Origin of the sequence: Chitinophaga sp. YR573 (assembly GCF_900110995.1) — a bacterium.
In the GTDB taxonomy this organism is placed as follows: domain Bacteria; phylum Bacteroidota; class Bacteroidia; order Chitinophagales; family Chitinophagaceae; genus Chitinophaga.
Genome location: NZ_FOJF01000002.1, coordinates 1,038,084 through 1,499,456 on the forward strand (window position 1 = coordinate 1,038,084; position 461,373 = coordinate 1,499,456).

Annotated in this window: 336 protein-coding genes, 1 tRNA gene and 2 riboswitches; of the genes, 196 read left to right on the forward strand and 141 right to left on the reverse strand. The window is 42.2% G+C overall.

Features of this window, described 5'->3' with window-relative positions:
* Positions 1–753 precede the first annotated feature (753 nt).
* From BMW86_RS24045 to BMW86_RS24085, 9 genes are all read left to right on the forward strand, one after another.
* Positions 754–2,646 (forward strand): DNA topoisomerase IV subunit B, encoded by a 1,893-nt coding sequence (locus BMW86_RS24045; protein ID WP_089784745.1) that lies wholly within the window; start codon positions 754–756, stop codon positions 2,644–2,646.
* Position 2,647: 1 nt separating this feature from the next.
* Entirely contained in the window at positions 2,648–3,469 is an 822-nt protein-coding gene (locus BMW86_RS24050; RefSeq protein ID WP_089784747.1) for a DUF1835 domain-containing protein, read from the forward strand.
* A gap of 1 nt (position 3,470) precedes the next feature.
* Positions 3,471–3,872, forward strand: a complete 402-nt coding sequence (locus BMW86_RS24055) for a cupin domain-containing protein (RefSeq protein WP_089784749.1) — start codon at positions 3,471–3,473, stop codon at positions 3,870–3,872.
* Positions 3,873–3,875: 3 nt separating this feature from the next.
* The gene (locus BMW86_RS24060; RefSeq protein ID WP_089784752.1) at positions 3,876–6,410 is read left to right on the forward strand and encodes a DNA gyrase/topoisomerase IV subunit A; all 2,535 of its coding nucleotides are present in this window, start codon (positions 3,876–3,878) and stop codon (positions 6,408–6,410) included.
* Positions 6,411–6,549: 139 nt separating this feature from the next.
* Positions 6,550–10,611: a hybrid sensor histidine kinase/response regulator transcription factor gene (locus tag BMW86_RS24065; protein WP_089784754.1), complete on the forward strand. Its 4,062-nt coding sequence runs from the start codon at positions 6,550–6,552 to the stop codon at positions 10,609–10,611.
* Positions 10,612–10,730: 119 nt separating this feature from the next.
* Positions 10,731–13,715, forward strand: coding sequence for a SusC/RagA family TonB-linked outer membrane protein (locus BMW86_RS24070; protein WP_089784756.1), 2,985 nt, complete (start codon positions 10,731–10,733; stop codon positions 13,713–13,715).
* A gap of 15 nt (positions 13,716–13,730) precedes the next feature.
* A complete protein-coding gene (locus tag BMW86_RS24075) occupies positions 13,731–15,242 on the forward strand; it encodes a RagB/SusD family nutrient uptake outer membrane protein (protein WP_089784758.1) in 1,512 nt (503 codons plus the stop codon).
* 4 nt (positions 15,243–15,246) lie between these two features.
* Positions 15,247–16,239 carry a glycoside hydrolase family 43 protein gene (locus BMW86_RS24080; RefSeq protein WP_089784760.1) on the forward strand — a complete coding sequence of 331 codons (993 nt, stop codon included), beginning with the start codon at positions 15,247–15,249 and terminating at the stop codon, positions 16,237–16,239.
* A gap of 176 nt (positions 16,240–16,415) precedes the next feature.
* The gene (locus tag BMW86_RS24085) at positions 16,416–18,884 is read left to right on the forward strand and encodes an ABC transporter permease (protein WP_089784763.1); all 2,469 of its coding nucleotides are present in this window, start codon (positions 16,416–16,418) and stop codon (positions 18,882–18,884) included.
* 276 nt (positions 18,885–19,160) lie between these two features.
* Here BMW86_RS24085 and BMW86_RS24090 read toward each other — a convergent pair whose 3' ends face one another.
* The 9 genes from BMW86_RS24090 to BMW86_RS24130 all read right to left on the reverse strand — a co-directional run bounded on the left by BMW86_RS24090 (position 19,161) and on the right by BMW86_RS24130 (position 26,935).
* Entirely contained in the window at positions 19,161–20,120 is a 960-nt protein-coding gene (locus BMW86_RS24090; protein ID WP_089784766.1) for a hypothetical protein, read from the reverse strand.
* 28 nt (positions 20,121–20,148) lie between these two features.
* Positions 20,149–20,688, reverse strand: a complete 540-nt coding sequence (locus BMW86_RS24095; RefSeq protein ID WP_089784768.1) for a D-glycero-alpha-D-manno-heptose-1,7-bisphosphate 7-phosphatase — start codon at positions 20,686–20,688, stop codon at positions 20,149–20,151.
* 9 nt (positions 20,689–20,697) lie between these two features.
* Positions 20,698–21,384: a nucleotidyltransferase family protein gene (locus BMW86_RS24100; RefSeq protein WP_177189373.1), complete on the reverse strand. Its 687-nt coding sequence runs from the start codon at positions 21,382–21,384 to the stop codon at positions 20,698–20,700.
* Entirely contained in the window at positions 21,381–21,956 is a 576-nt protein-coding gene (locus BMW86_RS24105) for a D-sedoheptulose-7-phosphate isomerase (RefSeq protein ID WP_089784770.1), read from the reverse strand. The genes BMW86_RS24100 and BMW86_RS24105 overlap by 4 nt, the downstream gene beginning before the upstream one ends.
* The gene (locus tag BMW86_RS24110) at positions 21,956–22,975 is read right to left on the reverse strand and encodes a GHMP family kinase ATP-binding protein (RefSeq protein WP_089784772.1); all 1,020 of its coding nucleotides are present in this window, start codon (positions 22,973–22,975) and stop codon (positions 21,956–21,958) included. Before BMW86_RS24110 ends, BMW86_RS24105 begins: the two co-directional genes overlap by 1 nt.
* Positions 22,976–23,061: 86 nt before the next feature.
* Complete coding sequence (locus BMW86_RS24115; protein WP_089784774.1) at positions 23,062–24,180, reverse strand: glycosyltransferase; 1,119 nt, start codon at positions 24,178–24,180, stop codon at positions 23,062–23,064.
* A gap of 1 nt (position 24,181) precedes the next feature.
* The gene (locus BMW86_RS24120; RefSeq protein WP_089784776.1) at positions 24,182–25,129 is read right to left on the reverse strand and encodes a glycosyltransferase family 2 protein; all 948 of its coding nucleotides are present in this window, start codon (positions 25,127–25,129) and stop codon (positions 24,182–24,184) included.
* Positions 25,130–25,143: 14 nt separating this feature from the next.
* On the reverse strand, positions 25,144–25,659 hold the full coding sequence (locus BMW86_RS24125; RefSeq protein WP_089784778.1) for a DUF4199 domain-containing protein: 516 nt from the start codon (positions 25,657–25,659) through the stop codon (positions 25,144–25,146).
* Between the two features lie 16 nt (positions 25,660–25,675).
* Positions 25,676–26,935, reverse strand: a complete 1,260-nt coding sequence (locus BMW86_RS24130; RefSeq protein ID WP_089784781.1) for a dihydroorotase — start codon at positions 26,933–26,935, stop codon at positions 25,676–25,678.
* A 166-nt stretch (positions 26,936–27,101) separates the two neighbouring features.
* On the opposite strand from BMW86_RS24130, the gene BMW86_RS24135 reads away from it, so the two are divergent.
* Positions 27,102–27,175 (forward strand) — tRNA-Pro (locus BMW86_RS24135).
* A gap of 439 nt (positions 27,176–27,614) precedes the next feature.
* Here BMW86_RS24135 and BMW86_RS24140 read toward each other — a convergent pair.
* From BMW86_RS24140 to BMW86_RS24170, 7 genes are all read right to left on the reverse strand, one after another.
* The gene (locus BMW86_RS24140) at positions 27,615–28,118 is read right to left on the reverse strand and encodes a VOC family protein (RefSeq protein ID WP_143056681.1); all 504 of its coding nucleotides are present in this window, start codon (positions 28,116–28,118) and stop codon (positions 27,615–27,617) included.
* Positions 28,119–28,341: 223 nt separating this feature from the next.
* A complete protein-coding gene (locus BMW86_RS24145; protein ID WP_089784785.1) occupies positions 28,342–28,761 on the reverse strand; it encodes a nuclear transport factor 2 family protein in 420 nt (139 codons plus the stop codon).
* A gap of 90 nt (positions 28,762–28,851) precedes the next feature.
* On the reverse strand, positions 28,852–29,709 hold the full coding sequence (locus tag BMW86_RS24150; RefSeq protein ID WP_089784789.1) for an SDR family NAD(P)-dependent oxidoreductase: 858 nt from the start codon (positions 29,707–29,709) through the stop codon (positions 28,852–28,854).
* 185 nt (positions 29,710–29,894) lie between these two features.
* On the reverse strand, positions 29,895–30,389 hold the full coding sequence (locus BMW86_RS24155; protein ID WP_255372993.1) for a Crp/Fnr family transcriptional regulator: 495 nt from the start codon (positions 30,387–30,389) through the stop codon (positions 29,895–29,897).
* 471 nt (positions 30,390–30,860) lie between these two features.
* The gene (locus BMW86_RS24160; protein ID WP_089784791.1) at positions 30,861–31,259 is read right to left on the reverse strand and encodes a YybH family protein; all 399 of its coding nucleotides are present in this window, start codon (positions 31,257–31,259) and stop codon (positions 30,861–30,863) included.
* A 109-nt stretch (positions 31,260–31,368) separates the two neighbouring features.
* The gene (locus BMW86_RS24165) at positions 31,369–31,941 is read right to left on the reverse strand and encodes a Crp/Fnr family transcriptional regulator (protein WP_089784793.1); all 573 of its coding nucleotides are present in this window, start codon (positions 31,939–31,941) and stop codon (positions 31,369–31,371) included.
* 173 nt (positions 31,942–32,114) lie between these two features.
* A complete protein-coding gene (locus BMW86_RS24170; RefSeq protein WP_089784796.1) occupies positions 32,115–33,119 on the reverse strand; it encodes a lipase family protein in 1,005 nt (334 codons plus the stop codon).
* 597 nt (positions 33,120–33,716) lie between these two features.
* On the opposite strand from BMW86_RS24170, the gene BMW86_RS24180 reads away from it, so the two are divergent.
* Together BMW86_RS24180 and BMW86_RS24185 are read left to right on the forward strand one after the other, a co-directional pair.
* Positions 33,717–34,256 (forward strand): hypothetical protein, encoded by a 540-nt coding sequence (locus tag BMW86_RS24180; RefSeq protein WP_143056682.1) that lies wholly within the window; start codon positions 33,717–33,719, stop codon positions 34,254–34,256.
* Between the two features lie 54 nt (positions 34,257–34,310).
* Positions 34,311–36,953: an outer membrane beta-barrel protein gene (locus tag BMW86_RS24185; protein ID WP_089784802.1), complete on the forward strand. Its 2,643-nt coding sequence runs from the start codon at positions 34,311–34,313 to the stop codon at positions 36,951–36,953.
* A gap of 64 nt (positions 36,954–37,017) precedes the next feature.
* On the opposite strand, the gene BMW86_RS24190 is transcribed toward BMW86_RS24185, so the two are convergent.
* On the reverse strand, positions 37,018–37,992 hold the full coding sequence (locus BMW86_RS24190; RefSeq protein WP_089784805.1) for a helix-turn-helix transcriptional regulator: 975 nt from the start codon (positions 37,990–37,992) through the stop codon (positions 37,018–37,020).
* 80 nt (positions 37,993–38,072) lie between these two features.
* On the opposite strand from BMW86_RS24190, the gene BMW86_RS24195 reads away from it, so the two are divergent.
* On the forward strand, positions 38,073–39,236 hold the full coding sequence (locus BMW86_RS24195; protein ID WP_089784807.1) for an FAD-dependent oxidoreductase: 1,164 nt from the start codon (positions 38,073–38,075) through the stop codon (positions 39,234–39,236).
* Positions 39,237–39,346: 110 nt separating this feature from the next.
* On the opposite strand, the gene BMW86_RS24200 is transcribed toward BMW86_RS24195, so the two are convergent.
* On the reverse strand, positions 39,347–40,858 hold the full coding sequence (locus BMW86_RS24200; RefSeq protein WP_089785789.1) for a glycosyltransferase family 39 protein: 1,512 nt from the start codon (positions 40,856–40,858) through the stop codon (positions 39,347–39,349).
* A 305-nt stretch (positions 40,859–41,163) separates the two neighbouring features.
* On the reverse strand, positions 41,164–42,345 hold the full coding sequence (locus tag BMW86_RS24205; RefSeq protein WP_177189374.1) for a PQQ-dependent sugar dehydrogenase: 1,182 nt from the start codon (positions 42,343–42,345) through the stop codon (positions 41,164–41,166).
* A gap of 268 nt (positions 42,346–42,613) precedes the next feature.
* Here BMW86_RS24205 and BMW86_RS24210 point away from each other — a divergent pair, with 268 nt between their 5' ends.
* From BMW86_RS24210 to BMW86_RS24230, 4 genes are all read left to right on the forward strand, one after another.
* Complete coding sequence (locus BMW86_RS24210) at positions 42,614–43,447, forward strand: MBL fold metallo-hydrolase (RefSeq protein WP_089784812.1); 834 nt, start codon at positions 42,614–42,616, stop codon at positions 43,445–43,447.
* Positions 43,448–43,496: 49 nt separating this feature from the next.
* Positions 43,497–44,132, forward strand: coding sequence for a class I SAM-dependent methyltransferase (locus BMW86_RS24215; RefSeq protein WP_089784815.1), 636 nt, complete (start codon positions 43,497–43,499; stop codon positions 44,130–44,132).
* An 883-nt stretch (positions 44,133–45,015) separates the two neighbouring features.
* Positions 45,016–45,411: a MauE/DoxX family redox-associated membrane protein gene (locus BMW86_RS33390; RefSeq protein WP_089784819.1), complete on the forward strand. Its 396-nt coding sequence runs from the start codon at positions 45,016–45,018 to the stop codon at positions 45,409–45,411.
* Positions 45,412–45,445: 34 nt separating this feature from the next.
* Positions 45,446–45,685: a hypothetical protein gene (locus tag BMW86_RS24230; RefSeq protein ID WP_089784822.1), complete on the forward strand. Its 240-nt coding sequence runs from the start codon at positions 45,446–45,448 to the stop codon at positions 45,683–45,685.
* A gap of 41 nt (positions 45,686–45,726) precedes the next feature.
* Here the strand turns inward: BMW86_RS24230 and BMW86_RS24235 are convergent, their stop codons facing one another.
* From BMW86_RS24235 to BMW86_RS24255, 4 genes are all read right to left on the reverse strand, one after another.
* On the reverse strand, positions 45,727–47,151 hold the full coding sequence (locus BMW86_RS24235) for a RagB/SusD family nutrient uptake outer membrane protein (RefSeq protein WP_089784824.1): 1,425 nt from the start codon (positions 47,149–47,151) through the stop codon (positions 45,727–45,729).
* 10 nt (positions 47,152–47,161) lie between these two features.
* Positions 47,162–50,398 carry a SusC/RagA family TonB-linked outer membrane protein gene (locus tag BMW86_RS24240; protein WP_089784827.1) on the reverse strand — a complete coding sequence of 1,079 codons (3,237 nt, stop codon included), beginning with the start codon at positions 50,396–50,398 and terminating at the stop codon, positions 47,162–47,164.
* Between the two features lie 207 nt (positions 50,399–50,605).
* Positions 50,606–51,730 carry a FecR family protein gene (locus BMW86_RS24245; RefSeq protein WP_177189375.1) on the reverse strand — a complete coding sequence of 375 codons (1,125 nt, stop codon included), beginning with the start codon at positions 51,728–51,730 and terminating at the stop codon, positions 50,606–50,608.
* Positions 51,731–52,264: 534 nt separating this feature from the next.
* Positions 52,265–52,849, reverse strand: a complete 585-nt coding sequence (locus BMW86_RS24255; protein ID WP_089784833.1) for an RNA polymerase sigma factor — start codon at positions 52,847–52,849, stop codon at positions 52,265–52,267.
* 342 nt (positions 52,850–53,191) lie between these two features.
* Here BMW86_RS24255 and BMW86_RS24260 point away from each other — a divergent pair, with 342 nt between their 5' ends.
* The 3 genes from BMW86_RS24260 (at position 53,192) to BMW86_RS24270 (ending at position 56,483) form a co-directional block, all read left to right on the forward strand.
* Positions 53,192–54,211 carry a sensor histidine kinase gene (locus tag BMW86_RS24260; RefSeq protein WP_089784834.1) on the forward strand — a complete coding sequence of 340 codons (1,020 nt, stop codon included), beginning with the start codon at positions 53,192–53,194 and terminating at the stop codon, positions 54,209–54,211.
* Positions 54,212–54,214: 3 nt separating this feature from the next.
* The gene (locus BMW86_RS24265) at positions 54,215–54,910 is read left to right on the forward strand and encodes a LytR/AlgR family response regulator transcription factor (protein ID WP_089784835.1); all 696 of its coding nucleotides are present in this window, start codon (positions 54,215–54,217) and stop codon (positions 54,908–54,910) included.
* Positions 54,911–54,983: 73 nt separating this feature from the next.
* Entirely contained in the window at positions 54,984–56,483 is a 1,500-nt protein-coding gene (locus BMW86_RS24270; protein WP_143056683.1) for a hypothetical protein, read from the forward strand.
* A 14-nt stretch (positions 56,484–56,497) separates the two neighbouring features.
* On the opposite strand, the gene BMW86_RS24275 is transcribed toward BMW86_RS24270, so the two are convergent.
* Both BMW86_RS24275 and BMW86_RS24280 read right to left on the reverse strand, forming a co-directional pair.
* Entirely contained in the window at positions 56,498–58,039 is a 1,542-nt protein-coding gene (locus BMW86_RS24275) for a carboxylesterase/lipase family protein (protein ID WP_089785791.1), read from the reverse strand.
* 85 nt (positions 58,040–58,124) lie between these two features.
* Positions 58,125–58,574 (reverse strand): SRPBCC family protein, encoded by a 450-nt coding sequence (locus BMW86_RS24280; protein WP_089784837.1) that lies wholly within the window; start codon positions 58,572–58,574, stop codon positions 58,125–58,127.
* Positions 58,575–58,747: 173 nt separating this feature from the next.
* Here BMW86_RS24280 and BMW86_RS24285 point away from each other — a divergent pair, with 173 nt between their 5' ends.
* From BMW86_RS24285 to BMW86_RS24300, 4 genes are all read left to right on the forward strand, one after another.
* Entirely contained in the window at positions 58,748–59,590 is an 843-nt protein-coding gene (locus BMW86_RS24285; RefSeq protein WP_089784838.1) for a hypothetical protein, read from the forward strand.
* A 47-nt stretch (positions 59,591–59,637) separates the two neighbouring features.
* On the forward strand, positions 59,638–60,546 hold the full coding sequence (locus BMW86_RS24290; protein ID WP_089784839.1) for an SMP-30/gluconolactonase/LRE family protein: 909 nt from the start codon (positions 59,638–59,640) through the stop codon (positions 60,544–60,546).
* Positions 60,547–60,590: 44 nt separating this feature from the next.
* On the forward strand, positions 60,591–61,424 hold the full coding sequence (locus tag BMW86_RS24295) for a tetratricopeptide repeat protein (protein WP_089784840.1): 834 nt from the start codon (positions 60,591–60,593) through the stop codon (positions 61,422–61,424).
* Positions 61,425–61,866: 442 nt separating this feature from the next.
* On the forward strand, positions 61,867–63,501 hold the full coding sequence (locus tag BMW86_RS24300) for an AAA family ATPase (RefSeq protein ID WP_089784843.1): 1,635 nt from the start codon (positions 61,867–61,869) through the stop codon (positions 63,499–63,501).
* A gap of 76 nt (positions 63,502–63,577) precedes the next feature.
* Here the strand turns inward: BMW86_RS24300 and BMW86_RS24305 are convergent, their stop codons facing one another.
* A complete protein-coding gene (locus BMW86_RS24305; protein ID WP_089784846.1) occupies positions 63,578–64,414 on the reverse strand; it encodes an ankyrin repeat domain-containing protein in 837 nt (278 codons plus the stop codon).
* Positions 64,415–64,610: 196 nt separating this feature from the next.
* Between BMW86_RS24305 and BMW86_RS24310 the strand changes: the two genes are divergently transcribed.
* Complete coding sequence (locus BMW86_RS24310; RefSeq protein ID WP_089784848.1) at positions 64,611–65,006, forward strand: nuclear transport factor 2 family protein; 396 nt, start codon at positions 64,611–64,613, stop codon at positions 65,004–65,006.
* An 87-nt stretch (positions 65,007–65,093) separates the two neighbouring features.
* Here BMW86_RS24310 and BMW86_RS24315 read toward each other — a convergent pair whose 3' ends face one another.
* Entirely contained in the window at positions 65,094–65,672 is a 579-nt protein-coding gene (locus BMW86_RS24315; RefSeq protein ID WP_089784850.1) for a cupin domain-containing protein, read from the reverse strand.
* A 231-nt stretch (positions 65,673–65,903) separates the two neighbouring features.
* Complete coding sequence (locus BMW86_RS24320) at positions 65,904–66,197, reverse strand: hypothetical protein (protein ID WP_089784852.1); 294 nt, start codon at positions 66,195–66,197, stop codon at positions 65,904–65,906.
* A 363-nt stretch (positions 66,198–66,560) separates the two neighbouring features.
* Here BMW86_RS24320 and BMW86_RS24325 point away from each other — a divergent pair, with 363 nt between their 5' ends.
* The gene (locus BMW86_RS24325) at positions 66,561–67,598 is read left to right on the forward strand and encodes a DUF6266 family protein (RefSeq protein ID WP_143056684.1); all 1,038 of its coding nucleotides are present in this window, start codon (positions 66,561–66,563) and stop codon (positions 67,596–67,598) included.
* A 122-nt stretch (positions 67,599–67,720) separates the two neighbouring features.
* On the opposite strand, the gene BMW86_RS24330 is transcribed toward BMW86_RS24325, so the two are convergent.
* From BMW86_RS24330 to BMW86_RS24340, 3 genes are all read right to left on the reverse strand, one after another.
* Positions 67,721–69,256 (reverse strand): sulfatase-like hydrolase/transferase, encoded by a 1,536-nt coding sequence (locus tag BMW86_RS24330; protein ID WP_089784856.1) that lies wholly within the window; start codon positions 69,254–69,256, stop codon positions 67,721–67,723.
* A gap of 86 nt (positions 69,257–69,342) precedes the next feature.
* Positions 69,343–71,661 carry an alpha-L-rhamnosidase-related protein gene (locus BMW86_RS24335; RefSeq protein ID WP_089784858.1) on the reverse strand — a complete coding sequence of 773 codons (2,319 nt, stop codon included), beginning with the start codon at positions 71,659–71,661 and terminating at the stop codon, positions 69,343–69,345.
* Between the two features lie 25 nt (positions 71,662–71,686).
* On the reverse strand, positions 71,687–74,212 hold the full coding sequence (locus BMW86_RS24340; protein WP_089784860.1) for a glycosyl hydrolase 2 galactose-binding domain-containing protein: 2,526 nt from the start codon (positions 74,210–74,212) through the stop codon (positions 71,687–71,689).
* A 199-nt stretch (positions 74,213–74,411) separates the two neighbouring features.
* Here BMW86_RS24340 and BMW86_RS24345 point away from each other — a divergent pair, with 199 nt between their 5' ends.
* From BMW86_RS24345 to BMW86_RS24425, 17 genes are all read left to right on the forward strand, one after another.
* Entirely contained in the window at positions 74,412–76,835 is a 2,424-nt protein-coding gene (locus tag BMW86_RS24345) for a glycoside hydrolase family 38 N-terminal domain-containing protein (protein ID WP_089784862.1), read from the forward strand.
* Complete coding sequence (locus tag BMW86_RS24350) at positions 76,832–79,096, forward strand: GH92 family glycosyl hydrolase (protein ID WP_089784865.1); 2,265 nt, start codon at positions 76,832–76,834, stop codon at positions 79,094–79,096. Before BMW86_RS24345 ends, BMW86_RS24350 begins: the two co-directional genes overlap by 4 nt.
* Before the next feature lie 10 nt (positions 79,097–79,106).
* Entirely contained in the window at positions 79,107–80,483 is a 1,377-nt protein-coding gene (locus BMW86_RS24355) for an SGNH/GDSL hydrolase family protein (protein WP_089784868.1), read from the forward strand.
* A gap of 8 nt (positions 80,484–80,491) precedes the next feature.
* Positions 80,492–81,307, forward strand: a complete 816-nt coding sequence (locus BMW86_RS24360; protein WP_089784870.1) for an alpha/beta hydrolase — start codon at positions 80,492–80,494, stop codon at positions 81,305–81,307.
* A 167-nt stretch (positions 81,308–81,474) separates the two neighbouring features.
* A complete protein-coding gene (locus BMW86_RS24365; protein WP_089784872.1) occupies positions 81,475–83,214 on the forward strand; it encodes a RagB/SusD family nutrient uptake outer membrane protein in 1,740 nt (579 codons plus the stop codon).
* A gap of 19 nt (positions 83,215–83,233) precedes the next feature.
* Entirely contained in the window at positions 83,234–83,653 is a 420-nt protein-coding gene (locus BMW86_RS24370) for a DUF5004 domain-containing protein (protein WP_089784875.1), read from the forward strand.
* Positions 83,654–83,667: 14 nt separating this feature from the next.
* Entirely contained in the window at positions 83,668–84,684 is a 1,017-nt protein-coding gene (locus tag BMW86_RS24375) for a DUF4961 domain-containing protein (RefSeq protein WP_089784877.1), read from the forward strand.
* Between the two features lie 17 nt (positions 84,685–84,701).
* Positions 84,702–87,785 (forward strand): SusC/RagA family TonB-linked outer membrane protein, encoded by a 3,084-nt coding sequence (locus BMW86_RS24380; RefSeq protein ID WP_177189376.1) that lies wholly within the window; start codon positions 84,702–84,704, stop codon positions 87,783–87,785.
* 13 nt (positions 87,786–87,798) lie between these two features.
* Complete coding sequence (locus BMW86_RS24385) at positions 87,799–89,553, forward strand: RagB/SusD family nutrient uptake outer membrane protein (protein WP_089784882.1); 1,755 nt, start codon at positions 87,799–87,801, stop codon at positions 89,551–89,553.
* 25 nt (positions 89,554–89,578) lie between these two features.
* Positions 89,579–92,719, forward strand: coding sequence for a SusC/RagA family TonB-linked outer membrane protein (locus BMW86_RS24390; RefSeq protein WP_089784885.1), 3,141 nt, complete (start codon positions 89,579–89,581; stop codon positions 92,717–92,719).
* A gap of 107 nt (positions 92,720–92,826) precedes the next feature.
* Positions 92,827–93,984: a prolipoprotein diacylglyceryl transferase gene (locus BMW86_RS24395; protein ID WP_089784887.1), complete on the forward strand. Its 1,158-nt coding sequence runs from the start codon at positions 92,827–92,829 to the stop codon at positions 93,982–93,984.
* Positions 93,981–95,114 (forward strand): DUF4185 domain-containing protein, encoded by a 1,134-nt coding sequence (locus BMW86_RS24400; RefSeq protein ID WP_089784889.1) that lies wholly within the window; start codon positions 93,981–93,983, stop codon positions 95,112–95,114. The genes BMW86_RS24395 and BMW86_RS24400 overlap by 4 nt, the downstream gene beginning before the upstream one ends.
* Positions 95,115–96,200, forward strand: a complete 1,086-nt coding sequence (locus BMW86_RS24405; protein ID WP_089784892.1) for a glycoside hydrolase family 130 protein — start codon at positions 95,115–95,117, stop codon at positions 96,198–96,200. It begins immediately after the preceding gene.
* 13 nt (positions 96,201–96,213) lie between these two features.
* Complete coding sequence (gene fucP, locus BMW86_RS24410) at positions 96,214–97,428, forward strand: L-fucose:H+ symporter permease (RefSeq protein ID WP_218149209.1); 1,215 nt, start codon at positions 96,214–96,216, stop codon at positions 97,426–97,428.
* 255 nt (positions 97,429–97,683) lie between these two features.
* Positions 97,684–98,700, forward strand: a complete 1,017-nt coding sequence (locus BMW86_RS24415; protein WP_089784897.1) for a LacI family DNA-binding transcriptional regulator — start codon at positions 97,684–97,686, stop codon at positions 98,698–98,700.
* Positions 98,701–98,711: 11 nt separating this feature from the next.
* Positions 98,712–99,569: a helix-turn-helix domain-containing protein gene (locus BMW86_RS24420; protein WP_089785792.1), complete on the forward strand. Its 858-nt coding sequence runs from the start codon at positions 98,712–98,714 to the stop codon at positions 99,567–99,569.
* A gap of 83 nt (positions 99,570–99,652) precedes the next feature.
* Positions 99,653–100,150 carry a DinB family protein gene (locus tag BMW86_RS24425; RefSeq protein ID WP_089784899.1) on the forward strand — a complete coding sequence of 166 codons (498 nt, stop codon included), beginning with the start codon at positions 99,653–99,655 and terminating at the stop codon, positions 100,148–100,150.
* A 90-nt stretch (positions 100,151–100,240) separates the two neighbouring features.
* Here the strand turns inward: BMW86_RS24425 and BMW86_RS24430 are convergent, their stop codons facing one another.
* Complete coding sequence (locus tag BMW86_RS24430; protein ID WP_089784902.1) at positions 100,241–101,179, reverse strand: AraC family transcriptional regulator; 939 nt, start codon at positions 101,177–101,179, stop codon at positions 100,241–100,243.
* A gap of 71 nt (positions 101,180–101,250) precedes the next feature.
* Between BMW86_RS24430 and BMW86_RS24435 the strand changes: the two genes are divergently transcribed.
* Positions 101,251–102,288 (forward strand): zinc-dependent alcohol dehydrogenase family protein, encoded by a 1,038-nt coding sequence (locus BMW86_RS24435; protein ID WP_089784904.1) that lies wholly within the window; start codon positions 101,251–101,253, stop codon positions 102,286–102,288.
* Positions 102,289–102,339: 51 nt separating this feature from the next.
* Here BMW86_RS24435 and BMW86_RS24440 read toward each other — a convergent pair whose 3' ends face one another.
* The 4 genes from BMW86_RS24440 to BMW86_RS24455 are packed head-to-tail and all read right to left on the reverse strand — an operon-like array spanning position 102,340 to position 104,596.
* The gene (locus tag BMW86_RS24440) at positions 102,340–102,837 is read right to left on the reverse strand and encodes a hypothetical protein (protein ID WP_089784907.1); all 498 of its coding nucleotides are present in this window, start codon (positions 102,835–102,837) and stop codon (positions 102,340–102,342) included.
* Between the two features lie 35 nt (positions 102,838–102,872).
* Complete coding sequence (locus BMW86_RS24445) at positions 102,873–103,742, reverse strand: alpha/beta fold hydrolase (protein WP_089784909.1); 870 nt, start codon at positions 103,740–103,742, stop codon at positions 102,873–102,875.
* A gap of 7 nt (positions 103,743–103,749) precedes the next feature.
* Complete coding sequence (locus tag BMW86_RS24450) at positions 103,750–104,229, reverse strand: SRPBCC family protein (RefSeq protein ID WP_089784910.1); 480 nt, start codon at positions 104,227–104,229, stop codon at positions 103,750–103,752.
* A gap of 4 nt (positions 104,230–104,233) precedes the next feature.
* Positions 104,234–104,596, reverse strand: coding sequence for an ArsR/SmtB family transcription factor (locus BMW86_RS24455; protein ID WP_177189377.1), 363 nt, complete (start codon positions 104,594–104,596; stop codon positions 104,234–104,236).
* A gap of 382 nt (positions 104,597–104,978) precedes the next feature.
* On the opposite strand from BMW86_RS24455, the gene BMW86_RS24460 reads away from it, so the two are divergent.
* A complete protein-coding gene (locus BMW86_RS24460; protein ID WP_255372995.1) occupies positions 104,979–107,573 on the forward strand; it encodes a TonB-dependent receptor in 2,595 nt (864 codons plus the stop codon).
* An 87-nt stretch (positions 107,574–107,660) separates the two neighbouring features.
* On the opposite strand, the gene BMW86_RS24465 is transcribed toward BMW86_RS24460, so the two are convergent.
* A complete protein-coding gene (locus tag BMW86_RS24465; RefSeq protein ID WP_089784912.1) occupies positions 107,661–109,091 on the reverse strand; it encodes a glycerophosphodiester phosphodiesterase family protein in 1,431 nt (476 codons plus the stop codon).
* A gap of 327 nt (positions 109,092–109,418) precedes the next feature.
* Here BMW86_RS24465 and BMW86_RS24470 point away from each other — a divergent pair, with 327 nt between their 5' ends.
* Both BMW86_RS24470 and BMW86_RS24475 read left to right on the forward strand, forming a co-directional pair.
* Positions 109,419–110,945 carry a hypothetical protein gene (locus tag BMW86_RS24470; RefSeq protein ID WP_089784914.1) on the forward strand — a complete coding sequence of 509 codons (1,527 nt, stop codon included), beginning with the start codon at positions 109,419–109,421 and terminating at the stop codon, positions 110,943–110,945.
* 1 nt (position 110,946) lies between these two features.
* A complete protein-coding gene (locus tag BMW86_RS24475) occupies positions 110,947–111,144 on the forward strand; it encodes a hypothetical protein (protein WP_089784916.1) in 198 nt (65 codons plus the stop codon).
* Positions 111,145–111,280: 136 nt separating this feature from the next.
* Here the strand turns inward: BMW86_RS24475 and BMW86_RS24480 are convergent, their stop codons facing one another.
* Positions 111,281–112,102: an SMP-30/gluconolactonase/LRE family protein gene (locus tag BMW86_RS24480; RefSeq protein WP_089784918.1), complete on the reverse strand. Its 822-nt coding sequence runs from the start codon at positions 112,100–112,102 to the stop codon at positions 111,281–111,283.
* 271 nt (positions 112,103–112,373) lie between these two features.
* Between BMW86_RS24480 and BMW86_RS33395 the strand changes: the two genes are divergently transcribed.
* Positions 112,374–112,517, forward strand: coding sequence for a zinc-binding dehydrogenase (locus BMW86_RS33395; RefSeq protein ID WP_410492572.1), 144 nt, complete (start codon positions 112,374–112,376; stop codon positions 112,515–112,517).
* A gap of 7 nt (positions 112,518–112,524) precedes the next feature.
* Here BMW86_RS33395 and BMW86_RS24490 read toward each other — a convergent pair whose 3' ends face one another.
* Positions 112,525–113,586, reverse strand: coding sequence for an SDR family oxidoreductase (locus BMW86_RS24490; RefSeq protein WP_089784922.1), 1,062 nt, complete (start codon positions 113,584–113,586; stop codon positions 112,525–112,527).
* Positions 113,587–113,670: 84 nt separating this feature from the next.
* Here BMW86_RS24490 and BMW86_RS24495 point away from each other — a divergent pair, with 84 nt between their 5' ends.
* Positions 113,671–114,471 (forward strand): AraC family transcriptional regulator, encoded by an 801-nt coding sequence (locus BMW86_RS24495; protein WP_089784925.1) that lies wholly within the window; start codon positions 113,671–113,673, stop codon positions 114,469–114,471.
* Here the strand turns inward: BMW86_RS24495 and BMW86_RS24500 are convergent.
* Entirely contained in the window at positions 114,431–114,796 is a 366-nt protein-coding gene (locus BMW86_RS24500; protein WP_089784927.1) for a winged helix-turn-helix transcriptional regulator, read from the reverse strand. The two genes, BMW86_RS24495 and BMW86_RS24500, sit on opposite strands and share 41 nt — an antisense overlap.
* Before the next feature lie 116 nt (positions 114,797–114,912).
* On the opposite strand from BMW86_RS24500, the gene BMW86_RS24505 reads away from it, so the two are divergent.
* A complete protein-coding gene (locus tag BMW86_RS24505) occupies positions 114,913–115,311 on the forward strand; it encodes a DoxX family protein (protein ID WP_089784931.1) in 399 nt (132 codons plus the stop codon).
* A gap of 47 nt (positions 115,312–115,358) precedes the next feature.
* Here BMW86_RS24505 and BMW86_RS24510 read toward each other — a convergent pair whose 3' ends face one another.
* Positions 115,359–117,443, reverse strand: coding sequence for a GxGYxYP domain-containing protein (locus BMW86_RS24510; protein WP_089784934.1), 2,085 nt, complete (start codon positions 117,441–117,443; stop codon positions 115,359–115,361).
* Between the two features lie 155 nt (positions 117,444–117,598).
* Positions 117,599–117,697: riboswitch (TPP riboswitch) on the reverse strand.
* Between the two features lie 175 nt (positions 117,698–117,872).
* On the opposite strand from BMW86_RS24510, the gene BMW86_RS24515 reads away from it, so the two are divergent.
* The gene (locus BMW86_RS24515) at positions 117,873–118,499 is read left to right on the forward strand and encodes a DUF4142 domain-containing protein (protein ID WP_089784936.1); all 627 of its coding nucleotides are present in this window, start codon (positions 117,873–117,875) and stop codon (positions 118,497–118,499) included.
* Positions 118,500–118,513: 14 nt separating this feature from the next.
* Here BMW86_RS24515 and BMW86_RS24520 read toward each other — a convergent pair whose 3' ends face one another.
* The 6 genes from BMW86_RS24520 to BMW86_RS24545 form a co-directional block, all read right to left on the reverse strand.
* Positions 118,514–120,391, reverse strand: coding sequence for a sialate O-acetylesterase (locus tag BMW86_RS24520; protein ID WP_089784939.1), 1,878 nt, complete (start codon positions 120,389–120,391; stop codon positions 118,514–118,516).
* Positions 120,392–120,401: 10 nt separating this feature from the next.
* Positions 120,402–121,421, reverse strand: coding sequence for a glycoside hydrolase family 43 protein (locus BMW86_RS24525; RefSeq protein WP_089784942.1), 1,020 nt, complete (start codon positions 121,419–121,421; stop codon positions 120,402–120,404).
* Positions 121,422–121,438: 17 nt separating this feature from the next.
* On the reverse strand, positions 121,439–122,905 hold the full coding sequence (locus BMW86_RS24530) for an MFS transporter (protein WP_089784944.1): 1,467 nt from the start codon (positions 122,903–122,905) through the stop codon (positions 121,439–121,441).
* 14 nt (positions 122,906–122,919) lie between these two features.
* The gene (locus tag BMW86_RS24535; protein WP_089784947.1) at positions 122,920–126,426 is read right to left on the reverse strand and encodes a glycosyl hydrolase 115 family protein; all 3,507 of its coding nucleotides are present in this window, start codon (positions 126,424–126,426) and stop codon (positions 122,920–122,922) included.
* 13 nt (positions 126,427–126,439) lie between these two features.
* On the reverse strand, positions 126,440–127,189 hold the full coding sequence (locus tag BMW86_RS24540) for an SDR family NAD(P)-dependent oxidoreductase (RefSeq protein ID WP_089784949.1): 750 nt from the start codon (positions 127,187–127,189) through the stop codon (positions 126,440–126,442).
* 119 nt (positions 127,190–127,308) lie between these two features.
* Positions 127,309–128,352, reverse strand: a complete 1,044-nt coding sequence (locus tag BMW86_RS24545; RefSeq protein WP_089784952.1) for a LacI family DNA-binding transcriptional regulator — start codon at positions 128,350–128,352, stop codon at positions 127,309–127,311.
* Positions 128,353–128,614: 262 nt separating this feature from the next.
* Here BMW86_RS24545 and BMW86_RS24550 point away from each other — a divergent pair, with 262 nt between their 5' ends.
* From BMW86_RS24550 to galB, 3 genes are all read left to right on the forward strand, one after another.
* Complete coding sequence (locus BMW86_RS24550; RefSeq protein WP_218149210.1) at positions 128,615–131,671, forward strand: SusC/RagA family TonB-linked outer membrane protein; 3,057 nt, start codon at positions 128,615–128,617, stop codon at positions 131,669–131,671.
* A 24-nt stretch (positions 131,672–131,695) separates the two neighbouring features.
* Positions 131,696–133,384 carry a RagB/SusD family nutrient uptake outer membrane protein gene (locus tag BMW86_RS24555; protein ID WP_089784954.1) on the forward strand — a complete coding sequence of 563 codons (1,689 nt, stop codon included), beginning with the start codon at positions 131,696–131,698 and terminating at the stop codon, positions 133,382–133,384.
* 213 nt (positions 133,385–133,597) lie between these two features.
* Positions 133,598–136,348 (forward strand): beta-galactosidase GalB, encoded by a 2,751-nt coding sequence (gene galB, locus BMW86_RS24560; RefSeq protein ID WP_089784956.1) that lies wholly within the window; start codon positions 133,598–133,600, stop codon positions 136,346–136,348.
* Positions 136,349–136,354: 6 nt separating this feature from the next.
* Here the strand turns inward: galB and BMW86_RS24565 are convergent, their stop codons facing one another.
* Positions 136,355–137,272, reverse strand: a complete 918-nt coding sequence (locus BMW86_RS24565; protein WP_089784958.1) for a helix-turn-helix transcriptional regulator — start codon at positions 137,270–137,272, stop codon at positions 136,355–136,357.
* Between the two features lie 93 nt (positions 137,273–137,365).
* On the opposite strand from BMW86_RS24565, the gene BMW86_RS24570 reads away from it, so the two are divergent.
* Together BMW86_RS24570 and BMW86_RS24575 are read left to right on the forward strand one after the other, a co-directional pair.
* On the forward strand, positions 137,366–138,235 hold the full coding sequence (locus BMW86_RS24570; RefSeq protein ID WP_089784960.1) for an SDR family oxidoreductase: 870 nt from the start codon (positions 137,366–137,368) through the stop codon (positions 138,233–138,235).
* 533 nt (positions 138,236–138,768) lie between these two features.
* Positions 138,769–139,953 carry a THUMP domain-containing class I SAM-dependent RNA methyltransferase gene (locus tag BMW86_RS24575; RefSeq protein ID WP_089785800.1) on the forward strand — a complete coding sequence of 395 codons (1,185 nt, stop codon included), beginning with the start codon at positions 138,769–138,771 and terminating at the stop codon, positions 139,951–139,953.
* 2 nt (positions 139,954–139,955) lie between these two features.
* Here the strand turns inward: BMW86_RS24575 and BMW86_RS24580 are convergent, their stop codons facing one another.
* Genes BMW86_RS24580 through BMW86_RS24590 form a run of 3 tightly spaced genes read right to left on the reverse strand, consistent with a single transcriptional unit; the run spans position 139,956 to position 141,799 of the window.
* On the reverse strand, positions 139,956–140,636 hold the full coding sequence (locus tag BMW86_RS24580) for a DUF2461 domain-containing protein (protein ID WP_089784963.1): 681 nt from the start codon (positions 140,634–140,636) through the stop codon (positions 139,956–139,958).
* A 4-nt stretch (positions 140,637–140,640) separates the two neighbouring features.
* Positions 140,641–141,210: a HEAT repeat domain-containing protein gene (locus BMW86_RS24585; RefSeq protein WP_089784966.1), complete on the reverse strand. Its 570-nt coding sequence runs from the start codon at positions 141,208–141,210 to the stop codon at positions 140,641–140,643.
* Between the two features lie 10 nt (positions 141,211–141,220).
* Positions 141,221–141,799 (reverse strand): LOG family protein, encoded by a 579-nt coding sequence (locus BMW86_RS24590; RefSeq protein WP_089784968.1) that lies wholly within the window; start codon positions 141,797–141,799, stop codon positions 141,221–141,223.
* 111 nt (positions 141,800–141,910) lie between these two features.
* Here BMW86_RS24590 and BMW86_RS24595 point away from each other — a divergent pair, with 111 nt between their 5' ends.
* The 3 genes from BMW86_RS24595 (at position 141,911) to BMW86_RS24605 (ending at position 144,422) form a co-directional block, all read left to right on the forward strand.
* Positions 141,911–142,384 (forward strand): hypothetical protein, encoded by a 474-nt coding sequence (locus tag BMW86_RS24595; RefSeq protein ID WP_089784970.1) that lies wholly within the window; start codon positions 141,911–141,913, stop codon positions 142,382–142,384.
* A gap of 436 nt (positions 142,385–142,820) precedes the next feature.
* Entirely contained in the window at positions 142,821–143,897 is a 1,077-nt protein-coding gene (locus BMW86_RS24600) for an alginate lyase family protein (protein WP_255372996.1), read from the forward strand.
* Positions 143,898–144,044: 147 nt separating this feature from the next.
* The gene (locus BMW86_RS24605) at positions 144,045–144,422 is read left to right on the forward strand and encodes a DoxX family protein (protein WP_089784975.1); all 378 of its coding nucleotides are present in this window, start codon (positions 144,045–144,047) and stop codon (positions 144,420–144,422) included.
* 16 nt (positions 144,423–144,438) lie between these two features.
* Here the strand turns inward: BMW86_RS24605 and BMW86_RS24610 are convergent, their stop codons facing one another.
* Both BMW86_RS24610 and BMW86_RS24615 read right to left on the reverse strand, forming a co-directional pair.
* The gene (locus BMW86_RS24610; protein WP_089784978.1) at positions 144,439–144,798 is read right to left on the reverse strand and encodes a VOC family protein; all 360 of its coding nucleotides are present in this window, start codon (positions 144,796–144,798) and stop codon (positions 144,439–144,441) included.
* Positions 144,795–145,385, reverse strand: a complete 591-nt coding sequence (locus tag BMW86_RS24615; protein WP_089784980.1) for a TetR/AcrR family transcriptional regulator — start codon at positions 145,383–145,385, stop codon at positions 144,795–144,797. Before BMW86_RS24615 ends, BMW86_RS24610 begins: the two co-directional genes overlap by 4 nt.
* Before the next feature lie 99 nt (positions 145,386–145,484).
* Here BMW86_RS24615 and BMW86_RS24620 point away from each other — a divergent pair, with 99 nt between their 5' ends.
* From BMW86_RS24620 to BMW86_RS32600, 3 genes are all read left to right on the forward strand, one after another.
* A complete protein-coding gene (locus BMW86_RS24620; protein WP_089784983.1) occupies positions 145,485–146,342 on the forward strand; it encodes a DMT family transporter in 858 nt (285 codons plus the stop codon).
* Between the two features lie 36 nt (positions 146,343–146,378).
* On the forward strand, positions 146,379–148,193 hold the full coding sequence (locus tag BMW86_RS24625) for a M2 family metallopeptidase (protein ID WP_089784985.1): 1,815 nt from the start codon (positions 146,379–146,381) through the stop codon (positions 148,191–148,193).
* 746 nt (positions 148,194–148,939) lie between these two features.
* On the forward strand, positions 148,940–149,212 hold the full coding sequence (locus BMW86_RS32600; protein WP_143056685.1) for a hypothetical protein: 273 nt from the start codon (positions 148,940–148,942) through the stop codon (positions 149,210–149,212).
* Positions 149,213–149,273: 61 nt separating this feature from the next.
* Here the strand turns inward: BMW86_RS32600 and BMW86_RS24630 are convergent, their stop codons facing one another.
* Positions 149,274–151,865 carry a S9 family peptidase gene (locus BMW86_RS24630; RefSeq protein WP_089784987.1) on the reverse strand — a complete coding sequence of 864 codons (2,592 nt, stop codon included), beginning with the start codon at positions 151,863–151,865 and terminating at the stop codon, positions 149,274–149,276.
* A gap of 150 nt (positions 151,866–152,015) precedes the next feature.
* Complete coding sequence (locus BMW86_RS24635; protein WP_089784989.1) at positions 152,016–152,600, reverse strand: eCIS core domain-containing protein; 585 nt, start codon at positions 152,598–152,600, stop codon at positions 152,016–152,018.
* Between the two features lie 83 nt (positions 152,601–152,683).
* Between BMW86_RS24635 and cobW the strand changes: the two genes are divergently transcribed.
* Both cobW and cobN read left to right on the forward strand, forming a co-directional pair.
* Complete coding sequence (gene cobW, locus BMW86_RS24640; protein WP_089784992.1) at positions 152,684–153,736, forward strand: cobalamin biosynthesis protein CobW; 1,053 nt, start codon at positions 152,684–152,686, stop codon at positions 153,734–153,736.
* Complete coding sequence (gene cobN, locus BMW86_RS24645; RefSeq protein WP_089784994.1) at positions 153,737–157,411, forward strand: cobaltochelatase subunit CobN; 3,675 nt, start codon at positions 153,737–153,739, stop codon at positions 157,409–157,411. It begins immediately after the preceding gene.
* On the opposite strand, the gene BMW86_RS24650 is transcribed toward cobN, so the two are convergent.
* The 4 genes from BMW86_RS24650 to BMW86_RS24665 are packed head-to-tail and all read right to left on the reverse strand — an operon-like array spanning position 157,408 to position 162,046.
* Positions 157,408–158,175, reverse strand: a complete 768-nt coding sequence (locus tag BMW86_RS24650; RefSeq protein WP_089784995.1) for a hypothetical protein — start codon at positions 158,173–158,175, stop codon at positions 157,408–157,410. The two genes, cobN and BMW86_RS24650, sit on opposite strands and share 4 nt — an antisense overlap.
* A 7-nt stretch (positions 158,176–158,182) precedes the next feature.
* Positions 158,183–158,914, reverse strand: coding sequence for an MIP/aquaporin family protein (locus BMW86_RS24655; protein ID WP_089784997.1), 732 nt, complete (start codon positions 158,912–158,914; stop codon positions 158,183–158,185).
* A gap of 50 nt (positions 158,915–158,964) precedes the next feature.
* Positions 158,965–160,467: a glycerol kinase GlpK gene (gene glpK, locus BMW86_RS24660; RefSeq protein WP_089785000.1), complete on the reverse strand. Its 1,503-nt coding sequence runs from the start codon at positions 160,465–160,467 to the stop codon at positions 158,965–158,967.
* Positions 160,468–160,486: 19 nt separating this feature from the next.
* The gene (locus tag BMW86_RS24665; protein ID WP_089785003.1) at positions 160,487–162,046 is read right to left on the reverse strand and encodes a glycerol-3-phosphate dehydrogenase/oxidase; all 1,560 of its coding nucleotides are present in this window, start codon (positions 162,044–162,046) and stop codon (positions 160,487–160,489) included.
* Between the two features lie 184 nt (positions 162,047–162,230).
* Between BMW86_RS24665 and BMW86_RS24670 the strand changes: the two genes are divergently transcribed.
* Positions 162,231–163,001, forward strand: coding sequence for a DeoR/GlpR family DNA-binding transcription regulator (locus BMW86_RS24670; RefSeq protein ID WP_089785006.1), 771 nt, complete (start codon positions 162,231–162,233; stop codon positions 162,999–163,001).
* Here BMW86_RS24670 and BMW86_RS24675 read toward each other — a convergent pair.
* The 23 genes from BMW86_RS24675 to BMW86_RS24785 form a co-directional block, all read right to left on the reverse strand.
* A complete protein-coding gene (locus BMW86_RS24675; RefSeq protein WP_089785009.1) occupies positions 162,991–163,569 on the reverse strand; it encodes a cob(I)yrinic acid a,c-diamide adenosyltransferase in 579 nt (192 codons plus the stop codon). The two genes, BMW86_RS24670 and BMW86_RS24675, sit on opposite strands and share 11 nt — an antisense overlap.
* Positions 163,566–164,063 carry a histidine phosphatase family protein gene (locus BMW86_RS24680; RefSeq protein WP_089785011.1) on the reverse strand — a complete coding sequence of 166 codons (498 nt, stop codon included), beginning with the start codon at positions 164,061–164,063 and terminating at the stop codon, positions 163,566–163,568. Before BMW86_RS24680 ends, BMW86_RS24675 begins: the two co-directional genes overlap by 4 nt.
* Positions 164,045–164,818 carry an adenosylcobinamide-GDP ribazoletransferase gene (gene cobS / locus BMW86_RS24685; RefSeq protein WP_255372997.1) on the reverse strand — a complete coding sequence of 258 codons (774 nt, stop codon included), beginning with the start codon at positions 164,816–164,818 and terminating at the stop codon, positions 164,045–164,047. The genes BMW86_RS24680 and cobS overlap by 19 nt, the downstream gene beginning before the upstream one ends.
* Positions 164,815–165,855 (reverse strand): nicotinate-nucleotide--dimethylbenzimidazole phosphoribosyltransferase, encoded by a 1,041-nt coding sequence (gene cobT / locus BMW86_RS24690; protein WP_089785014.1) that lies wholly within the window; start codon positions 165,853–165,855, stop codon positions 164,815–164,817. The genes cobS and cobT overlap by 4 nt, the downstream gene beginning before the upstream one ends.
* 5 nt (positions 165,856–165,860) lie before the next feature.
* The gene (locus tag BMW86_RS24695) at positions 165,861–166,364 is read right to left on the reverse strand and encodes a bifunctional adenosylcobinamide kinase/adenosylcobinamide-phosphate guanylyltransferase (protein ID WP_089785016.1); all 504 of its coding nucleotides are present in this window, start codon (positions 166,362–166,364) and stop codon (positions 165,861–165,863) included.
* Positions 166,361–166,969, reverse strand: coding sequence for a vWA domain-containing protein (locus BMW86_RS24700; protein ID WP_089785018.1), 609 nt, complete (start codon positions 166,967–166,969; stop codon positions 166,361–166,363). Before BMW86_RS24700 ends, BMW86_RS24695 begins: the two co-directional genes overlap by 4 nt.
* Positions 166,970–167,031: 62 nt before the next feature.
* Positions 167,032–167,970 (reverse strand): ATP-binding protein, encoded by a 939-nt coding sequence (locus BMW86_RS24705; RefSeq protein ID WP_089785021.1) that lies wholly within the window; start codon positions 167,968–167,970, stop codon positions 167,032–167,034.
* Positions 167,967–168,662 carry a hypothetical protein gene (locus BMW86_RS24710; RefSeq protein WP_089785023.1) on the reverse strand — a complete coding sequence of 232 codons (696 nt, stop codon included), beginning with the start codon at positions 168,660–168,662 and terminating at the stop codon, positions 167,967–167,969. The genes BMW86_RS24705 and BMW86_RS24710 overlap by 4 nt, the downstream gene beginning before the upstream one ends.
* Positions 168,659–169,732, reverse strand: coding sequence for a cobalt-precorrin-5B (C(1))-methyltransferase (locus tag BMW86_RS24715; protein WP_089785025.1), 1,074 nt, complete (start codon positions 169,730–169,732; stop codon positions 168,659–168,661). The genes BMW86_RS24710 and BMW86_RS24715 overlap by 4 nt, the downstream gene beginning before the upstream one ends.
* Positions 169,729–170,463 carry a precorrin-6A/cobalt-precorrin-6A reductase gene (locus BMW86_RS24720; RefSeq protein ID WP_089785027.1) on the reverse strand — a complete coding sequence of 245 codons (735 nt, stop codon included), beginning with the start codon at positions 170,461–170,463 and terminating at the stop codon, positions 169,729–169,731. Before BMW86_RS24720 ends, BMW86_RS24715 begins: the two co-directional genes overlap by 4 nt.
* Entirely contained in the window at positions 170,460–172,271 is a 1,812-nt protein-coding gene (cobM, locus tag BMW86_RS24725) for a precorrin-4 C(11)-methyltransferase (RefSeq protein WP_089785029.1), read from the reverse strand. Before cobM ends, BMW86_RS24720 begins: the two co-directional genes overlap by 4 nt.
* A complete protein-coding gene (cbiE, locus tag BMW86_RS24730; protein WP_218149211.1) occupies positions 172,268–173,443 on the reverse strand; it encodes a precorrin-6y C5,15-methyltransferase (decarboxylating) subunit CbiE in 1,176 nt (391 codons plus the stop codon). Before cbiE ends, cobM begins: the two co-directional genes overlap by 4 nt.
* A gap of 268 nt (positions 173,444–173,711) precedes the next feature.
* Positions 173,712–174,350, reverse strand: coding sequence for a 5,6-dimethylbenzimidazole synthase (bluB, locus tag BMW86_RS24735; RefSeq protein ID WP_089785033.1), 639 nt, complete (start codon positions 174,348–174,350; stop codon positions 173,712–173,714).
* Positions 174,347–175,702 (reverse strand): precorrin-3B C(17)-methyltransferase, encoded by a 1,356-nt coding sequence (gene cobJ, locus BMW86_RS24740; protein ID WP_089785035.1) that lies wholly within the window; start codon positions 175,700–175,702, stop codon positions 174,347–174,349. The genes bluB and cobJ overlap by 4 nt, the downstream gene beginning before the upstream one ends.
* The gene (gene cobI, locus BMW86_RS24745; protein WP_089785037.1) at positions 175,699–176,364 is read right to left on the reverse strand and encodes a precorrin-2 C(20)-methyltransferase; all 666 of its coding nucleotides are present in this window, start codon (positions 176,362–176,364) and stop codon (positions 175,699–175,701) included. Before cobI ends, cobJ begins: the two co-directional genes overlap by 4 nt.
* Positions 176,361–177,269 carry a sirohydrochlorin chelatase gene (locus tag BMW86_RS24750; RefSeq protein WP_089785039.1) on the reverse strand — a complete coding sequence of 303 codons (909 nt, stop codon included), beginning with the start codon at positions 177,267–177,269 and terminating at the stop codon, positions 176,361–176,363. The genes cobI and BMW86_RS24750 overlap by 4 nt, the downstream gene beginning before the upstream one ends.
* Positions 177,266–178,063: an SDR family oxidoreductase gene (locus BMW86_RS24755; RefSeq protein ID WP_089785040.1), complete on the reverse strand. Its 798-nt coding sequence runs from the start codon at positions 178,061–178,063 to the stop codon at positions 177,266–177,268. Before BMW86_RS24755 ends, BMW86_RS24750 begins: the two co-directional genes overlap by 4 nt.
* Positions 178,050–178,862, reverse strand: a complete 813-nt coding sequence (locus BMW86_RS24760; protein ID WP_089785043.1) for a HoxN/HupN/NixA family nickel/cobalt transporter — start codon at positions 178,860–178,862, stop codon at positions 178,050–178,052. The genes BMW86_RS24755 and BMW86_RS24760 overlap by 14 nt, the downstream gene beginning before the upstream one ends.
* Positions 178,863–178,873: 11 nt before the next feature.
* Positions 178,874–181,132: a TonB-dependent receptor gene (locus BMW86_RS24765; RefSeq protein ID WP_089785045.1), complete on the reverse strand. Its 2,259-nt coding sequence runs from the start codon at positions 181,130–181,132 to the stop codon at positions 178,874–178,876.
* 16 nt (positions 181,133–181,148) lie between these two features.
* The gene (locus BMW86_RS24770; protein WP_089785047.1) at positions 181,149–181,472 is read right to left on the reverse strand and encodes a (2Fe-2S) ferredoxin domain-containing protein; all 324 of its coding nucleotides are present in this window, start codon (positions 181,470–181,472) and stop codon (positions 181,149–181,151) included.
* 128 nt (positions 181,473–181,600) lie between these two features.
* A riboswitch (cobalamin riboswitch) is annotated at positions 181,601–181,797 on the reverse strand.
* Positions 181,798–181,799: 2 nt separating this feature from the next.
* Positions 181,800–182,708: an adenosylcobinamide-phosphate synthase CbiB gene (gene cbiB / locus BMW86_RS24775; RefSeq protein ID WP_089785049.1), complete on the reverse strand. Its 909-nt coding sequence runs from the start codon at positions 182,706–182,708 to the stop codon at positions 181,800–181,802.
* Positions 182,693–183,709 carry a pyridoxal phosphate-dependent aminotransferase gene (locus BMW86_RS24780; RefSeq protein WP_089785051.1) on the reverse strand — a complete coding sequence of 339 codons (1,017 nt, stop codon included), beginning with the start codon at positions 183,707–183,709 and terminating at the stop codon, positions 182,693–182,695. The genes cbiB and BMW86_RS24780 overlap by 16 nt, the downstream gene beginning before the upstream one ends.
* 4 nt (positions 183,710–183,713) lie before the next feature.
* Positions 183,714–185,162 (reverse strand): cobyric acid synthase, encoded by a 1,449-nt coding sequence (locus BMW86_RS24785; protein ID WP_177189379.1) that lies wholly within the window; start codon positions 185,160–185,162, stop codon positions 183,714–183,716.
* A 271-nt stretch (positions 185,163–185,433) separates the two neighbouring features.
* Here BMW86_RS24785 and BMW86_RS24790 point away from each other — a divergent pair, with 271 nt between their 5' ends.
* The gene (locus tag BMW86_RS24790) at positions 185,434–186,744 is read left to right on the forward strand and encodes a cobyrinate a,c-diamide synthase (RefSeq protein WP_089785055.1); all 1,311 of its coding nucleotides are present in this window, start codon (positions 185,434–185,436) and stop codon (positions 186,742–186,744) included.
* On the opposite strand, the gene BMW86_RS24795 is transcribed toward BMW86_RS24790, so the two are convergent.
* Both BMW86_RS24795 and BMW86_RS24800 read right to left on the reverse strand, forming a co-directional pair.
* A complete protein-coding gene (locus BMW86_RS24795) occupies positions 186,687–187,322 on the reverse strand; it encodes a hypothetical protein (protein WP_089785057.1) in 636 nt (211 codons plus the stop codon). The two genes, BMW86_RS24790 and BMW86_RS24795, sit on opposite strands and share 58 nt — an antisense overlap.
* A 12-nt stretch (positions 187,323–187,334) precedes the next feature.
* On the reverse strand, positions 187,335–189,578 hold the full coding sequence (locus BMW86_RS24800) for a GAF domain-containing protein (protein ID WP_089785059.1): 2,244 nt from the start codon (positions 189,576–189,578) through the stop codon (positions 187,335–187,337).
* A 370-nt stretch (positions 189,579–189,948) separates the two neighbouring features.
* On the opposite strand from BMW86_RS24800, the gene BMW86_RS24805 reads away from it, so the two are divergent.
* The 6 genes from BMW86_RS24805 (at position 189,949) to BMW86_RS24830 (ending at position 194,621) form a co-directional block, all read left to right on the forward strand.
* On the forward strand, positions 189,949–190,740 hold the full coding sequence (locus BMW86_RS24805; RefSeq protein ID WP_177189380.1) for an SDR family NAD(P)-dependent oxidoreductase: 792 nt from the start codon (positions 189,949–189,951) through the stop codon (positions 190,738–190,740).
* A gap of 17 nt (positions 190,741–190,757) precedes the next feature.
* The gene (locus BMW86_RS24810) at positions 190,758–191,678 is read left to right on the forward strand and encodes a helix-turn-helix domain-containing protein (RefSeq protein ID WP_089785064.1); all 921 of its coding nucleotides are present in this window, start codon (positions 190,758–190,760) and stop codon (positions 191,676–191,678) included.
* A gap of 164 nt (positions 191,679–191,842) precedes the next feature.
* Positions 191,843–192,724: an SDR family oxidoreductase gene (locus BMW86_RS24815; protein WP_089785066.1), complete on the forward strand. Its 882-nt coding sequence runs from the start codon at positions 191,843–191,845 to the stop codon at positions 192,722–192,724.
* On the forward strand, positions 192,721–193,671 hold the full coding sequence (locus tag BMW86_RS24820) for a Rossmann-fold NAD(P)-binding domain-containing protein (RefSeq protein ID WP_089785068.1): 951 nt from the start codon (positions 192,721–192,723) through the stop codon (positions 193,669–193,671). The genes BMW86_RS24815 and BMW86_RS24820 overlap by 4 nt, the downstream gene beginning before the upstream one ends.
* Positions 193,672–193,677: 6 nt before the next feature.
* A complete protein-coding gene (locus tag BMW86_RS24825) occupies positions 193,678–194,145 on the forward strand; it encodes a DoxX family protein (protein WP_218149212.1) in 468 nt (155 codons plus the stop codon).
* Between the two features lie 89 nt (positions 194,146–194,234).
* Positions 194,235–194,621 (forward strand): DUF2147 domain-containing protein, encoded by a 387-nt coding sequence (locus BMW86_RS24830; RefSeq protein WP_255373015.1) that lies wholly within the window; start codon positions 194,235–194,237, stop codon positions 194,619–194,621.
* 482 nt (positions 194,622–195,103) lie between these two features.
* Here BMW86_RS24830 and BMW86_RS24835 read toward each other — a convergent pair whose 3' ends face one another.
* Entirely contained in the window at positions 195,104–197,320 is a 2,217-nt protein-coding gene (locus BMW86_RS24835; protein WP_089785074.1) for a toxin-antitoxin system YwqK family antitoxin, read from the reverse strand.
* Between the two features lie 644 nt (positions 197,321–197,964).
* On the opposite strand from BMW86_RS24835, the gene BMW86_RS24840 reads away from it, so the two are divergent.
* From BMW86_RS24840 to BMW86_RS24860, 5 genes are all read left to right on the forward strand, one after another.
* A complete protein-coding gene (locus tag BMW86_RS24840; RefSeq protein ID WP_089785075.1) occupies positions 197,965–198,543 on the forward strand; it encodes a Crp/Fnr family transcriptional regulator in 579 nt (192 codons plus the stop codon).
* A gap of 170 nt (positions 198,544–198,713) precedes the next feature.
* On the forward strand, positions 198,714–199,658 hold the full coding sequence (locus BMW86_RS24845; protein WP_089785078.1) for an NAD(P)-dependent alcohol dehydrogenase: 945 nt from the start codon (positions 198,714–198,716) through the stop codon (positions 199,656–199,658).
* Between the two features lie 386 nt (positions 199,659–200,044).
* Positions 200,045–200,812 (forward strand): SDR family oxidoreductase, encoded by a 768-nt coding sequence (locus BMW86_RS24850; protein WP_089785082.1) that lies wholly within the window; start codon positions 200,045–200,047, stop codon positions 200,810–200,812.
* Positions 200,813–200,963: 151 nt separating this feature from the next.
* The gene (locus tag BMW86_RS24855; RefSeq protein WP_089785084.1) at positions 200,964–201,542 is read left to right on the forward strand and encodes a Crp/Fnr family transcriptional regulator; all 579 of its coding nucleotides are present in this window, start codon (positions 200,964–200,966) and stop codon (positions 201,540–201,542) included.
* Positions 201,543–201,654: 112 nt separating this feature from the next.
* On the forward strand, positions 201,655–202,182 hold the full coding sequence (locus BMW86_RS24860; RefSeq protein WP_143056686.1) for a nuclear transport factor 2 family protein: 528 nt from the start codon (positions 201,655–201,657) through the stop codon (positions 202,180–202,182).
* Between the two features lie 267 nt (positions 202,183–202,449).
* On the opposite strand, the gene BMW86_RS24865 is transcribed toward BMW86_RS24860, so the two are convergent.
* From BMW86_RS24865 to BMW86_RS24905, 9 genes are all read right to left on the reverse strand, one after another.
* On the reverse strand, positions 202,450–203,187 hold the full coding sequence (locus tag BMW86_RS24865; RefSeq protein WP_089785088.1) for an SDR family oxidoreductase: 738 nt from the start codon (positions 203,185–203,187) through the stop codon (positions 202,450–202,452).
* Between the two features lie 65 nt (positions 203,188–203,252).
* Positions 203,253–204,125, reverse strand: a complete 873-nt coding sequence (locus tag BMW86_RS24870) for a helix-turn-helix domain-containing protein (RefSeq protein ID WP_089785090.1) — start codon at positions 204,123–204,125, stop codon at positions 203,253–203,255.
* Positions 204,126–204,271: 146 nt separating this feature from the next.
* A complete protein-coding gene (locus BMW86_RS24875; protein ID WP_255372998.1) occupies positions 204,272–204,667 on the reverse strand; it encodes a DUF1801 domain-containing protein in 396 nt (131 codons plus the stop codon).
* A gap of 201 nt (positions 204,668–204,868) precedes the next feature.
* Complete coding sequence (locus BMW86_RS24880; RefSeq protein ID WP_255372999.1) at positions 204,869–205,063, reverse strand: M24 family metallopeptidase; 195 nt, start codon at positions 205,061–205,063, stop codon at positions 204,869–204,871.
* A gap of 127 nt (positions 205,064–205,190) precedes the next feature.
* Positions 205,191–205,766: a class I SAM-dependent methyltransferase gene (locus BMW86_RS24885; protein WP_218149213.1), complete on the reverse strand. Its 576-nt coding sequence runs from the start codon at positions 205,764–205,766 to the stop codon at positions 205,191–205,193.
* A 30-nt stretch (positions 205,767–205,796) separates the two neighbouring features.
* Complete coding sequence (locus BMW86_RS24890) at positions 205,797–206,162, reverse strand: DUF2200 domain-containing protein (RefSeq protein ID WP_089785092.1); 366 nt, start codon at positions 206,160–206,162, stop codon at positions 205,797–205,799.
* 6 nt (positions 206,163–206,168) lie between these two features.
* Positions 206,169–206,618 carry a cupin domain-containing protein gene (locus BMW86_RS24895; protein WP_089785812.1) on the reverse strand — a complete coding sequence of 150 codons (450 nt, stop codon included), beginning with the start codon at positions 206,616–206,618 and terminating at the stop codon, positions 206,169–206,171.
* Positions 206,619–207,082: 464 nt separating this feature from the next.
* Positions 207,083–208,105 (reverse strand): alpha/beta hydrolase, encoded by a 1,023-nt coding sequence (locus tag BMW86_RS24900; RefSeq protein WP_089785094.1) that lies wholly within the window; start codon positions 208,103–208,105, stop codon positions 207,083–207,085.
* 92 nt (positions 208,106–208,197) lie between these two features.
* On the reverse strand, positions 208,198–209,037 hold the full coding sequence (locus tag BMW86_RS24905; RefSeq protein WP_089785096.1) for an AraC family transcriptional regulator: 840 nt from the start codon (positions 209,035–209,037) through the stop codon (positions 208,198–208,200).
* Positions 209,038–209,308: 271 nt separating this feature from the next.
* On the opposite strand from BMW86_RS24905, the gene BMW86_RS24910 reads away from it, so the two are divergent.
* Positions 209,309–212,683, forward strand: a complete 3,375-nt coding sequence (locus BMW86_RS24910) for an ice-binding family protein (RefSeq protein ID WP_089785097.1) — start codon at positions 209,309–209,311, stop codon at positions 212,681–212,683.
* Positions 212,684–212,691: 8 nt separating this feature from the next.
* Here BMW86_RS24910 and BMW86_RS24915 read toward each other — a convergent pair whose 3' ends face one another.
* The 4 genes from BMW86_RS24915 to BMW86_RS24930 form a co-directional block, all read right to left on the reverse strand.
* Positions 212,692–213,111 carry an ester cyclase gene (locus tag BMW86_RS24915; RefSeq protein ID WP_089785100.1) on the reverse strand — a complete coding sequence of 140 codons (420 nt, stop codon included), beginning with the start codon at positions 213,109–213,111 and terminating at the stop codon, positions 212,692–212,694.
* A 130-nt stretch (positions 213,112–213,241) separates the two neighbouring features.
* Positions 213,242–213,883, reverse strand: coding sequence for a DUF4291 domain-containing protein (locus BMW86_RS24920; protein WP_177189381.1), 642 nt, complete (start codon positions 213,881–213,883; stop codon positions 213,242–213,244).
* On the reverse strand, positions 213,884–214,450 hold the full coding sequence (locus BMW86_RS24925) for an NADAR family protein (RefSeq protein WP_255373000.1): 567 nt from the start codon (positions 214,448–214,450) through the stop codon (positions 213,884–213,886). It lies immediately after the preceding gene.
* The gene (locus BMW86_RS24930; RefSeq protein ID WP_089785102.1) at positions 214,447–214,923 is read right to left on the reverse strand and encodes a macro domain-containing protein; all 477 of its coding nucleotides are present in this window, start codon (positions 214,921–214,923) and stop codon (positions 214,447–214,449) included. The genes BMW86_RS24925 and BMW86_RS24930 overlap by 4 nt, the downstream gene beginning before the upstream one ends.
* A 560-nt stretch (positions 214,924–215,483) precedes the next feature.
* On the opposite strand from BMW86_RS24930, the gene BMW86_RS24935 reads away from it, so the two are divergent.
* The 5 genes from BMW86_RS24935 to BMW86_RS24955 all read left to right on the forward strand — a co-directional run bounded on the left by BMW86_RS24935 (position 215,484) and on the right by BMW86_RS24955 (position 223,537).
* Complete coding sequence (locus BMW86_RS24935; RefSeq protein ID WP_089785104.1) at positions 215,484–216,131, forward strand: hypothetical protein; 648 nt, start codon at positions 215,484–215,486, stop codon at positions 216,129–216,131.
* A gap of 821 nt (positions 216,132–216,952) precedes the next feature.
* On the forward strand, positions 216,953–217,489 hold the full coding sequence (locus BMW86_RS24940) for an RNA polymerase sigma factor (RefSeq protein ID WP_089785106.1): 537 nt from the start codon (positions 216,953–216,955) through the stop codon (positions 217,487–217,489).
* A gap of 62 nt (positions 217,490–217,551) precedes the next feature.
* Complete coding sequence (locus tag BMW86_RS24945; RefSeq protein ID WP_089785108.1) at positions 217,552–218,478, forward strand: FecR family protein; 927 nt, start codon at positions 217,552–217,554, stop codon at positions 218,476–218,478.
* Positions 218,479–218,504: 26 nt separating this feature from the next.
* On the forward strand, positions 218,505–221,762 hold the full coding sequence (locus BMW86_RS24950; RefSeq protein WP_089785110.1) for a SusC/RagA family TonB-linked outer membrane protein: 3,258 nt from the start codon (positions 218,505–218,507) through the stop codon (positions 221,760–221,762).
* Between the two features lie 20 nt (positions 221,763–221,782).
* A complete protein-coding gene (locus BMW86_RS24955) occupies positions 221,783–223,537 on the forward strand; it encodes a RagB/SusD family nutrient uptake outer membrane protein (RefSeq protein ID WP_089785112.1) in 1,755 nt (584 codons plus the stop codon).
* Between the two features lie 21 nt (positions 223,538–223,558).
* Here the strand turns inward: BMW86_RS24955 and BMW86_RS24960 are convergent, their stop codons facing one another.
* Together BMW86_RS24960 and BMW86_RS24965 are read right to left on the reverse strand one after the other, a co-directional pair.
* Entirely contained in the window at positions 223,559–224,509 is a 951-nt protein-coding gene (locus BMW86_RS24960; protein WP_089785114.1) for a helix-turn-helix domain-containing protein, read from the reverse strand.
* A gap of 9 nt (positions 224,510–224,518) precedes the next feature.
* A complete protein-coding gene (locus tag BMW86_RS24965; RefSeq protein ID WP_089785116.1) occupies positions 224,519–225,898 on the reverse strand; it encodes an MATE family efflux transporter in 1,380 nt (459 codons plus the stop codon).
* Positions 225,899–226,054: 156 nt separating this feature from the next.
* On the opposite strand from BMW86_RS24965, the gene BMW86_RS32895 reads away from it, so the two are divergent.
* Complete coding sequence (locus BMW86_RS32895) at positions 226,055–227,722, forward strand: hypothetical protein (protein ID WP_089785118.1); 1,668 nt, start codon at positions 226,055–226,057, stop codon at positions 227,720–227,722.
* Positions 227,723–227,730: 8 nt separating this feature from the next.
* On the opposite strand, the gene BMW86_RS24975 is transcribed toward BMW86_RS32895, so the two are convergent.
* From BMW86_RS24975 to BMW86_RS24990, 4 genes are all read right to left on the reverse strand, one after another.
* On the reverse strand, positions 227,731–228,627 hold the full coding sequence (locus BMW86_RS24975; RefSeq protein WP_089785120.1) for a helix-turn-helix domain-containing protein: 897 nt from the start codon (positions 228,625–228,627) through the stop codon (positions 227,731–227,733).
* Positions 228,628–228,762: 135 nt separating this feature from the next.
* Positions 228,763–229,527, reverse strand: coding sequence for an SDR family NAD(P)-dependent oxidoreductase (locus BMW86_RS24980; RefSeq protein ID WP_089785122.1), 765 nt, complete (start codon positions 229,525–229,527; stop codon positions 228,763–228,765).
* 95 nt (positions 229,528–229,622) lie between these two features.
* The gene (locus BMW86_RS24985; protein ID WP_089785124.1) at positions 229,623–230,132 is read right to left on the reverse strand and encodes a methylated-DNA--[protein]-cysteine S-methyltransferase; all 510 of its coding nucleotides are present in this window, start codon (positions 230,130–230,132) and stop codon (positions 229,623–229,625) included.
* Between the two features lie 23 nt (positions 230,133–230,155).
* Positions 230,156–231,499 carry an SMI1/KNR4 family protein gene (locus tag BMW86_RS24990; RefSeq protein ID WP_089785126.1) on the reverse strand — a complete coding sequence of 448 codons (1,344 nt, stop codon included), beginning with the start codon at positions 231,497–231,499 and terminating at the stop codon, positions 230,156–230,158.
* 91 nt (positions 231,500–231,590) lie between these two features.
* Between BMW86_RS24990 and BMW86_RS24995 the strand changes: the two genes are divergently transcribed.
* The 3 genes from BMW86_RS24995 to BMW86_RS25005 all read left to right on the forward strand — a co-directional run bounded on the left by BMW86_RS24995 (position 231,591) and on the right by BMW86_RS25005 (position 234,269).
* Entirely contained in the window at positions 231,591–232,460 is an 870-nt protein-coding gene (locus tag BMW86_RS24995) for a helix-turn-helix domain-containing protein (protein ID WP_089785128.1), read from the forward strand.
* A gap of 226 nt (positions 232,461–232,686) precedes the next feature.
* A complete protein-coding gene (locus BMW86_RS25000; protein ID WP_089785130.1) occupies positions 232,687–233,727 on the forward strand; it encodes a baeRF3 domain-containing protein in 1,041 nt (346 codons plus the stop codon).
* A 77-nt stretch (positions 233,728–233,804) separates the two neighbouring features.
* A complete protein-coding gene (locus tag BMW86_RS25005; RefSeq protein ID WP_089785132.1) occupies positions 233,805–234,269 on the forward strand; it encodes a pyridoxamine 5'-phosphate oxidase family protein in 465 nt (154 codons plus the stop codon).
* Positions 234,270–234,316: 47 nt separating this feature from the next.
* Here the strand turns inward: BMW86_RS25005 and BMW86_RS25010 are convergent, their stop codons facing one another.
* Positions 234,317–234,523, reverse strand: a complete 207-nt coding sequence (locus BMW86_RS25010) for a YgaP family membrane protein (RefSeq protein WP_089785818.1) — start codon at positions 234,521–234,523, stop codon at positions 234,317–234,319.
* Positions 234,524–234,679: 156 nt separating this feature from the next.
* Between BMW86_RS25010 and BMW86_RS25015 the strand changes: the two genes are divergently transcribed.
* The 3 genes from BMW86_RS25015 (at position 234,680) to BMW86_RS25025 (ending at position 237,315) form a co-directional block, all read left to right on the forward strand.
* Complete coding sequence (locus BMW86_RS25015; protein WP_089785134.1) at positions 234,680–235,162, forward strand: hypothetical protein; 483 nt, start codon at positions 234,680–234,682, stop codon at positions 235,160–235,162.
* Positions 235,163–235,191: 29 nt separating this feature from the next.
* The gene (locus BMW86_RS25020) at positions 235,192–236,028 is read left to right on the forward strand and encodes a universal stress protein (RefSeq protein WP_089785136.1); all 837 of its coding nucleotides are present in this window, start codon (positions 235,192–235,194) and stop codon (positions 236,026–236,028) included.
* A gap of 228 nt (positions 236,029–236,256) precedes the next feature.
* Positions 236,257–237,315, forward strand: a complete 1,059-nt coding sequence (locus BMW86_RS25025) for a response regulator (RefSeq protein WP_089785138.1) — start codon at positions 236,257–236,259, stop codon at positions 237,313–237,315.
* On the opposite strand, the gene BMW86_RS25030 is transcribed toward BMW86_RS25025, so the two are convergent.
* The 3 genes from BMW86_RS25030 to BMW86_RS25040 all read right to left on the reverse strand — a co-directional run bounded on the left by BMW86_RS25030 (position 237,312) and on the right by BMW86_RS25040 (position 241,692).
* Positions 237,312–239,759, reverse strand: a complete 2,448-nt coding sequence (locus tag BMW86_RS25030; protein ID WP_089785140.1) for a cation-translocating P-type ATPase — start codon at positions 239,757–239,759, stop codon at positions 237,312–237,314. The genes BMW86_RS25025 and BMW86_RS25030 overlap by 4 nt on opposite strands.
* Before the next feature lie 8 nt (positions 239,760–239,767).
* On the reverse strand, positions 239,768–240,604 hold the full coding sequence (locus BMW86_RS25035) for a universal stress protein (RefSeq protein WP_089785144.1): 837 nt from the start codon (positions 240,602–240,604) through the stop codon (positions 239,768–239,770).
* Between the two features lie 134 nt (positions 240,605–240,738).
* Complete coding sequence (locus tag BMW86_RS25040; RefSeq protein ID WP_089785146.1) at positions 240,739–241,692, reverse strand: 1-phosphofructokinase family hexose kinase; 954 nt, start codon at positions 241,690–241,692, stop codon at positions 240,739–240,741.
* A 199-nt stretch (positions 241,693–241,891) separates the two neighbouring features.
* Here BMW86_RS25040 and BMW86_RS25045 point away from each other — a divergent pair, with 199 nt between their 5' ends.
* Positions 241,892–243,127 (forward strand): PAS domain-containing sensor histidine kinase, encoded by a 1,236-nt coding sequence (locus BMW86_RS25045; RefSeq protein WP_089785148.1) that lies wholly within the window; start codon positions 241,892–241,894, stop codon positions 243,125–243,127.
* Between the two features lie 32 nt (positions 243,128–243,159).
* Here the strand turns inward: BMW86_RS25045 and BMW86_RS25050 are convergent, their stop codons facing one another.
* Positions 243,160–243,984 carry a universal stress protein gene (locus tag BMW86_RS25050; protein ID WP_089785151.1) on the reverse strand — a complete coding sequence of 275 codons (825 nt, stop codon included), beginning with the start codon at positions 243,982–243,984 and terminating at the stop codon, positions 243,160–243,162.
* Positions 243,985–244,175: 191 nt separating this feature from the next.
* Between BMW86_RS25050 and BMW86_RS25055 the strand changes: the two genes are divergently transcribed.
* On the forward strand, positions 244,176–245,606 hold the full coding sequence (locus BMW86_RS25055) for a L,D-transpeptidase family protein (protein WP_089785153.1): 1,431 nt from the start codon (positions 244,176–244,178) through the stop codon (positions 245,604–245,606).
* 30 nt (positions 245,607–245,636) lie between these two features.
* Here BMW86_RS25055 and BMW86_RS25060 read toward each other — a convergent pair whose 3' ends face one another.
* Positions 245,637–245,903 carry a DUF6496 domain-containing protein gene (locus BMW86_RS25060; protein ID WP_089785155.1) on the reverse strand — a complete coding sequence of 89 codons (267 nt, stop codon included), beginning with the start codon at positions 245,901–245,903 and terminating at the stop codon, positions 245,637–245,639.
* Positions 245,904–245,955: 52 nt separating this feature from the next.
* On the reverse strand, positions 245,956–248,331 hold the full coding sequence (locus tag BMW86_RS25065; RefSeq protein WP_089785157.1) for a glycosyl hydrolase family 95 catalytic domain-containing protein: 2,376 nt from the start codon (positions 248,329–248,331) through the stop codon (positions 245,956–245,958).
* Positions 248,332–248,388: 57 nt separating this feature from the next.
* Between BMW86_RS25065 and BMW86_RS25070 the strand changes: the two genes are divergently transcribed.
* From BMW86_RS25070 to BMW86_RS25155, 18 genes are all read left to right on the forward strand, one after another.
* Complete coding sequence (locus BMW86_RS25070) at positions 248,389–249,141, forward strand: helix-turn-helix transcriptional regulator (RefSeq protein ID WP_089785161.1); 753 nt, start codon at positions 248,389–248,391, stop codon at positions 249,139–249,141.
* Positions 249,142–249,438: 297 nt separating this feature from the next.
* Positions 249,439–250,017 (forward strand): RNA polymerase sigma factor, encoded by a 579-nt coding sequence (locus BMW86_RS25075; protein ID WP_089785164.1) that lies wholly within the window; start codon positions 249,439–249,441, stop codon positions 250,015–250,017.
* A gap of 54 nt (positions 250,018–250,071) precedes the next feature.
* Positions 250,072–250,971 carry a FecR family protein gene (locus BMW86_RS25080; RefSeq protein ID WP_089785167.1) on the forward strand — a complete coding sequence of 300 codons (900 nt, stop codon included), beginning with the start codon at positions 250,072–250,074 and terminating at the stop codon, positions 250,969–250,971.
* A gap of 46 nt (positions 250,972–251,017) precedes the next feature.
* Positions 251,018–254,380, forward strand: a complete 3,363-nt coding sequence (locus tag BMW86_RS25085) for a SusC/RagA family TonB-linked outer membrane protein (RefSeq protein ID WP_255373001.1) — start codon at positions 251,018–251,020, stop codon at positions 254,378–254,380.
* An 18-nt stretch (positions 254,381–254,398) separates the two neighbouring features.
* Entirely contained in the window at positions 254,399–256,195 is a 1,797-nt protein-coding gene (locus tag BMW86_RS25090) for a RagB/SusD family nutrient uptake outer membrane protein (protein WP_089785172.1), read from the forward strand.
* Between the two features lie 20 nt (positions 256,196–256,215).
* On the forward strand, positions 256,216–257,319 hold the full coding sequence (locus tag BMW86_RS25095; protein ID WP_089785819.1) for a glycoside hydrolase family 76 protein: 1,104 nt from the start codon (positions 256,216–256,218) through the stop codon (positions 257,317–257,319).
* A gap of 235 nt (positions 257,320–257,554) precedes the next feature.
* The gene (locus tag BMW86_RS25100) at positions 257,555–258,094 is read left to right on the forward strand and encodes a gluconate 2-dehydrogenase subunit 3 family protein (protein ID WP_089785174.1); all 540 of its coding nucleotides are present in this window, start codon (positions 257,555–257,557) and stop codon (positions 258,092–258,094) included.
* 6 nt (positions 258,095–258,100) lie between these two features.
* Positions 258,101–259,810 carry a GMC oxidoreductase gene (locus tag BMW86_RS25105; protein WP_177189382.1) on the forward strand — a complete coding sequence of 570 codons (1,710 nt, stop codon included), beginning with the start codon at positions 258,101–258,103 and terminating at the stop codon, positions 259,808–259,810.
* A gap of 270 nt (positions 259,811–260,080) precedes the next feature.
* Positions 260,081–262,393, forward strand: a complete 2,313-nt coding sequence (locus tag BMW86_RS25110) for a TonB-dependent receptor (protein WP_218149214.1) — start codon at positions 260,081–260,083, stop codon at positions 262,391–262,393.
* Positions 262,394–262,417: 24 nt separating this feature from the next.
* Complete coding sequence (locus BMW86_RS25115; protein ID WP_089785181.1) at positions 262,418–263,137, forward strand: hypothetical protein; 720 nt, start codon at positions 262,418–262,420, stop codon at positions 263,135–263,137.
* A 5-nt stretch (positions 263,138–263,142) separates the two neighbouring features.
* Positions 263,143–264,333, forward strand: coding sequence for a PepSY-associated TM helix domain-containing protein (locus tag BMW86_RS25120; RefSeq protein ID WP_177189383.1), 1,191 nt, complete (start codon positions 263,143–263,145; stop codon positions 264,331–264,333).
* A 53-nt stretch (positions 264,334–264,386) separates the two neighbouring features.
* Complete coding sequence (locus BMW86_RS25125; protein ID WP_089785186.1) at positions 264,387–265,061, forward strand: response regulator transcription factor; 675 nt, start codon at positions 264,387–264,389, stop codon at positions 265,059–265,061.
* Between the two features lie 493 nt (positions 265,062–265,554).
* Positions 265,555–266,853, forward strand: coding sequence for a lysine N(6)-hydroxylase/L-ornithine N(5)-oxygenase family protein (locus BMW86_RS25130; RefSeq protein WP_089785189.1), 1,299 nt, complete (start codon positions 265,555–265,557; stop codon positions 266,851–266,853).
* Between the two features lies 1 nt (position 266,854).
* A complete protein-coding gene (locus tag BMW86_RS25135; RefSeq protein WP_218149215.1) occupies positions 266,855–268,036 on the forward strand; it encodes an MFS transporter in 1,182 nt (393 codons plus the stop codon).
* Between the two features lie 11 nt (positions 268,037–268,047).
* The gene (locus BMW86_RS25140; protein WP_089785191.1) at positions 268,048–269,841 is read left to right on the forward strand and encodes an IucA/IucC family protein; all 1,794 of its coding nucleotides are present in this window, start codon (positions 268,048–268,050) and stop codon (positions 269,839–269,841) included.
* Positions 269,838–270,773 (forward strand): sterol desaturase family protein, encoded by a 936-nt coding sequence (locus BMW86_RS25145; RefSeq protein WP_218149216.1) that lies wholly within the window; start codon positions 269,838–269,840, stop codon positions 270,771–270,773. Before BMW86_RS25140 ends, BMW86_RS25145 begins: the two co-directional genes overlap by 4 nt.
* A 3-nt stretch (positions 270,774–270,776) precedes the next feature.
* The gene (locus BMW86_RS25150; RefSeq protein ID WP_089785193.1) at positions 270,777–271,886 is read left to right on the forward strand and encodes a Fe(II)-2OG oxygenase family protein; all 1,110 of its coding nucleotides are present in this window, start codon (positions 270,777–270,779) and stop codon (positions 271,884–271,886) included.
* Between the two features lie 3 nt (positions 271,887–271,889).
* Positions 271,890–273,392: a pyridoxal phosphate-dependent decarboxylase family protein gene (locus tag BMW86_RS25155; protein ID WP_089785195.1), complete on the forward strand. Its 1,503-nt coding sequence runs from the start codon at positions 271,890–271,892 to the stop codon at positions 273,390–273,392.
* A gap of 424 nt (positions 273,393–273,816) precedes the next feature.
* Here the strand turns inward: BMW86_RS25155 and BMW86_RS25160 are convergent, their stop codons facing one another.
* From BMW86_RS25160 to BMW86_RS25170, 3 genes are all read right to left on the reverse strand, one after another.
* Positions 273,817–275,472 (reverse strand): lectin, encoded by a 1,656-nt coding sequence (locus BMW86_RS25160; RefSeq protein WP_089785197.1) that lies wholly within the window; start codon positions 275,470–275,472, stop codon positions 273,817–273,819.
* A gap of 167 nt (positions 275,473–275,639) precedes the next feature.
* Positions 275,640–276,554 (reverse strand): AraC family transcriptional regulator, encoded by a 915-nt coding sequence (locus BMW86_RS25165; RefSeq protein ID WP_089785199.1) that lies wholly within the window; start codon positions 276,552–276,554, stop codon positions 275,640–275,642.
* A gap of 171 nt (positions 276,555–276,725) precedes the next feature.
* The gene (locus BMW86_RS25170) at positions 276,726–277,907 is read right to left on the reverse strand and encodes an SDR family oxidoreductase (RefSeq protein ID WP_089785200.1); all 1,182 of its coding nucleotides are present in this window, start codon (positions 277,905–277,907) and stop codon (positions 276,726–276,728) included.
* Positions 277,908–278,209: 302 nt separating this feature from the next.
* Here BMW86_RS25170 and BMW86_RS25175 point away from each other — a divergent pair, with 302 nt between their 5' ends.
* Positions 278,210–279,742: an aldehyde dehydrogenase family protein gene (locus BMW86_RS25175; RefSeq protein WP_089785203.1), complete on the forward strand. Its 1,533-nt coding sequence runs from the start codon at positions 278,210–278,212 to the stop codon at positions 279,740–279,742.
* A gap of 10 nt (positions 279,743–279,752) precedes the next feature.
* Positions 279,753–280,115 (forward strand): DUF779 domain-containing protein, encoded by a 363-nt coding sequence (locus BMW86_RS25180; RefSeq protein WP_089785205.1) that lies wholly within the window; start codon positions 279,753–279,755, stop codon positions 280,113–280,115.
* A 181-nt stretch (positions 280,116–280,296) separates the two neighbouring features.
* Here BMW86_RS25180 and BMW86_RS25185 read toward each other — a convergent pair whose 3' ends face one another.
* Positions 280,297–281,100 carry an SOS response-associated peptidase gene (locus BMW86_RS25185; RefSeq protein ID WP_089785208.1) on the reverse strand — a complete coding sequence of 268 codons (804 nt, stop codon included), beginning with the start codon at positions 281,098–281,100 and terminating at the stop codon, positions 280,297–280,299.
* Positions 281,101–281,106: 6 nt separating this feature from the next.
* Entirely contained in the window at positions 281,107–281,613 is a 507-nt protein-coding gene (locus BMW86_RS25190; RefSeq protein ID WP_089785210.1) for a hypothetical protein, read from the reverse strand.
* A gap of 142 nt (positions 281,614–281,755) precedes the next feature.
* Between BMW86_RS25190 and BMW86_RS25195 the strand changes: the two genes are divergently transcribed.
* From BMW86_RS25195 to BMW86_RS25260, 14 genes are all read left to right on the forward strand, one after another.
* Positions 281,756–286,141, forward strand: a complete 4,386-nt coding sequence (locus BMW86_RS25195; protein WP_089785212.1) for a hypothetical protein — start codon at positions 281,756–281,758, stop codon at positions 286,139–286,141.
* Between the two features lie 4 nt (positions 286,142–286,145).
* Complete coding sequence (locus BMW86_RS25200) at positions 286,146–288,212, forward strand: fibronectin type III domain-containing protein (protein ID WP_089785214.1); 2,067 nt, start codon at positions 286,146–286,148, stop codon at positions 288,210–288,212.
* Positions 288,213–288,232: 20 nt separating this feature from the next.
* Entirely contained in the window at positions 288,233–293,839 is a 5,607-nt protein-coding gene (locus tag BMW86_RS25205) for a T9SS type A sorting domain-containing protein (protein WP_089785216.1), read from the forward strand.
* A 10-nt stretch (positions 293,840–293,849) separates the two neighbouring features.
* A complete protein-coding gene (locus tag BMW86_RS25210; protein ID WP_143056687.1) occupies positions 293,850–295,583 on the forward strand; it encodes a hypothetical protein in 1,734 nt (577 codons plus the stop codon).
* A gap of 5 nt (positions 295,584–295,588) precedes the next feature.
* The gene (locus tag BMW86_RS25215; RefSeq protein ID WP_177189384.1) at positions 295,589–300,934 is read left to right on the forward strand and encodes a T9SS type A sorting domain-containing protein; all 5,346 of its coding nucleotides are present in this window, start codon (positions 295,589–295,591) and stop codon (positions 300,932–300,934) included.
* Positions 300,935–301,013: 79 nt separating this feature from the next.
* A complete protein-coding gene (locus tag BMW86_RS25220; protein ID WP_089785223.1) occupies positions 301,014–307,625 on the forward strand; it encodes a fibronectin type III domain-containing protein in 6,612 nt (2,203 codons plus the stop codon).
* Between the two features lie 3 nt (positions 307,626–307,628).
* Entirely contained in the window at positions 307,629–308,687 is a 1,059-nt protein-coding gene (locus BMW86_RS25225) for a PQQ-binding-like beta-propeller repeat protein (RefSeq protein ID WP_089785225.1), read from the forward strand.
* Between the two features lie 75 nt (positions 308,688–308,762).
* Positions 308,763–309,638 (forward strand): glycosyl hydrolase, encoded by an 876-nt coding sequence (locus BMW86_RS25230; RefSeq protein ID WP_089785227.1) that lies wholly within the window; start codon positions 308,763–308,765, stop codon positions 309,636–309,638.
* Positions 309,639–309,875: 237 nt separating this feature from the next.
* Positions 309,876–310,466, forward strand: a complete 591-nt coding sequence (locus BMW86_RS25235; protein ID WP_089785229.1) for an RNA polymerase sigma factor — start codon at positions 309,876–309,878, stop codon at positions 310,464–310,466.
* Between the two features lie 51 nt (positions 310,467–310,517).
* On the forward strand, positions 310,518–311,657 hold the full coding sequence (locus BMW86_RS25240; RefSeq protein WP_089785231.1) for a FecR family protein: 1,140 nt from the start codon (positions 310,518–310,520) through the stop codon (positions 311,655–311,657).
* Positions 311,658–311,869: 212 nt separating this feature from the next.
* Positions 311,870–315,418 (forward strand): SusC/RagA family TonB-linked outer membrane protein, encoded by a 3,549-nt coding sequence (locus BMW86_RS25245; protein WP_177189385.1) that lies wholly within the window; start codon positions 311,870–311,872, stop codon positions 315,416–315,418.
* 11 nt (positions 315,419–315,429) lie between these two features.
* Complete coding sequence (locus BMW86_RS25250) at positions 315,430–316,791, forward strand: RagB/SusD family nutrient uptake outer membrane protein (protein ID WP_089785234.1); 1,362 nt, start codon at positions 315,430–315,432, stop codon at positions 316,789–316,791.
* Between the two features lie 33 nt (positions 316,792–316,824).
* A complete protein-coding gene (locus BMW86_RS25255; protein WP_089785236.1) occupies positions 316,825–319,356 on the forward strand; it encodes a zinc-dependent metalloprotease in 2,532 nt (843 codons plus the stop codon).
* A 185-nt stretch (positions 319,357–319,541) separates the two neighbouring features.
* Positions 319,542–320,210 (forward strand): flavin reductase family protein, encoded by a 669-nt coding sequence (locus BMW86_RS25260; RefSeq protein ID WP_089785239.1) that lies wholly within the window; start codon positions 319,542–319,544, stop codon positions 320,208–320,210.
* Here the strand turns inward: BMW86_RS25260 and BMW86_RS25265 are convergent.
* A complete protein-coding gene (locus tag BMW86_RS25265; RefSeq protein WP_143056688.1) occupies positions 320,207–320,971 on the reverse strand; it encodes a sterol desaturase family protein in 765 nt (254 codons plus the stop codon). The genes BMW86_RS25260 and BMW86_RS25265 overlap by 4 nt on opposite strands.
* Positions 320,972–321,143: 172 nt before the next feature.
* On the opposite strand from BMW86_RS25265, the gene BMW86_RS25270 reads away from it, so the two are divergent.
* The 8 genes from BMW86_RS25270 to BMW86_RS25305 all read left to right on the forward strand — a co-directional run bounded on the left by BMW86_RS25270 (position 321,144) and on the right by BMW86_RS25305 (position 330,565).
* Entirely contained in the window at positions 321,144–321,785 is a 642-nt protein-coding gene (locus tag BMW86_RS25270; protein WP_089785243.1) for an START domain-containing protein, read from the forward strand.
* Between the two features lie 326 nt (positions 321,786–322,111).
* Entirely contained in the window at positions 322,112–322,393 is a 282-nt protein-coding gene (locus BMW86_RS25275) for a type II toxin-antitoxin system RelE/ParE family toxin (protein WP_089785245.1), read from the forward strand.
* A 10-nt stretch (positions 322,394–322,403) separates the two neighbouring features.
* The gene (locus BMW86_RS25280) at positions 322,404–322,703 is read left to right on the forward strand and encodes a HigA family addiction module antitoxin (RefSeq protein WP_089785248.1); all 300 of its coding nucleotides are present in this window, start codon (positions 322,404–322,406) and stop codon (positions 322,701–322,703) included.
* Positions 322,704–322,748: 45 nt separating this feature from the next.
* A complete protein-coding gene (locus tag BMW86_RS25285) occupies positions 322,749–323,354 on the forward strand; it encodes an RNA polymerase sigma factor (protein WP_089785251.1) in 606 nt (201 codons plus the stop codon).
* A gap of 72 nt (positions 323,355–323,426) precedes the next feature.
* Positions 323,427–324,539, forward strand: coding sequence for a FecR family protein (locus tag BMW86_RS25290; RefSeq protein ID WP_089785253.1), 1,113 nt, complete (start codon positions 323,427–323,429; stop codon positions 324,537–324,539).
* Between the two features lie 102 nt (positions 324,540–324,641).
* Positions 324,642–328,040: a TonB-dependent receptor gene (locus BMW86_RS25295; protein ID WP_255373002.1), complete on the forward strand. Its 3,399-nt coding sequence runs from the start codon at positions 324,642–324,644 to the stop codon at positions 328,038–328,040.
* Positions 328,041–328,053: 13 nt separating this feature from the next.
* On the forward strand, positions 328,054–329,856 hold the full coding sequence (locus tag BMW86_RS25300) for a RagB/SusD family nutrient uptake outer membrane protein (protein ID WP_255373003.1): 1,803 nt from the start codon (positions 328,054–328,056) through the stop codon (positions 329,854–329,856).
* Positions 329,857–329,866: 10 nt separating this feature from the next.
* Positions 329,867–330,565, forward strand: coding sequence for a DUF3823 domain-containing protein (locus tag BMW86_RS25305; RefSeq protein ID WP_089785257.1), 699 nt, complete (start codon positions 329,867–329,869; stop codon positions 330,563–330,565).
* Between the two features lie 54 nt (positions 330,566–330,619).
* On the opposite strand, the gene BMW86_RS25310 is transcribed toward BMW86_RS25305, so the two are convergent.
* The 5 genes from BMW86_RS25310 to BMW86_RS25330 form a co-directional block, all read right to left on the reverse strand.
* Positions 330,620–331,501 carry a leucine-rich repeat domain-containing protein gene (locus BMW86_RS25310; RefSeq protein ID WP_089785259.1) on the reverse strand — a complete coding sequence of 294 codons (882 nt, stop codon included), beginning with the start codon at positions 331,499–331,501 and terminating at the stop codon, positions 330,620–330,622.
* Positions 331,502–331,547: 46 nt separating this feature from the next.
* Entirely contained in the window at positions 331,548–338,318 is a 6,771-nt protein-coding gene (locus BMW86_RS25315; protein WP_089785261.1) for an alkaline phosphatase PhoX, read from the reverse strand.
* A gap of 22 nt (positions 338,319–338,340) precedes the next feature.
* Complete coding sequence (locus tag BMW86_RS25320) at positions 338,341–340,182, reverse strand: cytochrome-c peroxidase (protein ID WP_089785263.1); 1,842 nt, start codon at positions 340,180–340,182, stop codon at positions 338,341–338,343.
* Positions 340,179–341,954, reverse strand: a complete 1,776-nt coding sequence (locus tag BMW86_RS25325; protein ID WP_143056689.1) for a cytochrome-c peroxidase — start codon at positions 341,952–341,954, stop codon at positions 340,179–340,181. Before BMW86_RS25325 ends, BMW86_RS25320 begins: the two co-directional genes overlap by 4 nt.
* A 131-nt stretch (positions 341,955–342,085) precedes the next feature.
* Positions 342,086–343,552, reverse strand: a complete 1,467-nt coding sequence (locus BMW86_RS25330; protein ID WP_089785268.1) for a MocR-like pyridoxine biosynthesis transcription factor PdxR — start codon at positions 343,550–343,552, stop codon at positions 342,086–342,088.
* A gap of 81 nt (positions 343,553–343,633) precedes the next feature.
* Between BMW86_RS25330 and BMW86_RS25335 the strand changes: the two genes are divergently transcribed.
* Entirely contained in the window at positions 343,634–344,254 is a 621-nt protein-coding gene (locus BMW86_RS25335) for a pyridoxamine 5'-phosphate oxidase family protein (protein ID WP_089785270.1), read from the forward strand.
* Positions 344,255–344,284: 30 nt separating this feature from the next.
* On the opposite strand, the gene BMW86_RS25340 is transcribed toward BMW86_RS25335, so the two are convergent.
* Positions 344,285–345,016, reverse strand: a complete 732-nt coding sequence (locus BMW86_RS25340; RefSeq protein ID WP_089785272.1) for a GntR family transcriptional regulator — start codon at positions 345,014–345,016, stop codon at positions 344,285–344,287.
* Positions 345,017–345,237: 221 nt separating this feature from the next.
* On the opposite strand from BMW86_RS25340, the gene BMW86_RS25345 reads away from it, so the two are divergent.
* From BMW86_RS25345 to BMW86_RS25380, 8 genes are all read left to right on the forward strand, one after another.
* Positions 345,238–346,536, forward strand: a complete 1,299-nt coding sequence (locus BMW86_RS25345; RefSeq protein ID WP_177189386.1) for a glucosidase family protein — start codon at positions 345,238–345,240, stop codon at positions 346,534–346,536.
* Between the two features lie 41 nt (positions 346,537–346,577).
* Entirely contained in the window at positions 346,578–349,646 is a 3,069-nt protein-coding gene (locus tag BMW86_RS25350; protein ID WP_089785274.1) for a SusC/RagA family TonB-linked outer membrane protein, read from the forward strand.
* Positions 349,647–349,666: 20 nt separating this feature from the next.
* Positions 349,667–351,169: a RagB/SusD family nutrient uptake outer membrane protein gene (locus BMW86_RS25355; RefSeq protein ID WP_089785277.1), complete on the forward strand. Its 1,503-nt coding sequence runs from the start codon at positions 349,667–349,669 to the stop codon at positions 351,167–351,169.
* A gap of 102 nt (positions 351,170–351,271) precedes the next feature.
* Positions 351,272–354,151 carry a glycoside hydrolase family 38 N-terminal domain-containing protein gene (locus BMW86_RS25360; protein WP_255373004.1) on the forward strand — a complete coding sequence of 960 codons (2,880 nt, stop codon included), beginning with the start codon at positions 351,272–351,274 and terminating at the stop codon, positions 354,149–354,151.
* Entirely contained in the window at positions 354,141–355,937 is a 1,797-nt protein-coding gene (locus tag BMW86_RS25365) for a class I mannose-6-phosphate isomerase (RefSeq protein WP_089785281.1), read from the forward strand. The genes BMW86_RS25360 and BMW86_RS25365 overlap by 11 nt, the downstream gene beginning before the upstream one ends.
* Positions 355,921–357,177 (forward strand): MFS transporter, encoded by a 1,257-nt coding sequence (locus tag BMW86_RS25370; protein WP_089785283.1) that lies wholly within the window; start codon positions 355,921–355,923, stop codon positions 357,175–357,177. Before BMW86_RS25365 ends, BMW86_RS25370 begins: the two co-directional genes overlap by 17 nt.
* The gene (locus tag BMW86_RS25375) at positions 357,156–358,022 is read left to right on the forward strand and encodes an ROK family protein (RefSeq protein ID WP_177189387.1); all 867 of its coding nucleotides are present in this window, start codon (positions 357,156–357,158) and stop codon (positions 358,020–358,022) included. The genes BMW86_RS25370 and BMW86_RS25375 overlap by 22 nt, the downstream gene beginning before the upstream one ends.
* A 48-nt stretch (positions 358,023–358,070) precedes the next feature.
* Positions 358,071–359,672, forward strand: coding sequence for a hypothetical protein (locus BMW86_RS25380; RefSeq protein WP_089785285.1), 1,602 nt, complete (start codon positions 358,071–358,073; stop codon positions 359,670–359,672).
* Between the two features lie 3 nt (positions 359,673–359,675).
* Here BMW86_RS25380 and BMW86_RS25385 read toward each other — a convergent pair whose 3' ends face one another.
* The gene (locus BMW86_RS25385) at positions 359,676–360,218 is read right to left on the reverse strand and encodes a DUF1415 domain-containing protein (RefSeq protein ID WP_089785287.1); all 543 of its coding nucleotides are present in this window, start codon (positions 360,216–360,218) and stop codon (positions 359,676–359,678) included.
* 79 nt (positions 360,219–360,297) lie between these two features.
* Between BMW86_RS25385 and BMW86_RS25390 the strand changes: the two genes are divergently transcribed.
* From BMW86_RS25390 to BMW86_RS25410, 5 genes are all read left to right on the forward strand, one after another.
* Positions 360,298–360,516, forward strand: coding sequence for a hypothetical protein (locus BMW86_RS25390; RefSeq protein WP_143056690.1), 219 nt, complete (start codon positions 360,298–360,300; stop codon positions 360,514–360,516).
* Between the two features lie 58 nt (positions 360,517–360,574).
* Positions 360,575–361,210 (forward strand): PAQR family membrane homeostasis protein TrhA, encoded by a 636-nt coding sequence (gene trhA / locus BMW86_RS25395; RefSeq protein ID WP_089785291.1) that lies wholly within the window; start codon positions 360,575–360,577, stop codon positions 361,208–361,210.
* A gap of 5 nt (positions 361,211–361,215) precedes the next feature.
* On the forward strand, positions 361,216–361,707 hold the full coding sequence (locus tag BMW86_RS25400; RefSeq protein ID WP_177189388.1) for a DUF3592 domain-containing protein: 492 nt from the start codon (positions 361,216–361,218) through the stop codon (positions 361,705–361,707).
* Positions 361,708–362,047: 340 nt separating this feature from the next.
* Entirely contained in the window at positions 362,048–362,245 is a 198-nt protein-coding gene (locus tag BMW86_RS25405) for a hypothetical protein (protein WP_089785293.1), read from the forward strand.
* Between the two features lie 21 nt (positions 362,246–362,266).
* A complete protein-coding gene (locus BMW86_RS25410) occupies positions 362,267–363,907 on the forward strand; it encodes a HEAT repeat domain-containing protein (RefSeq protein ID WP_089785296.1) in 1,641 nt (546 codons plus the stop codon).
* A gap of 197 nt (positions 363,908–364,104) precedes the next feature.
* Here BMW86_RS25410 and BMW86_RS25415 read toward each other — a convergent pair whose 3' ends face one another.
* The 11 genes from BMW86_RS25415 to BMW86_RS25465 all read right to left on the reverse strand — a co-directional run bounded on the left by BMW86_RS25415 (position 364,105) and on the right by BMW86_RS25465 (position 375,964).
* Entirely contained in the window at positions 364,105–364,776 is a 672-nt protein-coding gene (locus tag BMW86_RS25415; RefSeq protein ID WP_089785299.1) for an NAD-dependent epimerase/dehydratase family protein, read from the reverse strand.
* Between the two features lie 15 nt (positions 364,777–364,791).
* The gene (locus BMW86_RS25420) at positions 364,792–366,483 is read right to left on the reverse strand and encodes a HAMP domain-containing sensor histidine kinase (RefSeq protein WP_089785302.1); all 1,692 of its coding nucleotides are present in this window, start codon (positions 366,481–366,483) and stop codon (positions 364,792–364,794) included.
* A 1-nt stretch (position 366,484) separates the two neighbouring features.
* A complete protein-coding gene (locus tag BMW86_RS25425) occupies positions 366,485–367,609 on the reverse strand; it encodes a histidine kinase (protein ID WP_089785304.1) in 1,125 nt (374 codons plus the stop codon).
* A complete protein-coding gene (locus BMW86_RS25430) occupies positions 367,606–368,190 on the reverse strand; it encodes an N-acetyltransferase (RefSeq protein WP_089785306.1) in 585 nt (194 codons plus the stop codon). Before BMW86_RS25430 ends, BMW86_RS25425 begins: the two co-directional genes overlap by 4 nt.
* 59 nt (positions 368,191–368,249) lie before the next feature.
* On the reverse strand, positions 368,250–369,587 hold the full coding sequence (locus tag BMW86_RS25435) for an outer membrane beta-barrel protein (RefSeq protein ID WP_089785308.1): 1,338 nt from the start codon (positions 369,585–369,587) through the stop codon (positions 368,250–368,252).
* A gap of 2 nt (positions 369,588–369,589) precedes the next feature.
* Positions 369,590–370,156: a K(+)-transporting ATPase subunit C gene (locus BMW86_RS25440; RefSeq protein ID WP_089785310.1), complete on the reverse strand. Its 567-nt coding sequence runs from the start codon at positions 370,154–370,156 to the stop codon at positions 369,590–369,592.
* An 8-nt stretch (positions 370,157–370,164) separates the two neighbouring features.
* Positions 370,165–372,213 (reverse strand): potassium-transporting ATPase subunit KdpB, encoded by a 2,049-nt coding sequence (gene kdpB / locus BMW86_RS25445; protein ID WP_089785312.1) that lies wholly within the window; start codon positions 372,211–372,213, stop codon positions 370,165–370,167.
* 16 nt (positions 372,214–372,229) lie between these two features.
* Positions 372,230–373,906, reverse strand: coding sequence for a potassium-transporting ATPase subunit KdpA (kdpA, locus tag BMW86_RS25450; RefSeq protein WP_089785315.1), 1,677 nt, complete (start codon positions 373,904–373,906; stop codon positions 372,230–372,232).
* Between the two features lie 10 nt (positions 373,907–373,916).
* Positions 373,917–373,997 carry a K(+)-transporting ATPase subunit F gene (gene kdpF / locus BMW86_RS33400; protein WP_089785317.1) on the reverse strand — a complete coding sequence of 27 codons (81 nt, stop codon included), beginning with the start codon at positions 373,995–373,997 and terminating at the stop codon, positions 373,917–373,919.
* Positions 373,998–374,098: 101 nt separating this feature from the next.
* Positions 374,099–374,458: a DUF7674 family protein gene (locus tag BMW86_RS25460; RefSeq protein WP_143056691.1), complete on the reverse strand. Its 360-nt coding sequence runs from the start codon at positions 374,456–374,458 to the stop codon at positions 374,099–374,101.
* A 165-nt stretch (positions 374,459–374,623) separates the two neighbouring features.
* The gene (locus BMW86_RS25465) at positions 374,624–375,964 is read right to left on the reverse strand and encodes a sigma-54-dependent transcriptional regulator (RefSeq protein WP_089785322.1); all 1,341 of its coding nucleotides are present in this window, start codon (positions 375,962–375,964) and stop codon (positions 374,624–374,626) included.
* A 164-nt stretch (positions 375,965–376,128) separates the two neighbouring features.
* On the opposite strand from BMW86_RS25465, the gene BMW86_RS25470 reads away from it, so the two are divergent.
* The 11 genes from BMW86_RS25470 (at position 376,129) to BMW86_RS25520 (ending at position 393,092) form a co-directional block, all read left to right on the forward strand.
* Positions 376,129–378,888 (forward strand): TonB-dependent receptor, encoded by a 2,760-nt coding sequence (locus BMW86_RS25470; RefSeq protein WP_089785325.1) that lies wholly within the window; start codon positions 376,129–376,131, stop codon positions 378,886–378,888.
* Entirely contained in the window at positions 378,888–380,048 is a 1,161-nt protein-coding gene (locus tag BMW86_RS25475) for an LLM class flavin-dependent oxidoreductase (RefSeq protein ID WP_089785327.1), read from the forward strand. Before BMW86_RS25470 ends, BMW86_RS25475 begins: the two co-directional genes overlap by 1 nt.
* Positions 380,048–381,811 carry an SLC5 family protein gene (locus BMW86_RS25480; RefSeq protein ID WP_089785329.1) on the forward strand — a complete coding sequence of 588 codons (1,764 nt, stop codon included), beginning with the start codon at positions 380,048–380,050 and terminating at the stop codon, positions 381,809–381,811. The genes BMW86_RS25475 and BMW86_RS25480 overlap by 1 nt, the downstream gene beginning before the upstream one ends.
* Before the next feature lie 44 nt (positions 381,812–381,855).
* Positions 381,856–382,410, forward strand: a complete 555-nt coding sequence (locus tag BMW86_RS25485; protein ID WP_089785331.1) for an RNA polymerase sigma-70 factor — start codon at positions 381,856–381,858, stop codon at positions 382,408–382,410.
* Positions 382,411–382,461: 51 nt separating this feature from the next.
* On the forward strand, positions 382,462–383,592 hold the full coding sequence (locus BMW86_RS25490; protein ID WP_089785333.1) for a FecR family protein: 1,131 nt from the start codon (positions 382,462–382,464) through the stop codon (positions 383,590–383,592).
* A gap of 233 nt (positions 383,593–383,825) precedes the next feature.
* A complete protein-coding gene (locus BMW86_RS25495) occupies positions 383,826–387,332 on the forward strand; it encodes a TonB-dependent receptor (protein ID WP_255373005.1) in 3,507 nt (1,168 codons plus the stop codon).
* Positions 387,333–387,350: 18 nt separating this feature from the next.
* Entirely contained in the window at positions 387,351–388,757 is a 1,407-nt protein-coding gene (locus tag BMW86_RS25500; protein WP_089785335.1) for a RagB/SusD family nutrient uptake outer membrane protein, read from the forward strand.
* Between the two features lie 33 nt (positions 388,758–388,790).
* The gene (locus BMW86_RS25505) at positions 388,791–389,999 is read left to right on the forward strand and encodes a TlpA disulfide reductase family protein (RefSeq protein ID WP_218149217.1); all 1,209 of its coding nucleotides are present in this window, start codon (positions 388,791–388,793) and stop codon (positions 389,997–389,999) included.
* 233 nt (positions 390,000–390,232) lie between these two features.
* On the forward strand, positions 390,233–391,366 hold the full coding sequence (locus BMW86_RS25510) for an acyltransferase family protein (RefSeq protein WP_089785337.1): 1,134 nt from the start codon (positions 390,233–390,235) through the stop codon (positions 391,364–391,366).
* Complete coding sequence (locus BMW86_RS25515; RefSeq protein WP_089785339.1) at positions 391,363–392,388, forward strand: sensor histidine kinase; 1,026 nt, start codon at positions 391,363–391,365, stop codon at positions 392,386–392,388. Before BMW86_RS25510 ends, BMW86_RS25515 begins: the two co-directional genes overlap by 4 nt.
* The gene (locus tag BMW86_RS25520) at positions 392,385–393,092 is read left to right on the forward strand and encodes a LytR/AlgR family response regulator transcription factor (RefSeq protein ID WP_089785342.1); all 708 of its coding nucleotides are present in this window, start codon (positions 392,385–392,387) and stop codon (positions 393,090–393,092) included. Before BMW86_RS25515 ends, BMW86_RS25520 begins: the two co-directional genes overlap by 4 nt.
* Before the next feature lies 1 nt (position 393,093).
* Here BMW86_RS25520 and BMW86_RS25525 read toward each other — a convergent pair whose 3' ends face one another.
* Positions 393,094–394,593: a S8 family peptidase gene (locus BMW86_RS25525; protein WP_089785344.1), complete on the reverse strand. Its 1,500-nt coding sequence runs from the start codon at positions 394,591–394,593 to the stop codon at positions 393,094–393,096.
* Positions 394,594–394,746: 153 nt separating this feature from the next.
* On the opposite strand from BMW86_RS25525, the gene BMW86_RS25530 reads away from it, so the two are divergent.
* From BMW86_RS25530 to rnhA, 18 genes are all read left to right on the forward strand, one after another.
* Complete coding sequence (locus BMW86_RS25530; protein WP_255373006.1) at positions 394,747–395,949, forward strand: GTP-binding protein; 1,203 nt, start codon at positions 394,747–394,749, stop codon at positions 395,947–395,949.
* A gap of 92 nt (positions 395,950–396,041) precedes the next feature.
* Positions 396,042–396,653, forward strand: a complete 612-nt coding sequence (locus BMW86_RS25535) for an RNA polymerase sigma factor (RefSeq protein ID WP_089785347.1) — start codon at positions 396,042–396,044, stop codon at positions 396,651–396,653.
* A gap of 15 nt (positions 396,654–396,668) precedes the next feature.
* Entirely contained in the window at positions 396,669–397,607 is a 939-nt protein-coding gene (locus BMW86_RS25540; RefSeq protein ID WP_089785349.1) for a FecR family protein, read from the forward strand.
* Positions 397,598–401,161: a SusC/RagA family TonB-linked outer membrane protein gene (locus tag BMW86_RS25545; protein WP_089785351.1), complete on the forward strand. Its 3,564-nt coding sequence runs from the start codon at positions 397,598–397,600 to the stop codon at positions 401,159–401,161. The genes BMW86_RS25540 and BMW86_RS25545 overlap by 10 nt, the downstream gene beginning before the upstream one ends.
* Before the next feature lie 22 nt (positions 401,162–401,183).
* On the forward strand, positions 401,184–402,713 hold the full coding sequence (locus BMW86_RS25550; RefSeq protein ID WP_089785353.1) for a RagB/SusD family nutrient uptake outer membrane protein: 1,530 nt from the start codon (positions 401,184–401,186) through the stop codon (positions 402,711–402,713).
* A 134-nt stretch (positions 402,714–402,847) separates the two neighbouring features.
* Entirely contained in the window at positions 402,848–403,450 is a 603-nt protein-coding gene (locus tag BMW86_RS25555; RefSeq protein WP_089785355.1) for an LURP-one-related family protein, read from the forward strand.
* Positions 403,451–403,886: 436 nt separating this feature from the next.
* Positions 403,887–404,327: a carbohydrate-binding protein gene (locus BMW86_RS25560; RefSeq protein ID WP_177189389.1), complete on the forward strand. Its 441-nt coding sequence runs from the start codon at positions 403,887–403,889 to the stop codon at positions 404,325–404,327.
* Positions 404,328–404,371: 44 nt separating this feature from the next.
* Complete coding sequence (locus BMW86_RS25565; protein ID WP_089785359.1) at positions 404,372–404,857, forward strand: GNAT family N-acetyltransferase; 486 nt, start codon at positions 404,372–404,374, stop codon at positions 404,855–404,857.
* A 341-nt stretch (positions 404,858–405,198) separates the two neighbouring features.
* Complete coding sequence (locus BMW86_RS25570) at positions 405,199–408,426, forward strand: SusC/RagA family TonB-linked outer membrane protein (RefSeq protein WP_089785361.1); 3,228 nt, start codon at positions 405,199–405,201, stop codon at positions 408,424–408,426.
* Positions 408,427–408,437: 11 nt separating this feature from the next.
* Positions 408,438–410,285 (forward strand): RagB/SusD family nutrient uptake outer membrane protein, encoded by a 1,848-nt coding sequence (locus tag BMW86_RS25575; protein WP_089785363.1) that lies wholly within the window; start codon positions 408,438–408,440, stop codon positions 410,283–410,285.
* A gap of 230 nt (positions 410,286–410,515) precedes the next feature.
* Complete coding sequence (locus tag BMW86_RS25580) at positions 410,516–411,814, forward strand: PQQ-dependent sugar dehydrogenase (RefSeq protein ID WP_177189390.1); 1,299 nt, start codon at positions 410,516–410,518, stop codon at positions 411,812–411,814.
* Position 411,815: 1 nt separating this feature from the next.
* Complete coding sequence (locus BMW86_RS25585; RefSeq protein WP_089785367.1) at positions 411,816–412,238, forward strand: c-type cytochrome; 423 nt, start codon at positions 411,816–411,818, stop codon at positions 412,236–412,238.
* A gap of 189 nt (positions 412,239–412,427) precedes the next feature.
* A complete protein-coding gene (locus BMW86_RS25590; RefSeq protein ID WP_089785369.1) occupies positions 412,428–413,357 on the forward strand; it encodes a bifunctional helix-turn-helix transcriptional regulator/GNAT family N-acetyltransferase in 930 nt (309 codons plus the stop codon).
* Between the two features lie 379 nt (positions 413,358–413,736).
* Entirely contained in the window at positions 413,737–415,434 is a 1,698-nt protein-coding gene (locus BMW86_RS25595) for a thaumatin family protein (protein WP_089785371.1), read from the forward strand.
* Between the two features lie 159 nt (positions 415,435–415,593).
* Positions 415,594–416,706, forward strand: coding sequence for a CapA family protein (locus BMW86_RS25600; protein WP_143056692.1), 1,113 nt, complete (start codon positions 415,594–415,596; stop codon positions 416,704–416,706).
* A 12-nt stretch (positions 416,707–416,718) separates the two neighbouring features.
* A complete protein-coding gene (locus BMW86_RS25605) occupies positions 416,719–417,345 on the forward strand; it encodes a C40 family peptidase (RefSeq protein WP_089785375.1) in 627 nt (208 codons plus the stop codon).
* A 67-nt stretch (positions 417,346–417,412) separates the two neighbouring features.
* Positions 417,413–419,050: an acyl-CoA carboxylase subunit beta gene (locus tag BMW86_RS25610; protein WP_089785377.1), complete on the forward strand. Its 1,638-nt coding sequence runs from the start codon at positions 417,413–417,415 to the stop codon at positions 419,048–419,050.
* Positions 419,051–419,068: 18 nt separating this feature from the next.
* A complete protein-coding gene (rnhA, locus tag BMW86_RS25615; RefSeq protein ID WP_089785381.1) occupies positions 419,069–419,527 on the forward strand; it encodes a ribonuclease HI in 459 nt (152 codons plus the stop codon).
* Positions 419,528–419,570: 43 nt separating this feature from the next.
* Here the strand turns inward: rnhA and BMW86_RS25620 are convergent, their stop codons facing one another.
* The 3 genes from BMW86_RS25620 to BMW86_RS25630 all read right to left on the reverse strand — a co-directional run bounded on the left by BMW86_RS25620 (position 419,571) and on the right by BMW86_RS25630 (position 421,101).
* Entirely contained in the window at positions 419,571–420,026 is a 456-nt protein-coding gene (locus tag BMW86_RS25620; protein WP_089785384.1) for an ankyrin repeat domain-containing protein, read from the reverse strand.
* A 308-nt stretch (positions 420,027–420,334) separates the two neighbouring features.
* Positions 420,335–420,766: an SRPBCC family protein gene (locus BMW86_RS25625; RefSeq protein WP_089785387.1), complete on the reverse strand. Its 432-nt coding sequence runs from the start codon at positions 420,764–420,766 to the stop codon at positions 420,335–420,337.
* Positions 420,763–421,101, reverse strand: coding sequence for an ArsR/SmtB family transcription factor (locus tag BMW86_RS25630; protein ID WP_089785389.1), 339 nt, complete (start codon positions 421,099–421,101; stop codon positions 420,763–420,765). Before BMW86_RS25630 ends, BMW86_RS25625 begins: the two co-directional genes overlap by 4 nt.
* Positions 421,102–421,428: 327 nt before the next feature.
* On the opposite strand from BMW86_RS25630, the gene BMW86_RS25635 reads away from it, so the two are divergent.
* The 18 genes from BMW86_RS25635 (at position 421,429) to BMW86_RS25720 (ending at position 457,738) form a co-directional block, all read left to right on the forward strand.
* Complete coding sequence (locus BMW86_RS25635) at positions 421,429–423,684, forward strand: hypothetical protein (RefSeq protein WP_089785392.1); 2,256 nt, start codon at positions 421,429–421,431, stop codon at positions 423,682–423,684.
* Positions 423,685–424,776, forward strand: a complete 1,092-nt coding sequence (locus BMW86_RS25640; protein WP_089785394.1) for a hypothetical protein — start codon at positions 423,685–423,687, stop codon at positions 424,774–424,776.
* 26 nt (positions 424,777–424,802) lie between these two features.
* Positions 424,803–433,283, forward strand: coding sequence for a DUF5977 domain-containing protein (locus tag BMW86_RS25645; RefSeq protein ID WP_089785396.1), 8,481 nt, complete (start codon positions 424,803–424,805; stop codon positions 433,281–433,283).
* A gap of 63 nt (positions 433,284–433,346) precedes the next feature.
* Positions 433,347–435,575 (forward strand): hypothetical protein, encoded by a 2,229-nt coding sequence (locus BMW86_RS25650; RefSeq protein WP_089785399.1) that lies wholly within the window; start codon positions 433,347–433,349, stop codon positions 435,573–435,575.
* 10 nt (positions 435,576–435,585) lie between these two features.
* A complete protein-coding gene (locus BMW86_RS25655) occupies positions 435,586–436,341 on the forward strand; it encodes a LolA3 family protein (protein ID WP_143056693.1) in 756 nt (251 codons plus the stop codon).
* 10 nt (positions 436,342–436,351) lie between these two features.
* On the forward strand, positions 436,352–444,775 hold the full coding sequence (locus BMW86_RS25660) for an RHS repeat domain-containing protein (RefSeq protein WP_089785401.1): 8,424 nt from the start codon (positions 436,352–436,354) through the stop codon (positions 444,773–444,775).
* A 43-nt stretch (positions 444,776–444,818) separates the two neighbouring features.
* Positions 444,819–445,565: a hypothetical protein gene (locus BMW86_RS25665; protein ID WP_089785402.1), complete on the forward strand. Its 747-nt coding sequence runs from the start codon at positions 444,819–444,821 to the stop codon at positions 445,563–445,565.
* A 422-nt stretch (positions 445,566–445,987) separates the two neighbouring features.
* Complete coding sequence (locus tag BMW86_RS25670; RefSeq protein WP_089785403.1) at positions 445,988–446,386, forward strand: hypothetical protein; 399 nt, start codon at positions 445,988–445,990, stop codon at positions 446,384–446,386.
* 518 nt (positions 446,387–446,904) lie between these two features.
* Positions 446,905–447,246: a hypothetical protein gene (locus BMW86_RS25675; protein WP_089785405.1), complete on the forward strand. Its 342-nt coding sequence runs from the start codon at positions 446,905–446,907 to the stop codon at positions 447,244–447,246.
* 185 nt (positions 447,247–447,431) lie between these two features.
* On the forward strand, positions 447,432–447,662 hold the full coding sequence (locus tag BMW86_RS25680) for a hypothetical protein (protein ID WP_143056695.1): 231 nt from the start codon (positions 447,432–447,434) through the stop codon (positions 447,660–447,662).
* A gap of 14 nt (positions 447,663–447,676) precedes the next feature.
* Positions 447,677–447,979 (forward strand): hypothetical protein, encoded by a 303-nt coding sequence (locus tag BMW86_RS25685; protein ID WP_089785410.1) that lies wholly within the window; start codon positions 447,677–447,679, stop codon positions 447,977–447,979.
* A gap of 259 nt (positions 447,980–448,238) precedes the next feature.
* Complete coding sequence (locus BMW86_RS25690) at positions 448,239–448,844, forward strand: hypothetical protein (RefSeq protein ID WP_089785412.1); 606 nt, start codon at positions 448,239–448,241, stop codon at positions 448,842–448,844.
* 31 nt (positions 448,845–448,875) lie between these two features.
* Positions 448,876–449,727 (forward strand): hypothetical protein, encoded by an 852-nt coding sequence (locus tag BMW86_RS25695; RefSeq protein WP_089785414.1) that lies wholly within the window; start codon positions 448,876–448,878, stop codon positions 449,725–449,727.
* Positions 449,728–449,931: 204 nt separating this feature from the next.
* Positions 449,932–450,249, forward strand: a complete 318-nt coding sequence (locus BMW86_RS25700; protein ID WP_089785417.1) for a hypothetical protein — start codon at positions 449,932–449,934, stop codon at positions 450,247–450,249.
* Between the two features lie 199 nt (positions 450,250–450,448).
* Complete coding sequence (locus tag BMW86_RS25705; protein WP_089785419.1) at positions 450,449–452,845, forward strand: TonB-dependent receptor; 2,397 nt, start codon at positions 450,449–450,451, stop codon at positions 452,843–452,845.
* A gap of 10 nt (positions 452,846–452,855) precedes the next feature.
* Complete coding sequence (locus tag BMW86_RS25710; RefSeq protein ID WP_177189391.1) at positions 452,856–453,389, forward strand: MotA/TolQ/ExbB proton channel family protein; 534 nt, start codon at positions 452,856–452,858, stop codon at positions 453,387–453,389.
* A gap of 8 nt (positions 453,390–453,397) precedes the next feature.
* Positions 453,398–453,736, forward strand: a complete 339-nt coding sequence (locus BMW86_RS25715; protein ID WP_089785423.1) for a DUF2149 domain-containing protein — start codon at positions 453,398–453,400, stop codon at positions 453,734–453,736.
* 6 nt (positions 453,737–453,742) lie between these two features.
* Positions 453,743–457,738, forward strand: a complete 3,996-nt coding sequence (locus BMW86_RS25720; RefSeq protein ID WP_089785426.1) for a cobaltochelatase subunit CobN — start codon at positions 453,743–453,745, stop codon at positions 457,736–457,738.
* Positions 457,739–457,769: 31 nt separating this feature from the next.
* Here BMW86_RS25720 and BMW86_RS25725 read toward each other — a convergent pair whose 3' ends face one another.
* Complete coding sequence (locus BMW86_RS25725; RefSeq protein WP_089785428.1) at positions 457,770–458,078, reverse strand: hypothetical protein; 309 nt, start codon at positions 458,076–458,078, stop codon at positions 457,770–457,772.
* A 250-nt stretch (positions 458,079–458,328) separates the two neighbouring features.
* Between BMW86_RS25725 and BMW86_RS25730 the strand changes: the two genes are divergently transcribed.
* Positions 458,329–458,883 (forward strand): hypothetical protein, encoded by a 555-nt coding sequence (locus tag BMW86_RS25730; protein WP_089785430.1) that lies wholly within the window; start codon positions 458,329–458,331, stop codon positions 458,881–458,883.
* Between the two features lie 140 nt (positions 458,884–459,023).
* Here BMW86_RS25730 and BMW86_RS25735 read toward each other — a convergent pair whose 3' ends face one another.
* The gene (locus tag BMW86_RS25735; protein ID WP_089785432.1) at positions 459,024–461,108 is read right to left on the reverse strand and encodes a LamG domain-containing protein; all 2,085 of its coding nucleotides are present in this window, start codon (positions 461,106–461,108) and stop codon (positions 459,024–459,026) included.
* Between the last annotated feature and the right edge of the window lie 265 nt (positions 461,109–461,373).

The following is a 461,373-nucleotide window of genomic DNA, read 5'->3' on the forward strand; positions in this document are numbered from 1 at the left end:
CTTTTATATTTGAAAAAAAACGACTCCGTAGATCATCTACGGAGTCGTTTTTTTTGCATAAAAAAGAGAGCAAGGACACTTTCTGCCTTTGCTCCCCGATCAAAAGGTTGTTGTACTGTGATTAGCTTCTCACTTTAGCTGTGCGTAAATTCTGATAAGATTTATGCAACAGGTGAGCAACTAATACCATTGAGGCAATCAGCAGACAAGCCAGCTTGAATAATAGACTGGTTTTCATAGGGATAGAATATCTTAGTTAAGGAATGTTGTTTAGCGCATCATCTGCCAGGAGTCAAACTTCTGTAGCAATCTGATGAACGTACTACTAAGCCTGTTTAATGAGCGTTGCTCTTTTTTAACCAGGAAAGTAATGGCAAGTACTATTAAAAGTACGCATGATAGTAGGATAAAACTTGTTGTTTTCATAGTTTAGGACATAGGTGTTAGCGACAAGACGATTGATTGTAAATATAAAAGATTTAGTTATATAATGTTAATAATGTGAATAACTTTTGTGAATAAATTTTTCTGTTATTTAAACAATATTTTATTCATGGTTTTCAAGTATGTTTTATTGATTGGTAATGAATTGTTTTTCATTAAATTAAGCATAGTGTATAAATTCTACTTGGGATGATACAATGAAACCTGTATTTTTGCCAGCAACCGGATTTTGCTAAAAGATTTAGTAATATTGCTACCCGGAAGGGATGCCCCGACTTTTAAACAGTAAATTGGAATTTCTATATAATTATGGCTAGTACAGATAAGAAAGAACTTTTTGCCGCTGCCTATAACGAAGACTCAATCCGGTCGCTGGACTGGCGGGAACATATCAGACTTCGCCCCGGTATGTACATTGGTAAATTGGGAGATGGTTCCAGTATGGACGATGGTATCTACATCCTTTTAAAAGAGGTGGTAGATAACTGTATTGATGAACATACCATGGGATATGGGAAACAGGTGGAAATAAAGGTAACAGAACATAATGTTACCATCCGTGACTTTGGTCGTGGTATTCCCCTTGGTAAGGTCGTGGATGTAGTGAGTAAGATCAATACAGGTGCGAAGTACGACAGTAAAGCGTTCCAGAAGTCAGTGGGATTGAACGGTGTGGGTACCAAGGCGGTAAACGCACTGGCCAGCTATTTTAAAGTAGAGTCTTTCCGTGATGGCCGTACCAAAGTAGCCGAATTCGAACGCGGTGTACTGGTAAAAGAACATAAAGAAGCCCCTACCAAAGAACCGAATGGTACGCTGGTCACCTTTGTACCGGATGATACCGTTTTCAGGAACTACCGTTATATTCCCGAATTTCTGGAAAACCAGATCTGGAACTATTGTTTCCTGAATGCCGGTTTAACTGTCAATTTCAACGATAAGAAATATATCTCCAAAAATGGTCTGCTGGACTTATTACAGCGTAAGACCAACGAAGATGAGCTGCGTTACCCTATTATCCACCTGAGAGGGGAAGATATAGAAGTAGCTATCACACATGAGAACTCTTACGGGGAAGAATATTATTCCTTTGTGAACGGTCAGCATACTACCCAGGGTGGTACTCACCTGGCCGCCTTCCGTGAGGCATTCGTGAAAACTATACGCGAGTTTTATAAGAAAGACTACGATGCAACGGATATCCGTGCTTCCATCTGTGCTGCCGTTTCCATCAGGGTACAGGAGCCGGTGTTTGAATCGCAGACCAAGACTAAACTCGGTTCATTGGTAGTATCTGAGGATGGTCCTTCTGTAAAGGCATTCGTGCTGGACTTTATGTCCAAACACCTGAATGACTTCCTGCATAAGAATCCGACCACTTCAGAATCGCTGAAGAAACGTATTGAGCAGAGTGAACGTGAGCGTAAAGACCTGGCAGGTATCAAGAAGCTGGCGAATGAAAGAGCCAAAAAGGCGAACCTGCATAACCGTAAGCTGCGCGACTGCCGTATTCACCTGAACGAAGAGATTAGCGGGAAAGAGAAGGCGGATATGGAAACCAAGCGTTTGAATACCACCATCTTTATCACGGAAGGGGATTCTGCCAGTGGTTCCATCACTAAATCACGAAATGTGGAAACACAGGCGGTATTTAGTTTGCGTGGTAAACCACTGAACAGCTTTGGTCTTACCAAAAAGATCGTGTACGAGAATGAAGAGTTTAACCTGTTGCAGCATGCGCTGAATATAGAAGAAGGACTGGAAGGCTTACGCTATAACAGAATTGTAGTAGCTACTGATGCCGACGTGGATGGTATGCACATCCGTTTACTGCTGCTGACTTTCTTCCTGCAGTTCTTCCCGGACCTGGTGAAGAATGGTCACCTGTACATCCTGGAAACACCATTGTTCAGGGTACGTAACAAACAGGAAACGATTTATTGCTACAGTGATGAGGAAAGACAACGTGCTATTAAGAAACTGGGTTCCAAACCGGAGATCACACGTTTCAAAGGTTTGGGAGAGATCTCTCCCGACGAATTTGGCACCTTCATCAGTGACGATATGAAAGTAGAGCCGGTGATCCTTTCCAAGGATACACATATCCAGAAATTACTGGAGTATTACATGGGTAAGAATACACAAACCCGCCAGGAATTCATTATCGGTAACCTGCGTTATGAAAAAGATATAATAGATTAATATGGGAGTAGTGCATATTGTATTTGGCGAGTCGTCTGTATCTGCACTCAGCGGCGCTTTTGAACTGGATGAGTTACTGAAGGGAGATGTACTTTTTTTTGAGGACGACCTGTCGGTTGGCCCCTTATTTATACTGGATACCAAAGACGGACAAGCTGCCCGCAAACAATGGTGGATGCAGTTAACAGGTGCTGTGGCGCCTGTACTGGCAGAAGGAGTGGAAGCCCCGCAGGAAGAAGATGACTTTGAAAAATTCCGTCAGCTGAAGGCATTATTAAAAGCCGAACCTGAGCAGGAAGTATGGGTATGGGCAGGGCAGAACGCCCGCGATGTTTGCGGTTACTACTGGCTGATCAGTCAACTTTATGACTTCGCTGGCCGCATTCATATCATCTACTTGAACAACCTGCCTTTCCTGAATGAGAAAGGCGGCGTATTTTATCCTACACACCTGCATCAGATCCTGCCTAAGGAATTCCTGAAAGCAAAGAAACTGGCACGTGCGGTATCATTGGCGGAGTTTGAACTGGATGGTGATGAATGGAGCCGTATGATGAACGAGAACGCCGGTATCCGTTTACTGGAAGGTGGTAAGAAGATCAAAGGAGAACCTACTGCTTTTTACGATAAGGAATTACTGACGCAGACAACTGCCGAATTCCAGAAGGCTTCCAAAGTAATCGGGCTGGTAACAGGTAAGCTCAAGTATCCGGTGATGGATCAGTACCTGGGCTGGCGGTTGAAAGACCTGATCAAACAGGGGAAGATAGAGAGTAAAGGTGAATTGAAGACTATCCGTGACTTTGAAGTGAAACTAATCTAACATGATTACAATAACACCTTTAGACCTTTGTGGGAAAGATGACAGGGGAAGTAGCTATGAGTGGTCGTCTGACGGTCGTTCCGGCAATTTTATAGTTGGTTACCGGCATGCAGGCAGCAGTAGCGGTCAGCATTATCATGAAGGTAAAAGCGATAATAAGAACCCGGAGATACTCTTCCTGTTTAGTGGAAAGGTGGCTATTCACTGGTGTGCACTGGATGGCAACAAGATAGAAACCGTGTATGCAACAGCGCCTGCAAGGATAGAGGTACCGGCAAATGTGTGGCATCAGCTGATAGCAGAAACGGATTGCTGCTTTATAGAATTAAACTCCCTGGCGGATGTACAGAAAGATTCTGTACGCATATGGAGAGATGACTTTGAAAAGATGATCAATAAATAAATTATGAGCGACATCGATAATACACAACCAACAGACGATTCCTTACAGAATATTATTCACATAGGGGGAATGTATGAAAGCTGGTTTCTGGATTACGCTTCATACGTGATACTGGAGCGTGCGGTACCCGGCGTAGAAGACGGTTTAAAGCCCGTACAGCGCCGTATCCTGCATGCGATGAAGGAAATGGACGACGGGCGCTATAATAAGGTGGCCAACATCGTTGGATCTACCATGCAGTATCACCCGCATGGGGATGCCTCTATCGGCGATGCGATCGTGAACCTGGGGCAGAAAGATCTGCTGATAGATACCCAGGGTAACTGGGGAGATGTACGTACCGGAGATGGTGCGGCAGCAGGCCGTTATATTGAGGCCCGCCTTTCCAAGTTTGCACTGGATGTAGGTTTCAATCCCAAAACTACCACCTGGCAGTTAAGTTATGATGGCCGTAAGAACGAGCCGCTGGCTTTACCTATGAAGTTCCCCCTGCTGCTGGCACAGGGAGCGGAAGGTATTGCAGTGGGGCTGTCTACCAAAATATTACCACACAACTTTGTAGAGCTGATCGAGGCCTCTATCAAATACCTGCGTGGAAAGAAATTCGAACTGTTCCCCGATTTTATCACCGGGGGTATGATAGACATTGCCAACTACAACGATGGTAAACGTGGTGGTAAAGTACGTGTAAGAGCGCATATCGAAGAGAAGGACAAAAAGACGCTGCTGGTAAAGGATGTGCCTTATGGCGTTACTACCACAGCTCTGATGGAGTCTATCGTAAAAGCCAACGACAGCGGTAAGATCAAGATCAAGAAAGTGGTAGATAATACCGCCAAAGATGTAGAGATCGAAGTGCAGCTGGCGCCGGGTATCTCTCCGGATATCACCATTGATGCCCTGTATGCCTTCACAGACTGCGAGATCTCCGTATCTCCCAATGCCTGTGTGATCGTGGATGATAAACCGCGCTTTATCACAGTATCTGATCTCCTTCGTTACTCTGCTGATTTTACCCGTGAACTGCTGAAGAGAGAACTGCAGATCCGGTTGGCAGAACTGGAAGATAAATGGCACTATACATCCCTGGAAAAGATCTTCTTTGAAAAGCAGATCTACAAGGAACTGGAGCAGAAACATAAAGACTGGGAAGCTGTACTGGTAGCTATCGATAAAGGATTCAATCCTTATAAGAAGCAACTGAAAAGAGAGATCCTGCGTGAGGATATTGTGAAGCTCACAGAAAAGCCTGTACGTCGTATCTATCGCCTTGATATCAATGAACTGAATGAACAGATCAAAGGTATTGAAGCAGATATCAAACAGGTGAAACACGATCTCGTGAACCTGGTAGATTACGCAGTAACTTACTATGAAGGACTGCTGAAGAAATACGGTAAAGGCCGCGAACGTATCACTGAAATCAAAACCTTCGATACCATCCAGGTACAGCAGGTGGCTATGGCTAACACCAAGATTTATGTGAACCGTGCAGATGGCTTCATCGGTACTTCCCTTAAGAAAGATGAGTTTGTAGCGGATTGTTCCGACCTGGATAATATCATCATTTTCCGCAGGGATGGTAAGATGCTGATCACGAAAGTATCAGATAAAACCTTTGTGGGTAAAGATATTATCCATATAGATATCTTCCGTAAAGGTGATGAACGCACTACCTACAACATGATTTATGTAGATGGTAAGAGCGGTATCAGCTACGCCAAACGTTTTAATGTAACCGGTATTACCCGCGATAAGGAATATGATCTCACCATGAAAGGAGAGAAGAATTCCAAGGTGCATTACTTCACTGCTAACTCCAATGGTGAAGCGGAAGTAGTGACTATCCGGTTAAGCCCTAACAGTCCTGCACGTAACAAGGAGTTCGACCTGTACTTTGAAACGATCGCTATCAAAGGCCGTAATTCAATGGGTAACCAGGTGACCAAATACCAGATCAAGAATGTGAAATTCAAAGAGAAAGGGGTATCTACTTTATCTGGTCTTAAGCTTTGGTACGATGAGAAAATGGGCCGTTTGAATACAGAAGAAAGAGGTATTTATATCGGTGCTTTTGACGGAGAAGATAAAATCTTTGTGGCATTCAAGAATGGTCATTATGAACTCACCAACTTTGAACTCACCAACCGTTACGAAGCAGATGATGTGATCTACATAGAGAAATTCAATCCTGAAAAGGTTGTATCAGCCATCTATTTTGATGCAGATAAGAAACAGTTCAACGCCAAACGTTTCTATATAGAAACGCAAACGCTGAATAACAAATTCCTCTTTATTAAAGAAGGCAAGGGCAACTATCTTGAGTTCATCACAACACATGCAGAACCGGTGGTATTGTTAAGCAGTGGTAAAAAACGTAGTCCTGATGTGGAAGAAGTTGACCTCTCAGAGTTCGTGGAAGTGACCGGCTGGAAGACAGTAGGAACAAGGATTGCAGGAGATGAGCTGATTAGTGCAGAACTCGCTTCTGATGAAGAAGAGCCCGATGAAGGGAATATACAGGGAGAGTTATTCTAATTGATATAAGAAAGGCGTCCGGTAATCCCGGACGCCTTTTTACTTGTTTTGAAAGTTCTTAAATAATTGAAACAAATTTTGTACTTTATCCCAGTCGTTGTGAAAAAAAATATCGGGACAGTATAAAATAGGGTGAATAATGATAAAGTATCTGAGGCCGGCTATCTGCTGGATATGGTGTGCTTTCTCTGCACTAACTAATTCTTTTGCCGCAATTCCACCATCGCTTACCTACCTGGGCATTGAGCAGGGGCTTTCAAACAATGCTGTTACCAGTATCTACCAGGACCATAATGGATTTATGTGGTTTGGTACCTACGATGGACTAAACCGGTACGACGGATATACCTTCACTATCTACAGAAACGAATTCAATGATATAAATTCAGTAGCCAACAACAGGATAGCATGTATCACTGAAGACCGGCACAACCGCCTGTGGATCGGCACCCGTGGAGGTGTCAGCATTTACAGCGATGCTACCGGCCGTTTCTCCGGCCTCAACTATCTCCCTTATAAAGGCATAAAGGAAAAGAAGATCCTGGCCTGGGTGAACGCTATCAAACCAGGACTGAAAGAAACCATCTTCATCGGTACCAATGGAGAAGGGTTGCTTATTTATAATGGGAGTGGAGCTGCCATACAGGCGCCGCTCAGGAACGGGAAAGTTGTTACCACAGAGTATGAAGTAATGTCGGTGGCAATGGATGCAACACAGCGTACCTGGCTGTTTGTGCGTAATGTGGGGCTTTGCCTTTACGATAATAGCAGTGGCATGGTGAGAGTGATCAACGATAGTATCAGGAACGGTATCGTCCTTCAGGCGGATAATAACGGACAACTATGGCTGGGCAATGATGAGGGGGTGTATAAATATCAGATCGCTTCCAATGTATTTACAGGAGTGCTGACAACACATTCCAAAAGGGTAGTGGACCTTATCATCGATAAACACAACACATTGTGGATAGCTTCTGACGGGGAAGGCGTTTTTACGATGCCCCTTGCTACCGGCAACATCACACACCTGGCATCACCGCAAAACAAGGAACTGCTTACCAGTACAGCAGTGTTCTCTATATTTGAAGATCATGAAGGCCGTAAATGGATTGGCACCCTGCGGGGCGGTATCAACATTCTTGATCCCAAAAGGACCGGGTTTGCCAGTATCACACATGACCCGCTTAACCCTAATAGCCTGATCAATGATTTTACCCTGTCGCTTTGTGAAGATGCTGATCATAATATATGGATAGGTACCGATGGTGGCGGGCTCAGTATCTGGAACCGGAAACTGAACCAGTTCACCAACTTTAAACACCTGGCAGGCAACAACCCTTCGTTGTGCAGTGATTTTGTGACTAGTATTATCAGTGATTTCCAGCACAATATATGGATCTCCACCTGGGGAACGGGTATCTATCGTTATAACAAAGCGGCCCGCTCTTTTGAACACTTCCCCTGTTTTGATCCACAGAGCAGGAGGGAGGACAAAAACACCTGGACCCTGTATGAAGATGCAGAAAAAGATCTCTGGGCAAGTGTTTGCACCAACGGACCGCTATACCGGTTCAACCGGAAGGCTAACCGTTTTGAGGTGTTTGATAGCAGTCTTACCAACATTCTTTCGATGGTGGAAGACCGCGAAGGCAATTGCTGGGCAGGGACCTATACATCCCTGATAAAGGTTGACAGGGTCAGCAGGCAGCATCAGGTATTTAATATTGGTTATCCTGTCCGGGTCTTTCATGAGGACAGGGCCGGCAATTGCTGGATAGGCACTGAAGGCGGTGGCCTGTTGCTGTTTAACCGGCAAAACGGTACCTATACACGATTCACCATGGCCAATGGCCTTTCCAATAACTCCATCCTGAAAATACTGGAAGATAAAAGCGGTAATTTATGGATCAGCACATTTTACGGGATCTCAAAATTCAACCCGAAGCAAAAGACCTTCAAGAACTTTTCACAGTCAGACGGGCTACTGTCCAATCAGTTCAACTATAATGCTGCCCTGGCGCTGCCATCCGGTGAGTTTATTTTTGGCGGCATAAAAGGGCTGAACATTTTCTATCCCGATAGTTTACAGTATTCTTCAAACATGCCCAAAGTACTGCTGACGGGCCTTAAGATTGACAATGTTCCGGTAGAGCAGGCTAAGGAGTATGTTATGCAAAGTACACAGGACCATGTTATGGCGCTGAGGATCCCTTATAATAAGGCAGTGATCGCTTTTGATTTCGTAGCGTTGGAATACTCGGCCCCGGACAAGATAGATTACGCGTATTATATGGAAGGGTGGGACAAAGGATGGAACTATGTAGGAAAATCAAGGACAGCTAATTACACCCGGCTGCACGAAGGCACTTATACTTTCCGGTTAAAGTCAACCAATGCAGAAGGCGTCTGGAATAACGGGGAATATACCCTGCAAATAACCGTGCTTCCGCCCTGGTACAGGGCGTGGTGGGCCTACCTGTTGTATATCACTGTTATTGTGGGCCTGGCATATACATACCACCGGTATAAAGCGCAAAAAACAAAGCTGGCTTTTGACATACGGCTGGCCCGGCTGGAAACGGAGAAAGAAAAAGAACTGAATGAAAAGAAACTGACCTTTTTCACCAATATATCACACGAGTTTAGAACACCGCTTACGCTGATCATCAACCCTGTTAAGGAAATGCTTAACAACAGCGAGAAAAACGGCCTGGAAGTAGTATACAGGAACGCCCGTCGCCTGTTAAGCCTTGTTGACCAGCTGCTGCTGTTCCGCAAAGCAGACAGCGAGACCGACAAGCTGAAAATAACCCGGCTCGATCTCCATAACCTTTGCAAAGAGGTATACCTGTGCTTCAGCCAGCAGGCCAGGACAAAACACATTAACTATACGTTCAATTCTCCGGAGCAGCAACTGGAGGTATATGCTGACAGGGAAAAGATAGAGATCGTACTGTTTAACCTGCTTTCCAACGCATTAAAATTTACGCCGGAAAACGGGACAGTCAGCTTTGATATAAGCGAAGACGAAACTGACATCACTATCACTATCAAGGATACCGGCTGTGGCATTAGCGAAGATGCCAGCCAGCGCCTGTTTGAAAAATTCTACCAGGTAAAGGAAGATCGTATGCCTGGTAAAGCCGGTTTCGGTATCGGCCTATATCTGTCCAAACATTTTATTGAGCGCCATAAAGGGCATATATCCTTTACAAGTGCAACGGGGAATGGAACCTCATTTATGGTACGGCTGAAGAAAGGCACCCTCCATTTTTCCGGACAGTATATTTTCGAGGAGATGGAGAAAGACCCTGCCCTGCTGGAAGAGCTGATGGGCAATATTCCCACTGAAATGCCTCCGGCCCGCCCTGCGGCAGAGCCTATAGTCGATATTATCTCCGGCAAGCGGTCTATACTGGTAGTAGATGATAATGCGGAGATCAGGGATTACCTGCAACTGCTTTTTAGCGAAAAATTCCTTTTCCATGAAGCAGATAATGGGGAGGAAGGGCTGAGGATGGCCCGGGAATACTCTCCGGATATTATTATCAGTGATGTGTTCATGAAAGGAATGAGCGGGGTGGAGTTATGTAATATTATTAAACAGGACGCTTCCCTTAGCCATATACCGGTTATCCTGCTCACAGCCAGTCCTTCACAGGAAATCAAACTGAAGGGTATTGAGTGCGGAGCGGATGACTATATTGTAAAACCGTTTGAAAAAGAACTGCTGATAGCCCGTATTGACAATATCCTCCAGAACAGGAATGTATTGCAACGCTATTTCTTTGATAAGATTACCCTTAAAAAGAATGATGCCCGGATCTCTACAGAATATAAGAATTTCCTGGAACGTTGCATCAGCATTGTAGAGAACAACCTGGATAAAGACAATTTTACGATTAAAGTACTGGCGGCTGAAATAGGTATGAGCCATTCCAACCTTTATAAAAAGGTAAAATTGGTTTCCGGGCATTCCGTAAACGCTTTTATCCGGTTTATCCGTTTGCGCCGGGCAGCAGTATTGCTGCTAAGTACCGGCTGTAATGTGAATGAAGCAGCCTTCGGGGTAGGCATCAGCGACATGAGATACTTTCGGGAGCAGTTCGCCGGACTCTTTGGAATGAACCCTTCCGAATACATAAAAAAATACCGCAACTCCTTTAACAACGATTTTAACGTAGTGAACTGGAAAGAATAACCCTTTTTACCAGTTTATCCCCCTTTTTCGATCATTTACTCCCTGTGGTTTCCGGGGGAGTGGGCATATACTTGCACTCAACAATGAATATTTTCCACGGTACAAAAATTTAATTCGTCATGAAAAGCTATCTCACGTTATGGAAAAAGCTGCTCCTATGCTTTGTTTTCAGTAGTTATGCATTGGCCCTTTATGGACAGCAGCCAGTAAGCGGCAGGGTAAGCGCCGGGGACACGGCTTTACCAGGTGTTATTGTGTATATAAAAGGCACCTCCGTAAATACGCAAACAGACAATAACGGGCGTTTTTCCATTAATGCTCCTAAAGGAGCCTCCCTTACCTTCAACCTGATGGGGTATCTCAGCAAAGAGGTGCCAGTCAATAACCGCAGCACTGTTAACGTAGAACTGGAACCAACAACCCAGGGGTTGGGAGAAGTAGTGGTGGTCGGTTATGGTACACAAAAGCGAAAAGACCTTACAGGTGCGATCTCTTCTTTGAATGCGAATGCCTATAAAGATCAGCCTGTATTAAATGCCTCTTCTGCCCTGCAAGGGAGAGTGGCAGGTGTTTCCGTAGCCAACAGCTCCGGCGCGCCTGGTGGAGCGGTAAAGATCCGCATCAGGGGGGCCAATTCCATCAACGCCAGTAATGATCCTCTGTATGTAATTGACGGGGTAGCGCTAAGCAGCATCGGTATACAGGATATCAATGTAAATGATATTGCATCCATGGAAGTGCTGAAAGATGCCTCTGCCACCGCTATTTATGGATCGCGTGGCGCCAACGGTGTTATTATGATCACCACCAAAAGTGGTAAGGCCGGCACTACACATATTGAGTATAACGGTTTCCTGAGCAGCAACAAGCCAATGAAAAAATACAAACTGCTGGATGCTGTGGGATATGCACAACAGGCCAATCATATTGCAGGAACTGCTGTTTTTGCTGATCCGTCAAGCTATGCCGGCAAAGGGACCGACTGGCAGGACCTTATATTCCAGAACGGTACTACACAGAATCATCAGCTTTCCGTTTCGGGTGGAACGGAAAAATCGCGATACTATATCTCGGGCTATTACGTGAACCAATCGGGTCTGCTGGTGAACACCAACCAGGAAAAATATGCGCTGAGGGCCAACCTGGACAGCAAGTTGAGCAACAAAGTAAGTATAGGCCTGGGCATCTTTGCCACACATACCAACTCACACAATAACGGTGATATCGGCGGCAAGGGCAACCCGGTAACTGCGGCGCTGGCATGGGCGCCTACCGAGCCGGTATACGATTCGGGGTCTCAGTACAACCGGTTCGCCATTTCTCCGATCTGGTCCAATCCTTACATGACCATTAAGGAGAGGAAGAGTGATAACTCTGCCAATTCTGTAGTAGTTAACGGACGGATCAAATATGATATTACTGACTGGTTATCGTTCAATGTGAACGTTGGCCTGGACATGAATTCCTCCAGGAATTCCTATCTGAATAACGATTGGATAAGCCCCGGCAATCCAGCTTCCGGCCAGAGCTATCTGGAAAACTATACCCTGCAGAACAGTAACTCGCTCACCTTTCACAAGAAGTACAATGAAAAGCATGATCTCACTGTAATGGGTATTGTGGAAGAAACGTCCAGCAAGTACAATACTTTCTCAGCAGCCGGTTCCGGACTTACTTCCACTTCTAACGGGTATTATAACCTGGGGCTGAATACCTCCCAGGGCATTTCCTCTGCCTATACCAACTGGGCGTTGCTCTCTTATGTAGGCCGCGCTTCCTATACCTTTAACGATAAATACCTTATCACTGCTACCTACAGGGCAGACGGATCTTCCAAGTTCCAGACCACCGCCAATAAGTGGGGTTACTTTCCTTCCATTGGTGTTGGGTGGCGCTTATCCGAAGAACAGTTCATCAAAGACCTGGGTATTTTTTCCAACCTGAAGTTGCGGGGCAGCTGGGGCATTACTGGTAACCAGTCCATTAATCCATATAGCAGCCTTGGGCTACTCAATGGCATACAATACTCTTACGGCACTACTACACTATACCAGGGTTACCTGCTGGGTAGTCCCAGCAATCCCGACCTTAAATGGGAAACCACCAAACAAACGGATATAGGGCTGGATGTAGGACTGCTGGGCGGACGACTGAACATTACCGCTGATTACTATAACAAACGCACGAAAGATCTGTTGCTGCAGGTGCCTATTGCCAGCTACGACGGTGGTGGCAGCATGTATAAGAATGTGGGTGTGGTAAGTAATAAGGGCTTTGAAATCTTTGTAGACATTGCTGCTATTCAGCAACATGATTTCTCCTGGACGGCCACTATCAATGCCTCCGCTTACAGGAACAGAGTGGTAAGTTTGGGTAAGGATTCCATCCTGTACCGGCCCGTTATCGGCGGAGGGCTTATTAATACCAATATACAGGTAGTGAAGACCGGGCAGCCGCTGGGAGCATTCTATCTCATTCCCTGGCAGGGTGTTTACTCCAGTGATGACAATGCCATGGGGTTCAAGGCCGGCGATAACCACTATACAGACGTTAGCGGCAATGGCTCTATTGGTTATGAAGACCGTGTTATTGCGGGCAGCGCCATTCCCAAATTCCAGTGGGGCTTTAATAATAACTTCCGTTACAAACATCTTGAGCTGAATGTGTTTGTACAGGCATCACATGGTAACAAAATATTTAACGCTACTTATGCCGGAATAGCGGCGCCCACCAGTGATGTGAAATATCCTACGCTGGCGGAGTCTGCGAACTACTATACATCAAAGAGCACGGGCGCAGTGTGGGCTGATCCTGCCAGTAAAACCGGCCGCAGTTATGTGGAATCCACCCAGTATCTGCAGGATGGCAGTTATGTGCGGCTAAAGAACGTAAGTCTCTCTTACACCCTGCAAAAAAAGGCTACCCGTTTTGCGGATATCCGTTTTACGCTGAGTGCACAGAACATTTATACTATTACAAAGTATAAAGGATACGATCCTGAGGCCACCTCTACTTCCGCTACCAGCGATGCTGATGCCGGCATTGACCTGGGAGCTTATCCTTCTCCCCGCACGATCACATTCGGGGTGAATATTTCTTTATAATTAAATGCTTACAAGATGAAACTGTATATAACCGCTTTCCTGTTGCTTATACTGACAGCCTCCTGCAGCAAGGATTTTCTGAAGGAAGATCCCAAAAGCAACCTTACACCGGATAATTTTTATAAAACAGCCGACGATCTGAATATGGCCGCTATTGGCCTGTATACACAGGTAAACGGCGCGTTTAACCAGTCTGCGGGTTTCTCTACGTTGTGGGGAGGTGATGATATGACGGTGGCCCGGGCCGGGAATAAGATCTCCTATTCAGATTTTGACACTTATCAGGCTACTTCTTCCAACGACCGTATGACCAACTGGTGGAGCTATTTTTATGCTGCCATCAAATCGAGCAATTCGCTGCTCAACAATTATCAGAACGCAACGGCGGCATCAGAAGATGACCGGAACCATGCGGCAGGGCAGGCCTACTTTTTCCGTGCATTAAGTTATTTCTTCCTGACCCGTACCTGGGGAGAAGTACCATTGATTACAGATAACAAAGTAGATTATACCAGGACCAAAGCTGAACCGGCAGAAATTTACGCACTGATAGTGGCAGATCTGCAACAGGCGGAGACAATGTTGCCGGATGCATGGGATGGTACCAAACGACAGAACGGTGTGGATATACCACCTACCCGTGGCTCTGCAAAAGCATTGCTGGCCAATGTGTACCTCACTATGGCAGGCTGGCCGCTGAAGCAAACAGACAAATATGCACTGGCTGCCGCCAAGGCCAAAGAGGTGATAGATAACAAGGCTACCTGGGGTTATGATCTGACCACCAACTTTGCTGATCTGTGGAAGAAAACAGGGAAGTTCAACCATGAAACAGTATTTGGCTGCTATTATAATGTAAATGTATCGGGATGGGCCTGGGAGAACTACAATATGCTCACGCCCAATGCCTATGCACCAGACGATGAAGGTGGCTGGGGTGATGGTTACGGGGAGATCAATTTTTACAAGAAGTTCCCTCCGGGACCCAGGAAAGAAGCAACTTATCAATCTGTTTACTATCTGAATAATGATACCAGCAAAGCTGTGGACTGGACCAAAACGCAGCACAAACATCCTTACTTCTTCAAGTTCCGTGATGATGACGCTTTTAACCCGGTGAATCATGTTAACAATAACTGGATAGGCAGCCACACTGTATTCGTGATTCGCTATGCAGAAGTATTGCTCACCTATGCAGAAGCGCAGACAATGTCTGCCTCTCCGGATGCAACCGCTTACGCCGCTATTAACCAGGTAAGGAACCGGTCCGGGATTGCCAATCTTGTTACGGGGTTGTCGCAGACAGCGTTCCGCGACTCCGTGATTGCAGAGCGGGGATGGGAATTTGCAGGCGTTGAACCAGCCGCCCGCTGGTATGATCTGATACGTACTGAAACAGTGAGCAAGGCGAATTCAGACAGGGATACATCCGAAGAAGTGTTGAAGAACATTCCCAATGATGCTACGCATACTTTTTACTGGGCCCCTATACCAATAGGCGATCAGCAGTTGAACCCAAACCTTTGATCATATGAAAAAAATAGAGGCGATATGCCTGCTACTACTGATATCTATAGGATGTTATGCACAAATTATTCCGGGAGCCATCTGGCCTGATACTAAAGGAAACCCGGTAAATGCTCATGGCGGTGGTATATTGTACTACAACGGCACTTATTACTGGTATGGGGAAATAAAGCAGGGCGTTACCTGGCGGGTACCCGGTTCTACCTGGGAGAACTACCGGGTGAATGCAGGAGGTATATCCTGCTATTCTTCCAAAGACCTGCTGCACTGGAAACCGGAAGGCGTGGCCTTACAGCCTGTAACAACAGACAGTACATCAGACTTGCATGTCAGCAAAGTGATAGAAAGGCCCAAGGTGATCTATAACAAAAAAACAGGCAAGTTTGTGATGTGGATGCATATAGATTCGCAGGATTACTCCTATGCCAGATCTGGCGTAGCTGTAAGTGACAGTCCCGAAGGCCCTTTTAAATACATCCGCAGTGTGAGACCCAATGGCAATATGGCCAGGGACATGACCATTTTCCAGGACGATGACGGCGATGCCTATCATTTCTATTCATCAGAAGAGAACCAGACGATGCACATCTGTAAGCTGGCGGATGACTATCTTTCGCATACCGGTGATGATCGCCGTATACTGGTGCAGCATGCAAGGGAAGCGCCGGCCGTATGCAAATACAATAACCGCTTTTACCTGTTCACCTCCGGCTGTACCGGATGGTCGCCCAATGCGGCTTCCTATGCCACGGCAGACAGTATTATGGGCACCTGGACACTACATGATAATCCTTGTCATGGTACAGACGCTGATAGTACCTATCATGCACAGAGTACATATGTGTTGCCGGTGCAGGGTAAAAAGGATACGTTCATTTTTATGGCAGACAGGTGGAACAAAACCAATCTGGAAACATCACGTTATATATGGTTGCCACTGACATTTGATGCTGAGGGCACTCCCGGCATTCAGTGGGAAGATCAGTTGATGCCTTAAAGTTATTGGTGTTGAGAGAGGGCAGTAAGGGATTATATCTCTTACTGCCCTTTCCATTTGCTAAAACCGGACATTGCATGTTTCAAAACCGGACATTCTAAGGATAGTATACATTTGATTATCAACTATTTGAAATCTGGCATTAACTTGGGGGCTCTGCTATAAATTCGCTTCACATGCTAAGAAGTTATTTTAAGGTCATCTACAGGAACCTGTTAAAAAACAAGGTTTTCTCAGCCGTAAATATCTTCGGACTAGCCATTGGAATGGCAGCCTGTTTTTTCATTTTTCAGTATGTGCATTTTGAATCCAGCTATGATAAGTTTCATAAGCAGGCAGACAATATCTACCGGGTAAATATTTCTTTTTCCGGTAGTTTCGCAAAGTTGCATGGAATGACTACGAATCATCCTGCAGTGGGGCCTGCTATGAAAGCAGAATTTCCGGAAGTCACCAATTTTGCAAGGGTAGTCAATTCTTCTCTTTTAATACCTGCATCCAGTATGTCCTATACGGATGCAAAATCAAATACAGTCTCATTTAATGAAGGAAAGATCTTTCTTGCAGATCCTTCTTTCCTCACCATGTTTTCCTTTCCCTTTATAGCAGGAACACCCTCTAAAGCATTATCCGAAGCCTCTTCCATTGTAATATCCAAAACAATAGCAGAGAAATACTTTGGAAAAGAAAACCCTATAGGGAAGACTTTAAATCTCAACCGGCAGTTGCCACTGACAGTAACCGGCGTTTTTGAGAACGTACCAGAGAACTCGCATATCAAATTTGATATGCTTATTTCCATTAAGACATTGGGCGACAACTGGCAATATGATAACTGGGGATGGCCAGAGTTTTACACTTATGTATCACTGGTCCCGGGAACAGATCCCAAAAAGGTAGAAGCAAAATTTCCGGCCTTTATAGACAAATATCTGGCTGCAAAAATGAAGGAGCTGAACTTTGGTACTTACTTTCATATGCAGCGTTTAGCAGATATTCATCTTAAATCCGATGATCTTAAAGGTCCGGAACCTAATGGCAGTGAGAAAGAGATTTATTTCCTGTCTATTATTGGCGTATTTATTCTCTTCATTGCCTGGATCAACTATATCAATTTATCTACTGCTAAGAATATTGAACGTGCAAAAGAAGTAGGCCTGAGAAAGGCCGTAGGTGCAGTTAGCGGACAAGTGATCTGGCAATTTATTATGGAATCTGTTATTATCAACCTGCTGGCATTATTTGTAGCGGTGTTGATTATTATACTTTGTTTCCCTTATTTCGGCATGTTCATCGGTAAAGATTTAAGACATGGATCTTTATCTTCCGGTCTATGGCATGCATCAGGGTTCTGGCCGTCCATGGCAGCCATTTTCCTGTCAGGGGCCTTTATAGTAGGCGCTTATCCCGCTTTTGTATTATCTGCATACAAACCAGCTATTGTATTAAAAGGAAAGTTCTTTCAATCTGCCAGGGGGATCTTATTGAGGAAAGCACTCGTGTCTTTTCAGTTTGTGTTATCGTTGTTATTGATTGCCGGCACACTTACAGTATACTGGCAGTTATCATTCATGCGCAATCAGGCACTGGGCTATAATAAGGAACAGATAGTAGTCGTAAAGTCGCCTGCTTTTTTTGATTCTACTTATACGTATAAGATGAAATCCTTTAAAACACAGCTTCTCAGTAATCCGGCTGTAACTAATGTCAGCACTGCTTCTGATATACCTGGTAAAGCCATGATAGGAAGGAATACGGTAAGAAAAGGGAGTGATGATAAGACGCATAATTACATCTCATATATTACACAGGTGGATGAGTCTTTCGTAAAGACTTTTCAGATGGAAATGGCAGCGGGTAGAGATTTAACGCTTCAGGATACGACTGATATTTTCAGAGGAAATGTTACCAGGGTACTTATCAATGAAAAGATCGTTAAAGCGCTTGGCTATGAGAGTAATGAAGCCGCTATTCATCAGAATGTGGTGTTTGGTGCCGGGCCTGGAGAGGTAAAGGGAGAAATCGTAGGTGTGCTTAAGAATTATCACCAGCGTTCTTTAAAAGAAGACTATGATCCTATTCTTTATTACTATCCGGTAAATAATGGCTGGAGTTATTTTGCCATCAATATGAAAACAGATCATCTGCAAAGTAATCTGTCTTCAATAGGGCGTTTGTATAAAGATGTTTTCTCCGGTAATCCGTTTGAATATTTTTTCCTTGATGACTATTTCGATCAGCAATATCAGGCAGATCAGCGCTTTGGAAAGGTGTTTGGTTTATTTACTGTACTGGCTATTTTAATCGCCTGTTTAGGACTGTTAGGATTATCCAGTTTTGTGATTAAACTGAGGACAAAGGAAATTGGTATCAGAAAGGTATTAGGCGCCTCTCTATTCAGCCTGCTGGCATTATTCTCCAGGGATTTTGTAAGAATGGTTTTACTGGCAGCAGTGATCGTTATACCGGTTATCTATTTTGTAGGCAATCGATGGCTGGATAACTATGCATTTCATATTCATCTGAGTTGGGAGATTTTTGTCGTACCCCCTTTACTGTTATTGACGATTTCTCTGGTCACTATCAGTGTGCAAAGTATTAAAGCCGCATTGGCGAATCCTATAAAGAGTTTGAAAACAGAATAACTGAAAAGATGTTGTATTAAAAGCATTAGTAGACACAAAAGGCTCCGTTAGGAGCCCCGTGTTTGTAGGAAATACGTTAAACAACAAATACAGACTCCGTTAGGAGTCCCCTAAAAAAGACCGAATATTAGGGGACTCCTAACGGAGTCTTTTATGTAGAAGATAGATTGTTGCTACAAACACGGGGCTCCTAACGGAGCCTATTATGTTTTGCCACAAAACATAAGGAGGTTGTATCAAAGTAACTAATACAACCTCTTTTTATTATCAATATAACTAATTTTTCTTCTTTGCTTTTTCCAGCTGTTCAGCATTGATATCCTCTGCTGTCTGTGGTTTCATCATATTCTTCCGTCGCTGGTCCAGTGGTTGTTGTACCGGGAATTTCCCTAACGGTAATGCATCATGGAAAACCTTATCTATATGCATCCATTTACCTGCTTTCCATTTAAATCCTTCATAATCAAGATCAGGAACAAAGGTAGAAGGTTTATTTTTCTGATTGCTTTCTGATATCAGGTGATCATATACGATCATGTCCATTTCTGCATTATAACTAAGACCGATAGTAGCGTCTTTTTTATATTCAAGAATAAACCTGTTTCGTGTAGGTTTAGGCGTAGAATCTTCCATAAAGCTAAAGAAGGGACCACCGAAGATGGGTTGTCCGTCTTTAAACATCAGTACATCTATCAGTTTCTTCTGACTGCGGATATTGTTGGCGTCCCAGCCAAAGAGGGTATAAAATTCAGCATTGAAATAATGACGCTGAATGATCTTATAGTATAAACATCCGTACCAGCTTTTGTTATTGGCGATGGTATCCGGATTCATATAATCGGAGTTGTCGAATAAAGGGAACAGCTTCAGTTTACCATCATCTGTTTTCATCTGTATCGCACCATAATGATGGTAGAAAGTAGTTTCCAGCTCCAGGCCCCAGCTAAAGATGCGGAAAGAGCTATCCTGCGGATATTGAATGGAAACGGTTGTCAGTGAATCGAAACGGAAATTGAAAGAATAAGGTGTTTTCAGGGCCTGTACCAGCTTGGGAATAAAGCGATCGTTGGCTTCCTGTCTTGCCTGCTCGTCTTTGCCCCTGAGTATCATGTCTGACAGGTAGTGCAGGGAATCCTGCTGTACAGCCATGGAAGCAGCATCAGCTGCGCTGATACGCTGTGCCTGTACACTACCGTAAATGAAAGCTGGTAAAAGAAGTAATATGGCTCTGAACATAATCTTATTTACGTTATATAGAACAAATTTATTGTATGATCCGGGAAAAATCCAATAAACTATTGTAACGGCTGTCTATTAAAGGATGGGGGATAGGATGATGTGGTTGTGTAGAAGGAATGAATACGGTGTACATGCCCATGTTTTTAGCGAAGTTCATGTCGCTGAGGGTGTTACCTACCATAACAGCCTTTGAAAAATCGATATCGGGGAAATCTGCCTTTGCCTGCATGGCCATGCCGTTGTTAGGCTTACGGCAGGGGCTGTTGCTGTCTATATCCGGGCAGAAGTAGATTTTATCTATACGGCCACCGTGGTGATGGATTTGTTCCAGCATGTTGGTGTGAATGGCGTTTAAGCCCTCTACGGTCAGTAATCCCCGGCCTATGCAGCGTTGATTGGTAACCATTACGATATGCCCGAATTTAGCTGCTAAGGCAGGCAGGGCTTCCAATACCCCATCTGCAAACTGGAACATCTCCCAGTTGAGTACATATCCGCCTTTGATTTCGTTATTGATTACCCCGTCTCTATCCAGGAATAATGTCCAGGAAGTATCTATCTGCATAGTATTTAATTAACTGCCCAGTTCTGTCTGCACCCGTGCATAATCATCCGGAACCCCTATATCAATAAAATAAGTATCACTTATAAATCCGTACAGCGCCTTGCTCTTTTCCAGTACTTCTTTTTCAAAGGAGAACTGCTGTGGAAATCCCAGGCTTTGGAGGTATTGTTTGGATGTCAGATAGATACCGCCGTTGATCAGTCCTTCTTCACGGAATTGTTTTTCCAGGAAGGCGGTGATGCGGTCGTTCTCATCCAGTTCCACACTGCCATAGCGTTCGAACTGGTACATGGGTTTTAAAGCCAGTGACAGTGCGCTTTGCTTTTGCTGATGGAAGTTGTAAAATTCATTGAGCGGTACGCCAAAGAATGTATCTCCGTTGGTGATAAAGAATTCATTGCCTTTCACTTTAGACATGGCCAGCAGGATACCACCACCAGTGCCTAAAGGTTCTTCTTCTATCACGAATGAAATCTCTATATCCAGGTTGGCTTCTTGGCACCAGTCTATCACCTGTTCCGACTTATATCCAAGGGAAAGTATGACGTGTGTTATTCCCTGTTCCTGCAGGTATTTCAGCAGGTAATACAGGAAAGGGTGCTTGCCCACAGGCGCCATGCATTTAGGCTTATCAGCCACTACGCTGCGCAGGCGGGTACCCAGTCCACCCGCTAGTACAATACATTCCGTAATCATGGGAAGAGGTTATTTTCCACTATTTCGCAAATGATATGTCCTACGGTGATATGAGATTCCTGTATTCTTGGTGTATCAGAAGAAGGCATATTCAGCAGGTAATCGCTGTTCTCTCTCATTTTTCCGCCGCTGAAGCCTGTCATACTCACGATGATCATTCCTTTCTCTTTGGCCACTTTATATGCTTCCAGGATATTAGTTGAGTTGCCGGAAGTAGAGATACCTACCAGTACATCTCCTTTCTGGCCTATACCACGTAGTATACGTGCATATACCTGGTCGTAACCATAGTCATTACCTACTGCCGTCATGTATGAGGTATTGCAGTGCAAAGCCTCTGCATACAGCGGAGTTCTGTCTTTATAAAAACGGCCGGAGAATTCAGCTGCCAGGTGTTGTGCATCGGCTGCGCTGCCGCCATTACCGCAGAACAGGATCTTATGGTTTTGTTGCAGGCTGCCGGTGATTACATTGGCAACCTGTTGTATGGTTTGTACAAGCGCTTCATCATTACAGATGGCCTCTTTTACAGCGATACTTTCGCGGATGATGCGTATAATATTGTTAGTCATCAGATAGTCCAGGTATTTAATCCGTGGTTAGTAAAATGATAGCGTTTCACATGACCGCCGAAAGCAGACAGTGCGTCTACAACTGCATAACGTGTGTTTGCCGGGCAATAGAAGATCATGAAACCACCGCCGCCTGCGCCGGAGATTTTACCACCGGTTGCGCCTGCACGTTTTGCAGCATTATAAATATCATCTAAAGAAGAATTTGAGATGCCTGCCGCCATATTCTTTTTATGCTGGAAACCGAAGTCGAGGATATCTCCGATGCGGTCTATCGTACCTTTTAAAAGAGCTTCCTTCATCATCACTGCCTGTTCTTTCAGGTGGTGCATGGCTTCTATGGAAGCTGACTTTTTATCGTGAACGTTCTTTTGTTGTTCGGAAATGATACTGCTGGATAAACGGCTGGTAGAGGTATAATACAGTACCAGGTTATTTTCCAGTTCATAGAGATATTTATCTTTGATTCTCAATGGATTCACGATCACTTTATCACCATCATAGAACTCCATGAAGTTCACCCCGCCGAAGGTAGCAGCATATTGGTCCTGTTTACCACCAGCCTGTTTGAGGTCTTCTCTTTCTATCACGTAGGCCAGGTGAGCCATATCATATTCCCCCAAAGGTAGTTTTAACCATTCGGCAAAAGCGCCTAAGACGGTGACTACCAGGGTAGAGGAAGTCCCCAGTCCTGATCCCGCAGGTGCATCCACAAAAGTAGTGAGTTTGAAGCCTGAAGGGATGCCGTAATCTTTGGCTACCCGGTTGATCACACCTTTCAGGATGTCCAGTTTACCATCTAAAGGAAGAGGGAAAGTGGCATCGCAGGTAAGTTGCTCTTTCCTGTCGGCAGATTCAAAAATGACTTTGTTATCCTGCAGCGGTTCAATGGCTGCACGTGCATATAAGGAGATGGTTGCATTCAGGATAGCGCCTCCATACATATCAGAGTATGGGCTAACATCTGTTCCTCCTCCTGCCAGCCCCAGGCGTAAAGGTGCTTTGCTACGATAGATCACGATATATCTGGTTTTATAAGAACGGCAAGATAAAACAATCCCCGATTAGCAGGAACGAATTGTCTTAAAAAAAAGTTAAATGTAGTTTATTGTTTCTCAGCGAGTTTATAGATTTCGTTTGCCAGGCGTGACCAGGAGTACTGCTTTTTTTCGATACGGATGGCATCAATCATATCTGCTTCCCTGTTGCCGGCATAGAATTTCTCAATGGCAGTAGCGATATCGGCAGGATCGGGGCTGCATTGGAAGCCTACAACATTATCCGGTACCATTTCTATCAGTCCGCCTACACGGGTCACCACCATTGGCTTTTCGAAGTGATAAGCTATCTGAGAGATACCGCTTTGTGTAGCGCTTTTGTAAGGTTGTACTACCAGGTCTGCCGCGCAGAAGAAGTTCTTCACTTCATCGTTGGGGATGAAATCGGTGTGCAGGATGATACGGTCGCCCAGTTGCAGTTTCTCCAGGAGTTGCTGGTAAGGAGTGGCATCTTCATAAAACTCTCCTGCTACTATCAGGCTGACATCTTTCATACGTTCATCGGCCATGGCCTGTATCAGCAGGTCCAAACCTTTGTACTGGCGGATAAAGCCAAAGAAGAGGATGTATTTCTTATCCTGTTGCAGTTGTAGTTTTTCTCTGGCAGCAGCTTTGGATATGGGCGTACCATAGTTATCATAGATAGGATGGGGGATGAGTGATACCGGTTTCTTTGGTTCAAACAGTTTTAAATCATCCAGCACGGACTGGCTCATGGCAATGAAAGCATCTACCGGTTTAAGGAAATATCTGGTAAATGGCACATCCCCCGGGCGTTTTTCGTGCGGGATCACATTATCTAAGATAGAGACTACTTTTGTGTGTTTGTTTTTGCCCAGGCGCAGTAAAGTACCCAGCACAGGCCCCATTAAAGGGATCCAGTATTTGGCGATGATGATATCCGGCGCCATCTGACGGATTTTGCGGCCGGTGATCCACCAGTTGATCGGATTGACAGAGTTGATCAACCTGCGGATGCGCAGATTGGCAGGAGCCGGTTCTGTGGCGTACTGGCTTTTACCCGGAAACAGGAAGCCGGGATACTGTACAGTGAATGTCCAGATCTCCACTTCTGCGCTGAGCTGTAATTCTTCTGCAAGTCTTTCGTTATAAGCAGCCAGACCGCCCCGGAAGGGCCAGGCTGGGCCAAGGATCAGGATCTTCATATTATTTGGTACGGTCTAATACAGTTTCCACCAGGTAGTCGTTCCTTTCCGGGGAGTTTCTTGTCACCAGTTCTCCAATGAAACCTGTCAGGAATAACTGGGAACCTATGATCATGGCCAGCATGGCGAAGTAAAACAGCGGGCGTTCTGTCATTTTATATACAGAGTTCCAGATGCGTTCTATTGCCAGGTCTGCGGTGATGACAAATCCGATGAGGAAGCAAACGGTGCCTAATGCGCCAAACAGGTGCATAGGGCGTTTCCCGAACTTACCGATGAACATGATGGAAGCGAGGTCCAAGAACCCGTTGATAAAGCGTTCCAGACCAAATTTAGAGGTGCCGTATTTACGGGCGCGGTGTTCCACCACTTTCTCGCCGATGTTGCGGAAGCCGCTCCATTTGGCGATAACGGGGATGTAACGGTGCATTTCTCCGTATACTTCAATGCTTTTAGCTACTTTTTTGCGGTATGATTTAAGACCGCAGTTCATATCATGCAACTTTACGCCACTCATTCTGGTGGTGGTCCAGTTGTATAATTTAGAAGGGAGGTTCTTTGCGAGGGCGTTATCGTAGCGTTTCTTTTTCCAGCCGCTCACAATATCATATCCATCTTCCTTGATCATGCGGTAGAGTTCCGGTATTTCATCCGGACTATCCTGCAGATCAGCGTCCATGGTGATCATCACCTGTCCCTGGGCTGCTTTGAAGCCTTCATTCAGTGCCGCTGATTTACCATAGTTGCGCTGGAACTTGATACCCTTGATATTAGGATTTGCTTCAGCGAGTTGCTGAATTACACTCCAGGAAGTATCGGTACTGCCATCATCGATCATCCACACTTCGTAGGAGAAGTTATTCTCTTTCATTACACGGTCTATCCATGCAGCGAGTTCGGGCAGTGATTCTTCTTCGTTTTTTAAGGGAACGATAACTGAAATATCCATGTTGCTAAGATAGTTTATACGGTACGTTTTTTCCGGATGCATACGGATACGATGGCGGCGAGTACAAAATAGCGTATCACCAGCGAAAAGTAAGTGAGTATGATCCCTGTTGCAGGCATGTGATAATCCTGTTTTCTGATATCATCCAGTTGCTTTTCAATATCGTCTTCCGGCATTTTAGCCCAGTGGAGGGTTCTGTCGGCGGTCGCTATTGCATGTTGTTTAGCCTGGTCCGGAATGGTAGGATCCACAAAGTTGTAAAAAACGTATGTGCAGATAACGGCCATCAGTCCACCTATCACGAAGGTGAGAAAAACGGGTTTGAGTGCTTGTTTGAAATCGATAAAGCCTCCCAGTGCACGTTTTTGTTGTAATCCGGCGAATACGCTGAAAATAACAAATACTACCAGGAGTATCATCCCCAGTACGAAGCTGAAAAACAACTCATGACTAACCTGCCAGACGATTATATTTACCAGTATGGCTACAGCGCCAGCTATTAAACCCCACTTAATACCAGGATTACTCATAATTCAGATGACATTTTTAAAGTTGGGTAAGGGTGCCGTTAATAATTCCTTTCACGGTTCCCTTTAATTGAGCGCCAATATACGCTGAATTTTTGGACCTGCTTGCCAGGTGAGCCGGTGTAAGTACCCATTCTTCTTCCGGATTGAAGATGGTAAGGTTGGCGCTTGCATTTATTGCCAGCGTGTGGGCTGGCAGGTTAAATATCTCTCTCGGCTTAACTGTAAGCATGTTAATCAATTGATCCAGTGGTACTTCGGGTAAATATTTGCGGAGTACCCCGAAGCAGCTTTCCAGTCCTATCATGCCATTTTTAGCGTATTCGAACTCTACTTGTTTAGCGTCCCAGTCCTGCGGCAGGTGGTGAGTCGCGAAGCAGTCTATCACTCCTTCCTTTACGGCATCCTGTAATGCTTTCACATCATCAGCGCTGCGCAGGGGGGGATTAACCTTCAGATTGGCATCGTAGGTTTCCAGTCCGGCATCGGTGAGGGAGAGGTGGTAGGGTGTTACGGAGCAGGTTACTTTAACACCATCTGCTTTCGCCCTTTTAATCAGCTCCACGGCTTTGCGGGTGCTGATCCCGGTGAAGTGGATGCGGGAGTCTGTGTATTTTGCTAGCTCTATATCTCTTTGAATAATAAGTTCTTCTGCGATGGCTGGTTTGCCTGGCATCCCCAGCTGAGTGCTATAAATGCCTTCGTGCATGAGGCCATGGGCGGAGATGGAAAGATCATCCGGTAGCTGGATGATAGTGCCGTTGATAGCTTTCACATACTGAAGTGCTTTAAGCATCATTCCAGGTGATTGTAAAGGCTTTAGCCCATCGGAGAAGGCTACGGCGCCTGCCTGGCTCATTTCGTACATTTCTGCCAGTGAGGTGCCTTCCACGTTTTTGGTAATGGCACCTATGGGGAGAACCTGTACTGCGCTGTGGCGTGTTTTGCTGATCACATATTCGATCTGTGGCTTGGTGTGCAGGGCCGGTTGGGTGTTTGGCACTACCATTACTGTAGTGAATCCACCTTTGGCTGCGGCGGCAACGCCGGTTTGCAGATCTTCTTTGTGTTCCTGTCCGGGATCGCAGAAGTGAGAGAAGATGTCTGTCCAACCCAGCGATACGTGCAGGTTGTTACCGGTTATCACTTGTGCCTGGGGGGCAGCAATATTGCTGCTTATCTGGCTGATAATGCCGTTTTCGATCAGAATATCCTGCTGCTTTCCGTGGAACGGAGAGGAGGGAGCGGTGATTTGTACGTTTTTGAGTAGTATTTGCATGCTGAACTAACTGTGTCTATACCGTTCTTTTAAATGCCGGCAACAAAAGTAATAGAAATTAAGATTAGGGCGTGCAGGTTGGGGATAATTGTAGGCTATAAAATTTTAAAAAATCAATATTATAATTACATTTGCATCCCGTCGTCAAAAACGGTTACCGGTTTTTCGGGACGTAGCGCAGCCCGGTAGCGCGCTTGCATGGGGTGCAAGAGGTCGCTGGTTCGAATCCAGTCGTCCCGACTAAAAAAAGGAACCCTTCAGATCGTTGGATTTGAAGGGTTTTTCTATTTTAATAAATTAAGATCTATCAAGGAGGGATGTTCCATTGATTTCATTGTGAGTGATTTAGGCAAGGTTCGAATCAATTTTGATGAATTAGATGATGTACATTCGGCAAGCGACATCATCAACTCTCCCTGCATATACCATACGAAAACAAATTAAGCCACCCTGCTGATTTCAGAGTTCAATAAAGTTTTTATGAAAAGGAAGAGGCGGTAAAAAAACTACCTTTTAAGGGTATTCGCTTCTTTTACCGCATCTTGTATAGAATCTTTATCACAATAATAACCTTCCTGATTTACTCATTGCTACACTGTACCCAAAGACACCCTAATTATGCAGGAATTGGTGTTGAATATGATGAAGCAATTTGTAATAGCCACACCCATTCCAGAAGCTATAGGTGTTTGTCATGGTCTGCCAAGGGGCCATGAAATAATCTGGGGATAGTCGTATCTGCCTGGAAAATATTTATTTTGTTACCATCAATATCTGTTATCATTGTCGAAAGCATGCTGTCGCCAGCCAGGTATTGGTTTTTCCATACGAACTGTACGCCTTTGTCTTCTAACGTTTTCGTTGCCAAAGCTAAATCCTCTACCTGAAATACAATAGCTTTCGTACCAATCAGGTGGTCCGGCATTGGTGAAAGAAGGTCATCAATCCTGTGCTGTACAGGAAACTGCAGGAGCTCTAAAAACATGCCGGCTCCATCAATTATAGCAACTTTTGCCGTTTCACTGCCAACCGACCACTCGGTCTTAGAAACAAGTTTAAAGTTCAGGATCTTGCAATACCAGTCAATAGATGCTTCAAGGTCAGTCACAGTGAAAGCGACGTTGTAAAGGGAAAGGCTGGCCAGCCCGTTAGCTACACCTGGAAGATTGTTTGTTGTTTTCATTTTTAATAATGTTATTGGTTTATAAATTTGAGTCAATTGCCTAAAAAAGATTCCCGCATGGGATGATTTGTTATCAGCATCTGCTATCAATACATCCCTGCATTAAGTGCTTCAACAGCCTTAACAGGATCAGCTAGAAATGCCGGCTGCGATAGCTTCTGCAACCACATCAGCAGCCTGGCCATTTGTCAAGCCCAATGCCCTTGTTCCCGGTGTGTTTTGTCTACTTTTTGGGCAGATCGGCAACGCCATTTGGAAATGAGCTTTTAGAAACCTGCGCTAAGTCAAGCGCTTCCCGAAGCAGTGCTATTTTCCCATCCTTCGCTACAAGTCTTCCCATATAATGTTGGTGATAAGGTCTGCCGGTAGAAGCGACGGTACATTCCACTTCGTATTCGCCAAAAACCTGCTCCGGTGTATCAATATGTATCCGGATATTTTGAAATTGAAATCCGGGGAATGTCTTCGGGAGGTTTTGCAGAAATTTGTACAGCGTTTCCTTGCCGCTCCATCGCCAGGGTAAGCCCAGGCTGTTGAGATAAGGTAACTCTATAGTGGCATCGTCTGCAAACAGGGTTATAGCTTCATCAGCGTTATTAATGTTTTGGAGGTAAGCCATCAATAGTTCTTTTGCGGTTGTCATTGTATTATTTTTTAGATTTTTAAAAGATTTTTTGTACGGGTACAGCGTAAAGGATGTATATAAATTTGAAAATTGTTAGCATTAGTCTGCTTAGCCATTATATGCAGCCAGCCATTTTGCCTTAATATCAGCACGGGCATTTATAAATTCCTTGTCAGTTCCCTGTGCAATGGCATCCAGCGGAAAACGTAGCGGGCGACTGCCTTTTTTCATACTTACCAGTTTCAGGATACCATCCGCAATGGTTTGCGGATTCATATTGAACTGCGCCATTTTGCCAAATAATGAATTTCCTAATGCTGTGAATTTTTGCGTAGCCGCTTCACCATATTCCGCGGTGATATTTTCTTTGTCTGCGTTCAGTCCGGCTTTGGAGCCATTGTTCATTTCTGTTGGATACACGCCGGGCTGTATACTTACGTTTTCGATACCATAATCGGCCAGTTCATCCTGCATGCCTTCTGTAATACTTTCCACCACAAATTTGGAAGCCATGTAAGGGATCATAAAGGGCAATGTGTGCCCGCTGGCGCCAGTAGTAATATTGATGATCAAGCCATTTTTAACCGATCGCATGGAGGGCAGCACAGCGTTGTAAGTGCGCAATACGCCATAAAAATTCACTTCAAATATTTTTCGGATCTGTTCCAGTGTATAGCCTTCCAGTAAACCATAGCCAGCAACTGCGGCGTTGTTGATAAGGACGTCGATGCAGCCATATTTCGCCAGCACTTTGTCGAATGCAGCTTTTACTGATTCGTCGCTGGTTACATCTATTTCCACTACTTCTACGTTGGGCAGGGCCGATAGCTCCTGTGCGGCGGCGGCATTCTTTCCATATACATTACGCATCCCGGCAATTACGGTATGACCGGCATTAGCTAATGTAATGGTAGTAAGCTTACCAAAACCGGTACTGGTGCCTGTGATAAAAATTGTCTTTGACATGATTGTAATTTTTTGTTATTGCGATAACACAAAGTTGTTACAACCATAAAGCCTGGGGAATGAGGTAAGGCAAGAAATAAATTGATCTACATCAATCGGGAAAATACAGAATTGACATATGTATACAGCAAAAAGGAGCTTTTGCAGGGCTTCTTTAAAGACGATGGATAATGAATAGGAAACAATTATTTTTTTGTTATGCCATTTCTGATGCGGCTAAGCGTTTCAGGTTTAATGCCCAGGTAAGAAGCTATCATAGCCTGCGGAATACGCATAGCAAAGTCAGCATACTTTTGGAGGAAATCCAGGTATTTTTCTTCAGCGGACTTACTAATGCCGGATAAAATACGGTTTTGGTTAACATTGAAACTCTTCGAAATAATCGCATGGACCATATCCCTGAAAGCCGGAATTTTAGAACAGATCATTTCAAAGTTCGGGCCGGTAAATAATACCACTTCACAGTCTTCGATCGCATCTATGTTCAACCGCGACGGCGTCTGGTTTAGCAGGCTTTCCCGGTCGCCGATCCACCAGTTTTCTACACCGAAATAAATAATATGTTCGATGCCTTTATCATCTACCGCATACATACGCATGCAACCTTTGGTAATGAAGGCATCATATTTCCACACATCACCCTCTTGCAGTAAGTATTGTTTTTTTCGTAATTTTTTCAAAATTGAAACGGAGCGTATCAATTCTTTTTCGTCATTGGTCAATGCGATCTTTCGATCAAGGTACTGCTGAAAAGTATCGTACACGTTTTTTTTATAAAAGTAAGTAAAGATTAAAGAACTAGGTATATGCCTCACTTCTCTATCATTTTTCAATATTTACGTAAGTGATTGATTAACTGTTAATTGCGAATATTCTGCTATAAATAATAAAGGCTAACAAACTGCCCTAACTCCTTTAAATCCCGTATAAACAGGTTAGACATTTGTCCAGTTGGCCCGACCGAACAGAAAGAGGATAGTCAATTGACTATCCTCTTTCTTGTTTTATATCTCATATCAAAGAATTTTAGGATCAGGTTGAATTATATATATCCTTTGGGCGCGACAAAGGTAATACCCTGCCAACGTAGTTATTGCCGATAAAGCCCATATGCTTATCATACCAATTCTTTTTATTTGATGTAGATGAATTTATTTAATTGCAGAAGTATTGTTAAATATATAATGGGATATTTTCCATTCACCGAGATGCTTGCGGAGTACGAACAGTTCTTTATTTTTTAAAGAAATATCTTCACCACTGGACTTAACATGTGTATCAACGTTTGAATTTGTTCTTACAAAAGCGTATTCGCCGCTTACAATAATTTCATCGATAATGTACCGAACCTGTATTTGAAAAGTTTTCAGCAGGAATTCAAAAGAAGCTGTTAGTTGTTCTGTTCCCTGGACTAAAGGGCCGTTGTTAGGCATAAGGACGCCATCAGGCGTATATATTGCAACTGTTTTGGCAATATTGGTTGCGTTAAAGGCATCGCTGTAGGAAAGGATCAGTTTTTCAATGGCGATTTGTTCTTCAGTTGTTTGCATTTTTTTATTGTACTACTTGTTTCTAAGTACAGTGCAAAGCAACCGGTTATTGAAAAGATCAGCCAATAAACAAGGTTAAGAAATAGGCTTAACCTAAGTTAAGGGTAAATTACTTGACCCTGCGGATCTTGCTTAGAAATTCCGGTGTGATGCCGATGTAAGATGCTATTTGCGTATTAGGTAACCTGTTGGCTAATTGGGGGTATTGTTCACGGAAAGTATGATACCTTTCATCGGCTGTGGAACTGATGTTTTGCAGCACCCTGTTTTGAATTTCTATAAACTTTTCTTCTACGATAACTCTAAATATCCTGTCGAATTTTGGGTGGTTGTGATAAAGGTAGATGAGGTTTGGCTTCTCAATCTGCAACACCACGGATGGTTCAATCGCTTCAATATATAGCCGGCTTTCTTTTCCCGAATGGAAACTACCAATATCAGCTATCCATTCGTTTTCAGCAGCAAACTGAATGTTATGTTCTGTTCCATTGTCGTCAACCCCATACATTTTAAAACATCCCGAAAGAACAAATGTATAATGTTTGCAAACGTCATTCTGTTGCAGGATAAACTGTCTGCGTTTCACCTTCTTTTCAACTACGCGTTGCTTCAACTCATTCTTTTCAATTTCCCTAAGCGGGATGTATTGTGCAAAATGTTCAATGAGTTGGTCTATCGGCATATTATTAGTTTGTAAATAGGTTACAAAGTAATCATTTTACAAAATGATTTTATGCATCAAACTGGTATTTTGATAAAGTTTGACATTGTTAGATCAGCGGGTATCAAATAAGAGAAAAAAAGGCTGGTCTTTTAGACCAGCCCCCAAAGTATTTTTTATTGATAGTGATCTGTTTAAACGGCCGGCACTGGCGGCTGCGAAATAAATGATGATATCGATGGCAGCGTTATACCGAGATACTGCGCATAGTTGCTGATCTGATGCTGGGCGCCCGCCTGGCCTAACCAGCCCTTGAGGGTATTGGCTTCATGATTAGTATCCAGAAGGGTGGGGAAGAATGTATAATTATTTGCTGGTTGCTGATAATCATCAAGGGTGAATAAGGCTGCCAGCAGGAGAAAAGCTTCTTGCAGACTGACAGTTTGTCCCTTATAGGTAGTGGTAATTTCAGCCGCTGCCGGTTGAGGTGTGTACAGACTACCAGTAAAAACGATCCTGTCAGGAACCGCAAAATTGGGAATAATATCATTCTCATTGTGGTAATGCCATGCTGCAGGCAGCTTGTTATCCAGATCCCTGGCAAAAGCGGGGTTACCGGCAGCGGGTGCCGCAAAGGTGTAAAGGGAAATATTGTCGGAAGAGATGCCCTTCGGAAGGGTCTGTACGTAATACGACGCATATACATTGGCTATATTACCACCCAGGCTATGCCCTGCAATGATCAGCCGTTGGCCGTTACCGACCGTATTCTTTAACAAATACTCCCCGATAGGGATGCCGGAACCCTGCGAGTCCGTCATGCTCATAATAGCCTTGAATGCTTTATCAGCCCCTTTGCTGATACGTGCATCAGAGGTACTGGCATAAGGCCAGCTTACCCGTCCCAATACATTGAAGTCTTCCTCGATCCAGTCAACAAGAAAATCCAGGTCATTAAAAGCAACCGAGCCCCGGAAGATCAGCGCATAATTTTGTCCGGTAGAGTCCACCGCAATAAAGGCGTAATTGGGGTCAGCCGGGTTTCCGCTCCAGACTATTTTCCAGCCCGACAGGGAGCTTCCAATTGCCTGGACAGGATTGTTTGCCAACGAGACATTGCAAAGCAATACAGCAGTTTTTGCATCTGTAACCTGATCACGGTTACTGGTGTTAGGGGTGTTGGGGGTGATTGGTCCCATAGTTATGGTTTTTGAAGGTGAAAAATGATGGGATTAAATTGGTAATTGAGAGATTTGATGGTTATTTGGGGAACCTAATTTAATAAGTTTATTCGAATTTCTGATAAAATACAGGCCACATTAACAATTGCCGGAATTCCTGAGCAGAATTCCTGATCAGATCACCAAAGTACTTTACTGAAAAATGTAGCTCTCCTGCATAATAAATCACACCTGGCATTAACTGTGTGTCCGTACTTTTGGGAAATATGAAAGATCTGACTTTCCTGCGTATAGATATAACCATTATTGCGGATTATATTTTATCACAGTCAGACCTGCAGTCACTAAGCTAATCTGCTTAGGATCTTAGAATGGAAGTTTTATCCAAATTAGCTGAACTGTAAACACAAAAACAGTATTCATGGTCATGAAATGTCATTTCGTGGAAAACTGTGTAAAATTCATCTATTGATTTACTCACCTGAATGATCAGTGCAGTAATTTTCACTGCGTAAACTGAAAACCCAATTAGGAAACCCTTAATCCTAACTATGCTGATGAGCTAATATATTTTTCTCTGAATTATTTTTTGTTAACTATAAAAACCCCCTTTTTATGAAAAAGATCTATGGAGTCTTTATTGCCTTGCTATGCTCTTTTGTTTCGTTGAACTCCCATGCCCAGTCAACAATGGGTATTTATTTATCCGGTGGAGCGGACATTTATGACTATGGTTTGGTTGTGCAGGATTTTGTACTCAATGTAAAGACCACTCAGAAAGGTGTGATCACTAATTATTCCTGGCCATTGTATGGTGTGAACATCGACCACACATCGCCTACGTTGACAATTGGAACGATTACATCAACTGAAACCCCCACAAGCATCTCAAATGCATTTACGGTGGAAGTGCAGACTGGTGGTAGTTCCTATGTCACTATTAAAAATACCAGCACAAAAACTTATTATGTACAACTGGACCTGCAATTCAACTATGACTATCCTGCGCATAGTGCCAGCGTTGTAATCGCTCCCGGAGCTGTCGGTACTATTCCGGTTACGACTGCTATGAACTACAGGAAGACCTTTTATTCTACTTCCAATCCTCCTACGTACATGTATTTTACCTTGTACTTCAGCACCAGTAATTTCTAATTTCTTACATCCAAAAGGCTGCCCCGTAATGCAGCCTTTTTCCCTTTTGCTTTTATGAAGTCCATTGCCCTATTGTTGCTCAGTGTTTGTTTTTATATTGCGTCTTCTGCCAGACAAATGGCAGCCATTTCCGGTACATTACAGGATAGTACCGGCAATCAGCAAATGAAAGGCGCCTCCGTTGTATTGTTGAATGCCTCCGATTCTGCATTTATAAGATTCACACCTGTACAGGCAGATGCGGCTTTCAGACTGGCCCATGTTCCCTACGGCAGTTACCTGCTGCAATTAAGTTTTGTAGGATTTGAAACCCGTTATCTGCATATCCATCCTGACCGTCCGGAAGTCAATCTGGATACTATTTACCTGTCTCCGCAGGTATATCATCTGGGAGATGTAGTGGTGAGACAGCCACCCGTTGTCTTCAGGAATGATACCGTTGAGTTCAATGCAGGCAGTTTCCCTACCAGGGCCTATGCCGTGCTGGAAGAGTTGCTAAAAAAACTACCCGGTGTACAGGTAAGTCCGGAAGGCACGATCAAAGTGAACGGTGTGACGGTAGAACGCCTGCTGGTAGATGGCGTCCCCTTCTTTGGCGGTAACCCGCAGACTGCCACCAAAAACCTGCCAGCCGATATTGTAGACAAAGTTCAGGTATATGATGCCAGTGCGGATCAGAAAGCATTCAATGGTTTTGATAATGGACCTAAACAAAAAACTGTCAACGTAGTCATTAAAAAGAATAAACGAAAAGGGGTCTTTGGCAATGCAATGGCTGGTGTGGGAACATCCGGTACATATAATACGGGCCTCAACCTGAACCGCTTTAATGGCAACCAGCAACTTTCACTGGTGGCACAGGCCAATGATATTAATACACAGGCACAGAACAATGGACCTTCTCCACAGGTCAGTACCGGTATCAATCATCTGGCTTCCGTCGATTTTAATTACAGGGATAAATGGGGTGATAAAACACTGGCCTATGGTAATTATTCATATGGACACCAACATACTATCTATGATCAGGATAGTCATACGCAAAATATTTTTACAGGCGATTCTGTAACGATCAATTCACAGACAGCTCATAATGTACGAACAAGTGAACGACACCGCATCAGTTTTAATATTGATACCCGCCCGGATAGTCTTAATACGCTTACAATCCGGCCCAATGCCAGTTATAGTAAGTCTTCCTCCAGCGATCTTCGTCATTCAGTATTGACTGATCAATCAGGAGATAGCATTTACAGCTCAGCGAGTGAACGGTTCGTGTATACGGAACAGCAATCGGCAGGCGGTAGTATGGCATATATGCACCGGTTCCGTAAGCCGGCGAGGACCTTCTCAGTAGATGTTGCCATTAATTCCAATGAGACCAGGAATAAAACCTATAGTAATACACAGACCACCTACCTGTCAGCAACACCAGCTGTATCCAATATAGATCAGCAAAATATTACGAAAGTGAACACCTCCAACATTGTGCCTGTGATATCTTATACAGAACCATTAGCAGCCAATCAGGCAATGGAACTGAATTATAAATACCGCTATAACAATAGTGAGGCAAATAATCAGGTGTATCGTTTTGATCAGGCCTCCCATGTATATGATCAACGGGATAGTCTGCAGAGTAATCATTTTAAGAACCTGTATCAGACCCACCAGTTCATGCTAAGTTATCGCCTGATCAGTCAGCAATGGAAAATAGTAGCAGGAGTAGGGGCAGAGCAGGATCTGCTGAAGGGTACTAATATCACCAAAGACAGTGTGCTGCGTACACATTATTTCAGTCTTACACCCGTAGTGAATGCTACGCTGGGATTAACTTCTACACAACAACTGGTATTTAGTTACAGTGGTCAGCCAATGGCTTTATCCATTGATCAGTTACAACCGGTACAGTCTACCATCGATTCCCTGTTTATCCAAAAGGGCAATCCTCACCTGGTACAACCCTATATGCATAATGCCAGTGTGACGTATAATCTGATGCTTCCATCACAACGTATGTTCTCCGTGATCCTGAGTGGGGGAAGCCTGAGGAATGCGGTACAAAATGCTATCACGCAGCTGGCTTCGGGTACGCAGGTAAGTACACCCGTCAATATGAATGGTACTTATAATGCCAGTGCGAGTATCAATTATAGTTTTCCACTGCAAAAAATAAATGCCTCCATGAATACGGTCACTTCATTTAATTATCAGCATACGCCTGTCATTTTAAATGAGAAAACCAGTATAACACATAGTGCCGGCGTAGGAGAGAGCATCTCCTTTCAGGGGCATATTACAGAACAATTCGATTATTACATCAGTACCATCACTAATCTGTTCAAAGTACATTATGAAGATATCACGACCCGTTACGTGATGGAACAGCTGATCGTCAATGCCCGTTACTATTACAGGGATTGGTTATTCAATATGTCCTTTTATTACATGTACAATGATAATCTGGCGGCAGGCTATAGAAAAGGAATCCCTCTGATATCTCCTGCAGTGAGCCGACAATTATTTAAGAACCGTGCGGGTGAAATAAAACTGTCAGTAAATGACCTCTTACAGCAAAATATGAGTGTAACCAGGATGACGACTGCTAACACGATCGTAGATACAAGGACCAGTGTGCGGCAACGTTATATCATGCTGAGTTTTACATATAATTTCAGGCGCTTTAATGGGAAATGATTAAAGAGCCTTATAGCAAGTGATGTTACCTACCTGGACACTTCAAGAATTCCATGGCAGGTTATCATTGAATGATAGCCGCCGCCGAATACTTCTTCGGTTTCATGCCTATATACTGTTCAAAAACTCTTGAAAAATGACTCAGGTTGGTAAATCCCAGTTGGTAGCCCACCTCAGAAACTGTCAATCGCTTTTCTTTCAGTAATCTTGCAGCTTCCTGCATCCGGTTCGACTGGTAATATTCAAAAACACCTTTTCCAAACGTCTGCTTAAACAGTTTTCGCATTTTAGGTTCGCTCATGCCGGCTTCTCTGGCTAGAGAAGCGATATCGGGAGGTTTGTCCAGGTGCGACTGCAAACGGAGTTTAATAGCGTAAATAGCTTTGATATCGTCCATATGCATACTGCTTGTTGGCAGAGCTTCCCGTTGCATCAGCAAGGCAAAAATGTAGCAAAGCAATTCTTCGCATTTCAGCTTGCAGTAATGACTTTCCAAACTTTCCGGTACCGGCAGATTCAGGATTTCGCTGGCTGTTTTGATCATTTCGGGTGAAAGACTGGTTTCATAAGCGAAGTTGTCTTTGGCTTCCAGAATACTTATAACCACCGGGTGTTGTATATTCCCAAAGTGTTGAAGCAGATACTGGCGCGGAACAGCAATCGTCACACTTCTGAAAAATGTGTTTGAAGGCATGGTAAGCACTGAAGAAACGGCATGTGCGCAAATAAATACGCTGGCTTGTTCAGGCAATAGCTGTTTTTCCTGTTGTACAGAATAGGGGAAAATATCGCTCAGCAAAAAAATAATGTCATCCTGTCCTTCAGCAAGTTCATTTGTCCGCTCCAGCAAAATTTCTTCATTCAGATAATAGTTACGCAGCATCATTCGTAGCCCATTTTCCCAGGAAAAGCCGGTGAGATATCCCCCTCCCTTACTTTCCGGAATATGGAAAAAGCGCCCTTGAATGGTGAGTCCAAAGGCCCGGGCAAATTCCAACATAATCCCCGAGCCATGTTTATCAGTAACCGATATTTTCATTTGCGACTATTTTAATAGCATATATGGCTATTTTATCTATAAATGTATAAATAGTTTTGCAGTAACAAAAAAATATAAATATGTTACTAAAAGATAAACAGGTGGCCGTTATCGGCGGTGGCCCCGCGGGATTAACCCTCGCAAGGCTTTTACAGCAACAGGGCGTGAACGTAAAGGTATATGAACGGGATGCTGATCAAAACGTGCGTCAACAAGGGTCCACACTGGACATGCATTACGATACTGGTTTGAAAGCCCTGAATGCCGCGGGATTGATGGATGAATTTAAGAAGCATTATCGTCCGGGAGCTGATAAAGGAATAATCGTTAACAGCAAAATGGACATCTTATATGATGAGCACAAAGAAAAACCCGGAGAAGACTTTGGCAATGAACTTTTCCGCCCTGAAATAGACCGTGGTTCTTTGCGTGATATGCTCATAGCCTCTCTGAAAAAGGAGAACATTGTCTGGAATGCGAGGTTCTCCGAATTGAAACCTTCGGGAACAGGTTGGGAGATACTGTTTGAAAACGGAACCAGCTCTTATGCCGATCTGGTCATTGCAGCGGACGGAGCTAACTCCAAACTAAGGAGATACATCACAGATATTCCTCCGGTATATTCAGGTGTAACCTCTATTGAAGGAAATATTTACAACGCAGAGATCAATGCGCCTAAGCTTTGGCAACTTGCAAAAGGAGGAAGCCTGTTTGCGCTGGAAAATGGCAGGACAATTTCCTTTATTACCAAAGGTGATGGCACGCTTACTTTTTTAATCGGGTTAAAAAAACAGGAAAACTGGCTCTCAGATTCAGGTATGGATTTAACAGACAGGATTTCTGTTGCAGCATGGTTTAAGCAGGAATTTGCTGACTGGAATAAGGAATGGGAGGAGTTGTTTGCCACTGATGCGTTAACGCTCGTGCCACGTCCATGGTATCATTTTCCTTCCAATCAGTATTGGAAAGCACTGCCCAATCTTACGATGATTGGAGATGCTGCTCACCGGATACCGGCATATGCAGGGGAAGGTGCCAATCAGGCACTGGCCGATGCACTGGAATTGTATGAGGCTTTATGTTACGGACAATTTAATACCATTGAGCTGGCCATCACTTCTTTTGAACAAAAAATGTTAAAGCGTTTAGTACCTATAACCGAAGAGAGTCTGCGAAATACAGAAGCCTTACACACTGAAAACAACTTACAGTTTTTGATGAATCTTTTCGGAGTTGCTTTGTAATAGTTTATTCCAGATTGTTATAACCAGATCTCGCAGAATCCGGTTTCCCATCAACAAATTAAAGAGCCTTCAGATCTTTGGATCTGAAGGCTCTTTTGGTTCGAAATATATTAGTGTTCGTTTTTTACTGCTGTAATCTCATTTATTATTCTTTTTCTAATATCAATTTTAGCACCTGTAAAAACAAATATAGTTGTTCCATACTCTCTTGCATATTGATTAGTGATCGAATCTGCAACTAAAGAAGTGTGGAAATAAGGGCTGCTTACTTTCAATTCATCGTCCCTGTCCTTATAATTTTTTACTCTTATAAGATTGGTATATTGTCTGTCAAGATTAAACCAGTTGATATAATCTGCACTAAAAGATGAGGCTTTAATTCCTTTCTTAGTGTAATAATTTATTGCACCTGCTTGTCCATAGTTATCGCAAAGGACAAGTGTTTGGTCTGGCTCAGAAAGACCTGAGTAAATACTGTCAACTTTGTGGGCTAATTCCTTCCAACCTAACATATCTGCGTAATCTTGTGGCAAAGGATGGTCTTTCCCGTCTTCCCAGCGAAGAAGTCCCAATTGCTTATACTTATGTTCGTGCATCAGAATATATTCCGGGCTTTTATTCGGGAAGGATACCTGGTACATTGGAATAAAGAAAAGGACGGGAATTAAAACAGCCAGTGGCCGTAAATATCTTCTCAAGATATTTGAAAGAAAAACGGAACCAAATGCAATATAAACAGGATAAAGCCCGATGGCGTAATAATCTTTCGCCTTGAAATAAATATAAATGGATAGTGTGAAAATGATCGTCCAAAAAAAAGATCTGTATTTTTGAAACGGTTTATAAAATAATAAAGCATATAATCCGGCAACAATAACAAACAAAGAACCGGTGAAAAAAAGCAGTTGTGACCTTAAAAACCCCCATCTGTCTACATTGACCAATTGCTTGTTGGACAATTCTTTCATATGATGAATGATAGGGAAATTATTATTGTATTGCCATAAGAGATTAGGGAGAATAAATAGTAGCCCCAATAGAATCGCTAAATAGAATTGCTTTTGTGTTAATAGTTTACGTTGTTGGGTTATCAGAATGGCCGGAAAAAATCCTAAAATTAAAAACACAATGTTGTATTTATTCAAAAATCCCAACGCAAACACCATTGCTCCGGCGAAAAGCCATTTTTGTTTTTCGGAATTTATATACTTTATGATACAAAAATATAAAGTTGTCCAGCATAGTACGTCTAGCGAATTGGGTTGATACAGGGTGTTTAACCGCAGCAAAACTGAAAATAAAACACAGGTAGCTCCCAGGATTAGTGCAAATAAGTTTCCATTTAGTTCTTCAATCGTCTTCCAAACTACCCAGATCGTTAACGCGCCAAAAAGTGCCGGGAAAAACTTAATCAGAAATATGGTATTTCCTGATATCGAAATTAAATAGGAAATCCAGGAAGTTACAGGAGGAACAGATAAATATCCCCAGGCCAAATGGTGTGCCTGGTCAAGGTGTAAATATTCATCCCTTTGTAATTCATATTCCGGGCTTATCAGAATGCTCTGCAGGGCAAATTTAAGAATGATAAATCCTATTAAGATTATTGACCTTCTTGTCATTAACGCCGGTTTTTCTTTCTGGGTTAGTGTCATAGATTTATACAGTTCATAAATTTACGTACCTTTTTTCAGGAATAAAGGACCTTCTTATATAAAGCTAATATGATAAATCTACCATTGATAGTACACTAATGGATATAAACAGACTTAGAATTGAACTCGAATCAGTAGTAAATAAATATGCTAAAGATAGAAAAGTAATATAAATTGGTTCGCTCACGCCGATCGAAAAGAAAAGAGGGCGCCTCAATTACTTTTGAAGATACCCTCTTTTCTTTGCAGTCCTGATGTATTAAATGCAGCATTTAGATTGATGTAACACGGTATACACTGTTCCCGGTATTGGATACAACATACACTTCTCCGCTTTCAGTTTCTCCAAAATCTACAATTCCTGTCGGAGAAAGTGTTTGAGTAGTAACATCCCATCCGGAGCCATTAGGAACAATTTTATAAAAAATACCTGAATAGAAATCAGCGCTCAGGTAACAGCCCTGCAAAGCGGGGTATGTAGTACCTCTGTAAACTACCCCTCCTGTAATACTTGCAGCAGGATTCTGTGTGGCATAAGTATGCACAGGGAAGATATAATTTGTTCCCGTACATCCGGAAGAGTTATATGTGGCATTACCTTCATAACAGCGCCATCCGTAATTAGTTCCTGAAGTAGCTGCTGCTGCGCGGAAATTAATTTCCTCCCACGAATCCTGCCCAACATCACCTATCCACATATCCTGGGTGGCTTTATCAAAGCTCCAGCGATAGGGGTTACGCAGCCCATAAGCATATACTTCATTTGAAAAAGGATTGCCTGCAGGAATAGTATAATATGGAGCAGTGGTAGAAGTATTAACGGCCATACGTAATATTTTACCCAGCAACACAGAAGTATTCTGCGCATTGTTGGGAACATCACCACTACCACCACCATCACCGGTAGATAAATACAGATATCCATCACTACCGAAGTGAAGCTCTCCTCCATTATGGTTTGCATTGGTGGGATGTGGGATGGTTAGTACGATCACTTTTGATGCAGCATCCAACGTATTCGGACTACCACTATTTACATGATACCTGGCAAGCTCAAGGTTGCCTGCTGTATTGGTATAATAAACATAAACAAACCCATTCGTTGAATAGTTAGGGTGAAAGGCCATACTGAGCAGACCTCTTTCACCACTGGTACTCACATTTGATACGGTGCCAAATACAGAAAGAAAATTAAAGGTAGAATCATATACTCTTATAGTGCCTGCTTTTTGCACAATAAAAACACGTTTACTGCCATCACCCGCATGCACAAACTGCATAGGAGCACTTAAGCCGGAAGAAATGACCGATGTCAGCGATATCTGAGGTGCCGCAGCGGGGACTGGTTCCTTTTTAATAACGTCATCTTTTTCTGTTTTACAGCTTGGCATTAAAACTGCCATTAGAGCTACAGACAACAACTGTCGGGGAAATACACTTAATAGATTTTTCATACTTTGAGGGTTAAGATTAAAATTAAAAAAGGGTCTCATCAGGACTGATTCATGGATAGTTAGCATCTTGCTGTACTATCATAAATATACCCAATTATCATCATCACCGGTACCTTACAGATAAATTTTATGTGAATAAGAAATTCCGGATTGGACAACTTGGTTTTACGAAGGCTGCTATATTTCGTAGATGTCAATAAAATAGCAAGAATCAGATTGCGCGACTGTTTAGTCTGGTCTACTTTGCAGTTCAACAATCCCTTTTCCTATGAAACGCAGAGACCTTATCCGCACCATCGCCTCAGCAGCATCTTTAAACCTGCTTGCGCCCCTGGCAAGAGGTGCGGCAGCAGGGTGGGTAAAGCCTTCTCCGGGTGGCATGCGTATACAGCGTTTAGCATGGGCCGGTATAAAGATCGAGTGCGATACGACTACTCTCTTTATTGATGCTACTTCTTCTGATGAATACAAGGACATGAAGCTGGAGGTCTCGACCGAAAACCGGCATGCCCTTATCACGCACCATCATTCCGATCACTACGATCCCGCTGCGTTGAAAACTGTTTTTGACAAGAAAAGTCGGTTATACTGTTCCGTGGATACCATTCCCTGGATCGATACGCGGGATATCAGGGTTCAACCGGTTCCGTTATATCATCCCATCGATGTCTCCCGCTGGACAGGTGACCTGGTGGCGATACCCGTACCGGCGGTGGATGGCTTCGGACATCCCCAGGTATCATGGGTAGTACAGGCCGGCGGCAAAAAGATCATTCATTGTGGTGATACGCTCTGGCATGGTTACTGGCGGGACATCGGTATTGCATACGGTCCTTTTGATATTGCCTTCATGCCCATCAATGGTGCGAGGCTTAACCAGGGACAGGTGAACGACACGGGTATCCCGGCCGTGCTGGGGCCCGAACAGGCGGTAGTAGCTTCAAAGCTGCTGCGGGCACGTATGGTTTGCCCTATTCACTATGGCAGACCGGAAAGCGACTATTTTGAGACCCCTGATCCCGAAGGCAATTTTCTGCGTTTTGCCAGGGAAAGAGGCGCTGTCCCTCTTTTATTAAAACAAGGGGAATGGACTAACGTCTAAACAAGCAAGTTAGTAAATACGTAACTTGCCGGCATAATAAAAAGGGCTTATGATAAATGAAACCGAAAAACCTGAATTCTGGGAAAAAAGCTTTATCGAAAAACAGGAGATGTGGGGCTTTGAACCATCAAAATCGGCAGTATTGACGAAGGATTTTTTTCTTCAAAACTCAGTCAAAAATATGCTCATTCCCGGAATTGGTTACGGACGGAACGCGCAAATTTTCAGAGACAACGGAATAGTTGTAACAGGGATTGAGATATCACAAACGGCTATTGAAATGGCAAGAAAACATTACGGAACAGAGATGATTATCTATCATGGTTCTGTTACTGATATGCCATATGATACATGCCAATACGATGGAATATTCTGCTATGCTTTAATTCATTTACTGGACAGTAACGAAAGAACGAAACTCATCCACGACTGCTATAATCAACTAGCTGAAAATGGCTATATGATTTTTACTGCTATTTCAAAAGAAGCCCATACCTATGGCAAAGGCAGATTTGTTAGCAAGGATCGTTATGAAATATTCGATGGTGTTAACATGTTCTTTTATGATAGGGAATCGATCAGTGAAGAGTTTGGCAAAGCTGGATTATTTGATATCACAGAAGTGACCGAGAATTTTCCATTCTTTTTAATTAAATGTAGAAAGGCAATGACAAAAGCTATTTAGGTAGTGGCAGAGACGGCGGCAATGGGGGGATGGGGGAACGATCAATGTAACATTTAATTCTACCGCAAAATGTCCCTGCATTCTTTATTTCAACCAGGGTGGTATGGGAGGAAGCGGTGGAGAGGGAGGACGGGCTATCGGCGTCGTTTCGATAACAGGTAGCCAAGGTAACGACGGAGCACATGGCAGATTTGGACCGCCTGTTTTTATTAAAGATACCACGGGGAAAATAATGTGGATCGCTGATAATCCGTGGTGATTGGGACTACAAATTCATAAATAAAAAATTGAATGACAGGTATTTCGTTGCGGAAGCCTTAATATTTCACTCTGTACACAGTTATTGACTGCTTATTACTTTCCACTGGAATCTTAAAAAGTTCATTTGAGCGTTTATAACATATGAACATAAATTAATAATCCTTATCAGTTAATACCAGTCATGATATAAGAAATCAGTATATCTAATTTCATCCCACCTTGTCCGCAATGCCCATTTTGTTCCAGATTTCGTTATCTTAGTATAAGCATGTTTGTTCGAATTTCTTGATATCAGCATTTATTTCAGGGGACAATTAACCAAAATCAAAAGATCAGTAAAGGGGGCATTAGATTTTCAAGCAAGATTCTTATTAAATCTTCCGCATTTATGAAAACAATCACAAGTACCTAGAAGGTACTGCAAATAGTACTATTAAAAAGATCAAATGACGTATTTAATTCCGGAGGTGCCGGGGTAAATATTGCGTTGTTGTCAATCTGCACCCAGTTGCATCGACAACCATTCCTCTCAAAAAAAGCATTTCTCTCAAAATATAACCTCATAACCATGAAAAGCAGAATAGTTCTGGCTTCGATCAAGTATGCATTCTTTTTTTTATTCATGTATGCCAGCTTCAGTAAGCTCATGGCTTACGACTACTATCTGTATGACCTTAAAAGATCTCCACTTTTAAGCAATTATGCCACAATCATAGCCATCCTCGTACCCAGTACAGAGTTGTTAGTAGCAGGATTATTACTTTCCGACAAAACCAGTAAAGGAGGCTTATTGGGTTCGCTGGCCCTTATGATACTGTTCACGCTCTATGTAAGCTATGTACTTTTTTTTACCTCCTCCAGACCATGCACCTGCGGGGGAATTATCCGGAATTTGACCTGGCCGCAACATCTTCTTTTCAATCTGTTCTTTTTGATCCTGTCCATTCTTGGAATTTACTTGCAAACCAGGTTCCAACATTCAACATACATCTTTACAGGGGAAGCCGAAAACCTATAGAGTAGGCACAATCCTTCATCTTCAATCAATCATTATGAACAAAGCAAAATTACTGGTTGCAGTACTTCTTACTCTCGGAGCTGCAGGTGCAGCTCACGCAACCAAAGCAAAGGCCTTTATGGGGTATGTATACAGTGGCGGCGTGTACACTTCCGTCTACGTACCTTACGATTGTCCGGAAACAGGTTATGGATGCATTTATACCTCCTGGAATGGTAACACTTACCAGGTGTATATGCAATCCGGAATCCAATTTTATCCAGTAAAACCGTGACTGTTTATCAGGAACCAGCCGTCACTGGTTCCTGATCATCTTCAATTGTATCCCTCATTTTGAACCAGATTAGGATTTTTAATCAGTTCGCTCTCCGGAATAGGCCAGTACTTCATAGTAGGAATCCATGTCCGCTCTTTTAACAGATTCGCAGCCGTCATTACAGCGTCTAAAAGTCCGGTCCTTTTAAGATCAAACCATCTAAGCCCCTGTTCAGCAAATAACTCAATCTGCCGCTCTTTCATAATAGTAGTCAGTAGCATTTTCAGGCTATAGCTGTCAGCCTTGATGGGCGGCAAACCAGCTCTCACCCTAATCATGTTAACGTCTGCTACTGCACCTGACAGATTACCCGTATATGCCCTTGCCTCAGCCCGAATCAGGTACTGCTCAGCCAGTCTGAAAACTATAGAGCATTCTTCCTGTTTATCACCATTAATAATCTTGTACTTATAAGGAAAATAATAGTTTCTTGCAGGAACTACATATTGATCTGAAAAAGTGCCCACCCATTCTTTCCTGCGTTCATCTCCTTCCTCAAACTGTAGCAACAAGCTATTACTGATACTAATCCTGCTGTTACTAAACGGGGAATTACTTAGAATGAACTTATTACCTTCTGAAGTATTGATATTAGATGAATTAGGTGTACCTGCCTCAAGCTGCCATATCGTCTCACGGCTCGCTCTTAAAAAAACCTTTTTAATGGGTTCCATTGAATAGTCCCTATTATTGTTAATAAGCATAGTCGCCATTGAATCCGCTTCGCTATAGCGGCGCATGTATAAATAAACCCTGGACAGCATTGCGGTTGCAGTTGCCTTATTGGGTCTTAAACGTTCGTTTGTATAGGTCACACCATCTCCTCCAACATAATGCTCATCAAGAAGAGACTGTGCGGTATCTAAATCTGAAACGATCTGATTATACACTTCTGTAATTGGAGAACGACCTAAATACTTATTTTTGTCTACATCTGGTGTCAAGGGCAGAGGAATATTACCATAAAAATTAACCAGATAGAAGAACCAGTAGGCTCTAATGAAAAACATCTCACCAATCAATTGCTTTTTTAATGCATCACTCAAATTATGTGAGTTGGGACAGGCCTCTATTGTTATGTTAGCAGCGAGTATAAAATTATAGGCAGCTATCCAGAACTTCTCATTGTACAAATTTGATTTAGAATCGATATTGTTTCGGTAGATTTGATTTTCATCAGGATTGGAGGGATTAATCAATTCGTCTCCGTAAAGGCCGGTAAAAGATGCTAAACAATACGGAGATGCATACAAGTGATCATGCATACTTGCTGCTAACCCTCTGAATGTTCCATTTGCTAAATCTTTATCCCGATAAACTTCGTCGGATTTTATCCGGTCACTTTCTATTTTCTCGTTAAAAAACTGATCACACAGATTACAGGAAAATAATAATAAAGTAAGTAGTATAGATATATATTTCATAAATGGAATTTTAAAGTGAAGCCTTTATCATAAAATTGACAAACCTCATAGCTGGTAGCGAAGGTCTAACAGCTATTTGCGCTGTTGCCGGATCAAGACCACTGAACCGGGTTATCATAAACAGGTTTTGCGCTTGCAAGTGAAGGCTTATATTTTGAAGAATTGTACGTTTGTACAGTTTAGCAGGAATACACAAGGAAATAGACAGATTTTTCAGCAAAAAAAATGAACCGTCCTTTAGCATCGCATCGCTGTGTTTGAAATCTATGATATTCTGATCCATATCCTCATTCAATGCGGAATAACGGGGATAAGATGCATGATCACCTGGTTTACTCCATCTGCCCAGCAAATAAGTTGTTTGGCTTGCACCATTGGTTAGGAACTTACCAGGAGTTCCCAGACTTACGAAATCATAGCTTCTCTGTTTAACATACTGCAGAAAAATGTCGATGCTAATCCCCTTATAGGTAAAACTATTACTAAAACCACTAAACCATTTCTGTCCTGTAAACTCAAAATGCTCATCCATCTTATTTAATTTTCCATTTCCATCCAGATCATCAAAAACAGCACGACCAGTTTCTTTATCCACATATTTAAAATGATACAGTGGGCGAACAGTCAGCGGATGCCCTACGGCAAATTCACCTGCATATTTAGACGAAGAAATACCCGGGTAGTATTTTAGTTCATTTGAAGGGATAGTAATATTAAACGAGCTTCGCCAATTTATTGGACCCAGGGATATATCTGCAGTATACATTGCCAATTCAAAACCTTTGTTTTCTGTAACGATTGGAAGATTTTGGGTCATCCATTCGGAGCCTGTAACTGCTGATATTGGAGATTTTACCAATTGATTTTTACTCCAGTTGCGATAATAAGACATTTCTAAAAAAAGAAAATCCCTGATCCCCAGCTCAAGAGCAATTTCCGATTTATTAATAATCTCCCACCAATACAATGAGCTTCTACCCTGAGTTGGAAGTAAACCGGAACTACCAAAGGTACCAGGTACAATTGTATACGTACTTACAAACCGATTATCTGCTATCTGGTCATTCCCCGTCGTGCCAATACTAGCCCGAAGCTTACCGAAAGTAATAAAAGGCAAATGGTTTTTAAAAAAACGTTCTTTGTAAAAAAGCCATGCAATACCAAAAGCGCCAAACAATGCATATCTTTTTTTGGGATCAAATTTACTGCTCCCTTCATATCTACCCGTGAAGTTTGCGACATACTTTTCCGCATAATTATATCCCAACCGCATAAAAACAGATCCATAACTGTATTTACTGGTATTGGGAATTAACTTCAACAATTCCTTATTAAAACTGGTCATAAATTCTTCATTGGGAGACCAGGCTGTATTCAGTAAATATCGTTGCTGATCACTTCTCTGAACCGAGACACCAGTCAGGATGTTGAGCGAGTGTTTATCTATTAGTGTATCAAAATTCAACTGTGGTTCCAATATCCATGAATTGAGCTTATTTGAGCCCAGTGAATAAGTTGCTATATTACTTTCATTAGGCACCTGGTATAAGCTAAAAGGGCTTATTGCCTCATCTCTGAAATGGGTAGCGTAGTACCCTGCATTTAACTTAAATTTTATACCGCGATATAAAGGACCGGAAATAGATAGATTAGCCAGGACATTATTCGAAAACGAGTAGGACCTGTTAAGTGCTGTGGCCAAAGGATTCAGGAATGTACCATTTTCATTGTTCAGGTGACCTGAACCATCGAAAATATTTGGTGCGTGAGGTGCCATAAAAATTTTCTGTGTAAAATCAGTCTGTGGTAAATCCGTGTAACTATTCGCATAATTCAAGTTTAAGCTTACTTTAAAAGTACCTGTGTCATATTGAAGAACTCCTTTCACAAAAGTTGTCCTATTCACATTATAACCAGGATATACTGTTCCTTCACTATGTCGGGCAAGATCAAGCAAAAATGATATTGGCCCTTTTTTACTACTTACAGTCAGGATTTCTTTGTCAGTATTTGCGATTCCACCAATTAACATATCTTGCCAATCGATGCTACCGGATGAATGCCAGCTCCCATTAAGGTCATAATCAGTTTGCCCCGCAGATGTATGATCATTCCGGAAGGCTTCTTGTCTCATTGTCAGATATTGCTCAGCGTTCATCAGTTTCAGCCTTCTTATTACTTTACCGTAGCCGTGTGAAACGGTAAGACATACTGTAGTTTTGCCGGGAAGTGCCTTTCTTGTCGTAATAAAAACTACTCCATTTGCGGCCCTTGAACCATAAATAGCTGTAGCATCGGCATCTTTTAACACAGTTATGTTTACAATATCTTCTGATCTGAGATAAGAAAATGGAGTTAAGCTCCCTGCAGCATTTATTACCTGGGAAAAAGAAGCACTATAGTACGGTACGCCATCGACAATATATAATGGATCGTTTTCATTCTGAAGGCTGTTTAACCCTCTGATGGTTATTTTTGCCATTGCTCCTGTAAGACCGGAATTTTCAGAAATATATACTCCGGTTACTCGTCCGGATATTGCCGTCAATGGACTACCCACAGGCTGTTTTTGAATATCTGCTCCCGCTATGATCACAACGCTGCCTGTATTTAATTCTTTGCGGGTAAAGTAATATCCCTTTGCAACATGTTCATTCATCAGCGTGGTAGAACGTATTAAAGAACAGTTCAACTCTTTACCAACAAAATATTTTACTTCCTTATCTTCAAAACCTAAACTTCTAATGATTACAATGCCGTTTTCCGGGATGTCTGTTAAAACAAAATGACCATTTCCATCAGTACTTACAGCCTTTTTGCTGCTCTTTACCGTAACCCTGGCCCCGGGGACTCTATTATTGTTCAGTTCAAAAACAGTACCTCTCAGCGTATCTTTAACTGCCGGTTTCCCAATATTTTTATCCGTTTTATCAGGAAAGCTGGAACCGGGTTTAACTTTAAAATGAATATAAATGGTACTATCCGTAATTGAATAATCATAATCTGTTTTCTCAAAGATCCTATCAAGTCCTTCTTTCAGAGGTACATTTTGAATGCTAATATTACCAGGCTTAATTGATTTTGGTTGCTTGATCTCTTCGTAAACAGACGTATAACCTGTCTGCTTCCTTATGCTTACCATTACATCCCATAAAGATCGATTTTTGGTATTCTCGCTTATTTCCTGGGCATTTATTTGTTTAGCATATCCTAAAATAAGACACATCAACAATAGAAAGGACTTCATGCTGTTGTATAATTTTTTGTTAATATTTTAATAAAACTCTGCTGGCTGCGCATAAAAATCGCATTAATACTCTACCATTAGCATCGTTAAGATTCAGTAGGGATTTAATAAAATAAATCCCTCAAAAGCAAATCCATGTTTCAGGCCTAAGTCTGATACTTGGTTACTTGCAAATGAGGGAGAAGATGATGGAAATATTTATTCGGTCTAAATTGCTTTCACAACACGTCCATCAAGAGAAAGTTTAATTCCTGATGCACGTTCAACCTTTTCTAGCACCTTGAGTAATAAATCACTCCTGCGGCATTCCGCATTGATCACTTTATCGTCTTTAATGCTACTCGTATCAATCCTTACATCGTACCATCTGCTAATCTGTTTCAGCGCTTCACTAAGCGGTGTTTCATTGAAAATAAAAAAACCATTTTTCCATGCAATAACTTCATCGACATTTATGTCTTTCAGAAGTGAATGCTGTTCACTAAGTACCATCTGCTGGCCAGGTATCAAATTTTTAGAAACCTGAGATGAGTTATTACGAACTACGATCTTGCCATCTACCAGGGTAGTTAGTACAGCTTCTCCGGTGTAAGAGCTAATATTAAAAGTAGTTCCCAACACCTTTACCGTCTGGTTATTACTATTAACTTCAAATGGGCTGTTCTGATCTTTCGATATTACAAAATAACCTTCCCCAGTTAACGTCACAGTTCTACCGTTCTTCCTGAATGCTGTAGGAAAACGTAAGGTTGTAGCGGCATTCAATTCAACTATACTTCCATCCGGCAAGGTTATCTTATATTGACCGGCGTTAGGGACCTGCAGTACATTCGTCGCTGTATCACTGTTATTAACTGCACTCTGGACGTATTGACACACAATCTGTTTGTCATCCACCTTGTTAATACTTACACCATTTAATAAGGCTAACTGTCCATTTGGAGCAGTCTGCAAATCTATATGCGTTCCATTGGTTAATATCAGCGTACCTTTATTACTACCTGGTGGGATGTCCTTAATGACGTTAACGGTAGCATTATGATAGTCGTTATTTAATAAATACTTGTTGGTTAGAATCACCATACCCGCGATTACAGCAGCAGCAGCTATAGAAATATTTTTAACGATCCGTATTCTCCCGATTCTTCTTTCCTCGTTAATAAGCCTTTGCCAACACTTTGTTTTAAAATGTTCGGTCGTTTCAAAATCTGGTTTTTGCGTATTCTTCAACGCAATCTCATTGTACCATGTTTTCACAACTGCAGATTCGTATTCACTGCATTGACCATCCAGGTACCTTTTAAGTAAGTTGTTTCCATCATGTGGGGTCATAATGATCATTTTGTTTAAGTTTTAGCTATTATCATTGTCTTTTCTTCTAAATAATGATGTTATCGTATGGTAAATCAACCACAAAATGTATTTGATTACCTCCAGGATTTCTGTACTGTTCATGCTGCCAGGACGGGCAAGTATAATTAAACCCAGTATCACGAGAATACCTGGCAACAGCAACATAACAAGTAAAAACTGATACCAGTTGAGATTACTGCTAGCCATTGACATCAACATATACGCTATGCTATAGGTAATAGTGATCCAAAAAAATCCGGTTATCCAGAGCCGTTTCATAAATAATTTGTTATTAGTATGTTTTTTTAAGCATGGCATAGCCATCTCCCGCCATGAGGAGGAGTATATCATCAGATATAATTTAGCTATAGGCTAATTACTGCCCGGGTGTGGCCAATTAATAGGCCAGATGAATCTGTTTTTCAGCATGACAATATTTTTTGTATGATTGGTTCTACATACTAAAACAAACAAGGGGGTATAAATCGGCAAGTCATAATGAATTTTTTTTTATCACTTAGATAACAAGAGGATCATTAGCATTAGACATAAGAAAAAACGCATCCTGATCCAGGCCCGCAACTTCAGTGACCCGTTATATAGGTGTTTTTTCACACCTTCTTCACTAATCCCGACTCTCTCAGCGATCTCTTTGGCATCCAGATATTCTTTAAAACTCATTTTGAAGATTCTGCCCATCTTCTCAGGCATTTCTTTAATCGCCTCGTCAACTATATTATTGTAGAGAATATCCAATTCCTGATTATCTATTGAGATATTGGACCGTTGCATTACATCTTGCAGGTGGCTCTGAAATCGCTTTTTTCTGTGAAATTGAGTAATAATATTATTCTGTACGCAAGTGTATAAAAATGCCTTAAGTTGACGTTCAGAAAGGAAGCGCATTTTCCTGGCTAACATGGAGAAGAAAGCGTCATGAACAACATCTTTGGCATAAGTATCACTTCCCAGCATATTTTTTGCATGTGAGAATAGAGGTGCAAAGTACTTGTCATATATATAGCTCCTCGCATTTTTGTCTCGTTGGCTTAATCTGAGCATCAGTTCTGCATCAGCCATGGTTTCATAACGATTCATGTGGAGATTGTTTTGGGTTTGAAAATCGCAGCAAAACTAAAGATATTTTAATTTAAAAATTCGTACATGCAAATGCGTTAACCAGAGATTAACATAGATGGATAACAATAATATTAGGCTTTTTATAGCATTATTTTTATAAATATTTGTTAAACGGATGTTACATTTTTCAGGTAAGTGCAAGCGAGGGAGCATGAAGGCAGTACTAAAGCCTATCCCTGTTATGTTGGCCTTTATCCGGACAGCTCTGCTTTTATCTCCGGAATATGCCACTACGTCGAACCTTTTTAACTCTTTGTCTATAATAAAGTTTTCCTCTCAAAGACTGACTATTTTGCAGTCATGAAAACAAGGATATCTGTCATTCTTACTCACCTTCTTTTCCTTGCGGGATTTGTCAGTTTCCCGGTTTTCACAATGCCGTCTTTAGGAGCGCGTATTCATTTAAATGCAGAAGAATTCTCCCGGTCACTGGTTCTAAATAATATATTGGCTGCTGCAGGATATTATCTGAATTACTATTATTTCATTCCTTCATTTAATCTTAAAAGAAAATATGTACACTATACGATTTCATTATTGCTGACAGCCTGTATCTATCTTCTTATCCCTTCTGCGTGTAATATTGTTTTAAACTGGTTAGCGCTACATTTTCACTTTGTTGATTCATTGGTCATGCCCATCGGTCCATTACTGATGCTCACACTGGCCTTTATGCTTTCTTATATCTTACATAAGCATAATGAATGGAAGCAATCGCAACGGGATAAGATGGAAATAGAAATGCAGAAAAATGCTGCGGAGATGATTTTACTTAAGAATCAGATCAATCCTCACTTTTTCTTCAATACTTTAAATGGCATCTATGCTTTGGCGATCCGGCAATCTGATAATACTGCATCTGCTATATTACAGCTGTCACAAATGATGCGATATGTGTTGTATGACAGTGAGGACGAAAAGGTATTGCTGGAAAAGGAAATTGCTTACATGTGTGGATATGTAAAGATGCAGCAGATGCGACTGGGGAGTAATAACAGCGTAACCTTTGAAATAAATGGTACTGCTACGGGATTGACTATTGTCCCATTATTAATGATACCATTTATAGAGAATAATTTCAAATATGGAATATCGGGCAACCAGGAAACACGGATGAGCATTATTATTGACCTCACCGAAGAGGTACTTAGATTCAGATCGAAAAATACGATTGTCCTTCGTAATCAGGATGATGATCATAAAGGGATAGGTATCAGTAACGTCAGGCGCCGGCTGGACTTAGCATATCACGACCGGCACGATTTGTTTATCAGCGAACTGTCGGATGAATTTGTTGTTCAACTGGAAATAAAACTCTAAACGATGTTACATTGTATTGCTATTGATGATGAACCGCTTTCTCTCGACATACTGAAAGCTTACAGTGAACCCCTGAATCATATAACACTGGCCTGTACCTTTACCAGTACTGCGCTGGCCAGACAATATCTCGACAACAACACAGTAGACCTTATATTCCTGGATATTGAAATGGCAGATATTGACGGTTTGTCTTTTTACAGATCGCTTAATACAAAGCCTATGGTCATCTTTACCACAGCCTATAGTAATTACGCTGTTCAGGGCTTTGAGGTGGCAGCGCTGGACTATCTGTTAAAGCCGATCAGCACGGAGCGCTTTTTGCAGGCGACTCAGAAAGCCAGCCATTTTATGGCTTTCCATCAGCATAATACATCTTTCCTTAGTGTCAGATCAGAATATCAGACTAAGAAGATCGCGTTGTCTGAAATATTGTATATAGAAGGACTAAATAATCATGTAAAGATCTATACAGATAATTGTCCCAGACCTATCCTTTCAATGATGTCCATGAAAGAGATCTTATCAAAATTGTCAGGCCGGAGATTCACCAGGATACACCGGTCATATATTGTCGACTTATCAAAGGTAACATCCTATAATAGCCGCTATATCTTCATAGGAAATAAGCAATTCCCTATTGGTGAGACTTATCGCGATGTAACAAAACAACTATCTGCCGGTTCTCCATTATTTTAGGCGGATTCTCCCATTTGTTTTTTAAGCAAAGATCTCACACTATAGATTTGTAAGGGATTACTAAAGATATACTATGAAATTTTTGTTACGAATGCTGATGCTTATGTCATTGTGTTGCGAAGGATATGCTCAGCGTCCGTTACCACCGCCTTTACAGGTTAACGGTATGCAAAAGATCTTAATCGAAGAAAACAATAAAACCGGTACTAAAGATACTGTCAAACAAGGGAGTTTTATAAAATTATGGTTCTGGTCGGATGGAAAAAGGGTGATGGAACAACCATTGATAAGAAGTGATTTTAACCGTCATACTTATTATATCGAATCTAATCTGGTAGCAATAACGGATAGTGCATTGATCTTTGTAAAACGCCCTCCTTTTATCCCTTTGCCGATTCCTTTACCTCTGGGGTCATTAGACTTCGATACTGTTAAGATTGTAGATATAACATCGTTCAGGGCGTTGAACAGAAGTGTAGACGGTGCCGTTAAAGGCGCCGTTATGATGCCAACTATGTCGTTCATGCCGGAATATTTTACCACTTTCCCTGGTATGCTCTTTATGATGCCATCCATGCAGATTGGGACTACCTTTTTGGGAGATGCTGTATTCCGGTTTCACAGAATGAAACGAAAGAATCCACGCTTCCGGCTGACGGTGGGAGAGATGCCCGCTGATTCAATGTATTATATTAAGAGACGAAAACTACTGAATGAAAAAGATTATGAATGGGAGATCGAACGCTTGGAACGTTACGATAAGATGTACAGCAGAATAAAACATGATCTTTCTGATCAGATACTGGATGAATTTGTAGGGAATCGTATTATTAGCGTGTCCCTTGGATCTATGTTTGTTGCCGGGTATGCTAAAGGGGCCGAAGATCTTAATACAAGAGTGAATATCTCGGAACGGAAATTTATATTCGGGTTGTCTTCAGAGCATTTCATTTCACAAAAGCATCGTGTAGGGATAGAGATACAAATGAATAGAACTGAAAAGTTTACTTCTTTAACATCAGGATCATCATCTATGCATATTACCGGTAGTACGGGCATGATCCTTTCAAACTTTGCCTATATAAAGTTTGGTCTGGGCGGCCTTTACAATGAGCGTTATAAGAGCAAACTAAGGGCGCAGATCGCTGTATTGGATGAAGACGTAATCAGAGAAGCTGATGACGCGAACGTTGGTTTTATTCAGTCAAAAAGGGCCTTTCTAAGAACAAAACTAACTGCAGAACCTAAACCATATTTCATGTTCGGGGCAGGTGCGGTGAATACGACACTGATCCGGTTCAAGGGGAGTATGAGTAGCGGTATGAATACCACCGATTATTCACAGCAAAAGTTTGCCCTTGAGGCCGGGCCGGGAATCTTTTCCAGACTGGGGCGCCGACTTACTTATGATATGTCGGTAAAGTACCTGTGGAGCCCTGATTATACGCCTTCAATAGGAGGTTTGACAAGCTATAGTGGTGTAAGGTTGCAGTTTAATGTCGGGTATATGGTAGGCGCCAGCTTTGTAAGAATGAGAAGACAGTTGAGATCAATCTCAACGAACAGGGAATAGTATGGAGGAGTTCGTTATTTTTTTGTACCAGTTAAAGCTACCCGTGGATCTTTCTCAAAAAAACCAAAAGACGGCATGGCCGGGAGAGGTTTTACTTTTATCTGGTCTCCCAATTCAAGCACCTTTGTCCCCTGAGCAATGAACCGGGGCCAATCAGGCAGATTCTTACCATTAGGATCACCTGTCGCCGCGAAATTGACCCAGTAGGAACTCATGTCTTTGCTCAGCGTCTCGTCCCAGGCCTCAAATGGCCGGTCCCATTTGTGCAGGTTATGAAATGCATAGGCTCCCTGCGAACCGTGGAAAGCGCCATAATAGGGTTGACCGGGAGCGCCACGCCTGAAGTAATAGAAGTATACCTTAGATTGTCCTTTTTGAGACTGAAGCTTGGCCCAGATATAACTTTCCCAGGCAAATGTCAGATCACGGGATATATGTTGCTGTGACTGTGCGGCCTCTTCATCGTTTCCTGCCGGGTAAATCCGTAGGAAGGTATCAGCGCTGCTGCCGAATTTTCTTTTTGCTTCTGCAATAAAGGTAGCTGCCGGCAAGGGAGCTTCTTCCATGAAGCCGTCCCCCTCATTATAGCCTATCAACAGATCCACATCGTTTTGTTTTCCCTGCAGGAAGATATTGATCTGCCTATCAGGTAAGACGTAACCATCGATCAGAGGAGGCCGCCTTGGGTTATTCTCCAATAATTTGTCTGCTGGGATGGCTCGCATTTCTGCTGTGGTATGTGCAGATAGTTTGTTCATCGTAGTGAGTCCTTCCTGTTCTGCATCTTTCAGCTGAGGAGTAACTTCTGGCTTAAACGATGAGCCACTTTCTGAAATCACTCTTCTGAACAACCCTTTCGCCAACGGAGAGACTACCATAACCTGAATAGAGCAGGAACCTGCAGAGCCACCTTGAGCCGTGATATTGTCCGGGTCGCCTCCAAAGGAGGTTATATTCTCTTTCACCCATTTAAGCGCGGCTATCTGGTCAAGGATGCCATAATTGCCAGATACGTGGTGGGGTGATTCCGCAGACAACTCCGGATGCGCCAGGAATCCGAAAATACCCAGCCGGTAATTAATGGATACTACAACTACACCTTTTTTAGCCAGCTCTTCGCCGTTTAATAGTGCTATAGAACCGGAACCGGCAGTAAAACCACCACCATGTATGACAACAATCACCGGCCTTTTTTTACCATTCAGCTGAGCGGGTGCCCAAATATTTAAATACAGGCAATCTTCGCTGATCTGTCCTTCTTTTGGTATCAGTATCTCCGGACCATAAGCATTCGACGGTATAGGAGGCATTTGCATGGCATTGGGGCCAAACACTGTGCATTTACGCACACCTTCCCAGGGTGTCACAGGTTGTGGCTCCTTCCAGCGTAGGTTACCTACCGGTGGTGCTGCGTATGGTATCCCCTTAAATACATGTATATCTCCTCCGGAGCCTTGTACCAGACCGGCCGTTGTACGTACTATCAGGCTGTCAACGGCACTATATGCAGCTACATTGACAATAAGAAAGAAACAGGTAAATAGCGCTTTTTTCATTTCCTCTGGGATGGTTATTTCAAAGATAAAAATATACTTCATTCCTTCTCTTTGAAATTACATCAAGGAAATTTGATTTAAAGAATTACATATCAGGAATATTTGGTTCAACTAACTTAATCAGTTTTTCCAGGGATTCCTGCCAACCTAAATAACACATTTCTGCAGGTATAACAGCCGGAATATCTTCCTGCAAAATCTTTATTTCTGTACCAACCGAAACTTTTTGTAACCAGACAGAGGTTGTTATTTCACCGGGAAGGTTGGGATCATCAAATTTATCAGTGTATTTTAAAAACTCATTGGGTTTAATCTCGAGATATTCCCCACCAAATGAATGACTACCACCGGTCGAAAAATTATGAAATGACATTTTATAAGTTCCATTCACTTGTACATTTAATGAATGGACAGTACAAAGATAGCCATATGGAGGCAGCCAGGATGCGAGTGCATTTGCATCAGTAAACGCCTTGTAAACCTTTTCAGGTGATGCTTTTATAACCCTGTGTAATGAAACATTGTTTTTAGACATAACATTTTATTTTAAGTGGTTTTAAGTGTTGTCCATCGTTTTACAAAACTATTATTTCGAGAGAGAACTTTTGTAGTGCGAAAGCGACATTTAAGAGGGGTGTTTGAGACAATCTGTATGATGTATTATTACAAAAGGATATTGACTATCTTTGAAAGCAATTATCCCAACCTATGCGTTATATAAAAACTGCTGTTTTATTTTGCTACCTCTTTCCACTGGTTGGCAAAGCACAGACTGTAAAAGAATATACAATGGAAACACTTTTCCAGCTGGATGAAGCTGATATTCCATTATACAAGCCTGATGTTAAATATAAGCAGGTAGTTGCTTCTGCTCATTATTATAAAAGTGATGGCCATCTGGCCCTGGAAGACTCGCTGATCACAAAACTTGATACTTGCGGCCGTTTTGTGTACATCCAATCGGTTATGCCTTTGGGAAGTCAAACCAGGGTGTCTTCTTCTACATTTTCATATGCCAATAACACAGTGAGTGTGGAGAATGGAAGAAATATTAACTCTGGCCCAAAGGAAATTTACGAACTGGATGCAAAAGGCAGAATACTGACGAAGAGCTCATTACAGGCTGTTGGTACCAGGATATTAGATCGCCATGTTAGTTATACCCATAATGGAAGAATTTCTTATTTGCACAGTACCAGAGATGGAGGTATTGTCGAAAAGAAAGTTTACCAGCTGACAAAGAAAGGAAAGGTGGAGAAATGTGAGGAATATGGTCGTGATACTACTGTGGTAAATAAAGCAATTGATTATACCTATAATGAAAAAGATCAGTTGATCTTTATGGTAACGAAATTCAAAGGCATGATGGGGGGAGGTATTCCCTATACGTTTACCTATAATGAAAAGGGATTAATTGCATCACTCAAAAAAGGAGACATGGCAGGATTTACCTATACCTACGTTTATGATGCAACAGGAGAGTGGACGAGAATGGAGTGTCAGTTGAATGGTGAGAAGTATTTTTATGTGAACAGATCTTATATCAGGTAGTATGCCATAATCTGGCCTGCAGTTATTACCTTTCTATAAATAATCATATGAACATAACCCGCACTTTAATATTACTTTGTTTAATTCTTGCAGTGACAGGAGCCAGGGTAGCTGGTCAGCAGTCACCTGCAATCAGGGTAGTTGCGCCAGGCGCTGAACTAAAAAAGCTGCCTGAGAAATTTGCTTTTTCAGAAGGTCCGGCTGTTAATAAAAAGGGAGATATTTACTTTACTGATCAGCCTAATGATAAGATATGGCGTTACGATAGAAACGGTAAGCTATCCTTATTTATGGATAAGACCGGCCGTTCAAACGGCTTATATTTTGATCAGCAAGGTAACCTCATTTCATGTGCTGATGAAAAAAATGAGCTATGGTCTATTAGCCCGGACAAAAAGGTGACAGTGTTGCTTAGTCATTTTGAAGGCAAACGCCTGAACGGGCCTAACGATCTATGGATTGACCCCAAAGGAGGTATCTACTTCACTGATCCTTATTACCAGCGTGAATACTGGGACCGTAAACAGCCTGATATTTCCGGTCAGAAAGTATATTACCTGCCCAAGGGAAAAAGTGAGGCCATCATAGTTGAAGATAGTATTGTAAAACCTAATGGCATTGTAGGGACACCGGATGGCAAATATCTGTATGTAGCCGATATACAGGCAAATAAGACCTATCGTTATGAGATTAATGGTGATGGTAGCCTGAAAGGTCGCAGGGAGTTCGTTCCCCAGGGATCTGATGGGATGACGCTGGATAATGAAGGTAATCTGTATATTACCGGAAAGGGTGTGACTGTGTACAACAGCAATGGTGAAAAGCTGGGAAATATACCGGTTCCGTCAAACTGGACCGGCAATGTCTGTTTTGGCGGGAAGGATCGGCAAACATTGTTCATTACCGCATCTGAAGCTGTATACACATTGCAGATGCAGGTAAGAGGTGTGGAGTAAGCGTTTGCGAGTACTTCTTATCTATGACATTATTAACTACAAATATGAAATTCTATATTCTGTGTCTATTGTTGTTCTCTAATAGTTTATTTGCTCAATCACTTCTTGAATTCAATAAGAGTTACATTGAGTGTGAAGATAGATGGATTGCATATCCCGGTAAGGATAGCTCTTATACTTTTGGCTTTGTATATATAGACCCGCAAGCAGGACCAACGATGCATTATGGAGGTGATTTTAAAATTACGACAGATGGGAAATTTCAGCTTGGTCCCGGGATTAAAATTGATGGAACGCTTAAAGTACGATTAATACCTGGTGGCAGGCAGGTTGCAATAATACCGGAAAGTAAACTATCAGAATTAAAATTGCCTGTTATACCAGATTGGCTGAATAATTATAAATCTGATACGACGTCTGCGAAGCATTTATATACCTGGGGATATATTTATAATGAATGGGATAAGCCGGAATTAGCGCTTTCTTTCTTAGAGAGGGCAATGCAGATAGAGCCTGGGTATAAAGATCTTGTATCAGAACTGGCATATTCTTATAATGCCACCAAACAATACGAGAAAGCTTTTACGCTACTCGATAATGTTAAAGAGAAAACTTGCTATGTTTACAAGGAGTTCACTTATGCGTTAATAAAACTTGAGCGTCTGCAGGAGGCAACTACCAGTTGCTCAAAAGCTATGTCTGATTGTAATGATAAAAAAATGAAAGCCGAAATCGCCTATAATATAGCCTTTGAATATTTCAAAAGAAAGGATAAGTCTAATTATCAGATATGGGCAAATGAAACAAAAAAATGGGCTGAACCCAATGACTTTTTCTTCACAAATATTGAAAAACTGGATAAAAAAATATTGGATTGAAGCTATTCTTTTTTATAATTTGTTTGTCTATGACATATTTTGAGGCTCCGTCTTTTGCAGGGATATTGAAATAGATTTCATATAATTCTCTGTGTAAGATGGAACAGAACGCCTAAATTTTATTTATAATAATTTTGATATTACTATATTTGCGACTCTTACTCTTGGGTAAGGGATTAACGGAAATTGTAGGAACAGTATTAAATCCTTTCTGGATTTAGTATTTAGGATGAGAAGATCTTTTTACATAAGTCATTAATAATAAACGATTTATCAGAGCTTATATGACATTCCTGTTATCATTATGGTATTAAGGGATGCAAGAGGTCGCTGGTTCGAATCCAGTCGTCCCGACTTAAAAAAGGCCAACTGATTACAGTTGGCCTTTTTGGTTTTAATCTGCTCACATCATTTCCTTATAGAAATATATTATTTTTTAAATATGCAAATTACCAAACTTGAGCTCAGAAACTTTAAGCGGTTTACAGATTTGACGATTGATAACATACCATCAACTTCAAAACTAGTATTGCTAATTGGTTCTAATGGTTCAGGGAAATCATCTGTCTTTGATGGTTTGGATTTTGTCAGGCAGCGAATAACCGTTGACAAAGAGTTTATTCTTATTGACGACACTGATTTTGGGCCTTATTATAGTAAAAACAAACTTACACCTGAAGTTAATGTAACTTTTTCTAATGGAAGTCGAATAGGACTACCTACTGGTGCATCTGAAAATATATCAGGGACTGTTACTCAAAAAATGATAGGGCGGTCAAGTATACGTATTGTTCCAAGAATTACAGACACTGGAGATAGTAAGCATATTAAGTCTAATACGGATGCCCCAAAATCATTCATTGATGTAGATGATCGATTTGTTAATGATATTTCAATGTATATCCAGCAGATTGATAATGCACTTAGAGAACCTGTGTTTAGTGGTAAATCTGCGGATACACTGAAAATATTTCAGGACTTTATTCAGCCGTTGAATATTTCATTAATAAATATTTTAGGAGGAGATGCATCAACGACAATTCAGATTGCAGAATTTGAAAACCCTAGTCCACAGAGTAGTGGTACATTGATATTCCGGAAAGGAAATTCTAAAATAAAATATGATCTTTTAAGTCATGGTGAAAAGCAGGTTGTTATTCTTCTTTTAAACTTTATAGTAAGAAAAGAGTACTATAAAGATGCCATTATTTACATTGATGAGATGGACTGTCATCTTAATACATCTCTTCAATCGAGACTGCTTGCTGAGATTGTGAATGTTTGGATTCCTGATAATGCTCAGTTATGGACGGCTTCTCACGCTTTAGGTTTTATTGATTTTGCAAGGAATGCAGACAATGCTTCTATTGTTGATTTGGATTTACTGAATTTTGATATCCCTCAGGTTATACTACCAGAACCCAAGGAAAGCATGGAAGTATATGAAATTGCGTTACCTAAAGAAACAATGAAAAATATCCTGAAAGGATATAAACTAGTAATAGCCGAAAATCAGAATGACAAACATTATAACCTGGCATTAAATGAGGCAGGATATTTTTTTCTGCCTGCAAATGATAGTAGAGAAGTATTTTTAACGATAAAAGGAGATACAAGTAAACTTGGTTTAAGAGATAGAGATTACTTAAAGGATACTGAAATAACTGCTATTCAGGCTAAATTTCCAAATTTGAGGATACTCAAGTATTATGCATTTGAAAATTATATTTATCATCCGGATAATTTGGCAGAATTAGGGTGGAGTGGATATAATAAAGAGATGTATGTAGAGGAAATCATTGAACAAAAAAAAAGGAACCTTCTTCAAATTGCAGCTAAGATTGCCGTTGCCCGTCAAAGTTATATTGAGTTTAAAGAAGGTATAAAAAACGATACAGACATCTCGATGATTTTATCATCTTTAGAAAGCAATGATTTCGATTCCTTCTATCCTTTTTTTAGTATGAAAAGTTATTATAACAAAACTTATTTGCGACAGTTTAGTTATAGCATAAGTGATTTGGTAAAAACTAAGTGGTTTAAATCGAATCTGACCAATTTATTAAATAAGGAGTAATTATTGAGTTTGGAATTGTACTGGTTTGAATCTAGCCCCGATAAAAAGCTCTCATTACACTACGAAAAATTGAATCTTAATATTTCAAAAGATATTCCGGATCACCTTCATGTTCATTTCTTACATCCTCCGGAATAGGGTACTTCCAATAATCCAATCCCTGAATTTGCAGAAAACGGACTACTTCCATTTTAATTTTATATTCCTCAGAATCTAATGAGAATTGAAGCATCCGAAGAAAATCCAGAATGTTCAATTCTCCTATATTTATTGGAGAACCATAACTATTAAGTATTTGTCGTGTATTTTCATCCAGAGCAATAGTTTTTGCTGAAAATTTCAGGTTATTAAAATCAGCGCCATGATCGATCAGATATTTAGCCATTTCTATATCATAGTTAACAAAAGCTTCTGCTAATGGAGTCACCATCGAGCCATTAGTCAAATTAACATCTGCTCCATTTTCTGCAAGTATTTTTACATTATCCCACAGATGATAAGAAACTGCGGCCAGCAATGGTGTTTGATTTTGATAACCTAGCTCGCTCTCTGATAAAGGATTGGGATTAGCTCCATATTTTAAAAGTAGTTCTAGAAATCTTGAAGTCGACCCTTCTTTAGCAGCATCAATAATAGGTAAAGGAAAAGGGTTGGTATAAAGGGTGGGAGTATCTTGCCAATTAGGGGCCGCGCCTAATTCTAACAGTTTCTCAAAGGAATTTATCTTTCCACTAAAAATACACCAATTAAGCAAACTTACTCCATGAAAAGGATCAGCATAGTCCAGATTCATATTCTCTTCTTTTACAAGCCTTTCCATAGTTTCCAAATCTTCCTTCCCGGCAGCCTTCATCAGTTTCCTGTAATTTCCGGTATAAATATTTGGTGTTCTTATTAGATGACCTTTTGGCATAATTGTAATCTATCTATGAATGATTTTACAAAGCTATATTACATGTATGCAGTCTTTTTGCGCAGTAAAGCAAAGGCAAAAAATGGATAGTACAATTTTAGGATGTCAGTTACCCTAATGTCAATATCCGTACTTTTGTTCTTCACAAACTTGCTTGCCACTTAATCAACCCGATCAATAATTAAATTATAAATAAATGAAGACAACAAATAATGAAGAACAAATACGTGAAGCCCTAAATGCGCATTGGCATGCGTCGGCAGCCGGTGATGCAAATGCGGAACATGATATTTACGATGACGACGCCATCTGTGATTATCCACAGTCTGGCGAACGAATCCTCGGACGTAGCAATTTGCAGGCCTTGCGGAGTCATCATCCGGGTAAGCCGTCAGGCTTCAATATAAAGCGAATTCTCGGCAAAGGCGATCTCTGGATAACAGAATACACAATCACCTACCAGGAGCAACGAGCATACACTGTGAGCATTATGGAGTTTCGCAATGGTAAGGTCATCCATGAGACGCAGTATTTCGCAGATGCTTTCGAGGCGCCGGCCTGGCGAAGTCAATGGGTTCAGCAGATGGTGTGACACAGCATTTGTTACAGGCGCGATTTGTTAATTAGGTGTTTACAGTACATAATTTTCATCACTCTTTATTGCGTTCATGCTGGAATGTTACCATTTCGAATAAGTAAGTGGCGGTCCTACTAATTTTAGTCCATACTCGTGAAAGAATTTGTCCTTTTCTTCGTCTGTCTTAATATTCTTGCTTGCACCCTCGCTGATTTTTTTAAACATTGCTTCCATTTTACCAGCGGGCTGATAAAACATCAATATTTTGGCTTCTCCTTTGCCAACTTTTGCGAAAGCGTGAGGCACCATCCTGGGGCCAAAAACAGTGTCGCCCGCTTTGGCGGTAAAGGTTTCTTCACCTACTTTAAATAAAAACTCTCCTTTGAGTATATACCAAAATTCATCCTGTTCGTAATGCAAATGAAAGGAAGGGCCACCTTCTTTTACCCTTGTTGACTCAAATACATATACATCCCCATCAGTGTCAGTGGTAGACACCTTTGTGTAAAAGGTGTCTCCTGTAAATAAAGATATAGGCTTACCGAAGCGGTCTTCTCCAGAGACAACTTTAATGGCTTTATTTCCTCTATCTTTCTTATCATTTTTTGCCATAGCAGCAAAGGGAGTAGTCAGGGACCCAGCGGCTGCTAAAATAATTTTCAGAAATGAATTGCGTTTCATAAAGATTATTGTTTAATAAGGAAAATGTCTGCTTGTGAAATGACGAACAACGTCCGGCATTGAAAATATTTACTTATTATATGAATAAATATATCGAAGAATGTAGTGAATCCCTCCGGAAATATTGCATTAGCTATAGGTTATATGTCTAAGCTGATGAATTTCTGTTAAGTCATACAAAAAGTGGTTAGGAATTTGTCCTGTTGTCCCAACAAAAAATGAAAAGAGTCTTCAAGTCGTTGGATTTTTTTTCGCAACATGTAATGTCGTTTGCTGGTTGGTATGTACAACATTGGAGTATACGAAGTTCTGATTCAAGTTGTCTTTCCAAAGTAAAGATCCGTCTTTGGAATCAAGCGCGAGCAATTGTACCAGTCCGCCTATAAATATTGCATCCCGGTAATGTACACTTACATAGTAAGTTTTTTTTGTGCTGTTCCTGGCGGTGACAGTAAATGTTTTTACTGTTCTGAAATCTTTAGTAACACTACTAAGAGGCTCAATTCTAACGCCTTTAAATGCCAATATAAATAGAAGTGAATCTTCTTTTGCTGGTAATTGGTTTTAGAGCGTGTTAGAGAAGTGTTCGGGAAGTGTTCGGGAAGTGTTGTAGAATTGACCGGTGGTAGATAGTTGGTTGATCATTGGTAAGAGGGGGGCTGGTAGTCTCCAGCCGATCAAACCCCGACCAACCAACGATCAACTAACTATCAAAGGGCGATCTACCTATAGAGACTTCCCGAACGCTCTTCGAACAGTCACTCCTCAAACTGAAAATTCTGTTAAATTCCGGATCTGTGTAGATAAATTACACGCATTGGTTTAATTTCGCATAACGAACTGAAGGAAGGAAAGGGCCCTTTCCAGTTGTTGAAAAACACCTCCACTTTGTCGCAATTAGCTACAGTTAACCCTGATTTAACCCACGTAGCACAATTATTAGTAAAATTTAAAAACAACAACATCAGAACACAATTAAAAAGACCGTTCGGTGGCTTTTCAGGCAAAGATCAGCGCTATAAGTTTGGCCTGGTTACCCGTCTGTTAGGATACATTAGTGACCTGATAGAGATAAGCCTCCAGGAGCATAAAGTATCAGCATCTGCTATGGCTTATAATCTCAAATATGCAGTGACAGGTGTATCACCTGATTTTAGTATCAATTTGCCTCAGTTATCTTTTAACCGTGGGAAGTTTGGTCCTGAAAGTATTGCTGCTGAAGGGTTAGCAGGCGCTAAAGTTAAATTTACATGGACAAATTTTAAAATACATTTAATGGCACGTTTAAAGAATGGCATTTTTTGGGGCATACAGGGAGTTGTAGGCAACCTGGAAGGGTACATACTCAATGGCAAATATATTGTCCGTAGCCGTCGCCGTAAGAGTACAAAGCCACCCTCAGAAAAGCAGCTGGCATGCCGGAAAAGGCTGGCGGTAGTAAATAAATTTTTGAGTGGATTTATTCCATATGTGCAGGTTGGTTTTGCTTATACCGGTGCAGAAAAAGGCTATACCGGATATCATGCGGCGACCGGTTACCAGATTAAACAAGCACTTACCGGACAGTATCCAGACTATATCATAGATTATACAAAAGTAAGGCTCACGGAGGGGCCAATGAGTAATGAGAATATTAATGCTGCTGTTGTCCGGCAGAATAACTACTTAGTATTTAGCTGGACGGCAGATCTGAGTTATAAACATAGCAGTGATCGTGTGATGCTACTAGCATATGCGCCCGCATTAAATGAAGCAGTTTACACGTTATGCGGAGCGAAAAGAATGGATGGTCGTGACGTATTATTATTGCCTGATAGTAGCTGGAAGGAAAAAGTGATAGAAATCTACCTCTCATTTGTGACCGAAGACCGCAAGCAATGTACTAATAGTTTATATCTTGGTCAGATGTTCACCGGTGTTTACTAACTGTTTTTTGTTAAATTACTATAGAGCTATGTACGATTGGCAGAAGGAGTTTATACCGTAATTATAAAATGTAAAAGAGCTTTCAACCCCAAAGATTTGAAAGCTCTTTTAATTAGAAATGATTAAGCCGTAATATTATCCAGCTGTGGTTCCTGAACATTTTCAGTTTCCTTGGATGTCAGCACCCTCAGCTTAGCTATTTCCAGTTGATGCAATTGTTTTTGCAGCTCTGTCCGGACTTCTCTATACGCAGGATCATATGCCAGGTTGGTATATTCAGAAGGATCATTTACCAGATCATACAGCTCATACTGGTTGTAATAAGCGCCCGCCGCATCAAAATAATAAGTAAACTTCCATTTCTCCGTACGGATACACCGGATACGATTGGCTGCATTTACTACAGACCACTGATTGTTGGAACCTGCCTTTGTATCATCATAAGTAAATAATATACTATCCTGTACAGGAGTGCCATCCTGCATGATTGGCAACAGGCTGGTACCTGCAAGTCCTGCAGGAGGGTTTGATACATTGGCAATCTCCATAAACGTAGGCATGATATCTACCAGCGTAGCCAGGGCCATTGATTGCTGAATAGGGTGACCTGAAAATAAAACAGGGTTGGATATGACGAGTGGAACCCTCAATGCTTCTTCATAAGCCACAAAGGTTTTCTGCCGCAGTCCCCCATGTGCAAGTCCCATTTCTCCATGGTCTGAGGTAAAGGTGACGATAGCAGATTCAGCCAGACCGCTAGCATACAATTCTTTGATCAGGTTACCGATCTCTTTGTCAACCAGGGTTAACAGAGATCCATAAAAATTTATGTAATCTAACTTTTGTTCAATGGTAGGCAAAGCTCCTAATGAAGTATCCATCCCTAATAAGATTTGTTCCTGTGCCATTGGTTTTTTATTGGCCAGTAAATGCTCATTCACGGTGTCGGGCAATCCGATTTCCCTTCCCGACCAGCTATCAGAATGATATCCTGAGGTTCCTGCTGTTTTAGGATAAGCCAATACATCATGGGGATTCACCAGCGATACGATGAGGCAATAGGGTTTGTGGTTGCCTGCTGCCCTTTCCGCTTTTACCCCCTGCAGGTATTTGATCGCTTCTGCCACATACCTGGCGTCATGGTTGGCAAATCCTCCACCAAAATTTAAGGGATTCACATCTTCTCCTGCATCCGGCGCTACCCAACCCATGGCACCAAACAAAGAAATATCCGCAGGTGTCAGGTTATCGTAATTGGTCACGGCACCGTTGCCTGCAACACCTTTACTCATGTGCCATTTACCACGGTACTGCACATCATATCCTTCATTCCAGAGCACATTCATTATGTTTGGCAACGATGTACTGAGAGTTGGTTCCGAAGGTGATAAGGGACCACCTATAGTCAGTGTTTGGGAAACCTTATGTTTAGCCGGATAAATTCCTGTAAATAAAGTTGTCCGGCTGGGTGAGCACATACAGGTATTACAGAAAGCCCTGTCGAAACTGAAACCGTTCTTTTTGAGAAAGGTAAGCGTGGGGAGATTTTCCTCCTCCCATCCCGGTGGGAAATGTTGAGTAGCCCGTTGCTCGTCAGTAATGATGAGGATGATGTCTGGCTGTTTGCCAAGTTGTGCTAATTTCTTTTTGAGGTCCATGGTTTAATGTGTTTTTTGAGGAATATCAGTTACTCCACTTATTAACTGAATATTTCTCTTTTTGTTCAAAAACACACCATATAAATTTAAATCACAAATGAGTTAGCACCAGCTTTAAGCAGATATGTTTTAGCTTTCCATACAAATATTCCGGACGTTTTTAAAGGCAGACTGATATTGATTTTCCACTTGCTGCCCTCTAAAATATATTTAACAGCGACTTTCCCATCAGGATGGGGAATCTCTCCATCTACTTTTGTTAAAGTACCTAAATGTGGTTCAATCTTTATTTTACTGAAACCCGGTGCATAGCTGTCGATACCTAAAACAGTACGATAGAACTCGATATTAGGACTAGCACCCCAGGCATGGCAATCAGAGCGGGTAGTGTTGATATCTGAATATTCAGCCCAGGTAGTAAGCCCCATAGCTATATTTTCACGCCAGATACCCAGCCAGCTCATATAATCATTTCCACGGCCAGCTTTTATCAGTGCCTGATTCAGGTAGTATTTAAAATAAACAGTGCATTGAGTTAAAGTTTTATCATTCAAGAGTCCGTTAACTACAGCAGGCATATCCGTTTCGCTTACCATGCCTGTAAGTATGGCCAGTGAATTAGCATGCTGTGAGTAGCCATTTTTTTCTTTAGTATCGGCATACAATTTTTTAACCGGGTCCCAGTACTTATGCTGTATAGTAGTCTTTAACTGTGCGGTTTTCTGATTATATATACGGGCATAATCAGAAAGGCCAATTTGAGCTTCCATTTCCGCAGCCCACTGGTATGCCCAGAGTAATTGCAGGTCATAAATAGCCGCGCTACCGTCCGCGCCTTTGACATCGCCAGCCAGATTGCCAGCCCAGTCTACAAACGCCCAGTAAGGGGTATTTTTCACTGAACCATCAGGTTGCTGATATTTGCTGAAAAAATCCAGTATGGCTCTTTCCCCAACCAGTTTATTTTTAATAAAGTCATTATCGCCCCGGTACATCCAGTAATCATGCAGCATGCAGATGTACCATAGCGAAAACGTGGATATGATCTGTGTGCCTTTGGTAGGGTAACAGCTTTTGGTAATGCCTTCGGCTAAACGTGAATGATCGATTTGTGTGAGGGCATTACGTGCCAGCCTGTCATCGCTGGTATTATAGTAAGATATCAGGGCTTGTATACGTGTATCGCCAATGTATTGCAGTTGCTCATAGTAAGGGCAGTCTGTATAAGATTCCCAGGCATTGAGCCGCGCTGTACGCCAGCCAATATCCAGTATCTGTTTTATTTCGTTGTTATCTGTGTTAAATGTTGCTGTTTGTTTAAAAGGATAACCTGTGAAAGTGCCATAAATATCGTCCAGGACAAGCGGGTCATTTTTGGTTTGTACCAGTAACCTGATGTAACGATAGGTGCGGAAGTTGAGAGTTGTAAATGTCTGTCCTTTGTTACCGTCTGCTATCAGGCTGTCTATTCGCCCTACAAACTGTTTGCCGGTTATATCATTACGGTTACCTTTACTGTCTTTATTGAAAAGTGCTTCGGCATAACCTAATGAAATGCCGGCGTCCCTGCCACCGCTGAAATTAAGCGTTACATAGGCGTTTGTTTCAAAAGTCTGGTCCAGCAATAAAGCGATGCTTGTATTGGCGGGTATAGTTACCGACGTCTTTTTTTCGGGGAAGGCTTGCGGAACGGTAATACCAACAGCACTGCGTAATGCAGGAATACGCTGGTAAGTCATTTCCATTGGTGGCAGTGTTGAAGGCACCAGTGCCCAGTCGATCCCCCATGCCGTACCTTTCAGTTTTCCGTCCATCACTTTTGCTGCAAGAGGCCATGTACTATCATCATAAGATAAGGCTGTCCAATCACCTTTAACCGCCTGATTCATATCTACCATTTCACCTTTGCTGGCAGCAAAAAACCAACCCGGAACAGGCATATGTCCTGCATCGCGAAAGCATTTCCAGGTATTATCAGTATTCAGTATTTCTTCTGTTTGTGAATTGCCCTGCAGAATAAAACCTGTACGATTGCTGATCTGTGCTTCGGGACGGTATTGCGCTTCATTCCAAACGAGCGCAGCTATGATGTTTTTTCCTGCAGAGAGATATGGTGCAAGATCAACTGTTTCGTAATTCCAGAAATAGGTGTCACCACGCGCCGGGCCAAGCGAAACTAAAACACCATTCACATATAGTTTATAACGGTTATCTGCGGATACATGAACTATATAAGAAGCTGGCTTAGTATCCAGGTTAATACTTTTGCGGAAGTAATAAACACCGTATTCAGTGCCAGGATCGTTGGGAGCAGCTATCCAGCTGGAATTCCATATCTTGTCCGGAGATTGGGCATAATTGTTTGTTGCCAGTAAAACTAATATTACAATGAGAACGTGTTTCATTACAAGGAATTAATTGGATGTATAATTATTCATTATATGCTTTCGCATCAAGTTTGTATCCGTTTTTTAACTGAGCGGAGGATACCTCTATCTGCACTTGCTTTTTCTCTCCCTGCATCAGCGTAAAGTAAGAATCATTGATCAATACTGGTAGTATTTGTTTCCCGTTATTATCCAGTAGCTGTACCCGTATGCCTACAGCGGCTGATTGCTTTGATTGATTAGAAACGGTATAAGTTACCCCCTCGCTGGTTTTCAATGGGGCACTGATAGAAATCCTTACTGCCGGTAGTGCATTCAACGAAGTATAGTTCCCAACCCAGTAAGTATTTTCTGATAACAACTGACCATTATCTGCATATAAATTCAAACGAAGAAAGTAAAGACCCGCTGTATCAGTAAGCATAATAAAAGCATCTTTCACAGAACTCGCGTTTACCACTAAGTTTGTTTTCTTCGCATATTGTCTCACAGCTCTACCATCCGCATTATAAACCGTTGCAGATGCAGTCAGATTATGAAATGAACAGTTTTTATTATTAATCACCTTCACCATTTTAGACGCAGGGTTCCATTGGATATGCATGGGTTCACAGGCAGATTTAGCCCCGAAATAAGCACCTGTGAGATCATAGTAATAATCATAAGTCTGCCAGATCATAGAAGGATACGCAGACTGGCTCATCCAGATCAGTATTCCGGAGGCGTCATTCCACATATGATCGTTCCATGCTTCAAACATGGCTTTCATCGTTTCGAGGTTCAGCAGCTGTGCTTTCTTACAAAAATCTTCCAATGATACTGCTTGTCCATAACTTTTATTAATATCATTGATATACTTTACGGGATCGGCTCCTCCTCCCATTGCACCGTCTGTGCTGAAGAAATGCCTTGCCCACATATTGTCTTTGCTGTTTACAGAATCCGGAGTAGGAGCTACCCAGTAATTTTGCGGCATGAATTTTTTGAAGCTCTCAGGATTGACAAATGTGGCCATACCCAGTTCACTGCGCATCCCCCAGCTATTTGTAGAGAAAAGGTAGCCATTATGCGGATCAGTAAAATAACTCTTAGGATCTATATTCGCCCATATACCGCTACCTGAGAGATTTTTGCTGCCACCATGAATAGAGAAATTCGGGTTGGCTACACCGGCATTGGAACGGGGGAGGTATAGTCTGTAATCACCGTCATAGGTATGGATGGCATTAGTGATAACGTTGCTGAGGTCACCATCCGGATTACCACCAGGTACGCCTTCATTAGCACCACACCATATAACAATGGAAGGATGGTTCCTGAACTTTTTGAGCTTTTCAATCACGTTATCCTCAAACATATGCAGGCTATCTATACCGCCCATGTTATTCAGCCAGAAATCATCCCATACCATGATACCGTATTGATCACAGTATTCATAAAACGCATTGTCTGTAATTTCCCCTGTCCAGTTGCGGATCATATTAAAGTTCATGGCCTGATGCAGGCGAATACGGGTCTCGTAATCCTTTCCTCTTACTTTCAGCATATAATCAGACATCCCCCAGTTCCCACCTTTTAACAAAACAGGTACCTGGTTGATGTATACCCGCATAGGGCCATTCAGAGAAGTAGTATCAGCAGATATTTTCCTGATACCAAAGGACTGGCTAATCGTCGCTGTTTCAAACGATAATTTACAATCGTACAAAAATTGCTGACCATAACCATTAGGCCACCAGAGATGCGGATGTTGCATATACTGTGGCTGCAGATTAATTTCCTGACTACTTCCTGCTGCCAGTGTCACTTCGCTGCTGCTAATGATAATATTCCCTGGAGAAATCACTGCTTTTAATTTCCCGGTAACAGCAACAGGAGAGGAGTTCATCACCTGTGCAGATACCCTGATCGTTGCAGCATTAGTATCCGGCATATCCGCACGTATCCAGGGATCAGTGATACTCACAGGACCAGTAACCGTCAAGGCCACGGTATCAGTAATCCCGCTGTTTAGTCCGGGTACTGCCGGCATCCAGTCCCAGCTGCCGCTACAAATGTAGGTAGGGCTTTCCCAATTGGCAAGACCATGATCAAACTTAGGAGGAGAAACCAATACCGCTATGGCATTGGCACCTTTGGTGTTCAGCAGATTAGTGATATCATAGATTCCCCGTTGTATATGCCCATGCAGGTAACCAATCTGTTTTCCATTGAACCAGATGTCAGCGTATTTATTGATCCCATTAAATTTCAGCCATACCCGCTGATTATTCTTAACCGTCATAGCCGGAAATTCAGTCCGGTACCAGAAAGGCTGGTTATATTTTTCTTTATCAACATGATAGATGTTATCCCCGTAATCCGGATCTTTTTCTTTACCTGCTCTTACATAAGCATAAAATACAGTACCGGGTACTATTGCCGGGATCCAGTTTTTATCCGCAAATCCCGCAGTAGCAATGGCTGAAGGCTGGCTTTGTATAACAGGACTTATTCTCCAATGAAGCTGCTGACTATATAATGAACTACCGGTAACATGGAATAATAGCAACAACGCAATTGACTTCATAAGGTGGTAAATGTTTTCACAATAATAGAATATTTTGCTAAACCGGTTTAGTAATAACAAAAATAAAATTTCACTCCCCCTTTAAACAATTAATAATTAACAATAATATACATTATTAAAATAATAATTTGTTAATAGCCTTGTACAGTAAATTCTTTTATGTTTTATTTGCTAAATCAGTTTAGCATATTCCACGTATATGAAAAGTATCCTTTCTCTGCTATCGGCCTGTGTTTGGTGGATTTGTTTTTCTTCGCAGGCAATAGCGCAGAAGGTCTGGTATATCGATGGCTATCACGGCGGTGTATGGGGACATTACCCCGATTGGAACACCCGTTTCATGGCAAACCAGTTACAAAAACACCCTCAGTGGAATATAAATATTGAAATTGAACCGGAGACATGGGACAGTGCCATGGTGATAGACCCGGCAGCTTACCAGGATTTCAGGAAGTTATTTGCCGAAGGCAGGATAGAATATGTCAATCCTTCCTATGCCCAGAGCTACAATTTTAACATCTCTGGAGAAAGTATTATCCGGCAGTTCCAGTATGGTATGCATAAATTAAAACAACATTTTCCTGATATCGTTTTTTCTACCTATTCCTCTGAAGAACCCTGTTTTACCAGTTCTCTGCCGCAAATACTGAAATCACTGGGTTTCAGATATGCATCTCTGAAAAATCCGAATACCTGTTTTGGCGGATATACAAGAGCTCACGGCGGAGAGCTGGTGAACTGGACAGGGCCGGATGGTACTGCTATCCTTACTTCACCCCGTTATGCAATAGAAGCATTGTCTGATAAATCCACCTGGCAGACAATCGCATGGAATAATAGTCCGGAATACCTTTCAGCTGCGCAACAGTATGGCATTGCTCATCCCGTAGGAATGACACTGCAGGATGCCGGATGGAAAGGTGGTCCTTTTCTGGGAGATAATACGACTTATACAACCTGGCGGAACTATTTTGAAAATATAGCCCTTCATGATAGTGCAACAACGTGGAAGGTATCACAGGAAGATGTGCTTGTAAGCCTTGTCTGGGGCTCACAGATTACACAACAACTTGCGCAGCGTGTACGGCTTGCCGAAAATAAAATTATACAGTCAGAGAAGATAGCTGCTATGAAAGTATGGAATGGTCATATGGAATGGCCCCGGCAGCTTTTTGATACTGCATGGCGCACCCTGCTGCTGGCGCAACATCATGATTGCTGGATAGTGCCTTATAACGGTAATCCAGGGGATACCTGGGCAGATAAGGCCGCTAACTGGACAATGGCTACACGTAATATATGCGACAGCATTAATAAGACCAGCTTGAACAATCCTGATTATATAACGGTTTATAATACACTGGGAACAGATAGAAAAGAAGTTGTTTTTGCAAACCTGCCTGCCGGATGGAATGATGCACAGGTTACTGATAGTAAAGGGCACAAAGTGATTTCTCAATTGGTAAAGGATGGTATCTTATTCATGGCAGCAGTTCCTGCTATGGGAAATTCTGTATACCATCTGCAGCAAAAACAAGCAGCTATTACCGTAAGAAGAACGGGCACAGGTTATTTACTGGAAACAGATCTTTACAAGATAATGATAGACACCTTACATGGTGGCATAATTAAAAGTCTTATCGCAAAACATCTGCACAACAAAGAATTTGCAGCAGCCGGTTTTAATGAATTAAGAGGGAATTTTGATGGTTTCAGGTCATCAATGGAATCGCCTGTAAACGTGACTATTCAGGAGGCCGGCCCACTAAGGATAAAACTGTTGCTCAAAGGATTGATAGCAGGTGAATCTTTTAAACAGACGATTACATTAACAACAGGAGATCCGAAGATTGATTATAACCTGGAAATAGACTGGAAAGAGAATACAAGTATCGGGCAGCCATTTGCAAAAGAAAAATATAAATGGGAATTACCAGCCAAACCTTTCTATAACGATAGCTGTAAACTGCTGGCTGTGTTTCCTTCAACATTCAAACAGCAGCATGTCTCTAAGGATGCGCCGTTTGATGTGACGGAAAGTAAACTGGAAAATACATTTTATAATAGCTGGGATAGTATTAAGAATAACGTTTTGCTGAACTGGGTAGATGTTACCGATGGTAAATATGGAATGGCATTGTTCAGCGATCATACAACCAGTTATACGCATGGCGCAAATTTCCCGCTGGGACTGGATATTCAGTATTCAGGTATGGGGCTGTGGGGACGTAATTATACCATTGACGGGCCTAGCACTGTTCATTATGCAATCATACCTCATTCCGGTAACTGGGAGCAGGGCAATATCAGTATGGAGAACAATAAATGGAATGAACCACTGCTTGTATTCAGCGGAAACCTGCCTGAAGAATCAATGTTTCAGGTAAACGGAGCACAGGTAACCGCTGTTGTATGGGAAGAGGATGGCGTGTTGATCAGGCTCTTTAATCCTTCTGCGGGGAACAGTCATGCCAGTCTTTCTTTTACGCAGGAAATTAACAGCGCTGCTTTGGTGGAACTGAGTGGCAAACAACGTGCAGCTGTTGACGTGATTAAAAAACAGGTACTGCTGGAATTACCTCCTTTCGCTATCCGTACCCTTAAAATAAAAAAACTATTATGATCAGGCTAATTATAGCATGTATACTTATTTGTACTATAAGCAGGGCACAGTCGCCCGCCGACCTGGTAAACCCCTTTATCGGGGCCAGTACAAGTGCGGGTGCTGCGGGTATCTATCATGGGCTGGGTAAAACATTCCCTGGTGCTACCACTCCCTATGGTATGGTGCAGGTAAGTCCGAATACCATTACCGGAGGAGACAACGGCTCGGGTTATAGTTATGAACATACAAGCATTGAAGGATTCGCTTTTACACAGATGAGTGGCATTGGCTGGTATGGAGATCTCGGTAATTTCCTCGTAATGCCATCTATGGGGCCTTTAAAGACCAAAGCGGGTCATGGTGATGGGTACCGTTCAACCTACCTTAAATCAAGCGAAAAAGCGGCTGCGGGGTATTACTCTGTATTGTTGTCTGATTATAAGATCAAGGCAGAGATGACAGCTGCTCCGCATAGTGGTATGCTCAGGTTTACTTTCCCTGCCAGTCAGCAGTCGAGGATACAGATCGATCTTGCCCGTCGTGTAGGCGGAACTTCCACCCGTCAGTATGTAAAGGTGCTGAACGACAGTACTATTGCAGGATGGATGCGCTGTACCCCTGATGGTGGTGGCTGGGGTAATGGCGATGGACATGCAGATTATACCGTGTATTTCTATGCTATATTCAGCAAACCCCTGCGTAACTATGGCGTCTGGAGCGCAGATATCCCGGATAGCTGGACACGCAAACTGGAAGATGTGGAGAGTGATCGTTATCAGCAGCAGATAGGTAAGGCAGAGATCCTGAAAGGGATAAAAGAAAAGGAAGGGAAACACCTGGGATTTTTTACTGAATTTGATACTAAGGAAGGGGAGCAGGTACAGATGAAAGCAGGTATCTCCTTTGTAAGTATGGATGGGGCGGCTCATAACCTGCAACAGGAGATCCGCGACTGGAATTTTGATGCTGTCCGCAGTAAAGCACGTGATCAATGGAACAAAGAACTTGCCCGCATTAAAGTATCCGGTGGTACAACAGAAGAAAAGAAAGTATTCTATACGGCTTTGTATCACACAATGATAGATCCCCGTATCATACAGGATACAGATGGGAAATATATGGGGGGAGATGGGAAGGTACAGAGTAGCACCACTTTCAATAAGCGCACTATCTTCAGCGGATGGGACGTGTTCCGTAGTCAGATGCCATTGCAGACACTCATTAATCCATCATTGATCAATGATCTGATCAATTCCCTTATTACACTGGCTAAAGAGAAAAACAAGGATTACCTGGAGCGCTGGGAACTGCTGAATGCCTATTCCGGTTGTATGCTGGGAAACCCTGCAGTATCTGTAATCACGGATGCATATGCAAAGGGGATCCGTAATTATAATGTCCCGGAAGCATACAGGCTTTCTGTAAATTCTGTAGAACGGTTTGGCAATGGTAGTCTGGGATATACACCTGGTGATCTCAGCCTTTCCTATACGCTGGAATATGCATATACTGATTGGTGTGTATCCCGTATGGCCAAATGGCTGCATCATCCGGAAGATGAAAAAAAGTACGCCCAGAGAGGAGAGAATTATAAAAATGTATTTGATACAGAGAAAGGCTGGTTCAGGCCAAAAGATAAAGAAGGTAAATGGTTGCCCTGGCCGGATTCCGGCAGGATGCAACCCTGGTATGGCACTATGGAAAGTAATCCTTACCAGCAGGGATGGTTTGTGCCGCAGGATGTAGATGGTATGGTAACACTGATGGGAGGAAAACAAAAAGTAATCACTGATCTGGAACACTTCTTTGAACAGGCACCGGAGAATATGATGTGGAATGATTTTTACAATCATGCCAATGAACCGGTACATCATGTGCCCTTCCTGTTTAACAGGCTTGGCAAACCCTGGCTTACACAGAAATGGACAAGGGCAATCTGCCGCAGGGCGTATCATGATAAGGTAGAAGGACTGGTTGGCAACGAAGACGTAGGACAAATGTCTGCATGGTATGTACTGGCAGCTATTGGTTTACATCCTGTATGCCCGGGAGATACCCGTCAGGAAATCACCAGTCCTGTGTTTGATAAAATAGAAATGGGAAAGTTTACCATCAAAACGATCAACAATTCACCAGAGAATATTTATATACAAAGTGCCCGGCTCAATGGCAAGCCATACAGCCAGTGTCACATCGATTTCAGGGATGTTGCTAAAGGAGGTGTACTGGAACTGGTAATGGGCCCAATGCCGAATCAGCAATGGGGTATCAATAATTAATCTAAATTAAATGAAGAAACTACTGCTTCTGTTTATCGCTGCATCCGCCTTACAGGCGAAAGCGCAGCAGCCTTTTCAGAAAGGCGACCGTATCGTTTTCGTAGGAAACAGTATCACCGATGGTGGGCATTATCATTCCTATATCTGGTTGTATTATATGACCCGTTTCCCGCAAAGACGTATCACCTGTTTAAATGCAGGAATAGGAGGGGACGTGATTGGCCAGATCAATGACCGTTTTGAAGATGATGTGCTTTCAAAAAAGCCTACAGTGCTGACCCTTACCTGGGGCATGAATGATACCGGCTATTTTGAATGGTATCGTTCAGATGCAAAGGACTCTATGCAGAAAAAAATACAGCGTTCCTATAACAATTATGCTATAGTAGAGGATAAGCTGAAAAAACGCCCCGATATTAAGAAGATTTTCATCGGCGGATCTCCTTACGATGAGACTGCAAAATTCAATGATAAAAACATCTATCCTGGGAAAACCCAAGCCCTGAATGAAGTGGTGGCTTTTCAGGAACAGGCGGCTAAAAAGAACAGCTGGCCTTTCGTTGATTTTTACCATCCTATGATGTTGATCAATCAACGTGAACAACAGCAGGATTCAACTTTTAGCCTCACACCTGGTGACCGTATCCATCCGGATAACGACGGACATATGGTGATGGCATACCTGTTCCTGAAAGCCCAGGGGCTTGCTGGTCAGCCAGTGGCCATGATACATATAGACGCCGCTACAAAGCAGATAAAGCAGGCGGCAAACTGTAAGATCAGTGCTGTAACAGGTACGGCTGATGGTGTCAGCTTCGGTTACCTTGCGCAGGCACTGCCTTATCCGCTGGATACTATTAGCCGTGGCTGGGGCAATCGCCGTAAACAGTCGGATGCAATGAAAGTGGTGCCTTTCATGAAAGAATTTAACCAGGAAGTATTGCAGGTGAGCGGACTGAAAGCTGGTCAGTATGATCTGCTGATGGATGGTGAAAAGGTAGGTTCCTATGATGCCGGACAGCTGGCAACAGGGATCAATCTGGCGGAGAATACCCGTACACCTGAATACCAGCAGGCTATCCAGATCCGGGAATTGAATGAGGAACGCTGGGATATTGAAAGAAGGCTGAGAATGTATGCCTGGATGGAATTCAGCATCCTGAGAGGAAAAGGGTTGCTTTTCAAAGATAATAATGCCGTAATGGATTCTGTAAATGCCTATGCTGCCAAAGACATTTTTGTAAATGGTAACAGGGATAATTTTACCCGTGCACGTTACAAAGGGATCCGTGATGCATGGCAACTGGAAATGAACGTGCTGACGGATAAAATTTATGAGATCAATCAGCCACTGCTACATAAAATTACCATTGCCTCAGCCAGATAACCGGATATATGAAACAAACATTTTTATTATTGATTTTCGTACTGGCAAGAGGGTTGGGGATGGCTGCGAAAGTGGATACTGTCAGCACTTCCAGCCTGGATATGCACAAAGATATTAAAGCAGTGGTGATCACGCCGGGCGACTATAATTCCAGCCATAAGTTTCCCGTGCTTTATCTGTTGCATGGGTTTAGCGGGAATTACAGCGACTGGATCAAAAAAGATCCGGAACTGCCCCGGCTAAGCGATGAATATCATATGATCATTGTATGCCCGGATGGGGATTTTGCCAGCTGGTATTTCGATAGCCCCGTAAAGGCAGGTTCAAAGTATGAAACGTATATCTCCTCAGAGCTTGTCAGCTGGGTCGACAAACATTATTCCACTATCACCAGCCGTACCGGCCGGGCTATCACTGGTCTGAGTATGGGCGGGCATGGTGCGTTGTATCTCGCTTTCCGGCATCCCGGTATCTTTGGCGCCGCAGGTAGTATGAGTGGAGGGGTAGACCTGCGTCCATTCCCCGAAAGCTGGGGCCTTGATCAGGTACTGGGAAAATACAGTGAAAACCCTGTTCGCTGGGAAGAAAACAGTGTGATCAACATGCTGTATCTCCTTACTCCCAACTTACTCGATCTGATTATCGATTGCGGAACAGATGACTTCTTCAATATGTATAACAATAAGTTGCATGAAGAATTGCTGGAACGTAAAATCCCACATGATTATACCGTAAGGCCAGGTGGACATACCTGGGAATACTGGTCGAATTCCATCAGATATCACACATTGTTCTTTCATCAGTTTTTTGAGAAAAATAAATAGCGATTTTAATTTGCTAAACCGGTTTAACAGTTGTATTTTTAGTGTCATCACACGTTATTGGGGAAAACACGTCATGTATTGATTAGCCAAACCGGTTTAATAAGTAGACCACGGATATAAAACAGCACTATACCACTATTCACTGATACAAGTAAACCACGTTATTTATGTTAAAACGCTGCTTTCCTGTTTTTGTACTTATGGCATCAGCTTTAGTCTGGTCCTCATGCAGAAAAGAAGGCTTCCTGGCTGCAACAACAACTACCAACCTGGATGAAAAGACGGTATTTTCCGACAGTTCCAGGACGGTTGGTTTCCTTGCCAATATATACTCCAATGTAGGACTTAGTACAAGCCTTAGCCGCTTTTCGTATAATTATATTGTCTGCGGAGGGCTGGAAGCTGCCTGCGATGAGGCAGAACCATCACATGCTTTTTCCACACCGGCCACACAGTTTGCTACCGGTACGGTGAATGCGGGCATTATTGGGGAAGAACCTTATAAGACCTGCTACACCAACATCCGCGCGGTGAATGTGCTTATTAAAAATCTTCCCAACGCACCGTTAAGACAAGCCTATAAAAACCAGATGGTTGCTGAAGCACACTTTCTGCGAGCCTGGTATTATGCTATTCTCACAGAACACTACGGCGGTGTTCCGCTGGTAGGTGATACCCTGCTGACATATGATGTTCCCATTGTGGCAAAGAGAAGCACTTATTCGGACTGCGTAGATTATATCCTGTCTGAATGTGATGCGGCCGCGTTAATGCTGCCAACAACACAAACGGGTCTCAATTATGGAAGAGCCTCTAAAGGCGCCTGCCTGGCATTAAAAGCTCGTGTGTTGTTGTATGCTGCCAGCCCTTTGTTTAACGGTACTACCCTGCCTTCCGACGCAGGGGGAGCAGGAGTGGACCCTGCACTGGTAGGTTATCCTACTTATGATATCAACCGCTGGAAACAGGCCGAAAATGCCGCACAGGCAGTGATCGCATTAGGGGTTTATTCGTTGAATGCCAGTTTCCAGGGATTGTTTCCTCTCCGGGTAAATACAGAATATATTTTTGAACTGATGCGGCCCGGTGGGAACAGCGATCTTGAAAATATGTGCCTGCCACCTTCAAGAGGAAGTAACGGCACCGGTTCATTCCCTTATCAGGGACTGGTAGATGCCTTCCCAATGAAGAATGGTAAACTTATCACAGATCCCGCTTCCGGTTATGATCCCAATAACCCTTATAAAGACCGTGACCCCAGACTGGATTACAGTATCATCCATGATCAGACGGTGTTACTGGTACGCACCGGTAACGGACAAACAAATGGCTCTGCACCTGTAAACATTTTTGCAGGTAATTACAATGGCATACTCACCGGACAGGATGCTGTACATCAGGGTACCATCACAGGTTATTATAATAACAAAATGCTGGACCCTGCAGCTATTGCTGCTACACTCAGTTTTGGCAGTAACAGGGTAATGCCATTGATACGTTATGCTGAAGTATTACTGAACTATGCAGAAGCTGCCAATGAATTTGAAGGGCCTACAGGCAATGTATATGCAGCAGTGGAAGCGGTACGCCAGCGTGCAGGATTAGATCCTTATCAGCTGCCTATAGGGCTCACAAAGGATGATATGCGCACCTGGATACAAAACGAACGCCGCATAGAGCTGGCTTATGAAGGACACCGGTTCTGGGATGTGAGAAGATGGAAGATCGCCCTGCAAACGGAAAGTATCCAGTCTCAGGGTATGGAAGTAAACCGCAATGGCGCTGCCGTTAACTATAAACTGTTCAATGTCACCAAACATAATTTCCGTCCGGCAATGTACCTGTGGCCTTTCCCGCTTTCAGAAACTGGTAAGTCGCCGGAACTGATACAAAATCCCGGTTATTAATCTTTAATCATTTCACGCTATGAATCGTTACATACTCATAATAGCCGTCTGGCTGTTCTCATCCTGCAGAGTTGAAGAGATCGCGCCCGTAGCAGAAGCGCCAAAGAATGTCACCGGTAGCTGGAAAGTCATTAAAGCTACCAGGAATGGTACAGATATTACAAGTGCTTTCGACTTTACACAGTTCAGATTAAAATTTGATTCTGCAGATAATTATACACTGGTAAACAGGCTGCCCTTTCTGGTGAATAAAAACGGGAAATATAAACTGGATGATCCTGCCTATCCATTTAAACTAACGATGATGCCTGATGGAGGATCTGCTGTATCAACATCTTTTAATTATCCAACGATTGCCGGTATCAGGCAACTGAGTCTCACCTTCATTCCCGGTTGTGAATTGAATTCCTATATCTATACACTGGAAAGGGAAAATTAAATCTGATTAATAATATGCTACCACGTTTAAATATCAAAGGACGAAAAATCTGGATGCTGTCCGCATTGCTGATAGTAGCAATAGTATTCAGCTTCTGCCATATAAAGATTACAAAAGTCACCATCCCCGCAACAGCCCAGGTGGGAGATGTTGTACCCATCCAACTGGACCTTGATGTTTCCTGTAATTCAGATGGGTCGGACAAACTGATCGTAGGGGTACTGATGCCTAAAGGCTGGAAAGGCACGCAAAACATGACGGCTACCTACACCAGTAGCAAGGGAAATGGCAGTTTCGCTATGACACCACTGACCACCCTTGCTCCGCATGGAGATGGGAAGAATTGGCCGGATTATATGAGAGCCACCTTTGGTATTGCGGGCAACCTGATAGATGATATGGAATGGGTGGTGATGCAGTCAGATGTGCCCTTCACCTATGCTAATAACGACAAGATCACCGGTTCTATCAACCTTAATCTGAAAGTAGGTGCGGACGATAACCCCACCATCGTAAAACTGGCCTATGTAGTGGCCAATACCACCAATGGGTTTACTTCCGATAATTTCGTTGATGGAGGTTATGGCGCTACTGCAGAATATTATAATGAATACATAGGGGACTGTTTTTCGGTGACCGGCGGTGGCGGCGACCTGGTCGACTTCTGTAACCCGCAGCTGACAACCGTTTCTCCACCTAAATCCCTGGATAATGATCTGGTTACCCTGACTTTTGATTCTAATGTAATACAAACTGACTTGTCGGGAAATGATGAGCTGTATTTGTGCGCTACAGGTACAACCAATGATGGTCAGACCATCGCCATCTGTGAACAGACTACCAGAACACAGATGAAGCCTTTAGGTGGAGGCAGGTTTGCGATTACCATCTGGCCACGGTCGTTTTTTGGCGTAAGCGATAGCCAGACCGTTACCAACATGACCTACTTCATCACGGATAAAACCGGTACGAAACAGGTCGGGTATGGGAATACCGCTGCTCCCTTTACTTATAAGTTTAAATGTGGATGACAACCAAAATTATTTCTATGCGCTATTGGTACTACAATATATGCCTGATCTGTCTGTGGGCGCTTCCGCAAACCACATTCGCCTTTCAGTCTCCAAAGGATACGACTGTCTCAAATGGTACTGTTATCAATGAATTTAATGAACCGCTGGCCGGCGTAATGGTCAGTGCTGAACATAATACTGTATTGACAGATAAGAAGGGGCATTTTGAAATAGATGTTCCGGCAGGTACCATGCTGGTATTTGCCCGGAAAGATTATTATACAAAAGAGGTAAAAGCAGGTCTGGGTATAACCGTACAGCTGACAGAGCGGTTTTTAAAATCACCGCAGCAGGTGGATATGTTGTACGAAAAGATAGATCGTTCCAAAGTACTGGGATCAGTGTCTGCTATTTATACCCCCCAGTTAACTACTACGCCTGCATCCCTGTATGTATACGCTTTCCCCGGGCAACTGGCTGGTGTGTATACCAAACAAAACAGTGGGTTCACTTCCTTCAATCTGAGTGATATATCTTCACCATCTGTCATCGGGCAAACATTGGTGAATGGAAATTCTAATAACAACCGTTCTACAGATAACTCAGAAATCAGCCTGAGCGTTCGTGGACAATCTCCTGTTACGGTGATAGATGGGGTACAAAGGGAAATATCTTCCATTGACCCGGAATCCATCGAATCTATTTCTGTACTGAAAGATGGTTTATCTACATTATTACTGGGCAATAACAGTTCTCATCCGGTGATACTTGTTACAACCAAAAGGGGAGACCTGGGCCGTCCGCATATCACCTTTACCGCGCAGACAGGCATACAACAGCCCCTGGGGTTGCCTAAACCACTGCCGGCCTATCAGTACGCTTACCTGCTGAATGAAACACTGATCAGTGATGGCAAGCCTGCATTATATTCCGCAGATGATTTTAATGCCTATAAACAACATACAGATCCTTACGGTCATCCGGATGTGAACTGGTTTAAAACACTGCTGCGGGATAATTCTCCTATCTCAAATTATAAACTGAATGTAAACGGTGGTAGCAGTGTAGCCCGTTATTCTGTTTCCCTCAGCTATTTCGATCAGGAAGGTATTTTTAAAACCAGTCCTGCTGTTAATTACAGTACCAATAATAGTTTAAAGCGATATATCATTAACTCCGATGTAGCAGTACAGGTAAATAAGAACCTGAATGTAGACCTGCAGCTGTTTGGCCGTATCCAGAATGCAAGAGAACCTGGTAACGACTATACGAGCCTTCTGTCTGCCATATATTCTACACCAAACAATGCTTATCCTGTCTATAACCCGAATGGTTCTTTCGGGGGTAATAACATCGGAGGCAATACCGGCCCATATAGTAATAACCTGCTGTCAAGGGCGCAGTTCTCAGGATATACACAGAACAATACCAATGATATTCTTGCGAATGTGGATCTGAATTATAACCTCAACAGCGTATTGCCTGGGCTTAGTGCAAAACTGAAAGGGAATTTATCCTACCAGTCCATTACAGGACTGGACAGGAGTTTACAAAATCCTTCCTATGCTTATATCGACAGCTCTTATGTTATTTATGGATCCACATCTGCCCAGAACAATATTTTCCGTACTGTATTCACATCCCGTCAGTCCTACGCACAGTTTAGCCTGAATTATGACAGAACTTTCAACAAAAGCAATGTGAATGCACAGGCACTGTATGACAGGAAATCAATCGTAGCCAATTATGACCTGGCTTCCAATACTACGAATGTAGGTTTACGGGCAGGATATGATTATGATCAGAAATATTTTATCAATGCAACCCTTATCGGAAGTGGTAATAACCGCTATCCGCCCGGTAATCAGTGGGGCCTGTTTTATGGTGCTGGTCTGGGCTGGGAAATGGGACGTGAAGATTTTATCCGGGATAATCTTTCCTGGATCAGCGGATGGAAATGGAGAGCTACCTATGCAAAGACAGGCAATGCCAATATTGATCTGAATGCAGCCCTGTACTATGCTTACTCACAAACCTATTCTTCCAGTAATATCGGCAAGAATTATCAGGTAGGTACAGGTTATACCACCGTGTATTACCAGTATGAAGGTACACTGGCAAATCCTTATATCACATGGGAGAAAGGCAGCAAGTTTGATATAGGTACAGACATTTCGTTTATGCATGATCGTCTGCAACTAACGGCAGACTATTACCATGATGTTTATTCCGATATTCTGGGTTACCGCGGTAATTCCATCGCCCTGCTGGGTACTGCCTGGCCACTGGAGAATATTGGTAAAAACCTTTATCAGGGTGCAGAACTGTCCCTCACCTATAACAATCACGTTGGTAACTTCAATTACTTCGTAACCGCAAATGGTAACCTGGCTTATTCAAAGATCCTTTTCAGTGATGAACTGGCTACTCCTTATGCATGGAACAGAAGAACAGGTTTGCCAGTAACAGGCACCTTCTATGGGTATACAGCGCTGGGACTTTACCAGAATGCTGAAGATGCAACCAGCAGTGCGCATATCGCAGGGTATACGCCACAGCCGGGGGATATTAAATACAAAGACCTCAATGGCGATGGTGTGATCGACAACTTTGACCAGTCAACCATCGGTGGAAATAAGCCACTGGCTTTCTTCGGGCTCACAATGGGGGCCAATTACAAAGGTTTCAATGTTAGTTTTGTTTTACAGGGTGTGGGCAACAGGCAGATCAGCGTAGAGAATAATGTGATCGATCATTTTGGACTGGATTTCTCCACTACTAACGGACAGGCATATACAAGTGCTACAGGCCGATGGACACCGGAAACAGCAGACAAGGCTACACTTCCCAGACTGGCAGTATCAGCAGCTAATAATAACTCGCTGTTCTCCACTTTTTATCTGAAGAGTGGTAACTATGTCAGACTCCGCAATGCTGAAATCGGGTATTCACTTCCATACAGCTTGTTGAAAAGAATGCGTATCTCCGGTCTGAAAATATTTGTGGATGGAGAGAACCTGTTTACGATCGCAGGATTTAAAGGAATGGACACAGAAGTTATGCCGTACAGCTATCCTATACAGAGAGTTGTAAGCGCAGGGGTAAGTATTAAGTTATAAAAGAGATTGAGCCATGAAAAATTATATCCATAAAATACTGTTGATAGCTGTCCTACTGGGCGGATGTAAAAAGTATGAGCAGTTTCCCGTAGATAAGGTAACTGGTAATTATGTTTTCGATCCGCTGGATTCTGCGGGTGTGAATGCACAATCTTTCCTGTATGGCATTTATGCGATTGTCAAAAATGGCCATAACCGTGTTGGCGGCGATTACCTGGATGCAGCGTCGGATGATGCTGTTTCTTCCCGCACAGGTAGTAATATCCCGGTAACCCTGATCACTACGAATGCTGTGACTTCCTTCAACTTTCCGGGAGCGGAGAATTTTTGGGAAGGTACCAATCTTACCCAGGCACCCACTTCTTCCGGTGTTCCGGATGCTTTCTGGGCAGGGGTCCGTAATGCCAATATCTTTATCAATGGCATCGGCGTGGTACCTGTAAAAGGTGGGTTAAGCAATGGCACAACTACTGCACAGTTGTGGAGGAGTGAAGCCAGGTTCCTGCGGGCATATTTTTACTTTGAACTGGTAAGACGTTATGGGGGCGTGCCCTTACTGGGCGATAAGGTATACAGCATTGCAGATAACCTGGATTTGCCCCGCAGCAACTTTGCTGACTGCATCAGCTATATCGTGAGTGAATGTGATGCTATTAAAGACAGCCTGCTTACAGCACCGGTAGCAGATGCAGATAATTACCGTGTTACCAGAGGAGCTGCTATGGCGCTGAAAGCAAAGACATTATTGCTGGCTGCCAGTCCGCTCTTTAATGGTGATAATATTGATAATGCCAACCCGCTGACCGGCTACACAGATTATGATGTAAATCGCTGGGCGCTGGCCGCACAGGCAGCTAAGGATGTGATGGACCTGAATACTTATTCCCTGAATCCTGTATTTACAGATATCTTCCTCAACCAGAATAACAGTGAGCGGATCTTTATCCGTCCCGGCAGCAACAGCACCAATATCGAAACAAATAATGGGCCTGTAGGTTTTCAGGCAGGTGGCTCTGGTAATACCAGTCCTACACAGGAACTGGTGGATGCTTTTCCTATGCAGAATGGTTTGCCTGTTACAGACCCTGCATCAGGCTACCTGGCATCTGATCCATACAGTGTACTGTCCGGCATTAAGCGGGACCCGCGTTTTACTGCCACTGTCTTTTATAATGGCGCCAACTGGTTAGGCAGCACTGTACAAACCTATGAGGGTGGCCAAAGCAAACCTAATACCTCTTTGCAGCAAACGGTGAGTGGCTTCTACATGCGCAAGTTCATGGGTGATTTCGAAAATGCAACTACTTATAGCAATCACTCTTCCGACTGGATCGTGATGCGGTATGCTGAAATACTGCTGGAATATGCAGAAGCCCGCAATGAGGTGGAAGCAGCGCCACAGGCGGATGTGTATGAACAGCTGTATGCTGTCAGGGCACGCGCTGGCATAGAGGCCGGAGCAGGAGGGAACTATGGCCTTACACCCAATATGACACAGGCACAGATGAGGGCAGCGATACAGAATGAATGGAGAATAGAGTTCGCATTCGAAGAGCACCGGTATTTTGATATACGCAGATGGAAGATAGCAGAAACGCTCATGAACCAGCCGCGTACAGGTGTGTCCGTAGTAAAGAACGGCAACTTCTATACCTATAATCCAATTACTATACTAAATATGGTGTTTAAGGAAAATCAATATCTGTATCCCATCCCTTACAATGAGGTGGCCAAGAACCCGAATATGAAACAAAACCCGGGATGGTAATCTTCTCAATTATTAAAAATTGTATATGCGGAAAATAATACTGCTGTTTTGTGTTATTATAAATATACTTCCCGGCATGTTGCTGGCACAGTCCCGGGTGATCACCGGTTCCGTGCGGGATATTCAGAGCCCGTTACCGGGAGTGTCTGTTATAGAGAAAGGTGTGCCGGGAAATGGAGCGATTACTGACCCGGCAGGTAAATTTAAACTGACATTAAAAGGTTCTTCGAATGTGCTCATATTCCGCTTTTTGGGGTATGTGACCCGTGAGCTGAATGTGACTAACAGGCATGAGGATATCGATGTAGCAATGTCATCAGATAACCAGGCCCTGGATGAAGTAGTGATAGTGGGTTATGGCAAAACGACCCGTATCACCAATACAGGATCCGTGAGTACCATCAACGCCGCAGAGATCAGGAACGTACCAACAGCGAACGTACAAAATGCCCTGTCGGGCAGATTGCCTGGTTTCTTCTCCCAACAGGGATCCGGTCAACCGGGTAAAGATGCATCCGATTTCTATATCCGTGGTGTCAGTTCGCTGAACCCTGCAGGTAATAAACCGCTGATTATCGTGGATGATGTGGAATATACCTATGATCAGCTACAGCAGATCAATGTAAATGAAATCGCATCCATCTCTGTACTGAAAGATGCTTCTACTACAGCCATATATGGTATTAAAGGCGCGAATGGCGTACTGGTAGTGACTACCCGCCGTGGTAAGCTGGGTAAGCCTCAGATCAATGTACGTGTGGAAAGTGGTGCACAAACGCCTACGAAAATCCCTAAATTCCTGAACGCTTATCAATCAGCTTCACTGATCAACCAGGCGGAGACCAACGATGGCCTGACCCCTGAATTTACACAGCAGGACCTTGACCTGTTTAAGAATGGGCAGGACCCGTATGGTCATCCGGATGTAAACTGGTACGATGCTATCTTTAAACGATACAGCTTCCAGGAGAATACCAACCTGGATATTTCCGGTGGTAATGAAACTTTGAAGTACTTTATCTCCGGTGGAGCGTTGAACCAGAACGGGCTAGTACGTTCTTTCCCTGATCCCCGCGGTAGTGTCAATACCAATTACAATTTCAAAAGATATAATTTCAGGTCTAACCTTGATCTCAGGGCTAATAAGACATTAACAATGCGCCTGGATGTTACAACCCGTTTCTCTACTACCAATTCGCCTAATCTGAATGCAGCCAGTGCATTGTCAGAGGTGTTTGACTTCAGTCGCTTAACACCTTTTACTGCGCCACTCATTAATCCTAATGGAACTTACTCTTATGCCTGGTCGCATTTCAACAGCGGACATCTTCCTACATTGAACGCAAGACTGGCTACCGGCGGATATCAGAATGCGAAGAGAACGGATTACAACATAGTGTTCAATACTACCCAACAGCTGGACGTGATTACGAAGGGGCTTTCTCTGACCGCACGTGTGGCCTATTCCAGCCAGGAACAGTATACAAGGGGAACAGGTAACTATGGTCCTATTCCGTCTTATCATTACGATCCTGCGGATAAGTCTTACCAGTTGAATCCATCGGGTACCTATGTGTTTTCGAATATCTACTACACGGGTAACACCAATATCTATACGAACAATGTCAATCTGCAACTCTTTTCCAACTATGACCGTACTTTCAACTCTAAGCACCATGTGAGCGGCCTTGTACTGGTGAATCAGCAGTCTCAGACATTTGATGCATACGATAATCTGGATCCGGCATCTGTAGGAGTACCGGCTAAATTTCAGGGGGTATCATTTTCCGGTAATTATGAGTATGACGGGAAATATCTGTTAGACCTGAAAGCAGCATATAACGGAACAGACAGGTTTGCTTCTAACCATCGTTTCGGCTTGTTTCCGGCAATCGGATTGGGGTATAACCTGTCTGGTGAAAAGTTCTTCAAAGAAGCTTTCCCGGTGTTCGGGTTATTTAAGATTCGTGGTTCCTATGGAATTGTAGGGTCGGATGTGGCGCCTAACAACAGGTACATTTATGCACAGAACTATATACAGAACGGTGCTACTTATTCGTTTGGAGAATCGCCTACCAATTACAGTATGTTTTACGAGGGTAGTCTTGCCAATAGCAATGTGGTATGGGAGAAACAGCGGGAAACAAATATCGCCATCGATCTGAATATGCTGAAGGATAACCGGCTTTCTGCCACTATCGAATTGTTCCGTAATATCCGTTATGATCAGCTGATCGTACCGAACAATGTGCCGGATATTATTGGTATCGGTCTGCCGGCAGTGAATGTGGGGCGTACCCGTAACCAGGGTTTTGACGGACAGATCGGTTATCATGGCAGTACCGGTAATGTGCAGTGGGGCGCTAACTTTGTGTTCTCTTATGCAAAGAACAAAATATTATATCAAAGCGAAGCTTCTCCGGCATATCCCTGGCTGGCCCGTACCGGTCAACCTCTTAACCAGCCATTCGGTTACCATTCTTTAGGTTATTATACACAGGAAGATATTAATAGTGTAGAAGCCTATCAGGCGGCTAATGGTGGCAGTAATGCAGGTAATAAGACCATCGCTGTACCTGATAACGGATTGCCACTGCACCCGGGTGATCTCAAATACCAGGACCTTAACGGAGATGGTTTTGTGAATGTTTTCGACCAGCGTGCTATCGGGCATCCTAACCTGCCTAATACCAACCTCGGTCTGAACTTACAGGCATCCTACAAGGGTTTCAGCGCGAGTATACTGTTACAGGGTTCTTTTAATTACAGCTTTATCATCACAGGTACAGGTATAGAACCATTCATCGGGCAGTTCCAGCCTATTCACCTGGAAGCATGGACGCCGGAGAATGCTAACAGTGCAATGTATCCCAGGCTGACGACCAATAAGTCTTCAGTAAACAGTCCGACTTATTATCCTTCTGACTACTGGCTGGTAAATGCGCATTATATTCGTCTGAAAACAGTAGATATCGGGTACCAGTTCCCAACCAGAATGTTACCTTTCAAACTGAACAGTGCGCGCGTTTATCTGAGTGCCTACAATCTGTTCACCTGGGATAATTACCGGAAATATCAGCAGGACCCGGAAATCAGTACCAACACAGCGGGAGATGCTTATATCAACCAGCGTGTGCTGAATGTGGGCTTGCAGGTAAGCCTTTAAGTTTTTGGGTGCAGGGCGAAGCCCTGCAAAATTCCTTTCAATTTTTTTGTGATGGTGCGAAGCACCATCACAAAAAAATTGCTCTTTGATCAACATAAATATTAAACATGTTCCCGACTATCGGAGATCTCTTCAGTTATTTGTTCCACGTCTCTGTAAAGGTCAATCTACAGACATTTGGTACCTTAATGGCCCTGGCTTTCGCCGGGGCCTACGTGGTATTTGTAGCTGAGTTCAAAAGGAAAGAAGCTGATGGGACTATTCGCGGAATAATGGTGAAGGAAACGATAGGTCAGTCTGCTTCTCCACTGGAATTGTTGTTAAACACTTTACTCGGTTTCCTCTTAGGGTATAAAGTGGTAGATGTATTGCTGGCTCTTGTTCACGGTGTAGATCCCGCACCTGGTTTTTTATCCCTGCGTGGGAATCTTGCAGTTGGATGCCTATTGGCACTTGCCTGGGGTATATGGGCGTATACAGCCAGGCGGCGCTCAATACCAAAAGAAACAGAGCGTTACCTGCATCCATACCAGCTAATGCCTTTCATTGTTTTTATGGTGGCCTGCTGGGGATTTTTAGGTGCTAAGCTGTTCGATGCTGTGGAACACATCCAGGAGCTGAGTTATGTACCCCTGCAGGTACTACTGGCTCGCAGTGGATTTACTTATTACGGCGGACTTATATTCGGCGCACTCACTTATTTATACATCGGCTACAAACATAAAATAAGGCTGATCCACATGGCAGATATTGGTTCTCCGGGTATGATGCTGGCATATGGCATTGGTCGTATTGGCTGTCAGCTATCAGGGGATGGGGACTGGGGCATTGTCAACCGGTATACAAAACCCGGATGGATACCGCAATGGGCATGGGCCTCTACCTATCCGCATAATGCAATAGACGCAGGAATATATATCCCCGGCTGTACAATGGAACATTGTCATCAACTACCAATAGGAGTTTATCCTACACCGTTATATGAATCAGTTATATGTATCTTACTATTTTCCTTTCTATGGATGATCAGAAAAAGATTAAAAACACCAGGGATGATGTTCTATTTATTCCTTATCTTAAATGGTGTTGAACGTTTTTTTATTGAACAACTACGCATCACCCCCAAATATTTCTTGCAGCTGAGCCAGGCGCAGATGATTGCCTTGTTATTTATAGCCGGTGGACTGGCAGGATTTGTTTGGTTAACTACGATACCTTATTTTTCAGGTGCAGAGCGAAGCCCTGCCAAAATTTCAAGGTTATGAAAAGAATAATTCTTACTATCACCGGAATATTCCTTTTTTGTCATATACATGCACAGGAGTTGCACTATAAAGTGGAAGAAGCGCCTGAATGGTCTGCACTTTTCATAAGGAACAATGGCTGGTTTGGAGGAGATGGCATTTATACCATTCCATTCAATGGTGTGGAGAATAAGCCCGCAGACAGCCTGCTTTTCATATTCAGCGATACCATGATCGGTACTATCATAAACGATTCCTTACAGCCGGGTTTCCGTATGCTACATAATACTGTTGCCATCATGAAAGGGAAAAATATTGATTTTACATGGGCACAAAATGAGCAGCACGAAGCCATCTCTGTTTTCGAACCGCATACCCCACTTACTGAAAAGACGGATTACTACTGGCTGGGTGATGGATTTGTGAATCAGGAGCAACATAATACCCTTTATATATTTGGTTATCGTGTAAGAAATATATCTGAAGAAGCTTTTGGCTTCAGGGAAGTAGGGAATACGCTGATCAAAATTCCGGCAGGCACACCACCTCCTTTTACCGGATATGAACAAATGGATACACCTTTCTTTTTTACAGATAAAGGAGGACAGATTGGTTCTTTTGGCGCCGGTATTTTTGTAAATACTGCTAAAGCCGGTGCTCCTGCACCGGATGGTTATGTCTACGTGTACGGTGTACATGGGATGGATAAACAGATGGTAGTGGCAAGGGTAAAACCTGCTGTCTTTGACCATTTCGATCAGTGGCGTTTCTGGGATGGTAAGGACTGGAATAAAGACATGAACAAAGTGGCGGATGTTACCAATAAAGTCTCCAATGAACTGAGCCTGTCTCCGCTGCCCGACGGCCGTTATGCACTGATCTTCCAGGAAGGAGGGATGGGCACGACTATCGGTATGCGGATAGGCTCCAGCCCCATAGGCCCTTTCGGGCCTGTTATCCGTCTCTGGGATTGCAGTAGTGACGCGGAAGAGAAAACCTATGTGATGTATAACGCCAAGGCACATCCCGGACTTTCAGCACCGGGAGAGCTGCTGATCAGCTATAATGTGAACTCATTAGAATTCAACAAGGATTTACAAAAGCATCCTCATTTGTACCGGCCCCGGTTCATAAAACTGAAATTCAATTAAATGAAGTATTTATTATTCATCATAAGCCTCTTTTCCGGTAGTCTGTATGCACAACTGCCCGATTGGACATTAGGCCCTTTTACCAGGCCTGCAGGTGTTAACCCGATTATCCGACCTGATACCAGCACACAGTTCAAAGACCCTATGACTAAAACCATGGTAGCATGGGAGTCTAACGATACTTTTAACCCGGCAGCTGTGTTAAAGGATGGAAAAATCTGTGTACTTTACCGGGCAGAAGACCGTTCCGGGAAAGGTATTGGAATGCGTACCTCCCGGATAGGGCTTGCTACCAGCGATGATGGCATACATATTCAACATCGTTCCCCGGTACCGGTGTTGTATCCTGATACAGATGCACAGCAGGAGTTTGAATGGAAGGGAGGCTGTGAAGATCCCCGTGTGGCCATGACAATTGACGGCACTTACGTGGTGTTATACACGGAATGGAATAATAAGGTGCCCAGACTGGGAGCTGCATTATCCTCTGATCTTATCCATTGGAAAAAACATGGGCCTATCTTTAAGGGTAAGTTCAGAGAGATAGCTAGCAAATCAGCATCTGTTGTTACCGAAGTAAACAAGGGGAAACTTGTAATCGCTAAGGTAAAAGGTAAATATTGGATGTACTGGGGCGAAGACCATGTATACGCTGCAACTTCCGATAACCTCACAGACTGGATACCATTGACTACTCCCGATGGAAAGCTGAAGGAATTAATGTCGCCACGGAAAGGATACTTCGACAGCCGGCTGACGGAATGCGGTCCTCCGGCTGTGAAGACAGATAAAGGGATTGTATTATTGTATAATGGTAAAAATGACGAGTCCGGGGGAGATAAGCGTTATCCTCCCGCTGCTTATTGCGCCGGACAGGTATTATTTGATAATAATGATCCTGAGAAGGTGTTGGCTCGTCTTGACCAGCCTTTTCTCGTACCACAGGATGCCTTTGAAAAGAGCGGACAATATCCTGCCGGTACTGTGTTTGTAGAAGGACTGGTGCTGTTCAGGAATAAATGGTTTCTCTATTATGGCTGCGCAGATTCAAGAGTAGCGGTAGTGGTTGCCAATAAAAAGGAATGAATAAATTGAGATCATGATGAGCGCCAAACCAAATTTCACGGAAAGAAAATACCTTGCTGTTTTTTTATTTGTGACCTCCCTGTTCTTTTGCTGGGGAGTGGCGCTAACGCTGGGAGATGTATTGAACAGGCATTTCCAGAATGTGTTACATATCTCGAAATCACGGTCAGGACTGGTGCAATTGTCCCTGTTTGGAGCCTATGCAGTGATGGGTATACCAGCAGGGATGTTTATAAAAAGGTTTGGTTACAAAAAAGGAATATTGCTTGGGCTTTTACTATATGCACTTGGTGCATTCCTGTTCATCCCCGCAGCGGAAGCAGTTTCATTTAATCTTTTCCGCTTTGCATTATTTGTACTAGCCTGTGGACTGGCTACGCTGGAAACAGTGGCGCATCCCCTGATCGCTGCCTTAGGGGATCAGCGTACCAGCGATCAGCGGATCAATTTTTCCCAGTCGTTTAATGGGCTGGGAGGGGTGATAGGACCTGCCATCGGCAGTTATTTTATCCTGAAAGCAGGACAGGAGCATTCAGAAGATCTGATAGCCGTACGTGATCTGTATATAGCCATCGGGCTTGTCATCACGCTGCTGGCAGTTGCCTTCCTGTTTATTAAATTGCCTGTTATGAGTCAGTCGCATGACCAGTCAGCAATTGTTGAAGTAAAGCCGCTTGCGCAACAGAAACATTTCATATTTGCGGTAGTTGCACAGTTTTTCAATGTAGCGGCGCAGGGGGGAACATGGGCTTATTTTATTAATTACGGGCATGATGTGATGGAGCTGAGTGATGAAAAATCAGGATATTTCTTTTCATTAAGTATGATGATGTTAATGATAGGCCGTTTTGCAGGCACAGCGCTGATGCGCTTCATTGCTCCTTATAAACTGCTGGCGATTTTTGCCGGTATGAACATTCTGATGTGCATCATCGTAGCCCTGCATGTTGGCTGGATATCGTTTATTGCACTGATAATGATAAATTTCTTTTTCAGTATTATGTTCCCCACTATTTTTAGTCTGGGGCTTAAAAACCTGGGAAAGCATACGCAGCAGGCTTCTTCATTTATCGTAATGGGAGTGGTAGGTGGAGGGATCTTTCCTCCCCTGATGGGGCTTATCGCTAACCATAGCGTAGCAGCAGCTTACTACCTGCCTGTTATTTGTTACTTGGTGATAATGCTGTTTGGTTATAATTATCCACGGCTGGTTAAAACGGTACACTAAAATTTAATTTATTTTGCAATGTCGTTTAATTAGTGTCCGTATTTTTTATAACAAAACATAATAGGCTCCGTTAGGAGCCCCGTGTTTGTAGCAAACGTATTAAACAACAAAACACAGACTCCGTAGGAGTCTCCGGATAGAAGGGGACTCCTACGGAGTCAATTAAAGAGAATATTATTGTTTACTACAAACACGGGGCTCCTAACGGAGCCAGACTAAACGATTTTAATTTATTTTGATCTTAAATAAGCATTTGTGAAGAAATTAAGAATCAAAGATATCGCTAATGACCTGAATATCTCAAAGACAGCTGTATCGTTTATCCTGAACGGACTGGCTCAGGAAAAAAGGATCAGTGAGGAACTGGTAGAGCGTGTGGAGAGGTATATCCGGGAAGTGGGCTTCCGGCCAAGTCCTATTGCCCGTGGCTTAAGGACTGGCAAGTCGAATATTATTGGTTTGATGGTGGAAAGTATTTCTGACCCCTTTTTTGCTACTATTGCCCGTCTGATTGAGAACATGGCGTACAAGAAAGGGTACAGGATCATTTATTGCAGTACGGATAATGATACGGAGAAAACAAAAGAGCTGATCAATGTATTACGGGAGAGGAACGTTGATGGATATATTATTTCTCCCCCTCCGGGAGTGGAGAAGGAGATCAATGAATTGATCAAGGCAGGTCTGCCGGTGGTGATGTTCGACCGTTATCTCCCAAAAGTAAAAACGGACTATGTGGTCATTGATAATGAGTTTAGCGCAGAAAATGCTACCCGGTACCTGATTCAACAGGGGTACAGGAATATTGGCTTTATCACCTTTTCTTCTTCTCTTACACAAATGAAAGGGCGGATGAAAGGATATCGTAATGCACTTAAAGAGGAAGGGCTGAAGCCTTATGTGATGGAAATTGATTTCACTCCGGAAGAGAAAGTGATGGTGCAGGGGGTGCGCGAATTCCTTGCTGCCAACTCGGGACTGGATGCGGTGCTGTTTGGGGCTATACAGGCCGGTTCCTGTGGATTAAAGGCCATTACCCAGCTAAAGTTGAAAGTGCCCCAGGATCTGGCTGTAATTTCATTTGATGACCATGATATTTTCGAACTTTTCTCTACCCCGGTGACAGCGATTGCCCAGCCGATTGATAAGATAGCACATAAAGTGATTAGTCTTTTGCTGGATAGGCTGGATGGGGAGAATGCAGCAGCGCCGAAGGAGATTGTGCTGAAGACGAAGTTGAAGGTAAGGAGATCTTCGGTGACGGCTAAATGAAATTCTTATCTATGAAGAAGTCTATACTATCTGCCAATGCTCATTCCGGCGATTCACAAAATGTGATTTCAATCATACAGTATAACTCGGATGTAGAGAGTATTAACGCCAGGATTAAATTGCAGCAAAATTTATTCAGCTTTTTGCTGGAAGGCCAGAAAAGTGTTCAATATGCAGGAACACAGGCAAAGATAAACCCGAATCAGTTTTTGCTGCTTTCATCCGGCAATTGCCTTATGAGCGAGAAGATTGCAGCAACTAACGGTCGTTACAGGAGTATCCTGTTTTTTTTCGACAATAAGCTACTAACAGATTTCTTCATCCGTCATCCCCGGGAGCTTCAGCCTTCAACTCAAAAAAACAATGAAGAAGCTTTTCTTGTGTTTGATAAAGATGCATTTCTGATTCACTTCATAGAGTCGCTCAGTTTTATGCTAGCCTTCGATCAACCTTCATCCGCTGAAATGCGAAAGGTAAAACTGGAGGAATTGCTACTGTATTTAAGTGAGCACTATCCTGAGAAAATCCAGCGGCTTCGCAATTTCAGTTATGAAGCTGACGACGATTTGCTGATCCGTCAAGCCATCACAGCTAACATTTATAATGCAGTGACCGTTGAGGAGTTGGCCTTTCTATGTCATATGAGCCTGTCCACTTTTAAACGACGTTTTGCCAGGATGTATGGCACCTCGCCCAATAAATGGTTACTAGAAAAGAGAATGCAGAAAGCGGCCCAATTGCTTAAACAAGGAGAATGTAAAGCAAGTGAGATCTATTTCGAACTTGGTTATGAGAATCTATCCAGCTTTATCCAGTCATTTAAGCAGGTTCATGGAATAACCCCCAAACAATATCAGTTATCAAATTGAACGTTTAGCTACAGTTTTTGAACGTTGCCCCATCGTCTGTTGCCCTTCTTCGAATCTACCTTTGGTGCACAATCCAAACAAAAATGAAGAAATATTTTATAGAGTTAGCTGATTACAATATCTGGGCAGATAATATTGCTATCGGATGGTTGAATCAAATCAATGATGAGCAATGGGACCAGGTTATCATCAGTAGCTTCAGCAGTATTAAACAAACCGCTATTCATATTGCCAGTGCTGAAAAAATCTGGGTTGATTTCTGGGAAAATGTATCTGCCCCGGTTTATTTATCTGCCGGATTTAAAGGCACGAAAAATGATTTAATAGAAATTTGGAAAAAGGCATCAGTCGGTTTGAAAAAATTCATTGAAGAATATCCTGAAGAAAATTATCAGCAACAAGTCAAGTTTAAAAAACCGAACGGTGAAGAAGGTAGAATGGAGTTTTCGCAAACATTTCCTCACATGATTAACCACTCTACTTATCATCGTGGGCAATTAGTAACCCTGTTGCGCCAGGCTGGTTTCACAAAACTTTCTTCAACTGATTTGTTTACTTACTATCGTGTGATTCAAAAATAAATATCGCTATTATCCTAAAAGACAGGGCATCCCCTACAGTTGCTAATCGTCAGGAAGACGTCCTGTCTTTTCACAGAGCCAATTATTTGGTCAACTCACTCCTCGCTGTTCCCGGAATCTCTTTGGGGAACATCCATACCATTTCTTGAAAGAATGGATAAACGCTGCGGAATCAGCATACCCCAATAAATAGGCAAGGTCGGTGATAGCGTATCGGTTATGCCGGATAAGCAGATTGCAGATGCGGCGTTTCAGTTCTTCAGCTATCTGTCTGAAGTTTGTCCCTTCTTCTTCCAGTCTCCTCTGCAAGGTGCGGGAGGTCTGATTAAAGGCATATGCCACTGTTTCCAAACCTGGCAATTGAGGTTTTGCCATGCCTAACATCGCTTTCTTTATCCTGCTGCTGAAATTCTCCGGTGTTTTCAGCTCTTCTATTAATCCCAGGTATTCCGGGATTAGAATATCCAATCCCCAATGACTATTATCTTTCAGTGCAGCTTTTAAAAGAGTCAGTTGAAATTTTACCATAAAGCTTTCACCTTTCCTCCAATCAGAAGGATATCCGGTTTTAAAGTAAGGAGAGTAGATAGTCATCTCAGTATCTTCTCCTGAGACGATCTTAATTTCGCGGGCAACTACCATCAATATCGTTTCAAGTATGATCCGGTTGCTCTGGTCCTTGTCATTGTCTATCGACAACCGGATAGTGGCGGAATCCCCGTCCATTGAATTGACTACCTGTATCAGTGGAAGGGTTTCCTGCAGATAAGCCTGGCAAAAGTAAAGTGCTTCCTGTATGGTAACGGCTTTTAGTGAGATGCGATAGATGGCACCAAGGGTATTCAGATTACGAAGATTACCTACCCTTATCCCAAGTAATTCGTCCTTTTCATACGCAGTGATCTTTTCTATGATAGCATAAAAATCCTCTTCATCGATAGTAATGCGCAGTTCTGTAGTTTCATAAGGCATGCCTCTTAGCCGGGCATAGTCAGTAAAGTTATCCAGGTGTAGCGCTAGTATTTTCATATTGTCGTAAAAAGACAATTCCCGTCTTTGTAACAAAGATACTTTTGTCAGGAATCAAAAAACACTATTTAATGAGATCTTATCACCTGGAAGCTTTTAAAACGATAGAAGGTATTCAGATTAAAGAACATTCCATACCCCAACCAGGTCCCTTTGATGTGTTGGTTGCGATAAAGGCTGTTTCATTGGGTCGTAGGGACCTGTATATTCTTAATCAGACTTATCCCCTGGCTGCGCGACCCGGGGTTATTCCCATAAGCGACGGTGCCGGAGAGGTAATAGCGGTGGGCGATGCAGTCAGCCGGTTTAAGCCAGGCGACAAGGTCTGTGGCAATTATTTTGCTCACTGGAGAGATGGCAGCATAGGGCCGGATATCATGGATCAGCTGGGGTGTTCTCTGGATGGGATGCTAACAGAATATGCCCTGTTAAAGGAAGATTCCCTGGTGCACATTCCTGCCCACCTTAGCTGGGAAGAAGCGGCTACACTGCCTTGCGCTGCATTGACAGCATGGTCGGCCCTGACAGGTTTTCGACAGGTATCAGCGGGGGATACAGTGCTAACCATCGGTAGCGGTGGTGTATCCGTGTTTGCGATTCAGTTTGCCCATATGATGGGATGCAGGGTCATTTCGCTTACTTCAAAAGAGAACAAAGCAGAGCGTTTGAGGGCGTTGGGAGCCGATCATGTCATAAACTACCGGTTGAATAATGAATGGTCCAAAGAAGTACTTGCATTAACGGAAGGTCGTGGTGCAGATCTGGTACTGGAGACAGGCGGAACAGATACCCTGGAGCAATCTGTACAGGCAACCGGATTCGGAAAACAAATCATCCTGCTTACATCCGTTGGCACTGTGAACCCAGGCAATCCCGTAGCACTGAATAAGATATTAAGCATTTTGTTTGTTAAGAACATAACGATGCAGCCCAGTTTTGTAGGCAGCCGTCTTGCATTTGAGGCAATGAACTGGGCAATTACTCTTCATAAGATAAAACCACTCATTGATACTGTTTTTCCTTTTGAGGAAGCCAGAGACGCTTATTATTATCTCGCAAAAGGAGAGCAATTAGGTAAAGTAGTGATTAGTGTATCTGCTAAAAGTTGATATGAAATGGCATAACTAAGTCAGATAATACTTAGTTATGCTATTTCCTGTTTAAAGAAGTTCGTCTTTGTTTTTTAAAAATGAACGGATGTCAATATTTAATTTAGCTAACCGGTGCTTCTCTTTTAAAAATTCTTCTTCATTAAGTAATAAGAGACCGACGTAAATACCAACAGGTGCATGACTACGTTCTGTTAAATAATAACCATTCGATAATTTAAAATAGGCAGAATGATCATACTCAGGTTCATTACCATCATAACAGAAGAGAATGTCAACTATTGTTTCTCCGTTTAACAATTTCGCAGCATCGTAGCTGATCTTACTTCCATTATCGAAATTTCCCTTAAAATAGTTAAGATTTTCCGGGGTATACCGGAGGTATTCATCATCATCAAAATTGGGGATGCCGATTATTTTATTATTAACCAGTTTGATGAAAGTAGTACATGATTGTACACTGTATTCCTCGTCAGTCTCCGGGGAGTAACGATAACGTACTTCGGCTATTTCCTGTCCAATTAAATCAGATAGTTTAAGGATTTCCATTTTAATTTATTTTTATTAAAAACGCTCCTTCAATGTCATTTCTTGGTTCTTGATTTATCAAGGAAACTTTCAATCATTGGAATAACAAAGTCTGCTTCCTTAGAATCAAATTTTAGTGTTGTTATTTCCTCAATATACTCACCATGTACGCCAGGGATTATAGCTAATTCTGAGTTGGCAATCTGTCTGCGCATTTCGATAGCATGCTCTGGTTTTATAATATCCTGGTCGCCTATGATGATCAGTGTCGGTGCTTTAATAGATTTGATCTGTTCATCTGGTATGTCTCTGAAATTTACCATTCTTTTTGCATCTTTATCATGCATTATTTGCAGGCGATTAGGGTTTGGTGCAACTTGTATATAAGCTTCTTTTAGCTGTTCGGGCATATTGGCTAACTGTGCCTGTTTCATAAAATCCCAAAACTGTGAAGGAACTCCGTTGCGTTTACAAAGTGCAGAACCCAAAATGATTTTATCGACTATTTCGGGATGACGAATGGTGATCTGTATGGTAGTTGTCCCCCCGTTACTGAAACCAAAAAAATCTGCTTTGTCAATATTCAAATTCTTTAAAAGTGTTGCAACGTCGTCTGCGTCCTGCTCAAAGGATACATCTTTTTCTCTGTCACTGGTCCTTCCGTGAGCCTGCAACTCAACAGCTATAATTCTTCTGTGCTTAGCAAGCATCGGGATAACCCTTCCAAATGTTGTTTGAATGGTAGAGCCTCCGCCGTGAATCAAAACAAGTGGCTTGCCTTGTCCATAAATCTCATAATACATTTTAATTCCATTGACCTCCGAATAGCCATTTTGGGAAATCAAGGTATCTTTTACGGTTGCTTTAATTTGGTGATTGAATGATGATAATATCAGAAGTGCTACAACAGCATATACGATTTTCATTTTATTATTAGTTTAGATTGAGTATAGTTTGCATATTGTTCAACATTTGTAGCCAACTTGGGTATGCGCCTGTTTTTTTAGCTAGTTCCTGAGAAACTGTTTGTCGTAATTGCAATTTGGTTTTCCCGTTTTCTTCTGTGAAAGTTACGGTAACAAGTGTTGCTCCTGGCCAATCAGGGTCCATTCCAATTTCTGCCGGGTTTATTGGATTTCCATTTTCATCTGCGTTGATTAGGGTAAACACAATTTTTGTATTGGGCGAAACCTCTTTGTATTCTCCTATGCACCAACAGTCTCCGTATTGAGGATTAGAAATACATGAGTGGAATTGTCCGCCTGTTTCAATTTTAATTTTTTTAAAATGAATGGTGCAGCCATCAGGTGCGTACCATTTCATTAATTTTACGGGGTCTGTCCACGCACTAAAAACTTTTTCAGGACTTGCGTTAAAGATTTCTTCTATGAAAACTTCATTATTATTTCCCATGTTGTTACTTTTTTGATTTATTGATATTCTTAGCTTTTTTCTTATTAGATTCCAATTCTTCCTGCTCGATAAATTTTTTGAGTGCATTCAATCTTCCTGTCCACAATTTGTGATATTGTCCAACCCATTCATGCACTTCGTTCAATTTTTCAAGTTTTGCTTCACATAAACGTTCTCTGCCAAGTTGTTTTATGTTTAATAAGCCACATTCAGAAAGGATTTTAAGGTGTAAAGAAATAGCCTGACGACTGACATCAAATTGTTCTGCAATCGTGTTTACATTGACAGGTTGTTGAGCAATCATATCTATTATTGCCCGTCTTGTAGGATCGGCTATTGCCTGAAAAACATCTCTGCGTGCTTCCATATTATGCAACCATTTGCTTGCAAATATATGCGCAAGTATTTGATTGCGCAATTTTTTCTTGAGGGTTTTTCAGAAACTGGTTTAGTTAGGTCTCTTTATTATATAGTATATTATTTTATGTGTATTTATTTCGGTAAGTCAGATCAAATTTGATTAACTGTGCATGTATTTGTTGTTTTTTATGATCTGAATCATATAAATCAACGTAAAAGGGTAAGGTTTATCGAATAATTTTTTTTTTATAACAGAGCTTTATTATGTTTGTATCGTTATTCACAAAAAGGAACAACGGTACAAGCATACCATCTTTTACTCATGCACAGGGGTCAGAATCTGTGCTCACAAATCTGTATTGCATAATCCAGCATATACTATATATACAATGCGTTATCAACCACTGCTTATTCTATGTTTTGCAGCTACTATCACCTATGGACAGGAAGCTCATAACTCCAAAATGACTACCCGTAAGCCTATGGATACCGATACTACTCATCAGGATTCTATCATGATAAAGATCTTATCGGAAGTAACCGTTTCTGCTTCCCGCACAAGAGAAAGCCTGCTCCGGTCGCCGGTCAGTATCCAGAAACTGGGAACAAAATATTTTAATGCTTCTCCGTCACCTTCTTTTTTCGATGCATTGGAAAACGTACAGGGCGTGCAGATGATAACCCCCAGCATGGGTTTTAAAGTACTCAATGCAAGGGGATTTGCCAATACCACCAATGTACGTTTTGCACAACTGGTAGATGGTATGGATGTACAATCGCCACATATCGGCGGCCCTATTGCCAATGCACTGGGCCCTTCGGACCTGGATATTGACAATGTGGAAATATTGCCTGGTGTATCTTCCGCGCTTTATGGCATGAATACTATCAATGGACTGGCCAATATTGCGACCAAAGATCCTTTTACGTCTCCCGGCCTGAGCGTGCAGCAGAAAACGGCACTCACACATGTCGGAGATCCCAACAGCGGCTCCAGGCTTTTTTCGGAAACCAGTCTTCGCTGGGCAAAGCAGCTCTCGCCACACTTCGCATTCAAACTGAACGGCACCTTCAGCAAAGGCTACGACTGGATAGCCAATGATCATACAGACCTCAATCCCGCTGCTAACATCAGTACCGGTCTTACCGGCGCTGATAACCCTGCAAAGGACCCGGTAAGCAGTTACGGCAACGAATCGTCCGACCGCAAAACCATTGCCCTGCAAGGCAAAAATTATGTAGTGGCACGCAGTGGCTACGACGAAAAGCAGGTGGTCAATTACGACCTACGCAATATAAAAGCGGATGCCGGCATTTATTACCGGTTTTCTGCCCGCTCGTTTATCAGTTATACTTACCACATGGCTGTGCTGGATAATGTATACCAGCGTGCCAACCGCTTCCGTCTGCAGGATTATTTCGTGCAGCAGCATGGCATACAGTTCCAATCAGACGCTATCCAGCTGAAGGCCTATCTCAACAAAGAAAATACCGGTAATTCGTACAATCTGCGTTCAATGGCCGAAAATATCGATCGTACCTATAAGCCTGACAATATCTGGTATGCAGATTATACCAGTGGTTTTAATAACGCAGTATCGTCCGGCTCCACCATTGCCCAGGCGCATCATCTGGCCCGTACAGCGGCGGATAATGGTCGTTACGAGCCCAGTACTAATGCCTTCAATAATACACTTACGCGGCTGCAGCAAATCAACAACTGGGACAGTGGCGCTGCTCTTAAAGTAAACGCCAGCTTTATTCACGCAGAGGGACAGATCAATCTTACAAAACAATGGCTGCCGCATTTCGGTCATCAGACTGGTCTGGAAATCCTGGCCGGAGCCGACCATAGAACTTATATCATTGTGCCCGATGGGAATTACTTTATCAATCCCGTGCCGGGTAAAACCAACGATAATATTTATTACAGTAAAACCGGTGGGTTTGTATCAGTAGTGAAATCGCTGCTGACTAACAAACTCCGGCTGGGTGCTACCTTGCGCGGAGATAAAAACGATTATTTCCCGTTGACCTGGAACCCACGCTTTACAGCCGTGTATTCACCTGTGCATGCGCACAATTTCCGGCTTTCCTTCCAAAGCGGTTATCGCTATCCCAGTATTTTTGAAGCCTATTCCAATGTAAACAGCGGTGGCACCAAGAGGGTAGGTGGGCTGCCGGTAATGTCGTCCGGCATCTTTGAGAACGCGTGGCTGCAAAGTTCTATTACCGCTTTCCAGCAGGCGGTACTGAATGACATCAATAAAAACGGCTTATCCCAATCCGATGCCATAAAGCACAACCAATCCCTGCTACAAAAAAATCCCTATACCTATATCAAACCAGAGCATGTCAATTCCATTGAAGGTGGTTATAAAGGCGTATTCGTTCAGGGAAAACTGTATATAGATGCAGACTTCTATTTCAATAATTACCGGTCTTTCATCGCACAGGCCAATATGAACGTCCCTAAAACACAAAATCCTGATTCCATTCCCATTGCCCTGTACAATAAAACGCAGCAAAGTCCCTATCGTATGTGGACCAATTCACAAACAAAGGTTTACAATTACGGCGCTAGTCTGGGCCTTACCTATACCGCTCATGGTTATACGGCTCATGGCAATACCACTTTTTCAAAGCTACGTAAATCATCAAATGAAGATGGTCTGGAAGATGGTTTTAACACACCGCAATGGATCGTCAATCTTTCTTTATCCAAAGAGAAGATTTATCGGTCACTTGGTGCAGGTATCAACTGGAAATGGCAGGACGGTTACTACTGGCAGTCATTTCTGGCTACGGGTAACGTAAGCGCCTATTCTACGCTGGATGCACAGATAAACTATGCCTTCGACAAAATTGGTTGCAAAGTAAAACTGGGAGGAAGCAATATGCTGAATAAATATTATCATTCTTTCCTGGGTGGGCCGGCTGTAGGAGGGATGTATTACCTGACGCTTACGTATTCGGTTAAATAATCCAAACAGATATGTACTCTCGATAGATTTGCTACAAGCACAAGACTCCGTAAGGAGCCTTGTGCTGAATAATACTTTTGATTAATCTCATTTAACAATCGAAATCTTAAAGGATCGTCTCATTGACTGATCAGCCGAAGTAATTGTCATTATATAAATCCCTGGTGTTGTTATAGCCGGCTTAACAGGTATTCTCACATCCTGACTACCCTTCATCACCATTTGCTGTTGAATTAAAACAGGTTTTCCATTCAGATCAAATATCTCAAATTGAAATTTACCTGTAGCATTGGAAACAAATTTCACATTTACAAAATCGCTGGCAGGGTTGGGATAAATGCTGATACCAGAATTGGATTCAGTTGTGCCAATATTGCTTAATACCATCTTATCCTGAGAATTATCCAGAGAATCTTCCTGAGGAGAATCAGCAGCTACCCGTCCTCCATTGGAATAGTAATAGCTGGTGTTTCTGAACCCGATGTTTCGCTGGCTCAGGTAATCATTTATCAGGTTGATGGGTTCATCTGTTGTTATCCAACGGATGCCGATATCTGTCAGAAACTGCCAGCTACCTCTTCTATCGTCTGTATCGCGTTGGCCACTTTTAGCCGTGTAATACAACTCGCTTAGTGTATAACAACACTCACCATTGGCTTTATAGAAACGATTCCCTCCAGCATCCGGAATAGCATTGAAGCAACAGGTAGCATGATCATCTACCCAGGCCTGTGTCATTACATCTCCCTGAATCCCGTTACGTTGTTTAATATCCACTTCGGCAGATACAAAATATTTAGTACGTCTGAAATGTTTGTAGTGATCGATACAATTGATTTTATCAACCATATTGGTTGTGTAAACGGGTACATACAATAAATCCCTGGTAGAATGAACAGGGTCAAGAGTATGCTCCAGGTTATCTGTAGTAGGGAATACGGGCGCATTCATTTTAAAGATCACCCAGCGGCGTGCAGGTGTACCCCAGGCATTGGCCCAACCACCACCTTCATTTATTATCTCCCAGCAAATCCTTGCTGTGAGAGCGTCCTTTATATCCAGTACTACCACAATGGCTATTTTATGGTCGCGGATATAACTCAGTGCCTGCCGGAAGGTAGGTAAATGCTCGTTGGTGAGATTACCGTTTTTGTCTTTCAATCGCAGGCTTTGCAGCGCACCGTTTGGCCATTTATTAACTAATTCGTTCCTGCCCATGCCGAGTTCTGTAGTGCGTCCCAGGTTCCAGTCGTGCATTAACACAGGTTGCTGGTCGGAGCTGAGTTTAATATCCAGCTCTACCATTTCAATCTGGTTATCAGCAGCACGCTGAATAGCTTTCAATGAATTTTCGGGAACGCCATTTTCACGCCAGTAACCACGGTGAGCGCAAACGCTGATCAGATCATTTTTGCGGGACTTAAGCACATTAACGACATAATCGGTATTGATTAATTTTTGTGCTTGCAGAGAAACTCCAATACAGAGAAACAGGAATAAATAACAGATCTTTTTCATGCGGGTTCATTTAATTTTTAATGATAAGTAGTGCAATTCGACACTATGAATACTACGGACACACGAAAAGAGGGATGCCTGCAATATTACCAAATCGTTAACTTGATTAAATAAAACCCTAATTCATTGAAAGAGAGTAGCAATGACTAGGACATAACGATGGAGATTTCTGTAATGCTATGAAAAACGGTTGTTTCCAATGTCCTAAAATAAATTTGTACTGAAATAAACAATTTTATCAGTATTGCGAAATTTTATTAAATTACAGCCCACAAATAAGTAACCATTGTTTTTCTACTGTTAACAACCAAATTAAGTCTCACTTTTATGAGCATTACAACCATTATCTGTACCTTATCAGAAGTCCGCGATCAGTTAATCGAACTTATGAAGGATGAATTTTCAGTTTCCCATGAGGTGGCAGAAAAAGTATATGACCGAAGGGTACACCCCCATTTTCAAAGGTTTCAACCCAATGTCCGATTTGTAATTGAATATCCCTATATAGACAGGGTTTACAGGGATAGTTATTATTCTTATTTTTCTTCCAAATTAAGTAATTATAAAAAGGATTGCATCAGGTTATCTCTTTTTAATGGAGACGTAATGATGGATCAGTTCAGGGATCAGGCTCAAATCTCAGACCTTAGAAACAGGTATCTGGGTTTTATGATATTAAGGCCCACCCTGCCCAATGTTATTGGTAGAAGTGTGATCTCACCTTTAGCATTGGTACAACATGATTTTTTATGTGTAATGGGCAGATTCCAGTCAACAGTATGTTCAGTTAAATTTGAAGTAACAGGCTTCCCTCATTCTTCGCAGGATACAGAAACGATTACATGCGCGGAGACTTCCATTTGGGCGATTATGGAATATTTCGCATCCAAATATCCGGAATACAAATTAGCTCCTCCATCTACAATTATCAATACTTTAGAAAACCGTTCCAGTTTTCGGCAAATACCGTCCGAGGGACTTAATGTAGATCAGATGGGTTATGCGCTGCGGGAATTTGGTTTTGGGACCAAGATCTATTCTAAAGCAGAAATTGGTGAGGGGTTCAAGAATTTGCTATCCACTTATGTCGAAAGTGGGCTACCCTTGATAGCGATTATTTCGAATGCTCATAATGGAGGTGGGGTAGGACATGTAGTATTGATTATAGGACACAGGAGCACCTCAAATGTTAAAATTGATCAATTACAGATCAAGAGGGAACAGGATACTAAACTAGCCAGGATTTTACAACAAAGAAAGATTCAGATAATTGATAATGATGATATCGAAAGAGATTTTGTCTCAGTAGATGATAATTATCCGGTTTATCAACTCGTTTCATTGGATCAACCAGTGCAGTATTATCAAAATTTAGATTGGGCTAACTGTGAGATAATTCATTTTTTGGTTCCGTTATATCCTAAAATTTATTTGGATGCATTGTTAGCCAAAAAATATATTAAACAACTCTTGTTGGAAACTCAATTTAATATTCCAGAGGGTACGGAACTTTTTATTAGGATCTTTTTAACTTCCAGTCGATCCTATAAAGATTATTTATCTCAGGATCAGAGTTTTCAGCGTAATTTCAGAGCCTTTATTCTGGGCATTCCAATGTCAAAATTTATTTGGGTTGGAGAAATTTCTTCCAGAGAACTGATAAAACAAAAAAAAGCAAAAGGTTTAATAATAATTAATGCTACAGAACTTAAACTAATTAATTATGATGCTTTAGTAGTTAGCGGTTATGATGATCGCTTTTACTATCCGGATGATGTCAGCAGAGAATTAGCGGAAAATTTAATAGCTTTAGGAGAGTTTAATATATATACCAATAACTTAAAAGGGTTCTGATATGGCAATTAAAATCAATGAACGAGACGAAGTTATAGCCAGATTATCTGCAGAAGGCAAGAGGAGAATAATGAATTCTCCCGAAGACCATGCTATGAGAGAAAGAATTAATGACTATGTAGAAGAGGCTAGAAGAGAATGCATACGAATAGCACGTGCATCAGAAATGGCAGCAGCTAAATTTATAATAACGTCATAATCTATTTTACATTTTATATTGAAGAAGGGGCTGTATCATACTTTTGATATAGCCCCTTCTTATTCGGGTTCCCGATGGAGACCGATAGTTGTTTAAGTGATTCCCAGGGCCTTTGTTTATTTTTTACATCCTCTCATTATTTTAATCGATACGCCACTATTTTTTTAGCATTGAAAGTAGGTACGAATACTATCCGCTTAATAGGATCAAATCCGATATCGGCTGTGTTCATCTTTTCAGCATGACTGTCCAGCAAGGTTTCTACCTGGCCACCAGCAGTAACATAAAAAATATAACCTGCCCAGGCAGTAACTATATAATCTCCGTTACCCACTGGCTCTATACCGTCAATACCTTGTGATACTTCTGCAATTTGACTGATTTGTTTCTGCGCATTTACTTTTTTAAGCAGTTTACCTTCAGCATAGAGAAGATCCTGCCCAATGGCTTTTAAACCATTAGCGCCTTTTACATTGTTGAGGTAAAGAGAGGGGACATCGTTTTCAATACGCCATATCTGCGCTCGCCTGGAATCTGAAACAAATATGATACCCTTATCTGTAACAGTGATGTCATTAAGAGCCATTGCACTATCCACCGCAATTTTTTTTGTTACTTTTCCTGTTGTGATCTCTATTACCGCCACATTCGTAATATCGGCAACATACAATTTGTTCCCATATCTGCCAAGCCCTTTGGGAGCATTCAGGCCAGTCACCCAATTGCTAATATAGTTTGTTCCATCTACGTTCAGTTTGCCTACACCTCCTTTGCCGTCGGCATCCCAGCCGCCACCATCAATCAATGAAATATACAGGATACCTTTCTTAAAATCGGGTAAGACGGACTCCGGAACGGCCACAATAGTATCCGTTTGCCATATCTTTTCTAACTGATGATGTTGGGCAATAGCGAACAAGGGAAAACAGTTGAGCAAAATGGATATCAGCTTTTTCATAATATGCAGTTTTAATGATTAAAGAAGGGATTATTCAGGATAAGTTTATTAATTCGATACCTATATGCAAGTCTGGTTGAGCAACGGGAATTTGACTGGTTTGGCTTTGCATATTTAGAGGGTTTTCTCTAATGTAAAATAAAAAAATCATATTTTATAGAACAATGCCCGTCAACCGACTACTTTCAATGTCCGGGCTTCCGGATGGCCATTTCACCGTAAACAATGTATCTGGCTGGGTCGTGAGGTACCTTCCGACTGTACGCCTATACTGGAACATCTTATTGGCCTGGTGGACCAGGGGCGCCTTCATACATCTATCGACATTGAACTGCCCTGGACCAGCGTGGCTGAAGCGGCCGAACGACTTATACAACAACAAGTCGACGGTAAGATCATACTGAATGTGGTATAAACTCTTTCTATGGAATAACCTTTTTCTGCCTCAGCTCATCAAATAAATTATAAAACATTACTTCCGTATCAATAAATTCATAAAAGCCCATGCGCCTGGCTTTAGTACCATCGGCAAAAAAATCATAATCCCAGGAGAATACAAAGTCTCCGAAGGCCCAGGAAGATAGCTCCTGATAGCTGTGCTTTTCCAATCCGTGTTTTTCCTGTATGGCCTGCCACAGGGATGTTTTGTCAGCCATGATCGTTTGTAATGGCATCTCTATCGGAGGCGCGGTTTCCATGCCGAAATAACCGGCAATCGCGGGCCACATTTCATTCCAGCGGAACAAGTCACCGTTATTGATATTAAATGCCTGGTTGGCGCATTGTGGGCTGGTAGCTGCCCATACGGTTGCTTTAGCCAGCAAACCGGCATCGGTCATCTCCATGAGCTTATCATATGCACCCGGCTTGCCCGGAAAGCGAAGCGGAAGGCCCAGCTCTTTTGAAATGGATGCATAAACAGCAATCACCAGCGCAAGGTTCATCGGGTTACCCAGGGCTGTACCGCCAACCACCGATGGCCTGATGGCCGACCATGTCCAGTTTTTCCCATGCTGGCGTTCTTCAAGAAATTGCTGCTGGTCTACATTAAACTCTGGTGGCATGTGCCCTGCATCGCTTTCCTTAGCCGGGGTCTTAAACGGGCCATAATGCGCGCCGTAAACTTTATAGCCCTGCATCAGGCTAATATGTTGTAAACCTGTAGCTATAGGCTCTACAGCATTAACGATGTTGGTCAGCATGGCCAGGTTGGGAGGCACAAGCTCCGCCCAGGTCGGACGATCCTGGTAAGCCGCATAAAAAATATGCGTAATGTGCGATAATGGAGCCAGCTTTTTCTTACAATCATCTGCGTCAAGCAGGTCTGCTGTTATGTAACGGATTTTGCCGGTATCTGTTCCCCCGCGCCTGGACAACCCGATGATCTCCCAGTTTTCAAGCGTCTCAAGATAGTCGATCAGATTGCTGCCAATCACGCCGTTGGCACCCACAACAAGGGCTGTATTCTTTTGTAATGTTTTCATTGAATTGCTTTTCGATATACAAAGTGAGGATATATCGATGAGGGCTATTTGTATATATTTAATATAATTTTGTACATTTCTTATATGAAACGTTACCGGCAGTTTGAACCAGTAGTCATTTCGGATTTCGAGGTTACCCAATGGCAGCATCCTGTGCATAATCACAATCATTACGAGCTGATCTACATCAAACATGGATCAGGCAGTCATCATATCAACGAGGTCCCTGTGGCTTATTCGACTGGCGATGTATTCCTGCTTGGGCCGGAAGAAGCGCATTATTTCGCTATTGCCGAACCTACCCGCTTTATTTTTTTAAAATTTACGGATATGTATATTCACCAATCGGGGAGCGGCGTACAGGATCTGGAGTATTTAATAAAAAGCAGGGAAACTCATTTATCCGGTTTCAGGTTAAATGATCACGACCGGCATACGGTTGAATTGATTTTTGATGTGATCGTTTATTTAAAGCATGATATGCTGATGAACGGGCAACTCATCTGGATGCAGATCTTAATGTTATCCCATATTCTGCAAAGGAATATGCCAGAGCTTAAATCTGTTGCACATGGTAGTAAAGACATGCAGGCCATTTTTTGCTATATACATAAGCATATATATACTCCTGATAAACTAAAGGCCGATGTCATAGCCACGAATTTTAATATTACCGGTAACTATATCGGGCTATACTTTAAAAGAAACGCAGGAATTACTTTACGGGATTATATTCGCAATTACCGGAATAACTTAATCAGGCAGCGGATAGACAGCGGACAATATAGTCTGAAACAAATAGCCGCTGATTTTGAATTGACAGATGAAAGCCATGTGAGCAAGCTTATGCAGAAAGCGGCTGTTCTTCCGGATTCGTTCCTATAATCTTTTTGCGATGGACCAGCCCCCAAAGATGGAGCTCGTCTATGACTTTCTCCAGCGACATTCCATGTGCAGTAATTGTATATTCCACCGTTGGAGGAAAAGTATCATGGACAGCCCTTTTCACCAATTGATTCCCCTCTAAGCTTTTTAATTCTTTGGATAGTGTTTTATCCGTTATCCTGCCAACCTCTTTTGATATTTGCTTAAATCGTTTGGGGCCCGATGATAATGAAAATAAAATCAGGATCTTCCATCTTCCTTCCAGTGCTTCTAATGCATCCCTTATAGTGAGCATATTTGTAGGGCATTTTTCTCCTGTCAGCATTCTTTTATCGTTTTTATTCCCATTACTATACAATTGGATAGCGCTATCCGATAAGGAAGTGCTTTCTTTCAGATAGCTAATGTAAATATTTTTGTCCCTTAATTAATAAATATAAAATGACAGCATCAAAAACAATGAACTTTAGCCTTTGGATTGCGCAGATATTAATGGCAGCTCTTTTAGTCTGGGCCGGATCGGTGAAACTACTACTACCCATTGAAAAATTGTCTGCTATGTTTCCCTGGACTGGTCAGGTTCCCATTAGCCTGGTTAAATTCACAGGAACAGTAGATTTATTAGGAGCTATAGGATTGATATTGCCCTCCCTGCTTCGTATCCAGCCTAAACTTACACCATTGTCTGCCATAGGGTTTATCTTACTGATGATATGCGCCAGTGTTTTCCATATTTCAAGGGGAGAAGCTTCCGTAATCGGGTTAAATATCGTTTTTATATTTATTGCTGCTTTTGTTGCATGGGGGAGGCTTAAAAAGGCACCTATAGCAGCGAAATGATAAAAAAAGCCCGCAGATATAATATCTGCGGGCTTTTTCTGCCGTATTTACTGGCAGGAGGGAGGTGTCTGATAATCAGGAGTTATCGTTCCCATCATGGCTTGTGATAACTTCATTAAATTGCTCATCGCAGCATCCGTTGAAAGCCCATTTGCTTCGCGGATAAGCTGGAAAATATGATCCGGACGCACCACCACATAATCTGTGTTAAGTGAGTTGGCTACATTCTTAAAACTTGTAGGCGTCACATTTTGCCAGGGCTGTGCCTGTATGATAATGAACCGTGGGGCTGTGCCATTCCATCCGGAAGCAGCAGAGGCAATATGATCCTTCATAGCCTGTTCATTTGTGCAGTAATTGCAGGAAAGCGCCATTCCCGGAAGTTTGTTATTGTAGATAGTGAGTCCGCCGCCGGTATTCTGGGCTGTTACACCCAATAATGATGGTGCATAACTGGCAAAGGTTTGTCCAACATTCTGATTAATCCCGCCAGTAATAGTATTCCATACGGTAATAACCCGGAAACCAGCACGCTGATTATACTCATCGGTTTTAGCAACAAACTGGTTCAGCAAATTTTGATTAGGCCAGCTGTTGGGATATGTGTAACCATAACCGGAAGGACCAGAAATCAGATTATCGTTAGCGGTGGAAGTCTGCCAGTAATAGTTTAGCGCTCCGGGCATCGCGTCCAGCATGGCAGGTGAAAGCGTCCATCCCATTGGTACAGCGCCACGGTCAGGATTATTCCAGAGCTTGCGCATCAGATGTTCCACATACTGTAAGTTGTCTCCATCACTTAAGATGAAAGCCACATAAATCTTGTTTTGTAATGCCGGTTTCGGAGGCGTTGGTTTAATATTTACTGTCCTGGGCATGCCACTATGCATTGTCAGGTTTGTGCCCCAGTCACTCGCTATAGTTGCAATGCCATAGGTGGAGGCCCTTCCTACACCTGCTCCTTCTTCAGGCCACCATCCCATGAAGTTGGAACCAGCTGGCATAGAGGATAAAAAGCTGTTTAGTAACTCACTTTCACCAGATACACTTGGGTCCAGCCAGATAACTGCGGCACCTAATGCTGTTGCATATTCACGCAAGGCTGCTTTATGTGCTTCCGGGTTTAATCCTATTAATACACGGTGGTCAACGTTTGGCCAGTAAGAGTTATATATCGTCTGGTATACCTGCAACTTACTGTTGAACTGGCCGCGTAAATCGAGTAATACCGGTAAATTATAGGGGGCTGATGTTAACCGTGATAACAAGGATGGTGAGGCAATAAGCGCTTTCCTGTCTTTTGCAAGCATTGTGGCCAGGTTAACTGTGTGGATCTGTGCGGGGTCGTAAACGATCAAACCGGATAGCTCGCTGCGATATTTAGTAATGAGGTCCCACTTATCTGCAGGCTCAGACCAGTTTAATCCCAGCGACTGCAGCCAGGTATATTGTCCTTCTGCAAACGCATCACCTTCATAGGAAAAGATGCGCGGTTGAGTTCTGTTAACGATGCCTTTTAACGAAGCAAACAGGTACATTTCAGGAGAGGTGTTATTTTGCTGTACACCTACCCAATCCACCTTTATATAAGCTGCTCCACGCCAATATACACGTAATTCAAGCGATTGGTTATCTGCCGGCATGGTAAAGGGCAAAGTAAAACTTGTGTAGTTCGAGGCTATAGTAAATTGTTGCCGTGTAATCGTCTGGGAGGCCAGAATTTGGCCGGTTGTAGCATTTCTGACATCTATATCCACCACCGGGTCGTTATTGGCTGTATTGTTATCTATTTTCATTCTAAACTCAGCTACATTTGGTCCTGCCGGGATGTTTGTATCATAAGGGCCATAAATCATATGGTCATTGGGGGCATCGATGCCAGTTTGGCAAAGCCAGCCATCAGTCTCTAAGCGTCCTGTCTTATGACCAAGAGAGGGGCCTTCGCCTTCCCAATGTATGGGTGTGGACGTTTCACGAAGGATAATCAGGTCCTGCGTTTGCGCTGGTGAAGGAAATGAAGGAAGAAGCTGACCGGATGGCCATGTTATCTGAGCCATTGAGGGCATGACGAATAAAAGAAGCAGGGGCAGGCACACCACTGCAGTCTTAACAGATGGGTTAATGGGTTTCATAGGTTAATACTTAATGTAATGAATAATAACGTGACCTTATAAATATAAGGATTTAAAGTCGCTTACTCGATTTAGCACAATGGTTATTGAGTACTTATACACAGAAAAAACTAATATACTTGCTAAATAAAAAAGGCTCCGTTTGTATCCGGAGCCCTTTCTCGTTTCTTTTTTTCCTACGCTGGTATTATCCAGATCAGGTTAATTGGGTATATTCTCAGATCTGTTTTTCAAGACCACCCCTTTAAGAAACTTCTACTAATAAAACAATAAAAATTGTGCCATTTCTTTACCAGCTTTTCTTAGCGATTTTCTACGAGCAATATTGTTCCAGGTGGGGAAAAATAAAATCATTTTGAGGAAATTAGTCTCTCTTTTTTGTTATTCAAATGGGCATAAGTTTTGTGCCTTTTCTGAGAAAAGGGCACTATGAAAAATTTACTTAATTTTTATCGGGGCCTGGCATTTATCTTCCTCTTTATTAGCTGTAATAATAGTTCTTCTGATAGTGTGAAAAATGCAAAAGATTCTAATGCTGCAAAGATTAAAGGCACAGAGCGCTCCGGCAATTCACTTGCTGCAAGCCCATCCAAAGCAGATGCTGATTTTCTGGTGAATGCTGCCAGCGGGGGAATGATGGAGGTTCAATTGGGCCAGCTGGCACAAAGTAATTCCACTAATCAACGGGTAAAAGCATTTGGGGCCATGATGATTAAAGATCATGGTGAAGGAAGTATAACATTGAAAGATCTGGCTTCTTCGAAGAATGTGACTCTTCCGGCTACCGTATCCAACCATCAACAAAAAGTAATAGACAATTTGCGAAAGAAAAAGGGTGTGAACTTCGATAAGACTTATATCCACGCAATGGTCAGCGATCATAAAGACGACATTGATGAATTCGAAAAAGAAGGAAGAAAGGGAACTGATCTGCAGATAATGACTTTCGCTAATGACAACCTGACAATGTTACGCAGGCATCATGATTCTGCTATTGCTTTACAGAAGCTGCTGGGCATAAATGATATAAAGAACACGGTACCGCTAATTAAATAAGGGAACAATACTATTTATTCATCAGTTCTAAAAGGAGATGCAGGTAATCTTTCCTTATTAAATAAATTAGGGTTTACGGGATTATCTGCCCAGGCATAACGAACGTATAAAGGTTCAGCGATCTCATCACTCCATACGATTATTTTATCACCTTCTATTTGGGCATTGGCCCAAACAAATTTTTTATCAGCACCTGCAATCGCGAATGCTGATGGGATATCTCCATCTATAGTTATTAATCCTCCACCGGTATTGGTAAAGCTGATAATGATTTTATTTCCTTCAATGACAGATGATTGATAAAGAGGACCAGTGTACGTAATGTTTTCTTTATAAGCCACTTTCATAGCTGTAAGTGCAAGGCGTTCTCCAACGTCTTTTTTATCATCGGGGTGAATATCATTCCATTCACCAAGATCAATAGTTACAGCCATAGCAGTATTAGGAACAGATAGTGATTTGAGTTGTGATTCTCTCAATATTGCCAGATTGCTTTCTGATGGCAGATAGTTGTACTCCATGAACCCGGGCAATTGTACATACAAAAAGGGGAGAGAGCCCTGATTCCATTTAATCCGCCAGTCATTGATCAGGGCAGGTAATAACTTTTGATACTGCTTTGGCTGAGCTGTATTGCTTTCTCCCTGGTACCAGCAAAATCCCTTTATTGCATAATTGATTTCCGGGGCTACCATAGCATTGTACAAAGTAGTTGGTTGATTTTGAGAAATTAGTACAGGTGCTCCCGTAAAAGGCCGGTAAACAGCGCCTACTTTGTACTGCCAGTCACCTTTTAAATCAACCGTATCAGCACCTGAAAAAATGCAATAAGGTTTATCCGGTACAAAGCCACCTTTACCGCTGTTATTGGTCACACGAACAACAAATACGTTCTTGCCTGCTTTCAATACATCCGCAGGTACCTGATACCTGCGTTGGGGATATTGATAACCAGTACTGCCCACCTTTTTGCCGTTAATGTAAAGCTCATCCGCATCCACAATTCTTCCCAGGAACACTTTGGCAGGTTTACCGGCCATGGAAGCAGGGATCTGCATTTCCCGACGATACCATACCACACCGTTCAAATCCTTAATTCCCTGGTCTTCCCAGTAACCGGGAATATGAATATTGCGCCATCCTTTCAGCATAAGTGCCGGATCATACCATTTAGGTGTGTTCACCATTCCTGCATCTGCCGGAAGGGCGGGTAATAAAGGCTTCCGGTTAAAAGTGTCTTTTGTTGCAATCAGTGCCGGGAAATCTTTCAGGCCATCCTCACTTATCCATGCTTCTATAGGTGTGCCACCTACACTGGCATTGATGATACCTACAGGTACTTTATATTTTTCATAGATTTTCTTTGCGAAAAAATACGCTACTGCTGAAAATGGCCTCACTTCTTCGCCAACAGCAGATTTCCAGTATCCACTGGGTAAGTCGGTCTGAGGCCCTGAAAAGCTTGTCAGTGTGGGTATCCAGAACTGTCTGATCTGCGGGTAATTCGCTTCAGCAATATCACGTTCATACGTGACATCATGAATATTCATCTGGTGGACCATGTTCGACTGACCACTGCAAAACCATACATCACCAAACAATATCTCATGAAGGGTAATTTTATTGCCCGCTATAATATCCATACTATAGGGGCCTCCGGCTTTAGTGGGAGGTAAATGCACCATCCAGTTACCGTCTGCATCAGCTTTTGTTTTATACACTTTGCCATTGAAGCGGACTTGCACCCGTTCATTGACAGATGCCCATCCCCACAATTTTATTTTTTCATCCCTCTGGAGTATCATACTATCCCTTATAAGTCTGGGTAGTTTCACCTGCGCCAATCCGTTGAATAAGGAGAATAAAAATGGAATGATGATTAATCTTTTCATAGAAGGATCATTAAAAGATATAAGGATCTATCGTTTTTATATACCCGTTTTCATCGTGTATTAGTTCAGTGACTTTGATACTCCTTAAGTGCGTCACTCCCCTGGATAAACTTGAGTCGTGGTAAAACAAATACCACTTGTCATTGAACTGGCAAATAGAATGATGGGATGTCCAGCCTACAACAGGATTCAGGATACGTCCACCATATTGAAATGGTCCATAGGGAGTGTCACCAATCGCATAACAAAGAAAATGTGTGTCACCGGTGGAATAGGAGAAATAGTATTTACCATTATACTTATGCATCCAGCTGGCTTCGAAAAATCGCCTGTCATTATCACCTGCTAGCAAAGCATCACCTTTTTCGTCGGTAATAATCAGCTCTTTCACCGCTTCTGCAAACTCAAGCATATCATCTGTGAGTTTGGCCATACGGGGGCCTAACGCCTGCTCATGGGGAAGAGGCTCGCGGTAGCCTTCATTGTATACATTATTGCGGTATGACTGTAATTGTCCTCCCCATAACCCTCCAAAGTACATATAAGTCGTTCCATCATCATCTGTAAATACAGCTGGGTCTATAGAATAACTGTTATGTATAGCCGCTGGCTCTGCAATAAAAGGCCCTGCCGGAGAGTTACCAACAGCTACTCCAATCTGGAAAATATCATCTGCTCTTTTCGCAGGGAAATACAGGTAATACTTTCCATTTTTGAAAGCAGCATCTGGTGCCCACATCTGACGTGTTGCCCAGGGAACATTTTTTATGTCCAGGGCAACGCCATGATCGATAGCTTTATCATCCGGGCTATCCATAGAAATAACATGATAATCCTCCATCGCAAAATGGCTACCCAGGTCGTCGAATGGTATATCGTTATCAATGTCGTGTGAAGGATAAATATATATTTTCCCTTCGAATACATGGGCTGATGGATCGGCAGTATAAATATGTGTTACCAGTGGCTGAGAGATAGCCCTTTTATTCAGATAATCAAAGTCTATGTGTTCAATTGGATCTTCAGGCATAATAAATTCAATTTTAATTAAGCGCGTCTTGCTTTCAGGTCATTCTCAACGGTAATCTCCATTTTTTTATCAATCGCATAACCAAATAATAATCCGGCACCTGCAATGAATATAAGACCTGGAATGACGCTTATCAATAGTTTGATACCATTCACTGCAGTGCTTGTTTGTTGTGCAGCATTGGCATCGTAGTTAAACACACTTAACAATGCTGTTGATACAGCACCACCAAGACTTAACCCCACTTTCAGACCAAATATCATGGCAGAGAAAATGATAGCAGTAGCCCGGCGATTATTTTTCCATTCACTATAATCGGCCACATCTGCGATCATTGCCCACAACAGCGGAATAGTGATACCATAAATAAAACCATGCAATGATTGTAAAACAAACACAGCAGATACAGCGGTATTCGATAAAAAATTGATCAGTATCAGACACAACGCAGAGATGCTGATGAAAATGCCAAAAACATTTCGTTTACCGAATTTATCGGCCAGTGGTTTGGAGAAAAATATACCAAGGATCATGGCAACCGTGCTGGCTGCACTGGTAATACTTGCTGTGGCATAGGGAGCTCCATCGGGTTTGCGGAATTCTTCGAATGCAACATCTCCAAATATATTACTAAGACTGTCAATCATTTTATTAAAGCCGATACGGTGTAAAAAATCTATCTGACTTGCCTCTGTAAGATAATACTTGAAGTAATAAATATTCATTCCGCCTTTTAATGAAAGCGTAATGAAAACCAATATTGTAAGCGCCAGCATAATCAACCAGGGCTTGTTTTTAAAGAGGTCAGAAAGATCCTGTTTTAAAGGTGTTTTCTGCTCTTTGGGTGGCTTTATTCTCTCCCTGGTAGTTAAGAACGTGATAAAAAAACAAAGCACACCTGTAATGGCAAATACGAACATAACCTTTTCAAAACCTGCGGCTTTATCTCCATGACCAATAGAAATGGCCAATGGTAATAATAACACCTGGATGATAAATTGTGCGACCATCACAGATACAAAACGATAAGAGGAAAGACTGTTTCTTTCTTTCATATCACCTGTCATCACACCGCTTAATGCCGAATAGGGAAGATTATTTGCTGAATAAATAATGACCAGTAAAAAATAGGTGATAAAAGCATACGCCACTTTACCGCTCTCATTAAAATCAGGAGTGGAAAAAGTCAACAGCGCAATAACACCAAAAGGAATGGCTGTCCACAATACCCAGGGACGGAATTTTCCCCATTTTGTTTGGGTCCGGTCGGCAATAGCCCCCATGATGAGATTAAAGAAGGCACCGAAAAAACCGCCTGTCAGCATAACCAGACTGGCTTTTGCAGGTGGTATCTTATAAATATCGGTATAGAAGAATGCAAGGAATGCCATCATTGTTTGAAAGATAAGATTGGCAGCAAGGTCGCCCAGACTGTAACCTACTTTTTCAAGTACGGACAATTTTTGTGAAGGGTTGTTTTCCATTTTTATACGTGGATTTATTTTTTAGTTGCTATCACTTTGTAGAAGGCTGGTTTGGGGTTAAAGTCTCTGTCGAATAACAATGGGTAATTTGTTCTGCCTTTCACGGGCCAGTCATTCAGCCAGCTTTGGCCATCATTCACTCCCCAGAAGGTTACTCTTGCTATTACATCTTTATGTTTTAAGAAAAGCCGGAACAATGCTTCGTAATCGCTGGCCAGTTGTTGCTGTACACTATCAGGAAGACCGTTTGCATAAGGATTCATTGAGGGGCTGCCTTTCATAGTCTGACTCACATCTGCCCCCTGAAAGTTGCGGGGTAATACTTCTATATCCAGCTCGGTGATCATTACCTTCAGTCCCAGGGCTGCATATTGCAGAATACTCTCTTCAATTTCTTTCAGCGGAATTTTACCAGCATGCCAGTGGCCTTGTATACCTACACCATCAATGCGTACGCCAGCTGCCTGTATCTTTTTGATTAATGCAATGCAACCTGCACGTTTAGCCGGTTGTTCATTGTTATAATCATTGTAGTAAAGCTCTGTATTGGGTGATGCAGCCTGTGCCAGCCTGAATGCCTCTGTAACATAATCATCTCCAAGTTTATCAAGGAAAATGGATTTGCGCATGGTACCATCTTCATTTAGTGCTTCATTCACTACATCCCATGAAAAAACCTTCCCTTTGTAACGGCTTGCTATAGTGTTGATATGATTAGAAAAAAACAGCTTAAATGAATCCACACTTTGGATCTTATGGACAAATGCAGGTAACTGGCTGTGCCAGATCAAAGTATGTCCATTGATCTTAAGATCATTTTTCTTGCTGTATTCGATTAGCTTATCAGCCAGCTCAAAATTATACCTGTCCCATTCTGGGTGGATGATTTCGGCTTTCATGATATTTTCCGGAGTGGCCATATTGAATTGCTGACGCACCAGCAATGAGGCTTTAGGATCTTTACCTTCTATCTGTGCGGCACTCAATGCTGTGCCGATGGCAAAATCATTACTGAATACCTTTTTCAGTGATGGCACTGCATTTACAATGGTTTCCGCAGGCCCCAGGAAACTCGGCTCCGTATCTCCAAAGTCTAGCACCAGTTTCTGTAAAATAACACCCGGACTTACCATCCGGTATTTTACAACATGTTTTCCCGGCTTATCAATTCTATGTTTGCTTGATTTGATAATGATATTTTCAGCCACCCATTTATACCAGGTACTGGTAACTTTATAGTCTTTATTGATACTGATGATCTGTGGCGTTTCATCATCCACTGAAATAGCATATTGTAAACCCTCATCTGTATTCTGGAAATTCAGGGTGGGAGAGTGGTAAGTATTGAGGGAAAAGTCGCCTTTGCTATAAGTATAAATCTCATATTCCAGTACAGGTTTCGGCCCTTCAGATGCAGCTATAACCGGGAAAGTGCTGATGGCGGAGCCTGTCCTGCCAAGATCAGGCAGTATCTGCCATTTTATTTTATCCGTGTTAATTGCCCTGGTATAATGATCAGCCTCAATTGAAATCCCGCTTTTTTCTACCTGTTGAAATACATTTCCCACTGTACCTGCCGGAATTTTAGCCCTCATTAAATCAGTTGTTCCTGATTCTTTTTTTGATATGGCTGAATCGGCATTTACATAAAATGCATCAGGCATTTTTTGCCATTCCGGCTGTTGCCAGTAGGTATAGCCGATATGGGTCTGGCTCATCATGTGATTCCATTTGCCATTATTCAGCTGATGATATTGATCAGTAATGGCAGAATCATTGGCATAAAGTTGTTTGACATTGTTTGCATACACATTTGCCTCTTTCCATTTGTTGGTATAGGCGTTTTTATTCAATGCCACATTGTAATATAATTCATTCAGGTTGGCACATGCTTTTACAGGATGTAATACAAGCTGGAAGTAGGCATCCTGATATTCCGCAGGCAATGCATCTCCAATCGCTTCAGCTTTTTTGCGAAGATTATTATAATCATTGACTACAGTTTGCCATTCGCTAAGGCTATACGTGCCGGCATCCAGCAATTCAGGTTTTCTCCTGGCATTGTACTTCGCATATTTGCTCAATATTTCAGCAATATCTTTTGCATACTGTTTACCGAACTGTTCACCTGCCCAATTCTCACTGTAGCTTTGCAAATCATTGGCTTCGATCCTATCCGGGTTCCAGGCATAATCCAGGAAAAAGGAAATAGGAAACTCCATGGGTTTAATATCTCCTACATTTACGATCCATATTTGCTTTACATTATATTCCCAGGCTAAATGCATTTGCTCCCAGATACGGGGTAATGGATTTGTATTAAGCCATTTATAATTTCTTGGGTCACCAACATAGTCAAAATGATAGTAAATACCATAGCCGCCTTTTCTTGGTTTTTCATTCACTTTCGGCAATTTTCTGATATTCCCCCAGTTATCATCACAAAGTAATAACGTTACATCATCCGGAACTCTCATGCCTTTGTCGTAATAATCCTGTACTTCTTTGTATAAGGCCCAAAGCTGAGGTGTTTCATTGGCAGGTTTACCGGTTACATCAGCAATGATTGTCCTTTGATCACTCACTATCTTTTCCAGTAATGCAGTAGCCGTTTCTCTGGACATAGGTTCGTCTCCATCACCCCGCATTCCCACTGTTACTATCTTTTCATTAGTGGCTCTTTGCATGCCACTCCGCCAGAATGCTTTCAGTTTCACTTCATTGCTGTCATAGTTCCATTTCCCACTTCCGTATCTTCTCCACTCATCATGTGCTTTCATCAGAGGCTCATGATGTGAAGTTCCAATCACTATCCCATATTTATCAGCCATTTTTATATTCAGTGAATCATCATCATAGAAAGCATTTCCCCACATTGCCGGCCACAGGTAATTTCCTTTCAATCTTAAGATAAGTTCAAACACTTTTTCATAAAACTGATGATTAAAGCCACCAAATTTCTCTTTACTCCAACCAGATAATGCAGGCGCTTCATCGTTAATGAAAATTCCACGGTATTTTACTTTAGGGGCATCGCTGATGGATACATTTTTCTTGACGAATATATTTTCTTTCTTTTTTACAGGTACATCTGCCCACCAGTACCAGGGCGATACGCCCAATTGCCTGGATATTTCAAATACACCATAAGCTGTTCCTCTTCTGTCGCTTCCAGTTATAATCAGACTGTTGCCAGTGCTTTTTATAACATACCCTTCCCATTTGTTTTTTAAAAAATCAACAGATTTGACAAGCGCTGATCTTTGTACAGAGCCAATTATAATAGCCGTTTTTTGTGGTATTGTTGTCGTAATGGGTAGCTTAATCCCGGTAACCATTTCAATATCTTTCTGCAGACAGATGGCTGACTGCCGCACCAGTTCATAGTCGTTAGGATCTACACAGATCACTGCATCAGCAAGAGAAAATGTCTCATTGGATGCTTTATCAGTAATGATTGATTGCGCATGACAGCAAATAGCCAGCAAGCTTACTGTTAAGAAAGATATGAATCGTTTCATGGGTTAATGAGTTTTAAAAACCAATACTGTTTCCACCATCCACGGGTAACACGATGCCTGTAATAAATTTTGCGGCATCACTGGAAAGGAAATATGCGGCCTCGCCTATATCAGCGGGTTGCCCCATAATTCCCATAGGTGTTCGTCCGAATACCTTTGCTTTTCTTTCGGGATCATCATCTAATGCTTTCGCTGTCATTTCGGAATAGATAAATCCTGGTGCAATCGCATTTACCCGTATCCCTTTGGAAGAGAGTTCAACTGCCATGGCTCTGGTCATACCGTCAATGGCCGTTTTACTGGCAGAATAGGCAATCACTTTAGGTATTCCATACTGGGCCGCCATGGAGCTGATATTAATAATGCAACCCGACTTATGCTGCAACATATTCTTCGTTACCTCACGACTCATAGAAAAAACAGAGGTAAGATTCGTAAGGATTATTCTCTGGAACTCCTCATCGGTTACTTCCGTAAATTCTTTCTTCATATTGGCACCTGCATTGTTCACCAATATATCAATCTGACCATAACGCTCAACTACATCCTGAACAAAAACAGGAATAGATGCAAGATCAGTTACATCACATGATATGGCATGACATAAGTCGCCCAGTTTTTGTTGTGCACTGTCCAGTCTCTCTTTGTTTCTTCCTGCAATAATGACCTGAATTCCTTTTTGTACAAATTTTTCGGCGATGGCATAACCAAGGCCAGATCCGCCACCTGTAACAATTGCTAATTTTCTTTTCGTTGCTATCATCTTTATCTAGTCGGTTTAGTAAGTAACGGCAGGAGGTTCCGCCACTGTGAAAGTGTAAAAATCATAACGTGTTATTTTACCTCATACCTGCAATCGGTTGCTAAAGATCGTAAAAAAAATCAATTTTTATAATTTGTTTTCAGGGAGGAGGCCCTGATAACTAAATCAGCACGTAGTGTAATGGAATTGGTAGTATATAGATTGCTGACTCCCTTAAGGTGGTTAATGATATTGGTAGCCGCCGTATTGCCTATAATATCTCCCGGATAGTCAATTGTAGTGAGGTTTGGTTCGATAACCCTGCTGATAGGGTCATTATTAAAACCTGCAAATGCCACATCTTCAGGAATACGGAGGCCTTCAGCTTTAAGGGTGAGCATACAGTATACTGCTGCGGTATCATTAGCCGAAAATACGGCATCCGGACGCTCTTCAGGGGGTAAACCCAGTATATACCTGGCAGCATCTATCCCGGCCTGTTCTGAAAGCGTACTGGTTAAATGAAATTGTTCGATAAAGGGCAGATTATAGTCCTTAAGCGCCAGCTGGTAGCCACTAAGCCGCTCCTGATAAACATTCCTTAATACATTACCTCCCAGGTGCATAATCCTTCTGCAACCCTGCTCTATAAGATGTTTGGTAACAGTATAGGCCGCGCTGAAATTATTAATAACGATAGAGGTGCTTTCATTATGGGCATGAACACGGTCGAAAAAGACAACAGGTATCTTTCGCTGGAAAAACGGATCTAAATGGGTGATTTCCTTAGTATTATAGGAAAGGGAGATCAAAAGTCCGTCTACTCTCTTATTGAACATCGTCGCTGCATTGAGCTTTTCCTTCTCTACATCCTCAAGCGATTGCGCAATAATAAGATTGTAACCATGCCTGTTGGCTACATCTTCCATACCAGCCAGTACAGATGACATAAAATGGCTGTTAAGACGTGGTACCAGCACCCCAAGCGTATGGGTTTGCTTGCTTCTCAGGCTGCTGGCAAATGTATTTGATTGATAACCAAGTGATTTTGCCGCGTCAACAATTTTCTTCCTGGTGCTTTTGCTGATCATGGGATTGTCATTCAACCCCCTGCTAACAGTGGCTGCCGACAGATTCAGGTGCTTGGCTATGTCATATATGGTTACTTCCCGGTCTTCAGGCATATTATTCAGGCTTATTTATCAAAGGAAACGAACTTTTTTTAGATATAAAAATGCAATCGGTTGCGTTTTTCTGATTTTTTCCTATATTCGTCTTCATAACACGATCTCCACGACTGCCAGCAATTTAATAAAACGACGTTATGAAAGAACTTAATTGTGATCCTCGATTTCCTTTATTCCAGGATGCCGTCATTTCTGAGGTAATGTCTCTATAGCCAGTTTCTACGCTCTGATAATAATTATTTTAAAAGCCACATTAGTTATGAAAACAACTGAAAAATTAAAAAGCAAAATGAATATAGTCCGGCTGCTGACGTTTATTCTTTTTGCGGCCTGTCTACTGACCAGGCCAACCCCATTATCCGCTCAGGATAAAACGATCCACGGGAAGGTTACTACAGATACCGGCGAGCCACTTATCGGCGCCTCTGTAGTGGTAAAAGGCACTAATAAAGGGAAAACAACAAACAATAGCGGGGAATTCTCTATCGTCGCGGCCAAAGGTGATATACTTATCATCTCAAGCATTGGTTATGCCAATATGGACATTATAATAGGAGATAAAACAGAGATAAATGTTAAACTAACTTCTTCCACAACAGATATGGGAGAAATAGTAGTGATAGGATATGGTACACAAAAGAAGAAAGACCTTACCGGTTCCGTGGCAAGTGTAAACCTGGAATCTTTACGTCAGGCTCCGAATACGAATATTGGTCAGTTCCTGCAGGGTACAGTACCCGGACTAAATGTCGGTATCTCCACTTCTGCCGGCGCAACACCACCGATTTCTATCAGGGGGCGTGTAACATTGAATGGTAATCAGAATGTACTGATTATTCTCGATGGTGTTCAGTATATCGGTTCACTCTCTTCCATCAATCCGAATGATATCGCAAGCATCGATGTACTGAAGGATGCCAGTTCTACCGCTGTTTATGGTGCGCAGGCTGCTAATGGTGTTATTATTATTACTTCCAGGAAAGGTCATCTCAATGAGAAGCCAAAGATCATGTTTTCCAGTGCGTATACCACTCAACATCCTACCATCGGAAACTTAAAACCGTATGACAGGGATGGCTACCTGGCTTATCTGAAAGAAGCCTTTTACGACAAGGCTTATCTCGCTCCGAATTATACAGAACCTAATCCGGCCTTTAAAATTGAGTCCGTGGCAGATAATAGTATCCTGGATGGCCAGGGAAACCTGCTTCCCAATAACTATAACTGGTTTAAAGAAGGTACGAACACCGGCGCTATCGTTGAGAATAACCTGAGTATTTCCGGTGGCGGAGATAAAGTCACCTATTTATTATCCGGTGGTTTTGTTGATCAGAAAGGGTTTATTATAAACGATAAATTTAAAAGGAAATCAATACGCGCTAATATAGAAACAAGACCTCTCAGCTGGTGGAAAGTAGGTCTTATCTCGTCCGGGGCATTTGTAAACCAGGATGGGGCAGAACCATCTTTTGGCAGCATTCAGCGTATGACCCCCCTGATTGTTCCGTATGATAATACCGGTAAACTGATACCGTTCCCAATGAATACGCTGGAACCAAATCCATTTAGTACCTACTACGTAGACGACTACGATAGAAACAACTATTATTTTGCAAATATTTACACAGATATAGATGTACCTTTTTTAAAAGGACTTAATTACCGCATGAATTTTGGTAATAACTACCAGCAATCAAAACATTTTTATTCCAGTATTTATGATGCTGGTCAAACGGGAAGGGCCTACAAGTATAATCACAATTATTACGATTACACCTTTGACAATATCCTTACTTATTCTAAAAAATTTGGTAAGCACGATATCACCGCCACGCTGGTATATGGTGCAATAGAAAGAAAAGCAGACAGCACTTTTTCTGAGGCTACAGGCTTTCCACGGCTTACTTTGAGCTATAATAACCTCGGACAGGGGGCCAATCAGTTTGCACGTTCCAATGCGTGGAAAGAATCGCTGGCCTATCAGATGGTCCGCGTGAATTATAAATTCAATGACAGGTATTTGTTAACCGCCACACTTCGCCGTGATGGGTTTTCAGGTTTTGCCAAAAACTATAAATATGCCACATTCCCTGTTCTGGCACTTGGCTGGATAGTATCAGAAGAGGAGTTCATGAAAAGGTTCACCGCGATTAACTCCCTGAAACTACGCGCGGGTTATGGTGTAAACGGAAACCAGACATCCCGCTACACTTCTATCGCCAGGGTTACAAGTAATGCAGCATATGTATATGGAGATGGCGGTACTACCGCTTTCGGCCAGCAGGTAACTTCCCTGGGTAACGATAACCTGAAATGGGAGCGTACTAAAGGACTGAATATAGGAACTGATTTTACACTCTTCAATAACAGACTGAGTGGTAGCCTTGACTATTACAGGAACAATACATACGATTTGCTCTACAGTGTGGCAATCCCTGCTGCTACAGGTTTTAACAGTATTACAACTAACCTTGGCCAGATCCGTAATACCGGTTTTGAAGCTGCGATAACTTATAATGTGGTGGATACAAGAAAATTCAAATGGTCAGCAACATTCAATTTCTCCACCAACAAGAACACGATCATTTCGCTGACGGGTGTGGATGCCAATAAAGATGGAAAAGAAGATGATCTGGTATCAAGTGGCCTGTTTATAGGCAAATCCATCAGCACTATCTATGATTATAAATTAGATGGCATTTACCAGCTCAACGACACAAGAATCCCAGGTTTCCCGGTAGGTTCTCTCAGAATAGTAGACCAGAATAAGGATAACGATATTACGCAGCAGGCCGACAGGGTTTTTCTGGGCCGACAGGAGCCTGCATACCGTATGAGTTTATTCCAGAATTTCTCCTACAAAGCTTTTGCTGTCAGCATATTCCTGAACTCAGTACAGGGCGGCAGTGATGGTTTCCTCGGAAATAATAACCCATCATTTTTCCGTGAAGACAATAGCATAAGGGTAAATAATTTGCAGGGAATAGACTTCTGGTCCCCAAGAAATCCAACCGGTAAATATCCCCGGAATATTTCAGGATCTCATGCTAAAATAGAACCTAACATGTACCAGGACAGGAGTTTTGTACGGTTACAGGATGTATCTATTTCCTATAACCTGGCTGCCAGCCTGCTGAAGAGATTTAAAGCGCAATCTATCAACCTGTATGTGAGCGGAAAAAACCTGTATACCTGGACCAACTGGGAAGGATGGGACCCTGAAGCCAATGCCAGTGATGGTACTCCTTTAGGATTGGTAATAGGTGGAAGACCTGTTTTAAGAGGATTCACTGTAGGGTTAAACATCACTTATTAAAAAGAACGTTTTAAATTTTTTGATATGAAAACATTGTACAGAGTAGTACTCGTTTTAATACTTTGTTCGTTTGGAACTTCCTGCAAAAATAATTTTCTGGATGAACAGGCGCAATCGTTCCTTAGCACTTCAAATGCATTCAAAACAACCAGCGATTTTAATGCATCAATTAATGATTTATATGGATTGGTGAGGGCTGAGTTCTTTACATCAAGCGACTGGCAACCTATGCAATATCTTTACAGAACAGATATGGCAGTGGAAGTTTCTGTAGGGAGTAATCCCAATCTGTTGGCTGAGTTTGGCCCCAATGGCACGCTCACCAATAATCACTGGTCGCAGTTATATAAAATTGTAGCAGAAGCAAATACGGTTATCAGTCGTATCCCCGCTTCTCAACTTTCAGATGCAGACAAAGTGATGTTTGAAGCAAAAGCACGTTTTTTCAGAGGCTTTGTTTATCGTACACTTGCTTATCTGTATGGAGGAGTGCCGCTTGTACTGAATGAGATAGTAGGTGAAAAAACAGACTTTGTAAGAGCCACTAAAGAAGAAGTTTTAACGCAGGTAATAGAGGACCTGAAATTCGCAGCTGCTAATCTGCCCGGAATTACTGCCGTTAATGATGGAGAAGTATCAAACCTTGCTGCCCAGCATCTGTTGGCGGAAGTATATATTGCAGATGGACAATTTCAAAACGCCGTGACTGCTGCAACGGTGGTGATTGACGATGGGGCAACTGATCTGATGAAGAGCAGATTTGGTTCACGTTCAACGGTTACTCCGGGTGATGTATACTGGGATTTGTTCCAGGCAAAAAATCAAAACAGAAAATCAGCGGGCAACACAGAAGCCATCTGGGTCATTCAGCTTGAAACAGATGTACAGGGTGGATCTGCGGTATCAACAGCTATGGCAGGAAATTACCTGTTGGAAAGGGTACATGCACCGCTTTACCGCGATATGAAGGTGAATGGTGTGGGTTTATTTCTGTGGCCTATCGGGGATTATACAGGGGGCAGAGGGGTTGGATTTCTGGAGCCTTCGCAGTATTTTTCGGATACAGTATGGCAAAGTGATTTCAACAATGATATCAGGAATGCGAATCATAATTTTGTAAGAGAGGTGGTTTCTACAAATCCTGCTAGTCCGTTTTACGGACAGGTAATTTCTACCAAAAATCCTCCTGCAGGTGCTAATATAACGTTTCCATCAAGGGTCTTTTATCCTTATCAGTCAAAAGCAACAACACCGTTCAATCATCCTACTTCTCTCTATGTTAATCCGGGATCTTCTGACCCAATTAGAAAATATGAATTGAAGGCCACAGCAGGTGGTACATATGCAGACCAGTATATGTTCAGGCTTGCCGAAACCTATTTGCTAAGGGCAGAAGCATACCTGGGACTGGGAAGTACCGGATTGGCCGCCCAGGACATAAATGTGGTCCGTTCAAGGGCGAATGCATCTCCTGTTTTGGCTGGAGATGTTACAATCGATTATATCCTTGATGAAAGATTAAGAGAATTTGGGGTGGAAGAGAAAAGAATGCTGACGTTGATGCGTTTAGGCAAGTTATATGACAGAGTAGTGAAATGCAATCCTTTTTATGGGGTTAATATGCAGCCGAAATTTAATCTTTGGGCAATTCCCCAGAGTGAAATTGAAAGGAACAGAAGTGCTGTATTGGAGCAAAACCCTGGTTATAACTAATTATATAACAAAACATAATAGGCTCCGTTAGGAGCCCCGTGTTTGTAGCAAACGTATTAAACAACAAAAAACAGACTCCGTAGGAGTCCCCTAATATCCGGATAGAAAGGGATTCCTATAGAATATTAATGTTTACTACAAGCATGGGGCTCTTAGCGAAGCTTAACTAAATTTAATTGTAAATTCATTTTCAAGTTGATAAATCTGAGATACATGCCTGTTAAATTACCACTGGAGTGGTTTAAGTTCCGCGGATATTTATATATTCTTTTACTCAGCTCAGTAATTGTGGGCGGTTGTAAAAGCTCAGGATCAATTGTGAATTCGAATAATAAAATATCAACCAGAGAACGTATTAGTATCAATGAAGGTTGGAAATTTTATCGATATAATACAACCCCTGATAAGTTGATCTATGATGTCAGACCAGAGGTTACTGATCGTAACGATAATGTGGTTGCCGATACAAGGCCAACTGAATCAGTAACACTGAATGCTTCAGATAAGGTATTAAAAAACTGGATTTTACCTTCCGGTAATGACTTCATTACTGATACAACTAAACAGCATCAGCGTCCTCAGGGGAATCCGGGGGCCGACTTCCCCTTTGTACAAAGCAACTTCGATGATAAAGGATGGGAATCTGTAAACCTGCCGCATGACTGGGCAATCAAAGGACCTTTTTATAAAGAAGAGAATGCTGTTGTGGGTGGAGGAATGGGGAGACTTCCCATTCATGGTGTGGCCTGGTATAGAAAGAACCTGAATATCGCTGTTACAGATAAAGGAAAGTTTATTTACCTGGACATAGATGGCGCCATGTCATATGCTATGGTATGGCTGAATGGTAATTTAGTGGGAGGATGGCCATATGGCTATAATTCCTTTCGACTCGACCTGACCCCCTATGTAAAACCTGGTGGAGATAATCAACTGGCTATAAGACTGGATAATCCGCCTAATTCATCGCGCTGGTATCCCGGTGCTGGTATTTACCGTAATGTATGGCTAACGAAAGTAAACCCCGTGCATCTGGCTCAGTGGGGCACTTTTATTACGACCAGAAATGTATCGGCTTCATCCGCAACCATTGATGTTGTTGCCCGGATCGAAAATAAATCAGGCTCCGATCAGAACATAGAAATTGTTACAGAGATCTACACAGATAAAACGAACGAAAAGGTAGCCACAGTCCCTGTATCAGTTGCGACTGTCAAAGCGGGTGCAATATACAAGGTAGAAAATGCGGTTACACTGCAACATCCATTATTGTGGGGGCCTCCGCCAACTCAAAAGCCAAATCTTTACATAGCAGTTACAAGGATCCGCTCAAACGGAAAATCGGTGGATGAATATCAAACCAGCTTTGGCATCCGTTCATTGAAATTTGATGCTGTAAAAGGGCTATTGGTGAATGGTGAACAGGTACGGGTTCAGGGTGTTAACCAACATCATGATTTGGGTGCATTAGGGGCCGCATTTAATGTCAGGGCGGCAGAAAGACAGCTGGAAATATTGCGGAAAATGGGATGTAATGCCATCCGGCTGGCGCATAATCCACCGGCTCCGGAATTACTGGATTTAACAGATCGCATGGGCTTCCTGGTAATTGATGAAATATTTGACGGTTGGGAAAGAAAAAAGACGCCTTTGGATTTCCATCTGATTTTTCCCGACTGGTACGAGCCTGATACAAGAGCTTTCATAAGAAGAGACAGAAATCATCCATCTATCATTGTCTGGAGTTTTGGGAATGAGGTAGGGGAGCAGTATACTGCTGAACAGGGTGCCGCAATTGCAAAAAAGCTGTATAATGTTGTGAGAGAGGAAGACAGTACAAGGCCCGCTACTGCATCCATGAACTATGCCAAGCCGGATATGCCTTTCCCTCAGGTAATGGATATATTAAGTCTGAACTACCAGGGTGAAGGAATAAGGGATGCTCCTGCATATCAGCATCTGAAGGGCATAAGAACCTCACCTCTTTATCCTGCCTTTCAAAAGAATTTTCCAGACAAGTTAATCGTCAGTAGTGAAACAGCATCTGCATTAAGCACCCGGGGTACCTATCTGTTTCCTGTATCCGATGGCATAAGCGCTCCTGTTAGTGAAGGGGTGGGGGGTAATGCCAGCCAACAACAGGTAAGTGCTTATGAGCTTTATACGGCTGCATTTGGGGCTTCCCCCGACAAAGTTTTTGCTTCCCAGGATAAGTACCCCTATGTAGCGGGCGAATTTGTCTGGTCAGGTTTTGATTACCTCGGAGAACCTACTCCTTATTATTCCGCACGCAGTTCTTATTCAGGTATTATAGATTTAGCCGGATTCAAAAAAGATCGCTTTTATTTATATCAGTCAAGGTGGCTGCCTGAATATAAAATGGCGCATATTCTGCCACACTGGACATGGCCGGAGCGTGTGGGACAGATTACACCTGTACATGTCTTTACGTCTGCAGATGAAGCAGAATTGTTCTTAAATGATGTCTCTTTAGGTAGAAAAAAGAAGGGCTTATATGAATACCGTTTCCGCTGGGACAGCGTTGTTTATAAACCAGGTATACTTAGGGTGGTAACATACAAAAACGGAACCGCATGGGCTAATGACACTGTAAGAACAGCCGGAGAGGCAAAGCAATTACAGCTTATCCCTGACCGCACTAATATAATATCAGATGGCAAAGACCTCTCATTTATTACAGTGCGTGTACTTGATAATGAAGGGATACTCATTCCACGGTCTAATGACCGTATCTCTTTTGAAATATCAGGACCAGGAGAAATTATTGCCACCGATAATGGCGATCCCGCTGATCTGGAATCTTTTTATTCGAAAGAAAGAAAAGCATTCAGTGGGCTTGCAATCGTAATTGTTCGCACTAAAAAAGGAGAAAAGGGAGAAATAAAAATAACGGCTCAATCATCGGGTTTAACACCTGCACAAATTTTCTTAAAAGCGCAATAGTAAATTTTATTCTTTCAGGCTTCCCGGTAAAATGCCAAACTTTTTCTTGAAGGCAAGGGCAAAATGATGAGCATGTTTGTAGCCGATCCGGTCAGCTACTTCGTTAACATACAGTTTTTCATCCTGCAATAATCTTTTAGCTTCCTGCATGCGAACATCGCTCAGATAACCGAATACAGTGGTCTGGAACAGTTCTTTAAACCCGTTTTTCAATTTCATCTGGTTAATGCCGGTCATTCTGGCGAGCCCTGTAATGGAGCAGGGTTGGTCATAATATGAGTCGATATGATCTTTAACTGCGTGCAGGCGTTCAATGTCTGCTGGTTTTAGTTTGGATTGTTGAATTGCTGTTTGCTGATCCAGTTGTTTCACCTGTAGTAAAAAGAGCTCGATAGCTTTTGCTTCCAGATAAATGCCTTTCAGATAACCACTGTAAGGCGATTTTTTCATATCGTTTATAATGCCGTACATAGCAGGTTCCATTTGGGCTGTAAAGTCAAAGGTTGGCGTTTGCACAAAGGAGCTATTACGGAAACGGGTTAAAAACTTACTTTCTTCCGTAAACAGGTGATCGAAAAAATCATCAGATATACTCAGCTCAAAAAATGAACGCGTTTTATCCAGCGTGGGCAATACATAAAGATCATAAGGTTTGAGAGATTCACGAAAGACTACAAATTGCTTTTCATTGAGCTGCTGACCGCTTTTGGTCACTGTGTTATTTGCATCCTGTAAACGGAAGTGCGATACAATAGCAGATCGTGGAGGTTGATAAGTTAACACCTTCTCCCGTGGATTAACATAGCTGGCCCATTTCAGATCTATCTGGTTAAAAGATAGCCTGTCCATCTCCATCTGATAGCCGGTTTCATCTTTAACAGAATGTTTTTGTTCGCAAAGCGGACGTTGAATCAGGTTGTTCATATACTTCCTTTTACGTTGATTAGATTTCCTTTTGCGTTGCCCGTTGTTTTTCAGGGGTATCTAACTTTGTGATATCAAAATTAAATTATTAATATGAAAAACAAGCAGTATATCACCGTCTTTGGTGCCACAGGAAAAATTGGGAGTGAATTAATCCAGCTATTATCACAGGCGGAAATACCGGTTATTGCCGTAACACGCAATAAAGATAAAGCTGTACACCTGCCCTTTGTTGAATGGATGGAGGCTGATATGAATGACAGGGATAGCCTGAATCCTACTATGGTTAATTGCAAAGGCGTTTTCCTGATATCGGGCGCCAGCGAGAATATGGTGCAGGAACAATGTAATGTGATTGATGTTGCAGCAGAAGAAGGTGTAAGTCATATCGTTAAAGTATCCTCGGCTATGGCCAATTCTCAGTCTCCTTTGTTCATTGGCAAAGCACATGGTCAGATAGAAGAATACCTGGTAGCGTCAGGAGTTACAGGAACGGTGTTGCGTCCTACCGGTTTTATGCAAAACTGGTTATTGGGTTTAGCCAGTACTGTAAAATCGCAGCGCAAAATATATGAGGCCACCGGCGATGGAAAAAGGGCCTATATAGACCTTCGCGATATTGCTGAATCAGCCTTTAAAATATTGACGGAACCAGATAAGCATGCCTGTCATGCGTATTTATTGACCGGTAGCGAAGTTGTCAATTATAATCAGTTAGCGGCAATGATAACCGAAGTAATTGGTGAACAGGTAAGTTACGTTCCAATTTCAGCGGAAACAGCCAAAGAACAATTAGAGCAAAGAGGTATGCCTGCCTGGGCTATTGAAACATTTTTATCCTATGCCGAAGATCAGCGTAATCATAAAGCTGCCCATGTGAGCAAAGACGTGCCTGATATACTACAGAAACCCGCACGAACAGTAGACGCATTTATACATGAATATGCGGAAAAATTTAAGTAGGTTATTCTGTGAACAGGGCAGGAATCGAACTATACAACCATTGCCAGTGTGCTCGTCAGGTTAGCTGCCTGTGCGGTTAGAAATGCAGGAAAATCGCCGCTCCACTGGATAATTGAATCTGCATTAACTATATAGTACGATACCTTTTGGAACCCGTTCAATCTTTAATGGTAACTGGAAAACACTAACTGTAGTCATCAGTGTACCCCATCCAGTTATAAAATTCCTGTTAGGGGTGAGGGCGCTCCCTTAGAAGAAAAAACAGGCATTACTACTTAACAAAGTATTATACAGTTGGTTCATTTTTGAGATAAGAAAATGGGTTAAAATATCTGGCAGATAAAAAAATGGGCAAATGAACAAATCAATTTTAGATTTGTTCATTTGCCCATTGATGGATGCTGAAATATATTATATCGGGCTGGTATCAACAATAAAATAGCCCAATTGACAGCAGAAATGGTGCAAAACAACGAATCCCCGACCCATATGGGTTCATGTGTATTGAAGAAAAGCCTTTATATTTGCGCCTCATGAGTATATATACCACCACAGGGACCGTTACCATTACCTGTCACAAGCGTATGATGCCTTACCTGGAGCAGGAAGTAAAGGATCTTGGATTTAATGTTGAAGAAACGTTTATAACCGGTATAAAGCTGAAGGCTACGGTAAACGAGTGTATTAAGCTGAACCTGAACCTGCGTTGTGCCAGCCAGGTATTATATAGCCTTAAAGCATTTGAGGCCATTAATGCGGACGAAGTATATAACAATCTGTGTACCTACCCCTGGGAAGATATATTGCCTGAGACCGGCTATTTCTCCATTACTAGCAATGTAAGCAATGAAAGCATCAATAACAGCATGTTCGCCAACCTGCGCGTAAAAGATGCGGTAATAGACAGGATGAGAGATAAAACAGGCACACGTCCTTCTACCGGTGCAGCCTTAACAGGTGCAGTGGTTCACCTGTTCTGGAAAAATGAACATGCAGAAGTTTTTATAGATACATCAGGAGATTCACTCGCACGCCACGGATACCGCAAAATACCCGGTATGGCACCTATGCTGGAATCATTGGCCGCTGCTACTATCTATGCCTCCCGCTGGGATAGAAAAAGCCCATTCGTGAACCCGATGTGTGGTTCAGGAACGGTAGCTATTGAAGCAGCTATGATTGCTACCAACCGCAGTCCCGGCCTCTTCAGGACTAACTACGCTTTCATGCACCTGAAAGGATACGATGAAAAGGTATATATAGAGGAAGATGCAAAGCTGGAACAGCAGATAAAAGAAGTACCAGGTCTGCGTATCATCGCTACAGATTACAGTGAAAGAGCCATTGATAATGCACGCAAGAATGCTGTAGCCGCCGGTGTGGCAGGTCTCATCAAATTTGCTGTATGTGATTTTGCAGATACAGAGATACCCGCCAGTGTTCCAGGCGTATTCTACGTGAACCCGGAGTATGGAGAACGTTTAGGAGAAGTTACTGAACTGGAAGAAACTTATGGCCGCATCGGGGACTTCATGAAGCAAAAATGCGGTGGTTACTTCGGATATGTATTCACAGGAAACCTTGAGCTTGCAAAGAAGATAGGTCTAAAGGCCAAACGCCGCATAGAATTTTATACCAGCACTATAGATTGCCGTCTGCTGGAATATGAATTGTACAGTGGTACACGCGCCGTACCCAAAGAACCCAAAGAAGAATAGCCTTACTCTAAGGCTATTCCATTAATATCAGTCGTTAATATGTCACTCATATAATCGAAGAACGGACGCATGTTTTTAAAAGTCTGTGATGCCTGCTTTACAAATGAAGGGTCTAATACCTCTTTATCTGTAAACTTCTTCATGATTAAAAACTGTTTGTATCGCAGCAAGTCAATTGCTTCATTATTAATGTCAAAACCTTTAGGCGCTGTCTTTACCTGCTCACCCAGCAATTCTCCGAAAGTACTAACGAACGGTTTGCTCTTTAAAATCTTCCTTAAAGGAGTGGCATCAAAAGCAATTTCATCCCTTATACGTTTAAGATCCTGCGGACTGGGGCCCCAGAATCCACCACCGATAAAGCTATTACCCGGCTCTATATGGAAGTAATAACCACCACGGCGTAGTTTGGTCGCCCTTGTAAAACCACCGGCCCAGTTTATTTTATAAGGAGTTTTATTATTAGAAAAACGGGTATCCCTGTAAATACGTTGCAGACTCTTTTTACCTGATGGAGTTTCAATCAGGTCATGCATATTAAGCTCCTGTAACAACGCTTCTGCAAATTCTTCTATGTTACTCTGTGCCTGGATAAACTGGTCTTTATGATCATTGAACCAATCGCGATTATTATTATTTTTCAGTAACTCCAGGTATTTTAAACTTTCTTTCGAAATCTGCATCTTATCAATATTCTTTAAGTACGTCTATGCAATTTTTCAGGTGTTTCAGCCATACTTCATCGATAGTTTTATCTTCACTTGATTGCGCTAATAGAAGTTCTAATGAAGGCAGGAAATCAGGATCTCCCAATTCGGCTATTGCTTCAAATAATAACGATCCAAATTCACCGGTAGAAAGCTCCCTTGCAATAATACCTTTTATCCGGGCATCTTTTCGTTTCGCTAATCCGCTGATTGCTTCAAATCTTGTCTCTTCATCTTCATCGTCAATCCTGTCCCATAAAACATTTGTTACATTGGGGATATCAAAATTTCCGAGTCCGAAGGTTGCCCAGCTTCTTACAGAAGAATCCTCATCTGTCGTCAGTGCTATCAGTATGTTCACTGCTGCTTCATCCTCTACGCCAGCTAATGACTGCGCAACAGCTTCTCTGATATCTTCATTTTCATGATCTTTTAATGAAGCAATGATGGTTATTTCTTCGGAACTTAAATTTTCGTTGTTGTTTGAAATGTCTTGCAGGAAGGATAATAAAACATCCGGTTCTTTACTGTCTGGTAATCTGAAGCTCATGTAAGTTGTTTTAAATTCTATCTTTTATCCATTTATCCTGGTACTCAATCTTATGGGATTCCATTTGTTCTATAAGGGACTTCACATCATCACTTATCAGTAAGGATTCTTTATGTTCTTTTCTTAAAAACCTGCTAGTCACCATATGTTCTAAGAATGTATTGAGAGAATCATAAAAGCCATTTGTATTTAATAATGCACAGGGTTTTGAAAGATATCCCAGCTGTGTCCAGGTAAATACTTCCATGATTTCTTCCAGGGTTCCGATACCTCCCGGTAAGGCGATAAACCCATCAGACAACTCTGCCATTTTAGCTTTTCGCTCATGCATTGTCTTCACCACAATCAATTCCGTCAGACCATTATGCCCTACTTCTATATTTACCAGTCTTTCCGGTATAATACCAATTACTTTCCCTCCCCGGCTCAATACGGAATCTGCAATATGTCCCATCAGGCCTACATTTCCGCCACCATACACCAGCTCTATACCTTTAGCTACCATCAATTCAGCTAATTTCTCGCATTCAAGGAGATAAGAAGGATGATTCCCCGGATTGGAACCACAAAATACGGTTAGTCTTTTCATGGGTGTAAAAGTAGGGACAAAGCAGAATAAGGCCAAAGGTTTTCATATATTTAGCAAAATCGCATTTACCAATAATTTCATTTAATTTTCCGGCACAATTGAATATATAAAATGAGGAAACCGCTTATTATCGCGACAGCCTGTCTGTCGTTATTCACTTTCGCTGCCTGTAAAACTATGCACAAAACGATTGCAGGAGAATTGATTACCAATATGTCTGTACTGGAACCCGTAAAAACCGGTAAACCGGTCATGTTAACATTTACTGTACGTAACACCTCTTCAAAAGAATTGAAATTCTGTAAATGGGATACTCCTTTTGAAGGCTTCAGAAATTCCATCTTTGCCATCACGGATAGTAAAGGAGAAGAAGCCAGATACAAAGGAGTGATGGTTAAAAGGAGGATGCCTCCACCGGCAGAATCCTATATGGCTGTACCTGCAGGAGACAGTGTAACCACCACCATAGACCTGTTAACGGCTTATGATGTAACTACTCCCGGTAAGTACAAAATTATTTATCAGGCCAGCGGCATCAGCGGACTGGAAAAGGTGAACGAGACTTCTTTAACTGTAACACAATAATCAAAGAGGTATACTGCAATACCTTAAAGAGGTTCTGAACAGCTTCAGAAGAACAATAAAAGAGCAATATCCTACGCTTATCCTTCGCTTTTTAGCGAAGGATAAGCGTAGGATATTGCTCTTTTGAAGCTTACCAGTTGCTCTTCTATTCCTTTTTACATAATATTCCCAGACCATTCCTGATAAGTATTATGCTACAAAAATAGCGTTACAACATTCATTGTAAACAGGAAATAAAATTCAGCTACATCAGAAAATATTTACTAAATTGATAATATTTAATCATTAGCCACGTTAAATAATATTACCTATATACCTATAATACCTTAACGAAAAACACAAATCCCTCAACATGAACATTAAAGTTTCCTCACGGCTACTTTACGCCAGCCTATTTTTATTAACAAGCTTTCAGATCGGCTGTTCCAAGCCTGAGATGAAAACAACACTCCCTCTGGCCGACAAGTCCGTAGCAGCTGCAAGTGCCGCAGCAATTACCACCTTCGTACATCCCGGTGTATTAAACACACAGGCAAGCCTGGAACAGGTAGCCGCCGAAACTAACGGTGGTGACGTAACCCGTCTGGCTTCTTATCAGAAAGTGCTTGATTATATCAACAGCCATGATTATCCAACTTCATTTTATGCAACCGTAGTAGTAGGATCAAACGGTGCATCATCTCCTTCTAAATCACAGATCAGGAAGGATGCAGAGTTAGTGTATGCCCTGGCATTACGTTGGACTAAAACCGGTAACGCTACCTATGCCCAGCAGGCTATTGGTATCTTAAACGGATGGTCTTATACGTTCCAGAACTATGCACTTTTAAACTCATCAACCAACGCTTATCAGCCGTCACTGGAAGCTTCATGGACCACTCCAAGTTTCGTAGCTGCTGCTGAAATCATCCGTTACTACAAAGTAAACGGAGTAGGTGCTGGCTGGTCTGATGCTGATATTGCACAGTTCTCCAACTACCTGAATAACGTGAAGAACAACTATATCAATATCATTCCCGACTATAGCAATAACTGGGATGTTTCTGCTGGTTATGCAAAAATGGCCATCGGAATTTTCTTAAACAGTGCCACTGTTTATCAGAATGGTTACAACTTACTGCTGGCAAATCTGAATGACGTGATTGCAGCAGATGGTACCTGTCCGGAACTGTGCGACAGAGAAGACTGCGTTCACTATCAGTATTCATTAACCGCTGTTGCATATGCAGCAGAACTGGCAAAAATACAGGGCGACAGCACTCTGTGGACAATCAACGGAAACAGGATCAGCAAAGGATATGATTTTATGAGAGCCGCTTACGCACGAACCACCGGATGTAACTACTGTACTACCTCAAGCACAGTATTCCCGGGTACAGAAGTAGCTTATAATCATTTAAAGACCAGCAACCTGAAATATTTAAGAGAATTACAGGATCCTCTTGGTGTAACTTCTGACAATACGTTTTTAGGCTTTACTTCCTATACGCATTTCAACGTTCCCAGCCTTTAATTAAACAATATATAGGTAATATAGATACCCTTACAGCAAAAGGCTGTAAGGGTTTTTTGTCGCAATCAACCTCCTCTTTTGTCGTATTTACACAGCATCTTCCATCAGAATACCCCTTAATTTCGTACATAGTAAAATCTGATAAACATGGAAAATAACAAAAAGAACAAAATCGTTTACTGGATCACCACAGGATTACTGGCAGCATTTATTTTACCCGGTATTTTCTTTCTGAATAGCCAGATGGCATTAGAGGGAACAAAACATCTTGGCTTGCCAATGTGGTTTCACTGGGAACTGGGTATCGGTAAATTTATAGGAGGGATTATCCTGATATTGCCATTCTTCCCGAAACGACTCAAAGAGTGGACATACGTGGCCTTCGGTATCGATTTCATCTCTGCCGCGATCGGGAATACAGCTGTAGATGGATTTACCCCTATGATCCTGTCTCCGATTATCATGTTCGTGGTACTGTTGATCTCTTATCTAACTTATCACAAATTGCATCCAGGGAAATATTAAAAAATAGCGGCATTGCCTATGCCGCTATTTCTATTAAAACATTCTGGAGATAAAAATAAAAACCAAAGGTTTTTCTGATTCTTTGTGGCTCTTGTTCCACGGTGATTCCACCTTTCTGCAATTCCTCATACAGAGAGATGACCTCAGCTTCTTCTCCCAGGTAAAAGCCTACATGAAATGCATCAGGGTAGGAGGTGTTGCCTTCTTTGTTAAGGCTTTCATTCATCAGTACCAGCACAAATCCATCTGTACCGTTTAATACAGACAAGGTATCATTAGGCTTGCTGTCGGCAGGCGTGAATTTCATATACTGTTCAAAGAAGGAACGTGCAGCAGGCACATCCTGTACGCTTAAATTAACATGGTTTAGTTTCATGGTTGTAACGATTTTAATACCATTTCAAGGCATTGTAAAACTTTGTTTTTAGTGATTCCTTTGGGTTTATCCGGATGCCGCCCTTTCTGCAGATGGAATTTAATCAGCTGATAAAGTGGCGCGAAAGCAATTGACCAGTAAATTTCAATATCCAGTTTCTTTACCTCTCCATTTTTTACCGCGTTACTATAGAATAACTTCATCTTGGTACGGTAAGTATTATCCTCCAGTTCCGCTGCTACTGTGATTAACGGAGAATTAATAAACTGTTCCAGAAAAAATGAATGATAAGGATTAGCCGTAAAATAATTGAAACGGTTCAGCCATAAAGTCTTCATTCCCTCATGGAAAGACATATCCGCAGAGAAGTTCTCCAGCGCAGCCATATTAGAGGTGTTGAAAACAAATAAATACAACTGATTCAGCAAATCTTCCCTGTCCTTATAATAGATATAAATAGTGGCGGGAGATATATCCGCAGCTTTCGCCAGCTTCTGCATACTCATCCCCTTGAAGCCTTCTTCAACAATCATTTGTAAGGCGGTATCTCTTACCATTTCTTTCTTTGCTTCGTTCAGTACTCTCATAATAATTGCAAATATAAATGAATATTCGTTCTTTTATAAAATTATTTATTAGATGTGGCAACATTAATAAATTCATAGAAAAATCCTACCTTAATTCCTATGACAGCTTCCGCGTTAATCTTAGTTATAGTTGCGGCCCTATTACATGCCATATGGAATCTCATCACCAAACAGGTGAATGGTGGATTACCTTTTTTCTGGCTGATATCTCTTTTCTCCGCAGTATTATATCTCCCCGTAGTTATTTTTCAACTCCGCAAAGAGCATCTCACTTATGCTTCCGGCATGCTGGGAATTGCTCTTGTCAGCGCTGTTTTACACCTGCTTTATTTCGTTGCGCTACAAATAGGCTACCGCAAGGCAGATCTTTCTGTTGTATACCCGGTAGCCAGAGGGGCCGGACCATTATTCTCCGTGGCCGGCGCTATTATGCTTTTCGGGGAAAGACCCGGCATCGTAGCTTTTGCAGGTATCTTCCTGATTATTGCCGGTGTAGTTATCATGACCGGCTTTAAAATAGGGAAGGATACTGCGGTGATGAAAGGACTTAATTACGGTTTGCTCACAGGGGCTTTCATTGCTGCTTATACGTTATGGGACAGGGCAGCAGTAGTAGAAAATCATGTATCCGCTATTTTTATCACCTTTGCCTCTATCATTCTTCCCCTGGTATTATTGATACCTGTTGTGATTAAAAAACACGCAGAAGTAAAGCTGGAAGTAAGAACACATTGGAAACAGGTACTGGCCATTTCCGTTTTTCAGCCCCTGTCTTATCTGCTGATATTAATCGCCATGAAAACAACACCTATCACTTACGTGGCCCCCGTAAGGGAGCTGAGTATCGTTTTCGGGGTATTCTTTGGGGTGAATCTCCTGAAGGAGAAGGATAGCCTGAAAAGGTTTATTGCGGCCGGTATTATCCTTGTCGGAATAGTATTATTGGCACTGGGATAAAATAATATTAAATTTAGAAGCTCTAAACATTCCCATATGAATCGCATTCCCATCGTTATTCTTTTACTGGCTACGTCATGTATGAACAATCCTACTACTAAGAATAAGGAACTGACAAAGCAGCAGGCTCAGGCCTACCTGGACAGTTACAACCAAAAGTACCAGGAATTAGTCATCGCGCAAAACGAGGCCCAATGGAAGTTGAATACACGTATAGTAAAAGGAGATACCATCACCGGCAAATTAGCAGATGCGGCAGATAAAGAGATAGCGCAATTTACCGGTAGCAAGGCGAATATCGATTCAGCTAAGAAATACCTGGCTATAAAAGACCCGCTGACGCCCTTACAGATAAAGCAGTTCGAAGTCATTCTCTTTAACGCGGGGAACAATCCTGCTGTTGCAGAGGGTATCGTAGACCGGCGTATTGAGGCCAATAATAAACAGACTTCCCTTTTATTCGGATTTAAATATAGTATTGATGGCAAACCTGTCACTACCGGTGATATCGATGCTATCCTGGAATCTTCTACAGATATTAAAAAGCGCCTTAAAACATGGGAAGCCAGTAAAGAAGTAGGTAAAGTATTAAAGGATGGATTAGACTCCCTGCAATACCTGCGTAATGCTTCTGTGACACCATTGGGATATAAAGACTTCTTCGATTATAATGCCCGAGAATATGGAATGGGAGAGGATGAAGTTATTCAGTTAACGCATCAGTTCATTACAGAAGTATGGCCGCTGTACCGCGAATTACATACCTGGGCACGCTATGAACTGGCTACAAAATATAAACAACCCGTGCCTGATTACATCCCTGCTGAATGGTTGCCTAATCGCTGGGGACAGGACTGGTCCACACTCGTTGATGTAAAAGGACTCAGCATCGATTCTGTGTTAAAAAGTCATGGTGCTGAATGGATGGCGCATGAGAGTGAGAACTTCTATAAAAGTATTGGCTTTGGTTCACTACCCGCTACCTTCTGGACTAAAAGCAGTCTGTACCCTGTTCCTGTTGATTCTCCTTTCACTAAGAACAACCATGCTTCTGCATGGCATATGGACCTTAATCATGATGTACGCTCATTAGAAAGTGTTACACCCACTACAGAATACTGGAGTACCGTGTTACATGAATTCGGGCATATCTATTATTTCCTGTCATATTCCAATCCTGATATTCCTGTGATTTTACGTGCTGGTGCGAACAGAGGTTATCATGAAGCATTTGGTACAATGATGGGATTGGCTTCTCTGCAAAAGCCTTTCCTGGAGAATCTGGGGATGATCAAAAAGAATATACCTACCAATGATACTTTAAAGCTCTTAAAAGAGGCCTTAAGTTACATTGTAAACATTCCATGGGGGAGTGGTGTAATGACGGAGTTCGAATATAATCTGTATGCAAAGAAATTACCTAAAGATCAGTATAACAAACGTTGGTGGGAGCTTGTAAAAGAATACCAGGGGATCGTTCCTTCTTCTCCCCGTGGAGAGGAATATTGCGATGCTGCCACTAAAACACATATCAATGATGACCCTGCTCAATACTATGACTATTCTATAGCTAATGTGCTGGTCTTCCAGTTCCATACTTACATTGCGGATAGTATCTTACATCAGAACCCGCATGCTACAAACTACTGGGGTAATAAAGCAGTAGGAGATTTTCTGTACAAGGTAATGAGCCCGGGAGCAAGTGTTGACTGGCGTGAGTTACAACAAAAATCCATTCATAGTGATATGAGTGCAAAAGCGATGGTAGATTACTTTAACCCTTTGATGAGTTACCTCATAAGGATTAACCAGGGTAGGAAATATACATTGCCGGAGAAACGTACATTCTAAAATAAATATTTTAGTTAAGACAGAGCGGCTGTATCAATCTTTGATACAGCCGCTCTGTTATTATGTAGCGGTGCAAAAGTAATAGTGTGATGACAGCTATAAAAATCAGGATATTTATACTTAATTTAGTAACGAAGTATTCCCCCTAATTTGGACATTTTCCCGCTTTGGAAGATAAATAAAGTACCAGCTTGCCTAAAGGATTGTTAATACCGGTTAAACACTGTTCAATGACAAATTACCTTTGTCTTTCTTCGAAATAAAGTCTCACTGCTCTTTACTCAGGACGGGCATACTCTCACGTTTATATATACCATTTGATCTTATTTAAATTATATGCGGATACTTATCCGTGCGTAAAGGACGTGCCGAAAACCTTCATAAAAGAGTAGGCATTTTACTTCATTAAAATTTAGCTTTTTGAATTCAAAAAGTGTTTACATTATGAACAAGGTAAAAATCCTATTATCTGTAATTATTATTTTGAGTACAGTCGGGGGTATTTTTGCTTTTAAAACAACGAAAAGGGATACGGTTATCTGTACTATATCCATGTTAAATGGAACTTGTCCGTCCATGCGTTCTTGTGATACAGCTGTAGCAGTTAAATTTAGACTCGGTTTACCTAATGCTTGTTATACTACCATTATCAGTACAGCTTGCAAGGATACATATTGTCCAACGCCAGTAGCAATTGTACTGGAGTGAAAGGAATCATCTATTTTTTCTAACTAAAAATTTATTTTATGAACAAGGTAAAAATCTTATTATCTGTAATTATTATTCTGGGTGTAATCGGTGGTGTTTTTGCTTTTAAAGCAACGAAAAGAACTACTCGTTTTTGTACTATTGCTATGGTAAATGGAACTTGCACGCCTGTACGTTTTTGTATTACATCTGTACTTGCAAAAACTACTATAGGTACACCTAATGTCTGTTATACTACCGTCACTAACGTAGATTGTAATCAGACATTATGTCCAACACCAGTTAAGACTATGCCGCAATCGCCAGAATAAAAATTAAATAAGCTTCTTAACAACTAAAAGGCTGTTTTCTTCGGGAGAAACAGCCTTTTTATTACGGTTGTTTCCCACTTGTATCCAACTCATACCTCATTTCAACGCCTTTCAATCTTGCCGGTATACCCTGTGTCATCCACACAGGTGGCAAAGCCCCTTTTAAATAATGATCGAAAAACTGGGTTATCCGGATAGTATAATCCTCACAATCACTATTCCATAATCCATGATTACCTTTATCATACTGCAGCATCCACACTTTCTTATTTAACCTGCGTAGCGCTATAAATAATTCCACAGCCTGTTCCCATGGAACGGCGCTATCCGCTTTACTATGAAAGATAATAAGAGGTGTAGTCACTTTATCTGCATGCATAACAGGAGATTCTTCCAGCCATAAATCCTTATGTTTCCAAAGAATCCCTTTTGCCTGGTCTGTGCTGCTTAGACGGCTCCTGCCTGCCGACAACTGCAATGCAGAACTTATCATATCACTTGGGCCTGCTCCTTCAATTGCAGCCGCAAAGAGGGCAGTATGCGTAATAATATAATTAGTCAGGAAACCACCACTACTATGGCCATTAATGCCCATTCTAAAAGCATCGATGTAAGGTAATTTACTTAGATGAATAGCACCCCCCGCTACAGTATTCAACGCGCTCTTACCTGTTCTTTCTGCTGTGAAATAAATGTCCGGTGTAAACACCAGATACCCATGACTAACAAACCATGCTACATCTATATTATGCCTTGTAAAATTTGGTGTAGGATACTGATATAAGCGATGAGACATTTGCTCATAGTAATTAAACAAAACAGGATATTTTTTATGAGGATCAAAGTTCTCTGGTTTATATAACACACCCTGACTAACAGTTCCATCTAATTGTTTAAAACTAACCAGTTCAGCAGTTAACCAGTTATAAGATGTCTGAGGATGAAGATCCGTTAAAGCCGTATAATTTTTAAAATCTGATGTAGTAAAATAATTAGGAGCTTCAGCAGTACTTTGCCTTTTAACCACCCATACATCCGCATGCTCCGCTTTCAGCGGCTTCATACCCTTATCAAAGTCATGATCATTGATTGCATACATATTACGGCCCCAGAGATCATATACATAAGGCCCCATTATAAGCAATACGGGGTCTTTCCCTGTAGTGCGATAAAAACCATTCTGTTTATTAACCGTATTATAAGCAGCTAACAATAAAGAACGACTATCCGCCAATAAAATATACTCACCATCAGCAGCCAGTTTTAATTTGATATGATGAGCTTTGCCATAACCATTTGTAATATTTATAGGCGCCTTCCTGCCGGTAATATCCAGCTGCCAGATATCATAGTTGTCATATACGAGTACGCCTGTATCTGCCGGTAACCAGGCTGCTATCTCCAACGGATAAGGTACTTCCTCTACAGGACGTTTGTATTCATCGTGTATTAATAAACTCCCAGATGGTATAGATGCTGATATATTCCTCAAACGGCCACTCCTCAGATCATAACTGAAGTAATTTTTCTTATCGAAATACAACAGATAATTGCCATCAGGAGAGGTCCTGAATAACACTCCTTCATTAGTAGCCAACAATTTCCTGGAGCCGTCCTTTAAAGATACCAGCCAGTTACTATCCGCCTGACTCAGCCAGAACCTGTCACCAGCAGTATTTTTACCGTATAACATATAATCGCTTACCGGTGGCATCTTAGATATTTCATCATCAAATTGCAGCCGGATTACACGATTATTATCAGTACTGATAACAGCATCATAAGTTAAAGGACGTGGTTCATATAATTGAAGAGATTGTAAAATAGCATCATGATAACTCCATACGTCCAGCTTTACAGCATCAGGTTTAGGCGCTGGTATTGCAGGGGGATTTAATTGAAAAAATATATAGCGATTATTATCGCTAAATGATGGTTGACCTTCTATTATTAACCCGGACTGCCTACCGGCAGCTTTCAGCACCGCTTTATCCATCCCGGTTTTATAATACCATAACTCACCGGATATTATAAAAGCGATCTGTGTACCGGAATCATCCACAGTATAGTTATTAACCAAAGTATCATTGCAGATGTGTTTCAATTCTCCTGAAGATAAATTCACTAGATCTAATCCGGCAGCTGTTTTCAATAGTAACGCTTTCCCATTTCTGGTAAGCAGATAATCTTTTACTGATGGATATCGTAGCTGCTTTCCCGTAAGCAGGTTGTACGCTATTAATTCACCCCGCTTATACCAGGTGATCCATTCTCCTTTAGCCAGATAAGGGTATTGATAAGCCGTTACCCCTTTCTCTATCCTGGGGTGCTCAGCACCTACTGGTAAGAAGCAAAGACTATCTTTTGATATAAATACATATTGTTTACTGTCTTTAGAGAAGATGCCGGCCAAGGCTCCCGGAAATTCCTTTTTCCATGTTCCGGCAATATCCTGTACAACAACGGTATTACTATAAAGAGGCTGATTTTGGATAACATAAGCTACATAAAGCCCATCATTACTGATAGCAACCGCATTATCATCTCCCAGGCTTACCCAGTGATGAATAGCAAAACTGTCTATAACGGGTTTCTGTGCTTTTAAGTGGGGCTGAAAAGTTATTGTGAGTACAAACAATAAAATACCTTTCATGATAAAGGGTTAAAAGAGGGTAGGGGTATACGAAGACCAGGCTAACAGTCATTACAGATAAGCATAGTAAAACACCAGGCTGAGAGCCTTATAAATAAGAAAAGGGGTATATATTTCTACAAATACCAGGCTGAATCAGCCCTGAAAAACTCAACCATTCATTGCCTTGGCGCCCATCACATCCGCCTCTGTCTCCAATGCCGGATCATCATTCACCGGAACCCCTTCCTTCATCTGCATAGTCGCCTGCACCCGTCCCTGTTTCTGCTGCGCAACATGCCACGCCTCATGAGGCAAATGTTTCTCCTGCCCGGAGCCGATATGTATATCCGAACCCTGTGCATATGCCAGCGCCTGCAACTGTGAAGGCTTATCAGAGTTATAATGCACTTTTACATCATCCATAGATACTCCGGAAAGGCTTTCCACCCCGCTCTTCAGGTTATCAGGCAGGTTGGTATTATTCGCTTTCAGCTGTGCCGGTTCTTCCTCTTCCAGCCCTTCTGCTAACTGTACGGTAGCAGCAGACATTAACTGCGCTGTCTCTTCTTCCGGTTTCTCCATTAACTGCGCAGCGCCCACAGGCTCTTCCTCTTCAGCAACTAATTGTGCTGCGGTCTGTTCTACCTGTCTTTGAGACACGGCAGGGTAAGATATACCTGCAGAAGAGGTATTATGAGCATTTGAACGGTCAGACGATTGTCGGGATTTGGAGTAATCAAGGTCTTTTGCCATAGGGAATAAATTCTAAGACTCAATTTACAAAAAAACTGAGAATTAAGAATATAATGTATTTTAGCACCTCATAAAAAAGGACCATGGCAAATAAAATACCCGTAACGATAATAACCGGTTTCTTAGGCTCAGGAAAAACCACCTTAATCCGCAATCTCATCCAAAACGCTGATGGCCGCCGCCTGGCAGTCATTGTAAATGAATTTGGAGAAATGGGGATCGATGGAGAAATCCTGAAATCATGCTGCACCAATGAAGACGATGTACTGGAACTGAGCAATGGCTGCCTTTGCTGCACCGTACAGGAAGAATTCCTGCCCGTAATGCTCAAACTGATGGAACGCAAAGATACCATCGACCATATCATCATCGAAACATCCGGACTGGCACTGCCTAAACCATTATTACACGCTTTTAACTGGCCCGAACTGAAACCTCAGATCACCGTAGATGCTGTGGTTACCGTTGTAGATGCCGTAGGACAGGCAACCGGTGAAATATGCGACAGGGAACGCGTACAGGCCCAACGCCTGGCAGACGACTCCCTCGATCATGAAACACCTATCGAAGAGTTATTCGAAGACCAGCTGTCATGTGCAGACCTGGTAGTGATGACCAAAAAAGACCTCATCGGCGATGCCGAATTCGATGCCGTTAAAACTATCATCGCTAATAAAGTTCGTCCAAACGTAAAGATGGTCTCCGCTTCAAACGGTGTACTGGCCACCGATATCCTGCTGGGTATCAATGCACAGGCGGAAAACGACCTGGACAACCGTCATTCTCATCATGAAGAAGACCATGCCAACGGCCTGGAACACGAACACGATGATCATATAGATTCAGTAGTAGTGGATATCCACGCGCCACATACCCCTGAAAGCCTGGTAGAAGTGCTGAAAGAACTGATCGAAGAACATGAGATCTACCGCGTTAAAGGATTCATCAACATAGAAAACAAACCTATGAGGATGGTATTACAGGGCGTATCCAGCCGTTTCGAACACTACTTCGACCGTAAATGGAAAGAAGGCGAAAACCGCAAAACCAGTCTGGTTATCATCGGTGATGAACTGCACGAGAAAAACCTGGATGTTATCATCAATGAAAGGCTAACCGTTAGCACCGCAAACTAAATGCACTTAATTCCTACTATTCCGGGAGGCTGGAACCCCAACGATGAAGGGGTTTTCCATATTCAGCAAACTCCCGGTGATATCGTTTTTCTTTCATCTGCTGACACAGAAATACACTCACTGAATAATGCATACCGGGAGATTTATCAACCCGGTATGCCTGCTTTAAGGATCGCCAATCTTGTTTATCTTAAACAGGAACTAACGATCGATAAGTATGTAGAGGAAGTGATAGGAAAGGCGAAGCTGGTCGTTTGCCGCCTGTTGGGTGGCAGGAATTACTACCCATATCTGTTCGAAACTATCAGCATTATCTGCGAACAAAAACATATCCCCGTATTATTCCTGCCGGGATATGATGCGCCGGATGTAGAACTGCTGAACAGCTCTACCGTAGAAGCTAATATCGCTGATACCGTCTGGAAATACCTGTGTGCCGGCGGGAAGCAGAACCTTATCAACTGCCTGAAATATATCTTCCATGCTATTTTCAATCAGCCATACTCATTTGCACCAGTACAACGTATTGCGGACCTCTTCCTCTTCGATATAAAAAAAGGAATTATTACACAGGAGGAACAGGCAGATAATAACTTACCAAACGTAGCTATTCTCGTCTACCAGACTCATTATCTGGCAGATAACCTGGAACCGGTACATTACCTTGCAGATAACCTGAAAGGTATTAACCCTGTTATTGCTTTTGTCAATAATCTGCGGGACCAGAACACCTGTAACGACTTGTACGACCTGCTCACGAACAAGGGTACACGCACTATTGATGTGATCATCAATACCACCAGTTTCTCTATAAAATCATTGAATGAAGAAGATGATAATTTCATCTTTCAGAAGATAAACGCACCTGTTATACAGGCTATCTTTGCTTCCTGTACAAAGGAAATATGGCAGGATAATCTCTTTGGCCTTACGCCTACAGACGTAGCTATGAACATCGCCCTGCCGGAAATTGACGGTCGTATCATTACTACTGCGGTCTCTTTCAAATCTTCCTTAGGCAAAGATGCGCTTACGGATTCTGATATCCTGAAATACAGTACACATCCGGAAGGCTGCGATGAAGTCCTTGAATTCACCCGCCGCTGGATAACATTAAAACATAAAACAAACGCCGAAAAGAACATTGCGCTCATCATGCCCAACTATCCCAACAAGGATAGCCGTTTAGCCAATGGGGTAGGGCTCGATACCCCTGCCAGCATCGTTGAAATCTTACACGCATTGCAGCAACAGGCTTATGAAGTAGGTGAATTTATCCCAAAGGATAGTGCAGAACTGATACAACTGATAACAAACTACGTAACAAATGATATGGATACCTACAGACCTTACCAGGTAAGTATTTCCATACAGGATTTCGAAAAATATTATCAGAAACTTTCCCCTGTATTACAACAAAAAGTAACACAGCAATGGGGCAATATAGAAGATTCTCCCAACTATAATAACAACGAATTTATCATCCCGGGATTTTTACTGGGTAACATCTTCGTCAGTATTCAGCCTTCCCGCGGATACAACCTGGATGCAAAGGCAATCTATCACTCACCGGATCTGCCGCCTACATACGCTTACTTAGCCTACTACTTCTGGGTAAACAACGTATTTAACGCAGATGCCGTAGTACATGTAGGGAAACATGGTAACTTAGAATGGCTGCCCGGTAAAAGCGTTGCGTTAAGCAAAGACACCTGTTTCCCGGCTGCTTTACTAAACCCTGTTCCTCACTTCTACCCATTCATCGTCAATGATCCGGGAGAAGGGACACAGGCTAAAAGAAGGAACCATGCTGTCATCATAGACCATTTAATTCCCCCCATGACAAGGGCGGAAACGTATGGGGCTTTAACAAAGCTGGAACATTTAATAGATGAATATTATGAGGCTTATAATATAGATCCTAAAAGGACTTCCAGTATCAAAGCCCAGATAAAACAACTGGTCAGCGAAGCCAATCTCGAAACAGATTTACAATCATCTGTAAACGATATTGATGAACTGCTCGTTAAACTGGATGGTTATCTCTGTGAATTAAAAGAAGCACAGATAAGGGACGGACTGCATATCTTAGGTAAAGTACCGGAAGGAGAACAGCTGACAGATTTACTGATAGCCTTGCATCGCGTACCGGTATCAGGCCAGTTAGGCATCACTCAGTCTCTGGCTAAAGAACATGGATTATCCTTTGATCCATTAAACTGTAAATACGAAGAACCATTCAAAGAATCATTTGCTGATTGCAGAACAAACGGGGATGCCGTAGAAAAACTGGAATTACTGGCAAAGGAAATGGTAAATAAATATATCACCAGTGATAAACCTCATCCTTTTACCAACACCCTAAACAAAATCCGCCGCACCACCGATGAAATAAGCAACTTATTAACCGGTTTAAAGGGCTACTACGTGCCTTCCGGCAGCTCCGGTGCACCCACCCGTGGAAGGTTAGATGTACTGCCTACAGGGCGTAATTTCTACTCTGTAGACGTTCGTACTATTCCTACACAAACGGCCTACAACCTCGGTCTTAAAAGCGCTAATTTAATCATCGACAGATACCTGCAGGAACACGGCGACTACCCGGAATCCATCGGCCTCTCCGTATGGGGCACATCCACCATGCGTACCGGCGGAGACGATATCGCCCAGGCATTTGCCCTAATGGGCGTAAAACCCATCTGGCAGGCTGCCAACAGGCGCGTATCCGACTTTGAGATCATTCCCCTCATCTTACTAAGGCGCCCGCGTATAGACGTCATGTTAAGGATCTCCGGCTTCTTCAGAGACGCCTTCCCGGATGTTATTTCCTTATTCAACACGGTCGTGGAAAGGATCGCACAACTCGATGAACCATTAGATCAGAACCCTGTGAGAAAACGTTTCTTACAGGAAAAGAAAGAATGGCTGGAGAAAGGACTGGATGAAAACAAAGCACATAAAAGATCCTTATTCCGCGTATTCGGATCCAAACCTGGTGCCTACGGTGCAGGATTACAGGCCATGATAGACGAGAAAAACTGGCAGACAAAAGAAGACCTGGCAAAAGTATACATCAACTGGAGCGGCTACGCTTATGGAACAGACCGCATAGGAGAATCCGCTCACGAAGTATTTGAAAAGCGTTTATCTGATATCCAGATAGTGATGCATAACCAGGACAACAGGGAACACGATATCCTGGACTCAGACGATTATTACCAGTTCCAGGGTGGTATGGCCAACGCCGTACAAACCGTAAAAGGAGAACAGCCTGAAATCTATTTCGGAGACCATGCCCGCCCGGAAAATCCAAAAGTAAAAACACTGAAAGAAGAGCTGCTGAAAGTATACCGCTCAAGAGTAGTAAATCCAAAATGGATAGAAGGGGTAAAGAGGCACGGATATAAAGGCGCTTTTGAGATGGCAGCTACCATGGACTACCTGTTTGCTTATGATGCCACTACCAACCTCGTAGATGATTTTATGTATGAAGGCATCACACAGGAATATCTGTTCAATGAAGAGAACAGGAAATTTATAGAAGAAGTAAACCCCTGGGCTTTGAAAGATATGTCGGAGAGAATGCTTGAAGCAGTCCAGCGGGGCATGTGGAAAGATCCAAAACCCGCCACGCTGGAACGCTTACAAACCATCTTCATAGAAAGCGAACATTAGAATATATTCGCAACCAGCTGCAATGCACCATACTTCTTCTCCGGATTAAACATCGCCGTAGCAGATAATGGTATATGATACTTGAACAAGACTAAATCTCTGTTCATAGTAAACCCTGTATTCACAACATTAGGATGCTCTCCGTAAAAATTCTGCTGCTGCCCAAAGGCAAATCCTCCACCAACAAACACATGTACATTATAAGTATCCCCACTATACAACGTCTGGTCCAGCTCCACATAATGTGAATACGATGCCTGAGCATCCCCGTTCTTATTGATATAATAATCCCTTCCCAGGAATATCGTATTCCAGCTCACCGTCAGTGGTAACTTCATCGGGATCTTATAATTCAGACGAACATCAACAAAATGGGAAGTCGTTGTCTTGCTGTAATCAAAGATATTAGCATTCGGAAAATCACTGAAGTTATTGACATCCCACACAGACACATTGAAATTCTTGTTGGTATATTGAACGTAATAATCAAACTCCTTGTAATCCCCGGTAAAACTTGCTCCACCCCAGAAGCCCGCTTCGAAGTGGCCATCCTTGGTAGTATAATGCATATTCACATCTGTAATAGGAGAATTGGAGACTTTAAAACCACGCCATATATACAGATTTCTTACCTGAAGATTCATACTGAATGGCTGGTATTTCTTTGTTGGAATAGTGTCGTTTACGGCTCCTTGTGCGCTTGCGTTCAGGCAATAGATTGCCAGGCATGCAGCCAGGAGGCTTGCATTTACGAATGTTTTCATGACTTTATTATTTTAGAAGAAACAGATATACAACGGCTGCCAGACTGGCTCCTACCACCGGAGCCACCACCGGTATCCAGGCATAACCCCAGTCGCTGCCGGCCTTTTGTTTAATAGGCAGTATTGCATGTATAATCCTCGGACCAAGATCCCTGGCGGGGTTGATGGCATAACCCGTGGTTCCGCCCAATGCAAGACCAATCACCCATACTACGATGGACACCGGTAATGCACCAATAGAACCCAGTCCTACAGGCTGATGATTGCCTGTTATTTCGGCTCCGGTAATGTAAAAGATACTGATGATGAGTACAAAAGTACCAATCACTTCACTGATGAAATTATTCGTCAGGTTCCTGATAGCAGGAGCGGTACAAAATGCAGCCATTTTAGCGCCACCATCTTCGGTACGGTCAAAATGATCTTTATAAAATACCCATACAAAGAAGGCTCCTGTCATAGCGCCTATAAACTCTCCGGCAATGTATGTGGGTACATCTGCCCAGGGGAACTTTCCGGCGATGGCCAGTGACAGCGTTACTGCCGGGTTTAGATGCGCCCCACTGTACGGGCCGGCAATAAGAACGCCTACGAATACGGCAAAAGCCCATGCAGTGGTAATAACGATCCAGCCGCCATTATTTCCTTTTGTGTCTTTCAAAACTACATTAGCTACTACGCCATTGCCGAGCAATATCATTACGGCGGTGCCAATTATTTCTGCGATGAAGGGTGTCATGATAAATGATTTGAAATTGTAATTAAGTTGGCAGAAAAGAAACGTGAAATTTATTCTTCAGACCATCCTCTTGTTCTTTCTACTGCCTTTTTCCAGAAACGAAGTAATTTCTCCGTTTCCTTTTTGTCCATCGCTGGTTCAAACTTTCTTTCAACTGCCCACTGCTTTTTCAACTCATCTATCCCGGACCAGTAACCTACTGCCAGTCCTGCGAGATAAGCGGCTCCCAATGCGGTTGTTTCCAGTATCTTCGGACGAATCACTGAACTGCCGAAAATATCCGCCTGGAACTGCATCAATGCATTATTAGCAACAGCGCCACCATCTACTCTCAGTTCTGAAGATTGTTTACCGGAATCAGATTCCATACTGGTCAACAGATCATACACCTGGAATGCAATACCTTCCAGCGCTGCACGGGCAATATGTGCAGACGTTGTACCACGGGTAATACCTAAGATAGCACCACGGGCATATTGGTCCCAGTAAGGAGCGCCAAGGCCTGTTAATGCCGGCACAAAGTATACCCCGCCATTATCTTCAACAGAAGCGGACAGTGTTTCACTCTCTGCGGCAGTTTTGATAATACCTAATCCGTCACGCAGCCATTGTATCGCTGCACCGCCTACAAATACACTGCCTTCCAGCGCATACGTCACTTCTCCATTGATCTTCCATGCAACAGTGGTCAGCAGATTATTCTTGGAAGCAACCGCTTTATTACCGGTATTCATCAGCATAAAACATCCTGTACCATAAGTGTTTTTGGCCATCCCTTCTTCCACGCACATCTGTCCGAACAGTGCTGCCTGCTGATCACCGGCAATACCTGCAATAGGAATTTTTGTAGCGAAGAGGGTAGTGGCAGTATTGCCATATACCTCACTGCTTTGTCTTACTTCAGGCAGCATGCTTTCCGGAATGGTCAGCAGCTCCAGCAGTTCTTTATCCCACTGCATGGTATGTATGTTGAAGAGTAGGGTACGGCAGGCGTTAGTCACATCGGTAATGTGCATGTCATTACGGGTAAACTTCCATATCAGCCAGCTGTCGATCGTACCAAAACATAACTCACCTCTTTCTGCTTTTTCTCTTGCACCTTTTACGTTATCTAAGATCCATTTTACTTTAGTGCCGGAGAAGTAAGCATCTATAACAAGACCGGTTTTCTGTTTGATCATATCAGAATGACCTTTCTCTTTCAGCTCATCACAGTATTTAGCAGTACGTCTGTCCTGCCACACGATAGCATTGTAAACAGGAATACCCGTGGCCCTGTCCCACACGACAGTCGTTTCACGCTGATTGGTAATACCTATTGCTGCGATGTTCGTCCCGTTAAGGTCTGCTTTAGCCACTACTTCCGCAGCTACGGACGACTGGCTATACCAGATCTCATTGGCATCATGCTCTACCCATCCCGGCTGCGGGAAAATCTGTTCAAACGGTTTCTGTGCAACGGCTACGATTTCGCCTGCATGGTTAAAAATGATAGCACGTGAAGAGGTAGTACCCTGATCCAGGGCAAGAATGAACTTTTCTGTTGTGTTCATATGGAATTCTTTTATGTGATTAGTTTAACGTATATCCTTGGGCTAGTTGGGTGAATTCAGTGATTTCATTTTGTATCCAGGATGCATCCCGTCCTAATTCCTCCGCCATGATCTTCGCAACGGCAGGAGCCGCAGCAACAGCTGCACGGGCATCGAGGAATAAAAGACGGAAGCGGCGTCCCAGCACATCTTCCACCTTTCTGGCATATTCGTTCTTAACGGCCCATATTACCAGTGCTTTGGTATATGGATATTGTGGATGAAGCTTTTCTCCGAGGGAAGGATTCGCTTCAATCAGTTTTTTAATCCCGGCAAGATCAGACCCGTAGAAGTATAAAGGATCTGTATGAGGGATATCGGAATAACCGTGGATGTGTAATTGCTCCGTAGCACAAGGCTTATTGGGCAATACACCCATCTCAATTGCTTTTTGCACCGTATCCTGCGCCATGCGCCTGAAAGTGGTCCATTTACCACCTGTAATGGTAATTAACCCGGAAGCAGCAACAATGATTTTATGACTACGTGAGATTTCTTTCGTTTTAGCCCCTTCTCCCTGTGGTGCTGCCAATGGCCTTAACCCGGCAAACATCGCCAGTACATCGGAACGTGTAGGCTTTTTAGTAAGATAATTACCCGCTGTAGTGAGGATAAATTCTATCTCTTCTTCCAGCGCATGTGGTTCCAGCTCAGGATGATCACGCAGCGTATCTGTAGTACCCACAATGATCTTATCATGCCAGGGCACTGCAAACAATACCCTTCCATCAGAAGTTTCAGGGATCATCAGGGCATATTCACCGGGCAGGAAAGAGGGGTCGAGAACAAGATGCACACCCTGGCTCGGCCTTACCATATGAGGCGCATCGGGCCTGTCCATATGTAACACATTATCAACATACACCCCGGTCGCATTGATCACTACTTTGCCGGTTGCTTTATAAGAAACCCCGGTTTCGACATCTTTCGCGATAATCCCGACAACTTTCGAATTGTTATCTTTTACTAAGGTTTCTACCTTTACATAGTTCAGTACGGTAGCGCCGTTTTCCAATGCCGTCTGGGCAATGTTCATGGCCAGTCGGGAATCGTCAAACTGGCCATCATGGTATGTTACACCACCTTTTAAGCCTTCCTGTTTAATGGTAGGCAGGTCGGAAATAGTTTGTTTTTTACTGATATATTTAGAAGGACCTAAACTGAGCTTACCTGATAAAAGATCATAAAATTTAAGTCCGATTGTATATTTCAATACATTAAACCAGGTATAATTGGGTATAACGAAAGTTTCGTTTACGGTCAGGTGAGGAGCATTCTTCAGTAATAACCCTCTTTCATGTAAGGCTTCTTTTACCAGTCCCAGATCCCCCTGTGCCAGGTAGCGGACCCCGCCGTGTACCAGTTTGGTGGCCTTGCTGGAAGTTCCTTTGGCAAAGTCTGCCTGTTCAACTAAAAGGGTTTTATAATTGCGGGTGGCTGCGTCCATGGCTATTCCCAGTCCGGTAGCCCCCCCTCCGATAATGATCACGTCCCATTCGGTGGTGGTTGATAGATTCTCTAATAACTGCGATCTGTCCATAAATAATAAGTAATTTAAACCAATCGAAAGTTTCTTTTAGTTTCCTTTTGTTATGTAAATATGTTTCGTTTTGTTATTATTACCAAATTTTTCTTTGTTTTGCTTATCTTTTAAGAAAGCATTAACGTTGTAGTATTGTTCAAAAGTCATTTTGCCCAAAAACACGTTATATATAAAGAAAAGTATGAAGTTCGAATCCATGTCACAGCGTCACGCTTACATATTGGAAAGGTTAGAATCGGAAGGGAATGTTCGGGTAGCTGATCTGTTTGATGCTCTTGACGTGTCTGCAGTCACTATCAGGAAGGATTTAAAGATCCTGGAGGACAAAAAACTGTTGTTTCGCACACATGGAAATATCAGCAGGGCTAATCCCTACAGCAAAGATAGAAGTGTCCTGGAAAAGGAAAATATTTTAGCTGAGCAAAAATTTCGTATAGGTAAGAGAGCTGCGGAGATGATTGAGCAGGATGATGCCATTATTATAGGCTCCGGAACTACCGTATTACAGCTGGCAAAGGCCATTCCGGCAGATTTGAAGCTCACCGTACTCACCTCTGCCATGAACATCTCCATGTCGTTACTGGACAAAGTAAATATTGAAATTGTACAATTGGGAGGGGTCGTACGTAAAACGTCTACGTCCGTTACCGGTAATTATGCAGAAGGCATCCTGGACAATTTTACCTGTAGCAAGCTTTTTTTAGGGGTAGATGGGATAGACCTGGAGCAGGGCTGTACCACTTCAAATATGATGGAAGCCCTGCTGAATAAAGCCATGATCCGTACCGCACAAAAAACGATCATCCTCACTGATTCCTCTAAATTTGGTCGCCGGGGATTCGGGAAAATCTGCCCTTTAAACGATATAGACCAGATCATCACAGACAATGGCGTCAGTCAGACCATGATCCATGAACTGGAAAACCTGGGTATAGAAGTGATTATTGTGTAATATTCTTCTTCTTATATAAAAACAACTGCCATTTCTCTTCTGCTACACCGGCTTTGTCCATTTCTGCACGGCCTAATATAAAAAACAGGTCAGACAAACGGTTGATATAAGCGGCGATATAATCATCTACTGTATCTGCTTTCATCAGCGTTACCAGCAGTCGTTCTCCTCGGCGCATCTGTGTACGTACCACATGACACAGGGCAGATATTTCATTACCACCAGGTAATAAGAAGTAATCTGATTTACTGGTCATTGCTGCTTCCAATTCATCTATCCACTGTTCGCAGAACTCTGCACCATCTACTGGTTTCGGATTAGGATTTTCCTTTTTACAATCAGAGGGACGGGCCAGATGAGACATCATATCCATCATATCTTTCTGGATCTTCATCAGCTTAGGCTGCCATTCATGCTCATTACCTAACTTAGCTCGTAACAGGCCAATAGTAGAGTTCACTTCATCCAGCGTACCATAACAGTTTACCCGTACATCGTCTTTGTCTACACGACTTCCGCCAAATAATGCCGTAGTACCTTTATCTCCTTTTTTAGTATATATTTTCATAGCTTAAAAGTATAAATTCCACCAAAATCTACCTTTTCCATCATGATCTGATGTAAAGGAATATTATTGAATAAATGCATGGCACAGCGGATAATCCCCGCATGTGTTACAATAATTATTTTTTTATAAGAGGATGATGTTACCTCATCAATAAACGCTCTTAATCTTTCTAACAACTCCATTAATGATTCTCCGTTGGGAGGAGATAAATTGATATAATCGTCTCCCCATACCTGTAATGCTGCTTCATCAATCTCATCCCATTTCTTTCCTTCCCAGTCTCCGAAATGTAGTTCCATTAAACGGGGATCAGTAATGGGAGAGGGGGACAATTGCTTTGCTAATGCGGTACACCTTACTAACGGACTACTATACACTACATCAGCACTTATAATATGCTGATAAGATTCATCAGGAACAGGTACGTCCAGTTGCCCGTAACAGATACCCGCTGCTATAGAAGGCTTAATATGTCTTATAAAAGAAATCTCCATAACCCCAGCATTGATAAATAAAACACCACTTCATTCAATTGCTGTGTAGCGCCTAAACAATCTCCTGTATATCCACCAATCCATTTCTTAAAATACCAGGCCAGATAAAGCGTTAATAACCCACAGGGGATTAAACTTAAGAACAGATACACGTTAAAGTGATATACCAATACCGCAATAACGAGTGGTAATAACCCTGTTATTATAGCTATAAACAACCCCCACCAGCTAATCTGCGTAGCTAATGGTTTTATTTTAGACTGATCATCTTCACGTGAATAATGCATAAACCGTAAAAAGAACACCGGCATAATCCTGCTTACTGAATGCCCGGCCACATACAATATAAGTGTATCCGTTAATTTAGTAACAAGCGTAACCTTTAATCCAATTACTACAATCAATGCAATCACCCCATAAGCACCTACTCTTGAATCCTTCATAATTTCCAGTATCCGCTCTTTGGCCCAGCCACCGCCAAAACCATCTGCCACATCAGCTAACCCATCTTCATGAAAAGCTCCGGTGACCAACAGTGTAGCGCCTAAAGAAAGAAACGCCGCAATCCAGGTATCTTTAAAAAGAAAATCAGCGCCATAAAAAATCAGCGCACCTATCAATCCCACTATAATCCCTACCAAAGGAAAATAGCGACTGGATATATTCAGATCCGCCACCCCTAAATTCTTAGGCACAGGTATTCTTGTAAAGAACATCAAAGCCGTCAGGAATACGCGTATTTCTTTTTTAATCATGCTTTATTAGATACACCAGCAGATTCAAAACTGGCCATTTCATTTAAAAAAGTCACTGCCGCTTTTATCACAGGATAAGCCACCGCCGCACCAGTGCCTTCACCCAATCTCATCCCCAGCTGCAGCACCGGTTCTGCTTTCAGCTTTTGCAGCATTAACGCATGCCCCTGTTCATCCGACTGATGACAGAAAATACAATAATCCAGTACGTGTTTATCAATCCCCGCAGCCACCAGCAATGCAGCCGTAGTAATAAACCCGTCCACTAAAATAATCATCTTCAGTTCCGCCGCTTTTAACATCGCACCGCATATCATCGCTATCTCAAAACCACCAAAGGTCTTCAATATATTAAAAGGCGTCTTCTCAATATTAGCATGATGCGCCATCGCCGCTGCCAGCACAGCATGTTTCTTCTTCATCCCTTCATCATTTAACCCGGTACCTCTGCCAATACACTGTTCCAGAGGCAGCTCGCACAACAGGCTCATAATAATTGCTGCAGAGGAAGTATTACCTATACCCATCTCTCCAAAGCCCATCACATTACATCCTTCCGCATAAATACCATTCACAATAACTGCACCTTTATCAATAGCTGTACTACATTCAGTGGCTGTCATCGCCTCTGCTGTCAGATAACTTTTAGTACCATGGCCCACCTTTGCATGAATCAGATCACGATGTGCTTCAAAATCAAAATTCACGCCTGCATCCACTACATGTATAGCAATTCCATTCTGACGCGAGAATACATTAATGGCTGCGCCACCCTGTAAAAAGTTAAACACCATCTGATAGGTGACCTCCTGCGGGTAAGGACTCACACCTTCTTTCACGATGCCATGATCCCCTGCAAATACAATAATGGCAGGATGATGCAACGCAGGCGTTAAAGTCCCCTGTATAGAACCAATCTGTAAAGCAATCTTCTCTAACAGTCCCAGCGCGCCAAGTGGCTTGGTCTTATAGTTAATCTTATGTGTTAATGCGGCTGCTGTATTACTATTAACAGGCTGAATGTTGAAAGTCTGCATGAAGTCTATTTAATTTTAACCGGAATACCAGATACCATAAAAGTAGCGCTATCTGCTTTTTGTGCAATATATTGATTCATCCATCCCTGCAGGTCCGTGAATTTACGGCCCATATCTGTAGATGCATGAATACCCATACCTATTTCATTAGAAATAATGATCAGTTGCATGTCCTGTTTGATAAATGCATCAAACTCCTGCTTTGCTTCATGAAGAGAAACAGCGAGATCATAATTAGTATCTGTAAAGAAGTTGGTCAGCCATAAGGTTACACAATCCAGCACAACCGTCTTATTGGAAAGAGAAAGTTTACTCAACTCCTTTTCTTCTTCTATATTTTCCCAGGATGTATCCCTTTCACTTTTATGCCTTTCTATCCGGGCTTTATGCCCTTCATCCCAGATCCTTGAAGTGGCCAGGTATACAGGTTTATCAGATAGCGATTTCGCCAGCTGTAATGCGTAATTGGTTTTACCGGATCTTTGTCCGCCTGATATGTAATGGATCATCTGTTTATATGATTATACTTTGCACCAATCGCAGTAGCTAACTTTTGAGATAATCCTAGCTGAATAAATCCGCTGTCATTATCAACCACTATTGCCTCTTTCACCTGTTTTAAATAAGTTTTATAGTAAGATACAGTTTCTTCAAATGTACCTGTATTGATCTTTCCATCTGTAAAAACATACAAATGAGTATCAGATTTTATTAATTCATGAACAATAGCAAACCCCGCTTTCATATTCGTCTTACCACCAGATCTAAGCGACGCTATCGTCTGTATCACCAGCTCCGTATCCAAAGTAAAAGGTGATAATAATTGCGCTCCCCCATTGCTCAATGCTATAGCCGCATACATGATCCTTTTGCCCTTATAATGAACAATAGTATCCGCTATCAACCCTTTTATATATGCAATCTGCTGGTCTTTCACCATAGACCCGCTGCTATCAATTAAGAAGATAATATGCATCGCTGCTTTGGAAATATTACTCCTTAATTTCAACGTTACTTTATCCGTTGATAAATAATGTTGAACGGTGGCTAACACATCTACAGCTGCCGCTTTAGTTAAAGGCTGTTTAACCCCTCTGTAGCCGACTATCTTCAATCCCTTTTTAGTATCAGAAGCAGGCTTCTTATATTTCAGATGCTGCTGCGTACTTTTAGCCTTTAATAGATACTGCTGAAGCTTTTCGTCTCGCCCTCCTTTTCTTCCTTCGGGGATTGATTCTCCCTGTTCTGCTGAGGACTTTTATTTTGTGAGAAATTTTTAGAACGATGAGATAATACAAATGCCATTACTCTATGTACATCTTCACTATCCACTTCTTTTTTATCGTGATAAGCCGCATGTGCCCTTGCCGCTTTCATTAACAGTATATCCGCCCGTAGCCCTTCTACCTGGTATTGTATACAGGCATCCGTAATCTCCTCATGAATAACATCCGGCAACACAACATGTAATAAATTACTCTTAGCCCTGATTATACGTTTGGATAATAAAGTCTCCGACTCATTATATAACACACAAAACGCCACAGGATCAGCATCAAACAGCAATCGCCTGTTTACGATCTCCATACGTATGGCCCTGTCCATAGGTGTTTTAATAGTTACACTTAAACCAAAGCGATCTAACAGCTGTGGCCTTAATTCACCTTCTTCCGGGTTCATAGTACCTACTAAACAGAACTTACTTTCCAGCCATTGAGAGATATGGTCCCTTTCCAGGTAATACCCGCCACTGGAAGCCGCATCCAACAATACATCCATCAGGTAATCGTTCAGCAGGTTTACCTCATCAATGTATAACACCCCATGATTAGCCGTTGCCAGCAATCCCTTCCTGATCTCCGTCTTCTTCTCATTGATCAGTGTTTCGAGCTGCACTGTACCTAACACCCGATCTTCCGTTGCCCCAATAGGCAGGTTCACAAAAGGAAAGCCGGGCATGAGGTTACTCAGCCCGCGTACGGTAGTGGTTTTACCCGTGCCTTTATCGCCGAGTGCCAGCACTCCGCCTAAACTGGCATCTATCATACAAAGTATCAGCGCCAGTTTGAAATCTTCCTGCCCGCTGACAGCCGTAAATGGAAACGCTTTCATCATATGAAAATATTATAAATCCAGAGACATCCTACTCCAATTGAAAATAAACCCACAATAGCATTCATCGATTTAAACGCTACCTGGTTCCGTTCTATAAACCTCGACACAGAAAACGCCAGTACGCAGCTGTAAGTGGTCATCGCCAGTACAATGCCTGCACTCTGCAACACGATAATCAGGATAGCCGTGCTGGTGTTCTCAGAGGCTAATACAAGGGCGATCGCACAGGCGCCGCCTGTTCCTGCCAGTCCATGTAACATCCCTACCCAAAACGACCTGCTAAGTGGGTTCATCGCGATTTCCTGTCCCTGTCTGCCATGTATATGCAGGGCATTATTGATATGCTCATGCTCCGCAAACACTTTATGTGCGGCCATCATCTTCTTCAGCTTATGATTGCGCCGGATAGCTGATATCCCCAGCCATATCATCACCGGTCCCACCGCCATTTCTGCATAAGCAGAGATATTCAGCGGCAAAGCTGACTTTAACAGCAACGCAAAGATGCTGAACAATATCAGGGATAGGGAATGACCTAATGCCCACTGAGACGAACGCCATATCAGTTTTGATGTCCTGATCTTATTATTGGCCCTGTCAGACGCCAGTACAGATACCGCCGCCATATGGTCCGGTTCAAAAGAATGTTGTATTCCCAATAATATAGAATCAGTAAACAAGTATCCTATCATATAATTGTATCATTGGCGTCAATCAATAATATCTGTAATGTCACATCCGGAATGATAGCATGACATACATCATAACAACTATCCGCCAGCTTTTTAAAGAAAGGCTCTTCTGCGGTAAAAGGAAATATTTCCGTTAAACGCCTGGCCATGTTTAAATCCAGTATAGGTGAACATTGTTCATCACTATACCCGCATTCTTTTGCCAGATTATAGATAAACTGCTTATCCCAGCTCGATTTCCCGCTATGTGTATCCAGTTCTCCCTGGGCCAGCTTGGCTGCTTTACCCAGCATAATACCCATAGTTACTTTCTGTAAAGAAGAAGCCTTTATTTTATCCAGCGTTTCTCCAATCCAGTTACCATATTGTATAAAAGCAAATTCCGGTAAATGGGAAAAACGTTTTCTCAATATATTCTCCGATCTGCCACCTGAGTTAATCACTATCTCTCTGCATCCATTCGCTATCGCTACATCAATCCCCTGTGTAATACTGGCAATGTAAGCAGAAGCACTAAATGGCTTTACAATACCGGTAGTCCCTAATATAGAAATCCCGCCTACAATCCCTATACGGCTGTTCAATGTCTTTTTAGCGATCTCTTCTCCGTTTACTACAAACACTTCTACATTCACCCCCTTATCTATCTTATACTGATGCGTAAGAAAATGTATGGCATCTGTCATCATCTTCCTCGGTACCGGGTTAATAGCAGGTTCTCCTACTCCAATCGCCAGTCCGGGTAGTGTAACAAGACCAACCCCTTTCCCTCTTATGAATCTAACGTCGCTGGATGTGTTAAAAGATACAACACAGCCTATCGTTGCACCATGCGTTACATCAGGATCATCTCCTGCATCTTTGATAGTGGTGCAGGTGGCATTGTCTGTAGTGAATGAACTCTTTACATGAAAGATTACTTTCTCTCCTAAAGGCAAAGTAATCTCTATCTCATTAATATCCTTTTGTTGGATGAGCGCCAGTAACGCCGCTTTTGCACAGGCAGTAGCACAGGCTCCTGTCGTGTATCCCGTTCTTAACGGGCCGGCGGGTATTGGCTGTAAACTCATTCCAGTATTTTATTTAATTGAGATAAAAGCTCTTCTTCATCATATACCGGGAAAAACGTTTTTGGTAATTCCGGTCTTGTAATGATGATGATAGGAATACCTGCATGTATAGCCGCTGCTATCTTAATAAAAAGAAACCCTGAATCCCCGCTTTCCTTTGTAATGATCCCGCCTATATTATACTGATGAATGATAGACAGTTCATGTTGCAGGTCATCTGTTGGCATTTCCAGTATCAGGTTCTCTACAGGAAAACCTGCTTCTTCTGCAATAGCGACTGACCTTGGTAAGATCCTGAAAATAGTTTTATGATCATACCAATAGGGTTTCAGCTTCTCTATAGTTTGAACACCAGTTAACGCTAATAAATTGCTAACCGGATACGTATCTAAATATTCTATAGCAGCAGGGTAGGAGGGCAAATAATGAATAAGAGGATGCGCTAACCTTTCCGGATAACTACGTTCAAAACGTAATACCGGCAAACTTACAGCTTCATAAATCGTCTGATGTAATCCTTCTGCAAAAGGATGACTGGCATTAATAATCACCTGCACATTTTTCTCCTCACAAAAGTCCGCCAGACTTTCTTTTGTAAAAGCGCCAAAGCGATAATTCCCCGGTTGAAAATCAGTTTCAGTTTTGGTTGAATAACAAAACTGATATCCCGCTTCCTCCAGGATACCCGCCACTTTTTTCCCTTCTGTTGTTCCTCCAAATACTAAAATCATATCTTTATCTCTTTACCCGTTCTGAAAGTATGTTTCCATTCAGGGCTATATAAATGTGACCTGTTTTTCCTGGCACCAATAGCGGCGCCTACAATCACCAATGTGGTCAGCGTTAATTTATTATCCCTGATAATCTTTGCCAGGTCCTTCAATTGCCCTGTATACACCTCTTCATCTTTCCAGGTTACTCTATATAAAACCGCTACAGGCGTTTCCGGCTCATAATGCTCTAATAACTGTTCCTGTACTGATTTAGCAATCGTTGCACTTAAAAAGATACACATCGTTGCCTTATGCTTCGCCATCTCATTCAGCTTCTCATTCTCCGGTAAAGGAGTCTTACCGGCACCACGGGTAAGAATAATACTCTGCACTACTTCAGGGATCGTAAACTCAGATTTTAAATACGCTGCTGCTGCCTGGAAGGAGGATATCCCCGGTACTATGTAATAATCCATCCCTTTCTCATCGAAAATAGTCATCTGCTCCTGTATAGCACCATATATAGAAGGATCTCCTGATTGCAACCGCACAATCATATGGCCTTTGGCATAATGGTCATCCATTAATGATATCTGCTCTTCCAGAGTCATACTGGCAGAGTTCCTGATAATAGCGCCTGGCTTTGCATAATGTGTTAACTCCAGAGGCACAAGACTACCAGCATATAAAATAAGATCAGCCTCTTCCAGTAATTGTTTCCCTTTTACACTGATTAATTCAGCATCTCCGGGACCGGCACCTACAATAGCCACTACTGCTTTTCGTAATGCCTGTTTATCTACAGCAATGGCAATCGTATGTTTCTTGCCGGATGATAATGATATCTTCTGCTTTTCCAGCAACAACTCTTTACTGCCTGATAACAACATAGCAGACGCTTCAGAAACACTGTGTACGCCTAGTTTAGACATCACCACTTCTGATGGGTTTAAAACAGTTTGTGAGTTTAACTCATCTGCTGTATAAGTAACAAAAGGAATATCTAAATATTTAGACAGATCAATAAACGCTGCTTCATCATATTTTACATCTATAGAACCTAATGCCTTTACAGATTGTACAGCTAACTGCTGTTCTGCTAACCGGGATGTAAAAGATTCCAGTAATAAATCAGATTCAATATCACGGGAGCATCCCATACCTATATTCAATACCGGAGCATAGTAATATAAAGAGGGGATAGGCGCTTCGTAAATTTTATAAGTCACTGCTATAAATAAGGAATACCTGGAAAAATCTATCTCCTGATAATCATAATAACAATCAACAAAAGAAGGTTTTGATTTTTCCAGATAAAGAGTTCCTTTATCTTTAATATCCAGTAATAAAGCAGTTGGTTTGTTATTGACAAACAAAGAGATCTGCTGATTTAAATCACTACTTGCTTTCCAGTTAAACTGAGCTGCCAAAGTATCTAAAGCCCACAGTTGCTGTATATCACTGGATGTGGTTATCACTGGCAACGCACCTGTCGCATTGGCTAATTTATTAGCCAGTTCATTGGCTCCGCCAACATGCCCGGATACAACAGACTGCACAAAGGTGCCATGATCATCCATATTCACCACAGCAGGGTCCTGTTTCTTATCAGTGAGATAAGGGGCAATACTGCGAACACAAATACCTAAAGCCCCTATAAACACAAGGGTATCAAACTTAGCAAAATCCTTTTCTAAAAAAGAGGAAATGCTTTCTATATTATTCAACCTTGTGCTTACCAATACAGATTTGGAAAACTCTTTCTGGATACGAAGACCCAGTTCAACTCCTTTATCTGTACTTGCTATAATGGCAGTATTATTCATAATTTCTCTGCTGTTAAAATAGTAATTGGATTATGCTCGTCTACTGTCAACGTAACAGATTCCAGTAACCGATAATTCAACTGTTGTATACCTGTGATAAATTGTTCTTTACTTTCTTCTTTTACGGCATTGATCACCAGCCGTCCTTTAGACATCAAATGAGAATCAACCAATAAAATTAACTCTATCAGCCTGTTCCCATGCCCACCTATAAATATCGCATCTGTCTGCCCTTTAAGCTCTAAGGAGAAAATATCTCCCATTACTTTACTAATACCCGGCGTAGAATGTTTCCTTGTATTGATGTCAAATAACTCACTACATTCCGGTCTTTTCTCAAACGCCGTTACCTGTAATGCCGGAAACTGTTTCTTAGCTTCTATAGAAACAGATCCCGTACAAAAACCTATATCCCAGAATGAAGTCCTGTTATGCAAATCCAGTTGTGAAAGACTTAACAGCCGGACAGGCATTTTAGTGATCATATTGGGCCTGTTCTCCAATCCCGCAAAAGCAGTATCAGGAATACCGAATGCTTTAGGCTTCGAAACAGTCCTTACTAATAACACACAGTTTAATGTATTAAAAGAAGAACTCACCTCATCCAGGGATAAATAACTAATCTTTTCATCAACCCCTTCCAGCGCTTCTCCCACAATCATAGAATAGTTATCAAACCCATATTCCAACATCCTCTCCGCTATCGCGACAGGAGTTTTCACCCCATCCGTCAATACACCTATCAAAGAATACCCGGAAATCAAAGCAGTATCCAGCTCATCCCATCCCCGCCCATGTACAGAAGTATTACAAATATGCTGGTAAGCAATATTACACCGCTGACAAAGCACCTGTAAACTATTAAAATGAGGATACACCTTCAACACAGCACTAGTATCTAACCTCATAATAGTATTAGCAATCCCATAAAACAAAGGATCTCCTGAAGCAAATACAACAACAGTCTGATCAAACTCACTATACCGTTCAATCAACCGCCCCATATCCCCAATAATATCAATCCAAACATGCCCTTCAGGTAAATAGCATTTCACTAACTCATAATGCCGCTTACCCCCCGAAAACACAATATGTAAAGGCAATATACTGCGTACCTCATCCGTAAAGGAAAAAGCAGGATTGTTTGATATGCCTATTACTATATACTCCACAATGTCGTTTAGTTAAGCTCTGTCAGGAGCTCCGTGTTTGTAAAAAAATGCTCTTCTCTTTATTTATTGACCCAGTTTGATTACATAATCTTTGCGGCAGGTGTTGTTGATCAATAAATACACCTTATCTGACGTGAATATTAGGTGAAGTTAAATTGAAAAACAAATCCTGAACCCATATTCCAAAGCTAAATCAGTGAACTAAACAGTCAGATGCAGTGTATTTATGATCAACAACATCTGGCAATCTGCATTGTCATAATTCATCTTAATAACCATCAAAAAACAACACCGCGTTCTTCTGTTTCCTCTTCTCCCATTCCAATATCTCCAGCTCCGGCTTATCCGAAAACTGATCTACATATCCGACACATAAATAAGCCACGAGTTTATTAGAAACCGGTGCCTTAAGAATACATTTCACTTTTTCAGGATCCAAAATACTCACCCATCCAATCCCAATATTCAAGGCCCTGGCCATTAACCACATATTCTGCACCGCACAGATCACGCTATACAACCCCACCTCTTCCATACTAGTCTGCCCAAGTACAGGGCCAACAGCAGGCTTATAAAACACGGCTATATTAACAGGAGCCTCAATAATCCCTTCCAGTTTCAACCTGATATACTCCTGCTGTTTAGCATCTTTAAAAACACCTGCGGCCTTTTCATTCTCCTCACAAAAAGTTTCCTTTATCTGAGCTTTAACTAAGTCATCTTTAATAATCACAAACTCCCAGGGCTGTGAAAACCCAACCGAAGGGGCATTCAACGCAACAGAAATCAATTTAGAAATAATATCGTCCGATACCGGGATAGATAAAAAACGATTCCCTCTAACATCCCTTCTATTCAAAATCAACTCTTCCAATAATCCTGCTTCTGCTTCTGTAAATCTTCTCATGATCCTAATGTATTTACCGTAAACGCTGCATTCACAATACTCGCGGCCACATTACTCCCGCCTTTACGCCCTTTGATAATCACATAAGGCACCTGTTTCATCGCCTGCAATTTCAACTTAGACTCCACCACATTCACAAAACCCACCGGCGCACCAATAATCCCCGCAGGATTAAAACCCGGGAACTGATCACACAGCTCAAACAACGCAGTAGGCGCATTGCCCACCACAAACAACGCCTCAGGATGTTTAGCAATAGCAATACGCATCCCCGCCTGACTCCGCGTTAACCCTTCTTTCTCCGCCAGAGGAATAGTCTCAGGATCATTCAAATAACAATAGACATTCACATTATACCTGCTAATAAACTCCTTCGTGATCCCGGATTGCACCATCGTCACATCCGTCACCACCGTACCGCCATTCACTAAATACTCATGCCAGCGGGAAATAGCATCCTTATTAGAAATATACAAATCCTCATATTCAAAATCTGCCGTAGTATGAATACACCTGATAATCGCCCACTGATCCGCCACACTAACATCATCCCTGTGTAACTGTTCCGTTATCTGCCTGAAACTCTCATTCTGTATTTCCTCTCCGGTCTGAGGCTTACGTGCAAGATACCCACGCGGTGTAACCAGGAAATTCTTAAACTGATAAGTCTGGGAATTTCCCACCATCACCAGAGAAAACATATCCACCAAAGATGTATCAAACTCCTGTAAAGTAGTAATCGTAATATGCTCTTCCGGACGCGTCACCTGCCTGATAATCGCCACCGGCGTCTCAGGATCACGGTGCTCTAAAAAGATCTCTTTAAATCGCTCCAGCTGCCAGTACCTCTTTTTACTCCGCGGATTATACAAAGAAGTAACAAAATCCCCGGTAGCCGCTGCAAAGATCCTCTTCTCTATAGTTGTCCACGGCGTCATTAAATCTGATAAAGAAATGCAACAGAAATCATGGCCCAGCGGTGCACCTAACTTCCCTGCAGAAGCAATGAAAGCACTAATACCTGGGACCGTCTGCAAATCCAGCTCTTTATCAGGGCGTTTGCTGGCATACTCATACACCAGAGACGCCATCGCATAAATACCCGCATCACCGGAGCTGATCACCACCACATGTTTCCCCGGCTCACAACTGTTTACCGCCAGCTCTGCACGCGCTTCTTCCTCTGTAAGGTCTTTCCCTACAGCCACAGCGCCAGGCTTTAACAGATGCTGTATAAACTGGAAATAATAACTATATCCTATCACAATATCCGCATCCGCTAATACCTGCTGCGCAAAAGGGAGAATATAATCCTGTCCACCCGGACCAATACCTACTACACTTAACTTCATACTTTCTTTAATATAAGTAATGAAAAATAGGGGATCTCTCTATCCTTCAGATCATTGATATCAGTCGTAATAAATTGCTGTGGCGTACCTAAACGTTCACAATAAACAATATTCAAATCCTTGATAAAAGGCATGATCTCATCAAGAACACTACGCACTTTAATCAACACCACTGTATCAAACTCTTCTAAATAACGGGATATATTCTTAGCACGCGGAAGAATAGCGATCTTCTCATTCAGCACCGCCAGCGGTAACTGATGTGCGGCCGCCCCCAGCAAAAAAGAAGGCACCCCGGCAATAATCTCTACATCCAATTTATGCTGCTGTATATGCTTTAACAAATAAGCAAACGTACTATAGAAAGATATATCTCCCTCACTCACAAATGCAATATCCAACCCATTATTATAATCTGCCAGCATCTCCTGAAAAGTCTCAGAATAAGTCTTCTCCGCCTGCTCCCTGTCATCAGACATATTCAGGAACATCCCCCTGAACTTACTTTCATCCAGATTATAATGTTGTAAAATGCCTAAAGAATAACTACTACCAGGCAAAGACCCCGGATAATAAATCCTGTCCACTTTCTGCAACACCTGCAATCCCTTCACTGTTATCAGCAAAGGATCTCCCGGCCCCAGCGAAACACCATATATCATATCCCTAAGATCTTTTTAAACTTAGATAAAAACTTCCCCTCAATCTTTTCATCCTCTTCAAACAAAATCCCTTTCACCGCCAGATGATGCCCCACCTGTTCTTTCCCCATCTCTTCCTCAAAACCAATAATCTGCGTTCTGTATTTACATAACTGGCAATTCATATTAGGATTCCCGGTTTCCACTTCCGCTATACGTTCATCCAAAGACTGTAACAACAATTCATCACACTCAAAAGATCCCGTATACACAAATTCTTTATCAGAAGTAGCACTAAACTCCGAAACCTGCGCATATATTCTCTTCAACAAAACACCCGTAAATAAGAAGATAGGAAGCACAACTACCCGTTTATAAGGTAATAATTCCACCACTGGTAAAAAGTCCTTTAAAAGCGGCTGCGTAACGCCAATAAAAGCCGTTGTGGCAAAGCCAAAACCCATTCCTTCCCACAACATCCGTGTTAACTTGGCAATATCCGAATTCGCATCCGGGTCAGAAGTCCCACGGCCTACCACTAATAAACAGGTATCCTTATCATAAGTACTAACAGCAGTGATCAGTTTCTTGCACAACTGCAAAATAGAAGGAGTGATACCGATATGTTTCCCCAGCGTAATACGAAGGTCAGCATACTGGCTCTGCAGCGTATTCATCTCAAAAGGAATATCATTCTTCGCATGCCCACCTGCAAACAAAATAGCCGGAATCGCAATAATATCGCGTACACCGGCCACATACATCCGCTCCACCGCCGCGGCATATACCGGGTGAGAGAACTCCAGGAAACCATAATCAACTACACGATCAGGATACCGGAGTTTCAACAACTTCACCAGTTCCTTAAAGCCTTCAACGCCTTCAGGGTCGCGGCTGCCATGTCCACAAATTAAGATGCCCTTCATAGTGTTTCAAGTGGATCCGGATATTTAAAAGCATAACCTAAGCGCTGCTTCAGCTTATCCGAATTAATGATTTTAAATTTATTCCCGCCAGCCATAAAAGTCGGTAATACCAACCCCGCCTTTGATGCTGCCAATGTATAAAAATCCTTCCTCAAGGGATGCACGTCCGAACACGCATTAAACACTTCCCCCCAGACACCCTGACGAATAATCTCCGTGATAATAGCAATACAATCATCCTGATGGATCAGATTAACCGGCGTATCTCCATTCTCCACATTGGTCTTCCCCGCTAAAAAACGCCCTGGCTGACGATCATACCCTATCAACCCCGCAAAACGCAGCACGGTACAATTACAAAAAGAACGAAATAACTCCTCTACTGCTACTAACGCTTTCCCGCTGCCTTTCGCCGGCTCAAACTGGTCATCTTCAGTCACCTCCCGGTTCAGCTCCGGGTATACCGACGTGGAACTTACAAACAACACATATTTCGCCTTTATCAAAGGAAGCAGCAAAGACATCTGCGCCGTATGATACGCCACAATATCCTCTCTGCGCACAGGGGGGATGTTAATGACCAATATCTCAGATGCCAAAAAACCGGGGAGTCCATCCCCGGTAATCTGCGTATCAGTAATTTGTATCTGATAAGGGATAATCCCCTTTTCCCGTAATAGTTCAATCTTCTGCTGACTGGTAACTGAGCCATGTACCTCAAATCCCTCGCGTAACAGATGCGAAGCCAGTGGTAAGCCCAGCCAGCCACAACCTAATATACTAACCGTTTTCATTAGCAGTCTGGGCGTATTTGTGTCTTAAATATAAATCAGCGTATAAAGATATGATTATAGTGATAAAAGTAAGCCCAACAATATTATTTTGAAGGTCTGATAACTCCAGGGATGGCATGATTGTGCTCAGTACCTTATACAAAGGAATGGCAAAACACATGATCGTGATCAGTACATTCAGCTTAAACCGGTGACTCTGGATCTTTTTCTGATCAAAAGTCTTCAGCAGTTTACTCAGCAGTAAAGAATCACAGGTTCCCGTCATAATCAGTCCCAGTGAAAATACCAACCCGCCAATAATAGCATAGATCCATTGGTTAGACACCGAAATAGCATACCCGAAAGCCGCTATCTGGGAGGAAGTATCGAAGATAAACCCAAAGATCACCCCGGTAATGATCACCGTAAAAGGATTGATAGAAGTACTGAACGACTTTGGCAACAACCATTTCCTCACCCCACTCAGCTGCCCCTGACTGTTCCGCATTAAAGCGATCAGGTTAGACACCCCTATAAAAAACAACATCACCGTAGACATCCACTCTACCACAATATCCAGCATCGCCGGCATGGCAAAGTTGTTTTTCAGTATACAAAGTGTCAGCGCTATCGCCGTTACCATAATCCCATGACCGAAAGTAAACAAAGTACCTACCCAACGGGTCCACACACTTTTAGTCAGGTGCAAACGATACGTATACCCATCAATAATAGTAATATGATCAGGGTCCAGTCCGTGCCTCAACCCTAATACCGCCAGTATAATGAATCCCGTAAAATTATGATGTAGCGCTTCCATAATAATATATTTTAAAAAAAGACACTCAGTGTTGCTTTCAGATAAAATGGTGTACCCGGTGTATTGTGAAAATCAAAAACAGGAGCAGGCTCTCCTTTCAAACGAGACTCATCATAAAATTGTGCTTCTGCCCACTGCGCATTAAACAGGTTCTCAGCAGATACCCCCAGCTCATACCTGGCCCTGGTATATTTCAGCACTGCATCTGTGATAAAATAACTCCTGGACTTTACCGAACCATCCTCTGTAGCAGGACGCTCTCCCATATAACGGTAACGCAAACTCGCACTTACACCCTGGCTTAATTTAGCTGTAAGCCCACCGGTAGAATTCCATGTAGGCTGCAATGGTAACAGGTTCTCACCCTTAGGAGCATTCACCAAAGTCCCATGCGCATAATTCAGGTTCACATCTGCCCATAAAAAAGAACTCAGCTGATAACGCACAGACGCATCAAAACCGATCTTCTTCACCTTGCCAATATCTTCAAAACTACCATCATCCGCTACAAACACATATTCCGAACCTTCCTGTAACCACCAGGCGGTTAAACTCACCAGTACACGGCGTCCTATTTTAAAGTTAGTCCCCAGATCAGTGCCATAAGCACTTGGCACAGGATTAGCATTCGCTTCCTTACTCACCACCGCCTGCACAAAATTGGAATGGAATCCTGAGCCCACCTTCGCAAACAAGGTTACATTCGTAGAGATATCATAATACAGGTCAAGCTTTGGATTAAAGCGGTTTACCCATTTATAACCGGAATTTTCCGGGTGCAACTTATCCTGGTAATTAAAATTAAATACATCATTCCGCAGGCCCAGCGTTACATTCCATTTAGGATGAAAATGCCAGTTCTCATTGATATAAAAACTAAAATCACTGATCTGCGCATTGCCAACATCATCCACACTCAATAACTGACGGGCCTTTACATGATCCCTTCCTCTGTGCAACAGATCTGTTCTGGTAGTGATACCCGCCTCAGAACTTAAATTACCATCTGTTCTGTTATACGCACCTTTATATCCAAACAAATCCCTGTTCTCCCATTGCCTGATCTCATCACCATTAATGGTATCATTCATGAAAAAAGTAAAGTTGGAGAAGAGGTTGAAGATATTCTTTGTATAATACAATTGATTCTTAAAAGTACTGTTATCGCTAAACGTAGTAATAGTTTTCAGGTTGATATTAGTTCTGGAAGTATTTCCACCTTCTGAAGGATCAACCGATCCCAGTCTGTCCAGCTTACCGGCTTCCACTGCACGTAAAGGCAGTTGTCCGGACGCATCCCAGGTACTGTTAAAAGTTGAAGCCGTAAACATCAGGTCTGTACTCTTACTGATATGCGCATTATATTTGGCAAAAATATTCAGCCGTTTATAATGCAGCTTATTAATGAAATAACCATCATTATGCATATAGTCTGCCGCTATATAAGCATTATCATTCCACTTCTTTACAAGATGATTTTTATCCAGTAAATTCAGCATCAGCAGCGCACGCTGACTGTTAAACATGCCATATTCCACTTTCGCTACATTATTATCCAGTTTATAAAGAGAACTGAATAACGCAGCGCCGCTCACAGAAAAATCTCCTAATCTGGCATCATAAGGCCCTTTAAAGAAACTGGCTTTACCTACTATTTCAGGGATCATAAAATGCATATCTGCATATCCCTGTCCATGTGCATGCGTAGGCATATTCACAGGAATATCATCAAAGAAAATGGCGAAGTCTGTACCATGATCATTATCCGTTCCCCGTACAAATATCTGTTCTGCTTTTCCTCCGCCGGCATGCTGTGCAATGAACAACCCTGGCACTGTACGTAATAAATCCTGTGCAGATTTTACCGGTTGTAACTGCATCGCAAGCAGGTCCATCTTATTCTCTCCCTGACGGGTAGTAGAAGCAGATACCGTGATTTCAGAAAGATTGAGTAAATCCGCTTTCAGAGAGACATTCAATCGTGCTGTCTCCTTATCTTTTACCGTTATTTTTTTAGTTGTTTTGATATAACCTGTATAAGAAAATATAAGGGTATATTCTCCCGACTGTAAATGTGTAAATGTATATTGTCCGTTTTCATCGCTCATCATACGTTTATTCACTTCGGGAATAAATATGCTGATACCTGGAATGCTATGCTGATCGATATGATCGTTTACAGTACCTGTAATGGTTGATGTTTGTGCTTTGGCCTCTATACCGCATATGAATGCTGTAAATAAGAGTACCTTATTTAGATTTTTATTCACGTTGTAGGGGAGGGGTTTAGCTATTAATTATTTCCGGAAAGATTACATTCTCTTCTATCAGTACATGTCCAATCAGATGTTTCACTACAATCTCGCGGGTTATCTCGGGATTAACACCGCCATACCATACTCCCTCGGGATGAATAAACATAATCGGGCCTTTATCACATTGCCCCATACATTTGGTGCGCACTGTGTGTACCGCATCATTCAGTTCATACTCCGTAAGATGTTTTCTTAATTCTGCTGTGTTGTCGTCTGGTCCTGATTTGTTTGTGCAGGTGCCGCCGTTGCAGATAAATACAATTTTCTGCACTTTGGTCAGATCTTTAATCGCCATACCTTTTTACAAATTGTTTTAATACAGTTAATTACCCGTTAACGATTAAACAAAACTTTGGGAAATAAGGTGGCAGGACAAACATTATGCATCATGTTTGTATCACCCTTGCTTTCTTCCCGAAGCGTTGGATAAACTTGGTTTGTGGCAGGTCTTCTGACTTGTTCCGCTTTTAACGCCTTCCCATTCAGTAAAGAACAGTGGCAGAGAGAAATGTTAAAAGCAATGATAGAACTTACAGCAGCGGGAACTGTCCTGGATTCTCACCAGGTTCCCTTTTAATTTTATCTCAATAGAGATAAAAACCAAAAACGCACGTAAAAGTAGTTAAATTTTGATAAACAGCCTGAGAAGAATAATAACGATGACCATCAGGAAGGTAACTGCATGATTGATATACATCACCTTTATGAGTTCCTTTTCAAAGATAAACCGGGGATGATCCCCTATATAAGGCTTCTCTACCACCACACCATCATAGGTATTAGGCCCGCCAAAGCGGCAATGGAGAATGCCTGCCAGGGCTGCTTCGGGGTAACCGGAATTCGGACTGGCATGCTGATGCCCATACTTAAATATATACAATAGCCCCCGTTTACTACCTGTTACCAGCACCATCAGCAGGGCCGTTAAACGGGCGGGAATATAATTAGCCACATCATCTAATCGGGCCGCAAAACGCCCAAACAGGCGATACCTTTCTTTTTTATACCCTATCATGGAATCCAGGGTATTGATCATTTTATAGGTCATCATAGCGGGTACACCGCCAATAGCATAATAAAACAGGGGCGCAATCACCCCATCACTCAGGTTCTCGGATAACGTCTCAAATACGGCTGTTCTTATCTGGTTCCCGTCTAATCGACTGGTATCCCTGCCTACTATCCAGGATAAGCGTTTACGGCCAGCTTCCAGGCCATTAGTATCCAATTCCCTGAACACTTCCCTGCCTTCCTGTAAAAGGCTGCTATTGGCTAATCCGTAAAAGACAAAGAGACCTCCTATCCAGGGTACATACAACAGCAAAACAAAAAACACAGCATATACCCCCCCACAAAGGAATACACTAAACAACATCCCCTTCACAAACCTATATTCCCCTTTATTCAACCACCGTTCTCCCTTATCTATCATTGTACCGAATAAACGGATAGGATGGGGGAGCCAGCGGGGATCTCCCAGCAGCAGGTCTAACACATACCCTATAATTAAAGCGATCAGCTTTTGGTCCATGCTGCTATTCCTTTTACAAGTAATGCATTCTTCTCCGGAGATTGTGTTGCTACCCTGAAATGCTTAGCTGTTAACGTTCTGAAGTTAGATGCATCGCGTATCAATACACCATACTCATTCAATAAAAATGATTTCAGTTCAGCAGCTGTACCCTTATCTGTCTTACACAAAAAGAAATTAGTCTGTGAATCGAAGACCGTTACATACTGTTTGAGTTCATTCATCAGGGAAGCAGTATCTGCCAGTAATTTATCCACCGGTAAAGTTAATTCCCTGGCATGTTCAATAATATACAGTCCTGCTTCAATAGCTAAAGCATTCACGGACCAGGGCATTTTATAATCCTGTATATGCTGAATAATTCCCGCATTACCTAACAGGTAACCCAGTCGCAAACCCGGTATGGAGTAGGTTTTAGTAAGAGATTTTACGATGATTAAATTCTTACAGTCAGATAACATCTGCACCATAGAGCGGCCACTTTTAGTAAAGTCGGCATATGCTTCATCCAGTACAAAAATAGTATTAGTATGTTTATTGATCCACTCCCATAACTTAGGAGGAGATACGATATTACCAGTAGGATTATTAGGATTACCTAAAAAAACAAGCGTGGTATCAACAGCAATAAAATTCGGATAGTACTCCCATTCTTTAAACTGCACATCCATATCATTTGCTACACAGGCATCTTCATACTCTGCAAAGGCAGGAGTAATAATCGTAGCAGAAGAATTCCGGTAAGCATGTGCAATTAAATAAAAGGCTTCTGTTGCGCCATTGGTTACCAGCACCTGTTCTGGTATCACGTTATGCCACGCTGCCAGCGCCTTTTGCAGGCGTTGTGCATTCACTTCCGGGTAGTTATTCAGCTTATACAGGCTGTCAGACAAATGTTTTCTTAATCCATCTGCCAGTCCTTCGTAAAACACATTAGAACTAAAGTCGGCCCTGATCTCTTTACCGAATAAATACCCGTCATCTCCATGCCCGTTTAACATACTCCTATTTTAATTGACTGTAAATATAAGTAAGATCAAGATGCTCCCGAAGATGGGCTGCCAGCTTATCATACTGTTCATTCTTAAAAGTATTGTAGTCAAAAGGGATAGCAGCAGCTTCCGTTTTTAACAGGTCATTGATCACCACTTCATTATCTAAAATACCATGAATATACGTTCCCCAGCAGTTATCATCTAACCAGAAGCCATCTCCGCTACCCGTTGATAACTGGTTCAATGGATGCGTACTCGTAGTAATGCCCATATGGATCTCATATCCTTCACAAACACCTTTATCCTTATAAGTAAACGTACACTGAGCCGTTACTTTATCTGCCGTCAATACTGTCTGTACAGGTAATAATCCTAACCCTGGCATCATTTCTATATTACCTTCTACATGAAAAGGATCTTCCACGCTTTGTCCCATCATCTGGTATCCGCCACAGATACCTATTACAGTCTTCCCATTCTTATGTGCATGTACAATCGCTTTCGCTACACCATTGTTCTTGATATCTACCAGATCCGCAATTGTATTCTTACTACCCGGAATAATGATAATATCTGCCTGTTCTATTTCCGCCGGATTATTGCTGTAAAACAGGTGTACACGTTCATCCTTTTCCAGTACATTAAAATCTGTAAAGTTGGATAACCTGTTTAATAACACAACAGCTACATTCAATTTGCCTGTAGACGCAGTGGTATGTTTTTGCTCTAATCCTACAGAGTCTTCTTCCTCAATATGTATATCTTTTCTGAAAGGAACAACGCCCACAACGGGTATCCCGCAAAGCTCTTCAATAGTCTTTTTTCCACTTTCAAACAAACGGGCATCTCCCCGGAATTTATTAATGATAATACCTTTGATCAGTTTTTTTTCTTCTGGTGTTAACAGGGCTATCGTGCCGTATACACTGGCAAATACGCCACCTCTGTCAATATCCGCTACTAAAAACACAGTGGCATCCGCATGTAATGCCATCCGCATATTAGTGATATCCCTGTGTTTCAGATTTAATTCAGATATACTACCAGCCCCTTCCAGCACAATAGGATTATACAAAGCAGATAACCTGTCATATGCCGCTTTCGCCTCTTTAAACAGCTCCTCTTTGTTATTCCCCATGAAATAATCATAAGCCGACTGGTTCCCGATCGGTTTACCCAGCAATACCACCTGCGAGCTTTTCTCTGAAGTAGGCTTCAGCAGCACCGGATTCATATCCGTAGTACAGGCAATACCACAGGCTTCTGCCTGCACCGCCTGTGCCCGGCCTATTTCCAGTCCATCCGGAGTAGCATAACTGTTCAGCGACATATTCTGTGCCTTAAAAGGAGCGGGGTGATAACCATCCTGTTTGAATATGCGGCAAAACCCGGTATTGATAATACTTTTGCCAACATCCGAAGCCGTGCCAACAAACATAATGGGCTTTAATCTTTGCATCTGGTCAAAAAAATTAATCTTGCAAATGTACTATCTTTGTCCGAATGAAATCCAATGTCATTTTATTAAGCATAGTGTTTGTAGCAAAACATAATAGGCTCCGTTAGGAGCCCCGTGTTTGTAGCAAACACATTAAACAACAAAACACAGACTCCGTAGGAGTCCCCTAAACCCCGAATATTAGGGGACTCCTACGGAGTCAATTAAAGAGAATATCGATGTTTACTACAAACACGCAGCTCCTAACGGAGCTTAACTAAACGGCATTAGAATGAAATCTCGGTTTTTAATTGCGGCTCCATCCAGTAACTCCGGTAAAACAACCCTTACACTGGGTTTATTAAGGTTATTACATAACCGGGGATTACAGGTGCAACCCTTCAAATGCGGCCCTGATTACATTGATACAAAACACCACACAGCCGCCGCAGTAGCTCAAAGTATCAACCTGGATACATTCATGATGAGCCACGATCACGTACAATCTTTATTTCATAAATACAATGCAGATATCTCTATAGTTGAAGGCGTAATGGGTCTCTTCGACGGGGCAGACAGAATGAAAGGCAGCAGTGCTGAAATAGCCATCTTATTAGACCTGCCTGTTATCCTGGTCATCAACGCCAAAGCGATGGCCTACTCTGTAGCGCCTTTATTATATGGCTTCAAACATTTCAACCCTGCGGTGAACATCGCTGGCGTTATCTTCAATTGTGTGAATACCGCCAGTCATTATCAGTTTTTAAAAGAAGCTTGTGAAGATATAGGAGTAGAGCCATTAGGATATGTACCTGTCAATGAAAATATCAAAATTCCTTCCCGTCATTTAGGATTAAATATTTCTGAGGAATATAATTACGATAACATCGCAGATCATATCAGTAAAACAATAAATGTAGATAGATTACTGGAGATCACTGGAACTACCACTATCACACCACCAACAACAACAAACAGACCTCAACCAGGTCCCCTAAAAATAGCTATCGCCAAAGACGAAGCCTTCAACTTCACCTACTACGAAAACATAGAAATATTAAAACAACTCGGTGAAGTCACCTTCTTCAGCCCCATACACGATACCACACTGCCCGAAGCAGACTTACTTTACCTGGCTGGTGGTTACCCCGAACTATATTTAGAAGTTTTATCGGGTAATACGCAAATGCGGGAAAAGATCTTAAACTATTGTAATGATGGTGGTCGGGTAATAGCAGAATGTGGAGGAATGATGTATCTGGGGGAATCTATTACGGATAGAGAAGGGATCAGTTATCCAATGGCGGGATTCCTGGATATTACAACCTCAATGGAGCAGGCTAAATTAACCCTGGGTTATAGAACGGTTACTATCAACAATAATATATTAAAAGGGCATGAATTTCATTATTCCACTTATAAAGAACACCATGATCTTGTAAAAACAGGAACCGTACAAAACGCAAAAGGGATCAACGTAAACACCCCCATCTACCAGCAAAAAAACGTAACAGCCAGTTACATACATTTCTACTGGGGAGAGCATCAGTCAAATAATGCATTAGACGCATTCCTGTCTACTCTGAACGCATCATCTAAATAATACACCACGGTTTCAGGAGCTTTACTACCCGGTAACACCTCTCTCAAAGGCAACACCGTCTTGGGATATTCATCAATAAACTCCAGCTTATCATCCGCGGGCAGATCAAAGGAATTCATCAGCCGCTTAAACCTTTCCAGTTCTATCCCCCAATACCGGATATATTTACTCTCACTTACATTTAACTCTACCAGCAAATCCTTTTGATGAAACAACAGGCCAAACTCCAACAGGCAATCCTGTGTTAATTCGGTTTCATATCTCGACAACTCCCTTAATACAAACTCTTTCTTTAAAGACATTGTAGTGACGCTCTCATCCTCAAACAACCCGTACACACAGCTAACATTAGCAGGAAGTGTCTCCGCTAATTCAAGGAACAACTCCCACAAACTACTGTTATCAATATTGATTGTCGCCTGAAAGCGGTAAGGCAATCGCGGGTTATCATTCATGACCAGCTTATAACCTTCTCTGATATTAGCTCTCCTTCTTTTCATCAGGATCTCATCCAAATCCGGACGGTAATCCAATTCCTGGTCTGTAGGTATCCTTACTGTAAGCGGCAGTTCTAACATATACTAAAGATACTATGAATGATGCAGAATCTTTGTCCGCAATATTTTCAATCCTGAAACACCTTGCAGGTCCTCCACATCAAACTGCTCTACGACCCCATCCAGCAGCCTTTCGCCCTGCAACACTTTAATATACCTGCCATACTCCTGAGCTTCCACATCATTAGAATATACTATCGTCAGTTTCCCCGGTTGGGTAATGCGCTCAGTACTGCCCTTAATATGTGCTTTATCTATCCTCTTCTTCACAATCTCAAACCGTGCATTATAACTCCCATCCACATCAAACCGTTTCTCATCCATTCTGAACCGTATATCAATATGCGACTGATATACCAGCACCAGCGTTGTCACTTCTAACGGATAAGGCAATACGGGACGTAAATGATAATGCGCCTGTTCCATCTCACAAATCACCCTTAACTGCCACATGCGCAACGCATACAGCTTCTTCATATTAAAATCCGCCGAAGGTGCAATAGCTGCTCCCACATATAAATTGTGTTCTACACCATCCGTCTTAAATCTTTCAAAGTAATGCTGAAAAGTCTCCTGAGCCTCAATCTGCCGTTCATCAATAATCGTAGCCAGTTCTTCATTGATCATCGAAATAGTCGTCTCATACTTTGTGCGGTAAACATGAAAATCAGTATTGAAGTATTCATAGATCACCTGTACCATAGACTCATTCGTTACCTGTCTGATCCTGGGATGCACCTTTCTGTTCAGGAAATTATTGATATACTGTTCCGTGCTTGCCTGCAGAGGCAAAGCCAGTTCTGCCAGGTATTTATTCAGCTGTAACTCCATATCATAAGACGCTTCCACCAGTTGTTGCGCATTCACCTGTACGAATATGGCCAGCAATGCTTTTAACTGTTTCTTCAGGTCCTTTTGTATACTGGTATTCCGTGCCTCGGAGGAACCTTTGATGTCCACCTGTCCATACAGGGGATATACACCCGGAAACACAATTTCCTGTAGTTTATAATCCAGGCCTAACTGCTTATTATAAATAAACCTTTCTGCTTCTTCCTTAAACTTCCAGTACACACTGGCATGAATGGTCGTATATTTATCCTGTATCAGCGCCTGTACATGATTCTGTAATTCAGCGCTTAATCGTTCAATAGTATCCGTTAGGAACGGTATTAATACTTCCAGTTTATTCGCATTAATACTATTCAGCTCTTTCGGCCTGAAAGACACCACTTCCAGCACTCCAAACAGTACATCATTCTTCTCTATGGGCGCCAGTATAAAACTCCTGATACCCTGTGATAACATATTCGCTGACAACCCACTTGCAGACAACGCCGTATCTGCCACGGCGAAGTAACTCCTTTCCTGTATCACACTGCAATACGACTGATTGCACATCAGTTCTGAAGCCTCGCCTCCACCACCTTTCAGAATAAAACTACTCAGCTGCTGTCCGAAAGGATCAGGTCCAAATGCCCCGTCTTTAAAAGCGGTAAACCCTATCTGTACATCGGGGATCTGGTATATAGAACGAAAGATAGACTCAACACTTTCCCTGAAACCATCCGCATTAATCCCCAGTAATTTCTCTTTCAAAATAGACACTGCATTTTCAGTTGTAGCATCAAACAGTGTCATAATCGCGAAGCCGCGTAGCAACCAGCTATCCAGAGGGAACTTCTCTTTCCACAAAGCCGTATCATCAAAGTTATTGATCAGCTGGTCAATATCTGCTTCGGTTAAAGGAATGAATTTCTCCGTAGGAATGATATCCAGGAAATCTGCATTATACAATATCCTATAGTGCTTGGTAATCCCTGAAGCAGTAGGGATATCATAAAACAGGGGATTACTGAAATTCAGGTGAGTCCCATAATATTCATTCAGGATAATACAGCAGCTCATCACATAATGCTGATGGTCAGTCATCCCCCTGATATTAATCTCAAAATCATCCCCCGCTGCCTCTAATATCTTCTTAAACCGTTCCGAGTGATTAAATATAATAGTAGTAAGAGGTACACTCACTGCCTTGATTTCATTCGCGCTAAGGAGAGGAGGGAAGTAATCCCTCAGCAGCTGACTAATCAGCGCTGCCTGCTCATTCAATAACGCAACATCCTCTATCCCTGTCCTCAACTCAGGGAACCTGGCTACCTCTTCCAGCAGAGCCTGGGCATGTACATCTCCTTTTTCAGCTAACTGCTCAAAAGCACGGATCGGTTCCTCAAAACTGAGCTGTAACTGAAAAGGCGTATCCCAGAGTAGATGCATAGTATTTATTTACTTGCCCCAAATTTATCAAATTTAAATTCAATAGGAGGAAGTTATAAATTGTATATATTATGGGTATAACTCAACTTGTTATTTCGAAAGGTACGATCAGGAAAAGGCTTTGATAAAAATCAGAGCTTTTTTAATGCCCCATTACATGTACATACTCAGAAATGAATAATCAACAAGTATTATTGTGGTCAAACAGATAATCATTGAACATAGATTATTTCGCCAAAACCGAAAAGAAGTATTTAGTATTTACAATAACCGACAATTTTCCGCCTTTTGGATACAACGAGACGCCTTTTGGATAACTCAAACTTGAATCTAACTCCGACTTTTGTATTGTAATTAAAATACAGAAATCTTGAAAACAACACTCATAACAGGAGCATCAGGCGGTATCGGAGAAGTTTTTGCACGTACGCTGGCAGCAGAAAAACATAATCTTTTCCTGGTGGCTCGCTCAGAAAATAAGCTGAAACAACTTTGCGATGAACTTTCCCGGAAGCATAATATAAAAGCAAATTATATTACTGCTGATCTGACAAAGTATGGATCGGACGAATTGATTTACAATCAGTCGGTAAAACTCGGCTTGGAGATTAACATGTTAATCAACAATGCGGGCATTGGCTCACTTGGCGACTTTGCCGACCTAAGCTTAATAAGTGAACTCGACCTTATGACGTTGAACATGCAAGCCTTAGTAGCCTTAACCCACCGGTTCATTCCTCTAATGAGACAGCGTAAGAGCGGGGCAATTATCAATGTTGGTTCTGGTGCTGGTTTTCAGCCAGTTCCTTACATGGCAACTTATGCCGCGTCAAAGGCATTTGTCGGCTCTTTTAGTGAGGCGATTGCTGAGGAAAACAGGCCGTTTAACATTAAGGTCGTGCTTATGGCTCCTGGTATAACAGATACGAACTTCTTTTCGGCAGCAAGCATTCGATCGCACCAGATGAAATTTTTCGGAAGTGGCGGGAAATTAGATACACCGGAAGAAGTTGTTCAAACGGCACTGGAAGGATTAAAGAAAGGTCAGACGATAGTTGTCGCTAAAAGAAACAGAACTCTGTCCAGGATAATTAACTTTATTCCAAATTCAGTGTTAACTAAACAGATAGCGAAAGGTTACCGCGCAACACTTAAGAATTAACGCATTAAATTAAAAACATGGAAGAGTCGAAACAACCTTTGATCAGGATTAATTCTATCACTGAGATGTGTAAGGGCTTCGGCTTTTCCAAGCCCACCCATCCACTGATAAGCGTTATTCGCTTTGAAGATCTACCGCAGCGTTTTGTCGAAACTGATAATCGCTACTCAATGGGATTTTACACAATAATGCTAAAGGAAGACTGCAAAACGAAAATAAAATACGGTCAAACAAATTATGATTTTGATGAAGGCGTTATGTTATTCATGGCGCCTGGTCAGGTGGTGTCGGCAGGCGAAGGTGGTGAAATACCTGAGCAAGGTTGGATGTTGATCTTTCACCCGGATTTGATTCTTGGATATCCGCTTGGTGAAAAGATCTCAGAATACGGTTTCTTTTACTATGAGTTCAATGAAGCGCTCATTCTTTCTGAAATAGAAAAGGAAACAATTGAGAGCATCCTGGAAAAAATATATCATGAGTCTCGATTGCCAATTGATGCTTCAAGTCAGGACATACTTATTTCGCAGGTAGAACTTCTGCTGAATTATTGTAACAGATATTATAAGCGTCAATTCATAGTAAGGAAGCCGGACAGTAGCAAGGTGGTGACAAGATTGGAAACTGTTTTAAAGCAATACTTCAATAGCTCAGCGCTTGCAGAGAAAGGAATGCCAACAGTCAGCTCACTGGCAGAGCAATTCCACATGTCACCTAAATATTTCAGCGACATGTTGAAAATGTTAACAGGCGAAACTGCGCAACAGCATATTCATAATAAAGTGATCGAAAAAGCGAAGCTTCTGCTGACGACCACTGAACTTTCCGTAAGCGAAATCTCCTTTCAGCTTGGTTTTGAATACGCACAATCTTTCAACAAGCTATTTAAGAATAAAACAAATTGCTCCCCATTAGAGTACAGACGCTCCTTTAACTAGTTAATGGAAAATAATGGAGCGGGTATTGGAAGTGAATCCTCGGTGGTAAGTTTCAACATCATTTTATTGGCCATGCTGCATTTGTTGCCTGGGGGAAAGAAACAGAAAGCCCTTATTCAACCTAAAATATTCTAAACCATTAAAATTATAACAAATTAATCAACATGATACTCATTACAGGAGCCAACGGGCATTTTGGAAAAGCAACCATTGAATCGCTTTTGAAAAAAGGTATTGATAAAAATAAACTTGTAGGGATGGTAAGGAGCACCGAAAAAGGTAAAGATTTAGTGGAACAGGGTGTAGCTATCAGGATTGGCGACTATAATAACTACGCATCTTTACAGGAAGCATTTAAAGGGGCGCACAAATTACTGCTCGTGTCAGGTACTGAATTAGAGCACCGCAGTAAACAACAGGTAGATGCAGTAAAAGCAGCAAAAGAAGCCGGCGTAATACACATTCTTTATACAAGTGCTAAACGCAGGCCTGACATTAGTAACTCACCCATACAATTGGTACTTAACTCTCATATTGATACCGAAAATGCAATTAAAGAAAGCGGCATGGCTTATACCCTGTTAAGGAGTAATCTGTATATGGATTTGCTGCCCTGGTTTTTAGGCGAAAAGGTTCTGGAGAACGGAATATTCTTTCCTGCAGGTGATGGGAAGGTTGGCTTTACCCTTCGAACTGATATGGCAGAGGCTGCTGCAAATATTTTAATGGGAAATGGACATGAAAACAAAACGTACAACATCTCAAATCCGCAATCTATTTCATTTGGAGAAATTGCAAAGTTGTTAAGCGAAATATCGGGTAAAACAATAAACTATCATAGTTCAGACTCAAAAACATACATTGATACGTTAACCGGTGCAGGTGTACCACAAGCTTATGCATTGATGCTTGCCGGCTTTGCCGAAGCCGCCAAACAAGGTGAATTCGTATCAGGCGAAACAGACTTGATGAAACTGTTAGGCAGGGAACCTGTTGCGGTGAAGCAATTCCTTGCAAATGTATATTCAAAATTCACACAATCATGAACAGTAATAATCTTCTCAAATCACATGTAGTTATTGGTGCAAGTGCTGTTGGTATTGCCACGGCGGAATTGTTAGCAGAACGCGGAGAGCAGGTAATTCTTGTAACAAGAAGTGGCTCCGGGCCAGATCATCCCTATATTAAGCGGGTTGCCGCAGACGCCACCAATGCAGATGAATTAACTCAAATTGCCCAGGGAAGCTCTGCGATATATAACTGCGCAAGTCCACCCTACAATAGCTGGCCGAAAGATTGGCCACCCCTGGGTGCGGCATTGCTGATCGTAGCAGAGCGAACCTGCGCGGTTCTGGCTACTTATAGCAATCTGTATGGTTATGGTCCTGTAAAAGGTTTGATGTCGGAAAATACACCTCTTATTGCTACACATCCGAAGCTTCGTGTTCGAGCCGATATATGGAGCGATACGTTGGCTCTTCACAAAGCCGGACGAATACGAGCGACAGAAATACGTTCCAGTGACCACTTTCAGCCAAATTCAATGTTTTCGTTGGCGCTATGTAAACCCTTAATGGAAGGCAAGTCCGTTATGTCGCCAATACCTCTTGATGTTCCGCGTAGTTGGACTTCGGTGAACGATGCAGCTAAATTGTTGGTAACCGTGGCCGAGGATTCCCGTGCCTGGGGCAGGCCCTGGCATGTTCCCACCAATGCGCCAATATCCGCACGAGAACTTATCCTTCGCTTTGCTGAAGTGAACGGATTAAAGCGTCCTAAATTATCAGTGATTCCTTATCCAATATTATGGGCTGCCGGTGTGTTTGTCGCCATGCTTCGTGAGTTGCGAACAACACGCTATCAGTTCGATTCTCCGTTCCTCATTGATTCCAGTGCAGCAACTGCAACATTTGGTCTTAAACCAGAACCAATTGATGAGGCACTTCGTGATACCGCGCATCTTCTAAAAAACCGAATTTTAAATAAACCTTAATACTTAATGTCTGATATTAAAAAAGAAAAAGTAACCCACCAATTAAATAGTATGTCAACCTCAACTGTATCAAATCAAAGATCCTCCAAAGGTCTTAACGTTGCTTTATGGATAGTACAAGTCATTCTTGCTGCCGCTTTTGGAATAGCGGGTTTAATGAAATCTACTTCACCGATACCAGACCTTGCAGCGCAACTGGTTTGGCCTGGTGACATCCCAGTGGCACTCGTAAGAATTATTGGGGTTTCCGAGCTCCTGGCTGCGATCGGGTTATTACTTCCATCGATACTACGCATTCGACCTTCGCTTACAGTTTGGGCTGCCCTGGGTTTAGTAGTGGTAATGGCACTCGCTCTTATTTTTCACATTTCACGAGGAGAAATGCAAGCACTACCAATCAATTTGGTCTTTGGATTATTGGCAGGCTTTGTAGCGTGGGGAAGATCCCAAAAAGTCATCATTCTTCCTAAGTAGTTATGCCTTAAAAAATAAAATTTCAAATTATGAAAAAAATTGTTTTATTATTGAATTTCCTGTTCATTATTGCAAACGTGTTTGCATAAATTACTCCTGAAGCCAACAAGGTATTTGGTGTATGGCTTAATGAAGATAAGGATGCCAAAATGGAAATTTTCAAATCAGGCAATAAGTATTTTGGCAGACTACTTTGGGGCAGCGGGATATACGAAAAAGACGGTAAGACTCCCCTGAAGGATACTAAAAATCCAGATCCTAAATTGCGAACAAGAACACGGTTAAACATGGTGTTTATGTCAGACCTTTCTTATGATGACGGAGAATATACCGGCGGAAAATTATACGATGCACGGAGTGGGCGAACTTATAGCGCAAAATTGAAATTAAAAAGTGTCAATACCCTTGAAATGCGTGGATATTTTGGACTTTCTTTGCTTGGACAAACCGTAAAATGGACAAGAGTAACAGAATAGGAGATTTACCTTTTTTAAACAGCTTCTCAGAATGACGAAATGAATACAAGTCTGTACTAATCGCAGATTATTCACATCACTTATCTTGTGTTTGTCATCTCTTTACCATTCCGTTAACGTTTAATCTTCCTTTTTGGGTTATTGGCACTCAGCATAGATATGCAGCTAAAGTTTATCGATTCCAGTATGCAATGCAATGGCTTGAAGCGTTTATGAATCACTCAATGCTTAACGTCGGGCAACATTTCTGACTTCCATTTTATGATTTAAGATATGCGTAATCCGTTGAATATCCAATAAATCATTTATTAGTAGGTTAGAAATCTGTCCAGTCGTCCCGACAAAAAAAAGCTTTGAAATTCTTGATCAATAAGATTTTCAGGGCTTTTTTAATTTGCAACACTTCTACTCTCCGCTTACAGGATGAAGGTTAAAAAGTCAAGATAGAAAGGTTCTGACAAAAATCAGGACCTTTTTTTATGTTATTTCGCTAGATTTTTAAGTTTTGATGCATCGTGTGGGATATTATACTGGTCAAATATCTCCTTTCTGTTTACAAAACCGGGATCTTTCTCTACCTCGTCTGCAGCTACCAGCAATGCTTTCTTTCTCATTGGAGTGATATCTTTGAGGGCTGTTTTCTTTTTAAATAAGACTGCAAATATCAATTCAAAATAGGTGAGTCTTTTTAGTATATCAACATCAGGCAGTGTGTTTATCAGCGGTTCAATATGCTGTTCAAGCATATCCGGATTGGCTCTGAATAACATCTTTAAAGTGTATAACTGAATATCACTATCATTTGTATATGGTTGCATTTTGCCAAATTCGTCCTGGAGGCTGGAATGATCGGCTAATACGCTGAGCAATTCTTTCAGCCATTCATCCTGTGCTTTTTTACCAGCTGCTGCTACCAGGTATGCTGCCATGACATAACGGAGGAATACATTTGCCTCCGTATCGAAAGAAGGAGACAGGGTAGCGATGAGTTTAGTGCTTTGCTTTTTAAGCATATAGGAATAACACAGGGAGAATAGGGCGTATCCTCGTTTAACGAGGGGATAGGTGGTATTTTGCCATTCCTGTATGAAGAATTGTTCATTGTTGCCGGCGTGTACCAGGATGTATTTTGCCTTATCGTTATCAACGGCCAATTGTTTCAGGGTGGGTAAGGCAGATTTTAGTCCCTTTGTCAGTTCTGTGTATAGATCCTCCTCCGAATTAATATAATAGAGATTGAATACATCGTACAAGAAATCAAGCAGACGCAATTGAACCACTGGCAGGTGCTTATAAAACGGCAGCATGCGGCCGAGTATGCCAGCTACTATGTAAGTGGCTTCATAAACACTTTCCTGGTGCTCAATCTGAGTCCAGATCTTAGCTGCACTATCTTTAGCTATTGCTTCATCTTCGGCCAGCATACCATAAATAGCAAGGGGAAGTTCTGATGCATCGTCATATGGGGTGTCAATGGTTTCCCAATCTACTTTCTCCAATTCAACTCTTAATGGTGCTATTTCAACCTGTGAGTTCAGCTGTTGTTTGTTAAGATATTTCTGATATCGTATTTCAAAGTTTTCTTTTACAGCATCCCAGTCTGTCTTTGTGGTTTTGTCGTTGTAATCTTTTATGTCTGGCATGAACACATCTGCCCGTTTCAGCCAGAGGTCAACGTCATTATTTGATACGGCAATCTGTTTTGCTATCTTACCGCCAGTCTCATACAGATTCCATACACCTGTACCTTTGCCCTGCGAGGTAAAGTCAATGAATACAGTACCATCTGCCAGGTAGTATTTTGCATCCATTACAGCGTTTTCTATTTCGCCGGTGTTGATACCTTCACACACCAGCTGACTATTATAGTACCTGCATATGTGCGTATCAGATACTTTTTCTTCGCGTGCGGAGTAGCGTAGTTTTCCATCTCTATTGAAGTAACTGTACGACTGGTCTTTTTTGTCTTTCCGGTGGAAGATCTGACGTTCCATCACTACAGGATCAAGGTCTTTATAATAGTAAGTACCCGTGTAGTTGAAGTGCTCGTCATATACCTGCGAATTATCTAACAGGCCATTTTTATAATGATATTTTTCCAGGTCTGTGCCCTTTTTATTATGTATTCTTCTGAGCACGAGTTTGCCATCTTTGTCCCACTCGGTATATTCACCAACATAATTGCGGACACGACAATCTAAGATACCCATTGCCCAGTTGGCAGGTGAATGATTATCTTTTACAAAATGAGCACGTGCAGGCACATTGGCAGGACGTACTGCTGGTGCCAGTTCGCCAGTTCTGCTGACCAGGTTTCCCTTTCTGTCGAAATATAATTCACTATCATAAATGAGTTCATCGATGAAATTATATTCAACGATCCAGACTTTTGGTGATAGACCTGTAGGGAATCGCTCAATGGTAGAGTTATCACTTTTGATATGACGTAGGATTCCAAGAAATTTAGAGCCGCCGTACCAGTCGCCTTCTTCCGCCAGTGTGCCATCGGGGTGAAAGCGTTGGTAGTGGAAGGGCAGGGTTGTGTCACTATAATCCACTGTTACCCTTAAATAGCCGGTTTCGTGCCATGTTTTCCAAAGGCCAATTTTGTGTCCCACTTCATTTGTATTGCCAAGCTGCCATTCTTTATTCGTTGCTACATACACGGCTTCTTCGGGAACTTGTTGAGGTCTTTCCATTTTAGGTCTGGGATTTGAAATTATATTGTTTTGTAATTATCAGGTTCATAGTGCTGGCAAATATAAAAGATGTCTTATACACTTGTGTAAAACACACTACTACAAATGATATACATGTATTAAGATCAATGTATTCAATCCCTTACAGACCATCTACAGCCTGAGGTGTTTCCTTGCCCGTTGTATACCCTCATCGAGGAACCTCAGTGCCTCTGGTCCGAGGTTTAGTCCTGTCTGCCCGACTAGACTGGGGAAGGTGGTTAAAATGCCACCTTCCCCATTTTCTTTTCCACCTGAAACCCGATGGATACTAATGGCAGTTACACTCTGCCAAAGAAGGCAAATTTAGGGGTGAAAATAGCTTCATGCATGATGTTGATGTGGTGATAGAAGTACAGGAAAAAGGAAAGACTGTCCAGATGGGCAGGTTCAACCAGGGAGGGCTAAGTCAGTTTTCTTATAAAAATCAGCTAAAATTACTAATTTGGTACTTTTCAATGTGTTCAAATTTAAACTTCTGAATTAGAATTGCTTATAACTACCCATTAGATAAAAATGGCTTTAAAAATATGAATGTTATAGCTGATATTCCAATTAAGTAAGGGAAAGCTCCAAAATATAAATTTTTATAAACCTTGATTAAAATGGACACTGATATACTTTATACTCATATCTGCTCTTATGTCCAAATATCCAGAGATGAGTTTGAACTCTTTTTTAAGCTGTTTAAACCGGTTTATTTAAAAAAGGGCGAGTTCCATTACATAGCTGGTAAAGTTCCTAAGTATTGGTCGTTTACCTTAAAAGGCTGCTTGCGCGAATATTGGATCGATACCGGGGGCAATGAGAAAATTTTCCAATTTTATGAGGAAAATACATGGGTTGGCCAGGTCGAAAGTATGATTAAGCAAAAGCCGACGGACATGAATCTGCAGGCACTTGAGGATTGCGAGTTATTGTGTATAACAGGCGATGATATGTGTAACGCTGCAAAGACACCCTGGATTCAGCACTTCACAATTCAAAAGAGTTTTTCTGATAATGCCGCTATAATAGAAAATTCCAACCGAATTAAATCGGCATCACCTGAAGAGCTGTATTTGGAAATTCTTAAGGAAAGACCATCCTTATTGCTGCGTGTTCCACAGCATTACATTGCAAACTTTCTTGGCATCCGGAAAGAAACACTAAGCAGGGTTAGAAAAAGAATTGCCCACCTATGATTTGTTGATCCAAGTCAACGATATTCAATTCCCGTTCCGGTAATTTTACAGCGAAAAGCGATCACCTCAATGTTATCGACGTTCCTGCACTTTATAAGTGCGGCCTTATAGATCATTGAGTGACTCACCATCTTTTCGATTAGTAAATTTTTAAGAAAAACATTAAATCTGTGAAAAAAATAGTCTATGATCAATACGGCAGTGTCGACGTTTTACATTCCGTAGAGGTAAATAAGCCAATTCCCGATAAGCAACAAATTTTGATTAAAGTAAAGGCAGTTTCTATTAATCCCATTGACTGGAAGATATTAATGGGTGAGGTCAAACTGATATCAGGCAAGAAATTCCCCAAATCTGTTGGCTGCGACTTCTCCGGAACAATAGAAAGCATAGGCCCGGACATCCAAAAATTTAAAGTGGGGGATGACGTGTTTGGCGTAATAAATCCTTTTAAAGAAGGTGCCCTTGGAGAATACATCCTGGTGAATGAAAAAGAAATTGCTAAAAAGCCTGCGGATCTGTCATTTGAGCAGGCTGCTGCAATACCAACGGTCGGTCAATCAGCTTTACAGATGCTCACTAAAAACATTAATAATATCAAAGGGAAGGAAATTTTGATAAATGGTGCATCCGCAGGAGTAGGTATGTTTGCTATACAGATTGCTAAAAGCCTGGGAGCGATTGTAACGGCTGTTTCAAGCGCAAAAGGACACCCCTTGTTAAAGAAATGGGGTAGTGATTATGTGATTGATTACAACAAAGAAGATGTGACGAAATTAAAGAAGCAATTTGATGTTATCATTGAACTCTCTGCAAAATTATCTTTCAGGCAAGCTAAAAAATTGATGAAGCCTGAATCAATTTATTTTACCGTAACCCCTTCGCTATGGAATTTTGTGCATTCATTTTCAAATAATATTGTATCTGGAAAGAAATATAAAGTTCTTCTAATGAAATCAGATACAGAAAGTTTAAATCGATTGGCAAAAGATACATTAAAAGGTTTTGATATCCACATTAGTAAGACCTATCCCATGTCAGATTATAAGGAAGCTTATAAAACTATAATCAAAGAGGGTGCTTTAGGTAAAGTCGTTTTTAGTATCCCATCTTAAAATGTTCGTTTAGCTGTTAAAAATTATTAAATATTTTTTGACATACTCAGGCCTTATGAAACAAAGTCATAAGGCCTTTTTATTGGGTCAAACATGAGCTAACTTAAAGCCAGGCTTATAAGCAACCTCGCTTACCGATTTGCTGATATCGGCATAAACAAAACGGAGAAAGGTGTTGCGGTTCCTTTTCCTGTTTTGTAATCTGTTAGTCAATGTCCCGCCGTTTGCAATATTCCCATATCTTGCAAAAATCTTCATTGAAAGAGGCGATATCTTAATTTGAGGTACTCTGTTTATTGACATTTGTCACAATCCTTTTTTGACAAATGTCTTTTTTGCCCAACAGTCAAAACCTCAACTTTGCATCATACTAAATACCTGAAAAATTGAAATTAGAAAACAAAGTAGCCGTAGTTACCGGAGGTAATAGCGGTATAGGGTTTGGCATTGCAGAAGCATTGAAAATTGAAGGTGCCGTTGGCGTGATTACCGGCAGAAATCAGGCAACGCTGGATAGTTCAGCCAAAGCACTGGGTGAGGGATTTATCGGGGTTAAAGGAGATGTGACCAACTTGAGTGACCTGGAAAATATATTCAGGGTAACAGGGCTTAAATTCGGTAAGATCGATATCCTCGTTGTAAATGCAGGTGGGATCGTTGACGGCGTACCGATGGCTGGCATTGATGATGTGACGGAGGAAAGCTATGATCTGTATATGGATCTGAATCTTAAAAGCACCTATTTCACTGTTAAGAAAGCTTTGCCATATCTCAACGATGGAGCATCCATCATCCTGATCGGTTCAAGCGCCGCACATCGTGCGGCACCCGGCATGACCATTTATAGTGCTGCGAAAGCAGCAGTTATTTCCCTTGCCAAAGGTCTATCGCTTGACCTTTTGTCAAGAAAGATTAGAGTGAATACGCTATCCCCGGGTTCTATTGACACGCCTGTATTTGGAAAGATTGTGCCTGAAGAACAAGTCGATGCTGTCAAAAAAATTTGGATAGATATTACGCCGGTAGGACGGCAGGGAGTGCCTGCTGACATAGGAAGAGCGGCTGCATTTCTCGCATCTGACGATTCTGCTTTTATCGTTGGTACAGAGATACTGTCTGACGGCGGCCTGACCAATTTAAGTTTAATGAAGTAGTACTCCAGCGGGCGGCAGTGATCTGCCGCCTTTTTTATAGCTGGTATCTGGTTAAAGCCAAAACTATTTGTAGGTCATTTTATTACCATGTTAAACCGGCGAAATGGACAGTTTGAAGACTTTTGAATAGATTTGCTAAAAGCTGTCTAACATGTTTGAATTTTTCGCCCAATACCTGGTTGAAAAGGGGGAGCTCACTCAAATCGAACTGGAATTGATCAGGCAAGCCGCAGTGTCAAAAAAAGTTCGAAAGAATCACTATCTGCTTGAAGAAGGGAAAGTTAGTAATTTTATTGGCTTTGTTGCAAATGGATGTTTCCGTTTATTCCGCAAAGGAGAAGATGGGCAGGAATATACCATGAAATTTGCTATAGAAAATTGGTGGATATCTGATTTTACCAGTTTCATGTCCGGCGAGCCCAGTAACTGTTATATCGAAGCGCTTGAAAACAGTGAGTTAATCTGGTTTTCCAGGGAAATATGGGATCATCTTCTTGCTACTATTCCCAACTTCAAACGTATGATCGATAGCCTGACCGCCAAAAACTTTGAAGCAAATCAGAACAGGATTTTCAGCAATATTAGCGAACCGGCAGAAGTTAGGTATGATAATTTTGTGAACAAATATCCAACGCTTTATAATCGAATTCCCTTGTATATGATTGCCTCATTTTTGGGCATCACAAGGGAGACGCTCAGTCGTATTAGAAAACAGGCGGCAAAAAAATAACGCTGAAAGCTCACAATCCCTTTATTGATAATTGTCACATTCCATTTTTACCAAATGTCATTTATCATTGGAAATGTACGGTCTAATTTTGACTTAAACATAAACGTTCAAAATGAAAAAATTAATTTTGATGTCAGGATTAGCCACAATGGTTATGGCTTCTTTCAATGAGAATGCAAAAGGGATCAACAACTTGAGTAATGCTATTGCCAACACAGGTGTATCAGTGGTTGTTCAGGACTCAACAGCGCTAAAGGTCGTCAATGCATTCTTTGACAAATTCAAATCTGGTGCATCCCCTGAAGAACTGGCAAAATCTTTTGACGAGAAGGCAGAAATGTTCATTCCCGGCGATATGAAGAACGTACCTTGGATTGGTAAAAGGATAGGACGTGCAGCGATCACCGACCATTTCAAACTGCTAAGAGAAAACATCAAGCCGGAAAAGCTGGAGTTCACAGATATATTAAGCAAAGGTAATAGAGTAGTAATCCTGGGGTATCTTGAATCCCGCATGAAGAAAAATAACAAAGTAATGAAGTCGGAGTTCAGTATTGATATCGTTGTCGAAAACGGCCTGCTCACTCGCTATCATTTGCTGGAAGACTCTTTTGAGGTTTCTGGAAAAGCCAAACTTTGATGATTGATACTAAATTGGCTGTATCTTTTCATGTCTAAGGATTGGCAATTGCTCAACTGATAATATTATCAGTTGAGCAATTGAATAAGCGCATAAATGAATCGGTTAAACATTGTCCATCCGCCCCGACATAAAAAGGAACCATTCAAATGATTGGATTTGAAGGGTTTTTTAATTAGAATAATCTTAATCCATCCGGGGTAAAAAAGCCAATTTGTAAATACCCTGTTAGCGGCTCGTTGTTTCAGTTCTTATGATTAATCTTCGTTACCAGGGTATTTCTCCTGTTTCAGGATTATTTTCCTCACTAAAAAATTTTCCTGTCGGGCCATCATTGTCAATCAGAGCATATTTTACTATCCGTTTTCCGGCATCTTTAACAGTTCCGGGCCCACGATGTCCATTGAAATCTGTTTTTGTATATCCCGGGCAAACGGCATTTATTTTGAAGTTGGTATTTTTTAATTCGTATGCCAAAACAACAGTGTACATATTCAAGGCTGATTTTGAAGAAAGATATATAGCGCCTTTGTAGTCGTAGTATTTATATGTTGGGTCGCTGTGCAGGGTAATTGAACCTTGACTTGAACTTACATTTACAATACGAGGTTCTGACGACTTTTTCAATAAATCAACAAATGCCTGTGTAACCCGCACCACGCCGTAAACATTTACATCATAGGTTGCTTTAAACTGGTCAATAGTTGAGTCAAGTGCCGTTTGTGGGTAACCACCAAAAATACCCGCATTATTAATAAGTATGTCTAACACTTTTGTTTTTTTACCTATTTCTTTACGGGCTTTAATTACTGATTCGTCATTTGTAATGTCAAGCTGAATAGCTTCTACATTGTTTAATCCCTTCGCTTTTAATTTATCAATGGCCTCAATGCCATTTTCTAAATTACGACTCCCGAGGTAAACATAAATTCCTTTTTGAGCAAGTTGCTGTGCAACTTCAAAGCCAATGCTTTTGTTAGCTCCTGTTACTAATGCAAATTTCATTTCTTGTGTGAATTTTATGAGGCAAAAGTAGAGGGCTAAAAAATAGCGGAGATGGACAATTCATTTTATTTCCCCGACAAATCTTGCTTGGGCAAAAATTCACTTACACTTTTTCCTGTGCTTTTTTTAAAGAGCCTTGAAAAATAATCAGGGTCATTAAAGCCCAATTCATAGGCCAATTCTTTGACAGAAGTATTGGAATAACGCAATTTTCTCTGAGCTTCCGTTATCAAACGGTTAATAAAATAATCTTTTGGCGATGTTCCGGAATATTCTTTTACAATCCGGTATAAACTGTTTGTAGATAAAGCTAATTTTTCTGCAATTGCGTTGATAGAAGGTTGTTCTGTAAGGGATGTTTCCACGACTAATTTGAACTCGATAAACTTTGAAAGGTTAGTGTTTAAAATATTGACGGGTTCTGTGTTTTTGAAATAAGCGCTGTTTAATTCTGATAGCAATAAGTTCAGATAAGCTAATATTATTTCAGTGTCGGTCTCATATTTATCTAAGTGAAGTATCTGATTTAAAATTCCAAAAACCTTTATTACTCTTTCTTTTGCAGCACTGTCAAGAACTATGGTTTGTGCGTTTAAAGGGTTGATCAAAAAAGGAAATTGTTGTGGCAACAATGCCAATGTATTTTCATCAAACAGCAGCTTGAAATATTTAAGATCGTCTGTTTTAGCGGGTGGCGTAAGAATTTGATTTGGCATTGCAAAAAGCAAGTGCCCGTCAGTAAGCGTAATGTCTTGTAAGTCTAAATTGTATGTAATTGAACCGCTTTCAATTAATACAATAAAATAAGAAGATATTCTGCGAGGTTGCAGCAATTTTTCTTGAATATCAACTGAAAGATAAGGATTGTCATTTGAGCGAATCTTTATTCCCAGCTCATCATTCTGTAAGCCCTCATATTTCCCTTTTTGTTCTTGCATATTATTTGCTTAAAAGTTTGTAGGGTGTCGCCATACGACAATATACAGATTTATCCGTCAAGAGCGTCACGCCACCTCTTTTGCGACATCAGGAGGCTACTTAATTATTGTTCATGATAACTTGAGCCTTTGGGTCATTTATTTTCCTACTTTAACTTCTGCAGTACGCCCTTCCTCTTCACAATATTTTTGTAATCCCATTGGATCTCCTTCCCCTTTTCCAGCCAACGTTGAAGATCGTTGATATCTATATCGGCCACATCGGCGTAGCGTATTTCGGCCGCTTTGAACTTACCCTCTTTCTGCAATCCCGGTTCGTCAAAGGACTGCCCGCTCCAGAACATCAGGTTCATCCCATTCTTTCGCGGACTATAACCTACAATGGGATTGCCATCCAGGAACCAAACGGGATGACGGTGCCATACTTTTTTCTCTGCTTCGGGCAGATGCCTGCAAATTTCCTGGTACAAAAAGGTCGCTATTTTATGCTCAACAGGAGAAAGCGAGTCATGATAAGCTTTGATTTCCGGTGTGATTTCCATAATAAATGATTTGACAGGGTAAAAATACATTACCCTCGCCTTTGTTGTGAGGGGTAATCATGACATTGAAGAGTGGTATTTGCGACAAATCAATTGGGATGCTGCATCAGATACATCAATATTAATTAAATCACCATCTTTTAAAATGCGTCTGTCAGACGGAATACCATGGCAAAATTCATTGTCAACGCTGATGCATGTTCATCCCCAAAATCCGTATGTTAAATAAGGAGCAGACTTTGCATCAAAACCGGCTGATATTTTAGCAGCATATTCGTCAAGTTCTTTTGTACTCATGCCTGCTTGGGAATAGTTAGTCATTTCTTTTAGTGTATATGCAACCGCCTCACTCGCTTTTTGCATACCAATTAATTCAGATTCTCCTGTTATTAACATATGCTAATTTCCTTCGTAAGTAATGAAAAAAGACAGCATTAAACAGGATTATAATGTACCACAAAAGTACAGAAATATTTCAACGTAAACCCGCTACCAGTTTGATAATCCACCCCAGGAAGATTAGTTAATCTAAACTAATTGCATTAAAATAATGATTTTCGCCTTCATCATCTGACTCGTCGATGATAGATAACCCTGAGGCCAACATTAGCGCTCTGTATTGCTCAGCTCCAAGTGATCTTGAGGTCTGTTCTGTTATTATATCCTTCCATTCCACTTTATAAAGAGGAGCGGAGAACAATAACCTTCCACCAGGATTTAATGCTGCCGCCATTTTGGAGATTAACATCCGCTGGGTTTCTTCCGAAAGCAGAAAGATCAGTCCAACGGCGATAATACCATCGAAAGAACGATTAAAGAAAGGAGACCTCTCCACCGATTCACAGGCAACAGGTACATTAGGGAAATTTTCACGGAAGGCTTTAATCATTGTAGGGGATGCATCCAGTGCATATGCGGCTAATCCTTCATCAAGTAATATTTTCGTGACAGGAATACCGGTGCCACATCCGATATCCAATACTACAGCACCTTTATTAAGGGTTCGGGCCCAGGCAGAAACAGTTGACGATCCTATCCGCCCTCTCTCTTTAATATATATTTCAGCAATGCTTTCGTAGCCATTTGATTCGTCAATCATAATGCATTGTTTACGCTAAAATAGAACACCCTACGAACCACGTAAGATCTTTTCCATCTTTTTGCCCTTCGCCAACTCATCCACCAACTTATCCAAATACCTGACTTGTTGTGTCAAAGGATCTTCAATTTCTTCCACACGATACCCACAGATTACGCCTGTAATAAGGTGTACATTGGGGTTTATCGAAGCTTGTTGGAAGAATGTTTCAAAAGTGACTTTTCCTTCTATTAATTCCTGCAGGTCCTTGTTATCAAAACCTGTTAACCACTGTATGACCTGATGTAATTCTTCTTTTGTTCTGCCTTTCTTCTCTACTTTGGCAAGATACATTGGATAGACCGAGGAAAAAGTCATTTTTGCGATACGCTGATTTTGTGTGTTGGAATTATTCATACCATTTTATTTAGCTTTAGGCGTCTTTTCTGTTTTCCATTTGATAACATGGTACACTGCTTTGGTAGTACCCACATTTCTAAGACCATGCAATTGATTAGATGCCTGGAAAATAACAGAGCCTGGGCCAACACGTTTAGTAATACCATTTACAGTCGATTCAACAATCCCCTCTTTTATAATGATCAGTTCTTCCTCGGGATGCTGATGCGGTGGATGTGGCGCCTCTCCGGGATTTAATGTAGTTACATGCAGCTCCAGTTCGTCTAGTGTCGGCGTAGGAGCCTGAAGGATCTGGCGTTTTTCTCCTGTTTTAGTAGCCTCTGCTTTGATGTCGTTCCAGTCATATATAGTAGACGATAAGGGGGGCTGCGGGTCTTTATGTGCAATAATGGCTATTGGGATACACATTATCAGTGCAGTGATGCAAATAAAAGTTATTTCTCGTTTTGTCATTGTATTGGGTTTAAGCAAAAGTTGTAAAAGAATTAGTTCTGGCTCGACTAACTTAATCAGTTTTTCCAAAGATTCCTGTAGTTAGGGGTATGGCAGGTAAAGTAGTTAGTAAGAATATTAGTCGTGCCAAAATGTTTTATTTATGTAACAGAAAATTTATGTTGGTTACACACAATATAACGAAATATCTTCTAAAAAATAAGACATAGATAAGTGGTAGTGCCTCAGTTTGATTACATAATCTTCGCGCCAGATGTTGTTGATCGATAAATACACCTTATCTGACGTGAATATTAGGTGAAGTTAAATTGAAAAACAAATACTGAACCCATATTCTAAAGCTAAATCAGAGAACTAAACAGTCAGATGCAGTGTATTTATGATCAATAACTTCTGGCAATCTACACTGTCATAATATTCAAACTGAGGCACTACCACTTATCTATGCCTTATTAAAGAATCCATTACCGAAGCGCCTCTTTAATTCCGGAAGCAGCTTGCAATAGCGCTGCATGCGTACCCGGAACCTTGCTCAGTGGATTAAGCAATCCCCAGTCATGGATCATCCCATTGTAACGGGTAGAGATGACGCTAACTCCTGCTTCATTTAATTTACGGGCGTATGCTTCACCTTCATCCCTCAGTACATCGTTTTCTGCCACTTCTACTATTGCCGGAGGCAATCCTTTCAACTGATCAATAGTTGCCTGTAGGGGAGAAGCATAAATCTCTTTACGGGCATTCAGATCTGTTGTATAATTATCCCAGAACCAGATCATCATGTTTTTTGTCAGGAAATGGTTTGTTGCATATTGATTATAGGAACCGGTTTCGAAATTGGCATCAGTTACCGGCCATAACAATACCTGTAGTTTAATAGCGGGGCCCTTTTTGTCTTTAGCCATTAAAGCCACAACAGCAGCCATGTTTCCGCCTACACTATTACCGGCTACAGCTAAACGTTTGCCATCGACGCCAATCTCTTTACCATGTTCTGCTACCCATTCAGTGGCAGCATATGCCTGGTTAATAGCAACGGGATAATGTGCTTCAGGGGAAGGCGTGTAATTAACAAAAACAGCAGCGGCGCCGGAGGCTACCACCAGGTCACGTACCAGACGCTGATGGGTAGGAAAATCGCCTAATACCCAACCACCACCGTGGAAGAACATGAAAACGGGTAGTATCCCCTTTGCATTGGCAGGTTTGATAATATCAAGCAGCAATGGTTGCCCATTGAAAGTGATGGTTTTCTCCGTCACTGTAATACCCGAGAGGTCCACCTTCACGGACGACTGGGCTCCTGTAAGCACTGCTCTGGCATCTTTGGGAGATAATTGTTCCAGGGGTTTGCCATTACCTGAGTTCAGCACGTTTAAAAATGCTTTCGTACCGCTTTCGATGTGAGAATCCTGTGCAGATAGTGTACCCCCGGAAAGTAAAGTAAGAATGATAACGCCTGCTCTTAAAATTGATAACCTTTTCATTTTTTGTAGTGTTTAATTGAACACTACAAAAGTACCCCATGATAAAGGCCCGTTCAAGGCACGATTGTAGACACCTATAGCACTTTTTTCCCTCAGGTGGCTAAATATGCCAAACGAAAGCTATTCGGAGAAGTACCTGACTGCTTGGTAAAGAAGCGAACAAAATAGGAAGCATCATCATATCCCAGTTTGTAACCGATCTCTTTTACACTCAGGTTAGTATGTACCAGCAGCCTTTTAGCTTCCAGAATGATCCGGTTTTTGATAACATCATTTGGAGTGGTATTACTATAACGGGTAATGCGTTTATTCAGCGCCTTGGGTGTGATATGCAAAAGATCCGCATATTCAGCTACTGTATGAAGGCGGGTATAATTCCACTCCACCAACTGACTGAAAGTTCTTGAAAATTCTACCTCATCATGGGCTTTTTCATTTGTTACATCATGCTTTTGCCGCCAGATACGTGTAGACTTAATAATAACCTGTTTGAGAAGGATGCGCAGCATCTCTTCCATGGTGGTATCATTCAGTTCAATCTCAGTTTTCATTTCCTGCAAAGTATTTTGCATAGCAGCAGATACTTGTGCTTTCATTGATATAACGGGTATTTCATAAACATTATGAAAAAGTATACCATCACAGGCCACTTCCTTATCATGAATTTCCACGCAATAAAAATCGCGGTTATAATAGAGCATGGTACCGGAGCATGCATCATCAAATGAATAATGTTGTCCTGGATTAATAAAGAACAAAGCATCTTCCCGCAAATGATATTTCTTAAAATCAATAACAACATGCCCCTTTGCTTTTACAAAAACAATTTTAATAAAGTCGGTCAAATCCTGCAGCGCCATTTGTTCATTAAGATCCTCATGGAAATCAAAATATCCAAACTTTTTGAATGCAAATTGCCTAAAATGATTCATTCAATTGATTTATGGCAAATTATAACTTTAAATATTAAATGCATAATGCTTAGCTAAAATCGGTATGTTTGTATTCTTAAGACAATTCCAATAGACACCATGGAATCTACAACATGTCCTGAATAAATCTGATTAACACGTTTCCCGTATTTTTTAATTACACCCACTCTGCATAACCGTCTCAGCAGCTCTTCTGTATAGCATTTGGCAACAAGCCGGATAGGTAAGATAAGCCCCAAAATAGCATGTAAGACCTGCTATTAATTTCACAATGAAAAATAAAGTACTCAACGTACTAACAGTCCTCACGTTATTATTTTCCCCCAGGGTAATTTTTGCACAGGCGCCTACTTTGGGAACAGCAGCCGATTTTGTACTCTTCTCTACCACCGGAGCCATCAGCAACACTGGAGTTTCTCATATTACAGGTAATGTAGGAACGAACACTGGCGCTATTACGGACTTTGGTAATGTAGACGGTGTAATGCATAACGCTGACGGAGCAACCGCCCTTTGTGTAATAGATTTGCTGAATGCATATAATCAGCTGAATGCGGCAACACCTACTGCTGCTCATGCGCCTGTTTTGGGCAATGGAGAAACGTTGAATGCAGGTGTTTATCTCATGGCAGCGGCTGGATCATTAAATCTGGACCTTAATTTAGATGCACAGGGAAATCCCAATGCGGTATTTATTTTTCAGGTGCAGGGAGCATTTTCCACAGGTGCATCTTCTCAGGTCAATTTGATGAATGGTGCACAGGCATGTAATGTATTCTGGAAAGTAGAAGGTTTGGCAAGTATGGCAACCGGAACAATGATGAAGGGAACTGTCATTGCCAACAATGCTGCAATAGCTTTGGGCGCAAACGTTACGTTGGAAGGAAGGGCGCTTTCTACTACCGGAGCGGTTTCTGTTAATGGCGTATTGGCATATACTCCTCTCGGTTGCGGGACGCCTGTACTTACTGGTCCTGCAGCTCCTGTGCTTGCTTCCACAGCCTGTTATGCATTGTTTTCTGCTAACGGAGCGGTTACAAACACAGGCTCCACATTTGTTACAGGCGATATTGGTACAAATGCCGGAACTACCAGCGGTTATAATGCATTGAATGTAACCGGTACCATACATCCCGTTCCTGATGCTTCTACAGCTACATGCGCAGCAGATCTGCAAAATGTTTATCACTATCTCGATACCCTCCCTTATAATATTGAGTTGTTGTATCCCGCTCAGTTTGGAAACAAGCTCGTTCTTACACCACATACTTACCTGATGAATGGCCCTACAGTATTTACAGATTCTCTTTATCTGAATGCACAGGGCAATCCGAATGCTGTATTTGTGATCAGGATAAACGGACCGCTTACTACAAGCACCTATGCAACAGTCAGGTTGATCAATGGAGCAGAAGCAAAAAATGTGTTCTGGAAAATTGAAGGTACTATAGACATAAGCAACTTCTCGACTTTAAAAGGAACGATTATCTGCAACAATGGAGGAATTGCCTTAAATACAGGAACTACCCTGGAAGGAAGAGCGCTTACCACCAATGGAATAGTGAATACTTCCGCAATAACTATTACGGGTACATCGGCTGCCACCATCAGTTATGCAGGCAGCCCTTTTTGCTCCACAGGCACTGCAACAGTAACGAGGACAGGCACAGCAGGCGGGACTTATAGCTCAACAGCAGGTCTGTCTATCGATGCAGCTACAGGCAGCATCAATTTAGGAACAAGCACAGCTGGTACCTATATCGTTTTATATACTATAGGATGTTCCTTATCTTCCCCCACTACTTCTGTTACCATTGCACACAAAGGCACGTGGACAGGTTCTGTAAATATTAACTGGAATGTTGCCGGCAACTGGGAGTGTAGCTCAATCCCTGACTCAGCTACGAATGTAATTATACTAGGCAGCCTTGCCAATTACCCTGTCATCAGTAACGCCATCAACGCTGTTAATAATCTTACTATCAGAAGCGGCGCCTCATTAACTGTTAGCGGAGCTACCTTAAAAATAGGGGATACTATTCTCAATAACGGGACCTTTACAGTTACCAATGGTACTATTGAAATGAACGGATCTTCTGCACAAATAATCCCATCCTCAGTATTTGCAGGAAACACGATCAAAAATCTAACCCTTAACAATAATGCAGGTGTCACCTTAAATGGGATACTTAACCTCACAGGAATATTATTGGCATCCCTCGGGGATTTTAATACCGGTGGATATCTGACTTTAATTTCCACCGCTGCACAAACAGCATTGATAGATGGTAGCGGAGCAGGCGAAGTGTTAGCCAATGTTATCATACAACGCTACCTGGCTAACGGTTTCGGTTATAAATATTTCAGCTCTCCATTTCAGGCCGCGACTGTAAACGAGTTTGCTGATGATGTGGACCTTGATACATTTCCTGCAATTTACCGCTACAATGAAAACCTGCCTTCTTCCGGTTGGGTGCGCTATACAAACACCAATGACCTGCTTATACCACTGGAGGGATATGCAGTCAATACGGGTGCATTGTCTGCCTCCAAAACAGTGGATCTTGCCGGGGTGGTTAATAACCATTTGATCTCTTCATCCACGCTGTATAATCATAATCAGCTTTATACCCGTGGCTTTAACCTCATAGGCAATCCGTATCCTTCACCGGTTGACTGGAACATGTCTGCCGGTTGGAGCCGTACTAATATTGATGCCGGGGTATATTATTTTAATGCCGGCACTTCCAATCAGTATGAAGGAACATACAGCTCTTACATCAATGGTGTTTCGAGCGATGGTATCGCAGGGCCTGTCATTGCTGCCATGCAGGGTTTTTTGGTGCATGTATCCAATGGAACTTTCCCGGTGTCGGCTACACTCACAATCAATAATAGCGCACGGATAAATAACCTGGTCCCGAATTTTTACAAAGAGGCTTCGCCTTTAACTTCTCCCTTACTGCGGTTAAGCGTTGGATTTAAAGATGAAAGCACTACTACAGATGCTGCTGTTGTTTATTTTGATGATACTGCCACACGGGTTTTTGAACAGGAAAGAGATGCACTTAAACTCATGAATACAGACTTGACGATACCTAACCTGTACATGCTTTCTTCAGATGCGCAAAAGCTTTCTGTTTACGCATGTCCTGCTTTAGAGGACAGTACCGATATTATTCCTCTCGGACTGAAAACAAATCAGACTGGCTGGATCACATTTAATGCAACCGATATAGATCGTTTTCCTTACGGACGGCATCTTTATTTGTACGATGCAAAGACAGGCATAAGACAGGATCTGAAGAACAATCCGCAATATCGTATATACCTTGATGCAGGTATATACGAGAATAGGTTTTCCCTGGTATTCCGCCTGAAAGACGAGCAGTCCCCACCCGCCACTAATGGTGGACTATTTAATGCATATAGCCTGGGAGGTCAGCTCTATGCGAATATCAGCGGAGTGTCCAACGAAAAATGTAATATAATTATAGTCAACATGCTGGGACAAATAGTAATGCGGAAGCTACTTAACGGCAACGGCTATTATGAGTTGGGATCAACACTCGGCGGAGGAGCATACATTGTAAGTTTCCATATGCCATCATATGTGTTTTCCCAAAAGGTATTTATAAGTAATTAATCATGATATTACCTCCCGGGTATTGCACCTATTTGTTGCATTAAGCCAAGAAGGTCAGGCTGACCAAATTCTTCAATTATCTGACTACCCGAGAAGCGGTAAAAATTAATAGCACTTACTTCAATTGGATTTCCTGTAGGCGGTACACCAAAAAAAATGCCCAGATGTGTTCCGCGCATCGTATAACGAGCCGCCACCTGATCATTTTCGGCTACTATACCATCCAATGTCCATTGGACATCAGGAAAACCAGTACGCATCATATGTATAATCTCTAAGTAACCAGCGGGCCCACGCATAGGGTCAGGCCGTCCGGGCACATAAAATATAGCTTCCGTAGCAATCAGTTCTTTAGCCAATGCTTCACTGGCGGTATTAATGAACTCTAAAAAACGGTTCATGGTCTGTTTATTAGCCTCTGCTGACATTTTAATATAGTTTGTGAATTGCAAAGGTTCGCTATTCTCATTAAAATGACTATAAGATATCTTAAGAAATACTCTTAAGGTAGTTTAAGGGTCAGCCTGCGATAAGATGGGTCTATACCGTTATTTCGATTCATCCTTCAATACCAGTTCGTTCTTTTAAAACCGGATTATCAATATTGCATACTCTTTCAACAGGTACTGATAATTGATCTGAATGGCCCTTATCCAGGAGAAGCTTTTGCTCCTTCACAAAATCAGTAATATCTTCAATCAGGTTAAGCTGATGTTTTCCGAATTGCTCCAGCATCTTTCCCTTCAGTCCGAGTTGTATGGCCCTGCGGGTAAGCTTGTTCCCTGCGGGATCATGATCCGGGTCCCATTGTAAACGTACTTCTTTCGTTGCAAGTTCATTTTTCCAAACTTCCTGATTGAGATAATATTTCGGATTATAAGAGGATAAAACAGCATTTGCCAGGATCTCTTCAAATACACTTTTATTAATCCATAATGCCAGAACTCTCTCCTGATTATGCTTTTCACCCCATCCACAGCGATACATCATCCAGAGAAAGTTTGGTTTAATCCAGGACATCCGGTTATAGCTGTAAGCACTTCCGCCCAGTATCTGGTTCGCTACTGCAAAAGATGCGATACTTGGGTTATATGCCTGGTAAACAACTATCTGTTCATCTTGCTGATGCGCAATAATATGCTGGCCTGCCTCCGGAAGATAACTGCGGGAGGCCTTATAATTCTCTATTTCTATTTTCATTTATTTCAGTTGATTCCGTACTTCCATTAAAGCATATCCTAATAAATTCTCACCTCTCCAGGATTCCGGATTATGAACTTCAGGATTATCTTCAGCCATACCAATTCCCCACACAGCATCTACAGGACTAGCTTCTACCAAAACCTTTTCTCCTGTGTTTAACAGAAATATTTTTAGTGCAGGATGCTGGGTAAACTTATGGAAATTACCTTCCACCACAATCTGGAACTTATGCTGTTCCCAAAGATCAGCATCAAAGTTTTTCACTTTTCTTCCCAGTTTTTTCGCTTCTGCCGGGGTAGGTGCTCCCAGTATTTTGCTGATTATTTCATCATCACCAAACAACCTTGCTTTGGAGGCCATCATCCAATGTTCCGCTGTCGGGTAGGTATGCCCTTCAACATGAAAAGGAGAGGGCCACCACTGACTAAAACACGTCTTCGTAATACTCCCGTCTTTAGAAGGCCGATGCCCCCAGAAGAACAGGAATTGTGTATTTTCTCCTTCCTGAGATCTCTTAATAAGCCAATCGTTATTATACTGCATCCTCTTTAAATTTGTTCTCATTCAAAATCATATACTGTTACTTCAATATCATTATCAGAAATTCCTCTAATGATCAGCGGCTCTATAATCTCCCATTTTCCACCTGCCAGTCCACAGCCAATTCTCGGCATATGCACCGTAGCATTTAACTTCCTGGCAAAATCCCCCACTTTATTAAGCCCCACTTCTATAGCTTCATAACGAACCGGTGGATTTCCCTTTTTATCATTAACTATTTTATGCTGTCCGATAATATTAGCTACCCAGATGTTATTTTCTACCTCTACAAATTGTACTTCACCAAGCTTAAAATTATCCTGCGACTTATACCATTCTCTAAATTCGTTTTCCGGTTTTTCCCAACGCTCGGACAATGCTAATACAAAGCCTTTTCCCCAGCGACCAATATCATTACAAATATGAGCGATGATCACACATCCCTCAACATCCGGTTTAGTCGCATCTCCTTTTATATACTTTATTTCCTTTCCCATTTTATTAATAAATCTATACTTTGCGTTGAATTAACACAAAGGAAATATAAATTCTCGAATTACAAGAATTTATTTGAAAAAGATACAAGTGGTTGCTGATGAGTTTCTGGTATTTAACGATTATGCTCTTTGATAATCAATATTTTAATCAGTATAGTCCGACTTATCTATCCTCTACTACCTCAGTTTAATTACATAATCTTCGCGCCAGATGTTGTTGATCGATAAATACACCTTATCTGACGTGAATATTAGGTGAAGTTAAATTTGAGAACAAATCCTGAACCCATATTCCAAAGCTAAATCAGAGAACTAAACAGTCAGATGCAGTGTATTTATGATCAACAACATCTGCGTCATAATATTCAAACTGAGATACTACCGAAAATCAGCCTAAATGATACAAAAAGACATTAAATTTAAACACCCAAACACCCCCACATGAACTCATACATCTTTTATCTGATCATATACCCCTTACTACTGCTGCTAAGCATATACATAGGAATCCTCTTTGCCAAAAGGCATTAAAGAAGAAATATGAATGGAAACCACTGGGTATGGAAAATGGGTTAGTAGGATTTTATGCACTGTTGGTCTCCTTCTCCCTGGCACAAGCTGCCAGCCATCACAGGGAAAGAGTAGCATATATCCATGAAACAGGCGATAAAATGGCCTTATTGATCCGTAAGAGTGAATTATTCGACCCGGTGCTGAAAGAGCGGCTAAAGCCTTATTTTACCCAGTTATTCGTGATGTTATTAGGGAAGATACAGGTATCACGGGAGGCAGTGCATGAATCCATTGATAAAATTGAGGTGCTGGATAACAACCTGGATACTTATTTGATTGAATACGCAAAAGCATCCCCGGAAAAAGAAAAGGAAGTAAATGAATTAATGGGATTAATTGAGCAGATGGAGGATGTTTACTACAGACTGATGTACTCTTATCATGAAAATACACCGCATCTTATCTTGTTCATCCTCGTAATTTTCTCATTACTGATAGGCGTGCTGATGGGATTTATTAACAAGATCCATCATAACCAGATGCATATCTCCGCGGTCATCTTTATCATAATAAGTTTTCTTATCATAAATACGATTCACGACCTGGACACGCCTTCTCTTGGTTTTATTAAACCCAGTTTTGAGGATATCGGGGATGTGAAAGAGTCCTTTGACCTGTACTTTAATAAGCGGTAAAGCATGGCTAAGCCTACCCTCATTCATGTCTGAAGCATGGCTGCGTCTACTCTCAGCCGTATTAACCGCGCACTTTGACATGTACGCCTGTTGTAATCTTTCTTCAATAACAGAAGCAGAAAGACCTTCTTTCAGCCATAAAATGGCCTTCCCGGTCATCTCCCGGTACAATGGATACTCCTTTACCACAAACTGCCGGTAAACAGCCGAAGCAAGACGAGACGCCACCCGCATCCGTACAGAACTCTCCCTGAACCCCGCAAAAGCCTTATCTTTCTTAATCCGTTTACCGGTAATAGAACTCTGCATACGCACATAATACTGCTCGCCCTCTAACCGATAAACAGTGAGGCCGTCTCGTGTCCCTGTAAAGGGTGGTGGTTCAGATGATACCCATTTTGCCATACCCCTAATTTACTGATTTTTTTCGGATGAGATCCAGTGTAAAGCCGCTTTAACCGCGCACTTTTATAACCCCAAAAAGCATATCAGCCACCGATCCTGCGTTCATCCTTCATTAAACAACGTAGGATGAACGTAGGATGAGCGAATCTCATTACTATTAAAATCTTACATAATCTTCGCACCAGAAGTTATTGATCAATAAATACACCTTATCTGACGTGAATATCAGGTGAAGTTAAATTGAAAAACAAATCCCGAACCCCTATTCCAAAGCTAAATCAGAGAACTAAACAGTCAGATGCAGTGTATTTATGATCAATAACTTCTGCAAGAAGCGAAATCTTAATAAGAAGGTAATATACACCCCACACATCATATTTTAACTTTGCAGGGTGCCACAAAGTAAAGGGTCTGCAATGAACAACATTCTATTAATAAAGAAAGGGGATGAGAATGCCTTTGTAGAGATGTATCACCGCTTAAATGCCCGGGTCTTCAACTTTTTCCTTAAAAAGACCCGGCAGCCGGAAGTAGCAAAAGACCTGACCCAGCAATGTTTTATCCGTATCTATCACTACCGCGAAAGCCTTTCAGAGCAGCATCCGCTGGAAAAACAGGTCTATATCATTGCCAAATCTATTTTCATCAATCATCTCCGCCAGGAAAACAGACGTAAAGTAAGAGAAACAAATTATTCGGGAGAACAGGCTGACTATGAATCAGACAACCGTTTCGAAATCAATGACTACCTCAATAAAATAACTCTCACATTATCCCCCGTACGTAAAAAGATTATTCTCCTCAAAGTACACAAAGGGCTGTCTAACAAAGAAATCGCTGAAGAATTATCTATCTCCGTAAAAACAGTGGAAAACCATATCACCAAAGCTCATCACCACATGCGGGTGGTTTCCGCAGAATTAATGATCATTATGGTCATCCTTCTCTGTTAAAGATGTTAAGGAATTGTTACCAGTAGGGGATACTAATGTAGCACGGTGTACATATATACAACATGAAACCAGACGAGATTTTAATAAATAAGTTTTACAGCGGAACATGCACACCGGAAGAAGCAAAGCTGGTCATGGACTGGTTCATGGAAAATGAACAAACCGAAGATTGGGAAGATGAAACACCTAACAAATATGAAACAGAAATGTTAGCTGTGATCCGTGCCAACACCTTCGGAACAAAGATCATCAAACTATGGCCAAAGGTAGCAGTAGCCGCCAGCGTATTACTAATAGCCAGCCCGTTCTTTATGAAAATGAAAAAGGAACAACCGGCAAAACAGATAGCAACAACGAAAGTCATATCTAACTGGACTTCCATCACCGCCGCTAATAAAATGAATATCCGCTTAAAAGACGGATCTGCCATCGTACTGGAAAAGGGAGCCACCATGCGTTACGATTCCATCGCCTGCAGAACAATTTATCTGGATGGAAAGGCATTATTCACCGTAGCTGCCAACGAACAAAAGCCTTTCACCGTAAAAACAAAAGGTTACTCAACAATTGCCCTGGGTACATCCTTTATGGTATCCGCAGAAAAAGGCTTTCGTGTGAAACTCTTCTCCGGTAAGGTATTGATAAGAACAAACAGCCAGAAAGATATCTATTTACAACCAGGAGAAGAACTGGCCTATAACAAAATTATACGGGTATCACACAAACCGGAGATCATACCTGTTAAACGCAAAAGTATCAGCATAGAGAATAATAATATGGTGTTCGATAATGCACCATTGAAAGATGTACTGGAACTGTTCAAAGAAAAATATCATATCACTATACAGTATGATGAACAGAATATCTCCGGTGTGTATTTCACCGGACAGGTTTTGCCAACTGATAAAATAGAACTGATCCTGAAAACGATCGCCAGGATCAATAATCTGACACTCACTTCCAAAGACGGTACTTATATAATTCTGTAAGCAAAATTCAATAAAAATTAATCAAAATGGGACAAGCAAGAACGCTGTTCAAGGGTATTTTATGCCTGTTGTTTATCATGTTCATGAGAGAGAGTACGATAGCACAGAACGTTGTATCAGACGTTCATGGTACAGTACTTACTGCAAAAGGAGAATCACTGCCAAGCGTAGCTGTACAGGCAGTAGAAAAGGGGAGCGGACAAAAATTCAATACGCTCACAGACCCTAACGGAGACTTTATATTTCATAATTTACAGGTAGGCAAACAATATGATTTTCATTTTTCTATCATGGGATATGAAAAGAATGATTACCTCGGATATACCGTGGATAACAAGGGTAAGAACTTACTCATGGTACGCCTTACGGAAAAAAGCATCGGACTGAATGATGTGGTAGTAGTAGGCTACGGTACCCAGAAAAAAGTAAACCTCACTGGAGCTGTTAACCAGGTAGATGCAAAACAATTTGCAGACAAACCTGTAGCTAACGTGGCCCAGGCTTTGCAGGGCGCTGTTCCCAACCTGAACATCACCTTTGGTGATGGTCACCCTGGTAGCACCGGTAATTTCAACATCCGTGGATATGCATCTGTCTCTAACAGCAACGGTTCTCCGCTGATTTTAATAGATGGTGTTCCGGGTAATATAGACATGCTCAATCCCCAGGATATCGAAACCCTCACCGTATTAAAAGATGCTGCTTCCGCAGCTATCTATGGTGCCAGAGGTGCTTTCGGTGTCATCCTCGTTACTACCAAACAGGCGAAGAACGGTAAACTGAGCATCAACTACGGTACCAGCTACAGCTCACAACGCATGACCAGCCGCACCGACTTCATCACAGACGGTTACACCCAGGTGAACCTGGCCGATATCGCTTTCTCCCGCAACGTGGGAAACTCCTATACCGGCTACAACGCTGATGATATGGCGGAATTAAAAAAACGCCAGACTGATAAATCCCTGCCTTCCGTAGTCATCCAGAACCGTAATGGTCAGAATCAGTACGTATACTATGGTAGCACCGACTGGTGGCACTTTCTGTTCAAAAAAAGTCAACCTGGTCTGGAACACCATTTCAGCATGACCGGCGGTAACGACAAAGTAGATTTCTTAATGTCCGGCCGTTACTATCAGCAGAAAGGCATGTTCCAGGAATACCTGCGTCAGGACGTATACAACGCCTATAATTTCAGGGCCAAAATAAACGTACACGTTACTTCCTGGTTAACTGCCTACACAAACACACAATTCGGTGCCAATGATTATACATGGCCTGGCTACAACCAGAACATGACAGGTATCTATAACCACGCCATGGCTTCTTATGTACCTAAAAACCCTGACGGTACCTTTACCTTCAGAACAAACCTGAACAACTACGGTGCTTACGAATATGCCGATTTACAAAACCGTAAATCGCATGGTGGTAATAAGAATTACAACCTAACAGAGACAGTTGGTTTCAACGCCAACATCGCTAAAGGTTTATCCCTCACGGGTAACTACGCTTTCCAGTTGGATCCCTACAGCGATTATCAGCGTACCGCTTTTATTCCCTGGTCTATCAATCCCGGTATTATCAATAAAACCGGTAATGATAAGCTGACTGAAAACACACACCTCGATCAGCATCATTCTGTAAACCTCTATGCTACCTATGAGAAAAGCTTAGGTAAACATAACCTGAAAGCAGTGGCCGGTTACAACATGGAATTACAGAAATACAAACTCAATACCATCGGTCGCCAGAACCTTTTATCTGATGATCTAAACGAAATAGACCTTGCTACAGGCGCACAAACAACCGGTGGTAGTTCTTCAGAATGGGCATTACTCGGTTATTTCGCCCGTGTGAACTACGACTACGAAGGGAAATACCTCCTGGAACTGAACGGCCGTTACGACGGTAGCTCTCGCTTCCCGGCTAATCAGCGCTTCGGTTTCTTCCCTTCCATATCCGGCGGATGGCGCATCAGTGAAGAAGCATTTTTCAGTCCTGTTAAAAACACAGTAAACGAATTAAAACTGAGAGCTTCTTACGGTTCCCTGGGTAACCAGGACGTAGGCAACAGCAACCTCTATCCATATGTACCGGTAATGAAAAGCTCACTCAGTAAATGGGTAGCCAGCGGTAACCAGGTGCAGACCTTATCCGCTCCTGATCCTATCACACCGCATTTCACCTGGGAAAAGTCGGCCTCTACCAATATGGGTATTGATGCTGCTTTCCTGAAGAACCGTTTACAGATCAGCTACGACCAATACCGTCGCAAAACCACCAACATGCTGATCCCCGGTAAAACATTACCTTCTGTATTCGGCGCCAAATCTCCTTTACAGAATGCAGGAGACCTGCTGACCAAAGGTTTTGAACTCTCCGTAAAATGGCAGGATAAAGGCGAACTGGCGGGTAAACCATTCTCCTACAGCATAGGTGCCGTATTATCTGATTATACCGCTAAGATCACCAAATTCGATAACCCCGAAAACCTGCTGAGTAATCACTATGTAGGTGAACAATTAGGTGAGATCTGGGGATACAGTATAGATGGATTCTTCAAATCAGCAGCAGAAGCACAGACCTGGGCTATCAACCAGGATTATATCGACAGAGACCAGCGCGTAACCTCTCCCGGTGAATGGAACAAACTCCATGCAGGTGACCTGAAGTTCATAGACCTGAATGGAGATAAAGTGATCAACGATGGTAAAAATACCCTGGCTGATCATGGAGATAAACGTCGTATAGGTAACTCATTACCCCGTTATTCTTTTGGCTTCAATGCCGGTTTCAACTGGAGTAACTTCGATGTAAGTGTATTCTTCCAGGGCATCGGAAAACAGAACTGGTACCCGAACACAGAGTCTTCCAAATTCTGGGGGCCATACGCCAGACCATATACCTCTTTCTTACCTAAAGATTTCGAAAGCAAGATCTGGAGCGAAAGCAATCCTAATGCTTACTTCCCGCTGCTGAGAGGCTATGCTGCATACTCCGGTGGCGAACTGGCAGACAACAATGATAAATACCTGCAGAACCTGGCCTACGTCCGTTTAAAGAATTTAACAATAGGGTATAACCTGCCGGTATCGTTAACAAAGAGATTTAAGATGCAGAAACTGCGTGTATACTTTACCGGTCAGAACCTGCTCACCTTCACAAAAATGAAAACAAAATACATCGATCCTGAACAGGTGAGTCCAAGTGCAAATGATGCAGGTGGAAGGGATTATCCTTTCTTCAAGCAATACTCTGGTGGGTTTGATATTACTTTCTAATTTTAAAAGCTCTTAATAAGATGAAAAGGATTCTTTTTCTCATCAATATAATTTTATTATCAGGTTGCTCGAAATTTCTCGACAGGCAGCCGCTTTCACAGATCTCTCCGGATAATGGATTTAATTCAGAGAGTGAGTTACAATTGTATGTACACTCTTTTTATGATAACATGTTACCGAACCCGGATGGTGAGGAAAAAGCTTTCACCAGCCTGTATGGGGAAACATCCAACAATATTGTATTAACAGGTCTTTCCCCCCAGTTAACAGGCAACCGTAGCGTACCTGTATCCGGTGGGGGATGGGACTGGACCAGCCTGCGTAACGTCAATTACTTCATACAGAACTACAACCGTGGCGGACTGGATACCAGCATCACCTACAAATACGTAGCAATAGCAAAGTTCTTCCGTGCTTACTTCTATGCAAACATGGTGGCACATTTCGGAGATGTCCCTTTCTACAACAAAGCCATCGAAACAAACGATACTGCCAGTCTGAATAAACCCAGAGACTCCCGTACCCTGGTAATGGATTCCGTGCTGAATGACCTCGATTTTGCCATCGCGCACCTCGGAACAGGCAAAGACGTGGCTGAAGTGACAAAGTGGACGGCATTGGCCTTAAAATCGCGTGTATGCCTGTTCGAAGGCACCTTCAGGAAGTATCATACTGAATTCTCTTTACCTGATGCGAACAGCTTCCTGCAAAAATCCGCAGATGCTGCACAGGCCATCATGAATGCCGGCGTATACACCATCTACAAAAGTTCTCCTGAAATCGCTTATGGCAACCTGTTCTCTTCTTTAACAGTCATCCCTGAAGAAGTAATATTAGCCAGACAATACAGCGCTGCTTTACAGATCTACCATAATGTAAACTACTACACCACAGCGCCTTCTTTCGGTAAGCCTGGTCTGGAAAAAAGCCTGGTGAACAGTTACCTGATGAAAGACGGTTCCCGCTTCACGGATCTCCCTGGTTACGCTACCATGCAATTTTATCAGGAAACACAAAACCGTGATCCCCGTTTATCCCAGACTATCCGTACACCCGGTTACAAACGTATAGACGGTAATGTTACCTTACCACCTTCTTACGGAGGAACCGTTACCGGCTACCAGCTGACTAAATTCGTAACATCCGCAGCCAATGATGCATTGGCACACTCTTACAATCCATTACCTATTATCCGTTATGCGGAAGTGCTGCTGAACTATGCAGAAGCAAAGGCCGAACTGGGAACAATCACCCAATCAGACCTCGACCTTTCCATCAAACTGCTGCGCGACAGAGTCGCTATGCCAGCCATGAACATGGCCGCTGCGAACGCAACACCTGATCCTTACCTGGCTAACCAATACACCCACGTATCCGGCACCAACCAGGGTATCATCTTGGAAATCCGCCGTGAACGCCGCATAGAGCTGGTGATGGAAGGGTTCATCTGGAATGACATCATGCGCTGGAAAGAAGGTCACCTGTTAGCTGTTCAATACAAAGGCGCTTATTTTCCCGGAGAAGGTAACTACGACCTGGATGGAGATGGTGCTACAGACCTGGTGATTTACTCCGGTACACAACCTGCTACACCTAATGTACAGTTCTTAAAACTCGGAACGGATGTGGTATTGGAAAATGGCGCCAGTGGTGGCAACATCATTATAAACGGTACTATTCCTAAAACATTCAACGAAGAAAGAGATTACTTATTCCCTTTACCCACAACTGATTTGTTGTTAAACCCAAGATTGACGCAAAACTATAAATGGTAAGGTTGTCAATGAATGATCCCGCTACTGTTTAGTAGCGGGATTTGCCTGTTTCCGGTACAACACCGGTGTAAGGTCTGTATGTTTCTTAAAGTAATTACTAAAATGTGTAGATTCTGTAAATCCTAACTGGTAAGAAATCTCTTTAATAGGAACAGAAGTATTTTGCAGGAGAGACTTCGCCTCTGCGATCGTTTTGTCTATAATCCAGGTACCAATAGGTTTTCCCGTTTTACTCTTAATTACGTTACTGAGATAATTGGCCTGTAAACTCTGTGCATCTGCATAATCCTGTACCCTGAAAGGCTTATCTGCTTTTCCGCTCATCAAATCTCTGTAATGTTGTTCCAGTGTTCGTTTAAAATTCTTCACGATTTGTGAGCTGCGGTTACCTTCATAAATAGGATTATAATCTTCCCAGAAATATTCTTTTATCTTCAGTAAGATAACAACGAACAGGTTGCCTATCATCCTGTTCTTATAAGGAGAATTAGAAAAATATTCTTTTAATATCTGTTGATAGAGTTGTTCAAATTCCGAGAATATTTCAGGTTTTAATGTCTTGGGATGTACTGTTTCTGCCAGTAAGAAAGAAAATTCCTGGAAGATATCAGGATGTACATTCTCTTTAAGGAAAGATTCACTGAGCGTAACTAAATACACCTCTTCCAGCGTATGCCATTCGAAAGATTTATAATGCCCCGGATTGGTAAAATAGATAGTACCCGGTTCCGTAGGAAAGGTATGTGCATCTGTTGTATATTTCCCGCTACCATTTTTCACAAATACAAAGGAATAAAAATTGGCTCTGTAAGTGAGGGAAATGTAGGGGAGTTCATCATGAATATCTTTCAGGTTATGAATGGTGAACTGGGTATTAGCGTCAATTTTATCTGTAGGTAAACCGAAATGCACGTACTGGTCCATCAGGCTGTTAAAGGCCAGTATTTTCTCTTCTTTCTTTACTTTGCTCATATAGAAATATTAAACCTTTATCGTTTTCCACTTCCCTTTCTTAAAGAAGTACCAGGCGAGCAGCGCGATACAGGTTTCTGCAACCGGGATGGCGATAAAAGCGCCTGTAGCTTTCAAATTTAATCCTTTTGACAGAAAATAGGCTAATGGTATCTGGAATGCCCAGAAGCAGATCAGGTTAATGACGGTAGGGGTTCTGGTATCACCTGCACCATTCAACGCCTGTGTCATCACCATGCTTAGTCCGTAAAAGATATAAGCAGATCCGATGATCTGCAGCGACAGGGTACCAAACCCTATTACGTCTTCATCATGTGTAAAGAAGCTGATAATAGGAGTGGCAAAGAATAAGAACAAAACCATTACAAAGCCGGTAAAGATGGCGCTATATTTTGCGGTAAGCATCACACTTTGTTCTGCGCGTTCTATTTGTTTAGCGCCGAGGTTTTGTCCTACCAGCGTAGCGGCGGCATTACTGAGGCCCCAGGCTGGCAGCATAAAGAACACGAAATTCCTCACGGCTATCTGGTAACCGGCAGAAGCGGAGGTACCACCTGTCTCTGCTACCAGTCTTGCCAGGATGATCCAGCTGCCGCTGGCAATCAGAAACTGCAGGGTGGCGGGCCATCCTATTTTGATAATCGATGGAATGATCTCAGGATCTACCTTAAAATGTTCTCTTTTAAATTTCAGTATTCTATTCCCGTTAAACAGGTGAAAACATTGATAAATCACGCCGCAGCTTCTCCCTATCACCGTAGCGATAGCAGCTCCTTTTAACCCATAGAAATGAATGAATATCGGGCACAATATAATATTGGTAATACTTGCTACCCACAGACTTTTCATTGCCATGGCAGCATCTCCTGCACCACGGAAAATCCCGTTGATCAGAAACAGTAGTATAATACTGATGCTCCCACAGAACAGGATCCTGGTGAAAATGGCCCCTTCTTTTACCACTTCCGCACTGGCGCCCATAAACGCCAGTATATCCGCGGCAAACACGGCGCCTGTCACACTTAAAAGCACGGTAATGCCCAAAGACACCAGCAGCGACTGAGCACCTGCATGTGCGGCATCTTCCGGATTCTTTTCGCCTATCCTTCTGGCCACAATGGCCGTCGAAGCAGTACTCAATCCTATCGCAATAGAATAAACCAGCGTAATCACGGATTCTGTCAATCCTACGGTAGCAATGGCATTCTGTCCCAGTTTACTTACAAAGAACATATCCACCAGTGCAAACACACTCTCTAAACTCAGCTCCAGTATCATTGGTATCGCCAGGAGGAACACTGCCCTGGGAATACTTCCCTGCGTATAGTCCTGTTGTTCCCCATTCAGCGATAATTTGACAATGCTATATATCTTTTTAATTATGCTCATATTACAAACTTACACATTTTAAAAAATCTCCCAACGGTGCATATTAGCCAAACTAGGGGGGCGATTACGACATACTATTGCAGATCTTCGAAAAATAGATAAATATTCCCATAAGTATACTTATATTGATACTCCAATCATTGTCATTGAATACCTATGGATCAATCCCGTGAAAATACCCGGTCAACACCTGCCTCAAGAGCCGCCGCAGCAAATACTTCTGCCGGAGGTATATCTCATCCCGCAGTAACGCCGTTTCAATTCAATAAAGAAGAGGAAATGCCTGTACAGGGGCAGTTTGCTTCATCGCAACCGCCAATACAGCTTTACACGAAAAAGGTATTAGAGGATCAAAGTAAGGCGGTGAAGGCCGCTACAGGTTCCGGACCAGCGATTTTAGCGGCAAATAAAACAGCCCAGGAAGCATTAGCCGGGGATTCTGATAAGGCGAATAAAAAGTTAACGCCTTATTTCACCAGCATGGGAGTGGAGTCTGAATTTGCACAACAGGATATACCTGCTAAAGGTAAAGGGAAACCAGTTGTGAACGCACTTACTAAAGCGCATGTGATAGTAGCCAAACAAGCAGGATATGCACTATATCCCCATTTAGATTTTCTTCTGGAAACAGATGCCGGAGCCGCTTTGGAATTTGTAACACCAGCCTTGCTGGCTCCGATAAGAAAAGTAGATGCTAAAGAAGAAGTTGATGATGAAGATGAAAACGCAGGAATATTAGAAGAGAACGCCCAGATAGAAGAAGATAATCAGAAAGCAGAAGATAATGTTATACCAGACCCCGGCTGGGAAAAAAGCGTCAGGAAAGGGATAGAATTCTCACTTCGGGATATTTCCTCTGCCAGTGAAAAAACACTTAAAACTATTATAGAAGAGATTAACGCAGCATTTTCTTTAACATTACCGATACCGGGATCGCCGCTTGATGCAATAAAATATGGTAACATTGATAAATCCGGCCCGGGTAGTCATACGAATGTGCAGTTGAATTACATCACCACGCTACAGCAGTTTATGGATATTAACCGGGGAACTGCAGAGGTTAAAACAGGGGATTCGGGTACAGAAGAAATATATCAGTTAGCGATGGGTTATGCTCCTGCTGAATATGGCGCTGACAATGCAGAAATTCCTGCTCAGGATAATCCTTATGTATATGCGTTATGTCAGAAATTAAGGGAAATTCCATCCATGCTGGTAGATGAAACATTTAGTATCCTGTTGCATAATGATGAAAATCCTGGAGCTGATATAGAGCAGGGAAACGGAAAAAAGGCGAACAAAGCACTCGTAAAGGCAGCCGCTGATGTACCATCAGACCGCGATGACCTTGCCAATGCTGCCAGTCATATTAAAGATGGGGCTACGCTTTGGTTAAAGGCTTCTTTCGACCAGATAATAGCCGGTGTTCCTGCAGATAAATATGAAGCGGTTTATGATATTATGTCGGGGCTGGAGAATGAGAAAGAAAACATAAGTGCTATTCTGAATAAGAGTAAGCAGGTAGAGGCATTGAAGAAGTTTCACACCGAAGAGATTATTAACAAATTCATAGATGATCAACTTGACAAGCTGGGTGCACTAAAGGCAGCACATGAACAGCATCTCGTGAAATCAGATATTAAGAAGAAACCTGCCGAACAAAAAACGCTTTCTGCTGAAAGAAGGAATATCATTGGTGGCCGGCCGGATACATATGCTCCAACAGACACGAACATACATGATGAATCTTTGTTTTTAGTGGAAACGAGAAAAACGACTTCTTATCTGGGTCTTACAAAGGAGGATGCTTATAAAAAGAAATAACTCCTTTTTTATGAACGAAATCCTATCGGTGTAAGTGAAGTATGCTTCTTAAAGAAATTAGAAAAATGTGCGAGATCATCATACCCTAATATAAAAGATATCTCAGAAATACTCCAGTCAGTTTGCTTAAGTAAAATCTTCGCTTCCTGTATCACTCTCTTACTGATAATATCAGTAGTAGTCTGACCAGTAGTTTCTTTTAATACTTTATTCAGATGATTAACATGCACGGCTAATCTGTCTGCATAATCTTTAGGCGTACGAAGCTCTAACCGCTGTTGTGATGCTTCAATAGGGAACTGCCGTTCGAGCAACTCAATAAATAAAGAAGAGATTCTTTCAGACGCATTCTGCACAGAGCCAAGAGCAGATATCGGTTGCAACTTCTGTCCGTAATGAATCAGTTCCAGCACAAGGTTCCGCAGCAGATCATATTTATACAGGTAATCACCCGCCAGTTCTTTATGCATCTTCCTGAAAATCAGTTCCAGTTCATTGGCTTCTTCTTTCGAAAGCTGAAACACCGGCAATTCTCCGGGCCGGAATATGGGTAAATCATCCAGTATATTTTTAGACAGAAAATCCGGCGTAAATATGCAAAAGAAACCTTGCTGGTCAATATTCTGAGGTACCCAGCGATAAGGGATTTTAGGCGTTGCAAAAAGTAAAGCGTTTTCTTCAATATTAATCACTTTATCTGCATATTCCGCCCTATTTTTCCCACGTATCAGGCTGATTTTATAATAAGCTTTCCGGGCGTAAGGCATGATACGTGTGCCGGTTGTTTTATCATATAGCTTTTCTGTTTCAAAGACATTGAAATGTCCGATCTCCCGGTTAATTCCTTCCGGAAGACAGGCAGCTGCCCTCTGATAGAAATTTTCTATGGAAGTATTGCTGATCATATCATTTAAAATTCAAAGGTAAGTATTTAATGGCCATACAAACAAAACGGGGTAGTGCCTCAATTTGAATGTTATGACAGTGTAGATTGAGGCACTACCTAAAACGGGGCACAGACTATGAGCCCCGTTCTGAAATTACAATTGCATACCACCAGAGATCTCAATACGCTGTCCATTGACCCAACGCGCATCTTCTGTACATAAGAAAGCAACCACACCGCCAATATCTTCTGCCACACCTGGTCTGCCCAACGCAGTTACATTGCTTATAAACTGTTGCAGCTGTTCATCATTTCTAAGATGTCCTCCACCAAAATCTGTCATGATGGCTCCGGGGGCTATGATATTTGCCCTTATACTGCGCGCACCCAATTCTTTGGCCAGGTAACGTGTGAATATCTCTATTGCTCCTTTCATAGATGCATACACTGAGGAACCCGGTACTGAGATACGGGTGAGACCGGATGATACATTAATAATGCCGCCGCCATCATTCATTAGCAACAACAATTTTTGCGTTAAAAAGTAAACACCTTTAAAATGGATGTTCAGCAGTTCATCAAACATATCTTCGCTAACATCAGCAATGGGAGTATATCCACCAATACCTGCGTTATTAACAAGATAATCGAAATAGGTTGTATCAAATGTCTTGTGCAAAACATCCTGCAGCTGTGTAACAAAAGAACCAAAGCTTTTTAGATCACCGGTATTGAGTTTGAGTGTTGCAGCTTTTTGCCCGGTCTGCTGTATCTGGGCTACTACAGCCTGTGCATCCTGCACCTGGTTATTGTATGTGAGGATGACATCAATTCCTTTTTCTGCAAGTCGTAAAGCCATGTCTTTACCCAACCCGCGACTACCACCTGTAACGAGCGCTATTTTGTTTTTCTGTTCCATCTTGTATTGTTTTATACTGCAAAGATGGTTAACATATAAACCCGCTGTTTGAACATATCAATCCGTTATTTGCGAAATTCAATCATAAACAGAAATCACCCCCAGGGTATCTTTATCTGTATTTCCTTGCTTTTTACGCCTTCCAGAGACAACAGGCAGGCTTTGGCCTCCAATCCCCCTGCAAAGCCCGTAAGGGCTCCGGAAGCCCCAATAACACGATGACAGGGGACAATGATAGAAATAGGGTTCCTGCCATTGGCAGCACCTACCGCCCTTACCGCTTTGGGGTTCCCCAGCTGATTAGCAATCTGGGTATAACTACGGGTTTCGCCATAAGGTATAGTTAACAGGGCACCCCATACTTCTTTCTGAAAATCTGTCCCTATCGGGTCCAGTTCCAGAGAAAATGTATTCCGTTTTCCTTCAAAATACTCATTCAGTTGCCGCTGTGCTTCCAACAGCACAGGATGATCATTACTCTCCACCTCCGCTTTAGCACGTACCCTATGCGGATCATCATTTTCCCAAAGAATAGCCGCAAGTCCCTTGTCGCTACCGATGAGTGTTAATCTCCCTACAGGAGATGCCATATATTTATATACCATGAGTAATTAAAAATACGACACTGTCACTGAATCTCCCAATCCTTTACTCTTACAGTCACCCCATGTTCCTTGTCCCAGCTGCAATTAACATGGAAATGAAACGCATTATCACTATCAATAGAAATATTGCAATTCTTACCTAGTTGCTGCCATACTTCCTGCGGAGTAGCTAATAGTGGTTTATCCTCATCAGGCATCTCTAAATAATCATTGAAAATATACGCTTCCAGCACCGGCTTAAAATCTGCTTTACCAAGCACTTCTTTCACAAATGCAATAAGCGAAGCGCTCAGTGCATCTTCCTCACCATCAACATTCAATTCAGCCGCCAGTTCACTCCAGGCCGGCGTCACTTTCCCCTTTAACTCCCATTTATAAGTATCATCAAATGTAAACGTACCAAGTCCTTTTATCTTCACATCATCTATAGCAGACCGGTAACGTCGTACGATAGACCATACCACATCATGATACAATAAAAACTCTTCCTTTAAACGACTTTGATCTCCAACAATACTATCCACCGTAACAAGATAATAATTGTGTTTCTCCCATTTGAAATAAGATCCGCTATCAAATAATACAGGCGTACTGATTTTAATCTCCCGTCTTGGCAAAGCCGCACTGGGATCAGCCCATTTCTCAAACGCAGCAGCCCGTGTTGCAAATTGCTGCTCATTTTCCACCCGTGTGCCATTAGACAGGTATTGAAACACTACATTACGGGCACCATCCAAAATAAATGGTTGTGTAAAAAAGAGCAGAATCAACTGATCAGCCTCCGCAGCAGTAGTAGGTAAAACACCTGGTATATACTGCTTCGTCAAATGAAGAAACAATGCCTGGTTGTTAGCTGCTGCTATTGGTTTTAACTTGTCAGTTGTACTGATCAATGCCAAAAATAAGGTAAAGTTATTCGCTATTTTTACCGACGGAGTAAGTTCCCTGTTATTCGAAAGAATCGCCCATACAGATCCATATTCCTCTTTATTAAGACTCACTAACAATTGATAACTGACAGAAGGATTGATCTCTCCACTTGCTTTTCCAAATGGGAAATAAAGGGATTTATCATGAGGTAATAAGGTATTTTCCTGCAGGTATTGTTTATAGCGATTTATTGCAAAGGTCTGATGCTCTGCTGCCTCAAACTGTAAATGATAGATATAGGCCTCATTGGGAATCAGTATAGACCGGTGATCAGAAGCGATCTTTCTCCAGCCAACATGTAAAAGATACCATTTGAAATCTTCCGGGAAGGGTTTACCAACCAGCAACTCACAATCAGCAATCACTTCATTTGTATATTGATAAGGAGAGGATGGTTCTTTTTCGTAGGGGATACCCGCGACGGCAGATTCAATCATAAGGTCTTATATTAAAAACTTCGCAATGTATATAAAACCGGGGAGAAAAAATAGACCAACGCGCATTATTTGAATTTCATAACTTTATTGTATGAATAAAGCCGAAAGTGCGCAGGATTTCTTTGGCAGCAAATACCCGGATCTGAAAATGGCAGATCAATTTACCGTATTTGAAAGAAAGGAGTTTGCCCGCAAGACAGTAGCTTACAACAGAAGGGATTTTTATAAGATTTCTTTAACATTAGGTACGGGCCGTTTACATTATGCAGATAAAGGCGTTGAAATAGACCGCCCTGCCCTGATATTCTCCAATCCAATGATCCCTTACGCCTGGGAAGCCATTTCAGAAGAACAGGAAGGCTTTTTCTGCCTGTTCACCGAAGGCTTCCTGAAAGCTCAGGATCTGGCACTAAAAGATTCCCCGCTTTTTAAGATAGGCGCCAACCCCGTATTCTTCGTCAATCCCGCCCAGCAGGAATACATCAGCACTATCTTTCAGAACATGCGCCGGGAGTTCAATTCAGACTACATTCACCGCCACGACTTACTACGCAACCACGTCCACCTCTTACTGCACGAAGCCATGAAAATGCAGCCGGTGGAAAACTATTTCAAACACCAGAATGCGGCTGCACGTATCACCTCTATGTTCTTCAAATTACTGGAACGCCAGTTCCCCATTGATTCCCCGCAGTACGCCTTAAAATTAAGGACGGCCAATGACTATGCAGAACACCTGTCCGTACACGTCAACCACCTGAACCGTGCCATTAAAGAAGTCACCGGTAAAACCACTACAGTGCTCATCTCAGAACGTATCCTGAGTGAAGCAAAAGCTCTGCTGCAACACACAGACTGGAGCATCAATGAGATCGCCTGGAGCCTCGGCTATGAATACCCTACCTATTTCAATAATTTCTTCAAGAAACAAACAGGCGTTACCCCCAGTTCCCTGAGATGATTGTTTGAATTTATTAGTTGTTTGCCTTCCGGGAAATTGAGTTTGATCATACAGGGTAATGTCGCCATGTTTCCTTATGGTCGAAGATAATTTGTAGCATTTTTGTTTAATGAAATAATGCCATTGACTTTCAATTGATTGTGATCAAGATCATCGGGCGTGTTAACCATTATCATTGTTTTGCCTGAGACGCAATGCTACTTTTGGAAGTATAAAAGTACCCGTTATGTCCCTTTCAGAACTATTTCGCGCACAGGAAAAAGGAAGGACCTGTATTTCTATCATTATCCCCTTTGAGGATAAACTATCTGTGAAAATACAGGTTGGAAAAACTATCGAGAAAGTAGAATGTCTGTTGCAGGGAATCTATTCTGAAGATGAAATACAAAAAATTTTAATAGCACTGGATAAATTACAATACCCCATGTATCAACAGGGGATAGGAATTTACCTTACAGAAAGGTTTGTTAAGCTGGCCAGATTTCCTTTTATGGTCAACGAGAAAATTCATATCGGAGACTCTTTCTGGATAAAGGAATTAATCCGTCTGGATTATTATAATGTAGGTTATTATGTATTGCAGGTTTCAGAAAACGTAATCAATTTATACGAAGGGAAGCTTAATAAGTTAGAGAAAGTAGAAGATAAAAGATTCCCTTATTTATTGGAACAATATTCTCCTGTATATGCCGGAAACATACAGATAAAAAATGTAGCTAACCCCCTGTTAAAGAATTACGTGCTGGGAGCAGATAATAAATTATCCCATTACCTGGGAGAAAAATTACTTGTTTTATCCGGGCCGGAGAAACACCTTATACAGTTTCATGAAATAACAAATCATTGGACGCATATAGTAGGTAACGTTACAGGAAACTATATGAATGAACAACTGTCTGTACTGGAAGAAAATGTATGGCCATTAATGAGAGACTGGCTGGACAATCATAAGGAAGTGCTGGCAAATGAATGGCTGGCAAAGAAATCACTCAACAAAATATCTGATATCCGGGAAATATGGCGGGCGGCTGTGGCTGGAAAAGGAATTATACTACTGGTCGAAAAAGATTATTCATTACCAGCTTATCAGGAACGGGCAGATGGAGGCATTCATATAAAACCGCCACACACAACATACCGCATTATTTCCGATGTAGTGAATGAAATTATGAGGATAGTATTGGAAGAGGGTGGAGAAGTGATTATTCTGGAGAATGGATCACTGGATAAACATCATCAGATGGTATTGTTGACAGAAGGAATATGAACAATGGATAGGGGGTATTTTTTCACGGGCAACAGGCAGGAATTTCCTGTCTGTTGCTTCAAATTAAACAACTTAATATGTTAGGTTCATTAACACAACAGCAAATAGACGATCTGTTATTCCGGAATGTGACAGGACGTATCGGTTACCATGATGGGAACAGAATATGTATAGTGCCTGTTAGTTATGCATATAATGGTAAACACGTGATCGTACATTCACAGGAAGGAACGAAAATCACAATGATGAGGAAGAACCCTGATGTTTGTTTTGAGGTGGATGAGCTGACAGATATGAGTAACTGGTCCAGTGTTATAGCCTGGGGTTCTTATGAAGAGATCACGGGCGAAAGAGAAAGATACTATGCAATGAAATTCCTTGTGAGCAGACTAATGCATCTTGCGGTAAGTGAAACAGCCAGGATTCCTCATATGGAAGGCCATGATAGCGCTGAAATTTATAAACCGGAAGTAATACGAAGCATAGTATATCGCGTCAATATCGAAGAAAAAATGGGTAGATTCGAGAAAACAATATTATAGTGTCTCGGGAATTAGGAAAAATAAGGCTTGCCACTTGGCAGGCCTTATTAATGTGCGTGCCTGCGGGTTTTAATCCCAAATAAAGTATATAACGGACAACTACCAACGATACCGGTAATTAAGAATATAAAGGCAATAATCATAAGTACTGTACTTAATGAGCCTGTTATAATCTTTGTATAATATAAATATCCAACTGCTAACGCCAGTAATATGCGAATTACCCGGTCTGCTTTACCCATATTTAGTTTCATGGTAATTTTTTTGATGATAGGATAAAGGTAAATGCATAATTGCCGGGAAATATTGACACCAGTCAGGTCTGTAAATGATCTGAATCTCCCCATTGTTATTAAAGGTCATTTATCCGGTAGAAAAGGGCATGTAAATTTGTTTCAAATCTTACTACTATGAGAGGTAACATTTTTTCTCAGCCTTACATCATCTCTAATCTGATCAGTATACTGATCCTGATTATTGTTCTTGCCAAACCCATATTCGGCAGAATGCTGTTATCACTTATTTTTATGGCAGCAGCGATTATTAATACGGTTATAGCAATTACTAATCCTGATGTTTATAAGATATATGAAAGTCTTGCAGCACTGCCTGTATACGAAGATTTTATCCGGGGGCCTTTCAGCCTTCATATCGCAGCTTATATTATAATCATAGCAGTTGGTCAGCTGATGATAGGATTGGGGCTTGCTATGAAAGGGATGTACGAGAGCATTGCTCTCATAGGAGCCATCATATTCCTGCTGGCAATAGCTCCGCTGGGGGCAGGATCTTCTTTCCCTTGTACTGTGATACTTGCACTGGCCTGTGGAATCCTGTTAAGAGAAGAAAAAAGACAATCCTGGTTTTCATTGTTATTAAAGCTTAATTATTAATACCCTTCCCTTTTTAAAAAAAAACAATTATGAAAAAGATCTTAGTTATACTTAATGGTGGAAATACACACAATACAATTTCCTTTGCCTGTTATATGGCTGGTTTTACGGAGGCCAGGCTGACCGCTATCTTTCCACATGCTATACCATATGGAAAAGAACCAGCGCAGAAACAGGTATATGGATATGCTTATGTAGAATCTATTGTGGAATCTGACCTGTCTGTAAACGAATCCTATGTCAAAGAAGTACAGAAACAACAGCAGCTTTTCTCTGAAACATGTGAAAACAGAGGCATTCCCTATCATGTGTTCAAAGGAAATGAGGTTAGAACAGAAGAACTGATCGCTGAATGCCGGTTTGCAGATATGATCATATTAGACACAGCAGCAGATATGAGGCACCATCAGAAAGAAGAACGGGATAAACTCACCAGGTCATTGCTGGCTAATGCGGAATGCCCGGTTATAATTGCACCGGCTGTTCATGAACCTATCGACGAAATTATTCTTTGTTATGATGGTTCAGCTTCTGCCGTATTTGCTATGAAACAACTGACTTACCTGCTGTCCGGACTTGAAAATACCAAAATAACAGCATTACAGGTGAGTGATGACAATGAATGGAAAAAGACAAGAAATAACAGACTAAGAGAATGGATGACTGATAATTATAAGTATGTGGATATCGAAATAGTAAAGGCTACAGCTGAAAAGGAGCTATTTAATATCCTGTTAAAGAAAAGCAATACCTTAGTGGTAATGGGAGCCTATGGAAGGGGAACGTTATCCCGGTTTTTCCATCAGAGTATGGCAGAACAATTGTTGGACTTATCTCCATTGCCTGTATTTATCACACATTATTAGTTTTTATATTTATTTTATATTAAAGTGCAAGATTTCTTGCACTTTTTTTATTATTAAAAACAATTGATTATGCTAATAAGTTGTGTATTTAAATATACCGTATGTTGTTATGTTATAATTTCTAATAAATTTGGTGAAAAATATCGCAAAACGGTAAATTTGTACCTGTAATTTATTGTTAATGACTCCGAATTACTAAAAGACACTTAATACCTAAATCTTCTTTATATGCCCACTATTTTACTCATAGAAGATAATAAAGATATCCGTGAGAATACAGCTGAAATTCTGGAAATGGCGAATTATAAAGTCCTGACAGCACCCGATGGTAAAATCGGTGTACAACTGGCAGAAGAAGAACATCCTGATCTTATTGTTTGTGATATTACAATGCCGGTATTGGATGGCTATGGCGTTATTCACCTGTTACATAAGAAAGAACATCTCAGTAACATCCCGTTTATTTTTTTAACGGCAAAGGCAGAACGGGCAGATATGAGAAAAGGAATGGACGTGGGGGCGGATGATTACATTACAAAACCATTTGATGCAACCGATTTGCTAAATGCCATTGAATGCAGGCTAAAGAAATCTGCCTTATTAAAGAAAGATGCATCAGCAGGCATTGATGGTATGCAGGTACTGTTATCTGCCACATCCGGAAAGGAAGCCCTCCATACATTAAAAGAAGAACGTAATGTTAATTATTATAAAAAGAAACAATCTGTATACACGGAAGGTAATCACCCGAGTTGTCTTTATTTTATCGTAAAAGGTAAAGTAAAAACTTATCGTCGTAATAATGATGGAAAAGAACTGATCACTGCAATATATAAAGAAGGGGATTTTATAGGATATATTCCTTTACTGGAAAATAGTGTTTATAAAGAGAATGCAGATGCAATAGAAGAAACAGAACTGGCTATCATTCCACGCAAGGATTTTGAAGAGTTAACCCATAGTAATGTGCAGGTTTTACAGAAATTTGTACAACTCCTTGCCAGCAATGTTGTAGAAAAGGAAGTACAACTCCTGAATATTGCTTATAGTTCATTACGGAAGAAAGTAGCCGATGCGCTCATGTTTATCACCAGAAAATATAACCAGGCAAACAACGAAAAATTCAGTATCGATATTAGTCGTGATAACCTGGCAGCCATTGCAGGTGTCGCAAAAGAATCCCTCATCCGTACATTGGGCGACTTCAGAGATGAAAAATTAATAGCTATTAAAGATGGAGAGATCTTCATTACAGATAGTAAAAGGATAGCGGGTATGCTAAACTAACCGGCTACGGGCAGATTGGTTTTATATACTTCGAACCATGCCACAGTTACAAATCCAGTTACAAGACAAAGAAAGAATAGAGAAGGAGAAATCTCCGCTAATCCGAATAATGCACGGATAGCTGGTACGAACAGTATGATCGCTATAAATACCAGTGACGCAGCAATGATCACTGGGGCCAACGGGTTATGGTACTTCATCGTTTTTGTAAAATTCTCAGTAAAGGACCGGTTTGTAAATGTGAGAAAAATATTACTGAAAAGAAGCGAGGTGAATACAAGGGTACGTGTCTCTTCCAGCGAATAATACTTCATAAACATATTGTATAAAGTAAGCACTCCGGCTGCAATGATCAACCCTTGTACAATACTGATAATCATTTCATTTGAATTAAACAGACTTCTGCTTGTTTTTCTTGGAGGCAGCCGCATCAGGTTATATTCTACAGGTTCTTTTTCATAGAAAAGAGAACAGGTGGGACCCATAATGAGTTCCAGGAAAATAATATGAATAGGAGAGAAGATATTGGGATATTTCCAGCCAAGCAATGGGGGAAGAGTAGCCGTTAGTATAATAGGGATATGAATGGAAATGATATAACGGATGGCCTTTTTAAGATTGTTATAGATCTTTCTGCCCTGCATAATTGACTCAGGTATTTTCTCCAGATTGTCATCTATAATTACCAGATCTGATGCCAGCCTTGCTATTTCAGTACCTTTCTTACCCATCGCAATACCTATATCTGCTGCTTTCAACGCTAATCCGTCATTTACGCCGTCTCCGGTCATGGCCACCGTATCCCCGTTATTTTTCAGTGCTTCTATTACCCGCAGCTTTGCCTCCGGGAACATGCGTGCAAATATCGAAATATCCCCGATTGTTTTATAAAGTACATCATCTGTCATTTCCATTATTTCCTGGCCGGTAGTATATTGGCGATAATTATTAAACCCTGTTTTTTCAGCAATATTTATCGCCGTTTCAGGATAATCCCCGGTTATCAGTTTCACCTCAATCCCAGCCGCATACAATTGTCTGATGGTGTCGGCGGCATTAGTTTTCGGCGGGTCATACAGACTAAGTAATCCTTCAAAATGCCAGTTAAAGTTATCCTGGTTTTCCGGAAAAGGACCTTCATGTATGGCACTGGCTACACCAAGTACCCGGTAGCCCTTGGTCGCCATTGCTTGAATATGTATATGTATCTTTTCAACCGTTGCCGTATCCAGCTTACAAACCCTCATAATTCGCTCTGGTGCACCTTTAGCGGTAACCATGAAACCAGTGTCAGCTGCATATACATGTGTCATCATGGGCGGCCTGCCTTCCAGCGGATACTCATGGACCATTGCCGGTAATGTATTTCCACTGGCATCCTGAGAGTTGAATGCCTCAAGGATCGCCTTTTCCATACTGTCGAACGGATGTTTCTCACTGGCCAGTGCCGCATAATATAAAACAGGGCCTTTATCAGTCAACTCTCCGCTGTGATGATCATAAATCATCACTACTTTCATCCTGTTTTCAGTAATGGTACCCGTTTTATCCAGGCAAAGTGTACTTACCCCACCCAGGTTTTCAATTGTTTGTGGTTGCCGTGAAATGATGCCTTTGCCTGCCATATAATAAGCCCCCAATGCCATAAAAGAAGAAAAGGCTACCGGGATCTCTTCCGGTATAGCAGCCATTGCAAGTGTTAATCCCAGTAGTATACTACCGGTGATATCCTGGGTTTTTATAAAGTTAAGTCCGCAAATAATGACAAAGGCAGTGATACCGAATATAGATAGTCTGGTAACAGTATGCCCCATCTGCATTTGTAAATGGGTCTTGGGCATTTCATTCGTACTAATGGCTTTGCCCAGCATCCCAAGAGCTGTGCTGTTGCCGGTAGCCGTTACCCTGCTGACACATTTACCGGTATTGATCAGCGTTCCCTGGTACAAAAGCCCTGTATCCTTAGCAACAGGCATGGCCTCTCCGGTCATGATGGATTCATTTATGGTAAGGTCATTAGCGGTAATGATCTCCGCATCTGCAGGAATCAGGTCCCCTTCTGCCAGCAACAATATATCTCCGGGTACCAGGTCTTCTGTGTTAACTATTTCTTCCCTGGCATTCCGTATCACTATTGCCTTGGGTGTGGTATATACCTTCAGTGCTTCCAGCGCACGGCTGCTTTTTGCTTCCTGGTATACAGAGATAGCAGATACCAGCAACATGGCAGAAAGCATAGTAACACCCTCCGCGATATCCCCCAGTATGAAATAAATAAAACATGCAGCTACCAGTAGCAGAAACATTGGCTCGCGTACTACACCAAGAATGATAAGAGGAATTTTCCTCGTATGCTTTTCCCGAAAAATATTCTTGCCATAACGTTCCTGGAGTTTCAGGACCTGTTCGGGGCCTAAACCTGCTGCTACTTTGTTGATGATCATTATTTCTGTTATTGATGAGCAATAAACACTGGCTGACTGGTAGTCCTGAGTACCGGATCAGCATGGCTCGGATGCAGGAAATTAGAGAGCTTATTCCTGCCGTATGCTCCCATTACTATAAATGCCTTTGAACGCTGTAATACAAGCTCCAGTAAGCCTATTTTTACATTTCCCGGAGATGAAACGAACTCAATATTCTTATAATGCATATGCAGCCATTCTTTTAGTTTATAACGATCTTCCGGGTCAGGGATCGTTTCTTCCTCGTTGATACTAACTACAACCGTACGTTGTTCGTTCAGCTGAGGGAGCAGATAAGTGAACTGCTTAATCGCAAAGATGGATGAAGGATGTCCGTCAAGAGTGAATACCAGTTGTTCTATGCCTTCAAAGGCAACTGGTAAAATGATAACAGGGCATTCCGCATCAGCCAGCACCGACTTTACAAAACTTGTTGGGATCGCTTCCTGTTCAGGTAGAAAAGATGTTTCCCCGTCTAAAAGAAGCAGATCTGCATAACGGCTTTCTCTGATAATTTCCTGTAAAGGATTTCCGCGGTCCCGATGCACGGTACAACCAATCCCTCTTCTTTCACAGGCTTCCTGAAATTGCTCAATATTATCTTTACAGCAATGTTCTTTAACCATACTGATATCATCAGTTATGCTGGTGCCACACATCGCCGCAGATTGCGTGATCATATCTGCAGAGCGGAGCTCATTTTCCTGGTTTTCCAGGAATATACCTGTTAGTTTAGACTTGGAGAGATTACAAAGAAATGCGGCGAAATCGAGCATCTTTGTATTTAACTTTATCGCATCAGTTACAAAAAGTATCTTTTCCATAATAGGGGATTTTATGTTAACAAAAATATACTGTGAACTGCGTTATTCCGATGAGTTGGGTCACTGATAGTAATGATCTGTATCAATGAAAAACCGGCAAAGATGATTCTCCTCAAATCTTGTGCTGATTTTTATCACCAGGTACTCATTGTTACTGCCGCATTATTGAGGACCAGTTGGTACAGCTTGTCAACATCTTCTTTCCGGCAAAGTGCAGTGCCGGGATTTAAAGTGGCTGCCGTTCCGCAGGCAACCCCATATCTGGTGGCTGAAAGGAAACCTGCACCATTGGCTAACTTCAACACCATACCGGCAAGCATACTGTCGCCAGCCCCGACCGTACTTATACTTTTCACCACGGGAGCGGGTACCAATACCTGTTCATCTGAGGTAACAAGGAGTGCTCCTGATGCACCAAGTGATACTACAACTGCTGTGCTTTGCCGCCTTCTTATAATCGAACGTGCTGCTGCCGCAATTTCATCTTCCATTAAATTATCACAACCTGTTAAAGCGGTTAATTCTGCCAGATTCGGTTTCAGCAGATATACGCCCCCTTTCAACGCTTGCTTTATAGCGTCACCGGATGAGTCAACTACTAATTTGGCGTCCTGCTGTTTTGCTATTGCTGCGATCTCTCCCATAACAGATGAGGGCATACCAGGAGGGAGACTGCCACTTACTATGATAAATGTATCAGGGGTACACTTTTTTAACAAGTCCAGACAGGGTTTCCATTCGGCTTCAGTAACCTCCGGACCAGGCATTCCGAAGCGGTATTGTTGGTTGGTTGACGTATCCCTTACCACCAGATTTTCCCGGGTATGCTCTTTTATCGGAATGTTAATGGAAAGAATACCCTCTTTCTCTATAAGTTGAGAAAGGTACTTTCCGGTATATCCTCCTGAGAGATAAATCGCGGTAGCCTGTCCGCCCAGTTTTTTAATAGCTCTTGCCACATTAATGCCTCCACCTCCAGGTTCAAATACAGGGGTGGTACAGGCTAATTTTCTCTCAGGCAAAAGTGACCGGATAGTAGTGCTTTTGTCGATAGCGGGATTGAATGTGATGGTGATAATCTGGTTCATAACTGTGGTATTTTGTAAACAGTACAAAGATGTATCAGTTCGTTAAACAGATCAATGATCCTGGTCATTGACAGAACGTATAAATATTAGCATGTACAATGATGGCAGTTCAGAAAATGCTATATTTATAAATAACATATAGATTTTTAGTATGTTTTGATCATAATGCCGGCTGGGTCTTAAATACTAAATACTAATTATGAAAGATTTTGAAGCTTCAAAAGAAATCGGTTTTGATGCATTATTTAATGGAGCATCAATTGGTATAATTATCACTGACGAGGAAAGCAGGATCCTGCAGGCAAATTCTTTCCTCCTGAACCTGTTTGATTATTCTGCAGAAGAGATTATTGGCAAACATGTGGAATTACTGATGCCATCGAGATTCAGGGAAAAACATGTGCATCACCGTACAGATTTCCAGCACCATCCGCGTAGCCGTGTAATGGGAGCGGGGCTCAACCTTTTTGGTACCCGCAGTGATGGGACAGAATTTCCGGTGGAAGTGAGCCTGGGCCCCTATACCTCAGGAGACAGACATTATGTAATCGCTTTTGTCAGCGATATTTCTAACCGCAAAGCAGCAGAAGATAATCTGAAGAAATTGAATGCTGAGTTGGAAGAAAAAGTAGAAGAACGAACCTCCTCCCTCAATCAGATTGTATTGCAGCTTGAAGAACAAATGCGTGAAATAGAAGAAAAGGATCAGGAATTGCTCATCGCATTGGATAAAGAAAAGCAACTGAATGAACTAAAATCCAGGTTTGTTACCCTGGCTTCTCATGAATTCCGCACACCTCTTAGCGCTATTCTTTCCTCTACTTTTCTGATTTCAAAATATGCCCAAAGTGGCGATCTGCAACAACAGGAAAAGCATTTGAAAAAAATAAGTGCATCTGTAAATCTTCTCACGGATATCCTGAACGATTTTCTGTCTGTAGGAAAAATTGAGGAAGGAAGGGTAGAAGTGAGGTATGTTGTTTTTGATATCTGCAAATATCTGAGCAATATTATTGAGGAGATGAATAACCTGGTAAAGCATAAACAGATAGTCACATATATGCATGAAGGTGAGGCGGAAATAGAACTGGATCCATCCCTGTTAAGACATATTATTACTAATCTGATATCCAATGCCATCAAATTCTCACCGGAAGAAAGCAGCATCCTTATCAGTACAAAATATGAAAACGGGTTGCTGACATTGAAAGTAAAAGATCATGGAATGGGTATCCCCGCCGAAGATCAACCTCAACTGTTTGAACGGTTCTTCCGGGCCGCAAATGTTTCTTATATCCAGGGCACAGGACTGGGATTACATATCATTGGGAAATATGTGGAACTGATGGCCGGTACTATTACAGTCGAAAGCGAACTGGGAAAAGGCACCACATTCATTATTGAATTTTCCGGCCAAAACAGGAGGGCTGACTGAAAAAAGCTTAGCCAGCCCCTACCTGGAAAAAATTAACAGTGCGCAATAAATACAGGTACACTATGATTTGCCATTACATTGGTGATAAAACTCTGACGGAAGATCTGTGATAACCCAGACCTGCCATAGGCCCCGGAAACCAGGATGGGGTTTTCAATATCACTCAGCCAGGTATTCAGATATTTTTTAGGATCTGCATCCATCTCATGAAAACTGATATTACTGAAATGATTGGCCGCAAGTTCCCTGATGAGTTTTTCCTGCGGAATACCTTCCCCTGGTGTATGTTCTGCATAGAGAAGGATTGTTTTTTTATGGCATAATTGGGGGAATAAAGCGGCAAAACTCTTTATAGCATATACAGATGATTTACTGCCATCATAAGCCAGTACAACGCTTTCCGGGAATACTACATTTTCGGGGGTAACAATAACAGGGCATTCAGTATCATGTAATGCATCCTTCAGGTATTCATTGGGCGTTTCCTGTCCAAGGTTTTCGTAAAATCTCTCACTGCCAATGATCATCAGATCAGCAAAGCGGCTTTCCTTTTTTAATTCCTGTAGTGCAGACGAAGAGTTATCCAGATGAACACGGAATTCTATTCCATTTTTCAGACATTGATCTTCAAATTTATCTATACTTTCTTGTGTAAGTTCCGGATCCCTGTTCTCTACTATTGGAATAAGGTACGCAGCGCTGCCAATATAAGCATAACTCTGGGCGCCTGTAAAATCTGCAGGTGGAAGAAATACACCAGTCAGCAGGATGGGCTCATATGCATTCATATTCCTGGCAAATGCAAAAGCCGTTTCTGAAAAGTGATTGCCATCGAAGGATAATAATATCTTTTTCATATTAAGTGGGTTTATATGGCAAAATTACCACCAGCTTCTACGCTATACAATGATCATATTATTAGTAAGCCATTGATTGGGATCAGCTTTCCTGATGATAATGCTCATTGAATCCTTTTAGTATTAGATGTTCCTTTGTTATGAAAATCTTTTTAATTACGTTATCTGTAGAAGATCAATAATTACATTTAATGAAATATATATTCATATTATGGTTGTTTTTATCTGCTGCATTTAATAGCTATGCCCAGAGCAAAATGCTTTGGCTGCCGGAACAATGTAAGGCAAACCGTCATATCCTTTTACAGTATCTGGAACAATGTGACTCATTAGGGTTGGATAAAAATGCTTATAATTTTGATCTCCTGCAGTCGCTGGATGAAAAGCCGCTTACAGAAGATTCTATTAATACGGATAAATCGATCACCTTATCTGCTATTCAGTTTTTCCATGATGTCGCTTATGGTAACACTATACCTCGTCTCGAATTCAATGGTATTAATGAGGTGCCTGCCTGTATAAATATCTCCGGGAAGTTTTACCATGCACTAGAAGAAAAGACCTTCAATAAATTATTAAAAGAAATAGAGCCAGATATCCCTGAATATATAAACATCAAAAAGAAAATAATACAGTATTTACTTAAACTGTCAGATACTACATTACATCCCGGAATAATAGTATCCTATCTTGTAGACAGCACCAATCATCCTTTAACAGAAAAACTTTACCAGTTAGGACACCTGGATTCATTAGACTATCACTTGCCTGAAAAAGTAATGAGAGCACAATTGCGCAAAGCACAGTATATGTTTGAATTTTATGAAGATGGCGGACTGCGGCCGAATGTATTAAATGCACTCAATATTCCACTGGGAGAAAGAATAAAAGAACTGCAATCTTCTCTTAATATATTCCGTTGGCTAAATTGCTACAGGCAATCAAAAAAGATGGTTGTTGTAAATATTCCTTCGGCTAACCTTTTCATGTATGCTGGGGACAGCATATTGTTGAGCTCCCGTATGGTGGTAGGAAAACCAACGACTCCTACACCGGTTTTATCCAGCAAAATCACGGAACTTGTGATGTTCCCTTACTGGACAGTACCTTATAAAATCGCCACCAGGGAGTTATTACCTGCTATCAGAAACAATATTCCTTACCTGGAAGCAGGTAATTATCAGGTGTTAGACAAGAGGGGCAATATACTGGATCCTTATAAGATTAACTGGAAGACGCTGAATACTAAAAATTTTCCATACACGATCCGGCAGGTGAATGGTTGCGATAATTCCCTGGGTATTATGAAACTTAATTTTTACAATCCCTATGATGTATATCTTCATGATACCCCCTGGAAAAACTTCTTTGCCTATAATAAACGTTATTTCAGTCATGGATGTATGAGGGTAGAGAAAGCAATCGCATTGGCAAAAGCGGTGTTACCCGGGAGGACAGATGAAATAAATGAACTGGCAGCTACCTGTATAGCTCCGTCGGGGAAACCTGTAATAATGCACCTCAACGAGCCAGTATCTGTGTTTGTATTATATCAGATAGCCTGGCCGGATGAAGCTGGAACAATCCGTTTTTTTGAGGATGCTTATAAGAAGATAAAATGAAGGCAGCAACAATGCGTTACTGCCGATATGTTATTTAGTTGTTTTTTTCCGGGTAGCTGCTTTCTTTTTAGGCGCAGCTTTCTTCGTAGTAGCCTTTTTAGCCGCCACCATCTTCTTAGGCACCGCTTTCTTCGGTACCTTATCACCCTCAGCTCTCGCTTCAGACAACGCTATCGCAATTGCCTGTTTCGGGTTCGTTACCTTCTTCCCGCTGCGACCGCTTCTAAGTTTCCCCGCCTTCATTTCTTTCATGACCTCTTCAACTTTTTCACTGCTTTTCTTTGAATACTTTGCCATTACATAGAATTTAAAGGTGAACAATGTAAATATGGCATCAAAAGATGGGCCATTATCTATTTTCAGATAATGTAATCACTTGTCCGGGAGAAGTCTTCAATGTAAGCAGGGCAGTATCTACCTTTCGACCATTCACAACAGCCCCTTTCTTCCAGGGGATCATCACCCTTAACTCATTTCCCTTTTCACTAAGAATACTTATTTTACCAACCCGCCCATTCATCTGCTCAGCGCTTACTAAAAAAGCACCTGCTGCCCGCAGGTTTGTAAAACTCCCATCAGTACGCCAGTTCGGAAATAAACGTATAACCCCAGTATAACTCTGCATTAAACATTCATTAATCACTGCCGGCAAAGCAAAGTTTTCAAACCAGATGCCCATATGCGACATATACATATAATCTGTCTGATCATTATACCGCCCATGCACCTGCATCACCACATCGGTAGCTGTGCCATTAGGTAACAACGCATATTGCACCTGCCTTTTAAAACGCTCAATATCCAGCATCCCTATTCTTGCCGCCTGCAGGTTCATAAATACAAGTGCATTCCCACCCTCACTTTGCTGATTATAAAACGTATTCTTTAACTTCCGCATAGTAGTATCATCAGAATGCAACCCATGATCTTCTCCGGGAAATACAGTTATAAGCGCATTAGGGACATTATAGACCACTTTGTCATGTTCCCCTGGCACAGATACATAAACATCCCCGTATTGAGCAGAACGGGCTGTAGGATAAGTAGGGAAATGTGCGAGTATCTCATTTACATCCGCCAGTAAAGGTTCATTTACTTTCAAGACAGTAACCGCCTCTTTAAAAGCATTAAAAATGAACTTGGTTAAAGTGAGATCAACAGAACAATCATAGTTATATTTAAACCCTGGTCTCAAACCATATAATTCAGGAGGGATAGTAGGGAAGATATGATAGTCTTTATCTGCCCAGCGATTACCACCATGTGCATCCGGCCGTTTCATATATGCCGTTAAAAACTCAACAGCTGCTTTAACAGGCTGATAAGCCCTGTTTCTCAGAAAAGCAGTATCCCCGGAATACAGATAATGCCACCATAACCCCTGCACCGCCCAGGGCGTTTCACATACTTCCCATCCCCAGTCAGGAACAGGATAAGGGTTCATCGTCATTTTCACCGGATAAGCAGAGTGGGGGAAGTAAGCTCCCGGTAAACCATAATATTCTTTCGCCCATTGACGGCTAACAGGCATCAGGGATTCTATCAGATTCACATAAGGAAGATTTTTTTCCAGATGATTACTGCTGAAGGTCATCCAGAAAGGCTGCTGGGTATTATAATTCATATGATAATCCCCATGCCATGCAGTACCGATATTGTTATAACTCCAGTTGGCAAATAAACCCGGACAAGTAACTCCATCCTTTGCTGCACAATTAAAAAAGTAAAGATTGCGATACCAGATCTCTTCCAGGAATTTATCACTTAACAATACAGAAGATTTACTCCAATACTCATTCCATACCGTTACATTCTTCTCAAAAGCACTATTAAAATCGGCTATTTCTACTTGCTTAAGCACATCACCTTCTTTCCCTTCCAGCAATACCACCTGTGCCGAAAAATCATCTTTTCTCAGCAACGCGGCCTCCAGTGTTTTCATCTCTTCCTTATTCCCGTTCCAGTTAATCCTGCTGGTTTTCTCTAATGACTGATTCACTTTCACACTCAACTTAAATGCCTTATTCTCTTTATTATCTGTAGATGGCAATACCTGACTGAAAGAAAGCTCTCCGGCCGGTAAATCTTCCTTTACTGTATAAGCAGGAAACTCCGCCGGAGTAGAAGGGTCTGGCATTACTTTAATCCTTTCAAAAATATTAGGTTGAGGATGCCCTGCTTTATCCACCAGTTTCATTAGCAGTCTATCATATTGCATCTCTGTAAAGATCCTTAGTTCCAGTTCTTTATGGTCCACTAACAACCGCACGGTACATAATCCGTTAGAGATATCCAGTATATGCCCCAGTAACTGCACTTTCCTTCCGTCAAAGCCTAACAATACAGATCCGCAGGGAAAGGGTCTTGGGTATTTTTTACGATAGTTATCACCGGACATCTGGTTATACTGATTATACCAGGGATCATCAGAAAGATTAGTAAGGGTATCGGAGATCTGTTTCACCTTATTAAACACGTAATTAAAGTCTTTCAGTTCTTCTTTATGTTCTTCTGCAAGTCGTATATCCCACACATTATTATGTCCGAAATAAAGGACAATAGCATCTGGCCGGGTAGTTACGACTACGCCCATGGCTCCGTTTCCTAAAAGGGCGCCATCAAAGAATCCCGGAGCGGGTTTATTAAAAATGACAGGATGTTTTGCTGCCTGGCCTAAACTGGTTAAAAACAACAGTTGCAGAATGGGTACGAGGAATTTTTTCATAACGCGCTCAAAATACAAATCTCACCGGTAAAAGCATTAAATTTGTAGAGATTAGCCATGGAAATAACCCGGTACATACCCGTTAAAGCTTTACAGCCATTCATTAAAACTTTCATGATCATTGAAAGCGATAATGGTATGGAGAATAAGATCCTGCCGGACACTTCCCTGGTAATGGCTTTCAGGTTAAGAGGAAAGATCACGGATGCCAAAGAGACCTTATCAGCATCCTCCATCACAGGATTAAGAAATGTTCCCCGTTTAATAGGTTATTCAAAAGACGCCGCTACATTACTGGTTGTATTCACAGAAGGAGGGGCGGCCGCATTCTTCCCTTTACCCTTACATGAATTGTTCGGTAGTAGTATTTCTCTTGATAATTTTATGAATACGCATCAGATAGAGGACCAGTTGATGAGTGAGAACAACAACGAAGTACGGATCAGCATCATACAGCATTTCCTTTTATCGAGGTTAAAATCCCCCAACTCAGATGCACTTATTCTCAGTGCCATACAACAGATAAAAAATGCAAACGGAGGTCTCAGGATAAAAGATTTGTCTGCTGATTTGTATATCAGTCAGGATGCATTTGAAAAGAGATTCAGAAAGATAACGGGTACATCCCCGAAGCAGTTCGCCGGAATAGTAAGATTAAAAAACATCATCGCTCAATATTCCAATGCAACGAATTTAACGGACATGGCTCATTCCGCAGGTTATTTCGATCAGGCACATTTTATAAAGACGTTCAAATCCTTCACCGGACAAACACCACAATCATTTTTCACTACTCCCGCTCTCTGGTAAAAGCAGTGGTACTGCCTCAATTAAATTATAAATTACATAATCTTCGCACAAGATGTTATTGATCAATAAATACACCTTATCTGACGTGAATATTAGGTGAAGTTAAATTGAAAAACAAATCCTGAACCCATATTCCAAAGCTAAATCAGAGAACTAAACAGTCAGATGCAGTGTATTTATGATCAATAACATCTGGCAATCTACGCTGTCATAACACCTACCAAAACAGCCAGCACCAGAAATTAACCCCTCAAATTAAACAGAGAGTATTATTTTTACCCATTATTTTCTATTTATATGGAAATGAGTGATGGGGAGTTACTGCAAGCTATAAAAAGGGACGACACTGCTGCATTCGAGATCCTGTATGATCGTTACTGGAAAGCATTATATCTCAAAGCTTGTCAGCGGGTAGATAAAGACGAAGCCAAAGACATTGTTCAGGAGGTCATGTTAAGCCTGTGGCGACGTAGGAATGCCGTTTCCGCTGATAAAGACGGCGAACTGGGGAGATACCTTTTTACAGCCATTAAATACAGGGTTATCAGTCATTACGCCTTCAATGCCGCCGAAGTAAAGAATGCAGAACTGTTTGATGTACTTGATAATCACACAGATGTATTGGAAACAAAGGAGCTGAAGGCCCTGATAGAAGCAGCCGTAAACCGGTTGCCCGCCCGTATGCAACAAATCTTCCGGATGAGCCGGGAAGATGATCACTCTATTGCAGATATCGCCAGAATCCTCAATATTTCTGAACAAACCGTTAAGAATCAACTAACTGAAGCACTTAAAAGACTCCGTACCTCCCTCCAGACCAACACCCCCGGTGAGTGGGCCCTGGTCATCCTCTGTATTATTTTAAATAAATTTTAAAACCGACTAGTACCAAACCCCTTTTTCTGAGATAAGGTAATAAACTAGTCCACGTTGCAAGCAAAAACCATCAAACAACTCCTCAGGCAATACCTGCTGGGAAAGGCACCGGAAAAAGAATCCGGGGTCATAGACCAATGGTATGATTCCTTCAATGAAGACCTGCACCTCAGCAAAGAACAGGAAGAACAGCTCCGCCAGGAAATGTGGCAACACATCCATCCGCAAATTAGGGTTGCTAAAACCTTTTACTTACGTACTGCCGCAAAGGCAGCTGCGGTGGCCTTACTACTGGCAAGTGCAGGGCTTACCTACTTCCTGCTGAGAGAACAACCCGCTAAATTCACCGAAATCATTACCCGATCAGGGGAAAGGAAGATGGTCACCTTAGCAGATGGTACCATTCTCTCCATTAACGCCGGTTCTACCATCCGAATCACCGCTGAAAGGACCCTCAGCATCCTCGACGGGGAAGTATTCTTCGACGTAAAAGGAGATCCCCGCAAAGCATTTACCGTACAAAGCGGCCCCCTCACCACCACCGTACTGGGTACCTCTTTTAATATTACCGCCTATAAAGCGCTGCATAACCTCAGCGTAGGCGTAGTAAGTGGTAAGGTAAGCGTGAATGGATACGGTATCCTGGCAAAAAACCAGGCCCTGGTATACGATAAACAAACAGGTACCGGTAAAATCGACTCCCTCGACCAGAACTCCCTGGAATGGCAGCACGGTAAACTCCTGCTCAACGACGTCTCTTTTGATGAAATGGTCGTAATGATGCAGAAAAACTTCGGTATCACCATCACCGCCAACCAGGAGGAAGTGAAAGCGACAAGGTACACCACAGAATTGTCCACCGCCATGGAGCCTGTAAAGGCAGCAGAAGTACTGGCAGCTATCCATCAGCTCAAAATCAAAGCAACAACCAATCAAATTCTGATTTACAAATAAGCCTCTGTGCTGAAATTCCACTCACAACTCAATGCCTGAATTACGTATGAAAAAATTGATCAAAACACTCAGAAAGAGAGTGCTGGCAATCGTACTTATTTTCACGTCTGCCTTATTACCTGCATACGCAGGTCAGGGGCAGATCCTGAAAGAAACAACTGTTACCATCAACCTGAAAAGCGGTTCACTGGAATCAGCCATCAGAGAACTGCAGCAATCCACGAAAGTTACTTTTGCCTACGACAAACAACTGCTCAGCTCATATCCCGTTGGTAATTACTCTTTCTCCAACGAACGCCTGGATAAAGTACTGATGACACTATTACAAAACAAACAACTGGGCTTCCGGGAAGTAAATGACATCGTGGTCATCAGCAAATTATCTGCCGGCACAACACAGGAAGCCAAACGTGCAGATATCATTATCTCTGGTACTGTCGTAGATGAAAATGGTAAAGGCATGCCCGGCGTTAGTGTAGCCGTGAGAGGTGTAAGTACCATGACTACCACCTCCACTGATGGTAAATTCAAAATCATCGTGCAATCTCCGGAGGCTGTGTTAGCCTTCAGCTTCATCGGTTACGAAACTATTGAAATGCCAGTAGGTACTAAAACTACCTTCAGCATTCAGATGAAAGTAGCCAGCAAATCACTCAGCGAAGTAGCTGTAGTAGGTTTTGGTGTGCAGCGTAAAGTAAGCCTCGTAGGCGCTCAGTCTACCATCAGAGCAATTGAATTCAAACAGCCTGCTGCCGATATCACCACCATGCTGGCAGGACGTGTAGCCGGTGTAGTAGGTGTACAACGTACCGGTGAACCGGGTAAAAGCGGCGCTGATATCTGGATCCGCGGTATCTCTACTTTCGGTGACGGTAACAGCTCCAGTCCATTAATCCTCGTAGATGGGGTAGAACGTTCTATCAATAACATCTCCGCAGAAGACATCGAATCCTTCACCATCCTGAAAGATGCTGCCGGTACTGCCGTATATGGTGTACGTGGTGCAAACGGTGTAATCCTCGTAAGAACAAAAAGTGGGAAAGTAGGAAAACCTCAGATCTATTTCGATTATAATGAAGGCGTAAACACCTTCACGAAAAGACCAGAAATGCTGGACGGTATCTCCTACATGAACCTGGCTAATGAAGCTGTAACTACCCGCAACCGTACACCGGTTTACTCTCAGGAGTATATCAATAATACAAAGAACGGCGTAGATCCTTTGTTATATCCAAACGTAGACTGGATGAACGCAGTATTTAATAAATACGGCCATACCCGCAGTGCTAACCTAAACGCCAGCGGTGGTGTGGAAAATGCACAGTACTATGTATCCCTGGGTTACTTCAACGAAACCGGTTTCCTGAAAACAGACGAACTGGCCAGGTATAACTCTTCCCTCAAATACAACCGTTATAACTTCACCAGTAACCTGAATTTAAAAGTCACTAAAACGACTAAACTGGATGTTGGTCTACAGGGATATTTCTCTAATGGTAACTACCCAGGTATCAGCACCGCTAATATCTTCCAGAGCGCTATGGATGCTCCTCCGGTGGCCTATCCGATCATGTATCCGGGTGGACTCGTTCCCGGTCAGTCCTCTAATGGTGGTTTCAGAAACCCATACGCGGACCTGACCCGCAGAGGCTACCGCAACGAGTTTAAAAACCAGCTCTTCTCTAATATCAGGGCTACACAGGACCTGGGCGGCCTGACTAAAGGCTTAACCGCTACTGCCATGTTCGCGTTTGATACCTACAACCAGAACTTCATCACAAGATCTAAAAGAGAAGATACTTATTTCCCCGACCAGGTGAATCCTTATAAAGCAGATGGATCATTAAACCTGATCAAAACATTTACAGGTGATGATTACCTGAGCTTCGATAAAGATGACGGTGATCGCCAGACTACCCGCAAATTCTACACAGAAGCAGCCCTTAACTACGACAGAAGTTTCGGTAAACACCGTGTTGGTGCACTGGCATTATTCTACTCCAGCGACCTGTCAAACACACTGGCCGGTGATTTCATCAGCTCTATTCCTGAAAGATCATTAGGTACCGCAGGAAGAGTAGCTTACTCATATAATGACAGATACTTCGCTGAATTCAACTTCGGTTATAACGGTTCTGAAACATTCGCTCCGCAAAACCGTTTCGGGTTCTTCCCTGCTATCGGCTTTGGCTGGATAGTATCTAACGAGAAATTCTTCTCTCCACTTAAAAACGCTGTTTCCTTCCTGAAATTCCGTTACTCAAATGGTAACTCCGGTTTGAGCAGCACAGGTACAAGATTCCTCTACATCACCAACCTGAGTACTTATAATGATGCTTACGGTTTCGGTAAAGCATTCAGCAATACAGGTGGTATTAATATAGACAGATACGCTACAAACGTACAATGGTCTGTATCTAACAAACAGGACCTTGGTATGGAATTCCATACTTTAAATGATCACCTGTCTGTTATCGTAGATCTCTTTAAAGAACACCGTACCGGTATCTTCCTGAAAAGAGCTTCCAATGTAGACTTCATGGGGCTTCAGAATCAGCAGTATGCGAACCTGGGTATCGTGAATAACAAAGGTCTGGATGCAACGGTTGAATACAGTACCCGCATCGGTCAGGTAGATGTACAGTTCCGTGGTAACATCACTTATACAAAAGATGTATTAATTGAAGATGATACCCCTCCGCAGAACTATCCATGGATGGAACATCGCGGCAACAATGTACTGGCCCGTTATGGTTATGTCGCAGAAGGATTATTCAGAGATGATGCAGAAATCAAGGCAAGTGCTGTTCCAGGTGATAAGAACGCCGTAATGCCAGGTGATATCAAATACAAAGATTTAAATGGAGATGGGCTGATCAATAACTATGATGTAACAAAAATTGGTCGTGGTGATTTGCCTTCTTTAGTATACGGCTTTGGTTTTAACGTTGCTTACAAAGGCTTTAATATCGGGCTGATGTTCCAGGGTATTTCAAACGCAGACCGTATGCTGCAGGGTTCTGCCATTATTCCTTTCAATGGCGGCGGTGGCGTAACCAATGCATATTCTATTGCGGAAGACAGATGGACTGTAGATAATCCACGTCAGGATGCATTCTACCCACGCCTTGCATATGGCGAATCTGAAAACAAGAATAATACACAGGCCAGTTCCTGGTGGGTAAAAGATGTGAGCTTCATGCGTTTGAAATCAGCTCAGATTGCCTACAATCTGCCATCCACATTCCTGAACAGGGTCGGTATCCGCAACTCATCAATCTACCTGCAGGGTATCAACCTGTTTACCATCAGCAAGTTCAAACTCTGGGACCCTGAGTTGAATACAAATAACGGGACCAGCTATCCGAATGTGAGAACGGTTTCCCTTGGCATGAACTTAAGATTTTAATCCACTAAGCAAACGATTATGAAAAAGCTATTATACATTTTCACGGCTTTAATTATATTTTCATCCTGCTCCAAATACCTGGATCAGGTACCGGATGACAGGCTCACTACTGAGGAAACTTTCAGAACATGGGGTACTGCACAGAAATTCCTGGCAGATGTATACCGTCGTGTTCCGGATGAATTCGGACAACGCAACCCTGGTTCTGATGAATGCCGTGGTCTGTGGACAGGCGGTTGTGATGAAGCTGATTACGTGTGGAGTTTCGTACAATCCAATGATGTAAACATCGGTAACTGGGATGCCAATTCCGGTTTCGTAGGCGACTACTGGAGAAACTATTATCGTGGTATCCGTGCTGCTTCCGTATTCATTGAAAATGCAGATAAGATCACAGATCTGAGCCCTGCCCTGATTACCCGCTACAAAGCAGAAGCAAGAGCGCTGCGTGCCATGTATTATTTCTACCTGATGCGTATCTATGGTCCCGTAGTAATACTGGAAGAAAAAGCAGTACCCGTAGATGCCAATCTGCAGGTACCCCGCAGCTCTTTCGATGAATGCGCTACCTATGTAGCAGCGGAACTGGAAAAAGCATCAGCAGACCTGCCGGTTACGCCTGCGAATGATCAGGACTATGGCCATATCACAAAAGGTGTGGCGCTGGCATTCAGGGCTAACGCGCTGATGTTTGCCGCAAGCCCTTTATACAATGGTAACGCAGATCTTGCCGGCCTGACTAACAAAGACGGTAAACAACTCATCAGCCAGTCTTTCGATGTGAACAAATGGAAGACTGCTGCAGATGCATACAAATCCTTTTTAGACCAGTTCGTACCGGGTACTTATAGTCTGTTCAAAAAGAACGATGCCAGCGGTAATTACAGCCCATATCTGTCCTGCCGCGATGTAATCCTGACCGACTGGAACCCTGAAGTGATCTTCGCAAGGGTAAAGAACTCGCTCGGTGCCCGTCAGTATGAACTCACGCCTTATCACAACGGACAAAGTTCCCGTGATGTAAAAGGAAGCGGTGGCCTTGGTGCTACACAAAACATGGTGGACGCATTCTTCACTGCCAATGGAAGAAGTATCAGCGATCCTTTATCCGGTTATGTAAGCTCCGGTTATTCTGATTTCCAGTCGCCATACGATACGCATACAAAAAACATCTACAACCAGTGGGTAAACCGCGAACCTCGCTTTTATGTGAATATCACATATGATAACAGCACCTGGTTAAATACATCTTTCGGAGAAATTAATTCCCGCTTTTATTACACCGGTAACTCCGGTCTGAAAGCAGGTGGTGGAGACCACACAACAACAGGTTATGTTGTACGTAAGGCGATGGGCCTTGGTAACTGGGACGTGGGTGGCCGCACACTGATCCTGATCCGCCTGGCAGAAATCTACCTCAGCTACGCAGAATGCGTAAATGAAGCAGATCCTTCCAACCCTGATGCACTGAAGTACATCAATCTCATTCGTGAAAGAGCTGGCATCCCATTGTACGGTTCTGCAGAATTACCCGCTCCAACTGGTCAGTCCGAAATGCGCGAAGCGATCCGTAAGGAACGCAGGGTGGAATTAGCGTTTGAAAACAATCGCTTCTTCGACGTACGCAGATGGAAAATAGCAGAACAAACAGAGAATGGTCCTATGTATGGATTAAACATCAGTGCGGATTTGCCAGACTTTCTGAATGTGGTGACCTTTGAAACACGTGTGTTTAACAAACGTCACTATTTCTTCCCTATCCCGTCTAATGATGTAAACAACGACAAACAGTTAGTGCAGAACCCGGGATGGTAATCAGTAAAAAAACTTTCATCATGAAAACTTTCATCTTTACAACCTTATTGCTGCTCTCTACTTCCTGTAGTAAGAGCAGCAGTGTAGTTGACCCACCGGTAGTATTGCCTGCCGTATCCTTTACTGCAAAGGATGCTACTGCTGCTTTTAATTCGTTTAACACAACTTTCTACAGCACTACAGACAAGCTGTATTACTCAAACACAGAGAGAAAAGATATCGGCGCCATATGGACACAGGCCGTTTACTGGGACCTTGCAATGGATACCTATAAACGCACCAAAGATCCTGCCCATCTGGCCATGATCAACGATATCTACCAGGGTGGTTCCAACCGATATGATCATTACAACTGGAATAATAAAACCACCTGGTTTATTTATGATGATATGATGTGGTGGATCATCTCCCTGGCCCGTGCCAATCAGATCACCGGCAATGCAGACTACCTCGCTAATTCAATAGCAGGATTCCGGCACGTATGGGATAACGCTTATGACAGCACGAACGGTGGTATGTGGTGGGATTTTAATCATACAGGTAAAAACTCCTGTATTAACTTCCCTACCGTGATCGCAGCCATGACATTGTATAAGATCACAGGAGATAAAACTTATCTGGATAAAGCCAAAAGTGTATACAGCTGGGGTGTAGCTAACCTCTACGATAACACAACTGGCAGAGTAGCTGATAACAACATCAATGGTAACAAGGGCTGGTCTGATTATACCTACAACCTGGGTACCTTCATCGGTGCTGCCGTGATGTTGTACAAGGAAACAGGCGAACAGTCCTATCTTGATAATGCTAAACTGGCTGCTGATTACACACAGAAAAGCATGTGTGATAAAGACGGGATTATGCCCGCAGAAGGCGACTGGAACGAACAGGGTGTACTCAAAGCCATATTCGGCCACTACATCATGACGCTCATCACAGATGCCAATCAGCAACAGTATTTACCCTGGATCAGGAAAAATATTAACACCGCCTGGGGCAACCGGGATGCCACCCGTGGCATCACCTACAGGAACTATAAAGTTGCCTGCCCAACAGGTATAGTGCAGTCATATGAGGCAAGTAGTGCAGTAGAAATGATGCAGGTATGTCCACCTGAGAAGTAACTGACCTATCCTATTTAACCCCTGAAACGCCGTTAGCGCTAAAAGCGCTGCGGCGTTTCCAGTTATCCATTATCATCAACGGAGAGGAAAAAGGGATTGATAAATTTGTATTGGTTGAGTAAATATAGTATCAGTATTTCGCGTCTTTTTGCCATTCATCCCAAAGATAGCCGCAGTCATTTGGAAATATTAAATATAACTGATACCTTATTGTCCGTTTAAGTAAATATTGATCATGCAAGTAAGTAGACGAACCGCGTTAAAACAGGTCTTAATGGTGTCTGCGGGAATAGCGTTGCTGCCTTCGTGTCTGCACACTACTCCTGCCACTTTAAAGTTAAAAAATTTAGATGTAAATGGGGATGATGAGAAGATGCTGGAAGAACTCACAGCTACCATTATTCCTACTACGAAAACACCAGGCGCCAGAGAAGTAAAAGCACAGCAATTTGCACTCACCATGATAGATGATTGCTTCAATAAAGAAGCACAGCAGAAATGGATGACAGGGATGAAAGAGTTTGAAGCGCTTTGCAAAAAACAAACCGGACACTCTTTTGTAAATTCCACACCAGCCGAAAGGGAGTCACTGTTGCAATCGCTGGAAAAAGAAGAGGGGCCTGCCGCTCATTTCTATAAGGTGACCAAACGTTTAACAATTCAGGCTTACACCAATTCTGAATATTATTTAACAAAAGTGGAAGAGTACGAACTGGTACCGGCTCGTTTCCATGGAAGTATTCCCGTTAAAGATCTCACTAAAAAGACGCTCTAAATTAGTATGGCTAACATCAACACTAGTGCTAAAGACCGTACGTTCGATGCTATTGTTATAGGCTCGGGCATCAGCGGTGGATGGGCAGCAAAGGAATTCACGGAAAAGGGACTCAAAACCCTGGTGCTGGAAAGAGGCCGTGATGTTAAACACTTAAAAGATTATCCTACCACAAATATGTATCCCTGGGAATTTCCTCACAGAGGACAGATCCCGGAGGCGATAAAGGCAGAAAACCCCTCTATCAGCCGTTGTTATGCTTTTAAAGAAGATGCCATGCACTTCTTTGTAAAGGACAAGGAACATCCTTATATCCAGGACAAACCATTCGACCTGATCCGCGGATACCAGGTAGGGGGTAAATCTCTGATGTGGGCAAGACAAACACAACGCTGGAGTAACTTCGACTTTGAAGGTCCTGCAAGGGATGGCTTCGCTGTCGACTGGCCCATCCGTTATGAAGATATCGCTCCCTGGTACAGCTACGTGGAGAAATTCGTAGGTATTTCCGGTAATAAGGACGGTATTCCCAACCTGCCGGATGGTGAGTTCCTGCCTGCCATGGACCTTACAAGGGTAGAAACCTATTTTAAGGACTTTGTGGCCGCTAACTATAAAGATCGACACGTAATCTATGGCCGCTGTGCACACCTCTCAGAACCGCAGCCTATTCATATTGAGCAGGGTAGGGTGAAATGCCAGAAGAGAAACCTGTGCCAGCGTGGTTGTCCGTTCGGGGGATATTTCAGCAGCAACTCGTCTACACTGCCCTGGGCTGAAAAGACCGGTAACCTCACTATGCGTCCTTTCTCTGTCGTGCATTCTATCATCTATGATGAAAAGAAAGGCAAGGCTACCGGCGTAAGAGTAGTGGATACCAATACCAAAGAGATGACGGAGTATTATGCCAATGTCATCTTTGTAAACGCAGCAGCTGTAAATACCAATCTCATACTACTGAACTCTGTCTCTAACCGTTTCCCGCAGGGCTTAGGTAATGATAGTGGCGTATTAGGTAAATACTTTGCCTTCCATAACTACCGTGGTCATATCTCTGCCCAGTATGACGGATTTAAAGATATTACTACAGATGGACGCCGTCCTACCAGTGCTTACCTGCCAAGGTTCAGGAACGTGCAGAAACAGGAAACTGATTTCCTGCGTGGTTATGCTGCCGGTTTTGACGGAGGACGTCGTTTAACCTCAGACAATAGTGGTTTTGGGGTTGGATTGAAAGATAAGCTCTCTAATGAGGAACTGGGCCCATGGTATGTAGGTTCTCATATGATGGGAGAAACGATCCCCAAAGAAGAGAGTCAGCTTACTTTGGATAAAACCAGCAAAGATGAATGGGGCATTCCAACCCTGCACATCAATGTGGGTTATGATGATAACGATGAGAAGATGCTGAAGGACTTCTTTGAGCAGATGACCGAAATGTATACAAAAGCAGGCTTTACCAATATCCAGACGAGCGATTCCCATCAGGCTCCCGGACTGGATATCCATGAAATGGGCGGGGTACGTATGGGACATGATCCTAAAACATCCATGCTTAATAAATGGAACCAGCTGCATGCCTGCACTAATGTATATGTAACAGACGGTGCCTGCATGACTTCCACCTCTACACAAAACCCATCCCTCACTTACATGGCCTTAACGGCAAGAGCGGTAGACCATGCTGTCTCCTCACTGAAGAAAGGCGATATCTAAGTTTGATTTTGGGAGCAGGGCAAAACCCCTTCAATTCTTTGGTGATAGTGCGAAGCACTATCACCCTTTTTATATAAATACATGTTGCTACATGTATTATTTCCCGATAGCGAAAATCATTTTCCCGTTTCGACAAAAGATATCTAACAGTGACGCCTAGCTTTGCTGACCAAAATAACTTTAATCGTAATGAGGCATAATTTTATACGCTGCAACCTGAACTACATTTTTCTAAATTTAATAATCCTGATTTTTAGCTCCTATGGAGCCATGGCAAATGAAGTACTATCCGCTATTAAAGGAAAAGTATTGACTTCTGATGGAGAACCCGCTGCTTATGTAACAGTACAGATAAAGAATACCGGTCATGGTACATTAACCGATCAGAATGGAGATTTTCTTTTCAAAAAGATCAAACCAGGCCATTATACCTTACAGGTATCCCTGATTGGATATGAAACATTGGAACAGGAGGTAGAGGTGGAAACAGATAAGGTATCCCATGTATCTTTACAACTGAAGGTTTCGCGTAACCAGATAAAAGAGATTGTTGTAGTGGGTGGAAAGAATAAATATGTTGTGAACAATCCTTCATCATCACTGCGCCTGCAGACCCCTTTAACAGAAGTTCCCCAGAATATCCAGGTGGTTACCAAAGAGGTACTGAATGATCAGCAGGTATTTAATATGTCCGACGGTGTACTCAGGAACGTGAGTGGTGCCCAGAGAATAGCACACTGGAATACTTATACAAGGATCAATGCAAGAGGAGGCCAGTTAACGGCTTTCAGAAATGGCATGAATACAACAATCAGTCCGTTCAGCCCTCTGACAGAAGATATGAGCATGGTTGACAGGATAGAATTTATAAAAGGCCCTGCCGGTTTTATGCTGTCAAATGGTGAACCCAGCGGTATCTATAATGTAGTGACCAAAAAACCTACAGGCATTGATCAGAAGGAATTTACACTTACTGTAGGTTCTTTTGAAACTTACAGAGCTACAGGAGATTTCGATGGCAGGTTATCCAAAGATGGAAAACTGCTGTATCGTTTGAACGTAATGGGACAACTGGCTGCATCTCAACGTAATTTCGAATATAACAACCGTTATTCCATTGCACCGGTTATCAAATACTTAATAGATGACAGGACCTCATTTACAGCAGAATATACTGATCAATATGTACAGATGAACGTTATAGGAAGCGATTATGCTTTCTCCAAACGCAAGTATGCAGATCTGCCGGTTAGCTTTACCACAGCTGAATCCAATATCGCTCCTACTAAAATTCATGACAGAAGCCTGTTGCTTGTTTTTGAGCATCAGTTTAATGCTAACTGGAAATTTACAGCCCAGGGTGCTTATTTCCACTATAACCAGGAAGGTTCCAGCATGTGGCCTATTGGTTTTACTACAGCAGGTAATGATAGTCTTTTACAAAGACGTATCAATATGTGGGATGCTTTAGGTATGAACAAAACTGCACAGATGTTCCTGAACGGAAAGTTCAATACAGGTAGTGTACAACATACTATACTGGCCGGACTGGACATGAAATACAGCAATTATTATGCGGACTATGGTACTCCGACATTATTAGGGGATGCTACTTTCAATATCTATAAGCCTGTATATACCAATCCGTCTGTACCAGCGTGGGACAGATCAAAAGACATCCGTGCAAGAGGTGTATTGTATAATTACGGTTATAATGCCGGTTATGTACAGGATGAACTGGGCTTCTTTAATAACAAAGTTCGTCTTACACTTGCTGCCCGTTATACCGTCAACAAATATGTGAGTCCATATGAAGGCACCTATAACGATGATAAAATTACACCACGTGTAGGATTAAGCTATTCTGTTGATAAAAACACGTCTGCCTATTTTATCTACGACCAGGCTTTCATGCAGAATCCGGGAAGAGATTACCAGGATAAAAACTTTAAACCACTCACAGGAGATAATCTCGAATTTGGTCTGAAGAGAGACTGGTTCAACGGACGGTTTAATTCAACAGTGTCTGTTTACCAGATCACCAAGAATAATGTACTGGTTGCTGATAATGAACATACTAATCCTGCAAATGGTGAATATAGTTACAGCAAACAAACAGGACAGCAGCAGATCAAAGGTGTTGAAGTGGATCTGAGAGGAGATATCGTAAGGAACCTGGGAGTAGTGATCAACTATGCTTATACTGATGCACAAATATCAAAAGACAGCGATCCTAAACTGGTAGGTAATATCGTACCGGGTACCAGTAAACATATTCAGAATACATGGATGACTTACAGAGTTGCCCAGGGCGTACTAAATGGTTTAAGACTGTCTGCCGGTTATCAGTATATGATTGGACGTGTTGCTGGCATGATCTACGATAAGAGCGAGAACCCATTACCTGACTATTTCAGACTGGACGCTGGTATCGGTTACACAAGCAACAAATTCAGTATCAATCTGAATGTGAATAATGTTTTTGATAAGTATTTATTTACAGGAGGCCCTTCCGGTGATATATTTTACTGGCAGGCCGAACCTAAACGTAATGCACGTGTTAGTGTAGGATACAAGTTTTAACTCATCACTTAAAAATAGTTCAAAATGACCTTGAAGAAATACCTGTTCGCTGCTATTTTATTATTGAGCGTTCATATGTTATCAGCGCATGCGCTGTGGTTAGAAACCAATACTACCGGTAAGATCGGTCAGGCACAGGAAGTGAATGTTTTCCTGGGTGAGTTTGCCGACAACCAGCGCGATTCTGTTCAACACTGGTTCAGCAATATGAAAGAATTTACTTTGTATGCAATTGCACCGGATGGTTCTAAGAAAAAACTGGATTGCGTGGCTAATGGCAATCACTTCAAAGCCATGTTTACACCTGAAGTGGCGGGTACTTACACCCTGAGTATTGACCATACCGTAAAGGATGTATATGGCGGACTTAAAATACGCTATTATGCACTGGGACTGGTAACCGTTAACAAGTCCCTGAATGGTATCAACAATGTAAAGGAACATACCGGTCTGGTATTACTGACTGCTGCCGACAAAGCACATAAGATCAATACTCCGGAAAATGTACACCTGCTGTATAATAAAACCAATCCTGCTGATGCGGCAGTTACCGTGCAATCTCCTTCAGGATGGGCTAAAAAATTCAAGGCTGATGAAAAGGGTGCGGTAGCATTCTCTCCGTTCTGGCCTGGCCGTTACATGCTGGAAGGTACTTTCTCTGAAAAAGAAAGTGGCAAACATGAAGGTAGCGACTACACCAGTGTATGGCATTGTGTTACTTATTGTATGGACGTTGCAAAATAATGAAAATGCCCTTTAAGCAATTAATAGGAAAGATACACCTCTGGCTCGGACTCACGTCCGGGCTGGTGGTTTTTATACTGGGTCTTACAGGCTGCCTGTATGCTTTCATTGATGAAATCAAACCCATTGTATACAAAGACAGACTGTTTGTAGAGGTACCTCCTTTGGCACAGCGCTTACCAGTTGCTGTATTAAAAGAAAATGCCCAAAAAGCACTGGGAGATAAATTTCCTGTGCAGGTGGCAGAGGTATATCTGAAAACCGGACGTACCGTATCTTTCCGGTCGCTTAAAGTAAATCCGGAAGCAACTCTGTATGGCAATTACATGGAATATTATTACCGTGTTTATGTAAATCCATATACAGGCAAAGTAGTGAAGGTGGAGAACACCAAATGGGAGTTCTTTAATGTCGTAGTAACGATACATCTGAACCTGTTGCTGGGACCTGTACTCGGAAAACAGATTGTTGCATGGAGCGTAGTAATATTTGTATTACTGCTGATATCAGGTATTATACTCTGGTGGCCAAAGAATAAAGCTGCTGCAAAACAACGCTTCTCCTTCAAATGGAAAGATACCACCAAATGGAAACGTAAGAATTATGATCTGCACAATATACTGGGCTTTTATGCTATAAGTATCCTGCTGATTATTTCATTAACAGGACTTATCTGGTGCTTCGAGTCATTCAGCCAGTCCGTACAGTGGGTGGCTAATGCCGGTAAAACATATGATGCACCTGCCGCTGTTTCCTCTGATACAACTGATATAAGGGCTTTTTCACTGGACAAAGTGCTGAGAGAGGCGGTACATCAGCATCCCCAGGCTACTACTTTTTTTATCCCTGTTCCAAAAGACAATAAAAGCGCTGCCTCTGTATTTGCCCGTAAAGATGGTGCTCCGTTATTCCGCAGCACCCGAAGCCAGCATGATCAGCATTCAGCACGTATGTTAACCCGTACATCTTTTGCGACTATGAACAATGGTGAAAAAATCGTAACATTGAATTATGACCTTCATGTAGGAAGTATTGCTGGCCTTCCCGGCAAAACCCTTGCTTTTTTTGCATCTCTTATAGCAGCTTCATTGCCACTAACGGGTTTCTATATCTGGTGGGGAAGAAAAAATAAAAAACAGCCATCTCAGCGTAAACGAGTAGAAAATAAACGGAAAATGGAAGGAATAGAAGCATAACTTTATTATTCTTACCTTTAAAAACAGGTCATTATTTAGGTAGATTTAAAATAATGAACAAAACAGAAACTATCCGTATCATACTGGCGGATGCACAACCTGTTTTCAGAGAAGGGATCAAAAGTATATTAGCCGGAGAGAAAAACCATTATCTCATACAGGAAGCAGGGAATACTAAAGAACTGGTTGCTGCATTGAAATTGTTTAAACCTGATATACTCATCCTTGATTACAACCCTGTTTACTTTGATTACGGACAGTTAAGCATTGTGCTGTCAGTTGTTCCCAGATGTAAGATCATCATCATCTCAAGTCAGAAAAAAAAAAGACATATCCTCAAAATGCTGGAGCTGAATGTATACTCCTATCTTACTAAAGAAAGTAAGAGCAGTGATATTCAGAACGCTATCAGCACAGTTATACATGGAGAAAAATTTTTCAGTACATTCATCGTGGATGTATTACTGGCTGAGAGAAAAAGTACTCCCAAACCAGTAATCCCTGCTTCAACAGAAGTACCTGGAGAAATCGGGCTAACCAGCCGGGAGATAGAAATTATACGCAGTATTGCTACCGGGCAAGTCAATAAAGAAATTGCCTCCGCGCTTAATTTAAGCCCCCATACTATCCATACCCACCGGCGCAATATTATGAAAAAACTCAATCTGCATTCAGCAGTTGAACTGTATGGTTTTGCCGTACAAAAGGGCATCTTAAAATCAGAATAGCTATTTTGGATAATACAAGAGGTCAAAAGTATTAGGAGACGCTAAAAAGGCTCCGTTAGAAACTCCGCTCTTGCAATAAAACATAATAGGCTCTGTTAGGAGCCCCGTATTTGTAGCAAACGTTTTTTATCCTCCACAATTGGCTCCGTTAGGAGCCCCGTGTTTGTAGCGAAAATCTATCTTCTACTCAATAGACTCCGTTAGGAGTCCCCTTCTATTCGTCTTTAGGAGACTCCTAACGGAGTCAAAATTTGTTGTTTAATACGTTTGCTACAAACACGGGGCTCCTAACGGAGCCTTTTATGTTTTGTTACGAAATACAATAAGTTTCGTATACCCTCTACATGGTACTACGTACTACCATACCCTCTACTCTGTTTTTACCATGCAAAGGCGATTGTCAATCTTTCTCCGGGAACGTATTTTTATGAAGAAATTAAATCACCATAAAGACTTATCTCACCCAACGATAACCCAGGTAACAGATTAAATTATGAATAGTATCGTATACGATTTTGCTGCGATTGGAGCCGGCCCGTTTAATATTAGTTTGGCCTGCCTGACTCAACCCATTAAAGAATTGAATGGTATATTTCTGGACAAGCGTAAAGGCTTCAACTGGCATCCTGGTATGCTGTTGCAGGATACGACGCTGCAAGTGCCTTTTCTTGGAGACCTGGTAACCCTTGCCGATCCTACAAGCCCCTTCAGCTTTTTGAATTATATGAAAGAGGAGGGAAGGATCTACTCATTTTACATCCGGGAAAATTTCAAGATCCTGCGGAATGAATACAACAAGTATTGCCAGTGGGCGATTACAAAATTGAATAATATTCATTTTAATACCCGGGTAGAAAAAATCGAATATAATGAGCAGGAAAAATGTTATGTCATCACTACCAGCGGAGAACTAAAAACGATCAAAGCAAAGAAGCTGGTATTGGGTACGGGTACTGTTCCTTATATGCCTGCATTCTGTAAAGAACATGCAGCAAAGTTGGTACATTCCGGAGCTTATCTCGATCATAAAAGAACATTACAATCTAAAAGATCCATTACAATCGTAGGCAGCGGACAAAGTGCCGCTGAAATCTATTATGATCTGCTGCAGGATATTGATACCTACGGTTATGAACTGCATTGGATAACAAGATCTCCCCGATTTTTCCCACTGGAATACAGTAAACTGACATTAGAGATGACATCCCCTGAGTATGTAGACTATTTCTATAATCTGGGACAATCAAAACGGGACATCCTGATAAAAAACCAGGGGCATCTGTATAAAGGGATCAATAATGATCTGATAGGAAACATCTTTGATCTGCTTTACGCAAAACGCCTGATGAATGATATTAAAGTATCACTGCGTACCAACTCCGTACTCTCCACTATCAAAAGTGAAAGCGATGGATTTGTACTCGACTTCTATCAGCAGGAAGAAGAAAAGCACTACAGGCATATCACAGAAGGGCTGGTGATGGCTACCGGTTACCGGTATAGTTTACCCGATTTTATGGAAGGCATTTCATCAAGGATTAAATGGGATGATAAAGGCCGGTTTGATGTAAACAGGAATTATACCATTGATAAAAATGGTTCGGAAATATTTGTACAGAATGCAGAATTACATACGCATGGACTGTCAACTCCGGACCTCGGGATGGGATGTTACCGCAACTCATATATCATCAGGGAAATGACTGGAAAAGATGTATATGCTATTGAAAAAAGAATAGCATTTCAACAATTCGAAGTTAAAAATGAAGAACAGATACCCCAAATGATATAGTATGAAATTGCGTTTCTTTCTGATATTTATGACAATGGTAGCCGTTGTCAGTGACTATCTGTTGCACCCTTTTTACCCGCACTTTTTTGAATCCAGATTCGGCATTACAGATCCGAGAGAAGTAGGATTTTATTTCAGCGCCGTTTGTGGAACAGTGATGGTCGCATTTCCATTATGGGCATTAGTCTCCAGGAAAAGATCTGAACTACGCATCCTCGTATACACACAGATCATTGCAGGTATACTGGCAATAGGTGTTTTTTTCATTACCTCTTATGTTTATTTCTGGATAGTATCACTTTCCATTATTGTATTCAAAGGAAGTTACCTGCTGGTATATCCTTACATACTCCGGATTACAAAAAAAGAAGATCATACCAATGTGATTGGCCTTTTATCTGTAATCATACATTTTGGGAGTGTATTAGGAGCTGTACTGGGTGGTATCGTGATCGACTTTGCCCAGCCGGCTTATATATTTCTTGCAATGGCTGCAGGCGACTTTATACAGGCAGGAATGAGTATGTACCTGCTGAAAAGTAAATGGTTACCGGTAGAAGAAAAGCTCCCGCCTCAAAAAGTGAAGGTTAGCCTGATACCCAAAGGGAATGTACTAAAACTGGGAATTATCACCATGTTCCTTTATTACAGTGATTTCATCACCCGGCCCTTTTTTGTTCGTTACTGGGAATCGTTATCGGTATATAACAGCCGGGTCATCTCAGGATGTATCTATGCAATCCCCGCCCTGGTGGCTTTATTTGCCTTATGGTTCAATAAGAAACGTAAAAGCAAGGGGAGCGTCTACCAGGGGATTGTATCTGCATTGTTATTTGGATTAGCCGGATTAATTCTCCAGGGCTATCCTTTAGCCGGAGTAGTAATACTGGGGAGATTCATTTACGGATGGGCCTTTTTCCAGGCAGCAGTACGTTTCGATGTATTGGTGTTTAATATAAGCGATCCCGAATCTTATGCCATCGAGTATAGTAAGATCCATTTCTTTCAGAACCTGGGTGTATTAATGGCGGCTTTCTCCGCTGGCATTTTAGTGAATACTTATAGCCTGAGAATACCATTCATAGTGGCCTTCGGCGGATACTTTATCGTTACATCACTTTACTATTACGCATTCAGGACACAGATTAAAAAGCCGGTCCTTCAGCCGGAAACAATATTATAAATCATAATAGCATGAAATCACCAGCACATTTAAAGCCTGAATTATGGGCTAAAGCAAACAGGTTACACGTTTGTAAGATCATCAGTGAATTTTCCCATGAATTATTGCTGCAACCGGAGCGGTTGTCTGAAGAAAACGGATGGGGACATTACAGGCTGGTGCCTCCTGGCAAACCAGAAATTGAATACCTCTTTGAGGCAAAGATATTAAGTCTGAATCACTGGTATGTCAATCGTGAAAGTATTCAGAAAAAGGATAAAGGTGTAATAGTTGACCTGGATAGTCTTCTTTTTATCGTTGAACATAAAGATGGTTTAGGCATCAGTACGGAGCAGTTGCCCGGATATATGGAGGAGATTGTCAGCACATTGTATGGTAGTGCGTTTATGCTGTCCAAAAATAATCTCAGTGCTAAAGAACTGGCGCAGGCTGGTTACCAGGACTTTGAACATGCGATGACCAGCGGGCATCCCTGTTTTATTGCAAACAACGGCCGTATAGGCTTTGATGCAAACGACTATACACTGTTTGCTCCTGAAGCAGATCAGCCTATAAGATTGGTATGGCTGGCAGGGCATAAGAGCAGAACGTCTTACAGTGCCGTAGATGAATTGTCTTATCAGACGCTACTGAAAAAGGAACTGGATGCAGAGACATTGACTTCCTTTAATCAGGTACTTACAGACAAAGGCTTACAACCTTCAGACTACTTCTTTATTCCCGTACATCCATGGCAGTGGGATAACAAGCTGGCTATGATCTTTGCACCTGACCTGGCCATTAATAACCTGGTGTATCTGGGAGTAGGGCCGGATGAGTTCAAGGCGCAACAATCTATCCGTACGTTTTATAATGTAAGTCATCCCGAAAAGTTCTATACTAAAACAGCCTTATCTGTTTTGAATATGGGCTTCATCCGTGGTTTGACACCCTATTATATGGATAGCACGCCACCGATTACCAACTGGATAAAGGAAGCGATCGGAGAGGACCCTTACATCAAAAAATTGGGGTTCACATTATTGTGTGAAGTAGCGACAGTGGGCTACCGTAATTTCTATTATGAGCAGTTTGGTAAAAACTCCGCTTATAATAAGATGTTAGCAGCGCTGTGGCGTGAAAGTCCGGCTACAGTACTTCAACCTGGTCAGCAGTTGATGACCATGGCGGCATTACTGCATGTGGATTTTGATGGCAATGCGTTGTTACCTGAATTGATCAAAGCCTCCGGTAAAAGTACTACTGTATGGTTGAAGCAATACCTCAGGGCCTACCTGACACCATTACTGCATTGCTATTACCAGCACGACCTTGTCTTTATGCCGCATGGTGAAAACCTGATCCTCATACTGGAAGGACATCTGCCTGTAAAAGCCATCATGAAAGACATCACGGAGGAAATCGCGGTGTTTAATCCGGACCTCGAACTACCGGAAAAGGCAAAACGTATTTGTGTGGAAGTACCGGAAGATCTGAAACTGTTATCCATCTTTATTGATGTATTTGATTGTTTCTTCCGTTTCCTTGGTCAGATACTGGTAGAACATTGCGATTATCCCGAAGAGCAGTTCTGGAAACTGGTAGCGGATTGTATCCAGGACTATCAGCAGGAGTTCCCTCAGCACGCAGAGAAGTTTGAACGTTATGACCTGTTTGCCCCTGAGTTTGCACTCTCTTGCTTAAACAGGTTGCAATTACGGAACAACAGGCAGATGGTAGATCTCGCTGATCCCGCAGGTAGCTTACAGTTTGCGGGTACCTTACAGAACCCGATTGCAGAATACAAAGAAATACCTTCTTTATGAATAATGCATTAGCGGTCTTACTGGGAAAGATGCAGGGTGTATTCGGATATATAGTACTGGGTCTTGTGGTGCTGGAATGGGTAATACTGGTCATTACCCGCAGGATGGAGAGTAATAAAGAGGGCTGGGTCAATATCTTTTCCTATGTACTGGATAGTATCCCTTATTTCTTTCTTGGTAAGATCGTGATTTTTGGAACGATGACCTGGATGTATGAATACCGCTTATTCACATTGGGGAATGCCTGGTATGTATGGATACTGGCCTATGCCGTATATGACTTCATGTTTTGGCTGGTGCATTTCCTGGGGCATAAGGTACGGTTCTTCTGGTGTATTCATGGAGTACATCATACGGCTGAAGAGATGAAGTTAACGGTAGCCGTAAGAGGTTCTTTTCTTGGATTCCTGCATATACCCCTGACTGTGCTTTGCCTGCCCATATTCGGGTTCGACCCTTTCATGATTTACATTGTAGAGGCTATCGCCAGGTTATACGGTCTTTACGAGCATGTAAATGACAATTTTGATAAACTGGTAGGTAAACAAACATTTTTAGAATGGCTGTTTATTACACCTTCCGTACATAGGGTACATCATGCTAAAAATTATATTTATCTGGATAGGAATTACGGAGAGACCTTTTCTATCTGGGATAAGATCTTTGGCACTTTCCAGTCGGAACTGGATGATGTAAAACCTTCATATGGTATACTGAGTGAAAACATTGATGGGAAGAGTCTGTGGCAGGTGCAGTTATTATTATGGAAGGATCTTTGGATGGATATTCGCAGCGCTCCCAGGTTATCAGACAAAATAAAATACCTCATTATGCCTCCTGGCTGGAATCATATTGACGGAGGCAGGATGGCCGCTTCTTACAGATCAGAAGCATGGAAAGAATATGAAATCAATAACCCTCAAATAAAATGAGATATGAAACCCGGAACAGAAGAGTTAACGTATACGGATGTATTAATTAATCCACCACCACTCGCCCCTTTAGTCGTACAGGTTACACCCAGGGAATGTATTGCCATTACCAATGCCGGTGATATGCTGGTAAATGCCTTTGGGAGTTGTGACAACCCGGACTTTATCTCGGAGTTGCATCTGAATGCATTCCAATTGTTGCCCGAACGGATAGCCCGGATATTAAGCAATTTCGGTACAGATTTTTCCGCTTCCCAATATGGGGCCATTGTTTTCAAAGGACTGTTCAATGTAGATCAGCTGGATATTGGTCCTACACCTCCTTCCTGGAAGGAAATGGATTATAACAGGCTTAGCCGGTATGGTTTTATCTCTGCTTTATTACATGGTGCAGTGCCTTCCAAACCGGTTCAGTACTATGCCCAACGGAAAGGAGGAGGTTTGCTGCATGCTATTATACCGGATGAAAAAATGAGTTATACCCAAACAGGCTCCGGTTCCAGAACAGATCTGTTTGTACATACAGAAGATGCATTCTTATTTAATCAGGCAGATTTTCTAAGTTTTATGTTCCTGCGGAATGAAGAAAGAGTTCCGTCTTCTTTATATTCTATCCGGTCGCATGGGGAAATCAGTGAGAAGCTGAAAGCATTGTTCAAACCTATTTATAAATGCCCCAAAGATGCCAATTTTGGCGCAGATGCGATACTGGAAGATGCTGTGATGACTGCTGTCCTTTATGGGAATGAGGAATTACCGTTCGTACGTTTTGATGCAGCAGAGCAGATCTATAATGAACAGGCAGATCAGACAAACGAAGCAATGGCCCATCTGGTTGATTACTGGGAAGAAGCAAAAGGTCTGATTTATAGCGATTATATACCTGATTCCGGAGATCTTGTTTTTGTAAATAATCATTTATGTGCGCATGGACGTAATGCGTTTCTGGCAGGTTATAGGAGAGAGAACGGACAGTTGGTTAAATGTGAAAGAAGGATGATGCTGAGGATGATGAGTAAAACAAGTCTTATTAATATACGGTCTGTAACACATACTGATGATCCATACCTGATCATGGAAGAACATTACGGAAGCCTGTTTAAAAATATATAACATATGAAAGAACAACACTTAACGGCAGAGGATATTTCATACAGGGATATCTTTCACAAAGGTACAGAACTGGAATACAGAGCTGCTGTTACAGCCGCTGCGGAAAGAGTATCTTCTTTTCTGAATAATACAGAGAAACCTTTCAGCGGGATAAAACCGGCAGCACTGCTGGCACAATTTAATGAGGTCGATTTTGATACGCCACTTCCGGATTATGAGAGTCTGCTGGAAGAAGTAGATACGTTATATATTAAGCATGCCACTGCTTTTCATTTGCCACAATATATTGCTCATCTGAATTGCCCGGTAGTGATACCTGCACTGGCTGCAGAAGTGATCATCAGTGCTATTAATTCTTCACAGGATACCTATGACCAGAGTGCCGGTGGTACATTTATGGAACGTAAACTGATCGATTGGACGGCCGAACAGATCGGGTATGGTAAAAGCAGTGATGGTGTATTCACCGCCGGAGGGTCTCAGAGTAACATGATGGGATTATTGCTTGCCAGGGATTATTATGCGCTGGAATTCATGCAGCATAATATCAAACTCGATGGAAACCCTGCTGCGGCTTCCAAATTCAGGGTTTTTGTTTCTGAGAAGGCACACTTCAGTAATCAGAAAAATGCCTCACTGATGGGGCTGGGAGAGCAGTCTATCGTGATGGTGAAAACCGACAGCCGTTTCAGAATGGATACAGTGGCACTGGAAACTGCTATTTTAAGGGAAAAGGAGTTGGGTAATATACCTGTTGCGATTGTTGCTACTGCTGGTACTACTGATTTCGGGAACGTAGATCCGCTGAAAGAGATTGGCCGTATTGCACAGCAATATCAATTATGGTTTCATGTGGATGCTGCCTATGGTTGCGGGTTGCTCTTATCTGATAAGTATAAGTATTTACTGGATGGGATAGCCTTGTCCGATTCTGTTACTGTGGATTATCATAAGTCGTTTTTCCAGCCTATCAGCAGCAGTGCTTTCATTGTAAAGAATAAACTGCACCTGAACCTGATAAAACACCATGCGGACTATCTAAATCCAAAGGAACAGGACTATGATGAGTTACCTGCACAGATTAATAAGTCTGTTACACAGAGTACACGGCGTTTTGATGCATTGAAACTATGGTTTACCTTAAGATTAATGGGAAAACAGCAGTTGGGTGCTTATACAGATACGATTATAGAGACGGCAGAGAAGGCTGCCTGTATGATAGAAGAGGATGGGGAGTTTGACTTGCTGAGCCATTCAGATCTGGGAGTATTGGTATTCCGTTATAAGTCTGCCTGTGCCGTTAATCAGCATATCAAGAGAAAGCTGTTTTTCAGTGGAGAGATCCTGCTGGCAAGTACAAAGGTAAACGGTGAGTATTACCTGAAATTTACGATACTCAACCCATTAACGACTATTGATGATATTCAGCAAATGCTGAAAGTTATTAAAGAGTGTGGGAAAGAACACGTTATACTTACCAGGGCTAACCAATTGCAAGAGCAGTAGATCATACTGTAAAAGAACAGAAGAAAGGGAATATATAGGATAAGAACAGGAATAAAACAGGTTCATCCTCCGTTTATCCTCCGTTAAAAGACGGAGGATAAACGGAGGATGAACCTGTTCAAGAGCCGATCAAAAGCTCTTCAAAGCCTTTTAAAGATACTTTAAAAAGCCTTGTCAGGATTCCTGACAAGGCTTTTTGGTAGTGGCTCAGTTTGATTACATAATCTTCGAGCCAGATGTTATTGATCAATAAATACACCTTATCTGACGTGAATATCAGGTGAAGTTAAATTGAAAAACAAATCCTGAACCCATATTCCAAAACTAAATCAGAGAACTAAACAGTCAGATGTAGTGTATTTATGATCAATACATCTGGCAATCTACGCTGTCATTACATTCAAACTGAGGCACTACCGGCTTTTTATTCATTAATCCTGAACTTCTCCGTAGCTCCAATAACATCTTTAGTACAGGTCATTGCCTGCGTACCATTCTCACTGGAAACATACTTTCCGTTATTCCCTCTGAAAGAAACAGAGCCATCCGCATTCTTAATCCAGTCAAACTGCTCCCAAGGGCCAATAGCTGTACGATTGCAGTTCATCGCCTGTGTACCGTTTTCAGAACAAACAAGCTTATCACTGTTTTTCAGGGCTACTTTACCGCCACCGCCATCAAGCACCGCAAACTGCTCCCAGCCCTGTGCAACGTTACGGTTACAGTTCATCGCCTGCTGACCATTCTCAGAAGACACATACAGCCCATTAGAGCCTTTTATAGTCACCGTCTGTCCGATTGGAACATCGCCATTGTCACTGCCTATAACGGGCTGTGTAGGGCGTGTAGCGGTCAGGGCAATCAGTCCTTTCAGCATTTTGGCACCATCACCTGTTAAACGCAGGTAGTAATCAGCAGAACAGGGAACGCCATCTTCATCTAAAGTAACAAAAGAAGAACCGGCAGGGATCATAGAAGCATTCTCTGCTGTTTTGGCAATCTGGTTCCCTTCATTATATTCATCAAACATAGAAATATAAATCCCCTGGCAACCCACACGGATCATATTATAAAACTGTCTCCACATAAAATTTCCATGCGCACGCTGATGCTCCTGTAAATCTCCGGGTAAGATACAAGGCTGATAATCGATCCCATTTGCATTACAATAAGCCTGATCCGGCGTATTTACATTGGTATAGAAGTTATCTGCATCACCAACGTTACCGATACGTCCTACCATCCAGGGTGAAATCATATTCAGCGCCTTATAAGTATCAATAAAGTTCGGTCTGGAATCGCTGTTCTGTTCACGCCAGTGTGTAGGTATACCACCAATCACATAACAACCCTGATTCTTGAACCAGTTAATCACTTCCAGGCATACCGCAGCAGACCAGGGATGATTATCATCATTAAATCCAAATCCCCAGATACAAACTACGGGTTTGCCATTCTGCCTGGCATACGCCGGAGAAGCAGTATAAGCAGACATTTTATTTGTCCAGTCTGTCTTTAATTCCGACTGCATATTCGTCCAGCCGCTCACATCATACATGATGTAAAACTTACGGCCATAGGTCTCTGCCGCCGTCTTTACTTTCGCCGTAATCGCATCCCGGATAGGACCTTCCTGTCCGTTTGGATTAAAGCGTTGTAACGCAGCTGCATCAATACCATTCTGCTGCATCCACAGGAAATGTGTGTTCACCGTCTGATCAGTAAAAGAGGAGAACAGTTTCGCTGGCTGACCATTGTTGAGATTGGAAAAAGCAGTCTGGAAAGTAGCAGAATAATCCCTTACATCCGGCCAGGATTTAATACCAAGATTAGTAGGGGAAGGTGGTTGTGACCAGTTCTGTGTATAGTGCCACCAGGCATTAATAGGAGAACCGTCTCCGGTGCAGGCAAACCATCCCTGATAACCAACCGTTACTTTACCAACAACATCTCCAACAGGAGATGCCTGGGAAGTAACCGCCAGGGGCTTTGCATTTAATTTGTCCGTCAGATCTTTTTTGGAACAACTCACGGCTAATAGGCTCATAGCCGCAAATAAAACACTGTTTAGGTTTTTCATTTTGCTTTACATGTTTATGATGAGGAAAAGGTAGACGATATAGGTACCGGCAAAAATGGCTACAGGTTTACATAGTTATGTATTAGGTTTTCAACGCACCTTATAAAACGTACATGACTATCCGGTTAGTATGCAGGGGCAGAAATTTCATTGGGTAAAGGGAGAAATCAGATAATGCAGGATTGATATGCCTTCGGTGTAGTACCTTCTGTCTTCTTAAAGATCCGTACAAAATAATTAACATCAGAGAAGCCACAGAGCTTACTAACTGTACCTATATTATGATGAGGATTACTTAGTAATTGTTTAGCCAGCTTCACTCTTTCCCTGTTAATATAGTCAAGTGGCGTAATACCGAATTGTTCTTTAAACCATTTGAAAAACATGTTACGACTTAAATAAGCCTTTCTGCTCAAAGCATCTACTGCTATCTTTTCCGTAAGATGTTCCTGTATATAATTCAGCACATAATGTAGTCTGCTGTGATTATTATCTATATTACTATCCAGAGATACCTGTTGCAGATGCTGTGTCTGTATCAGCCGGATTAATAATTCTTTCAGATGAAGATCAGCATAGATATTTTTAGCTTTATCTGTACTGCTGCAAACACGGATCAGTTTATTGATCAGATCTGTTACCTCATGGTCATTCTCAAAATGGTATTGATTAAAAGTAAGTTTCCATTGATGTTGTTCATCCCCTGTATTATAATAATTATCAAGATAATTCACGGTATCCCTGATATAACGATCATCTACTGCCAGGGCAATACACTGAGTAGGATTATCAGCAGACGCTTCAGGGAAATCAATGATCATCGTTTCATTGGGAGGAACAATGACCGTTTCACCGGGGAGATAATCAAAAGAAGGTTTATCGGCAAGATGCATCACTTTTTTGCCACGTATCATACTCGTGATTACCATATCGCTGAATGTTAGAGGAATATGTAATGCATGCTGGTAACTCTCGAAAATATTCAGTTCACAATTTTTCAGATTGAAGATACGCCTGTTTTCTACCAGCGTCTGTAATTCCTGTGGGCGCGTAAGCGACGGCTGTTGCAATAAGTTTTTCACCTGCGTGGAATTTGTTCCATCAAGTTAACTTTATTCTGTCAGATTTGCCCAACTAATGTTTGATTTTTGGGTGCAGGGCGAAGCCCTGCAAAACCCCTTTAATTTTTTTGAGATAGTGCGAAGCACTATCTCAAAAAAATTGCTCTTTAATCCAGGATGCGACTAAAAGTATTATTTTGCCCTATTGTCAAGTGCATATTTCAACAATTTATAAAAATTCTCACCGTCAACTTCAGGACATTCCAGTTCTCCATCCACATCAGGCCGGGTAAAATATATTGGCGCTGATGTTATATACGGCGTAAATATTGCACCTACCGTTTTATAATACATGGCTTCAAGTTCATTTAAGTCATTTATTGGCTGGTGATTAACCTGCTGAAGTCCTTCCATATTGATGGCTTTTGTCATAGCCGGGAGATAAAAATCATGTTTTGTTTCGCTTCTGTTTACCAAATGAAAACTGTTGTCGCTGGTATTATTTATTGTTAATCTATACATGGTTTTTGCTGCATAATCAACGGGGACTATGTTTAAACCGCTATTTAAGCTATACGTTGCACGACATTCCATAAATGATGTTTTGTTTAGATCATTCTCTTTGAACATCCTTTCTTTGCATCGCAGAAAGAAAAACATCCATGCGTAGAAAACATCGAATTTACTGATGGCGCCTATTTTTTGTTCTATTAAACGACCACATATAGTAGATGGCCTGAAAAATTTTGTTTTCATCCAGGGATTTTGCTCCGAAAACTTTCTCACCGATACTTCTGCCTCCAGCTTTGATAATTCGTAAGGGTTTCTGAATTTTTGATTAAAGTTAATGTAGTCAGGAGCAACTGTGCCAGATGTTTCGCCGCAGGCATATGCTGAACCGGTATAAATAAAATGATTAACCTTTATTTTTTGTGCCAGTTGAAGTATACGTATAGTTCCATCCACATTAACTGACCATAATTTCTTTTTAACAATCTCTGAGCTTCTGAAATCAGTATGCGAAGCAATATGAAAGAAGTAATCTACGTGGTGATTCTTTAATAAATTTTCATCAGCAGGTGATAATAAATCATTATTGCCTTCCAATTCGAAATTAATACAATGAATAACTGAGTACAGCGTGTTTCGAAGGTCGTTATACCCATTTTTGTCAATATTCAGATAATCCAATCCGTCGTTTTCAATAATATCGAAAATCCGGGTACTGAGATCATTTTCTTTAGTAGATCTTCCAAGTAGAAAGATCTTTATACCAGTAAGATCGTCAAAATGCTGCTTAATAATTTCAAATAAAACATTTCTACCCAAAAGGCCTGTAGCGCCTGTGAGCATGTAGTTTGTTCTTGTTTTCATAGGAAAAGGTTTTAAGGGAAAGGGTTTGGTTAAGCCGGTATAATAAATAATTATACTCTCAGGCAATTATGGGCTATAAAAAGACAGATATCGTTTACGAATTACATAACAAACACATCACAATAGATTCATGACGAAACAATAATTGAATATAAGAATAATTTTAATACGTAGGTGTTTTTAAAGCTATTTCCGAATAATAATAAAGTACGATTGTGCTATTAATAAATACGAAAACATTCGATACTAATCAGGTGTTACTGATATTGCATTATTGTTTAACGACACTAAATAATTCCACTATGAGCAATACAGCCACTGCTGTGCCTAAGTCCAATCTGGCCGCACGTCCCACATTCAAACCAAGGTACGAACACTACATTAACGGCGAATGGGTAGCCCCTTCCAGCGGAGAATACTTTGATAATGTATCTCCCATAGACGGTAAGGTATTCACACAGGCTGCCCGGGGCAATGCCAAAGACATAGAGAATGCAATAGATGCCGCCCATAAGGCATTTGAAACATGGAGCAAAACAGGTGCCGCCTACCGCAGCAACCTGATGCTGAAAATTGCCCAGGTAATAGAAGATAACCTGGAATACCTGGCTGTCGTAGAAACCATAGACAATGGTAAAGCGATCCGGGAAACCAGGGCCGCCGATCTGCCACTGGTAATAGACCATTTCCGCTACTTCGCCGGTGTAATAAGGAGTGAAGAAGGTACTATCAGTGAACATGATGATAGCACCGTTAGCATCAATTTACATGAACCCATCGGTGTCGTAGGACAAATCATCCCCTGGAACTTCCCGCTGCTGATGGCTACCTGGAAAATTGCACCCGCTCTGGCAGCAGGCTGCTGTGTAGTGGTAAAACCTGCGGAACAAACACCCACCAGCATCATGTGCCTGATGGAACTGATAGGAGATATCCTGCCTAAAGGTGTGCTGAACATTGTAACCGGTTTTGGGGTGGAAGCAGGTAAACCCCTGGCATCCTCACCCCGTGTACAGAAAGTAGCCTTTACAGGTGAAACGACTACCGGTCGCTTAATCATGCAATACGCCTCTGAAAACCTGATTCCTGTTACTATGGAACTGGGAGGTAAGAGTCCTAACATTTTCTTTGAAAGCGTAGGTGATGCTGATGACGACTTTTTCGATAAAGCCATTGAAGGCGCTGTGATGTTTGCCCTTAACCAGGGTGAAGTATGTACCTGCCCAAGCCGTCTGCTGGTACATGAGCATATCTATGATAAATTCATGGACAGAGTGATCCAGCGTACCCAAGCCATTAAAATGGGTAATCCCCTGGATAGCACCGTGATGATGGGTGCCCAGGCCAGTGATGACCAGTATCAGAAAATACTCAGTTACCTGGATATCGGTAAACAGGAAGGTGCGCAGGTATTATGCGGCGGAGAAGCATACCACCAGAACAGTGGTCTGGAACATGGTTATTACGTACAACCTACCATCCTGAAAGGACATAACAAGATGAGGGTATTCCAGGAAGAGATCTTCGGCCCCGTACTGTGTGTTACTACCTTCAAGACAACAGAAGAAGCCATCGCGATAGCCAATGATACTTTATATGGCCTCGGCGCCGGTGTATGGACACGCGATGCCCATGAACTGTACCAGGTACCAAGAGCAATTCAGGCTGGTCGTGTATGGGTGAACTGTTATCATGCTTATCCTGCACATGCTCCTTTTGGAGGATACAAAAAATCAGGGTTTGGTCGTGAAACACATAAAATGATGCTGAATCATTACCGCCAGACTAAAAACATGCTGATTTCTTACGACAAGAAAAAATTAGGATTCTTTTAAATAAGACGATATGCCAGACAGGATTTTAGCGACAGAAGCCGCCATTGAGCTGATAGAGAAACTAAAATTGCAGCATGGAAACTTAATGTTCCATCAGAGCGGTGGCTGTTGTGATGGTTCCCAGCCCATGTGTTTTACAGAAGGTGAGTTTAAAACCGGGCAAAGTGATGTGTGCCTGGGAGAGATCGCCGGCTGTAAATTCTATATGGCCGGAGACCAGTTTGAATACTGGAAGCATACACAACTGACATTGGATGTTATTCCGGGGAGAGGCAGCAGCTTCTCCCTGGAAATTCCATTGGGAGTAAGGTTCCATATTCGCTCCCGCATCTTCTCAGATGAAGAACTGGCCCGGTTATCCGAATCAGGATGAGTTGTTCTTCTGCATAATCTTCACGCCAGGTGTTGTTGATCATAAATACACCTTATCTGACGTGAATATTAGGTGAAGTTAAATTGAAAAACAAATCCTGCACCCATATTCCAAAGCTACATCAGAGAACTAAACAGTCAGATCCAGTGTATTTATGATCAACAACATCTGGCAACCCTATTTAGAACAAACTTTGCTGTGAAACTGAATTGAGTGGATTATCATTCCCCAACGGTGGCAGGTTCGGCCACTCCCAGGTTGCATCTTTCTCTTTATTATCAGGTCTTGTTTTTCCTCCGCGAATAGTATACACTGTCTTATACGCTAACTGCTCTGAAGGCATTTCATAGTTTAATATTTCACGTACACCCGTAGCTGATAGGGATGGATCAATCCATTGCTGCGCAATATCAGGTGTTATAAAAAGGGGCATGCGGTGTTTATTATCTCCGCTGTTATGAATATTGCCCATCAGTGTATTCGCCGGGCGGGTAATCACGGTATAAGTACCGGAACGTACAATCTCTCCGGTAGTAGTATCTACTTCATCTCTTAACTGATAAAGACCCGGAATATAAAAAACAGGGGCATCCTGTACATAAATCAGATAAGGTACTTTATTCTTCCAGCCGTTAATCTGTCTGTGTTCGTAAATCCCTGTAACAGGGATCAGGCAGCGGTTATCTTTTATCCTGTACCAATACGATTTATGATCATCAAGGATCCTTTCACTACGTGCATTTAACATACCGGCACGACGACTCAGTCTTTCTTTAGGATCACTGATATAGAGAGGATCTACACCCCATTCCATTGTAGTAAGGCGGGGCGTATTATCATTGGTATAGATCGTATAAAAGGATGGTAAACGGTGTCCTTCCACATGCACAAGAGATTCATTATCAAGTGTTGCATCTATGATCAGTGCAGGAAAGGCTTCGGTAGTCAGCAGTATATTAGTATGAAAACAGATGTCGTAGCACATCAAAGGTTATTTTATAAGTTCATAAAAAGGGACTTCCATTTGTTGCTCACCGGAACGGATCACCGCTATTACATTACCAAATTTCAGATTGAAATCTATATCAATACCATCATCACGGTTTACTTTTATTCTCCCGGAGGTTTTGATATAACTGCGTATTTTATCAGCATAGGCTGTTGTCATTTTTTTTGCCCAGTCTTTATCCTTTAATGTATTAATATACAACACATAAGGAGAGCCAGGTTCAAACAACTCCAGTAACTTGTCTCTTTGAACAGGATCACGAAGGTCTACTAATTTGCCCGAGTAATTTACCAAATGCCGCTGATGTTCATTCGCAGCATCTTCATCACTATAATAAGTGGCCATGAAGCCTGTACCGGCAATTAACCCCACCCATTGAAACCGCTGTACCACCAGGAAATAATCTTTCAGCTGGATCAATTGCTGAATCCTGTCCGGCGTTAAAGCCTCAAAAGGGTTGTATGTACTTTTTTTTTGCAAAGGCTTCAAAGATAAGTTGTTTATTATCAAGATAATTTGAAAGACAACGTCAAAAGACAGATATTATTTTATTTTTATTATTAAAATCTATATATATTTACTTAAATATATGTGACCCCTATAACATTATTATATACCTATAACCTATAGAATGCTTAACCACAGCCCAAAAATTGTTTGGAGACAAGTTTTAATAATCCTTTTTCTATCTGTCAGCCAGTTTTGTTATGCTGTTTCAGATACAGATACTTCCAAAAATACAGGCATAGAAAGTTATGTCGAAGGAGTATTCAATAAAATCAAAGAAAAAGGCAGTTTCGTTAATTTCCTGAGTAATGAAAACCTCGGTACTCTGCCTGTGGGACTAGTCAGGGAAATCAATGGGAAAGTGTATGTAATAGCTATCGACAGCGCCCGTGTCACTACTACCGGTGCCTACTTCAGCGCTTACTTCCGCTTTACTTTTCCCGGTACACAAAGTGATCTGATTTTTGGTGGAAAGAATATCGCATTTACCCCCGGAGGTATCGCGGCATCTGCCTCTACAAAGTTAGTTCTGCTAAAGGATAAAGAGATAGGGTTGAATGAGCACCTTGACCTTGTTTTCCCAGGCGATGGCAGCAACTTTGTTGAATGGGACTGTAACGGTTTTAAAGATGCTAATCTGCATGGGAACTTTGTATTCGACAGCTCCTGGTTACAGCCTGAAGATCCTAAAATATCCAAATTAACAGCTCAGCTGAATGTCAATGTACATGATTTGAATAACATCATGAGTACCGTTGATATTCCTGCTTTTCATATTCACGGTTTGAACGATTTCAGTTTCAAAGTGAAGAATGCAGCAGTGGATCTGAGTGATATTGAAAACCCTGCAGGTCTTACCGTCACTGGCGATATGCTGTCGGATCCTGGCAGTCCGCTGTTCTGGAGAGGATTTTATCTGCAGGAACTGGAAGTAGGATTACCACAGCAACTTGCATCCAAAGAGGGCCGTCCAAAAGTAACGGTCCGTAATTTCATTATAGATGATCAGGGGATCAGCGGTGCTTTGACCGCTGAGAATATTGTGAAACTGGGTGATGCCAGCGCAGGAGGCTGGCCTTTATCCATTGATAAAGTAGGACTTAGCTTCAGTAAGAATAAACTGAATGGCGGTACCCTGGGAGGAATGATGCGGATAGGTTTCCTGGGAGATGATCCTTTAGCCTATGATGCTACTATCAATATGCGGGGTGATGATACCTATTATACCTTCGGATTACAGCTCACCGCTGAGAAGAAATTCTCCTTCTTTGCCGGCGAGATTATCCTTAATAAAGATTCCCGTATCCAGATATCTAAAACAGCAACAGACTTCATTCCTATGGCTACCCTCAACGGGAAAGTAAACCTGAAGAAAAGTCTGTTGAATATAGAGGGAGTATCGTTTCAGAATCTGGTACTTTCTACAAAGAAACCTTACGTACACAGTGGTGTATTCAGCTTTGCAACCACCGGTGACAAAAAAATGGGTGGTTTTCCTATAGGCTTCGACAGCCTACAGATAGGTATCTCCGAAGGGAAAGTTGCTATAGGCGCTACTGTGAGGCTCAACTTCATGAACTCCAGCGACAAAGGTTTTGGTGGCAGCACTTCTTTTGTGGTTACCGCTGCACAGGAAGAAAGCAAAGAAACTGTTACCGTAAATGGCCAGCAGATAGAGAAAACAAGTACCCACTGGAAACTGGACAAAGTAACGATCAACGATATTACACTGATGGTGAAAGTGATGGCTTTCCAGATGAACGGACAGCTTACCATTTTCGACAATCATCCTGTATATGGCAATGGCTTCCGGGGCTTCCTGGAATTCACGATTCCCGGTCCTATTCCCAAAGCAAAAGCCACTGCTTATTTTGGTTCCAAAGACGATTACCGTTACTGGCATGTGGACGCCTACATCGGCGTTACCATTCCTATACCTCCTATGTTGCAGATTACAGGTCTGATGGGTGGAATGTCTTACCATATGGAGAGACCCGCGCAATTCGACCCGTATGAGTCAAGAAACGCTATAGATCAGAAGGGAGGTATGAAGGAGCTGAGTGAGGTGTTCCAGTATATTCCTTCCAAAGAGGCCGGACTTGGTTTCATGGGTGGGGTATCGCTGGCACTTGTGCAGCAGATGGTTGTCAATGTGAACGTGGGCCTGGAAGTACAATTCGGTATAGATGGAGGCTTCCGTTACGCGCAGTTCGATGGGGCGGGTTATGTGATGCATCTGCCGATAAAGGCTGTGAAAAAGGAAGAGACGAAAGGGGATGATGGTGCGCCACTATGGGTGCAGTTTAAAATGAGATTTGATAACGTCAATAATACTTTTGATGCCAGCGCTAAAACATACGTGAATATAGCGGGTGTTGTAACGGGTATTCATGAACGCGGACTGGTAGGTGAATCGGCACTGCACATTGCACCGGACGACTGGTGGTTCTACATTGGCCGCCCTTCGGAAATGTTCGGGTTATCGGTGATGGGTCTGGCAGAGATCAAGTCTTACTTCATGATGGGTACGCATGTGGAAGATATGCCGCAGGTGCCTGCTGAAGTAAGTGAAGTGTTCGATGATGTCAATACCGATTTCATGGCCATGGAAAATACCATGAGCACCGGTAGAGGGTTTGGCTTCGGCGTACACTTTAAAACAAGCTTCTCCTTTGACTATGGTGTGTATGGAGAATTTGCACTGGGAGCAGGGGCAGATATACTCTTACGTAACTATGGCGAAGCAAGGTGTAAAGGTAGTGGCAGTGTCATTGGTTTTAATGGCTGGTATGCTTCCGGTCAGGCTTACGTTTATCTTAAAGGAGATGTAGGTATCCGTGTGAAAGTATTCGGAAAGAAAAGAGGTTTCTCTATTGCTAAATTATCGGCGGCCGTACTCTTACAGGCAAAACTGCCTAATCCTGCCTGGTTCCGTGGTATGGTAGGTGTGAAATATTCTGTAATGGGCGGATTGGTAAAAGGAAAAGCAAATATCAAAATAGAGTTGGGGACCCAGTGTGAGATCATGGGTGCAAAAGAACTGGATATCCAGGTGATCAGCGATATTAAACCAGATGATAAATCCAGTGATGTAAGCGTATTCGCTACACCACAGGTAGCCTTTAATATGCCGGTAGCAAAAGCTTTCTCCATGTTAAATGAATATGATGAAGTAGCTACCTACCGTATAAAACTGGATGAAGTAAAACTGCTGAACAATAATGCAGAAATAAAAGGAACAACAGAAGTAAGTGATGATGGGTTATCTGCTTCTCTTACCCTGCGTGATATCTTACCGCCACAGAGCAGCTTAACAGCTTCTACTAAAGTACATATCGAAAAACAGAATGGTGGTAACTGGGATGCACTGATCAACTATTCTACCAAAGCTATCGACTATGAAACAAAATCTGCGGCATTCAGTACCGGCGATGCCCCTGATAATATTCCATGGGAGAACGTAGCTTATGCTTATCCGATGAAGAGACAGTATAACTTCTATCCTAAAGAATATGGTAAGGGTTATATTAAACTCAAACGCGGACAACCATATCTGTTTGCTTCCGTAGATAACAGTGGTAAGAAATGGAAAGTAACGGCAACATTAAATAATGGAACTACTCCTGTTCAGTATGATGAAAGCGTGGCCCAGGTGAACTTCGATATCCCTGCCAATATGACCAAAGAAGCAGTCTATACTTTCAGTATCATGCGTACTTCCGGTGATGGAGAACTAGCCGCCAATAACGTCACAGTAAACAGGAACGAAACCGTTACTGAAGATGGTGATACGACCAGCATCGGCAATACATCTTTGAAAGGTAATGCTACATCCGGTGTAAGCAAAGAAGTAATAGGATATAGTTTCCGTACCAGCAAGTATAACACCTTCATAGAGAAAATGAGTGCCATGTCTGATCCCCGCGATCTGTTTGATGTGGCTACTAATTATGTCAGTGTAATCGGTCAGCGTTTTGAAGCAGAGGAGACCTTCGATAAGTTTGAAATTCAGGGAGACGCATCCTTTGCCGTAAAACCATTGATCGCTCTGAAAGCAGGTAGCAATAACAGCTGGCTGCAGAATAAACTGATGCCTTTGCTGTACAATGGTTATCCTTTTAACCCTGCTGTTACTATTACCCGCGATCAGACAGTAACAGGTGGTATTCCACCGCTGGATGCGATCCGCCTGTACAATAATGATTACACCCTGTACCAGTTGGAAGATGCTGCTGTGAGTGATGGCATTGCATTAAGCAAACCTGGCCGCTGCCGCTTTATGTATTACGTATCATTTGTTGCCAATGATGATTACCATGAGTTGCTGAATAAAGCAAACCGTGTGTATCTCAATGGGGGATCAGCTTCACCAGGCATTACCCGCTTACTCACGTCTACTTATCCGGACCTCGATGGAAATCAGTATTATCCGGTGGAAATGAGTTACCGCCTGCCTGGCAGCAATAATATTACATCGTCAATTACCCGTAGCATCTATTATAAATTGTAAGTGTATGCATCGCATATTAAGTGCCTGTTTGTTATTTGGACAATTATTCTTATTCTGCCAGTTTGCGCAAGGGCAGAGTGAACACCGCATTGTTGGACTGGCAGACGCTCATCCGGATAAAATCCGTCTGCGCTGGTCACCGGCCAGTACTATCGTATGGGAAATGGGGAATAAATACGGTTATAACGTAGAGCGTTTTACCATTGCTATTAATGGAGAACTGGTACCTCATCCCCAGCCATTATTACTGACTCCTCAACCTTTAAAACCGTATACCCTGCAGGAAATGGAAAAGGCTGCAGAGAAGAATGAGCAAATTGCAGTGATCGCAGAACTGATCTATGGTGAAGCGCCTGAAAAAGTGAAACCGGAGAATGGGATCGGTGCTTACTTCGAAGGCCAAAACAAACTGGAATGGCGTATGGGAATGGCCCTGCTTTCCTGTGATGTCTCCGTAGATGTTGCAAAAACTGCGGGTCTGTTCCTGCAGGATAACAATGTGAAAAAAGGAGAACGGTACGTATACCGGATTGCTCTTGCCCAACAACCTAAAAACCTTGTCATTGATACGGCAATCGTAGTGGCTTCTGTGGATGAACCGGCATTGCTGGCCCGTCCGCAGGAACTGGCGATCGTTTGTGCAGATAGTACTGCTACATTAGGCTGGCTGACAAACTTCAGTCGCAGTATGTACAGCACTTACATGGTAGAACGTTCTACTGATGGTAAATCATTCAAACCAGTTACTGATCTGCCTATCATTCCTACAGCTCCTGATAAGGGCGGATTCTCTTATTACCAGGACTCCCTGCCCGATAATGACAACAGGTATTATTATCGTGTACGTGGTATCACTCCATTCGGAGAATATGGTCCTTATTCGCAAACCGTAGAAGGTATCGGAGTTGTATCTGTAGCAGACCGGCCTGTAATGGATACTATCATCGTAATAGATAATAAAAAGATCGCTTTACGCTGGATGCTGCCAGGTAAGTTGCCACAGCAGTTAGCAAAGATCATTATCACCCGTGGTAATAATGGTAAAGGCCCTTTCTTACCGGTAGCAGAATTTAAAAAGCCTGTGTATGATTATGTAGATGAAAAGCCATTGGCTACAAACTACTATCGTATCAAAGGAATTACGAAGAGCGGGAAAGCAGTATATTCCTTCCCCTACTTTGCACAGATCATAGATACAATTCCACCTGCCATGCCAATAGGACTGGCAGGAAAAGTAGATTCAACCGGTATCGTACGTCTGCAATGGACGAATAATACAGAACAGGATCTCAGGGGATACCGTGTATTCCGTGGCAATAGTGCAAAGGAAGAATTCATGGAAGTAACCAGAGAGATTTTATCCACGAATGCATTTAAGGATACCATCACCCTGCATACGCTTACTTCCAAAGTGTTTTACAAAATCATCGCTGTAGATAAGAACTATAACACATCAGACTATACAGCATCTATCATGCTGAAAAGACCGGATACGATTGCTCCTTCCGCACCGGTTATATCACAGGCATTCCGTTCTGATAGTTTAAAAGCCATTATACTGGAATGGCGTAATAGCAGCAGTGAAGATGTTGTGAAATATAAACTGAGAAGGATCAATGTAAAGGATAGCATGAAAGCAGATATCGCTGAATGGGATACAACTGATCACCGTCAGCGTTACATGGATACAAAAGTAGAACCCGGAAATACTTACTACTATGAACTGATAGTAGCTGATGATTCTGGCAACAGTGCGAAAGAACTCAGCGGAGATATCTGGTTTGAAACAGGTATGCGTCCATCTATTGACGAGTGGAAAGGAGAGCTGGACAAAGAGAAGAAGGCTATCCGTCTGCAATGGGAGTATAAACTGGCTGGTGTAAAACAATACCGCATTTACCGCGCAAAGAACGATACGCCTTTCCTGTTGTACACTACGCTCAATGGTAGTGTCAGCAAATGGGAAGACGAAGAAGTCATCCTTGGAAACATCTATAAATATAAAATAACTGCCGTGCTGAAAGGTGATGTAAAATCGGAGATGAGCAAGGTAGTAGAATTGAGGTTTTAATCTCATAAAGCCCTTAACCTATGAAGAAATTTTTATCCATATTGTTTTTTATCTGCATCCATTTCGCTGTTAATGCCCAATACATGAGCGTGGAAGTGAAGGTGACCCGCCTTGGTACAAACTATACTGACGGTAATTCCTATGGCTCCAGGTTCCGTTTCTACAGGAATGTCTGGAATAACTACCCTATGTATATTCAGGGGCAGTATTGTATTAAAAGAGATGAGAATTTTGAATCGAATGAGAATGTCTTATTTTCTACATACACAACTTCTTATCAGCCATTTACCCTCATCCTGGTTACCCATGATGAAAGAAAGGAAGGCAGTGATGATTGTACGGCACAGGGAGTATCAGGTATAACATTCAGACGCCCGGATACGCATGAGAAAAGCACAGAACTAACCATTGATCCGGCTTCTCTTGCTCCAGGTGTATTCGTTCCGATGGGACGTATGACCACCTGGGATGGCAGCACATGGGCATATGCAGAGCTGAGTGTCAGAGTACCGGTTCCCACGCCTGGCTCACCGTGGATGACAGAAGGTACCTCTGCCAGCAACAATACCTTTTGCTCCAGTTCAAATGTAAAACTCTCCACAAGTGTATCACCTAATGCCAGCGGTCTGCGTTATGTATGGCAGTATGCCGTACAGAATGAAGATTATTTAATTCCTAATCCTGATAAATGTTTCTGTAATGATTATGATCCTTATACGGGACAATGTGGCCATTATGAAACCACTACTACAGAAGGGCAGGATGGAATCCCATATACTACTACAGACTGGGTACCGGGTAATGATTGTGATTATCCTGACCAGGTATACACACATACCTGGCATAACCTGACAATTACAAATGCTAATACAGATCCCTTCGGGAATTTTATACCACAAAATGCTATATTTCCCACACCTATTACGTCAACCACGAATGCTTATTTCAGGGTGAAAGCTAACAGTACAGACGGTTTGGAAAGTGGTTACTCACAGGAAGTGGCATATACGTTCCAGCCTGCGCCGCCTACTGTAAATTCCTTTCAGACAACAACAACGCCTTCCTGTTATCATCAGAATAACGGGGTGGTTGCTTTGCCGGCTGGCGCTATCTCCAGCAGTTTCGACAATATCCGCTGGATATTGAGGAAAGGCGCTAATAATAGCAGCCCCTGTGATCCTGGTTTATCTACCGGTTCTTCCGACTGTGGTGATGTGGACTGGAGTAATGGCTCCGTACCGAAAGGAAATGCTATTAATATAGGAGGATTAGCTCCCGGTGATTATTCTTTATGGATACTGAATCCCGGTACTGACGCAGGTAACTGTTACACACCTATCAGCGTACATATCGATGAATTACAGGAATTAAAGATAACACCCGGCCAGATAACAGATGCGAGTTGCTTTGGCATGGGCGATGGTAAAATAAATGTAAGTGCCAGCGGTGGTAACGGTACGAATACCGGTTATTATTTTACCCTCAAAAGTAGCACTGATCAGGTAATCCGTGCAGAACAACGGGCTTCTTCGAATACTATGTTATGGGAAAACCTGCCGGCAGGTGTCTATAAAGCATACATGCATGATGGTACCTGTTCTGATATCAAAGTAGCTGATGTTGAAGTGAAACAACCACCGCAAATTGGTGGTAGTACAGCACCCGGGCAACCTGATTGTCTTGGCCCTGCAAATGGAAGTATCACTGTAACGGCTACTGGCGGTGGTACTAATTTCCTCTACAATCTTTATAAGAACAATGTTAAAGTACAATACTCTCCAGTTGTCACTGATCATAGTTATACATTCAGCGGACTGGATGGGGGAGATTATAAAGCAGAAATCATCAATCCGGACTATCCTGATTGTGTTGGCTGGACCGGCCTTCAGACATTGAATGCTGTAACGCTTTTGGCTTTGCAGCTGGCTGAGCGTGATTCTGTAAGCTGTAATGGAGGTAATGACGGACGTTTGTTGCTAACAGCCACAGGTGGCACGGGCAATTATCGCTTCGGTTTTACAGGTGGCAATATTGATAATAATACCGGTGAATTCAAATCGCTTGCAGCAGGTACTTACAGTGTTACTGTACAGAACAAGGCACAGACTTGTAATGATAGTCAGGATGCTACTTTTACAGTATTCCAGCGTGCTGCTTTACAGGTAGCTATTGCACCAACAGGCATTACCTGCCGTGGTGCTGTAAATGGAAAACTACAGGCAAATGTAACAGGTGGTTCCGGTTCCTGGAAGTATACCTGGCAGCAATTAAAGAATGGCACCTGGGAAGGCAGTCCATTCTGGTTTAGCACAGATAAGTTGATTGAAGGATTGGAACCCGGTACTTACCGTGTCATTATTGATGATAATAAAGCAACAGGATGTAGCATTACTTCTGATGAAGTTACGCTCATAGATCCTGAGCTGGTAGTAATATCAGACGTCACCGTACACGATGCGGTGTGTCTGGATGCAGGCACTTCTATCAGCATCACTGCTGCCGGTGGAGATGGTAATCTTACTTATGCCTACTCTACAGATGGGGGTACTACTTATACTGATTTTACTGCTACCACCCCATTATATACTACTGCTGATTATACATTAAAAGTAACAGACGGCAATGGTTGCCGCGCTGATGCTGATCATACATATTCAGTGATACTGCCACCTGCAGCGCTGGACTTTACTACACAATTATCCACTTATAATGGATTTAATATCTCCTGCCTTGGTGCCGGAGACGGTAGTATCACTATTACGCCAACCGGTGGTAATGGTGGCGCTTACACAGGTTATGAGTATAAACTGGACGATGGTACATATCAATCTTCCGGTGTTTTTGATCATCTCGTTGCAGGAACTTATACCGTAAGTGTAAAAGACGGCAGGGGATGTGTGGTATCTCATACTGTTGTTCTGCATCAACCTGCTATCATGATCTCTGCTGTAAAAACAGATATTGATTGTTATGGCAGCGCTACCGGTACGATCATTACCAGTATCAATGGGGGAGCTGCTCCTTACAGTCTTACCATCAATGGAAGATCTGTTGCAGTGGATCAGTTGATATCCAATCTGGCGCAGGGTGATTATACGCTGCATATCAGCGATGCAAATGGTTGCTCCAAAGATTCAACTATCAGTATTGTATACACGTATCCGCAGTTACAACCTGCTGATATTATTGTGAATGATATCCGTTGTTATGGTACTACCGGTAACGTTGAACTGAGTACAGCCGGTGGTGATGGTACTTATGCTTATTCCATAATCAGTGATGGATCATCTTATACAAGTGGTGGAGCATTGACCGCCGGAGATTACCGCTTTAAGGTTACGGATAGTCATGGTTGTACTGCGGACTTTACAAACACGGCACATATCACAGCACCAGCTGCACCTGTTACTTTCACGGCTGTATTATCTGATTACAACGGGTACAATGTTTCCTGTGTAGGTGGTAATAATGGTTATGCGGTTATTACTCCTGCCGGTGGTAATGGAAGTACCTATAGTGGTTACACCTTTACATTCGATAATGGCGCTTTCACAGATAACGCTACCGTACAGTTGATCAATGCCGGTGCTCATATTCTTAAAGTACAGGACGCAAGAGGATGTATCGCAGAAAATACGTACACCTTTACACAGTCTCCTGTAGATCTGGGCATCAGCCTGGTTAGCAAACAGGATGTACAATGTGCCATTGATCCAAATGGTAAACTGACCGTAGCTGGTAGTGGTGGAGTAGGTAGTCTGCAATATAGTATCGACGGTAAGAAATGGCAGGCTTCTCCTCTCTTTGAAAACCTTACTGCAGGTACTTACAATATCACCGTAAAAGATGCCAATGCATGTAGCAAAACACTGGCAGTAGCGATAAATTCATTTAACCCGCCCATACTGATAGATAATATCACCCTGAATGATATTATCTGTTATGGTACAAAAGGTTCATTCACGATACAGTCGCACGGTGGTACCGGTACCTTATTCAGTCAGTATTCACTGAACGGCGCCGATTATATTACTTTCAATAATAGTACTGCACTGGATGCAGGAGTATATACTATACGCATTAAGGATGGAGTTGGCTGTTATTCAGCAGTAAGCAACCCTGTAAATATCACAGCTCCTGCTGCTCCATTAAGTACGGTGATTACGCCTTCTGCTTATAATGGTGTACAGGTATCCTGTTACGGATTTTCAGATGGTAGTTTCTCTCTTGCCACAACAGGTGGTAACGGAAGCAGTTATACGGGATATACTTACAGTGTGGATAATGCGGCTTATACGACTAACAACAGTTTCACAGATTTAACAGCAGGCACATATGCGGTGAAGATCAAAGATGCGAGAGGTTGTATCATCAATGAAAGTGTCACTTTACAACAACCGGCTCCGCTTGTTATCACCGTAACCGGCATACAACACCTTGTATGTGGCGCAGACCCTACCGGTAAGATCACTGTATCTGCTGCCGGTGGTACCAATCCTTATACGTATAGTCTGGATGCCGACAGCTGGCAGGCACAACCTGTATTCACTGCATTAACATCGGGTGGTTATACGCTGATGGCAAAAGATGTGAACGGCTGTGCTGCTCAGGTAAGTGCAACAGTGAACACGTTGTATACTGCAATCAGCGCTGTAGAAGATATCACAGCAGTACGTTGCTTCGGTGAATCAAACGGAGCAATCCGTGTAACAGTAGCCGGTGGCGATGGTACTTATAAATATGAGTGGACTACCCCCGATCCGTTAAAAGTACCAGCAGGTAATTACACGCTTAAAGTAACAGATGGTAAGAACTGTGTACGTTCATTCAACTACACCGTTACGCAGCCCGATGCATTACAACTGGATTACAGTGCGCCTGCCATCTGCGACGGATTAGCAGAAGGTTCGATTACAGGTACTGCCAGCGGTGGTACACTTCCTTATAGTTATGCTTCGGATAACAGCAGCTGGCAATCTGACAATACGTTTGCAGGTCTGAATAAAGGCAGTCATACTATTACTGTGAAAGATGCCAATGGCTGTATCGTTGCACATGATCTGAACATCGGCACTGTCAATATCAAACCTGAAGTGAACTTCCTGGTGGCATCCCGTAAGAATGCACTGGATACGCTGATCGTAAAAGAAATCAGTGTACCCGCTCCGGATGAAGTAACCTGGAGTTATGATGCAAATGCTATCTTCCTGGGATATGACAATAGCATGCCGCTGATTAAATTCAGTAAGGCCGGTACTTATCAGATCACCATGACTGCCCGTTTCGGACAATGCACTTATTCGCTGGCAAAGAATATCACCATTGCGGATTACGATCCGCTGGCAGGACCTTCATATGTTACGCCGGTGCATGTAATTGATACGGTGATGCTTTCGCCGAATCCGAACGACGGTAACTTCCAGTTCAAAGTGAAAATGAACAGGAAACAACAGGCCATTGTATGGGTATACGATGTCAATGGCAGGATAGTAGACAAGCGACAGTATGCGCCTTCCTTACAGATCAGCGATCAGTTTAACCTGCCGAATGAGATCAGCAGCACTTATATACTGAGAGTGATCACGGAGAGCGAAAGCAGGGATGTACGTTTTATCATCAGCCATTAACCCTATAACAATGAAAAGAAGCATTATATTTTCTTTGCTGATAATAGCGCCTGTAGCACTTGCTGCACAGGCGCTGGATCAGCTGGGCGTGAAGAAAGGTGTCACAATGAGTGGCTCCATCAGTTCCAGTACTACTGCTTACAAAGCCAGTGGTATAGAGAGCCGGCGCGATCCACTGGCCTGGTACCTGAACGGGAACATCAACATTAACCTGTTCGGGTATGCGATGCCTTTCTCTTTCAGCTACAGCAATCAGGGGAAAAACTATTCCCAGCCCTTTAACCAGTTCCGTTTCGCCCCTTCCTATAAATGGGCCAGGGCTTATATTGGAACTACCAGTATGAATTTTAGCAACTACACACTGGCTGGTCATCAGTTTAATGGAGTAGGAGTAGAGTTAAGTCCGGATAAATGGCGCATCTCTGCCATGTACGGAACATTGCTGAAAGCAGTTCCTTTTGATGTATTGGTACCGGATAGTTATAACCGTGCAGCATTTGAAAGAAAAGGTTATGGTTTGAAAGTAGGCTACGAGAATCAGGGTAATGTGTACAGTATGGCAGTATTCTCTGCAAAGGATGATCCGAAATCCATTCCCTATATTCCTGCTGATGCTACTATCACGCCAAGGCAGAATGTGGCTGTAGCATTTAATGTGCGTCAGAGTATCATGCAGCATGTATTCGTGGATGTAGAGTATTCCGTTTCTGCATTGAACCGGGATGTGCGTTCAGAGAAAAATGCTTTTGACAGCAGCAGGGGAACTTCCAATTTATTAAGTCACTTATTAAAGCCAACAAATACTACCCGCTATTTCGACGCCGTACAGGCAGGTTTGGGATACACGGGTAATAACTATACCATTCAGCTGCGTTATGAGCGTGTAGCGCCTGATTACGTCACGCTGGGGGCATACAATGTGGTAAACGACATGCGTAATATCACCGTTTCACCTACTGTACAGTTATTCGGAGGCAAAGTGAACCTTACCGCTAATGCCGGTGTACAACAGAACAACCTGGACCACAGCAAGACCAGCGATGCTAAACGTGTTGTAGGCAGTGTGAACATGGGTGTCATCCCCAATGAGCATTGGGTGATCAATGGCGGTTATTCAAACTTCAGTAGTTTTACCCGCGTTCGTCCGCTGATTGATCCTTATTTCAGCACGCCGCAGGATACGCTCGACTTCTACCAGGTTAACAATACCTGCAATGGTATGCTGATGTATCGCATGGGTAATAAAGAAATCCAGCATGCTATCACGCTGAATGCCTCATACCAGTATGCCAGCGATAAAAGCAGTGCCCAGGATGCAGTGGCTAACCTCAGCAAATTCCTGACTACCAACGTGAGTTACTCATACAATGTACAGCCACGCGCTATATCGGTAAGTGGTTCTGTGAATTATTACAAGAGTAGTGCAGCTGCTATTAATACCACTTTCATGGGGCCAGGAGTAAACGTGAGCAAACAATACTTTGAGAAAACACTGCGTACCGGCTTATCCGCCAACTACAACATAACAAAGGCTACAGCAGAAGTACAGGGTGTCAGTAATGTAACGAACAGTTCTTTGTTCAACACTGCCTTTAACATCAACTATTCTCCCAAAAAGAAAGAGCAAAGTCACCAGGCACATAATATCGGCGCCTCTGTAATGTGGTTGTTACGTGGTGCCACAGGTGCACAGCCAGGATATAATGAACTGACAAGCACGCTGAATTATACTTATTCATTCTGATGATTATGAAAAATGCTGTTATTATTGTCATTGCGGGTATGCTATCAATACTATATACTACTAAAGTATATGGTCAATTATCTGGTCCTACGAATCTTTATGTGTGTGTAGACTTCGGCTGGAGCTCCTCAGGTTCTGTATCACTTAGCAGTGGCGAATATATGGGTGGCACAAGCTTCAGGCCATCAACAGGTACAGGAGTTGTATATGTTGGAAGTGTTGCATCTATCCCAACGTTCTGGTTGTTACTTAATAACAATGTTTCAACTGCAAGTGAGCAATTTAATACTACAGATATTTATCCCGTTAGTAGTGGGCTGACGGGTCCCACTATACCTTTTTATGGAGAACTTAAACAATGGAGCAGTGATAAAAATGTAAGGTTTGTTTATGAAATGCCGGCTCCAAATACCTTAACAGTTACTTCTCCCGCTTCCTCAGGTCAGTTTTGCTCGAATCAGGTGATAATACTTAACAGCAATGGTAACTGGCCGATAATGAATGATCTGTATGTTACCCAGCATGTCATTATGGAATACAATATCAGTGGCTCTTCTGCCTGGAAAGTAATAGATTCTGTCGGGTATTCATATTATAGTGGATTTTATCCGGAAAATGTTATTCCGGAGATACAATCCACTCAACAAAACGTACGCTTCAGGTGCAAACAGAAGGCTGTATATGCTGATGCAACCTATTACTCACCTTATAGCACACCAACTGCCTATTATACAATCTTCCCGCCACCACCAAATGTAGATCAGAGCAAAATTGTGATCACACCTGCCTGTTATGGTCAGTCCAATGGGAAAATAACCATACAGGGCAGTGATATCAGTGCCGGATATGCAAATATGCGCTGGATTCTGCGCCCGGGTTCTACATCAAGCCCCTGTGATCCCGGTCTTAGTGTTGGATCTTCCAATTGCGGTGATATTGTGGACTGGAGTGATGGCGTTAAACCGGTATCAGATGGCGTGAATGCAACGAATATTGCTCCCGGTACTTATTCATTATGGCTGGTAAGTCCGGGTGGGACTATTGGTAATTGTATCAGGGCCTTCACCGTTACAGTACCTCAACTAACGGAATTATCGATCAGTAATAATACTGCTCAAACTACAAATGTTTCCTGTTATGGTGGTTCTAATGGAAATATTGGTGTAACAGCAGCTGGCGGAGATGGTAGTAGTACCGGTTATTATTTTACTTTAAATACATCGGGAGGAACAACTGTGAGTGCTGAACAGCATATCGCCTCTGCAAATATGTTGTGGCAGAACCTGCCCGCAGGAGATTATGTTATTCAGGTAAGAGATGGTACCTGCTCCGTTATTAAAACATTGAGTGTTACACTAACACAACCTGCACAAATCACAGGGGCTGTAACATCGGTTAATCCCACCTGTGCGAATCCTGGAAATGGAAGCATAGGAGTGACTGCCAATGGTACTGCTGTAAACTACACTTACAACCTGTATCAGGGTGCTGTATTGGCAAAAACATCCGGACTGACTACCGCAAATAACTATACGTTTAATGATCTGGCAGATGGTAATTATACTGTTGAGATCATCAATGCCGATTATGCCAGTTGTGCGGGCTGGACTACCACAGGAACACTCACTGCTGCATCCATGCTTTCCTTACAGCTGACCGCAAGAGATTCTGTAAGTTGTAACGGTGGTAATGACGGAAGGTTAGCGTTTTCCGGAACTGGTGGATCCGGTAGTTATCAGTACACTATAGGTGCTGTGACCAACACAACCGGTGAGTTTACCGGGTTGTCGGCTGGTGATTATACCGTTTCACTTAAAAACCAGGGAACAGGCTGTAATGATGAAGTTGTGCAGACATTCACTGTATTTCAGAGAGCGCCATTGCAGGTATCATTACAAAAAACAGATATTACCTGTAATGGAGCGAATAATGCTATACTAAAAGCAGTCGTTACCGGTGGCTCTGCAGATTATAAATATACCTGGCAGCAATACAAAGCCGGGGCCTGGGTTGGAAACAGCTTCTGGTTCAGTACTGATAATACTATTGAAGCACTTGAACCCGGCACTTACCGTGTGATTATCACTGATAATAAGTCAGTGGCCTGTACTGTTATTTCAGCTCAGGTTACGTTCACGGATCCTGCGTCTGTAAACATTTCAGATGTGATCGTACATGATGCTGTCTGTCTTGCTGATGGTGCTTCTATCAGTATTACTGCTACAGGTGGAGATGGTAATCTCTCTTATGCATATTCCACAGATGGTGGTAGTAGCTTTACCGGTTTTACTGCGGCAACAGCATTGTATACTAACGGTGATTATACATTAAAAGTGACCGATGGTAACAATTGTGCTGCCACTACTTCCACTACATATAAAGTTACATTGCCTGCGGCAGCGCTGGACTTTACTACTCAGCTCTCCAATTATAATGGATTCAATATCTCCTGTTTTGGTGCCGGAGATGGCAGCATCACTATTACACCAACCGGTGGTAATGGCGGCGCATATTCAGGTTATCAATATAAATTGAATAGCGGTGTTTATCAAACCAGTAATGTATTTGATCATCTTACAGCAGGCACATATGTGGTAAGTGTAAAAGATGGAAGAGGTTGTGTGGTAACTCATACTATTGCTCTGAAGCAACCTGCTATCATGATCTCTGCTGTGAAAACTGATATTGATTGTTATGGCAGTTCTACGGGTACAATTATTACCAGTATCAACGGTGGGGCAGCGCCTTACAGCTTTACGCTGAATGGCAGATCTGTTCCGGTAAATCAGTTGATCTCCGGACTTTCACAGGGAGATTACACCTTGCATATCAGTGATGCTAATGGCTGTACAAAAGATTCCACTATCAATATTGCATATACTTACCCACAATTAAACGCGGTTGGTCTGGTGCTGAGTGATATTCAGTGTTATGGCAGTACCGGAAGCGTAACGCTGAATGCAAATGGTGGTGATGGTATTTATACTTACACGATAACAAATAATAGTTGGGCCACCCAGGCTACATATACCAGTGGTAGCAGCCTTGCTGCCGGTGATTACCAGTTCCGTGTAACTGACGGGCATGGGTGCAAAGCCGATTATACCAATACAACACATATAACAGCTCCTTCAGCGCCGGTAACTTTCACAGCTGTATTATCCGATTATAACGGATACAATATATCCTGCTTCGGAGGTAACAATGGTTATGCGGTGATCACTCCTGCGGGTGGTAATGGAAGTACTTACAGCGGTTACACATATGCATTGGATAATGGTGCCTTCTCAAATAATGCTACAATACAGCTGATCAATGCGGGAGATCATATCCTGAAAGTACAGGATGCAAGGGGTTGTATCGCCCAGGGGACTTATACCTTTATCCAGTCTTCAGCTGTACTGGATATCAGCCTGGTAAGCAAACAGGACGTACAATGTGCTATTGATCCAAACGGGAAGCTGACTGTTGCGGGCAATGGAGGAGTCGGTAATCTGCTGTACAGCATTGACGGCAATAACTGGCAATCTTCACCCGTATTCGGAAATCTGACTGCCGGCGATTATACAGTATCTGTAAAAGATGTGAATGCCTGCAGTAAAGCATTGACAGTAACAATAAGCTCACTCAATCCACCTATAGTGGTGGACAATATTACCCTTAACGATATTATCTGTTATGGAACAAAAGGTTCACTTACGGTAGTATCGCATGGTGGCTCAGGGACTTTATCAAATGAGTATTCACTGAATGGTACGGATTACACCGCATTTAACAGCAGCACACAACTGGATGCAGGTGTTTACAGGATCCGCATTAAAGATGATGCAGGCTGCTATTCATCAGTAAGTGACCCTGTCAGCATTACGGCTCCTGCTGCGCCATTAAGCAACACGATTACAACATCCGCTTACAATGGCGTACAGGTTTCCTGTTACGGACAAACAGACGGTAGTTTGTCTTTCGCTACAAGTGGAGGTACCAGCGGATATGAATACAATGTAAATAATACAGGTTATACAACTAATAACAATTTTACCGGTCTCCCTGCAGGTACTTACACCATAAAGGTAAAAGATGCAAGAGGATGTGTGCTGAATGAAAGCGTCATCCTTCAGCAACCGGATCTGCTTGCACTAACGGTTACGGGTACTCAAGACCTTACCTGTGGTGCAAATCCTACTGGTAAGATTACCTTATCTGCTGCGGGTGGTACCATTCCTTATACTTACAGTATAGATGGGGATAGCTGGCAGTCTCAGCCTGTATTTAATGCATTGACCGCCGGCGGTTATACATTGCTGGCAAAAGATGCGAATGGATGTGCGGTACAGACAACAGCAACATTGAACACTCAATATCCAGCTATTGTGGTAGTGGATGATATAACGCCGGTAAGCTGTTTCGGAGAGGCTAACGGGGCTATCCGGGTTACAGTAACAGGTGGAGATGGTAACTATCAATACGAATGGAATACACCGGACCCATTAAAGGTTGCTGCTGGTGATTATACGTTGAAAATAACAGATGGGACAAATTGTACCAGTTCATTTATCTACACTGTTACTCAGCCGAACCAGTTACAATTACAGTATAGTGCACCTGCTATCTGTGATGGATTAACGGAAGGCATCATTACTGCCACCGCAACGGGTGGTACACTTCCTTACACCTATGCTGTTGATAACAGTGGATTGCAGTCAGGTAATACCTTTAACGCCCTTGATAAAGGCAATCATACACTTACCGTGCAGGATGCCAATAACTGCAAGGTTACTCAGGATGTTAACATTGCTACAGTCAATACCAAACCGGAAGTGAACTTCCTGGTGGCTTCGCGGAAAAATGCATTAGACACCCTGATCGTAAAAGAGATCAGTGTGCCGGCTCCGGATGAAGTGACCTGGGACTATGATCCGCGTGCTACTTTCCTGGGATACGATGATGGCATGCCACTTCTTAAATTTAGTCAGGCTGGTACTTATAAGATAAGCATGACTGGCCAATTTGGGCAATGTACTTATTCTCTTGAAAAGGATGTGACGATTGCAGATTATGATCCGTTGGCTGGTCCTTCTTACGTGTTGCCGGTACATGTGATCGATACGGTGCTGTTGTCTCCCAATCCCAATGACGGTAACTTCCAGTTCAAAATAAAGATGAACAGGAAGCAGCAGGCTATTGTATGGGTATATGATGTAAATGGCAGGATCGTAGATAAAAGGCAATATGCTCCTTCGCTGCAGATCAGCGATCAGTTTAGTCTGGCGAATGAGATCAGCAATACTTATATCCTTAGAGTGATTACAGAAAGTGAGAGCCGGGATGTACGTTTTATTATAAGTCGTTAATTTATTTTGATAAACTGTGAGGAAAGATTATTGAGGAGTCTGAGCACTTAATTATACCTATACCTTGAAAAAGAATGTGATGAAAGCATTTATCCGGATTACCCTTTTTTGTTTGTTGAGCATACTGATGCAACAGTCTGCGATTGCGCAGCAATACCCTATTACTGCCAGTACTCAGATCATACCGCCCTATAGCGTATATCTGCCTGATTATGCAGTACCCGGCAGTGATAAGCTGCGGGTAATCCTGGTACAGAATGACCTCACACAGCCCTCTTATGAGGTAAGGCTGCGCATGACGGTTGAAATGAATGGTGCCGTGATCATGCGCACCTCACAGGCATTCACGCCCAAACCACTGGCATTGAGTCCTGGTGTACCCACCATCATCAGTGGCGCTGATCTGTATGATTACCTGAACAGTAATAACATTGATTTCAGTGGTGGATTCAGCCGTGAGACGTATGACCGTACCAAGGCATTGCCTGAAGGTGCATACCGTATCAGTTTCACTGCATACGATTACCGTCGTTCTGAAGTGCAGATAAGTAATATCGGTGCCAATGTGTTTTTCTTTCAGAAAAGTGAGCCACCTGTATTAAACCAGCCTGTCTGCGATAGTCGTGTAGTGAAGATGGACCCGCAGTTCCTGACTTTCAACTGGAGCAGCCGCAATACACCTAATCCCCTGGAAGGCAGTGGTACAGAATATGTGTTTTCGCTTTATGAAATCAAACCTAAAGGCAGTAACCCGGACTACATCATCCGCAGTGCAAAACCTCTTTATACTACTATAACAGAAAGTAATACGCTCATCTATGGTCCTGGTGAGCCTCAGCTGATAGATAGCATGGACTATGTATGGGTTGTGCAGGCCCGTGATAAGAGCGGTCGTGATATGTACAGTAACCAGGGTTTAAGCAAAAGCTGTAAGTTCAGTTATTTGTCCAACAATCCCTTTGCGGCTAACAATATCGGTAAGCCTAAATTAAACGGCGAAGCTACCGGCGAACGTTCTGCTAAGCTCTGGTGGCCACTGGCTGCCGGTGGCAGTATGTATAGTGTAGAAGCTTATCGTGTTCAGTATCGTGCAGCTACAAAAGATGGGGTGGAGTTCGACTGGTTTACAGAAGAGAAAGAAAATGATACTACACTCGCGTTATATAACCTGGAACCCAGCCGTGCATACGAAGCACGTCTGCAATGGCGTGTGGCTGGTGTGTATGGCCCATATAGTGATCTGGTTACTATAACAACAGACGCATTGCGCTCTTTCACTTGCGGAGAATCTCCACAGGTGCAGGGTACTCAAAACACTAATCCGCTGCCTGTGGCAGTAGCAGGTATGCCTGTGAAGATTGGCCATTTCTATGTACTGCTGACGGATGTAAGTGGCAGTAATGGTGTATTCTCAGGAAAGGGAAGAATTATCACGCCGGGATTTGGCATGGGGCTGTTAATGGAGTTTAAGGGTATCACTATCAATACCGATTTAGTGGTGATCCGTGGAGAAATGCAGGCAGTAACATCAGGCATAGATAAATTTGTCGATAATGCGGTGAAAGAACAGCGTGGTGGAGCAGATGTAGGAAAGGTAAAAACCGGGGATATCGTACCGGATATAACCACCAACCTGCACATCTTCAGTAAGGATAATATTGTAGTCAATACAGACGCTGGTACTATTACTGTAAAAGATAGTAATACAGGCAAAGAGGAAGTCATCAACTACAAAGACAAAGGCAAAACATTACCACTGGTCCTTGAAGATGCCGATGGTAACATGTATAATATAGATAAAAACGGAAAGGTAACAGCCGCGGGTACACGTGATAAGAACCTGGCCGGTAATGCATCCGCACTGTCCGCATTGAATACGCTGAAACTGGATAGTGGTGTAGTGAACTTTACTGCTGTAGCCAATAGCCGTTATGCATTTGATAGCTGGAAATCCAGTTATGAAGGCAAGGCTGTACTGGACAGCAGTTATGAAAAACTGGCTAACGGTAAATACAGAGTAAGCGCCAAAGCGCTGGTACCTGGAGAACAGGAAGATGTGCTGGCTACCCTCAGTAATGCAGGTAGTATCAATACAGACAAAATCAAATTCGTCAGCGGAAAAGGTATTGTATACCCTTCTAAAAAGAATGGTAATACCTGGACAATCACTTTAACGGGTGGTCCTGCCGGTGATGCACAGGAAGTGTTTGCGGTATATCCGAAGAGTGATGGCCAGTATATCAGTATGGGTAAATTGTTGGTAGCGAGTTACGCACCGTTGCAAAATAAAATAGTACTGATACCAATAGGCGCTACAACACAGGTGCCGGAAGATGCAATCAGGAATAGTCTGGACAAGGCCTATGCCAAAGTGGGTGTTACTTATACTATAACAACAGATAACAGCTTCCAGCGTAATACCGACTGGGACGATAACAAGGATAGCCTGTTGCAGGATACCAGGAGCGCATTCCTTAGCAATGGATTCACCGGTGAAGAAAAAGCCCTGAAGAATGCCTATAAGAAATCACACAGCATCGATGATAATACTACCTACTTGTTCCTGGTAAATGAGGCAGCGTTGAAAGATGGAGACCTCTTAGGTAAAATGCCACGTCAGAGCCAGTTTGGATTCATCTTTATGAAAAATGCTTCGGCAGAAGATGTAGGTCGTACCGTAGCCCATGAAACAGGTCACGGCGCCTATACCCTGGAACATACCTTCAGTAAAGGCATAGACTTATCTGCCAATACTACTGATAACCTGATGGATTATACCAAAGGATATGATCTGTTGAAATACCAGTGGGATGTAGTACATAGTCCTGGCCATGTATGGGGAATATTTGAAGGGGATGATGCCAGTGCCAGTGTGGGTTATTCAGATATAAAAGTATTCAGTAAGCTGAAGAATGAAACAAATGATACTTATACCTTTATTACACCTTCAGGAAAATATATTACCCTGCCTTCTACTGCCAGTAATCTTAAGTTCTCAACACTTGACCGGACTTTCGAAGTAATTAAAGGCGTAGCAGATCTGAGCAAACCAACAGAAACACTTATTCCTCTGGGCGCACTGTTATCATTCACCGATCAGCAAATCGCTTATAATGTCCGGAATGAAGGAGCCAGTTTCGAAGGATATATGAAGTCAGATGGAAAGTATTATATAGACCCATATTCAAAACAACTGAAACCGGAGAGCGGAATAGCCGTAGTTCTGGGTATAGAGTCAAAGAAGTTTGTAAGTTATGCTGCCAGGTTTAAGAGTACCGGGTCTGATCTTTCAATAACAGATGACTATACAGGTAAAGGGACTAAGCTGGATAAACTGGCTGTTGTGGATCTTACAGCAACCACAAATCCATCCACATTGCTGGACGTCCTCAATCAGAGAAAAGTGAAAGATCTGATCACCTTACCGTTACCGGCAACTGATCTGCGGTTTACCAATGATAAGATCAACTTTAAATATAATCTGAATTCGAATGTTTCATTAAATGATTTCCTGCTGGCAGTATTGTCTGAAAAGAGTTCTATAGAGGATTATCTCACCTATTTCACACTGGCAAATCTGAAAGAAAATGAGTTACAGGCATTCTCTTCATGTTTGAGTGACGCAAATCAACTGGACTTAAACAAGTTGAGCGCTGGAATGGCAATGGTATCCGAGTTATTACGCGAAGGAAAGGCTATTAGCAGCAATAGGGCGTTTGAACTGACTAAACTGAAAACCCTGGAACAACTGATTGCTCTTGCCAATGTTGATATTGCATGGCTCAAAAAGTTGAAACAGGCAGTAGCAGATAAAAAATCTGCCGATGATATCAATGCAATATTTGTAGAGAAATATTACCAATGTTCACTTGCCGCATTGAATATTACAGAAAGAATATATCTGCTCAACCAGTTATTATCTGAAGATGCCAATAATAATTACTGGTATACAGATCCTTCATTGTTTAGCTCTAATGATGGTCATTTTATAGTGAAAGATCTGATCAGTACTACACCTGCCTTTGATCAGGTAGAACTGCTGAAGAAAGGGTTCATGGATAAAAACTATCAATGGATGCAGACTCTTTGGATACAGGCTAATAAATGGATGAATGGAGTAGGATATGATGAGGTACATAATATCTTCGATATCATTAATCCATGGATATCTTCTAATTATACAGCGCTGGAGATTAAGCCGACAAAGAGGGACTTCTCTTTCTCTATGTTCGGAATTAGTGCGGTTCCTTATTACCCGGGAGAATCAGATTATGTGATAGGAATGAAGAATGAGGAGACTTATGTGCTGGGGAACAACTATGAATATGTGACAAATGCATATTCACGGACAAGCGATATCGATTTCAAAGATGATGGTAAGATTTATTTTAAACAAAATTATACTCTTTCTGATGTACGGCCTATCTACTATGAAACTGGTAAAAGACCTGACCGGACATCAAATATTTATTATGATGAAAACTATAGTCCGTTTGAACCGGTAACAATGCTGGTTGCAGATAATTATCATGAAGATGGTCTGAATGCAGGGGATAGGTTTATTATTCCTGCTTATATGGCGATGGTATATGATAATGATGTACGCCGGACTAATACCGGAAGGACTGTCCGTACTGCGGCAAATGTGGTTACTATTGCAGCCGCCATCCTTGCGGCCCCTGAAACCGGTGGTTCTTCACTGGCTCTAATCACCACGATAACTGCAAGAGTAGCAGGAGCTGTTGCACTGGCAGATCTGGAGATACAGAAGGAAAGAGGAAAACTATCGGTGGAGGCTTATGCACAGAATAAAGGTTTTTATGAAGCCTGGGATAAAGTAAAAACCGTAACAGATTATGCAAGCCTTTCTGTGGGCGGTGCAAATATGCTGAAATGGGGCTGGACCAAATTTGGTAGCCTACAGAAGATCAGTAATACTGTAAATGAGGTAACTACCACTATGAGAAGTGTGCCTGCTGCTTTAAGTGGATTGAAAAACGGATGGAGCAGACTGGAAAACCTTAATAAGGTTGTTACTGCTCCTACGATCCCTATAAGTGAATCAAAACTGTTTACAGGTTCAAAGCTTATTGTAGATAACTTCGATGAACTGGTAGCAGGAGGAAAGATCGCAGGTTATGATGACGTGTACCTGAAAGGTATTTTCAACCTTGGAAAGAATTCCGGTGGCAGTGGATACGATGATTTTCTGGAATTAACAACGACACCGGTTATTCTGCCGAAACTGTCTCCAGGCGGTACTTCTTCGGATCTGGCCGTGTTAACAAAGCCGGCATCAGTAACAGCTATAAAAGAGATGGTGGCTGCCAATCAGCTTAAACAGGTTGGAGAGGAAATTTCCATCTTTACAAAAGCAAGTAGCGATGGTACATCTTTTATTCCTATCACATATACAAAAGGAGCCACTGCAATAAAGTATGCATCGGCTGAAGCCACCTCAGTAGCACCTGAAGTGATAGTTGTAACAGTGCCTGGTGAAGCACCTCAATTGGTGTATTCTACCGCCAAAGTAGCTGAGAAAATCATAGAGAAAGTTAAAGAAAAGAATCAGTGTAAACGCTGTGATCGGTTTACTCAGGATATTTGTAAGAAATTTGAAACCTTACAGGCTTCAGTTGGTACCACATATACAGCTGCTGTAACAAAACTGTGTGCGAATCTGCCTTTTGATGATGTAAGCGCCGATCTGGACTACCTCCTGGCATTAGATAAGGAGGATAAGGCCAGCCTTTATAAATTCCTGGATGATATCACTGCCACCAGTGATAAGTCAGCGCACATCAGTAATAAGGTAAACGTAATTGATGTGAAAGCCCTGGAAGCATGGAGACTAATGAAAGATGCCAAAGGTGCCATCTCCGCTAATTATCAGGTAGATTTTGAAGCATTGAAGCAGGTGAAGATTGTCCGGGCCAGTGCTACCTTTAATACCAATGTAGGCAACGATGCCGGATTAAAAGCCTTGCTGACAGCTAATAAGGGACTGAGATGTTTTACCTGCGAGAATAAAAACAAGTTTGTACAGTTTGCAGATGATTATATAAAGGATTTCAAATATTTCTCAGATAACTATAACTCTTCCAGCAATGCCAGTAAGATGTGGAATGAGCTTAAACAGCCCAAAGCCCTGAAAATGGTTTACGGTGCGGCCTTCCAGATAAGAGTATTAAGGCAGTACTCGGAACGGTTTAGAGGTGGAACTGTTAGTTTCGACGATACTATTGATGATGATGATACAGACAACCCGGGTGATGATGATCAGGATAATGAAGAAGTAAGAAGTAAATGCCGGTATGATATTAAATTAACTTTGTCTGGAGTCGATAGTAAATTCTTTGAATTTAAAAGCTGGGGAAAAAGTACAGTATCTGATTTTAAGAATAATCCAAGCAAACGTGTTTATTTTGCCAAACAATTAAGAACTTATCTTGATAAGGTTAATAATTTAGAGAATTTAGATTATATTTTCGATGGTAGAAGAATGACCATTAAGGAAAGTAAGGAAATTCTCCAAAAGGTATTAATAGATAATGCGGATGCATGGTTTGGTACCGGTGGGTTCTTTGGGCCTTCGAAATTAGCGCTGTTCGGTTATGATAACGTGGCTGACTTTAAAACAGGGCTCAATGACCTGAACAGCAATATTTATTTATTTGTAAATGCTTTATAATTGATGTATTCGATAAAGGAAACGCGGGCTGATCATATGCTGATGACTGATACAGCCACCGATCTGTATGTTTTTAATCAGAACGGTATTACTGAAATAAATAAAGACGCACTTGCAACCCGTCGTTTCCTGTCGGATGTAAATGACTTTGGTAAAGTGTTCCCATACAGGGGTGGTTTGTTATTTAACTTTAATGGCAATATGGCCAGGGAAAAGGATAATGTCATCACACAGATGGGGGAGGGACTATCTCCGGTATTACTGGACGGAGAGGATATCATAGCAGCTGAAAGAGTGAATACACCGCATACACTACAGCGCATTAAACCGGATGGAAGTATACAATGGGAAAAAGAATTGAAGTTATCTGTTGAACGGCTGGTGCATAATGGAACTTTATATTTCAGCAGGATAGATAATGTATCTGTCCGGTTTTCCATTGTAAATAAGCTGTCTTTAGAAACAGGGGAATTTAAGGAGTTGATTAATCTTGATGATTATTATCACCAAAAAAATCTTTTGACGAATGTAAGAATGATCAGGTATCATATCCTTACCTGTTATGAAAATACACTGGTGTGTCTGGTGAATGATAAAAGGATCATAGGCATAGATATCGAAAGCGGAGCAGTAAAATGGGAAGTAGAAGAGTGGTATGACAGGGACGGAAATAAACTGGATGGATTTGTAGGTGGTCCCCTGCAGGGAGGCCGTTACGGAGATAAGATCTATATTTTACAGGCCGCCACATTCTCCTGTTTTGATCTTCAGTCTAATCAACTTATACAATTGAAAACTATACAGCATGATTTAAACGGCAGCCCTTTATTTATAAAGCTTGGTACGCTTTATAAAGATAAAATATTCTATACAGCTGATGACAAAGGCAGAAACTGGAATCGTGCAGGCGTCTTCGATATTAATAAAGAAGAGATAATATGGCAAACGGAACTGCCATTGTCTAAAGGTGAAATGCTGAATTATAACCCCGTAATAAGTGAGAAACACTTCTTTATCAATGATAATGTTAAGAACTTGTACATTTTTGACAAAACATCGTAAACAGATGCCATGCATAATATGGAAATAGTTTGATAATATTGTATAATATAATCATATCTGTTTAACCATTATTCTATGTCCAACTGCAAAATTGTACTGTCCCTCAGCCTGTTGTTTTTAATGGCCTGTGGCAAAGACAAAGATGAAAACCTGCTCATCACAGACCCTCCGATGGCATTTGTTAATAAGAAAGGGGTAGATTTCAATACGGGAAGTACCTACGGAAGCTGGTACGGTAATGTTGTGAATCTGAAGAGTTACTGGTTCTATACCTGGGGTACTACTTTACCTTTCGAAAAACAGCCGAAGAACTCAGAATTTGTAACTATGTTCTGGGGTAAAGGCAACGTAACTGATGAAAACATCGCTTATGTAAAAAAATGGAAAGACTCCGGCAGAATAAAATATGTGCTGGGGTTCAATGAACCTGATCTGTCCGATCAATCCAACATGACAGTAGAGGAAGCCCTGGCTTTATGGCCTAAACTGGAAAGTATTGGCCTGCCTTTAGGCAGCCCGGCAGCATCCTGGCCAACCCGCGACTGGATCTACAGCTTCATGGACAAGGCTATCGCACAGGGCCGCCGGGTAGATTTCATCTGTGTACACATGTACGTTGGGCTTGATGATGTTGATTTTGTGAAAGTACTGCGGGCTTTGTATGAGAAATACCATAAGCCTATCTGGATTACAGAATTCGCTACCGCAGACCAGAATGCTACAACGATAGAAGCAAACAGGTACACTGCAGAACAGGTACAGGCATTTATGCAAAGACTGTTACCTCAGCTGGATACCATACCTTTTATCCAGCGTTATTCCTGGTTCTCCGGTTCACCAACCAGCACCCGGTTATGGCCTTCTGCCCTGGTTAAAGCTGATAGTACGCTTACGCCACTTGGTAAGTATTATGCGGAGTTCAAGCCCAATACGACAGTAACAGCCAATTAACTTTTAAAGATTTATGATTCCCCTATAAACCCTCTATAAGCCCCCCTTAAATAAGGTGGTATTGTAGAGGGCTTAGAGGGGACTATGAGGGGGCTTATATGGGGCTTATACTACCTGATGAGTAGCTAAAAAACCGAATCAAAGTAGGGCGTCCTCTCTCTGCGACTGTTTATGAATATACCCAAATTAGCTTACTTTTATCCGGTATTCAAGGGGGATGTAACATAAAGGGGTTTATTGGAACAGGATAACTTAAAAGATGAGCGGGAGTTGCTCAGAAGAGTCTCGGCAGGTGATGAAACGGCATTTACTGTTTTGTTCAATACTTATTACCCCTTATTATCTACCCACGTATTCCGCATTACCCGCTCTTTACCCGAAACAGAAGAAATTATCCAGGATGTCTTTTTTAAGATCTGGATGAGTCGGGAAACCTTACTCATTGTAGAACAATTCAAACCTTACCTCTGGGTAATGGCAAAAAACCGCGCCCTGAATGCCCTGAAAAAGATGGCCCGGGAGCGCGATAACCAGGCCACCTGGCTGCGCAGCGAGTTCCAATCTGAAGCAGATATCCCCGATCCCCAGCTTATTTACCACTCCCTTATAGACGAAGCCATTGGCAAGTTACCGCCACAGCAGCAGAAGGTATTCCTGTTAAGTCGTCGTGAACGCCTCAAACAAGCCGAAATAGCCGCTCAGATGGGCATTACCGTATCAACTGTCAAGAAATATATACAGCTGGCTACAGAGGCTATAAGTGAGTATATAAAAGAAAGATACCACATCTATCTACCCCCGGTTTTACTGGCCGCAATTTTTTTTTAAAGGCATATCTACTTTTTGATATTTCATATTGTCCTGTATATAGTAATCGCTATGGAACGAATAAATTACCTTTTTCACCGGTATTATGAACAAACAGCTACAGACGAAGAAGTCCGGGAGCTGATGGAGCTGCTGAAAGACCCGTCTCAGGACGCAAAGTTGTCTGCCCTGCTGGAGCAGCAGTGGGAAGGTCTTGTCACGGCTGATCCGCGCTTTACCGCTGCCAAAGGGTTGCCGGTACTGAACAGGGCACTGGGTAAGGAAGATAAAGTCCGCTTCCTGCCACGCTTAGGCTGGGTTGCAGCAGCGGCTGTTATACTCCTTGGCGGAGTGACCGCCTTCTTATGGCAACAGCCTGTAAAAAAGCCTCAACAGGCACAGGTAATCATGCCAGGTTCCAACAAAGCAATGCTCATACTGGCTGACGGTTCTTCCGTAACACTGGACAGCGCCGGCAAACAGGTGATTAAGCAGGGTAACACCACCATTATGCAATCCGGTGGCCAGTTGCAGTATGCTGCCAACGGCAATAACAGTACGATCAGCTATAACACCCTCCGCACACCACGTGGTGGCCAGTTCCGCCTCACATTACCGGATGGTTCTGCCGTATGGCTGAATGCAGCTTCTTCTATCACTTATCCGACAGCCTTTACAGGGGCCGACCGTACAGTGAAAGTAACAGGGGAAGCCTATTTCGAAATAGCAAAAATGGCTGATAAGCCTTTCCGGGTAAAGATCAGTGAAAGAACCACTATAAATGTACTGGGAACGAATTTCAATATCAATGCCTATACCGATGAACCTTTTACCAACACCACATTGCTGGAAGGCAGCATAGGAGTTATGACAGGAGATAATCAGCAGGTGGTTCTGCGGCCGGGCCAGCAGGCCAGGACTACCGGTACCGGTGTGAAAGTACTGGACAATACAGATCTGGACCAGGTAGTAGCCTGGAAGAACGGTGCCTTTAATTTTGATGGTACTGATCTCTCATCCGTATTGCGTCAGCTTTCACGTTGGTACGATGTAGAAGTGGTATTTGAAGGTAAGATACCGCAACGCCGATTTGGAGGCGCTATTCAACGCAATCTGCAGTTGCAGCAGGTACTGCGCATCCTTGAAAAAATGAACATAAAATTCAGAATGGATGGACGGAAACTGATAGTGGAACAGGAGCAAAGATCGTAAAAAGAAGCCGTTCTACGGACGAGGTAGAACGGCGATGGTTATGATCTCATTATAAAAAGGTCTGCTCAGACTTTATCTATTTATCAACCAATAACCTTTACAAAAGTATGCATTTTGAAGCTTTTTGTAACCGGGATGCTATTGCTATGTTTTTTAAGCGAAGCCTATGCTTATTAAACAAGAACCGGTTAAGTATCCAAACACTACGTGTTATGCGATTATCAACCATTATCATCCTTGCCTGCTGTATACAGGTAAGCGCTAAAACCTATTCGCAAAGTATTACCTATGCCTGCAGGAATGAATCACTGGAAAATGTGTTTAAAGCGATCAGACAGCAGACCGGCTACCTGGTATTCTATGATCAGAATGAGCTGGATGCGAGTAAAAAAGTAACGCTGGATATTAAGGACCAGCCAGTCGAAACGCTTATCCGCCAGGCGCTCAAAGATCAGCCACTCAGTTATTCTTTCGAAGACAAAACGATTATCATCACTAAGAGATCGATGGTGAATCAGATGCTGGCGGATATCCAGGTGCCACAGATGATCTATGGATTTGTGGTGGATGAAAAGGGCAACCCTATAGAACAGGCCTCTGTTACATTGATGCCATCAAGAAAACTGGTAGTTACCGGCCCTACCGGGCGCTTTAACTTCCCTGATGTAAAACCGGGTGAATATACATTACGACTCTCGCACCTGAGTTATGAGAAGCAGGTTCAGCATATTACCGTGGCTAATGACCCCGAAGGAACACCAATGACGGTAAGGATTGTTATGCGTATCTCTTTAATGAAACTGAGTGGTATTACAGTAAGTACAGGTTATCAGCAGATAGACCGTACAGCAGCTACCGGTTCTTATACTACCATTACTTCCAGGGATATTGAAGCGAGTCCTGCCCTCAACCTTATGGAAAGGCTGGAAGGTACCATTCCCGGTGTACGCTTCGATCTTCGTAATAATACTATTGCCATCAGGGGTACGAATTCATATGGCGGGGCCACACCACCATTGGTTGTCATTGATGGTTTCCCTGCTATGGACCAGAACCTTGTTAAAAATCCGGGAGGCACTATTTCAGCTACTACATTCGCTTCCAATAATGCGATTATAGCTTCTTTTAACCCTGCTGATATCCAGAGCATCACTTTCCTGAAAGATGCGGCAGCTGCTGCCATATGGGGTGCACAGGCTGCCAACGGAGTGATTGTGATAGAAACAAAAAGAGGCCGTAAAGGGATGTCTACATTCAATGCCACTGCCAATGTAAGTACATCAGCTCCGGCAGATATGTCCAACCTCAATGTGATGAACAGCAAACAGTACATCGAGTTTGAAAAAGAACTCTTTGACCTGAATTATTTTGCTGATCCCGCATCTTACTGGCGATATCCTGCACAGGATGAAGCGCTGGAAGATATGTTCCAGGTACAGCGGGGTACTATTACCGCAGAAGAAAGAGATAAGAGACTGGATGCATTGGGTAAAAAAAGTAACCTGGACCAGATAAAGAAATACCTGTTACAGAGTGCTGTTACCCAGCAATACAACCTTTCTATGTCCGGTGGTGGTGATAACAATACCTACTACGTTTCAGGTAATTACTCGAAAGACCGTCCTGTCTTCAAAAGTAACAGTGCAGAAAAATATTCGGTAACAGCCAATCTGACCAACGACCTGTTGCAGAAACGAGTAGTCATGACCACAGGTTTTACCCAGACGTTTTCCAGCAGTACAGTGAATAACGCAGCTCTTGAAGCGATGAGTCCGGGTAATAATGGCTTACGTCCTTACGAAATGCTGGTAGATGAACAGGGGAAATCTATTAACCGCTATATCGCATTTACTCCCCATGTAACGGACAGCCTTACACGCCTGGGATACCTGCCATGGACATTGAACTCTATTGATGAACTGGGCCGTAACAATACCATTTACAAGAATAGTTCATCCAGACTTACTTCTCAGCTCAGCGCTAAAATCACAGACTGGATCCGTTTTGATGTTTCCGGTATGTATCAGCGAGGAGCGACAGAGATGAAGAACCTCGCAGAATTAAACAGCTATTCTACTGTAGATATGGTGAATACCGGTACTACTATCGTCAATGGCAAACCTGTATATGGAGTGCCGCTGGGAGGTGTATACAAACTTAGCAACTCTACATCTGAAGACTATACATTCAGATTACAGCTGAACATAGATAAGTCATGGAGAAATATCCATCATCTTACCGTGATAGCGGGTAATGAGTTCAGGCAGACGAAATCAGGTGGATTTAACCAAACAAGATATGGGTTTAATACAGACCTGGGCACTTCTGTTACCATAAACCCTACAGTACCGTATACTACCATATACCGTTATGGTAAAACCTTTCCATCTGCAGATGGAACCATTTATGCAAACAGGAAAAGATATCTGTCTTATTATAGTACGGCCAATTATTCACTGTCAGACAAGTATCATTTATCTGGTAGCGTACGTTTTGACGATTATAGTATGATAGGCGTAGAACGTAGAAAGCGCGCAATACCCTTATGGTCTGCCGGTGCAAAATGGGATATAAGGAAAGAGAAATTCATGTCAGATCTGAAATGGCTGGATAACCTTTCTATTCGTGTTACAGAAGGTGTTGGTGGTTCAGTAAGTGAAGATGGATCAGCATTTACCACTATTAATCTGTATGGTACAGACCCTCTCACTCAACAGGTATATGGTACTGTAGGTTTGCCAGGTAACACCATGCTGGGATGGGCAACAACCAGAACTACCAATGCGGGATTTGACGCGGACCTGCTGAACAGAAAACTCTCTGTTTCATTTGATATCTATAAAAAATATACTTACGGTATTGTTACCGCACAACCTGTGAATTCTACTTACGGATGGAGTTCTCTTTCTTTCAATACATCAGACATGACCAACCATGGTGTGGAACTGAATTTAAATGGTACTATGGTCCGGCAGGTATACTGGACATGGAGCGCCAATTTCAATATCTCCTATAACACCAATAAAGTAACGGATGTTCGTTTCCCTGATAAGGTGCAGGACCCGTCCAGCTTATCCCAGATCATTTCGGGTTACCCAGTGGATAATGTGTTCGCATACAGATGGGCAGGACTGGATAATAAGGGGCAGTCGCAGGTATATACTGCTGCCGGAAAGATTATTACTTCTGATATGTCCTCTTACGATAACCTGAAACCGGAAGACAAAAAATATATGGGTCGCAGAACACCGCCTACTTTCGGTGGATTATCACAAACAATCCGTTATAAGAATATCAGCCTGTCGGCACGTATGTCTTACTACCTCGGATACAAGGTACAGAAGCTGGGAATCAATAGCGGATTGTATCCTACCAGTGGTTCTTACCAGGGATTCCTGTCTACAAGCAAAGAGCTGGCACAACGCTGGAGAAAACCAGGTGATGAAGCCTTTACAAATGTACCAGGTATAGTCGGAACCAGTTTTAATAGTATCACCCGCTATTCACTGGCTGATTTTAATGTGATAGATGGAGATCATGCACGCCTGCAACAGATAACGCTGAGTTATACACTGCCTGCATCTGTAATAAAAAGACTCACATTCCTGAAGTCGCTGACAATGGGTGCTACAGCCAGCAATCTGGGCATCATCTGGCGAAAGAACAAAGAAGGGATAGACCCGGATTATATGTTTGCGGGTGTGTATAGTTCACTGCCACCTTCAAAGAATTACACCTTTAACATTAATGCTTCATTTTAAGATTTCAGATAATGACCAGGATCATATATACTTACATAGCCTGCCTGCTGTTGCTGGGAAGTACAGGATGCCGCAAATATGTGGAGATTGAACAGCAGGGAAAACGTACCCTGCATTATACAACGGATTACCAGTATCTGCTGAACTATACATATGATATCGAACCGGCATACTATTATCCCGTAGTAGCCAGTGATGATTATGGCCCTGCTGATGACGGCTTCCTGAACAGATTAGGCAGTCCGGAAGCAAATACCTTCATATGGGCCGTAGATTTTTTCGGGGATAATGCAGACCCGGACTGGGATAGAATGTATAAACAGATTTATGTCTTTAATCAGGTGACTACAGGTGTGGTGAATAGTGATGGTGGCAGTGATGCTGATAAACGGACTATCCTGGCGGAAGGACAGGTACACCGTGCATTTACCTATTTCTCACTGGTAAACATTTATGCAAAACAATATGATGCCGCTACCGCTGCTACTGATGCGGGAGTTCCTTTAATATTAAATCCCGACTTCACTTCAAGTCTTGTACGTGTTTCCGTAAAAACTATCTATGACCAGATAAACAGGGATCTCACACAGGCTATTCCTAACTTACCTGATATATCAGCGCTGGCTTACAATCCGTCTAAGACAGCTGCATATGCTATTCTCGCAAGGGTTTCCCTGCAAAAAGGAGAGTATGCCGATGCGGAGAAGTATGCAGACAGTGCACTGACAAGACAAAGCGCCCTGGTGAATCTGAATGATTATATAGCCAGTCCGGTGTCTTATCCAACAAGATATAAAGATCCGGAAATGATCTTTATCAAAAGTCTGTCTGTTACTGCTGTTACATTGCCACTGAGTGCATCATTGCTCAATCTGTTTGATACAAAGGATCTGCGTTATGAATTATTTACAGCAGATGGTTCCGTTTTCCCTTTTAATGCTTTTGTTGGCCGTGGTTATTACAGACCACGTATTAATACAGATAATCCTCTTGCAGGCCCAACTACAGCAGAGATGATGCTGATAAAAGCAGAAGCTGAAGCAAGAGTAGGATCTTATACCACAGCTGTTGATATCCTGAATACGATCCGCCAGAAACGTTTCCGCCCGGCAGAGTATGTAGCGCTCTCCGCTGCAAATGCCGGGGAAGCATTACAGCTGGTGATCAATGAAAGGAGAAGAGAACTGTTGTGCAGGGGACTACGCTGGTTTGATCAGAAACGTCTGAACAAAGAAGCTGCATTTGCGGCTACGGTAACGAGAGTATACAAGGGTGAAACTTATACACTGGAGCCTAACAGCAACCGGTATGTATTCCCTATACCGGCTAAAAACATATTGTTAAACCCGGAAATAACACAAAATCCAAGGTAGAGTAAACAACAACATTAAAATTCAATCACTTTTATGTCTAAACGGAAAATACAATTTTTCGCTTGTATGGTATTGTTTGCCCTGTTGGGTATGAATACACTTGCCAGCGCGCAATGGTGGAAGAAGAAAAAGACGGTGGCTGTAGCCGCACCGGCAGCTGATTCTGCAAAGAAGAAAGATCCACCTAAAATAAAGCCCTATAAGGATGTCATTACAAAGGATATGATTAGCAGTAAGGGATTCTTTACGATACATACATCTAAAGATGATAAGTACTATTTCGAATTCCCGGATAGTCTCTTTAACCGCGATATCATGGTTGTGAGCAGGGTATCCAAAGCCTCTACGGAAATGCGTAACGGGGCCAGTGGTTATGCTGGTGATCAGATTGGAGAAACGGTATACCGCTTTGAAAAAGGACCGCAGAACAAGATCTTCATGAGACGCATCTCCTTTGCAGAATATGCAAAAGACAGCAGCATCTCTATTTATGCAGGTTTGCAGAAAAACAATATCATGGCTATTGTAGAAGCGTTTCCGGTATTGGCGTACAGCGCGGATTCTGCCGGTATGGTAGTAGATGCTACCGACTTCCTGAACCGTGATAACGATATCATTTATTTCCAGGGAGCGGTGTTTAAAACAAGGGCCGGCATGGGAGCGCAGATCAATGAACGCAGTTATGTGAAAAGCATCCATACATATCCTACCAACATAGAGGTTGCTGCTGTAAAGACTTACACAGCCGGACTTAATCCTGCCGCTGCCTGTTATACTGTAGAGCTGAACGCATCCCTGATACTGCTACCTGTGAAGCCTATGCAGCCAAGGTATATGGATGATCGTGTAGGATACTTTGGTGTAGCACACAAAGACTATGAAACCAATCCGCAGAATGTACAGTACGAAGTGATTGCCCGTCGCTGGAGACTGGAACCTAAACCGGAAGATGTTGAGAAATATAAAAGAGGTGAGCTGGTAGAACCCATCAAACCAATTGTATTTTATATAGATCCTGTAACACCAAAGCAATGGGTGCCTTACCTGATAAAAGGAGTGAACGACTGGCAGAAAGCATTTGAACAGGCAGGTTTCAAAAATGCCATTTATGCCAGAGAAGCGCCTGCAAAAGAAGAAGACAGCACCTGGAGCATTGACGATGCAAGACATGCGGCCATTGTATACCGTCCTTCTATAGTAGCAAATGCGATGGGGCCAAACGTGGCTGATCCAAGAAGCGGAGAGATCCTGGAAAGCCATATTTTCTGGTACCATAATGTGATGCAGTTATTACAGAAGTGGTATTTCATCCAGTGTGCGGCAGTTGATCCACGTGCAAGGAAACCTGTATTCGACACCGCGCTGATGGGAGACCTGGTGCGTTTTGTATCTTCTCATGAAGTAGGTCATACATTAGGTCTGCTGCATAATTTTGGTTCCAGTTCTACTGTACCGGTAGAGAACCTGCGTAACAAGGCATGGGTGGAAGCACATGGTCACACACCATCTATCATGGACTATGCGCGCTTTAACTATGTAGCACAGCCGGAAGATAACATTAGTGCTGCCGGATTATATCCACGTATTGGTGATTATGATAAATGGGCCATTGAATGGGGATACAGATGGCATCCTGAATATAAGACCGCGGAAGAAGAGAAACTGGCGCTTACAAAAGTAGTAACAGATAGTCTTGCCAGGAATCACCGTCTCTGGTTTGGGAATGAAATGGAACAATATGATGCAAGAAGTCAGAGTGAAGATATCGGTGATGATGCAATGAAAGCAAGTATGTATGGAATTAAAAACCTGCAACGTATCATACCGCATATAGCGAAATGGACGGTAGTGCCTGGAGAGCCGCCAGTTGAAGTGCAACATACCTATACCGTGCTTTTCTCTCAGTATGCACGTTATGTAGGACATGTAATGAAAAATATCGGCGGCATTTATCATGACGTAAAGTTATCTACTGAAACAGGTCCTGCTTATGTGGTAGAAGATTATGCCCGTCAGAAAGAAGCCGTAGCGTTTATCTGTAAAGAAGTACTGGAAACACCTATGTGGCTGAATGAAAGGAGTATTGTAGAAAGAATGCCTATGAACTTCACTATTGAGCTGGCCTCTTTACATACTGAACTTATAAATGGGCTTATCAACAGGGATCGTCTCAGCAGGATTGTAAACCAGGATGTAGATGCGAAAGGTAAAGTGTATACCATTCAGGAATACTTCTCTGACCTGAACAAAGGTATCCTTACAGAAATCTATGCAGGTAAGAATATTGATATCTATAGAAGAGCGCTGCAGAAGATCTACATAAGCCGTTTGCTGGAAGAAGCTACTATAGCCCCTGATCCTAATATGATCCTGGGCGATTATAGCTTTCATATGTATATCTCAGACTTACCTGAAATCATAAAAGATAATCTTCATCAGTTGCAGTTGCTTTGTAAGAAAGGAATGCAGAATCCTGCGCTTAACAAACAAACTAAATTACACCTGAAAGAAATGGATGAAAAGATCACAAAGAAATTAAAAGAACCAAATGACAAAGATGCATAAACCCCGGTCTATCTCTATAGCAGGGCCATCGCATATAAGCAAATAAACACCTGATTCCTGTTCAGGAACCGGTTCGATTTTGTCCCCTGCTATGTGCGTAGCAGGGGATTTTGTTTTCCGCAAGAATCGGGTCGTATACACACAGGTGCCATTGTACTTTTGACTCGTAATAAAATCAATCAGTCATGCATCTTAATTCATCACCTGCTATTTTATATTTTGGAACACCTGTGGTACTGATTAGTACTGTAAATGAGGATGGATCTTATAACCTGGCGCCTATGTCTTCTGTTTTCTGGTTGGGCTGGCGTTGTATGATCGGTTTATCTATGTATTCAAAAACAACGCAGAATATTCTGCGTACAGGAGAATGTGTATTGAACCTGCCATCTGTGAAACAGGTAGAAGCAGTAAACCTGCTGGCTAAAACAACGGGCGTAAATCCGGTGCCTTCTGCGAAGTTCCAGAGAGGGTACAGATATGAAAAGGAGAAGTTTGATATCGCAGGTCTTACGCCGCAGCCTTCAGAAACGATCATGTCTCCCAGAGTACTGGAATGCCCTGTGCAACTGGAAGCAGTAGTTGAAGGTACACATGGACTGGCTCAGAATGACCCGGCCCTCAGCGGGCGGATTATCACCATAGAATTGCGTATGCAGCGTGTGCATCTGGATGAATCTATTATAATGGATGGTAACCCTAACCGGGTAGATCCTGACAAATGGCGCCCGCTTATTATGAGTTTTCAGGAGTTCTATGGTCTTGGAGAGAAGGTACACTATTCAACCCTTGGCGAAATACCAGAATCCATGTACCAGACAAAGGACCTGGAACGTGCGCAGATGATGGTTTAATCAACAGGTTTTTTCACAAACAACAACCTGAAGCCATGAAATACCAGCACTAATGGCCTGTTGCTGTTAAACCCGGTAGTAAGCCCGTATTTTACTTTCTCCGTTTCAGGCTGATAGGTGTGAAAGAGCCTGTCCCAGATCATAAATACACCACCAAAATTCTTATCAAGATAAAGGGGATTGGAGCCATGATGTACCCTATGCGCAGAAGGTGTATCCATAATGCCCTCTATAGGCCCTAATTTGCCTATTACTTCTGTATGAAGGAAGAACTGGTAGAGCAGGTTTAAACCATAAGCCACCGCTATAAAATCGGCTGGCAACCCTATCAGTGCTGCGGGTACAAAGAATACCGGGCTTACCAGGGCGCTGAACCAGTTCAGCCGGTAAGCCGCGGTTAAATTCATTAAAGGGGAAGAATGGTGAATGAGATGAAAGGCCCATAATGGCTGCCATATATGTGATATCCTGTGAAACCAGTAATAGAGAAAGTCGGCCACTACAAAGGTGATCCCGAACACCCACCAGGTATGTGGCAAATGAAAAGGCGCCATACGGGTGGCTAATCCTATAATAGCCAGCTGATAACCGGCAAACAGGACTTTAGATACCTGGAACCCTGCCAGTATGAGCAGGTTGGTCACTGTTTCCTTTACCTGATACACCTTTTTATCATTCCGCCAGCTCCAGCATATTTCCGCCAGTACCAACATGGAAAGAAAAGCCAGTATTACAAACCTGTGATGTCCCGGAATGTGCATGATTATTGATTTTAATACAATGGTAAAGATCTGCCCATTAAAGGCTGTTTTAGGGGTTAAAAGCTGTGAAACGGACAAATAAGAGGGTGAAGTGGCACTTTCATACGGGATAGTACCATCATTATAAGTTTGATTATTCGTAAATTTGCAACCGGATAATAGACTGATAGCAATGAATAAGCAATTAATGATCTTTAGCACGGTAATGTTGTTTTCCCTTTTTTGTAAAGGACAGGATGACTGGAAACTGAAGCAAAACAAAGAAGGAATCGAGATTTACACCAAACCCCTGGAAAATTCTCACCTGAAAGGTATCAAGGTAAAATGTGCCTTACCCGTTACTTTATCACAGCTGGTTACTGTTATAATGGATGTAAATACGGCTGCGGAATGGGTATACAGTACAAAGTCAAGCACCTTACTGAAGAAGGTAAGCGCTGCAGAGCTGTATTACTATTCGGAGGTAAGTTTACCCTGGCCTATTAGTAACCGCGATTTTATAGCCCATTTAAAAGTTACGCAGGACCCGCACACGAAAGTGGTGACTATAGACGGGCCGGTAGTCAGCAATTATTTACCTGAAAAGAAAGATATCGTTCGCGTCAGAAGCTCGTATGGTAAGTGGGTACTTACTCCTCAGAAGAATAATGTAAAGATAGAATATACCCTGGAAACTGATCCGGGTGGTTCATTACCTGCATGGCTGGTAAATCTTTTTGTAGCGAAAGGTCCTCACGAAACTTTCAAGAACCTGAAAGTACAGCTGGGAAAAACGGAGTATAAAAATGTAACACTTGCATACATTAAAGAGTAAATAATAAATTGTTTTTTGGTGCAGGGCGAAGCCCTGCAAAACCCCTTCAATTTTTTTGTGATGGTGCGAAGCACCGTCACAAAAAAATTACCCTTTGATCAAAATAAATCTAACAAAGTCACATCCCCCTGATTAAAATTTTGTTGTGAGAATAAAATTTGTATAAATTAGCTTTATTGTTAACCAATTGTTTGTTCGGGATTGTACATGTGATGTATTAGTTAACCTATACAAATGACTCGCCTTATTCTACTATGAGGGGGTAAATATTTTCTCACTTTGTAAAAAAAATTTGTAACCTATTAGGTTACGATGTATCTTTGATTATGATTGGGACCATAGCACACAAAGGGCTACGGTTGTTGTGGGAAAAAAACGATCCCACAAAACTTCCGCCCATGCAAGTGGATAAAATCACACGTATTCTGTCGGTATTAAACGTAATTAAAACCGTAGAACCATTGAAGAAAATACCCGGGTATAAATTTCACTATCTCAGCGGTAATTATGATGGCTTCTGTGCTGTTTCAGTCACAGGTAACTACAGAATCATTTTCCGTTTTGAGGAAGAAAATGCCTACGATGTTTATTATTTAGATTATCACTAAAAAAGTACAAATGAAGCGCAAGATGAAACCATCCCATCCCGGTGCAATTCTCCGGGAGGATGTCTTAAAAGAAATGAATTTAACTGTCACAAAAGCGGCAGAAATATTACAGGTAAGCCGTAAGCAGCTTTCCGAAGTAGCTAACGAAAAGGCCAGTGTTTCTCCTGAAATGGCCTGGCGCTTAGAGCTTGCTTTCGGCATAGAGGCCCAGCTTTGGTTGGATTTACAGTCCCAGTATGATTTATGGAAAGTGCAGGAAAGCGGCAAAGTTGCTCATATTACTCGTTATATTCCAGGGAAGGCGATGTAGATTATTGAGCAATTTGTCTAAATTTATAGCAAATTCCACGATAATTTGTATGTAGACGCCTTACATAATGAAAAAGAACTGCTGCAACAGATAGCGCAGGGAAACGAAACCGCATTCCGTTGTTTCTTTGACCATTATACTCCACTCATTTTTACCTTTGTAGAACGTTTAACCAGGTCTAAAGCCGATGCAGAAGAGATTGTGCAGGATACCTTTATGAAGATCTGGACCAGCCGTGAAAGCCTGCCTTTTATTGATAAACCAGGACATTACTGTTATGTGATTGCCAGGAATAAAGCCCTGGATAATATGCGTAAAATAGCCAGGGACCAACGTTTACTTGATCAGTTATGGCTTAGTTTTTCAGGTGAGGAAGATAATAGCCTGGAAAATGAATTACAGTCGCAGGAGTATTATCAGTTAATAGACCAGGCCTTACTCCGTCTTCCCCGGCAGAAACAACTTGTTTTTAATATGAGCAGGAGGGAAGGGTTGAGCCATTTGGAAATATCCCGGCGGCTTGGATTATCTAAAAGCAGGATTAATAATATCCTGGTAGAAGTACTCAAATACATTAAATCCTTCCTGGAACAACATTCTACCCTGATTGCTGTCAGCTTCTGGATCAGCAGCTGGGATAAACTGTTATAGCATTAAAAAAACTTTCTCTCAAAACGGTTATACCCTGTAGTCAGAATCGTCATACTTATAAATACACTGAATATGTCCATACAACCAGAAAGGTTGCGGTATTTATTGCGACAATATATGGATGGTCGCTGTTCTAAAGACGAATTGGCAGAACTATATGCAGCGGTAGCTTCGTCAGAGCATGAAACCGTGGCGGACCTGCTGGATGAAGAATTCGGACAGACCCAGGCAGGCCCTGTTGTAAAGGATGTTGACTGGGAACATATGTTTAACAGTATTGTGAAAAAGAAGCCTGCCAAACAGATAAATATCCGCAGATATACAGCTGCAGCTGCTGTCATCATGTTGTTAATCATCGCAGGTGGTTTCTACCGGCATACACATAAAAACAATGCCATCCGGCAGGATATCATGCCTGGTAATAATAAGGCAATGCTGACACTGGCAGATGGTAGCACCATAACACTCGATAGCGCCGGTAACAGGCTGATACAACAAGGGGAAACCGCTATTCATCAACAGGGTGGAAAACTACAATACAACGCACAGCATACTAATGGTACTATCAGCTATAATACCCTTTCCACTCCACGTGGCGGGCAATTCAGAATTACGCTGCCGGATGGTACAGAAGTATGGCTGAATGCAGCATCTTCCCTGAGATACCCCGTGGCATTTACAGGAAAACAAAGAGAAGTAACCTTAACAGGAGAAGCCTATTTCGAAGTAGTACATAATGAGAATATGCCTTTCAGCGTCCACGCTGGAAGTATGAATATAAAAGACGTTGGTACCCATTTCAATATAATGGCCTATAACGATGAAGTAGCTATAAAGACAACCTTGATAGAAGGAGCGGTAAATATATCTGATGGAAAGAATAATCACTTATTAAAGCCCGGCCAGCAAGCTATAGGTATGAACATACAGGAGGCTGATGTAGACGAAGCCATTGCCTGGAAAAATGGAGAATTCTCCTTCCATCATACCAGCATTTATGAAATAATGCGCCAGTTATCAAGATGGTACGACGTAGACATCAATTATAAAGACTCCCTGAACATCTACCTGAGCGGTAATATCACCAAAAATGTATCTGTATCTGAAGTATTTAAAATGCTGGAACTGGCAGGGGATGTTAAATTTAAAATAGAGAATAGAAAAGCTACCGTTATGAAACAATAATACTTAAACCGCAAACATAAACTCCACGAAACTATGCAACTCTACCCAGCTTGCAATGGCAGGCGTATGCCCGCTATTGACCTGTCTAAAATCTTTCCCTTTATGAAAATAACAATGTTTCTGACCATGGTAATGTTCCTGCAGGTCAGTGCAACAGGATTTTCTCAGCAGAAAATCTCATTGTCGGAAAATAATGTTCCGCTTGAAAAAGTCTTTAAAGATATTCATAAACAAAGCGGGTACAACTTCCTGTACAATGATCGCCTGCTTGCACTTGCAAAGCCCGTAAGCATTCATATAAAAGATGCTGTGCTGGATGATGTACTGAAATTATGTATGAAAGATCAGCCGCTTTCTTATGATATTATCAGTAAAACAGTGGTGATAAAAATAAAACCTGCAGATAGCCAGCCGCAACAGCCGGTAAAGCTGATAGGGATCTCCGGAAGGGTTACAGATAGTGCCGGCGTTCCCCTTGTAAGAGTAAATGTGCATGTAAAGGGTACCCAGACTGGCATCACCACAGATGAAAATGGCAACTTCTCACTGAATGTCCCGGATAAACAATCCGTACTGCAATTCTCTTACATTGGCTATACTACAAAGGAAGTGGTGGTCGGAGACAATACCACTTTTAACATACGCCTTATTCCGCTTGTAAGCAGTCTGAATGATGTGGTAGTAGTAGGATATGGACTAACCCAGGCGAAAGTGCGTGTAACGGGCGCTATTTCCACATTAAAAGGTGAGGAGATCACCACTACTAAAAATGAGAACGTCATCAATATGCTCACAGGTAAAGTGCCTGGTATGCGCATCCTGCAAAAAAGCAGCGAACCGGGGGCTTATGATAATGTTTTTGATATCCGGGGACTAGGTAATCCTTTAGTAGTAATAGATGGCGTGCCAAGAGGAAGCGGGGACCTGTCACGTATGGACCCTAACGAAATAGAAAGCATCTCCGTGTTAAAAGATGCCACTGCTGCTATCTATGGTGTCCGTGCTGCAAATGGGGTAATATTAGTCACCACGAAAAAAGGTACCAGGAGTGAGAATGGTAAATTCGATATCACATACTCCGTTAACCAAAGCTGGCAGCAATTCCTGAATGTTCCGGAAAGTGTGAACGCCATCGATTATATGACGCTGAAAAATGAACAGCAGAAAAGGGATTTTGGTAACAACTATTTCATACAGATGCCTCCTGCTTTTTCACAGGCAGACATAGACCTGTATAAGAATGGTACTTTACAATCTTCCAACTGGGTGGATGCTACCATGAAGAAATTTGCTCCTGAAACACAACATACTTTAAGTGTAAACGGAGGCAGTGATAAAGTAAATTACTTCTTTAACCTGGGTTATCTTAAACAGGATGGTATGTTTAAGAGCGGAGATATGAATTATAACCGCTGGAATTTCCGTTCTAATATCAATGCGAAAATTACAAATCGTTTAAGGGCTCAAATCCTTACTTCCGGTTATCTTGATACAAAAAATCAACCTGGGGGAAGAGGCGTATGGGAAATGTTTAAATATACCTGGAACCAGTTACCTACCGATCAGATCTTTGCAAACAATAATCCACTATACCCCCATCTGGAGCCTGACAACGCTAACCCGGTGGTGATCACCAATTCGGATTATGTAGGCTCTCAGTCTTATAAGAACAAAAATTTTCAGGGGCAGTTAGGACTGGAATATGATGTTCCCGGTATTAAAGGACTAAGCGCTAAAGCCATGTATAATTATGGCTTTAACATTAATGATAATACTCAGATAAAAAAAGCCTATAGCCTGTATCAGTACGATCCGCAGAGCCAGCAATATCTGGCTACATTGGTAAGTACACCTTCTACAGTGAATCGTAATTACGGGAACACTACTTCCAGTTTATTCCAGTTATCATTGAATTATAGTAAAAGATTTAATCAGGCACATAACGTGACGGGGTTATTATTGTATGAGGAGAGTGATACTAAAACAGATAACTTCTATGCACAAAGAGAATTCTCACTGGGTATCCCTTACCTGTTTGCCGGAGATGTAAACAACCAGATAGGATCTATGGATGGCGGCGGATTGGGAGAAGTAGTAACCCGCGGACTGGTAGGTAAATTCGGGTATGATTTCAAATCAAAATACATTCTTGATTTTAGTTTCCGTTATGATGGTTCCAGTAAATTCAATTCCGCCAAACAATGGGGATTCTTTCCTGCCGCTTCTGTAGGATGGCGTTTGAGTGAAGAACCCTTTATTCAGCATATCATTCCTGCCCGTACCCTGAGTAACCTCAAGATCCGTGCTTCCTATGGTAAAACAGGAGATGATGCTTTTACTGCTTTCCAGTCGTTCCCCGGTTATAACTACCCCGTAAACGGATATATTTTCGGTGGCAATTATATAAATGGTCTGGCCTCAAGAGGAGGAGTAAATCCTAACCTCACCTGGTTAACAGCCAAAACTTTGAACATAGGATTAGACCTGGATTTATGGAGAGGATTAATAGGTGGTTCTGTTGATTACTTCATCAGGAACAGAGACGGATTACCTGCAACAAGGACCACTACTTTACCCGGTACAGTAGGCACCAATCTTCCACAGGAAAACCTGAACAGCGATCAGACAAAAGGAATAGAATTTCTGTTGACCCATCGTAATCATATCGGTCAGTTCACCTATAATATCAGTGCTAATATTTCTTCTACCAGAACAATGACGCGCCATGTAGAACAAACGCAGGCGGGGAACTCTTATGAGAACTGGAAGAACTCTCAGCAGGACCGCTACACCAATATCTGGTGGGGCAAGCAATATGCTGGGCAATACACATCCTATGATCAGATTTATAACCATGATGTAAATGCGGGCGGTGGTAATCAGAATGTGGTACCAGGAGATTACTATTACACCGATTGGAATAATGATGGTGTAATTGATGCAAAGGATGAATCGCCTATCGCTGTAAGAGATTTGCCAATGATCAACTATGGTGTATCTATAGGTGCAGGCTGGAAAGGATTTGACCTGAACATGTTGTTACAGGGAGCTACTAAATTCTACGTGCAGTACGCAGAGCAGATGGCTACTCCTTTGATGTACGGAAGAAGTTCCCTTACCCAGTTCCTCGACAGATGGCATACTGCTGATCCCAATGCGGATGTTTTTGATCCTAATACAGTATGGGTGCCGGGGTATTATCCGGCTATGGGATCTCCCGTTGCAGAAGGTACCCGTGCGGTGCAGAGTGCTGCTTACCTGCGTATTAAATCACTTGAAATAGGATATACACTACCTGTGGCCCTGTTGCACAAAGCAGGCATACACAGTGTAAGAGTATATGTAAACAGTTACAACCTGGCCACTTTTACAGGTCTTAAAAACAGTGATCCTGAGCATCCGGGCGTAGTAGCAGATGGCGCAGATTGGAACTATTCTCAGGGAGGGTATAAATATCCGATGAACAGGACATACAGCTTAGGTGCCAGTATCACTTTTTAAAATGCACAACCACATGAAAAAATTATTGATAGTTCTACTTTTTATCTCCTGTAATAAATTAGACGTAGCACCATTGAATATTATCCAGGACAAGGACGTATTCAACAATGAAAATGGTATTACCGCATACATGGCCACTATCTACAAGGCCCTGCCAATAGAGGACTTTTATTATCGCCAGGATGGTAACGGTTTTGCCCGCGGATGGGAATTGTTTTATCATCCCGGGGCATTATGCGGAGAACTGGTAGGCCCTTATGGCGGTACCGGAGATGGGGCAGGAGGTTTTGCCTACTGGCCTTATGCAGATATCCGTACGGTGAATTATCTGATAGAAAACCTGCCTAAGAATGCGATTAACTTTTCTAAAGAGAAGGTGAATCAATGGCTGGGGGAGGCTTATTTCTGCCGGGCCTATTTCTACTTTGCCCTGGTGAAAAGATATGGTGGTATCCCTATTATCAAAACAGTACAGAATTACCCGGAACAAAGCATAGAAGAATTGCAGGTACACAGGGATAAAGAAGTGGACGTCTGGAAATTCGTGGCTGCTGATCTGGATAGCGCTTATAACCTGATGCCTGAAACCAGTTCCAGAGGAAGAGCGAACCGTTATGTAGCTGCAGCCCTGAAATCAAGGGCCATGTTATACGCAGGTAGTATTGCGAAATATGGTTCTCTCAACTTCGTCGCTGGTGATGCAAGAGAGCTGGGCTATGCCGGTATTCCGGCGGCTGAGGCGAATGGCTTCTTCCAGCAGGCATGGGATGCTGCGCATTTAGTAGAAGGGCATTATGATTTGTATAAGAAGAAACCGGATAACAAGGAACAGAACTATGCAGATCTTTTTTTAGATGCTGATAGTCCGGAGAATATACTTGTCAGGGATTATTCGCTCACCAGCAATACGGCTCATAGCTGGGACGCTACCATGACCTGCCGCTACATGACGGCTGATGGCCTTTCCCGTGCTTATCCAACCCTGGAATTCGTAGAACGTTTTGTAGGTAGTTTACCTGTCGTTAACCCTGATGGTACGCCCCGTCGGTTTAATAGTACAGCGGAACTGATGCAGGCTACAGAGCCCCGTTTACTGGCCACTGTATACTTCCCTGGCGCTACGCTCAGAGGACGGCAGTTTGATACCCAGAGAGGCATATATGATCATTTCACGGGAACAGCGGCAGCGGAGCTGGGCAACAATCCGCCTAACCTGTCTTCCCGTCATTTATCCGGAAGTACCGATGCACTCTATAATGGCAAACGTATTATCGGTTTCACGGGTGTCAGCACCAATGGAGATGATATGACCCGCACCGGCTTTTATGTGCGCAAATACGTAGACTATAAACGTGATCAGTCGCAATGTGGTCTTTACATGAGTACCCAGAGCTGGATCGATATCCGTTATGCGGAAGTGTTGTTAAATCGTGCAGAAGCTGCGGTAGAATTAAATAATACCAGTGATGCTGTTACTATTCTCAATAAAATAAGGGACCGTGCCGGTGCGCCTGCTGTTAGCGGTATTATCACTATAGATACTGTCAGGAATGAACGTTGCAAGGAGCTGGCTTTTGAAAAACAATTCTGGTGGGATCTGAGGAGATGGAGGATTGCAGACCAGGTACTGGATAATACAAAATTCCATGCCCTACTGCCTTATTATGTGGCGGATGAAGATAAATACATCTTCCTTCGTGAGCTGGAACCTTTCCAGCGCTCTTATACTTTTGAAAAGAAATTTTACTACGAACCCATACCAGGAGGTGAATTAGGAAAGAACCCGAATTTATATCCGAATAACCCGAACTTCTAAAATTGCCGTCATGAAAAATATAATAACCGCATTGTTTTTATTCTCTGCAATAGCCTGTACTAAAACAGATAATCTGTCTGGCCCTGATGCCGGTTTTAAAGGCAGGTTGATAGACAGTACTGATAACAAAAACAATTTCCTTACAGAAACAGGTGGCACTCAGATTAAGCTGGAAGAACTGAGCTGGAGCGCTACACCTACTCCTCAGTATATCCCTTCTAAATCTGATGGTACGTTTGAGGATACTAAACTCTTCAGTGGTCATTATCGTGTTACGCCTGTTAATGGAGCCTTCTGGCCGGTTGCAGGTATTGAACTGGATATCAATGGACTTACCACGCATGATTTCCAGCTTACTCCATATCTGCGTATCATCAATTTTGAACATAGTTTATCCGGAGATACCCTGATCATGCGCTTTAACCTGGATGCTCCCATTAAAGATGGGTTGCCTTCTATTATTGATATAAAACCTTTCGTGAATGTGGATAGTTATGTTGGCAGTGGCGCTACTATCAGTCAGTATACTGATCCGAATAAAATAGATATCAGCAGCAACTGGTCTGATCTCATTGCACAAACAACTTACGAAGTAAAGGTGCCTGATCTGAAACAGGGCAGAACATTTTATGCAAGGGTAGGAGTACGTGTAAATGATAGTTATAAGCAGTTCAATTATTCAGAAATAATAAAGGTAGAGGTACCTTAATAATATTGATAGAGTCCGGTATAATGATAAAGTGACTATTAAGTAACAGCTACCTTAACCTTTACCAAAATACACTTTACATTGTGGCAGTGCCCGCCGGATTCTTTCTTTCTCTGTTGTACTAAAAACATTATCGGTAGCTATCAGTGTTTTTAGTTGCTGTAGTCTGCCAATATCTGCCGGTAAAATACGAATCTTATTTCCTGAGATTACCAGTAATTGTAACTTTGTTAACTGTGTAATAGAATCCGGTAATTTCTCTAATTTATTATTATTGATAATCAAGGTTTGCAGATTACTCATCTGGCCCAGTGCTTCCGGAATTTGCCGGATATAGTTATAACTAATATTCATCTCCTGGATATTATCCAATGCCCATACAGGATCAAATTCGTTAAACTGATTATAACTGAGATTAAATACTCTTAAATGATTTAACCTATTAATAGAAACCGGTAGATGACTTAATTGATTATTCTCTAATTCCAGTACTTCCAGACGTTGGCAATTACCTATTGCATCATCTATCAGAATCAATGTGTTCTGCGCTGCATTCAAAGATTGTAGTTTCTTAAGCCTGCCAATAGCTGCTGGTATTTTAGAAACATTATTATCTGCCATATCCAGCTTCTTAAGCTGATTAAGCTTTGCAATATCCGTAGGGATATCCCGTAATTTATTCTCCTGTACATTTAATACCTCTAACCGGGAAAGAGAAAACAAATCCTTATCCCATGCTTCAAAGTTATTCCGCATCAGGTTCAGAAAACGCAAGTTGGTCAAAAGAACAATACTGTCATTTAAATCAAATAATTGCCTGTCCCGCAGATTCAGTTGCGTAGCATTATTTTGTATCGCTTCCCTGATATTATAATAAATAACAGGTGTTTGAGCGAAAGTATTAACCGCTATAAACAACAATAATAATATCCTCATCAAATAACTTTAAAACAGGGACTCCATATGGAGTCCCTGCAAACAATTATCTTGAATAGAACAACAAACGTTTAGTCGTCTGATGCGCTGTACGTATTACAATCAACAATGCCTGACTATGCTTCACATATGGAGCTATATTGAAATGCAGCTTTTGCAGCATTCCGGTTGCTTTATAATTCCCCATCTGTGCCAGTTTTTTGCCCAGCAAATCAAACAATTCAAGAGACACATGCTCACCTTCCTCTAATTTAAACTCTATTGTAACCTGCCCGTCAGTAGGGTTTGGATAGATCCTGACATTTTTGGAAGGTACATCCGGTACAGTAACAATCGTATCCTTCACCAGTATGTACTGCTTTTTAGTAGTTGTATTCGTCCCGGCTCTGTTAGAAGCAGATAAGGTTACATCATACACACCAGACGTATTGTACGCTATTACCGGTATAGAATCAACCGCTACCGCCGGGGTACCACCTGTAAATGTCCAGTTGCGGCTTAAAGGATGATTGGTACTGAGGTCAGTAAATGTGATGGAGCTGCCTTTAAATATTTCTACCTGAGAAGCTTTGAAATCTACAAAGGGAGCAGGTGCTATTACCTCTATATACTGAGGGTAAACCGCCGTATCTGCACCAGCAGAGTTAGATACCTGCAAAGTAGCCGTATAGAAGCCAATACTGTCATAAGTAACCCTTTCTGTTGCATTGGACGAAGTAGCAGGAGAGCCACCTTCAAACAGCCAGTGTCTGTTAGTAGGATAGTATTTACTGGTATCTGTAAATATTACACTATTGCCGGCAATCAGTACCATCGTATCTGCTTTAAACCCTGCTACCGGTGGCTGGTTACCCAGGTTCTCATGCAGTGCAAATACAATCGTAGCAGAATTATCAAATTTCACATTATTGGTGGTAGCATCCGGCTGTGCCGCATTAGAACCATTCGGATGCTGAATAGAGATAAATCCAAATCGATAATCAGGAGAGAAGGTCAATCCTGTAGGCTCTCCACCGGCAGGCGTAGAGCCAAACAGTTCCACCTTTGGCTGGCTTTGTGAATGGTCCGGACGAACAACCCAAATATAGTTGTTATCCCCATCCTGGCATACCCACATATTCCCCTTATCATCAAAGGCCAGGTTATCATTACCACCGCCCCATGCTTCCGTATAAACACCCTGTTTAGTGTAAATGTCATAAGACATACCACCTACAAATGTTTCAAAGTTATCAGCAGTTTCTCCTTTATCACTAAAGCGATATACACGTCCTTTACCTTTAGAAGCAAAGTATATTTTACCATCAACCGGACTGATATCACAATCTTCAATACCATTAAAATTAGTACCACCTAAAGATGCCGCTATATTACTCATATTGTTACGGTCACTTTTGGTAGTATTCGGTACCTGTATCCACTTCGCCGTGCTTACGGGTGGTTCATCATTTACCAGTGGCTGGTCCAGGCTTAATACATACACCGTTCCTGCACTCAGATTGCCTGGTATATCTGCCACAAATTTATACATGCAATGTGTACCACCATCTTCTCCGTAATACACTGTTTTGCGGTCAGAAGAAACAACTACGTTCTCGTGATTAATGCGGCCTAAAGCCCACAACTTATCCTGTTTACCATCGTTATCATGATCTATGACTTTTGAAGTAACAGGATCGATCTCCACTGCCCAACCCACATCCTCATAACCATCTCCGTTCAGATCTCCGCTATTCAGAGATTCCTCGCAGGTGATGACAGTACCCCATGGGGTAATACCGCCAGAACAGTTACGGGTGGTGGTAATCAGATTGTTGTTGTATAAGTCTACCGGCTGAGAAGTATCCACGGCCCATAAACGGGAAGAATCATTATAATGAATATCCAACATGGAAACACCACCAGGTGTGTTCTCATGGTTCACAGAAAGATGACCACGTGTACTGCTACCATTAACAGGCAGGTAAGCGGTGAAGTCAGCATTACCCGGAACAGTACCACCCACTGTATAATTATCTCCCTGTTTAAAGATCATCTGGAAACGATGCTCTTCAGGGAATAAGAATTTATCCGTAGGAGCGGTAGGTACTATAGAAGTAAAGCAGGAGATATGTCTTCCGCTACAGTCAGCCGGTGGATTTAATATCGGAGCATCCTTTATGTAAAGATCAAAACCAAGGTCAGAACTTTGTCCGTTACGGTTATGGATCTCTACAGCTATCTGGTTCTTACCCTGCCTGAAAGCAGATTTAGGAACCCTGAAAGTATAATAAGTACTTTCAGCAGCACCATCAATTGTATTAACAGAGATTGTCTTATAATCTATCAGACCCGTCGGCATGTTATCACGGATCACTTCATTACCATTAATGTAAACGATAGCGCCATCATCCCTGCGTAAACCAATTTCCACAAAGTCAGTTAATATAGCAGTATCTATCATAATAGCCCTGCGGAAGTAATCGGTAATGATCTTATTAGCGTTATCAGGGCCATAAGAAATAGTAGTGGTCATAGGATCACCATAACCTAAAGGACCCTTCCCGTCAGGCCAGGAAGTGTCATTGTAAGTTGTGTCTTTCCAGGCAACGGTATCCAGACTTACACCCGTATCCAGATAATTCCAGGCGGAACCTTTCGCTAATGGAAAAGTAGCAGGGCCTAAGGGTGGTAACTCGTATCCAACAGACATATCAAAGCTCAGATCGGAACTGCTGGCAGAAGCCTGATGCAATTCCACAGCGATTACATTAATACCATCTTTCAGCAGGTTGGCCGTCTTTGTTCTGTAATAAGTAGTCTCGTCTGCATCATTTATGGTAGAAGAAGCATAGGTATTATAAGCAACAGCTCCTGCAGGCATATTTGTACGGAATGCTTCAGTACCGTTTACATAAACGATAGCGCCATCATCTCTCAGTACATCAAACAACAGTGAATCATATTGTGTATGATCATCTACTTTGAAGATATGACGCAGGTAATAGGTAGGACGTTTATTCGCAGCATTGCCGCCATAATCAAGTGTGGTAGATTGATTATTATCTCCATAACCCAAAATCGCATCACCAAAGGCCCAGGCGCTGTCATTGTAATTGATGGCGGTCCAGCTGCTATCCTTTAAATCAATTCCCTTATCATTATATTTCCAGGAAGATTTTGCTGCAACCGGGAACTTTCCATTGTAATATTTATGAGGGATGGTATAAGTAACAACAAGACGTGCTGCATTGGCAGGATTATTCTCATAAGCCTGTGCCACACGTTTTGCAGTATTGGCAGTATATCCGGGGATCTTCGCGGCCGCAGGATCGATCATTGTAAACAACATCGCATTACCCGGTGTCCAGTTAGGCCTGTTTACAATAGTCTGCAATAAGCCGGAAACATCCGGTGTACGCTGGTTAACACCTGCTTCTCCCACAGTAGTGAAAGGGCCCGGTTTCCAGATAATAGTATCACCATAATACATGATACGGTGATAAATATCGTAATCGAATGTACTCATGGTAAGCGGATTATCTACATTCTCCACACCCATCAATACATTTACATCTCCGGAAGTATTTACCTCATCCACAGTAAACTGTAAATAAGCGCTGCTGATAGTTGCTCCCTGTGGAATGGTTACACCTGCGAACCGTACGCCCAGTAACTGATCGCTGGTCCCGTCTTTTGTAAATTCAAGATCAGAACTGGTGATGTACATAGTTCCCGCTGTAATATCCTGTTCAGCATCATCACTGCCTGCACTTACCTGGAAAGTAGCGCCAAGAACAGCTGTAGTATCAGCCTTCCAACCCAGGCGATAGATACCTTTTTCAAGGAACACATTACTGAAGGTAACATTGGTGCCATCGGATACACCCTGACTAACAACCTCTACAGAATCCGTACTCAACAGATAATACAGACCGGCTTTTTTTATAATAGAATCATACTTTGGTAAAGCCTGTGGAAGATTGATCTTAATATTAGCAAAGGAAGTATTTAAAGGATTTATTTCCCATCCGCCTTTCAGATAAAACAAATCATTCTTTTTGCCAAATGAGGTGTCAATATTTTTACCTGTTATAATATTGCTGTTATAGGCACTGATCTTATCAGGAAAACTAAGTCCCGTATTGGCTATGTTAGAACGGCTCCAGTTTGCTCTTACTGTATCTTTATACAAAGGTGTAATGTCAGCTACCGGAGCAGTACCAGCTATCAGTGCCCCTCCGTTGAATTTAATAGTATCGGTCATGGCACCGATGCTCATAAAACTTGTATCTGTATGTGCGCCAAAATTATAATACAGTTGTAAGCCACTTTCTTTTCCGGAAAGCGGATAATGCATATGCTTCTTTATGCTATCCTGTGGTAAGGCTACATTCCAGATTCTCAGTTCATCCATCTCTGCGGCTAAATTACCTCCGTAAGCAGGGCTATACCCAAATCCCATACCTGTAGTATTAGGTACATAGGATGCAAAAGTGGTTTCAGCTACTTTCTCTCCGTTCACGTAATAGATGAGACTACCATTTTGTTTAGCCGTTACTGCTACATGGTTCCATTCTCCTATATTCCATATGTCCCCTTTATCTGAGATAGAATTCCATCCACTGCCATTGGTACCTGCTACTACATTCAGTTTATTATTATCGGGATACTCAAAAGAGAGCCCTGTTGTTAAATTATTCACGCGTGCATTGCTGGCAAGAATCTTGAAATTACTACCGGGATCAGCATTCAGTTTTCCCCAGAATTCGATAGTGAAATCTTTGCTAAGCGCTGTATTGACAAGATTAGAAGGAATGAACATTTTGGACGCAGTAGACAGCTGCAATGCATTCCCATGGTTATTCGTGTTTCCGGTAAGCTGTTGTAGTGTAGTGTCTGCAATCAGTTTACTGTATATGTTTATTTCATCTAATGATCCTATGAACTGTTTTTTCTCAAAGTTATTACCTATCAACAGTGGTCCTGAAATGGCTTCCGGTGGCATTACGTTGGTCCAGTTTCCAACTTCTGCACCGTTATAGTAAATCCATAGACGGTGTCTGACGTTGTCCAGTTTCCAGGTAAGATGTGTCCACTTGTTAATGAAAATCTTCGCCGTTGAAGCATACCTTATATTGGTAGTATGATTGATATAGTAAGGATGACCTTCCTTATCAAATCCCATCGTGAATTTACCATTTGAGAATATAGCGGAACCCGTATCGCTTAACTCTGAAGGATTTACCCAGCAGGCAAAGGAGAATGTACGGTCATTAAGATCGAAGCCAGTTACATGGAATGCATCAATCTGAGATCCTTTTACGAAAACACCGGCCATTTCTTTATTTCCAAGTCTGTCATCTCCGTAAGTAATTCCGATAAACTGGCCTAACCATGGATTTATCGTAGAATCTACAGCTTCACCATTAGCGTTTGCATTCCCATCAAAAGTAAACCATAAGTTTTTACTGCTGTCGTCTATACTTTTCAGCATCTGCTCATGGATGTATGTAGTAAAATAAGCTTCACCATTTAAACCAACATAATCTATTTTCAAACGCCTGTTATGCTCTTTTCCATGTGCCAGGATCCTTAAATAAGTTTGTTTTATACCACTTAATATAACTTCACGGGTATAGTCAACTGTAAACTGACCAGTACCTACATCAGAGTTGAGGTTGCCTGATAGTAAGTCGAACAATGGATACTTCAGATCATTGTAACGACCGTACAATTCCTGTTCATGAATATCCGCGCTTAAGCAAAGTACGCCATCAATGTTATTGTCTTTTATAAACTTAACCAGTTCATCTCCCTGTGCTGTAACGGAGAAATTCCGTCCGCCCCAGTGTTTATCAAAAGCAGGTGTTCCTGAAATGAGGATTTTGAAGGTAGCTGTAGAATGTAATAATCCCTGCTTTAACCATTCGAGTTGTTCCGGCCCCAGTTGTTGCTGGATACCATCGCGGTAACTACGATTATCTAAAAGGAAATATTCTACATCCAGTAATTTGTAGGAAGAAAATAATCCCTGCCCTTCGCTGGTGCTGTTATAATGCGGATTGGGCCACCAGTCCATAAAAATCTTTTTTGTATCTGCGAGGGTGGGCATCGTTTTATCATATTCATTAGGCCCCAGGTCATGGTTATCTGTAATCGCCAGCTGTGGCATGGCCCTGAGTAATGAATCATGAAACTGACGGTAGAAGAAGTAACGGGCAAAAGCCATGTCTTTATTGGCCCAGTCGTCCACACCGTTAGGACACTGACCGTTGGCATGTTGTAAACCCAGCAGATAGGTGGCATCTCCCAGCCATACCATTAGTTCACTTCCTTCGCCTGCCATTTTGTTGAATATAGCAGGATCACCATTTACGTGAGTCTGTGATTCAGGTCGGTCTATACAACGGGTGGTATCATAAATGCGTCCGCATCCCCCTGCCAGGAACTCGAAATCTGTTACACCGGTAGGTGAATTCCAAACAAACGATTTACGTCCTGTAGCAATATTGTTTTTATAGATCTCTGCTGTAAACCTTGTACCCTTGTAGATCTTGTATACGTAAGACCGAAGGTGATAACCCAGGCGGTCATCAGAATTAACTACTGTACCAGAAAAAGTGACATGATAATCGTCACTGGAAAATAGTATAGACAATTTGTCGCCAGAGCCTGTGTTGTCTTTTGTAAGTACCCATATCCTGACGGAATCATTATAAACCGGGCTAAACATAGGACCAAATACAAGAGAGTCTCCGGGTAAAGACTGACTTTTTGCAGTCATAAAGAATCCTGCCATTGCGAGTAGCAGCATCCATAACTCTTTTTTGCGCATATAGGTTGAATTTGATATTTATTTAGTTCGAAAATTTCCGGATAGCAGATGAATCTGTTAAAGACTGAAGAAAGGCAATCAGTGCAGCTTTCTCTGGTTTTGTCAGATGCAGTGAATCGGGTGACAGGGTTTGATTGGGTAAATGTTGCCCTCCCTGATCATAAAAATCGATGACCTTCTCAATAGTAGCATAGGCGCCATTGTGAAAATAGGGGGCAGTAACCAAAACATTCCTCACACTCATGGTTTTAAAAGAATGCCTGTAAATGTCAACATCTTCATTAAACACTTTATTACCCGCACGGCCAATATCATCATCTGCTGTTAAGCCCAATACTTCACTTTCTGATTCATGATAGAGTGGGGGGATCAACCCGCTGAATGTGGGCGCATAATGACAGGTGCCGCAGGCAGCCTTTCCCATAAAAAGATTGAACCCATCCTTTACCTGTTTGGGTAGACTACGTCTTTCTCCTCTTACATACTGATCAAACGGGCTATCAAAAGATCTTAGCGATAATACATAAGAAGATAATGCAGCAGAAAATTGTGTACGGGTTACCTGTTCGTTGTGAAAGATCTTTTTAAATGCTTTTGTATAAGCTGTATCTGCATTGATTTTCTGTAACAGCTCCGGGTAGTCTGTGTCAAATTCCAGGTGGTTTTTGATTACATGATTAGCCTGGTCTTCCAGGTCAAAGGCTCGTAAATCATAGAAATACCTATCGGCAAAAATGGTATTAATCAGTGAAGGCGCATTTCGCTCAAAAGACTTCGCCAGGCCATCCGTAAATGCACGCTCCGGCTGATGACAGGTAGCACAGCTCATCCTTTCTGTATGACTGATCCGCGTATCATAAAAGAGCTTTTTTCCCAGCAGTCTTAATGAATCGCTGTCCTTCTCTCTTTTAAGCATACTATAATAATATGGATCAAGAAAGTCTTCTGCAAAAATGTTCTTACTGTAAACATTCCAGGAAGCTATTTTGCCACTAAGCTGGGCAGTGGTTTTAAGTTTCAGCCGCTGATGTGTTTCACCTAAAGTTTTATACAGTGGATTGATAAAAGTGGTAAGGAAGGTTAGCCGGTCGAATGTGTCGAACTGATTGTTTTTAGACAGATAACGAATACTGTTACTGAAGATTTTCTGTACAGCTGAATCTTTTATCAATGGCGTTGTTACTTCCTGCAAGGCAGCCATTGTTTCCTTTGCTTCGGGTAACGCATTCAATGAACCTGGTGTATCAAAACCTGTAATGCCCAGGGTGAAAGAACGGATCAGCTCTATGCGGCTCGCTTCCATTATTTCGAAAGATTCAAAATATTTTCTTTTGGATAAAGCAGCCGATATTATACCCCACTTTGTTCTCAGTGTAGTACTCAGTGATATTACTTTCTGTGCATCTACATCATCAGAAAAGACAAGTTCATCCAATGCCTGTAAACCATTGGGTGCAATTACCTCTGGCGCATTTCTGTAGTGATCTTTATCAAGATAGTCCAATGGAAGGCTGTTCGCATAGTCAGCTGCAGATGTGCTATGGGGATAGGGATTCTGATGATACAAAGGCGGACCATTCAGATATTCTTTCTCATGTTCAGGATAATAATAGCTTACTATATATTCTACTCCTTTATAAGTTTGCCTTGTTTTGCTTAATGCATTTCGTAGTATAGTCAGCGTTACTTTACCTGCTGCATAACTTTTAGCCGTTTCATTTAATGTGTCGATCTGTATTGTTAAAAGGGATGCCCTTTTCAGAATAACTGCACGGATCTCTTCTTCCGGATTCTTATTCCGGAAGGAAGATTGTATCAGCAACAAAGGTATTGCCAGGCAGAGGGCTGCTATTATCCGCTTCATTGTACTAGTATAGATGTATCACTGAGGGCCCCGATAAAAGCGATCAGTGCATGTTTCTCTGTAGCTGAAAGATGTAATGAATCTGTTGACAGGGTCTGGTTCTTAATGTGTATTCCCTTTCCTCCTGCACCACCATGATCATAAAAATCGATCACCTGTTCCAGTGTTTTATAGGCTCCGTTGTGAAAGTAGGGGGCCGTTAATGCCGCATTTCTTACGGTAGTGGTCTTAAATGATTTTTCATTGATCCATGCCATTTCACTATATAATTGATTATCCAGCCTGCCATTGTCAGTATCAACTGTAGAATGATCAGGATCCTGTAATACACCCAGAGTCTCACTTTCACTTTCTATGTATAATGGAGGCACCAGACCGGAGAATGTAGGTGCAAAATGACAGGTGCCACAATTAGCCTTCCCCATGAAGAGATTAAACCCTTTTATAACAGTTATATCCGTCGTATCAGATTCCCCTCTCACATATTTGTCGAACGTACTGTTGAAAGATCTTAACGACAGTACATAAGAAGATAATGCTTTCGAAAACTGATTCCTGGTAATCGCACCTCTTCCAAAACATTCTTTGAATTGTTGTTTGTATTGGGGGTTATCCGATAACTTTTTAAGGATCTCCTCATACGCGGTATTAAACTCCTGCTGATTGAAAATGACATGTTCTGCCTGTTGTTCAAGGCTGAATGCCCGCAGGTCATAGAAGTACCGGTCTGCATACACCGCATTCAACAGGGTCGGGGCATTCCTTAATACCGGATGGTCTTTTACGATACTGGCTGATTTATCCTGGCCATCAGTAAAGGCCATACGGGGATTGTGACAGGAAGCACAACTTAGTTTGTTGTTACTGCTTAGCATTGGATCATAAAAGAGCTTCCTTCCCAGGGACCGCAATGTTTTATTATCTTCTTCTTTTCTTAACTCTGTATAGTAGTAGGGATTTAAGAAATCTTCGGAGAAGATGTTCTTACTGGCACTGTTCCATCCGGTATTATTATCAGCATATACGTAGTAATGAGTATATAATGGGTTGATATATTTTTGGAGGAAAACAAAGCGGTCAAAATCATTGAAAGAAACAGGCTGTTGCAAATAAGTGATGGCGCTGTCCAGTAATTGGACTGTTTCATCTTCCTGTAAAAAAGTTACTGTAATCTCCCTGATTCCTGATAAGGAACGGGCAGCTTCTTCCATAGCGTTTAATGAACCTGGAGTATCAAACCCTGTTAAACCTAATGAAAAGATGCGCACAAGCTGTAAACGTATAGCTGAGCACCATTCCTGTGTGTTAAATTTTCTTGTACTGAAACCTGTAAGTAATACGCCGTAATTTGTTTTAAGTTGTTGTGCCAGTGTTGCAATCTTTATCTTATCTGGTGAGGAGGAATTAATCAGCTCATCCAGTACCTGTAAGCCTTGTGGCTCTATCACTACGGCGCGTGAATCATTACGCTTTATATGTAATACCGGCGCTCCGTTAATATGTTCGTCTACATATTCCGGGTAATAATAAGCCAGCAGAAACTCTATCTTTTTGTAGGCATTTCTTGTTCTTACAAGCATGGCCCTGAGTGTATCCTGTGATACCTGATTAAATTTATAGGCACTGGCTATTTCTTCCAGTTCAATAGTGGTTTTTCTGAAATCATTTGCATAGGTTGCCGCTAATTCTTCAGCTTTGCTAAAAGACGGGTAAAACGACAGCTGGGCCATACAGGTAACAACCAGTAACAGAATGGGTAAAACTATTTTCAAGAAGGCATGTTTTATTGAAATAAGCCGGTATACATTAACAAACCCGTGAACTGGTTTTTTAAGAAATGCGAAATTAAAGCGAATTGATCAGCTAAGTGTTTGCCAGATGTTACCATATTGTTAGCTTTTTATCAGTGCTTCAGCAATCCTGACAGTATATCAACACATTGTGCCAATTCTTCCGGTGTACTGGATGCAAAGCCCAGGCGCGTAGCGTTTACCTGCAGTGCTGCATTTTTATGCCATAAGTTATCAGAGAAATAAAGGTCTTTCTGCAAAGACTTTTGTGCCAATGTAACAAGGTCTATTGACGGATCGAATTTAGTCCATACGGCCATACCTCCATCTGGTACCTGGAACTGTACATAATCTGATAATCGTTCTTTCAGCAGATTACAAAACACATCCCGTCTGTCCCTGTACACACGCAAAGACTTGCGCAGGTGTTTCTGAATAACACCACTCTGCAATAGTTCTGCCATGGCGTTCTCCAGCATGTTATCTCCCTGCCGGTCTATAATCCTGCGCAGTTTGGCAAGATGCTGGATTACATTCTCTGACCCTACCAGGTAGCCTACACGAAAAGCCGGAGAGATCGTTTTTGTAAAAGATCCGCAGTATAGTACCATGCCCGACTGGTCAGCACTTGCCAACGGCAATAGCGGTTTGCTCAGGTAATGGAAATCATAGTCATAATCATCCTCAAAAATGATAAAACCATATTTCTCTGAAAGACGTAATAACTGTATACGCCTGTCTGCACGCAACGCTACGGTAGTGGGGTAATGGTGATGGGAAGTTACATATACCATTCGTATAGTCTGTTGCTGACATACCTGTTCCAGGTGATCCACATCCATTCCATACTCATCCGCTTTTATCCTGATAATATTCGCGCCTGCCTGCAAAAAGTTCATATTACCACCGCCTGTCCAGCTGAGTTCCGTCACTACCACATTATCTCCCCGTTCCAGGAAACTGGTACTAATTAAATAGGCACCCATTACTGTACCTCTTATAATCAGGATGTTCTCAGGTGTAATCTTTAATCCCCGGGTCTCATTCAGATAAACAGAGAGTTCCTGCCTCAGCCAGGCAGATCCCTGTGTATCACCATAACCTAGTCGGGAATAAGCATTGCCTGTCAGCAACTGGCTGCGATAGGCCCTTGAAAGGTCTTCCAATGGCGCCAGCCTGGCATCAGGAAAACCATCATCCAGGTGATAGGTGTACTTTGATTTTATCACTTCCCTGTTCAGATGTGGGGCCTCTTTAAACGTAAAACCAGCCGTTTTAGCGGGGTTTACGCTTTCTTTCATAAACTGCTGTGGTTTGATCTCCGGCAGGTGCGTAGCCACAAATGTGCCACTGCCTGCATGACTTTCCAGCCAGCCCTGTGCCAGCAGCTCATCATAAGCCTGTACCACCGTTTTCCGGTGGATATTCAGCTGTTCCGCCAGCTCTCTTGTACTCAGCAGTTTATGCCCTGCCTGTAAAGTCCCTTTTTTAACCAGTTCCATTAACTGATTGGAGATCTGCAGGTATACCGGTTGACGGACTGTCTTATCTATTGAAAGAAGGGTGGTCAGTGCTTGCATAGTAAACTGGACTACTCGTTTTGTTAAAACTGGACGATTACATCCATCCAATAAAGGTACAACTTTGTAAAAAACAAACACATGGCAAACTTAATTCCCAGCCGTTTAGCCAAACGCGCCCATTTTGATGCAGACACTATTTATCCTATCCTGGATGAAGCCTTCTTTTGCACAGTAAGCTATTCCGCCGATAATAAGCCATTTACGATCCCTACTGCCTTTGTGCGTTATGAGGACAAGATCTACATCCATGGATCAGTAGGCAGTCATTTTATGCGTGAACTGGAAAAGGGGATACCGGTATGTATTGCTGTTACCCTGGCAGATGCATTGGTAGTGGCTAAATCAGCCTTCCATTATTCAATGAATTACCGTTCTGTGGTAATATTTGCTGAAGGGGAGAAGATTGAAGACCCGGAGTTAAAGAAAGCCATGTTCAAATGGCTCACGGAGAAAGTGGTTCCCGGTAGCTGGGATTATGTGCGGCCTGTTAAAGAAAATGAAGTAAAAAAGACAACGGTATTGGCATTTAAGCTGGACGAAGCATCTGCTAAAGTCCGTACTGGGATGCCTATAGATGACGAAGAAGATAAAACACTGCCAATATGGTCTGGTATTATTAATCTGGAAACTAAAAAGATGCCTCCTATAGCTGATGAATTAAGTCAGCAGATTCTCCTTCCGCCACACTTACAGGGGTAGTAAGTTTTTATTCATTGTCTGTTTCCCCCATTACTCCCTTCTGCTCTCTACCGTATATACAAAACTATCAGACCTGTAATATCCTATATTATATTCGATAGGGCGTTCACCCTGGTCATATACAAAACGTTTTCTTACCAGTAATGGTGTCCCCGGTTCTACTTCCAGTTTAGCCGCTATGAATTTATCTGCAGCCTTCGCACTGATTTCCTCTTTGGAAAGAGTGGCTGTAACCATATGATCTGTCTCTAAAATATCATACAGCGGGCGTTTAAAATCCTCATCACCGGTTAAACCTACTCTTGGGTGAAAATAAGAGATGAAATAAACGAATGGTCCTTCCACTTTGCCCCTTAGTCTTTCCAGTTTCAGTATTTTTTTCGTCATACTGATATCAAAGAAATTGGCAACAGTTTCATCGGGGGTAGTCCAGGTAACATGCAGTTCATAGTTTTTGATGCTGATACCCCTGGCCGTCATTTCCTGTGTAAAACTCAGCCAGTTCTTGGACTTTGAACTGATGGCAGGTTCTGCTACTTTAGTACCGATCCCTTTCTTTCTGATCAACAGACCTTCATATACCAGCTTATTTAATGCCTGGCGTAAGGTAGACCTGGAGATGGCTAACTGTTTTGCTAACTGCACTTCGTTCGGTAAGAATTTGCCCTCAGCATACTGGGGATCCTTGATGATCGTGCGTAAGAGGTTTTCGGCCTGTAAATGCAGTGGCAAGGGATTCTTATGATCAATACTAAAATTCATGGGCGTAAAAAAGTAAAAAATACCTAAAAATACAATTTATTTGTAAGTATGTATGATCAATCGGCGTTACTAAATGACAGATGAATATTATTTACATATTTATAAGCAGCTGGTAATTAAAGATAAATGATTAAACTTGTCCAAAATGTTAAAATTTTAAAATAATCCTTGCTTTACTAACATGTTGTTTATATGTTTGTACATAGTTATTTGAGAAACCCATGAGAAACATTGCTATAGTTCCCGTTATTGTAAGCTGTTGGTTACCCGGTATTTTTATTGAAAAGGCATATTCACAATCAAAGCTTGCAGATACTATTCTGACTGATAGTCGCTTGGACACTATCCAATCACGTGCGTTGCGTCTGCTGACAGGCTTTGCTGCAGGCACTTCATATGGAGAAGTGTGGATCAGGGATTTTAACACATTCATAAAAGGCTCTTTACAGGTACAATCGCCGGAAAGAGTAAAAGAGATGTTGCTGTTGTTCTTCAAAATGCAGGGCAATACAGGAGATATCGTTGATGGCGTGATTGACAGCAAAAAAGCAACAGTAGGGTATAAGTACCGGTATGCAGCACTGGCACCAGGATGGGCCGCACATAAAAATACGGTAGAAACAGACCAGGAATCATCTTTAGTACAGGCGGTAAGAAAATACATTGATGTTACCGGTGATACCTCTATACTCAGAGAAAAAATAGGAGATAAGATCGTATTACAACGGATAGAAGATGCATTGACTTATATACTTAAAGAAAGATGGTCTGCTCAGTATGGATTAGTGACAGGAGCCACTACCATCGACTGGGGGGATGTACAGCCAGAAACAGGCTGGGGAGTAGCTATCAATGATAAAACAAAATGGTCTGTTGATATCTATGATAACGCGATGTTTGTGATTGCGATAAATGACTTCCTGCATATCAAACCCAATAATTACAAAACATCAAAAAACTGGCAACAGGTAGCAGAAGGAGTAAAGAAAAACGTACGTAAACATCTATGGATGGCTGCGTCTCAAAAATACATTCCACATATTTATCTGAACGGTAGCCCATTTTCTAAAACATTCAACGAGAAAGAGATTTTATATACAGGAGGTACTGCCTGTGCAATACTGGCGGGTTTCCATACACCCGCAGAAATTGCTGCTATTAACCAGCAAATGGTACTGGCAGCGTCTAAAGAAAAACATGCTACCATTGGGATAACGGTGTACCCGCCTTATCCTGCCACAGAGTTTCCAAACATGAAACCATACGTTTACCAGAACGGGGGTGACTGGACATGGTTCGGTGGAAGAATGATTCAGGCCTTGTTGCTAAAAGGATTTACCAAGGAAGCCTGGAATGAATTAAACCCGATCATTGACCGTGCAATAGAACACAAAGGATTCTATGAATGGTACGATGTACAAACAGGAGAACCCAAAGGATCCGGAGATTTCAGAGGAGAAGCAGGAGTGCTGTTTGATGCCATCACGCTACTAAGGCAGTGGGCAGCCCATAATAAATAAGATTTTTAGAAATACAATTCCCAACATCTAAAAGATTCGTTATGAAAAGGAACTTTATTTATGTCCTTGCATGCATTCTATTCTCTATGAATGCAATGGCCCAGCTGAGAATTACAGGCCGGGTCACCGATGCAAAAGATGCATCACCATTACCCAGTGTTAATATTGTCATCAAAGGTACCACCAGTGGTACCGTCACGAATGTAGACGGAAGTTTTACATTACAGGTGCCTGATGCAAAATCTGTACTCGTATTTTCTTATACAGGTTATGCCCCGCAGGAAGTAACTGTAGGCTCTCAGACAAACATCAGGATCTCTTTAGAACAAAAAGTAGGGAACTTAAGTGAGATGGTGGTAATCGGTTATGGCGCCGTAAGAAAATCCGATCTCACCGGTTCTGTTACTACCTTGAAAGGAGAACAGCTGATGGATAAACCTGTACCGAATATCTCACAGGCATTGCAGGGCAAAGTTGCCGGTGTTGACGTAAATGTCAACAGTAGTACTCCCGGTCAGGTGGCTAAAGTGCGTGTACGTGGTATCGGTTCCATCAACTCTAACATCGATCCGCTGTATGTAATAGATGGAGTAATCGGCGCTGATGGTAATGCCATCAACCCAAATGATATTGCTTCCATCGAAGTACTGAAAGATGCCTCTTCTACGGCTATCTACGGTGCAAGAGGTGCAAATGGTGTGATCATGATCACTACCAAACGTGGTGTTCGTGGCGAGTCCCGTATCACTTACGAAGGTAATGTGAACGTGAGTACCTTGGCCAGACATTTGAAAACACTGAATTCAGATGAGTTTGTGAAAGTCTATAACCTGGCTTTTGCAAATGCTACCAAGTTCGACCCGAATGGTGGTACCTGGGCTCCTCCCATTGAATTAAATCATGCCAGTTTGCCAAAGCTGTTTGATGTAAATGACAAACCGCTTTATAATACCAACTGGGAAAAAGAAGTGTACAAACCTGCTGTATCTACCAGCCATTACCTGAACTTCCAGGGTGGATCAGATAAATCGTTGTACAGCCTTTCCCTGGGTTACCTGGACCAGAACGGTCTGATGATAGAATCAGGTTTTAGAAGATATTCTGCCAGGATTACCGTTGATAACGATGTACGCAAATGGTTAACCGTTGGTGGTAATTTCTCACTCATTCAAAGCAAACAGAATGTAGTGTCTGATGGTAACGGTTCTCTGAACGTGCCCCGCATGGTGTCTGAAGAAGTACCTATTGTGCCGGTTAAATATCCGGACGGCAGCTGGGCTGGTAATAACGATATTGCAGGACTGGAAGGTGGTCCAAACCCCGTGCATATCGCCAAAAGCAGGGATACTATCACTAATATCCAGCAGACAATGGGAGATATATACCTGTTGTTTCACATTGCCAAAGACCTCGACTTTAAAACGGATCTCGGTTATAACCTGAGTTCCTCAAAGAATAATTTCTATTCTGCCAGTGACCTGCCTCACCTGTCACAGGATCAGGGTGGTATTGGACGTGTATCCAGCGCTACCAATACTTACTGGCAGTCTGAAAACTATCTTACCTGGAACAAACAGGTAAATCCACGTCAGCGCCTGACTGCTTTACTGGGGGTATCCTTCCAGGAATACAGACAGGAAGTTGTACTGGCTGAAACGCAGAACTTCCTGGATGACTTCTTCCAGTGGCAATATCTGAATGCGGGTTCTGTACGTTCCAACACAGGGTCCATTGGTTACAGATGGGCGATGAACTCTTATTTTGCGCGTGTTACCTATAACATCAATGAAAAATATCTGTTCACTGCTACAGGCAGATATGATGGTTCTTCCAAATTCGGGGCGAATAACAAATATGCATTCTTCCCGTCTGCGGGTGCTGCATGGCGTATTTCCCAGGAAAACTTCATGAAAGATACCAAATGGATCAGCAACCTGAAACTCCGTGCCAGCTATGGTGTTTCCGGTAACCAGGAAATTGGTCAGTACCAGTCTATCGCTCAGATCCAGCCAAGTACAACCGTTTTAGGAGGTTCTAGTCAGTCAAGTCTGTTACCAAGTTATATCGGTAACCCTAATCTTAAATGGGAGCGTTCATTACAGGCAGATGCAGGACTGGAGTTCAGTCTTTTTAAAGACCGTATCAATATGAACCTTGATTATTACAGACGTACTACTAAGGACTTATTATTACAGGCGCCTATTCCATGGTCTGCCGGTATGCGTAATGCCAATGTATACGAAAACGTTGGTTCTGTCAGAAATACCGGTATAGAGGTAAATCTGAATACTGTCAATGTACAGACTAATAATTGGAAATGGTCTACCAACTTCATTTTCACTACCAACAAAAACAAGATACTGAAGCTCAATAATGGTAATGCAGATATCTTCCCTGGCCCTAACTTCCTCGGACAAACGAATGTATTACGTGTAGGTGAGTCTATCGGTTCTTTTTATGGTATGACCCGCCTCGGTACTTATAGCACTGATGAAGCTGCACTGGCTGCACAGCACAGTTTAAAACCAGGCGACAGAAAATACAGGTATAATGCAGATGGAAGTAACTACTACAGTATTATAGGTCGTGCTTATCCTAAATGGACCGGCACCATCAGCAGTACCCTTGAATACAAAGGATGGGACTTCTCATTCGATATCCGTATTGTACAGGGTGTAAATACCGCTGCTACTTTCAAGCACTCTACAGAAGACAGGCAGACACTGGCCAACAGTTTAAGAACAGTACTGGATGCATGGACTCCTGAACATCAGAACACCATGATTGCTCAGGTGCGTAGTTATAAATTTACCCAGGATTCCCATTTCGATACATGGTGGGTAGAAGATGGCTCATACATCCGTGGCCAGAACTTTACACTGGGATACACAATGCCTGATCTTTTCAATAAAAGAATGAAGATTAACCGTCTGCGTATATATGCGAACGTTCAGAATTTATTCCTGATTACCAAGTACACAGGTTATGATCCGGAAGTAGATACATTCAATTCTGGTTATGGTGCTAACAATGCGTTCTCACAAAACCTGGATTTCTTCTCCTATCCACGTCCACGTGTATGGAACCTGGGTGTATCACTTAGCCTTTAATCAATCAAAAACCTAACAAAATGAAAACGTCAAAATATATAATTATAGCAGCACTGATCCTGCTGAACTTCTCCTGTAAAAAGTTCCTGGAAGAACATCCTACGAGTTTTATATCTCCGGATGCAAATCTTTCCAGCGCTAAAGTAGCACGTGGTTTTGCGAATGGTTGTTATACCGATCTGCAGGGCTTTTTAAATGGACAGAGCGGTTCTTATGGCGGTAATACTTATAACCTGATGGAATTTATGACCGGTAAAGCGAATAGTGATCTTGGACAAACCGGCTTTGTCAATTTTCAGAACCTGAGTTATAATGCCACTTCCTTTTATGTAGACACCTGGTGGCAGCATTTATACCTGGGAGTAGGTGCCTGTAATCTTGCATTACAAAGCATTCCGCCTATCAGTTCTGTAGCAGATACAGCTAAAACTAATATGCTGGCAGAAGCACATACCTTGAGGGCGTTGTATTATTTCTATCTGGTAAGGATGTATGGCGCCGTGCCTAAGGTAACAACTGTTCCTACTACACTTGACCTGAATCTTCACCGTACTCCTGCGAAAGCGATCTATGACAGCATCATTATACCTGATCTGCTGGCAGCAGAGCAATCTACCCTGGCATGGTCCAATACTACCGGTGGTGTATCCATGAGCGCTGTAAAATCTATCCTCGCAGATGTATATCTTACTTATGCAGGAGCTGCTATCAATGGCGGACAGGAATTTTATGCAGAATCAGCTAAACGTTCACTGGCTGTTATTCAGAATGGTGGTTTTTCCCTGTTCCCGAATTACACAGATATGATCAATCCTGCTAATAAAAATACAGGTGAGTTTATCTTCCAGGTACAGTATGCGGCTTCTGTTCCATCTACTAATCCACTTACTTCCCTGACTATTCCAAACTATGCAGGTATTTCCAAATATTCTGATGAATATGGCTCTGTGTATCCGACACCACAGTTCATTGCTTCATTCCCTGCAGGAGATAAAAGGGTAGCAGAGAAACAGTTCTTTTATACAAGCTATAATAAGATCGATGGTACCGGGATCAAAACATTCAGTGGCCCGTACATCTACAAATGGTTTGATGTGAACGCTGTAACGAATACCGCAAAGTCTGATCTTAACTTCACATTGTACCGTCTGGCAGATGTGTACCTGATGTATGCAGAGGCTTCCAACCGTGCAGAAGGATCTCCCAATGCGGCGGCTATCGGTTATGTAAACGCCATCCGTGCCCGTGCAACCCTGGCGCCAATAGGAGCCTTGTCACAGGAAGCTTTTGAACAGGAAGTATGGCTGGAGCGCTACTTTGAACTGTGTTATGAGAACAAAATGTGGTTTGATATGATCCGTACCCGGAAAGTACATAATGATGTGACCGGTGCCTGGGATAACTTTGTAGGACATACTACCGTTTTTGGCGGAACATTCGCCGAAAAGCAGTTATTATTCCCGGTTCCAAAGCAGGAAAGCGATGTCAATCCTAATGTGTTGCCGAATAATACGGGTTTTTAAGTATTGATATATAATTAGTTAGATAAAGTATAGACCTTATCAGGAGAATTTTATTTGCATTCATGAGGTTATGTATATATGTTTGTACATAGAAAGATTTTTATGAAAATAAAGATGTTATTGTACAGCTGCTTGTTTTGTCTTACGTCTTATGGGCAACAGGTAAAACAATCATTCACCTCTATAGAACTGCAACCTACTATAGCCTACCTGAAATATAAAGGAGCAGAAAGCCGGATGGTCCGGCTACTGTTTCATGGTGGTAACAGTTATTCTCCTGGTAAGGTCTATCTTTCTTTTAATGGCTTACGGGATAGTCTGGATGTAGCTGCCAGCGATACCGGGCTTAGATACTATGAACTGCCTGTTCCTGGTGCGCCTGTTAAAGAAGATACACAATTAAGTATCAGTTACCAGACAAACGGCCGGACATATACTGCCCGTTGTATGGTATCACCTACCCGTAAATGGAATGTATATATCATGCCGCATTCCCATGTAGACGTAGGTTATACCAATGTACAGGAGAAAGTGCTGGCCATTCACATGAATAATATTGATGAGGCTATCAGGATCGGACAACATTCGGAGAACTATCCTGCTGAAGCCCGTTTTAAATGGAATACAGAAGCTATATGGGTAGTAGATAATTATCTGGCCCGTGCTTCTGAAGAGAAGAAAAAGATTTTCTGGGATGCTGTGAAGAATGGATGGATTAACCTGGATGGTGCTTATGGTAATATCAATACCAGCGCTACCAGTCCTGCTCAGTTAATGCATATGTTCGCCACAGGTACCCGTCTTGCAAAAGAACATGGCATACGGATAGCGTCAATGTTTCAGGGAGATGTTCCCGGTTCTTCCTGGGGATTATCTAGTCAGGCCGATATTACAGGTATTAAATATTTCCTTAGTGCACCTAATGCTTCCGATCGTATCGGCACAGCAGATTCATGGCGGGATAAGCCATTTTACTGGACTTCCCCTTCAGGTAAACAAAAGCTGCTTTTCTGGCAATCTTCTCCCTATTCTATTGGTTATGCACTGAAGGGCAGCAAGATTCCCAATTTCTTTACAATAGAAGATCCTAAGCCTTTTTATACGGGTAAGCCTTCAGAGAATTTCCTCAACCCTTACCTCTTTAACTACCTGGCAAAACTGGATCAGAAGAATTTTCCATATAACATGACGTTGCTCACCTGGGCAATGAGTGATAACGCTCCTATAGATCCTGAATTACCGGATGCTGTAAAGGCATGGAATGAACATTATGCTTCACCGCGACTGGTCATTACTTCAGTGAAACAGTTCTTCCAGGACTTTGAATCTGCTTATAAAGATCAGATCCCTTCTGTCTCCGGAGATTATACTGAGTATTGGACAGATGGTATTGCTTCTGCTGCCCGGGAAACGGGGATAAACAGAAATGCTTCTGATCATTTGCAACAAGCTGGTGCTATCTGGGCAATACGTGGTAAACAGGCATATCCTGCTGATGCCTTTGATAAGGCATGGACGAATATTGTGATGTTTAATGAGCATACCTGGGGAGCGTATAACAGTGTGTCTGAACCAGAAGATCCAAAAGCGGTTTCTCAGTGGAAGTACAAACAGGCCTTTGCGCTGAATGGTAAAGCGCAGGCGGAAGAGTTACTGGCGGATGCTGCAAAAGGAGAGAACATTCCCAATTCCATAGATATATACAACACACTATCCGTAGAACGTACCGGCCTGGTTATTATCCCTGCTGCACAAAGCACCGCAGGAGACCTGGTAAAAGATAATAAAGGGAAAAAAATCTCTTCCCAGCGTTTATCAACAGGAGAACTGGCCATAGTAGTAGAACATTTCCCTGCTTACTCAAAACAACGTTTTACTATTCAGAAAGGATCTGCTTATTCAACTACACATGCAACAGCAAAAGAGAACAGTTTGCAGAATGGTATTTACACGATAACACTGGATCCTAAAACCGGTAATATCACTCAATTACAAAAGAACGGTAATACCCGTAACCTCGCCGATTCTACAGGTCTCAATCAATATACTTACTTACCGGACGATGCCCCGGATAAGATCCAATATCCCGGCGATGCCACTATCAGTATTAAAGAAAAAGGTCCGCTGGTAGTTAGTCTGCTGGTATCCTCTTCTGCTCCGGGAGCCAACAGTCTTACCCGTGAAATAAGATTAACAGCAGGTATCGATAACATAGAACTGATCAATACTATCGATAAAAAAGCTATTGGTGATAAAGAAAGTGTTCACTTTGCTTTTCCTTTCCGTGTACCAGCTGCACAGGTGCGGTACAACATTCCATGGGGAAGTATCAATGCTGAAGCTGACCAGTTGAAACATGCTAACAGGAACTGGTATACGATGCAGAGATGGGTGGATGTTTCCAACAAAGAATTTGGTATTACCTGGTCTAGTCCGGATGCTCCTTTATTTGAAATCGGTCAGTATACAACAGGAGGATTATTAGGTAGTCTGGATGATCCTAAACACTGGTTACAGTTCACAGAACAGCAACCGGTTATTTCTTCCTGGGTGATGAATAACCTCTGGCATACCAATTTTCGCAGAGACCAGGAAGGGATCACTACTTTCCATTATTATATGCAGGCACATAATGCTTATAGTGCAGAACAGGCTAACCGGTACGGACTGGAAAACCATCAGCCACTGGTAGTGACCCCTGCTGCAGGGCCGGCAGAAGAATCCCTGTTTTTCAATATCAATGCAAAGAATGTATATGTAGAGAATATGAACCCGGCCAGAGATGGGAGGGGAGTACTACTGCAATTGGTAAATGTACTGGATGAACCAGCCAGCATTACCTTAACAGGTAAAAGCAAACTAGATGTATGGGAAAGCAATTTGCTGGAAGAAGATAAAAATACTCTCAACAACACATTCGATATACCTGCCAGAGGTGTGATAATGATTCGTGTAGCAACTAATAAGAGCAATGGAAATTAAGAACGAATGGCGTCAGTCAGGACAACCTTTATTACCTGTCCACGTAGCGGAGAAACAACAACAAAACGGATACAATATTTACCCTCTTCATTCACTGGAAGAAGATAAAATTCATGAAGGATATGCAGGTCTTGCCAAATGGATGACCACACAGAAACTGGTATTGATAGATGGTTATGCAGGTATATTGTGGACTGTCATCTACGATGCACTGGACAAAGAGTTTAAAAGATTGCATGTGAATGTTCTTTGGCACTTTACAGATAACCTGTATAAAGATGCCGTTGTAATTGATGAACTGGTGAAACCATTTATTGGGGAACCAGGTGAAGTGTGGGGGACGAAAACATCATTGACATTAAGTGACTTTTTCATCCCCACAACTATTGACACTGACCCCGGTTATGATCTAACTATTGTAATAGGTACAGGAGCTGCACTTACTAATCAACAAGCAGCTGTTGTATACCTGGATATCGCTAAAAACGAGTTACAGTATCGTATGCGTGCCGGATCTGTTACCAATCTGGGAAGCAAGAGTACTACCGCACATGCAGAAATGTACAAACGTTCTTATTTCGTAGACTGGGTAATACTGAACGAATATAAACGTACACTGCTGGACAGGATATATATCATGGCAGATGCGCAGTGGTATGATACCATCACCTGGATCACAATGTCCGATTTAAAAAAAGGAATTGAACAGATCTCCCGTTCCGTATTTAGAGTAAGACCCTGGTTTGAACCCGGTGCCTGGGGCGGACAGTGGATGAAAGAACATATAGCAGGACTTAACAAAGAAGAAGTTAATTACGCCTGGTCATTCGAAATGATAGTGCCTGAAAACGGTGTATTGTTTGAAAGCAGCAGCAACATACTGGAAATGCCATTTGAATGGATGATGTATTTACAGCACGAAGCTATTCTTGGTAAACATGCCAGCATCTTCGGATACGAATTCCCTATCCGGTTTGATTTTCTCGATACATTCGATGGCGGAAATTTGTCTATTCAATGCCATCCATCCCTGGCTTATATCCGCGAACATTTCGGGGAAACCATCACACAGGATGAAACGTATTATATCCTTGATTGTAAAGAAGATGCTTATGTTTATCTTGGATTTCAGGAAGGTATTGATGCGAATACATTCAGAAAAGAACTGGAGAACAGCAGGGATAACAACAAGCCCCTGGAAATTGAGCAGTATGTACAAAAGCATAGCGCAGGTAAGCATGATCTTTTCTTAATCCCCAATAAAACTGTACATAGCGCCGGTGCTAATAATATGGTACTGGAGATCAGTGCTACGCCATATATCTTTACCTTTAAGATGTACGACTGGCTTCGCCTGGGATTGGATGGTAAACCAAGGGCCATCAACATAACACATGCGTTTAATAACCTGGATTTTAGTCGCCAGGGTGCTGAAGTGACCAAACAATTACTGTCAGTGCCAAAGGTAATAGAAGCAGGAAAAGACTGGCAGATCATACACTTACCTACACACGAAGATCATTTCTATGATGTACAACGCCTGGAATTTGATACAGAAATAGTGGTAGAAACCAATGGCTGTTGTCTTGTAATGATGCTTGTTGAAGGCACTGCTGTAGCTATTAACGGACAAGCCGTTTACCAGTACGCAGAAACCTTTGTGATACCTGCCGCCGCAGGGAAATGTGTGATCAGTAATAAAGGAAAAGAAAGGGCTAAAGTGATTAAAGCATTTCTAAAAGAAGAACATTATACTTTCAACAGATTCCATGCAACAACAATCTAACAAACTGGTATTAACGACAATGGTAGCCTGCTTAGGTGGCTTCCTGTTTGGCTTTGATATGGCGGTTGTATCAGGCGTATTACCACTGGTACAAAAACAGTTTGATCTTACTTCTTTCCAGGAAGGCTGGTTCGTCTCCTCTGCCCTGGTAGGCTGTATCATTGGTGTGCTTTTTTCCAGTACGCTCAGCGACCGCTTCGGAAGGAAAAAGACTTTGTTCCTGTCTGCCTTGTTTTTCCTGCTGGCAGCACTGGGATGTACTTTCCTGCCAGACTTTTCTCTGATCATCATTGCGCGCATATTGGGTGGAATGGCTGTAGGTATCACTTCAAGCGTAGTACCTTTATATCTCTCAGAAATTGCACCTGATAATAAAAGAGGGCGACTGGTTACCTTTTACCAGCTGGCCATCACCATAGGGATCTTTAGCGCTTATCTCAGCAACAGTTTATTGCAAAAACTAAGCGTTGAAAATGTATGGCGTTTGATGTTTGGCGTAGGTATGCTGCCAGCCGTTTTATTCCTGCTGGGATTAACCCTCATCCCAGAAAGCCCCCGCTGGCTAAAGGAAAGGCCAGCCACAACAGAAGATACCGGCTATAAACAACTATTAACACCTGCATTGCGCAGGGCTTTACTGATAGGAATATTGTTACCCCTGTTCTCGCAGTTCAGTGGTATCAACGCCATCATCTATTATGGACCAACCATTTTATTAAAAGCAGGTATCACTTTAAGCAATTCATTACTAAGTCAGCTCTTTTTCGGTGCAGCGAATGTATTGTTCACGCTCATCGCTATCTGGAAAGTAGATAGCCTGGGTAGGAGACCACTTTATCTGTGGGGAACGGCAGGCGCCACTATCAGCCTTATACTCACAGGCATCTGTTTCTATACAGGAGCAACCAGTGGTATCCTGTTACTGCTTTGTGTACTGTCTTTCCTGGCATTCTTTGCCTTTTCTATCGGCCCGTTAAAGTTTGTCATCGCAGCAGAGATCTTCCCTGATAGCATCCGTGCAAAAGCATTATCTCTCAGTATTCTGGTCATGTGGATAGCAGATACGATAGTCGGGCAGTTAACGCCGATGTTATTACATTCGCTGGGTATTGCAGAAACATTCTGGTTCTTTGCCCTGTTCTGTTTGCTGGCATTTATCGCGGTGTATAAATTACTTCCGGAAACCAAGGGCAAATCCCTGGAGCAAATTCAAAGCCATTGGAAAAACTTAATACATTGAACCATTCCGTTGCAGTAGGCGCAGATATAGGAGGCTCACATATTACCACCGCACTCATTGATCTGGAAAACAGAACACTGATTGCGGGTTCATACTATCGTACGCATATAGATGCCAATGGCAGTGCTGAAGATATCATCTGCAACTGGGCGGAGGTGATAAAGAAAAGTATGGCTGCCGCCACCGGCACATATAAGATTGGCATCGCAATGCCTGGCCCTTTCGATTATGAGAGCGGTATTTCATTCATTACCGGTTTACATAAATACGAATCGCTGTATGGACTGAATGTAAAGGACCTGCTGGCGGCTGAATTACAAATACAGTCACAGCATATAAAGATGGCCAATGATGCCAGTTGTTTCCTGCGCGGAGAACTTTTCAGTGGCGCAGTAAAAGGTGAATTAAATGTAACAGGTCTAACTCTCGGTACGGGCTTTGGCTCTGCCATTGCAGAAAATGGCATTGTCAGTGATGGTTCCTATTTCGATCTCCCCTTTTTGGAAGCAAAAGCAGAAGATTACTTCTGTTCCCGCTGGCTGGTAAAACGTTATCATGAAATAAGTGGCAGGCAGGTAGCTAACGTAAAGGAAATTGCTTTATTATCAGATATACATGCCCGCACCGTATTTCATGAATTTGGTACTAACCTCGCTTTGTTTCTGAGTACGTTGGATAAAGTACCTGAACGGGTGCTGCTGGGTGGTAATATCGCACAAACATATCACCTGTTTAACCCCGGATTACGGGAAGGATTAAACAGAAAAGGATTGAATATTTCTTTTGTACTGTCAACGCTCGATGAGAATGCCGCGCTCTTAGGTGCTGTTAATATACCTCTTTGATATTCATAAAAAAGAGTATATTTGGTAGACTGAATATCATATCGCCTAATGAGAACGCTATCCCTATTATCCTTTTTTACCTTACTACAGGTATTTGCCTTTGCGCAATTTAAAGTTGTAGCCGAAGGCCCGGTATTCAATGAACCAGAATCTGGCTATGCCAAAATCCTCCAGATGAAAAACGGCAATACTCTTTGTCTCTATATTTCTCAGGATGAAACGATTGATGTAAGCATCTATGATTCGGAGCATGTCCGGAGAGTGCAAAAACACCTGGAACCATCATTGGGAGGCAGATCACAGGGGTTTCGCATCAATAGTATTTTCGAAATTGCCGGAGAAGCCGTACTCTTCATCAGTGAAATCAACGACAAACAACCCGTATTATACCGCGTACAGATCGATGGCAACACCGGAGAGCTGAAAGACGCAGACAGGATTGCAGAAGCAAACAGGTACTCCTCAAAGTTCAGGTCCATCATCCCTGAATACAGACCGGATTCCTCTTTTTTCCTGCGCAAAGATCCCAACAGCGATTATTATGGGCTGGTAGTCCTGCACAACAATGATAATTCTGTCGATAAAAGGGCCATTGAAGTAGTGTTATACGATGGGAAGCATAAAGAGGTGAACAAAGGATTCTACGTACCACCTTTTTCACGCTACAGATTCTTCGATTACCTGGATATGGCTGTAATGGGCGAAGAGAAAATAAGCATCTTTGGATATGCATATGACCAGATCGCCGATGACTATAAAGACGGACAACTGGTCATGTCTAATCTCGACAAAGGCGTAGATCATATGATCTCGAATGACGTACCTGTAAGAGATGGACAAATCATAGACAGTGCCACTGTAAAGTTCAATCCTGTTACTAAAAAACTACTCTTATTGGGAGCTTCTCATTTCCAGGGTAACAAAAAGGATCAGTATGCCGGTTTCCTGGCCATTCTGGACCCATACACCCAAAAAGCAGAGAAGGAAGTAAACATATATCCTGAAAAAGCAAATGCCCGTAAAAAGGAGCTTTTCGGGCAAAAAGAGGTATTCACGGGTATGCCTCAACAGTTATTCATTGACAATGACGGTGGTTTTTCAGTTGTATACGAAGAACTGGCCCGTTCTGTGGTAACACCCTTGAATGGCAGCACTTACATTTACTGTTACCTCGATAATGCGGCTATAGCCACTTTTGATGTAACCGGTAAGGAATTAAACAGCAGCCTGATACCTAAATCACAGGTAATGCGCTACTTTGAAGTATCTTCTTTTTACCTGACAGACAGGGTGTCCCTGCCACAGAAACTGGTAAAAGGGGACCAGTATAAATCTTTACTTTACCTGGATGGAAAAGATAAAAAATATGTGATCTTAAATGATGTAGAAGAGAATGAAGCAAACATAAAAAAAGGTCGTCTTACAACGGTTCGCTCACTGGGCGAATGTGATGGCTTCTATTATTCACTGGATGGTACAAACGATCTGCCTGCCAGGAACTTTATGTTCGGCAAACCAGCAGCGGATACTCATAATATGGCCATATTTACCGTATCAGATTATGATAAGGAAAATAATATCTTCGTAACAATGAAAGTGGAAAAGAATGGAAAACGCAAGAGTGCAAGGGTGATATGGTTTGCGCCCTGATAATTACATACAACTATCTCTCAGCATTTTCATATAAGTCGTGCCCTTACTCCTTGCAAAGTTGATATTGCTTTCGGGTATTTTCGATGAATCGGGATAATGTTCCAGCGCTTTAGTAATATCATCTTCCCGTAGCAGATGCAACATGGGATATATAGACCTGTTCGTATAATTTTCCGGGTCCTCGGTTTCCGTGTCCGTAAACTGGTATAGCGGATGAAAACTGGCTAACTGATAAATTCCATCATATCCCCGTTGTTTCATCAGTTTCTCTGATTTAAATACAAAATCAAGGTACTCCGCAAATACAGGAAATGCGTTGGGGAAGATAAGCAGCATTGTGGTAATGGATGCATCATTATCCATGCGTTTGCATTCTGCCAGCAAAGCATCTTTGCCTGCACTTACAGTAATAGCATGTTCCACCTGGTAATGGACCGACTGTTGTTTTACAACTCTCGAAGCAAATGGGCAGAAGTTGCAGCCAACTACCAATACTTTGATCCAGTTCTTAGTTTGTTCAATAACCTGCAAATCATCAGCCATAACCACAAATGTAACATTGTTTATGCCATTCCGGCTAATTGCAGGCACAATGATTGTGTATACATATAAAACGAACTATATGAATACCTTTAAAATTGATTATAACAACGACACCGTTTTGGTAGAGCAACAGGATCCAACCCATTTCACCGTTCACCTGGTAGGAGGGGATATACAACTGGAGCTGAAAGAGGATAATGAAGGTGCTAATCACTGGTTCAAAGCTGGTACAGACAATGCCACTGAGGAAACCAGTGCAATAGGTGTGGCAATTGATACCTATTTGCTGAAGAAATGATAAGTCATAGATTGATATAGAATTAAATCCTATATTACCGGCCGTAAAAGATTAAATCGTGAAAGAACCAAAAATATACGGCCGTAAACAGGAGATTGTCAATGGATTGATTCATGGATTAGGTATTATATTCGGTGTGGGCGGGTTGCCTGTTTTAACAGGACTGGCTGCCGCACATGGCAATGTAGCCGGAGTAGTAGGGGCTGGTATTTATAGTTTTTGCTTCCTGTTATTGTTTACCTGTTCTACAGCGTATCATCTTTCCCAGGAAACCGCTTTTAAAAAGATCTTCGAGATCTTTGATCATATCAGTATTTACTTCCTGATAGCAGGTACCTATACACCTTTCCTGCTGATATATATGAATAATGCTTTTGGGATTAGCCTCTTGTCTGTGTTATGGGGATTAACCATTGTTGGTGTCTTATTCAAAACCTGGTTCACAGGTAAATACAATATTGTTTCCACAGCTATTTACTTACTCATGGGATGGATAATGGTAGTAGGAGGAAAGAGGTTCTTCCTTGAGTTGCCATTACCTGTGATCATTCTGCTGGCCGTAGGTGGTGGATTGTACTCTATTGGCGTATTCTTTTACGTGTGGGATAAATACAAATATACACATGCAGTATGGCATGCGCTGGTATTTGCAGCAGCCATTTGCCATTATGTAGCGGTGTTACTGGCAATGTAATAATTATGATTAAATCCTTCAAACCTATAGCCAATCTCCTTTTTGTATTCGGGATGATCATGCTGTCATCCGGGATAGTCAATATTTACAGGATAAACAAATTCAGGTCCCATGCTTTACCTGTAGAAGGAAAGGTTTCGAGAATAGAAACAAACGGGCCTTATAACGAACCGTTTCATCATTATGCAGACCGCTATGGTCGAACCAGGTCATCGGGTCCGGAGGATGCGGCTTATACCTACAGTTATGCTCCTATAGTCACTTATTATCCGGCAGATGGTAATGAGCATACTTTAATTCTGGGCAAATCCTATTTTTCTACTTATTTCATAGGTGATAAAGTAAACTTATACTATGATAAAAATGATCCCGGATCTGCACAATTAGCTGATTGGGATGCATTTTTACCCGCAATGGGTTATATAGGGCTGGGATTGTTGCTTATGTCATTTAAATTCATTCGTCTGCAGATAAGGAAAAATAAGCAACTATCCTAATCATTATCAATACTTAATAGCGGGCGCGGCCTTAAACATAAGCCAGTGGCGGGGATTATCCAATGTTAAGAAAAATAGCCGCTTAGTTGTATTTTATTAATATGAGTTTCAACTTATATTTGTGTCATCTTCATACAACGAATGATTCCACCATAAAAGACCTAAGACATTATTATATAACTGACTGCATATCAAGGTATGCTGATGGTATTTTACTTGTCCATGAAAACCGATGTACCTTTGATTGCACCCCCTTTAGCCTTCCAGAAATGGAGGGCTTTTTCTTTTTAGTTATATTTGAGACCTGGGACATCATATCATGTGAAAAATCCAATTAATTATGCCATCTGTAAACCTCTTTTCTGATTTGCTGGAGATTAACAAACAGGAACAGCAACCAGTTAATATATTCATTACTAATGCAGTTCTGAGTGGAATCGTCAGCAATCTCCATCCCGGAATTGTAGAAATAAGAACTACTGATAATAAACGTTGTTTTATTGCCATCGAAAAAATTGAGGCGATAACAGCTATTTAAAATCCCCATTGTAAGACTTTAATGGAAAACACTACACAAAAGGCGGAGAATTCCCTGCCGGCATTGATTCGTAAGGTATTAGGAAGCCCCCATTCAGAACAGGTGATAAAAGCACAGATTATACAACTGGCTTCACAAAACCTGCACGTTCCCGAAGTATTGACCTCATTGGTGGAAGTATTGCCGCTTACGAAAGACAAGGAAACGAAAGACAGATTAGTGTTGTTCCTCTCCGGACTGAATACTTCCCGTTTTACCGACCTCAATGCCTTATCTGATGCATTACTGGAACTGTTTAAAACAGAGAAAGACCGGAATATCAGAACGTCCTTATTAGCCCGTCTGAAGGATGGATTACATCAGGACCAGCGCCTGGCTGCTTTCTTCATTTCTCTAAGCGCAGATGAATCCCTGAGTGAACAGGAAAGGATAGTTGTGCAGGATGCTATCAGCTCATTACCCGCCGTTTCAGAAGAAGTTGCCCTGGCAGCTTTGCTGAAAAACGTAAACTCACCTAACGTATTACAGTTGCAGGCCTTAGAACTGGCAGAGCAATGTACGGTATGGACGGAAAAGATCGTAGAAGGACTCAAACCTTATCTGGATGTTAAAAATGACCGGGAGATCCGCTTCCGTATTCTTTCCCGTTTGTCAGAGGCAAAACTGCTGAATAATGAGTACGCGCCTATGCTCATTAGTATATTACGCACTGATAATGATGCATATGCCCGTGATAAAGCCTTAACAGCTTTAGGCAAGATAAAACCATGGAATGCGGATGTCATTACCCAGTTGTTCTGGTCTGCTACTCAGGATGGAGATGAGGTAGTGCGTCAGAACGCATTGAAACTGCAGAATGAATTGCCTGAACTCAGCAATGAGCAGTTAACGGAACTGGCAGGTTTATTATCTACAGAACGTTCGGCAGGAGTAAGGCTTACGCTGCTGAATATGCTGAAGCCTGTTATGCGCATCCGTGAAATAAGGGAAGCTGTGGCTGGTGCTTTCTCTAACAATCCCGGTGTATTTGAGGATACAGAATTCAATACATTAACAGATCTGCTGACCCCTTACGCCGGCAGGGATGAATATATCAACAACCAGTTGATCGGCAGTGTCAAAGGCTTACCTAATACGGCACAACGTAAAAAGGTACTGAGTCTGCTTATCAGTAAGGTAAAAATTGATACCATTCTTGCTCCGGTTCTTTCTCTCTTTGAAAAAGAAAGGGATGAATCTCTCAGGGAAATCCTTTTTAACCAGGTAAAAGCATTATCTGTATCCCGTCATCCGGAACTGGTAGATGTATTTTGTACTGAATTAACAGAACCGGGTTCTCCGTTCAGAATAACCTGTGCCGGTATTTTGGCTAATGTAGCAGAACTTTACCCACAGGTAGTTACTGCGCTGGAAGATGTTTTATTATACGATAATGACAGGGAACTGGTACGTTTAAGTCTGGATGGTTATCTGCGCCCCGGAGTAGAGAAAAGATTCGATATACTGTTAGCTGTTGTGAAGAATGAAATGTTAGATACATTATCCAGACAAAAAGCACTGGATGCTATTATGAAAGGTGCGATAGATGAACATCAACAGGAAGAACTGACAAATGCACTCTCTGGCTTAAAGCCGAATACACTACAAACACGTGGCTCCTAACGGAGCCTATTATGTTTTGTTATAAATACGTAATAGGCTCCGTTAGGAGCCTCGTGTTTGTAGCAATACATTAAACAACAAAACACAGACTCCGTAGGAGTCCCCTAATATTCGCGACTTAGGAGACTCCTACGGAGTCTATTAAAGAGAAGATTAATTTTTCTACAAACACGGAGCTCCTAACGGAGCTTTTATATTTATTGAACTTTTTTCGACAGCGTAACAAACTCCTTCACACTCAGGATATGTTTATCACTTCCATATAATGTTACACTCAGCATCGCCAATGCCAGTTCTTTCAAGGTAGAAGCAGCCCCGGGAAAGAACGTGCGAAGTATAGGGTACATCCAGCTGAGATATTTATAAGCAGGTATCAGATTTTTGGCGCCTTTGGCCGCATGCATATATCCGGGCCGGAAATTATACACCGCCTTAAAAGGTAATTTCATCAGATCATTCTCTGTTTTACCTTTCACCCTTGCCCACATAGACCTGCCTTTTTCTGTACTATCAGTACCCGCACCGGATACATAACAGAAAACCATGTCCTTATTCAACTTACTCAGCGTTTCCGCCACATGCATTGTTAAGGTATAAGTCATTTTGGTATACTCCGGCTCTTTCATACCTATAGAAGAAACACCCAGGCAGAAGTAACAGGCATTATAACCACTTAACTGATTTTCAATAGAGGAGAGATCGAGAAAGTTGGAGTGTACAATCTCCTTTAACTTAGGATGTACAACACAGGAAGGTCTTCTGCTGACAGACAACACAGCTTCTACATCAGTATTTAACAGGCATTCCTGCATAACGCCTTCGCCTACCATACCGGTAGCTCCTGTGATAATTACGCGTATCTTGCTCATAGAGCCGTAATTTACTTATTGTTTCGGTAAACTGAACCCAAAAGTACTGCCTTCTCCCAGTTTACTATCCACCCAGATCTGTCCGCCCTGAGCCTCAATAAATTCTCTTGAAATAGAAAGTCCTAATCCGGTCCCCGGTTTATCCGTAGATCCCGGCACTTTAAAATACCGGTCAAATATCCTGGGAAGATATTTTTCATCTATCCCTCTGCCATGATCCTGTACAGTAAACCTGATCGTATTTTCAAAAATGGAAGTACTTAATAAAATCTCCCCGTCTTCAGGAGAATATTTAATCGCATTGGTTAAGAAATTCGTTAACACCCAGGCTGTTTTCTCCGGGTCGGTTAATATTTTCTCATGAGAAGAATTGTCTTTCACCAGCAGGGAAATATTCTTTTGCTGCGCTGGTACACTTACGGTATCGATAGCATTAGTGATAATAATCCCGGGTGGAACAGGCTGTATCTTCAATTGTATATGCCCAGTTTCTACCTGACTCATATTCAGCAGTTCACTGGTGATCTTTAGCAGCCTGTCGGAATCATCATTAATACTTTTTATTAATTCTTCCTGCTCTTTATTCACGCCGCCAACACGAGTGTCAGACAACAGTTGTGCACTCATCTTAATAGATGCAATAGGTGTTTTTAGTTCATGGGAAATAGTAGCAATGAAGTTTGTTTTCGCTTCATTCAGCTCATGGAAAGGAGTGATGTTACGCAGTACAATTACCTGCCCGATTACCTTCTCGTTATTATTTACATTAAAGATATCAAGATGGAAATAACTTTCTTTCTGATCAGCATAAATCTTCAGTTCTTTCTCTTTACCATGGTCCTGCAGCAAGTTGCGCATGAGATCATTATGCAAAGCCACATCAGGCGCATAGTGTCCCATGATCTCCGTTTCCTTTAATCCCAGTAACTTCTCAGCCACTTTATTCATGAACAACAATTTCCTGTTTTCATCCAGGCCAATAATCCCGTCATTCATCTGGTTAATAATAGTATCTATCCTGCTCTTTTCAAATTTAATTTTAGCAAGATTACTATGTTCATATTCATCCAGTTTCTGGGCCATAATATTAAATGCCTGTGCTAGGTCTCCGAATTCATCATGCTGAGAAAGATGGATCCTTTTGGAATAATCTTTATTGACAATAGCTTTGATCCCATCAGACAACGCTTTCACAGGCCCACTGATAATACCCGGGAAATTAACGGCCAGTGTAAACGCTACCAGTGTCAGTAATCCAAATATCATCATCAGCCAGTTGCTGAAAGTCTTTGCATTCATCTCCGCTATATTATTCTTACGGAGTATGGCCTGTTGATTCGCTGTATTGATCAGGTATATTTTCTGCCGTATAAGGGAACGTATAGAGTCATTCCCCGGAGAACGTTTCAGCTGTTCAAACATCTCACGAACGGCTGCTGTTGCCGCAGCTTCTCCCGGTTCGGTGATATTGGCTTCCTGCTGTTTCAGGTTCTTTTCAAACAATTGTACTCCGGTAGAATCTTCCAGGAATTTATCCAGCAGTTTCAGCATATTATTGCTGTAAACAAGTGTTTCGTAGTTATCTTCCAGTATCAGGCGGGCATCATTCTTCATTACGTGAATAGACAAAATGCCAAGGACCCCGGAGATCAGGATCGCAATAAATAAAAACCCAATGCCTATACTTAACTTCGTTTTGAGGCGCATGTTATGATAATATTACAATATCGATATCTGATTCAGACAACTTACCCAGTAATTGTGAAAAGACGGCCGTATGCAAAATAATCCCCGTCAGATTGAGATGAGGTTTACCAATACATATCGTCGTAATGTTTTTTTCTTCCGCCGAATGTATAATACTTTTAGCAATATTTGTGCTTTTCACTTTGATCACTTCAGCACCAAGTTCAATGGCCAGTTTAAAATTATTGATCAGTTGACGCTGGGCTGCCAAGCCTATTTTATCCGCATCTTCTTTGGGCGTTTGTACGTACAACAGGTACCATTTGGAATGATAATATGCAGCGAGCCGGGACGTTTTACGGATCACTTTTTTGGCCGTAGTATGATTGGTACTGATGCAGGCCATAAAACGTTCGTTCCTCAGATGGGCTGTCCCCGGCATAGCAGATTCAATCTTCCTTTCTACCTGCGATGCTACTTCTTTCAAGGCCAGTTCCCGCAGTTGCAGGATCTTTTCCGCCTGAAAGAAATTCTTCATTGCCACCGCTATTTTATCCGGTGTATATATCTTTCCTTCCTTTAAACGTATCACCAGTTCATCTGCGGTAAGGTCTATGTTCACCACTTCATCTGCCTGTTGTAATACACTGTCGGGGATTCTCTCTGCCACATCTATTCCTGTGATATTCCTGATCTCTTCCTGTAAACTTTCTATATGTTGTATGTTGACCGCACTGATCACATTGATCCCCGCATCCAGGATCTCTATCACATCCTGCCAGCGTTTTTCATTCTTGCTGCCTTCTATATTGGTATGCGCCAGTTCATCTATCACAACAATCTCCGGATGCAGGTTCAGTACTGCCTGCACGTCCAGCTCTTCCAGCGCTTTCCCTTTGTAAAACAACTGCCTTCTGGGAATTACCGGCAGGCCCTCCAGTAACGCATGCGTTTCGGCCCTGTTATGCGTTTCTATGTAGGCGATCTTTACATCCACCCCATTACGCAACAGTGTATTGGCTTCCTGCAACATTCTGTAGGTCTTGCCAACCCCGGCGCTCATCCCTATGTACACTTTAAATTTCCCCCGCCTGGATTGCCGGATAAGGTCGAGGAAGTGTTGCACATTGTTTTCTTTTTCAGTCATACAACAGTGGTATCATGCTTTTCAAAGATATTATATTTAGCAGTTGATTCCTTAGGCGTATACAACATAGCTGTACACATACAGTTTTTAAAGGATTTGCTTTCCAGGATATGATAGTTGGGACAGCTTTTGCAGGCGCTCCAGAAGCGCTCTTCATGCGTAATCTCATCATAGGTAACGGGGTCAAAACCTAAGCGGGAATTCATCTTCATGATCGCCAGTCCCGTGGTAATACTGAAGATCTTAGCTGCAGGATATTTCTTCCTGGATAACTTAAAAATACGTTGTTTGATAGCAGATGCGACACCACGTTCCCTGAATGCAGGGTTCACAATCAGTCCTGAATTGGATACAAACTCCCCGTTTGCCCAGATCTCTATATAAGAAAATCCAACCCATGTATTGGCTGTTGTTACTGCAATCACTGCTTTCCCTTCTCTTATCTTCTCTATGATGGCCGCAGGAGAACGTTTGGCTATACCGGTGCCACGTACTTTAGCAGACGCTTCCATTTCATCAGTGATGACCTTTGCAAATTGTTCGTCCTCTTCTGTAGCCACTCTGACTATTATATCTTCCATTTTATTTAATATTTAAGGTAATGGCGACTTAATAAATTAAGCCGCCATTGGTTACACCTCTATAACCTGACATTTACAGCAACAATTAATCGGTTTTCTGACTTTCTCAGATCGGGTTTCCATGTAGGATCGGGGGCATCTGTACTAAAGCCGGTTTGGGAGGTAGTTCCGCCGGGGCCAGCTAAATATGGGATGTTTGTATTGCGATGGTCAAATTCAAATCTGAATGTAATATGATCGTTAGGCATGATATCGAATGTAGCCGCTTCCTGTGTCATCTTTAACACTTTACCACTGGCAATAGCAATGTCATAATCATTAGGTATCTGGCCTGGCGCAGCAGGACTGAAAGATAAATATCCACCAGGGTTAGTCACATAATCACCGCGCAATGTTAACGCCAGTTTATTCTGTTTAAACCATATTCTGTTGGCCAGTGATGAACCGGTCATATAATTATCTTTTGCCTTAACGCCATCGCCTGATTGAAAACCATAGTGGTTATTCAGACTGAAAGCTGCCTGTGAAATCCCATTACCACCATTCTTGCTTTTGAAATAACGGTATACTATACTGTTATCATGATGGAAACGATGTATGGATGATAATTTATCTGTACCACTTTTACTATCATTACCATAGTAGAAATTAGCTACCAGTTGCAGGTTTTCATTAGGACGATAGTAGTTGGAGTTACCAATGCCGGGATTTTTACTCCAGCTGTTATAACTCTGCCATCCATTCAATAACCATAACTCTGTCTTGAATTTTTTAGAAGGATAGAACTGTATCCTTGCTCCCTGGAAATAAAAGGGGGTGAAGTCGCAGACCATACTACGCTGGTAGCTCCAGTTCTCCTGCAGAACATAACTTTCCAGACCAATATAACTCATAAAGATCCCCATTTCAATATTCAGTCCATAGGCTACATTGAAGTGATAACCGGCAGCCGCTTCTCGAACAAATTTCAGGTTACCGGTGCTGGTGTTACGACCTCTTGCCACGGAACCATCAGTTTCCTGTACAACGTTGGTCTGACCACCAGTTTGAAGCCATAAGCGGGCTATAATGTTTTTATAATTACTTTCAACACCAATACTCGCCTGATTCAGAGAGAACTCATTACTGCGGGCAGTAGAGGCAGAGATAGTTTGTGTGTTGTCTTTTGGACGTGCAAAGTTGTAGTTGAAATAACCATCCACCAGTACAGTACCGGTTAAGATCGTTTCCCCTTTGGGGTCATTCATCACTAAAGGAAAATCTTTCTGTCTGTTTTGTCCGTTGATCCACGTAAGGTCCATTCCATCAAAAGGAACTTTTTTTGTTTTGGTGCTATCCTGAGCATTCACGTTAATAACATTCAGTGCGATAATGGCACTTAATAAAACTCGTTTCATTTCTATTTGTTTAATTTATCCAGGTCGATATTGAGCTTCAGTACATTAATCTTTGAGGGGCCGAGTATGCCCGCGAGTGGGCCTTCTGTATGTTTTGCTACTAAGTCCAATAGGGTTTTTTCGTTTAAACCTCTTACGTTCGCAATTCTTTTCACTTGTATAACCGCAGCAGCAGGAGAGATGTCCGGGTCCAGACCACTACCGGAAGCGGTGACCATTTCTGAAGGAATATCTTCTTTATGCACGCCAGGGTTATGTACCAGGAACGTATCAATACGTTCCTGTACAGTTTTCAGGTATTCAGGATTGGAAGGGCCTTTATTGGAACCGGCAGATCCGGCTGCATTATAATCCACAGCGGATGGCCGTCCCCAGAAGTATTTATCTTCAGTGAATTTCTGACCAATATTTTCATAGCCTACTACTTTGCCATTCACGGTCAATGTTTCACCTTTTCCCTGTCCGGGAGCCAGTCTGGCAATACCTGCAATCAACAAAGGATATAATACAGCACAAAGCAGGATCAGTAAGGCTGTTAGTTTTATAGAAGGAAGCAAATACTTTTTCATTTCAGATCTTATTTAAACATAAAAAGAGAGAGTAACAGATCAATCAGCTTGATACCGATAAAAGGGATGATCACGCCACCAAAACCGTATATCATCAGGTTCCTGCGTAACAGGGCACTTGCTCCGATTGGTTTGTAAGACACACCTTTCAGTGCCAGTGGTATCAGTGCAGGGATAATCAGTGCGTTGAATATAACAGCAGAGAGTATAGCGCTTTCCGGACTGGCCAGCCTCATTACATTCAATCCCTGTAAAGCCGGAATAGAAGTAATAAAAAGAGCAGGAACGATAGCGAAATATTTGGCCACATCATTCGCAATAGAGAAGGTAGTTAATGTACCCCTTGTCATCAGCAGCTGTTTACCTATTTCAACGATCTCAATCAGTTTGGTAGGATCATTATCCAGGTCCACCATGTTACCAGCTTCTTTAGCCGCCTGTGTACCACTGTTCATCGCTACTCCCACATCCGCTTGTGCCAGTGCAGGTGCATCGTTGGTACCGTCGCCCATCATGGCAACCAGTTTACCGCCTTCCTGTTCTTTACGGATATAGTTCATTTTATCTTCCGGTTTCGCTTCTGCAATGAAGTCATCTACACCGGCTTTCTCTGCAATGAATTTAGCGGTGAGCGGATTATCACCTGTTACCATCACTGTTTTTACACCCATGCGGCGTAAACGTTCAAAACGTTCTCTGATACCTGGTTTGATGATATCCTGTAATTCTATTACACCCGCTACTTTAGCGTTGAGACTTACTACCAGCGGTGTACCACCATTAGAAGCGATCTCTTTTACCTTTTGTTCTGTTTCCTCTGTGAAAGGATTATTCGCTTTTAATACGATATTCCTGATGGAGTCCATCGCACCTTTACGGATCTTTACACCTTCCATATCCAGGCCACTGCTTCTTGTTTCAGCAGTGAACTGTATAAAAGTCACTTTGTTCTTATCCGGTAAATTTACTTTCACTCCTTTTTCTGCTGCCAGTTCCACGATAGACTTTCCTTCCGGTGTTTCATCTGCCAGGGAAGCCATGGCGCAGGTTTCAATGAATTCTTTTTTGCCAATACCAAAGGCTGGCCAGAAGTGTGTGGCTTTACGGTTGCCAATAGTAATAGTACCTGTTTTGTCAAGCAGTAAGGTATCAAGGTCACCCGCTGTTTCCACTGCTTTACCACTTTTGGTAATTACATTGGCCCGTAAAGCACGATCCATACCTGCAATACCAATGGCACTTAACAGGCCACCGATAGTAGTAGGGATCAGGCATACAAACAAAGACACAAAGGCCGCTATTGTAATAGGCGTTTTTGCATAGTCTCCGAAAGGTTTTAATGTTACGCAAACGATGATGAATACAAGCGTAAAGCTGGCCAGCAGGATCGTTAATGCGATTTCGTTCGGTGTTTTCTGGCGACTGGCACCTTCTACCAGAGCAATCATTTTATCCAGGAAGCTCTCACCGGGATCGGTAGTGACACGTACGATGATTTTATCACTCAGTACTTTTGTACCACCTGTTACAGATGATTTATCCCCGCCTGATTCCCTGATTACAGGAGCAGATTCACCGGTAATAGCTGATTCATCAATGGTAGCTAATCCTTTAATGATCTCTCCATCCATAGGGATCATATCTCCTGCTTCGCAGATGAACAGGTCGCCTTTACGTAATTGTGAAGAGGGGACGATCTTTACTTCATCAGTGAAGATCTCACCTACCGGAAATATCTTCTTTGCTGGTGTTTCTTCCCTTGTTTTACGTAAGCTTTCAGCCTGTGCTTTACCTCTTGCTTCTGCAATGGCTTCAGCGAAGTTGGCAAACAACAGTGTCAGCAACAGTACGATAAAAACTGCGAGGTTATAAGCAAAAGAACCTTGTGCTTTATCGTTGGAATAACCGGTATATATAGTTACAGCCAGCATGATGGCAGTTCCTATTTCCACAGTGAACATCACCGGGTTGCGGAACATACTTCTGGGCGACAGCTTCACAACTGCCTGTTTCAATGCCTCACTAACCAATGCCGGTTCGAATAATTTATTAGACATGATGATTAATTATTTATTACAATTGGAAGAATTCAGCGATCGGACCTAATGTAAGTGCAGGAAAGAAAGCGAGTGCTGCAAGTATCATAATCACAGCATAAGTCATAATCCCGAAAGTGGCGGTATCTGTTTGTAAAGTACCCGCAGATTCAGGGATGTATTTCTTCTTAGCCAGTATACCAGCAATAGCTACCGGTCCGATGATAGGAATAAACCTTCCTAACAGCATCACAATACCTGTTGTGAGATTCCAGAAAATATTATTGTCCCCCAACCCTTCAAATCCGGACCCGTTATTAGCGGAAGAGGAAGTGTATTCGTACAGCATCTCAGAGAATCCGTGATTACCTGGTTGCAATCCCCAGGCAGCCTGTGGATAATAAGCTGCGATAGCGGTACCCACCAACACAAGGAAAGGGTGAAATAAGGCGATCATAGCCGCTATTTTCATTTCGCGGGCTTCTACCTTACGACCCATGAATTCAGGCGTTCTACCCACCATTAAGCCTGAAATAAACACAGCAATGATGAGGAAGATGAAGTAGTTCAGTAATCCTACCCCTTTACCGCCGTAAAAACAGTTGGTCATCATGCCCAGCATCTGCATAGCGCCGGACAAAGGCATGGAACTATCATGCATAGAGTTCACAGAACCTGTAGAGATGATGGTAGTCATTACCTGCCAGTAAGCAGATGCCGGTACCCCAAACCGTACTTCTTTACCTTCCATGGCGCTTACATCATGCAGCCCCAGTGTAGCAAAAGAATGGTTACCACCCATTTCAGAAAAGAAGGTGGGTATCATAAATGTTAGCATTCCAAGTGTCATCACGCCGAATATGGCGTACCCTAATTTCTTCTTACGGATAAAGAATCCGAAGGCAAAGATGAGCGCCATTGGCAGTATCACCTGTGCGATCACTTCTACCATATTCGTAAAGTAGCTGGGGTTTTCCAGGGGATGAGCGGAGTTGGCCCCGAACCATCCGCCACCATTGGTACCCAGGTGTTTGATTGCGATCATACCGGCGGCAGGTCCACGTGATACCTGTACGGAATCACCCTGCAGGGTAACGATAGTATCCTTTCCGTCGAAGCTGGCCGGGGTACCATTGAACGCCAGTAAAGCGGCGACAATGATACACAGCGGCAACAGGATACGGGTAATTGTTTTGGTGAAGAATACAAAGAAATTGCCCAGCTTTTCAGTGGTCTTTTCTGCAAATGCCCTGAATAGTACAGCAACGGCGGCTACACCTGTAGCAGCAGATACAAACTGTAAGAAGGTGATCACATATAATTGTGTGAGGTAAGTAAGTCCTGATTCTCCGGAATAATGTTGCAGGTTACAATTCACGAGGAAACTGATACTGGTATTAAATGCCAGGTCTGGTGTCATACTGGGATTTGCATCCGGATTCAATGGCAGACTGCCTTGTACCAGCAACATCACAAATGCATAGATCAGCCATACGCCATTGATACAAAGTAAGGCCGCCATATGCTGTTTCCAGTTCATCTCCTTTGTAGTATCTATACCGGATACACGGAAAATGAACCGCTCCAGCGGAGACATGAAATCAGTAATTGTTTTTTCCCCTTTAAACACTTTAGCAATGTATTTGCCAAGTGGGAAGGCTATCAGTAGGGTGATAATAAATGTGACGATGACGCCTGTCATTTCGCTATTCATTAGTATAGATTTAGAATTTTTCAGGTTTCAGTAAAACATACACCAGGTAGATAAATGCCAGGATGGATATTATGAGCAAGAATGTCATCATGATTTAAATGTTTTCAAAGAAGTCAATAGATTTAAAGAAGATGTAAAAGCAGCCCAGCATTATTGCCAGATAGAGTAGAATGATCATAATATTGAAGTTTATCAGATTCCGGGTTTCATGATTTGCTGTATGTACAGAGAGAACAGTGTTACAGGCATTTTTGTTTGTACTTCCTGCCATTCTCTTCTGGTACAGGCTCCCTGCAGATTAGAGAATGAAAAGATGAATACATTCTCTACAGCCGTCTTTACCAGCTTGTTGCCTTTATTATATATTTTGTCGGCTAATTTCATGCAACGTTCAACCTGTCGTAACTGATGATCCTGCAGCATCTTTCCGGTGTATGTCGTCAATACTTTGATCGACATATATATGCTGCCGAATACGGGTTCGCGTACAATCTCTTTTTGTATTTCCGGGATTTCGTCGGCTATTTCTGCAGATACTTCATATTGGTTCATGGTAAAATCATTTGAGTACATATAGGCCAACGGCATGCCCATTCTTTGTATAAACCAGTATGTTCAGCTGTAATGTAATGCCAGTAAGGGGGGAGTACTTGGCACAGGGGTGGGGTAGATGTTAAAGGAAATAAAAAACCCTCTCATTTTGAGAGGGTTTTATCATTATGATATCTGATACTCTTCTATCTTTCTATATAAGGTAGCTAAACCGATATTCAACAGTTTAGCTGCTTCTGTTTTATTATTCCTGGTATGATGTAATACTCTTATAATATGGAGTTTCTCTACACTGGCCAGGTCAAAGGCTGATAAAGTATGTACAGGCTTCTCGTTTGTCTGTATTTCAAAAGGAAGATGTGCGACGGCCAACTCTTCACCACCGGCCATGATCACGGCCCTTTCCAGTACGTTCTTCAGCTCACGGATATTCCCTTTCCATTCATGCAGTTGCAGTTTTTCAATAAAAGCATCGCTGATAGCCAGTTTCTTCTGATTGGTTTTGGCGGAGAAGAACCCTACAAAATAATCTGTCAGTACCGGGATATCCTTTTTCCGTTCCCGTAAGGGGGGAAGAGTGATGGCAAATACATTTAGTCTGTAATAAAGATCTTCCCGGAACTGTCCTTTACCGGCTTCTTCTTTGAGATCGCGGTTAGTAGCTGTAATGATACGCACATTCACTTTAGTGGGTTTGGTATCACCTACTTTAATGAATTCGCTGGTTTCCAGTACCCGCAATAGTTTGCTTTGCAGGTCTAATGGCAATTCGCCTATTTCATCTAAAAAGATAGTCCCGTTATTGGCTTCTTCTATCAATCCTTTCTTATCCCGTATCGCATTGGTAAAGGCGCCTGCTTTATAACCAAAGAGCTCACTTTCCAGCAGTTCCCGGCTAAAGGCGCTGCAGTTGAGGGCAACAAAGGGTTTGCCTGCTCTTTTGCTGTTATTGTGGATCGCCTGTGCGAAGACCTCTTTCCCCGTGCCTGTTTCTCCCAGTAGTAATACAGTAGTATCAGCAGGAGCTACCTTTTTAGCCTGCTCTATAGCTTCTTTAATGACACGGGAGCTACCCAGTATACTGTCGAAGCTATATTTTTTACCTACCTGCTGCTCCAGCTTCTCAATCCTTTTCTGTAGCTGTACCTTTTCAAAGGCACGGTTCAGCAGGGGGATAATACGGTTGTTATCGTCTCCTTTGGTGAGATAGTCGAATGCGCCATTCTTAATAGCCTGTACGCCATCGGGGATATTTCCGTACGCTGTGAGCAGGATTACTTCCAGAGAAGGATGTTTCTCTTTCAGCGTTCTGGAAAAGTCTACTCCACTGCCATCAGGCAGTTTCACATCACATATAATAACATCTACCTCTTCTTTTTCCAATAGCTTTTGTGCTGCCTTGATCGTTCCTACTTCCAGTACATGGTATCCTTCTAACGTAATAATCCGTTTCATCAGGCTGCGCAGCTTCTCCTCATCATCTATTATCAGAACACTTCCAGGCATAAAATAATTTATCACCAAAATTAAGGTTTTATCGTCTCAAACAGGGAAATAGTAGAATTTGTTGAAACATTGTTTGTCAATTTCAATTTATGTAATACATTTGTCTACATATTTAGTAGACTAATAGAATGTTCCCATAGGGAATGCCAACTCGCAATTAATTTATGATGAGAAATGTTCTTCGCGCCTTCCTGATTACAGGCGCGTCACTCTTTAGTGCGTCCGTATTTTCGCAACAGATATCCGGAGTAGTAACAGATGCACAAAAACACCCACTGGCCGGAACAGTAATTAAGAATAAAACAGGAGCAGGGACTGGGGCCGATGAAAACGGTCAGTTTAAGATTACTGTTAACAGCTTACCCGCAAAACTGGAATTCTCTCATATAGGATATAAGTCAGTTACAAGAACATTTACGGCTGCAATACCCGATACTATTATATTAGAAGAAACAGGTGTGACTGGTACTGAGGTAGTGGTTGCTGCCAGTCGTGTTTCAGAAAGTATATTACGTGCGCCCGTTTCCGTTGAAAAGATCAGTGCAAAGAGTTTTAAAGAATCTGCGGCTGCCGGTTTCTGGGATGCTTTAAATAATGTAAAAGGAGTAGACCTCGGTACACAAAGCATTGGCTTTAAAAGTGTGAATATACGCGGATACGGGGCTAATAATAATACCCGTGTAGTACAATTAATAGATGGAATGGATACCCGTGCTCCCGGTCTGGGTTTCCCTTTAGGTAATGTGGTAGGTATCTCAGAACTGGATGTAGATAACGTGGAGATCATTCCCGGTGCTGCTTCTGCACTCTATGGCCCGGATGCATTAAATGGGGTAGTGGTAACCACTTCCAAAGATCCTTTCAAATACCAGGGATTAAGCGCACAGATACGTAACAGCTTAAACCATGTAGACAGCAAAGATTTCAGCAACCCAAAATATCTCGCAGACTATGCCCTTCGTTATGCCTGGGCAAATAAACGTTTTGCATTTAAAATCAATGGTAGTTATTTCCGTGGAACAGACTGGGTAGCGGATGACTATAGTGATCGTCTGAACCGTGGCCGTCCGAACGGATTAAATTATGTTCCTAATAACAACCGTAACACAAATCTTTTATATGATGGTGTAAACTTATACGGTGATGAATACACCGGCGCTATTGCTATAAGTTCAGGAGCTTTAGCCGGACAAAAAGTTACACGTACCGGTTACCGTGAACAGGACCTGCGCGATAACACAGCTTACAGTTATAAAGTAAGCGGAGAATTAAGATATAAGATCACAGATGATATACAGGCCATCGCTACCGGTTACTGGGGCAATGGGAATGCGGTACAGACTCCGGCAGATAGAAACTACTTTCCCGATATCAAACGCTTCCAGGGTAAACTGGAATTAAAAGGCAGTGACTTCTTTGTAAGAGCATGGAAAACATGGCAGACCACAGATGGTGGTTATGGTACTATCCGCCTTGCGAATGCATTAAACACATTATCCAGTACTAACACACAATGGGCTTCAGACTTTGCTGCTGCCTATGATGGCACTGTAACAGGTGTAACTGCCGGTAGTACGGCTGCTGCAAGAACTTATGCAGACAGGACTCGTTTATTACCCGGTTCTGCTGCTTTTAACCGCGCCAAAGATTCCTTAACTGCAAAGCTGTTTACGCAGGGCGGTGTGGGGTTAATGGATAATAGTAGCCTGGTACAATACGAAGGCAATTATGATTTCAAAAGATTACTGAACAGTATTACTGATAACGCTAACATCGAATTACTGGTCGGTGGTAGCTTCCGCAATTATTTACTGAAAAGCTCAGGTACGCTCTTTCCTTTAAAGACCAGCAGCGGTGAGGAATACACTGTAAAAGAATATGGTGGTTATTTTCAGCTGGCAAGAGAATTTAATGTGGGTGAGGTAGTGATTAAACCCACTTTTGGTGGCCGTTACGATAAGAACGAATACTTTAAAGGTGGATTCACTCCCCGTGGTTCAGTGGCTGTAGGTATAAAAGAACATCACTTCCGTTTCAGCTACCAACAGGCATTTCGTAATCCTACTCCTACACAGTTGTTTGCTTATACATCAACCGGTGGGGAACTGGGTGGTGGTAGTGCCGCTATCAATGCTGCGAATGCTATCAATAATCCTATTTACTTCGGTAATTCCGTCACTACTTTCCGTCAGACAGGCAACGTGGCTGATCTGAAGGCATACAATCCTTCTTCTTTCACCACGGAAAAAATAAAGAACTGGGAAGTGGGATATAAAACAGTGATTGCCGGAAAAATTTATATTGACGCTTATTATTTCAGCAGTGTATACACTGATTTCATCGCGGCGCAGCAAGGCTACCAGAGCGTAGGCGGCCCTAATACGGATAACCTGAAAAATGATGCTACCAGTATCATTTACCAGGTGGATATGAACAGTGCTGATAAAGTATATGTTCGTGGCTGGGGATTAGGAGCCGAATATAGTTTCTACAAAGGATTTAAGATCAGTGCGAATGTTGCTAATAACGAAGGACTGAAAGCTGATCCCAACGATGGCAACAAGAAAAAGAAGATGAGTGATCCTGCAATTGCCGCTACCGCACGTAATTTCTTTAACACACCTGAATACCGTTATAACATTACACTCAGTAATACCCATCTTACCTCCCGTCTGGGCTTTGCGGCTACCTGGCGCTGGCAGGATAAAACCTGGTGGGAGCAGGGCTTCGGTGATGCCTGGATTCCTTCTTTCGGTACCGTAGATGCACAGCTGACTTACACCGTAAAACCGGATCATTTCAGTATTAAAGCGGGCGGCAGTAACGTCCTGAATAAACGTTACACACAGGGATATGCATTGCCTTCGGTAGGTGGATTATATTACCTGACTTTCTCTTTTGAGAACCTGTTACACTGGAAATAATGAAATTTGAACCTGTAAAAGTAAGGACTAAACAACGTTTGGCGGAAGTATCCTGGTTTGATGATCTCTGTGGGGGAGATACACAATTCTTAGGCGTACAGGACGGTACAAGACGTAGTAACTATGCCCATTGTCTGGATATCATCCAAACGGCAGAGCAACAGGGTTACCGGAACATCCTGTTACCTACCTCTTACCTGGTAGGACAGGAAGTGCTGCCCTTCGCTGCTGCGGCTGGTGTAGAAACGGAAACTATCAACTTACTGACTGCCATCCGCACAGGAGAAATACATCCTCCCATGCTGGCAAGACATATCGCTACTTTAGATCACATCCTTAAGGGACGGCTAACTATCAACATCATCAACAGCGACCTGCCCGGTTTAAAAGAAGATGCTGCTGTACGCTATAAACGCTGTGCAGAAACCATCGAAATACTTAAACAGGCATGGACACAGGAAGAGATCCATTTCGAAGGGGAATATTATAATATCCACCTGAAAACAACAGACCCTGTAAAGCCTTATCAGCAGAATGGCGGGCCTCTTTTATACTTTGGTGGGATCAGTGATGGCAGTCGTGAAATCTGCGCTAAATACTGCGATGTATTCCTGATGTGGCCGGAACCTGAGGAAAGTATCTATGCCAGCATGCAGGACCTCAGCGCCCGTGCAGCCACTGAAGGCAGGGAAATAGACTTTGGACTGCGTGTGCATGTTATTGTAAGAGAAACTGAAGCGGAAGCCAGAGACTACGCAAAATACATCATGAGTAAATTTGAACCGGAAAAGTTCAACTTAAAGAATCGTGCACAGGATAGCCAGTCGGCAGGTGTATTACGCCAGGATGCTTTCCGGGAACAGGCTGCTGAAAATGATGATTACCTGGAGCCATTGTTATGGGGTGGTATTGGCCGTGCCAGGAGCGGTTGCGGCGCAGCTATTGTTGGCACTCCTGAGCAGGTAATAGAAAAGCTCAACAGATATATGGATATGGGCATAAGGGCATTCATATTAAGCGGATATCCCTTAAAAGAAGAGTCTATCCTGTTTGGAAAACATGTACTACCGCATCTGCCTTTAACAACACTTTCCCGGCTACAAGGAAGAACACCTGCATCAGAACCAGTCACACCACTTACTACTCAACCTTTACGCTAATGCTTTCACAACTGGGTACGCTTGATTATGTGGTGATGATAATACTGTTACTGATCATGTTCGGTGGCAGTTTCTTACCTGGTTTGCACAAAAAGAAAAGTGCGGAGCAGTTCTTCATGGCTGGCCGCAACCTCAGATGGTGGAGTGTTGCCGGCAGCATTTACGGCACGAACATCAATCTAAACCAAATAATAGGCACACTCGGTATTGGTTACAGTATAGGCTTCGCCCAAAGTCATTTTGAAGTCCTGGCCATCCCTGCCATATTATTACTCGTATATGTATTCGAACCCATCTACCGGAAAAGAAACATCTACACCTTATCCCAGTTCCTGGAATATCGTTATAATGAATACGCCCGACTGATATACATGCTGCTCATCGTGGGCATCATCATTGTGTTATTAGTTGGAGGGTTCTACATCGGCAGCCGCCAGTTGGGACTTATCTTCAGCGGTATCTCTTATTTAAACGGCATCATCATACTGGCCAGTATCACCTGCATCTTCCTGTTCTTTGGAGGTATGGAAAGCGTGGTGATCGCTGAAAATATCCAGACTATCTTAATGGTGCTGGCAGTCGTCACTGTCTCATTAGCTGCATTTGCTCAACCGGAAATAAACGGTTTCACAGGCTTACTAAAGCTGGACCATGCACAACCGGCAGCCCTGCAAAAAATGCATCTCTACCTGCCCCCAAACCATCCGAAACTTCCCTGGACAGGCGTATTCTCTGGCCTCATGGTGCTGCAATGTTTCTTCTGGACTACCAACCAGTTTGAAGTACAGCGTATCATGGCTGCTGCTACCAACAGAGACGCTAAACTGGGAGCTCTCGCTGCAGGTGTATTAAAGATCTCCATCCCCTTCACCACTATAGCAGCCGGCGTAGCTGCCGCCTATATATTCAAACACCGTTACGGATGGGTAGATATCCAACCTGATGACGCCTTCCTTAAACTCATGACAGAAGTCGTCCCTGATGGCTGGGGCCTGAAAGGATTGATACTAGCGGGTTTCACTGCTGCTATCTTCTCTTCTATATATTCCATGTTAAACTCTGCATCAACGATGTTAAGCATGGATTTATACAAACGGTATCTGCATAAAACGGCCAATGATAAACAGGTGGTACGTTTTGGTAAATTAGTGGTAATAGCAGTATGTGTTACAGCAGCTTTACTGGCTTATTGTACTTACACTCCCAGGTACGCAGGAAACTCTTTCCTGGCGCTCTCTGAAAACACTTCCTATCTCAAACCAGGTATAGTAACCATCTTTTTCCTGGGCGTATTCTGGAGAAAGGCACATCCCAAAGCAGCGATCATTACCTTACTGGTATCACCATTCCTGAGCATAGGTACAGAATGGATCTACAACCGTTATTTAGGTAATGAGATCTTCGGTATGAAGATGAATTTCTTCCACCGTGTATTTATCTCCACCATTCTTTGTGTAATACTAATGACGTTATTAAGCAAATACTTCGGAAAGAAACAACAGGTGTTCAATGTAGTTGATGTAGATAATGATTACCGCCCTTTATTGCAAAGGATAGGTATTTTTACCCTCTTACAACTGCCATTATTATTTTTAGCCATTGCACATATAGCCCCGTTAAACATCATCGCTGTTATCGCAGCCATCATCACTTTTGGTTGTTTTATAAAATATAAAAACGGTATCAGTTTAGTAAATGTAGAAAATGGATTTGCTGGTATTGTAGCCGCTTTTACTGTTTGGCTATTATACTTTTTTGCATAACAGGACTTTGAAATGAAGATCCTGCATATTATCTTTAATAAGGAATGACAGATTATTCTCATTATGCTGACGAAGAGTTGGTTCAGATGATGGGCGGGGATGATCAGAATGCCTTTACAGCTATTTACAACAGGTATTGGAAACGGTTGTATGTACTGGCTTATGATCGTTTACGTTCCAGACAACTGGCCGAAGATGTGGTGCAGGATGTGCTAACAGGCCTATGGCAGCGCAGAGGGCATACTATTATCCGGTCTTTGCCATCCTATCTGGCAACAGCCTGCCGTTATGCGGTATTGACCCAGTTAGCAAAAGCAACCCCTGTTACTACCGTAGAAGCCCTTCCCGAAACGATACAGGCGGTAACAGACGATACGGCACAGTTACATTTCCTGCAAAAGTCTATGCAGGAACAATTGAAACAGTTACCCGAAAAATGCAGGATCGTCTTTAATTATAGCCGTAACCAGGGCATGTCCAATAAAGAAATTGCCTCAGCGCTCAATATCTCCGAAAAAGCAGTAGAAAAGCACATTACGAAGGCTTTGCACCACCTGCGTATACAATTCCGCAATTATTTTCATCTTTTTTTTCTTTAGAGGTAGGGTAACCCCCTTATTTTCCGACTTTACTTATATAGCACATTATTAATGGAAAGAGAAGAACTGTCCATACTGTCAAAAAAATATCTTGCCGGAGAAGCCAGCGAGGAAGAAACTGCCCGTTTGCTTAACTGGTATAATAATTATAATGAACAGGAGCTAACCGCCTTAATAGAGGCCTCTGAAGGCGAAACAGAGGCATTGCTGGAACAACGCATGCACCGGCGGTTAATGGTTGCTACTGCTAAGCCGAAAGTATATCATACCAGGTGGTGGGCAGCGGCAGCAGCCGTGCTGATATTATTAGCTGCAGGCGGTATGTATTATCTGCATGAAAGTGAAAGGCCCCAAAACAGTAGCATCGCCGCCGGTATTATGCCAGGCAGCAATAAAGCCACACTCACACTGGCAGACGGGAGTGTAGTCAACCTGGACAGTACGGGTACAGGTATGTTGCTCAAACAGGGGAATACCAAGGTAGAAAAAACAGCCAGTGGGGAAGTCGTATATAAAAGCGATAAAACCACCGAAACCACCGTCAGTTATAACGTATTGCGTACACCGCGTGGCGGGCAGTTTAAAGTGATATTACCGGACGGTACAGCTGTTTGGCTTAACGCCGCTTCTTCCATCCGGTATCCTACTGCGTTTACTGGTAAGGAAAGGACTGTCTCCATCACAGGAGAAGCATATTTTGAAATCGCTCCTGATGCCGCTAAGCCTTTCAACGTATCGGTAAACAACATGAAAGTAATAGTACTGGGAACACATTTTAATATCAATGCTTATGCCGATGAGCATACCATTAATACCACTTTACTGGAAGGTGCGGTATTGGTACAAACCGGTAGTGAGTCGCGGCGTCTGGCACCCGGACAACAAACAAGGGTGAAACCCGGAAGTAATGAAATTGAATATCTGAAGCAAACAGATGTAAACAGCGCTATTGCCTGGAAGAATGGATATTTTTCTTTTAATGATGAAGATATTCCTAGCGTCATGAGGCAACTGGCAAGATGGTATAATATAGAAGTAACTTATACGGATAAATCTCCTGAGGGTACATTTACAGGGGAAATCGGCAGAACTTTAACACAGGATCAATTGTTTAAAATATTATCGAGAGCAGGCATTCATTTTAAAATTGAAGGAGAGAACAGAGTGAACATTTTACCGTAAACAAAAACCAACCATCACCACCAACGTCAGGCCTAACCAACGCCTGCCAGTATCATTATCATTAAAATTAATGAGGTCCACCGGACGCGGAGATCTTATGTTCATCCATGAAAAAACCTGGTGTCAAGATTGGCGTCCGCACCAGGTTTTAATAAATGGTTAACCCATTCAGGTAATTCCCTGTTCCAAAAGTTACAGGGAAAGAAGTAGTCAACCAAAAATCAATCAAAGGTATGAAAATTAATGTTGTGCGCAACAGGCATGGGATTGCCATGCCATTGAGCGCCGCTCACGCAACCAAAATCTGGCGAGTAATGAGATTGACCGCAGTTTTATTAACAGTGATGGCTTTACATGTTTGTGCCAAAGGACTCTCACAAACAGTGAACCTGTCCTGCAAAAACATGCCACTTCAACTGGTGTTAGGTGTTATCAAACAGCAAACGGGATATGTGTTTTTTTACAAGAGCAAAGATCTTGCAGATGTAAAAAATATTTCTGCGGAGATTAAAGACATGCCTGTAAAAGACGCGCTGGAAAAAGTGTTAAAAGATAAACCTTTAACATTCGATATCCAGGGTAATACAATTGTCATTTCCCGCAAAGCAACCGAGCCTGCTATAGCGCTGCCTCCCGCTGATATTACAGGTATGGTCGTGGATCTGAAAGGGATGCCGGTGCCGGGCGTATCTGTTCGCGTAAAAGGTAGCACAGCGTCCGCTATCACTGATAAAGATGGCCGGTTTACCCTGAGAGAAGTCGATAACAATGCAGTATTGTTTTTCTCCTGTGTAGGATTCGAACCACAGGTACTCAACCTGAAAGGGAATACAAAAATTGAAATAGCCTTAAGAGGAAAAGTAGATGAACTCAATCAATATGTAGTAGTAGGATATGGCAGCACCAAAAGAAAAGACCTGACGGGGTCTGTTGCCTCCGTAAATGTAGAAGAAATTAAAAATGTCCCTTTTACGTCTATTGATCAGGCTCTGGCAGGAAAGGCGGCCGGTGTACAGGTAGTGCAGGCAGACGGTTCTCCGGGTGGTGTGGCTAAGATCCGTATCCGTGGTGGTACTTCCCTCATGGGTGGGAATGATCCGCTGTACGTGATAGACGGTGTACAGGTAACCATCCAGAACAGGTATATCCAGAACCAGGCAGAAGCCGTAAACCCGGTAGAACGTTTTGGTAGCGATGACGCTAACTCCTCCGTATCCAATTCTTTTGCCCGTGGATTGAACAGCCTGGCAGGATTAAATATCAGTGACATTGAATCCATTGATATCCTGAAGGATGCTTCTGCCACTGCTATCTATGGTTCCAAAGCAGCCAATGGTGTGATTATCATCACCACCAAAAAAGGAAAGCTGAATCAAAAGCCCGTACTGGAAGGTAATTACTATGCCGGTGTAAGCAGCGCGATAAAAGAAAAACTATTGAATGCAGACCAGTATGTGACACTGCTGAAAGAAGCGGCAAAGAATCTGAATGATGCCAGGGCGGCAGCAGGACAAGCCCCCAACGCCCAGGCTACAAGTATCCTCACTGATCCCGGTTTCTTAGGTACTGCGAATACCGACTGGCTGGGACTGGTACTCCGTAACGGGATCTCACACAACGCGGATATTTCTGTACGCGGTGGTGGTAGTGGTTCCCGTTATTACACTTCACTTGCTTATAACAAACAGGATGGTGTATTGAAAGGGACCGATTTCTCCCGTGTAGCGGGGAAAATCAGTCTTGATAATGAGATTACAAAAAGACTAAGGGTTATAACAAATCTTGATTACGGATTCACAAAAAACAATATCACGAATGGTATCTATGCACAGGCATTGTTTGCACCACCTACATTGCCTGCTTATAATACTGATGGCAGTGTGTACCAGTTCCTGGGTTCTCAGATAGGAGGATATAACTACCAGGGATACCAGAACCCAATGGCACTGTTATCCGGTATCAACCAGGGTAAAACAGCCTCCCTGATCGGATCTCTGTCAGGTGAATATGATATCCTGAAAACATTGAAATTCAGAACTACGGCTTCCGTTAATTATAACAACTACCACCAGCTGAATTATGTACCCAGTACAGCCGTTATCGCATCTCCCAATGGTGTAGGTACTTCTAACGGAGGTACTGCCAGTCAGGCACAGACAGAAGACGTAAATGTCTTTTATGAGAATACCCTTACCTGGGATAAACAGCTTAATGATAACAACCGTTTGAATCTGTTAGGAGGTACTTCCTGGCAGAAATACCGTTACAATACTTTCTCTGCCAGCGGACAGGGATTTCCGGACGATGTATATCTGAATAATCTTTCCTCTGCTGCCGTTACCTTACCGGCAACAGGTACTTCCGGTCAGAATTCTTTGCTGAGTTTTTACATGCGTGCAAATTATGCACTGAAAGAAAGATACCTGTTCACCTTTACCGGCCGTTCGGATGCCTCTTCGAAATTCCCTGCTAATAACCGTGTTGGTTACTTCCCTTCTGCGGGGCTTGCATGGCGCATTTCTGAAGAGTCTTTCATGAAAAAGATAAAATGGGTGAATGAACTGAAACTGAGAGCCAGCGGAGGTTATACGGGTACACAGAATATAGGGGATAATATGTTCTATACATTGTATACTCCGGGTTCCTATGGAGGTACCAATGCACTCGTTCCCAGTCAGCTGGGAAATAATAAGATCAAATGGGAATCTACTTTGCAGAAAGACCTGGGACTGGATTTTACGCTCTTTAATTCCCGCCTGCATGGTATGCTTGGGTATTACGAAAAGAATACCACCGGCCTGCTGCTGAATTCAACCCTGGCACCCAGTTCTTCTTATGGCAGCGTGATTGCTAATATTGCCAATATAAATAACAAAGGACTGGAACTGGACCTGAGAATGGAAGTGATCAATCATAAAAATTTCCAGTGGACCAGCGCCATCAATATTTCAGGTAACAGGTCATTGGTAAAACATGTAGACTATGAATTTACCAATCCTACTGATGATCCTTCACTGGCCCATTATTACCTGGGTAACAGTATCGTTCAAACAGGGCAACCACTGGGATTATTTTATGGACATGTGTTTGAAGGCATTATTCACAACCAGAAACAACTGGACGATTATAAAAGCAGGTTTACCTACGCGCAATATTTCGCACCTTACCTGGGAATAGGTGATCCTATGTATAAACTGGACAGCACCGGTTATTATGCAAGTGATGTAATAGGGCATGCTGAACCCAAATTTTATGGTGGCTTTACCAATACATTCACTTATAAGAATTTCAGCCTGATTACTTTGCTCACCTTCTCTTATGGAGGGCAACTCCTTTACCTCGCTGATATCCAGAACCAGTATTTTTCTTCATACACCAACAAAGGAGTACGTATCCTGGGCAGATGGACGCCGGAGAATCCTAATGCAGACAGACCCAGACTGATGCTGGGACAGAATGGTAGCTATTATACTGCCAGTAATGAGGTGTATGATGCATCCTATATCAAATTAAAATCCATTACACTCACTTATCAGTTACCTGTAAGAATTACTGCCCGCATGCATATAAAGGATGCCTCCATGTATGCGTCTGCAACAAACCTGTTTACGATCAGCAAGTATCCGGGGCCTGATCCGGAAGTAAGTAACAATCCTTACAGCCTTATTAATGGTAGTAATGATGTAAGCACATTCCCAACAGTAAAGCAGTATAATGTAGGGCTTCGTTTTGGATTTTAATCACTCAAAGAAATTATCATGAAAAGGATCATATATTTATTTATCTGCGTATTGGCAATTTCCTGCAACAAAGACCTGGGTAAACTGCCGGAGAATGCAAAAGTGGATGGGAATACCATCATTAGCCAGTCTACTTCAGAGATTGCATTAAATGGTGTTTACTATCGTTTTGCGAACGTAGATGCCAGTACGAACACAACAGGATGGTTCGAACATGAAGTGCCACCCGGCATGTTTGCCGGGTATCTTGGGTACGGATTTGGTGCAGATCCGGGTGAAGAAAATGATTACAGTAATTCCGGTTATGCAGATGTTCATTGGGCAACTTCCTATTCACTGATCAATGCTGCCAATGGTGTAATTGAAGGAGTGACTGCATTATCTGATAAAATGTTCACTAACAACCGTAAAAATGAGATCCTTGCAGAAGCCCGGTTCATGCGTGCCTACGGACATTTTAAACTGTTGAGTTTCTACGCGCAGTGGTTTGATCTGAGCAGTGCTTACGGTGTATTGTTGCGTGAAAATTTTATAACACTCACCAATATTGCTAAAAAACGTAGTACTGTTGCTGAAAGTTATGCCTCTGTTTTAACAGACCTGGATGATGCCATTGCAAATGCACCTGCTGTAAATAAAAATATTTATGTAACGCGCTGGGCTGCCATGGCATTGAAGATGCGGGTATTAATGAGTCATGCGGAAACAGCAGATTATACAACCGTTATCAGTCTTGCAGACAGTATTATATTAAACAGTGGTTATACACTGGAAAATAATACAAAAGATATTTTCTACACCAAAGCCTTAACCAGTGAAGAAGTAATACTGGGAATACAACCGGAACAGAACCAGGAAACGTACTATTATAATCTCAGTCATCAGTATTATCCTGGTGCTTCCGGTTTGTATGTGGCCAAAGATGAACTCAAAACCCTGTTACAGGATGATCCGCGTAGCAGCTGGATGATAGGCCCTGTTAATGCTTACGGTGGTTATTATTTCCTCAAATATATTGCAGTTGGCAACAATCCTTCTATTGTATCTGAAACAGCCTATGCATTCCGTTTGTCTGAAGTTTACCTGCTGAAAGCAGAAGCAATTGTACGCTCTGGCGGTAGTCTGGCAGATGCCCGTGCCATTCTTAAAACCATCATGGGACATGCCGGTGTAACTGATTTCAGCAGCATAGATAATGCAACCACACAAGACGAAATGCTGATGCAGGTCTATCTCGAAATAACAAGAAACCTCGTTGGTGAAGACGGGCAGGAATGGATGGCATTACTTCGTCTCCCTTTAGCGATCGTACAGCAATTACGCCCTACCATTACAGATAAGATCAGGTATATTTTACCAATACCTCATGTTGAGTTTGTAAGTAATCCGGCTATCGGTGATCAGAACCCCGGTTATCAGAAATAAACATTCACATCAAACACCAATAAAAGTATCATCATGAAAATGTACATTTTTGCTATTCCTCTTGTACTATTGCAACTACATGCAGGGGCACAGGATAAAAAGCCGTTCACATTAACAGGCAATATCAAAGGGTTGAAGGACCGCTATATTTATCTTAGCTATCCGGAAAGTGCAGAAAAATATCATACAGATAGTGTAATAACTAAAAACGGAAACTTTACTTTCAAAGGAGCATTGCAGGAGCCTTCACAAAGTAGCCTGACTTTTGATATCAGGGCACGTATGTATGGAGAAGGTGATATGGTTTCTTTCTTTATGGAACCTGGTAGTATGCAGATAACATCTAAGACCGGTCATTTGAAGGATGCAAAACTGACTGGTTCCAAAGTGCAGGATGAACAATATGTCCTGGATGAAGCCAGGGCTCCCGTTATGAAAAAGCTGGAACCAATATACAAAGCATATGAGGATCTTAACGAGGAATACAGGAAAGGCATGAAGGCTAAGAAATCGGAAGAAGAACTGGCACCCCTCAAAGCAAAATTAGAGAAGCTGAGGGATGATATGGAACCATACCAGGAAGAAATGGGGAAGAAAGATTCGGTATTCATGGACCAGTATCCCAATTCCTATGTGACAGCACAGATGCTTCGTTACAAAATCAGTAACCTCACTTATAAAGAAGCGGAAGCTTATTATGTAAAGATGTCTCCTGAAATGCAGCAAAGCACTAATGGAAAAGAATTGAAGAAAGAGATGGAAGCACTGCTTGCCGGTTCTCCCGGTAGTGTTGCGCACGTTTTTAGTAAAACAGATATCAACGGACAAACATTGAATCTGGACAGTCTGAAAGGCAGGTATGTAATGCTGGATTTCTGGGCAAGCTGGTGTGGCCCTTGCCGTAAAGGTAATCCTCACCTGAAGGAATTATATTCCAAATACAAGGAGAAAGGATTTGAAATTGTGGGCGTATCTGATGATGACAGTAATCCTGCGGCCTGGAAAAAAGCGGTAGCACAGGATGGTATTGGCATCTGGAGGCATGTACTTCGCGGACTGGATTGGGATAAGAGAAGACAGAACCAGCCCAATCCGGAAGATACAAGCGATTATTATGGGATTCATTCTCTTCCTACCAAAATACTGATCGATCCCCAGGGAATGATCATTGGACGTTATGGCGGTGGTGGTGAAGACGATGAGGCCATGAATAGGAAACTGAAAGAGATATTTGGCGCTTAAGGCTTCATGTAACCTTAATCCGTCTATTCGTCAAAGAAATTTTAGCACGAAATTATCCAATGATAGTTTCGTGCTAAATTCTTTTATATGCATACAGCTTCCTGGCGATACCTGTTCCGTTTAATAGCCATTTCAGGCGTACTGTTGTTCTTTCATCCCAAAAACCTGTCCATACGTCAAAGTTATTTTAGCGGATATCCCTTCAGGGATAATTTCACGTTAAAATTTACAAGATGCAACGTCAATCATACCTGGACTGGCTCCGTATTCTCGCTATCCTGGGGGTATTATTCTTTCACTCCGCTATGCCTTACGCCACAGACATGGACTGGCACATCAGGAATAAAGAGACAAGTAACCTATTATTGGAAATGAACGCATGGCTGCACCTGTTCCGTATGCCATTGTTATTTTTCATCTCCGGTACGGTTAGTTATTATATGCTCCAGAACAGGACGGGCAAAGGATTTATAGGGCTACGTTTCACCCGCCTCTTCATCCCGCTTGTATTTGGTATGCTGGTCATCGTTCCTCCACAGGTATACCTGGAACGTTTAACACAGGGCTTCAGGGGCAACTTCTGGCATTTCTATCCCAGCATCTTCACTACAGGTGCTTATCCTAAAGGAAACATGAGCTGGCATCATCTCTGGTTCGTCCTCTATCTACTGATCTATGATATTATTTTTGCGCCTTTATTCGTCTGGATCATCAAAGCAAAAAACAAACCACTGCAATGGATGGCGGAAGGAAAACGGATCTACCTGCTGGCTATTCCCGCTATTATTATCTACAGCAGCATGACTATACAATTCCCTGAAACCAATAACTTAGTGCAGGACTACTGTTATTTCCTATATTGGTTATGCTTCCTGCTGGTGGGATTCATCTGTGTAGCCAATATTAGTTTGATGGACAGCCTGGAAAGAAACCGCCGGTTTTCTTTAATGATCGCATTCACCAGCATCATCGTTATCAATTATATTCGCTGGAATGATATTCAGCCATGGGATACAATAATAAACTGGAAAACAGATCCACGTACCTATATCTTCCTGGCGTTAAGAGTGGTTTGTGCATGGGGCTGGGTGTTCACTGCTATTGGATATGGAAAGAGATACCTTAATAAAAAACATCCGGTATTAAACTATCTGAACCAGGCAGTCTATCCTTTTTATATATTACATCAGACGGTTATTGTCATCCTTACCTATTATGTAGTACAGACAACGGAAACTATCGGAATGAAATATATCTTTACAGTAATTGTTACCTTTTTACTGAGTATGGGGATCTTCCATATCTTTATAAGGCCATATGCTGTTACACGGTTTTTATTTGGTATGAAACCAAAATCAATAAAATGAAGAAATTCTGGAAATATTATTTCCCAACGATATACGGTCTGTTGATATACTTTACCATCCGCCTGTTGCTGGATACGGTAACCGGCATGAAGTTCTGGCACAGACCCTGGCAGCAAAATTGTTTCGAAATATTTGTCTCTGTTTTAATGGGATATGTATTTATCGGGGTACAGCATTGCCTTTACAAATACTTCGATGCAAAATGGCAAAAGGAATTAAGCTACAAAAGAGTTTTAAAAGAATTTGGATATGTTTTCCTTGCTTCATTTATTTTTCAGAATATTTTCATAATGCCGGTAGCCATTTTTACCGATGATGGGGCGCAATGGTATGATGTAGTAGATGTCAACATAATACCAACACTCTATGCCTTCATTTATTATGGTATCAGCAGAAGCAACACTTTCCTGGAAGCCTATGTAAATAATAGATTGCAACTGGAAAAAGTAGTGTCGGATCAGCTACAGGCAGAACTGAAGTTCTTAAAATCACAGTTACATCCTCATTTCATCTTCAATGCCTTAAACACTATCTATTTCCAGATGGATGAAGATGTATCCGCCGCTAAGAGAAGTGTGGAAAGATTCTCCGAACTGCTCCGTTATCAGTTATACGATCAGGAACAGACTGTCCCTGTCAGAAGAGAAATTCAATACCTGGAAAGTTTCATCAGCCTGCAAAAGGTAAGAGCCTCAGAAAAGCTATCTTTAAAAGTAGAATTTGATTCCTTATTAAATGATCAGCAGGTATATCCTTTATTATTCTTTCCACTTGTAGAAAATGCATTTAAATATGTAGGGGGAGATTATAAGATCTGTATCAAAACGTTATTACAGGATGATCATATTGTATTCCAGATAAAAAATGATATCCCTGATAGTATACCTTTGGAAAGGGTAGGAGGGATAGGATTAGAGAACCTGAGAAGAAGACTGGAACTTTTATACCGGGACAAACATACTTTCAATATTAATAAGACGGACAAAGATTTTACAGTAGAGCTAATAATCAAAACAGCATGAAGATAAAATGTATAGTAACAGATGATGAACCTTTTGCAAGAAAGGGATTACAGGGATATATAGAGAAAGTTGATTTCCTGGAACTGACAGGCGTTTGCGAAAATGCCATAGAACTCAATTCCATGTTAAAACAACAAGAGGCGGATGTATTATTCCTGGATATAGAAATGCCCTATATGTCTGGTATAGAGTTGTTGAAAAACCTGACGAACCCACCAAAAGTAATCTTCACTACGGCGTATGAGAAATATGCGATGGAAGGGTATGAATTAGAAGTGCTGGATTATCTTTTAAAACCTATTTCCTTTGAGAGGTTCCTGAAATCTGCCAATAAGATTTATGATTACTTCAAACAGCAGCAGCAGGGAGCTCCTGCCGAAGATTACTTCTTTGTAAAGGCAGATAATAAACTGGAAAAGATCAGCATAGCAGATATTCTTTTCATAGAGGCAATGGAAAACTATATCGCTATTTATATAAAAGACAGAAAGATCATTACACACTTAACATTAAAGATGATACAGGAAAGATTACCAGTGGCTGATTTTGTACAGCCGCATAAATCCTACCTCGTAGCTATGAACAAGATAGATTCTATTGAAGGTAATGTGCTGCATATAGCACAGTTTCAGGTACCCGTATCTAAATATCAGAAAGAGGATCTGCTGATGAAAGTATTAAATAACCGGATGCTTAAAAGATAGATCAGCTACCTACCGCGGCATCCGCATTAATAACACCCCAGCCAAATTTACTGCTCCTGTTATAGGCGTTGCTGGAGCTGCGTACAAGTCTGGACATAATGCTATCCCTGGAATAAGCGGGATACTTACTCCATACCAGGGCTGCTATGGCAGAACAGCTGGCAGTGGCCACAGAGGACCCGCCTACTGTAGAAGGAATATCCCCGCTCATAGCTGTACTAAGCGGGCTACGCCCGGTACTCGTTTTCTCCATCACAATCACAAAATCTACTTTATCTCCTACATGACAATCCGCACACCGTTCCGTAAGATTATCTTTAATCCCCGTAATGGCTACCACCTGTGGTTGGTTAGCGGGGAAGATCACCCCTATAAAACTGGCAAAGAAGGGAGTGGAAGTACCGGCTGCACAGAACATCAGTTTCTGTTTGTTAAACGCATAATTCAGTGCGTCTTTTATCTGCCCTGAACTGAAGATAGTCCCCATGCTCATACTGATGATCTTCACTGCAGGGTCATCTGCGCCTAGTATATACGCATTGGTCACGCCGTTAATCGCCGCAGAGGACAGAATGACTACATTATCCGCTGCATGCACCGCCAGCAGGTTACTGTTATACGCAATCCCGATGGCGTTGCCATCAGTCCCGCGGGGAGCAGCAATCACTCCCGCCATGCTGGTACCATGTCCACAGGGATCGTTGACAGTACCGCCCGAGATGGTCACCTGCTTTTGGATGGTCCTGCCGGAAGAGTAGCCCTGGTTAAATGCCAGGCCCAGGTTCTCCTGTGTGTCGCTTATACCCGTATCAATGAGCATCACCTTTACATTCTGCCCGCTGCTTTTTGCCCAGGCTTCTGCGATATGATGATACCCGTAATTCCAGGATGCTTTAGCCCCCGGTAATAAAGTGGTGTAGTCAGCCCCTGCTACAAGGTCTGTTTTTGGCGTATTATAGCCGCATCCTGAGGCTAAAATGTCTGAAGAGGCCTGGACGTCAGAAACTGCCAGATCGTCCATATAAGCCCCGTAACCGATAGGTTCGGCATATCTTATCAAAGAAGATCCCCGTAAAGCCTTCAAAGTGGCAAAATGACTAATTTTTAAATTTATTACCGGTAAAACCCCTTCTTTAAAAACGATAGCTGCTGATCCTTCATTAGCCATCACCATTGCCAGTACTTTTGTACGGGCTTCCTGCCAGACAGCACTCTTCACATCTATCGTATGGATTTTAGCAGGAAGGTCCGCAAACCCTTCCGGCTGATAACCGATAGACAACACACTATCCGCCTGTATTAACGCACTCCATACCATTGTATCCCCGGCCATTTTCCAGTCGAAGTAATTATGCTGTACTAACTGCTCATGTACAAACTTATTGATATCAGCCTTGGGAATCTCCGAAGAAGGATCAGGGACGGAGATAACATAAGTAGAGGAAATTTTCCTGCAGGATAACAATAACAGACAGGCTACAACCAGTAAAGAGGTTTTCATAACGGGTGTTTTGAGGTGCCTATGGAAGTTAAAGAATACCACTAAACATTAAATAGCAGTTTAAATTTATTCAGTATTGCAACAAAGTTGCAATAATATACTACATTTGTTCCTCACAAATCCGGAAAAGGCCTGCTCCGCTAATCTTAACATATGATGCAAACTAATCGTTTACCAGTAACGGTATTGAGTGGATTCCTCGGTGCCGGTAAGACCACTTTGCTCAATCATGTCCTGCATAACAAAGAAGGCATGAAAGTGGCTGTCATTGTGAATGACATGAGTGAAGTGAACATCGATGCGCAACTCATCAAAAATGAAAACACGCTCAACAGAACAGAAGAACGCCTTGTAGAGATGAGCAATGGCTGCATCTGCTGCACCCTGCGTGAAGACCTGCTAATAGAAGTAGAGAAACTGGCCAAAGAAAAGAAGTTTGATTACCTGTTGATAGAAAGCTCCGGCATCAGCGAACCTTTACCAGTGGCACAGACTTTCACTTATCAGGATGAGGCCAATGGAACAGATCTGAGTAAACTTTCCCGACTGGATACACTTGTTACTGTAGTAGATGGCTTTAATTTCTTAAAAGATTACAGCAGTATTGAAACATTGCAGGACAGACAGGCGACTGATATGGAAGGTGATTACAGGACTATCGTCAACCTGCTCACAGACCAGATAGAATTTGCCAATGTTATCATCCTTAATAAAACCGATTTAATGAACCCAGAAGAAGTAGGCATACTAACGGCGGTGATAAAAAAACTAAACGCCAGCGCCAACATCGTAACATCTTCCTTCGGTAAAGTAGAACTTAAAAATATTCTCAACACCAATCTCTTTGATTTTGAAGAAACCAGTCAGAGTGCCGGATGGATAGAAGAACTCAACAAAACACATCACACACCCGAAACAGAAGAATATGGTATCAGCAGTTTTGTGTATCGCAGTCGCCGTCCTTTTCACCCGGAACGTTTCTGGAATTACCTCAATGATAACTGGCATTCCAATATCATCCGCAGCAAAGGACTGTTCTGGTTAGCTTCCCGTAAAGACGATGCCCTCAACTGGAGCCAGGCAGGTGGCAGCTTAAGAGCAGAACGCGCAGGTGTATGGTGGTGCAGCATGTCCTATAAAGAAAGGATCCGTTATGCTTCCTTCCTGGATAACAAAGAGGAAATTGAAGCAAAATGGGATAAACAATTTGGCGACAGACAAAATGAACTGGTCATCATAGGTAAAGGATTAAATAAAGAAAGTATTATAAGAGAACTGGATGACTGCCTCTGTGATGAAAATGAAATAGCTGCGATGGAAAGAGGAGATACTTTCTACGACGCATTTCCCTGCTGATAAAAATACGCTTAACGCAAACATAACACAACGCTAAATTTTGGCTGTATATTTTCGCACAGCAATACTATTCGCCAACTTTTTGTGTTATAATGAAGAATCTGAATGATGCAGAGCTATTATCGCTGGTAAAAAAGGACGATGAAAAGGCATTTGAGACTTTAGTGTACAGGTATAATATTACCCTGTATAAATTTATATACGCCCGTATCAGGGATGAACATGATACCAAAGACCTCCTCCAGGAGGTCTTTATCTCTTTCTGGAAGAACCGTCAGAATATTATAACTTCAGACCGTATCATTTCTTATTTAACCCGCGCGGCTTATTATGCGGTCATAGACTGGCAGATCCAGCATAAGAAGGTGCTGGCGCGTCAATCCATCTTACTCGAAAAAGACGAACCTGCTACCTTCCCAATAGAAAATCAGCTGATCTCATTGGAACTAAGAGAGAAAGTAGATACAGAAGTGGCAAAGATGAATGATACCATGCGTAAGGTATTTATATCCAGTCGCTGGGAAGCAAAATCCATTCGTGAAGTAGCCGAAGAACATGGCCTTTCAGAACAAACCGTAAAGAATTATATATCTCTTGCCCTTAAAAGAATACGTCTGCGCCTCAATACAGACAACTGGCTGCTTGTTTACATTTCGTTAACATTGTGTTCACAATTCCTTAATGGTACCACCTGCCTGTTTTAAAGACTTTACTGATGAATGCAGACATCATCAGACAAAGCTGCCATATTAGCGCTTTTAAAAAAGTATCGGTCCGGCCAATGCACGCCGGAAGAAATTGCACGCATACACGACTGGTTCTATTCTTTTGAAACAGAAGATGATCCGGAATTTACAGCCGCTGCCAATGAAGCAGCCGCCAATGTAATGGCTACCTTATTCCCCCGCAAGAGGATAAGATATATGCCTCTCCTGCGTGTTGCAGCCATCTTAGTAGTGATCATTACAGGATTACTGTTCTTTTTCAGACCACAGAAACCTGTGCCGGTAACATATGCACATATCGATGTAGATAAAGGGAAACGTAAGAAACTCACCCTGCCGGATGGTACCATCGTTACGCTCAACGCACTCTCTGAATTAGCTATCCCGTCCAACTTTGGAAAAACCAACAGGGAACTGTTCTTAAAAGGAGAGGGGATCTTTGATGTAAAGAGTGATGAAACAAAACCTTTTATCGTACACACCGGTGAACTAAAAACACTGGTACTGGGAACATCCTTTGATATCAAAGCCTATCCGGGCGATGAGGCTATACAGGTAGCTGTATTAACGGGTAAGGTACGCGTGGAAAAGGAACAGGAAGTAGTGGCTGCCGGCATAGAACACAACCAGGTACTTACCTATACCACAAAGGAACATCATATTAAAATAGCGAATGCCGCTGAAATAGCAGACTGGCAGGCTAATAACTACTATTTCGATCAGGCCACTATTCCCGAAATAGCAGACATACTGGAAAGACAATACAATATCAATATTAAATTAATAGGCAGCACCAAAAGAACCTGCCGTTACACATTGCAATTAAAGAATGAATCTATTGAACATGCAATGTCTTTACTCGCCCAGTTATCAGGTATCACATACCACATTAATAATCATGAAATTAAAATTAATACTGCAACATGCGAATAAAAAGTAAAGCGCTCACCTCTATATCACGGCAGTTGCGCCTGCTCCCCGTATTTTTCTTTTGTCATGCGATTTGTTTTGCCAACAGTATGAATGGTCAGAACATCATCATCAATGTAAAGGACACACGTATTAGTTTAGATGTTAAAAAATTACCGCTTAAAGAAGTATTTCTACTTATTGAACAAAAAACAGGCATTTCAATCGGTTATAATACAAGCGCTGTAAATGCCCGCCAACTGGTAAATTATAAAGCTGAAAAGGCTTCCCTGTCTGCGGTTCTTGAACAACTGCTGGAAGACTATGAAGGCTCTGTTAAGCAGGTAGATGATAAGCACATCTTCCTGAAGGTAGCTAAAAAGAAAGTAGCTGTTGTAACGACAGTTACTGCAGCTGTACCGGTAGTTGTAACAGGTGTTGTTACAGATGAAACGAATCAGCCGGTACCTGGTGTAAGTGTGTATGAAAAAGCAACCAAAAAGAACACTACTACTGATGGTTCAGGTAAATACACTATTGTTGTAAGTGCCGGCGATGTACTGGTGTTCACTTTTATTGGTTATGCCCCGCAGGAAGTTACTGTAACAGGAGAATCAACTATCAACATAAAACTGAAAGTACAGAACAGCCAGTTAAGAGAAGTAGTATCTATCGGTTATCAGTCTGTAAGAAAGAGTGATGTAACAGGTGCTATTTCCAGTGTAAAAGCAAGTGAATTGAACCTGTCTTCACCTACCGTAGGACAGGCACTCGTAGGTAAAGTAGCTGGTGTGGTAGTGGCTCAGGTGAGTGGGGCTCCTTATGCCAGTACCAGGATTCGTGTACGTGGTACAGGATCTATAAACGCTTCCTCTAATCCGTTATATGTAGTAGATGGTTATCCTATGGATAACAGTGATATTTACATTAACCCGGAAGATATCGAATCAATAGATATCCTGAAAGATGCTGCTTCTGCTGCTATTTATGGTTCCAGAGCTTCCGGTGGTGTAGTACTGATTACTACTAAACGCGGTAAAAATAATACCAAAGGTAAGTTTGAATATAGTCTTCAGACAGGGATCAACCAGTTAGCGAAGAAAGTGAAATTGCTGAATGCAGATCAGTTCTCCCAGTTAATGGTAGATGCCCGTAACAATACTTACCACGACTTTGTCGTGAATGCCAACAATCCTAACCTTCCCTGGAATGATAATATGTACTCTGATGATAACGCTACCCGTGTGAAAAACGTAGGTAACGCCAACGCAGTACAGGTAGATCCGGATTTTTATGATTTCGCATCTCAGAAAATCATCCATTCTAAATATAATACAGACTGGCAGGACGAATTATACAGAAATGCGGTATTCGCAAGGCATAATCTGTCGTTCTCCGGTGGTAAAGATGATGTACGTTATTATATCAGCGGTGGTTACCAGAACCAGGATGGTATTATACAGAACACAGGTGTAAAGAAAATAAACCTGCGTGCAAACATCGATGGGAAAGTAAACGAAAAGCTGAAAGTAGGAATGAACATTTCTTACACCAATAATCAGAACAGGGAAACAGAAGAAGGCCGTTGGGACCACAATCCTATCATGGCAGCCTTACTGATGTTACCATCGTTCCGTGCATATGATGAGAAAGGTAATATTGCTAAGAATGAAGTAGCCAAATACTCAGCCACGTATGGTTTTAACAGTTTTGAAAACCCACTGGCGCTGGCTAAGGAAATTAATATTACCAGGAATGGCAATAGAGGTACTTATAATGCCTATGCTGTTTATCAGATTCTGCCGGCATTATCTTTCAAAGCCAACCTGGGTATCTCCAACTATTCTGAGAAGTATAACTATTACTATCCTACCAGTCTGAGTGCTGGTGTAAGTGCACCTTATTCAGTAGATGCTAAGAATGCTGCCAATGCAAAAGCAAAGAATACTGTTTACCTGGATAAACTGGGAGAATATACCCTTAACTACAACAAGCAGTTTAATAAACATAAAATAGATGTACTGGCTGGTTATACTGCCCAGAAAACAACCAATGAAATCGTAGGTGTAAAAGCCACCGGATTTGATAATGACCGTATTCAGGATATCAGTGGAAAAGGTGCGGATGCTGCTTTCTTTAGTTTAACAGATGCAGTAAGAACTACTACCACTTTAATATCTTATCTGGCACGTGTGAATTATGCTTATGACAGCAGATATTTCCTGACAGGCTCTTTCCGTACAGATGGTTCTTCCCGTTTTGGTCCTAAGAATAAATGGGGTACTTTCCCTTCCGTTGCCGCAGGATGGAATATCTCTAACGAGTCTTTCTACCATGATTGGCTGGGTCAGCATTCTACCCTTAAATTACGTGCAAGCTGGGGCTTAAGCGGTAATAACAATATCGGTGATTACAATGCCTTACAGGTAATGGCTACAGGAACTTCTGCTGTTGTATTCGGTAATAACGTATACAACACTGCCTATGCAGGTGATATCAAGGATGAGAAACTGGGATGGGAATCTACCTCTCAGTATAATACCGGCCTGGATATCGGATTATTCAATGGCCGTGTAACAGTGATCGCTAACTATTACCTGAGTTATTCTTACAACCTGTTATTTAATCAGCCTATTTCTGCTATCTCAGGATCTAACTCCATGCTGACTAACCTGCGTAATTCAAAAATACGTAACAGGGGTATAGATGTACAGATTGATACAAGGGTGATCGATCATAAAGATTTCCACCTTAACTTCTCCGGTAACATTTCTGTAAACAGAAATAAAGTACTGAATATGGGTGGTGCAAGTACTATTTACACTGCCGGTGCAGAACGTTCTTACAAAACACACGTTACACAGGAAGGACAACCAGTGGGTATGTTCTACGGCTTTAAAGTACTGGGTATAGCTACCGCGGATAATTATAATAAAGTTGCTCCGTCGGCCTCTTCATCCAACCCAATGCATCCAGGTGATCTTTATTTCTACGATAAAACAGGAGAAGGGATAGTAAACGATGCGGATAAAGACATCATAGGTAATCCTTACCCTAAATTCACTTACGGTTTTAACCTGTCTGCTACTTATAAAGAGTTTTATTTCAGTTCTTCCTTTAATGGTTCTTATGGCAACCAGGTACTGGATGGACAGGATTACTACTTATACAATATGGAAGGTTCCGGTAACCAGTATGCGGATGTTGCACAACATTTCCGTTCTGTGTCAGAACCTGGTAACGGAAGAGTGTACCGCCCTTCAAGAGCTGGTACTCAAAGTAACAGCACCCGTTTATCTACCTTCTACTTACAGGATGCTTCTTTCTTCAGATGTACAAATGCTACGCTGGGATATAACTTCAAATTCCGCTTCCTGCAGGATAAACTGGGTATCAGCAAAGCTACTTTGTTTGCCAGTGTAGATAATGCCTTTACTATTACAAAATATAAAGGGTATAATCCTGAAGTTGATTACAACGTAAACAGTACTACCAATTCAAATTTAGCTCCGGGTGTAGACTACGGTATGTATCCATTGGTACGTGCTTATAACGTAGGTGCTAAAATTGCTTTTTAATTCATTCTAATAAGTATCAGAAATGAAAAATAAATTATTCATAATATCGATGTTTGCTGCTGCGGTGGTATTCTCTTCCTGTAACAAGGACCTGCTGGATCAGACAAACCCCAACTCAGCTACCATACATGATTATTATCAGTCAGAGTCGGATGTATTACTGGCTGTAAACGGAGTATATCAGTCATTAAGAAGTGGTAACTGTATCGGTGAAAACAGCGGTTTATTTACAGAAGACCGTGCAGGCAATACCGGTGGTATTGACGTACAATCCAATTCAGGAGAACCTTTTCAGTTTGGTGATTTTTCTATCCTGCCAAGCAATTCTTACCTGAAATCACACTGGACTGCATTATACCAGTCTGTTACCCGTGCAAATGTTGTACTGTCAAATATAGACAATGTGACTTTTGCTAATGCGGATACAAAAGCCGGTTACATTGCTGAAGCAAAGTTCCTCCGTGCCCTGATGTATTTTCATCTGGTACGTAAATGGGGTGATGTTCCTTTGGTGACAAAACAATTAACTTCTACAGAAGTGCCTCTTTATACTTTCCGTGCAAAAGATACAGCCGTGTATGCACAAATCGTGGCAGACCTGAAAGATGTACTGGCTAGTCCTTTACCTAACTTTCAAACAGGCGCTAACCTGGGCCGTGTATCTAAAGCTGCTGCAAATGCGCTGCTCGGACAGGTATACCTGACGAGGGCTGTTACCATCAGCAGCGCTAATAAGAATGAGGACCTGGCGAATGCAAAGACTTATCTGGATGCCTGCTATAACATGCGTTCGTTCAATGCACTCACAGATATTCCTTATGCGGATGTTTTTGACGTATCGAAAAAAACAAACAATCCGGAAGCCATCTTCTCACTGGTATACAAACAGGGAGATATCAACAATTCCTCTTCCATTGCCGCTAACAATCAGGCAGCAGGAGAAACGATCAACTCTCTGAAGGTGATGACAGGTCTTGGTGGAAGTGTAAGACATGATCTGGTAAATGAATACGAAACATCAGATATCCGTAAAGCATTTTCTATTAAGTATGCCAATGCTACTAACGTAAAAGACTGGTTCATTACCAAATACCGTGATACAACTGCTGCTGCAAGTAAATTAGGTTATGGTGGTAATGATTGTCCTGTTATCCGTTATGCAGATGTAATCCTGATGCTGGCAGAAGTAAATATGTACCTGGGTGATAACGCAACCGCTATCAGCTACCTGGATATGGTGCGTGTAAGAGCAGGTTTACCTACCTACGCTGTATCTGTCACAGATGCTGATTACATTGCAAAATACCCTACTCTTAAATTAGCTATCCTGCACGAAAGAAGAGTAGAACTGGCTTTTGAACAGAAATACTGGTTCGATGTGATCAGATTTTTTACAACAGATGAACTGGTCGCTTATTATCATGCAAAAAATCAGCTGGACTTCGGTACTCCTAAGCTGACTAACTTTAATAAGAAAGACCGTTACTTCCCGATTCCTTTAGATGAATATAAACTGGACCCTGTTAAGATGTACCAGAACCAGGGTTATTAATAAAGCATAAATTCTTTTATAACGCCGTAAGTATGATATGCTTACGGCGTTTTTTATGCCCGGATATATAATATGTGAATTTTATATATCTTTGCCCCCATTCTATTCTGTAACCAACTTTATTAAACCATTATATGGGACAAACGAACTTACCTGAATTCTTTAAATGCGATGATTATTTTATCGATGAAAAAGTAGGACTCCTCAAATTTTCAAATGCTTACAAAGTGTATGGCGAACAGGGACAACAAATTGGTAATATCCAGCAGATTGTTCCGGTATGGCATAAAATCCTGCGCCTGTTCATTAGTAAAGCATTATTTCCTTTTGCACTGGATATTAAAGACATGAACGACGTTGTTATAGCAAGTATTCGTCGTGGCTGGACTTTCTGGTTCTCTAAAATCGACATCCTGGATGCTAATGGTGAAAAGATCGGCGGTATCAATCAGAAGTTTAAACTGATGAAACCTTTGTTCCACATTACTAACCAGTATGGAGAAACGATCGCGCAGATTAAAGGCGACTGGAAAGCCTGGAACTTCAGCATTGTAGATTCCAATGAAAAGCCATTAGGCGCCATCACTAAAAAATGGGCGGGTATCCTGAAGGAAGCGTTTACGACTGCCGACAAATACCGCGTAACCATTGAAAAAGATTGCCCGGAAGATGTAAACAAAATAGCCATCGTAGCCGGCGCTATTACCATTGATATGGTACTGAAAGAATCAAAATAAGACTAAAAATAGATAAAAGGCTGACCTGTAGATATTTATATCAACAGATCAGCCTTTTTCAATTTAAACCAATTTACTATCATTCCGGAGATACAACAGTAAACATTATTAGCTACAAACAGGGCGTTTAACCCCCTGTTTATAACCCCTCAAAATGCCCCCTTACTCACACTTCACATATTAAATTTTCTTCCCAACACAATAAAAGGCAGGATTTTGCGTAAGTGTTTCCGTAGGTTACTTAATATTTACCTTTACCTGCTTTGCGTTTTAACAGCCTGGTAATCATTCTATAGTTATTATTGTAAAATTTAATATAATTTTGCGTAATTTTCGTCTTAAATAGTAATTTAGACACTGGTTAAGCTTCCTTTAAAAGACGCCAAGACCTACTGTATTCAATATGAGGCCGATCCTATGTCTTTTTTTAATTATTGTGCAGTTAATTGCGAGAGGGCAGACTGCTGTGCCTCCACCGGCCATTTCACCACCAGCCAGCTCTCAGCCAGCCGCTCCGCCAGCGGATAGTATGAAAGCGAAAAAAGGGAACTTTGAAACCGAATTTAAAATGAAATCCGGTAGTTTTCTCGGCTTTGGACAGGTGAACCTGGGTATGGGAGAGGTAGGATTTAAAGTCGTTGTTTTTTGTGAAAGTAAACAGAGAAGCACCAGGCTGGAATTCCGTATTAACCGCCCCAGAGGTAAAAAGAGCAGGAAAATCGGTACCCTGAAGATCCCCTTTACAGGAGATACCACATATGCCCTGAAATTTGTAGGTAACCCAAAGTATTCCAACGGAGTACACGATGTCTATCTCGTGGCTAAAGGCGGCAGTCCCTTTAGTATTACCGCCATCTCCTTTGAACAGAAATACTGACGACTTTTACTATCTTCACTACTGAATCAAATTAACCACCGGAAATGTCATCTATTACTATCAGTCTGATTCAACCAGATGATAATCAAACTATAGCATACATAGTAAGGAGTGTATTAACCGATTTTGGTCTGAACAGACCAGGTACTGCATTTGCCGATACCGCTTTAGATCATTTATCAGAAATATACAATGTTCCGCGTTCTGTTTACTACGTAGCCCGGGTAGATGGTGAAATTGCCGGAGGAGCCGGTATTTACCCACTGGAAGGTGGGCCTGCACATATCTGCGAGCTGCAGAAAATGTACCTGCTGCCTGCATTCAGAGGTAAAGGAATTGCCCGTACAATCATTGAGAATTGCCTGGATTTCGCCCGTAAAGAAAATTATACCCATTGTTACCTGGAAACGATGCCTGAATTAGTACAGGCCGTTAAATTGTATGAGTATTTTGGTTTTTATCACCTGGATGGGCCTCTCGGCAATACAGGACATTTTACCTGTATTAACTGGATGTTAAAAGAATTATAAATCTTTAATAATTTTTTCTATTTTAGGTGTGTGGTTGACACCACAAGAATTTATCAACCGTTATGAAAGTCAGTTCGTATTGATTCAAAGAATTCTGTAGCGCATTACCTTGTCACATAATAATTACAGCCATATGCTTAGAAAACCCATGCTGTATTGTTAACTATTGACCCATTGCCTCCTATTCTTTAACTATTAAACCACGTTATGATGATTATCCGAAACAAAAGTGTGTAAACTATAGGGATGTTGTTGCATTCCTAATAGATCCAAAATCTATCATGCCGGTAACCAGCTGTTACTGCAGGCATGTCATTTCCTAAAACTGTCAAATTTAACGTATGAAAAATTCAGACCTGTTGAAGGCCCGGCATTCCCATGCCTGGCAGTCAATACCACTGTGCATGAAACTAATTCTACTCTTCTTTGTATGTTGTTTACCTACCGCTCTCTTTGCCCAGGATATTACCTTAAAGGGTAAAGTACTGGATAAGAACAATGAACCTGTTATCGGTGCTACAGTTAAAATAGTAGGTACTCCACGTGGTACCACTACTACTCCCGATGGTTCTTTTACATTAAGCGTACCTGCTACGGCACAGCTAACGGTAAGCGCTATAGGTTTTTTACCGCAAACAATTCCCGTAAAAGGGAATGGGCCGATGAATATTGCACTGGAAGCGGATACTAAAGGCCTTAGCGAAGTGGTGGTAGTAGGTTACGGTGCACAAAAACGCGAAGCCGTTGCAGGTGCCATTGCTACTGTAAAAGGAGCAGACCTCATCAAATCTCCTGCTACTAATTTATCCAACTCTATTGCCGGCCGTATGCCCGGTGTTACTGCTATGCAAAACAGCGGTGAACCTGGTAATGATGGCTCTTCCCTGCGTATCCGTGGTTCCAATACACTTGGTAACAATGATCCCCTTGTTGTTATTGATGGTGTTGCTGCACGTACCGGTGGCCTTGAAAGACTTAATCCTCTGGACATTGAAAGCATCTCTGTACTGAAAGATGCATCTGCTGCTATCTACGGTGCAAGGGCTGCGAACGGGGTTATTCTGGTTACTACCAAACGTGGTAAAAGTGGCAAACCTCAGCTCACTTATTCCTTTAACCAGGGATGGTCTCAGCCCACACATATCCCTGATATGGCGGATGCTTCACAATATGCACAACTGCGTGATGAACTGAGTCTCTATCGTGATGTGCCTGCCAATGAATGGGATGCTGCCTGGAAAGTATACAAACAGAATGGTACCTATACATCTCCTGTTACCAACAAACAATGGGATGTGGCTTTTGGAGAATCAGAAATAGAGAAATATAAAGCAAATAATGATCCCTGGCTGCACCCTAATACCGACTGGTACAAGGCTACTTTCAAAGACTGGTCACCACAATCCAATCATAACTTACAGATTTCCGGTGGTACTGATGCAATGAAATACCTGGCATCTTTCGGTTATCAGTCGCAGGACGCTTACTACAAAAAATCAGCTACCGGTTATGATCAGTACAGTTTACGTGTGAACCTGGACAGCAGGGTAAACAAATACGTGAATGTAAGTGTAGACATCCTGGGCCGCCAGGAATACCGTCATTATCCTACCCGTAGCGCCAGTGATATCTTCCGTATGCTGATGCGTGGCAAACCTACTGAACCTGCCTACTGGCCCAATGGTTTGGCTGGTCCGGATATAGAATACGGTAATAATCCTGTGGTCATCACAACTGACCAGACCGGGTATGATCGCGATAAACGCTACTATGTACAAACCAATGCCCGTTTAGACGTCACCGTTCCCTGGGTAGATGGTTTAAAACTGAGTGGTAACGTGGCTTTCGATAAATACCTCAAACGCACCAAGAAATGGATGACACCCTGGTACCTGTATACCTGGGATAAAAAAACATATGAAGCAGATGGTACCACGCCTTTACTTGTAAAAGGTAAACGTGGTACAGACCAGGCTACACTGGCTCAGGGCGATGAAGACCAGAGTAATATGCTGTTACGCGGATTACTTACTTACGATCATACTTTCGATAAAAAACACACTATCAACCTGGTATTCGGGATAGAACGGGAAACGGTAAATTCTGATAATTTTAATGCTTCCCGTAAGTATTTCACCTCCTCACTGATAGACCAGATGTTTGCCGGTGGTGATCTTGAAAAAGATAATGGCGGTACTGCCTGGGACCGCGCCCGTTTAAATTATTTCGGACGTGCGGCTTATAACTACAAAGAAAAATACCTGGCAGAATTTGTATGGCGTTATGATGGGTCTTACATGTTCCCTGCTTCTTCCCGTTTCGGCTTTTTCCCCGGTATAATGGCCGGATGGCGTATCTCTGAAGAGAACTTCTGGAAGAACAATATCCACGTAGTAAACTACCTGAAACTCCGTGCTTCCTGGGGTAAACTGGGGAATGATCAGATCTATTATGATGATAATGGAGATGGTACGCTCACTTTACAGGAATACCAGTATTATTCCACCTATGGTTTTGGTAGTTATGTTTTTGGAAATAACGTAGTGAAATCATTATACGAAGCCCGTATCCCCAATCCTTATATTACCTGGGAAGTAGCGAATAATTATAACGTTGGGTTGGATGGGTCATTGCTCAATGGTAAACTCTACTTTGAGCTGGATGCATTCATCAATAAACGTACAGGCATCCTGGTGAGAAGGAACGCTTCTATTCCTCAGTATAGTGGTATGACACTACCTGCTGAAAATATCGGTAAGGTGGATAATAAAGGATGGGAATTCCGTATAGGTTATACTGATAAGATCGGCGCTGATTTCCGCTATGATGTAAGTGTGAACGGCGGTTATTCAAAAAACAAGATCATCTTCTGGGATGAAACACCCGGTGCACCTGCCTGGCAACGTTCTACCGGTCAGCCAATGAACACTGCATTGTACTATGAATATGATGGTGTATTCAGAGATTTTGATGCCATCAACAAAAATACAATCGATTACAGTGCATTGACCAACAACCTGCGCCCTGGTGATATGAAGTACAGAGATGTTAACGGGGATGGTAAGATCAATGGAGATGATAAGGTACGTAACGCCAAAAGCACACAACCTAAGTTTACCGGTGGTCTGAATATCAATCTGGGTTACCGCAACTTCGACTTCTCTGTTCTTATGCAGGGAGCCGCTGGCGGTGCTTTACCGATTAATACAGAATCCGGTGAGATCGGCAACTTCACAAAAGACTACTACGATCATCGCTGGAGCCCGGATAACCCAAGCAGTGTAGACCCTCGTGTAAACGACCGTAATGATACTTACTGGTCTACCGGCAACACTTACTGGTTACGCAGCACCAACTACCTGCGTCTGAAGAATCTGGAAATAGGGTATGGACTGGGAGATTTATTTAAGAAAAAAGTGGGGATCAGCAGTTTTAGAGTATATGCCAACTGTCTGAACCTGTTCACGATTGATAACCTGAAAATCCTCGATCCGGAATCTATCAATGGTAACGGTCAGTACTATCCGCAATCAAGGGTCATCAATGCAGGCTTTACATTAACTTTTTAAGTAAGCAAGGTATGAAACAGCTAATCAAAAAAATATACATTGGTCTTACCTGCGCATCACTGCTTACAGCAGGTGCCTGTAAAACTGATTTCCTGAATACAAAGCCATTGGGCGAAGCTACTACAGATGATGTATGGAGTGATCCCGCATTAACAGAAGCATTCGTGAATGAAATATACAATGGCCTCAGCAGTGGTGGTTTCCTGGAAACCATGTTAGCCTCTGCCACAGACGAAACCATGTTCACCCACAACTACGGCCTCAAAAACATGGTAGAAGGTACCATCAGCCCAACTGACGCCGAATATGTTACCAACAGGGGAACATTCCAGTGGGGCGAAATGTACAAGCGTATCCGTGCCTGTAATGTATTCTTTGCCAACGTGAATAAAGTACCGTTTGATAAAGCCATGGTAGGAAGCAGGTTAAGGGGAGAGGTATACTTTCTGCGTGCCTTTTACTATCACCAACTGTTACGCGCATACGGTGGCATACCATTGATTGATTCTATATACACACTGGATAACAACGATTATTCAAAAGCCCGCAATACCTTTGCAGAATGTGTGGACCACATCACGAAGGACTGTGATTCTGCTGCGCGTTATCTGCATGGCACAGAAGGCGTGTCTGTAAAAGGTCGCGCTAATGAAGGCGGTGCACTGGCATTAAAATCACGTATCCTGTTATATGCGGCCAGCGACCTGCACGATCTTCCCACTGCCAAAGCAAAATCTACCATTATAGCAGCGGCAGCAACACCGGAAGTATTGGGTTACCCCAGTGGCGACCGTACGGCACGCTGGCAGAAAGCAAAAGATGCAGCAAAGGCGGTGATAGATCTTGGTGTTTACTCCCTGGCATTTCCAAACCCTGCCAGTGCTACTGAGGCCAGCGCTAATTACCAGGCGATGTTCCTGAAAGATAACAGTGAAAGCATTTTCTCCCGTTATTTTGTGAATGCCAAATCCGAAGCCGGTGGACAGATTGGCTTGTACAATGGCTTAAACGGTTATCATAACTGGTCCGGTAATACACCTACGCAGTTGCTGGTAGACGATTACGAGATGAGTGATGGTACAGCTTTCGACTGGAACAAGACCGGGCAAAAAGCGAATCCATATATCAACCGCGACCCGCGTTTTTATGCTACCATTCTTTATGATGGGGCCAACTGGCGCCAGCGTCCTTCAGATGTAACGGCCAAAGACCCGGCTAATCAGGTGCAGGCAGGCTCTTATGAAGTGTGGGATGCGGATAACCAGAAGGTGGTTCCTAATCCCGGACTGGATACCCGTCAGGGTCCTGTGGAGGACTGGAACGGTAGTTTCACCGGTTACTATATCAAGAAATTCATTGATCCTGCGGTGGACGCACAGTATTTCCGCCAGGAGGTACCTTACCCGTTCTTCCGCTATACGGAAGTGATCCTGAATTATACAGAAGCCTGTATAGAATTGGGTCAGGAAGATGAAGCCCGTACCAACCTGAATGTTATCCGTACCCGTGCCGGTATGCCGGCTGTTACGGCTTCAGGCGCAGCGTTGAAAGCAGCATATCAGCACGAGCGTGAAATTGAGATGGTATTTGAAGAGCAGCGTTTCTTCGATGTACGCCGCTGGATGATAGCCCCAGCTACTGTAGGCCGTTCTCTGAAGGGCATTAATGTGACCGGCAAGCTGAAAGCAGGCAGCAAGGTAACTTTATACAAGTATGATCCTACTAGTTATGACTATACCTACACACCTGTAACACTGGTAAATGAAAACCGGTTATGGCTGGACAAGATGTATTTTATGCCTATACAAAGGGATGAAATGAACCGTAACAGCAAACTGGTACAGAACCCCGGGTTCTGATATCTGGAGAAAAACCGAATGAAGAGATGGCTTGCTATGGCAGGTCATCTCTTTTTCGTGTCTTAAATGCCAGCAGCAGCCTATGTTTTACTCCTGTTTTAACCGTACTAAACTGATCCTCTCCACTCATCAAATAAATAGTAAGCCGACTTGTTTTAAGCCCCTGGTATTTCGTAATTTGGCTTTGGCTTTAATCACAATCTTTATTAATAACCATGTTTATGTACAAAATGAGCAAGATGCTTATGCTGGCTGTTATTGCAACTGCCAGTATTTCAACTTCCTATGCATACACCGGCGGACCAGGCAAACCCGGCACAACTGAAACTCCCGTTAAAACGGATGCAGATAACGCCGGATTGAAACTGCCCACTGGTTTTGGCGCTTTAAGGGCTATTGAGGGTCTCGGACACACCCGTCACATTGCGGTTACTTCTTCCGGGGAAATCTATGTAAAGCTGGACAGGGTCAAAGATGGCAAAGGCATTCTCTTCTTACAGGATACCAACGGTGATGGTAAAATCGACAAACAAACCGGCTTTGGTAATTACGGAGGTACAGGCATTGTTATAAAAGACGGCTACCTGTACGCTTCTTCCAATACGGAAGTATTCCGTTATAAACTGGATGCCAAACAGCATGTGATCAACATGGAGACTCCGGAGAAGATCATCACCGGTTTAATCGACCGTCATCAGCATGAATCCAAATCACTGGCACTGGATAACAACGGTAACATTTATGTGAACATAGGTGCTTACTCCAACTCCTGCCAGGAGAAAGACAGAAGCAAAGGTTCAATGGGGATGAAACCATGTCCGGTGCTGGACTCTGCGGGAGGTATCTGGCAGTTTAAAGCGGATAAGGCAAATCAGACCTATGGCGATGGCGTTCATTATGCCAGCGGTTTACGTAATGTAGTAGGCCTGGATTGGAACCAGCAGCAAAACCAGCTGTTTGTAATGCAGCATGGCCGTGATCAGCTCCATGATCTGTTCCCGGACCTGTACACTGAAAAACAATCTGCTGATTTACCGGCAGAATGTATGTATGCCGTAAAGAAAGGATCTGACTGTGGATGGCCTTATATCTACTATGATCCTGAACAACATAAGAAAATGCTGGCTCCTGAATATGGTGGAGATGGTATCAAAACAGCTGGTGAAGGTGCAGAAGATCCTGTAGTTGCTTTTCCGGCTCATATGGCGCCTAACGGCTTATTATTCTATACAGGTACCCAGTTCCCTGAAAAGTACCGTAATGGGGCTTTTATTGCCTTCCACGGCTCATGGAACCGTACTCCTGAAGACCAGGCAGGTTACTTTGTAGTATTTGTGCCTTTTAAAGATGGTAAGCCTTCCGGTAAATGGGAAGTGTTTGCAGACGGTTTTGCAGGACCGGCCCCGGTTAAATCTCCGGGTCAGGCATTGCACCGCCCATGTGGACTGGCACAGGGCCCTGATGGCTCTCTCTATGTATCTGATGATGTAAAAGGAACAATCTACAGGGTTGTTTATAAGGCTAAGTAAGATGAAGAAAATTTTAATGGCAGGTTTGATGGTAGTCATGGCCATGTCTGCCGAGGCACAGGTAAAGAAACAGGCACCTGCGGGTACAACAGCTTCAATTGCAAGAGGAAAAGTCCTTTATAAGAATATCTGCGCTACCTGCCACCAGGCAGATGCCACAGGTGTTCCCAGGATGAATCCTCCGCTGATTAAAACGAAGTATGTACTGGGTGATAAGACAAAGCTTATTAAGGTATTATTGCTTGGGCTGAATGAGGATGTGGAGATAGAAGGGGAGTATTACTCCAATCCTATGCCTTCACAGGCAACTTTGAAGGATGAGGAAATAGCGGACGTACTTACATTCGTCCGCAATAGCTTCGGTAACAAGGCTCCCGCTATTACCACCGCACAGGTAAAAGCTGTCAGAGCAACTATCAAATAATAATATTTATAAACGGGTCATAGGGCCGCAGGCCCTATAAAACCCTCATAAAAAAATACCCCACACCGAAAGTGTGGGGTATTTTTTTTACCCCCTTCCTACCAATCTCCCCAAACTTTTATTTGATTCAATCAAATACATAGTTGCTTTTATCAAATGTATTTCTAAAATTTGTTGAAAATTAGGGACATGTCAGTGAATCTTGAAGTTGTGCAGGAGGTTAGTGATTTTAATGGGTACTATACAGGGCTGGTTGAGTTGTTAAACCGCCATATATCAGAAAGCAGCATCTCTTTATCCGCGTTACGTGTATTGGTAAAAGTAAGACAGGAAGAAGAAATCACCGCTGGTAAGCTGGTGGAAACACTGGGAATAGATGGAGGATACCTCAGTCGGATGTTAAAAACATTCGAAGGTAACCATCTTGTGTCTAAGCGAAAATCTACCGCGGATGGCCGTACCTGGTTCCTGCAGCTCACCGCAAAAGGGAAAAAGCTCCTGGAAAGCCTGGAAGAGCAATCTAACACGCAAATAAAGGAATTGCTTACCCCTTTGGCAGATGATCAGCAGAAAGGGCTGGCAGCGGCCATGAAAACGATCCGTCATATCCTGTCGGAAGAAAGTCCGCTTAGCAGCAACGATATCACATTCCGCCGGCAGTTATTGCCAGGGGATGCCGGTTATCTCATTTACCTGCACGGTTCCCTCTATGCAAAAGAGGCAGGTTTTAACCTGGCTTTCGAAACCAGTGTGTGCAAAGCCTTCTACGAATTTCTGGAAACCTACAACGCCGCTAAAGATCAGGTATTCCTGGCATTACATGGAACACAGATCATCGGCTCTATTGTGGTATCTGCCTTTTCCAGGTATGTAGTACAGATCAGATGGTACCTGGTACATCCAGATTTCCGTCAGATGGGCTTAGGTAAAAAGCTACTGAATGAGGCATTAGACTTCTGCCGTGAAAAAGGATTCCAGAAAGTATACCTGCTGACGACTAATAAACAGGAAGTCGCTACTAACCTGTTCAAAAAAACCGGTTTCCGTAAAACCGGAGAGAAACAATTAGGCATGTACGGACAACAATTATCCGAAGAACGGTACGATATGGACCTCTGATTGATAGTGACTCAGTGATTACATAATCTTCGCGCCAGATGTTGTTGATCAATAAATACACCTTATCTGACGTGAATATCAGGTGAAGTTAAATTGAAAAATAAATGCTGAACCCATATTCCAAAGCTAAATCAGAGAACTAAACAGTCAGATACAGTGTATTTATGATCAACAACATCTGCAAATCTATGCTGTGATAACATTCCTCTGATTTTCCTATTAATTAGTATATTTGACCAGCTTGCGAAGTTCACGGCAAGCCTGGTACGTTATTGTCCATAATAGCATATGTGCAACTGTAACCCACGATTTATAAATCTCAAAATAACCGGGATTCCTCTACCGGTCATATTTTTTTTCTTAATTAAAAACCCTCTCTATGAAAACTCTCAAAATGACCATCATAGCTATTGCTATGCTCTCAACTCTCTTTGCCCATGCCCAGCGTACAGTTACTTTAATTAATCAGTCGGACCAGGTCATCTGGGTAGGCTTGCAAGGCAAACTGCAGACATCTCCCGGTGTATGGGTACCTGTAAACCCGGAAAACGGCGGGTTCAGACTGGAGGTAGGCGCCAGTAAAACCATCAGCAGCTTCCCGCTAGGCTGGGAAGGCCGTTTCTGGGGCCGTACAGGCTGTAACTTCGATGCCAACGGCAATGGCACCTGCGAAACCGGTAGCTGCGGAAACGGGCTTTATTGCAACGGATTAACCGGTACTCCATCCACGCTGGCGGAGATCAAATTCAACGGCTACCTGAACCAGGATTTTTATGATATCAGCCTGGTAGATGGTTTCAACCTGCCCATGCAGATCCTCCCTGTTCCCGGAACATTTACACCTACTGTTCCCAGTACAAAGTACACGGATAAACCGGCAGGCTGCCCCATAGACCTCAATCTGGGTTGCCCTACAGAATTACAGACCGTGAATTCATCCGGAAAGGTAGTCGGCTGTCTCAGCGCCTGCTCCAAATTCCATTCGGATATCTACTGCTGTACCAATGCCTACAACGATCCTGTCATCTGTAAACCGACTTCCTACTCGCAGTTCTTCAAAGCCGCCTGCCCGGATGCCTACAGTTATGCATACGATGACCAGGCCAGTACATTTGTTTGCACAGGCGCCCAATACCAGGTAATTTTTGGGGGTAACAGCAGTGCAGTAGCCACATTCTACAAAGATTGTAACTATGCAGGTACTGCCGTTGGCCTGGCACCGGGAACGTATACACTCGCACAGCTACAGGCAAAAGGAATTCTGAATAATGATATCTCTTCATTAAGGGTACAAAGCGGCTATACTGTAACGCTATACGCAGATGATAACTTCTCAGGAGCCACTGTCATTAAAACAGCAGATGATGGCTGTCTGGTGGATGATAGTTTTAATGATCTCACCACTTCTCTGAAAATTATCAAAACAACTACCGGAAGCAGTACTTTCATCCAGGCAGAAAACTACAGCTCCATGGCTGGCATTATTACGGAGACCACCACAGATACTGATGGAGGTCAGAATGTAGGCGCTATTGATACCGGCGACTGGCTTGCCTATAACAATATTAACTTTCCCACTACAGGTACTTACAAAGTAGAATACCGTGTAGCCAGTTTAAGCGGTGGTGGCAGGTTATCTATGGATTTAAATGCAGGAAGCATTATACTCGGTTATCTGGATATACCATCTACCGGCAGCTGGCAGAACTGGACAACCATCTCGCACAATGTTACCGTTAACGCTGGTACGTACAACGTAGGCATTTACGCACAGGCAGGAGGATGGAATATCAACTGGTTCCGCATTACAAAAACAGATGGTGCAAGAATAGCGAATACAGAAAAAACACCGGAGAAATTATCGTTATATCCTAATCCTGTACGTGATCAGTTAACATTAAAAGCACCCTTCGATCTCGACAATATAAAAGTTCAAATCACAAATGCAAATGGAATCATAGTTATCAACAAAAAAGTTATTAACAATACAATAAACGTATCCAATTTACCTGCGGGCATTTACTGGCTCACAATCGTAAAAGATGGAAAAAAGCATACGATCTCATTTGTGAAATGACTACAAAGTGACTACAAGAAAAAATAGTCTGTAGTAATAAATGTCTCATAATCAGTAACAACTAAAAAGCGGTCAGGATAGCCTCTACCTGACCGCTATCTCATCTCCCTGAATTCAGCTATTTTTGCGATATTATATTAAATCAGCATAAGACCCCCCGTGCAAAAAGCAACTTTAGGAAAAAATAAAATTCAGATTTTCTTTTTCAACGTAATGGGATTAGCAGTCATTTCTCCCATATTTTTAGGTAGAGTTGAAATAAAAGAAAAATTACCTGTAAGAAAGGAAATAACTCAGGCTGCTCATGAGCCTGAAACCGATACGATCAGCATCTCCATAGTAGGAGATTTAATGGTTGGATCAAGTTATCCATCAACTTATTTTTTACCAAGAGATACCGAAGGAAATATTCTGCAGGCGGCAATGACACTATTGCAATCTACAGATCTTCGTATAGGCAACCTGGAAAGTGCAGTGTCCGACAATGCTCCCTTATACAAGCAGTGTGGGGGTAATCAGTGTTTCGCTTTCCGTACCCCGCTGAAATATGCCCAATTTTATAAAGAAGCCGGCTTCGATTACCTGAACATCTCCAATAATCACTCTTTTGATTTTGGAATGAAAGGAGTTGAGCACACGCTGGATTTCCTGGAAAAGAATAATATCCGTACCAGTGGTGTACCACAACATCCTGTAGATACACTCACCGTCCGCAATACCAAATTTGGCTTTGCCTCTTTTGCTCCGCATAATAATTGTCTTGATTTGAATGATGATTCTCTGGTAAAGGCTACCATTGCAGGACTGCGTCCGCTGTGTGATGTATTGGTTGTCTTTTTTCATGGGGGAGGAGAAGGCGCTTCTAAAAAACATACGCCAAAGGGCAGAGAGATTTTCTTCGGACAGGATCGTGGTGATGTAAGGCATTTTTCTCACATGTGTGTAGACGCCGGAGCCGATCTCGTAATAGGCTCAGGTCCCCATGTAGTAAGGGGAATGGAGTTATATAAGGAGAAATTAATCGCTTATAGTTTAGGTAATTTTGCAACTTATCATCAATTCAATTTAAAATATCCCAATAATATTGCACCTTTGTTGCAAGTAAAAATCACGAACAAAGGAATTTTGGCAGAAAATAAAGTGTTCTCTTTTTTACAGGAAGGAGAGGGAGTTCCTCAGATAGATAGTACAATGGGGGCTTTCAGGTTGATTCGGACATTATCGGAACAGGATTTTGGATTTAAAGAGGTGGGCGCCGGGACTTTGTGGTAAAAATGTGCTCGAATGAAGAAATTAGTAATTTTTATATCTTTCCTTACGCTTTCAACTGCTCAGGCGAAAGAGAAAAAAAAGAATAAGGAGAAAACAAGACACCATATCTCTATCTTCCACAAGAAGAAAAAGAAGGTAGTATCCTTGCCAGCCGCATACTTAGCACCTGATGTAGACACGATCTCTATCAGTGCCAGCGATAGTAACAATATTAATCATATGCTCTCAGTCCTGGAATCTGAGTTGGGCAAACCCTATAGAAGAGGGGCTATTGGTCCTGACAGGTTCGATTGCAGTGGCCTGATTAAATACGGATTCTCACATATAGGATGGATTTTACCCCGCAGGGCTACCGATATCGGGCAGTTGGGACAAACTATTACTACAGCATCCTGTTCTCCCGGAGACCTGCTCTTTTTCTCCGGTCGCAGACGTTCAAAGAAAAAAATAAGTCATGTTGGCTGTGTCTACAAAGTAGAAGACGGTAAAATATTCATGATCCATTCCAGCGATCAGGGCGTGAATATCACTGATATCACCAACAGCCGGTATTACCAGGAAAGGCTGATTTATGCCAAACGTTTATTCGAGGCAGATAGCACTTCTGCCACTATTCCCGCGGAGTTACCCTGCAATTAAATCCATAATTGTGTGTTTTTCCTTATTTTGAGTGCTGATCCCACGGGTCCGAACCAAAAACAATCATATGGATACACAGCAACTGGACATGAACAGGAATGAAGATGCCATGCGCAGGGCACTCAGCACCCTTAAACAACGTTTCGCCGTTATTGAACAGGGCGGAGGCAAAAAGAACCTCGAAAAAGTAAGATTAAAAGGAAAATTAACCCCACGTGAACGTATTGCTTATCTGCTGGATAAAAACACTGATTTTACAGAAATAGGCTCCTTTGCTGCATATGATATGTATGCAGAACATGGTGGTTGCCCCGCGGCAGGTACTGTAGGTGGTATTGGTTATGTAAGCGGCCGTCAGTGTATGATCGTGGCCAACGACATGACTGTCAAAGCCGGGGCCTGGTTCCCGCTCACCGGTAAAAAGAACCTTCGTCTGCAGGAAATAGCGATGGAGAACCGTCTGCCTGTTATCTACCTTGTAGACAGCGCCGGTGTATATCTGCCTATGCAGGATGAGATTTTCCCTGATAAAGAACACTTCGGCCGGATCTTCCGCAACAATGCCCGCATGAGCGCTATGGGAATTACCCAGATAGCCGCTGTTATGGGCAGCTGTGTGGCCGGTGGTGCCTATCTGCCTATTATGAGTGATGAAGTACTGATGGTGGAAGGGAACGGCTCTATATTCCTTGCGGGGCCCTACCTGGTGAAAGCCGCTATAGGGGAAACCGTAGATGCCGAAACGTTAGGAGGAGCAGTTACCCATACAGAGATTTCCGGTATCGCAGATTATAAATTCAAAACAGACGAAGAATGTCTGGACCATATCAAAAAGATCATTGGTAAACTCGGGCATCCAACGGATGCAGGATTTGATCGTATTGCATCAGCACCGCCTGAAAAAGATCCTACAGAGATTTACAGCATCATTCCGGAAGACAGTACCCGTCCTTATGATATGCTGGACGTGATAGGCCGTATTGTAGACCGCTCTGAATTTGATCAGTATAAAGAAGATTACGGTAAAAGTATTCTCTGTGGATATGCCCGCATTGATGGCTGGGCAGTGGGAATTGTAGCTAACCAGCGCAAGATTGTGAAGAGTAAGAAAGGAGAGATGCAGATGGGAGGTGTCATTTATAACGACAGTGCGGATAAAGCGGCCCGTTTTATCATGAACTGCAACCAGAAGAAGATCCCGCTGGTATTCTTACAGGACGTAACAGGGTTTATGGTGGGTAGTCGCAGTGAGCATGCCGGTATTATCAAGGATGGCGCTAAACTGGTGAATGCAGTGGCTAATTCTGTAGTACCTAAGTTTACGGTGATAGTAGGTAACTCTTATGGCGCAGGCAACTATGCGATGTGTGGCAAGGCATATGATCCCCGTTTCATCTATGCATGGCCTAATGCAAAGATAGCGGTAATGGGAGGGGAGCAGGCTGCCAAAACACTGTTACAGATTCAGGTAGCTTCCTTAAAAGCAAAGGGTGAGCTGATCACACCGGAAGAAGAAAATCGTTTGTTAACGGATATTATGGCGCGTTATAATACACAGACTACTCCATACTATGCAGCAGCGCGTTTATGGGTGGATGAGATCATAGACCCTGCGGATACACGTAAAATATTATCCGCCAGTATTACGGCTGCTAATCAGGCGCCGGTAGAAGCTGGTTTTAATTTGGGTGTTTTTCAGGTGTAGATATTATCTTTGCGCGCTATGTCGGAAGTTATTGTTTATACGGATGGTTCTTCGCGCGGAAATCCCGGGCCTGGTGGTTATGGAATAGTGTTGATGTGGAATAGTGTCCGTAAGGAATTATCACAGGGGTATCGCAAGACTACCAACAACCGTATGGAGTTGCTGGCGGTGATTGTTGCGCTGGAAACCCTGAAGAAGGACGGATTGAATGTGCGCATCTTTACAGATAGTGAATATGTAGTAAACAGTGTTGAAAAGGGCTGGTTATGGAACTGGGTAAAGATCGGGTTTAAGGATAAAAAGAATAAAGACCTGTGGCAGCGGTTTATTCCTGCCTATAAAAGGCAACAGGTTAAATTTACCTGGGTGAAGGGGCATGCATCAAATCCTTTAAACAACCGTTGTGATGAATTAGCCACGCAGGCTGCAGATAGTGGAGACTGGCTGGTAGATACCGGCTTTGAGGCATCCGCTTAATAAAAAAATCCCCGGTGTATCATACACCGGGGATTTTTTATATTTAACCATTCGTTTTCTTCTCATTCAGCATTTTGGTAATCTCTTTATTCCTCGCCACCTTGGCATTGGAGAAAGCATTATTACCCGTTTTATCTTTAAGTGCAGGATCTGCCCCCGCGTCCAGTAAGATTTTCACCAGTTCCACATTGGCATTACTTACGGCATACATCAGGGCAGTAGCACCAAAACCATCGTCCAGGTCTACATCTGCACCATGTCTCAGCAGTAATTTCACTACGTCCGCATTTTTATTATAGACAGCAGTAATGATCAGGTTTGCCTCAACAAATCCTTGTTTTATAATGAGGTTTACATCAACACCTCTGTTTATAAAATCCTTCATCGCTATTGTGTCCCCTTTTACGACAGCATCATACATACTGTCATTCATGCTTTGTTGAGCAAATAACATCGACGTAGACATCAGTAATAAAATTACGAGGGCAAGTTTTTTCATTTTAATAGAATTTTTGATCTTGGTTTATAGGTACAGTGATTCGCTAATAGGCAGATTGCTATACATTATTCATTCGTAACCCTTGAGTCCAATTTTAACGCGTGATATTTCCCCTTAAATGAATCTTATATATTTCAAATATATAATTTAATTAATTTATTTTCTAACATTAACAATAATTAACATTGTAATAACGATGTAGGGGAAAGCTGATAATAGAGATTTATCAAAAAAAGAGAAGAATAATAAAAGAGAGGTTAAAAAGGAGCAAGAGATAATCTCCCTTACTCCATATAGCTGTTATACCATTAATTTTTTTCTACAAAACCTTTCAGAGAAGTACCGGTGATGAAAGTCCAGCCTTTTTCGAAACTTGTTTTTGCGAAATCCGGGTTGTTCTGCGGGAATGTTTCCAATCCAACATGGGTTAATTTCAACCTTGTTTTATCACCTTCCGGGAATAATTCCCAGGTTACATAAGAATGTCCTTCATAATCTTTGTATGTCCAGGTATGGGTAAGTTTCCTACCGGGAATTACTTCAGTTACCTTGCATACGTGTGTATACTTTGGACCGTCTTTGCTTCCGCCTGTAAACTCAAACTCAAAACCCACTTCAGGTTTAAATTCATCGAGCTTAAAATACCATTGTTTCATCTGATCATTATCAGTAATGGCTTGCCACACCTTTTCAACAGGTGCATTATAAGTCTGTTCTATTACAAATGGTTCTTGTTTCATCTGCGTTTAGTTTTTTTTATTGGTATGCGATTATCCTCTTCTAAGAATTTTCCTAATGCATCTAATTTGCTGGTCCAGAATTCGCGGTATTGTTCTATCCAGGCAGATACTTCGTTTAGCTGCTTCAGTTGTGCCTCACAATACCTTTCCCGTCCCTGTTGTTTAATCACAATCAGGCCACATTCTGTCAGTATTTTTATATGTTTGGATACGGCAGGTCTGCTGATATCAAAGTGATCAGCGACTGCATTTTGTGTCAATGATTGTCTGGCTACTAAATGGATAATCTCCCTTCTCGTTGGGTCTGCTATAGCCTGAAATACATCTCTTCTCATAATATGAAACCTTTCGGTTACAAATGTAATGAAACCTTTTGGTTACGCAAATAAATCTTGCATAAAGGAAATGTAACATGATAAATTAAATTTGTATGAAAGCTTTGAAATATGTTTTCAACGGATTACATTTGCAGGGCATAATGTTTGTAAACGCCTTGAATCAATTTGACTATTAATCAATTCCGGGGACAAAATTTCGATCATATTTATATTGGACTTCTTTTTATTATTTAGTTAAATCCTTATTACTTATGGAGATATTCTCTCCTGATTATTTATGTAATGCTCTTACCGTTTTGTATTTAATGCCGACTATTAAATAATTTGAATAAACATATTTATATACTATTCCTCTTCCTGGCAGGGGGCTTAAATAGCTATGCCCAGTTACAACGTAGTACCATTTTACATGCTACTGGTGGTAAAGGCGAGATATTGGTTTTCCCAAGAGGTATACAGCAGTCATCCGGGAATGTGTCTTATCTGCTTGCTGCAGATAGCGGGAATACTTTTGCGTTAATCCCCCTTATTAAAGAGGTTAATTATCATAAGCCTAAGGTAGCCGTACTAAGGAAACCATGGCTGACGGTCCACGGTAATGTGATGTACGATCTCTATTACCAGTCAGGTGTTGATACGCCTTATCAGCAGAAAGATGTATACCAGCATACATTAACAACTTACCTGGATATTACAGTAAAAGATCAGTATCCGGTTCGTGTAGCCTTTTCAACTACCAGGGGGAATTCTGCAATGTTCAGAAATATTACAGGACTTAATCTTCAGTATACTAACCGCGATTTCAAAAGTATGCTGCTGAATAAACTACAGAGTTATGATGCAGGGCGTAATCTCCAGTTGCAGGAACTGGAACAGTACAAGGAACAGATGGATGTGAAATCCATGGAGATCTCCAGGCTCAGAGGCTGGTTGTCTTCTCCTGCACAATTACAGCGTATTGTAGAAGAGAGGGAACGGAAATTATATAAGACTCCGCAGGCTCCGTCTTTTGATTCTTTGTCAAAGCCGGATCTCAATGCATTGCTGCATTATAAGAAATTACCTTCAGATACAAATCTGCAGCACTTTGAAGACCAATATGCTGCAAAAAGCAAACAGCTGGATTCTCTTGAGAAAGAATGGAACGGGATGGAGCAGAAATACAGGGAAAAGCAAAAGAAACTGGGAGGCGAAAAAGAGGACCTTACGAGCGCTGTAATGAACAGCAGGAACAATAAAGAACTGGCGGATAAGCTGCACGCAATGGACCTGCCGGATACTGTGCTACCAAAAGGATATAAAACACTGCTGGCAATTAAATCATTTGGTATAGGAAGGACGATGGTAAATTACTCAGAACTGACAGCGAAAGATATCAGTATCCAGGGTGTACAGCTCGAATATAATCCTTCTTATTACGTAGCAGTTGCTACAGGTGTAATAGATTACCGGTTCAGAAATTATATCGTGAACAGTAACCGTCCGAAACAATACCTGAATCTGTTCAGAGTAGGTATTGGTATGAAGGAAGGCAATAACCTGATTTTCACTTATTATACCGGTAAGAAACAGTTGTATAATCTGAATACTTCTGCGGATAGCGCCTCCACTCCGGATTATCATCTGATGGGAATGGCATTGGAAGGACGTTGGCAGCTGACTAAAAATACATACTTCACGGGAGAAGTGGCTAAATCATCCCTTCCTTATTATCGGGAGAATAAACAAAACAGTTTATTCCATTTTAATGACCATTCTAACGAAGCCTATGCTGTAAAGGGATTTTCCTTTATACCTGTTACGGGTACAAGGATCAATGCTGTATACAAGGTGATGGGAGCAGGGTTTCAGTCGTTCAGTATGTATACTACCGGTTCTGCACAAACGGCATGGTCAGTACGGGTGGATCAGCCTTTCTTTAAACAAAAGCTCACCATTACAGCTTCGGTGAGGCAGAATGATTACACCAGTCAGTATCAGCAGGCGGACTACCGTAGTAATACTGTTTTCAAAAGTCTGCAGGCAACACTGCGAATGAAGAAATGGCCGGTGATCTCTGTTGGTTATTTTCCAAGTTCTCAGCTGACCAAACTGAGTGATAATAACTACGTGGAAAATCTATTCTATACCCTGGTAGCTTCCCTCAGTCACTTTTATAAATACCATGGCATCACCATGAATACAATACTGTCGTATACACAGTTCTACAATCGTCAGACGGATAGCGGCTTTGTATACTTTAATACTAAAAATGTACTCCTGAATCATGTGATGTTCCTGGGGCGGCTCACTTTACAGGGTACAGCTTCTGCGGCATTGAACAGCGAATATGAATTGTATGGAGTGGATGGTAATGTACAATATAAGATCAATAGATGGCTGGATGCTGGTGGAGGATTAAAATACAGTCAGCAGACAGTGTACAATATACAGCAGATCGGTTATACCGGTAATGTAAGAATGAATATTCCCCACCTTGGGCAAATAGAACTGATGGCAGACAAAGGGTTTATCCCCGGCGTAAATAAGCGATTGGTTTCAAATAATACAGGCAGAGTTACTTATACTAAAATATTTTAAATGAGACATTTTTTCTGGTTATTATGCCTGCTGTCAGTGCAGGTAATGGGACAAGTGAACATGACAGTGCAGGTGCCACCCACGGGTGTGATGCAAAAAGCACAATTGTGGAATATGTTGCTGGTATCAGCTTCTGCCTCCGCTATCAGCGTGAGGATAGAATTGCGTATTACTGATGCCCACACCAATCAACCGGTGTTGACAGGAATTTCCCGTACAATTATTTTAAACAAAGGGGCTAAACAGATCCAGATAGGTGATGTGATGCCTGTTGCTTACGAATATCTTTCTTCTGTGGCCGACAGAAGTACTAATGGCTTACTTACCGCCGGTACTTACCTCGCCTGTTATAATGTGATCCAGCAAAGCGGAGATGTGGGCAATCTGGTAGCGGAAGACTGTCTGCCTTTCTCTGTTGAACCGGTGAGCCCTCCGTTATTAAATACCCCTGCAGACCAGAGTCTGTCAGAAACGAACTTACCACAGTTCACGTGGTTACCACCTGCTCCGATTACTATTTTCAATGATCTGAACTATGATATGGTACTCGTGGAACTACGTACAGGGCAATCTCCTGCAGAAGCTGTACAGCAGAACATACCTGTTTTCCGCTCTGCGCATAACAGGAATATGTTTGTAAACTATCCGGTATCGGCAGTGGCACTGGATACGGCTAAGCGTTATGCCTGGACAGTCACGGCAAATAATGGTAATCAGTTTGCCGCGCAAACAGACGTATGGACTTTTCGGGTGAAAGGTGTACAACCTGTTAAAACGGAAGTATTATCAGAGGCATATATACAGCTAAGAAAGGGATTAGACGCAACCGTCTTTACCTGTAAGGACATATTACCGTTCAGCTATAATAATGTGGCCGGAGATACGACAATTGGGTACGAGATCATTGCTCAGGATGAGCAGAATGCGGTAAAGAAAACAGGCGTATTAAAACTGAAAGCAGGTGAGAACCTGCTGAATATAAAACCTGGTAATCATTTACTGACCAGCCAACAGCATTACCTGTTACGATTATTCAATTCCAGACAGGAATACTGGTATATGAAATTCATTTATACCGGCGATCAACAATAATAAACGAACGATAAATATAGTACCTGATGATACTGGAACTTGCTGCGAAAGGTAAGAAGACGATAGCTTCTTTAATGCTGGCTTTGCTCTATTTTGAAACAATTATCCCCTCTTATGCACTGGGTGTTGGAAGATCTTCTTTCCCCCGTGTACCAATTATAAGTAGCAGTGTACCTGCAAAAAAAATAGTGGATCCTGTATTCGGTGGTGGTGTTAAATCCGTGCTGGATAATAGCATTAAAGGAAAATTAAAACAGCCGGTGTCTTCTCATGCAGACGATCTTGGTGGTCCTACACAACCGGAAAGCCAGGCTTTCCACTCTGTGAACAGTGATAACATGGTAGACCTGTTCAGCGGAGATTTTAATTATAGCATCCCGTTGATAGATGTAGGTGGATATCCAATTGCACTGGGTTACAGCAGTGGGATCACAATGGATCAGGAAGCCAGCTGGGTAGGATTAGGATGGAATATTAACCCGGGTACGATTACACGTAACCTTCGTGGTTTACCGGACGACTTTAACGGTACAGATACTATCCAGAAGATTTCGGCGATAAAGCCTAATAAAACTATTGGTGTAACAGTAGGTGCCACTGCAGAGTTATTGGGTTACCCGTTGTTGAAGGGAGGACTTAGTGTGGGCGTGCTGCATAATTCTTACAAAGGCTGGGGCCTGGAGTCCGGTATAAATGCCAGTATAAACGTAGGTGCTTCCAGTATGGGTAAATTTACGAGTCAGTTATCGCTGACTAACAGTTCTCAGGATGGAGTTACTGTAGGCGCATCGCTGGATTGTGTTACGAATGAAGAGGACGATAAGGATGGAAAAGGACTGGGCGGGAGTATGGGAGTCGGGTCTACCTTTAATTCAAGATCAGGCATGAAAGCTCTCCAGATTGAGGCAGGGATAAAACAATATGATAACACCGATAATAATACTAAAGCCCGTCCGCTGGATAACAGTGCGACTTTCCGTTCGAAAATCTCCTTTGCATCCCCTACCTATACACCTGGTATAACTTTACCGTTTACGAATACGTTATACAGTTTCAATCTAAAAATAGGTCAGGAAACCAAGGTCTATCATAAAAGTGTTTCGCTTAGCGGATATGTTGCCAAACAGGAGATCAAGGCCGAAGATCAGCGTTCATCATTACCGGCTTACGGATATCTGAATTTCCAGGGGGCTAAGACGAATACTGCTATATTATTGGATTATAACCGGGAAAAAGAAATCCCTTACAGGGAAAAACCAGCGGTACCTAACATCGCCTTACCGTCATATACCTACGACGTATTCGCTATGTCAGGAGAAGGAACGGGAGGTATGTTCCGTGCTTACAGAGGTGATATCGGTTATGTACACGATCATTACATAAAAACCAAAGACCGCACATTGGGCGGAGGACTGGATCTGGCAGTAGGGGATATGGTACATCCTGGTGTAGACATAGGTTTTACCAGCGCTTACACCGAATCAGGCCCCTGGTTATCCTTAAATCCACTGGCAAAGAATATTGCTTTCAAATCTTCCAGTGGAACTTTTGAAGCCAGTTATTTCCGTAACCCCGGAGAAATGACCATCAACTCAAAATCATTTTATGACAATATAGGAGGAGATGACATCGTATCGGTAGCGTTGAACCAGGCAGGTAGCAGTGATCCGAATATCTCCACATCAAACCTGCTGAACCGTTATAACAGCAATAAAGAACTGATTGGTCAGCAGACGCTGTCTGCGCGTAATACAACCAAAGATAAAAGAGATAAAAGAACACAGGTAATTTCTTATCTCAATGCCGCGGAGGCAAGTACTGCGGGACTTACCCAATACATAGAGAATTATAAGGAGAATACTTATAGCCTTAATAACTGTGGCAGTACTTTTCCTACAGAACTGGATGCCGACAAACACGGGTTCTATGGAGAATATTTCAGTGGAACGAGATTCCAGAAATTTCTATATAGCAGAGTAGATACTTTTATAGACTTTCCTAATAAAGGAGCGATCAATGTTGGTAAACCAACTGGTGCCCCTACTTTAAATACCGGTTTTTCTGTTCGCTGGACAGGCCGTCTGAAAGCAGATGTTACCGGTTCATACAAGATTATTACTATCAGTGATGATGGAGTAAGATTATTCCTGAATGATTCTTTGTTTATAGATCAGTTTAATGACCATAAACCACGGGCAGATACTGCGTTTGTAAACCTGGTAGCAGGTGAGGTATATAATGTGAAGATAGAATATTATCAGTCCGGAGGGGATGTATTAATGGCCTTGAAATGGATGTATCCCAGTCAGTCAGTTGTATCCATTCCTGGAAGGAATCTGTACCTGATGCCCTCAAAAGATACATTCGTTGTAGGTGATAGTACAGTATCAAGAGAAAAAAGAGTAAATGATTTCCGCAAGCAAAATCATATTTCAGAGATAGAAGTTTTGAATAAAGATGGCCGCCGCTATGTATATGGTATCCCGGTATATAATTTTGAACAGAAGGAAACAAGCTTCTCTGTAGATGCTAAAGATGGTAATACTGTTGCTGGTTTAGTTAAATATACGCCGGGTGAAGATAACACGGTCAACAATACTAAAGGGAATGACCATTACTTCAGCAGTGAATTGATGCCAGCCTATGCACACTCATTCCTGTTAACAGGAATTCTGTCTCCGGATTATCAGGATTTAACAGGAGATGGTATCAGCAATGATGATCCCGGTAACGCCATCAAATTTAATTATACAAAAATAGCAGGTATTAAGAATCCTTATGCCTGGCGTGTACCAGCAGCAGACAGTGCGAATTATAACGAAGGTCTGAAAACAGACAACCGGGATGATAAAGGTAGTTATGTGTCTGGTGATAAAGAACTCTGGTATCTGAACTCTATCGAGTCTAAAAGTATGATCGCCACCTTTAAGATGAGCGAGCGTAAAGACATGGCCGCTATTAACGAAGATGGTGTACGCCTGGCAGGTCATCCTACACGTAAACTGGATGAGATCAACCTTTATAATAAAGCTGATTTCAAAAAATATAACACCAAAGCGCGTCCTGTAAAAACAGTACACTTTGAATACAGCTACGAGTTGTGTATGGGGGTGAATGGTGTACTCAGCGACTCCGGTAAACTCACCTTAAAGAAAGTATGGTTTACTTACAACGGTAACAATAAGGGGAAGCTGAATCCTTACGTGTTTAACTATAACGCGAAAAATCCAACCTATAACGCAAAATCTTACGATCGCTGGGGGAACTATAAACCATCCTCACAGAATCCATCAGGAGTTTCTAACGCTGATTTTCCATATGCTGTGCAGGACAGCACCCAGGCAGCCCGGAACGCCGCTGCATGGACATTGGATTCGATCATATTACCCTCCGGTGGCCGTATTAAGGTAGATTATGAGAGTGATGATTATGCCTATGTACAGAATAAACGGGCTACTCAGATGTTTACAGTAGCCGGATTCTCTGCAAAAGAACCCACAGACCTGGGTGATATAGGTAATAATCTATACGGACTGGTAGATAATCAGTACATCGCTATTAATGTACCGAAAGCAGTGTCCAGTAAGGAAGAGGTATATGCCCGTTATCTGCAGGGGCTGGAGAAAGTATATTTCCGTTTGTTTGTAAATATGCCATCTGATAAGTTTGGTAGTGGCGGAGAATATGTACCCTGTTATGCGACACTCGATCCTAATAAGTACGGCTACTTTAATAATGGCAATACTATCTGGATTCGTGTAAAGGCGATCAGTCCTTCCGGTGAACTTGATATGGCTACCAGTGTATACAGTCCGCTGGCCAAAGCTGCTATCCAGTACCTGCGTCTCAACCTTCCGTCCAAGGCTTACCCTGGTTCGGATGTAGGAGATGACATCGGACTGGAAGATGCGGTAAAAATACTGTTCTCTCAGGCTGATAATTTGATGAACTCCGTAATGAGTTTTGACCGTAACGCAAGAATCAAACAATGGGCAAGGACCGTGGACGTAGGTCGTACACTTGTACGTTTGAACAGTCCTTATTATAAAAAAATGGGCGGTGGTATCCGTGTCAAAAGAGTGAAGATCTATGATCATTGGGATGCCATGGCCAAACAGCGGGAGTCTGTATATGGTCAGGAATACCAGTATACGACCACCAGATCAGTAAATGGGGTTGATGAAACAATCAGTAGTGGTGTGGCCAGTTATGAACCTATGCTGGGAGGAGAAGAGAACCCCTGGAGACTACCGATTGAGTATCTTGAACAGATAGCTCCATTGGCGCCTATGAATCTGGGTTACACGGAAGCCCCATTGGGAGAATCCTTATTCCCCGGAGCTTCTGTTGGCTATAGCAAAGTAAGGGTGCGTACCATTCATGCAAAGAATGTACGTTCTGCAAATGGATTTACAGAGACCTGCTTTTATACCAGTTACGACTTTCCGACATTGGTCGATATGACTTCACTGGCTGATGGGAAGAAACGTTTCAGACCAGACTTACAGAACTTCCTGAAGATTAACGTTCGTCATTTTATCGGATTGAGCCAGGGCTTCAAAGTGGAGCTCAATGATATGAACGGTAAAATGAAATCACAGGCTACTTATGGAGAAGCTGATTCTCTCGGGTACATCACCTATACCGAAAACTATTACCGTGTAGATAACCAGCAGTCTGAGTTCAAACACCTGAACAGCACCGTTATGACGATTGATCCGAGTGGAGCGATCGACAGCAGTGCTACCATCGGGAAAGATGTAGAGCTGATGATGGATATGCGTGAACAGCATTCAGTGACCAACGCTTATAACCTGAATATCAACCCGGCTCTGTTCTCTTTCTCATTGCCTCCTTTCTGGCTGATACCTACTATCCTCAGCCTGCATCACAGGGAGGAAACATTGTATCATTCAGTGGCAGCAACCAAGGTGATTACCCGTCATGGTATCCTGGACAGTGTATTGTCAGTTGACAAGGGTAGCCAGGTAACTGCGCGTAACCTGTTATATGATGCTGAAACAGGTGATGTGGTATTGTCCAGTACAAGAAATGAATTTAATGATCCACAATATCATTTCAGCTGGCCTTCCGGCTGGACATATGATGGTATGAGTGGTGCCTATAAAAATATCGGTGTAGTCCTGAATGGTGTTAACATTAATCAGGGACGTATCACCAATGGAATAAATGCCAATGATTATTTCGCTGCAGGTGATGAGATCCTGATCGGTTCTAAACAAAAGACCGGTGGTGATGACTGTACTCCTGATATTGCTACATTCCGTGCACCGGCAGTACTTTACGCTATTGATGCCAATGTACTGACAGGTGGTACACCGGACATTTACTTTACAGATCGCGACGGTGCACCATTCACCGGCAATGACATCGCAATGAAGATCATTCGTTCTGGCAGAAGAAACATTGCTGCCGGAGTAGGAGAAGTGACTTTACTGGCTAATCCTCTGGTTAAATCAGGGAATGACTATGCATTGATCTTTGATACAACAAAAGTAATATCAGCGTCAGCCACAGAGTTCAAACAGATATGGAAGGTGGCAGATAAATTTAAATCCGCTACAATGCTGAATTGTGTAGCAGCTCCATATAGTGAATATGCGGGAACGAATGTGGCTGATTGTGGAGTATCTGCTGGTCCCGCTAGTTACGGAAATGAATTCCGTATGGCTACCTTTAAGAGAAGTAATTGTGCTGCAAATTTTGTCACCCATCAGGGTACTGTTTATAAAGTACCTGCTAATAAATATATTTCAACGGTTAGTCAGGCCGCGGCAGATTCTATGGCAGCAAAAGAGATCGCAGACAGCGGGCAGGCATTTGCCAATTTGCATGGTGCCTGTTATCAGTTGTTCTATAGCGCGCAAATGACAAAAGTATTTACTAAGAACGACTGTTCACAATCTGGGACTTATGGCACAACAGTCAGTTTTACATTAGACCCGGGTTATATTACAACTGCGGTTAGCCAGATATACGCAGATTCGATGGCACGAAGAGTACTCAATAGCCGGGGGCAGTTGAATGCCAACAATAATGGTCAGTGTCTTTACTATGGTAAAGCAGATAGCGCGACATATGCCCGGAATAACTGTGGTGCCGGAGGTGCCGGATCTGCGGTTAAGTATGTTGTAGCCAATGGAAAAAACACTTCTCCGATAAGCCAGGCACAGGCAGATTCCCTGTCGCATGCAGACGTACTTAATAACGGACAGGCTTATGCGAATGCAAATGGGAGCTGTACATATAGTAATGCTGACACGAGTGCTACGATATCAAGAAATAACTGTGGTAGTACCGGAACAACTGTTGCAGTCGTTTATTCAGTGCCTGCGGGGACGTTTACTTCTCCGGTTAGTCTGTTAGCTGCGAATGCACTTGCAAAGCAACGTATCATTGATAGCGCACAGACGTATGCCAACCGTGTAGGTGTTTGTACTTATAAGAATGTAGACACGAGTGCTACTATCTCAAGAAATAACTGTGGCACCGGAACAACGGTTGCTGTTATTTATTCAGTGCCAGCAGGAACATTTACTTCTACAGCCAGCCAGTTAGCAGCGAATGCGCTTGCAAAACAACGTATTGTTGATAGCGCGCAAACATATGCCAACCGTGTAGGCGTTTGTACCTATAGTAATATAGACACGAGCGCTTCTATCTCAAGAAATAATTGTGGAACCGGAACAACCGTCGCTGTTACTTATTCAGTGCTGGCTGGGACGTTTACTTCCACGGTGAGCCAGTTAGCAGCGAATGCGCTTGCAAAACAACGTATCATTGATAGTGCTCAGACATACGCCAACCGTGTAGGTGTTTGTACCTATAAAAATATTGATACGAGTGCTACTATATCAAGAAATAACTGTGGCACAGGAACAACTGTTGCCGTTACTTATTCAGTGCCAGTGGGGACGTTTACGTCTACCGTCAGCCAGTTAGCTGCAAATGCGCTTGCAAAGCAACGCATTATTGATAGTGCGCAAACATATGCCAACCGTGTAGGCGTTTGTACCTATAGTAATATAGACACGAGTGCTTCTATCTCAAGAAATAACTGTGGCACCGGAACAACCGTTGCTGTTACTTATTCAGTGCCAGCGGGGACGTTTACATCCACGGTCAGTCAGTTAGCAGCGAATGCGCTTGCAAAGCAACGAATTGTTGATAGTGCACAGACATACGCTAACCGCGTAGGCGTTTGTACTTATAAGAATATAGACACAAGTGCTACAGTATCAAGAAATAACTGTGGCACCGGAACAACCGTTGCAGTTACTTATTCAGTGCCAGCGGGGACGTTTACATCGACGGTCAGTCAGTTAGCAGCGAATGCGCTTGCAAAGCAACGAATTGTTGATAGTGCACAGACATACGCTAACCGCGTAGGCGTTTGTACCTATAAGAATGTTGACACGAGTGCTACTATCTCAAGAAATAACTGTGGCACCGGAACAACAGTCGCAGTTACTTATTCAGTGCCAGCAGGGACGTTTACATCCACGGTCAGTCAGTTAGCCGCGAATGCGCTTGCAAAGCAACGAATTGTTGATAGTGCACAGACATACGCCAACCGTGTAGGTGTTTGTACTTATAAGAATATAGACACAAGTGCTACTATCTCAAGAAATAACTGTGGTACCGGAACAACAGTCGCAGTTACTTATTCAGTGCCAGCAGGGACGTTTACGTCCACGGTCAGTCAGTTAGCAGCGAATGCGCTTGCAAAGCAACGAATTGTTGATAGTGCACAGACATACGCCAATCGTGTAGGCGTTTGTACATATAGTAATATTGACACAAGTGCAACAGTGTCAAGAAATAATTGTGGTTCAACTGGCACTACTACAACAGTCGCTGTTATTTATTCAGTACCAGCGGGGACATTTACTTCTACCGTTAGTCAGTTAGCCGCGAATGCGCTTGCAAAACAACGTATCATAGATAGCGCGCAGACATATGCTAACCGTGTAGGTGTTTGTACTTATTATAATGATTCAACGGGTAAAAAGTTCCTGCCTGTTTGTGCAACAGGATATACAGCCGCGGACTCAGTATGGTATCCCGTAGCAGCTAAAAAATTCAGCTCTACGATCAGTAAGGCTGATGCTAATGCACAAGCGCAAACGGACATTACAACGAATGGACAGGCCTATGCTAATACAAATGGTATCTGTAACCGAACATCAGTAACGTTCATTGTGAAGTTAAAGGCAGGAGCTACAGTTAACACTGCTTATGGTTATGTAACACTTAAGACCTCTGCAGGGGTAACAATTGGGAGTAAGAATTTCGATGGATCAGATATTCTGGGAGGAGGAACTACAGTTTATTCAAGCACAGCTACTTCGTTTACAGTAACGATGAATGCGATGGATTCTTGTTATGCATCAGTAAACGGTAGTGGTTCATATGATATTTATTCTGCGGCAAGGACAGTCAATGCTTCAGGAACAACCATTACTGTAGAAATATGGCATCCGTAATCCCAAACACAACATGTAATGAAACATATGAAAAGATATTTTTTTATACTCATTTACAGCTGCATGATGATAATCATGTTAGCATCCGGCACAGTTGCACATGCACAGGATACAACGTCTTCCTGTGCGTGTAGCTGTGTGAAACCATTCTTTCAGTACCTGATTGCTTCTCATAGGTTATTTACAAAGGAAACAGATCATATTCTGATCTCCACACTTGTGAATGATGCTAACAAAGCAGGATATAATGTATCATACAGCGGTTGTCCGATATTATCTAAAAATATCAACAAGTACTTCTATGCAGTTACAACGGATACCGTAGGTACTGCTTATAAGGCCCGCCTGGGAGATTGTGCGATAGTATTGACTACTACAAATAATCAAAGTGTAGTTTTCAGCAAATTACTAAGTAAGGACTGTGATAATTCCGGGAACGTTTTATTTACGTATAATCTTCCGGTACATAAGATATACAAAGTAAATAAGTCAACTGTTATCACAGCCGTTAATACCGATACGGCATTGTATGCAGAAGTATTGAACAGTACTTTTACTGCTGATACTACTTCTTCCAACATTGTTGCCGCTATTTATGATCATGGTGCCGCGGTATTCCAGGGATATCAGATTAAAACACTGTTTAATACAGAAACTATCGCGATACCAACAGGAGGAGAAGTGATCTCTGCCAAACTTCATCTGTTCGCAAAGCCTGAGGGATTTAATCCTCCTGCTTATCCTAATGCACATAATACCGGCGCTGAGAAATATTACGAGGCCCGCACGTTTATTGCATCCTGCGGCACAAAATGGGATTATACTACAAGTGCACGTGATTTATATTCAATATCTCCCGGGATGGGAATACAGGATATTGTAGCGCCAGATGGGAATTTTGATAATTGGGTATTTGATATGACTCCAAATATGCAGTCAGATCCATGGTTTTATAGATACGGCTTTATGTTAAGTAACTATATATACCTTGATAGTACAGTAGTATATAATACATTTTGTTCTCAAAAATATTCTGATGCAGGTAAACAGCCTTACGTTGATATAACTTATTATCCTAACCCGGATTCTTCAATTGTTGCACAGCTGAAAGTGGATACCTGTTTTTCATGCAGTACGGTTCCATCTTCTATCTGTTACAGCGCAGTAACGGACACCAGTGTAAACATCTTTACATATGGTATTGCTGGTAACTGGCGTCCTTACCGCTCCTATGCTTACTATGGAGATCGCTCGGAAACGGATCCTTCACTTGCGACCAATATACGCCGGGATGGTACAATTAAGGAATACTCCGGCTTCTGGAAGATGGTAAACGGCACCTGGAAACCACAGAGCCAGGACACTGGTCGCTGGGTATGGAACAGTGAGACAACCCTGTTTAACCGCAGAGGTCTGGAGTTGGAGAACAAAGATCCGCTGGGTCGCTTTAATGCCGGTTTATATGGTTATGATGAAAACTTACCCGTAGCCGTTATACAAAACGCCAAATTCCGTGAATCTGCATTTGATGGTTTTGAAGATTATTTCTTCGTAGGTAGTAGTGCTTGTGATGCCAGCTGTGCTGTACCCCGAAGTTTCGATTTCTCTTCTTATAAAAATAACCTGGATAGTACCGAACAGCATACAGGTAAATATAGTCTGCGCATTGCAAAGGATAGTAGTGCGGGGATCAGTGCCAGTATCTTACCGGATACCAGTAATACTTTCGGCCTTTCCTTTACCACAGCAGCAAATAACTGTTTACCAACAGACAGCGTATTAAAAAGTATCAAGGCTGGTAAAGATGCATTATTACCTGGATTCTCTCCGCTTGCTGGTAAGAAGATCGTGATCAGTGCCTGGGTGAAGGAAGCACAGGCATGTATAGGTGATACTTATACAGGCAACCAGATAGGCATCGTGATCGGACGTGCAGCTGGTAATATTACTGTTATTGCAAAACCTCAGGGAGGGATCATAGAAGGATGGCAACGATATGAGCAGGTAGTTGATGTACCCGCAGATGCTACTACATTGTCTATAAACATGCAGGCTACCGGAACAAGCACCGTGTACTTTGATGATCTGAGGATACATCCTTACAATGCCAATATGAAATCATTTGTGTATGACCCGGGAAACCTGAGATTGATGGCAGAACTGGATGAAAATAACTATGCTACAATGTATGAATATGATGATGATGGTACATTGATCCGTTTGAAGAAAGAAACAGAAAGAGGGATCAAAACGATCAGTGAAACAAGAAGTGCTTTATTAAAAGAAGAATAACTATTAACCGATGAAACGTTTTTCATTTTTACTTTTTTGTGTTGTTATTGTCTTTTGCCTGCAATCCGCAGTAGCTCAGACAATACCTGACCTTGAAAAGATGACAGGTATCATGAAACGGCTGCGTGATGGGTACGATAAAGCTCCTCTGTCATTTGATATGAAATATATCTATGCGAATGAACATACTCCCGGAAAAATACTGGATTCGCTGAACGGATGGGTAGAAACAGACGGTACTAATTACCATAGTCTGATGGACAATACCGAAACGATCCATAATGATAAATACAATATTGTATTGTTCAGGGAAGATAAGATCATGTATCTGGCAGGAGCTACGTCCGCTTCCATGCCTGTAGATCCGTTGTTGATGATGGACTCGATACTTACGCAGTCCGGTGCTACCAGCTGTACGATCAGTAAAGCTGGCAAGAATACGGTCATCCGTATCGGATTCAAAGAAGGAGGTTCCTGTAAAAGGATGGAAATGACAATCGATACGGTTGCACACCGTATGTTGTCTATGGAATATGTTGTAAAGACCTCATTACTTACGGAAACGCCTGATGCCAATGATAAGGCGGCAGCGGAAGGGTATGATGAATATGCGATCGTCCGTTCAACCTTTTATAACTATCGTCCTCTGAAACCGGATGCAAGTCGTTTTGATGATAAGACTTTCTTTTACAAAGAAGGGACAGAGTTCAGGACAAAAGAGGCGTATAGTGAGTATAAAATATTTGTAGCAACCCCCAATTTATAAAAAGGATTTTATGCATTTGTTGCTAAAACAGAAATTTAAATGGATCATACTGCTGGTATTGCTGGCAGTAGCAGGTAATAGCCAGGCACAGACGATCACGGTGTTGAAACAATTGCTGGACGGAAGTGAAAACCAGGTAGCAAAAGACTCTTTTGTTACAGTAAAAGACGGCGTTTATTTTGATCCCGCGACACAGAGTAAACTCGATACTCCTTACCAGGTAAAGAATATCATCACTTTCCGGATCAATGAAGCTGCGGTCTTTAAACTGCCCACAGTCTTCACTGCAACAGTGAACGTGCGTATCATTTATACGCGACCGGATTTGGTCGTGGATTCTATTGATAAGCCACTCACGATTAATTATTCTGATACCAGTACTTACACCAGCAGGAGCAGTTTTGTATTTAACAATGCACACAAGGTGACATTAAAAATACTCAGTGTGTCCACCGATGCTACCTCAGATATATTGCCTGTGTTGGTAGTAGAGAATGAGATGGATGTACATCCGGTATACAAATTATCCTGTGTAGGTGATGCACTTAAAAAAATCAGCTTTGATACAGCTTCCGGAGATCAGATCAGGGCTACCTGGGATGTGATAACAGGAGCAGATGTGTACGATCTGGAGTGGACTTATATTGATTCGAGTGCGCTGGCAGACAATAAATATGGCAATCCTGTAGATCCGCTGTTACTGTTTCGCAACAATGCAACCCGTGTTACACTGGCTGATAACTCCTACAACATTCCTTTGATGTATGACAACAAAGGTGTATTGTATTGCAGGGTTAGAGCAGTGCAGGAAAAGAAGAACAATGTGCGTTTTGAAACTGCCTGGAGCTCTGCTGATGCGGGAGGTGAAGGATTGGCCAGTTACAACTTTGACGGGCACGAGCGCTCTTTGAACTGGCAGTCTACCATCAACTTTGCCGAAGAAGGTAAGCGGAAGGTAGTAATGCAGTATTATGATGGTAGTCTGCGTAGCAGGCAAACCGTTACCAAAGACAACAGTACCAATACAATTGTAGTGGGCGAGTCATTGTATGACTACCAGGGGCGTCCTGTGATCCAGGTGATGCCTGCACCTACATTGGGCAACGTGATTAAATATTCCCGCAACTTTAATGCAGCCCTGAATGGTGCTGAATATGATAAAGGCAATTACGATACCTTACTATCTCCTGCAGATTTCCTGACGGCCAGTGCTAACGGAATGGCAACTTCTAGTGGTGCAAACCAATACTATTCACCTGCCAATCCTGATAAGAACAACGGCTTTAATCAGTATATCCCTGATGCCGGAGGTTTTGCTTTCTCAGAAACGTCCTACACCCAGGATAATACGGGCAGGATCAGCAGACAGGGTGGAGTAGGACCTGTTTACAGATTGGGTAGCAATCATGAAGTAAAGTATTCTTATGGTTCTCCCGGTGAAAATGATCTGGATGTATTATTTGGAACAGAGGTTGGGGACAGGTCACATTACTTTAAGAACATGGTGTCTGATGCCAATGGTCAGTATGCGGTGTCCTATCTGGACATGCATGGCCGTACCATTGCCACGGCTCTCGCAGGAACACCGGATAGTGCTAACCTGGAGAACCTGGAATCTAATGTGCCTTTTGAAGTGACAGATACTTTATCAGGCCCTGGCCGTAATATTGTCAGGGATCTGGTACTGGAAAGTCATCAGAGTCAACTGGTAGCAATCGATGCTGATTATCATTTTAAATATGCATTGACCCCTCCGGTATTGCAAAAGAAAGATTGTAATGACAGCACCGTTTGCTATAAAGGATTATATGATTTAGAGATTAAAATTACCGATGATGCTTTCAACCAGCGTCTTGGTGGTAAGCCCTTTGATACGATCCTGCATAACTATACCATAGATACTATCACTGCGGATTGCAGTGCCCCTCAGCCGATGGTTGTCGAATTCATCATTCCTTTAAAACGTGGCAACTACGAGATTACCAAACGCCTCACAATTAGCAGGGATGCAATGGCTTATTACAGGGACAGCATCTTCATGCAGAAGAACCTGTGTACTACCCTGGAACAGTTCATACAGCAACAGCGGACCTTACTGACGAATACTCAGTGTATCCCTGACTGTCAATCCTGTCGCGATAGTGTAGGTACCTGGAATGCTTTTCAAGCGAATTACATGCGCCGTGCGGGCATTACTGCTGATGACTCTACCAGTTATCAGGGAGAAATGAAAACGGCTTATCTGGCCGCTATAGAGGCCTGTGATGGATTGTGTAATCAGGTTTCTGAGATCAATGAGATCCGCAATGCGATGCTGGTAGATGTTACTGCATCTTCTGCCGGTCAGTATGCAAATGCTGAAGATACACTCGACATCTATTCCATCTTCTATCGTAAAGACGAAGATACCCCTGCTCCTTATCAGCGAGACACCATTCATTACCTGGATGCTGCAGGGCATATTGATAGTGTATACAACGAAACGACTAATACATATGTGCTTCCGCAGCAGTTATCCGTAGAGCAGTTTACCTCGAAGTTCAAAGCGTCCTGGGCTGATTCCCTGCTGAAGTTCCATCCGGAATACTGTAAGCTGATTGCTTACGAGCAACAATTTAAATCTGCGATCAACTGGGGCCGCAAATTCGAAGCAGTAGATACTTATGCAGAAGCGAGAGACTCCGGTTATCTGAACCCTACGGCGAATAACGCGTTCAGCCTTCCAATCGTGCTCGCAGGTAAGGATTCGCTGGCCATGAAATCTGGCGAGCAGGCGAAGCTGGAAGCCGTTATGAAAAATTATAACGGACGCACAACGCTTTCTGAGCAAATTTCTATATGGCGCGCAGCTACGATGACATTAAAATGTACTGATTCCAGTACCAATGCAGCCTGTTACGCTAAATACAGCACAGATAGCAGTGCTTTCAGTGAAGCGACTATGTGTACCGGGGATCTGGATATGGCATGGCGTGCTTTCCGTGAGATGTACTTAATGACAAGGACAAACATTATCAATGATGAATTGAAGGTCATGTCCTGTTCCGGATATTCAACATCCGCTTTATTAACCGCAGGAAAACAACTCAACTTCACGAATGTTGATGCCGCCTTAACGCAGAACAACCTGGACTATGTGAAGGGAAGTAGTACTGCGGCTAAAGATTCGGTGAACAAAGCCCTGTCAGACTCTTATGCTGCCAACTGTAAGAGTTATGTGAGTGCATGGCTCAGCCAGTTATCTGCCTGTCAGTTTTACGATACAGCAGTATTGAATACTGTGATCATTCCTAAATTACTGAATGTATGTAAAGAAGGAGCAGACATTGATCATCCTTATGGTGCCAGTACTACCAAACCAGGTAGTACCTATACTTATAAGAGCTTCCAGGATGTGATGAACGAATACAATCAGCAGCTTGGTATTAATGATACAATACGTTGCAATGCTTACCTGATTACAGCTCCGTTGCCTTATGATAAGCAGCGTGCATACGGTGACAATGCATCCTATGCCAAACCAACTGACTGTGAATGTAATAAACTACACACTTTACAGACAGAATACAATGCCTATAAAAAACCGGCAGACAGTACTTTCTCCGCATACATATACAGAACAAGAGGGGTATCATTAAGTACATCCCAGTTAGATTTATTACTGACTTCCTGCAGTGCGTCAAACAGCAGCTGTACTTATTTGGCCACACCAGTTGTGATCCCGGCACTGATTCAATGTAATGTAGCACCTCCGTGTGCTTCCTGCAGTGAGGTAGAAGCTGTGTATACAAGCTTTACTACTGCTTACCCTACCATCATACCAACAAAAGAAGAAACGGATACATTACAGCAGAAAAAGAATGACTTCTTTGCCGCATACATGAACAACCGTTTAGGATACAGCAAGGAAGCCTGGGAATACCTGGCATTCAGAGATACCTGTGCGATTTATACTTCTACAGACAGTTCGATTTGTACGCATCCGAAGAATAAGATGCATAGTTATACGAATGGTGGGAGTGATATCATTTACGATGTTATTGGCACTAGTGACAATGGATATCTCCTGGCTGGTTCTACTATTGGCTCGGATACCCAGGCATATGCCTATCTTATCAAAACTGATTCAGCAGGAAATGTGACATGGGCCAGAAGTTATAAAAGTGCAGGAGCTTCCGATTTTGGAAAAGTAAAAGCAACGTCTGATGGCGGATATATTGCCATTGGTACGGAAGCTAATCTGGGGGATGCGAGAACCCATATTTTTATTGTTAAATTAACCAGTAACGGGAATGTTTCCTGGAGTCGAAGAGTGGGATATAATACAAACAATGGCGAAAATGCTGCGGATATTATTCAATTAAGCGATAGTGGTTATGCATTTCTTGGCAGACATGATGCTGCGAATACCGTGGCTGATTGGCTTGTTGGTGCTTTATCAGTTAATGGAGATGCTCAATGGATAAAAAGAATAGGAAATACTAGTGGGGATATAGCAAGCTCTCTACTTCAGAATAATGATACATTGGTGTTGGTGGGTTGTACGTACACATTAACTCTTCCCCAGAATTTTGATGGTGTGGTAATAAAACTCAACAGATTTACAGGCGCTTTTTATAAAGTGTATCAATTTGACCTGGGTAGTACTCAGAACACATCAAACTATTCAGGATTTATTTATAAAACGCCTACCGGCTATATGCTGAATTTCGCCAATACTGCTCAAACGACGTTTAATAGTGTATTAAATATATCAGAGAGCGGTGATATCATTTCAGCAAAAACACTGTCCAGACCACTGAATGCCGCAGTTACTCAATGGATGCCTGTCACTCCTACAGCTGACGGCGGTTTGATGGCTGTTCAGAATTTCGCTTATGGGTCAAACTCACAGATTAGCTGGCATAAAATAAATTCATCTAATACACTTAAGTGGTCCAACTGGACGATGTCAGACGGAGGTAGTCTGAGTTTAAATAAGATTCTGCAAAGGACAGATGCTGGTTATACCGGGGCAGGGATGTATAACAATAATGCATTGCTGATGTTTACACTTCCTTCAGGAATGGAAGGATGTAGTGATAGTACACTTTATGCCACATACACAACTATTTCTGCATCGGTTATTAAAACCGACACCATGCCGCATAATGATTTGTTGTCAAAGGATAGTGTTACGGCTATTACTATTACACCTGCTACTGTTAATCCAACGCATAAAGTGTTAACTTGTACTACTGGTAGTGACAGTTGTTACAAATTATACAATGGTCCTTTATTATGTGGCAATGCAGCCCCATTATTCCCATCTGCCAGAGTAAATACTACCGACAATTGTACAGACAACGAATTCTTTGCTGTCAGCAAAGGCACTGAGCTTTTCAACTCCTACCGTGATTCTGTCAGGAGCAGCTTTGAAGATGACTACATCAACACTGCCCTGCAGGCTGGGCAAAAAGAAGTCTTCACGGTGCATTACGCCACCAGTGAATACCAGTACACACTTTACTACTACGACCAGGCAGGTAACCTCGTAAAAACAGTTCCACCAGCGGGAGTTGTAATAGACCGCTCAGACAATTGGATAAACCGTGTAAAGGCAGCGAGAGAAGCTGGAGATACATTAACGCCTCCGCATAGGATGTTTACGCAATACAGGTACAATACGCTTGGACAGGTTATTGCGCAGCAATCACCGGATGCAGGCACCAGTAAATTCTGGTATGACCGTTTAGGAAGAGTAGCTGTTTCTCAGAATGCTAAACAGGCATTACTGAATCAATACAGCTATACTACTTATGATATCCTTGGCCGTATCTCTGAAGTAGGAGAGATCACCAGTGCCACAGCCATGACGAAAGAGACCAGCCGTAATGCGACTTCTTTATCCGCATGGATTGATAATGCAACTGCGTCTCGTACACAGATTACCCATACTAACTATGATGTCCCTTACTCTGCAATAGCGCAGTACTATCTTTCCCCTGTAAACCTGCGTAACAGAGTATCATGGTCTGCTATTTACAATACAGCTTTAGATCAGACTAATGGTAAGTATGCTGTTGGTACTTTTTACAGTTATGATGCTCATGGTAACATAGACACCTTGTTACAGGATTATAAACTGGGAGGCATGAGAGATGCCGGTAACCGTTTCAAGAAAATGGTATACAGCTATGATCTGATCAGTGGAAAAATGAATAAGGTTGCCTACCAGTCAGGAGAGAAAGATGCGTTTTACCATCGTTACAGCTACGATGCAGAGAACCGTATTACAAATCTTGAAACCAGTAATGACGACATATACTGGGAAAATGATGCTTACTACCAGTATTATAAACATGGACTACTGGCAAAAACGATCATAGGACAACAGCAGGTGCAAGGGCTGGATTATGCATACACATTACAGGGCTGGCTGAAAGGGGTAAATAGTACCGCAGTAACACCTGTTTTTGATATGGGCCATGATGGCGCTGCCGGAAATATGGTCGCTAAAGATGTGTTTGGGTTTGCATTACATTATTACGGTAACAGAGACTATCAATCTGTCAATAGTACAGTAACACCATTTGCATCTGTCCCTGGATTAAGTTCCTTATTCAACGGTAATATATCTGCCATTAGTCAGTATCTGCCTTCCTTAGGTAATGCCTCGCTGTATTCATATAATTACGACGTTCTTAACAGGCTTAAAAAGATGCGGGTATCCAATGGCTTAAATACCACTACTAATACCTGGACGCCAGTCGCTTTACCTGATTATAAGGAGTCTATCAGTTATGATGCAAATGGCAACATTCTTACCTACAATCGTTATGGTAACAAGGCTGTTCCAAATAAACAAATGGATAGCCTGGGTTACAGCTATAAAACAGGTACAAACAAACTCGATTTCATAAAAGATGATATTGCGGATACTAATTACGATAACGATATTGATAACCAGTCTGCGGGTAACTATGACTATGACGCTATTGGTAATCTTGTAAAAGACAGTGCTGGTAGTATTAGCCATATCAGCTGGAATCTTTACGGCAAAATTGCTACCATTACAAAAACGGATGGTACTGCTATCAGCTATACTTACGATGTGGCTGGTAACCGCGTTAGCAAGACAGTGAATGGTGTTCAGACTTGGTATGTACGCGATGCAACAGGAAATGTGATGAGTGTGTATACTAAAGGAGATAATACCATTAACAGTGGGGCTATTTCACAAATAGAAACGCACCTGTATGGAAGTGTCCGTTTAGGTATTAATACATTGAATACCAATGTGGACACGAGTATAATACGAGAAACAGTTAATTTAGCAGGACTTGGTTCAGGATTTAATATTAATTTTATTCGGGGTAAGAAGTTCTTTGAGTTAAGTAACCATTTAGGTAATGTACTGGCAACAGTATCAGATCGGAAGACCAGCATTTTCTCCGGAAATCTATTTGATCATTACGAAGCAGATATTGTCTCCTCTCAGGAGTATTATTCATTTGGAATGCAGATGCCGGGTAGAGGATTTAGCAGCCCTAAATACCGATATGGGTTTAATGGTAAGGAGAATGATAATGAGGTGAAAGGTGATGGGAATCAGCAGGATTATGGCATGCGGGTGTATGATCCAAGGTTGGGTAAGTTTTTATCAGTGGATCCGTTGACACAGGAATATCCGTGGTATACCCCTTATCAGTTCGCAGGGAATACACCTATTCAGGCAACAGATATTGATGGTGAGGAGGAGATTCATTTTACACTTACGTTTAATAAAACAACGGGATCGGTTTTGGTTAAGACAGGTGAAAGGGATCTATCTCATAAGACCCTTTTTTCTCTTAATAGGCTTTTTGGGGGGAAGGATTCTCAGGGACAACCAAAGAAAGCAATTGTTACCCTTAATAATCAGTTCACATATCATATCTCTGGTCCTGAAAATATGCAGGTTTTTGAGATCTGGAAAAAGTTTCCACAGGCAGAAGTATTTACACAGCTTTTTCCTAGTGATGAGGAGACTGATGGCGCACGTGGGGAAAATCGGCGAACATATTTAGATAATTTTATACATGCGGTTACGTTCGCTTTTGGATTTACTGACTTTAAACCCGTAAGTGTGAAGCCGAGCAAGTATGAGAATCAAAAAGATCCAAATGCCTATAAGGGGGGCAGCGAAATTAGAAAAGAGGCACAAAAAATTTCTAATGGAGGTGGAACACCGAGAGAGCAAAATGGTGTACATACGCAATACCAGGGAAATGAACATCCTGAATGGAGAGACAGTTGGGAATATGAGGTGACTGTACCCAATAATGGTAATACTTTCAGAATCTTAAAACAGGAAATAAGATTGGAAGGTGGTGAAATACGCTATAGGTATGGTTGGACTAAAGACCATTATAAAACTATTTATGAGCTTAAACCAAATGATGTCGTAAATTGAACCCCTCCAGCTAAATAATTTCTTAAAATAAATAATAGTATGTATGGAGTTAATTCCTAACGATTATATAGAATTTTTATATTGGTTGAAAACTGAGACTGAATCCTTTTGGAGTAAGAAACCAAAAGATTCCGCAAATGAATATATATGTAATGAATGGATGTATGACGCGAAATGGATTGGTATGACGGAGAATGAAATTGAGACTGTACAGGATAAGTATTCGATTGTATTTACACCTGAGCATAAGGACTTTTTGCGTATTCTACATACTATAGATCGAAAAACACGCCGTCCTTCTCAAGTTGGAGAATATGTTGAACGTCCTTTTTTTTTAAATTGGTTAACAGATGATCTTGAAATAAAAAACAAAATTAATTTCCCTTATAATACTATAATCAAGGAGGCCATGACGTTTGGTTATTGGTTAGAAAATAGTTGGGGCCCAAAGCCAGAAACACTTGACGAAAGGGAAAGACAATTTAATGAAAGATATAAGACCGCGCCTGAGTTGGTTCCAATACGAGGGCATCGATTTCAGGTAGCGGATATGTCTTTAGAAAAAAGGCCAATTTTGTCTGTTTTGGGGTTTGATATTGTTCTCTATGGCGTTGATTTTCGGGATTTTTTACTGCATGAACTTGCGGATGAACTAGACATATATCATATAGAATATGATGAGGATGGAGAGCCATATTGGAATGTAAACGAAGGGTATGAAAGATATTTCAATGTTTTTGACAAAGAAAAGATTAAAAGCGTGCCCTTTTGGAGAGATTTTATACGCTGATAAAAAGAATGAAAGTTGCTGTTTCTTTAGTCAATTGACTGAATTGAAATCGGGCAGATTAAGCTTGGATTGGGAAGCAATGCAGTCCTCATTGTTAATACTTGATGGAAGTATGTTTGTCATGGGGGCCGCATATTCGCATGGAAAATGATATTGGAAAATTGTGTTTGAAATGAGAAATTGCATGGTGTTAATAGCAGTTTGATTAACAATAAGTATTTGGTCGTTTGAACGTCTAAGCTTTGGTTTAATTGACAGTATAGTTATCGACTTATTTCCTTCTTAACTTAAAAAAATATGAGGGTATGAAATAGTTAGTTTTGACTCAACTAATAGAATAAATTAATAAGGGGAATAAGCGTAGTTGTTATTGGTTACGCTTTTAGCAAGGACGTTTTTCAGTTATTTAACGTACGAAAGCTATGATTTATAAGTACGCTGTTTTAAGAGGTATTTTAGGTGTTGCTATTTTTATCGATGTTGAAGAAATTATAAACCCTGGAATAATTGAAGGGGATCTTCAAATAATAGAAGGTATTTATTTAAGAATAAACGGTTCTCTGCTTTTTTTGTCTCAACTAGATATTGAGAAATATATAAAGAAGGCAATTTTTGAGTTGTCAGAAGTTATTAATCAAAGGTTACACGGTTCTCCGGTTTGTTTTTATATAAAGTCAGTCGAGACTAATCCAGTTCATTTTCAGGAAGAAGGTTTGTATTGTGCAATGAGAGGATGGTTAGCTCAAAACTATGATCTGAAATTAGAACTAGTTGGGGTTGAATATAGTAAAGAAGAAAAACGATTTGTATTCGATATTTAATAACAGTATTGCCCGGTAAAACATATCAATAGAGCAGGAATTATTGCCGGATAATGATTATAACTGAGCTTTACGCGATGCAATATATGTGCCCTTTATAAAGTTGAATAGCTCGACATTGCTCATTAAATATTCATGGTAATACATCTCTGGAAAGTTAAAAAGAAATTACACATTACATTTCCGCCGCATAGGATGTTTACGCAGTACAAGTACAATACGCTTGGTCAGGTTATTGCGCAGCAAACATCGGATGCAGGCACCAGTAAATTCTGGTATGACAGCGGAGAGTTTCTATGAATAACTCCTAAATTTGGGAATCAGTTAGGTCCTGTCCAATATTCAAAGGGTGTTGCTCCATTTTTGGCTCACTATGTTGCTGTGATAAAAGAGGGAAAGGTTTTTGATATAATGACAGGATCAGGGGGGAATACCCTTAAATGATTATAAAGCGATGTTTGAGTACGCTGAAAATATATTATTCGATGTCGTGCCTAAGATAACAGTTAAATAATTGTATGGATAAAACTGTAAAAATATTAGAATGGATAGATGTTCTGGAACATCGTCCTTTAATGATACTATCGGATAAGACGTTCCTTTCGTTACGAGCATATGTGGAAGGTTATGTTGATGGTTTAGGTCTTGCTTATGATATACCTAAATGGTACATATTTATAAGTCTTTGGCTACGAAATAAAGTGGGTAAGACCGGTAATATTCCATGGATAAACCATATTATTTATGATAATGATAAATCTGAGGAGGAATTAAAAATCATAGTATTACAAACATTACGAAGGTTTTTTGAGGAGAATCCGGAATGGTATAATCCAGAAAAATGGATTGATGCACATTAAAAAGGCGTGGCCGAAAGGCTACGCTTTTTTAATTTTAGGTGCGCCCGGCATGTACGCAAACTCTAGGTGAGAGTCCCGAACGCACCTGGATAGTAGGAAGCGTTAACCAATAGCAAGGGTGTCCACCGAGAGGTAGAAGCTGGCGGTAAATTTCTGGCCTGACTTCGAGATGGGTAAAGCCGTCTGTGTCTAATTCATTGGATGGCTCTATTCAGAAGAAGATCGCTGCCGCAATTCAAAAAGCTATTGTTGGTGGAGAGAATCAGATAGGTATAATCAGGTTAACAGAAACTGAAGCTGCTAAGACAGGATATCAATACAAGGAGAAAATCTTAGGAAAGGGCGAAGATATTCGGATGTATGGTAATCCTATGTCGAATGGGCATATTTACTTTGACAAAGTAACGGGACACTAAATTAGCTTCGAATTATGATAGTTGAAATAAGTAAACATGAGTTCACCTTACTTTATACTAAGGCTAAAGAAAAGTATAATAATTGTATAAACGATGAAGACAATGCTTTCCTGGAAGAAGAGGTCTCAGTACCATTAAAAACAATTGAATTAAAAGAGTCCAGTATTAAAGTTGTCTTTTCTTTAGAAGACACGGAGAGATACTTATTGGAGATAACCATAACTTTATGGGATAGATCTAATCAATTAATAGGAAAATACGAGTATATTCAAGATGATGAGGGGAATGGTGTAGATGATAGTTTAGTATTCTACTAGAATTAAAGGTGCCTTATTTTGAAGGACACGAAGTTAAGGTGTTGTCAATAATATTTGCTATATCATAAATAACAGTCCCCGACTACGTAGGCCGGGACTGTTATTTTAAAGCATTACTGTTTGCGACTTGCGATACTTATAAACTAAACAGATTAGGCAGAAAAATTGGGAGATTAGACCAATAATCTTTAAACTAGAGTATTTTATGAAAAAATGTAATATTACAGTAGCAATATACTTGGCGGCTAATTGATTTTCTATGAAATATGCCTGTTTGATTGTTTTTTTAATTGTTATAGGATGTAACAATAGTGTTCAGCCTTCCAATAGTATACATGATAGTATCGCTTTACAAAAGCCTGATACGGCTATTCACAACGTAACAAATGACTCTGAAGGCGAATTCGAAGGGGTAGATTTAAAAAAGGTAAAAGAAGACTGGATAGCCAGTTATAAAGATACTATCACTACTGATACAACGTTTCTGGCAGGAAAGAAAGAAATACACCTCTTTTTGAAAAATTACTGCTTATTTGATAGTTCTTTAGTAATCCCCAAAAAATATGTTGAGTTCTATGGGATGGATAAGTTTGTCTCAAATAATTTTGCTACTTCACTACTGTTGCAGGTGGATGGTAATAATGTAATTGATACCATCATCAATAAATCGACATTCGAGAATGCAATAATAAAGGAAGATTTCATGTATTTATATGATTATGGTGCGCTTGTTTTTAATAGCATTGAGATCCACAATGATCATGTTGACATAATCTATACCATCATTGTTCCACTTTCAGATGTAGGCAGTGTTTTTAAAGCAGAAGTATATTATAACGGTACCGTGGTAACAAAGTATAATTGAGGATATATTTTGATAATTCAAACATTACTAAATGAATAAGTACATCGTATTGATATGTATAATTATTGCCTGCAATACACCTGCAGAAAAAAAACTAAACACTATTGATTATGTTACAGTAGGTAAAATGATGGATACAATCAAGCCTCCCTATGTTATAGACCTCATGAGGAATCACAAGCGGCTCGTGTTCATAGGCTGTGATCACAACAGGGATAGTACCCACCCGCAGTTTAAAGTGATAGAAAAATATTTCAACGATCTTCAACCAGAGCTGGCCTTTAATGAAGGCGGGCAAATTGCCGACAGCATACATTTTACCTCCCTGAACGAAGGGGCCTGCCGGAAAGGCGAAACAGGGGCATTAAAGTACCTGAGCGATAAAGCTGGTATCCATATGATGGACGGTGATGTGGACGACAGTACAGAATATGTTATTACGCTGAAGCAATATCCGCAGGACCAGCTACTGCTTTATTATCTGATGGAACGCCTCGTAATCCCTTACCTATATGGGGCATATGGAAACGGCTCCTTTGAGGAACTATATCATAAAGCCATCGATAAGTGGTTTATAAAAAATGGCTTCCCTATATCCGAAAAACAAAAGTCTCTTGATTATTTAAAACAACTATATCAACACTATACCGGCGTTCCTTTTGAACTGAAGATCACACCTGAAGTGGAAAAATTTGATTACATCAACGGCGGTGATTGCGGATTCTGTGCTATTGGGCGTAGATCAAAAATGATAAGGGATAGCATATTACTTCATAAAATAGATCAGGCTTTAAATAAATATAACCGGGTAATTGTCACTTTCGGACATGGCCATGCCATATCGCTAAAACCTGCTTTAAAACAGATGCTGGATAGCAAATGATTGGTAAAGCCTGCTTCTGGTAGCTTTGCGATGCCTGTTAACAACTTTCACCGCTTAAGACAGGAACAAATACAACGCTTTGAGCTTTATACTCCTGAAAAGGTCCCCTCAAAGCAGCTTACTCTTTAACAGAGGTAAGAAGGTTATTAAACCAATAATTACAACAATGTTGCAAAAGAAGAAGATTTCTTCTATCTTCGCAGCGTGAAAAGAAAGAAAGCAATAATAAAGAAGTTACTGGCCTTCTCCGGGTTGGTGCTTTTTCTTTTCATTCATGTTGCAAAGGCTGTCCATAAACATGATAAGAATGATGTCAAATTCTCAGCAGGAACAAAAGTGCATTTAAGTACTGATTGCCCTGTTTGTGATTACCACATAACAAAAGATGCCGATCTTGTAACAGAAGATTTTATACCTGAAAAAGAAACTCACTTCACCTGTTACCATAACATTTATTTTAGCCGGCTTACTTCCTCAATAGGTCTATCCTACGCTGACCGCGGTCCTCCTGCACAGTCATAAGTCGACCGGGAGCAGAATATCTGCAATTCTCATTTTTTGCGTAAGAATTTGTATCAGTCATCACACTATGCCTGGTAGGTTCATATTATTTCCATAGTGCATTGCCAGGGCGATATAGGATAACTATGATTGCTCAATAACAATGTTAAGGGAGATACTGACCTATCCCGGCAAGCCAGTTAAATTATAATACTCAATCATGAAAATGTCAAAGTTTTTATCCCTATTCCTGCTATTAATTTCAACAACAGTAATTGCACAAAAACCGTTGCGTATCAAAGTGCTTGATTCAGCAACAAAACAACCATTAAGTAACGCCGTTGTAAGGGACAATACGGCAAAAATAACTATACTTACTGACCTGAACGGATCCTTTGACGGCAATATAAGTAGCACGATTACAGTATCATTTATCGGATATACATCTTCAACTTTAACACTGTCGCCTGAAACAAAAGAGATTCTGCTTAATCCTTCTCCTAATACGTTGCAGGATGTGGTCATTACTGCTACGCGTAACGCCATACTGCAGCATGATCTGCCACAAAAAGCAAGTGTCATCACCAGTCAGCAAATTGAAAATACTGTTGCCAAAGATCTTACTGATGTACTGAAAAAGAACACCGGAGTAGATGTCATCCAATATCCTAATATGCTGTCGGGCGTCGGTATTCGTGGTTTTCGGCCTCAGTTTTCCGGTATTAATCAGCGCACCTTGTTACTCATTGACGGCCGTCCTGCCGGTGCTACCAACCTGGCTACAGTCGACCTCACAAATGTGGAACGTATTGAAGTGGTGAAGGGCGCTGCTTCAGCGCTTTATGGCTCGCAAGCTATGGGCGGTGTGTTAAATGTAATTACAAAAAAGAGCAAAGGAGAAATAAGTAAAACATTGTCGGCTGGCTACGGCAGCTATAACACACTCGACCTGAGTTTGCAGGCAGGTGGAAGCCTTTCTTCCCGACTGGATTTTAACGTCGCATTGCGTTACTATGATCAACGTGATGATATCAGATGGGGGAACGACAATTTCTTCCGCAATAAAAAGAATTATACAACCGTCACCGACACTTACCGCGACAAAAACTTCCATGTGGATTCAGTGAAACAACTGAACGATGTTCGCGGTGACGGTATAGTTCGTCCTTATACGTCTTACCAATATTCATTAGGCAGCCTGCGCCTTGGCTATGATATTGCCGAGAACTGGCGCGTAGACGTAGGCACTGACTACTTTGGCGCAGCTAACGTGCTTTCCCCCGGTGATTTCTTTGACGGTACCACCAACCAGGCTTCCAAGAATCCATACCGTTACTCTTCTTATGCTACCATAAGCGGTAAAATAAAGAGCCACAGCCTGACTGGCAAATGGTACTCTTCCAATGAAATGTCTGACTATGTGCCAAAGACATCTGCTTTCGCCACTTCCAAAACAACCACTACCTATAACGGCTTTCAGCTTCAGGATAATTTCCACTACAGGTTTGCTGCTATCACCGTTGGACTGGACCGTAATAAAGCAATTGCCAGATCACAGAGCTTTAATGCTACCACTGCTGCTGAAATAGCACCTTCATCGCCACCTTATGGTATTTATTCTACTGCCGGATTTATTAATATCATGTCCTCCTTTTTTAACGAAAAGCTGATTGTGACTGCCGCCGGCCGCTATGACGGGATTGATTTTGACGTAAAACAAAATCCCTACCTGCTAACATATAAAGCAGCCAAAAGCTCATATGGCGTTTTCAGCCCTGGTCTTGGCATCAAATATAAAAGTCCCCTTGATATCGACCTGCATGCCAGCTACGGAAAGGCTTTTGTTACGCCTGATGCCTTTAATGTCGCTGGTTATTCTGTGGCAGGTCCGGGTGCATCACCTACAGTGACCGGAAAGGTAAACCTGACCACAGGTAACCCTGATTTAAAGCCGGAACGCAGCACGTCCTGGGATGCAGGCATTAGCTACTTTAAAAAGGAGTGGGGGATAGATGTTGATCTCACTTATTTCAGCACTGCCATCAACGACCGTATTACCACCAGTCCAACCACACCAGTTTCCGCACAGCTTACAGCGGAAGGCGATACCGTTGTATCAACTACCACCTATATCAACGCCGACAATTCACACATGCGGGGGCTGGAATTAGGCGCAGCCTTTGATCTGGGCGCATTCAGCAATTATGATTACTCTTTGCGGCTATTCTTCAACACTACCCGGTTTTTCACGCTGGAAGAAATGGTTCGAGACAAGACCTTCACCACAGAAACAGTTTTTCGCACGAAGAATATTACCAATGTAGCAGCCAGCACTACTACCTACGGCCTTGAGTATGCGAAAAATGGTTTAGCCACACGCCTTTCCGGACGTTATGTAGGAAAACGGTACGATACAGACAATACAGATTTAATTAAACGCCCTGAAATTGAATATGCGAAGTTTATGGTACTTGACTTTTCAATCGTGGTACCGGCACGAAAAAAGGATAAAATCATTGTTCAGGTAAATAACCTGACAGATGAAAATTACTACGAAAAACGAGGCTATAATCTGCCAGGCCGGAATTTCAAAATCAGCTATACAGTTTCCTTATAAACATTATAATATGAATCAGATTGCAAACTCTTTTTTATCATCGATCTCCGACATTTTGTTTTATCCTGTATTGATAGCCTTGTTACTTTCTCTTGTATGGATCGTATATCAGACAGGCGTGAGCTTACGAGAGGCATGGCAACGAAGTCGTAACCAGTTTCTTTGGGCGGAAGAAAAACTAAATGCCCTGGAAAAGAAGGCATCTACAGCAAAAGAAAAGGACATTGAGCTGGAAAAAATTATTCAAACTTCCGAAAAGCAGGCAGCCAGCCGGTTGAATCAAACCCGCTTCAGTATCCGGTCCGGACCTACCCTGGGACTGATGGGTACCCTTATTCCAATGGCGGAAGCCCTGTTGGGTTTGTCTAAAGGCAACCTGCCGGCGCTTGCATCCAATTCTTCCACAGCTTTCTCTACAACAGTGCTGGGACTGGCCATCGGACTGATCGCATACACGCTCACAGTGGTGCGGGAACGATGGATACGCAGCGATTTACAAACCATCACCTTCAGGGCAGAGGAACTGCTACGTAACATTAAATAAAACACATTATGCGCTACGTCAAAAATAGAAAGCCCCTGAGTGATACCAGCCATGAGGATGATCCACTCTCCGGTGTGGCCAACCTGTTCGACCTGAGCCTGGTTTTCATTGTGGCTGTGCTGATGGCACTGTTTGCTGTATTTGCCGATCAGGATATTTTAAAGCCTAATAGTGAATGGACAATTACAAAAAAGAACGATAAAGGCGAACTGGAAATCATTACCAAAAAGAACAATGAGATAAAGGTGCAAAAGGTGACAGATAAAAAACTTTCTGGTAAGGGAACACGCTTAGGCATGGCCTATAAACTGGATGATGGCCGTATCGTGTATGTAGAGGACAAATAAATAACTATGAAAAAAACAGTCTTGTTTGCTGCCCTGCTTCTCTGGGTAGCTACTGTGAATGGGCAAAAGGTCCGCATCGCTTTTGTATCGGCCAATTCGGCCTTTCATGTGCCCGAACTGAAGGGTGGTCTTTCTGCAGTAAAGGATACGCTGAACATTTCCCTTTTCGGGTATAACAACAAAGAATTGAAGCCAGTTGATTCACTGAATCCTGCATATTTTGACTTTATCCTGATTGAAAAAAGTGATGTAGCAACCGAAAAATGGTACAACCGCTACAAGGGAATATTGCAAACGAAAAAACTGTACGTCAATACACCACTTGTTTACGATGGCAATGTGAACAGGAACCTGTATCCGGAACTGGGAGACTACATTAAAAACGGTAGTACACTCAATAGCCAGCGACTGTTTCAATACATTGGCAAGCGGTTCTTTAATCTGCCATTTGCTATCTTACCAGTAGTTGAACGACCTAAGATGGCTTATTATCATCCTGATGCACCTTGCCTTTTTTATTCACTTGAGGCGTATGAAAAATGGCACACTGTTAATCCGGATTCGCTAAACATAGGCATCATTTTTTCAAGTTTCAGCTACCTCGAAAAAAACTATGCGCCGGTTGATTCACTTATCCGGTCCATAGAAAGCCGTGGACATAATGCTTATGCCTTAATGCGCAGCGGTACCGGACCAGTGGATAGCATGCTGCAGATAAACGGCGTAACAAAGGTAGATGCTGTGATTATGGTGTTGAGTAGTTTCCGGTTTGCAGATTATGCTGATGGCATCCGGCAATTGCAAAAGGTGAATGTACCATTGCTTAGCGCCTTTAACCATCTCGACTATACACCGGAAGAATGGGAAAAAAGTGTGGATGGCTTTTCGCTGACGATGGGTACTATGCTAACGCCTATGTTCAGGGATGGGATTTTTGAGCCTATGGTGATCAGCGGTGGTTACAAAAACAGTGATGGTAAGCGTACCTATATGCCTATCATGTATCAATTGAACTGGCGGGTGGACAGAGCGCTTGCCTGGGCCCGCCTCCATCGCCTGCAAAACCGCGATAAACGGATGATGATCACCTTTTATAGCGAAGACGGAGGAAAGGCCAATGTAGGTAGCCATCCTGCTAATTATTTTAATGCCCCTGCCAGCCTGGTTAAACTGCTTGACAGCATGAAGCTGCGGGGTTGGAACGTGGGCGAAAAGCCGCTGCCTGACGCAAAGGAGATGGCTCGCCTGCTGGCTTACGAAACCTCAAACGTGGGCAACTGGGCACAGGGTGAAATTGACCGCCGCGTAAAGAACGGCAATGTGATAATGATTCCTGAAAAGCAGTACCGCCAATGGTTTGAAGAGCTACCTGCCGACAAACAAAAGCAAATGACTGATAGCTGGGGGCCGCCACCGGGCAAGGTAATGCTGTACACTGCTCCTGATGGCGAACGGTCCATCATCATCCCGAAGTTGGTTTTTGGCAATGTCTTGCTTGCTCCTAATCCCGACTGGGGCTATTTACAAAACAGCAAGATGCTGTATTCCAATACTAAGCTCCCACCATCTCATCAATACTATGCTTTTTACTGCTGGTTTCAGAAAGTGTACCGGCCGCATGTGCGGTTTAGCATATTCAACAATCTGGAAGTGATGGAGCACAAGTTTGTCGGGCCTTCAAAAAAAGACTGGCTGGGACTGTTGACAGGCGATTATCCTAACATCCACATCGGAATGTTAATGAGCGGTGAAGGCGGCAAGGAAATTATGAGTGATCTGCCCATCACGTATTTTAATACCATTGTGCCTTCAGGGTTGAACCCAAATCTGACAGAGCTGCGGTTAAAGATAAAACAGTTGAACGATCAGGTGGTGCCTGAGTTGAAAGAGGAATTGAAAAAAGGGATTTTAACTGAGAGTAAACGCCTGCAACTGGACCGGCAACTGAAGTTCGATATTGATACCACTCCAATGGATAGCGTATTGATGGCTTTGAAAAATTATTTCTACATCGTGGACATGGGCAATATGCCCAACGGTACTCATACACTGGGCGAAGTACCCGAAGGTGAAACAAGGGTAGCCATGATACGGGCTATGCTTGGGCCGGAATTTGAAGCAATTATAGCTCCTTATTTGCCTGCTGGAAAAGATGACAACATTCTGAAATTATTAAACGATGTGTTACTGAACAAACAAGACTTACACCAGGTACAAATGGCTTATCTGACCGGCGTTTCTGATACCGTAACAAAGCAGTTGCAATTAGCGCTCGAATATCAGCGACGTATTGAGGCATCCAAAAACGAATTAACGCAATATTTAAACGCCTTTGAAGGAAAATACATTACGCCCGGCAGTACTGATGATCCCATCCGCAATCCCAACGCATTGCCCACGGGGCGTAACCCTTACAGCTTTGATGCGGAAACAGCGCCAACCCAGGAAGCCTGGGCCATTGCTCAACGGTTGGGCGATGAATTGATCAGCAATTACCACCGCCGCAACAATGCCTATCCGCGCAAGGTGGGCTTTGTGCTTTGGGCCAGTGAATTATTAAAGAATCATGGTGTGCTGGAAGCAGAAATTTTATACCTGATGGGGACTAGGCCCGTATGGGATAGTAAAAGCAATGTAGTCGGAGTGGAGTTAATTCCTAAAGACTCTCTGCACCGTCCACGCATAGATGTAGTAGCCACCACTTCCGGGGATTACCGCGATGGGTTCCGGGAGAAGGTAGCATTAATTGAAGACGCAGTTAAGTTAGCAGCTGCACTGGATGAAGACGATAATACGGTACGCAAAAACAGTCTGACTTATGCAGAACAGTTAATAAAAGCAGGACGAACAGCAGAAGAAGCCAAACGCATCAGTACTATACGTGTGTTTTCACCGGCGCTGGGAACTTATGCCACCGGCCTGCAAAACGTAACCAAAGCCAATGACACCTGGAAAAGTGACACCGCTTTATCTAATCTCTACATCAATCGCATGGGCCATGCTTATGGTAAGGAAACGCAGGGAGATTATGAACGGGAATTCTTTGTCAGCAACCTGCGTTCGGTAGACGCGGCTGCCTTTTCCCGCTCATCAAACGTTTATGGCTTGCTTGATGCAACACCCGAACCTGTGGCTTTCTTTGGTGGCCTGCAAATGGCAGTTCGTAACAGCAACGGTGGAAGAGATGTGGACATGTACATCAATAACCTGCGGAACCCCAATGGCAGCAGTCTGGAAACGCTCGATGATTTCTATCATAACGAAATGCAGTCCAGAGCTTTTAATCCGAAATGGATTGAAGCTATGATGAAAGAGGAATACAATGGAGCGCATTACATGCAGAACATTACAGAAAACCTGTGGGCATTTAATGTTACCTCACCCAATACAGTGAAGGATAAGGACTGGAATGAAATGAACGATGTGTTCATCAAAGATAAATACGGTTTAGGATTGAATGACTTTTTTGAAAAATCAAATCCCTATGCAAAACAAACAATGCTTTCCACCATGCTGGGGGCAGCGGAAAAAGGCTATTGGAAAGCTGACCAGGAAACGGTGGCTCAATTGTCGAAGGCCCTGGCAGAATCTGTAGCCAAAAACGGGGCCGGATGCAGTTCAGTTATCTGCAATACTACCAGCATCCAACAATATGCAACTAACAGCCTGATGGCCCTGCCTGGTGGTAGTACCCTGGCCAATGATTATCTCAAAGGCATTCGTCAGCAAACACAAGGTATGACAGCAGTACCTGTAGTCACAGGAGCGGCAGCATCTAAAAATGCACCTACCCGTTCGCCTGCAGCCAAACCGGTTAACAATGCAGCGCCTGCAGGTAATACCGTGCAGGGTAATGAAGTAGTGACCACTAGTATTAAAAAGCTACAACAGGATAGCATTGAAGTCATATCCTCTCATAACAAATGGGGTGCTGTTTTAGCATGTTTTGTACTGTTGCTGGTATTGTCTGTGGGATGGTCAGTGCAGGGGAGAAGAGGATAGTGAGTTACTATAGCTTATCTCCTGAATATATCTAAGGTGTATGCAAAAACGCTGCCCGATTCTGCCTTATATGCAGGATAGCCCTTACCATGGAAAGTGCCAGTATAGGAACAGTGAAAAAGGCATAAAAGGTAGATTTATTATAGAAAGAGGGAGGGATTGCCAGTAACAAAGTAGCTGCATACAGTCCCATTACACTTAGCCAGTAGCTATATCCGGGGAAAATCATATCTCCGTCCAGCCATGTATCTGCAAGCATAAAAAGAGATAGGACAAAGAATACTATCATCAATAATAACCTGGGTAAGAGCAGGCATTGAAACACTTTGTGCAGATACATGCGCTGTCCGGATAACCGAAGCATGTCTTTACGTAAGAAACTCTTTAAATGAGCTATCTGCGTGGCTATCCAACGGGTGCGCTGTTTCAATTTCTTCTTCGCGATCGCTACCAGTACATAAACAGAGATAGCGACCCAAATCTGGGTTTTAACTCATTATTTTTCAATCCAGCATAGCAATGCTATAAAAGAATCTGCGGCCAAAGGGCTGATCAATCCCTATCAACAGGTACAATCGGATACTACCATTATGCGTCATGGAGAAAATCCGCAGAGCCAGTGGGATGATCCTGCAGATTTTGAAAAAGTACTTTCTTCTACGGTGAACACAAGTCTCTTCGATCAACTGGATACCAGCACCATTCAATTAATAGAGCAGCGTTTGCTGAAACCTTATCTGAATCCTTCAGATAATATTTGTGTGATGCAGGATAAAAACTACATCGGCGTAAGTGTAGTGAATGTTACTAATTATGCAGACTATGCATATTCTGATCAGAGTGGGTTAAAGGCGCTTGCCGATACGGGTAATCAGTTGCCGGTAGGTTCGGTAGAAACCACCCATGGAGTGATCCGCCTGTTGTGCGATGCGCCATTTCTCTTTATTTCCGGCATTACCGACCGGGAAGGATACTTTGCGGATGATGTGAATGGAACAGATGCAAACGGCAATGTAAAAACAGAAGCGCAGAATTTTACGGCTGCATTTAATATTGGTGTTTGCCTAGGTTATATGATCCCTAAGATGGTGACATTTATAACACAGACACAGGCGAAAACATCGAGAGTGCCGGAAAGTGTTTAAAGAAAAATAAGGCGGGAAAGTAAATAAAAAAGGGCTGTATCGTACTTATGATACAGCCCCTTTTCACGCTAAAGACTGCCAGGAAGAAAGACTGATTAAGTTCAAAATATTCCTGTTAAAACAATCTATCTTCCATCAAACTACACAGTAGTAACCGCGGAATTTTCAGGTAACTGTGCACAACTTTCACGGTACTCCAGCGACAGTTTCGTTAATTGTGCTGCCCATACTATGAACTTTGCCAATATCTCTGCGGCGACTGTACCGGTAATGATTGTAATTATCCGGGTAATTGCTGCAGTTAAGGCAAACCAGCCAGCTGAGATAAAAGAGAATTTTAAGATCGGCCATAAAATCCTTTCACGATGCGTTTCTGTTATGATATCCAAAGCAGATGCAACACCGATTGTTGTGCCTACTAAAGCAGTGATCTTTGCCAGTAGCCTGGCATTCTTGATAATAAGGTTGAAGATTTTAGTAGGGATCTGATTAAACGGAGAGAACGTCGGGAGTGGTAGGAATATACCAAAAAAGCCAACAGTCATCTTAAAGGTAAAACTTATCCACCAGAGTGTACAGTCAGATACTTCCCCCGTTGGACGATCATAAAAAAGGATGTCTCCACGTAAGCTATGGTAAGTGATACTTGTTCTGCCATTTTCATCTACCCTGGTGAAAACTTTCTGTAGCTTTTCATTTGCAGAAAATTCTTTCTCTGCCTGTGCGTATGCTTTTTCAAATGTTTCCCTGAAAGTAGTTTGTTTTTCTTCGTCCAGTTTCAAAAAGCTCACCAGGTCTGTAAACGTTCGTTCTTTGTGAGTCTGTGAGAACAATGCCGGCTGACTGGCAAAACGTACGCCTACCGGATGGGGAAGGGCCGGCTCTTCTACGCCATTGAAATAACTGGCATTGATAGGCATGGTAATGCCCAGCTCTGCTTTTCGCTCTTCCACACCGATCGTTGTAGTGGCCAGTGCATGGGCCGCTCCATCGAGCAGTTGAACAGGATTCCCCATTGTATCGAGCGGTGGCGTAACTGTGAAGTCGAAATTGGCCACCAGTCTTGGATCAGTGATCACATCATTCAACATCCATTGGCGAAGCTCTGCCTGGTCCAGGCATGTTTTCCACAAACGAACGTTTTGAAAATAACCGGTGAAGTGAGAGCCGCCGATAAAAAGTTTCCCCTGATCAAGCTTAGCAACCCCACCTGGAAAATGTTCTGCTGTTTGCAGGTTACCATTCACGTAAAGGCTCATCATCTTTGAATTTTCGTTATAGGTAACGGCAAAGTGATAAAAGCGTCCTTCAGTTATCTCCTCGGTTGAAACGATTTGTTGGCTATCTGAGTTTCGTGAGGCAAGGATGCGGCTTTTTGCTTTATCATATTTGATATTGTATTGCCATTGCAAATCCTTTGTGAATGAAAGTATGTAGGAGTATTCAGCAGTGGCTGATGGGTTCATCCATCCTTCTATGGTGTATGGCTTATTGCCCTCAAAATTATATTCGGGATTGATGCCACAGTCAATCACGCCGTTCTCTGTCAGTTTTACTGAAGGAACGCTGTAAAGGTAATTTGGCTTGGGATCGGGGTACGAAATCGGAATTGAATTACCGGAACGGTCTTCAGTAGGCATTTCCGTAAAGTCCGCCCAAAAACCGAGATTGTATGTTTGATCTTTAGGAGGTGTGATGGCAACTGCATCTTCTACAACTTGAAAAAGATCACGCGCAGACTTCCAGATTACTATACGTGCAATTTGTCCGTGGAAGAAATCCTGGAGATTGCCGTTGAAATCTCTTCTTACCCCAATAAGTGTGCTGCGACTTAGATTTTGAGTAAGCTCGCCTTGCAGTTTTGTGCTGGCTACCTCTTTCCCATCCTGATACAACGTGATTAACTTATTGTTACCATTAAAAGTGAATGCAACCTGGTGCCATTCGTTGAGCGATAAAAGTGTTGGGGATGTTAATTGAGACCACTGGCCATTCTGAAGGCCCACTCCGCAAGTTAAATACCCATTAGTAATTGAGAATACAAATGGCGAGCTGACACCCGTCATATTGGAAAGAATAACACCTGTTTGGGTGGTTGAAAGGATCGTTGCTTCAAAGGTAAAAGCCTGCAGGTTTTTAAATTGGTCAGCTGGAAAATAGGCATAAGCATTGCCATTTAACTGAAGTGCGCTATATCCCCAGCGCATTGTTAATCCAAGATTCATGATAGTTTTTTTGTCCTACTCTGTTATGGCTTTTCGGCTTCGCCCCCTGCTTATTGTCAAGTCAGGCAGACCCGTTTTTGTAGTGCTTGCGGTTGCAACTCAAGAGTTTGATCAGCCGAAGTCTCAATCGGTCAAACGAATTGTATAAAACAATGCTGATTCATTTTGTATTCATTACGCATGTGTGGCAATGAACACTTAAACTGAAGAAGGGATGGATTTGAAACAAGATGTGTTGAACGTTGATAATTCCGGTTCTGTCATT

Excerpts from the sequence above, each read along its gene's own strand:
- BMW86_RS24655 (WP_089784997.1), bottom strand. The coding sequence starts at position 158,914 with ATGACACCCTTCATCGCAGAAATAATTGGCACCGCCGTAATGATATTG.
- BMW86_RS24305 (WP_089784846.1), bottom strand. The coding sequence starts at position 64,414 with ATGCCAAAAGGTCATCTAATAAGAACACCAAATATTTATACCGGAAAT.
- BMW86_RS25705 (WP_089785419.1), top strand. The coding sequence starts at position 450,449 with ATGAAAATGTCAAAGTTTTTATCCCTATTCCTGCTATTAATTTCAACA.
- BMW86_RS24275 (WP_089785791.1), bottom strand. The coding sequence starts at position 58,039 with ATGAAAAAAGCGCTATTTACCTGTTTCTTTCTTATTGTCAATGTAGCT.
- BMW86_RS24435 (WP_089784904.1), top strand. The coding sequence starts at position 101,251 with ATGAGATCTTATCACCTGGAAGCTTTTAAAACGATAGAAGGTATTCAG.
- BMW86_RS24080 (WP_089784760.1), top strand. The coding sequence starts at position 15,247 with ATGAAAAAAATAGAGGCGATATGCCTGCTACTACTGATATCTATAGGA.
- BMW86_RS24580 (WP_089784963.1), bottom strand. The coding sequence starts at position 140,636 with ATGCAGATTTCGAAAGAAAGTTTAAAATACCTGGAGTTACTGAAAAAT.
- BMW86_RS24430 (WP_089784902.1), bottom strand. The coding sequence starts at position 101,179 with ATGAAAATACTAGCGCTACACCTGGATAACTTTACTGACTATGCCCGG.
- BMW86_RS24890 (WP_089785092.1), bottom strand. The coding sequence starts at position 206,162 with ATGAATAATTCCAACACACAAAATCAGCGTATCGCAAAAATGACTTTT.
- BMW86_RS25220 (WP_089785223.1), top strand. The coding sequence starts at position 301,014 with ATGAAAGCATTTATCCGGATTACCCTTTTTTGTTTGTTGAGCATACTG.
- BMW86_RS25510 (WP_089785337.1), top strand. The coding sequence starts at position 390,233 with ATGCAACGTCAATCATACCTGGACTGGCTCCGTATTCTCGCTATCCTG.
- BMW86_RS25155 (WP_089785195.1), top strand. The coding sequence starts at position 271,890 with ATGAAAGAACAACACTTAACGGCAGAGGATATTTCATACAGGGATATC.
- BMW86_RS25275 (WP_089785245.1), top strand. The coding sequence starts at position 322,112 with ATGATTGGGACCATAGCACACAAAGGGCTACGGTTGTTGTGGGAAAAA.
- BMW86_RS24230 (WP_089784822.1), top strand. The coding sequence starts at position 45,446 with ATGAACAAAGCAAAATTACTGGTTGCAGTACTTCTTACTCTCGGAGCT.
- BMW86_RS24940 (WP_089785106.1), top strand. The coding sequence starts at position 216,953 with ATGAACAACATTCTATTAATAAAGAAAGGGGATGAGAATGCCTTTGTA.
- BMW86_RS25000 (WP_089785130.1), top strand. The coding sequence starts at position 232,687 with ATGTCCCTTTCAGAACTATTTCGCGCACAGGAAAAAGGAAGGACCTGT.
- BMW86_RS25025 (WP_089785138.1), top strand. The coding sequence starts at position 236,257 with ATGCCCACTATTTTACTCATAGAAGATAATAAAGATATCCGTGAGAAT.
- BMW86_RS24165 (WP_089784793.1), bottom strand. The coding sequence starts at position 31,941 with ATGCCGATAGACCAACTCATTGAACATTTTGCACAATACATCCCGCTT.
- BMW86_RS24875 (WP_255372998.1), bottom strand. The coding sequence starts at position 204,667 with ATGGAAATCACACCGGAAATCAAAGCTTATCATGACTCGCTTTCTCCT.
- BMW86_RS25230 (WP_089785227.1), top strand. The coding sequence starts at position 308,763 with ATGTCCAACTGCAAAATTGTACTGTCCCTCAGCCTGTTGTTTTTAATG.
- BMW86_RS24750 (WP_089785039.1), bottom strand. The coding sequence starts at position 177,269 with ATGAAGGGCATCTTAATTTGTGGACATGGCAGCCGCGACCCTGAAGGC.
- BMW86_RS24450 (WP_089784910.1), bottom strand. The coding sequence starts at position 104,229 with ATGGGAAATAATAATGAAGTTTTCATAGAAGAAATCTTTAACGCAAGT.
- BMW86_RS24595 (WP_089784970.1), top strand. The coding sequence starts at position 141,911 with ATGAGGAAACCGCTTATTATCGCGACAGCCTGTCTGTCGTTATTCACT.
- BMW86_RS24235 (WP_089784824.1), bottom strand. The coding sequence starts at position 47,151 with ATGAAATATATATCTATACTACTTACTTTATTATTATTTTCCTGTAAT.
- BMW86_RS24285 (WP_089784838.1), top strand. The coding sequence starts at position 58,748 with ATGCGTTATATAAAAACTGCTGTTTTATTTTGCTACCTCTTTCCACTG.
- BMW86_RS24525 (WP_089784942.1), bottom strand. The coding sequence starts at position 121,421 with ATGCCTGAAGATCCAATTGAACACATAGACTTTGATTATCTGAATAAA.
- BMW86_RS25095 (WP_089785819.1), top strand. The coding sequence starts at position 256,216 with ATGAAAACTTTCATCTTTACAACCTTATTGCTGCTCTCTACTTCCTGT.
- BMW86_RS25090 (WP_089785172.1), top strand. The coding sequence starts at position 254,399 with ATGAAAAAGCTATTATACATTTTCACGGCTTTAATTATATTTTCATCC.
- cobI (WP_089785037.1), bottom strand. The coding sequence starts at position 176,364 with ATGATATATGGTGTTTCGCTGGGGCCGGGAGATCCTTTGCTGATAACA.
- BMW86_RS24140 (WP_143056681.1), bottom strand. The coding sequence starts at position 28,118 with ATGAAAACAACAAACAATCTTCCAGGTGTAGCTAACGGGCTGGCCAGC.
- BMW86_RS24460 (WP_255372995.1), top strand. The coding sequence starts at position 104,979 with ATGCGTTATCAACCACTGCTTATTCTATGTTTTGCAGCTACTATCACC.
- BMW86_RS24770 (WP_089785047.1), bottom strand. The coding sequence starts at position 181,472 with ATGGCGATTAAAGATCTGACCAAAGTGCAGAAAATTGTATTTATCTGC.
- BMW86_RS25255 (WP_089785236.1), top strand. The coding sequence starts at position 316,825 with ATGTCTAAACGGAAAATACAATTTTTCGCTTGTATGGTATTGTTTGCC.
- BMW86_RS25115 (WP_089785181.1), top strand. The coding sequence starts at position 262,418 with ATGACCTTGAAGAAATACCTGTTCGCTGCTATTTTATTATTGAGCGTT.
- kdpB (WP_089785312.1), bottom strand. The coding sequence starts at position 372,213 with ATGTCTAATAAATTATTCGAACCGGCATTGGTTAGTGAGGCATTGAAA.
- BMW86_RS24510 (WP_089784934.1), bottom strand. The coding sequence starts at position 117,443 with ATGAAACCCATTAACCCATCTGTTAAGACTGCAGTGGTGTGCCTGCCC.
- BMW86_RS24585 (WP_089784966.1), bottom strand. The coding sequence starts at position 141,210 with ATGAGCTTCAGATTACCAGACAGTAAAGAACCGGATGTTTTATTATCC.
- BMW86_RS24395 (WP_089784887.1), top strand. The coding sequence starts at position 92,827 with ATGTTCCCGACTATCGGAGATCTCTTCAGTTATTTGTTCCACGTCTCT.
- cbiB (WP_089785049.1), bottom strand. The coding sequence starts at position 182,708 with ATGGACCAAAAGCTGATCGCTTTAATTATAGGGTATGTGTTAGACCTG.
- BMW86_RS25610 (WP_089785377.1), top strand. The coding sequence starts at position 417,413 with ATGGATACACAGCAACTGGACATGAACAGGAATGAAGATGCCATGCGC.
- BMW86_RS24915 (WP_089785100.1), bottom strand. The coding sequence starts at position 213,111 with ATGTCAGCAGAGGCTAATAAACAGACCATGAACCGTTTTTTAGAGTTC.
- BMW86_RS24905 (WP_089785096.1), bottom strand. The coding sequence starts at position 209,037 with ATGAATCATTTTAGGCAATTTGCATTCAAAAAGTTTGGATATTTTGAT.
- BMW86_RS24515 (WP_089784936.1), top strand. The coding sequence starts at position 117,873 with ATGAAAAATTTACTTAATTTTTATCGGGGCCTGGCATTTATCTTCCTC.
- BMW86_RS24370 (WP_089784875.1), top strand. The coding sequence starts at position 83,234 with ATGAATCGTTACATACTCATAATAGCCGTCTGGCTGTTCTCATCCTGC.
- BMW86_RS25520 (WP_089785342.1), top strand. The coding sequence starts at position 392,385 with ATGAAGATAAAATGTATAGTAACAGATGATGAACCTTTTGCAAGAAAG.
- BMW86_RS25575 (WP_089785363.1), top strand. The coding sequence starts at position 408,438 with ATGAAACAGCTAATCAAAAAAATATACATTGGTCTTACCTGCGCATCA.
- BMW86_RS24120 (WP_089784776.1), bottom strand. The coding sequence starts at position 25,129 with ATGGATATTTCAGTTATCGTTCCCTTAAAAAACGAAGAAGAATCACTG.
- BMW86_RS24675 (WP_089785009.1), bottom strand. The coding sequence starts at position 163,569 with ATGAAAATATATACTAAAAAAGGAGATAAAGGTACTACGGCATTATTT.
- BMW86_RS24045 (WP_089784745.1), top strand. The coding sequence starts at position 754 with ATGGCTAGTACAGATAAGAAAGAACTTTTTGCCGCTGCCTATAACGAA.
- BMW86_RS25130 (WP_089785189.1), top strand. The coding sequence starts at position 265,555 with ATGAATAGTATCGTATACGATTTTGCTGCGATTGGAGCCGGCCCGTTT.
- BMW86_RS24380 (WP_177189376.1), top strand. The coding sequence starts at position 84,702 with ATGCGCTATTGGTACTACAATATATGCCTGATCTGTCTGTGGGCGCTT.
- BMW86_RS25690 (WP_089785412.1), top strand. The coding sequence starts at position 448,239 with ATGAAATATGCCTGTTTGATTGTTTTTTTAATTGTTATAGGATGTAAC.
- BMW86_RS24790 (WP_089785055.1), top strand. The coding sequence starts at position 185,434 with ATGAAATCTCGGTTTTTAATTGCGGCTCCATCCAGTAACTCCGGTAAA.
- BMW86_RS24670 (WP_089785006.1), top strand. The coding sequence starts at position 162,231 with ATGAAGTTCGAATCCATGTCACAGCGTCACGCTTACATATTGGAAAGG.
- BMW86_RS24920 (WP_177189381.1), bottom strand. The coding sequence starts at position 213,883 with ATGAAAATAGAAATAGAGAATTATAAGGCCTCCCGCAGTTATCTTCCG.
- BMW86_RS25485 (WP_089785331.1), top strand. The coding sequence starts at position 381,856 with ATGACAGATTATTCTCATTATGCTGACGAAGAGTTGGTTCAGATGATG.
- BMW86_RS25500 (WP_089785335.1), top strand. The coding sequence starts at position 387,351 with ATGAAAAGGATCATATATTTATTTATCTGCGTATTGGCAATTTCCTGC.
- BMW86_RS25545 (WP_089785351.1), top strand. The coding sequence starts at position 397,598 with ATGCGAATAAAAAGTAAAGCGCTCACCTCTATATCACGGCAGTTGCGC.
- BMW86_RS24095 (WP_089784768.1), bottom strand. The coding sequence starts at position 20,688 with ATGCAGATAGATACTTCCTGGACATTATTCCTGGATAGAGACGGGGTA.
- cobN (WP_089784994.1), top strand. The coding sequence starts at position 153,737 with ATGCACTTAATTCCTACTATTCCGGGAGGCTGGAACCCCAACGATGAA.
- BMW86_RS25135 (WP_218149215.1), top strand. The coding sequence starts at position 266,855 with ATGAAATTGCGTTTCTTTCTGATATTTATGACAATGGTAGCCGTTGTC.
- BMW86_RS25040 (WP_089785146.1), bottom strand. The coding sequence starts at position 241,692 with ATGAACCAGATTATCACCATCACATTCAATCCCGCTATCGACAAAAGC.
- BMW86_RS24870 (WP_089785090.1), bottom strand. The coding sequence starts at position 204,125 with ATGCAAGAACAAAAAGGGAAATATGAGGGCTTACAGAATGATGAGCTG.
- BMW86_RS24965 (WP_089785116.1), bottom strand. The coding sequence starts at position 225,898 with ATGAGCATAATTAAAAAGATATATAGCATTGTCAAATTATCGCTGAAT.
- BMW86_RS24680 (WP_089785011.1), bottom strand. The coding sequence starts at position 164,063 with ATGGAGATTTCTTTTATAAGACATATTAAGCCTTCTATAGCAGCGGGT.
- BMW86_RS25105 (WP_177189382.1), top strand. The coding sequence starts at position 258,101 with ATGGCTAACATCAACACTAGTGCTAAAGACCGTACGTTCGATGCTATT.
- BMW86_RS25405 (WP_089785293.1), top strand. The coding sequence starts at position 362,048 with ATGCCATCTGTAAACCTCTTTTCTGATTTGCTGGAGATTAACAAACAG.
- BMW86_RS24600 (WP_255372996.1), top strand. The coding sequence starts at position 142,821 with ATGAAAACAACACTCCCTCTGGCCGACAAGTCCGTAGCAGCTGCAAGT.
- BMW86_RS25370 (WP_089785283.1), top strand. The coding sequence starts at position 355,921 with ATGCAACAACAATCTAACAAACTGGTATTAACGACAATGGTAGCCTGC.
- BMW86_RS24825 (WP_218149212.1), top strand. The coding sequence starts at position 193,678 with ATGTCTGATATTAAAAAAGAAAAAGTAACCCACCAATTAAATAGTATG.
- BMW86_RS24555 (WP_089784954.1), top strand. The coding sequence starts at position 131,696 with ATGAAAACATTGTACAGAGTAGTACTCGTTTTAATACTTTGTTCGTTT.
- BMW86_RS25020 (WP_089785136.1), top strand. The coding sequence starts at position 235,192 with ATGAAAAAGATCTTAGTTATACTTAATGGTGGAAATACACACAATACA.
- BMW86_RS24545 (WP_089784952.1), bottom strand. The coding sequence starts at position 128,352 with ATGCCTGAAGACCGGGAAGTAACCATATATGACATAGCCAAGCACCTG.
- BMW86_RS24800 (WP_089785059.1), bottom strand. The coding sequence starts at position 189,578 with ATGCATCTACTCTGGGATACGCCTTTTCAGTTACAGCTCAGTTTTGAG.
- BMW86_RS25005 (WP_089785132.1), top strand. The coding sequence starts at position 233,805 with ATGTTAGGTTCATTAACACAACAGCAAATAGACGATCTGTTATTCCGG.
- BMW86_RS24480 (WP_089784918.1), bottom strand. The coding sequence starts at position 112,102 with ATGAAAAAGCTGATATCCATTTTGCTCAACTGTTTTCCCTTGTTCGCT.
- BMW86_RS24520 (WP_089784939.1), bottom strand. The coding sequence starts at position 120,391 with ATGAAAAGATTAATCATCATTCCATTTTTATTCTCCTTATTCAACGGA.
- BMW86_RS25180 (WP_089785205.1), top strand. The coding sequence starts at position 279,753 with ATGCCAGACAGGATTTTAGCGACAGAAGCCGCCATTGAGCTGATAGAG.
- BMW86_RS25195 (WP_089785212.1), top strand. The coding sequence starts at position 281,756 with ATGCTTAACCACAGCCCAAAAATTGTTTGGAGACAAGTTTTAATAATC.
- BMW86_RS25640 (WP_089785394.1), top strand. The coding sequence starts at position 423,685 with ATGAGACATTTTTTCTGGTTATTATGCCTGCTGTCAGTGCAGGTAATG.
- BMW86_RS24310 (WP_089784848.1), top strand. The coding sequence starts at position 64,611 with ATGAAGACAACAAATAATGAAGAACAAATACGTGAAGCCCTAAATGCG.
- BMW86_RS24195 (WP_089784807.1), top strand. The coding sequence starts at position 38,073 with ATGTTACTAAAAGATAAACAGGTGGCCGTTATCGGCGGTGGCCCCGCG.
- BMW86_RS24810 (WP_089785064.1), top strand. The coding sequence starts at position 190,758 with ATGGAAGAGTCGAAACAACCTTTGATCAGGATTAATTCTATCACTGAG.
- cobW (WP_089784992.1), top strand. The coding sequence starts at position 152,684 with ATGGCAAATAAAATACCCGTAACGATAATAACCGGTTTCTTAGGCTCA.
- BMW86_RS25670 (WP_089785403.1), top strand. The coding sequence starts at position 445,988 with ATGATTTATAAGTACGCTGTTTTAAGAGGTATTTTAGGTGTTGCTATT.
- BMW86_RS24895 (WP_089785812.1), bottom strand. The coding sequence starts at position 206,618 with ATGACAAAACGAGAAATAACTTTTATTTGCATCACTGCACTGATAATG.
- BMW86_RS24715 (WP_089785025.1), bottom strand. The coding sequence starts at position 169,732 with ATGAGTTTACAGCCAATACCCGCCGGCCCGTTAAGAACGGGATACACG.
- BMW86_RS25185 (WP_089785208.1), bottom strand. The coding sequence starts at position 281,100 with ATGTGCTACGACATCTGTTTTCATACTAATATACTGCTGACTACCGAA.
- BMW86_RS24625 (WP_089784985.1), top strand. The coding sequence starts at position 146,379 with ATGAATCGCATTCCCATCGTTATTCTTTTACTGGCTACGTCATGTATG.
- BMW86_RS25100 (WP_089785174.1), top strand. The coding sequence starts at position 257,555 with ATGCAAGTAAGTAGACGAACCGCGTTAAAACAGGTCTTAATGGTGTCT.
- BMW86_RS25660 (WP_089785401.1), top strand. The coding sequence starts at position 436,352 with ATGCATTTGTTGCTAAAACAGAAATTTAAATGGATCATACTGCTGGTA.
- BMW86_RS24085 (WP_089784763.1), top strand. The coding sequence starts at position 16,416 with ATGCTAAGAAGTTATTTTAAGGTCATCTACAGGAACCTGTTAAAAAAC.
- BMW86_RS25390 (WP_143056690.1), top strand. The coding sequence starts at position 360,298 with ATGAATACCTTTAAAATTGATTATAACAACGACACCGTTTTGGTAGAG.
- BMW86_RS25310 (WP_089785259.1), bottom strand. The coding sequence starts at position 331,501 with ATGAGGATATTATTATTGTTGTTTATAGCGGTTAATACTTTCGCTCAA.
- galB (WP_089784956.1), top strand. The coding sequence starts at position 133,598 with ATGCCTGTTAAATTACCACTGGAGTGGTTTAAGTTCCGCGGATATTTA.
- BMW86_RS24210 (WP_089784812.1), top strand. The coding sequence starts at position 42,614 with ATGAAACGCAGAGACCTTATCCGCACCATCGCCTCAGCAGCATCTTTA.
- BMW86_RS25625 (WP_089785387.1), bottom strand. The coding sequence starts at position 420,766 with ATGAAACAAGAACCATTTGTAATAGAACAGACTTATAATGCACCTGTT.
- BMW86_RS25555 (WP_089785355.1), top strand. The coding sequence starts at position 402,848 with ATGGGACAAACGAACTTACCTGAATTCTTTAAATGCGATGATTATTTT.
- BMW86_RS24440 (WP_089784907.1), bottom strand. The coding sequence starts at position 102,837 with ATGGAAATCCTTAAACTATCTGATTTAATTGGACAGGAAATAGCCGAA.
- BMW86_RS24840 (WP_089785075.1), top strand. The coding sequence starts at position 197,965 with ATGGACACTGATATACTTTATACTCATATCTGCTCTTATGTCCAAATA.
- glpK (WP_089785000.1), bottom strand. The coding sequence starts at position 160,467 with ATGAACACAACAGAAAAGTTCATTCTTGCCCTGGATCAGGGTACTACC.
- BMW86_RS25055 (WP_089785153.1), top strand. The coding sequence starts at position 244,176 with ATGAAATATATATTCATATTATGGTTGTTTTTATCTGCTGCATTTAAT.
- BMW86_RS25415 (WP_089785299.1), bottom strand. The coding sequence starts at position 364,776 with ATGAGCAAGATACGCGTAATTATCACAGGAGCTACCGGTATGGTAGGC.
- cobM (WP_089785029.1), bottom strand. The coding sequence starts at position 172,271 with ATGAATAATACTGCCATTATAGCAAGTACAGATAAAGGAGTTGAACTG.
- BMW86_RS24425 (WP_089784899.1), top strand. The coding sequence starts at position 99,653 with ATGAAGAAATATTTTATAGAGTTAGCTGATTACAATATCTGGGCAGAT.
- BMW86_RS25295 (WP_255373002.1), top strand. The coding sequence starts at position 324,642 with ATGAAAATAACAATGTTTCTGACCATGGTAATGTTCCTGCAGGTCAGT.
- BMW86_RS25300 (WP_255373003.1), top strand. The coding sequence starts at position 328,054 with ATGAAAAAATTATTGATAGTTCTACTTTTTATCTCCTGTAATAAATTA.
- BMW86_RS25200 (WP_089785214.1), top strand. The coding sequence starts at position 286,146 with ATGCATCGCATATTAAGTGCCTGTTTGTTATTTGGACAATTATTCTTA.
- BMW86_RS32600 (WP_143056685.1), top strand. The coding sequence starts at position 148,940 with ATGAACAAGGTAAAAATCTTATTATCTGTAATTATTATTCTGGGTGTA.
- BMW86_RS24855 (WP_089785084.1), top strand. The coding sequence starts at position 200,964 with ATGTTTGAATTTTTCGCCCAATACCTGGTTGAAAAGGGGGAGCTCACT.
- BMW86_RS25475 (WP_089785327.1), top strand. The coding sequence starts at position 378,888 with ATGAAATTTGAACCTGTAAAAGTAAGGACTAAACAACGTTTGGCGGAA.
- BMW86_RS24350 (WP_089784865.1), top strand. The coding sequence starts at position 76,832 with ATGATCAGGCTAATTATAGCATGTATACTTATTTGTACTATAAGCAGG.
- BMW86_RS25665 (WP_089785402.1), top strand. The coding sequence starts at position 444,819 with ATGGAGTTAATTCCTAACGATTATATAGAATTTTTATATTGGTTGAAA.
- BMW86_RS24100 (WP_177189373.1), bottom strand. The coding sequence starts at position 21,384 with ATGATTACGGAATGTATTGTACTAGCGGGTGGACTGGGTACCCGCCTG.
- BMW86_RS24990 (WP_089785126.1), bottom strand. The coding sequence starts at position 231,499 with ATGATTGAATCTGCCGTCGCGGGTATCCCCTACGAAAAAGAACCATCC.
- BMW86_RS24335 (WP_089784858.1), bottom strand. The coding sequence starts at position 71,661 with ATGAAACACGTTCTCATTGTAATATTAGTTTTACTGGCAACAAACAAT.
- BMW86_RS25265 (WP_143056688.1), bottom strand. The coding sequence starts at position 320,971 with ATGCACATTCCGGGACATCACAGGTTTGTAATACTGGCTTTTCTTTCC.
- BMW86_RS25280 (WP_089785248.1), top strand. The coding sequence starts at position 322,404 with ATGAAGCGCAAGATGAAACCATCCCATCCCGGTGCAATTCTCCGGGAG.
- kdpA (WP_089785315.1), bottom strand. The coding sequence starts at position 373,906 with ATGAATAGCGAAATGACAGGCGTCATCGTCACATTTATTATCACCCTA.
- BMW86_RS25440 (WP_089785310.1), bottom strand. The coding sequence starts at position 370,156 with ATGAAAAAGTATTTGCTTCCTTCTATAAAACTAACAGCCTTACTGATC.
- BMW86_RS25315 (WP_089785261.1), bottom strand. The coding sequence starts at position 338,318 with ATGCGCAAAAAAGAGTTATGGATGCTGCTACTCGCAATGGCAGGATTC.
- BMW86_RS24820 (WP_089785068.1), top strand. The coding sequence starts at position 192,721 with ATGAACAGTAATAATCTTCTCAAATCACATGTAGTTATTGGTGCAAGT.
- BMW86_RS24405 (WP_089784892.1), top strand. The coding sequence starts at position 95,115 with ATGAAGTATTTATTATTCATCATAAGCCTCTTTTCCGGTAGTCTGTAT.
- BMW86_RS24665 (WP_089785003.1), bottom strand. The coding sequence starts at position 162,046 with ATGGACAGATCGCAGTTATTAGAGAATCTATCAACCACCACCGAATGG.
- BMW86_RS24795 (WP_089785057.1), bottom strand. The coding sequence starts at position 187,322 with ATGTTAGAACTGCCGCTTACAGTAAGGATACCTACAGACCAGGAATTG.
- BMW86_RS24945 (WP_089785108.1), top strand. The coding sequence starts at position 217,552 with ATGAAACCAGACGAGATTTTAATAAATAAGTTTTACAGCGGAACATGC.
- BMW86_RS24630 (WP_089784987.1), bottom strand. The coding sequence starts at position 151,865 with ATGAAAGGTATTTTATTGTTTGTACTCACAATAACTTTTCAGCCCCAC.
- BMW86_RS25675 (WP_089785405.1), top strand. The coding sequence starts at position 446,905 with ATGGATAAAACTGTAAAAATATTAGAATGGATAGATGTTCTGGAACAT.
- BMW86_RS25210 (WP_143056687.1), top strand. The coding sequence starts at position 293,850 with ATGAAAAGAAGCATTATATTTTCTTTGCTGATAATAGCGCCTGTAGCA.
- BMW86_RS25735 (WP_089785432.1), bottom strand. The coding sequence starts at position 461,108 with ATGAATCTTGGATTAACAATGCGCTGGGGATATAGCGCACTTCAGTTA.
- BMW86_RS25645 (WP_089785396.1), top strand. The coding sequence starts at position 424,803 with ATGATACTGGAACTTGCTGCGAAAGGTAAGAAGACGATAGCTTCTTTA.
- BMW86_RS25125 (WP_089785186.1), top strand. The coding sequence starts at position 264,387 with ATGAACAAAACAGAAACTATCCGTATCATACTGGCGGATGCACAACCT.
- BMW86_RS24290 (WP_089784839.1), top strand. The coding sequence starts at position 59,638 with ATGAACATAACCCGCACTTTAATATTACTTTGTTTAATTCTTGCAGTG.
- BMW86_RS32895 (WP_089785118.1), top strand. The coding sequence starts at position 226,055 with ATGGATCAATCCCGTGAAAATACCCGGTCAACACCTGCCTCAAGAGCC.
- BMW86_RS24755 (WP_089785040.1), bottom strand. The coding sequence starts at position 178,063 with ATGAAAACGGTTAGTATATTAGGTTGTGGCTGGCTGGGCTTACCACTG.
- BMW86_RS24125 (WP_089784778.1), bottom strand. The coding sequence starts at position 25,659 with ATGAGTAATCCTGGTATTAAGTGGGGTTTAATAGCTGGCGCTGTAGCC.
- BMW86_RS24355 (WP_089784868.1), top strand. The coding sequence starts at position 79,107 with ATGAAGAAACTACTGCTTCTGTTTATCGCTGCATCCGCCTTACAGGCG.
- BMW86_RS25525 (WP_089785344.1), bottom strand. The coding sequence starts at position 394,593 with ATGAAAACCTCTTTACTGGTTGTAGCCTGTCTGTTATTGTTATCCTGC.
- BMW86_RS24610 (WP_089784978.1), bottom strand. The coding sequence starts at position 144,798 with ATGAAACTAAACCATGTTAATTTAAGCGTACAGGATGTGCCTGCTGCA.
- BMW86_RS24980 (WP_089785122.1), bottom strand. The coding sequence starts at position 229,527 with ATGGAACAGAAAAACAAAATAGCGCTCGTTACAGGTGGTAGTCGCGGG.
- BMW86_RS25530 (WP_255373006.1), top strand. The coding sequence starts at position 394,747 with ATGATGCAAACTAATCGTTTACCAGTAACGGTATTGAGTGGATTCCTC.
- BMW86_RS24635 (WP_089784989.1), bottom strand. The coding sequence starts at position 152,600 with ATGGCAAAAGACCTTGATTACTCCAAATCCCGACAATCGTCTGACCGT.
- BMW86_RS25060 (WP_089785155.1), bottom strand. The coding sequence starts at position 245,903 with ATGGCAAAGTATTCAAAGAAAAGCAGTGAAAAAGTTGAAGAGGTCATG.
- BMW86_RS25320 (WP_089785263.1), bottom strand. The coding sequence starts at position 340,182 with ATGAAGCGGATAATAGCAGCCCTCTGCCTGGCAATACCTTTGTTGCTG.
- BMW86_RS25595 (WP_089785371.1), top strand. The coding sequence starts at position 413,737 with ATGAAAACTCTCAAAATGACCATCATAGCTATTGCTATGCTCTCAACT.
- BMW86_RS25140 (WP_089785191.1), top strand. The coding sequence starts at position 268,048 with ATGAAATCACCAGCACATTTAAAGCCTGAATTATGGGCTAAAGCAAAC.
- BMW86_RS25345 (WP_177189386.1), top strand. The coding sequence starts at position 345,238 with ATGAGAAACATTGCTATAGTTCCCGTTATTGTAAGCTGTTGGTTACCC.
- BMW86_RS24200 (WP_089785789.1), bottom strand. The coding sequence starts at position 40,858 with ATGACAAGAAGGTCAATAATCTTAATAGGATTTATCATTCTTAAATTT.
- BMW86_RS24615 (WP_089784980.1), bottom strand. The coding sequence starts at position 145,385 with ATGAGAGTACTGAACGAAGCAAAGAAAGAAATGGTAAGAGATACCGCC.
- BMW86_RS24445 (WP_089784909.1), bottom strand. The coding sequence starts at position 103,742 with ATGAAAATCGTATATGCTGTTGTAGCACTTCTGATATTATCATCATTC.
- BMW86_RS24955 (WP_089785112.1), top strand. The coding sequence starts at position 221,783 with ATGAAAAGGATTCTTTTTCTCATCAATATAATTTTATTATCAGGTTGC.
- BMW86_RS25070 (WP_089785161.1), top strand. The coding sequence starts at position 248,389 with ATGGAAATAACCCGGTACATACCCGTTAAAGCTTTACAGCCATTCATT.
- BMW86_RS25035 (WP_089785144.1), bottom strand. The coding sequence starts at position 240,604 with ATGGAAAAGATACTTTTTGTAACTGATGCGATAAAGTTAAATACAAAG.
- BMW86_RS25650 (WP_089785399.1), top strand. The coding sequence starts at position 433,347 with ATGATGATAATCATGTTAGCATCCGGCACAGTTGCACATGCACAGGAT.
- kdpF (WP_089785317.1), bottom strand. The coding sequence starts at position 373,997 with ATGATGACATTCTTGCTCATAATATCCATCCTGGCATTTATCTACCTG.
- BMW86_RS24930 (WP_089785102.1), bottom strand. The coding sequence starts at position 214,923 with ATGGGAAAGGAAATAAAGTATATAAAAGGAGATGCGACTAAACCGGAT.
- BMW86_RS24180 (WP_143056682.1), top strand. The coding sequence starts at position 33,717 with ATGAAAAAGATCTATGGAGTCTTTATTGCCTTGCTATGCTCTTTTGTT.
- BMW86_RS24910 (WP_089785097.1), top strand. The coding sequence starts at position 209,309 with ATGAAAAATAAAGTACTCAACGTACTAACAGTCCTCACGTTATTATTT.
- BMW86_RS24375 (WP_089784877.1), top strand. The coding sequence starts at position 83,668 with ATGCTACCACGTTTAAATATCAAAGGACGAAAAATCTGGATGCTGTCC.
- BMW86_RS24720 (WP_089785027.1), bottom strand. The coding sequence starts at position 170,463 with ATGATTTTAGTATTTGGAGGAACAACAGAAGGGAAAAAAGTGGCGGGT.
- BMW86_RS24860 (WP_143056686.1), top strand. The coding sequence starts at position 201,655 with ATGAAAAAATTAATTTTGATGTCAGGATTAGCCACAATGGTTATGGCT.
- BMW86_RS24975 (WP_089785120.1), bottom strand. The coding sequence starts at position 228,627 with ATGATCAGCAATACTTCCATAGAAAATTTCTATCAGAGGGCAGCTGCC.
- BMW86_RS25465 (WP_089785322.1), bottom strand. The coding sequence starts at position 375,964 with ATGCCTGGAAGTGTTCTGATAATAGATGATGAGGAGAAGCTGCGCAGC.
- BMW86_RS24065 (WP_089784754.1), top strand. The coding sequence starts at position 6,550 with ATGATAAAGTATCTGAGGCCGGCTATCTGCTGGATATGGTGTGCTTTC.
- BMW86_RS25580 (WP_177189390.1), top strand. The coding sequence starts at position 410,516 with ATGAGCAAGATGCTTATGCTGGCTGTTATTGCAACTGCCAGTATTTCA.
- BMW86_RS25630 (WP_089785389.1), bottom strand. The coding sequence starts at position 421,101 with ATGAGAAGAGATGTATTTCAGGCTATAGCAGACCCAACGAGAAGGGAG.
- BMW86_RS24960 (WP_089785114.1), bottom strand. The coding sequence starts at position 224,509 with ATGAGCAAAGTAAAGAAAGAAGAGAAAATACTGGCCTTTAACAGCCTG.
- BMW86_RS25695 (WP_089785414.1), top strand. The coding sequence starts at position 448,876 with ATGAATAAGTACATCGTATTGATATGTATAATTATTGCCTGCAATACA.
- BMW86_RS24090 (WP_089784766.1), bottom strand. The coding sequence starts at position 20,120 with ATGTTCAGAGCCATATTACTTCTTTTACCAGCTTTCATTTACGGTAGT.
- BMW86_RS24925 (WP_255373000.1), bottom strand. The coding sequence starts at position 214,450 with ATGAGAACAAATTTAAAGAGGATGCAGTATAATAACGATTGGCTTATT.
- BMW86_RS24785 (WP_177189379.1), bottom strand. The coding sequence starts at position 185,162 with ATGCAAAGATTAAAGCCCATTATGTTTGTTGGCACGGCTTCGGATGTT.
- BMW86_RS24650 (WP_089784995.1), bottom strand. The coding sequence starts at position 158,175 with ATGAAAACATTCGTAAATGCAAGCCTCCTGGCTGCATGCCTGGCAATC.
- BMW86_RS24780 (WP_089785051.1), bottom strand. The coding sequence starts at position 183,709 with ATGTTAAACGGGCATGGAGATGACGGGTATTTATTCGGTAAAGAGATC.
- BMW86_RS24540 (WP_089784949.1), bottom strand. The coding sequence starts at position 127,189 with ATGATAGCAACGAAAAGAAAATTAGCAATTGTTACAGGTGGCGGATCT.
- BMW86_RS24420 (WP_089785792.1), top strand. The coding sequence starts at position 98,712 with ATGAAGAAGTCTATACTATCTGCCAATGCTCATTCCGGCGATTCACAA.
- BMW86_RS24885 (WP_218149213.1), bottom strand. The coding sequence starts at position 205,766 with ATGATTGACGAATCAAATGGCTACGAAAGCATTGCTGAAATATATATT.
- BMW86_RS24535 (WP_089784947.1), bottom strand. The coding sequence starts at position 126,426 with ATGAAACGATTCATATCTTTCTTAACAGTAAGCTTGCTGGCTATTTGC.
- BMW86_RS25550 (WP_089785353.1), top strand. The coding sequence starts at position 401,184 with ATGAAAAATAAATTATTCATAATATCGATGTTTGCTGCTGCGGTGGTA.
- BMW86_RS24330 (WP_089784856.1), bottom strand. The coding sequence starts at position 69,256 with ATGGACCTCAAAAAGAAATTAGCACAACTTGGCAAACAGCCAGACATC.
- BMW86_RS24205 (WP_177189374.1), bottom strand. The coding sequence starts at position 42,345 with ATGAAAAATCTATTAAGTGTATTTCCCCGACAGTTGTTGTCTGTAGCT.
- BMW86_RS25725 (WP_089785428.1), bottom strand. The coding sequence starts at position 458,078 with ATGTATCTGCACAAAGTGTTTCAATGCCTGCTCTTACCCAGGTTATTA.
- BMW86_RS25570 (WP_089785361.1), top strand. The coding sequence starts at position 405,199 with ATGAAAAATTCAGACCTGTTGAAGGCCCGGCATTCCCATGCCTGGCAG.
- BMW86_RS24760 (WP_089785043.1), bottom strand. The coding sequence starts at position 178,862 with ATGGAAGCGCTACATCATAATTTTACGGGATTCATTATACTGGCGGTA.
- BMW86_RS24160 (WP_089784791.1), bottom strand. The coding sequence starts at position 31,259 with ATGCAAACAACTGAAGAACAAATCGCCATTGAAAAACTGATCCTTTCC.
- BMW86_RS24495 (WP_089784925.1), top strand. The coding sequence starts at position 113,671 with ATGAAACGTTACCGGCAGTTTGAACCAGTAGTCATTTCGGATTTCGAG.
- BMW86_RS25410 (WP_089785296.1), top strand. The coding sequence starts at position 362,267 with ATGGAAAACACTACACAAAAGGCGGAGAATTCCCTGCCGGCATTGATT.
- BMW86_RS24255 (WP_089784833.1), bottom strand. The coding sequence starts at position 52,849 with ATGAATCGTTATGAAACCATGGCTGATGCAGAACTGATGCTCAGATTA.
- BMW86_RS25685 (WP_089785410.1), top strand. The coding sequence starts at position 447,677 with ATGATAGTTGAAATAAGTAAACATGAGTTCACCTTACTTTATACTAAG.
- BMW86_RS24590 (WP_089784968.1), bottom strand. The coding sequence starts at position 141,799 with ATGAAAAGACTAACCGTATTTTGTGGTTCCAATCCGGGGAATCATCCT.
- BMW86_RS24260 (WP_089784834.1), top strand. The coding sequence starts at position 53,192 with ATGAAAACAAGGATATCTGTCATTCTTACTCACCTTCTTTTCCTTGCG.
- BMW86_RS24880 (WP_255372999.1), bottom strand. The coding sequence starts at position 205,063 with ATGTTAATAACAGGAGAATCTGAATTAATTGGTATGCAAAAAGCGAGT.
- BMW86_RS25290 (WP_089785253.1), top strand. The coding sequence starts at position 323,427 with ATGTCCATACAACCAGAAAGGTTGCGGTATTTATTGCGACAATATATG.
- BMW86_RS25030 (WP_089785140.1), bottom strand. The coding sequence starts at position 239,759 with ATGATCATCAACAAAGTAGCAGCAGGTTTAGGCCCCGAACAGGTCCTG.
- BMW86_RS25215 (WP_177189384.1), top strand. The coding sequence starts at position 295,589 with ATGAAAAATGCTGTTATTATTGTCATTGCGGGTATGCTATCAATACTA.
- BMW86_RS25270 (WP_089785243.1), top strand. The coding sequence starts at position 321,144 with ATGAATAAGCAATTAATGATCTTTAGCACGGTAATGTTGTTTTCCCTT.
- BMW86_RS24295 (WP_089784840.1), top strand. The coding sequence starts at position 60,591 with ATGAAATTCTATATTCTGTGTCTATTGTTGTTCTCTAATAGTTTATTT.
- BMW86_RS25605 (WP_089785375.1), top strand. The coding sequence starts at position 416,719 with ATGAAGAAATTAGTAATTTTTATATCTTTCCTTACGCTTTCAACTGCT.
- BMW86_RS24115 (WP_089784774.1), bottom strand. The coding sequence starts at position 24,180 with ATGAAGATCCTGATCCTTGGCCCAGCCTGGCCCTTCCGGGGCGGTCTG.
- BMW86_RS25175 (WP_089785203.1), top strand. The coding sequence starts at position 278,210 with ATGAGCAATACAGCCACTGCTGTGCCTAAGTCCAATCTGGCCGCACGT.
- bluB (WP_089785033.1), bottom strand. The coding sequence starts at position 174,350 with ATGAGAAGATTTACAGAAGCAGAAGCAGGATTATTGGAAGAGTTGATT.
- rnhA (WP_089785381.1), top strand. The coding sequence starts at position 419,069 with ATGTCGGAAGTTATTGTTTATACGGATGGTTCTTCGCGCGGAAATCCC.
- BMW86_RS24620 (WP_089784983.1), top strand. The coding sequence starts at position 145,485 with ATGACAGCTTCCGCGTTAATCTTAGTTATAGTTGCGGCCCTATTACAT.
- BMW86_RS25585 (WP_089785367.1), top strand. The coding sequence starts at position 411,816 with ATGAAGAAAATTTTAATGGCAGGTTTGATGGTAGTCATGGCCATGTCT.
- BMW86_RS25425 (WP_089785304.1), bottom strand. The coding sequence starts at position 367,609 with ATGACTGAAAAAGAAAACAATGTGCAACACTTCCTCGACCTTATCCGG.
- BMW86_RS25380 (WP_089785285.1), top strand. The coding sequence starts at position 358,071 with ATGAGAACGCTATCCCTATTATCCTTTTTTACCTTACTACAGGTATTT.
- BMW86_RS24385 (WP_089784882.1), top strand. The coding sequence starts at position 87,799 with ATGAAAAATTATATCCATAAAATACTGTTGATAGCTGTCCTACTGGGC.
- BMW86_RS24390 (WP_089784885.1), top strand. The coding sequence starts at position 89,579 with ATGCGGAAAATAATACTGCTGTTTTGTGTTATTATAAATATACTTCCC.
- BMW86_RS25460 (WP_143056691.1), bottom strand. The coding sequence starts at position 374,458 with ATGAACCAATATGAAGTATCTGCAGAAATAGCCGACGAAATCCCGGAA.
- BMW86_RS24900 (WP_089785094.1), bottom strand. The coding sequence starts at position 208,105 with ATGAAAAGGTTATCAATTTTAAGAGCAGGCGTTATCATTCTTACTTTA.
- BMW86_RS25655 (WP_143056693.1), top strand. The coding sequence starts at position 435,586 with ATGAAACGTTTTTCATTTTTACTTTTTTGTGTTGTTATTGTCTTTTGC.
- BMW86_RS24050 (WP_089784747.1), top strand. The coding sequence starts at position 2,648 with ATGGGAGTAGTGCATATTGTATTTGGCGAGTCGTCTGTATCTGCACTC.
- BMW86_RS24550 (WP_218149210.1), top strand. The coding sequence starts at position 128,615 with ATGAAAACAACTGAAAAATTAAAAAGCAAAATGAATATAGTCCGGCTG.
- BMW86_RS25565 (WP_089785359.1), top strand. The coding sequence starts at position 404,372 with ATGTCATCTATTACTATCAGTCTGATTCAACCAGATGATAATCAAACT.
- BMW86_RS24835 (WP_089785074.1), bottom strand. The coding sequence starts at position 197,320 with ATGGAAAGACCTCAACAAGTTCCCGAAGAAGCCGTGTATGTAGCAACG.
- BMW86_RS25065 (WP_089785157.1), bottom strand. The coding sequence starts at position 248,331 with ATGAAAAAATTCCTCGTACCCATTCTGCAACTGTTGTTTTTAACCAGT.
- BMW86_RS24345 (WP_089784862.1), top strand. The coding sequence starts at position 74,412 with ATGAAAAGTATCCTTTCTCTGCTATCGGCCTGTGTTTGGTGGATTTGT.
- BMW86_RS24995 (WP_089785128.1), top strand. The coding sequence starts at position 231,591 with ATGAATAAAGCCGAAAGTGCGCAGGATTTCTTTGGCAGCAAATACCCG.
- BMW86_RS24705 (WP_089785021.1), bottom strand. The coding sequence starts at position 167,970 with ATGATGAAAGCGTTTCCATTTACGGCTGTCAGCGGGCAGGAAGATTTC.
- BMW86_RS24950 (WP_089785110.1), top strand. The coding sequence starts at position 218,505 with ATGGGACAAGCAAGAACGCTGTTCAAGGGTATTTTATGCCTGTTGTTT.
- BMW86_RS25205 (WP_089785216.1), top strand. The coding sequence starts at position 288,233 with ATGAAGAAATTTTTATCCATATTGTTTTTTATCTGCATCCATTTCGCT.
- BMW86_RS25110 (WP_218149214.1), top strand. The coding sequence starts at position 260,081 with ATGGCAAATGAAGTACTATCCGCTATTAAAGGAAAAGTATTGACTTCT.
- BMW86_RS24315 (WP_089784850.1), bottom strand. The coding sequence starts at position 65,672 with ATGAAACGCAATTCATTTCTGAAAATTATTTTAGCAGCCGCTGGGTCC.
- BMW86_RS24695 (WP_089785016.1), bottom strand. The coding sequence starts at position 166,364 with ATGATCCATTACATATCAGGCGGACAAAGATCCGGTAAAACCAATTAC.
- BMW86_RS24240 (WP_089784827.1), bottom strand. The coding sequence starts at position 50,398 with ATGAAGTCCTTTCTATTGTTGATGTGTCTTATTTTAGGATATGCTAAA.
- BMW86_RS24190 (WP_089784805.1), bottom strand. The coding sequence starts at position 37,992 with ATGAAAATATCGGTTACTGATAAACATGGCTCGGGGATTATGTTGGAA.
- cobS (WP_255372997.1), bottom strand. The coding sequence starts at position 164,818 with ATGATTAAAAAAGAAATACGCGTATTCCTGACGGCTTTGATGTTCTTT.
- BMW86_RS24070 (WP_089784756.1), top strand. The coding sequence starts at position 10,731 with ATGAAAAGCTATCTCACGTTATGGAAAAAGCTGCTCCTATGCTTTGTT.
- BMW86_RS25350 (WP_089785274.1), top strand. The coding sequence starts at position 346,578 with ATGAAAAGGAACTTTATTTATGTCCTTGCATGCATTCTATTCTCTATG.
- BMW86_RS24935 (WP_089785104.1), top strand. The coding sequence starts at position 215,484 with ATGGAAAATGGGTTAGTAGGATTTTATGCACTGTTGGTCTCCTTCTCC.
- BMW86_RS24185 (WP_089784802.1), top strand. The coding sequence starts at position 34,311 with ATGAAGTCCATTGCCCTATTGTTGCTCAGTGTTTGTTTTTATATTGCG.
- BMW86_RS25400 (WP_177189388.1), top strand. The coding sequence starts at position 361,216 with ATGATTAAATCCTTCAAACCTATAGCCAATCTCCTTTTTGTATTCGGG.
- BMW86_RS24505 (WP_089784931.1), top strand. The coding sequence starts at position 114,913 with ATGACAGCATCAAAAACAATGAACTTTAGCCTTTGGATTGCGCAGATA.
- BMW86_RS25260 (WP_089785239.1), top strand. The coding sequence starts at position 319,542 with ATGCATCTTAATTCATCACCTGCTATTTTATATTTTGGAACACCTGTG.
- BMW86_RS25435 (WP_089785308.1), bottom strand. The coding sequence starts at position 369,587 with ATGAAACGAGTTTTATTAAGTGCCATTATCGCACTGAATGTTATTAAC.
- BMW86_RS25050 (WP_089785151.1), bottom strand. The coding sequence starts at position 243,984 with ATGAAAAAGATATTATTATCCTTCGATGGCAATCACTTTTCAGAAACG.
- BMW86_RS24340 (WP_089784860.1), bottom strand. The coding sequence starts at position 74,212 with ATGAAGTCAATTGCGTTGTTGCTATTATTCCATGTTACCGGTAGTTCA.
- fucP (WP_218149209.1), top strand. The coding sequence starts at position 96,214 with ATGATGAGCGCCAAACCAAATTTCACGGAAAGAAAATACCTTGCTGTT.
- BMW86_RS25420 (WP_089785302.1), bottom strand. The coding sequence starts at position 366,483 with ATGCGCCTCAAAACGAAGTTAAGTATAGGCATTGGGTTTTTATTTATT.
- BMW86_RS25495 (WP_255373005.1), top strand. The coding sequence starts at position 383,826 with ATGAAAATTAATGTTGTGCGCAACAGGCATGGGATTGCCATGCCATTG.
- BMW86_RS25150 (WP_089785193.1), top strand. The coding sequence starts at position 270,777 with ATGAAACCCGGAACAGAAGAGTTAACGTATACGGATGTATTAATTAAT.
- cobT (WP_089785014.1), bottom strand. The coding sequence starts at position 165,855 with ATGCAGACTTTCAACATTCAGCCTGTTAATAGTAATACAGCAGCCGCA.
- BMW86_RS25515 (WP_089785339.1), top strand. The coding sequence starts at position 391,363 with ATGAAGAAATTCTGGAAATATTATTTCCCAACGATATACGGTCTGTTG.
- BMW86_RS24300 (WP_089784843.1), top strand. The coding sequence starts at position 61,867 with ATGCAAATTACCAAACTTGAGCTCAGAAACTTTAAGCGGTTTACAGAT.
- BMW86_RS24215 (WP_089784815.1), top strand. The coding sequence starts at position 43,497 with ATGATAAATGAAACCGAAAAACCTGAATTCTGGGAAAAAAGCTTTATC.
- BMW86_RS24815 (WP_089785066.1), top strand. The coding sequence starts at position 191,843 with ATGATACTCATTACAGGAGCCAACGGGCATTTTGGAAAAGCAACCATT.
- BMW86_RS25010 (WP_089785818.1), bottom strand. The coding sequence starts at position 234,523 with ATGAAACTAAATATGGGTAAAGCAGACCGGGTAATTCGCATATTACTG.
- BMW86_RS24570 (WP_089784960.1), top strand. The coding sequence starts at position 137,366 with ATGAAAAACAAGCAGTATATCACCGTCTTTGGTGCCACAGGAAAAATT.
- BMW86_RS25085 (WP_255373001.1), top strand. The coding sequence starts at position 251,018 with ATGAAAAAATTGATCAAAACACTCAGAAAGAGAGTGCTGGCAATCGTA.
- BMW86_RS24710 (WP_089785023.1), bottom strand. The coding sequence starts at position 168,662 with ATGATAGGATACTTGTTTACTGATTCTATATTATTGGGAATACAACAT.
- BMW86_RS24985 (WP_089785124.1), bottom strand. The coding sequence starts at position 230,132 with ATGGTATATAAATATATGGCATCTCCTGTAGGGAGATTAACACTCATC.
- BMW86_RS24280 (WP_089784837.1), bottom strand. The coding sequence starts at position 58,574 with ATGTCTAAAAACAATGTTTCATTACACAGGGTTATAAAAGCATCACCT.
- BMW86_RS25480 (WP_089785329.1), top strand. The coding sequence starts at position 380,048 with ATGCTTTCACAACTGGGTACGCTTGATTATGTGGTGATGATAATACTG.
- BMW86_RS33390 (WP_089784819.1), top strand. The coding sequence starts at position 45,016 with ATGTATGCCAGCTTCAGTAAGCTCATGGCTTACGACTACTATCTGTAT.
- BMW86_RS24470 (WP_089784914.1), top strand. The coding sequence starts at position 109,419 with ATGAGCATTACAACCATTATCTGTACCTTATCAGAAGTCCGCGATCAG.
- BMW86_RS24605 (WP_089784975.1), top strand. The coding sequence starts at position 144,045 with ATGGAAAATAACAAAAAGAACAAAATCGTTTACTGGATCACCACAGGA.
- cobJ (WP_089785035.1), bottom strand. The coding sequence starts at position 175,702 with ATGAAGTTAAGTGTAGTAGGTATTGGTCCGGGTGGACAGGATTATATT.
- BMW86_RS25540 (WP_089785349.1), top strand. The coding sequence starts at position 396,669 with ATGCAGACATCATCAGACAAAGCTGCCATATTAGCGCTTTTAAAAAAG.
- BMW86_RS25170 (WP_089785200.1), bottom strand. The coding sequence starts at position 277,907 with ATGAAAACAAGAACAAACTACATGCTCACAGGCGCTACAGGCCTTTTG.
- BMW86_RS25505 (WP_218149217.1), top strand. The coding sequence starts at position 388,791 with ATGAAAATGTACATTTTTGCTATTCCTCTTGTACTATTGCAACTACAT.
- BMW86_RS25490 (WP_089785333.1), top strand. The coding sequence starts at position 382,462 with ATGGAAAGAGAAGAACTGTCCATACTGTCAAAAAAATATCTTGCCGGA.
- BMW86_RS24865 (WP_089785088.1), bottom strand. The coding sequence starts at position 203,187 with ATGAAATTTGCATTAGTAACAGGAGCTAACAAAAGCATTGGCTTTGAA.
- BMW86_RS24130 (WP_089784781.1), bottom strand. The coding sequence starts at position 26,935 with ATGCAAATACTACTCAAAAACGTACAAATCACCGCTCCCTCCTCTCCG.
- BMW86_RS24265 (WP_089784835.1), top strand. The coding sequence starts at position 54,215 with ATGTTACATTGTATTGCTATTGATGATGAACCGCTTTCTCTCGACATA.
- BMW86_RS25590 (WP_089785369.1), top strand. The coding sequence starts at position 412,428 with ATGTCAGTGAATCTTGAAGTTGTGCAGGAGGTTAGTGATTTTAATGGG.
- BMW86_RS25720 (WP_089785426.1), top strand. The coding sequence starts at position 453,743 with ATGAAAAAAACAGTCTTGTTTGCTGCCCTGCTTCTCTGGGTAGCTACT.
- BMW86_RS25710 (WP_177189391.1), top strand. The coding sequence starts at position 452,856 with ATGAATCAGATTGCAAACTCTTTTTTATCATCGATCTCCGACATTTTG.
- BMW86_RS24575 (WP_089785800.1), top strand. The coding sequence starts at position 138,769 with ATGAGTATATATACCACCACAGGGACCGTTACCATTACCTGTCACAAG.
- BMW86_RS24360 (WP_089784870.1), top strand. The coding sequence starts at position 80,492 with ATGAAACAAACATTTTTATTATTGATTTTCGTACTGGCAAGAGGGTTG.
- BMW86_RS25730 (WP_089785430.1), top strand. The coding sequence starts at position 458,329 with ATGCGTCATGGAGAAAATCCGCAGAGCCAGTGGGATGATCCTGCAGAT.
- BMW86_RS25335 (WP_089785270.1), top strand. The coding sequence starts at position 343,634 with ATGGCAAACTTAATTCCCAGCCGTTTAGCCAAACGCGCCCATTTTGAT.
- BMW86_RS24455 (WP_177189377.1), bottom strand. The coding sequence starts at position 104,596 with ATGGAAGCACGCAGAGATGTTTTTCAGGCAATAGCCGATCCTACAAGA.
- BMW86_RS24500 (WP_089784927.1), bottom strand. The coding sequence starts at position 114,796 with ATGCTGACAGGAGAAAAATGCCCTACAAATATGCTCACTATAAGGGAT.
- BMW86_RS25470 (WP_089785325.1), top strand. The coding sequence starts at position 376,129 with ATGATGAGAAATGTTCTTCGCGCCTTCCTGATTACAGGCGCGTCACTC.
- BMW86_RS24475 (WP_089784916.1), top strand. The coding sequence starts at position 110,947 with ATGGCAATTAAAATCAATGAACGAGACGAAGTTATAGCCAGATTATCT.
- BMW86_RS25225 (WP_089785225.1), top strand. The coding sequence starts at position 307,629 with ATGTATTCGATAAAGGAAACGCGGGCTGATCATATGCTGATGACTGAT.
- BMW86_RS25145 (WP_218149216.1), top strand. The coding sequence starts at position 269,838 with ATGAATAATGCATTAGCGGTCTTACTGGGAAAGATGCAGGGTGTATTC.
- BMW86_RS24060 (WP_089784752.1), top strand. The coding sequence starts at position 3,876 with ATGAGCGACATCGATAATACACAACCAACAGACGATTCCTTACAGAAT.
- BMW86_RS24465 (WP_089784912.1), bottom strand. The coding sequence starts at position 109,091 with ATGAAAAAGATCTGTTATTTATTCCTGTTTCTCTGTATTGGAGTTTCT.
- BMW86_RS25620 (WP_089785384.1), bottom strand. The coding sequence starts at position 420,026 with ATGAAAAAACTTGCCCTCGTAATTTTATTACTGATGTCTACGTCGATG.
- BMW86_RS25075 (WP_089785164.1), top strand. The coding sequence starts at position 249,439 with ATGGAAATGAGTGATGGGGAGTTACTGCAAGCTATAAAAAGGGACGAC.
- BMW86_RS24565 (WP_089784958.1), bottom strand. The coding sequence starts at position 137,272 with ATGAACAACCTGATTCAACGTCCGCTTTGCGAACAAAAACATTCTGTT.
- BMW86_RS25305 (WP_089785257.1), top strand. The coding sequence starts at position 329,867 with ATGAAAAATATAATAACCGCATTGTTTTTATTCTCTGCAATAGCCTGT.
- BMW86_RS25045 (WP_089785148.1), top strand. The coding sequence starts at position 241,892 with ATGAAAGATTTTGAAGCTTCAAAAGAAATCGGTTTTGATGCATTATTT.
- BMW86_RS25120 (WP_177189383.1), top strand. The coding sequence starts at position 263,143 with ATGCCCTTTAAGCAATTAATAGGAAAGATACACCTCTGGCTCGGACTC.
- BMW86_RS24150 (WP_089784789.1), bottom strand. The coding sequence starts at position 29,709 with ATGTCAAAGACAATTTTTATCACAGGCACCAGTACCGGTTTTGGTAAG.
- BMW86_RS24145 (WP_089784785.1), bottom strand. The coding sequence starts at position 28,761 with ATGACAACCGCAAAAGAACTATTGATGGCTTACCTCCAAAACATTAAT.
- BMW86_RS24055 (WP_089784749.1), top strand. The coding sequence starts at position 3,471 with ATGATTACAATAACACCTTTAGACCTTTGTGGGAAAGATGACAGGGGA.
- BMW86_RS25430 (WP_089785306.1), bottom strand. The coding sequence starts at position 368,190 with ATGGAAGATATAATAGTCAGAGTGGCTACAGAAGAGGACGAACAATTT.
- BMW86_RS25360 (WP_255373004.1), top strand. The coding sequence starts at position 351,272 with ATGAAAATAAAGATGTTATTGTACAGCTGCTTGTTTTGTCTTACGTCT.
- BMW86_RS24490 (WP_089784922.1), bottom strand. The coding sequence starts at position 113,586 with ATGAAAACATTACAAAAGAATACAGCCCTTGTTGTGGGTGCCAACGGC.
- BMW86_RS25245 (WP_177189385.1), top strand. The coding sequence starts at position 311,870 with ATGCGATTATCAACCATTATCATCCTTGCCTGCTGTATACAGGTAAGC.
- BMW86_RS25340 (WP_089785272.1), bottom strand. The coding sequence starts at position 345,016 with ATGAATTTTAGTATTGATCATAAGAATCCCTTGCCACTGCATTTACAG.
- BMW86_RS24400 (WP_089784889.1), top strand. The coding sequence starts at position 93,981 with ATGAAAAGAATAATTCTTACTATCACCGGAATATTCCTTTTTTGTCAT.
- BMW86_RS25355 (WP_089785277.1), top strand. The coding sequence starts at position 349,667 with ATGAAAACGTCAAAATATATAATTATAGCAGCACTGATCCTGCTGAAC.
- BMW86_RS24170 (WP_089784796.1), bottom strand. The coding sequence starts at position 33,119 with ATGGGACCAATCACCCCCAACACCCCTAACACCAGTAACCGTGATCAG.
- BMW86_RS25365 (WP_089785281.1), top strand. The coding sequence starts at position 354,141 with ATGGAAATTAAGAACGAATGGCGTCAGTCAGGACAACCTTTATTACCT.
- BMW86_RS25240 (WP_089785231.1), top strand. The coding sequence starts at position 310,518 with ATGGAACGAATAAATTACCTTTTTCACCGGTATTATGAACAAACAGCT.
- BMW86_RS25385 (WP_089785287.1), bottom strand. The coding sequence starts at position 360,218 with ATGGCTGATGATTTGCAGGTTATTGAACAAACTAAGAACTGGATCAAA.
- BMW86_RS25535 (WP_089785347.1), top strand. The coding sequence starts at position 396,042 with ATGAAGAATCTGAATGATGCAGAGCTATTATCGCTGGTAAAAAAGGAC.
- BMW86_RS25330 (WP_089785268.1), bottom strand. The coding sequence starts at position 343,552 with ATGCAAGCACTGACCACCCTTCTTTCAATAGATAAGACAGTCCGTCAA.
- BMW86_RS24075 (WP_089784758.1), top strand. The coding sequence starts at position 13,731 with ATGAAACTGTATATAACCGCTTTCCTGTTGCTTATACTGACAGCCTCC.
- BMW86_RS25015 (WP_089785134.1), top strand. The coding sequence starts at position 234,680 with ATGAGAGGTAACATTTTTTCTCAGCCTTACATCATCTCTAATCTGATC.
- BMW86_RS24365 (WP_089784872.1), top strand. The coding sequence starts at position 81,475 with ATGTTAAAACGCTGCTTTCCTGTTTTTGTACTTATGGCATCAGCTTTA.
- BMW86_RS24530 (WP_089784944.1), bottom strand. The coding sequence starts at position 122,905 with ATGGAAAACAACCCTTCACAAAAATTGTCCGTACTTGAAAAAGTAGGT.
- BMW86_RS25715 (WP_089785423.1), top strand. The coding sequence starts at position 453,398 with ATGCGCTACGTCAAAAATAGAAAGCCCCTGAGTGATACCAGCCATGAG.
- BMW86_RS24245 (WP_177189375.1), bottom strand. The coding sequence starts at position 51,730 with ATGACCCCACATGATGGAAACAACTTACTTAAAAGGTACCTGGATGGT.
- BMW86_RS25160 (WP_089785197.1), bottom strand. The coding sequence starts at position 275,472 with ATGAAAAACCTAAACAGTGTTTTATTTGCGGCTATGAGCCTATTAGCC.
- BMW86_RS25250 (WP_089785234.1), top strand. The coding sequence starts at position 315,430 with ATGACCAGGATCATATATACTTACATAGCCTGCCTGCTGTTGCTGGGA.
- BMW86_RS24270 (WP_143056683.1), top strand. The coding sequence starts at position 54,984 with ATGAAATTTTTGTTACGAATGCTGATGCTTATGTCATTGTGTTGCGAA.
- BMW86_RS24105 (WP_089784770.1), bottom strand. The coding sequence starts at position 21,956 with ATGACTAACAATATTATACGCATCATCCGCGAAAGTATCGCTGTAAAA.